Source organism: Mucilaginibacter rigui (genome assembly GCF_014773275.1).
Taxonomy (GTDB): domain Bacteria; phylum Bacteroidota; class Bacteroidia; order Sphingobacteriales; family Sphingobacteriaceae; genus Mucilaginibacter; species Mucilaginibacter rigui_A.
In genome coordinates this window covers 632,629-1,094,001 of sequence record NZ_JACWMW010000002.1, presented here as the reverse complement: position 1 = coordinate 1,094,001, position 461,373 = coordinate 632,629, and the positions used below count along the sequence as shown (strand labels likewise).

The 461,373-nt window shown below is 43.2% G+C and carries 382 protein-coding genes and 2 tRNA genes (2 of these 384 cut by a window edge); 178 read left to right on the top strand and 206 right to left on the bottom strand.

Annotation, left to right across the window (positions count from 1 at the left end; all coding sequences use genetic code 11):
- The 3 genes in view from IDJ75_RS11875 to IDJ75_RS11865 are tightly spaced (at most 32 nt apart) and all read right to left on the bottom strand, a layout consistent with a single transcriptional unit that may run on beyond the window.
- A protein-coding gene (locus tag IDJ75_RS11875; protein WP_191175834.1) for a DUF5683 domain-containing protein crosses the window boundary here: on the bottom strand, positions 1 to 532 show its 5' portion. The gene continues 164 nt to the left of window position 1, outside the view; the window shows 532 of its 696 coding nt (coding positions 1-532); its start codon is at positions 530 to 532; its stop codon lies off the left edge, out of view.
- Positions 533 to 564: 32 nt separating this feature from the next.
- A complete protein-coding gene (locus tag IDJ75_RS11870; protein ID WP_191175833.1) occupies positions 565 to 1,488 on the bottom strand; it encodes a ParB/RepB/Spo0J family partition protein in 924 nt (307 codons plus the stop codon).
- Positions 1,489 to 1,495: 7 nt separating this feature from the next.
- A complete protein-coding gene (locus IDJ75_RS11865; protein ID WP_191175832.1) occupies positions 1,496 to 2,299 on the bottom strand; it encodes a ParA family protein in 804 nt (267 codons plus the stop codon).
- 280 nt (positions 2,300 to 2,579) lie between these two features.
- Here IDJ75_RS11865 and IDJ75_RS11860 point away from each other — a divergent pair, with 280 nt between their 5' ends.
- Positions 2,580 to 3,101 carry an NADPH-dependent FMN reductase gene (locus IDJ75_RS11860; protein WP_191175831.1) on the top strand — a complete coding sequence of 174 codons (522 nt, stop codon included), beginning with the start codon at positions 2,580 to 2,582 and terminating at the stop codon, positions 3,099 to 3,101.
- A 1-nt stretch (position 3,102) separates the two neighbouring features.
- On the opposite strand, the gene IDJ75_RS11855 is transcribed toward IDJ75_RS11860, so the two are convergent.
- Positions 3,103 to 5,043 carry a gliding motility-associated C-terminal domain-containing protein gene (locus tag IDJ75_RS11855; RefSeq protein WP_191175830.1) on the bottom strand — a complete coding sequence of 647 codons (1,941 nt, stop codon included), beginning with the start codon at positions 5,041 to 5,043 and terminating at the stop codon, positions 3,103 to 3,105.
- A 109-nt stretch (positions 5,044 to 5,152) separates the two neighbouring features.
- On the bottom strand, positions 5,153 to 7,105 hold the full coding sequence (locus IDJ75_RS11850) for a gliding motility-associated C-terminal domain-containing protein (protein ID WP_191175829.1): 1,953 nt from the start codon (positions 7,103 to 7,105) through the stop codon (positions 5,153 to 5,155).
- A gap of 146 nt (positions 7,106 to 7,251) precedes the next feature.
- Between IDJ75_RS11850 and IDJ75_RS11845 the strand changes: the two genes are divergently transcribed.
- Both IDJ75_RS11845 and IDJ75_RS11840 read left to right on the top strand, forming a co-directional pair.
- A complete protein-coding gene (locus IDJ75_RS11845; protein WP_191175828.1) occupies positions 7,252 to 8,565 on the top strand; it encodes a PQQ-dependent sugar dehydrogenase in 1,314 nt (437 codons plus the stop codon).
- A gap of 76 nt (positions 8,566 to 8,641) precedes the next feature.
- Positions 8,642 to 10,720: a TonB-dependent receptor gene (locus IDJ75_RS11840; RefSeq protein ID WP_191175827.1), complete on the top strand. Its 2,079-nt coding sequence runs from the start codon at positions 8,642 to 8,644 to the stop codon at positions 10,718 to 10,720.
- Positions 10,721 to 10,843: 123 nt separating this feature from the next.
- Here the strand turns inward: IDJ75_RS11840 and IDJ75_RS11835 are convergent, their stop codons facing one another.
- Both IDJ75_RS11835 and IDJ75_RS11830 read right to left on the bottom strand, forming a co-directional pair.
- Positions 10,844 to 13,399, bottom strand: a complete 2,556-nt coding sequence (locus tag IDJ75_RS11835) for a family 20 glycosylhydrolase (protein ID WP_191175826.1) — start codon at positions 13,397 to 13,399, stop codon at positions 10,844 to 10,846.
- Between the two features lie 240 nt (positions 13,400 to 13,639).
- Positions 13,640 to 14,566 carry a cobalamin-binding protein gene (locus IDJ75_RS11830; protein ID WP_191175825.1) on the bottom strand — a complete coding sequence of 309 codons (927 nt, stop codon included), beginning with the start codon at positions 14,564 to 14,566 and terminating at the stop codon, positions 13,640 to 13,642.
- A 420-nt stretch (positions 14,567 to 14,986) separates the two neighbouring features.
- Between IDJ75_RS11830 and IDJ75_RS11825 the strand changes: the two genes are divergently transcribed.
- A complete protein-coding gene (locus tag IDJ75_RS11825; RefSeq protein ID WP_191175824.1) occupies positions 14,987 to 15,613 on the top strand; it encodes a LysE family translocator in 627 nt (208 codons plus the stop codon).
- Between the two features lie 93 nt (positions 15,614 to 15,706).
- Here IDJ75_RS11825 and IDJ75_RS11820 read toward each other — a convergent pair whose 3' ends face one another.
- From IDJ75_RS11820 to IDJ75_RS11795, 6 genes are all read right to left on the bottom strand, one after another.
- The gene (locus IDJ75_RS11820; protein ID WP_191175823.1) at positions 15,707 to 16,771 is read right to left on the bottom strand and encodes a DUF2157 domain-containing protein; all 1,065 of its coding nucleotides are present in this window, start codon (positions 16,769 to 16,771) and stop codon (positions 15,707 to 15,709) included.
- Between the two features lie 114 nt (positions 16,772 to 16,885).
- On the bottom strand, positions 16,886 to 17,836 hold the full coding sequence (locus IDJ75_RS11815; RefSeq protein ID WP_191175822.1) for a bifunctional riboflavin kinase/FAD synthetase: 951 nt from the start codon (positions 17,834 to 17,836) through the stop codon (positions 16,886 to 16,888).
- 57 nt (positions 17,837 to 17,893) lie between these two features.
- Complete coding sequence (truB, locus tag IDJ75_RS11810) at positions 17,894 to 18,619, bottom strand: tRNA pseudouridine(55) synthase TruB (protein ID WP_191175821.1); 726 nt, start codon at positions 18,617 to 18,619, stop codon at positions 17,894 to 17,896.
- 91 nt (positions 18,620 to 18,710) lie between these two features.
- Positions 18,711 to 19,505 carry an undecaprenyl-diphosphate phosphatase gene (locus IDJ75_RS11805; protein ID WP_191175820.1) on the bottom strand — a complete coding sequence of 265 codons (795 nt, stop codon included), beginning with the start codon at positions 19,503 to 19,505 and terminating at the stop codon, positions 18,711 to 18,713.
- On the bottom strand, positions 19,505 to 19,768 hold the full coding sequence (locus IDJ75_RS11800) for a DUF3098 domain-containing protein (RefSeq protein WP_191175819.1): 264 nt from the start codon (positions 19,766 to 19,768) through the stop codon (positions 19,505 to 19,507). The genes IDJ75_RS11805 and IDJ75_RS11800 overlap by 1 nt, the downstream gene beginning before the upstream one ends.
- A 74-nt stretch (positions 19,769 to 19,842) precedes the next feature.
- Entirely contained in the window at positions 19,843 to 20,721 is an 879-nt protein-coding gene (locus IDJ75_RS11795; RefSeq protein WP_191175818.1) for a cell division protein FtsX, read from the bottom strand.
- Positions 20,722 to 20,949: 228 nt separating this feature from the next.
- Between IDJ75_RS11795 and IDJ75_RS11790 the strand changes: the two genes are divergently transcribed.
- On the top strand, positions 20,950 to 21,201 hold the full coding sequence (locus IDJ75_RS11790) for a hypothetical protein (RefSeq protein WP_191175817.1): 252 nt from the start codon (positions 20,950 to 20,952) through the stop codon (positions 21,199 to 21,201).
- A gap of 1 nt (position 21,202) precedes the next feature.
- Here the strand turns inward: IDJ75_RS11790 and IDJ75_RS11785 are convergent, their stop codons facing one another.
- Positions 21,203 to 22,960: an ABC transporter ATP-binding protein gene (locus IDJ75_RS11785; RefSeq protein ID WP_224746594.1), complete on the bottom strand. Its 1,758-nt coding sequence runs from the start codon at positions 22,958 to 22,960 to the stop codon at positions 21,203 to 21,205.
- A gap of 109 nt (positions 22,961 to 23,069) precedes the next feature.
- The gene (gene truA, locus IDJ75_RS11780) at positions 23,070 to 23,852 is read right to left on the bottom strand and encodes a tRNA pseudouridine(38-40) synthase TruA (RefSeq protein ID WP_191175815.1); all 783 of its coding nucleotides are present in this window, start codon (positions 23,850 to 23,852) and stop codon (positions 23,070 to 23,072) included.
- Between the two features lie 451 nt (positions 23,853 to 24,303).
- On the opposite strand from truA, the gene IDJ75_RS11775 reads away from it, so the two are divergent.
- A complete protein-coding gene (locus tag IDJ75_RS11775; protein ID WP_191175814.1) occupies positions 24,304 to 24,771 on the top strand; it encodes a DUF4293 domain-containing protein in 468 nt (155 codons plus the stop codon).
- A gap of 4 nt (positions 24,772 to 24,775) precedes the next feature.
- On the opposite strand, the gene IDJ75_RS11770 is transcribed toward IDJ75_RS11775, so the two are convergent.
- Positions 24,776 to 26,047 (bottom strand): hypothetical protein, encoded by a 1,272-nt coding sequence (locus IDJ75_RS11770; protein WP_191175813.1) that lies wholly within the window; start codon positions 26,045 to 26,047, stop codon positions 24,776 to 24,778.
- Between the two features lie 93 nt (positions 26,048 to 26,140).
- Positions 26,141 to 27,016, bottom strand: coding sequence for an alpha/beta fold hydrolase (locus IDJ75_RS11765; protein WP_191175812.1), 876 nt, complete (start codon positions 27,014 to 27,016; stop codon positions 26,141 to 26,143).
- A 304-nt stretch (positions 27,017 to 27,320) separates the two neighbouring features.
- On the opposite strand from IDJ75_RS11765, the gene IDJ75_RS11760 reads away from it, so the two are divergent.
- Complete coding sequence (locus IDJ75_RS11760; protein WP_191175811.1) at positions 27,321 to 29,153, top strand: DEAD/DEAH box helicase; 1,833 nt, start codon at positions 27,321 to 27,323, stop codon at positions 29,151 to 29,153.
- 109 nt (positions 29,154 to 29,262) lie between these two features.
- Here IDJ75_RS11760 and IDJ75_RS11755 read toward each other — a convergent pair whose 3' ends face one another.
- From IDJ75_RS11755 to IDJ75_RS11735, 5 genes are all read right to left on the bottom strand, one after another.
- Positions 29,263 to 29,589, bottom strand: a complete 327-nt coding sequence (locus IDJ75_RS11755; RefSeq protein WP_191175810.1) for a hypothetical protein — start codon at positions 29,587 to 29,589, stop codon at positions 29,263 to 29,265.
- A 57-nt stretch (positions 29,590 to 29,646) separates the two neighbouring features.
- Positions 29,647 to 29,991, bottom strand: coding sequence for a hypothetical protein (locus tag IDJ75_RS11750; RefSeq protein ID WP_224746571.1), 345 nt, complete (start codon positions 29,989 to 29,991; stop codon positions 29,647 to 29,649).
- A 34-nt stretch (positions 29,992 to 30,025) separates the two neighbouring features.
- The gene (locus IDJ75_RS11745; protein WP_191175809.1) at positions 30,026 to 31,033 is read right to left on the bottom strand and encodes an NAD(P)H-dependent glycerol-3-phosphate dehydrogenase; all 1,008 of its coding nucleotides are present in this window, start codon (positions 31,031 to 31,033) and stop codon (positions 30,026 to 30,028) included.
- A gap of 409 nt (positions 31,034 to 31,442) precedes the next feature.
- The gene (locus IDJ75_RS11740; protein WP_191175808.1) at positions 31,443 to 32,780 is read right to left on the bottom strand and encodes an efflux RND transporter periplasmic adaptor subunit; all 1,338 of its coding nucleotides are present in this window, start codon (positions 32,778 to 32,780) and stop codon (positions 31,443 to 31,445) included.
- Between the two features lie 25 nt (positions 32,781 to 32,805).
- A complete protein-coding gene (locus tag IDJ75_RS11735; RefSeq protein ID WP_191175807.1) occupies positions 32,806 to 34,251 on the bottom strand; it encodes a TolC family protein in 1,446 nt (481 codons plus the stop codon).
- 91 nt (positions 34,252 to 34,342) lie between these two features.
- Here IDJ75_RS11735 and IDJ75_RS11730 point away from each other — a divergent pair, with 91 nt between their 5' ends.
- Complete coding sequence (locus IDJ75_RS11730; RefSeq protein ID WP_191175806.1) at positions 34,343 to 34,975, top strand: polysaccharide deacetylase family protein; 633 nt, start codon at positions 34,343 to 34,345, stop codon at positions 34,973 to 34,975.
- Positions 34,976 to 35,039: 64 nt separating this feature from the next.
- On the opposite strand, the gene IDJ75_RS11725 is transcribed toward IDJ75_RS11730, so the two are convergent.
- Positions 35,040 to 36,194, bottom strand: coding sequence for an AbiH family protein (locus IDJ75_RS11725; RefSeq protein WP_191175805.1), 1,155 nt, complete (start codon positions 36,192 to 36,194; stop codon positions 35,040 to 35,042).
- A 313-nt stretch (positions 36,195 to 36,507) separates the two neighbouring features.
- On the opposite strand from IDJ75_RS11725, the gene IDJ75_RS11720 reads away from it, so the two are divergent.
- Both IDJ75_RS11720 and IDJ75_RS11715 read left to right on the top strand, forming a co-directional pair.
- Positions 36,508 to 38,775 carry an aconitate hydratase gene (locus IDJ75_RS11720; RefSeq protein ID WP_191175804.1) on the top strand — a complete coding sequence of 756 codons (2,268 nt, stop codon included), beginning with the start codon at positions 36,508 to 36,510 and terminating at the stop codon, positions 38,773 to 38,775.
- 115 nt (positions 38,776 to 38,890) lie between these two features.
- Entirely contained in the window at positions 38,891 to 39,445 is a 555-nt protein-coding gene (locus IDJ75_RS11715; protein ID WP_191175803.1) for a hypothetical protein, read from the top strand.
- A gap of 53 nt (positions 39,446 to 39,498) precedes the next feature.
- Here the strand turns inward: IDJ75_RS11715 and IDJ75_RS11710 are convergent, their stop codons facing one another.
- Together IDJ75_RS11710 and IDJ75_RS11705 are read right to left on the bottom strand one after the other, a co-directional pair.
- The gene (locus tag IDJ75_RS11710; RefSeq protein ID WP_224746570.1) at positions 39,499 to 40,839 is read right to left on the bottom strand and encodes an ankyrin repeat domain-containing protein; all 1,341 of its coding nucleotides are present in this window, start codon (positions 40,837 to 40,839) and stop codon (positions 39,499 to 39,501) included.
- A 17-nt stretch (positions 40,840 to 40,856) separates the two neighbouring features.
- Positions 40,857 to 42,044, bottom strand: a complete 1,188-nt coding sequence (locus IDJ75_RS11705) for an ankyrin repeat domain-containing protein (RefSeq protein ID WP_191175801.1) — start codon at positions 42,042 to 42,044, stop codon at positions 40,857 to 40,859.
- A gap of 122 nt (positions 42,045 to 42,166) precedes the next feature.
- Here IDJ75_RS11705 and IDJ75_RS11700 point away from each other — a divergent pair, with 122 nt between their 5' ends.
- Positions 42,167 to 42,982 carry a glycine-rich domain-containing protein gene (locus tag IDJ75_RS11700; protein ID WP_191176138.1) on the top strand — a complete coding sequence of 272 codons (816 nt, stop codon included), beginning with the start codon at positions 42,167 to 42,169 and terminating at the stop codon, positions 42,980 to 42,982.
- A 52-nt stretch (positions 42,983 to 43,034) separates the two neighbouring features.
- On the opposite strand, the gene uvrA is transcribed toward IDJ75_RS11700, so the two are convergent.
- Positions 43,035 to 45,944 (bottom strand): excinuclease ABC subunit UvrA, encoded by a 2,910-nt coding sequence (gene uvrA / locus IDJ75_RS11695; protein ID WP_191175800.1) that lies wholly within the window; start codon positions 45,942 to 45,944, stop codon positions 43,035 to 43,037.
- Between the two features lie 437 nt (positions 45,945 to 46,381).
- Here uvrA and IDJ75_RS11690 point away from each other — a divergent pair, with 437 nt between their 5' ends.
- Positions 46,382 to 46,966 carry an RNA polymerase sigma factor gene (locus IDJ75_RS11690; protein ID WP_191175799.1) on the top strand — a complete coding sequence of 195 codons (585 nt, stop codon included), beginning with the start codon at positions 46,382 to 46,384 and terminating at the stop codon, positions 46,964 to 46,966.
- Positions 46,967 to 47,283: 317 nt separating this feature from the next.
- Positions 47,284 to 47,430, top strand: coding sequence for a hypothetical protein (locus IDJ75_RS11685; RefSeq protein ID WP_191175798.1), 147 nt, complete (start codon positions 47,284 to 47,286; stop codon positions 47,428 to 47,430).
- Positions 47,431 to 47,523: 93 nt separating this feature from the next.
- Here the strand turns inward: IDJ75_RS11685 and IDJ75_RS11680 are convergent, their stop codons facing one another.
- Positions 47,524 to 49,896, bottom strand: coding sequence for an ABC transporter permease (locus IDJ75_RS11680; protein WP_191175797.1), 2,373 nt, complete (start codon positions 49,894 to 49,896; stop codon positions 47,524 to 47,526).
- Positions 49,897 to 50,159: 263 nt separating this feature from the next.
- Between IDJ75_RS11680 and nth the strand changes: the two genes are divergently transcribed.
- From nth to IDJ75_RS11655, 5 genes are all read left to right on the top strand, one after another.
- Positions 50,160 to 50,921, top strand: a complete 762-nt coding sequence (nth, locus tag IDJ75_RS11675; RefSeq protein ID WP_191175796.1) for an endonuclease III — start codon at positions 50,160 to 50,162, stop codon at positions 50,919 to 50,921.
- A gap of 114 nt (positions 50,922 to 51,035) precedes the next feature.
- Complete coding sequence (gene recA / locus IDJ75_RS11670) at positions 51,036 to 52,043, top strand: recombinase RecA (protein ID WP_191175795.1); 1,008 nt, start codon at positions 51,036 to 51,038, stop codon at positions 52,041 to 52,043.
- Positions 52,044 to 52,200: 157 nt separating this feature from the next.
- Positions 52,201 to 53,850 (top strand): DUF6734 family protein, encoded by a 1,650-nt coding sequence (locus IDJ75_RS11665; protein WP_191175794.1) that lies wholly within the window; start codon positions 52,201 to 52,203, stop codon positions 53,848 to 53,850.
- 44 nt (positions 53,851 to 53,894) lie between these two features.
- Entirely contained in the window at positions 53,895 to 54,110 is a 216-nt protein-coding gene (locus IDJ75_RS11660) for a hypothetical protein (protein WP_191175793.1), read from the top strand.
- A 143-nt stretch (positions 54,111 to 54,253) separates the two neighbouring features.
- A complete protein-coding gene (locus tag IDJ75_RS11655; protein WP_191175792.1) occupies positions 54,254 to 56,287 on the top strand; it encodes an IPT/TIG domain-containing protein in 2,034 nt (677 codons plus the stop codon).
- Between the two features lie 184 nt (positions 56,288 to 56,471).
- On the opposite strand, the gene IDJ75_RS11650 is transcribed toward IDJ75_RS11655, so the two are convergent.
- A complete protein-coding gene (locus tag IDJ75_RS11650; RefSeq protein WP_191175791.1) occupies positions 56,472 to 56,642 on the bottom strand; it encodes a hypothetical protein in 171 nt (56 codons plus the stop codon).
- Positions 56,643 to 56,741: 99 nt separating this feature from the next.
- Positions 56,742 to 57,743 carry a tRNA (adenosine(37)-N6)-threonylcarbamoyltransferase complex transferase subunit TsaD gene (tsaD, locus tag IDJ75_RS11645; protein WP_191175790.1) on the bottom strand — a complete coding sequence of 334 codons (1,002 nt, stop codon included), beginning with the start codon at positions 57,741 to 57,743 and terminating at the stop codon, positions 56,742 to 56,744.
- Between the two features lie 209 nt (positions 57,744 to 57,952).
- Here tsaD and IDJ75_RS11640 point away from each other — a divergent pair, with 209 nt between their 5' ends.
- Positions 57,953 to 62,389 (top strand): translocation/assembly module TamB domain-containing protein, encoded by a 4,437-nt coding sequence (locus IDJ75_RS11640; RefSeq protein ID WP_191175789.1) that lies wholly within the window; start codon positions 57,953 to 57,955, stop codon positions 62,387 to 62,389.
- On the opposite strand, the gene IDJ75_RS11635 is transcribed toward IDJ75_RS11640, so the two are convergent.
- From IDJ75_RS11635 to IDJ75_RS11625, 3 genes are all read right to left on the bottom strand, one after another.
- Positions 62,390 to 63,595: a bifunctional 3,4-dihydroxy-2-butanone-4-phosphate synthase/GTP cyclohydrolase II gene (locus tag IDJ75_RS11635; protein ID WP_191175788.1), complete on the bottom strand. Its 1,206-nt coding sequence runs from the start codon at positions 63,593 to 63,595 to the stop codon at positions 62,390 to 62,392.
- Positions 63,596 to 63,697: 102 nt separating this feature from the next.
- Positions 63,698 to 65,119: an LptF/LptG family permease gene (locus tag IDJ75_RS11630; RefSeq protein ID WP_191175787.1), complete on the bottom strand. Its 1,422-nt coding sequence runs from the start codon at positions 65,117 to 65,119 to the stop codon at positions 63,698 to 63,700.
- Positions 65,120 to 65,216: 97 nt separating this feature from the next.
- Positions 65,217 to 65,597 carry an START-like domain-containing protein gene (locus tag IDJ75_RS11625; protein WP_191175786.1) on the bottom strand — a complete coding sequence of 127 codons (381 nt, stop codon included), beginning with the start codon at positions 65,595 to 65,597 and terminating at the stop codon, positions 65,217 to 65,219.
- 132 nt (positions 65,598 to 65,729) lie between these two features.
- Between IDJ75_RS11625 and IDJ75_RS11620 the strand changes: the two genes are divergently transcribed.
- Positions 65,730 to 65,803: transfer RNA gene (locus IDJ75_RS11620), tRNA-Met, on the top strand.
- Here the strand turns inward: IDJ75_RS11620 and IDJ75_RS11615 are convergent.
- The 5 genes from IDJ75_RS11615 to IDJ75_RS11595 form a co-directional block, all read right to left on the bottom strand.
- Positions 65,763 to 67,316, bottom strand: a complete 1,554-nt coding sequence (locus tag IDJ75_RS11615; protein ID WP_191176126.1) for a recombinase family protein — start codon at positions 67,314 to 67,316, stop codon at positions 65,763 to 65,765. The two genes, IDJ75_RS11620 and IDJ75_RS11615, sit on opposite strands and share 41 nt — an antisense overlap.
- A complete protein-coding gene (locus tag IDJ75_RS11610; RefSeq protein WP_191175785.1) occupies positions 67,313 to 67,471 on the bottom strand; it encodes a hypothetical protein in 159 nt (52 codons plus the stop codon). The genes IDJ75_RS11615 and IDJ75_RS11610 overlap by 4 nt, the downstream gene beginning before the upstream one ends.
- 177 nt (positions 67,472 to 67,648) lie before the next feature.
- Complete coding sequence (locus IDJ75_RS11605; protein ID WP_191175784.1) at positions 67,649 to 67,981, bottom strand: hypothetical protein; 333 nt, start codon at positions 67,979 to 67,981, stop codon at positions 67,649 to 67,651.
- Between the two features lie 242 nt (positions 67,982 to 68,223).
- Positions 68,224 to 69,339, bottom strand: a complete 1,116-nt coding sequence (locus tag IDJ75_RS11600) for a Gfo/Idh/MocA family protein (protein ID WP_191175783.1) — start codon at positions 69,337 to 69,339, stop codon at positions 68,224 to 68,226.
- Between the two features lie 266 nt (positions 69,340 to 69,605).
- Positions 69,606 to 70,178: an outer membrane beta-barrel protein gene (locus IDJ75_RS11595; RefSeq protein WP_191175782.1), complete on the bottom strand. Its 573-nt coding sequence runs from the start codon at positions 70,176 to 70,178 to the stop codon at positions 69,606 to 69,608.
- 690 nt (positions 70,179 to 70,868) lie between these two features.
- Between IDJ75_RS11595 and IDJ75_RS11590 the strand changes: the two genes are divergently transcribed.
- The 3 genes from IDJ75_RS11590 to IDJ75_RS11580 are packed head-to-tail and all read left to right on the top strand — an operon-like array spanning position 70,869 to position 72,484.
- On the top strand, positions 70,869 to 71,654 hold the full coding sequence (locus tag IDJ75_RS11590; protein WP_191175781.1) for an alpha/beta hydrolase: 786 nt from the start codon (positions 70,869 to 70,871) through the stop codon (positions 71,652 to 71,654).
- 47 nt (positions 71,655 to 71,701) lie between these two features.
- On the top strand, positions 71,702 to 72,046 hold the full coding sequence (locus IDJ75_RS11585) for an EthD domain-containing protein (protein WP_191175780.1): 345 nt from the start codon (positions 71,702 to 71,704) through the stop codon (positions 72,044 to 72,046).
- A gap of 36 nt (positions 72,047 to 72,082) precedes the next feature.
- Complete coding sequence (locus IDJ75_RS11580; protein ID WP_191175779.1) at positions 72,083 to 72,484, top strand: hypothetical protein; 402 nt, start codon at positions 72,083 to 72,085, stop codon at positions 72,482 to 72,484.
- A gap of 60 nt (positions 72,485 to 72,544) precedes the next feature.
- Here IDJ75_RS11580 and IDJ75_RS11575 read toward each other — a convergent pair whose 3' ends face one another.
- From IDJ75_RS11575 to IDJ75_RS11540, 8 genes are all read right to left on the bottom strand, one after another.
- On the bottom strand, positions 72,545 to 73,594 hold the full coding sequence (locus IDJ75_RS11575) for a zinc-dependent alcohol dehydrogenase family protein (RefSeq protein ID WP_191175778.1): 1,050 nt from the start codon (positions 73,592 to 73,594) through the stop codon (positions 72,545 to 72,547).
- A 45-nt stretch (positions 73,595 to 73,639) separates the two neighbouring features.
- Positions 73,640 to 74,779: an alkene reductase gene (locus tag IDJ75_RS11570; RefSeq protein ID WP_191175777.1), complete on the bottom strand. Its 1,140-nt coding sequence runs from the start codon at positions 74,777 to 74,779 to the stop codon at positions 73,640 to 73,642.
- Between the two features lie 580 nt (positions 74,780 to 75,359).
- Complete coding sequence (locus tag IDJ75_RS11565) at positions 75,360 to 77,951, bottom strand: BamA/TamA family outer membrane protein (protein WP_191175776.1); 2,592 nt, start codon at positions 77,949 to 77,951, stop codon at positions 75,360 to 75,362.
- 71 nt (positions 77,952 to 78,022) lie between these two features.
- Complete coding sequence (locus IDJ75_RS11560; RefSeq protein WP_191175775.1) at positions 78,023 to 78,271, bottom strand: hypothetical protein; 249 nt, start codon at positions 78,269 to 78,271, stop codon at positions 78,023 to 78,025.
- Positions 78,272 to 78,521: 250 nt separating this feature from the next.
- Positions 78,522 to 79,943, bottom strand: a complete 1,422-nt coding sequence (locus tag IDJ75_RS11555) for an aminotransferase-like domain-containing protein (protein ID WP_191175774.1) — start codon at positions 79,941 to 79,943, stop codon at positions 78,522 to 78,524.
- Between the two features lie 30 nt (positions 79,944 to 79,973).
- A complete protein-coding gene (locus IDJ75_RS11550; RefSeq protein WP_191175773.1) occupies positions 79,974 to 81,110 on the bottom strand; it encodes an alkene reductase in 1,137 nt (378 codons plus the stop codon).
- Between the two features lie 140 nt (positions 81,111 to 81,250).
- Entirely contained in the window at positions 81,251 to 82,492 is a 1,242-nt protein-coding gene (locus IDJ75_RS11545; protein ID WP_224746569.1) for an MFS transporter, read from the bottom strand.
- Between the two features lie 55 nt (positions 82,493 to 82,547).
- Entirely contained in the window at positions 82,548 to 83,288 is a 741-nt protein-coding gene (locus tag IDJ75_RS11540; RefSeq protein WP_191175771.1) for an SDR family oxidoreductase, read from the bottom strand.
- Positions 83,289 to 83,580: 292 nt separating this feature from the next.
- Between IDJ75_RS11540 and IDJ75_RS11535 the strand changes: the two genes are divergently transcribed.
- On the top strand, positions 83,581 to 84,174 hold the full coding sequence (locus tag IDJ75_RS11535) for a TetR/AcrR family transcriptional regulator (RefSeq protein WP_191175770.1): 594 nt from the start codon (positions 83,581 to 83,583) through the stop codon (positions 84,172 to 84,174).
- Positions 84,175 to 84,187: 13 nt separating this feature from the next.
- Here the strand turns inward: IDJ75_RS11535 and IDJ75_RS11530 are convergent, their stop codons facing one another.
- The 5 genes from IDJ75_RS11530 to IDJ75_RS11510 form a co-directional block, all read right to left on the bottom strand.
- Entirely contained in the window at positions 84,188 to 85,609 is a 1,422-nt protein-coding gene (locus IDJ75_RS11530) for an efflux transporter outer membrane subunit (RefSeq protein WP_317173764.1), read from the bottom strand.
- 1 nt (position 85,610) lies between these two features.
- A complete protein-coding gene (locus IDJ75_RS11525) occupies positions 85,611 to 88,793 on the bottom strand; it encodes an efflux RND transporter permease subunit (protein ID WP_191175769.1) in 3,183 nt (1,060 codons plus the stop codon).
- Positions 88,794 to 88,804: 11 nt separating this feature from the next.
- Positions 88,805 to 89,938: an efflux RND transporter periplasmic adaptor subunit gene (locus IDJ75_RS11520; protein WP_191175768.1), complete on the bottom strand. Its 1,134-nt coding sequence runs from the start codon at positions 89,936 to 89,938 to the stop codon at positions 88,805 to 88,807.
- A gap of 364 nt (positions 89,939 to 90,302) precedes the next feature.
- Positions 90,303 to 92,225, bottom strand: coding sequence for a sigma 54-interacting transcriptional regulator (locus IDJ75_RS11515; protein ID WP_191175767.1), 1,923 nt, complete (start codon positions 92,223 to 92,225; stop codon positions 90,303 to 90,305).
- A 194-nt stretch (positions 92,226 to 92,419) separates the two neighbouring features.
- Positions 92,420 to 92,809 carry a hypothetical protein gene (locus IDJ75_RS11510; protein ID WP_191175766.1) on the bottom strand — a complete coding sequence of 130 codons (390 nt, stop codon included), beginning with the start codon at positions 92,807 to 92,809 and terminating at the stop codon, positions 92,420 to 92,422.
- A 664-nt stretch (positions 92,810 to 93,473) separates the two neighbouring features.
- Between IDJ75_RS11510 and IDJ75_RS21155 the strand changes: the two genes are divergently transcribed.
- The 3 genes from IDJ75_RS21155 (at position 93,474) to IDJ75_RS11495 (ending at position 101,623) form a co-directional block, all read left to right on the top strand.
- Positions 93,474 to 96,677, top strand: a complete 3,204-nt coding sequence (locus IDJ75_RS21155; RefSeq protein ID WP_224746568.1) for a sigma 54-interacting transcriptional regulator — start codon at positions 93,474 to 93,476, stop codon at positions 96,675 to 96,677.
- An 86-nt stretch (positions 96,678 to 96,763) separates the two neighbouring features.
- A complete protein-coding gene (locus IDJ75_RS11500) occupies positions 96,764 to 99,112 on the top strand; it encodes a tetratricopeptide repeat-containing sensor histidine kinase (protein ID WP_191175765.1) in 2,349 nt (782 codons plus the stop codon).
- Between the two features lie 315 nt (positions 99,113 to 99,427).
- Positions 99,428 to 101,623, top strand: a complete 2,196-nt coding sequence (locus IDJ75_RS11495) for a tetratricopeptide repeat-containing sensor histidine kinase (RefSeq protein ID WP_191175764.1) — start codon at positions 99,428 to 99,430, stop codon at positions 101,621 to 101,623.
- Positions 101,624 to 101,984: 361 nt separating this feature from the next.
- On the opposite strand, the gene IDJ75_RS11490 is transcribed toward IDJ75_RS11495, so the two are convergent.
- The gene (locus IDJ75_RS11490; protein ID WP_191175763.1) at positions 101,985 to 102,719 is read right to left on the bottom strand and encodes a hypothetical protein; all 735 of its coding nucleotides are present in this window, start codon (positions 102,717 to 102,719) and stop codon (positions 101,985 to 101,987) included.
- Between the two features lie 356 nt (positions 102,720 to 103,075).
- Between IDJ75_RS11490 and IDJ75_RS11485 the strand changes: the two genes are divergently transcribed.
- Both IDJ75_RS11485 and IDJ75_RS11480 read left to right on the top strand, forming a co-directional pair.
- Entirely contained in the window at positions 103,076 to 103,927 is an 852-nt protein-coding gene (locus IDJ75_RS11485) for an oxidoreductase (RefSeq protein ID WP_224746567.1), read from the top strand.
- 311 nt (positions 103,928 to 104,238) lie between these two features.
- Positions 104,239 to 104,967 carry a hypothetical protein gene (locus IDJ75_RS11480; RefSeq protein ID WP_191175762.1) on the top strand — a complete coding sequence of 243 codons (729 nt, stop codon included), beginning with the start codon at positions 104,239 to 104,241 and terminating at the stop codon, positions 104,965 to 104,967.
- Between the two features lie 43 nt (positions 104,968 to 105,010).
- Here the strand turns inward: IDJ75_RS11480 and IDJ75_RS11475 are convergent, their stop codons facing one another.
- From IDJ75_RS11475 to IDJ75_RS11460, 4 genes are all read right to left on the bottom strand, one after another.
- The gene (locus tag IDJ75_RS11475; RefSeq protein WP_191175761.1) at positions 105,011 to 106,975 is read right to left on the bottom strand and encodes a sigma-54 dependent transcriptional regulator; all 1,965 of its coding nucleotides are present in this window, start codon (positions 106,973 to 106,975) and stop codon (positions 105,011 to 105,013) included.
- 30 nt (positions 106,976 to 107,005) lie between these two features.
- On the bottom strand, positions 107,006 to 107,965 hold the full coding sequence (locus IDJ75_RS11470) for a sensor histidine kinase (protein WP_191175760.1): 960 nt from the start codon (positions 107,963 to 107,965) through the stop codon (positions 107,006 to 107,008).
- Positions 107,966 to 108,147: 182 nt separating this feature from the next.
- Positions 108,148 to 110,445: a tetratricopeptide repeat-containing sensor histidine kinase gene (locus IDJ75_RS11465; protein WP_191175759.1), complete on the bottom strand. Its 2,298-nt coding sequence runs from the start codon at positions 110,443 to 110,445 to the stop codon at positions 108,148 to 108,150.
- Between the two features lie 7 nt (positions 110,446 to 110,452).
- Positions 110,453 to 112,720, bottom strand: a complete 2,268-nt coding sequence (locus tag IDJ75_RS11460) for a sensor histidine kinase (RefSeq protein ID WP_191175758.1) — start codon at positions 112,718 to 112,720, stop codon at positions 110,453 to 110,455.
- 369 nt (positions 112,721 to 113,089) lie between these two features.
- Between IDJ75_RS11460 and IDJ75_RS11455 the strand changes: the two genes are divergently transcribed.
- The 6 genes from IDJ75_RS11455 (at position 113,090) to IDJ75_RS21500 (ending at position 117,041) form a co-directional block, all read left to right on the top strand.
- Positions 113,090 to 113,788 carry an alpha/beta hydrolase gene (locus tag IDJ75_RS11455; protein WP_191175757.1) on the top strand — a complete coding sequence of 233 codons (699 nt, stop codon included), beginning with the start codon at positions 113,090 to 113,092 and terminating at the stop codon, positions 113,786 to 113,788.
- 116 nt (positions 113,789 to 113,904) lie between these two features.
- Positions 113,905 to 114,219 (top strand): Lrp/AsnC family transcriptional regulator, encoded by a 315-nt coding sequence (locus tag IDJ75_RS11450; RefSeq protein ID WP_191175756.1) that lies wholly within the window; start codon positions 113,905 to 113,907, stop codon positions 114,217 to 114,219.
- Between the two features lie 73 nt (positions 114,220 to 114,292).
- Positions 114,293 to 114,514, top strand: coding sequence for a DUF6965 family protein (locus IDJ75_RS11445; protein ID WP_191175755.1), 222 nt, complete (start codon positions 114,293 to 114,295; stop codon positions 114,512 to 114,514).
- A gap of 513 nt (positions 114,515 to 115,027) precedes the next feature.
- Positions 115,028 to 115,462, top strand: coding sequence for a MarR family winged helix-turn-helix transcriptional regulator (locus tag IDJ75_RS11440; RefSeq protein ID WP_191175754.1), 435 nt, complete (start codon positions 115,028 to 115,030; stop codon positions 115,460 to 115,462).
- Positions 115,459 to 116,427 (top strand): S41 family peptidase, encoded by a 969-nt coding sequence (locus tag IDJ75_RS11435; RefSeq protein WP_191175753.1) that lies wholly within the window; start codon positions 115,459 to 115,461, stop codon positions 116,425 to 116,427. The genes IDJ75_RS11440 and IDJ75_RS11435 overlap by 4 nt, the downstream gene beginning before the upstream one ends.
- A 413-nt stretch (positions 116,428 to 116,840) precedes the next feature.
- Complete coding sequence (locus IDJ75_RS21500; RefSeq protein ID WP_191175752.1) at positions 116,841 to 117,041, top strand: tyrosine-type recombinase/integrase; 201 nt, start codon at positions 116,841 to 116,843, stop codon at positions 117,039 to 117,041.
- A gap of 1,169 nt (positions 117,042 to 118,210) precedes the next feature.
- Here the strand turns inward: IDJ75_RS21500 and IDJ75_RS11425 are convergent.
- Genes IDJ75_RS11425 through IDJ75_RS11415 form a run of 3 tightly spaced genes read right to left on the bottom strand, consistent with a single transcriptional unit; the run spans position 118,211 to position 122,552 of the window.
- Positions 118,211 to 119,875 (bottom strand): response regulator, encoded by a 1,665-nt coding sequence (locus IDJ75_RS11425; RefSeq protein WP_191175751.1) that lies wholly within the window; start codon positions 119,873 to 119,875, stop codon positions 118,211 to 118,213.
- On the bottom strand, positions 119,850 to 120,536 hold the full coding sequence (locus IDJ75_RS11420; protein WP_191175750.1) for a hypothetical protein: 687 nt from the start codon (positions 120,534 to 120,536) through the stop codon (positions 119,850 to 119,852). The genes IDJ75_RS11425 and IDJ75_RS11420 overlap by 26 nt, the downstream gene beginning before the upstream one ends.
- Complete coding sequence (locus IDJ75_RS11415) at positions 120,537 to 122,552, bottom strand: reverse transcriptase family protein (protein ID WP_191175749.1); 2,016 nt, start codon at positions 122,550 to 122,552, stop codon at positions 120,537 to 120,539.
- Positions 122,553 to 123,193: 641 nt separating this feature from the next.
- On the opposite strand from IDJ75_RS11415, the gene IDJ75_RS21495 reads away from it, so the two are divergent.
- The 6 genes from IDJ75_RS21495 (at position 123,194) to IDJ75_RS11385 (ending at position 135,177) form a co-directional block, all read left to right on the top strand.
- Positions 123,194 to 123,502, top strand: a complete 309-nt coding sequence (locus IDJ75_RS21495; RefSeq protein WP_191175748.1) for a UvrD-helicase domain-containing protein — start codon at positions 123,194 to 123,196, stop codon at positions 123,500 to 123,502.
- Between the two features lie 335 nt (positions 123,503 to 123,837).
- Positions 123,838 to 124,260 (top strand): hypothetical protein, encoded by a 423-nt coding sequence (locus tag IDJ75_RS11405; RefSeq protein ID WP_191175747.1) that lies wholly within the window; start codon positions 123,838 to 123,840, stop codon positions 124,258 to 124,260.
- A 292-nt stretch (positions 124,261 to 124,552) separates the two neighbouring features.
- On the top strand, positions 124,553 to 125,767 hold the full coding sequence (locus IDJ75_RS11400) for a Druantia anti-phage system protein DruA (RefSeq protein ID WP_191175746.1): 1,215 nt from the start codon (positions 124,553 to 124,555) through the stop codon (positions 125,765 to 125,767).
- Positions 125,748 to 128,600: a hypothetical protein gene (locus IDJ75_RS11395; RefSeq protein WP_191175745.1), complete on the top strand. Its 2,853-nt coding sequence runs from the start codon at positions 125,748 to 125,750 to the stop codon at positions 128,598 to 128,600. Before IDJ75_RS11400 ends, IDJ75_RS11395 begins: the two co-directional genes overlap by 20 nt.
- Positions 128,597 to 129,646 carry a hypothetical protein gene (locus IDJ75_RS11390; protein WP_191175744.1) on the top strand — a complete coding sequence of 350 codons (1,050 nt, stop codon included), beginning with the start codon at positions 128,597 to 128,599 and terminating at the stop codon, positions 129,644 to 129,646. Before IDJ75_RS11395 ends, IDJ75_RS11390 begins: the two co-directional genes overlap by 4 nt.
- Complete coding sequence (locus tag IDJ75_RS11385; protein WP_191175743.1) at positions 129,643 to 135,177, top strand: DEAD/DEAH box helicase; 5,535 nt, start codon at positions 129,643 to 129,645, stop codon at positions 135,175 to 135,177. Before IDJ75_RS11390 ends, IDJ75_RS11385 begins: the two co-directional genes overlap by 4 nt.
- Positions 135,178 to 135,505: 328 nt before the next feature.
- On the opposite strand, the gene IDJ75_RS21490 is transcribed toward IDJ75_RS11385, so the two are convergent.
- Both IDJ75_RS21490 and IDJ75_RS11375 read right to left on the bottom strand, forming a co-directional pair.
- Complete coding sequence (locus IDJ75_RS21490; protein ID WP_191175742.1) at positions 135,506 to 135,730, bottom strand: helix-turn-helix domain-containing protein; 225 nt, start codon at positions 135,728 to 135,730, stop codon at positions 135,506 to 135,508.
- Positions 135,731 to 135,924: 194 nt separating this feature from the next.
- The gene (locus IDJ75_RS11375; protein WP_191175741.1) at positions 135,925 to 136,149 is read right to left on the bottom strand and encodes a helix-turn-helix domain-containing protein; all 225 of its coding nucleotides are present in this window, start codon (positions 136,147 to 136,149) and stop codon (positions 135,925 to 135,927) included.
- A gap of 331 nt (positions 136,150 to 136,480) precedes the next feature.
- Between IDJ75_RS11375 and IDJ75_RS11370 the strand changes: the two genes are divergently transcribed.
- The 4 genes from IDJ75_RS11370 (at position 136,481) to IDJ75_RS11355 (ending at position 142,985) form a co-directional block, all read left to right on the top strand.
- Positions 136,481 to 136,762 (top strand): hypothetical protein, encoded by a 282-nt coding sequence (locus IDJ75_RS11370; protein WP_191175740.1) that lies wholly within the window; start codon positions 136,481 to 136,483, stop codon positions 136,760 to 136,762.
- A 271-nt stretch (positions 136,763 to 137,033) separates the two neighbouring features.
- Positions 137,034 to 138,341 (top strand): TlpA family protein disulfide reductase, encoded by a 1,308-nt coding sequence (locus tag IDJ75_RS11365; protein WP_191175739.1) that lies wholly within the window; start codon positions 137,034 to 137,036, stop codon positions 138,339 to 138,341.
- A 33-nt stretch (positions 138,342 to 138,374) separates the two neighbouring features.
- A complete protein-coding gene (locus IDJ75_RS11360) occupies positions 138,375 to 141,578 on the top strand; it encodes a SusC/RagA family TonB-linked outer membrane protein (protein WP_191175738.1) in 3,204 nt (1,067 codons plus the stop codon).
- A gap of 18 nt (positions 141,579 to 141,596) precedes the next feature.
- On the top strand, positions 141,597 to 142,985 hold the full coding sequence (locus IDJ75_RS11355; protein WP_191175737.1) for a RagB/SusD family nutrient uptake outer membrane protein: 1,389 nt from the start codon (positions 141,597 to 141,599) through the stop codon (positions 142,983 to 142,985).
- A 33-nt stretch (positions 142,986 to 143,018) separates the two neighbouring features.
- Here IDJ75_RS11355 and IDJ75_RS11350 read toward each other — a convergent pair whose 3' ends face one another.
- The 5 genes from IDJ75_RS11350 to IDJ75_RS11330 all read right to left on the bottom strand — a co-directional run bounded on the left by IDJ75_RS11350 (position 143,019) and on the right by IDJ75_RS11330 (position 145,464).
- Positions 143,019 to 143,282, bottom strand: coding sequence for a DUF6520 family protein (locus IDJ75_RS11350; RefSeq protein WP_191175736.1), 264 nt, complete (start codon positions 143,280 to 143,282; stop codon positions 143,019 to 143,021).
- A 148-nt stretch (positions 143,283 to 143,430) separates the two neighbouring features.
- The gene (locus IDJ75_RS11345) at positions 143,431 to 143,865 is read right to left on the bottom strand and encodes a MauE/DoxX family redox-associated membrane protein (protein ID WP_191175735.1); all 435 of its coding nucleotides are present in this window, start codon (positions 143,863 to 143,865) and stop codon (positions 143,431 to 143,433) included.
- A 37-nt stretch (positions 143,866 to 143,902) separates the two neighbouring features.
- Positions 143,903 to 144,109 carry an HTH domain-containing protein gene (locus IDJ75_RS21485; protein ID WP_191175734.1) on the bottom strand — a complete coding sequence of 69 codons (207 nt, stop codon included), beginning with the start codon at positions 144,107 to 144,109 and terminating at the stop codon, positions 143,903 to 143,905.
- 72 nt (positions 144,110 to 144,181) lie between these two features.
- Complete coding sequence (locus IDJ75_RS21480; protein WP_191175733.1) at positions 144,182 to 144,532, bottom strand: helix-turn-helix domain-containing protein; 351 nt, start codon at positions 144,530 to 144,532, stop codon at positions 144,182 to 144,184.
- Between the two features lie 323 nt (positions 144,533 to 144,855).
- Positions 144,856 to 145,464, bottom strand: coding sequence for a rhomboid family intramembrane serine protease (locus IDJ75_RS11330; protein ID WP_191175732.1), 609 nt, complete (start codon positions 145,462 to 145,464; stop codon positions 144,856 to 144,858).
- A 105-nt stretch (positions 145,465 to 145,569) separates the two neighbouring features.
- Here IDJ75_RS11330 and IDJ75_RS11325 point away from each other — a divergent pair, with 105 nt between their 5' ends.
- The 38 genes from IDJ75_RS11325 to IDJ75_RS11140 all read left to right on the top strand — a co-directional run bounded on the left by IDJ75_RS11325 (position 145,570) and on the right by IDJ75_RS11140 (position 181,564).
- The gene (locus IDJ75_RS11325; protein WP_191175731.1) at positions 145,570 to 146,208 is read left to right on the top strand and encodes a hypothetical protein; all 639 of its coding nucleotides are present in this window, start codon (positions 145,570 to 145,572) and stop codon (positions 146,206 to 146,208) included.
- A gap of 23 nt (positions 146,209 to 146,231) precedes the next feature.
- Positions 146,232 to 147,593 (top strand): cysteine peptidase family C39 domain-containing protein, encoded by a 1,362-nt coding sequence (locus IDJ75_RS11320; RefSeq protein WP_191175730.1) that lies wholly within the window; start codon positions 146,232 to 146,234, stop codon positions 147,591 to 147,593.
- Positions 147,594 to 147,684: 91 nt separating this feature from the next.
- Positions 147,685 to 148,512 carry an RteC domain-containing protein gene (locus IDJ75_RS11315; RefSeq protein WP_191175729.1) on the top strand — a complete coding sequence of 276 codons (828 nt, stop codon included), beginning with the start codon at positions 147,685 to 147,687 and terminating at the stop codon, positions 148,510 to 148,512.
- Positions 148,513 to 148,895: 383 nt separating this feature from the next.
- A complete protein-coding gene (locus IDJ75_RS11310) occupies positions 148,896 to 149,813 on the top strand; it encodes a toprim domain-containing protein (protein WP_191175728.1) in 918 nt (305 codons plus the stop codon).
- A gap of 251 nt (positions 149,814 to 150,064) precedes the next feature.
- Positions 150,065 to 150,475: a plasmid mobilization protein gene (locus tag IDJ75_RS11305; protein ID WP_191175727.1), complete on the top strand. Its 411-nt coding sequence runs from the start codon at positions 150,065 to 150,067 to the stop codon at positions 150,473 to 150,475.
- Positions 150,476 to 150,942: 467 nt separating this feature from the next.
- Positions 150,943 to 151,371, top strand: a complete 429-nt coding sequence (locus tag IDJ75_RS11300) for an RsmD family RNA methyltransferase (RefSeq protein ID WP_317173763.1) — start codon at positions 150,943 to 150,945, stop codon at positions 151,369 to 151,371.
- On the top strand, positions 151,368 to 152,315 hold the full coding sequence (locus tag IDJ75_RS11295; RefSeq protein WP_191175725.1) for a relaxase/mobilization nuclease domain-containing protein: 948 nt from the start codon (positions 151,368 to 151,370) through the stop codon (positions 152,313 to 152,315). The genes IDJ75_RS11300 and IDJ75_RS11295 overlap by 4 nt, the downstream gene beginning before the upstream one ends.
- 10 nt (positions 152,316 to 152,325) lie before the next feature.
- Positions 152,326 to 152,967, top strand: a complete 642-nt coding sequence (locus IDJ75_RS11290) for a ParA family protein (RefSeq protein ID WP_191175724.1) — start codon at positions 152,326 to 152,328, stop codon at positions 152,965 to 152,967.
- Positions 152,951 to 153,283, top strand: coding sequence for a hypothetical protein (locus tag IDJ75_RS11285; protein ID WP_191175723.1), 333 nt, complete (start codon positions 152,951 to 152,953; stop codon positions 153,281 to 153,283). The genes IDJ75_RS11290 and IDJ75_RS11285 overlap by 17 nt, the downstream gene beginning before the upstream one ends.
- Entirely contained in the window at positions 153,280 to 153,561 is a 282-nt protein-coding gene (locus IDJ75_RS11280) for a hypothetical protein (protein ID WP_191175722.1), read from the top strand. Before IDJ75_RS11285 ends, IDJ75_RS11280 begins: the two co-directional genes overlap by 4 nt.
- A 1-nt stretch (position 153,562) precedes the next feature.
- The gene (locus IDJ75_RS11275; protein ID WP_191175721.1) at positions 153,563 to 153,853 is read left to right on the top strand and encodes a DUF4134 family protein; all 291 of its coding nucleotides are present in this window, start codon (positions 153,563 to 153,565) and stop codon (positions 153,851 to 153,853) included.
- A gap of 156 nt (positions 153,854 to 154,009) precedes the next feature.
- Positions 154,010 to 154,372 carry a DUF4134 domain-containing protein gene (locus tag IDJ75_RS11270; protein ID WP_449560058.1) on the top strand — a complete coding sequence of 121 codons (363 nt, stop codon included), beginning with the start codon at positions 154,010 to 154,012 and terminating at the stop codon, positions 154,370 to 154,372.
- 1 nt (position 154,373) lies between these two features.
- On the top strand, positions 154,374 to 154,661 hold the full coding sequence (locus IDJ75_RS11265) for a plasmid transfer protein (protein WP_191175720.1): 288 nt from the start codon (positions 154,374 to 154,376) through the stop codon (positions 154,659 to 154,661).
- Positions 154,639 to 157,053, top strand: coding sequence for a TraG family conjugative transposon ATPase (locus IDJ75_RS11260; RefSeq protein WP_191175719.1), 2,415 nt, complete (start codon positions 154,639 to 154,641; stop codon positions 157,051 to 157,053). The genes IDJ75_RS11265 and IDJ75_RS11260 overlap by 23 nt, the downstream gene beginning before the upstream one ends.
- A gap of 2 nt (positions 157,054 to 157,055) precedes the next feature.
- A complete protein-coding gene (locus IDJ75_RS11255) occupies positions 157,056 to 157,718 on the top strand; it encodes a hypothetical protein (RefSeq protein WP_191175718.1) in 663 nt (220 codons plus the stop codon).
- On the top strand, positions 157,715 to 158,380 hold the full coding sequence (locus IDJ75_RS11250) for a hypothetical protein (RefSeq protein ID WP_191175717.1): 666 nt from the start codon (positions 157,715 to 157,717) through the stop codon (positions 158,378 to 158,380). Before IDJ75_RS11255 ends, IDJ75_RS11250 begins: the two co-directional genes overlap by 4 nt.
- Complete coding sequence (locus IDJ75_RS11245) at positions 158,377 to 159,042, top strand: hypothetical protein (RefSeq protein WP_191175716.1); 666 nt, start codon at positions 158,377 to 158,379, stop codon at positions 159,040 to 159,042. The genes IDJ75_RS11250 and IDJ75_RS11245 overlap by 4 nt, the downstream gene beginning before the upstream one ends.
- 11 nt (positions 159,043 to 159,053) lie before the next feature.
- Entirely contained in the window at positions 159,054 to 159,833 is a 780-nt protein-coding gene (locus IDJ75_RS11240; RefSeq protein ID WP_224746566.1) for a hypothetical protein, read from the top strand.
- Positions 159,830 to 160,987 carry a plasmid transfer protein gene (locus IDJ75_RS11235; protein ID WP_317173762.1) on the top strand — a complete coding sequence of 386 codons (1,158 nt, stop codon included), beginning with the start codon at positions 159,830 to 159,832 and terminating at the stop codon, positions 160,985 to 160,987. The genes IDJ75_RS11240 and IDJ75_RS11235 overlap by 4 nt, the downstream gene beginning before the upstream one ends.
- 98 nt (positions 160,988 to 161,085) lie before the next feature.
- Complete coding sequence (gene traK, locus IDJ75_RS11230; protein ID WP_191175715.1) at positions 161,086 to 161,700, top strand: conjugative transposon protein TraK; 615 nt, start codon at positions 161,086 to 161,088, stop codon at positions 161,698 to 161,700.
- A complete protein-coding gene (locus tag IDJ75_RS11225) occupies positions 161,678 to 162,094 on the top strand; it encodes a hypothetical protein (protein ID WP_191175714.1) in 417 nt (138 codons plus the stop codon). Before traK ends, IDJ75_RS11225 begins: the two co-directional genes overlap by 23 nt.
- A gap of 5 nt (positions 162,095 to 162,099) precedes the next feature.
- Positions 162,100 to 163,278, top strand: a complete 1,179-nt coding sequence (locus tag IDJ75_RS11220) for a conjugative transposon protein TraM (RefSeq protein ID WP_191175713.1) — start codon at positions 162,100 to 162,102, stop codon at positions 163,276 to 163,278.
- A gap of 53 nt (positions 163,279 to 163,331) precedes the next feature.
- Positions 163,332 to 164,126: a DUF4138 domain-containing protein gene (locus IDJ75_RS11215; RefSeq protein WP_191175712.1), complete on the top strand. Its 795-nt coding sequence runs from the start codon at positions 163,332 to 163,334 to the stop codon at positions 164,124 to 164,126.
- Positions 164,127 to 164,132: 6 nt separating this feature from the next.
- On the top strand, positions 164,133 to 164,348 hold the full coding sequence (locus IDJ75_RS11210) for a hypothetical protein (protein ID WP_191175711.1): 216 nt from the start codon (positions 164,133 to 164,135) through the stop codon (positions 164,346 to 164,348).
- Between the two features lies 1 nt (position 164,349).
- Entirely contained in the window at positions 164,350 to 169,788 is a 5,439-nt protein-coding gene (locus IDJ75_RS11205; protein WP_191175710.1) for a helicase-related protein, read from the top strand.
- A gap of 33 nt (positions 169,789 to 169,821) precedes the next feature.
- Positions 169,822 to 171,816: a type IV secretion system DNA-binding domain-containing protein gene (locus IDJ75_RS11200; RefSeq protein ID WP_191175709.1), complete on the top strand. Its 1,995-nt coding sequence runs from the start codon at positions 169,822 to 169,824 to the stop codon at positions 171,814 to 171,816.
- 127 nt (positions 171,817 to 171,943) lie between these two features.
- Positions 171,944 to 172,228 carry a hypothetical protein gene (locus IDJ75_RS11195; RefSeq protein ID WP_191175708.1) on the top strand — a complete coding sequence of 95 codons (285 nt, stop codon included), beginning with the start codon at positions 171,944 to 171,946 and terminating at the stop codon, positions 172,226 to 172,228.
- Positions 172,225 to 173,826: a zincin-like metallopeptidase domain-containing protein gene (locus IDJ75_RS11190; protein ID WP_191175707.1), complete on the top strand. Its 1,602-nt coding sequence runs from the start codon at positions 172,225 to 172,227 to the stop codon at positions 173,824 to 173,826. The genes IDJ75_RS11195 and IDJ75_RS11190 overlap by 4 nt, the downstream gene beginning before the upstream one ends.
- Before the next feature lie 3 nt (positions 173,827 to 173,829).
- Positions 173,830 to 174,606: a DUF4099 domain-containing protein gene (locus IDJ75_RS11185; RefSeq protein ID WP_191175706.1), complete on the top strand. Its 777-nt coding sequence runs from the start codon at positions 173,830 to 173,832 to the stop codon at positions 174,604 to 174,606.
- Positions 174,606 to 175,199, top strand: a complete 594-nt coding sequence (locus IDJ75_RS11180) for a hypothetical protein (RefSeq protein WP_191175705.1) — start codon at positions 174,606 to 174,608, stop codon at positions 175,197 to 175,199. Before IDJ75_RS11185 ends, IDJ75_RS11180 begins: the two co-directional genes overlap by 1 nt.
- Positions 175,183 to 175,641, top strand: coding sequence for a PH domain-containing protein (locus IDJ75_RS11175; protein ID WP_191175704.1), 459 nt, complete (start codon positions 175,183 to 175,185; stop codon positions 175,639 to 175,641). The genes IDJ75_RS11180 and IDJ75_RS11175 overlap by 17 nt, the downstream gene beginning before the upstream one ends.
- Before the next feature lie 54 nt (positions 175,642 to 175,695).
- A complete protein-coding gene (locus IDJ75_RS11170) occupies positions 175,696 to 175,926 on the top strand; it encodes a hypothetical protein (RefSeq protein ID WP_191175703.1) in 231 nt (76 codons plus the stop codon).
- Positions 175,927 to 176,099: 173 nt separating this feature from the next.
- Complete coding sequence (locus IDJ75_RS11165; RefSeq protein ID WP_191175702.1) at positions 176,100 to 176,570, top strand: hypothetical protein; 471 nt, start codon at positions 176,100 to 176,102, stop codon at positions 176,568 to 176,570.
- A gap of 69 nt (positions 176,571 to 176,639) precedes the next feature.
- A complete protein-coding gene (locus IDJ75_RS11160; protein ID WP_191175701.1) occupies positions 176,640 to 177,434 on the top strand; it encodes a DNA/RNA non-specific endonuclease in 795 nt (264 codons plus the stop codon).
- 23 nt (positions 177,435 to 177,457) lie between these two features.
- A complete protein-coding gene (locus IDJ75_RS11155; protein ID WP_191175700.1) occupies positions 177,458 to 177,703 on the top strand; it encodes a hypothetical protein in 246 nt (81 codons plus the stop codon).
- A 3-nt stretch (positions 177,704 to 177,706) separates the two neighbouring features.
- Complete coding sequence (locus IDJ75_RS11150) at positions 177,707 to 178,579, top strand: SOS response-associated peptidase (RefSeq protein WP_191175699.1); 873 nt, start codon at positions 177,707 to 177,709, stop codon at positions 178,577 to 178,579.
- A gap of 113 nt (positions 178,580 to 178,692) precedes the next feature.
- A complete protein-coding gene (locus tag IDJ75_RS11145; RefSeq protein ID WP_191175698.1) occupies positions 178,693 to 180,633 on the top strand; it encodes an AAA family ATPase in 1,941 nt (646 codons plus the stop codon).
- Positions 180,620 to 181,564: a hypothetical protein gene (locus IDJ75_RS11140; protein ID WP_191175697.1), complete on the top strand. Its 945-nt coding sequence runs from the start codon at positions 180,620 to 180,622 to the stop codon at positions 181,562 to 181,564. The genes IDJ75_RS11145 and IDJ75_RS11140 overlap by 14 nt, the downstream gene beginning before the upstream one ends.
- Before the next feature lie 4 nt (positions 181,565 to 181,568).
- Here IDJ75_RS11140 and IDJ75_RS11135 read toward each other — a convergent pair whose 3' ends face one another.
- The 4 genes from IDJ75_RS11135 to IDJ75_RS11120 are packed head-to-tail and all read right to left on the bottom strand — an operon-like array spanning position 181,569 to position 187,226.
- Positions 181,569 to 184,790, bottom strand: coding sequence for an error-prone DNA polymerase (locus IDJ75_RS11135; protein ID WP_191175696.1), 3,222 nt, complete (start codon positions 184,788 to 184,790; stop codon positions 181,569 to 181,571).
- Positions 184,787 to 186,289 (bottom strand): Y-family DNA polymerase, encoded by a 1,503-nt coding sequence (locus IDJ75_RS11130; protein WP_191175695.1) that lies wholly within the window; start codon positions 186,287 to 186,289, stop codon positions 184,787 to 184,789. Before IDJ75_RS11130 ends, IDJ75_RS11135 begins: the two co-directional genes overlap by 4 nt.
- Positions 186,282 to 187,010 (bottom strand): ImuA family protein, encoded by a 729-nt coding sequence (locus IDJ75_RS11125; protein ID WP_191175694.1) that lies wholly within the window; start codon positions 187,008 to 187,010, stop codon positions 186,282 to 186,284. Before IDJ75_RS11125 ends, IDJ75_RS11130 begins: the two co-directional genes overlap by 8 nt.
- 9 nt (positions 187,011 to 187,019) lie before the next feature.
- Positions 187,020 to 187,226, bottom strand: coding sequence for a hypothetical protein (locus IDJ75_RS11120; protein ID WP_191175693.1), 207 nt, complete (start codon positions 187,224 to 187,226; stop codon positions 187,020 to 187,022).
- Between the two features lie 170 nt (positions 187,227 to 187,396).
- On the opposite strand from IDJ75_RS11120, the gene IDJ75_RS11115 reads away from it, so the two are divergent.
- The 8 genes from IDJ75_RS11115 (at position 187,397) to IDJ75_RS11080 (ending at position 192,612) form a co-directional block, all read left to right on the top strand.
- Positions 187,397 to 187,657 (top strand): hypothetical protein, encoded by a 261-nt coding sequence (locus IDJ75_RS11115; protein WP_191175692.1) that lies wholly within the window; start codon positions 187,397 to 187,399, stop codon positions 187,655 to 187,657.
- On the top strand, positions 187,654 to 188,148 hold the full coding sequence (locus tag IDJ75_RS11110) for a helix-hairpin-helix domain-containing protein (RefSeq protein WP_191175691.1): 495 nt from the start codon (positions 187,654 to 187,656) through the stop codon (positions 188,146 to 188,148). The genes IDJ75_RS11115 and IDJ75_RS11110 overlap by 4 nt, the downstream gene beginning before the upstream one ends.
- A 2-nt stretch (positions 188,149 to 188,150) precedes the next feature.
- Positions 188,151 to 188,738, top strand: coding sequence for an alpha-ketoglutarate-dependent dioxygenase AlkB family protein (locus IDJ75_RS11105; RefSeq protein ID WP_191175690.1), 588 nt, complete (start codon positions 188,151 to 188,153; stop codon positions 188,736 to 188,738).
- Positions 188,735 to 188,977: a hypothetical protein gene (locus IDJ75_RS11100; protein ID WP_191175689.1), complete on the top strand. Its 243-nt coding sequence runs from the start codon at positions 188,735 to 188,737 to the stop codon at positions 188,975 to 188,977. The genes IDJ75_RS11105 and IDJ75_RS11100 overlap by 4 nt, the downstream gene beginning before the upstream one ends.
- Positions 188,978 to 189,011: 34 nt before the next feature.
- A complete protein-coding gene (locus tag IDJ75_RS11095; RefSeq protein ID WP_191175688.1) occupies positions 189,012 to 189,536 on the top strand; it encodes a Rieske (2Fe-2S) protein in 525 nt (174 codons plus the stop codon).
- A complete protein-coding gene (locus IDJ75_RS11090) occupies positions 189,533 to 191,461 on the top strand; it encodes a hypothetical protein (protein WP_191175687.1) in 1,929 nt (642 codons plus the stop codon). The genes IDJ75_RS11095 and IDJ75_RS11090 overlap by 4 nt, the downstream gene beginning before the upstream one ends.
- A 34-nt stretch (positions 191,462 to 191,495) precedes the next feature.
- The gene (locus IDJ75_RS11085) at positions 191,496 to 191,789 is read left to right on the top strand and encodes a hypothetical protein (RefSeq protein WP_191175686.1); all 294 of its coding nucleotides are present in this window, start codon (positions 191,496 to 191,498) and stop codon (positions 191,787 to 191,789) included.
- Positions 191,790 to 192,012: 223 nt separating this feature from the next.
- Positions 192,013 to 192,612 (top strand): hypothetical protein, encoded by a 600-nt coding sequence (locus tag IDJ75_RS11080; RefSeq protein ID WP_191175685.1) that lies wholly within the window; start codon positions 192,013 to 192,015, stop codon positions 192,610 to 192,612.
- Positions 192,613 to 192,835: 223 nt separating this feature from the next.
- On the opposite strand, the gene IDJ75_RS11075 is transcribed toward IDJ75_RS11080, so the two are convergent.
- A complete protein-coding gene (locus tag IDJ75_RS11075; protein ID WP_191175684.1) occupies positions 192,836 to 193,234 on the bottom strand; it encodes a nuclear transport factor 2 family protein in 399 nt (132 codons plus the stop codon).
- A gap of 286 nt (positions 193,235 to 193,520) precedes the next feature.
- Here IDJ75_RS11075 and IDJ75_RS11070 point away from each other — a divergent pair, with 286 nt between their 5' ends.
- Together IDJ75_RS11070 and IDJ75_RS11065 are read left to right on the top strand one after the other, a co-directional pair.
- Positions 193,521 to 193,871 (top strand): LytR/AlgR family response regulator transcription factor, encoded by a 351-nt coding sequence (locus tag IDJ75_RS11070; protein ID WP_191175683.1) that lies wholly within the window; start codon positions 193,521 to 193,523, stop codon positions 193,869 to 193,871.
- Between the two features lie 294 nt (positions 193,872 to 194,165).
- Positions 194,166 to 194,900 (top strand): hypothetical protein, encoded by a 735-nt coding sequence (locus IDJ75_RS11065; RefSeq protein WP_191175682.1) that lies wholly within the window; start codon positions 194,166 to 194,168, stop codon positions 194,898 to 194,900.
- Positions 194,901 to 195,063: 163 nt separating this feature from the next.
- On the opposite strand, the gene IDJ75_RS11060 is transcribed toward IDJ75_RS11065, so the two are convergent.
- The 4 genes from IDJ75_RS11060 to IDJ75_RS11045 all read right to left on the bottom strand — a co-directional run bounded on the left by IDJ75_RS11060 (position 195,064) and on the right by IDJ75_RS11045 (position 200,002).
- On the bottom strand, positions 195,064 to 195,687 hold the full coding sequence (locus IDJ75_RS11060; protein WP_191175681.1) for an SEC-C metal-binding domain-containing protein: 624 nt from the start codon (positions 195,685 to 195,687) through the stop codon (positions 195,064 to 195,066).
- A 25-nt stretch (positions 195,688 to 195,712) separates the two neighbouring features.
- Positions 195,713 to 196,492, bottom strand: coding sequence for a DUF2971 domain-containing protein (locus tag IDJ75_RS11055; protein ID WP_191175680.1), 780 nt, complete (start codon positions 196,490 to 196,492; stop codon positions 195,713 to 195,715).
- A gap of 66 nt (positions 196,493 to 196,558) precedes the next feature.
- Positions 196,559 to 199,012 carry a S8 family peptidase gene (locus tag IDJ75_RS11050; RefSeq protein ID WP_191175679.1) on the bottom strand — a complete coding sequence of 818 codons (2,454 nt, stop codon included), beginning with the start codon at positions 199,010 to 199,012 and terminating at the stop codon, positions 196,559 to 196,561.
- Positions 199,013 to 199,021: 9 nt separating this feature from the next.
- On the bottom strand, positions 199,022 to 200,002 hold the full coding sequence (locus IDJ75_RS11045; RefSeq protein WP_191175678.1) for an AAA family ATPase: 981 nt from the start codon (positions 200,000 to 200,002) through the stop codon (positions 199,022 to 199,024).
- Positions 200,003 to 200,874: 872 nt separating this feature from the next.
- Between IDJ75_RS11045 and IDJ75_RS11040 the strand changes: the two genes are divergently transcribed.
- A complete protein-coding gene (locus tag IDJ75_RS11040; RefSeq protein ID WP_191175677.1) occupies positions 200,875 to 202,557 on the top strand; it encodes a phospholipase D-like domain-containing protein in 1,683 nt (560 codons plus the stop codon).
- 304 nt (positions 202,558 to 202,861) lie between these two features.
- On the opposite strand, the gene IDJ75_RS11035 is transcribed toward IDJ75_RS11040, so the two are convergent.
- Both IDJ75_RS11035 and IDJ75_RS11030 read right to left on the bottom strand, forming a co-directional pair.
- Positions 202,862 to 204,358: a TPM domain-containing protein gene (locus IDJ75_RS11035; RefSeq protein ID WP_191175676.1), complete on the bottom strand. Its 1,497-nt coding sequence runs from the start codon at positions 204,356 to 204,358 to the stop codon at positions 202,862 to 202,864.
- Positions 204,359 to 204,513: 155 nt separating this feature from the next.
- Positions 204,514 to 205,059, bottom strand: coding sequence for a hypothetical protein (locus IDJ75_RS11030; protein ID WP_191175675.1), 546 nt, complete (start codon positions 205,057 to 205,059; stop codon positions 204,514 to 204,516).
- 95 nt (positions 205,060 to 205,154) lie between these two features.
- Here IDJ75_RS11030 and IDJ75_RS11025 point away from each other — a divergent pair, with 95 nt between their 5' ends.
- Together IDJ75_RS11025 and IDJ75_RS11020 are read left to right on the top strand one after the other, a co-directional pair.
- The gene (locus IDJ75_RS11025; RefSeq protein WP_191175674.1) at positions 205,155 to 205,973 is read left to right on the top strand and encodes a helix-turn-helix domain-containing protein; all 819 of its coding nucleotides are present in this window, start codon (positions 205,155 to 205,157) and stop codon (positions 205,971 to 205,973) included.
- Between the two features lie 33 nt (positions 205,974 to 206,006).
- Complete coding sequence (locus IDJ75_RS11020; RefSeq protein ID WP_224746565.1) at positions 206,007 to 207,176, top strand: FAD-dependent oxidoreductase; 1,170 nt, start codon at positions 206,007 to 206,009, stop codon at positions 207,174 to 207,176.
- A 73-nt stretch (positions 207,177 to 207,249) separates the two neighbouring features.
- Here the strand turns inward: IDJ75_RS11020 and efp are convergent, their stop codons facing one another.
- The 12 genes from efp to IDJ75_RS10960 all read right to left on the bottom strand — a co-directional run bounded on the left by efp (position 207,250) and on the right by IDJ75_RS10960 (position 229,100).
- Entirely contained in the window at positions 207,250 to 207,810 is a 561-nt protein-coding gene (efp, locus tag IDJ75_RS11015) for an elongation factor P (protein ID WP_191175673.1), read from the bottom strand.
- Positions 207,811 to 207,919: 109 nt separating this feature from the next.
- On the bottom strand, positions 207,920 to 209,806 hold the full coding sequence (locus IDJ75_RS11010) for a M1 family metallopeptidase (RefSeq protein ID WP_191175672.1): 1,887 nt from the start codon (positions 209,804 to 209,806) through the stop codon (positions 207,920 to 207,922).
- Positions 209,807 to 209,900: 94 nt separating this feature from the next.
- The gene (locus IDJ75_RS11005) at positions 209,901 to 210,722 is read right to left on the bottom strand and encodes an alpha/beta fold hydrolase (protein WP_191175671.1); all 822 of its coding nucleotides are present in this window, start codon (positions 210,720 to 210,722) and stop codon (positions 209,901 to 209,903) included.
- Positions 210,723 to 211,126: 404 nt separating this feature from the next.
- Entirely contained in the window at positions 211,127 to 212,251 is a 1,125-nt protein-coding gene (locus tag IDJ75_RS11000; protein ID WP_191175670.1) for a glycoside hydrolase family 76 protein, read from the bottom strand.
- 17 nt (positions 212,252 to 212,268) lie between these two features.
- Positions 212,269 to 214,545: a GH92 family glycosyl hydrolase gene (locus tag IDJ75_RS10995; protein WP_191175669.1), complete on the bottom strand. Its 2,277-nt coding sequence runs from the start codon at positions 214,543 to 214,545 to the stop codon at positions 212,269 to 212,271.
- Between the two features lie 111 nt (positions 214,546 to 214,656).
- Positions 214,657 to 216,837 (bottom strand): hypothetical protein, encoded by a 2,181-nt coding sequence (locus IDJ75_RS10990; protein WP_224746564.1) that lies wholly within the window; start codon positions 216,835 to 216,837, stop codon positions 214,657 to 214,659.
- A 66-nt stretch (positions 216,838 to 216,903) separates the two neighbouring features.
- Entirely contained in the window at positions 216,904 to 217,656 is a 753-nt protein-coding gene (locus IDJ75_RS10985; protein WP_191175668.1) for a DUF3823 domain-containing protein, read from the bottom strand.
- A 14-nt stretch (positions 217,657 to 217,670) separates the two neighbouring features.
- Positions 217,671 to 219,584: a RagB/SusD family nutrient uptake outer membrane protein gene (locus IDJ75_RS10980; protein WP_191175667.1), complete on the bottom strand. Its 1,914-nt coding sequence runs from the start codon at positions 219,582 to 219,584 to the stop codon at positions 217,671 to 217,673.
- A gap of 13 nt (positions 219,585 to 219,597) precedes the next feature.
- Positions 219,598 to 222,744 carry a SusC/RagA family TonB-linked outer membrane protein gene (locus IDJ75_RS10975; protein WP_191175666.1) on the bottom strand — a complete coding sequence of 1,049 codons (3,147 nt, stop codon included), beginning with the start codon at positions 222,742 to 222,744 and terminating at the stop codon, positions 219,598 to 219,600.
- Positions 222,745 to 222,985: 241 nt separating this feature from the next.
- Positions 222,986 to 225,544: a Kelch repeat-containing protein gene (locus IDJ75_RS10970; RefSeq protein ID WP_191175665.1), complete on the bottom strand. Its 2,559-nt coding sequence runs from the start codon at positions 225,542 to 225,544 to the stop codon at positions 222,986 to 222,988.
- Between the two features lie 149 nt (positions 225,545 to 225,693).
- On the bottom strand, positions 225,694 to 227,046 hold the full coding sequence (locus IDJ75_RS10965; RefSeq protein ID WP_191175664.1) for an NHL repeat-containing protein: 1,353 nt from the start codon (positions 227,044 to 227,046) through the stop codon (positions 225,694 to 225,696).
- A 293-nt stretch (positions 227,047 to 227,339) separates the two neighbouring features.
- Positions 227,340 to 229,100: a fasciclin domain-containing protein gene (locus IDJ75_RS10960; RefSeq protein ID WP_191175663.1), complete on the bottom strand. Its 1,761-nt coding sequence runs from the start codon at positions 229,098 to 229,100 to the stop codon at positions 227,340 to 227,342.
- 192 nt (positions 229,101 to 229,292) lie between these two features.
- Between IDJ75_RS10960 and IDJ75_RS10955 the strand changes: the two genes are divergently transcribed.
- A complete protein-coding gene (locus tag IDJ75_RS10955; RefSeq protein WP_191175662.1) occupies positions 229,293 to 230,663 on the top strand; it encodes an APC family permease in 1,371 nt (456 codons plus the stop codon).
- Here the strand turns inward: IDJ75_RS10955 and IDJ75_RS10950 are convergent.
- From IDJ75_RS10950 to IDJ75_RS10845, 22 genes are all read right to left on the bottom strand, one after another.
- Positions 230,635 to 231,471 (bottom strand): amidohydrolase family protein, encoded by an 837-nt coding sequence (locus IDJ75_RS10950; protein ID WP_191175661.1) that lies wholly within the window; start codon positions 231,469 to 231,471, stop codon positions 230,635 to 230,637. The genes IDJ75_RS10955 and IDJ75_RS10950 overlap by 29 nt on opposite strands.
- Positions 231,458 to 232,315, bottom strand: a complete 858-nt coding sequence (locus IDJ75_RS10945; protein ID WP_191175660.1) for a fumarylacetoacetate hydrolase family protein — start codon at positions 232,313 to 232,315, stop codon at positions 231,458 to 231,460. The genes IDJ75_RS10950 and IDJ75_RS10945 overlap by 14 nt, the downstream gene beginning before the upstream one ends.
- 113 nt (positions 232,316 to 232,428) lie before the next feature.
- A complete protein-coding gene (locus tag IDJ75_RS10940) occupies positions 232,429 to 233,193 on the bottom strand; it encodes an SDR family NAD(P)-dependent oxidoreductase (protein ID WP_191175659.1) in 765 nt (254 codons plus the stop codon).
- 9 nt (positions 233,194 to 233,202) lie between these two features.
- Positions 233,203 to 234,867 (bottom strand): UxaA family hydrolase, encoded by a 1,665-nt coding sequence (locus IDJ75_RS10935; RefSeq protein WP_191175658.1) that lies wholly within the window; start codon positions 234,865 to 234,867, stop codon positions 233,203 to 233,205.
- 168 nt (positions 234,868 to 235,035) lie between these two features.
- Positions 235,036 to 235,863, bottom strand: a complete 828-nt coding sequence (locus IDJ75_RS10930) for an OmpA/MotB family protein (RefSeq protein WP_191175657.1) — start codon at positions 235,861 to 235,863, stop codon at positions 235,036 to 235,038.
- Positions 235,864 to 235,881: 18 nt separating this feature from the next.
- Positions 235,882 to 236,544 carry a DUF2461 domain-containing protein gene (locus IDJ75_RS10925; RefSeq protein WP_191175656.1) on the bottom strand — a complete coding sequence of 221 codons (663 nt, stop codon included), beginning with the start codon at positions 236,542 to 236,544 and terminating at the stop codon, positions 235,882 to 235,884.
- Between the two features lie 45 nt (positions 236,545 to 236,589).
- Positions 236,590 to 236,865: a hypothetical protein gene (locus tag IDJ75_RS10920; RefSeq protein WP_191175655.1), complete on the bottom strand. Its 276-nt coding sequence runs from the start codon at positions 236,863 to 236,865 to the stop codon at positions 236,590 to 236,592.
- A 10-nt stretch (positions 236,866 to 236,875) separates the two neighbouring features.
- A complete protein-coding gene (locus IDJ75_RS10915; protein WP_191175654.1) occupies positions 236,876 to 237,451 on the bottom strand; it encodes a DUF420 domain-containing protein in 576 nt (191 codons plus the stop codon).
- Between the two features lie 105 nt (positions 237,452 to 237,556).
- Positions 237,557 to 238,255, bottom strand: a complete 699-nt coding sequence (locus IDJ75_RS10910) for an SCO family protein (RefSeq protein WP_191175653.1) — start codon at positions 238,253 to 238,255, stop codon at positions 237,557 to 237,559.
- On the bottom strand, positions 238,255 to 238,602 hold the full coding sequence (locus tag IDJ75_RS10905) for a cytochrome C oxidase subunit IV family protein (protein ID WP_191175652.1): 348 nt from the start codon (positions 238,600 to 238,602) through the stop codon (positions 238,255 to 238,257). Before IDJ75_RS10905 ends, IDJ75_RS10910 begins: the two co-directional genes overlap by 1 nt.
- A gap of 20 nt (positions 238,603 to 238,622) precedes the next feature.
- The gene (locus tag IDJ75_RS10900) at positions 238,623 to 239,336 is read right to left on the bottom strand and encodes a cytochrome c oxidase subunit 3 (RefSeq protein ID WP_191175651.1); all 714 of its coding nucleotides are present in this window, start codon (positions 239,334 to 239,336) and stop codon (positions 238,623 to 238,625) included.
- A 6-nt stretch (positions 239,337 to 239,342) separates the two neighbouring features.
- On the bottom strand, positions 239,343 to 239,924 hold the full coding sequence (locus tag IDJ75_RS10895; RefSeq protein WP_224746563.1) for a cytochrome c oxidase subunit 3: 582 nt from the start codon (positions 239,922 to 239,924) through the stop codon (positions 239,343 to 239,345).
- On the bottom strand, positions 239,921 to 240,790 hold the full coding sequence (gene cyoE / locus IDJ75_RS10890; RefSeq protein WP_191175650.1) for a heme o synthase: 870 nt from the start codon (positions 240,788 to 240,790) through the stop codon (positions 239,921 to 239,923). The genes IDJ75_RS10895 and cyoE overlap by 4 nt, the downstream gene beginning before the upstream one ends.
- Positions 240,787 to 241,848 carry a COX15/CtaA family protein gene (locus IDJ75_RS10885; RefSeq protein WP_191175649.1) on the bottom strand — a complete coding sequence of 354 codons (1,062 nt, stop codon included), beginning with the start codon at positions 241,846 to 241,848 and terminating at the stop codon, positions 240,787 to 240,789. Before IDJ75_RS10885 ends, cyoE begins: the two co-directional genes overlap by 4 nt.
- A gap of 82 nt (positions 241,849 to 241,930) precedes the next feature.
- Complete coding sequence (locus tag IDJ75_RS10880) at positions 241,931 to 243,823, bottom strand: cytochrome c oxidase subunit I (protein WP_191175648.1); 1,893 nt, start codon at positions 243,821 to 243,823, stop codon at positions 241,931 to 241,933.
- A 19-nt stretch (positions 243,824 to 243,842) separates the two neighbouring features.
- Positions 243,843 to 245,036 carry a cytochrome c oxidase subunit II gene (locus tag IDJ75_RS21545; protein ID WP_191175647.1) on the bottom strand — a complete coding sequence of 398 codons (1,194 nt, stop codon included), beginning with the start codon at positions 245,034 to 245,036 and terminating at the stop codon, positions 243,843 to 243,845.
- 48 nt (positions 245,037 to 245,084) lie between these two features.
- The gene (locus tag IDJ75_RS10870) at positions 245,085 to 246,344 is read right to left on the bottom strand and encodes a quinol:cytochrome C oxidoreductase (RefSeq protein ID WP_191175646.1); all 1,260 of its coding nucleotides are present in this window, start codon (positions 246,342 to 246,344) and stop codon (positions 245,085 to 245,087) included.
- A gap of 11 nt (positions 246,345 to 246,355) precedes the next feature.
- Positions 246,356 to 246,931, bottom strand: a complete 576-nt coding sequence (locus IDJ75_RS10865; RefSeq protein ID WP_317173761.1) for a c-type cytochrome — start codon at positions 246,929 to 246,931, stop codon at positions 246,356 to 246,358.
- Positions 246,924 to 247,460, bottom strand: a complete 537-nt coding sequence (locus tag IDJ75_RS10860; RefSeq protein WP_191175644.1) for a DUF3341 domain-containing protein — start codon at positions 247,458 to 247,460, stop codon at positions 246,924 to 246,926. Before IDJ75_RS10860 ends, IDJ75_RS10865 begins: the two co-directional genes overlap by 8 nt.
- A gap of 2 nt (positions 247,461 to 247,462) precedes the next feature.
- On the bottom strand, positions 247,463 to 248,935 hold the full coding sequence (gene nrfD / locus IDJ75_RS10855; RefSeq protein WP_191175643.1) for an NrfD/PsrC family molybdoenzyme membrane anchor subunit: 1,473 nt from the start codon (positions 248,933 to 248,935) through the stop codon (positions 247,463 to 247,465).
- A gap of 28 nt (positions 248,936 to 248,963) precedes the next feature.
- Entirely contained in the window at positions 248,964 to 252,023 is a 3,060-nt protein-coding gene (locus tag IDJ75_RS10850; protein WP_191175642.1) for a TAT-variant-translocated molybdopterin oxidoreductase, read from the bottom strand.
- A 41-nt stretch (positions 252,024 to 252,064) separates the two neighbouring features.
- Positions 252,065 to 253,333, bottom strand: a complete 1,269-nt coding sequence (locus tag IDJ75_RS10845) for a cytochrome c3 family protein (RefSeq protein ID WP_191175641.1) — start codon at positions 253,331 to 253,333, stop codon at positions 252,065 to 252,067.
- A gap of 554 nt (positions 253,334 to 253,887) precedes the next feature.
- Between IDJ75_RS10845 and IDJ75_RS10840 the strand changes: the two genes are divergently transcribed.
- On the top strand, positions 253,888 to 255,936 hold the full coding sequence (locus tag IDJ75_RS10840) for a tetratricopeptide repeat-containing sensor histidine kinase (protein WP_191175640.1): 2,049 nt from the start codon (positions 253,888 to 253,890) through the stop codon (positions 255,934 to 255,936).
- A 169-nt stretch (positions 255,937 to 256,105) separates the two neighbouring features.
- On the opposite strand, the gene IDJ75_RS10835 is transcribed toward IDJ75_RS10840, so the two are convergent.
- Positions 256,106 to 257,083, bottom strand: coding sequence for a deoxyhypusine synthase family protein (locus tag IDJ75_RS10835; protein WP_191175639.1), 978 nt, complete (start codon positions 257,081 to 257,083; stop codon positions 256,106 to 256,108).
- Positions 257,084 to 257,273: 190 nt separating this feature from the next.
- On the opposite strand from IDJ75_RS10835, the gene IDJ75_RS10830 reads away from it, so the two are divergent.
- Positions 257,274 to 258,410: a BamA/TamA family outer membrane protein gene (locus IDJ75_RS10830; protein WP_191175638.1), complete on the top strand. Its 1,137-nt coding sequence runs from the start codon at positions 257,274 to 257,276 to the stop codon at positions 258,408 to 258,410.
- 8 nt (positions 258,411 to 258,418) lie between these two features.
- Here IDJ75_RS10830 and IDJ75_RS10825 read toward each other — a convergent pair whose 3' ends face one another.
- Both IDJ75_RS10825 and IDJ75_RS10820 read right to left on the bottom strand, forming a co-directional pair.
- Positions 258,419 to 258,928, bottom strand: coding sequence for a hypothetical protein (locus IDJ75_RS10825; RefSeq protein WP_191175637.1), 510 nt, complete (start codon positions 258,926 to 258,928; stop codon positions 258,419 to 258,421).
- A gap of 3 nt (positions 258,929 to 258,931) precedes the next feature.
- Positions 258,932 to 259,717 (bottom strand): O-methyltransferase, encoded by a 786-nt coding sequence (locus IDJ75_RS10820; RefSeq protein WP_191175636.1) that lies wholly within the window; start codon positions 259,715 to 259,717, stop codon positions 258,932 to 258,934.
- A 45-nt stretch (positions 259,718 to 259,762) separates the two neighbouring features.
- Here IDJ75_RS10820 and IDJ75_RS10815 point away from each other — a divergent pair, with 45 nt between their 5' ends.
- Positions 259,763 to 260,632 carry a transglutaminase-like domain-containing protein gene (locus IDJ75_RS10815; RefSeq protein ID WP_191175635.1) on the top strand — a complete coding sequence of 290 codons (870 nt, stop codon included), beginning with the start codon at positions 259,763 to 259,765 and terminating at the stop codon, positions 260,630 to 260,632.
- A 553-nt stretch (positions 260,633 to 261,185) separates the two neighbouring features.
- On the opposite strand, the gene IDJ75_RS10810 is transcribed toward IDJ75_RS10815, so the two are convergent.
- The 3 genes from IDJ75_RS10810 to IDJ75_RS10800 all read right to left on the bottom strand — a co-directional run bounded on the left by IDJ75_RS10810 (position 261,186) and on the right by IDJ75_RS10800 (position 263,926).
- Positions 261,186 to 262,100: an alpha/beta hydrolase gene (locus IDJ75_RS10810; protein ID WP_191175634.1), complete on the bottom strand. Its 915-nt coding sequence runs from the start codon at positions 262,098 to 262,100 to the stop codon at positions 261,186 to 261,188.
- A gap of 205 nt (positions 262,101 to 262,305) precedes the next feature.
- Positions 262,306 to 263,398, bottom strand: a protein-coding gene (gene prfB / locus IDJ75_RS10805) for a peptide chain release factor 2 (RefSeq protein WP_191175633.1) whose coding sequence is annotated in 2 segments (ribosomal slippage) — positions 262,306 to 263,337 and positions 263,339 to 263,398 — 1,092 coding nt in all. Because the reading frame shifts where the segments join, the coding sequence is not laid out codon by codon here.
- Between the two features lie 90 nt (positions 263,399 to 263,488).
- The gene (locus tag IDJ75_RS10800) at positions 263,489 to 263,926 is read right to left on the bottom strand and encodes a hypothetical protein (protein ID WP_191175632.1); all 438 of its coding nucleotides are present in this window, start codon (positions 263,924 to 263,926) and stop codon (positions 263,489 to 263,491) included.
- Positions 263,927 to 264,189: 263 nt separating this feature from the next.
- Between IDJ75_RS10800 and pgi the strand changes: the two genes are divergently transcribed.
- Together pgi and tnpA are read left to right on the top strand one after the other, a co-directional pair.
- A complete protein-coding gene (pgi, locus tag IDJ75_RS10795; RefSeq protein WP_224746562.1) occupies positions 264,190 to 265,836 on the top strand; it encodes a glucose-6-phosphate isomerase in 1,647 nt (548 codons plus the stop codon).
- Between the two features lie 423 nt (positions 265,837 to 266,259).
- A complete protein-coding gene (gene tnpA / locus IDJ75_RS10790) occupies positions 266,260 to 266,694 on the top strand; it encodes an IS200/IS605 family transposase (RefSeq protein WP_191175631.1) in 435 nt (144 codons plus the stop codon).
- A gap of 645 nt (positions 266,695 to 267,339) precedes the next feature.
- Here the strand turns inward: tnpA and IDJ75_RS10785 are convergent.
- Together IDJ75_RS10785 and IDJ75_RS10780 are read right to left on the bottom strand one after the other, a co-directional pair.
- Positions 267,340 to 267,918 carry a dihydrofolate reductase family protein gene (locus IDJ75_RS10785; RefSeq protein ID WP_191175630.1) on the bottom strand — a complete coding sequence of 193 codons (579 nt, stop codon included), beginning with the start codon at positions 267,916 to 267,918 and terminating at the stop codon, positions 267,340 to 267,342.
- A gap of 7 nt (positions 267,919 to 267,925) precedes the next feature.
- On the bottom strand, positions 267,926 to 268,486 hold the full coding sequence (locus IDJ75_RS10780) for a dihydrofolate reductase family protein (RefSeq protein WP_191175629.1): 561 nt from the start codon (positions 268,484 to 268,486) through the stop codon (positions 267,926 to 267,928).
- A 137-nt stretch (positions 268,487 to 268,623) separates the two neighbouring features.
- Here IDJ75_RS10780 and IDJ75_RS10775 point away from each other — a divergent pair, with 137 nt between their 5' ends.
- Complete coding sequence (locus IDJ75_RS10775; RefSeq protein WP_191175628.1) at positions 268,624 to 269,595, top strand: GlxA family transcriptional regulator; 972 nt, start codon at positions 268,624 to 268,626, stop codon at positions 269,593 to 269,595.
- Between the two features lie 73 nt (positions 269,596 to 269,668).
- Here IDJ75_RS10775 and IDJ75_RS10770 read toward each other — a convergent pair whose 3' ends face one another.
- The 4 genes from IDJ75_RS10770 to IDJ75_RS10755 form a co-directional block, all read right to left on the bottom strand.
- On the bottom strand, positions 269,669 to 270,724 hold the full coding sequence (locus tag IDJ75_RS10770; protein ID WP_224746560.1) for a glutaminyl-peptide cyclotransferase: 1,056 nt from the start codon (positions 270,722 to 270,724) through the stop codon (positions 269,669 to 269,671).
- A 1-nt stretch (position 270,725) separates the two neighbouring features.
- On the bottom strand, positions 270,726 to 271,094 hold the full coding sequence (locus IDJ75_RS10765; RefSeq protein ID WP_191175626.1) for a YraN family protein: 369 nt from the start codon (positions 271,092 to 271,094) through the stop codon (positions 270,726 to 270,728).
- Positions 271,094 to 273,022 (bottom strand): DNA primase, encoded by a 1,929-nt coding sequence (gene dnaG, locus IDJ75_RS10760; protein ID WP_191175625.1) that lies wholly within the window; start codon positions 273,020 to 273,022, stop codon positions 271,094 to 271,096. Before dnaG ends, IDJ75_RS10765 begins: the two co-directional genes overlap by 1 nt.
- Positions 273,023 to 273,112: 90 nt before the next feature.
- The gene (locus IDJ75_RS10755; RefSeq protein ID WP_191175624.1) at positions 273,113 to 274,051 is read right to left on the bottom strand and encodes a DMT family transporter; all 939 of its coding nucleotides are present in this window, start codon (positions 274,049 to 274,051) and stop codon (positions 273,113 to 273,115) included.
- A gap of 156 nt (positions 274,052 to 274,207) precedes the next feature.
- Here IDJ75_RS10755 and IDJ75_RS10750 point away from each other — a divergent pair, with 156 nt between their 5' ends.
- The 3 genes from IDJ75_RS10750 to IDJ75_RS10740 all read left to right on the top strand — a co-directional run bounded on the left by IDJ75_RS10750 (position 274,208) and on the right by IDJ75_RS10740 (position 276,843).
- Positions 274,208 to 274,693, top strand: a complete 486-nt coding sequence (locus tag IDJ75_RS10750; protein ID WP_191175623.1) for a hypothetical protein — start codon at positions 274,208 to 274,210, stop codon at positions 274,691 to 274,693.
- 78 nt (positions 274,694 to 274,771) lie between these two features.
- Positions 274,772 to 276,208, top strand: coding sequence for an asparagine--tRNA ligase (asnS, locus tag IDJ75_RS10745; protein WP_191175622.1), 1,437 nt, complete (start codon positions 274,772 to 274,774; stop codon positions 276,206 to 276,208).
- Between the two features lie 92 nt (positions 276,209 to 276,300).
- Positions 276,301 to 276,843 carry an SRPBCC family protein gene (locus IDJ75_RS10740; protein WP_224746559.1) on the top strand — a complete coding sequence of 181 codons (543 nt, stop codon included), beginning with the start codon at positions 276,301 to 276,303 and terminating at the stop codon, positions 276,841 to 276,843.
- 39 nt (positions 276,844 to 276,882) lie between these two features.
- On the opposite strand, the gene IDJ75_RS10735 is transcribed toward IDJ75_RS10740, so the two are convergent.
- The 5 genes from IDJ75_RS10735 to IDJ75_RS10715 all read right to left on the bottom strand — a co-directional run bounded on the left by IDJ75_RS10735 (position 276,883) and on the right by IDJ75_RS10715 (position 283,832).
- The gene (locus IDJ75_RS10735) at positions 276,883 to 277,821 is read right to left on the bottom strand and encodes a hypothetical protein (protein WP_191175621.1); all 939 of its coding nucleotides are present in this window, start codon (positions 277,819 to 277,821) and stop codon (positions 276,883 to 276,885) included.
- A 36-nt stretch (positions 277,822 to 277,857) separates the two neighbouring features.
- Positions 277,858 to 279,042: a M20 metallopeptidase family protein gene (locus tag IDJ75_RS10730; protein ID WP_191175620.1), complete on the bottom strand. Its 1,185-nt coding sequence runs from the start codon at positions 279,040 to 279,042 to the stop codon at positions 277,858 to 277,860.
- Positions 279,035 to 279,511 (bottom strand): SPOR domain-containing protein, encoded by a 477-nt coding sequence (locus IDJ75_RS10725; RefSeq protein WP_191175619.1) that lies wholly within the window; start codon positions 279,509 to 279,511, stop codon positions 279,035 to 279,037. The genes IDJ75_RS10730 and IDJ75_RS10725 overlap by 8 nt, the downstream gene beginning before the upstream one ends.
- Positions 279,512 to 279,637: 126 nt before the next feature.
- Entirely contained in the window at positions 279,638 to 282,946 is a 3,309-nt protein-coding gene (secA, locus tag IDJ75_RS10720) for a preprotein translocase subunit SecA (RefSeq protein ID WP_191175618.1), read from the bottom strand.
- Positions 282,947 to 283,076: 130 nt separating this feature from the next.
- Positions 283,077 to 283,832: a hypothetical protein gene (locus tag IDJ75_RS10715; RefSeq protein ID WP_191175617.1), complete on the bottom strand. Its 756-nt coding sequence runs from the start codon at positions 283,830 to 283,832 to the stop codon at positions 283,077 to 283,079.
- 94 nt (positions 283,833 to 283,926) lie between these two features.
- Here IDJ75_RS10715 and purD point away from each other — a divergent pair, with 94 nt between their 5' ends.
- Together purD and IDJ75_RS10705 are read left to right on the top strand one after the other, a co-directional pair.
- Entirely contained in the window at positions 283,927 to 285,201 is a 1,275-nt protein-coding gene (gene purD, locus IDJ75_RS10710) for a phosphoribosylamine--glycine ligase (RefSeq protein ID WP_191175616.1), read from the top strand.
- Between the two features lie 160 nt (positions 285,202 to 285,361).
- Entirely contained in the window at positions 285,362 to 285,574 is a 213-nt protein-coding gene (locus IDJ75_RS10705; RefSeq protein WP_191175615.1) for a hypothetical protein, read from the top strand.
- A 61-nt stretch (positions 285,575 to 285,635) separates the two neighbouring features.
- Here the strand turns inward: IDJ75_RS10705 and IDJ75_RS10700 are convergent, their stop codons facing one another.
- Positions 285,636 to 287,168: a Do family serine endopeptidase gene (locus IDJ75_RS10700; protein WP_191175614.1), complete on the bottom strand. Its 1,533-nt coding sequence runs from the start codon at positions 287,166 to 287,168 to the stop codon at positions 285,636 to 285,638.
- A 184-nt stretch (positions 287,169 to 287,352) separates the two neighbouring features.
- Between IDJ75_RS10700 and dapF the strand changes: the two genes are divergently transcribed.
- Together dapF and IDJ75_RS10690 are read left to right on the top strand one after the other, a co-directional pair.
- Positions 287,353 to 288,138, top strand: coding sequence for a diaminopimelate epimerase (gene dapF, locus IDJ75_RS10695; protein WP_191175613.1), 786 nt, complete (start codon positions 287,353 to 287,355; stop codon positions 288,136 to 288,138).
- 173 nt (positions 288,139 to 288,311) lie between these two features.
- On the top strand, positions 288,312 to 291,212 hold the full coding sequence (locus IDJ75_RS10690; RefSeq protein ID WP_191175612.1) for a DEAD/DEAH box helicase: 2,901 nt from the start codon (positions 288,312 to 288,314) through the stop codon (positions 291,210 to 291,212).
- Between the two features lie 202 nt (positions 291,213 to 291,414).
- Here IDJ75_RS10690 and IDJ75_RS10685 read toward each other — a convergent pair whose 3' ends face one another.
- A complete protein-coding gene (locus IDJ75_RS10685) occupies positions 291,415 to 292,629 on the bottom strand; it encodes a PQQ-dependent sugar dehydrogenase (protein ID WP_191175611.1) in 1,215 nt (404 codons plus the stop codon).
- A gap of 290 nt (positions 292,630 to 292,919) precedes the next feature.
- On the opposite strand from IDJ75_RS10685, the gene IDJ75_RS10680 reads away from it, so the two are divergent.
- The 3 genes from IDJ75_RS10680 to IDJ75_RS10670 all read left to right on the top strand — a co-directional run bounded on the left by IDJ75_RS10680 (position 292,920) and on the right by IDJ75_RS10670 (position 296,336).
- Positions 292,920 to 293,894, top strand: coding sequence for a lysylphosphatidylglycerol synthase domain-containing protein (locus IDJ75_RS10680; RefSeq protein ID WP_191175610.1), 975 nt, complete (start codon positions 292,920 to 292,922; stop codon positions 293,892 to 293,894).
- On the top strand, positions 293,878 to 295,008 hold the full coding sequence (locus IDJ75_RS10675) for a glycosyltransferase family 2 protein (protein ID WP_191175609.1): 1,131 nt from the start codon (positions 293,878 to 293,880) through the stop codon (positions 295,006 to 295,008). Before IDJ75_RS10680 ends, IDJ75_RS10675 begins: the two co-directional genes overlap by 17 nt.
- A 92-nt stretch (positions 295,009 to 295,100) precedes the next feature.
- The gene (locus tag IDJ75_RS10670) at positions 295,101 to 296,336 is read left to right on the top strand and encodes a PP2C family protein-serine/threonine phosphatase (protein ID WP_191175608.1); all 1,236 of its coding nucleotides are present in this window, start codon (positions 295,101 to 295,103) and stop codon (positions 296,334 to 296,336) included.
- 98 nt (positions 296,337 to 296,434) lie between these two features.
- Here IDJ75_RS10670 and radA read toward each other — a convergent pair whose 3' ends face one another.
- The 5 genes from radA to IDJ75_RS10645 form a co-directional block, all read right to left on the bottom strand.
- Positions 296,435 to 297,874: a DNA repair protein RadA gene (gene radA / locus IDJ75_RS10665; RefSeq protein WP_191175607.1), complete on the bottom strand. Its 1,440-nt coding sequence runs from the start codon at positions 297,872 to 297,874 to the stop codon at positions 296,435 to 296,437.
- Positions 297,875 to 297,958: 84 nt separating this feature from the next.
- Positions 297,959 to 298,783: a hypothetical protein gene (locus tag IDJ75_RS10660; protein WP_191175606.1), complete on the bottom strand. Its 825-nt coding sequence runs from the start codon at positions 298,781 to 298,783 to the stop codon at positions 297,959 to 297,961.
- Positions 298,784 to 298,912: 129 nt separating this feature from the next.
- Positions 298,913 to 300,463 carry an Rne/Rng family ribonuclease gene (locus IDJ75_RS10655; RefSeq protein ID WP_191175605.1) on the bottom strand — a complete coding sequence of 517 codons (1,551 nt, stop codon included), beginning with the start codon at positions 300,461 to 300,463 and terminating at the stop codon, positions 298,913 to 298,915.
- Between the two features lie 225 nt (positions 300,464 to 300,688).
- Positions 300,689 to 301,537, bottom strand: coding sequence for a tetratricopeptide repeat protein (locus IDJ75_RS10650; RefSeq protein ID WP_191175604.1), 849 nt, complete (start codon positions 301,535 to 301,537; stop codon positions 300,689 to 300,691).
- A gap of 5 nt (positions 301,538 to 301,542) precedes the next feature.
- Positions 301,543 to 301,845, bottom strand: coding sequence for an HU family DNA-binding protein (locus tag IDJ75_RS10645; RefSeq protein WP_191175603.1), 303 nt, complete (start codon positions 301,843 to 301,845; stop codon positions 301,543 to 301,545).
- Between the two features lie 163 nt (positions 301,846 to 302,008).
- On the opposite strand from IDJ75_RS10645, the gene mutY reads away from it, so the two are divergent.
- Positions 302,009 to 303,052 carry an A/G-specific adenine glycosylase gene (gene mutY / locus IDJ75_RS10640; protein ID WP_191175602.1) on the top strand — a complete coding sequence of 348 codons (1,044 nt, stop codon included), beginning with the start codon at positions 302,009 to 302,011 and terminating at the stop codon, positions 303,050 to 303,052.
- A gap of 23 nt (positions 303,053 to 303,075) precedes the next feature.
- Complete coding sequence (locus tag IDJ75_RS10635) at positions 303,076 to 303,498, top strand: single-stranded DNA-binding protein (protein WP_191175601.1); 423 nt, start codon at positions 303,076 to 303,078, stop codon at positions 303,496 to 303,498.
- A 143-nt stretch (positions 303,499 to 303,641) separates the two neighbouring features.
- Here the strand turns inward: IDJ75_RS10635 and IDJ75_RS10630 are convergent, their stop codons facing one another.
- A complete protein-coding gene (locus IDJ75_RS10630; RefSeq protein WP_191175600.1) occupies positions 303,642 to 305,867 on the bottom strand; it encodes a S9 family peptidase in 2,226 nt (741 codons plus the stop codon).
- Positions 305,868 to 305,963: 96 nt separating this feature from the next.
- On the opposite strand from IDJ75_RS10630, the gene IDJ75_RS10625 reads away from it, so the two are divergent.
- Complete coding sequence (locus IDJ75_RS10625; protein WP_191175599.1) at positions 305,964 to 307,496, top strand: serine hydrolase; 1,533 nt, start codon at positions 305,964 to 305,966, stop codon at positions 307,494 to 307,496.
- Between the two features lie 222 nt (positions 307,497 to 307,718).
- Here IDJ75_RS10625 and IDJ75_RS10620 read toward each other — a convergent pair whose 3' ends face one another.
- From IDJ75_RS10620 to IDJ75_RS10540, 17 genes are all read right to left on the bottom strand, one after another.
- Positions 307,719 to 308,165: a DUF1572 family protein gene (locus tag IDJ75_RS10620; RefSeq protein ID WP_191175598.1), complete on the bottom strand. Its 447-nt coding sequence runs from the start codon at positions 308,163 to 308,165 to the stop codon at positions 307,719 to 307,721.
- A gap of 194 nt (positions 308,166 to 308,359) precedes the next feature.
- Positions 308,360 to 308,674, bottom strand: a complete 315-nt coding sequence (locus tag IDJ75_RS10615) for a low molecular weight protein tyrosine phosphatase family protein (RefSeq protein WP_191175597.1) — start codon at positions 308,672 to 308,674, stop codon at positions 308,360 to 308,362.
- Between the two features lie 3 nt (positions 308,675 to 308,677).
- Complete coding sequence (locus IDJ75_RS10610; RefSeq protein ID WP_191175596.1) at positions 308,678 to 309,358, bottom strand: hypothetical protein; 681 nt, start codon at positions 309,356 to 309,358, stop codon at positions 308,678 to 308,680.
- On the bottom strand, positions 309,294 to 309,539 hold the full coding sequence (locus tag IDJ75_RS10605; RefSeq protein ID WP_191175595.1) for a hypothetical protein: 246 nt from the start codon (positions 309,537 to 309,539) through the stop codon (positions 309,294 to 309,296). The genes IDJ75_RS10610 and IDJ75_RS10605 overlap by 65 nt, the downstream gene beginning before the upstream one ends.
- A 28-nt stretch (positions 309,540 to 309,567) precedes the next feature.
- On the bottom strand, positions 309,568 to 310,425 hold the full coding sequence (locus IDJ75_RS10600; protein WP_224746558.1) for an amidohydrolase: 858 nt from the start codon (positions 310,423 to 310,425) through the stop codon (positions 309,568 to 309,570).
- A 126-nt stretch (positions 310,426 to 310,551) separates the two neighbouring features.
- Complete coding sequence (locus tag IDJ75_RS10595; RefSeq protein ID WP_191175593.1) at positions 310,552 to 310,869, bottom strand: hypothetical protein; 318 nt, start codon at positions 310,867 to 310,869, stop codon at positions 310,552 to 310,554.
- A 107-nt stretch (positions 310,870 to 310,976) separates the two neighbouring features.
- A complete protein-coding gene (locus tag IDJ75_RS10590; protein ID WP_191175592.1) occupies positions 310,977 to 314,534 on the bottom strand; it encodes a hypothetical protein in 3,558 nt (1,185 codons plus the stop codon).
- Positions 314,535 to 314,537: 3 nt separating this feature from the next.
- Positions 314,538 to 315,023: a hypothetical protein gene (locus IDJ75_RS10585; protein ID WP_191175591.1), complete on the bottom strand. Its 486-nt coding sequence runs from the start codon at positions 315,021 to 315,023 to the stop codon at positions 314,538 to 314,540.
- A gap of 3 nt (positions 315,024 to 315,026) precedes the next feature.
- Positions 315,027 to 315,701 carry a hypothetical protein gene (locus IDJ75_RS10580; protein WP_191175590.1) on the bottom strand — a complete coding sequence of 225 codons (675 nt, stop codon included), beginning with the start codon at positions 315,699 to 315,701 and terminating at the stop codon, positions 315,027 to 315,029.
- A 30-nt stretch (positions 315,702 to 315,731) separates the two neighbouring features.
- A complete protein-coding gene (locus IDJ75_RS10575; protein WP_191175589.1) occupies positions 315,732 to 316,733 on the bottom strand; it encodes a hypothetical protein in 1,002 nt (333 codons plus the stop codon).
- Between the two features lie 487 nt (positions 316,734 to 317,220).
- A complete protein-coding gene (locus IDJ75_RS10570) occupies positions 317,221 to 317,439 on the bottom strand; it encodes a hypothetical protein (protein ID WP_191175588.1) in 219 nt (72 codons plus the stop codon).
- A 2-nt stretch (positions 317,440 to 317,441) separates the two neighbouring features.
- Positions 317,442 to 317,906 (bottom strand): hypothetical protein, encoded by a 465-nt coding sequence (locus IDJ75_RS10565; RefSeq protein ID WP_191175587.1) that lies wholly within the window; start codon positions 317,904 to 317,906, stop codon positions 317,442 to 317,444.
- 7 nt (positions 317,907 to 317,913) lie between these two features.
- A complete protein-coding gene (locus IDJ75_RS10560) occupies positions 317,914 to 318,336 on the bottom strand; it encodes a Clp protease N-terminal domain-containing protein (protein WP_191175586.1) in 423 nt (140 codons plus the stop codon).
- Positions 318,337 to 318,340: 4 nt separating this feature from the next.
- A complete protein-coding gene (locus IDJ75_RS10555) occupies positions 318,341 to 318,811 on the bottom strand; it encodes a terminase gpP N-terminus-related DNA-binding protein (RefSeq protein WP_191175585.1) in 471 nt (156 codons plus the stop codon).
- 7 nt (positions 318,812 to 318,818) lie between these two features.
- Complete coding sequence (locus IDJ75_RS10550) at positions 318,819 to 319,649, bottom strand: AAA family ATPase (RefSeq protein WP_191175584.1); 831 nt, start codon at positions 319,647 to 319,649, stop codon at positions 318,819 to 318,821.
- 84 nt (positions 319,650 to 319,733) lie between these two features.
- Complete coding sequence (locus IDJ75_RS10545; RefSeq protein ID WP_191175583.1) at positions 319,734 to 321,827, bottom strand: Mu transposase C-terminal domain-containing protein; 2,094 nt, start codon at positions 321,825 to 321,827, stop codon at positions 319,734 to 319,736.
- A 23-nt stretch (positions 321,828 to 321,850) separates the two neighbouring features.
- Entirely contained in the window at positions 321,851 to 322,048 is a 198-nt protein-coding gene (locus tag IDJ75_RS10540) for a LacI family DNA-binding transcriptional regulator (protein ID WP_191175582.1), read from the bottom strand.
- An 87-nt stretch (positions 322,049 to 322,135) separates the two neighbouring features.
- Between IDJ75_RS10540 and IDJ75_RS10535 the strand changes: the two genes are divergently transcribed.
- Positions 322,136 to 322,828 (top strand): helix-turn-helix domain-containing protein, encoded by a 693-nt coding sequence (locus IDJ75_RS10535; protein ID WP_191175581.1) that lies wholly within the window; start codon positions 322,136 to 322,138, stop codon positions 322,826 to 322,828.
- 194 nt (positions 322,829 to 323,022) lie between these two features.
- Here the strand turns inward: IDJ75_RS10535 and IDJ75_RS10530 are convergent, their stop codons facing one another.
- The 4 genes from IDJ75_RS10530 to aspS all read right to left on the bottom strand — a co-directional run bounded on the left by IDJ75_RS10530 (position 323,023) and on the right by aspS (position 326,351).
- The gene (locus IDJ75_RS10530; RefSeq protein WP_191175580.1) at positions 323,023 to 323,502 is read right to left on the bottom strand and encodes a M20/M25/M40 family metallo-hydrolase; all 480 of its coding nucleotides are present in this window, start codon (positions 323,500 to 323,502) and stop codon (positions 323,023 to 323,025) included.
- A gap of 70 nt (positions 323,503 to 323,572) precedes the next feature.
- Positions 323,573 to 324,079 (bottom strand): FKBP-type peptidyl-prolyl cis-trans isomerase, encoded by a 507-nt coding sequence (locus IDJ75_RS10525; RefSeq protein ID WP_191175579.1) that lies wholly within the window; start codon positions 324,077 to 324,079, stop codon positions 323,573 to 323,575.
- A 30-nt stretch (positions 324,080 to 324,109) separates the two neighbouring features.
- Complete coding sequence (locus tag IDJ75_RS10520) at positions 324,110 to 324,577, bottom strand: FKBP-type peptidyl-prolyl cis-trans isomerase (RefSeq protein WP_191175578.1); 468 nt, start codon at positions 324,575 to 324,577, stop codon at positions 324,110 to 324,112.
- Positions 324,578 to 324,596: 19 nt separating this feature from the next.
- Positions 324,597 to 326,351: an aspartate--tRNA ligase gene (gene aspS / locus IDJ75_RS10515; protein ID WP_191175577.1), complete on the bottom strand. Its 1,755-nt coding sequence runs from the start codon at positions 326,349 to 326,351 to the stop codon at positions 324,597 to 324,599.
- Between the two features lie 402 nt (positions 326,352 to 326,753).
- On the opposite strand from aspS, the gene IDJ75_RS10510 reads away from it, so the two are divergent.
- The 5 genes from IDJ75_RS10510 to IDJ75_RS10490 all read left to right on the top strand — a co-directional run bounded on the left by IDJ75_RS10510 (position 326,754) and on the right by IDJ75_RS10490 (position 333,469).
- The gene (locus tag IDJ75_RS10510; protein ID WP_191175576.1) at positions 326,754 to 329,219 is read left to right on the top strand and encodes a TonB-dependent receptor; all 2,466 of its coding nucleotides are present in this window, start codon (positions 326,754 to 326,756) and stop codon (positions 329,217 to 329,219) included.
- A 3-nt stretch (positions 329,220 to 329,222) separates the two neighbouring features.
- Positions 329,223 to 329,837 (top strand): nicotinamide riboside transporter PnuC, encoded by a 615-nt coding sequence (pnuC, locus tag IDJ75_RS10505; RefSeq protein ID WP_191175575.1) that lies wholly within the window; start codon positions 329,223 to 329,225, stop codon positions 329,835 to 329,837.
- A 1-nt stretch (position 329,838) separates the two neighbouring features.
- Positions 329,839 to 330,933, top strand: a complete 1,095-nt coding sequence (locus tag IDJ75_RS10500) for an acyl-CoA dehydrogenase family protein (protein ID WP_191175574.1) — start codon at positions 329,839 to 329,841, stop codon at positions 330,931 to 330,933.
- An 88-nt stretch (positions 330,934 to 331,021) separates the two neighbouring features.
- On the top strand, positions 331,022 to 332,677 hold the full coding sequence (pafA, locus tag IDJ75_RS10495; RefSeq protein WP_191175573.1) for an alkaline phosphatase PafA: 1,656 nt from the start codon (positions 331,022 to 331,024) through the stop codon (positions 332,675 to 332,677).
- 168 nt (positions 332,678 to 332,845) lie between these two features.
- The gene (locus tag IDJ75_RS10490) at positions 332,846 to 333,469 is read left to right on the top strand and encodes a thiamine phosphate synthase (RefSeq protein ID WP_191175572.1); all 624 of its coding nucleotides are present in this window, start codon (positions 332,846 to 332,848) and stop codon (positions 333,467 to 333,469) included.
- A 188-nt stretch (positions 333,470 to 333,657) separates the two neighbouring features.
- Here IDJ75_RS10490 and IDJ75_RS10485 read toward each other — a convergent pair whose 3' ends face one another.
- The gene (locus IDJ75_RS10485) at positions 333,658 to 334,170 is read right to left on the bottom strand and encodes a GNAT family N-acetyltransferase (protein WP_191175571.1); all 513 of its coding nucleotides are present in this window, start codon (positions 334,168 to 334,170) and stop codon (positions 333,658 to 333,660) included.
- Positions 334,171 to 334,247: 77 nt separating this feature from the next.
- Here IDJ75_RS10485 and IDJ75_RS10480 point away from each other — a divergent pair, with 77 nt between their 5' ends.
- A complete protein-coding gene (locus IDJ75_RS10480) occupies positions 334,248 to 336,620 on the top strand; it encodes a prolyl oligopeptidase family serine peptidase (RefSeq protein ID WP_191175570.1) in 2,373 nt (790 codons plus the stop codon).
- 85 nt (positions 336,621 to 336,705) lie between these two features.
- Here the strand turns inward: IDJ75_RS10480 and IDJ75_RS10475 are convergent, their stop codons facing one another.
- Positions 336,706 to 337,893, bottom strand: a complete 1,188-nt coding sequence (locus IDJ75_RS10475) for a hypothetical protein (protein ID WP_191175569.1) — start codon at positions 337,891 to 337,893, stop codon at positions 336,706 to 336,708.
- Between the two features lie 59 nt (positions 337,894 to 337,952).
- On the opposite strand from IDJ75_RS10475, the gene IDJ75_RS10470 reads away from it, so the two are divergent.
- The 4 genes from IDJ75_RS10470 to infB all read left to right on the top strand — a co-directional run bounded on the left by IDJ75_RS10470 (position 337,953) and on the right by infB (position 343,265).
- Entirely contained in the window at positions 337,953 to 338,372 is a 420-nt protein-coding gene (locus IDJ75_RS10470; RefSeq protein WP_191175568.1) for a hypothetical protein, read from the top strand.
- A 138-nt stretch (positions 338,373 to 338,510) separates the two neighbouring features.
- Positions 338,511 to 338,975, top strand: a complete 465-nt coding sequence (rimP, locus tag IDJ75_RS10465; protein WP_191175567.1) for a ribosome assembly cofactor RimP — start codon at positions 338,511 to 338,513, stop codon at positions 338,973 to 338,975.
- Positions 338,976 to 338,978: 3 nt separating this feature from the next.
- Positions 338,979 to 340,214, top strand: a complete 1,236-nt coding sequence (nusA, locus tag IDJ75_RS10460) for a transcription termination factor NusA (RefSeq protein ID WP_191175566.1) — start codon at positions 338,979 to 338,981, stop codon at positions 340,212 to 340,214.
- A 60-nt stretch (positions 340,215 to 340,274) separates the two neighbouring features.
- Positions 340,275 to 343,265 carry a translation initiation factor IF-2 gene (infB, locus tag IDJ75_RS10455; protein ID WP_191175565.1) on the top strand — a complete coding sequence of 997 codons (2,991 nt, stop codon included), beginning with the start codon at positions 340,275 to 340,277 and terminating at the stop codon, positions 343,263 to 343,265.
- 176 nt (positions 343,266 to 343,441) lie between these two features.
- Here infB and IDJ75_RS10450 read toward each other — a convergent pair whose 3' ends face one another.
- Positions 343,442 to 346,018, bottom strand: coding sequence for a ligase-associated DNA damage response DEXH box helicase (locus IDJ75_RS10450; protein ID WP_191175564.1), 2,577 nt, complete (start codon positions 346,016 to 346,018; stop codon positions 343,442 to 343,444).
- 71 nt (positions 346,019 to 346,089) lie between these two features.
- Between IDJ75_RS10450 and IDJ75_RS10445 the strand changes: the two genes are divergently transcribed.
- On the top strand, positions 346,090 to 346,761 hold the full coding sequence (locus tag IDJ75_RS10445) for a hypothetical protein (protein ID WP_191175563.1): 672 nt from the start codon (positions 346,090 to 346,092) through the stop codon (positions 346,759 to 346,761).
- 51 nt (positions 346,762 to 346,812) lie between these two features.
- On the opposite strand, the gene IDJ75_RS10440 is transcribed toward IDJ75_RS10445, so the two are convergent.
- The 3 genes from IDJ75_RS10440 to nagB all read right to left on the bottom strand — a co-directional run bounded on the left by IDJ75_RS10440 (position 346,813) and on the right by nagB (position 352,244).
- On the bottom strand, positions 346,813 to 349,677 hold the full coding sequence (locus IDJ75_RS10440) for a M16 family metallopeptidase (RefSeq protein ID WP_191175562.1): 2,865 nt from the start codon (positions 349,675 to 349,677) through the stop codon (positions 346,813 to 346,815).
- Between the two features lie 61 nt (positions 349,678 to 349,738).
- Positions 349,739 to 350,203, bottom strand: coding sequence for a DUF2059 domain-containing protein (locus tag IDJ75_RS10435; RefSeq protein WP_191175561.1), 465 nt, complete (start codon positions 350,201 to 350,203; stop codon positions 349,739 to 349,741).
- Positions 350,204 to 350,324: 121 nt separating this feature from the next.
- Positions 350,325 to 352,244: a glucosamine-6-phosphate deaminase gene (gene nagB / locus IDJ75_RS10430; protein WP_191175560.1), complete on the bottom strand. Its 1,920-nt coding sequence runs from the start codon at positions 352,242 to 352,244 to the stop codon at positions 350,325 to 350,327.
- Between the two features lie 114 nt (positions 352,245 to 352,358).
- Between nagB and IDJ75_RS10425 the strand changes: the two genes are divergently transcribed.
- The 7 genes from IDJ75_RS10425 (at position 352,359) to hflX (ending at position 360,249) form a co-directional block, all read left to right on the top strand.
- On the top strand, positions 352,359 to 353,552 hold the full coding sequence (locus IDJ75_RS10425; RefSeq protein ID WP_191175559.1) for an anhydro-N-acetylmuramic acid kinase: 1,194 nt from the start codon (positions 352,359 to 352,361) through the stop codon (positions 353,550 to 353,552).
- Positions 353,553 to 353,714: 162 nt separating this feature from the next.
- Positions 353,715 to 354,161: a cytochrome B gene (locus IDJ75_RS10420; RefSeq protein WP_191175558.1), complete on the top strand. Its 447-nt coding sequence runs from the start codon at positions 353,715 to 353,717 to the stop codon at positions 354,159 to 354,161.
- 221 nt (positions 354,162 to 354,382) lie between these two features.
- Entirely contained in the window at positions 354,383 to 355,792 is a 1,410-nt protein-coding gene (locus IDJ75_RS10415) for an anthranilate synthase component I family protein (protein ID WP_191175557.1), read from the top strand.
- 93 nt (positions 355,793 to 355,885) lie between these two features.
- Entirely contained in the window at positions 355,886 to 356,452 is a 567-nt protein-coding gene (locus tag IDJ75_RS10410; RefSeq protein WP_191175556.1) for an anthranilate synthase component II, read from the top strand.
- Positions 356,453 to 356,604: 152 nt separating this feature from the next.
- Positions 356,605 to 357,390, top strand: coding sequence for an indole-3-glycerol phosphate synthase TrpC (gene trpC, locus IDJ75_RS10405; RefSeq protein WP_191175555.1), 786 nt, complete (start codon positions 356,605 to 356,607; stop codon positions 357,388 to 357,390).
- A gap of 192 nt (positions 357,391 to 357,582) precedes the next feature.
- The gene (locus IDJ75_RS10400) at positions 357,583 to 358,992 is read left to right on the top strand and encodes an ATP-dependent DNA helicase (RefSeq protein WP_191175554.1); all 1,410 of its coding nucleotides are present in this window, start codon (positions 357,583 to 357,585) and stop codon (positions 358,990 to 358,992) included.
- A 72-nt stretch (positions 358,993 to 359,064) separates the two neighbouring features.
- Positions 359,065 to 360,249 carry a GTPase HflX gene (gene hflX, locus IDJ75_RS10395; RefSeq protein WP_191175553.1) on the top strand — a complete coding sequence of 395 codons (1,185 nt, stop codon included), beginning with the start codon at positions 359,065 to 359,067 and terminating at the stop codon, positions 360,247 to 360,249.
- 289 nt (positions 360,250 to 360,538) lie between these two features.
- Here the strand turns inward: hflX and pepT are convergent, their stop codons facing one another.
- Positions 360,539 to 361,792: a peptidase T gene (gene pepT / locus IDJ75_RS10390; RefSeq protein WP_191175552.1), complete on the bottom strand. Its 1,254-nt coding sequence runs from the start codon at positions 361,790 to 361,792 to the stop codon at positions 360,539 to 360,541.
- A gap of 86 nt (positions 361,793 to 361,878) precedes the next feature.
- Here pepT and IDJ75_RS10385 point away from each other — a divergent pair, with 86 nt between their 5' ends.
- Genes IDJ75_RS10385 through IDJ75_RS10370 form a run of 4 tightly spaced genes read left to right on the top strand, consistent with a single transcriptional unit; the run spans position 361,879 to position 365,317 of the window.
- Positions 361,879 to 362,601, top strand: coding sequence for a hypothetical protein (locus IDJ75_RS10385; protein ID WP_191175551.1), 723 nt, complete (start codon positions 361,879 to 361,881; stop codon positions 362,599 to 362,601).
- A 1-nt stretch (position 362,602) separates the two neighbouring features.
- Positions 362,603 to 362,953: an MmcQ/YjbR family DNA-binding protein gene (locus IDJ75_RS10380; RefSeq protein ID WP_191175550.1), complete on the top strand. Its 351-nt coding sequence runs from the start codon at positions 362,603 to 362,605 to the stop codon at positions 362,951 to 362,953.
- A 4-nt stretch (positions 362,954 to 362,957) separates the two neighbouring features.
- Positions 362,958 to 364,700 carry a M14 family zinc carboxypeptidase gene (locus IDJ75_RS10375; RefSeq protein ID WP_191175549.1) on the top strand — a complete coding sequence of 581 codons (1,743 nt, stop codon included), beginning with the start codon at positions 362,958 to 362,960 and terminating at the stop codon, positions 364,698 to 364,700.
- Positions 364,697 to 365,317, top strand: a complete 621-nt coding sequence (locus tag IDJ75_RS10370; protein ID WP_191175548.1) for a rhomboid family intramembrane serine protease — start codon at positions 364,697 to 364,699, stop codon at positions 365,315 to 365,317. The genes IDJ75_RS10375 and IDJ75_RS10370 overlap by 4 nt, the downstream gene beginning before the upstream one ends.
- Here IDJ75_RS10370 and IDJ75_RS10365 read toward each other — a convergent pair.
- On the bottom strand, positions 365,298 to 366,287 hold the full coding sequence (locus IDJ75_RS10365; RefSeq protein ID WP_191175547.1) for a hypothetical protein: 990 nt from the start codon (positions 366,285 to 366,287) through the stop codon (positions 365,298 to 365,300). The genes IDJ75_RS10370 and IDJ75_RS10365 overlap by 20 nt on opposite strands.
- A 54-nt stretch (positions 366,288 to 366,341) precedes the next feature.
- Between IDJ75_RS10365 and IDJ75_RS10360 the strand changes: the two genes are divergently transcribed.
- On the top strand, positions 366,342 to 367,355 hold the full coding sequence (locus IDJ75_RS10360; RefSeq protein WP_191175546.1) for a dipeptide epimerase: 1,014 nt from the start codon (positions 366,342 to 366,344) through the stop codon (positions 367,353 to 367,355).
- A 130-nt stretch (positions 367,356 to 367,485) separates the two neighbouring features.
- On the opposite strand, the gene IDJ75_RS10355 is transcribed toward IDJ75_RS10360, so the two are convergent.
- Positions 367,486 to 368,793, bottom strand: coding sequence for an ammonium transporter (locus IDJ75_RS10355; protein WP_191175545.1), 1,308 nt, complete (start codon positions 368,791 to 368,793; stop codon positions 367,486 to 367,488).
- A 649-nt stretch (positions 368,794 to 369,442) separates the two neighbouring features.
- Positions 369,443 to 370,549, bottom strand: coding sequence for a DNA polymerase IV (dinB, locus tag IDJ75_RS10350; protein WP_191175544.1), 1,107 nt, complete (start codon positions 370,547 to 370,549; stop codon positions 369,443 to 369,445).
- Between the two features lie 82 nt (positions 370,550 to 370,631).
- Between dinB and IDJ75_RS10345 the strand changes: the two genes are divergently transcribed.
- From IDJ75_RS10345 to IDJ75_RS10325, 5 genes are all read left to right on the top strand, one after another.
- The gene (locus IDJ75_RS10345; RefSeq protein ID WP_191175543.1) at positions 370,632 to 371,201 is read left to right on the top strand and encodes a thiamine pyrophosphokinase; all 570 of its coding nucleotides are present in this window, start codon (positions 370,632 to 370,634) and stop codon (positions 371,199 to 371,201) included.
- 139 nt (positions 371,202 to 371,340) lie between these two features.
- Complete coding sequence (locus tag IDJ75_RS10340) at positions 371,341 to 372,435, top strand: DUF6515 family protein (protein ID WP_191175542.1); 1,095 nt, start codon at positions 371,341 to 371,343, stop codon at positions 372,433 to 372,435.
- Between the two features lie 138 nt (positions 372,436 to 372,573).
- Positions 372,574 to 373,638, top strand: coding sequence for an SGNH/GDSL hydrolase family protein (locus IDJ75_RS10335; protein ID WP_191175541.1), 1,065 nt, complete (start codon positions 372,574 to 372,576; stop codon positions 373,636 to 373,638).
- Positions 373,639 to 373,819: 181 nt separating this feature from the next.
- Positions 373,820 to 374,452 (top strand): response regulator transcription factor, encoded by a 633-nt coding sequence (locus tag IDJ75_RS10330; protein ID WP_191175540.1) that lies wholly within the window; start codon positions 373,820 to 373,822, stop codon positions 374,450 to 374,452.
- 139 nt (positions 374,453 to 374,591) lie between these two features.
- A complete protein-coding gene (locus IDJ75_RS10325) occupies positions 374,592 to 375,122 on the top strand; it encodes a hypothetical protein (protein ID WP_191175539.1) in 531 nt (176 codons plus the stop codon).
- A 53-nt stretch (positions 375,123 to 375,175) separates the two neighbouring features.
- Here IDJ75_RS10325 and IDJ75_RS10320 read toward each other — a convergent pair whose 3' ends face one another.
- From IDJ75_RS10320 to IDJ75_RS10280, 9 genes are all read right to left on the bottom strand, one after another.
- Positions 375,176 to 375,976 (bottom strand): carboxylesterase family protein, encoded by an 801-nt coding sequence (locus IDJ75_RS10320; RefSeq protein ID WP_191175538.1) that lies wholly within the window; start codon positions 375,974 to 375,976, stop codon positions 375,176 to 375,178.
- A 118-nt stretch (positions 375,977 to 376,094) separates the two neighbouring features.
- Positions 376,095 to 377,444, bottom strand: a complete 1,350-nt coding sequence (locus tag IDJ75_RS10315; RefSeq protein ID WP_224746557.1) for a glucoamylase family protein — start codon at positions 377,442 to 377,444, stop codon at positions 376,095 to 376,097.
- A gap of 53 nt (positions 377,445 to 377,497) precedes the next feature.
- Complete coding sequence (locus IDJ75_RS10310) at positions 377,498 to 379,171, bottom strand: glucoamylase family protein (protein ID WP_191175537.1); 1,674 nt, start codon at positions 379,169 to 379,171, stop codon at positions 377,498 to 377,500.
- Between the two features lie 97 nt (positions 379,172 to 379,268).
- Complete coding sequence (locus tag IDJ75_RS10305; RefSeq protein ID WP_191175536.1) at positions 379,269 to 380,102, bottom strand: LamG domain-containing protein; 834 nt, start codon at positions 380,100 to 380,102, stop codon at positions 379,269 to 379,271.
- A 21-nt stretch (positions 380,103 to 380,123) separates the two neighbouring features.
- Positions 380,124 to 381,596: a RagB/SusD family nutrient uptake outer membrane protein gene (locus IDJ75_RS10300; protein WP_191175535.1), complete on the bottom strand. Its 1,473-nt coding sequence runs from the start codon at positions 381,594 to 381,596 to the stop codon at positions 380,124 to 380,126.
- Positions 381,597 to 381,617: 21 nt separating this feature from the next.
- Positions 381,618 to 384,653, bottom strand: a complete 3,036-nt coding sequence (locus tag IDJ75_RS10295) for a SusC/RagA family TonB-linked outer membrane protein (RefSeq protein WP_191175534.1) — start codon at positions 384,651 to 384,653, stop codon at positions 381,618 to 381,620.
- Between the two features lie 257 nt (positions 384,654 to 384,910).
- Positions 384,911 to 387,763, bottom strand: a complete 2,853-nt coding sequence (locus IDJ75_RS10290) for a ligand-binding sensor domain-containing protein (protein WP_224746556.1) — start codon at positions 387,761 to 387,763, stop codon at positions 384,911 to 384,913.
- A 110-nt stretch (positions 387,764 to 387,873) separates the two neighbouring features.
- Positions 387,874 to 388,833, bottom strand: a complete 960-nt coding sequence (trhO, locus tag IDJ75_RS10285) for an oxygen-dependent tRNA uridine(34) hydroxylase TrhO (RefSeq protein ID WP_191175532.1) — start codon at positions 388,831 to 388,833, stop codon at positions 387,874 to 387,876.
- A gap of 141 nt (positions 388,834 to 388,974) precedes the next feature.
- Positions 388,975 to 391,455 (bottom strand): DUF5686 family protein, encoded by a 2,481-nt coding sequence (locus IDJ75_RS10280; protein WP_191175531.1) that lies wholly within the window; start codon positions 391,453 to 391,455, stop codon positions 388,975 to 388,977.
- Between the two features lie 129 nt (positions 391,456 to 391,584).
- On the opposite strand from IDJ75_RS10280, the gene kbl reads away from it, so the two are divergent.
- The 10 genes from kbl to rlmD all read left to right on the top strand — a co-directional run bounded on the left by kbl (position 391,585) and on the right by rlmD (position 401,518).
- On the top strand, positions 391,585 to 392,775 hold the full coding sequence (kbl, locus tag IDJ75_RS10275) for a glycine C-acetyltransferase (RefSeq protein ID WP_191175530.1): 1,191 nt from the start codon (positions 391,585 to 391,587) through the stop codon (positions 392,773 to 392,775).
- Between the two features lie 47 nt (positions 392,776 to 392,822).
- Positions 392,823 to 393,857, top strand: coding sequence for a phenylalanine--tRNA ligase subunit alpha (gene pheS / locus IDJ75_RS10270; RefSeq protein WP_191175529.1), 1,035 nt, complete (start codon positions 392,823 to 392,825; stop codon positions 393,855 to 393,857).
- Positions 393,858 to 394,271, top strand: coding sequence for a Rieske (2Fe-2S) protein (locus IDJ75_RS10265; RefSeq protein WP_191175528.1), 414 nt, complete (start codon positions 393,858 to 393,860; stop codon positions 394,269 to 394,271).
- 3 nt (positions 394,272 to 394,274) lie between these two features.
- Entirely contained in the window at positions 394,275 to 394,856 is a 582-nt protein-coding gene (locus tag IDJ75_RS10260; RefSeq protein WP_191175527.1) for a TetR/AcrR family transcriptional regulator, read from the top strand.
- Positions 394,857 to 395,835: 979 nt separating this feature from the next.
- Positions 395,836 to 396,474: a hypothetical protein gene (locus IDJ75_RS10255; protein WP_191175526.1), complete on the top strand. Its 639-nt coding sequence runs from the start codon at positions 395,836 to 395,838 to the stop codon at positions 396,472 to 396,474.
- A complete protein-coding gene (locus tag IDJ75_RS10250) occupies positions 396,471 to 396,773 on the top strand; it encodes a winged helix-turn-helix domain-containing protein (RefSeq protein WP_317173758.1) in 303 nt (100 codons plus the stop codon). Before IDJ75_RS10255 ends, IDJ75_RS10250 begins: the two co-directional genes overlap by 4 nt.
- A 56-nt stretch (positions 396,774 to 396,829) precedes the next feature.
- A complete protein-coding gene (gene creD, locus IDJ75_RS10245; protein WP_191175525.1) occupies positions 396,830 to 398,188 on the top strand; it encodes a cell envelope integrity protein CreD in 1,359 nt (452 codons plus the stop codon).
- Between the two features lie 102 nt (positions 398,189 to 398,290).
- The gene (locus tag IDJ75_RS10240) at positions 398,291 to 399,031 is read left to right on the top strand and encodes a ferritin-like domain-containing protein (RefSeq protein ID WP_191175524.1); all 741 of its coding nucleotides are present in this window, start codon (positions 398,291 to 398,293) and stop codon (positions 399,029 to 399,031) included.
- A gap of 136 nt (positions 399,032 to 399,167) precedes the next feature.
- Positions 399,168 to 399,485, top strand: a complete 318-nt coding sequence (locus IDJ75_RS10235; protein WP_191175523.1) for a hypothetical protein — start codon at positions 399,168 to 399,170, stop codon at positions 399,483 to 399,485.
- A gap of 608 nt (positions 399,486 to 400,093) precedes the next feature.
- Positions 400,094 to 401,518, top strand: coding sequence for a 23S rRNA (uracil(1939)-C(5))-methyltransferase RlmD (gene rlmD, locus IDJ75_RS10230; protein ID WP_191175522.1), 1,425 nt, complete (start codon positions 400,094 to 400,096; stop codon positions 401,516 to 401,518).
- Between the two features lie 132 nt (positions 401,519 to 401,650).
- Here the strand turns inward: rlmD and IDJ75_RS10225 are convergent, their stop codons facing one another.
- On the bottom strand, positions 401,651 to 402,619 hold the full coding sequence (locus tag IDJ75_RS10225; RefSeq protein WP_191175521.1) for an NAD-dependent epimerase/dehydratase family protein: 969 nt from the start codon (positions 402,617 to 402,619) through the stop codon (positions 401,651 to 401,653).
- A 59-nt stretch (positions 402,620 to 402,678) separates the two neighbouring features.
- Between IDJ75_RS10225 and IDJ75_RS10220 the strand changes: the two genes are divergently transcribed.
- From IDJ75_RS10220 to IDJ75_RS10205, 4 genes are all read left to right on the top strand, one after another.
- Positions 402,679 to 403,860 (top strand): formimidoylglutamase, encoded by a 1,182-nt coding sequence (locus IDJ75_RS10220; RefSeq protein WP_191175520.1) that lies wholly within the window; start codon positions 402,679 to 402,681, stop codon positions 403,858 to 403,860.
- A 53-nt stretch (positions 403,861 to 403,913) separates the two neighbouring features.
- Positions 403,914 to 405,086, top strand: coding sequence for a TlpA disulfide reductase family protein (locus IDJ75_RS10215; protein ID WP_191175519.1), 1,173 nt, complete (start codon positions 403,914 to 403,916; stop codon positions 405,084 to 405,086).
- Between the two features lie 48 nt (positions 405,087 to 405,134).
- Complete coding sequence (locus IDJ75_RS10210) at positions 405,135 to 406,268, top strand: TlpA disulfide reductase family protein (protein WP_224746555.1); 1,134 nt, start codon at positions 405,135 to 405,137, stop codon at positions 406,266 to 406,268.
- A gap of 158 nt (positions 406,269 to 406,426) precedes the next feature.
- On the top strand, positions 406,427 to 407,368 hold the full coding sequence (locus IDJ75_RS10205; RefSeq protein WP_191175518.1) for a cation diffusion facilitator family transporter: 942 nt from the start codon (positions 406,427 to 406,429) through the stop codon (positions 407,366 to 407,368).
- Positions 407,369 to 407,456: 88 nt separating this feature from the next.
- On the opposite strand, the gene IDJ75_RS10200 is transcribed toward IDJ75_RS10205, so the two are convergent.
- On the bottom strand, positions 407,457 to 408,956 hold the full coding sequence (locus tag IDJ75_RS10200; protein ID WP_191175517.1) for a hypothetical protein: 1,500 nt from the start codon (positions 408,954 to 408,956) through the stop codon (positions 407,457 to 407,459).
- A gap of 132 nt (positions 408,957 to 409,088) precedes the next feature.
- Here IDJ75_RS10200 and yiaA point away from each other — a divergent pair, with 132 nt between their 5' ends.
- Positions 409,089 to 409,556: an inner membrane protein YiaA gene (gene yiaA, locus IDJ75_RS10195; RefSeq protein WP_191175516.1), complete on the top strand. Its 468-nt coding sequence runs from the start codon at positions 409,089 to 409,091 to the stop codon at positions 409,554 to 409,556.
- 68 nt (positions 409,557 to 409,624) lie between these two features.
- Here the strand turns inward: yiaA and IDJ75_RS10190 are convergent, their stop codons facing one another.
- On the bottom strand, positions 409,625 to 410,536 hold the full coding sequence (locus IDJ75_RS10190) for a metallophosphoesterase family protein (RefSeq protein WP_191175515.1): 912 nt from the start codon (positions 410,534 to 410,536) through the stop codon (positions 409,625 to 409,627).
- A 243-nt stretch (positions 410,537 to 410,779) separates the two neighbouring features.
- Here IDJ75_RS10190 and IDJ75_RS10185 point away from each other — a divergent pair, with 243 nt between their 5' ends.
- The gene (locus IDJ75_RS10185; RefSeq protein WP_191175514.1) at positions 410,780 to 412,114 is read left to right on the top strand and encodes a HAMP domain-containing sensor histidine kinase; all 1,335 of its coding nucleotides are present in this window, start codon (positions 410,780 to 410,782) and stop codon (positions 412,112 to 412,114) included.
- 64 nt (positions 412,115 to 412,178) lie between these two features.
- On the opposite strand, the gene IDJ75_RS10180 is transcribed toward IDJ75_RS10185, so the two are convergent.
- Positions 412,179 to 412,251, bottom strand: a tRNA-Met gene (locus tag IDJ75_RS10180).
- Between the two features lie 146 nt (positions 412,252 to 412,397).
- Between IDJ75_RS10180 and era the strand changes: the two genes are divergently transcribed.
- The 6 genes from era to IDJ75_RS10150 all read left to right on the top strand — a co-directional run bounded on the left by era (position 412,398) and on the right by IDJ75_RS10150 (position 419,630).
- Entirely contained in the window at positions 412,398 to 413,273 is an 876-nt protein-coding gene (era, locus tag IDJ75_RS10175; protein ID WP_191175513.1) for a GTPase Era, read from the top strand.
- Between the two features lie 128 nt (positions 413,274 to 413,401).
- Positions 413,402 to 414,703 carry a ribosome biogenesis GTPase Der gene (gene der, locus IDJ75_RS10170; RefSeq protein ID WP_191175512.1) on the top strand — a complete coding sequence of 434 codons (1,302 nt, stop codon included), beginning with the start codon at positions 413,402 to 413,404 and terminating at the stop codon, positions 414,701 to 414,703.
- A 159-nt stretch (positions 414,704 to 414,862) separates the two neighbouring features.
- Complete coding sequence (locus IDJ75_RS10165) at positions 414,863 to 415,090, top strand: hypothetical protein (protein WP_191175511.1); 228 nt, start codon at positions 414,863 to 414,865, stop codon at positions 415,088 to 415,090.
- Positions 415,087 to 415,377 (top strand): type II toxin-antitoxin system RelE/ParE family toxin, encoded by a 291-nt coding sequence (locus tag IDJ75_RS10160; protein ID WP_191175510.1) that lies wholly within the window; start codon positions 415,087 to 415,089, stop codon positions 415,375 to 415,377. The genes IDJ75_RS10165 and IDJ75_RS10160 overlap by 4 nt, the downstream gene beginning before the upstream one ends.
- A gap of 23 nt (positions 415,378 to 415,400) precedes the next feature.
- Positions 415,401 to 418,574, top strand: coding sequence for an ATP-dependent helicase (locus IDJ75_RS10155; protein WP_191175509.1), 3,174 nt, complete (start codon positions 415,401 to 415,403; stop codon positions 418,572 to 418,574).
- 675 nt (positions 418,575 to 419,249) lie between these two features.
- A complete protein-coding gene (locus IDJ75_RS10150; protein ID WP_191175508.1) occupies positions 419,250 to 419,630 on the top strand; it encodes an endonuclease domain-containing protein in 381 nt (126 codons plus the stop codon).
- 345 nt (positions 419,631 to 419,975) lie between these two features.
- On the opposite strand, the gene pgl is transcribed toward IDJ75_RS10150, so the two are convergent.
- The 12 genes from pgl to IDJ75_RS10090 form a co-directional block, all read right to left on the bottom strand.
- Positions 419,976 to 420,695 carry a 6-phosphogluconolactonase gene (gene pgl / locus IDJ75_RS10145; RefSeq protein WP_191175507.1) on the bottom strand — a complete coding sequence of 240 codons (720 nt, stop codon included), beginning with the start codon at positions 420,693 to 420,695 and terminating at the stop codon, positions 419,976 to 419,978.
- A gap of 5 nt (positions 420,696 to 420,700) precedes the next feature.
- On the bottom strand, positions 420,701 to 422,218 hold the full coding sequence (gene zwf, locus IDJ75_RS10140; RefSeq protein WP_191175506.1) for a glucose-6-phosphate dehydrogenase: 1,518 nt from the start codon (positions 422,216 to 422,218) through the stop codon (positions 420,701 to 420,703).
- Between the two features lie 92 nt (positions 422,219 to 422,310).
- Positions 422,311 to 423,744: an NADP-dependent phosphogluconate dehydrogenase gene (gene gndA / locus IDJ75_RS10135; RefSeq protein ID WP_191175505.1), complete on the bottom strand. Its 1,434-nt coding sequence runs from the start codon at positions 423,742 to 423,744 to the stop codon at positions 422,311 to 422,313.
- Position 423,745: 1 nt separating this feature from the next.
- Positions 423,746 to 424,369 (bottom strand): HAD family hydrolase, encoded by a 624-nt coding sequence (locus IDJ75_RS10130; RefSeq protein ID WP_191175504.1) that lies wholly within the window; start codon positions 424,367 to 424,369, stop codon positions 423,746 to 423,748.
- 11 nt (positions 424,370 to 424,380) lie between these two features.
- The gene (tal, locus tag IDJ75_RS10125) at positions 424,381 to 425,475 is read right to left on the bottom strand and encodes a transaldolase (RefSeq protein ID WP_191175503.1); all 1,095 of its coding nucleotides are present in this window, start codon (positions 425,473 to 425,475) and stop codon (positions 424,381 to 424,383) included.
- A gap of 127 nt (positions 425,476 to 425,602) precedes the next feature.
- The gene (rpiA, locus tag IDJ75_RS10120; protein ID WP_191175502.1) at positions 425,603 to 426,310 is read right to left on the bottom strand and encodes a ribose 5-phosphate isomerase A; all 708 of its coding nucleotides are present in this window, start codon (positions 426,308 to 426,310) and stop codon (positions 425,603 to 425,605) included.
- Entirely contained in the window at positions 426,307 to 426,897 is a 591-nt protein-coding gene (locus IDJ75_RS10115; RefSeq protein WP_191175501.1) for a DUF3828 domain-containing protein, read from the bottom strand. The genes rpiA and IDJ75_RS10115 overlap by 4 nt, the downstream gene beginning before the upstream one ends.
- An 82-nt stretch (positions 426,898 to 426,979) precedes the next feature.
- Complete coding sequence (gene tkt, locus IDJ75_RS10110) at positions 426,980 to 428,986, bottom strand: transketolase (protein ID WP_191175500.1); 2,007 nt, start codon at positions 428,984 to 428,986, stop codon at positions 426,980 to 426,982.
- Between the two features lie 26 nt (positions 428,987 to 429,012).
- Positions 429,013 to 429,768 (bottom strand): ROK family protein, encoded by a 756-nt coding sequence (locus IDJ75_RS10105; protein WP_191175499.1) that lies wholly within the window; start codon positions 429,766 to 429,768, stop codon positions 429,013 to 429,015.
- A gap of 413 nt (positions 429,769 to 430,181) precedes the next feature.
- Positions 430,182 to 432,563: an alpha-L-rhamnosidase-related protein gene (locus tag IDJ75_RS10100; protein ID WP_191175498.1), complete on the bottom strand. Its 2,382-nt coding sequence runs from the start codon at positions 432,561 to 432,563 to the stop codon at positions 430,182 to 430,184.
- A gap of 110 nt (positions 432,564 to 432,673) precedes the next feature.
- Positions 432,674 to 434,206: a carboxylesterase/lipase family protein gene (locus IDJ75_RS10095; RefSeq protein ID WP_191175497.1), complete on the bottom strand. Its 1,533-nt coding sequence runs from the start codon at positions 434,204 to 434,206 to the stop codon at positions 432,674 to 432,676.
- A gap of 136 nt (positions 434,207 to 434,342) precedes the next feature.
- Positions 434,343 to 436,673: a glycoside hydrolase family 3 protein gene (locus IDJ75_RS10090; RefSeq protein ID WP_191175496.1), complete on the bottom strand. Its 2,331-nt coding sequence runs from the start codon at positions 436,671 to 436,673 to the stop codon at positions 434,343 to 434,345.
- A 207-nt stretch (positions 436,674 to 436,880) separates the two neighbouring features.
- On the opposite strand from IDJ75_RS10090, the gene IDJ75_RS10085 reads away from it, so the two are divergent.
- Both IDJ75_RS10085 and IDJ75_RS10080 read left to right on the top strand, forming a co-directional pair.
- Positions 436,881 to 437,816 carry a class I SAM-dependent methyltransferase gene (locus tag IDJ75_RS10085; RefSeq protein WP_191175495.1) on the top strand — a complete coding sequence of 312 codons (936 nt, stop codon included), beginning with the start codon at positions 436,881 to 436,883 and terminating at the stop codon, positions 437,814 to 437,816.
- Between the two features lie 8 nt (positions 437,817 to 437,824).
- On the top strand, positions 437,825 to 438,385 hold the full coding sequence (locus tag IDJ75_RS10080) for a biliverdin-producing heme oxygenase (protein ID WP_191175494.1): 561 nt from the start codon (positions 437,825 to 437,827) through the stop codon (positions 438,383 to 438,385).
- 46 nt (positions 438,386 to 438,431) lie between these two features.
- On the opposite strand, the gene IDJ75_RS10075 is transcribed toward IDJ75_RS10080, so the two are convergent.
- The gene (locus IDJ75_RS10075) at positions 438,432 to 440,636 is read right to left on the bottom strand and encodes an ATP-binding protein (protein ID WP_317173756.1); all 2,205 of its coding nucleotides are present in this window, start codon (positions 440,634 to 440,636) and stop codon (positions 438,432 to 438,434) included.
- Positions 440,637 to 440,867: 231 nt separating this feature from the next.
- On the opposite strand from IDJ75_RS10075, the gene IDJ75_RS10070 reads away from it, so the two are divergent.
- Together IDJ75_RS10070 and IDJ75_RS10065 are read left to right on the top strand one after the other, a co-directional pair.
- Positions 440,868 to 441,278 carry a VOC family protein gene (locus IDJ75_RS10070; RefSeq protein WP_191175493.1) on the top strand — a complete coding sequence of 137 codons (411 nt, stop codon included), beginning with the start codon at positions 440,868 to 440,870 and terminating at the stop codon, positions 441,276 to 441,278.
- Positions 441,279 to 441,316: 38 nt separating this feature from the next.
- The gene (locus IDJ75_RS10065) at positions 441,317 to 441,697 is read left to right on the top strand and encodes an iron chaperone (RefSeq protein WP_191175492.1); all 381 of its coding nucleotides are present in this window, start codon (positions 441,317 to 441,319) and stop codon (positions 441,695 to 441,697) included.
- A gap of 9 nt (positions 441,698 to 441,706) precedes the next feature.
- Here the strand turns inward: IDJ75_RS10065 and IDJ75_RS10060 are convergent, their stop codons facing one another.
- The 3 genes from IDJ75_RS10060 to pdeM form a co-directional block, all read right to left on the bottom strand.
- Positions 441,707 to 443,665: a beta-galactosidase trimerization domain-containing protein gene (locus IDJ75_RS10060; RefSeq protein ID WP_191175491.1), complete on the bottom strand. Its 1,959-nt coding sequence runs from the start codon at positions 443,663 to 443,665 to the stop codon at positions 441,707 to 441,709.
- A 68-nt stretch (positions 443,666 to 443,733) separates the two neighbouring features.
- The gene (locus IDJ75_RS10055) at positions 443,734 to 444,168 is read right to left on the bottom strand and encodes a CBS domain-containing protein (RefSeq protein ID WP_191175490.1); all 435 of its coding nucleotides are present in this window, start codon (positions 444,166 to 444,168) and stop codon (positions 443,734 to 443,736) included.
- Between the two features lie 327 nt (positions 444,169 to 444,495).
- Positions 444,496 to 445,155, bottom strand: a complete 660-nt coding sequence (pdeM, locus tag IDJ75_RS10050; protein WP_191175489.1) for a ligase-associated DNA damage response endonuclease PdeM — start codon at positions 445,153 to 445,155, stop codon at positions 444,496 to 444,498.
- Between the two features lie 254 nt (positions 445,156 to 445,409).
- Between pdeM and IDJ75_RS10045 the strand changes: the two genes are divergently transcribed.
- From IDJ75_RS10045 to IDJ75_RS10035, 3 genes are all read left to right on the top strand, one after another.
- A complete protein-coding gene (locus IDJ75_RS10045) occupies positions 445,410 to 445,736 on the top strand; it encodes a nucleotide pyrophosphohydrolase (protein ID WP_191175488.1) in 327 nt (108 codons plus the stop codon).
- A 117-nt stretch (positions 445,737 to 445,853) separates the two neighbouring features.
- Positions 445,854 to 446,771: a DUF4349 domain-containing protein gene (locus IDJ75_RS10040; RefSeq protein WP_191175487.1), complete on the top strand. Its 918-nt coding sequence runs from the start codon at positions 445,854 to 445,856 to the stop codon at positions 446,769 to 446,771.
- Between the two features lie 253 nt (positions 446,772 to 447,024).
- The gene (locus IDJ75_RS10035; RefSeq protein ID WP_191175486.1) at positions 447,025 to 447,573 is read left to right on the top strand and encodes an REP-associated tyrosine transposase; all 549 of its coding nucleotides are present in this window, start codon (positions 447,025 to 447,027) and stop codon (positions 447,571 to 447,573) included.
- 245 nt (positions 447,574 to 447,818) lie between these two features.
- Here IDJ75_RS10035 and IDJ75_RS10030 read toward each other — a convergent pair whose 3' ends face one another.
- The 5 genes from IDJ75_RS10030 to IDJ75_RS10010 all read right to left on the bottom strand — a co-directional run bounded on the left by IDJ75_RS10030 (position 447,819) and on the right by IDJ75_RS10010 (position 452,565).
- Positions 447,819 to 448,535: a 2-phosphosulfolactate phosphatase gene (locus IDJ75_RS10030; protein WP_191175485.1), complete on the bottom strand. Its 717-nt coding sequence runs from the start codon at positions 448,533 to 448,535 to the stop codon at positions 447,819 to 447,821.
- Positions 448,536 to 448,629: 94 nt separating this feature from the next.
- Positions 448,630 to 449,709 carry a glycine cleavage system aminomethyltransferase GcvT gene (gene gcvT, locus IDJ75_RS10025; RefSeq protein WP_191175484.1) on the bottom strand — a complete coding sequence of 360 codons (1,080 nt, stop codon included), beginning with the start codon at positions 449,707 to 449,709 and terminating at the stop codon, positions 448,630 to 448,632.
- Positions 449,710 to 449,979: 270 nt separating this feature from the next.
- Complete coding sequence (locus tag IDJ75_RS10020) at positions 449,980 to 451,173, bottom strand: glycosyltransferase family 4 protein (RefSeq protein WP_191175483.1); 1,194 nt, start codon at positions 451,171 to 451,173, stop codon at positions 449,980 to 449,982.
- 58 nt (positions 451,174 to 451,231) lie between these two features.
- Positions 451,232 to 451,828: a ribonuclease HII gene (locus IDJ75_RS10015; RefSeq protein ID WP_191175482.1), complete on the bottom strand. Its 597-nt coding sequence runs from the start codon at positions 451,826 to 451,828 to the stop codon at positions 451,232 to 451,234.
- 149 nt (positions 451,829 to 451,977) lie between these two features.
- Complete coding sequence (locus IDJ75_RS10010) at positions 451,978 to 452,565, bottom strand: porin family protein (RefSeq protein WP_191175481.1); 588 nt, start codon at positions 452,563 to 452,565, stop codon at positions 451,978 to 451,980.
- A gap of 125 nt (positions 452,566 to 452,690) precedes the next feature.
- Between IDJ75_RS10010 and IDJ75_RS10005 the strand changes: the two genes are divergently transcribed.
- Positions 452,691 to 452,906, top strand: coding sequence for a hypothetical protein (locus IDJ75_RS10005; protein ID WP_191175480.1), 216 nt, complete (start codon positions 452,691 to 452,693; stop codon positions 452,904 to 452,906).
- Positions 452,907 to 453,023: 117 nt separating this feature from the next.
- Positions 453,024 to 454,709 (top strand): S41 family peptidase, encoded by a 1,686-nt coding sequence (locus IDJ75_RS10000; RefSeq protein WP_317173755.1) that lies wholly within the window; start codon positions 453,024 to 453,026, stop codon positions 454,707 to 454,709.
- A 96-nt stretch (positions 454,710 to 454,805) separates the two neighbouring features.
- On the opposite strand, the gene IDJ75_RS09995 is transcribed toward IDJ75_RS10000, so the two are convergent.
- The 3 genes from IDJ75_RS09995 to IDJ75_RS09985 form a co-directional block, all read right to left on the bottom strand.
- A complete protein-coding gene (locus IDJ75_RS09995; RefSeq protein ID WP_224746553.1) occupies positions 454,806 to 455,663 on the bottom strand; it encodes a DUF2911 domain-containing protein in 858 nt (285 codons plus the stop codon).
- Between the two features lie 328 nt (positions 455,664 to 455,991).
- The gene (locus IDJ75_RS09990) at positions 455,992 to 456,489 is read right to left on the bottom strand and encodes an anti-sigma factor (RefSeq protein ID WP_191175479.1); all 498 of its coding nucleotides are present in this window, start codon (positions 456,487 to 456,489) and stop codon (positions 455,992 to 455,994) included.
- Positions 456,486 to 457,067 carry an RNA polymerase sigma factor gene (locus IDJ75_RS09985; RefSeq protein WP_191175478.1) on the bottom strand — a complete coding sequence of 194 codons (582 nt, stop codon included), beginning with the start codon at positions 457,065 to 457,067 and terminating at the stop codon, positions 456,486 to 456,488. The genes IDJ75_RS09990 and IDJ75_RS09985 overlap by 4 nt, the downstream gene beginning before the upstream one ends.
- A gap of 252 nt (positions 457,068 to 457,319) precedes the next feature.
- Between IDJ75_RS09985 and IDJ75_RS09980 the strand changes: the two genes are divergently transcribed.
- Together IDJ75_RS09980 and IDJ75_RS09975 are read left to right on the top strand one after the other, a co-directional pair.
- Positions 457,320 to 457,682, top strand: a complete 363-nt coding sequence (locus tag IDJ75_RS09980; RefSeq protein WP_317173754.1) for a DUF6249 domain-containing protein — start codon at positions 457,320 to 457,322, stop codon at positions 457,680 to 457,682.
- Positions 457,683 to 457,782: 100 nt separating this feature from the next.
- Entirely contained in the window at positions 457,783 to 458,478 is a 696-nt protein-coding gene (locus IDJ75_RS09975) for a hypothetical protein (protein WP_191175476.1), read from the top strand.
- Between the two features lie 60 nt (positions 458,479 to 458,538).
- Here IDJ75_RS09975 and IDJ75_RS09970 read toward each other — a convergent pair whose 3' ends face one another.
- The 3 genes in view from IDJ75_RS09970 to IDJ75_RS09960 are tightly spaced (at most 55 nt apart) and all read right to left on the bottom strand, a layout consistent with a single transcriptional unit that may run on beyond the window.
- Positions 458,539 to 459,051, bottom strand: a complete 513-nt coding sequence (locus IDJ75_RS09970) for a DinB family protein (RefSeq protein WP_191175475.1) — start codon at positions 459,049 to 459,051, stop codon at positions 458,539 to 458,541.
- A complete protein-coding gene (locus tag IDJ75_RS09965; RefSeq protein WP_191175474.1) occupies positions 459,029 to 460,249 on the bottom strand; it encodes a sensor histidine kinase in 1,221 nt (406 codons plus the stop codon). Before IDJ75_RS09965 ends, IDJ75_RS09970 begins: the two co-directional genes overlap by 23 nt.
- Before the next feature lie 55 nt (positions 460,250 to 460,304).
- Positions 460,305 to 461,373 carry the 3' portion of a glycosyltransferase gene (locus IDJ75_RS09960; protein ID WP_191175473.1) on the bottom strand. 128 nt of this gene lie beyond the right edge of the window, so the window shows 1,069 of its 1,197 coding nt (coding positions 129-1,197); its start codon lies off the right edge, out of view; the stop codon is at positions 460,305 to 460,307.

Here is a 461,373-nt window from a genome sequence, read left to right as displayed (position 1 = left end):
CAGCCTGCACACCCCAAACAGCTATTACACCCAGTATGCTTATTTGAAAATTACGCTGATACCCATTTGCTGCACTTTCAAGATCAGTATTTGATACGTTGTATTGAACAACATACAAGTCATACTCTTTCTTATATTTCAGATACGATGAATAAAGCGGGTTGCTTTTTTCTGGTATCCCACCTGTCCGGGTTATTTTAGCCAGTGCAGTAAAAATCTTGTATTGCTTTTGGTTTACAATAATTGCGTTACCTAAAAAGCCCAGGCCTATATAAATTGCAGGTACTTTTAAATACCATAACTCCTTGTTATAATACTGCCCCCAACCCGGTATAAATAACGAACGTTTTACGGCAAGTTTAGGGCTATGCGTGCTATCCGGGTGGTACTCCTTCTCTTTTTTTATTTTAGGTGCAAATGATGATCGCCTAACCGTATCAATTTTTTTTACAACCGTATCGGTTTTAGCTTTGGCCGCTACGGTATCGGGCGTTTGGCCCATTGCAAAAAAGGCGAAACTTAAAAAAAGCACAGTTGTTAAAAATCGTTTAAGCATATATAGATCTACCAATCCAGCATTTCAAGTATACGGCCCAGATCGTCTTCGGATAAGAACGGAATTTCTATGCTTCCATTGCCCTGGCTATTAACTTTAAGCTTAACCTTTGTGCTAAACCTCGATGCCAGGTCATCCTCAACCTTTTGCAGCTGGTATGATAGTGTTTCGGGTTGTTTTCCTTCTTTCTTTTGAGGAGCTTTCTGAATATCCCGCCCCATCTCTTCTACCTTACGTACCGACAGTTCGTTCTTAATAATCTGCTGATGGATGTAAAGCTGAATGGTTGGGTCTTCAACCGCTAACAAAGCCTTTGCATGGCCCATAGAAATGGCGCCATCACGTAAGGATGCCTGTATGGTGGGCGGTAGTTTCAGCAATCGCAGGTAGTTGGTAACGGTAGACCGGTTTTTGCTTACGCGATCGCCCAGTTCTTCCTGCTTAAGGCTGCACTCATCTATCATCCGCTGAAAGCTCAGGGCAACCTCTATAGCATTAAGGTTTTCGCGCTGTATGTTTTCAATCAATGCCATCTCCAGCATTTGCTGGTCATTGGCCGTACGTACATAAGCGGGGATCTGGGTAAGGCCCGCCATTTTTGATGCACGCAACCTGCGCTCGCCCGATATTAACTGGTAAGCATGCGCGCTAACCTTACGTACGGTGATAGGCTGTATTAACCCTTGCAACTTTATAGAGGCTGATAGATCGGCAAGGGCCTGCTCATCAAACTCGGTACGGGGCTGAAAAGGGTTAACCTCTATCTCGCTTAATTTTATCTCGTTAACTGAGCCAAGGCTATCAAGCTCAGAAACCGAGCTCGCGTTTACCTTATCACTGGTATTAGTATTCTTATATGGAAGTACGCTTGGCGAATCGTTAAGCAATGCGCTTAGCCCTTTCCCCAGTGCGTTTCTTTTTTCTGCACTCATAATTTAATTAAGCTGTTACTGTTGTAGCCAGTTCTTCGTTACTCACCAAACCGTTCTTGCGGATTATCTCGCGGGCAAGGTTTAGATAGTTTACTGCACCCTTACAGTTTGCATCGTGCATAATTACCGATATACCAAAGCTTGGCGCCTCGCTTAAACGGGTGTTACGCTGTATAATGGTATCAAAAACCATGTCTTCAAAATGCGTACGCACCTCATCAACCACCTGGTTTGAAAGTCTTAAACGCACATCATACATGGTAAGCAATATGCCTTCTATCTGTAGCTGCGTATTCAGGCGCGATTGTACAATTTTTATCGTGTTTAATAATTTGCCCAAACCTTCTAATGCAAAATACTCGCATTGCACCGGGATGATCACAGAATCGGCAGCGGTTAAAGCGTTAATGGTAATTAAACCTAATGATGGCGAGCAATCTATGATGATAAAATCGTACTCATCGCGAATGCTCTCTAAAACCGCTTTCATTTTATACTCGCGGTTTGTAAGGTTTATCATTTCAATTTCGGCACCAACCAGGTCTATATGCGCTGGCAGCAGGTCAAGGTTTGGCGTGTCGGTCTTTTGGATGGCATCGTGCGGGTTAATATCATTGATGATACACTCGTAAATACTATTCTTAATGTTACGTGGATCGAACCCAATACCCGATGTTGAGTTAGCCTGCGGGTCGGCATCTACCAGTAAGGTCCTGTATTCCAGTACTGCTAAACTCGCGGCAAGGTTTATTGATGATGTAGTTTTCCCAACGCCACCTTTTTGATTGGCTAAAGCAATAATTTTACTCATTCTGTATCTCCAAAAAATTTATATCTGCGGTTTATTTGAAACGTAAAACAGGGTTAGAAATTTCTATGTTTGTACTGTTTATTTATCCGCCGCTAAAGATACGGATTTAAACAATTGAGAAATTAACAGTTTTGCCAACTTACAAACATTTGTGAACGGCAATTAGTGAGTTATTGATTTAGTGAATTAGTGATTTTTTTGGCTTAAAAACAGCCAGTTAAGATTAGCACAACTTACTTTTCAATCACTAATTCACCAGCTCACTCATTACTAAATAAAAATGGTCACCATCATAGCATCTACCAACCGCCCCGGAAGTTCAACCCTGCAACTTGCACAATATTATCAAAAGCAACTTGCCGCAAAGGGCATGGAAACCAACCTGCTATCGCTGGCCCAACTCCCCCCCAACTTAATTGAAACCGACCTGTATGGCAAACGCAGCGAAGCCTTCGCTCAAATCCAGGACATTATTACCGCTACTGATAAATTTTTGTTTGTAATACCCGAGTATAACGGCAGTTACCCCGGCGTTTTAAAGGTTTTTGTTGATGCGTGCAGCTTCCCCGAAAGTTTTTATGATAAGAAAGCCGCACTTGTTGGCCTCTCATCGGGCAAGTATGGCAACATACGGGGCATAGATCATTTTACGGGTGTTTGCCATTACCTTAACCTGCATGTTATGCCGCTCAAGATCCATATCGCATCTATCCGTAAAGAGATGGACAGCAATGGCAACCTTACTGCCGAAGACACGCTGCGCTACACTAACGAGCAGATGGATAAGTTCATTAAATTTTAATTTACCTTACCAGCAGCACCCAGCCCGACATATTCGGCATACCATTTTCCAGATCGATAACATAGTAGTAGGTACCAGCCGGAAGCAGGGTTCCGTTGAGTTTTCCATCCCATGGTTTACCATAACCCCGGCTTTGAAACACCTGTTTACCGTTACGGGTATAAACAGATATAGTGCTTTGCGGGTACGTTTCTAAAGCTTCAATATTCCATATATCGTTCACACCATCGTTATTGGGCGTAAATGTGCTTGGAATAACTATTTTTTGGAAAACCCTTATAAACACCTCATCTGTATTTATACCGCAGCCGTTGGCCGATGTTACTGTAAGTAAATAAGGCATATTATGCGGTGGAGTGGCAATGGGGGTTGGAGAATGCGGATCGTCCAGGTAATCAGGCGGCGACCATGAATAAGTTACGTTTCCTTCTGCGCTGCCATCAAGTTTGATGGATTGCCCCTCGAAGATCTTTTTATCGTTACCCGCATGAGCTACCGGCACATCAAGCACATTAACCTGCACCTGTGCCGTATTAAAGCAGTTAGTAATTTTATTGGTTACCGTAACAGTATACAGTGTTGAATTATCGGGACTGGCAATTGGGTTATAAACGTTTGCATCTGACAAGCCCGCAGCCGGTAACCAGCTATAAGTATATAAGCTAACATCATCTACAGATGCTGCTACTTGGATACCGTTGCCCCTGCAAACTGGCAGCACCTGGCCTACAGTAACAATGGGTTTGGGGTTAACGGTAACATCTACATTGCGGAATGTTGAGCAACCGGCAGCGGATATTACCTCTACATGGTACTGGCCTTGATTAGCTATGGTTACATGAGGTATGATAAGAGGATTCTGAGAGGTCTCAGATATCCCCGGCCCGTTCCATTTATAGGTAGCCCCTCCCGATGCTGTTAAGGTAAGTTGTTCGCCTTCGCATATTGGTGAGGCTGTAGGTGCAGGCGGGTCGGGATAGGAAGTGATATTAATGGTAACCGGATTGGAATAAGCGCGGCACTTTAAAGATGTTATATTATCCCCCTCGGCCAGGCCAATTTTGTATTGATACGCGCCGACCGGGGTATTTGCAGGAAGAACAACATCATAAAACGAATTTGTTGCCCCGGGGATGTCGCTCCATCCGGTACCATCATTTACCTGCCATTGATAACGTGGATGATCATATGCGGTTATTTGTGGTGTGGTTAAATGGTAAGTAGCCGGGCTACCCACACAAACACTTTTTTCGATAACTGATACGTCGCCCGAAAAACTCACGTGTACATCAGGCCCGCATGCCCTAAAGGCGATGTCATCCAGCAAAAGGTCGTTCCCGTTGCCGCCGGGAGCATTGTTTACTATCCTTATTACTACCTGGGTTACACCCGGTGATGTTTTAAAGAATGTACCATACTTTACCCATCCATCAGACCCGGCTGATTCTGGTATATCGCCTGTAGGATAGTTTTTTATAACAGTACCATCAAGTGATTCAATAATAAATGACAGATTGGGCTTTATATGCGAGCCATTAGGCGAAATGAGGTTCATCACATACGCCGAAAATTCATAGGTAGTCTTTTCACATAATCCCCCCGCATCCGTTGTTTGTTTAAAAAACTCTTTACCGGGGGTTTCATCGGCATTAACAATCATCATATAACCACCAGGGTCGCCGGTATGGTCACGCAAAACGGTATGCCATGCGTTTCCAAAACACGCGCTGGTATTGTTGGCTATGGTGTAGCTGCCATCGCTGGGGCAAGTACTTGAAGTGTAAGTATAACCTGTAACTATCGGTGTAGCCGTTCTTGTGGGCGAACCAAAATCCTGCGTAAATACAGGGTCGCCTAAAGTACCTGTACACACCTGCGCGCGCGCAACGGTGCCGGCAAATAATAATAGTATGAATAAAAGAAACCTCAGTTTAAATTGCATTGGGTTTGCTGAACAGGCAGCGATTTTCAAAAATATACTTTTTTGCGGGCTATTGGTGTGTTTTGTACAATTAGCCGCCTAAGTAATTAAAAAATTGTATCGGGTGTGATTATCTTAATAACATTACCCAGCCGGCCCGTTTTGGCAAGTCGTTTTTAAGATCGATAACGTAATAATAAACGCCTGAAGGCAAAGACTTGCCCTGGTAAATGCCGGTCCACTGTCGGGCATCACCTATGGTCCTGAATACTTCGTGCCCATCGCGCGTGTAAATGGTCAATACACTTTCGGGATAAGTTATTAGTTTGTCAATGCGCCAGGTATCATTTATGCCGTCGCCATTAGGGGTAAAAGTTGATGGCACTGTAAGTTTTTTAAATACCCTTACCTCCATCTCATCGCTTACTATTCCGCAATTGTCGGGCGATTGTACGTGCAGGGTATAAGTTATATTATCAGGCGGATTAATTTGGGGTGTAAGTGATGTTGGATTGTCCATGTAATCGGTTGGTGTCCAAAAATAATTAACGTTTGTACCAGCAACTGTACCATGCAGTGTTATAGGCTCCTCCTCTTTCATAGTTCTGTCGGGCCCGGCATTGGCAACAGGCAGTTTTAAAACAGTTACGGTAACCGTTCGTTGCTTGGTGCAGCTCCCGTTACTTATTAAAACGTTATATTCGGTATTAACCTTTGGATTTGCCATTGGGTTTGGTATATCATCATGGTCTAAGCCCATAGATGGTGTCCACTTATATGTAGTCCCCCCGCTTACACCTAATTGAACCGCCTGCCCCTCGCATATTACAGGCGCGGCGTCATCCACTTTTATAACTAATGGTTCGCCCACCACAACCTGTGTTTGCGTGAGATATGAACAGCCATCCTGCGAAATAACAACCTTATATACCCCTTCGTCGCTTTTTGATGCACTGGTACTTACGTCTAAGAAATGAGCATCAGAAGTGCGCCCATCCGGATAGGTCCAATGAAATTCAGTTCCCCCGTCTGCATGTATAGATAATATTTCGCCTTTACAAACAGATGTTATTTCGGGCAATTTAAAACTCGGGTTTTTAACAACATCAATGGTTATTGGTAGTGAAAATGTTTGGCAATTTAATGATACCCCCGGCGCACTTAAAACGCCGACACGATATTGATATTTACCCACAACGGGGTTTAAAAATTCGTTATCCAAAGGAAGGTTTGCGCCTGTTTTACCCGGCATATTAACCCAACCATTTTTATTAAAGTTTGATTGCCATTGGTACTGGGGCGTGGTATAGTTATGAGGGAATGACTTTAAAATATACTTTTTAGGCCCGTCATCCAAGCACTGAGGGATTGTGGTAGGGCCAGTTGTTGAGCCAATGCCGGCATCTATTACCGGCCCATAAGCTTTAACTGTAATATCGTCCATAGCAAAATCATTACCTACGGTACCTGTTAGCGCATTATTGCTTAGCGTAATTATCACATCCGAACCATCATTAGGCGCTACAAAATCTACATGATATTGTGCAAAGCTCTCATTTGGGTCAAGCGGGCCGGTAACATAATCAGCCAAAATTGCGCCTTTAGATGTTTTAACGGTAAATCTCACATCAGCATCAACATACCCGTCCGGGCGTGGCATCCCGGTATTAATATTGTTTAGGTAAGCGGCAAACTGATATTTTGCACCTGCGCAAAACACTCCTGCATCTATTGTATTGGTATAGTAAACTACAGGTTTATCATCACCGTTCACCATCATCAAATACCCAAAAGGGTTTGTGCCGCTATGGTCAAAGTTTATGGTTTTAAAAGTATCACCGTAACAATTGGCTGAACTGTTTAAAATTAAATAAGCACCCGGATTTGGGCAGCGACCACCGTTACCGCCAGCTTGCATGGTGGTGTATTTACTACCTAACGGTGGGCCAATCGGGGTATAATTTGTGCCAAAACCAAAGTCTTCATACAGCACAGGGTCGCCCAGGCTGCTTTGCGCAAGCCCCCTTGCAGAAAGCAATATTATGAATACCGGTAAAAGTAATTTTAATTTTTTGGTTAGCATTTACGCGCTGGTATACAGACTTATATCAAAAATATATTTTTTTACTACATAATTGCTTTATATTCTTTGCAATAAAGATTTTTAACCCATTTTCATTCACAAACAAAACATATCATCACAAGTTAATTATTTAACTAAAAAATAAAATGAAAACTTATATAGCATACATAGCAGGCATTACCTTACTGGCAGCAAGCTGCAAACAAAAAAAGGCAGATGCCTCGAAAGCCGACGATATTAACACAGATGTAAAACAAGAAGTTAAGCTCCCCGCCCCATACCAAACCAAGGCAGTGAGTAATTACTGCAAGGTAATTGGCTGGCCGGCCGGTAAAATGCCCATAGCGCCCCCCGGTTTTACGGTTAACCTGTTTGCAGACACGCTAAAAAACCCACGCAATATTTACATAGCCCCCAACGGCGACGTCCTGGTATCTGAAGCTAATACCGAAACTAAGGGCATTAAAAAGATCGGCGCAAAAATTATAGGTGTTGCAGCTTCACAAAACCTTGGGAAAAGCGCTAACCGCATTACCATACTGCGCGATACCAATGGCGACGGCGTACCGGATATGCGCGGTGTATTTTTAACCAGGTTAAACCAGCCCTATGGTATGCTGATACTGGGCAACTCATTCTACGTTGCCAATACCGATGGACTTTGGAAATACGATTATAAACCCGGGCAAACCCAAATAACAACTCCCGGCAAAATGATATTATCATTACCCGCAGGCGGGTACAATAACCACTGGACACGCAACCTTCGCGCAAATGCCGCCGGGACCAAAATATACATAGCTGTTGGATCAGGCACAAACGTTGCCGAGCACGGCATGGAGGTTGAAAAACGCCGCGCCGATGTATTAGAGATAAACCCTGATGGCAGCGGAGAAAAAATTTACGCAAGCGGTTTGCGTAACCCTGCGGGGATAGACTTTCAGCCGGGGACAGGAGTGCTTTACGCCGCCGTTAACGAACGTGATAACCTTGGCGACGACCTGGTACCCGATTACCTAACCAGCGTTAAACCCGGTGGCTTTTACGGCTGGCCATGGGCCTACTTCGGCCAGCATGAAGACCCGCGCCTGGAAGTTAAACGCCCCGATATTGTGCAGAAAACCATTACACCCGATCTGTCTTTAGGTCCTCACACCGCATCATTAGGCTTGGTGTTTTACAACGGTAAAAAGTTCCCTGCAAAGTATATAAACGGGGCCTTTATTGGCCAGCATGGTTCATGGAACAGGTCGGTGCTATCGGGGTATAAAGTTGGTTTTGTACCATTTGTTAACAACAAGCCCGCACCACAGATGGAAGACTTTTTAACCGGCTTTATTGCAAATGCCCAAAAGAAAGAGGTTTACGGGCGTCCGGTTGGCGTAGCAGTTGCCCAGGATGGTTCGTTGCTGGTAGCTGATGATACCAGTAACCGGATATGGCGCGTAAGCGCTAAATAAACGGAATGGAATTATTCGATAACAAGCATAGCCCATTACAATGTAACGGGCTATTTTTATTAGTTTCGTTTTATCTATGAATAAACATTGCCTGGTGCTGTTCCCGCTGCTAATACTAACGGGGGCAGTTTTAGCTCAAAATAAACCTGCCGCTAAAACAGATACGGTACGCCAGCTAAAGCCTGTTACCATCAAAGCATACCTGTCAGAACAACCTGTGCTGAGCGTACCTGCTTCAGTAAGTGTATTGGGGGCTGCGCAACTAAAGCAACAGCCCGATAATTCGTTTGTGAGTGCTTTAAATACAGTGCCGGGTGTACGGGCAGAAGAGCGTTCGCCGGGCAGCTACCGTTTATCCATCAGGGGGAGTTTGCTGCGCTCGCCGTTTGGAGTGAGGGATGTTAAAATTTATTTTGACGAAATCCCGCTTACTGATGCAGGGGGCAATACTTATTTAAATGCAGTCGATATCAGTAACATTCGCCATATTGAAATCCTAAAAGGGCCGGATGGAAGCCTGTTCGGGGCAAATTCGGGCGGGGTAGTTTTGTTAAGCCCCGTTAACCGTACCGATAGTAATTACCTTTCGGCAGGGATAAATGGTGGCTCGTATGGTTTGTTTCATGAGAAGGTTTCCTTACAAAACACCGGGGCTAAAAACCGCTTTAATTTTAACCAATCGTACCAAACGTATGATGGTTATCGCCAAAACAGCCGCATGCACCGCAACTATTTTCAAGCCGGCGATGCTTACCAATATGCCCAAAACAGCGAATTGCGCGCGCTGGTGTTGTACTCCGACCTTGATTATCAAACACCTGGCGGCCTAACCCTGGCGCAAATGCAGGCCAACCCGCGCAGTGCAAGGCTGCCCACAGCTACCTTGCCCGGCGCTATAGATCAAAAGATCCGCATTAACACCAAAATGCTTTTGGGTGGCCTAGTGAATGATGCGCAGCTTACCGACCGTATCCGCAACGTACTGGCCATTTTTGGCAGCCATGTAGATTTTGCCAATCCATTTATTACCAATTACGAGCAGCGCGATGAAAACACCTACGGCATACGCACCTACTTTGAACTGGCGGCTATCCCAAAGGAAAACTTCGACTGGAAATTGAATATGGGTATGGAATGGCAGCAAACCAATTCGCAGATCAGTAACTATGATAACAACGCAGGCGAAAAGGGCAACATTCAAAAAATAGATAAGGTAAACACCGGGCAGCACTTTTTCTTCGCTCGTTACGCGGCGGATATTTTTAAGCGTTTGCATATTGAAGCAGCAGCCAGCCTAAACTACTATGGGTATAAATTCCGTAACCTGGCCCCATTGAACGAGGCTGATTTTACCAACCGCAGGTTTGATGCAGTGGTGATGCCAAGGCTGGCGCTATCCTACCAACTCACTAACAATTTTATCTGGCGGGCGTCGGTTAGTCGCGGGTATTCTACACCAACAACTGCCGAGGTTAGGCCAACCAACAATATCATCAACACCGGCCTGCAGGCACAGCTGGGCTGGAATTATGAAACAGGGTTCCGCTTGCGGGATAAGGAGCAGCTATTTATACTGGATGCCTCGATATTTTACTACAAGCTAAAAAATGCCATTGTGCGCCAGTTAGATGCCAACGAGAAAGAATATTACATTAATGCCGGAGGCACCAATCAACCGGGAATTGAAATTGCCGCATCGGGATGGGTTGTTAGGCCTAACACTATAAATTTTATCCGTGGCATCCAGCTAAACACGGGGCTAACCTTAAGCCGGTTTAAGTTTAGTGATTACAATGCGTCGGGAGCAAATTATTCGGGCAATCGCTTAACAGGTGTACCACGCGAGGTTGCGGTATCATCCGTACTGCTTAACCTGCCTGCATCATTGTCATTATTTGTGCAGCATAACTACACCTCAAGCATCCCGCTTAATGATGCCAATAGCATTTATGCGGCTAAGTATAACCTGCTGCAAGCCAAGGCTTCCTGGCAACATGCCATCAGCCGTAAAACCCGTTTTGAGCTTTACGCCGGGGCAGATAACCTGCTTAACCAACAATACAGCCTCGGTAATGATTTGAATGCTGTTGGCACACGGTACTTTAACCCCGCACCACTACGCAATTACTTTTTGGGGGTGAATGTGAATATGTAACTTCTTCGCCACGTCATTGCGGGAAGCGTAGCGACGTGGCAATCCTCGACATGCATGTCGCCTACTTTCTATCAAAGATTGCCACGCTATCGGTCGCAGTGACGCGTTGGTATAGGGTTTAGTTTACAACGCCGGTTCCTGTTTATTCTGCACTTCGGCTACATTACCGCCACGCCCTTTGGCATCAAACGCGCGGAACTTAATAATGCCGTTTGCCGGGATAGGTTTTTCATAAACCGGGCTGTTGGCATCAGGTTCTTTGCCGTTTGTTGTGTAACGGATAACCATCCCAGGGAACTGAATATTGCTTTTGTATTTGCCATCCTCTAATATCACACCCGGTTTTGGGATACGAAAGTTGTAGCCGCCGTTGTAGTAGGCTAATCTTGGCAGCTCGCGCTTACCTAATATATTCAGGAATTTGCTCCAGTCGGCATTGTATAATTCACGGGCTTTTGTGGTATCGCGTTCTGTGGCCCATGACGGGTCTTTTGCCCACGCACGCTCTGCCAAACCGATCAACTTAGGGAAGATCATGTAATCCATGCGCTCGGGTGTTTTTACCGTTTCTGCCCAAAGTGCGCCCTGCAGGCCAATGATGTTGGTTTTACCATAATCGGTAAGGCGTTGTTTGCCCACAAACAGGTTACGGTTTACCGGACGACCGTTCTTATCCACGTCGGCATTTTTGAAGTAATCGTAAGGGATAAATGAGAAGAACTTATCTATACCCAAAAACGCTCCCCAATAGTACCCGGGCTCATCGTACGATTTATAGTTCGCCATATCAAAATACAGGTTGGTTACACAGGTAAGCACCGTTTTATAACCGCCGTTTGCCAGTTTATAGGCCAAATCTTCCTGCCCGTCGCCAAGTACGTTGTTCCATACATCAACCTGCATCTTTTCTCCCAAAAACTGTGGGTTTGGCACATAGGTATTTTGCCCATCCACCAGCGTTTTGCGCAGGGCCATTTCCTCCCATCCGGCTAAACGAATGTTGCGTTTCTTCAGGATATCATTCACCCTGCCGTAAAAGTAATACCACAGGTCGCCGGTGTTTTGGATGTCGGGGTTGCTGGCTTTTAAAGCCAAATAAGCCGGCGATTGCTCCCAAACATGTGCAGGCACCTCATCTCCACCAAAATGGATAGCAGGCAGCGGCGCACCAGCTTCTTTGTAGATGTTTACCAGATCGCCAACTACGGTTTCAATATAGTTATAGGTTGATGGCATGGATACATCAATCACGTTATCATTCCAGTATTGTACCGAACGGTAGTCGGATTTATCGTTCATATCGCGCAGCAGGTTACGTTCGGCACCGGCTTTATCACCTGCAGCAAGTAAGCGGGCGTAACGGGCATCCATCGCTTTGATAGAGGCACGGGCGTGGCCGGGGGTTTCTATCTCAGGCATTACGGTTACGTGGCGTTCGGTAGCATATTTCAGTATCTCTATATAATCGGCTTTGGTATAAAAGCCGGTACCGGCTTTATTTTCAAAATCGGGACCAGAACCATGTGATGCCGGTAGGAATGCTTTGCTATCCAATGTATGGCCGCGTTTTGAGCCTATAGCGGTCAGTTCAGGTAACGACGGTATCTCTATCCTCCAGCCCTCATCATCCGTTAAGTGCAGGTGCAGGTTATTCAGCTTATAAACCGCCATCAAATTGATGAGTTTAAGCACCTGTTGTTTGCTCTGGAAATTGCGGGCAACATCAAGCATTACAGCGCGGTAAGGGAAACGAGGTTCGTCCTTTACATTAATGCAGGGCACCGGGATGCTGGCCTGCGCCTTCATCCACGGCGTGGCAGATATAGAAGTTTTAAAAGATTGGATACCATAGAACAATCCCGCAGGGGTTGATGCTGTAATGGTCATATCATTTGGGGTTACATTAAGTGTATAAGCTTCCGCACCCAGTGTATCATCCTTCTTAAAAATGATCTTTTTATTGGTTGATGTACCTTTTAATTTACTGCCTAAAAGTTTTTCGATACCGGTTATAAAGTAGGCTTTCTCTTTAGCAAATAACGGGTCGCTTATAATGCTTACTGCATTGGTAATTACAAAATTACCTGCATTTTCTGTGTAGCTAACCGGTGTTGGGATAATTTTTTGCAGTTGCGATGCAGGGATATCCCGGATGATCTTGTTCTGATTATACAATATCTCGGGTGTAATTAAACCCTGGTAGGTTGGGTTAAAGGGTTTGATGGTAAAATCGCCGGGCCAGTAACCTTTAGTAGGTTCGGCATCCCATACAAAATAAGGGCCTTCAATGGCATCGGTAAAGTTTACCACAATATCCTCGCACAGGTAGTCGATACGCAAACTTTCGCCGGGTTTTATTTCTTTGAATTTATCGTTGGGGGTGATGCTGTATAAATCGCCGTTTACCTGTAATACTTTGGCGTTACCGCTAACTGCATCAGCAATAAAATTACGCGATGAGTTAAAGTAGATCTTCCAGCCACCGGCAGGTAAAGTTTGTTTTCCCTTGTTAGTGATGGTTAAAGAGGTAAGTGCTTCATGTTTGTTCTGATAGTTGTTGTCAATCACCTCCCAGCTCAGGTGCAGGTCTTTAATATCAAAAGTTGGCGCATCGGCCATTACAGCTACAGCTTTTATATTAACTGCAACAAATAACAATAGGGAAAAGAAACGGCGCATTGGTTTATATTTAGGTTTGTTTATTGGTTTATATTTCTCGCAAAGACGCAAAAATACTTTATCGGTTTAAGCCTGTCGAAAACTAAACGGTATACAATATCGGTAAATGGTTCGACAAGCTCACCATGACATTCCTTTTGAATATCACTTAAAACTTTTCGCGTCTCTGCATCAGATAAAAATCTAACGTACCGTAAATATAATAAATTTAAAATGTAGAAATACTTTTTAAAATATTTTTTAAAGTGAGAATTTTATCCAACCGTCACCTTCGTAGCCAAATGCAAATTGCTTGGGATGGATGATCTCGGCCAATATCTCTACCGAGTCTACTATCCTTGGGCCGGGGCGGTTAAAGTATTGGTTGCCATCGGCAATATAAATGCGGTTATTTTTCACAGCTTTTAGCTCGTTAAAGCCGGGTTGCTCTAACAGGAGGTTTATCTCGCGCATCGTGCGTTCTATAGAAAAGCCGCAAGGCATCAGCAGGATAATTTCGGGGTCGCTGTCGCGGATGTTATCCCAGCTTACATACGGGGAATGTTTACCAGCCTGCGCCAATATAGGGGTACCACCTGCAATGCTTACCAGTTCGGGGATCCAGTTGCCCGATATCATCATAGGCTCAAGCCATTCTATACAGGCAATAGTTGGCTTGTTCTCCATAAACTTTAGCTTATGGCGGATAATGTCGACGCGTTCGTTTAGGTCTTCCAGCAAACGCTCACCCGCTACTTCCACATTTAAAGCTTTGGCAACGGTAGCTATATCTGTAAATATACCATCAACGCTATTGGGTTGCAATGAGATGATCTTTACCTGCTTGTCCAGATAGCTTTCCAGCGCCTGCTCTACCTCGGGTAACGATACAGCGCAAACATCACATTGCGCCTGAGTAATTACCACATCGGGCGACAGTTCTTTGATCACATCGCGCTTTACGGTATAAACCGACAAGGCTTCGGCCAGGATCTCTTTTACCTTTACATCAATATCGGCGCTGCTTAAACCATCAGGAAAGTTGGCTTCAGAACATACCGGTAAGTTTTTTACACTTTCGGGGTAATCGCACTCGTGCGAGCGGCCAACAAGGTTACCTTCTAATCCTAATGCACAAACCATCTCGGTTGCTGCGGGTAATAATGACACTATTTTATGAGCAGACATATTGAGTGCAAATATGCGAAATATAGAGGCAATTTTGTCAATGATGCGAAGTATCACCGCTCATAAATCGCCATACCCGGTAGAGACGCGATACTTCGCGTTTCCCGTCATGCCAGCAAATCCATCCGCATCTCTCTTGCTTAGTTTACCACTATGATAATCCACCCGCTCAATTGCCGCGGAAGGGCTGTTACTTTTCTCTTGATAGAAAAGTAAACCAAAAGATCAAGACAGAAAAAAGCTTCTCCCCACAGGCGTTTACCTTTTGGCCCGCTTTTCTGTCAGGCCTTTACCCGCGTTTGATACTTTGCACACTTTGACTATCTGGATTGCCCGACGCCGTTTTTAAAAGCACGACTCGCAGGTACCGTCACAATCTTAACTTTCATACTTTACCCTTTAAATATTATCTTTACACCGATGATATTCCTAACCTTTTTTATCGGGGTAATAGCCAATTTTATAGGGTACATCCCCCCCGGTAACATTAATCTTACTTTAGTACAGATCACTATAAACCGTGGTATTAAACAGGCACTGCAATTTATTATCGCGTTTAGCTGCGTTGAATTCTTTTTTACCTATGTGGTGATGCAGGGTGCCAAATGGCTCTCTGAAGAGGTTAGGCTGGATACCATCATCGACTGGATAATGGTTGTGCTGTTTGGTACTCTGGGCACTATTACCTGGTTAAACCGCAATAAACCGCCCAAAACTACTTATAGTAACCACGCCAGTATTAAATACGGCATTCTACTTGGCTTCCTTAACCCGATGCAGATCCCCTTTTGGATGGTTACCGGAACTTACCTGATCACACACGAATGGATAGCAGATGGCAGGTTAGCTCTAATTATATTCAGCATTGGTTCGGCAGCAGGTGCTTTTATCGCCCTGTTTTTATATGCCAAATTTGCCAAATACCTGCAACGGAAATTTGAGCTGAGTGGACGCGTTATTGACATTAGTATAGCCATTCTGTTTTTTGCTTTTGCGGCTTACCATGTAGTTAAGCAGGTGTACCTGATATTTTTTAAGCACCGGTAATTTATTGGTGACAACACCAACAAAGGCGAAATTTGTTATGCTGAGTGAAGCCCCTATTCGCCGATAGATCCTCAGCATGACAACTAAAAAGCATTAGTTATTCTCAGGCAGAGATTCGGTTTCTGTATTGATATTCCAGATTTTCTCTGCCTTGCGGCCTATTAGCCAAAACGACAGAGCAAGGATGGCGAAGAAAAGCGTTTTATTGGTATGATCCCAAAAGTATTCGAAATATTTGGTGTATAAGAATATGATAAGAAAGGTGATACCAAACTCGCGGGCTATTACATCTTTAAATTTTAAGCCATACAGCATAAATGCCCCGGCAACCACTGCCGATATAATACCCCAGTAAAACAGGCTGATCTGTTTAATTTGCCACCACATATCCAAACTGCCATAGTTACCAAATATGCTTAACAACCAAAGCGACATAAACAGGTACAGCATACCAACTACATAGGTAAGCTCCCAAAAGTAGGCGAACCATTTTTTTCCTTTCAATAAGTGGCATGTGCTAACCAGTATTAACCCGAACAGCACAAAGCGAAGCGGGTAGTTCATCCCTAAAAAATATAAAGCCCAGTTGGTTTGATACCCCGTTTCGGTACCGAACCAACTGCCCAGCGATACAAGTGCGAACAGCCATATCAAACGCGAGCCCATGCGGTAGGCCAAAAAACCATATACAAATACCGATACCAGGAACAGGATGGAATAATGCCCCGAGCCATTATCAAATGTTTTACCCAGGTAGGCAATGCAACTGGCGGTAAAAAACACACCTAAAAATATAGTAGCCTCGTTACTGAAAACTTTTTCGGGGTATTGCTTTTCGCGTTTGCGGCCCAGGTAAAACAGCCCAACAGCGGTAACTGCCGACAAGATGCTGATCACAATATCGGGCGTATCGTACAGGTTTTTTATCCAGTTAATAACGGCATCATCAACTATGAGCGAACCGATAGCTATAGCCCCGCAAAACAGCGCTACCCAAATGCTGTACTTGGCCAAGCGCATCCAGTCGAACCCTTTTACCTCGTACGAGTTTCGTAACGCTTCGGCCTGTTTCGCGTCTACAAGATGGTGTTTCTCCCAATGAGATATAGTACTATTCAGGAAATCGCTTTCCTGCTTATCGATGTTTAGTTTAGCCATATCTCTGTACGTACGAATTTATGGGAATAAGTTAAAAGTAACAATCTTAATTAAAACTTAATGCGCAATAAATAAAAGGGAAACTAGGCTTTGTTTATGAAAATGAAGTGAAAACTACGTATTAAACTGCGGTCCGTTTAATATCAACAGGGCCTGCACGTCTTCTTTATCTTTACCCAATTGTATTACCAGTTCTTTAAGCGATGAGAATTTGATGTCGCCGCGCACAAAGTGCAGGAATTCCATACGGAGTTGCTGGTTGTAGATCTCGGTGCTGAAATCAAAGATATTTACCTCGATGTTACGCGTCATGCCGTTAACGGTGGGGCGGTGGCCAATGTAGGCCATGCCGGTATATTCCTTACCGGCCACTTTAACTTTAACCGCGAAAATACCATCGGCAGGTATCAGTTTATAACTTTCCTCAATCAGTAAGTTGGCTGTTGGGTAACCCAGCTCGCGGCCCAACTGATCGCCACGGATAACCTTACCTGTAATGAAGAACGGATAGCCAAGGCATTCGTTAGCGATGTTGATATTGTTTTCAAGCAATGCCGTACGGATACGGGTAGAGCTGATCGCTACATCGTTTATATCCTGTTCGGGAATCTCTACTACCTCGAAGTTATACTGCGGTGCCAAGGTTAGCAGATCTTGCAGGCCACCCTGCCTGTCCTTACCAAAGCGGTGGTCGTAACCTATTACAATGGTTTTGGTACCTATCTTATTTACCAGTACATCGCGGATGTAACCCTCGGCAGTTTGGTTTGAAAAATCGCGCGAAAATGGAGTGATGATCAAATGATCCACACCTAATTGCTCCAGAAGTTCGGCCTTTTCGTTAATGGTATTAATGAGTTTAAGGCTTTCATCCTCGGGGTGCAGTATCATGCGCGGATGCGGGAAGAAGGTAAGGATAACCGTTTGGCCGCCTGTAGCTGCTGCCAGTTCTTTAATGCGCGATATAATTTTGCGGTGACCTATATGCACACCATCAAATGTACCAATGGTAACCACGGCGTTTTTAACCGCTTTAAATTCGTCAATATGATTATAGATCTTCATTGTGCCGGCACAAAGGTAAAAGGACTAAGCAGCTTTTTGTTTGTTGAAGTGTAAAATTTATACTGCTGTACCAGGTAGTTCGCTTGCCTTTAAATCGCGGATGGTATTTACCAGCTCCAATATTTCGTGGGCATCTTCTATACGATAATTTCCGCTGCGTGTACGCCTTAAGGCCGACATATACGCGCCATTATTTAACGCCGCACCAAAATCATTTACCAACGAACGGATGTACGTACCCTTGCTGCAAACCACTCTAAAATCAACTTCAGGCAGTTCAATACGGGTTATCTCAAATTCGGATATGGTGACGTTACGCAGGCGCAGCTCAACTTCTTCGCCGCGGCGGGCTTTTTCGTACAGGCGCTCGCCATCAATTTTTATGGCCGAGTGCGCGGGCGGGTATTGTTGTATCTCACCGGTAAATTGTGCGCAGGCAGCTTTTATTTGTTCGTCGGTTAAGTGGCTAACATCAAATCTGGTCTCCGGTTCGCTTTCCAAATCGTAAGTGGTGGTGGTTGCACCCAGCACCATGGTACCGGTATATTCCTTGTCCTCGGCCTGGAAGGTATCTATCTGCTTGGTCATTTTACCGGTGCAGATGACAAGCAGGCCTGTAGCCAATGGGTCGAGCGTACCTGCATGACCTACCTTAAGCTTTAGAGGCTTAAAGGAGTTGCGCAGCTTACCTACAACATCAAAGCTTGTCCATTTGTAGGGTTTATTGATGAGGAGGAGTTGGCCGTCTGCAAAATCTTGTATGGATGAAAAGGAAGTACTCATTTGTTTGAACCTTGATTAAGGTGATCTACCTGATTACAGGATTATATCCGAATCAAATCTGATAACCCTTAAAACCCGTTTAATCCCGGTTTTATATCACTTGTAAATTATGGCCGCTTAGGTAAAGGATAATTATTACCCCGCCTACCAAAATACGGTACCAGCCAAAAAGCTGAAAACCGCGGCGCTCTAAAAATGTGATGAATGTTTTAATAGCCAGCAGGGCTACAATAAATGCTATTACGTTACCGATAGCCAAAAGTTTAATTTCTTCGCCGGTAAAGACGTGGCCTTCTTTATAAAAATCGTACAATTTTTTACAGGTAGCGGCAAACATGGTAGGCACGGCCAAAAAGAAAGAAAACTCGGCAGCTGCCTTGCGGCTAAGCTTTTGGCTCATACCACCAACTATTGTAGCAGCCGAACGGGAAGTACCTGGTATCATAGATAAGCACTGGAAGAAACCGATCTTAAGGGCGGTTAAATAGCTTATCTCTTTTTCTTCTTTAACATCGGGCCTGTTAAACCATTTATCTACAAAAAGCAGAATAATACCACCTATAAAAAGGGTAATACCTACTGTTAAAGCACTTTCTAATAAAGCGTCTATTTTTTTACTAAACAACAAACCAAACACCGCGGCGGGTATAAAGGCTACAAAAAGTTTATAGTAAAACCCAATGGTTTGAAAGAAGCGTTTGAAGTATAACACTACTACCGACAGGATAGCGCCTAACTGGATAGCAACTGTAAAAAGTTTTACAAAATCATCGCTTTGGATACCCATTACTGAAGAAGCAATGATCATGTGCCCTGTAGATGAAACGGGCAAAAACTCGGTGATGCCCTCAATAATAGCAAGGACAATTACGTGGATGATATTCATTACTTAGCGGCCGGCTTTTTTAAAATAGCATAAAAACCAAGGCCGAAACCTGCTAATACCACAATTGGTGCAATAACAATTTTGGTTGTGCTATAAATATCGGTAGTACCGCTCATCAATACAAAGCCAAAGGCAACCACAGCTATGCTGATGATCAGCCACATGTAGTTATCTTTGCTGAATATAAATTGACCGGGAGTGGTTGGATTGCTTACCGGCGTTTGTGTTTTGCTTGCAGCTGTTTTTGTTTGTTGCAGTGCCATATCTTTAATTAGTGATTTTTTGAATTAATGAGTTAGTGATTGATTAGCTACAAATAAACTAATGAACCAGTTAACTATCTATACAGATCGTATATTTTTAAGCGTAAAAATTTATTAACTGCCAGGAATGTGCTAAAGGCCGATATAAAGATCCCCAGTATCACAATACCTAAAAACACCATACCAAACTCAGCAGGGCTTTGCAGGATAACCAAATCAGGAATTTGTTTATTAGCCAGGAACAGCGTACCTATCAATATTACAATAGATATTAAAGCGCCTAACAAACCATGCCAGATGCCGTAAAGCAAAAACGGCTTACGAATAAACCCTTTTGTAGCACCTACCAGTTGCATTGATTTGATCAGGAAACGTTGTGAATAGATAGCTAACCTGATGGTGTTGTTGATCAGTGCTACGGATAATATTACAAAGATGCCTGCGAAAGCCAATATGATCAAGCTGATAGATGTAAGGTTAGAGTTCATCTGATCAACCAGCGATTGCTGATATTTTACCTCTTTTACCAATGGATTTTTAAGCAGTTGCGCTTTAAATTTATCTATACCGGCATTGTTAGCGTAATCAGCTTTCAGGTAAATATCCAGCGATTGCGATAACGGATTATAGCCCAGGAATTTTACAAAATCCTCGCCCAGGTCTTTTTGCAGGTTACGGGCGGCAAGCTCTTTACTTACATACTGGGTTTGCTTTACCATAGGGTTGGCATCCAGTTGTTTTTGCAGTTGCAGTACATCGGTTTCGTGTGCCGAATCATCCATAAAGATGTTCAGCACGATATTTTCTTTAACGTAGCGCGACAGGTTATTGGCGTGTACCAATATCAGCCCAAGCAACCCTATCATCAATAAAACCATGGCAATGCCAAAAACGGTAGATATGTATATCGTTTTTGTTTTTTTTGCCGATGAGCTTGCTTCAAATTCTTCCATGCTTTGTATAGATATGAGATGTTGGATATGAGATTTGAAACTCAGATCCTATTCTTATAGTTTGCGAAATTAACAAACCTGCTCTAAAGGTAAAAGTTTATAGCGGATAATTAACAATAATTAACGCCTAAGTACCAAACCGTCATTGCGAGGCACGAAGCAATGACGCGCGGGTTTAAGCACTAGGCTCGACAAGAAACAAATCACGCGCCCACCTGTTATTCTATCATGACAACACCTGCAAACAACCACGATAAACCTTCACCGTCAGACACACCTACCAACAGGCCTGCTGACGAAGGACACAAAAGCGTAGTAAAGAAAGAAGATAAGCAATATGGCGCCGATGAACCGCATCAGCAAAATGTAGCTAAAAAGTATGAAAAGGAAGAGCAACCGGTAAATCCTGTAAAAAATCCGCCAAAGCAAAATCAGCCCGATGCATCTGATGATGACGCACGCCGATTGGAGTCAAAATAAATTATTCCAGCGGCTTGGCTATCCCGGCTGAATTGAATTGCAGGTCGTACAATTTGCGGTAGTAGCCACCGTCAATACGCAGTAGTTCCTGGTGGGTGCCCATTTCTTTGATCTCGCCATGGTCAAGCACAATAATCTTGTTGGCGTTTTGTATGGTTGATAAACGGTGGGCAATAACAATAGCCGTACGGCCCTGCATAAGTTTATTGATGGCATTTTGTATCAGCAGTTCCGTTTCGGTATCTACCGATGAGGTAGCTTCGTCCAACACCAGTATAGCGGGGTTGTAAACCAACGCACGGATAAACGAGATCAATTGTGCCTGCCCTGCCGAAAGCGTCGCGCCGCGCTCCATTACGTTATAATCATATCCACCTGGCAGGCGTTCAATAAATTCATGCGCACCCACATCTTTTGCTGCCGCGATAATTTCTTCCCGGGTAATATCCTCGTTATTCAGGCTGATATTGTTGCCGATGGTATCGGTAAACAAAAACACATCCTGTATAACCGTCGCAATTTTTGAACGCAGGTAATCTACTTTATACTCGCGGATGTCGTGCCCGTCAACCTTTACCTCGCCACGGCCAATATCATAAAAGCGGTTAAGGATGTTGATGGTTGATGACTTACCCGCGCCGGTTGCGCCAACCAGTGCCAATGTTTCGCCGGGTTTAATGTGGAAGTTAATATCTTTTAGTACCCAGTTCTCATCGTTATAGGCAAACCAAACGTTGTTAAATTCAATTTCGCCTTGTAAAACCGCCGGAGCAAGTGTACCGTCGTCGGTTGCAACCTCATCGGTATCCAACACCCTAAATATCCTGTCGGCACCAACCATACCCATTTGCAGGGTATTAAATTTATCAGCCAGCTGGCGTATAGGCCGAAACAGCATATTCAACAGCACAATAAAGCCGGTAATAACACCCGGCGTAATGCCATTTGGCGAAGCCGAAATAGCATGCAGTTGCTGATCGTTCAGGATACGTTTACAGCCATACCAAACCAGCAGGGCCATACAAATGGCAAACAATATCTCTACCACCGGGAAAAAGATAGAGTAGTACCAGTTAGAGCGAATGTTGGCATCGCGATACTTCATATTTACCGAACGGAACTTGCGCATCTCCTGTTCTTCGCGGGCAAAGTATTGAATGATGCTGATACCACTGATATGCTCTGCCAAAAAGGTATTCAACTGCGCTACCTGCGTACGCACTTCCTGGAAGGATGATTTGATAGCCTCTTTAAACACATAGGTTGATGCAAAAAGCAAAGGCATAGGTATCAGGGTAATCAGCGCCAACTTCCAATCCTGCCATAACATAATGCCTATAACGGCAATTACCAGCAATAGGTCGCCCATAATGGAGATCAATCCTTCCGAAAAAATATCGGCGATGGTTTCCAGGTCAGATACCGTACGGGTAATGAGCATCCCGATAGGTGTACGGTCGAAATATTTTAAACGCAGGCTGGTGATATGGTTAAAAACATCTTTACGCAGATCGCGAATAACCGACTGGCCAAGCGCATTTGTTAAATAAGTTTGGTAATACTGCGCTATGGTTTGTATAACCAGCTGGCCTACCATCAGCCCTACCATAAACACTAATCCGTTATAATCATTCCCCAAAATGTTTACATCAAGCGTCCTCTGGATCAGGATGGGTTGTACAACAGCAATGGCCGCCAGGAAGATAGTCAGGAATGCAGCTATCACAAAGGTCCTGTTGTAAGGCTTCACATAGTGCATAACCCTGCCCAGTAATTTCCAGTCGAGCGCCTTACCTGTAACTACGCCCCCTCCGCCCCCTAAAGGGGGTACCTTTGACTTACTATCTTTTATATTTTTCGCCATTGATTCAATCAAATCTTATTCCCCCTTCAGGGGTTAGGGGGTAAGGATACTTTATTTCTGTTAAATACAAGCCGCAGGCGGGTACACTCATACCAGCGTTGCTGCGGTTTTTACTTTCAATTATTTGGCGGATCTCTTCGGGCTGCATTTCCCCCCGGCCTACCATTAGCAGCGTGCCTACTATGGCGCGTACCATGTTACGCAGAAACCTATCGGCTGAGATGTGAAAAACTATGCCATTTTCGGTCTCTATCCATTCCGCTTTTGCAATTTTACAATTATTGGTCTTAACCTGCGTATTACTTTTACTGAAACAGCTAAAATCTGTGTATTCCATGACTATTGCCGCCGCCCGGTTCATCAATCGCAAATCAGGTTTATCGCGTAACAGCCACGAGTATCCGTTTAAAAATGGATTTTTCTCAAAGTGGATATGGTACTCGTACGAACGTAGCGTGGCGTCAAACCTGGCATGCGCTTCGGGATGAACAGGGATGATCTGCTTAACGGCAATATCATACGGAAGTAGTGCGTTTAGTCCCCGTTTGTCAATAAGTATCTGTTTATCGCCAGCGGAGGTTACATCCAGGTGCACAAAAAAATCTTTGGCATGCACACCGGTGTCTGTACGGCCGCAGCCTGTGGTTTCAATGGGTTGCCGCAGTAGTGTTGTAAGTGCTTTATCAAGCAACTCCTGCACGGTTACGGCGTTTGGCTGCACCTGCCAGCCATGGTAATTGGTACCATCATAAGCCAGTTCAATAAAATATCGTTGGGTGTTTGCCACGTGGCAAAGTTAACATCATTTAGTAAAATTATTATTTTGTGAACTGCACACTTTTTATTAGGCCTGATTTCACATCAACCTCCACCCTGTAACAGTCCCAGGAATTTGCAAAAATCATATCCCCCCAAGATGTGAAGCCAACATATAAATCATTTTCAGAACTCAAACTGGGCATTGGTAAAAACCACTCTATGTCAAGCGCTCTACTTAAACAATACAAATTCGATTTATCCTGGTAGTTAAATTCAAAGTAATCTTCACAGACTAAAAGTCGTCCATCTGTTAATATTTCAACCTCTGTAAATCAGGTGGACAATGGTGAATGTTTTTTACCAACCCCAAATTCATTAACAAGGCTTATGGCATTATTTAGTAAATCTATTTTCATATAAATTGAAAATAAAAGTAATCAAAAAGCATTTATCTTTGCTTCAATATACAATCATAAAAAATGCTACAAAGAATCCAATCCATATACCTTTTGTTCGCCTCTTTAGTACTTTTCGCGCTGTTTGTTTTCCCGCTTGCACATAATATTTATGTGGATGGCAAACTGGTAAATGTATCTGTACTCGGTGTTTATGAAATTATAAACGGGCAGGACCAACAGATCCAGGCGTTTCTGCCACTTACCATCATTACCGTTATTGCTGCATTAATACCTCTGGCAGTGATATTTCTTTATAAGAACCGCAAACAGCAAATCACTATCAGTTATATTGCCATTTTAGTATTAATAGGCTATAGCTTTTGGATGGCGCAAACCGTTAAAAAAGTGGTTGGCCCTATTACTTTAGAGTACCGTAATATGGGCATAGGCCTGTTTTTAACCTCTCTGAGTATTATCTTGATCATTTTTGCCGTTAAAGCAATTCAAAGGGATGAGAAGCTCGTAAAGTCGGCTGACAGATTAAGGTAATATCTTATTTCTTAAAAAAATCGGCAGGCGAAATTAAAAAACCGAGGTAGGCCGTCATTGCCGAATTATTAGGATAAAAGCCTCTTACCTCTACTCCTATGGTTGCATTTAATTTTGTAACTTTTTCTGTGACCACTCCTTTTGCCAGATAGAAAAACTTATTAGGGATTGGGCCTTTGTAAAAATTAGAAGGATTTGGGCCGTAATTATTATCGCCCCCAGTTATAGAACCCCCTGTTAAAAATAAAACATTAAGATTTAATAAATCACTTTTCTGGTAAACCAACTGTGGGCCAATTCCATAATAGCCAGTTATGTAATGTTCATTTGCAAATGAATTAACAGGTTTTATTCTGGGGTTTTTCGGCTCAAGTGCATCTTCCCTGGTTACCATGTCATTATATTTTACATTTACAGAGTCGACAAGCTTATAATTATTAAAAGTTGTTTTTATTGAATTCCATAAAACTTCAAAACTTGCATTAATATATATTCTTAAGCTTGCTTTATTACGATCATTATTTGCTATTAAATAGGTAGGGTTAAAATAGGCCCCTACTGTGTTAAATTCTTTTTTTGCGAATCTGTAATAAGTATTTTGAGCATAGTATATCGTATCATTTAACTTTTTAATATTAAAAACACCTCTACCTGTATAAACAGAATCTGTATAAAAACTTTTTGTGAATACGCCGGCATTAGCCCCCCACCGGTTATGCAAGCTCGGCATTCTCACATCTAATTGGCCAACATACTTAGAGAAAAAAGAGTTTCCAAAAAAATTCAAACTTCCGGCAGTAAGTATGGTAAACCTTGAAGAATCAATGTCTTTCAATTCAAGCGGTTGAGACGCCCATTTACCTTTTTCCGGAGGTTTAATTGAAGCCGGTTTTATAATCAATGAATCTGTTAAAACCATGAAAGTTTCGCCACCTGACTCAATTTGCAATTTAAATATAACTGACTTAGGCCGTTTTTGTCCGTTATCTTCAAGTACATCAATATCAATTGTTGCTACATCAGTTATATCTTGATTGACAGGGCTGGTAAGTTTATAATCAACTCCTCTTGCTGCAGAGCCTGAATTGGTCTCAAAAGTTTTTAATTCAAATTTTTTACCCGGTTTAACATCCTTAAGATATACATGAATTTTGTGCAATTGCTTTGTTGATTGCCTGTTTATGGATAGGTCGTTTTTCTCAACACTCAACTTTTGACAAAGCGCGGTAATAGGGAATATAAAAACACACAGCAGCAATAGGGTTGGCTTTTTCATAACAGAGATTTTTTATAAATCTCCGATGAAATAACACTCCTCAACACCGTTAAAACACCTTACTTATCAGGTATTTTACACCGAATATTCAACTTACCTGAACCTTCCCGTCTTATCTATTTTTCTGAATGGTTTGGCAAAAAAGTCGCCTACTACCTGGTTAAACATATCCTTATAAACTACCGGTGTTGCATGGCCCGAGTTTGGCAGGATCCACAGATATGAATTGGTGATCGCTTCGGCTATTGCTACGGTGTGTTTAGTCACTATTACATCATGGTCGCCACCTATTACCAGGGTTGGGCAGGTTATTTTCTTTAGGGCCTCCAGTTTAATATGCGGCTCGTATGATAACAGGTGCATCAGCTTCAACTGATTTTTCATCTCGGGAGTAGGGTTCTTCATCCGTTTTAAAGAGTCTGCTCCTTTAATATTGATATCCATGATCATTTTATACACAAACGGATCAACCGCTGTGCTATCAGGCCAAAGGTTGGCGCCGGTAACAGCCAGTTTTTTAACCTTATCGGGATGGTTCATGGCCAGCAATAACCCTTCTATCCCACCATCGCTCCAGCCTATTACGTTGGCGTTCTTTATTTTCAGATGATCGAGCAATCCGTTAAGGTCATCGCTGATCATTTCATACGTCAGCGAATCGGTATGATCTACAGTTTTGCCCTGCGCGCGGCTATCGGCCAATATCACCTGGTATTTTTTTGCGAAGTAAGGTATCTGGTAAACAAAGTTTTTGATAGAACCCCCATTGCCGTGAATGATCAGCAAAGGCTCGCCTTTACCATAAACTTCATAATACATTTTAATGCCCTGTATATCGGCATATTTACCCACAGTTTTATTACGGCCATATTGGGTAGTATCCATGTCTTTTTCAAAGCTTTGGGCAAAACAAACGGATACCGTTAATAAGAGAATTATTGAGGTGATAAATGGTTTTAACTTTTTCATTTAGTGTGGTATTTGTCAATAGCTAAAGATATAAATTCATAGCTGATCTGTCATCATTTTTATAAAGGCAATTAACAATCTTTAACGCTTTATAATAATAATCAAAAACAGCATGCGGTTCAAAAAGCAAACAAAAACTAAAATCATTGCCATAAAAACTATGTTGATTTTTAGCAACTTACAATAAATCTAGTCTATAAATTTACCAGTTTTACAAATTTTAAAATCAGTATTTGAAATATAATTAATTAATTGTACTTTTGCACCCGATTTGACGATGTAGTCAAATACGTTATTTTAATTCATGAACCCATTTATTAATCTGGGAATCCGTCATGATATTGTTAATGCCATCTCTGAGTTAGGATTTGAAAATCCTACACCAATCCAGGAACAGTCAATTCCGGTATTGTTAACAGGCAGCAACGATTTTGTCGGATTAGCCCAAACAGGGACCGGTAAAACAGCTGCTTTTGGACTGCCGCTATTAGAACTGCTCGATTTCGAAGAAAATCATCCGCAGGCGCTTGTTTTATGCCCAACACGTGAACTTTGTTTACAGATCACGAACGACATTAAGAACTACGCCAAGCACATGAACAACGTTAATGTTGTTGCCGTTTACGGTGGTGCAAGCATTCAGGATCAACTACGCCAAATTAAACGTGGTGTACAGATTGTTGTTGCTACCCCGGGGCGTATGCTTGACATTATTAACCGTAAGGCGATCAATTTTTCGCAGGTTAGGTTCGTAGTATTGGATGAGGCTGATGAGATGCTCAACATGGGCTTCCAGGAAGACATTGACAGTATTTTATCCACCACTCCGGACGAGAAAAAAACCTGGCTGTTCTCAGCTACTATGCCTTCTGAGGTTAGAAGGATCGCTAAAAAATACATGGATAACCCTTTTGAGTTAACCATGGGCGAAAAAAACACAGGTAATGTTAATATAGAACACGAGTACTACGTTGTACGTGCCCGTGATAAATATGCAGCCTTTAAACGCATTGTTGATAACAACCCCGAGATCTTCGGTATCGTATTTTGCCGTACCAAAATAGAAACTCAGGAAATTGCTGAATCACTTATTAAAGACGGTTACAATGCCGATGCTTTACATGGCGACCTTTCACAGCAACAGCGCGATAAGGTAATGAAACGCTACCGCGAACGCAGCCTGCAATTATTAATTGCTACCGATGTTGCCGCACGTGGTATTGATGTTAATGATGTTACGCACGTTATTAACTATAGCTTACCTGATGAGATAGAAAACTACACCCACCGTAGCGGCCGTACAGCACGTGCCGGTAAAATGGGGGTATCTATCGCTATCATCAACAGTAAAGAGCTTGGTAAAATTCGCCAGATAGAACGTGTAATTGGTAAAAAGTTTGTAAAAGCCGAAATACCTACAGGTTTTGATGTTTGCGAAAAACAACTTTTTGCCCTTATACATAAAGTGCATAAGGTAGAAGTTAACGAAACACAAATTGAGCAATACATCCCGCGTATTATGGATGAATTTGCCGAGTTAAGCAAAGAGGATGTAATTAAACGTTTTGCATCATTAGAGTTTAACCGCTTTTTAGATTATTATCAGAATGCACCAGACCTTAACGCCCCTGCAGATGATTTCCGCAGAGATGGTGAAAGAGGCGAACGCGGCATGCGCGATTCAGGTGGCAAATCAGAATATACACGTTTGTTTATCAACTTAGGTAGTGTTGATGAGTTTAACCGCGGCGATTTGCTGGGTTATATTTGCAACAACTCTAAAATAAGCGGGCGCACCGTTGGTAAAATTGATGTTAAAGGTGTTTACTCATTCTTTGAAGTAAACAACGGCGATGTTGAACAGGTAATGAATAACTTTAAAGGCGTTGAGTTTAAAGGCCGCGAAGTTAGGATAGAAGTATCTGGCGAAGGCACCAGCAGCCCAAGAAGCGGCGGCGAAAGACGTGAAGGTGGTTACCAAAGGCGCGAAGGCGGCGGTGGTTACCGTGGCGGCGGACGCCGTGAAGGTGGTTTTAACAGGGACAGGAACAGCGGCGGTGGCAACAGCGGTGGCGGGTTCCGTGATTTCTCCGGCAAAACCCGCGAAGAACGCCCTGAACGACGCAGAAGATTTTAGTTTAGTTAGTTTTCATAAGAGCTTTCGGAGTAGTTAACCGGAAGCATAGTTTTAGTTTAGTTTTGTTTACAAAGCCTCTCGTTTGTTTATCATCCGGGAGGTTTTTGTTTTAACGGGCAAATTCAACTAAAACAGAATCCGGATACACCAAGTTAAGGGTTTTCTCATCCAGCTTTTTTATCACAAATCTGGTATAAGGCTGATTGCCTTCAAACGAGGTGAAAATAGTATCGCCTTTAGTAAAGTAATCCTCAGCGCTTTGCTCATCACCATCCATAATAAATTTCTTATCGGTTATTTTTAATGATGTTTCGCTGTTCTTTGATTTCCAGCTGCCAACCAATTTAGGGTTTGATTCTCTTTTCTCGTTTCCACAAGCCGACATCAGCATTATCACTCCCGATAGCGCTATAATAACTAAAGCGTATTTTTTCATTGCATTAAGGTAATAAAAAAAGCATCCGTTAGTTAACGGATGCTTTTAAATTTTATGTTATTTAACCGGCTTATCAACCAGTTTTGCTTTTGGAACATAAATATGATGCCCCTTTTTATTTACATAATAGTAATATGAATTTTTATCAATGTAAATAGTTTGTCCTTGTGGACCTACCTTTTCGGCGTATTTTTTATCGGTTACTGCCGATGCTCCTTTTGAAGCAACCTCGGCGGTTTTATTACCTACGGTACTTGCAGCCTTTTTAGTGGCATGCCATCCCTTTTTAGCCGTTGTGCCAACCTTTTGGCCAAGTGTAGTATCTTTATGCGCTTGTGCGAAAGCCGATGATGCTGCGAATAACGAGGCAGCAAACATGGTCGATTTAAATAGCTTTTTCATCTTTTTGGAAGATTTGTTTAGTTAATTGCTATAATTAACTCAATTTCTCTGCCAGTTTCTGCATTTCTATTACCGGTGGGCTCTTCTTATATAAAATAGCGTAAACAGCCTCACAAATGGGCATATCTACATTGTACTGCCTGTTTACCTGGTGTAGGCAATTTACTGCATAATATCCTTCAGCAATCATATTCATCTCCAGCTGGGCCGATTTTACGGTATAGCCCTTTCCTATCATATTTCCAAAAGTGCGGTTACGGCTAAACTGCGAGTAAGCGGTAACCAGCAGATCGCCCAGGTAGGCCGATTCTTTGATATCGCGGTCAATAGGGTGCACCTCATCAACAAAGCGTTCCAGCTCGCGTATGGCATTTGATATAAGCACCGCCTGGAAGTTATCGCCATACCCTACACCATGGCAAATACCACTGGCAATAGCGTAAACGTTTTTAAGTACGGCGCCGTACTCGGTACCGTATATATCATCAGAGACAATGGTTTTAATATAACGGGTACTCAACATGGCGGCAAATACACCGGCAAGCGCTGTATTTTGTGATGCTATGGTTAGGTATGATAATTTCTCAAGGGCTACCTCTTCGGCGTGGCAGGGGCCGCTTATTACCAGTATATGATCAAAGGGAACATCGTAGTTTTCATTTAAAAACTCACCTATGATCTTATTCTCATCCGGCACTATACCTTTTATAGCCGATACAATTTTTTTGTCTTTCAGATCTGCCGGGGTTATACCGTTTAAAGCTTCCTTTAAAAATGCGGCCGGCACATTAAGCAATATAAAATCAACCTCCTTTATAATGGATTTGAGATCGGTAGAGATGTTTTGCGCCGGCACTTTAATTTCAACCGAACTTAAATAATTAGGGTTGTGCCCAAATTCGCGAATGTGCTGAACTGCCTCACCGTTGCGCATCCACCAAAAAATCTCTTTTTCGGTAATGTTATCGGTAAGCATTTTAATATTAGCTGTGGCCCAGCTTCCGCCGCCTACAACAGCAATTTTGTTTGTTTGCTTAAGCATTAAATTAGTAATGTCCCACTCGGGTAATTGGTTTGCCCGATGGTGCAAATTAATGAAATATTATTCAGACGGAGAAAGGCAGGTTTATAGGGAACATTTAGCTAATGCCTGAGATAATCAGTTTAAAACAATTGGCCGAAGCAAACGGCAGCCAAAGTGTTCACGTTCACTGCCGTGAACACCCGCGAGCACTTATAAAAACCTAATAATCAAATGTTTAAAATTTAGCCAACTGACAAAGTAGCGACACCATTTTTAAATGGATAAATATTATCATCAAGTATTTTTTACAAGCTTTATTTAGGCAAAAACCGCCCCTGAAACGCCTCAAAACGCCCTAAAAAACAAAAAAGGACAAAGGGATTTTCGCCCGTTGTCCTCTCTTTTATTCTTAATAATCTAAAAAAGATTATTTCTTAGCGTCGGTATTAAACAGTTTCGATTTATCAACCTTCTCAACCACCATACCATCATTTAATGTTTTTGATATAGCTGCAAACGGCGCCGATACCACTTCTTCGCCACCTTTAAGGCCGCTTAATATTTGTATGTAAGTATCGTCCTGTATGCCGGTAGTAACCTGTACCTGTTTTACTTTACCAGCCTGCAAAACAAATACGTATTCTTTTGAAGGAGGGGTTGCCGTAGTTTTCTTATCATCCTTTTGCGTGTCGCCACCTGTTGATGCCGGCTTTTTCTCATCGCGGGTGGTAACAGATTGTATTGGTACCGATAGCGCCTTTACATGGTTAGTATTTATATCAACCGTAGCGGTTAATCCCGGGCGGAAAGGCGAATGGTTTGCAGCATTCTTTTTCAGTAGGTCGATGTATGATTGTGCAGTGATCCGCACTTTTACCGTAAAGTTGGTAACCTGGTCGGCATTGGTGCCCACTACGTTTGCCGAGCTGCCTATCTCAATAACTTCACCGGTAAATTTCTTACCCAAAAAAGCGTCTATCTCAATTTGAGATTGGTTGCCTATAGCAATACGGTTAATGTCATTCTCATTCACGTCAACATTCACATCCATTTTGGTAAGGTCAGATATGGTCATGATCTCGGTACCGGCAAACTGCTGGGTACCCAATACACGCTCGCCCTGCTCAATAGATAATTTTGAAACCACACCATCAACCGGTGAGTAGATAGTTGTTTTAGCAAGGTTATCCTGTGCTTCTTTAACAGATGCCTGTGATTGCTCTAACCCAAATTTTGAACCTACAACATTTTGCCTTGCCGCTTCCAGGGCTGCTTTGGCGCCGTCGTAATCAGCTTTCGCTTTTTCAAACTCGGCAACAGTTAATACCTTTTTATCAAAAAGTTCTTTACTGCGTTTGTATATCGATTCCTGGTTGGTAAAAGTAGCTTCAGATTGTTTTAGCATTTGTGACGAATTGCCTACGCTTGCTTTTTGTGTATTGTATGAAGCCACGGCACGGTCATAGCCCGATTTTAAGATATCCGGGCGGATACGACATAATAACTGGCCTTTTTTAACCACGTCGCCTTCTTTTATAGGCAGTTCAACAACCTCGCCTGATACCTCGGGGCTTATTTTAACCTCGATATGCGGTTTAATTTTACCACTGGCAGATACGGTTTCGTTAATGTCGCGGCTTTCGGCTTTTTCAACAGCAACCTGTGTTAATTGTGGTTTGCCTATTATACCTGTGGCCTTACCTATAATTAACAGTACGATAAGTGCCCCAAGGCCTATCAGAATATATTTAGTAGTTTTTCCCATGATGATTTCAGGATTGTTTTTGTGTTTAAAGTGTTATAGGGTTTCCGAGATAATAGTCAATTACTTTGTTTCTGAACACCACTTCGTATTCTGCCTGTATCAGATCAAACTGCGATTTGTTAAGGTTGGTTAACGAGGTGTTATAATCAAGCGAGTTCACCAGGCCAACATTGTACCTTTGTTGTATCACATTAAAGGCGTCTTTATTGGCATTATACGTTTGCAGGGTACTTTGGTACTTCTTCTGTGAAGCTTGCACATCCCACACCGCCTGGTATATGATCTTGCTGAGGTTATTACGAGCCAGCTGTGCTGTTACAATGGCATTTTCATTTGTTATTTTGGCTTTACGCACTGCAGTACGGGCGGTAAAACGGTTAAATATAGGTATCTGCAAGGTTATCCCTACCGATTGGTTAAAGTTGTCGCTCAACTGCCTTCCTAATGGATATTTAAGCGGCGGTGTTACCCCAAAATTTGGCGCTACAACAGGCGTGGTTGAGTTTTGCACATAACCAAGGGTATCAGTTCTCCCGGTAAGGTACGGCTGCCCGGGTAAACGGCGTGCATCAGAGTAATTTGTTCCCAACTGTCCAAACAGCACTACGCTCGGGTAATAATTACCCCTTGCAACTTTAATATCCTGCTCAGCAGCCTTTTGCCTGGCTTCGGCAAGTGATACATCCGGGTTAACGGCCATTGCAGTTTTCAAAACCTCTTCAGGATCAAACACGGTTGCTATATTTTTAAATTTGCTGATATCCGGTTTCTCAAAAACAACTTTGGTTGCCGGCGGCATCTCCATGTACTGTTTAAGCGTAAGTATAGATAATTCCAGTTGGTTCTCGGCAGTGGTATAATTCAGGTCGGCAGTTGATTGTGAAGCCTTAGCTTGCGACAGATCGGCCTGGGTTTGGTTACCCGCATCAAAGTTTTTCTGTGCCCTGTCAAGCGTTATTTTTGCAATATCAATTTGCTGTTTTGCAGCAGTAACCAAATCCTGGTTTGTTAATATTTGCAGGTACTGGGTAACTACATTTAAAATAAGATCGTTTTTAACTTTAGCGGTGTTACTGCGATCGGCACTCAGTAATAATTTATTTTCGATGATCTGGTTACGTAACTGCCCTCCCTGAAAAAGTGTTACCTGCGTTGAAAGGTTACCGCTGATCGCAAAAATACGCTGATTGGTAAACTGGTTGGTAGATGGGTCAATATTACGGCCAAAGTTAAATGACCCCTGCGGGCCTGCGGTTAAATTTGGCAGCAGGTTATATTTAGATTGCTTCAGGGTTTCTTCTGATAGTGCTTCGCTGAACTGTGCTTGTTTTATAGTTAAGTTACGCTCAAGCGTAAGGTCAATAGCCTTTTGCAGCGTTATAACCTCCTGTGCTTTTACGGTAAAATTTACTGTTGAAAGTAATATGAAGCAGGCAATAGTTACTTTTGTGATGGGTAAGTTTAGTTTCATAATTAAATGTATACAATTGTAAGTAACCGGTAATTACTTTGCAAGCTCTAATTTATTTGGTTAAAATTTAAAATACTTAAACGTTTTACGAATGTACCTGGTAAAAACTCCCTGGTGGCTTAAAAAACTGTACCCTCAATTAATTTGGGATACTAAACCAGGTGCCCGTTGCATTTATTTGACTTTTGACGACGGCCCTATACCCATTGTTACACCGTTTGTATTAAATATTTTAAAAAAGCACAATGCCAAAGCTACATTCTTTTGCATAGGCGACAATGTACGCAAGCACCCTGATGTATTTGACGAGGTAAAAAAAGGCGGCCACGCCATAGGCAACCATACCTATAACCATCTTAAAGGCTGGGCTACGGATAACCAAACCTACCTGGAGAATTTTTTACAGGCCGATAAGATTTTGGACACCCCGCTGTTTCGCCCGCCGTACGGGCGTATTAAAAGGGAGCAGGTAAAACTGCTGAAACAAGCCCGGCCCGACCTTAAAATTATTATGTGGGATGTACTGAGCGGCGATTTTGACATAGCCCTTAACCGCGATGAATCACTCAACAACGTTTTAAAAAACGTGCAGGATGGCTCTATTGTATTGTTTCATGACAGCATAAAGGCCTTTCATAAAATAGAATATGTGCTGCCACTGGTTTTAGAGCATTTTAGTAAAGAGGGATATACTTTTGAAACGCTTAACGCCTCTAACATTTAAAGCGGTGGCGGTCGGTTATCTCACTATATGAGAGATAGAAAAGATTTAGCTGATAAATTTAAAATCAATTTAGAGGTTGATCTGCATGGCGATCATCATGTTGTGGCATTGGAGTGGATCCTCGTTTAGACTTTATTTTTTTTCTCATCAACCCTTTATCTGTAAAGTGCCGTGCAATTTCGTGCGTCAGGCTAACGAAATTATCATCATTATTATGTTCATGAAAAAATATTTTAATCGACCTGCATTTTTGATGTTCAAAAATCATTTGAAGCATCGTCCGATCCGACAAACCGCAACTATGCCCTAACACATATACTTGGTAGTCTTCACTATCTAAAAAATTTACCAGCGATCTGTAATTATCAGTACGTAGATACCAAAATGATTTAATGTAATCAAAATACCCTTTAACCTTTATATCGTCTTCCATTCTTTTATATGCACTATCTGTTTCGTCTCCAAAACCAAAGATCAATTCATTATCAATATCCTGTAATTTGCCATGTATATAGTTCAGTACTGGCGACAAGCCGGTTCCCGAAACTTTAATTCTCTTTACATATTGTTCTGCTGTATTAGTGTAATTGAAATTAAGAACATAAGTCTGGTTTGGACTTACTGATTTCTCAGACCGTTTAGGATATAAATCCCCTCCTGATATAGCTGATGAAAATATAGTTTTATACCCTTCTAAAAATGGAGCAACTGGAAGTGTTGACAAGTATTCTTCTAATTGAGAAATAATAAAGCTAAGTGACTCATTTAAGTTAACTAATTCTGGTTGCCGCGCTTCCGTATCTTTCATTTCAAGTATATCTTTCAACAATTCATAGTATTCACCTTCGATATCTACCCAGTTTGAGACGTTGCAACTACTTAAAATAGGCTCTAACAAGTTCGACTCAAAATGCACTTCAAAAGGACTCATATCTATCCTTTTACTGTCGCTCCAACCGACCCGTAGCCCTGGTTTCCTTCTCTTTGGATGTTCTATTTTTGAAAGATACTCATCTATCCATCGCAAAAGCTGTTCCTCTTCATAATAGCTAAATTTACGGCCTATAGTGGTAATAGTGATTAAACGATCTTTATAAATCCCGTCGTTGTTGGCTTTTACAAAACTTTTTTGGATATACCAATAAATAAAATCCTTATAGCAGGTTTTAAGCCCATGTGCTAAATCAAACCCATTGCCTATCAAAATAAGTCTATTCATACAACTAAGATATGAGATATTAGCAATTGAGTGATGAAGATTAATAGTACTAATAATTTAATTATATCTCTATATTTCTACATGCTTTTTTAAAGATGCCAAACATAATATGAAGCAATGGCGTATCGCTCTTGTTGATTTGTATGAATAGTGAGTAGCCTGGGCATTATTTAACAAATACCCTTATTTAGAACATATCCAAATAACAATTGTACAAAGCCCTGACTGTGAATAAAGTTTATATTTTGTAAATTCGCCGCAAGTCCTCCATCAGGCGGATTTAAACATCTTTTACTACTAAAAATCAAACATTATGGCTTTTGATTTAGATATGATCAAAAAGGTTTATGATCGCTACAGCACCCGCGTGGATGCTGCCCGCAAAGCGACCGGTAAACATCTTACTTTAACCGAAAAAATATTATACGCTCACCTAAGTGAAGGTGATGCTAAAAAAGCATTTGAACGCGGTACCGACTACGTTGATTTTGCACCAGACCGTGTGGCTATGCAGGATGCAACCGCGCAAATGGCGCTATTGCAGTTTATGCAGGCAGGCCGCCCGCAGGTTGCAGTACCATCAACCGTACATTGCGATCACTTAATACAAGCTAAAGTTGGCGCTGTTGCCGATTTAAATACAGCGGTTGATATAAACCGCGAAGTTTACGATTTCCTTTCATCTGTATCTGATAAATACGGTATCGGTTTCTGGAAAGCCGGTGCAGGTATCATTCATCAGGTTGTTTTAGAGAACTACGCGTTCCCGGGTGGTATGATGATAGGTACCGACTCGCACACACCTAATGCAGGTGGTTTGGGTATGGTGGCTATTGGTGTTGGCGGTGCCGATGCCTGCGATGTGATGGCAGGTTTACCATGGGAGCTAAAATTCCCTAAACTGATCGGTGTTAAATTAACAGGTAAATTATCAGGCTGGACATCAGCTAAAGACGTTATTTTGAAAGTAGCAGGTATCCTTACCGTAAAAGGTGGTACCGGCGCTATTGTTGAATATTTTGGCGAAGGTGCACGTTCACTTTCTGCAACCGGTAAAGGTACCATCTGTAACATGGGTGCCGAAATTGGTGCTACCACTTCTATCTTCGGTTACGACGAAAAAATTGCTGCTTACCTAAGCGGTACCAAACGTGCCGAAGTTGCTGAACTGGCTAACGCTGTTGCCGAACACTTAACCGGCGATGATGAGGTTTACGCAAACCCTGAGCAATATTTTGACCAGGTTATCGAGATCAACTTATCTGAACTTGAGCCGCACGTTAACGGCCCTTTCACTCCGGATCTGGCATGGCCTATCTCTAAATTCGCGCAAGCGGTTAAAGAAAATAACTGGCCTGTTAAATTAGAGGTTGGTTTGATAGGTTCTTGTACCAATTCATCATACGAAGACATCACCCGTTCTGCATCTATCGCTAAACAGGCTATCGATAAAAACCTGGTTACCAAAGCCGAGTTTACCATTACACCGGGTTCTGAACTGGTACGTTACACCGTTGAGCGCGATGGTTACTTAGGTACCTTCGAGGCTATGGGCGGTGTGGTATTGGCTAATGCCTGCGGCCCTTGTATTGGCCAGTGGGCACGTCATACAGACGACCCTACCCGTAAAAACTCTATCATCACATCGTTTAACCGTAACTTTGCTAAACGCCAGGATGGTAACCCTAATACACACGCTTTTGTGGCCTCTCCGGAGATTGTTACTGCGTTTGCTATTGCGGGCGACCTTACCTTTAACCCGCTTACCGACAGCTTAACTAACAAAGCAGGCGAGCAGGTTAAATTTGATGAGCCCGAAGGTATTGAAATGCCGATAAAAGGTTATGCGGTTGAAGATGCCGGCTACCAGGCGCCTGCCGAAGATGGCAGCCGTGTTGAGGTTATTGTGAGCCCAACATCATCGCGTTTACAATTACTGGAGCCGTTTACCCCATGGGAGGGCACAGACATTACCGGCTTAAGATTATTGATCAAAGCACGCGGTAAATGTACTACCGACCATATCTCAATGGCCGGCCCATGGTTGAAGTTCCGCGGTCACCTGGATAACATATCAAACAATATGCTGATCGGTGCCATCAACTACTTTAACAACACTGCAGACAGCGTTAAGAACGAACTGACCGGCGAATACGGCCCGGTACCTGCCACACAGCGCGATTACAAAGCTGCCGGTATAGGTACTATTGTTGTTGGCGACGAGAACTATGGCGAAGGCTCATCACGCGAGCACGCTGCGATGGAACCACGCCACTTAGGTGTACGTGCCATACTGGTAAAATCATTTGCCCGTATCCACGAAACCAACCTTAAAAAACAAGGTATGCTGGGTATTACCTTTGCAGACGTGAACGATTACGAGAAAATACAAGAGGACGATGTTATTGATATTACCGGCTTAACCACTTTTGCCCCGGGCAAACAGTTAACCGTAGTATTGCACCATGCAAATGGTACAACAGAAAGCTTCCCGGTAAACCACACCTACAATGCACAGCAAATAGAGTGGTTTAAAGCAGGCGGCGCGTTGAACATCATCCGCAGGCAAATGGCTTCTTAATTTTAGATTTTAGAAGTACGATTTTAGATTAAGCCTTCCCGATTGGGGAGGCTTTTTTTTGAAGTAAATTTCACGCATCTTTATATAACTGATATAGTTATTCATATTTAAACTCGTGCCCAATACCCTCTACCCGCTTAATATTGTTAAAAGCATCCAAAGACAAAGGCTTGCATATAAAATTACTTTCAGTTATGTCTTCGATTATTTGTTTTTATTGCTTGCAGTTGGATTTTCACTTTTTGTATGTTACATTTTTTTAAAAATTGCAACTGATAGTTTATCTCAAAACATTTCTTTATTTCTTACTTATACAATATTGATCGTTATTGCCTTGTGGCTTTTTACAAACATCTATTTTTCAAATGCGTTAGTCAAGGTTAGAGGCGGTTACGCCGCAAACAATAAAGTAGAGTTACATAACTTAATAACCAAAAAGTTTAAACGTCTAAATAAAACGGTTGAGCTGGATAATCTTGTAGCCTATTATCGTGAACCCAAATTTGCAGGGCTTAGCATATTAATTACTTGCATATTTAACGATAATGATATATATCTTAATATATCAAGTTTAGGCAGAGGAGATGGCCCGCTTCCTTTTTCCGGATTATATAATTATTTCAGGGCAAAAAGGTTATTGGAGAGTTTAAAACGCATTCACTTACGTTGAAGCTACTATTCACCTTGCACTCGTCTTCGACGAACGCAAGGTGTTGAACCTAACTAATTACCCAATATCTTTTTCTTTTCGGCATCAAACTCATCCTGCGATAATATCCCGGCATCCAGCAACTCTTTAATATCCAGCAAAGCTTGTTTTTTGGATGCCATACCACCTGCAGGAGCATCCGGAGGTGTTTCTGCAGCAGCATCAGTAATTTGTGCTGGCTGCGTTGCTTGTGGGCCGTATTTTAATAAAAGCGCCGTTATTTCGTTAAACCCTTTTACGTTGGCATAATCAATGGCCCGCTGGTCTTTTACGTTTACAATGTTTGCATCTGCCCCTTTTTGCAGCAGTTCGGTCACAATGTCCTTTTTACCGTTTGATGCGGCATAATGCAGCGCTGTGTTGCCGGATTCATCCTGCTTATTAACATCAGCGCCTTTCTCCAACAGCATCCTGATCATGGCCAGGTGCCCGTTCTTAGCCGCCACATGCAATAAAGTTTCGCCGCCGTATTGCTTGCCCGACAGGTTGTACCCGTTGTCAGAAGCAGCCCCTCCGTTAGTAGATTCAAGCCAATCCAGGTACGAGCCCATATCATCGCCGTTGGTGCCCGGTTTACTGTAGTTAACATCCAAACCATTATCTAAAAACATGGCTACCATTTCTTTTTGGTTATGGGCACAGGCATACCATATTGGCGACACCCCCTCTTTAGAAACCGTGGTTACATCGGCATTATGGTCAATCAGTAATTTGGTAATGACCCGGCTGCCGGCTATTGCAGCTATTAATAAGGCGGTTTCGCCACGGTCATTTGCATGGTTTACATCGGCGCCTGCTTTTAGCAGGGTTTCAATAACAGGCAGGCTGTTGTTGCGTATGGCCAAAATAAGAGCCGTATCGCCTGCTTTGGTAGATGCTTCTATATTAGCCCCATGTTTCAGCAGCTCTTCAACTGCTTGCTTATTTTTATAGGCAGAAGCTATCAATAAGGGCGTTTCTGCCTCGTTATTAACTGCATTTACATCCAGGCCTTTTTCTATTAGCTTTTGCAGCATTTCAAACTGGCCCGAAACTGCAACTAAATGCAACAAGCTATTCCCTGCAAAATCATTAATATCGGTCTTAGCCCCTTGCTCCAGCAGGTACAACGCGGTTTGCTTTTGCTTTTGTAGTAAGGCGAAATAAAACGGGGTTTCGCCACGCTGGTCCTCATAATCGATAGTGGCACCCGCTTCAACAAGTTGCTTTACCAGATCCAGATATCCTCTATGGGCTGCATAATGCAAAGCGGTGCGGCCTCTTTCGTCGGTATATTTTACATCCGCTTCATGGTTTGCAAGTAACAGTTCTGCTATTTTCCGGTTACCATTTTCGCAGGCAACAATAAAAGACATTGACATGTATTAATTATTTAGGCTTGGTGTGTTAATAATAATTCAACCGTTTTTGCTTTCAGGTTATCATCGCCGGCTAAGTCGGCAGCTGTTTTATCCTGGTCGTTCAACAGTTTGGTATCGGCTCCGGCGGCAAGCAGTAATTTAACTTTTTTGTAGATCTCCCTTGCCTTATCCTGTTCGTAATTTACGTTGATCGCACAAACCTTATGCAGTATGGTATTGCCTTTATTATCGGCCTCGTTAACATCTATTATATTTTTCGATAGCACCATTTCCAATACGCCTGAACTTTTTTCGGCTACCCAATCAATCACCGATTTATCACCCCCGTAGTATGGTGCTGTTTGCCTGATGTCGGCACCGTCATCTATCAGGCGCTCAAGTAGTTTCAGGTTATCGCCCGATTCGTTGTAAATCATCCTTAAATAAGCTGTCAGCAAGGTTTCCCCATTTTTATCGCGAAGGTCAAAATCGGGCATTTCATACGATGCAAGCTTATCATAAACCGCATAACTTTGCTGATCGACCACGGCATTAAAAAAAGCTGTTTTACCTTCATTATCAGCGTGGTTTGGTTCGGCGCCGTTGTTTAAAAGCACATCTAAAAAATGCTTTTTAGTGTTTTGCACTGCAGCCATTAAAGGCGTTTTCTTTACAATATTGGGGGCATTAACATCAAGGCCTTCGGCAATCAACAGATCAACATAGGCCAGGCTTTTTTCTGTATCGGGTGTGTAGGTGTTTACAACCCGCATTATAAAGTTTTCTTCGGCGTTGTTCTTATATGAGGTATCGCAACCGGCGTCAATAAGGGCTTTTATAATTGGGGGATTCGCGCCTTTTTCAAAGGCGTACCCCAAAAGCGTTTGGTTATTTACCTCATCATTTTTACTGGTTAATTTTGATAAAAAGCCTTTAAACCATTCCAGATCTGCTCCTTCATCTTTTAATGAGGTAAAAAGCTGATCTATGATGGTCCCGTCAAAACGATCGTACTCATAAATATCCAATTCTATTAAGCCTTTATCAATCAACAGGTCCAGGTATTCAAAACGCCGGGCGTTAACAATTTGCCTTATGGCATCGCTTAGAGCGAATTTTTCTATCGTTTTGGGCAGCGACTCCCCGTTATCAAGCAATTGTTTTGCTGTTTGGAAATCTGATCTTCGGAACGCCTGTATGATCGTATCTTCATTCTGCATATATTAAAAAGCTGATTAGTGAAAAATACACTAATTTAAAGCAACAAAATTTGAGTATTGTTTTGGTTATTTGTCAACGATATCAAATTCAGTTAAATAAATATCTCAGCTTAAACCCAATCATGGAATTGAACGAACAAAAGCTTTGGCAAAAAATCCATGCCTTTGAACTGGATGAACCCGGATCCGCTTTTAAATTTTCGGACAGGCTGGCCCGCGAGAATGGCTGGACCAAAAGCTATGCTAAACGGGTTGTGGAAGAGTATAAGAAATTTATATTTCTTTGCTGTGTATCCCAACAAGGTGTAACCCCGTCTGACCCGGTAGACCAGGCATGGCACCTGCATTTAACTTTCACCCGATCGTACTGGACAGACCTTTGTAAGAACACCTTAAACCGTGAGATCCACCATAACCCAACCAAAGGCGGCGAGCAGGAAGCCGCTAAGTTTGATGGCTTTTATACGGGCTCGCAAAAATTATATGCCGAAAAATTCGGGCAGCAGCCCCCATCAGATATCTGGCATGATAACCATACCCGCTTTAGTGACATCAACTTTCAACGCGTAAATACCGGCAGGTACTGGATGGTTAAAAAACCCCGGTTTTCTGTTTATAGTTTGGTTTTGTTAATGCTGTTTATTGCTTCTACAATTTTCATACAAGCTTCAGACACCATACTATCAGCAATATTAATGCTTGGTATAATTACAGTAATTATTATTGCTGTGTACAAGTGGGAATCGGACCCTGACAGGTGGAAAAATAATGATGATGATAGAACCGGTGGTGGTTGCAGCACAGCCGGAAGCGGTTGCAATTCACATCATGGCGGCCAGCATGGCGGGCATTACGGTGGTGGAGATAGTGGTTGCGGCAGCGGCTGCTCGGGTTGTTCAAGTTCCGGCTGTAGCGGTTGTGGCGGTGGCGGAGATTAAAAAAGGCGATGATAATTCACCGCCTTTCAAATTCTGTTTCCCCTTCAGGTGTTTAGGGGGTAAACCGCTCCTTTAAAAACTTGCCGGTATAGCTGTCTTCTACTTTGATCAGGTTTTCGGGGGTGCCTTCAAATACAACATTACCGCCGCGGTCGCCACCTTCGGGGCCAATGTCTATTACCCAGTCGGCGCATTTAATAACATCCATATTATGTTCAATTACAATAATGGTGTTACCATGCTCCAACAACGCATCGAATGATTTTAACAGCTTCTTGATATCTGCAAAGTGCAAACCTGTAGTAGGCTCATCAAAAATAAATAATGTTTTATGGGTATTGTTACCCTTTACCAGGAAGGACGCCAGCTTAATACGCTGCGCCTCGCCGCCCGATAAGGTGTTTGATGATTGCCCTAACTGCACATAACCTAAACCAACATCAACCAGCGGTTTTATTTTAGCAATGATCTTTGGCTCTTTAGCGAAGAACTCAAGCCCTTCGTCAATGGTCATTTCTAAAACTTCGGATACATTCTTTTCATTGTACGTAACATCAAGGATGTGTTGCTTAAAGCGTTTGCCGTTACAAGCCTCGCAGGTAAGGAAAATATCGGCCATAAACTGCATCTCAATCTTCACTTCGCCTTCGCCCTGGCAAACGTCGCAACGGCCACCCTCTACGTTAAAAGAGAATGCCGATGGTTTTAAGCCCGCAGCCTTAGCAACCGGCAGGGCGGCATACAGGTTACGGATCTCGTCCCAGGCTTTTACATAGGTAACCGGGTTTGAGCGCGATGAACGCCCGATAGGGTTCTGATCTACGATCTCTACCTGTTCAACCTTAGCGTAATCACCCTCTATGCTGTCGAACGCGCCGCTTTGGTCGCCGCTGTAATTACCCAGTGTTTTTTGCAGGGCAGGCGCCAGTATACGTTTAACCAAACTTGTTTTACCAGAGCCTGATACACCTGTTACTACGGTAAGCACCCCAAGTGGGAACTTCGCGTTGGCATGTTTCAGGTTATTTTCGCGCGCGCCTTTAATTTCAATAAAATCGCTCCATTTACGGCGTGTTTTTGGGATGGCTATTTCTTCGCGGCCGCTCAGGTATTTACCTGTAAGGCTGTCATCGTCAACTATGATCTGGTCGTACGTACCGGTAAATATCAGGTTACCGCCATGCGTACCGGCTTCGGGGCCAATATCAATAATATGGTCGGCGGCCTTCATTATTTCCTCTTCGTGCTCTACTACCAAAACAGTGTTGCCCACATCCCGTAATGATCTTAACACAGTTATTAAACGCTGGGTATCGCGCGGGTGCAGGCCAATGCTTGGCTCATCAAGTACATATATTGATCCTACCAAACTGCTCCCCAAAGAAGTAGCCAGGTTAATACGTTGCGACTCGCCACCTGATAAAGTATTTGACAATCGGTTAAGCGTTAAATAGCTTAACCCTACGTTATTTAAAAACACCAGCCTGTTTATTATTTCCAGCAGCAGGCGTTTGCCAATTTTGGCATCCGTTTCGTTTAACTGAATGTTGCTAAAAAAATCAAGAGCGGTATCCAGTGGCATCAATACCACATCGGTGATAGATCTGCCTGCAATTTTTACGTACGATGCATCCTTACGCAACCTGCTGCCCTTACACTCGGGGCAGGTAGTTTTACCCCGGTAGCGGGATAATAGCACACGGTACTGGATCTTATAGGTTTGCTCCTCCATTTCCTTAAAGAAAGCATCCAACCCGCGGAAGTATTGGTTACCGGTCCAAAGCAAGCGTTGTTGCTCTTCGGTAAGCTGGTTATATTGGCGATGGATGGGAAAATCAAACTTTAATGAGCTTTTCACCAGCATATCATTCCACTCGCGCATCTTCTCGCCGCGCCAGGGGGCAATAGCACCCTCGTAAACGGTTTTACTTTTATCAGGAATAACCAGGTCCTCGTCAATGCCAATTACCTTGCCATAGCCCTCACATTTTTTACAGGCACCATAAGGGTTATTAAAGCTAAAAAAGTTTGCCGTAGGCTCTTCAAATCGGATATTATCCAGTTCAAAACGATCGCAGAAGAAACGCTCGGTTTCTTTCCCGGCATCCGGCTCGCGGTATTGTACGTAACAATCGCCCTTTCCTTCAAAAAACGCGGTTTGTATAGAGTCGGCCAGGCGGCTGATGGTTTCATCCTCCTCGTTCTTGGTAATACGGTCTATAACAATCCGCACTACAGAAACCGCAGGCAATGATGATTCGGGAGTTGAGTTGCTTTCTGCTTTTTGCTTTTTGCTTTTACCTTTTGCAGCAGGGGCGGCTTCCTCATCCATCGCCATAGATGCACCGTCGATGGTTTCATCCTCTAATAACGATTCGATACGCGATACCTGCCCGTTAAATTCAACCCTTACAAAACCTTTTTGCATTAAAACGGCTAATTCCTCTTTAATACTGCGGTTATTATGCGGGTGCAGCGGGCATAGTATGGTTACCTGTGTTTCATCGGGCAGGGCCGTAATAAAATTGATCACATCGGTAACCGAATCTTTTTTTACGATACCGCCTGATACCGGCGATATAGTTTTACCTATGCGCGAAAAAAGCAGCTTCAGGTAATCATATATCTCGGTAGATGTCCCCACGGTAGATCGCGGGTTGCTGGTAATAACTTTTTGCTCAATAGCAATTGCCGGGGCAATCCCTTTTATATAGTCAACATCGGGCTTGTTCATACGGCCTAAAAACTGGCGCGCGTATGATGACAGGCTTTCTACGTAACGCCGCTGCCCTTCGGCATACAGGGTATCAAACGCCAGCGACGATTTACCCGAACCCGACATGCCCGTTATAACAACCAGCTTGTTTTTGGGGATAGCCACATCCATATTTTTAAGGTTATGTACCCTGGCGCCTTTTATGATAATATTTTTCTGCGGATCTTTTTCTGCTTCTTTGATCATTTGCTGCTGTTAGATCATGGTTCGTTGCCTTGCCCTATTAAAAGTTTAATGGCCGGTTAAACCCCCGGCGGCACCAAACAGTCTAAACGGTAAAGCCCGATATTTGAACCGTTAGTATATTTATAAGTTTGGAAAAATTCACAATTGATATTATGTATTTTTCCGGCTGCAAAAATCCTAAAATTTTTAGCCTTATCCAAATCGGTTTTAGTAATTGTAAAGGATAAAGGGTTATTAATAAAAGAGTTTGCAATATGCTGACACAAACAGAAATTTGGCCGAACGCAACATACCTGGTTAAAAAATATTTGTTTTTATTTTTTAAGATTATTATATTTGAGGGTAAAATTATTCTTAACCCTAAAAAGAAACGCTATAGATAGAACTCTACTTTTAATAACGACAAAAAATTTAATTTAGTTTATTAGTAGCTTTCTATGGATTTTCAATTGAAAAGTGATCAGGATCTAATCCATCTGTACATTGCCGGCGACGAGGCAGGCCTTGTTGAACTCATCAGGCGGTACCAGTCAAAAATTTACACTTCTATTTATTTACTTGTTAAGGACGAAGCCCTTGCCGAGGATATTTTCCAGGATACGTTTATTAAAGTTATTAATACGCTAAAAGCCGGTAAATATAACGAGGAAGGTAAGTTTTTACCATGGGTAACCCGTATTGGCCATAACCTGGTGATTGACCATTTCCGCCGTGAAAAACGTGCGCCTATGGTGAGTAACGGCGACGACTTTGACATTTTTGAAGTTTTAGGAAATTACGATGAAAGCGCCGAAGACCGTTTGGTACGCGAACAAACACATAAGGACTTGAAATCGCTTATACAACTTTTGCCATCCGAGCAAAAAGAGGTATTGATTATGCGCCACTTTGGTGATATGAGCTTTAAAGAAATAGCCGATGTTACCGATGTAAGCATTAATACCGCCCTTGGCCGTATGCGGTACGCACTTAATAACCTGCGTAAAATGATGCAGAATAAAGAGATGAGTTTAAAAAACTAATTTTAAAACCGGTACAAAATATTGCAAGCTGCCCTGTTTACAGAGCGGCTTTTTTTATTTGCGTTATTTCACAATATCAGGTTGCATAATGTCGTTTAAAATCGTGTTGAAGATGCTGATTTAAAAAGAATGAGTTAATATTCTTAATTTGAACCATGCATATAAAGCATAAATTAACCTGAGAAAAAAATTTCATTTAATTTTCATCTTCATAAAATATTACTAAATAATTCTCGTTATTTTTATATCTCAAACAACAACAGCTTATGGGTGAAACCTTTACATCAATTTTTAATGCGGTCACTAACAAAGCCCAGGTGAAAGAATCAGAGGTACATGAAAATCTGGATGCGGACGATGTGATATTCTATCGTTCTATCCGCGCTGATTTGGATCTTTTAAAGAAAAAGCCAAAACTGCAGACCATTCATTATATCCTCGATTATTCGAAAAGCCTGCGCTAAGTAGTACTACGCCAAAACGCACTGGTTCATAGATCAAACAATTTGGATGCAAAAATCCGGTAGCTTGATTTATGAACCTTTCTATTTTTACTCCTATTCAGTTTTTAAACTGTCTACCGGGTTACTCAACGCAGCCCTTATGGATTGATAGCTTATAGTGATGATTGATATTGTAATAGCGGCCATCCCTGCAATAGCGAACATCCACCAACTGATCTGGATGCGATAAACATAACTATCCAGCCATTTATTCATCAAAAACCATGCTGCCGGAAATGCTACCAGCAAGGCCATTGCTACAAGTTTTATAAAGTCTTTAGTGAGCATGGCCACTATGCCGGTTGTATTTGCCCCAAGTACTTTCCGTACGCCTATCTCTTTAAGCCTGCGTTGCGTAGTAAAGGTAGCCAACCCAAAAAGCCCCAGGCAGGATATGATAATAGAAACTACCGAGAAGGTGTTGAACAATACCTGTGTACGGCTTTCTGATTCATACATCCTGTTCAGATCCTGGTCAACAAAACCGTATGAAAAAGGCTCATCCCTATAAACGCTGCGAAATACCGATTTAAGGCTGGCTATGGTTTGTTTCATATTGGCAGGGTTGGCCCTGACAACTACAAACCCTCCTCTGTTGGTATTCCTTAAAATAAGGGGCTCAATTGGCTGCTGAACGGGTTTAAAATTAAAATCCTTAACTACACCTATCACAGTACCCTGTTGGCCGTTATAGCTTATTTTTTGCCCTATCGCGTTAGCGGTGGTCATCCCCATAACTCTAACACAGGTTTCGTTTAATACATAGTTACCTTCATCTGTTTTTGAGTTGTTATCAAACGTTCGCCCTGCCAGTATATGCATGCCAAACACCTTTGTAAAATTACCATCAATAACTATCTGGGGGAACAACACCTGTTTTTGCCTGGGATCTTTACCCGGCCAGGTAACCTGGCTGGATCCATTTTGCAGATCAGTAGGTAAATTATTGATCAGCGTATAATCTGCCAGTCCGGGTTGTTGCTGCATGGCTGCTTTTACAGCCGAATAGTTATTTTGCAGGTCACCAGTTTGCGGCATTTGCATATACAACAGGTTTTGTTTATTAAACCCAACGTCCCTGCTACGGATAAATTTAAGCTGGCTGTTAACTACAAGCGTACTTATCATCAGCACCACCGAAATGCTAAACTGTACTATAACCAGCCCGCTCCTTAAAAAAGACCGCTGCCCATTTACCTGTTTCAAACCCTTTAATACCGATACCGGTTTAAAAGACGACATGAAGAAGGCAGGGTAACTGCCCGAAATTACCCCTACAAAAATTGCTAAAAGTAAAAGCTCGCCAATTATTTTAAGATCGAGCAGATCAATGGTAATGGCTTTAAACGAAATAACATTAAACACAGGCAATAGCAGCCAGGCAATAGCGATACCGATAACCAACGATAACAACGACACCAACAAAGATTCGCTGATGAATTGGGTAACAAGCTGAAAACGCATGGCACCTATTGTTTTACGCAGGCCAACTTCCTTAGCCCTTTGCGCACCCAGAGCGGTGGATAGGTTCATGAAATTGATACAGGCTATAACCAAAATAAAAACCGCGACCAATAAAAATATGGTAACGTTTTGGCTGTTTCCCTGCCCGCTAATATCCCCTAAATAATGAGAGTGTAAATGGATATCTGTAAGGGGTTGTAAGGTGTAGCTGGTTTTGGTGTTACTCTTATCATTAAGTTTATAAATGCTGTTGATCTGTTTCTCCAGCCCGGCAATAAACGCCGGCGTTGCATTCACCGAGCTATCCAACTGTACATAGCTGTAAACAGAAAAATTATCCCATACGTCCCCGTTATCCTTATTATAATAATCAATAGGCAGCAGCACATCAAATTGCAAATGCGAATTATGCGGCAGATTTTTTAACACCCCTGTTACTACATAGTTATTGCCGTTAATACTGTTATCAACATGCAGCACTTTACCGATAGCGTTAACCTTGCCAAAATATTTTATGGCCGCCGCTTCTGTAATAACAGCACCCTCCGGGCGGGAAAGCACGGTGTTTTTATCGCCCTGCAAAAGCGGGTAGTTAAACATTTGTAAAAAGTTAGCATCAGCATACTCCAGGCTTTTCTCAGCAAACTTTTGGTTGCCCACCGTAACGGTTGCATTAAGTGGCACCAAACGGGTAACGTTGTTAACCTTAGGCATTTGCTGTTTCATAGCTGTAACAACAGGCGGCGGTGTAACCGCGGCATCCGACCCGGCAACGTTGGCTACCAACCTATAGGTATGGGCGGTATCTGCGTTAAACTTATCATAACTAAGCTCATCCTGCACCCATAATAAAATAAGGATACTGCAAGCCATCCCGCTTGCTAACCCAAATACGTTAAGAAAGGTAAACAGCTTAAATTTTTTAAGGCTGCGAAAAGCGCTTAAGAGGTAATTTTTAAACATGGTTTATGCTTTTGATAATTAAAAGCTAACCAATAAAATACCAATATTTCAATTATTTGATTATCAATTAATTACGAACAAACTGATTGATAAAGTGTACGGTTACGATACAATTAACCGTTCGCTTTTGGGCTGATTATTAAATGGTTATAATCCCACAAGCGGACAAATTTTATCGCTTGTTCATCTGCTAATTATTAAAGACTTTTGCAACAACATGGTTCCCGCTATGATCTATGAACCATTAACTATGAATTAACCCAATGCTTAAACAGGAACGCTACCGCCATTTTGTAGAATACTTTTCAAAAAACCAGCCTAACGCAGTTACCGAATTGCATTATAACAGCCCTTATGAGTTACTTGTAGCAGTTATTCTGTCGGCCCAATGTACCGATAAGCGTATTAACCAGGTTACCCCGGCCCTGTTTAAACGTTTCCCGGATGCGGCTGCCCTTGCGGCATCTGATGCCGACGAGATCTTTACCTATATCCGTAGCGTAAGTTATCCAAATAATAAAACCAAACACCTGGCAGGCATGGCCAAAATGCTGGTGGAGCGGTTTAATGGCGTTGTACCTTCAGACCTGAACGAGCTGCAGCTATTGCCGGGCGTTGGCCGCAAAACGGCCAATGTAATTGCATCGGTAGTATTTGATGCACCGGCCATTGCGGTTGATACGCACGTATTCAGGGTGGCAAACCGCATAGGCTTAACAACCAGGGCTACCACACCATTAGCGGTAGAAAAGCAGTTGGTACAATTCCTTCCCGAAAACACACTGGCTATTGCCCATCACTGGCTGATATTGCATGGCCGTTATATATGCGTGGCACGTACCCCGAAATGCGAGATCTGCCCCCTTACCTGGTTTTGTAAATATTACGAGCAGCACAATACCGAAACTGCTTTACTGAAGGCCGAAACAGTTAAAATAAAAAAAGCAAAAGATGCCAAAAAGAAGAAAGCTTTAAATGCAATAAGTAAAGAATTGGCTAAGCGTAGTGTTGATAAAGATATTTGATTACCAGGCAACAGATAGGTAAGTTTACAGATAAACAAAACAAATAAAAAATAATTACTAAAAATATTAGTAATTATAAAATTATGTTTTATATTTGTTTCACATTAGTTTAATATGAGCAACGCAGATAAATTAAAGGCATTACAGCTAACATTAGATAAGCTGGAAAAATCATACGGCAAGGGCACCATCATGAAAATGGGTGATACCGCTATTGAAGCAACCGAAACAATTTCAACAGGCTCTTTAGGCCTTGATATTGCTTTAGGTGTAGGTGGTTTACCAAAAGGCAGGGTGATAGAGATCTATGGCCCCGAGTCGTCTGGTAAAACAACCTTAGCTATACATGCCATAGCCGAATCACAAAAGAAAGGTGGCATTGCCGCTTTTATAGATGCAGAACACGCGTTCGACCGTTTCTACGCCAAAAAACTTGGTGTAGATGTAGAAAACCTTTTAATATCACAACCGGATAATGGTGAGCAGGCCTTAGAAATTGCCGATAACCTGATCCGCTCGGGCGCTATTGACATTTTGGTTATTGACTCTGTTGCGGCGTTGGTTCCAAAAGCCGAGATTGAAGGCGAAATGGGCGATTCTAAAATGGGTTTACACGCCCGTTTAATGTCGCAGGCATTGCGTAAACTAACCGGTACTATTAGCAAAACCGGATGCTGCTGTATATTCATTAACCAACTGCGCGACAAAATTGGCGTTATGTTCGGTAACCCCGAAACTACAACTGGTGGTAATGCCTTAAAATTCTATGCTTCAGTTCGTTTAGATGTACGCCGTATATCACAAATTAAAGATACCGACGAGGTATCAGGTAACCGTGTTAAGGTTAAAATAGTGAAGAACAAGGTCGCTCCTCCGTTCCGTATAGCAGAGTTCGATATTATGTTTGGCGAGGGTATCTCAAAAGCTGGCGAGATCATTGACCTGGGTGTTGAATACAACATTATTAAAAAAGCAGGATCATGGTTTAGCTACGGCGAAACCCGCCTTGGTCAAGGCCGTGATGCAGTTAAACAGTTGATACTGGATAACCCTGAATTAGCTGAAGAACTGGAAGCAAAAATTAAAGCAACCGTAACCGGCGACAGCTTAGCAGAAGTTTAGTAGATAAAATAGTTTTTATAAAATGTGGGCCTTCATGTTAAAAAACGTGAAGGCTTTTTTGCGTCCCGCTTAAATCTTGGTGCGTATTTTTCTTTTGGTTTAATTACATTAGACAAAACATTGCCTTATTATAAACACAAACCTGCCTTAAACACCTATGAAAGTTCTTCAAACATTTTGGACAGGCCCTGAGGAAATAAGTAAAAAAAAATTATTAAGCCTAAAGGCCGGCTGGCTGTCTCCCGAGTATCATTGGATGAGCTGGGCCCTGAGCAGCCTGCAGGCTAAAAGTATATTTGGATCTGTAAACCTGGTGACAGACAAGGCCGGGAAAGAGATATTAGTCGATTTGTTGCAACTACCTTATACCAATGTGTCAACAGCTTTAGAAGGTACGCTTAACCACTATCATCCCAGTTTATGGGCGCTTGCAAAGATCCACACTTACAGCATCCAAACCGAACCTTTTCTGCATCTGGACGGAGATGTTTATCTGTGGCAAAAACCGCCTCAAAACGTCCTTAATTCGCCACTTTTAGCACAAAACCTGGATAAGAACCTCCCGTTTTACGCTACCATACTCAATCAGATAAATGATCATCTATCCTTTGTACCGGAATCGTTTTCAAGAAGGAATTTTGAACACAAAGATGTGTATGCAAGCAATGCCGGTTTATTAGGCGGCCATGATTTATCCTTTTTTAAAGAATACAGCAGGCGGGCTTTTGAATTTATAGATAAAAACAAGGCTGACCTTGAGAAAATGACTACCGGCAGCCTTAACCTGATTTTTGAACAATACCTGTTCTGCCAGTTCGCTGCAGAATCAAACATCCCTGTAAGCTATTACAAGGCTACGGTTGAGGACCCGGTATTTAAAGATTATATCCGTTTTGAGGATTATCCGCACTTGCAGATGGTACACCCGGTTGGTGGGTTTAAACAATATCCGCATGTGTGCGATCACCTTGCAAAAACCCTCAGAAAGGACTACCCGGAATACTATTACCGCATAATAAATTTGCTGCGCGATGCCGATACCGGTATCAGGTCTGCTATATATAACTTCCCGCAACTTACAATTACCGCCTTATCCCCATCATTAAAAGAAAAGGAAACATCCACTCGTTTTGAGCAAGTATACATCCGTACCCGTGCGGCAATTGATTATATAAATACCGCGATGCCTCCTGATAAGAAAATAGATTTTCCTGAAAACATAAAACCCGGCAGCTTTAATAAGCTGATAAACATAAGCGCTTTAGGTATTGATGATAAACAGCGCCTGACTGATATATTTCACCTGGAATATGAGAAAAATTCGTTTTCAAAAAAAATATACGCTGGTGTTCCATCCATAAACAAATTGTATGCTGATAACATTACTGCTTATAACCTGATCCGACATACTTTTTCATTGACGAAAGACAACTTGCTGCAAACCCGGGTCAGAATACAAGATGAATATTTACAGTTGGACCTTGGCTGGTATTGGAAATACGATTATCTGAAAGACATCCCCACAATTGTTGAAAGAAATTTCAGCCAGGAAAGATCTGAACTAACTGCAATATTATTGCCTGATTTATTGCAGGCAGGTATTAAAGAGTATTACCCGGATGAATTAGACCTGATCATCACCGAAACGCTTAAAAACACATTTACCATTGAAGCATTATTAACTGAAATGAAACAATACTTTTCGGAAGAAGAGGTAAAAGACGACTACCCCTCCTTTGAGTTGTTGATAGTTGACGTAGTTAAACGCTTGCTTTACTACGGGTTATTGAAAATTATTGCACAGTAATTAAATCTATATTCTTATATTTATTTATAACCAATAATTAAATTATGAAAACATCAAAACCAATGGGCAAACTAAGCCTGAAAAAAGAGTTATCAAGAAATGAGCAAAAAGAGATCAGAGGTGGCGCAAGCGGCGCAACCCAAACTTACTGTGACGGTGCAGGCGGATCAGCATTTCCTGTATTTGGCAGCACGCCGATAGGTTGCCAACCTGCTTATTGCAGAGCCGCAGGCCATGGAAATTATCTGTATTGCGCTTAATGCTTAGGCAAACGCAAAAAAGCCTCCCTTTAAAGGGGGGCTTTTTTGTGCGTATTGGTACGTAGAAAAAAATACGGCAAATACGGTATAGGTGTAAGGGGTTAATTTATAGAATTTTATAAAAATTTAATCCCTTGGCACTCATGAAAACACACTTACAAAAACTATTAAAAACAACAGCCATATTACTGCTATTATTAACAGTGATACCTTCCTGTAAAAAAGAAACTATTATTAAGCCAACACCTCTGCCAACCGAGGTAAAAACATCATCTATACAGGGTAAAATTGATGGCAAAGATTTCGCTATAAAGCAGGATGGTATAAAATCAACCTTATACAGCACATCAGGCGATGGCGTAAAATCGTTAGAAACAACTGCAACACTTGATGCCGATGGCAGCAAATTGGGTTTCTTTATTGACGACCTGAAGAACGGCGCCATAGCGTTAAGCAAAAAATCGGGTACATCACTTAATCCTGGTACAAAAACCATTAAAATAAATTCAACTACCCCGGTACAAAGCTATGTTTATTACTACAGTGCGGGTAATGAGTATTACGCGTTCTCGGGCTCGATAGAGATTACCATCACCGAAACCGACATAACTGTAAAATGGAACATTATGTTTAAAGATGCAAGCGGCCGTGAGTTTAACTCATCGGGGGCATTCACTATAACCTATGCATCGGTAGTAACCAAACCAAAATCTGAAGTAAAAGACCCTACCCCAGTTGCCGACAAGCCCACTATTGAAAGCATCACCCCTAACAGGGGCCGCCCCGGCGATACCATTGCCATTGCCGGTGTTAATTACAGTACCACAACTGCCGATAATGTTGTAAAATTCAATGGCACAAATGCTGCTGTAATATCGGCTACAGCTACTAAACTATTGGTAAAGGCACCTACAGAAGGCTCAACAGGCGCAGTATCTGTAAAAGTTAAAAACAGCGAGGTTACCACAGGTCCTGTGTTTAGCTACATAGGGGCAGCTACCTTTACCTCATTTGCCCCTGCAAGCGCTAAGGTTGGCGATACCATTACTATTACCGGCACAAATTTCAGTAAAACACGGGCCGATAATGTGGTACATTTTACCGGCCCGCAAAACAATGTATTTACAGGCACTGTAATAGCAGCTACCGAAACACAATTAAAAGTTACGGTACCCCAAGGTGCTGTAACAGGCAAAATATATTTAACCGTTAACAGCGGCTTAAAACTAACCAGCGCTACCGATTTTACTTTAACTGTGCCTTCGCAAACAAACGGATGGACACAGGTTGATTTTACGGTAAGCCCGCAATCCGGTATCATTTCAGCAGCATCCGGTAACCGCATGTTTTTCAGCAGTGGTAAAACGGGCAAATATTTATATTACAGCAGCAACCAGGGCGCTACATTTACCAACGTATTTAACCAGTTACCTATGCCCCAGGATACCCTAAAAGTTAATTACATGGTGGCTGATGGTAATTACTTTTACATCACCACAAACCTGGGTATTGTAAAAACCGATGGTACAACTTTCACTAAGTTAACTGTAAGCGCCAACCAGCCAAACCTTGGCTTTACGGGTATAGTTGCCAAAAATGATAAGGTCTATGTATTCCTGGGCACAAGCAGCTATGTTTCGTTAAATGGCGGCACAAGCTTTCAATCGAGGCCAGCTACCCTTGGCGGGGCTACCAGGCTCGATTACCTTACAAGCGATGCCGGCGGTAAATATTTTTACGCTATTGACCCTACATCAACAAAATTCTATAAATCAACAGATCAGGGGCAAAACTGGTCGGTAACTACGGGAGCAACTGGCACATACCCTTTAGCAGATGGCTATAAAAACATTCTCCTATCCCCGGCATACACATATGCTATATTCAACACCGGCACGCAGCTTACGGGTAACCGCCTATACCAATCGCGCGGGCAGGGAGATGCGTTTGTTAGCGTAATAGATGAACAGGTAAATGTTGTAAAACAATGGGGAGATTACGTTGCTTATGGCGGTGCTCGCTTCAGCCTGTCAAACGATGTGGGTAATACCTATAAACATTATGATATACCGCAGGGTACCGTAATTGCCGGTATAGAGCGGATAGAAAATGTGTTCTTCATTTTCTGCACCACAACAGGTGGGCAAAGCGTCAAAATATATAAAAGGGCATTCTAACCGGTAGAAAGCGGTTAGGCATTTTGTAAGTGTTTTTTCTCAATAGCCCTCTGTAGCAATGCAGGGGGCTTATTGTTTAAGCTGCAGGGCTGTCAGCCTGAGCCTGTTAAAGACTTATATGGTGGTTCAACAAGCCCAGCATTACAATTAGTCATGTTTACCTATTGTGTAACGGTTGTAGCTATTACTTACCGCCGGTTTTCCAGTACATATAGGCTATACAGCCTACCACGGTTATAGCTAAAACAATAAGGCCTGTTATGCCCTTACGTTTATCCTGGCGCATAAGCCATACTAAAAATGCAACAAGTGGTAGTACAAAAACCGCCCAGAATATAAAAGAAGGAATAGACATAGTGTCGAGTTAGTGAATTAATGATTTAGCGAATTAGTGATCGTAAATTATGTGCTCAAAAAATCACTAATTCACCTCCACACTAATTCATAGTTGCGCCTACATCGGCATCCTTGCCAGTGGGGCTATCGCCTGCCCTGCAAATTCGCCTTTTAAATATTTATAATAACCGGCAATGGCTATCATGGCCGCGTTGTCTGTACAGTATTCAAATTTGGGGATAAAAACGTTCCAGCCTTTTTCTGCGCCAAGTTTGGTTAGCCCCTCGCGCAGCCCGGTATTGGCGGATACGCCACCTGCCAGTGCAATATCTTTAATACCGTACTCTTCGGCAGCACGTTTTAGTTTGTTCAACAAAATGGTGGCAATACGCTTCTCTACCGAGGCGCAAATATCGCCCAGGTTTTGTTGTATAAAATCAGGGTTGGCGGCAACGTTATCTCTAATAAAATAAAGTATAGACGTTTTAACACCGCTAAAGCTAAAGTCAAAGCCGGGTATTTGCGGCTCGGGGAATTTATATGCATCGGGGTTACCGGTACGCGCATGTTTATCTATCAGTGGGCCCCCCGGGTATGGCAAGCCTAATATTTTGCTGGTTTTATCCATCGCCTCACCGGCAGCATCATCAAGCGTTTGGCCAATTACCTGCATATCAAAATAGTCTTTCACCAAAACTATTTGCGTGTGCCCGCCCGATACCGTTAAGCACAAAAACGGGAATACAGGTTTTTTTTCGCCAATAAAATGCGCCAAAATATGCGCCTGCATGTGGTTAATATCAATAAGCGGCAGGTTTTTTGCCAGCGCAAACGCCTTTGCGAACGACACACCAACTAAAAGTGAACCTAAAAGGCCCGGGCCACGCGTAAATGCTACCGCATCAATATCATTTTTGCTTACTTTTGCGTTTAATAGTGCTTGTTGTACTGCCGGAACAATATTTTGCTGATGAACCCTTGAGGCAAGCTCAGGGACAACGCCCCCGTACAATTCATGAATGGTTTGATTAGCAATAACATTGCTCAATATCTCACCATCCACACAAACAGAAGCGGAGGTTTCATCACATGAAGATTCGATTCCTAATATTACAGGCACTTTGCTAAGTAAAAGATCAAAAGTTCAGAGTCAATTAAATTGGCTAAACTTTCGATGCAGATTATAAATAAATTCAAAAAGTAAAACACTTAGTGCGTTTTTGAATTTTTACTTTTGAATTTCTAATTAAATACAAAGTTATTAAAAAAGCACTTAAAATAGCGTTAAGCATCGTATTGATAATTTTGTTACTGATAAGCATTATTTTAATGCTTTTTCAGTACAAGCCGGTACAAACGTGGGCTGCAAAAAAAGCCACCGCATATTTATCAAAAGAACTTAACACTAAGGTTGATATAAAAAGCCTATACATTAAGCCTTTTTCATCAGTTGTGTTAGAGGGGTTGTATATACTGGATAAACAACAGGACACCCTGCTAAGCACCCCAAAACTGGCTGTCGAGCTTAGTGGTTTTTCCATTTTTAACAGCATCAAAAAAAAGAAGATAGATTTCGCTTCCATACAACTGGATAGCGGTGCGTTTTACCTGAAAAAACAAAAGGATAGCACTACTAATCTTAAATTCGTACTGGATTATTTCAACTCGGGCGATACCACAAAAACCAAAAGCAAACCCTGGACGCTGACGTTCGAGAAGATCACGATCAATAATTTCCATTTCAGGTACAAAAACTATTTGCGCACCGAACTGGTAAAAGGCGTAAATTTCAATGATGTTGATGTAAGCAACTTCAGCACCATCATCCGCAATATGGACCTGCAAAACCACCTGTTTAAGGCCAGGATAGGCGGCATGACCCTGCGCGAGAAAAGCGGCTTTTTTGTACGTAACCTAAATGCCAACGCCACTATAGATACCAACCAGATACTACTGCAAAACCTTAATATCCTCACGGCCTACTCCAACGTTAAAAACTTCTTTAAAATGAAGTTTAAATCGTTTGATGACTTTGACAATTTTGAGAACACCGTTACTATGGATGCCGATTTTAAAACGTCGCACCTGTCATCAAAAGACATAGCCTTTTTCACCAGTTCGCTTGATAAAACAACGTTTGAGCTTGGCCTGGATGGCCGTGTACGCGGTATGGTAAACAACCTGAAAGCCAAAAGCCTTACCATAACGGCAGCGCAGGCCACTTTTATTAAAGGCGATTTTAACCTAACCGGGCTGCCCGATTGGGATAACACCTTTATGCAACTGAGGTTTGACCAGATAGCCACAAATAAAAAAGACCTGGATTATTTGTACAGCCACTTTACCGGCAAGCCCAATGCAAAAGTACCCGATGTGGTGGGCAAATTTGGCAACGTAAACTTTAACGGCAGATTTACCGGCCTGCAAAACGATTTTGTTGCTTTTGGTACTTTTAAAACAAAGCTTGGCCGGTTTGACCCTGATATTAACCTGAAAATAAACAAAGCCGGTATACCCAGCTACAGCGGTAAGGTTACCACCAGTAATTTTGACCTGGGCGCGTTAATTGACAATAACGCTGTTGGCCGCACAACCCTATCTGCCAACCTAAGTGGCAGCGGCGATGAAATTAAAAACCTTAATGTAAAAGGTGACGCCCGAATAGCATCCTTTCAGTTTAAGGGTTACAATTATAGCAACCTGATCGCCGCCGGCACTTTTAAAAACAAAACTGCACAAGGTAAAGTTGCCATTAACGACAGGAACTTAAAACTTAACCTGGCAGGCCTTATAAACCTGAACCCTAAACTACCTGTATACACCATTACCGGCAACATTAGTAATGCAAAGCTGCAACAGCTTAAATTATTAAAAGATACCATTACTTTTAGTACCGATATTAACACCAACTTCTCAGGCAATAACCTCGATAATTTGGACGGCAGTATTTTGTTAACCAAAATTCGCGTTACCGACCCACGGCAAGACTATGTAGTTGATTCGCTTGCGCTAACAGCCAGCGGCAAGGGGGATGCAAGGTTGATATCTTTAAAATCTGACATTGCTGATGGCAGCATTAAGGGCAGCTACGATTTGGCCACACTCCCTTCCTATTACAAAACCATCGCCAAAAAGTATATCCCATCGCTAAAAACGGATATTACTACCCCTAAACCGCAAAATTTTGATTTTAATTTAACCCTTAAAAATATCGACCCATTAACGGCTATTTTTATGCCTGATCTTAAAATACCCGATCAGGGTACTTTTGTAGGGAAATTTAACTCAAATAACAAAACGGCTACACTTAACGGGTATATTAAAACCATAAAACTCGGCAAAATTGTGTTTCATGATTTTATTATTGATGAAAGCACAACTGATGATATGCTGGGCCTCAACATATCATTAAATCGGGTTGATCTTACCGACAGCCTTTACATTAAAAACATAAACGTTACCAACTTTTTGAAGAATGATAGTTTAAACTTCAACGTTAAATTATCAGATAAAGACGCCGCCAACCAGTTAGACCTTTACGGCCTTGTAGCTTTTGGTAAAGACACAACGGCCAAACTATCGGTGCTGCCCTCTGATGTGATACTGGAGCGCGAGAACTGGAAGATACAAGATCAGGTAAGGATCCGCTTACTTGATGGTAAAACGCAGGTATCGGGCTTCGAACTATCAAACGGCAAACAAAAAGTACGAATAAATGGGTTTATATCTGACAATCCTGAGGATAAGCTGAAGGTAACTTTTGAGAAATTCAGTATGGCTACGCTTAATCAGCTCACCAAAACATCGGGCGTTTTATTAAAAGGATCATTAAATGGCGATGTAATATTAAACTCCATTGTTAAAAAACCCGGGATAGACGCCGACCTGTCTATTGATTCGCTTACCATGAATAAAACACTGGTAGGGAATGTAAAAATTGTTTCTGACCTTGATAGCGATAAAGGGCTGGCCAACGTAAAATTAAATATTACCAACCGTGGCCTTGAAACCATGAACGTTGCAGGTGTATACATATTGGGCAAACAAACCGAGGACAAGCTTGATTTTGATGTAAAGATGGATCATACCGAGGCCATCATATTTGAACCTTTTATTAAGGATCTGGTTTCGAATATAAAGGGATCTGTATCTGCAAATCTTAAACTATCCGGCTCGCCATCAAAACCCGAACTAAATGGTGATGTATCTTTAAATAACACCGGCATTACCGTTAATTATTTAAAAACAGCTTATACCGTTAATGACAAGCTGGATGTAAGCAACAGTGTTATCAGGATCAACAAAATGATACTGAAGGATGTCCGCGGCGGCACAGGAGAGGCAAACGGCACGGTTGACCTGAATAACATATCAAACCCAACACTGGATATAAAGCTTGATGCCAATAACCTGATGGCCCTTAACACTACGTTTAAAGATAACCACCTTTATTATGGTACGGCTTATGGCTCGGGCACGTTTAGCTTTACCGGCCCCATCGATAACATGAAGATCGATATCAAGGCATCAACCGAAGAAGGCACGGTATTTAATATTCCGTTGAATACTTCAGCAACTGCTGCCGATTATGATTTTATAAGATGGGTTAACCATAATGATACAACCAGAAAAGTTATTGAAAAGAAAAACGCCTTTAATGGTGTTACCCTGAACTTTGACTTAACCGTTGATGAGAAAACAACCGTTAGGATTAGTACTGACTATGGCGTACTTGAAGGCACCGGGCAGGCGCGTAACTTAAAACTGAACATAAACAGCCTTGGCGATTTTGAAATGTTTGGCGATTTCGGGATCACATCAGGCAAGTTTGAGTTTACCGCCAAGGATTTCATCAGTAAAAACTTTGTGGTGAACCAGGGTGGAAATATCCGCTGGACGGGTAACCCATCAAACGCGGAGATAAACCTAAAAGCGATATACGAGGTACGTACAAACATTGCACCGCTATACACCGCCGCAGGTTTGCAGGCGCCGCAGCCAAAACAGGTACTGGTACAGGCTGAATTGATTTTGACCAAATCGCTGTTACAACCAAGCATCGATTTTAACTTTAATTTCCCTGTAGATCCATCAATCAAGGACGACCTGAACACTTACCTTGCCGACAATAATAATCGCAGCCAGCAGGCACTAAGCATCATTGTAAGGCGAAGCTTTGCATCCGGCACCGGCAGTAATTTAACTAACCAGGTATTAGGTACTGCCGGCGAGGCTGTGAGCGAATTCGCTTTTAATAAATTGAACAGCTTTATCTCGCAATCAAACATCAAGTACTTCGATTTAAACATACGGTCGTTCAACGATGCAAGCGCGTCATTGAAGTTTTTAAATGACAGGCTTATCATCAACGGCAGTTTATACTCAAACAGTGGCACAAGCGATCTGTTTAACAACCGCACCAACTTGCTGAATACCGATTTCAGGACTTTAACAAAGGATTTTGAGATTCAATACCTGATACGTAAAGATGGTAACCTAAGGGCAAGGTACTCTTACCGTGCCCTTAACAGCACTACATTAAACAGTATTAATGATAACCTTACCGCACAATATGTAAACGGTATTGGTTTAGTTTACCAGCGCGATTTTGATACTTTCGGCGAGTTTCTGCGTAACATGTTCAGGCAGGGCCGTAAAAAAACACCAACCACGCCTGCACCCGTACCGGCAACAAACATTACAACCCCAACACCCTCAAAATCATCAGACGACAAGAACGGTGAGGATACCGAAGGTGATGACTAATTAATGCTCGCGCATAATAGCGTGGTCCATTTTATCCCTTTTGGTACGCAGGTAAGCCTCATTATGCGGGTTTGATGCTATTTCTATCGGCAGGTTTTCCACCACTTCCAACCCATAACCGATAAGGCCCGCGCGCTTTTTAGGATTATTGGTTAGCAGGCGCATTTTTGATATGCCCAGGCTTCGTAATATTTGGGCACCAATACCATAGTCGCGCTGATCCATCTGGAAGCCCAGTTTTATGTTAGCCTCTACGGTATCCAGCCCGTTCTCTTGTAAATGGTATGCTTTTAATTTATTAACCAGCCCAATGCCACGGCCTTCCTGGTTCATGTATACTATAACGCCTTTACCTTCTTTGCTGATGATCTCCATAGCCTTGTGCAGCTGAGGGCCGCAATCGCACCGGCACGAGCCAAATATATCGCCCGTAACACATGAGCTATGCACACGAACCATTACGGCCTCACCGGGCTCCCATTCGCCTTTCACAAGTGCTAAATGGTTCTCGCCGGTATCCAGTTGGGTGTAGGCTATCATATCAAAATTGCCCCATTCGGTAGGCATTTTTACAGACACCTCTTTACGCACCAACGATTCGGTGTTTAAACGATAGGCGATCAAATCTTTTATAGAAACTATTTTCAGGTCGAAATCTTTGGCCATTACCAACAGTTCAGGTAAGCGCGCCATATCGCCGTCTTCTTTCATTATTTCGCAGATAACGCCTGCGGGCTCAAACCCTGCTAATACAGATAGGTCTATCGCTGCCTCGGTATGGCCAGATCGGCGCAAAACGCCACCGTCTTTAGCTATCAGCGGGAATATATGGCCGGGCCTTCCCAGGTCGGCAGGTTTGGTTGCCGGGTCAATTAAAGCCAGCGTGGTTTTTGATCGGTCTGTTGCCGAAATACCTGTGGTACAGCCATTGCCCAACAGATCTACCGATACGGTGAAATTTGTTTCGTGCGAGGTTGTGTTTTTACTAACCATCGGCTCCAGCTCAAGCTCATGCGCTCGCTGTGTAGTTATAGGTGCGCAAACCAGCCCGCGCCCATATTTTACCATAAAGTTGATGGTTTCGGGCGTGGCGTTACGGGCAGCCGTTAAAAAATCGCCTTCGTTTTCGCGGTCTTCATCATCTACAACAATAATGGTTTTACCTGCTTTAATAGCTTCTATGGCTTCCGGTATAGTATTTAGCATTTCTATGTTTCTTTGGAGGATCGGTTTATCCGGTTTACGGCTGGCCGATGCTTTAACAAATTTATACGATAATTAGATGATAAAGGTCGGTAATTTGTAAAACTATACAGCCTTGGTTTTACGCAGGCTAAAGCGCTTAAAGAAACGCTTATATATATCGGCATCAAACAGGGCCGAATCTGTAGCTGCTTTATAAGTAAGGAACAACCCTATCGGGAATAAAACTGCAATTGCTATCCAGGCGCCTATCAGTGGTGACAGGTCACCCTCCTTGGCTGATTTTTCACCAATGGTGCCAATAATATAATATATCAAAAAGAAGATCACTGATACTACCACCGGTAACCCCAGCCCCCCTTTACGGATAATTGCCCCCAGTGGAGCACCAATTAAAAACAACACAATACAGGCGGCCCCAAGGGTAAACTTTTTTTGATACTCCATAACATACCTGCGTATGCTTTTTGATGTTTCTTTATGCCTGTCGGTACGGTTCTTTAAAACATCCTGTATTTGGTGCACCTCGCTTAAAGCATTATTAAATACGTTGGCTTTTTCGCTAACTGTAGTTATTTTTATGCTATCTGCAGGGATAGGCTTTTTAATATTAGCCGACTTTGCGGGCACTGTGGTATACTTAATATAAGGGCTAATGAGCGAATAATTAACGTTTACATTGCTATCCACTTCTTTATTTGCCGAATCTATATAGTGTTGCAGCTGGCGCAGGTTCATCATTGCTGAGGCATTGCGAAACTCATTCTCATCGGTGCGATGTATTGTAAAATCCTCAAGAGAAAGTTTTTGCTCCGTTTCCTTAAACCTGAAACGCCTTAGCTGTTGCCTTGGCCTATAGCCTTCATCGCCCGCATCTTCTTCATAACGTACGCCATCGTATAATTTCAACACCAGGTAAAGATCATCCTTAGTACGGTACATTAAGCCCGATTTTGCAAATGTAACAACCTGGTTAGTCTCCAGCTTACCCTTTGAATAGATCATGATATCACGCAGGGTTTGGCCGTCAGGGTCTTTCCTTTTTACACGGATAGAGTAGCCGGGAAAACGGTTACTAAAGATATTCTCGGGTAGCAAATCGGCCGATTTTTGCTTGCGGGCATCGTATAATAACGAGTAGTATTTAAGGTTAGCCACCGGCAGCATATAATCAGAAAAAGCAAACGCTGCGATACTAAGCACCAGCACTACTATCATCATGGGGTACATAGCGCGGCGCAAGGATATCCCTGCAGATTTAATAGCTACAAGCTCGTAATTTTCGCCCAGGCTACCGTAGGTCATGATGGAAGATAACAATACCGAGAGAGGTAGCGCCATAGCCACATTAGTAGCCGAGTTATACATCATGAGCTCCAGGATAATATACCATTGAAAGCCCTTGCCAATAAGGTCATCAATGTATTTAAACAAAAACAACATCAGCAGCACAAACATCACTATTAGCAAGGTTACTATAAAAGGCCTTATAAATGATTTGAGCAGTAAAAGATGTATTTTCTTCATCAGGGCAATTGTATACAGGCAATGAAACGTTTAGGTTTGCAAATAATTGTTTACCTGCAAACCTGTTTCAAGATACAAAAATAGGGAAATTAAAATTTTAAGCGCCCAATGTGCTTATCAGGTAATCTATCTGGTTATCCCAAATCTGTTTACGTTCGGCAATGGTTTCTTCTGTGGCAAAATCTGTAATGCTCAGGGCTACATCATTGGTAAGCTCATCCTGTATTATTTCCATCTCAAAATAACACTGGGGTTCATCGTCCAGCCATTTAAACCTTACCAGTTTATTCTCTTTAATAGCAACAAGCTTTGCATTTTGCTTCTCATCATCCCAGGTAAAAGTGTATATCTGGTCGCGTACGCTTACATCATCGGCAAACCATTGGGTAAGGCCATTAGCTTCGTTCAGGAAAGTATATAGTATTCTGGGTGACGATTTTATCTCGTACTCAAGGTTGAATTTTTTCTTCTCGGACATAGGGGTTTAATTGTTACAAATCAATCAAAGGGGCAAAAGTGAACATTTTTTCTAAAGGAAGCGAATTTCTACTATATTTGCAAACCTTTTTCAGCAAGCATCAAAATATAAGTTGATAAGGTAAGCATATAAGGCGGGGTAGCTCAGATGGTTAGAGCGTAGGATTCATAACCCTAAGGTCGGCAGTTCGATCCTGCTCCCCGCTACCTTACTGGGCAAATCAACTTTTATAGTAGATTTGCCCTTTTTATTTGCTTCAAAAACGGCCTTTACGCTATTAAAAACGCAGATTGCTTCGTTTAGCCGGCCAGTTCGATGTTGGACGCCATCAAAAGTGAGATTTTCGGGGTACATCGAACTAATAATCCGCCTTTTCCCCTCAGAATCAGCTCTTTGATATAATTCCGGAAGATTAGACATATTTTTCAAAGCTTTGTCCAAAAGGGGGCCAATGCTATGTGTTCTACTGGAGAGTTCGACTAATTTTCCCTCAATAATCGATATTTGCCTTTCACAATTGCTTTTAATATCTCGGTAATCAGATGCATCCAAATCGCCTACAAGAAGGAGATCTCTGGCTTTCGAAATTTTAGCCGCGTGGTCGTTTAATTGGCGTTTATACAAAGTCATATCTCCTTTACCTTCTCCTAATGCTTCTTCATAAACATCGGTAATGATTTTTTTATAAAGAGCTAATACTGCAGGATCTAGCGCATATTTAGAGAGATGCGCTTCAAATGCTTCGTTTACGATTTTTGCGTTGAATCTAACCCCACATTTAGTAAAGCAGTGATAATAGTGGTAATAACGCGTGCAACCTTTTGATGCACTTCCAGTAAGCATATATCCGCACTTTGGACAGATAAGAAATCCCCTCAATGGAAGCTGGTCAGGGGAAGCTATTTTAGTTTTAGTGGTTTTCTTTCGACCATCAAGAACGTCCATAACCTCGTTAAACAAACTTTCAGAAATAATGGGCTCATGAGTACCCTGTACCAAGTGAGCATCTTCATCTTTATATTTCGAAATGAAGATCTTCCCGCAGTATACCGGGTTTCGGATGATTTGCCAAAAATTCTTCCGACCACAAGTAAGGCCTTTGTCGCGAGCGGCTCGCCATATCTGATCGATATACCAATTTCCAGTTGCTAATTCGTTGTAAACCCATCGCATAATTTCTGCTTCAGGTTGTTTAGGACAAATATATTTTTTGCCATCTTCTGAAGTTTTGTTTGCATATCCTATTACCGCTTGCCCCATCCAGCGGCCTTCCTTTCGCGCACGTCGCATTCCGAAAAAAGTGTTTAGTGCTCTTCTATCGTTCTCTACTTCCGGCTGAGCGAGATAAATTGCGAGCATTAATTTGTTTTCTGGGATCGTTATATCTAAGGGTTGTTCGATTGCTTGAGGTTCGATACCTAAATTTGCAAGGATGCTAATCATTTGATATGCGTCACCAGCGTTCCTACTAAATCTATCCCATTTAGTGAAAAGCACTAAGTCTGTCTGACCGCGTTTCTTTTTGAGTTCTAAAAGTAGCTTTTGCCATTCAGGTCTTACAAACGATTTGGCGGAATGATCTTCGTAAATTATTCGTCTGATTTTTATTTCTCTTATTTCACAGTATCTGGTCAAAACTTCTTCCTGGCCTCTTTGAGAGTAGCCTTTATCAGCCTGTTCTTCAGTGCTTACCCGTATATATAAATCAGCAGTTTTCATCGTTTTAAATAATGATCCACTTCTAATTTAGCTAATAAATATAGCAAATCCAAAATGTTTTTAGCCTCACTTATGGTCACTTTCATGCCGTTTTTTGCGAGGATATTAACTGCCTCTTCTGCGCTTATTCTAATCTTAGGCGGCTTATCGTTCATGTATTCCCATTCAAGGATACAATGATCGAGAATTTTATATTCGTCCTTTGACAAGCATTTCGGTACTACCGAACATTAGAATTGTTATGATTTTTATGGCATTTGATGACTAAAAAGAGCATTCCGCAACTTGTACTAATATCATAAGAACATATTTTTGATAACAACTCTTACTTGTTATAATGCCATCCAAAAATCATCGAATGAATTGGAAACAGTTTTTCTATTTCGTTCACTTTTAATATCATTTAGCGGCAGTTTTATTAGTCCTTTATCACCGTTTTGAGCTTCTACTATAAAAAGCAAGAAAGATAACTTCGAAGCAATATTGAAGCTGTGGTCAACCAAAGTCATTTTTACCTGGTCACTTTTAAAACATTTACCATCGTCCAAACAAACAACCGATTGATCTGACGCCAAAGCATAATTTTTGCAAAACCCATTTCGTCGAAGTTCATTAATTACCCGTGTTTCCGTATCCTTAAATACAATTGTCCTTTGCTGTTTCATAGCATTTAAATTAAATCGCGCCAAATTATTCAGGCGACTAAACACATAATATTTTCCGTAATTCACATTCCACTTACGCGACGATTCATTAATTACCAGTCGTGTAAAGTTGCATCCAAATTAAAAACAGACGCCACAATGTACCTTAAGCGATGTTAGTTTTGTTTTAAATGGCCATGAGCAATCAGGAGTTTTATCAGATGTATCTTATACTTCGATGGACGTCCGAGACCATTTTCTTATTACTCGTCCACTACATCAATTCGTTGTCCCGATGCGTTAGATAGCTTCATGAGATCAAAAAGCCCATGCATCCAGACAGCGTCTTTAAAAGTACTTACGGTACTGGTACCATTAAGCTGATCAGCAGCAAAAGCCGCGTAAAGATTTGCAAGTTCTTGAACTGCTGATGGAAGATCTGAAGTAGGTATCCAATGATATTCTCCAGGAATTTCGAGATAATTTAATGATTGCTTATTCCCTTTAGAACCTTCAATAATATAATCCTGCCCAATACCGCCAAATGCAGATACATTAGAGATTCTTATGTCACCTTGAACTCCAGTAATATCGAGTTGTACACCCGAATTATTTCTTTTACCGCCTTCAATCTGAACACTAAATACAGCGTTCCCAGGCAGTATCCCCGTTAATATTAACTGATCCGGTGTAGACGACTTGACTGTTTCGCCGGTTTGGAGAATCACCTCTGGAAATTGATTAATCATTATTGCCGAAAGCGATCGTGGACGACTGACGGAAGTAAATAGCGCATCGAGAAAATGGCCCGCATAAATTGCGATAACGTCGGAAAAATTCTCTTCGGGCACAGTCCAAGCCAATGAGCGGACTGCTTGGAAACCATTCATACTTACATGCAGCCTTACAGACCTCAAATCCCCAACGTATCCTTGCTGAAGAAGGTCTTTTAGGTATCTGAATGCTGGCGCAAAACGCCTTTGCAAACCAATTATATGTTTCAAACCAGCTTCATTGGCAAGGGTAACCATGTTTTTCGCTTTTTCCGAATTAAGCGTAAATGGCCATTCCGAATACACGTTCTTTCCAGCACTAATTGCAGCCAACACACTGTGCTCATGCTGAGGTGCTGTGTTTAAAACAAGCACTAATTCAACATCAGGGTCATTCACAAGATCACCCACCGACTTAGCAATTTTTACACCGCCCAGGCGTGCAGCGACTGATTGTGCGACTTCGAGCCTTCGGCTTTGCAAAGCCACAATCTTATATTCAGGAAGCAACAGCAATGCCGGAATATGTCCGTAAACAGCCCAGTTGCCGACTCCGATGATCCCTACATTTATAGGAAACCGGGAGAAATGATCTTTATTTTCCATTTTCTATAGTTTTTTCGTTAGTGAGCTACAAATCAATAAGGTGGTTCGAAGAGTTATTTTAATTGCTAAAGGCATTTAAATTGAAAAGTGAATGCCGAGTGTACTAATCGTCTGTCAAACTTGTAGGTTCGTCTTTGCCAGTAAATGCGACCCAAAAGATGGCAATCAGGCAGGCAGCCAGGGCCAGCCTGGTCAATAAATAAATAAAAGTTTCCATGGCATTATATTTTCAATGGTTAATGTTTAAACTACTGCTAAGACTGCGGTTACAGATTGAATCCGTAAGCGACCCGCAGACCGATAAAATTTATTTTGCTTGCCGAATTGTTACTAATGAATTTCGTAGTTGCTTCATAACGTATGCCTGCATCAATGAACGAGTTTTTTGATAATGGAAATTCATATCCGGCTTGGGGAACGTATAAAAACCCAGCAGTTTTACTGAAGCCGACGTCAGACTTGTTAAGCGCGAATGCTGCACCTGCGGCCGCCTGTAAGTAGAAGTGAGCGTTAGGGAAATATTTAATGCCAGTCATTACGGGAAGGTAATGAAGGTCATTCGCTGATAGGCCTGCACCAAAAGCATTGTCCTTACCTAAAAATTGCATGTAACCGGTGTTCAGTAAAGCATGAAAGTTGTTGCCAAGCGCTAAATCAGCTTGAACTGAACCTCCTACATTCGCTTTATACGCGTTTTTAAAATCACCAAGTGAAATTCCGGACTCGGCGCCAATGCTTAGTTTAATGAGGCCTTTTGTAGGCGAGGTTTGTGCGTTCGCCTTTGGAGTAATGCCAAAAAGAGAGAGCAAGATAAGTGAGATTTTAATTGATGTCTTCATGTTATTATATATTATTGATGTTTATTATTTATAGAAGATGTACAGTAGCTCGAGGCAGGTCAGAAAAATGGTCACCAACCGATCTTTAATATATCGAATTGGCTTTTTAAGCGCTCCTATCATATTTGCCCCCCATTCCTCAAGGTCAATTAAATTTGATATGTGCATATTGACATTTTTCATAGTTACTATCTGATTTTTGCTGTACTGATACAACCGATTTGTTAGCTGCTTTTTTCCTGAGTAGCAGTCTAACCATATCTCCAAAAGAGTTGCCAAAAGCCTAATTACCTACATATCAATACATTGAAAAATATTTGACAATCACTTCGTAGTGATATATCGTGAACTAACGGCGGGAAAAGCGAAATTGAAGGGCTAAAGGGAATACTTTCCGCAAGACAAGAATATTGGAACAAGTTTAAATTATAGTGCAATAGAAACACACTTTAACGATATAGTATTTTCATGTACTGACTTCATGAAACTTCTCTAAAAGATTTGCCGGTCTTTTAAAGGCAACAAACTCTGCGTATTTGCTAATGATATATCATTTTCGCCTTCATCAATAAACGGTATATCATTTAATTAAAGACCAATAATAATTATATGTACCTGTAGTATAGGTATTTAAACAGTGGCATACTGCTTGAAACTTACTTGGCATTATCAACATTTAAATATTTCATTATGAAAATCCAAACTTCAAAAAATCTCTTTCAAAGATGCAGGATCGCTGCAGTGACGGCAGTTTTGCTGACCGGGTTATTATTAACCACAGGAGCAAAAGCACAGGTCAAAAACATTGTATTAGTACATGGTGCATGGGGTGACGTATCGGGCTGGGAAGGGGTTTACAAAATCCTAAAAGCAAAAGGCTACCACGTGGATGTGGTAAGTAATTCAGACCTGAGCCTTTCAGATGATGCAGCTTCTGTAAGAGCTGTGCTTGCACGCCAAATTGGGCCAGTTATCCTGGTAGGACACTCGTATGGGGGAGCTATCATTACGCAAGCCGGTGACACCTCTAACGTTGTAGGACTAGTCTATGTTTCTGCATTTGCTCCTGATGCGGGTGAATCCCTTGCCAGTATCGGCAAATCAGCGCCGCCAAATCCGGAATCAGGTATTATGCCTCCCGTTAACGGATTGTTGTGGTATGATATGAATAAGTTTCATAAGGATTTTTGCCCTGACTTACCGGCGGCTCAGGCAGATTTTATGGCACATTCACAGACCCCTATAGGAATACAAGCGATTATTACGCCGTTAACCAACGTTGCTTGGAAAAACAAACCAACTTGGTACATCGTGTCTACGGAGGATAGAATGATACCACCAGATGCGGAGCGATTTATGGCAAAACGAGCAAAAGCGAAAGTTACAGAAATAAAAGCGAGCCATGTGGCCTTTATCTCCCATCCCCAAGAAGTGGCGAATGTTATCATTGCCGCATCAAATGGAGTAGGTAAGTAAGGAATTCCATTTAACGGGTTATCCATTCACCAATAAAAACAAAGACAATGCTCAAATTAAGTATTATGGTTCCGCGCAGGGCTGACCTGACGCTGGAAGAGTTCCGCGCACATTGGAAAGATATTCATGGTCCATTATTTTCCAGCCAGCCTGAAGTTATTCAATATGTTCGCAAGTATATTCAAGTGCACAGCACGGGACAAAGCCTTGACCAGTTCCCGGTAGCTCCGTTCGACGGTGTTGCGGAAATTTGGTTTGATAAAATGGAAGACATCAACAAAGTTTTCGGAACGGAAAACTACCTTAAAACCATTGCTCCGGACGAGGCTAAATTTATTGACCGGGATAAGATTCTCTGGATCTACGGCGACGAGAACGTCGTGATGGGATAGCGCCAATACCAGATTTCATTTTTTTAATTCAACATTATGACCGATCAAGATTTAACAAACCGTAACAAAGCCTTGGTGCGTAGCTTTTACGAAGGTGGCACCGACAGCGAAAAAAAAACCTATGGTGAAATATTTCATCCGGGATTTCATGTAACCGCTCCCAATTATTTTCCCTGGGGAGGTACAAGTGACCTTAATGAATATCTTGAAGATGTGCTGCACCAGGTAACAGCAGTCTTAGATTTCGAAAGGTGTAGCATCGTTTCCCTTGTAGGTGAAAACGACGAGATTGTTATAGTTATAGATATTGGCCTTGCAGGCACAGAACATTTTATTAGAATTTCCGAACACTGGACCATCAAAGATGGTAAAGCAATCAACCTTTGGGTCGCGTATTTCGAGCCGGCCGAACTGGTAAAACTCCTCGAAAAAAAGTAATATAAAATAAACCCGTCGGATATCTCCGACGGGTTTCGTTATTCCATCAAACTCACAACTCTAAACAGTAACAACGATTTTTCCCACTTGCTGATTGGATTCCAAAAAGCGGTGTGCTTCTACAATGTCTTCGAAAGGAAAAGTCTTAGTAACAACTGGTTTTAATGCACCGGCTGCAATTCCTTTAAAAATGTATTGCCTTGCTTTCTCTACCCTCACCGGATCTTTTGTTGTGTCCCAAACTGTATGGCCTCTTATTACTGGGACTTTATTCAGTACTTCTAATAATGGCAGCGCAGTGACATCATCGCTTAAAGCACCATAAAGAAATATCTGCCCGCCTCGCGCCAACGATTTCAGCAAGCTGGAAAATAATATTCCACCGACAGAATCAAATACTACATCCGCGCCATTATTACTCGTGATCTTCTGCACCTCTTCAACAACATCTTGTTCGCTTGTAGCTATGACAAATGCCGCACCGGCATTTAATAATTGCTCCTTCTTATCTGAATTACGTGTCAATGCGACCGATATACCTCCCGCCAAGTTAACCACTTGGATCGCAGCAAGCCCGACGCTGCTGGATGCAGCCGTAATAAGGACTACCTGTCCGCTTTTTAATTCTGCAATATCGATTAGTGCCGACCATGAAGTGATAAACGGATTCCAAATTGCTGCTACTTCGATAAAAGATAGATCATCCGGACTTTTTATTACCGCGTTGCGAGGTACTGTGATCAAGTCACCATATACGCCATAATCGTTTTGTGAGAATGCCGGAATGGTCCCGACCTTATCACCAACTGCAAGGCCAGTAACATTCTTGCCTACAGCTTGAACAATACCTGCCGCATCATAACCGAGTTTTGCTGGGAGAACAGGTTCTTCAATATAGTTTCCTGACCGCCACATTGCTTCAGCACGGTTTAAGCCGATGGCACTTACTTTTATCCTCACCTCATCGTCCCTGAGTGGCAGAACTTCCAGTGATTCAATGCGAAGTACTTCAGGCCCGCCTGTTTTGGCAAAACGCACAACCCTTGCTGTTTTTATTTCTGCTGAGTTTCGCGGTAAAGCGTTATCTACAGAATTATTATTCTTTTTCATGATTTGAAATTATAAAGGCTGCCATGACAGCAGCCTTTTATTTATTTAAGCAACTACCGCTTCTTCGTAAAATGGATAGTCATTATATCCTTTCGCGTTGCCACCATAAAATGTATCGCGATCATAATCATTTATTGGCAGGTCGTTTCTATAACGGAAGGGCAGATCCGGATTCGCTATAAAATGGCGGCCAAAGGCAACCAAATCGGCATCACCAGCTTCCAGGATTGCCTCTGCACCTGCCTTATCAAAGCCACCGGCGGCAATCAATAATCCATTAAAAATTTTGCGTAAATGCATACTTGCCACTGGCTGGAGGCCTTCGGCAACCTCAGCATTGCCTTTAATACGAGGTTCAATAATGTGCAGGTATGCCAGGTTAAATTTATTTAACTGTTCAGCCACATGGCCAAACAATGCCAAAGGGTTAGAATCTGACATATTTCCAAATGTTCCGCTTGGGCCAACGCGAACACCAACCTTATCTGAACCCCAAACATCAACCATTTCGCTAACGATTTCCATCATGAAGCGCACACGGTTTTCAATTGAACCACCGTATTCATCCGTACGCTGATTGGAGCCATCCTGTAAGAATTGGTCAACTAAATAGCCATTAGCGCCGTGAAGCTCTACGCCATCAAAGCCTGCAAGCTTCGCTCTTTCGGCCGCAATACGATAAGTTTTTACCATCTCTTTAACTTCAGAAGTTTCCATCGCGCGGTTAAGCGTGGCCGGAACCCAGCCTTCTGGCGTGAAAACGAAATCTTCGTGTTCGATTACTGATGCGCCAATGGGCAATGCACCATCTGGTTGCAAAGTTGAATGTGACTGACGACCAACATGGAACAACTGCATAAAGATAATTCCTCCTTTAGCATGTACAGCTTCAGTGACTCTTTTCCAGCCTTCCAGTTGTTCATCTGTGTAAATCCCCGGGGCTCCATAATAACCGTGGCCTGTTTCAGAGATCACCGTGCCCTCACTGACAATGTAACCACCTTCTGTAGCACGCTGACTGTAATGTTCGACCATAAGGTCATTAGGAATAAAATCAACCTCAGTACGCATACGTGTTAATGGAGCCATAACGATACGGTGCGATAATTTATAAGGCCCTAATTGAAGGGAGGTAAATAATTTTGATTGTTCAGAACCAAGTTCTGCTGTTTCTTGAGTTTTCATTTTTATATTTTTTTTTAAGGTCACCTGTCATTTCCTGTAAGGATCCATGATCGATTGACAGTACAAATGTCCCCTTAAAAGGAAGGCGAAAGAAGATACAGATACCTGAAAAAAAAGGATGACACATTGCCGGAGCTCCTTGAACATTTTCTATTGCCGTGGAATTGCGGCAACATCGTTGGCAAAAATAAAGTAGCGGTAAGAAAGGCCAGCACAGCGATAATTAAACTGGACTTGAAAATATTGTAGGCGGCACGAACCAAGCGTTACTTTTTACCGAGCGCCGGCTTCTGCGAATAAATGTCCCTGATATGGCTGCCACAAAACAACTCGTGATCGTTCATTAATTTTTTCATGCCGTATTTGAATTCTGCCAACGGCATTTTATAGTAGTGATGATGCTTAGCAATCCGTGCAGTTTAACATACTGGTTTTTTCGTATAGACCAGGTCATGTTAAACCAAGACTTCATTCGGCCTTAATTTATAGTAGTCCTTAACATATCCGGCTATTTCTTTCAGTATATGTTTTACAATCCATTTTCTTTCAACTTAATTGAAAGTTCACACCCAACGGTATTTTATAACCGCACATTCAGGGAAATATACGGATACCAACCCTCTTCAGAATGGCCCGCCAAAACTTGAATAATGGTCAGATTTGCTGGTGAAAAATAAAGTCCTCCTCCTGTACCCTGGTGCCATTTGTCTGAATGGTCTCCTTCTGCCCAAACCCTGCCTGTATCATAAAACCCGGTTACACCCAATTGTCCCGGTAGTATGTATCCCGCGATATTTGCGAGCCTGATCCGGCCCTGGAGGTTATTGTAAGCCATATGCTTGCCTGCAAATCGGTTCTGAAGAAAGCCCAAAAGGTTACCTTGCCCGCCGAGGTACATAGATTGATAAAATGCCGGTTTGCCGGCTGTCAGGCCTCCGCCGATACGGTCGGAGAATATAACCCTGCCCGCCGGATCGGCTTTTTGATAAAAAGTAAATTCTGCCGTAATTCTGGCAAATGACCGCGAATAGTTATTCAGTCCTTGATATCCTGAAGCAGTCACGTCCAGAAAGTATCCGTTAGTAGGCAACATGTTGTTATCACGCTGGTTTGTCGTAAAGTCTACCTTAAGTCCCGCGTGCGCTTTATCACGCTGTAATGTCGCGGCATCGTAGACATTCATAGCGCCTGCTGTACTGATGAACCGCCCGTCATTTGCTTCCCCATTCAGGTGATAAAACTCAAAAAAAGTACCAATGCTTATAGAAGCATTATTGCCTGTTTTCCAGCGCAACGAAGGGTCAATCCTGTATATGTCAAAACGCGCCCGGTAAAACTTATGATAATCACCGATTTTATTGAGTGCGGTTTCGTTACCCGTTCCAAAGAAATTCATAGTGTTATCAGGTGCCTGGATTTTTACATCAGTAACCAGATCTGCCTTACCAAGGGCTTTGATCCACTCGCCATGATAATTTAGTCTGAATGCCTGCGTTGCGAACGCATGTGTAATCAAAAGTTCGTGCAGCGAAGAGTAAGCTCCTTTTTGGAAACCGTCGTGCCCGGTATATCGGAACCCAAGGCCGATTAAAAATCCATCATCAGCATTAGCGGCCGCCGTTGCCAACGGTGTCCAAACATTATATAGATTTACTGGGAAGAAACGTATTGACGCAGTGTCTTTTAAAAAATGCGTTTTTATAATTTTCCTGTCCCCGGAAAAGAAATCACTATCCCGGTGTGTATAAAATTGTAATTTCCGGCCGGCATTTTTGATATTAAACGATTTATTTCCGGCACTATCGATTATTCGCAGCAAAATCGGCGAATGGCAGTCCATTTGTAAGCGGTCGTTTCCTCCCTGTAGGTAAAGCCTGATCTCTTTTGTAGTCTCCGGGTTATAGGTAAGATCCCAAGTTGGCTTGCCCGCATATTGTTTATCATCTGCAGGACTAATGCTAATGTGCATCGCGTTGCCCGGTGCATCCGTAATTACAATTTGTTCTTGCTTGTCAGTCGTACGGATATCCACGATACGATGGATAAAGTTGTAATAATCTGACATCGCTCCGGGAAGGGCATCCCTGCGTTCTTTCAGTATGCGAAGAAATTCCTGATGCCTTAAAACATATGATTCCCTTGGCAAACGCTTTAGCCCCGCCTCCAGTACCTTATCCGTTTCTGCCTTGACGAAATCATTTGTAATGGCCATCCATTCAATATAGCTCATCTGCGCATCCGGAAAAGCACCCATGAAACGGGTTTTGAAAATATCGTATTTCATTCGAATACCTCCGTCAAAATCACCCAATACCGGATTTATCCAGGGTAATGCGGCGATACCAGGAAACAAACCCTGGTTGATATGGAAGACCTGGTCACGGTCGCGCGGCACGGCTTGGTATGCCTTTCCTGCGCTGCCCTTCACTTTTGCCCAGCGCCACTGATCTTCATGCCTATCCCAATCGCCGACCAGCAGGTCGAGCAGACGTGCACGCAGAAATAATTTGCCGTCTACGTGATTATTGTAGTCGGCCACCAACGCTTTTTCCAGCCGGATCGTATTGACGGATTGACCAATAGGCTCCCGCTCTTCCAACAAACAAACCGATCCCGCGAACAGGGAACGAAATTCTCCAAGAGCAGTTTCATCGGCAACAACACCTATGACCGGGTTAGCGTGCGGAACTCCGGCGGCTTCGGCGAGCGGGGGAACGATCAAGGCAGAATACGGATGTTGTCCACTGAATTCATCACCGACCCAGTCCACCGCGAAAGTACCTTGTAAGTTCAGGGGTAACAGTTTTTCGGGGCTTTTCTCTACGCTCCTAAGTATCCATTCATTTCCATGCACATCGGTCAGCCTGAGGGATTTGGATTCCAGTCCGCCGCCCTGCTTTACCGGAGTCAGCCCTCCACAAAATTTAGAAATTCTGATCAGCGGAAGCTTTACAGGCATAGCCCATTCCTCACGATAATTTGCACCAAAAAGCCATTTATGTATTCCGCTCACGTCATTGTATGAAGGATGTACTGCGGTTATCACGCTATCGCTTAAAAGGCAGTTCGCGACAGCTTTTTCACTCCCGCCAGCCGGAAAGCCCGATTGAGCAAATAGATTGTTCGTGTAAAGAAAAGTAAACAGGGAAAGAGAAAGTACTTTTTTTATCATGATTTTCGAATCGTAAAGGTTGAATTAGATAGGATGATAACATGATCTGACTTTGATCGAAACAACTATTCTTACGCAATGACACCATTAATAATAATGGCATCAGCAATGATAACCCCCTTTTCCCCGTTGCCCGTGTCAATGCTGTGGATGTACTTGAAGGTTTTGCTCAACCGATCATAAGCCTGATCGATCAACTTCACCCATGCGCTGGTAAGTGGTAATGAATGGCTGTCCTGAACGCAAACAAGATTTGCCCCTTCCAGGAGGTAATCATGATCATAACCTTTCGCTTGTAGCTCGATAAGCCTTTTGGTCATTGTGTTGTTTAATCTTCGCATCATTTCAATCAATTTTGGAAGCTATAATGAAAACAACGTGCCAGTTTAATAAAGTACTCATAATCAGCAATTTAAAATTTCAACTTTGTATGAAACTATTGATAGGTCGCTTATTTACGAGCTGGGTGACGAAATATCGCAGCGCTGTTTCGCCGTTGATAATCGGAGTTCGAACGATAAAGAAGAGATTATTTTTAAAAGATATCAGGTCAATTTATAAACGAAACCGTTAACTCAACGACGAGACGATGTGACCGAGTGTTTTGAGGGCATCGTCAATCCGGGAAGTCCAAAGCGGACAGCAATTGATACGGATAAAATTTGGGAATCCCTTTCCTGCAGAAAAAATATGCCCCGGACAAAATCCGATACCCTGTCTAAGTGCCTGGCGCTGCAGGTCCAACGCGTTCACTTTTCCGGGAAGTTCCAGCCACAAGCTATAACCACCTTTAGGGTTAGACATACTAATATTTTCGGGGAAGTACTTAAGAATTGCATTTCTATACTTGACCATTTGCCTCTGGACGTTAGCGCGCAATGATTTCAAATGAGCATTAAAATGGCCGTTTTCCATATAACGGGAGAGTGTGTCCTGAAATAAAGTATTAGTAGAGATATTTATCGCGAACTTTAATTTTTCTACCTGAGAATGGTATTTACCCGCCGATACCCAACCGATACGGAAACCGGGGCTTAGCGACTTAGAAAATGATGAGCAGTACATCACATTCTGATGTTCGTCGTATGCTTTAGCAGGAAGCGGCCTGGAGGTTGCGAAATGCAAATCACCTAAAGCGTCGTCTTCGATCAAAGGAATATTTTTGGTAGCAAGCATATTTACTAACCGGATTTTATTTCCCTCCGGCATAGAGGTGCCCATCGGGTTCTGGCAGACAGGCATGCAAATTACTGCTGCGATCCGGTGAGTATTTAAAGCAAGTTCCAATTCATCGAGATTGATTCCTGTTTGCGGATCTACACTAATTCCAAGCGCCTTTAGCCCCTTGCTCTCCAGTGCTTGAAGGATGCCTGCGTAAACAGGAGATTCTATGGCCACAATATCTCCGGCTTTCGTCACAGCGTCCAGACAAAGGCTAATCGCCTCCATACATCCGTTGGTAACTTGAATTTCATCCATCGGCAAGCTGCGTGGCCAATCCATGGAATGAAGCGAAATTTGTTTGATTAATGCCGGATGTCCTTCAGGGAAAGTGTATTGAAAATTTTGGTTGTCACTGTCTTTCATCGCAGCGTTCAACGCTTTATTGAGTCTGGTGATTGGCAGGAATTCATTCACCGGCGATAGAGAGGAAAAATTAATGACGCCATACTTTCTAGTATTCCTTATCATAGTTGTCGCCATCGTATTCACAGCCACATCTTCAGGAAGCAACAAGAACCCATTATCAGTTCTTTTGATCGTGTTTTTACTCCAGGAGCTAATATAATATCCAGACTTTGCCCTTGGAGAAATCAGTCCTTTCGCCTCAAGGATATTGTAAGCCTGATTAACGGTCGTCAAACTAACTTTTAAATCACCGCTAACTTTCCGTACAGATGGCACCTTATCGCCGGGTTGTAGTTGGAGGCCAAAGATGATTTCTTCTATTTTATTGACAACCTGTTCGTAACGGAAAGCTTTGTGTGTCATTTGTGTGTTTTTTAGTAATAAGAAGAGGCCTCATGGCCTCCGCGTTTTATTATCCTGATAAATCGGAAAATCAATATAATCGTGTTCATCACCGCCCCAAAAAGCTTCGCGTACGTAATTGTTAAGCGGCAAGTTGAGTTTTAAGCGCTCGGGGAGGTCAGGATTGGATGTAAAATAACGTCCGAAAGCAACCGCGTCTGCGTCCCCTGTTTCCAGGATTGCTTCGGCACCTTCACGGTCAAAGCCGCCGGCGGCAATAATCTTTCCCTTGAAAATTGGACGAAGAAAAGCTGTGGCAACAGGAGCCTGATCAACATCCAGGGTTTCAGTACCCATTACGCGGGGTTCGATAACGTGCAAATAAGCTAAAGGGTAACTGTTTAATTTTTCAACAAAATAAGCGAAAGTCGCTTTTGGATCAGAATCAGAAATACCACCCCATTTTCCGCTTGGCGATATACGCAATCCAACGCGCCCCTCTCCCCAAACCGAAATTAAGGCCTCTAATAATTGGAGAGAGAAGCGGGTCCTTTTTTCTAAGGTACCCCCGTATTCGTCGTTTCGTTTGTTAGTGCCATCCTGCAAAAAAGTATCGGCGAGATATCCGTTTGCATTATGAATTTCGATGCCGTCAAATCCTGCTTCCAATGCCCTTGCCGCTGCTTTGCGGAAATTTTCTATAACAAGTGCAATTTCTTCAATACCGACTTCCCTGTGTGGGGAGACGGGCACCCATCCGTTTTGTGTAAAAGATAGACCCTCATAAGGTACCACAGACGGTGCAATCGGGGACACACCATTACTAAGGTCAACATGCGATTGCCTGCCGTCATGAGCAATTTGCATAACTATCTTACCACCCTTACTGTGAACTGCATCTACAACTTTTTTCCATCCCGCAATGTGGTGATCTTCGTAAATTCCCGGTGCGCCAATATAACCGCGGCTATCATAGGAAGGATGTACTGATTCAGTGATGATCAGTCCACCTTTTGACGCTCGCTGATCGTAATACGTTAGCATCATATCGCTAACGCTATCATCAGGATTTGCACGCAGCCTTGTGAGCGGCGGGTGGATCACACGGTGCTTTAATTCAATTTTTCCAAGTTGCAGTGGGGTGAATAACATAAGTTCTTCCTGCTTATTATCTTTAGCAATAGTCATCTGATTATAATTTAAATTTTGCACTTGTTAGTAAAACCCGACCAACCGGGTGATTTGTAGATTACCAACTTGATGCCAATGGTTAATCTGCTGACTTACAGCTTTTTTTATTAAATTTCAAGTTGATAAAAAACGGCATATCATTTTTTAACGAGGATAGAATTGATATATCGGCCGGCTTCTGTCATTTCTTCGGATGTCTTCCTTGCCTGCGAAAAGAGAAAAAGGACTATGACTGCAAGTCCTGCGAATATGAGGTAGGCCATACCTAACATATGCTGATCCCGTATTTCAAGGACATTCACTATGCCATAGCTGATAATTGAAGTAACTATAAAGAGCGCCCCCCCGGTAATGCCACTTACAATTCCTGCATTTTTGCTGAACCTTCCAAGGCAATAAGCGAAGGCATTATTAAAAATAAATCCCGAAAGAAAGTGTACAGCCAGCGTAAATGCCACAAAGGTCCATAAATTGGCCTTGTAAAGTCCGCTAAGCATCATGGTTGCAGCGAACAATACTTGGAGCAAAATCGCAATAGTGAGTTTTCCGACCAGTGGTTTTCTGATAAGCAATTTGGAGATGATGCCGCCGGACATGAGGGCCATGCCGGAAAATAACGAGCTAAACCCTGTTACTACCGGTGAACGTTGAAAAACATGTTCGATCACGAACGGACTTGTCAAACCGTAAACGATTAACATCGCATAGGCGAGCGAGATAATTATTAATCCAAGTGTATAGTCAACAGTCCTAAAAGTCTCCCGATAAATATGAAAGATTGTTCCCGCCTTAAATGGCTGAAAATATTTAAGCGATTCTCCGCCATAGATCAGCTCCAGCATTAAAATGGCCAACGTGAAAAATCCCAGAAAATAAAAATTAGCCTGCCATCCGAAATTATCCTGGAGAAATCCGCCTAAAAAGGGAGCAATTATTGGTGCAGCAGCCCAAACTATTGAAAAAAGGCTAGTGTAATGTTTTAGTTTTTCTCCGGAGTAGGTATCTATAAAATAAGCACGTTTGCCCACGACGATTGCTGCCACCGCTATGCCCTGAATAACACGCATCACATATACCAGCAAAATATGATGGGAAACCGCAATGGCAAAGCTTGCCAAAATGAACGCCACAAGCGCTAGTCTACCGGGATTATAACGGCCATAGCTGTCAAGTAGACTACCGACAAATAGCTGGCTTATCCCAGAACTTATCAGAAATACAATTAAGGATAATTGCACAGCCGCGGTGCTGACATGCAGTTGCGTTGCCATAGCCGGTAGCGACGGAATATAAATGTCCGTTGCAAATCCCGAAAGCGGGATGAGTGCAAATGCCAAAAAAGTAGCTATGGGCCTATTCTTTTCTTTTATCGTCTTCATTATCATCACTTTAAAACAACAAACCCGCGGCACAGTGCCGCGGGTTTTATAATATTTACCATGGAAGTTCTTCGCCCATGTGGATGAATTTTCCTGTAGGGCCCTCTTCGCCAAGTAAAGCAAGTTCTACACTTGTCTTTGCGCCGTCCTCAATTCCCATAGGGGCCTGTTCGTTGCCGCCAAGATCCGTTTGTACCCAGCCCGGATGTGCAGAGTTAACTTTAATTCCACTTTCTTTCAATTCGTCCGCTAACTGTATAGTGAACATATTTAAAGCGGCTTTAGAAGCATTGTAAGATAAGACCCGATATGCTGCGATTGGACTTTCCGGTTGAGAATGGATAGTCAATGATCCCAATATGCTGGAAAGATTTACAATACGCCCCGCATTGCTCTTCCTGATTAAAGGCAATAATTCGTTTGTCAGGTAAACGATTGAGAAAAGGTTTGTTTCAAAGATGTACCCAAACTCCTCGGGAGCGGTTTCGGATGACTTGGGAACAAAAAGACTTTCTTTTGGCGCTACCCCCGCGTTATTAATTAATATATCCAGACTTCCAAAATTATCATTGATATACGTGGCAGCAGCTTTTCTGTCTTCAGCGTTTGTAACGTCCAGCTTTAGACCGAATGCCGAAATACCCTGGCCGATCAATTTTGCTGCTGCTTCATCTGCAGCGGTTTTGGACCTTGCACCAATAATTACAGCGATACCTTTTTGTCCTAATTGTTTGGCGGTCTCAAAACCGATCCCACGATTGGCCCCTGTGATAAGGGCTACTTTTTGATTTTTCATGATGGTGTTTTATTTGTACTTAATGAATGAATTAGACCATTTAGTCTTTTTTCTTATCCGGATCTGACTTTCAGCAACGCTTACACGAGTTGAAATGCCGAAACGCCAACCTAATGATCGAGGCAAAAATAGACCATTTAGTTTATTTAAAAATTTTATTTTTATCATTTATTTGTAAGGATATTTAAAATTGTCACTTATTATACTTTAAATCAGTGAATTTGCACAAATCAGACTCTGCTAAATTTGTATAAACAGACCAATTAGTTTATTTTTGTACCACAATTACAACATGAGCAAAGCAGAACAAACAAGGCAAACGATCATTGAAAAGGCTTCTGTAATTTTCAATGAGAAAGGTATCGCCGGAACTTCCATTGATGACGTTTTAAAAGCCGCCAAAGTCGCCAAAGGTTGTCTTTACGGACATTTTGCAAGTAAAGAAGATCTTTCCTACGCCTGCGTGGATTATATGCTGACCAGAATTTCTGAGCGGCGGAACAATGCATTGGATAAAGAAAAGACAGCGAAAGCAAAGATTTTCGCTTTTATGGATAATAACAAAAATCCTCTTCTAAGTTATATAGACGGAGGCTGCCCAATAGTCAATCTTTCCGCTGAAAGCGATGACACCAATCCGGTTATTAAAAAAAAGGTCAGAAAATTAATTACAACGGCAATTAAACTATTTACTGATATCCTCCATGACGGCATCGCAAAAAACGAATTTTCGGACTGTTTAAAACCGGAAGAATTCGCTTTGAAAATGTTTATGTCCATTGAGGGAGCAAACGCAATCTGCCGCGTGATTAATTCCGCAAAGCCAATGCAACAGCTCATCCATTCTTTAAAAGCTGAGCTGGATTCTTATTCTTTACCAGGATAAGTTGCTTTAAGGCTTATTTCCATCCTCCCCCCGCAGCTCTGTATAAATCAACCATCGCATCCAGCCTGGATTTTCTCAATCCCGCAAGTTCCAGCTCACTTTGCAGCACCGATCCCTGAGCAGTAATTACCTCCAGGTAAGTTGCCATTCCGTTATTAAATAGCGATTTGGAATTTCGCGTCGCAACCATAAGCATATTTGTCCTTTGAAGGGCCAAATCCTGCTCTGTTTTTAGTTTTTCAAGCGCCAAGTAAGCATCGGAAACTTCACCGACCGCAATCAACACGACCTGGCGAAATTGTATTACTGTCTGTTCCCGGTTTATCTTAGCAATCTCATAGCGGGTTTTTAGCTTCTTTTGCTGAAAAACCGGCTGTAAAACGCTACCGGCAACAGAACCGAACAATGATGCTGGAATATTAAACCAATTGCTTGCTTTGAAAGCATCCAAACCACCCTGTGCATTAATAGTCAAAGACGGATACATGTTCGCTTTTGCTATACCAACTTCAGCGTTCGCTTTTGACAGGTTTAGTTCTGCTATATGAACATCAGGCCTGAATGCCAACAAAGAATCCGGTAGTCCCGCGGACAATACCTCCGGTATACTAACAGATGATAGTTGCCTGTCGTGAATGACTGTTCCTGGATTGCTACCTGTTAAAATGCTGATCGCATTTTCCTGAAGGGCCATCTGACGTTCAAATCCCGGAATTAATCCCGCAGCGGCCAGCCTCTGAGCTTCTGCTTGTTGAACCGCCAGTAAAGTTACCTGCCCGGAGTTGAATTGCAATTTGATAATGCGCAGAGTGCTGTCGTTTAAGAGGACATTCGCTTTTGCGATTTCGAGTTGCGCGTTGAGCATCAGTAGATTGTAATACCCCTTCGCCAAGTCGGCTACAATTTTGGTTTGCAAAAGTTTACGCGCTTCCTGCGTTCCAAGGTATGCCGCCAATGCAAAGGCTTTCTGATCACGAACCTTTCCCCAAATGTCCGCTTCCCAGTTCAGTGTTGCCGATAACGTATAGTCCTCGATATGTTGGCGGCTTAGCGCCTGGTTCAAGCTCAAACCATTTAAACTATTGTCAGATGGGCGGGTGCTTAATGCAGATGCTTGCAGATTCACAGTTGGACTGTTCCCGAATTTGGCTTGCCATAATGACAGGCTCGCCGCATCAATATTTTTGAGCGCAATCTGAAGGTTATTATTATGTTGCAGCGCATCGGCAATAAGGCTTTTTAAAACGTCATCATCAAAAAAATCCTTCCATGGAAGTCCGCCAACAGAAGGCATATCGTTCGTCCGGCTGCCCCTATATGTTTTGGGTAAATTCGCATTCGGGACAGAAATATCCTTCGATAATTTGCAGGCCGTGAAAGAGCTTGCCAAAAAAGCAATAATAAATGAAGCTTTATAAAATTTCATTGTTTTCATCTTAATTAAGTATTAAATCTTTTTGCGTTTGTGGTTTTTCAATAACGGGCTTGCCGCTAATAAACTCCTGCAATCCCTGAAATACTACAAAGAATACCGGAATAAAGGAAAGTCCAAGCGCTACCCCTAGTAGCATTCCACCCGCTGCTCCAATGCTGATCGAATGGTTACCGTTAGCCGAAGGTCCGGTTGCGGTCATCATCGGGATCATTCCCACCACAAATGCCAGGGAAGTCATGATGATCGGACGAATGCGAAGACTCGCTGCCTCTATAGCCGAATTGATAAGCGAATGGCCGGCACGTCTGCGTTGCACTGCAAACTCCACGATAAGTATAGCATTTTTGGAGAGAAGGCCTATAAGCATGATAAGCGCCACCTGTACGTAAATATTGTTTTCGATACCGGTTAGGCCAATGGCAATGAACACGCCAAAGATGCCATTTGGAATCGACAGGATGACAGCAAATGGTAAAATGTAACTCTCATATTGAGCGGAAAGAAGAAAATAAACAAATAAAAGGCACAGACCGAAAATTATAACTGACTGACCGCCCGATTCAATTTGTTCCCGTGTAAGCCCGGAGTAAACGTGAGTATAACCGCCTGGCAATCCGGTCTGTGACACCTCATCAACTGCCTTGATCGCATCTCCGGAACTAAAACCGGGCTTGGGGATTACGGTAAGTGCTATGGAATTAAAAAGATTGTAGCGGGAAGTCGTTTCAGGGCCATAAACCTTTTTTAGTTGCACAAGAGTATTCACAGGAAGCATATCCCCTCTATCATTCTTAACGAATATGCCATTCATTGCGGATAGGTCACTTCTGTCTGCAACATCAGCCTGGGCAACTACACGGTAGTATTTGCCAAACCGATTAAAATCCGACGCCTGGATACTGCCGAAATAGGTTTGCATCGTCAACAGGATATCTTTGATGCCAACCCCTAACTGCTTTGCCTTAGCTTTGTCAATAACCAGGCTGAACTGCGGGTAGTTTGATTTATAGGTTGTGAACGCTACAGCAATCTCTTTACGCTGCATCAAAGCCCCCATAAAATTAGTCGCAACGCCGCTGAACTTTTTAAGGTCGGCATCGCCAGTCCTATCCTGCAGCACAACATCCAGCCCGTCAACATTACTATACCCGGGTATTGATGGAACCTCAAATACAAAAAAATCAACCCCTTTTACAGTTGCCATTTTGGCCTGCGCCTCGGCAATTATCTGTGGCATGCTATTAGCAGGACCGCGATCCTTCACTGGCTTTAATATAATAAAAATCTGCGATGAGGAGGGACTGTTTGAAAAGGTAAGGAAATTGAAACCTGTCAGGGTATTAACTGCACTAACTTGTGGCATTGCCCGAAGAGCAACTTGGGCTTCATTACTCAATTGCTCCATACGCTGTAATGACGCCCCCGGTTGCATAGTAACGGCGATCGCAAGAAAACCTACGTCCTCCGTAGGAATAAATCCCGTTTGAGTTTTTTTGATCATGACTGTTGTCGCGAAAACAATGAGACCTAGCGCACCGAAACACAACCATTTCATCCTAACCAGAAACTTCAGGCTGGTTACATATTTTGCGACCATTAAACTGAAGGTTGAATTAAAGAACACAAAAAAGCGCTCTTTTATATTTTTAGGCTTCAACTGACCATTTTCGCCGGAGTGAACATCGCGAAGGAGCAATGCGCAAAGCGCCGGACTAAGCGTCAGCGCATTTACCGCCGAAATTACAATGGCAATTGCCAACGTAAAAGCAAATTGCCTGTAAAACAATCCCGTAGACCCCTTTATCAAGCCAACAGGAAGAAACACAGCTGACATAATAAGGGTTATGGAAATTATTGCTCCGGTTATTTCATGCATTGCAGAAAGTGTTGCAGGCGCAGGGGCAAGATGTTCCCTTTCCATTTTTGAGTGAACTGCTTCAACGACGACGATGGCATCATCAACCACTATACCAATGGCCAAAACAAGTGCAAAAAGCGTAAGCAGATTTATGGTGAACCCGAAAAGGTTCATAAAGAAAAAAGTACCGATAATTGCTACTGGTACCGCAATAGCAGGTATCAAAGTAGATCTAAAGTCCTGTAAAAAGAGGTAAACAACTAAAAACACCAGGATAAATGCTTCGATCAAGGTGTGAACCACCTGTTCTATCGACGTATCAAGGGCCTGCTTCGTATTATAAACCAAAAGATTATGAACACCCTTCGGGTATTTTTTGGCAGCATCGGCCAGTAATTTGTTGGCCTGGATCTGTATATCGTTGGCGTTTGACCCTGAAAGCTGAGAGATGGCTATCGTAATTGCAGGCCTATTCGGATAGGTCATTGTATTCTTACTATTGTACGTATACGAACCGAACTCTATACGGGCAACATCTTTCAATCGCAAGACAGACCCATCCGCGTTCGCACGAATGATGAAATTTTCGTAGTCACCCGGTTTATATAGCTTGCCATCATATTTTAAAACGTACTCAAATGCCTCTCCACTTGATTCACCCAGCTTACCCGGTGCAGCCTCAAGGTTTTGATCATTGATTGCGCCAAGCACTTCCTGAACCCCAAGCCGGTAGGCTGCCATTTGTTTTGGTTTCAACCAAATACGCATCGAATATTCTTTATTACCACCGACAATCACGGCCGACCCGATACCCGGAATCCTTTTAAGTTCCGGTATAATATTTATATTGGCGTAGTTGGCAAGAAACTTTTGATCATATTTATCAGGATCATCACTATAGAGTGAAGGTACCATCATCAGGCTATTTTCTTGTTTTGCTGTAACAATGCCACGCTGTACGACTTCTGGTGGCAACTGGCTTGTCGCCTGAGATACCCGGTTCTGTACATTTACGGCTGCCTGGTCGGGGTCAGTTCCTTTCTTAAAGTAGATCGTAATGACAAGCGAGCCATCATTACTGGCGATTGAACTCATATAGGTCATATTATCAACGCCGTTGATGGCTTCTTCCAAAGAAGGAGTGACAGACCTTAAAATCGTTTCTGCATTTGCACCAGGATAATTTGCAGTAACCTGGACCGCAGGCGGTGCAATATCAGGGAAGCGCTCAAGTGGTAAACTAAACATCCCTATCAGTCCGAGTATAACCAAAAGCGAAGAGATGACCGTGGCCAGAACTGGCCTTTCTATAAATTTCTTTAACATGACTTTGAGGTTTAATGATTAGCAGCGAGATTTGTCGAGCGCTCCTTAACTGTCTGCGGAATTATTTTTTCTCCATCTTGCAAATGATCGAAACCATTATACACGATCCTGTCCCCCGACTTGAGTCCTGAAGAAACGAGGTAGTTAATGCCGCTTTTTCCGGAAACAATGATAGGCTGACGACTTACCTTATTAGCGGCATCAACAATAAAAACAAATGTCTTATCTTGGAGCTCGAGTGTCGCCGATTGTGGGACCAGCAATTGCTCTGAAAACTGAAGGCCCAATCTTATCTTGCCGGTATTGCCGGAACGGAGAAGACCATCCGGGTTGGGGAACGTTGCACGAAAAGTTATCGCACCCGTATTTTTATCAAACTGGCCATCAATCAGGTCTACCTTGCCTTTCAACGCGAAAGCGCTGTCGTCGGCGAGTATTAGTTCGACAGGCGGCAAAGAGGTGAGTTTATCCTGCAATGTTTTGCCCGCGTATTGTTTTTTAAATCTGATGAAATCAAACTCGCCAAGAGAAAAATATACATGGACGCGACGTACGTCTGATAGTTCGGTGAGTGCTGAGGGATCCGCAGGATTAACCAAAGTTCCGCGCTTTCTAGGCAACAGGCCTATATATCCGCTCACCGGAGCCTTGATCAACGTGTATCCCAAATTGATTTTTGCCGAAGCAATATCCGCTTTTGACGCTTCCAAATTCCCAATAGCGGTTTCCTTTGCTGCTTTCGCTGTTTTCAATTGGAAATCCGAGATAACTTTACCTTCAACCAGTAGACTAAGTTTGTCAATCTCAAGCTGCGTATTCGCGACTACTCCTGCGGCAGCACGATAACTTGCCTGTGCGCTATTGATCCTTTCCTTAAACGGAGCGTCATTTATCCTAAATAAAGGTGTACCGGCTTTTACATAGGAACCCTCTTCTATATAAACTTTATCCAGAATTCCGCTCACCTGAGGACGGATCTCTACATTATCCGATCCCTGAATTGCAGCAGGGTAATCCTGGAAGGTTGTCGCGTCACCCGTATTAACTGTCATGACCGGTAAAGTTTGCAGTGTAACGGGTGGTTGCTTCTTTTGCACACAAGCACTTAGAAGCAGGGCAAAAATTGCCAGCAAGTTTGTTTTCATAAGACGTTAGAATTAAGGTGAAGGATTTGAACTCGGTTCAGCCTGCTTGAAAATGGTTTTCCGAGCGGGTTAAAAGTTCGGGAGAAAAATGAACCTACATGAAGCTTAAGCTGATTTATTGACATGTTTAACCGGGTAATTAATAGTACCCGGCAGATCATTGCTATACTTATGCCATTAACTATCTACCTGTTATATAGATAGTTATTTAATATTGCCGTAAAACAAGAAACGGTATATCGAATTTCAGCGAAAATAAAATGCAATACCGCTTTCACACAAAGCTGTAACATTCCAAAGGCTTAAATATTTTCATATCTAACCGCCGTCGGAATAAAAGAATACTAATTGAAAATGGTGAAGCTTAACCGAGCAGGTACTGCCAGACAATCCCTAGCTTTTTCATCTTGGAGGCCAATGTTGTCGGTGGCAACTGAAGCATTTCAGCCGCGCCGCCTTTACCTGATACCTTGCCGTTGCATTTCCGTAGGGCTTCAATGATGTGCGCCTTGTCGAGATCAGCGATAGATTGGAATTTATCAGCGTCCGGATCAATGTAGTCGGCACCTGAGTCTGTAGGGAGATCTATAAAGGTTATTAAATCTGACTGGGTTGTCAGGGCGTGCCTTTCAATGATATTTTCCAGTTCTCGTATATTTCCGGGCCAACTGTATTGGATTAATTTCTCCATTTCTCCGTGACTTATCGACTTCTTATTTGCGGAATGTGTTGAATGCCTCTTTAAAAAATGTTCTACGAGCAATGGTATATCATCCCTGCGTTCCCTAAGTGGTGCAAGGTTTATAGGAAATACATTGATTCTGTAATAGAGATCAATTCTGAATTTTCCGGCAGCCACATCTTTGTAAAGATCTCTGTTGGTCGCGGCTACTATTCTTACATCAATTTTGATCGTAGTCCGCCCGCCGACCCTTTCCAGCTCCTTTTCTTGAATTACTCTTAACAACTTCGTTTGCACTTCGAGTGGCATTTCGCCTATCTCGTCGAGGAAAATCGTCCCGCCCTGGGCTTGTTCAAATTTCCCTATTCTCCGTTCGAATGCACCGGTAAATGCCCCGCGTTCATGCCCGAATAGTTCGGATTCGACCAGACTTTCCGGAATAGCCGCGCAGTTTATTCTTATCAGGGGCCTTCCGTGGCGGGATGAAAGCTTATGAATTGCTTTTACCAAACCCTCCTTGCCAACGCCGGTTTCTCCAAGTATTAGTACCGATGCATCGAAGGATGCAACTTGCCTGACCTGTTCAAGGGCTGCGAGAAGTTTCACGCTGTTACCGATAATGTGATCAAAAGCAGGGTTATCCTTTTGACTGACTGCAGAACGATAAGGTGATACTCCCTCCGTTGTTCCTTTATATTGTTTTTTTACACTGCCCAATATTTTTTGCAGCAGGTCGCTCACAGGCTTTAACAAAGAAATATGGTCCGTACTATACCCATCGCTCTCCGTATTATAAAAGGAAATCATCATGTGAGGTTCCCCGCTACTTAGTAAAGGAAACTGCAAACTTGATTGTATGCCGAAAAGCTTTCGAATGGCCTTATACGACGCCGACGAGCCGGTGAAATCTTTGCTATTGCGGATAACTGGCCGTATAAGTGCAGAATACCCCGCTCTTAAACTATTTACTTCAGTCAATGTTAGTCCTAACTTTTGGCGCAGGTCTCCTCCATTAAGAGCAGATAACTCGTAGTATCCCTTACGTTCAAATCCGAAAATACGGGATAAACCAAAATCGTCAATATCGAGATCAATCAGCACTAATTCAAATGGTATAAATGGTTTAACCGCGAGAAGTACAGCAGTTAATTTTGTTAAAATATCATTTCCTTCAAGTTCAATTGCCTCCAGACGTTCGATAATTTCTTTGGCATGCTTAGCATTCAGCTCCAGGCTGTAACGATGCCGATAGCTGGCAATATCCAGCGCAACAATAATATCTTTGGCGCGATAGGGTTTGACCAAAAAACCATGCGGATGCGTTGCTTTCGCCAAATCCAATGTAGATTCGTTAGAGTTGGCAGAGATATAGATAAATGGAATATTCTCCTGACCCAAAGTTTTAGCGAGATCGATACCAGTCAAAGTTCCTTTAAGATAAATATCAAGCAAGACAATGTCAGGCGTCGATTTCTTCAGGATAGTCATGGCCTGGTCGACAGATTTCGCGGTACCGATGACGGTGTGCCCGGCTTCCCGCAAAATATTACCCAAGTCGTTTGCTTCGATAAATTGGTCTTCGACCACTAATATATTTAAACCCATAAGCTTTTGATGTTCCCCTACAACCCAAATATCAGGTATGCTTTGAACTAAGGTAATTAAATCGACTTAGTATCGGGCTAACATATTCAAAAACTTAACCGAATATAAAACATTGAAGTACAAGCAATTGAATAAAGACAAACTATATATCGTTACTTTATTTCGTTTTTTAGCGCATCACTAACGAAAAACCGTTAATCGAATGCTCCTGTTTCGCCACCGAGCCCGATCTGCGCGTTTCGGGCATTAATGATATCAACAAAATGTTCACAGAATATCCGGCAAAACATTATTTTTTTTGCCAGCCGGCAAGGTGGCGGATCAAGCTGGATGACCATGTCGTTAAACGCTTCAACCAAGGCCATCCTATCATTATCTTCAAACCTAATCCAGACTTCAAGCGCCGTTGACAATGCCTTTACGTTCAATCCGTCTATCTCCGGAAAAAAAGCATCCCAATTTTCGGCAACACCGGAAACAAACACGTTCGAAATTTCCTGCCCCAAAAAATGCAATTCCGCTCTCAGATCAATTTTTAGTGCGGCTGCCTTGGCCTTGTCGAAATCAAAAGAATCAGTTTTCATAAATAAAGTTAATTAAAGAACATACTATGTAAAACGCTGAATTCACTCAAGGGCAAGATTTCGAATTCAACGAACTCTTCGCTCATCAGGGGCAGTGCGCCCAAACCTTGTTTAAAGGTTTCGAAACATCCGCAATCACTACCGAGCCAATATGCCGATGTTCCTTTCAGACTAAAGCAAATATCATTGGAATACTTTTTTAAGTACTCAGACCATACGGGGTAATCCAAATTGGACAGATATCCATAAAGGGCAGCGAGCGGGAAACCATATTTGACTCTGAGACAAATCAATATTTTCATAAACTAATTTCAGGTATTTAATAAATTGAGCTTACTCACATTTCCCAAGTATTTTGCCAAGTTGTAAATTACTGATAAACAATCAATTAAAAATATCGCTTCAAAATTTGGTTACGCAATACCGTAAATCGGCAAAAAATCACCGACATATGGATTTGTTGGAAATGACCATATCCGGCGTAAAAACTAAATGTCGTGAAAGACATTCGTAAATTTACCATATTTCGTAACTTCACAATCTCATAGCCTTTGTAAATTGTTGTAAATTAACAAATTAACTATTGGTATATGTTTGGCTATCATCAAGGCAGGATCCCGAAGATTTGCTGATTTCATCCTTTAACCGCTTTAGCAATAACCCAATGGAAGAGATAGATACTAATACTGAGCAAGCGCGTACCGTTATACCAAACGTATTAGGAATGAAAGACTTTTCAAACCTGGACACTAAAGATGCAAATGATCTTTTAAACGCCCTTTCGCTTGTATCGGACATTACTGGCCTAAGAACGTTTTTCTTAAGAACCCTTCCTGAGGTGTTAACATATGAAGCAATGGCACTCGAGGTTATTGATGAAAAAACTGGGAAAGCAGCAAGGGTGATCGCTTCTCCAAATTGGTTGCAGGATCTGCAAATGCCGGTTCCAGGTAGTGGAATACGCCCTAATGAACCATTTTTCATTAACCTCTTTGATAAAGATGCCGCACCCGGCGAGGCCCCGGAAGATTCAATCAGCTGCGATCCACAATTTGCCATCTGTGTCTATTTGTTTCAGGGCAACCGTCATCGTGGCACATTAGTCTTTCTTAACAAGAAAAAATCTTTATACTGCGCAACAGACTTGCTAAAAATAAGGCAATTGTGTTTTCCACTTGTTATGGTGCTTCGCTTATTTTCGCAAACGAAGGAGTTTGATCTTTTTAAGATCGAAGCAGGCAAGATCGATAAACAGAAACAATTACTCCTCAAAATCGCGGCGGAACTTTCGGCAGTTCATACGAGATCAGAACTTTTGGGGATACTTAATAACTCCCTTTCGCAGTCACTTAACTTTACACATACCGTTATTACGGTCAGCAATTTGCACAAGCAAACGTACAGCGCATTTATCAGGGACCAAAATGCTCCAAGTACATCACATCCTGATTACAATCAGAATGTCTTAAACTCCTATCCGCTGACAGATGCAGTTATGACGAGAGTTATTCAATCACCTGATCCTGTAGTATTCGATTTGAAAGAACTTCGGAGCAATGCGGCAAAACCGGGCTGGTTACGCATGAGCTTTGAAAGTGGTACGCGGGAGGTTGCGGTAATGGGTCTCAAACAGGCAGATCAGCATTTTGGGGCCATTTTTATACACGCCATAGAAAAAAACACTTTTCAGAATGAGCAGCTGCTGATTTTGAAAGCTGTCGCACCACACATAAGTAATGTTGTGGCAAATATTATCAACAATAAAGAGTTGATTCGCCAAGAACAGGAAAAAGCTATGTTGTTAACCTTTAGTGATCAAGTAGCTGCAATTCGAACGAAACAAAATTTACTTGAATTAATACAAGATAAATTAAAAAAACTGTTGCCTGTCAGCCACACCCTTGGAATTCGTCTGAACAAAAATGGGCAAAGTTACTATGCGTATATATTAGACCCTGCGTCGCCAAACCGCCATGACAAAGGGTACGGCGAACTTATTAGCTCAGAACTACCGGTCAACGAATTGGTAAAAATGATAATATCAGCCGATTCTCCAATGCTTTTTGAATTGAAAGACATTATCAATCAACCCGATCCACCAGCCTTTCTATTATCTAATTACGAAAAAGGAATTAGGCAAGTGGTTTGCTCCCCTTTTGGTAACGGTAAAAGGAAAACCGGGTTCTTAACTGTTTTTGTTGATCCAACGGTCTACGTTTCCAACTATGATATTACACTCATCCAGGGCGCTGCCGCCCAACTTTCAACCGCCATCGCCAATATTATAGCTAACGAAGAAATAATTGAAGCTGAACAGGAAAAAACATCTCTGTTGCTTTTCAGTAATGAACTGGCCGCAGCTCGCGACGGGCATAGCCTCCAGACTGTGGTGACCAAAGGGCTTAAAAACTTGTTGCAAATCTCCGAATACCTTCTGTCTGTAAGAACTAATGACCAAAATACGCATACTGTTTTCTTACATGATAATGATGCACCATATGCAAATGACAGTCGTTTTGAGCTTATCACAAATAAAAACATTCCAATTGAAGAAGACCTTTTACAAGTCGTTTTCAATTCCGAAATTCCGATCAGGTTTTCTGTCGACGAATTATTGGTGCCAGGTAAATTGAAGATGGAAAGTGCCGGGTTTTGGAAATCTGTCGGCGTGAAGTCTATAACCAGTATTTCATTGCGTGTAGGAAATGAAGTGATCGGCGCTCTGTGGACGTTTAATAATAAAGATGAAAATCAGCGTCTAATGTCCGGCATCTCATCTTTGATTGCCGTTGCCTTATCGAATACACTGGCAAGCGAAACGATTCAGTCACAATTCAATCAAATCTCCAGTTATCAGCAACAGCTAGAAATTGAAAATCAATATTTACAAGAAGAAATTCAAATCACTCATAATTATAGCGAGATAGTTGGCGAATGTACACCGATGACCAAAGTATTTGAGATGGTTTCACAAGTTGCCGCAACTGAAAGTACCGTGTTGATACTCGGTGAAACTGGTACTGGAAAGGAATTGATCGCACGCGCTCTCCACAATTCCTCCCAGCGTAAAAACAAAGTGATGGTAAAAATAAACTGCGCTACCTTACCGCCAAACCTCATAGAAAGCGAATTGTTCGGGCATGAACGAGGTGCATTTACCGGTGCTATCGATCGCAGGATTGGTAAGTTCGAGTTAGCGAATAACAGCAGTTTGTTCCTGGATGAGATCGGCGAATTACCGCTTGACCTCCAGGTAAAATTATTAAGAGCCCTGCAGGAACGGGAGATTGAACGTGTCGGTGGCCGAACGGTCATCCATGTGAATGTGCGTATTATTGCAGCAACAAACCGTGATCTATATAAAGAAGTACAGGCTGGAAACTTTAGAAGCGATCTTTTTTTCCGCCTGAATGTGTTCCCTATTAAACTTCCACCATTAAGAGAAAGAAAAGAAGATATAGCTTCGCTGGCTTCCCACTTCCTCATGAAATACGCTAAAAATAGCACGCGGGGAAAAATGTCTTTTTCAAACAAAGCCTTAAAGCAATTGGTAACATATAGCTGGCCCGGAAATGTAAGGGAACTAGAACATCTTATCGAACGGAGTATTCTGCTGGCAGAGAGTCCGATAATTCAACAAGTCCATCTGCCATTTTCCGAAAACGGGGAATCTACCCATTTACTACAACAAAATGCCATCAAAACAATCGATGAAATCGAACGGGAACATATTATGTTCGTGTTAAAGAAAACAAACGGCAAGGTGGCAGGCCAAGGCGGCGCAGCGTCATTATTGAAAATACCTTCAACAACACTTAACTCAAAAATAAAACGGCTAAAAATTAAAAAGGGGCTGGCTGGAATTTAATTAGCAAACTTACTATCAGGCTTGATTAATCATTGGATAGGCGTGTGATTCCCTGTATAGCGATATAACAGGTTCATTAAATAGAAATGAAATTGGAACAACTTATAAAGGCCCGCAATAGAATTGCTTTTAAATGCAACTTGCAAAAAGTTACCTGCACCGTTACAATCTTACTTGGATTATTGCTTTTTCCTTTGGAAAAGTTGGAGGCAAAGATACTGGCTGTTAGCAATTTAAAAACAGTAGCAAACGATACTATCAATATCAGGAAGAGTTTAAATCTCGCTGTTAATTATTCGGACAAAGATTCGCCGGCTGATCTGAAAACAGCATTGAAATTATCCGGTGAGGTAATATTGGCGACCCAGGCCCCGGAATTAAGAAAATTTAGGGAAGAAGCGACATTTTTGAAAAGCAAATCGCTACTTCGATTAGGATTGATCAAGGAGGCAACTGCTGCAATCAGTGAATTAATAAATAGTCATCATAAATTCCATGAAACAGCAAAGGAGGCTGATACATGGGCGATATATGCCTTATATCTTCGCTCGGCAGGGCCAGATAACTATTTGGAAAGTATCTCATATTTTAAACGGGCGGCAGATCTTTATCGAATTGTACCAAATCCAAAACTCGCACTGGACATGATGAAGGAACAAGCTGATATTTACTTAAATCTTGGCCGGTTGGATGAAGCCGAAAGGATGCTAATTCAAGTAGTTTCTGGTTATAGCAAAATTGGATACAAAAAGTTATATAAATCCTATGATCTGCTCGCAGCAACTGAGCGTCTGAAAAAGGATGTAAATAAACAACTTTTTTACAGAATCGAAACGGTAAAGAGCATGGAATTGACCGGTGATTACCAGGATGCCACATACTATTACGCTAAATTAGCGATGGCATATTATTCCATTAAAAGATTTGACCAGGCTGAAAAATATTTTATAAAAGCTCTGGCAGCTAAAAAATCTGATAACTACGAATTATTGTACCATACCTACCTTGCTTATGCGGCAGAGGCTTTAATGAATCAGAATAAGTTTGCCGAAGCCAATAAACTACTTACTCACCCGGATGTAAAGTTCCCTAAAAACAATCAGCTCAATACTATTTCATATGAACAAGCAGTAGGTCGATATTACGCGCATTACAAAAAGCCGGATCTTGCGAGGTTTCATTTTTTACGTTCAATTGAAGTCACAGACTCGCTATTTAACCTTACGCCAAAGCAATTGAAAGATGCTGATTACTTTGGTCTTTTAATAAGAGCGTCTAAAGGATTGATCAATCTTAAATATTATAACGATTCGCGGACGTTAATGCAAAAAGCTTCAAAAATTCCAAACCTGCTGTTTGATCCGGTATACGTATCAGAATACGAGCATCAAATGTATTTAATTGATTCTATTCATCGCAATTTTCCCGGTACACTTCGACATTTCAAAAAATATGTTTCAATACGCGATTCTCTTTTTAATATAGATAAAACCAGGAAAATCGACTCGCTTCAATTTGCGTTTGAAAGCCAACAAAAAGACAAAGACATTATCACAAAATCAAAAAACATTACTTCGCTTACCAAAATTGGAGCCCTTCAAAAAGTTGAACTTAAACAGTCGAAGATCATCCAAAGCATCATTTTTGTCAGCATAATTCTTTTAATACTTGCCTGCTTCCTGATTTACTATCGCTATCAAAAACAAATCCGGAGCAACCGTTTACTAGAGGTGCAGCGTAAAGAAATTGCTGGTCAGAACTTATCTCTAGAGCGTTTAAATGCAAGGCAACATGGACTCATCACCGAAAAAGAGTGGCTGATCAAAGAAATACATCACCGGGTTAAAAACAACCTGCAAGTTGTAAAGAGCCTGTTAAGTTCTCATGCAGTTTACTTAAAAGACCAGGCTGCGCTTAATGCTGTTGCAGAAAGCCAACACAGGATTCAGGCTATGTCTCTTATCCATCAAAAGCTATATAACAGGGAAAATATAACCGATGTTTACATGCCGGAATATATTGGTGACCTTGTAGATTATCTGACAGACAGTTTTGAAATAAGTAAAACAGTCATCGTCGAACAACAAATAGATAGGATCAGACTGGATGTGGCTTCCGCAGTTCCCGTCGGCCTCATCCTGAATGAATTGATGACCAATGCCTATAAATATGCATTCCCTCATTCAGATAAAGATAGGCTGCTTATTCAGCTAAAACAGGTTGATAACATCATCACTCTTTTGGTTGCTGATAATGGCAAAGGTTTCCCATCCAATTTTAACTCGGAGCTTAATAACTCATTTGGAATGACACTTATGAATGGAATGGCAGAAGATCTGGAGGGGACAATTTCTTTTGAAGATAGGAATGGAATTCGCGTTACAGTTAAATTTGAAAACTCGTTAGTAGATAATGTCACCTTACCGCATGTTTAATAATCCATTTTAGCAAAGATTCAAGGCGAACTATAAGCTTAAAAGTAGGATTGATCCGCATGCAGAATTAATTCACCCGTGCTAATAATAATGTATATTTATACAGAAGAATATTTACTATCAGTACTTTTTACATAAACGGCCTCAAGAGCGACATCAATAGTTAGAATACAATTGAAAATTTCAAGGTTAAAAATCAAAGTATACCTGGTAAATGGTCTCACTCCCAATTGGTTATTTCCTTGCGCACTCATTTTCTTCTTTCCGTGCATATTGTTTAGCCATTCTGTCAGCGGGCAAATTCGAGGCGGGCTTATGCCAACCAAGGGAATAGTTGATACCGCCATGCTAGATGGTCTTTTGGCCACCGCCGACAAATATCGGTCGAACGACCTTTCCACCCATTGGAAAGAGGGGCTGGCATTAGCCGAAAAAGTCATTCTCTTAACGAATACTCCTGGATTGAAAGGATTTCAGAATGTCGCGAAGTTCCAGCAATCCTGGTTTCTTATAAAAATGGGAAACATTGCAGAAGGCACCACTATAATAAAGAAACTGGCTGAACAATATCACAAGGAAAATAAGCCTCTGGATGAGGCTGTTGCGTGGGGTAACCTGGGCGATTACCTGGATGACGGACTAGGAGGAAATACTATTGAACGTTTGGCCTGCTTTAGTAAAGCAGAACTAATCTATCAATCGCGCGGACGTCAGAAAGACGCCATTATTATGCTAAAGAATAAAGCTGATGTTTACCTGGTCTCGGGTCAAATTGATACAGCTAATAAAATATTACTATCAGTGCTGGATCGTTATAAGGCTATTTCTTTTAAGAACCTTCACTACACCTACGATCTTCTTTCCGCAATTGCCCGAATACGGGGCGACATCAATAAACAAGTTTACTACCAGTTGGAAGGAATTAAAAGCATGGAGGCAGCGAAAGATTTTGAATATGCGATCGACTTTTACGGACGCATCGCACATTTGTATTTGAAGCTTAATAAAAATACCCTGGCCGAAGTCTATTTTAAAAAATCACTTGCAGCAAAGACATCGCGCTATTATGACTACCATTTTGCGAACGAGGTAGCGCTTTATTCGCAATGTCTGATGAATCAAAATAAAAACAAGGAAGCGTTACAGCTTCTTAAAACGTCCAAAATGAAAACGCCACCCAGCGGTTTCAACAGAATACAGATTTTATCCGCCTATGGCAGGTACTATCTTAATACTGGTCAAGCTTATACCGGCTTACAATATTTTAAAAAGGCGGCGCAGGTTGCAGATTCTTCGCTCGACAATAAACTCATCCGTTACGAAGGCTATTTTCTATTTATGACAAAGACCTGCCAGGTCTTTATTGATCTTAAAAAATTCCAACTTGCTGAGCGCTATTTAAAGAAACTGACAACAGGACAAAACAACCTTTTAGATCCGGTAGATATCAAAAATTATGAATATGAACGATTTGTTCTTGATTCTGCTTCGCGAAACTATCAATCGGCTTTGGTGCATTTTCAAAAACAAATCAGTATCCGCGATTCGCTATTTAATATTGATAAAACGCGTAAGATAGATTCCATGCAATACGCCTTTGAAAGCAGACAAAAGGATATTGATTTAGCCGATAAATCAAAAAATATTTTTGCCCTAACCGCAATCAGTGACCTTCAAAAAGTAAAAATAAAACAGACAAAAACGATCCAAACCTCTATAATTTTTGGCACTGCTGTTCTGTTACTCGTTTCGTTGCTGCTTTACCGCCGTTACAAAATACAGGTCCGAAGCAACCGCCTGCTGCAAAAACAACGCGTCGAGATCTCCAGTCAAAATGTTTCATTACAATCTTTAAACACTAAGCAACAGGCGTTACTTACGGAAAAAGAATGGTTGGTAAAAGAAATCCATCACCGCGTAAAAAACAATCTTCAAGTTGTCAAAAGTCTTTTAAGTTCACATACCATTTATTTAAAAGAACAGGCAGCCATTGATGCCGTAGCGGAAAGCCAACACCGAATACAAGCCATGTCCCTGATTCATCAAAAACTTTACAATCGCGGAAACATTACAGATGTTTATATGCCCGAATATGTTGGAGATCTCGTAGATTACCTTACTGACAGTTTCGAAACAAGCAAAAATGTTATAATCAAGCTGCAAATAGACAAGATAAGGCTTGATGTCGCATCCGCTGTTCCGGTTGGTTTGATCCTAAACGAATTAATTACCAATGCCTTCAAACATGCATTTCCGTTTAAGGAAAATGATCTTTTATCAATCCAGCTAACACAAGAAAAGGAGGTTATTATTTTAAAAATTATCGATAACGGAAAAGGCTTTCCAAAAAACTTTAATGCGGAGTTTAATAATTCCTTTGGAATGACCCTGATAAAAGGCATGGCCGAAGACTTGGAAGGAAGTATTCAAATTGAAGATAAAAATGGCATACACGCCAAGCTAGTTTTTGTAAATTCTGCTTTCAAGCAGGTCACTGAACCAACGGCGTAATCTTTAAAATATCACCGGTAATAAGTTCCTTTATGCCGGTATGCAATACAAAACCCGGTAATATGAAGTTTATCAAAAAGTTTAAAGGCAACCACTCACTTAAAACATCGGATTATCTTTTCTATTCCAAACTAACATCTGACACGATAAGCAGATCGATAAAATATCTTACTAAAAAGAACCGCCCATGATAAATACCGGAGATAAAATGGGTAAGAAGAAGAGTTAGTCAAGGTAACTCATCAACATACTTTATTTCAGTAATACACCGGTTATCCATCAAATGTATTATATACCATTCTGCGACCTCTTTCGCGCCATATTTATCATTTGTCTATATTTATTTCGCTTTCGACAGTCGCTAAACTAAACCATCTTTGGAGAATCGAACATCTTGCACATCTATAGACACCATCACCGGATCCGAATTGATTGTGCCGTCTGGGTTCCTTAGATAAACATCTGTTTTGGCGGGGATTTTTACCCCTTGAAAATCCTCGTAATTGGACATGTATTGAGTAAATGCAAATGGCTGCAGGATGTCAGCGGAATAATCATGCCTTCTAAGCAGAAAATTGCGGTCAAAATAGAACGTCTGAACAGCATTGTGCGTTTGGATATAATCCGGGAATGCTACTTCGAGCCGTCTCCATATTTCACCGTTCTCTTCCCAGGGCTCTAATTCCCTAGTTTCAAAACCCGGCATTTTAAAATTAAACGGAGAGGTGAAGTAATTCCACCAGGTATAATTGGCGAAATAATGCAGCTGAGATTTGGTCCAATTCATTTTAATTTCCTCGTCCTTAAAAAGCTCCCTGGGGCGGACCACACAATTGAGGTCAGATCCATTGCCGCTTTGTAGCGTCATTCCGCCGGGGTGCCATACTGATTTCTCGAATGGTGATTCCAACGATCGATAGGATGACTGCTGCCTGTGAAGACCAGCTTCAAATATGCCGTCAGCAAACAACCCATCTGCACCTTTAGCCTTCCAAATTTCACCGGAAGATTTTAAATGAACAACCATGCCATTAAAGCTCTTCCACAAATCCATACCGCCATGGGTATCCATAACTTCATCAACTAAATTTTTCATAAAACGTAGTGGGCAAGCATTGTGCCCACAAACAAAACACTCAATATCAATAATTTAAGAGAAAAACACAGTTCATTAAGATACTTTATAACGTAAAAAAACTCTTAATAAATGAATTATCGTTTCTGCGGATCTTTAACTTCTCCTATTCACATCCAAGTCTCAGCCCTTGATGTTGCCACCCAAACTAACCTGCAATTTAAGATGCACAATCGACTACGTAGTTGAATAACGCTTATTGAACGTTTTTTTACGAAATAACATAACGAAACACTGACTACCTAATATTAAATCGCTGACTTTCAAACATATATGCCACGGCGGGAAAATTGCGTTTCCTTGTTAAAAAAATTGGTATGAATACGCAACAAATGAAAAAAACAATCTTTATCACTGGTGCAGGGAAAGGCTTCGGCTTTGAAATTGCAAAGGCTGCTTTAATGGCCGGAGACCGGGTGATCGCCACAGTAAGATCTAACCCGGACCTGTTATCAGAGAAACTAAATCATCATCCTGACCTCATTGTAGTCTCTATGGATGTTTCTCGTGAATCCGAAGTTCGTGAGGCCGTGGAATTATCAATAGGCCAATTTGGAAACATAGACGTATTGATAAACAATGCCGGTTTTGGTATGGTAACTGCTATTGAAGAAGCGTCCGATGCTGAAGTTAGGAGGCAATACGATACTAACGTATTTGGCTTGCTAAATGTTACCCGGTCTGCTCTCCCGTATTTGCGAGCTCAGCGCTCCGGCCATATCATTAACATTTCTTCTATGTTCGGTTTTGATGTAATTCCGGGATGGGGAATTTACGGTTCGACAAAATTCGCGGTCGAAGGTATTTCAAAAGGTCTGGCCATAGAACTCGCCCCGCTCGGTATTAAAGTCACAGTTGTTGAACCAGGCCTCTTTTCGACAGACTTTTTAAGCCCTGAATCATCATCGGCATCCGCAAACGTGATTGCTGATTACCATGACAGTGTTGGCCAGATGCGCCAAAACGCGGTAAAATTAAATGGTCACCAGCAAGGAGATCCGAAAAAATTGGCACTGGCGATCATTAAACTTTATCAGTCAGAACAGCCTCCTCTGCATTTACCACTTGGCAGCGACGCCGTCGATTTTTACAAGAACAATATCTTAAAAACAGGAAAAGATGTTGAGGATTGGATCGCTGTATCCACGGGTACAGATCACGACAAATAAGAACGGTTTTTATCGCGTGGTAATTCACTTTAACGGGAGGCCTTAGGACTTTCGTTGAAAGATATACTACGGCCCTGGTTTGCAAAACTGTCAACAGATTACTGCAGATAGAACTGAATGACTTGACAAGGCATGCCATTTGATAACATAAATTTTCCCTCAAACAAGGTGAATTGATCTCCAAAAAATGCCCATGTCGACTTGGGAACCTTGAAAGACTGTCGATGGGCTGCAGGGAAGTTATATAGCCGGAGAATTGGAAAACTATGCACTATTCGCACAATTATTTTAAAAATAAAAAAAAATCTAAAATGAATGACTTACTAGAATTAGCGATTGAGGCACATGGCGGAATGGATCGCTGGAACAAAATAAAATCAATTAATGCCGAACTTTCTATCGGCGGGGCCATCTGGTATGTCAAGGGAAATCCGGATGTTTTACAGGAAATTACGATATCTGCTGACACCCGGCAGGAAAAGGTCGTGATGAAATTTCCCAGGCAGGATAAATTGACGGTGTTCCAGCCGGGCCTGATCGCCGTCAAGGAAAACGGTGCAAAGGATTTCCAGTATTTCTCCGATCCAAAATCAATTTTTGCAGGCCATAAGCTCGATACCCCGTGGAAAAACGAGCATATTGCGTATTTCAGCGGTGAAGCGTTGTGGACTTATTTAACAATACCATTTCTGTATACCGAACCCGGATTTCAAACGGAAGAAATTGAACCATGGGAAGAAAATGGCGAAATATGGCGCAGGTTAAAAGTAATATTTCCTGAAAATGTGGTTAGCCATTGCCGCGAACAACTATCCTATTTCGGAAGTGATGGTTTATTGAGAAGACATGATTATACCGTTGACATCCTTGGCGGAGCCACGGGTGCTAATTACGCCTACGACTATAGGCAAACCTGCGGATTGATGATCCCCCGGTTAAGGAAAGTTTACGCTTTTGAAGGTGAGGCCATGGAACGCAAAACTATAACCGATCCTTTACTGGTTTCGATTACTTTCCATTCGATCAATTGCGAAGAATAAGATAAGAATTGGCGGTTTGAATTTTACAAGCCGCCAATTTCATTTATACATTAAAGTAATATTCCCGGGTAATGCCTAGCTTTTTCATTTTTGAATTCAGCGTGCTTGGCGGCAGGTCAAGAATTTCCGCAGCGCCGCCGGGACCGCAAACTTTACCTTTGCAATTCTTCAACACACCAACAATATGTTGTTTTTCCATTTCTTCAAGCGTCCTTAAAGCCGGCGTTTTTATGAACCCTTTACCGTCTTCTGATATAGTCTCGGGCAATTCAACCCGTTCAATGACTGGCCCGGTAGAAATAAGCATACACCGCTGTATAAAGTGTCCGAGTTCGCGTATATTTCCAGGCCAGTCATAAGAAGCAAGCTGGCCTAAAGCATGCGATGTAAACCTGTCTACGTTCCTGCCGGTATCTTTAGCGAAAATTTTTAGAAAATGGGCAGCTAATTCAGGAATATCTTCTTTTCTCGCACGCAATGGCGGTAACGATATTGGAAATACATTCAATCTATAGTACAAGTCTAATCGGAACCTGCCCTCGGCAACTTCCTTCTCCAATTTACGGTTTGTCGCCGCGATCACCCGTATGTTGACTTTGACAGGTAGCTTGCCGCCAACATGGTCAATTTCTTTTTCCTGCAGTACCCTGAGTAACTTGACCTGAGCTTCTAAAGGCATTTCGCCAATCTCATCAAGAAATATGGTTCCGCCATCTGCCAACTCAAATTTGCCAACACGCTTTTCTATAGCACCGGTATAGGCTCCTTTTTCATGTCCGAATAATTCCGATTCGATTAATTCATGCGGAAGGGCCGCACAATTAACTACAATGTAGGGTTTGTTCTTTCGGGCAGAAAGCAAATGTATATTGTGTGCTACCTTTTCTTTTCCTGTGCCACTTTCCCCGGTGATTAAAACAGATATTTCAGCCTTACTTACCACCAAAATATTATCAAGTACTTTAAGCAACTCCGGACTATTGCCAACGATATCTTTGAAGCCGGTTGTTGGCGCTTTCGGGCCTGGTGCCACCTCAATCATTTTGTTATTGACGACAGGCTGCTTGATTGAAGTAACAAATGGAATGCTTGATTCAACGGAAACTTGATATAGCAGGTCAACAATCGCGTTATTTGCCTTTAACAGCAAAGCGAGTTTCGATGAGGCGTATTCAGAAGGGTTTCTGCTGTAAAAAGACATCACAGCCATTGATTTGTCCTCCAATATAAATACATGTGAAAGCTTGGCTTCCAGTTGAAAATGGTTACTCAGCATTTTATCCCACGCATCATCCAGCAACGACCTGCGAAAATCCATTCCATTTAGGAAATAACCGCCTATTCCTTTGATTGGTTTCGGTTTAGACAAGTTAAGATCCCTACCAGTTAAACCCATGCTTTCCGGTAATGCGGAATTTTTCAGGATTTCGTATTCCCCGAAGCTTTTCCGAATAAAATTGAATTGATCAGCCTGTTCATTATGCCGAAAAAAGTCAATTTTCATGTAGTCGAAAGGAATTAGCGCCTGAAAAGCTGCAGGCACATGCACCATTTTTGATTCCGGATTTGCAGGAGCAGCAATCAAACTCTGAACCTGTTGCAATAGCAAGGTTTCCCGCTGTTGGACCAATTCAAGGTTTTGGCTGTGTTTTTCCCGGGCAATCTCCAGCATAATCAGCAGATCTCTTTCCCTGAATGGCTTGACAAGAAAGCCGTAGGGTTGGGTGGCGGTTGCTGATTCTAATACTTTCTGGTTCGTGTTTGCAGAGATATAAACAAAGCCAATTTTTCTCGCTGTAAGAAAGTCGGCCAACTCTGTACCGCGTGACCCGTCCTGCAGGAAAATATCCAGCAATACCCAGGTCGGGTTTTCTTTCTCAATGATTTTTTTAGCTTCGTTGACCGACGCCGCGGTTCCGCAAACGTAATAGCCAGCTTTTGTCAACATAAGCCTGAGGTCATTGGCGACAATGAATTCGTCTTCAACAATGAGTATATTTTCTTTCATTTTTAAATTTTTAATATCGGTTTATGCTTTTTATTCGTCTTTCTTGAAGGCAATGTGAACAGATACACCACCTTTATTACTAACCTGGTAAGAACCACCAAGCTGGTGTGTTAGTCCCTCCATTAGGGTTTGTCCGAAGGAAGAAACTTTTGGCAGCTCCATGTCATTATTCAGCCCAATGCCGTTATCAGATATATCAATGGTATAATGTTGCTGATCTTCCGTTTTTAAAATCAAGCTGATCTCTCCCCGATCCTTTCCCGGATATGCAAATTTCAATGCATTACTGACAGCCTCATTCAAGATAAGCCCCAACGGCAAGGCGCGGCTCACATCAAGACTTAAGGGGGCAAGTGTAAGCTTGCAAGTTATCCGTTCGTCTGCATCAAGGGCATCACTTAGATATTCAAGTAACTCCGGAATGTACGCCTCCATATCAATATGCGAGAGACTTTCTGTCTGATAGAGTTTTTGATGAATAAGCGATATTGCAAACATCCGGTGCTGGCTGTTACTGATCGCTTGTAAAGCTTCCTTGTTGTCCAGATATGATAGCTGCGTATTCAATAAACTCATTACGATCTGCAACGTATTCTTCACCCTATGGTGAATTTCTTTTATCAGCCAATCGCGCTCTTCTGTTACCTGCCCAAGGCAAGCAGAACGTTCGTCCAATAATCCCTGTAACAAAATTTGCTTTTTAAATTGCCGCTTATTGTTTCTATAATACCATGTACCCCCGAAGATCAGTAAAGCACCCATCACAATAGTTGTCAATTCGAGCGCGAAAAACCTTCGACTCCGTGTTCCTGAGTTGTTAGAAGTGACCGGCCCGATGATTGCGGGACGCGTCACCTCTTTTCTGTCGCGGTATATATTTTTAGAAAAAGGTTTGGCAGCACTGAATTTAAAACCGCCCGAACCTGATATTATTAAAAAAACTGTCATTGTTATAAGCATTAATAGCTTAAGCGGCAATATCATCTTCATCTTCTTAGGTCAGTAAACGGCGACAAGTTTTTTCTTTTGCAGTTATACGACCATTGCTCAATCGCGATGCCATTGACAATAAGCTTGTTTATCAATTAATTAACGAAATTTACATAAGCTGAATCATTGACATTTCGCTGATCGGCGGGCGGCCGCTAACGAATTGCCGCTTTTCATTACGCCTATCCCAAGACAAATAGTTCCTTTATAACCGGTATAATCACCGGGACCTTTATTCTAAGCGTCAGTCCGTTACTGTTGAATAATTCAATTTGACCGTTTAATTGATGACTTAGTCCCTTCATCAGGCTCATTCCAAGCGAATTGCACTGATTAATATCGAAATCGCTTGTAAGACCGGGCCCATTATCTGAAATCGTTAAAAAGAAAAAGCCGCTTTCTGTTTCTTCAAGTGCTATCATTATCACCCCATCGTTGCCTGCCCGGAAGGCGTATTTGAACGCATTGGTTACTGCCTCATTAATGATAAGCCCAACAGGTACCGCCTGTGCAACATCCATGCTGACGGGTTCAATTTCCAACACCATTTTTACATTTTTTTTACCGTCAAAACTACCTTTCAGGTAATTTGTAAGCTCAATGATATATTCTACCATATCGATTCGCGCGAGATTATCCGACTGATAAAGTTTTTGATGGATCAATGAGATAGAATGCATCCTGTGCTGACTTTCCCTGATCGCCGATAGCGCGGCATCATTGTCGAGATAGCAGGACTGAGAATTTAAAAGGCTGATAACAATCTGGAGATTATTCTTAACACGATGATGGATTTCTTTCAAAAGCCATTCTTTTTCCTGAAGAAGTGAATCCTTATCGTTGACAAGGGCTTCAAGTGTATGATTCTTTTTATTGATCGTTGACTGCTGTTCTTGTAAATGCAAATGGCTTCGTTGTTTGATCTGGTAACGGCTGTAGGTTATCAATAGTAGAATGATCAGGATTATCGCCCCACCGATGGTTATATTTCGAATAAGAGCAGCATTTTCCAGACTGGCTTTTTGTAATTGGCCTTGCTTTGTTAACAACTGAATGTTTTGGTTCTTAAGCAAAAGCTGCTGCTCCTTCTTTTCCGTTTCGTACTGAATTTCCATTTGCGCAATGCTTTTTACCTTGGTTACATTCATCAAAGAATCCAAAATAATCTGTTCAGCGTGCAGATGATTTATAGCCGGGATATATTTTCCCTGTGCCGAATCCAATTTAAAACGCCAGTGGTGCGAAATCGCAATACCCATATCGTTGTGATTGCCCCGATAATTAAACTCACATGCATCAATGGCGCGAATGGCCTCGTCAAATCGCCGGCTTTCAAAAAGATAACGGATGACAAAAGGAAAAATAAAAATTTTAGTCGTGTTTAAAGCATCCATCGTCGCAGCAAGCCTGACCGTCTCCTGGTAATACCGATCGGCAAGCTGGTATTCTTTTAAAGAAGTGTGAGCGTATAGCAACAATCCCGCTTTTATATATTCATCGTCCGTTTCCTTGAAGTGCATTCCCTTCAACATTTGTATCGCTTCAGGCTCTTTATGGGTGAAAATTAACGATTGTGCCAAATTCATAGACAATGTCGGCTGCATATTATCGTCATGGTACCGCTTCACAAAAGCAAGCCCGGTTTTGTAATAGCCGATCGCTTTATTAAGCTGCCCCAGCTTCATGTAGATCTTACCAAGGTGGTTGTAAATATGAGCTGTCATGTCTGTGGAATCTTTTACGGCTTCAGCAACGCGCTGTGATTCCAGGCCGAACCGTAACGCCTGTTTTAAATCGCCGGTTTGATAATAACAAACAGTCAAATACTGGTATACTCCCTGAACAGATTTGAATTTGGCTTTATCATAAGCGACAAGCGCCTGGTTTAAATAACTTATTGCCATCGGAATCTCATTTCGTATATGATTAAGGTCTCCAAGGCTTTCCAGGACATATCCCATTTTAAGGAACTGCTTAGTTTTTATATAACATTTCAAGCTTATACTGTCAAGCTTAATACGCTCAGCTAATTCCCGCCTGTCTTGGTAACTATACGTTCGCCCCAGCTTACGATAGGCGTCCCCCGTCATCAACGAGTCTCCTGCCGCTTGAAAATATTTAATGGCCATTTTCTGCAAAACCCGGGCTTCCGGCATTTTGCCATCGGCCTCCAAAATGCTTGATTTGAGCTCGTATACTCGACCGGCGTAAGTCTTAGGGTCAATAGATTTGCTTAACCGTAATGCTCTATCTGCGGCGTCAGCGGCAGCTCTTAAATCGTTTTTTTCTTTTTGATGATCGAGTAAATTTTTGCCGAGTTTTATTAATATCGAGATTTTAAGCGTGTCCGCTTTCGCTTTTTGGAAATCTTTTTCAAGCGAAATACGTTGCTGCATAAATTTATCTTGCGCGAACAATCTGTTGGCTGATGGAAACATCAATCCAATTACCGTCAAAACTTTTATGATATGCTTTTTCATATTGAATTTAAACCTCACACTCTTCATTAATCTCAACCGGCATTTCTTTTGGAATCAATACACTTATTGTCAACCCGCCATTGTTGAAGACGCTTAATTGCCCGTTTAACTGCCGGCTTAGTCCTTTCATTAAACTCATTCCCAGAGACATGTTTGCATCAATATCAAAATCAACAGAAAGGCCGGGCCCGTTATCCGCCACGGAAATCAATATAGATTGCGCGTCGGGTTCGTCTAAAGTGATAGTTACCTTTCCACATTGCCCCGGTCCGAAGGCATATTTTATGGAATTGGTAATCGCTTCATTTAAAATCAGGCCGATAGGAACAGCCTGTGCCACATCAAGGGTCACCGGCTCCACTTGTAAGTCAATGTCTATTTCCTTTTGCCCGCAAAAGCTGTCCTTCAGGTAATCTGTTAGCTCCATGATATATTCAAACATATCGATGCGGGCAAGGCTTTCAGATTGGTAGAGCTTTTGATGAATGAGCGAAATGGATTGCATGCGGTGCTGGCTTTCACGAATCACCGATAACGCAGCATCATCATTCAGATAAGTGGACTGGGAATTTAGCAGGCTGATAACAATTTGCAGATTGTTTTTTACGCGGTGATGGATCTCCTTAATCAGCCATTCTTTTTCAGTAATCAACACCCCCTGCTTTTTATTCAGTAAGCTAAGGGATTGATTTTTTCGGGAAATTTCAACTCGCTGGCCGTTAAGCAGCCGGTTGTTTCTGATAAGGAGAATAGAAAACCCAAGCAAAAGTACAAGGCCTATGATAATCATAGTCTGTATTATGTTCGATTGCCTGATCTTCACTTTTTGCAGGTCACTTATTTTTGTGAGATTAGCAATGTTTTTTACTTTGAGAAGTAGTTCCTGATCTTTTCCAAGCGATTCAAATGCATATTGAATAGAATCGATTTTCCTGGTTTTATCAACATTATTGACTGTATCCAAAAGCCCCTTGTATTTTCGGTAATGTTCAAATGCACCTTTGAAATTCCGGGATGCAGAATCAAGTATATAAAGTTGCTGCTCGTACTGACTTGAAATGTACGGGTCAAACAAGGTTGTTGGGATTTTTGAAAGCCTTTTAAGGATAGCTACCGCTTCCCGGAATTGCTTTAATACGGTAAACGCCTTAGATACCCGTATAATGTAACTAAAGTAAGTGTACCCTGCCAGGTTCTGGTACTTATAGGCGGAATCCGCTTTTATAGCCGACTTGTTAAAATAGTAAATAGCCACTGATGGCATATTTTTATGAAGAAAGTATCGCCCCTTCGCCTGATTTACTTGCACGTCCCACTTCAGGTCAATTGGGTTGTTCAGCTTGATCTTAGTATTTAGCAAGGCGTAAGCCTGTTCATACTTATTTTCAAACATTAGATTTTCGGCGGCTGAAGAGACGACATAGTAATAGGAATAATTGTAAAACACAGAATTCTTTGCAGCCAGTGCTTTATCGTAATACTTTTCAGCCAGGTTATATTTTTTTAGGTTTTTGTATGCTGCTGCGAGTCCGGTATAATATTGAGTTTGATAGTAGTAATCTCCGGTGGCCTCCATACTTTTTACAACCTCCAGCCTGTAATGCAAATCATTATCGATATTTTTTCTTAATCTTTCGATCGATGCAAGCAAGTCGTAGGTATAATGTAGTTTTTTATAGTGTATCGCTTTATATGCTCCGATTACTTTTAGCAATAACGCTTCTGCCTGATCGAGTTTTCCCTGATTGAGTAAAATATCGGCGATTTCTTTATCCATTCCAATACTGTTAACTGCATCATGTTGTGCTGCATAAAGCACTTTCAATTGCTGAAAACAATTCAAGCGTTCCTGCAAGTATTCTTTTTGCCCCGTAAGCTGGGTAGCTAACTGGGTCCAGGTGATCAATTCTTCTTTCGACTCACCCCATTTTCTCTGGCTTTCGGCTATAACCTTTATCCCGGCTATCGCTTCTTTATACCTGTTCTGCGCAAATAGGTACCAGGAATTAAAAAACATGGCCTCATTGCGCAAATTTCTAAGGTCATTGTTTTTGGCCAATGAAATAACCTTTTCAGCGCACGCTCTTCCTATGCGCCATTTACCGTTGGAACTATCTCCCGTCGCAAAACGCTTGGCTGTATTCAAAAGCCGCTCAATTATTTTCCTGTCCGGCACAGTTTGCCTTAGATCCATTTTTACCTGTACTAAACTGTCCGGGGACGATACCTTGATTTGCGCGCCTGTTCCTGCCTTCAACGCTTGGTTAATAAGCATTAGCAAGAAAAATAAAACCGACCAGGTAGACTTTGGTATCATAAATATTGCATCAGGAATATACCGTTAAAAGAAAATAACGAGCCAAACTATAAATTACTGCAAATCAGTAATTTATATACAAAATAGGCGCAAATAAATACTTTATATCGTTTTTTAACATCGTGTTTACGAAATGCGGTTTTTCAACCTTCTAATCGAAACAGTCGCTACTGCAACGTATTCTTGAATAGCCAAATGCCGTTTTTCGGTTCGCTTATTTACGACATAGCGTTTTACAACTGACTTAGAAAATGCATTAACGTCTGATTTACAATTGATTATTCGATGGCATACCTGTTGCCATTTCATACCAAACAAACATGTAAAATGGAAAATAAATTAAACGTAGTGCTAGTTCACGGGGCCTGGGGTGACGCTGGCCATTGGAGAAAGGTTATACCTGCATTGGTAGCGAAAGGTTACAATGTTCGGGCTGTACAATTAAGCCTGAATTCAACAGAAGAAAACATTCAGCGGACACGGACGCTGGTGGCCTCCCTGAAAGGGCCGACCTTATTAGTAGGACATTCATATGGTGGCGTAATCATCTCGGATGTGGGCAACGAGGAAAATGTTGTTGGCTTGGTTTACATTGCTGCTTTCGCACCGGATGAAGGTGAAGCACCGGGACAACTTCTTGAAAAATGGCCGACCCCAAAAGGTTCCTTAATCGCAAATGGCGATGCAGATGGTTTTTTCTGGCTGGAATTCGATAAATATCATGAAACATTTGCACCCGGAACATCTGACGAAGAAGCATTGGTTATGTCATTGACACAGAAACCAATACATGGTAGCAGTTTCGGCGCTGTTAGCGGCAAACCCGCTTGGAAAACGAAACCAAGCTGGTACCAGATTTCAGCAAAAGACGATATGATCCAGCCTGAACTGGAAGCATGGTTTGCCGAAAGGATGAATGCTAAAACAATCACACTCGACGCCGGTCATGCTTCACTTGCTTCACATGGCGGAGAAGTAGCCGAGTTTATTATTGAAGCAGCTGAAAGCTTGTCGGTTGGTTACTAATTGATTGAAATGGGTGAGTGTCTTTCAGATCTGCTCACCCATCTTAATTTATCAAAATACTACTTGCCGGTAGTTTTTTTATCCAGCTGCGCATCCAGTAGATGAAGGGCCAAGGGATGATCAAAAGGTTTTCCGCAATCCTCGACCCGAAACTCATTGACCGCGGTTTGATTGGATATGTACAGGTAAACGTGGAACGGCACACCGAAGAAAGCCTGACCGCGTTTATGGAAGAAGCCGCTAAACTCGAAGAAATCATGGAATGTTACCACATGACCGGGGCGATAGACTTTCTGTTGCGCATCGCCATCAAAGACATGGATGAGTATAGCCGAGTATTGGTCAAGAAACTCGGGAACTTGCCCGGCGTTCGTCAGTTTACCAGTTTTTTGTTTTGTCAGAGATCAAATGCGAAACGGCTTATGTGCTGAAATAGCGTATTGATTCTTTTGAATAAGTTCAAATTTATTGCCGCTTTACGCTTTGGCTGTTTAGCTTTGCACCATGACTGATGAGGAACTGATCGCTTATTTTGAACATGCTTTATTACCCGAAAGCGTAAGGTTAGACAGGGCGACTACTCAGTTTAATGTAAGAGATGCGGTTAACCAAAACCTGGAATCCCTGCGCGCTGATCCTAAAGACACGCGTTGCAGGCACCGCTTGCAAAGGATAGCCATGGCTATCGAACATCCTTATGACGGGCCGGAGATACCCCGGTTTTAATTTTTTAAAATCCCTTATCATTATACCGGCATCCCTGAACTGGCTTTGCAGGCTTGGCCGGGCTATACGCTGTATCTTCTGCGAAGGATGCCGCTCCTATCCCTGATGCTTCCCTTTCGCCCTGATCAGGTTCAGGCCATCTCTTCGTTCTGCCGTCACCAGACCGGGCGACGAGCTGCAAGAGCCTTCCACCCGTATGCCCGCCGCACCATCCGAACCGGACCGTACGCTACGCTTAACCTGGCCGTTTCACCGCGCTCATCCGGCAGGCATTATGTATAGTTATTAATTATGTAAAGTACAACTGTATAAATACCTCATTATCGGCTACATACATTTGTAATCCCCCTGTTTACTTTACATAATTTGTCATAATTAACAGTCTATCATACACCGATGGTAATTTCATTCACTACCTTATTGCACATGATAGCTTTTCATGTTGGGAAAAAAATTTGAAATTATTTCATTTTATTGATATAACAATTATATTTGTATCAAATAAATAAAAAGATGGAAAGACTGGATGATATCTTCTTTTACACACTGGAAAAGTCCATTAAAAGTTACCGTCAGTTTGCTCAGCGGGCGATGCTCAAACAAGGTTTCAAGTTGACTATCGATCAATGGCTGGTATTGAAGGCGATCATGGATAACCCGGACTGGAACCAGCAGGCAATCGCCGACGCCTCATTTAAAGACTTTGCTTCAGTAACCAGGATCATTGAACTACTAGTGAAAAAAGGCTTTCTCACGAGAGCGATCCACCCGACCGACCGCAGACGTTTCTTACTTACACCAATGCCAAAAGCAGAACAGGATTTAAAAGCAATGCGGCCCATAACAGAACAAAACCGTAAAACTGCTTTGAAGGGCATTTCAGAAGAGCAACTCGCCCTGCTGCATCAATATTTAACCCGAATTATTGAAAATTGTCAAAACTCATGAAAACAACCACCGCAATTTTAATCTTCATCATGTCATACTTTGCTGTTGCCGCGCAAACCGGCCAGCTCACCAACGTAGGTAAAGCCGAGGTCGTTAACAGTATCGCGAAAAACCTCGAGGCTAAATATATCAACCTGGATACCGCTAAAAAAATGGGCCGCTATATCGAGCGGGAGCTTCTCCATGGCGCTTACGACACGATCACGTCGCCGCAAGTGTTCGCAGCCCGTCTTACCAATGACCTCTTATCTGTTTATTATGACGGGCATTTGTCTATTGCGTATAACCCGGCTTTTGCCACCAGCACCGGCCAGGTAGATACCGCGGCCGAACACAAACGTTTCCGGCACATGCAGAAAATACACAACTTTGGTTTTGACAAGGCCGAGATGCTACCCGGCAACATCGGTTATTTAAAGATCGGCGGTTTCTTTGCGCCCGACCAGGCGGGCAAAGCCATGGTGCAGGCAGCCTTCCGGTTTGTCAGCAGTGCCGATGTGCTGATCATCGATCTGCGGGAAAATCACGGGGGCGATCCTTCCATGGTCAGCTATATGTGCGGCTTCCTGTTCGCTAACAAGGTCCACCTTAACGATTTGTACACACGCAGTAGCCACTCGCTGGATACGTTCTGGGCGGTCCCTGATACAGAACTGACCGCTTTACAAACAGTGCCGGTGTATGTCCTGACCAGCAAACAAACCTTTTCTGCAGGTGAGGAATTCAGTTATGACTTGAAAACGCAGAAACGGGCGATGATCATTGGCGAAGCTACCGGCGGCGGCGCGCACCCCGTGCAGTCGTTCCCCGTGGCAAATGGCTTTGTCGCTAATATCCCTTTTGCCAGGGCAGTCAACCCGGTTACTAAAACCGATTGGGAAGGCATTGGTGTACAACCTGATGTTGTCGCACCTGCAGACCAGGCGCTGGATGTAGCGCTTAAAATGGCAGCGGCAGGTAAATAAATAGCGCATTCTTGCACCAATCGCGGTCAGCACCTTCGTTTAATCCCTCACGGTGTATGATCAACTGCGAATAAAGTGAATGATAGACATTGAATAATGACATAATTTCTCCTTTACTTTTATTGTGATGGCCATGTTGTCGTCGTAAAACAATAATATTATGAAGGAGAAATATGAAACCTTTGAAGACTAACAACACTCGCATCCGATTCTTTAAGGAAGAAAATATCCCGTGCGGATAATACAATACTCTATTACCAAAATATTTGGAAAAGAGTGAAAAAGTATATGGACACGCAGCAAATAGTGCACTTCGGTCCGGAAGTTAGCAAATGCTATCTTTTGCAACAATTCGGTATGCTCAAAAGTGCTAACATGGCAAGGATAGTGGATGCAAAGCTTATTCACCAAAAATGAGCTGTCATGTGCTCAGACGTTCTAAAGCGATGCATTTGTTGCAGGCAGGGGTTAGCCTGGTATATATACGCGATATATTAGGGCACGTCTCCGTGCAAACAAAAGGAATATATGCAAGAGCAGATTCGCGCCAGAAACGGGAAGCCATCGAAAAAGCTTACACCGATGTCACGCCAACAGAAACCCTTCCTGGTTAGTCAATGATAATTTGTTGGAATGGCTGAAAAGTTTCTAAACTCCACTAAAAAATTATGTAAAGTAATATTTCAAGGTCCGAAGTCAAAGTACTGATAGATGGCTTATAAAAAATGTTGCTTTACATAATTAATAACTATCCATAAGAGGCAGGCACTTGCTTTTCCTAAAAGTGATTACAGCTTATTGATTTGATGGCGGGAACGTGCTGCCCTTTATCAGATTCATGCATTCGCTTCGCTGCATTTCTTCACCAGATCCGGTCAGCAGGCAAAAGCCTGTCTTCCGCAAGCCCGGCACACCCGCCCTGACGGAGCGGTCGCTGCGCTAAACCGCCCGCCATTTCGCGCCCCTGCGGAAGACAGGCACTTGCTTGGAGTGGATAATGGGTAGGATGATTTGAGAGCTGGCAAAAAAGAAAAGATTTTCAACGGTTACAGAATGCTAAGCTTGCATATCGGTAGAATATTTTAAACATGCATCGCTGATAATAAATAGTTATCTGGTATTCGTAGCATGTTCCCTTATGGTTATGCTGATACTTTTAAAACTTAATCGAAAACCGGCGATGGCTGCGAATTGAGCTGTTTAACCATGTCTTTTGAGCCTAACAACACCACACTAACCAAATTCTGCCGACAACCTAGACTATTTACCTTTGTGTTATTATGGTCAGTGGGAACGCTAAAATTGCAAAGCCGGACAAACCTTTTATAAAATATTTTAGGGACATATTAATGACGATCGGCTTTCTACATGTATAGCGCCTCCGAAGGCCTGGCGCATGGCATCTATATGAAGAAGGTCTGTTGACAGCATCACCATCTAAGATCCGCTATTGATCCGCCGTTGATTACGGACAAACCGTCACTTTCAGGAAAGCAGCCGCTAAAACCATTTAAGCATAAAAAAATATGCGAACTTTTTGTACAGATCAGAGATCTGTTTCAGCTATTCTCATATCGTTAATATCCAGCAGATGTTCCGCCTTTCTGATGGCTGATAACACTCTGGATGCCATGCAATACCAAAAAAAAATCTAAGTTAACCATAACCACCTTACGTAACAAGAATGTGTAAGGGTAAATATTTCTGATAATGGCCAGGTAGACGCCCCCTTCTCCTTAGCACTCATGGCAAAAAAGTCGTGTAATGTGATCATCTATTAAATTTACACATTTGCCCTGAAAAAGTCGATCAGGTCAATGAACTCAAATAGCTCTTGTATCGTAACCGTGACGGGTCCGGGATGTGCCACCTTATTTCTTTTAAAAACAACAGCGCCCAGCCTTTTAAGCTCAGCATCGCTTCTATTAAATTTAAACGCCATTATAAAAGAAAGCTTTGGTAACGTAGTATGGAAGGTAATATTTTCAGGAGATCTCTTTTTCTCAAAAAAAGGGCCGTTCACAAGATCACTGCTATCTCTTTTAATACTTCTAGTATGCTTGTTATTTCCACCCCGGACCTCACCAGTTGGATCAGTGGTCGATAATTGTGTCGGCTCAAAACAAACCTCTGCGTATTTCTCAATAATCTGAAAATAATTGAGATAAGCAGCCTCCCATAATCCTTTCTGAACAAATTCAAAACTGCGATGCAATCCCGCTTCAGAATAACTTAGAAAATCAGGATTGGGAAAAGTGTTCTTAGCGATCGCCATTTGATGATCATTGTACATTTTTCGCAGATAATTTTTGCGAAAACACTCCTCAGCCTGGGCTTTAAAAATATCATAATGATAAAGGCTTAAGGTGTCAGGTATCAGGTACTCCGGCGACTCCTTAACAAAATACCCATCCGCGCCCAGTTCGATCAACTCCTTCAGATTCCACGCTTTGTTGGACGCTGTAAAAATAATCACCTGCGTACCCGGATTGATTGTTTTGATCTCCTGCAGGATGATCGTACCGCTGTAAATACCGATGGGAAGTACCCGCCCCTGCACATCTTCGATCAACGGCAGCAAACGCAGGTCCAGCAGGATTAGGTCCCAATCCTGGCGAATCTGGGCCCTGATGGCGGCAAAGAAAGCATCCTCCGACAGGCCTTGACCGGTAATCTCGGTAAAAAATGAATTTGGCAGCAATTTTTTCAGGATCGACACCCAGCCTTTATAACCTTCATCGTCAATATACAGCACCTTTTTGCCAACCGCCCTGATCACTTGTGGGGCCGTCAAACTACCCGACCCTGGGTGACCTGCCAAGCTGATCGCTCGGTTTCGCGCCGCTTGATACTGAAAATAAAGTGTTTCCTTACGCTGGAATGCCAGGTCAGCAGCAGTCAACGCATTTACCTTGGTAATTGCATCTAAGCGCAGTGCTCCCCATTCATTAGCCAGCGAATGTGGCCCAGTGGTCTCCGGCCGGTCGATAAGGAGCTTATCTAGAATCTGGGGTATCAGCGCTTTAAATGGTGGTGGCTTCAAGGCAGCAGTTTCCATGGATAATGCTTCTGCATCTTCGTTAACCAACACGCACCCAGGCGTTACAGCTAAAAGTGCAAAGCGATCTGCTTGCTCCAGTAGCAAGGTTTCCAAAGAGCGGTTAGACAAAAACACGATTGGAATCATCGGATCGACCCCAGATTTGTCTGAAAACCTGATATACAAACCAATCTTTAATCCAATGTGATTATTACCCGGCTGCCCAAGAGATACCGGGATGATCAACTTTTTGATCGCAGAACCCGCGAAGATCTGTTTTACAAACTCGCCAATCATTTCATCTTTGCGCAAATCATGTGCGATTATGACCGTCAGACCCAATTGTGGGACAACTTTATCTATAAAACTATTTTTACTACCATCACTGATGATAAATGTTCCGTCCATGTCTGATATATGCCTTAATGATTTTTTCCAGATAAGTTAAATAGGCGTTGAATTCTGATTCGCCCTTAAGTACAGTAGCGAGCATTGCGGGAATACGCGGATCGCCACCCACTAGTTCACCCAGTAAGCGGCTCAGTCGTTCGATCTCCGCTTTTTCTTTCATTCCCGCACCCGACAGGAATAAACTATTCAACCGGTCAAATAAGACCAACATATCCCGTGACAAGAAATTCCCCCCATAGGCCAGTATTCGCAATTCCGGCACCTTATCTTTTTCATACGCGGTCAAAAAATCACCCAAATTAAGATAGAATAACCGTTTATTGATCCTATCAAGACCCAGCGGGTTTTCCGGATCAAACGCCGGTTCGGTGTCTCCGTTACTAAAAAGCACATAAGGGATGGCAGGCTCATCTTTAAGCAGGTTAAAAATTTTTTCATAGACTTCTGATTGACCTTCGATCACCTTACCTTGGCCATCAAAATCAGGGAAAGAACTGTGAACAAAGATCGCATCAGCGCTTTTTAAAAAATTCAGGTCCTCATCCGGAGTCAATCGATAAAGCGGCTTAATGAAGTGACTGTAGGTTCCTGCTGCCAAAAACTGGCAATGGTATTCCTTTTGCTGGTCCCGGCGGTTATCATCGATTAGGTAAATCATTTAATAGAAGTATAAATGATGTGTAAAACCGAGCACCTTAACCATCACAGCTTCCCGCTCGGGCATGTCGACATCGTCTTTTAAAATATTTAACCGATAGGCGCCGTCATTGAATATCGCCGTCACTGACCAATTGCACAGTCCATAGAAAGCGTTCTTAGCTTCCAGGAAGTTGCCATTCAATAGTTCAGAGATTGCTGCATCTTTATAACAAATCGACGCCGTGTGGATTATCTCAATCATTTTCATCTCCCGCCCGCTAACAACCGTTTTGCGGTAAGTTATCAGTAGCTTTCGTGATACCTCCCCACGCTCCAAAATCCCGTCCAGCAAATGACGTATGCCGCCTAGCAGCATATCGACATCTGTATAAATATCCGCGCGTTCCAGATCGTTAAGTTCTACATCCCAATCAGCCGCCGCTTCCCGAAATTTCGCTTTAATATTCGCGTTGATGAGCTCCTTTAATTTGGGTGCCCGGATCCGGATGCTTTCTTTAAACGGCAGGATCATCTCCTCCCGGTAGGGTAGCAATAGCATCGGATGAGTGCCCGGGAATTTTTGGGCCCAAGTTCTAACAGAAGGCGCACTCCAGCCTAAATTGATCTCCCTCATTTTACCATCCTGCCAGCGCCACCATTTGGGGTTTTTCTCAAACGCGAACTGCTTAATCCGCGCATACAACGCACGGGTGATTGGATGTTTCTGATAAGCCGCCTGAAACTCCCGACCGGCCAGTTCCACGGTCTGTTCCAGATTGAAGACCTCATCGCCTATATCAAATTCATGGGTCAGGTATTTTAGACCCGCACTATCCTGGAACAACCGCAAAAAGATTGCAACGTTATGCGGTTGATGCTGCTGGAACTGCTCAGCTTCCTGATGATGTGTAGCATTTTCCCCTTTAACAACTTTCCTTGGCCCCCCTTTGTCCATTTTATGAAAACGGGCCAGCAATTTCAGGTAATCTCCAGTATCTCCTTTAACCATGTGCAGAAAGTCCAGCTTGCCTTTGATGATTGCAGCCATTGGAACCCCGGACCCCGAGAGTAGGAACTCATGCTGGTCCTTCAGATAGAGCTCATAAGCCTTTGTTAAACCGTAACGCTCCCAGTAATACAAATACCGCCTGAGTTCCTTAACATATTTCCGGCAGATATTCACCTTTTGATTAACCGTTAAACCGGTAACCTCCTGACGGTTCTTTTGCCTTTGTAAACGAGTTTTAATAGGATTGATTTGAAAACCCGAAGCGGTAACAATATCGGCCAGCTCCAAGCGGAATTCCGATCCCTCCCGAAAAACATTATGATTAGCTGAAAAGGTAATATCATCCGCGTAACGGCTGAAATTAAGATGAAACCGCTTAGCCAGTCCATTCAAACGCTCATCCATCTTCTGACAAACGATATTGGACAGCACAGGGGAACTCGGCGCGCCCTGCGGTAGAAAGGCGCGACGAGAATTGGCACCTGGAACTATTAATTCTATGCAGCAGATTCTGGCCAGTTGGGCAGCTATAGGTTCTCGAGAAAGGTCCAGCCCAAAAGGACTTCCTTCCAAACTCCGTTTTACCCGTTTAAGGCTGATACTGGTAAAAAAATCAGCCAAGTCGATATTGAAAACATAATGAAACCCGACGTGCATCCGGGCATTATCTACTACGGAACTCCCTTTTCTAAAGCCAAAGCTATGAGGGTGCGGCTGAAAGACGGAACTAAGTATAACGGCAATGATCCGCTGCACGGTTTTTAACGGACCCTGAGGTGAAGCGATCTGACGATCTTTACCGGAAGTTTTTTTGATCTTAAAAAAATGGTAGTCTCTTGGATAACCATTTTTATACAGCCAGGCGATCTCTTGCTCAAAATGCTCCCGCTTGGTTTCCCCCGCTGGCAACTCCCTAATCACCGACTGAAAAAGATCATAGAGGTCATCTTTAGTGCGTAAGGCTTCAAACCTGCCCCTGATGTCAGTAATTATTTCCGGCTTTAGGTCGCTAAAAGGGCTATTCACGTTGGTTTAAAAATAAAAGAGCCTACCAAATTCATTTGTATTATAATATGATATTAACCATACATCACTTAAAAATATAACCATTTTCCCCAGGGTGTACCCGGGTAACATGCCGATCATTGATTGCCGAAGCAGTCCAGCACATAGATTCAATTTGGGTAGGCTCCTTTTCAAAGATAAGTGTTAGATTGCATTTTCTATTCGTTTAACGGCAAATTGAATCAATATTCACATCAGACTGCCCTTTCAACTTTTAAAGGCCTGCTGCCAATCAAGTAACCGCAGCACTATCGTGCCGGTAAGCAAATAGAAACATAAGAGGAAAAACAATAACTTAAATATGGAATTACCACTTAACGATCCAAAAATATGAGCGTGGTAAACTGCAATACCAAACTTTGCACCTTGACCTCACTTGTAGCCTCAATAGCTAAGGTGTGCTGGAGAAATTTACCCTGTAAGCCTTTTTGTAAACAACGTCCAAGAGGCTGTCAGCAATGACAGCCTCTTTTTTTGACCTACAAGGCCAATACACTCAAACCTTTAACAAAAAAGAAAGCCCCAAAAAGGGGCATTCTTTCTATTATTCTGCGCGTTCGATAAACTGATTGTCACCTTCCTGACGTATTTTATCCTCCTGGTTGTCGTCCGGAACTTCCTCTGGCTCATTCATATTTGACCCTTTATATCAGGTATATCAAGCGCGATCAGCACAGGAATATGAGGTCGATTTTAACGACATGATCAATGATGCGGCATCTCACTTTAGAAATAACGACTTCAAAAAGACATATAAATATATTCTGGTTGATGAGTTCCAAGATATGTCATTGGGGAGATATAACCTATTAAAAAGTATAAGAGCGCAAAATCCGGCAACGAAGCTTTATGCTGTTGGAGATGACTGGCAATCTATATTTCGTTTACCGGGAGCGATATATCGATCATAACGGAATTTGAAAAACATTTCGGCTATTCCAGCAAAACAACCATATCACAGACCTATAGATTTAATGAGGAGATCCTAAAAGTTTCGAGCGATTTTGGTCAAAGAAATACTAAACAGCTTAGAAAGAAATTGATAGCTAGTCGGAAAGTAGAGGGGAACAGTTTTGTATTCAAAAACTTGAGCTCGTCGGAAATGGATATTACCACACTTTTAAAAGAAATATGTTTAATTCAATCTGATTGTCCTATAGATTTTCCACCTAAAATTTCGCCTTAATTATTGTTTTTTCTTCAATTCTACTATTTTCCTTACATTTAATTTTAAATAAACCTTGCCATGCCAGAAAAAATCTTATCCACCCTCGCATTTTGTGGCTCTTCACTCGCTCGTGACTTTTTCCATTGGTTTGGAGATCGATTACACGAACTAGCGAATGTGCCATTTCATCATACAATCTTGGTTCTGTTTTCAACGGTGCTGGCCGGCTTTATTAGTATTACCGTACCTGTTGCCCTGCGCATCGTTTCCCGCCATACCGACGAATATAAAGACAAGGAAATTTCCGACAGTTTTCTGAACGAACCTTCTTACGCTTTCCAGGTATATGCCGTAACGATATTAGTCGTTTTCGCACTTTTGGTCTTCGGACTTAAAGTAGATAATGGTTGGCTCGTCTATCTGATCTTGCTTTTTTATCCTGTCGTTTGCCGTTTTTGTGGTTTTTCTACATGTTTCCGGCAAATATGCGACCAACATTGACACTTATTATTCCGATAAATTAAAAGCGTGAGGCTGATGGAATATTTCAAACGAAAAAGTAGTTCGCCGCATAGTCTTTAGAGGAAACGGTAGAGTTATTATATCAAAATAACCAAAATGACGCGGCAAACGAAATTATTTCGAAGTTACCATTAAAGGTATGGATTTTCTAAAGCCTACCTATTTCAAGCACAATACCGAATAATTGTTGGCTTAATGATAATGCTTCACGAATCAAAAACTTATCTTAAGACACGGAATATTTATAGATTAGCTCACAAGTTGAAATTGAATGACAAAAATTATCGAAGCCCTTACCGCAAAATCTAGACTGAAACGTAAAATTCGCCAGCATTTAAAAAAACTAGGCTTCGAAAAAACACATGATGGAAATTTAGCGCTTCCGTCATCCGACAAACAAATAATCAGAAACTTACATTCTGCCCAACGTATTGAACGTATAAAAGCTAATAAAGCCTTCATTGATGAGAATTTATCCGGACTAATACAATATTTTGCTAATGGAGATGAAGTTGTACCAGAATTAATATCACCCGTACTAATAAGAGTCCGTGGGAATGGCTGGGAAGCAAAGCTATTTCGCTTGGCATCATTAACATGGTCCGTGCCAGTCTCAAATGGGTTTGGGCGTCGCCTCCGATATCTGGTTTGGGATCGAAATAATGAAAAACTTATTGGCCTAATTGCCATAGGTGATCCAGTATTTAATCTATCTGTCAGAGACAATTTCATTGGATGGACAGCAAAAGACAGAGGTCAACGCCTAGTAAATATTTTAGATGCCTATGTGTTAGGAGCAATCCCTCCCTACAATTTACTTTTAGGAGGAAAATTGATCGCTAGTTTATTAAGAACTAAAGAATTATACGATGACTTTAAATCAGAATACGGCAACTCTAAAGGAATTATTTCGGGCGAAGAGAAAGGAGCTCGACTTTTAGCAGTTACAACCTCATCCTCTATGGGAAAGTCGTCTGTATATAATCGAATAAAATTAGAAGGACGAGAATACTTAAAACCAATTGGCTACACTAAAGGATGGGGGCACTTTCATATTCCAGAAAATATCTTTTCAGATATGCGAGAATACCTTAGAGCGATTGGTCATTCGTATGCCGATTTGCATCAATTCGGTGACGGGCCAAACTGGCGACTGAGAACTGCGAGAGCTGCATTAGATGCATTAGGTTTTCGAGAAGACTTGTTGAAACACGGTGTAGGTCGGGAAGTTTTTATATGTCCCCTGGCAGAAAATGCAATCGAAATTTTGCGATCAGGTAAAGGTAAACCTAACATAAAGTCTCTTTTGACAGTGAATGAAGTTGCGGCACAGGCGGTAAAACGGTGGGTAATCCCTCGTGCAATTTCAAGACCAGAGTATAAGCTTTGGAAGGTTTCGAGCATTAAAGATCTTATATTGAATTCACCACGGCCACAAATGAACGGCTTAAGCCAAGTGAAACTTAATGCAATTAGAACAGCTTAGCATATCTGATGCAGCTACAAAGTCATTAGCTGAATGGCAACAAATGCTTGTTGCTCATTTTACTGTTCTTTCAAAAAATAGAAAAGAAAAAAGTATATCGGTCTTCGCAATTGAACATGGTCTTAAGCCAGCGCAGTTAAAGATTATTTCGAGCCGCTTAGCGGATGATCATCGTCTTAATGGCATCAACAAATCTTATTGGCTGTTATGGGTTATTTACTCTACGGAATTAGGATATGAATATATAGGAGATCAATATTGGATATCTTTTGAAGATAAGCTGCGTTACTGGGAACAGTCACACAGAGAAATTATTCGTTGGGCCTTTAAAGAATTTCAACGAAGATTCAACGGCGTTTTACCAACGGGCACATGGGCTAAAAATTTTCCAATAATTGCTTGGCCGATTACTCATGCTATTTTACCTCAGGACTTACAATATCATTTCGCAAAACTTTTATTCCTATCACGTTATACATTAAACACTTCACAACATAAAAATGCTATTGATGTAGGTAAATTACTAGCAAGATTTGCTTATAGCTTTTCTTCTTCGAGGTTTCTGAATTTTTTGCAACATGAAGAGCTTGTTGGTCGAATTGCTTTAGCGTTATTAGCTGAAAAAGGCGAAGCTTCTTTAGACGATAATATTTATAGTTCCACACTCAAGAGAATTACAGAGGATATTGAACAAAAGCAGAACGCTAAGGAATTAATACAAGGTGTTCGACGGGAAATTAAACCAAGAATATATGGCGCAAACAGCAATAGTAAAATAAAAAACAACAATGAATCTTCATATCGCCCTGTAGAATCAAGTAAAAAATCGGTCAAGCCCAAAATCCGTTTGCACAATAATGGAAATAATTGGGTGGCTACTATAGAGATACCTCGCCTTGCTGATATCATTGACGATGCATCGGTAACAGAACAACTAAAAAAATCGCGTGTTAAGATTAATGGTGTGAATAGCACTTGGTTGCCTGCGGAGGTCTTGTTGGGAGCGTCATTTATAAGAAAATTATCAGAATGGCCTCTAGGTGGAACACTGCTCAATTTTGAAAGTAAAATAGCTTCTCTTTCTGAACTTACGCGGAGTATTAATATCTCTAAAGGGCCTTGGTTATTTCATCTGAACGTAGATGGTCAGGCCATAGAAGTTCAAAATAAGAACGTCTGGGCTTGCGAAGAGTATTTAATTGTTTCTGAAAATAATGGCTGGCCAGAAAGCGAATTGCTATCTGATTGCGATATTGAATGTAAAGGTATTCATGCAAAAAAACTTACTATCCCAGATAACCTTCCTGAGGTTGATGAGAAAATACTATTAAACTTAGGTGTTTATATACAAAAAAGTATCAGGGTATGGCCAACTGGGCTGCCTGCACAATCATGGGATGGTAGTGGGTCAGGTGAATGGCTGACAACTGAATCAATATGCCTGGGCATACTAGGAGATTATCCAATTGATGAGTTTCACATCAGTTTAGGATCTTATCAATTGACAATTAAGGGGAAAGTTTCCGGATCTCCCACTTTTATTAGACTTGATCCATTACCGTGTGGTTCGCATATGCTTAAAATCGAAGCAATTTCCCAGTCTTCTGTCACAAAAAATACAGAGTGTTATGTGCACCTTGAAATAAGAGAGCCAGAAGGCTGGATTCAAGGCACAACTTTACACAATGGACTTACCTTTCGATTAGACCCTCACACTGATGATTTAGATGCGCTCCTTACAGGCAAAATTCAAGTAAAAGTATTTGGGCCAAAGAACCGATCAATCATCTTTCAACTAGATTTTTTTGTTGGTAAAGAAATTGTCCGAACGATTTCTTCAAAATCTATACAATTTCCTTTTCATGATAGTGAATTGAAAAAAGCATGTGAACAAGCTAACAAGGATGACAATCTTATTTACTCACACAAGCTTCGGCTGCGTATACTATGCGAAGACTTAGGTTATAAAGACATTATCTTTCTTAGAAAGGCGGCACCTATCGGATGGTTGTATAAATCAGTTGACCGTGTTCCCAACCTCAAGCTTATAGACGAGACTGACTGCGATGAGCCTCTTAAAATATTATATTGCGATTTAAATGAGCCGGAAGTCAAACGGGATATTTCAACTGAAAATTTTTCACAATTAAAAAGCACCCAATTAAGGAATGGACTTTTCTTTGCACGACGTGGCGAACACAATTGTAGTATTGTTATAAGCCATTCAGATCGTTTGCAAGGGTTTGAAGCCTTATCTATTAGTCCGAAACTAATTTCAAATGAGGCTTTGAATATTCCTGGTTACCTTTCATTTATCAATACATGGTTTACAGCGAGGTCATCGGGCTTTTTAGCTCAACACCATCAGCAAAAAGTAATCGAAGCCGCTACAATTAAGCTTTTCTCACACCTATGCGGCACTAACTGGGCCAGAGCAGAAAAAGAGTTTATCAATGACAATGATATAGCAGGCTCTATTGAAAAGCTGTCGCACTTCTTAGGTAACACAAGTGTGCAAAATATATTGAGATATAAGCTTTTGGGAAATGACAGTAAAGAAATCAATTTATCAGAGATGGCGGATTGGTTAAATGGAGTGCTCAAACGTTGTAATGTCTGCCATTCAGATAGTTTGGTTTCTTTCGCCTTAGAACTCGCATCGCGGCCTTTGTCTTACGCAGGAACTAAAGAAGAACAATTTTCAGAAATGCTGAATGTTCTACTATCCAATAAAACTATTTTACGCAGTTGCAGATTTGTTGTCCTTGCAACCGCAAAGTATATTGATCCGAATCGAAATTACCCACTTTTATTACCTACAGGATGGCAATGATAAAAGAAATAACAAGCAACGAGGTTTTGCGATCAGCAGAGGAAGCGTGGCATCTACCCGAGTCACAGTACACTCACGAGACTATTATTGCCAATTGCTTACGACGAGTTGCAAGCTACAAATGCCCATGTTCTATCACAACATTAGTAAATGAAAGCCAACAAGCGCTTAAGTTTCTTTTCGATGATTCAGCACTGGATGACGTTGAGCGAATTGTAAATCTTCTTCTTGTCAGTGGTGACTTACTTGAACTTAGTGACGTAATTAGTTCTGACGTTAACGTTAAAAGCACTTGGATATTTGCTGCACCACCTTCATTTGTGATAAGGCCTAATGGTAATGCCTTTATAGTCGGCATCGGCCCAGATGGGAATTTACCTATACCATTACTGCTTGATCGAATTAAGTATGACGGTTGTAAACGCATTATTATACCAAATGATCAAGAAAAACTTTCTGAAACGCTAAGCAACTTCGGACTTTCACAAATAAGTGAATCGTTGTGGTTAAAACTTCCGCGAAAATCAACTGCGGAGGACTATCTTGAGCAGTTTGACAAATGGTTAATGTCTTCACCGTCCAGCGACCATATTTCCGAAATCACGTTGCTTGATAAAGGTAGATGGGTATCACCTACCACACAAACCGGCAGATATATTGCAAGAAGGCCGCAACAATATGGACCCAAATATTGGTGCTATGTCGAAACAGAGAATGGCAAACTAAAAAGGTTCATTGATATTCCAGTACGGCTTAATGGTATTCCTCAAAGGCAATGTGATGTCGCTTGGTTACTACAGATGGCTATTGACAAAGTTCAGCATCAGCCCCAGGAATTTACAATTCAAATCGATGGGCAAAATTGTATTTTTAATTTTTACTCACCCATCCCATTGTGGGCCGAGCGACGATTGTTAGTCTTAGGAAGCGTAGCGAAGAAAAAAAATTGTTTATTTTCATACGAAATTCCTAAACAAGAAACCCTCACAGAAGAAGCCTTTTTGTACGATTATTTATGGCTTAGAAAAAAAGAGATAACACAATGACATCATCAGTTACCCAAAACATCGCCGAGTTGCACTCAGCGCTTTCCGATTATATAGAAGCAACATATCATATCAGTAATCCTGCCCTTGTAGCTCAACGGAAGGACCTTCTGAATGCAATAGGGGTTATTCATCAAAAACCCTATATTGAGTCAACGCCCAGATATGTGAGTGGCAATAAATTTTCTGATATCCCTAATTTAGCTACTTCAGTCATTGAACTTTTTGAATCCCTATCGAAATCTTCCGATAGCCATGAAAGAATAATATTTGACCCTCCTTATAAGCATCAGTTGCAATCTGTTGAAGGTGTTTTGGTTAAACAAAAAAACTTAATGATAATGACCGGTACCGGCTCAGGTAAAACAGAGTCGTTCTTACTTCCAATTATCGGTAAGTTAGCATTAGAAGCTTCTGATTATAAAGAGGGTTTCAAAGCCAATGGCGTCCGAGCCTTAATTCTTTATCCGATGAATGCTTTGGTCAACGATCAATTAGGAAGGGTCCGAAACTTATTTCAAGATCCAAGACTGAAATCGTTCTTCAAAGAAAAAGCCGGTCGTATTCCCACTTTTGCTAGGTATACCAGCAGGACGCCATATCCAGGTATTCGCGATGCCAAAAAAGATCAAAAGCGTTTAAAGTCTTTTGAAGAATTCTACGTGTCTATAGAACAGGCTACTTCTGATGAAAATCCAGAAATAAAACAAAAAGCCATTAAACTTTTGACCGAGCTTAAGAAGCGCGGTAAATGGCCAGCTAAGCCTAGCATCTCAGCTTGGTTTGGCGCAAAAAACTCGCGGTGGCAGGATTCATCGGGCGAATTCTTAAGGGCTGTGACCCTGCCGGAGGATTCCGAACTCGTTACAAGGCAAGAAATACAAACCTCAGCCCCAGATTTGCTGATTACAAATTACTCGATGTTAGAGTATATGCTTATGCGTCCAATTGAGCAGACCATCTTCGAGCAAACATCGCAATGGTTAGCAGATAATCCTGATCAAAAGTTCCTTATTGTAATTGATGAAGCACACTTATATCGCGGAGCGTCTGGTGCGGAAGTTGGCCTTCTCCTTCGGAGATTGCGAACAAGGTTGAATATCCCAGAAAGCCGCTTTCAAGTAATCTGCGCAACTGCGAGTTTTCAGGACCATGAGTATGCTTTAAAGTTTGCAAGTGAATTATCAGGAGTTCCCCAAGATACATTCATACCAATCACCGGCAGCTATAAATACAAAGAAGTTAATGATTATGATGCCGGTGCAGAAGCGGCTCTTTTATTTAAAATAGATCTGGAAAAGTTTTATGAAAGTGTTGATGGCGACCGGGTGAGATATGTAGGAGGCTTCTTAGAAACCCGAAATGTTAGCTCAAGGGAGAATGCCGAAGAATCTCTTTATGAAGCGTTAAAGGACTACGCACCGCTGACTAAATTAATAAATGTCACAATGGGGCAAGCCACCCCAATTGATACGTTAGGGACTGAGATTTTCCCTGATGTTGAACACTTTGTCGCTGACAGGGCCGTTGCAATTTTGCTTGCGTTAGGAAGTTTGGCTAAACCATCTAAAGATGAAGCTGGACTTTTACCGTGCCGTATCCATTCGTTCTTCCGGGGATTACCGGGTCTTTGGGCTTGTATTGATCCAAATTGCAGCGAAGTTGAATTAGGAAACAAATCGAATATTTGTGGAAAAGTATATAGTCAGCCAAGGTCACGATGTGAGTGCGGAGCGCGTGTTTTTGAACTTTTCACCTGCCGGAATTGTGGTACCGCACATCTACGTACATATACTGATAACATTGAAAGCCCAAGTTCCCTTTGGGCAGAACCTGGGAATAATATTCGCTTAATTGGTTCTAGAATTACAGATTTATTTCCTCTTGATTTATTACTTGAAATACCTGTGCGTGAAGATAGAACCGAAATAGCTTATCTGGATATAAAAACAGGTCGATTAAATCCGAACGATTTAGGAACTAATTACCGTAAAGTATATATCAGAAGAGAACGTCAATCTTTAGATGGACAGGACGATGAAAACGATGGAGTAGAAGATTCTGTAGAAACATTGGGGATGTTTGTTAAATGTCCTATCTGCACAAAAGGCGGCGGATCAAGAGAAAGTGCAGTACAGGATCATCAGACAAAAGGTGATCAACCATTTTTGGCACTTCTCTCAAGGCAAATCCAAATTCAGCCGCCTAGTTCTGTGCCAGCAACTCGTTTTGCCCCTCTTAGAGGTAGAAAAGTGCTTATTTTCTCGGACTCGCGCCAAGTGGCCGCAAAGCTAGCACCAAACTTACAAATGTATTCACTAAGGGATTCTGTAAGGCCTCTTATGCTTTGGGGATTCAGTGTAATGGCTAGTAATCCTTTAATTGCTGAAAACCTGTGCCTGGACGATGCTTACTTAGCTGTGCTGATTGGTGCAAATAAGTTTCAATTGAGGCTTCGGCCAGAACTTCCGAGCAGCCATAACTTTTTCACTACAGATCAACGCATTCGTAGCGAAATTGAAAACGGTGTCCTTGATAATCAGATGCGCTTTTTTCAGTTCTACGCTAAGTATCGCTCAGAAGAAGCACCGGAATCGCTATTAAAAGAAATTGTCAGCGCGTTATATGATCGTTTTACCGGTCTAGAGCCGCTTGCACTTGCCTCAATCTGTTTGAAAAAGGAGTTTGAAGATAAAATAATTGCCTTACCATCAATCGCATTGATTGCAACAACTAACGAAACTAAAATTGCTTTAGCCAATTTTTGGATCAGATGTTGGCAAGGACCGGGCTATTGGATTAAAGGCATGCCTCCGACGTGGTGGAGGCCTGCTGAAGGAAATAGCAGGCATGGTGTACGTGGTCATAAAGGGAACTTTAAATCAGTAGAACGCCTTATAGGGGCATCAGGAAAGCGCATCTTTGACGCTCAATGGCTACCTGAATTGAAAAATTTAGCAGATGAACTCGGTGGAATTTTTAGAATGTCAGGGAAAAACCTTTCCCTAGACTTCAGCGCCGCTTGGGTTCGTTGTAGTACATGTTCTTCTGTCCACAGACCGATAGAGACTGTTCAACATTGTTTAGATTGTAATAGCCAGTCCATTGAACAACTCAGCCCAGACGACAATCCAGTATTTATGGCTAGGAAAGGCTACTATCGTTTTCCAGTTAAAGGGATTTTCTCAGACCCACCGACTGTGCCGATGGCTCTTGTCTCAGCTGAGCATACAGCACAACTAAACTCACCACAAAGTGAAGATGTGTTTTCAAAAGGGGAGGAAAACGAATTACTTTTCCAAGATATAAATGTTGAATGGAATAACGGAAAAAACAATACTTGCGCCATAGATATTCTTTCAAGCACCACCACAATGGAGGTTGGTATCGACATAGGTGCTTTATCAGGAGTAGCACTTAGAAACATGCCGCCTGGTCGGGCCAACTATCAACAGCGTTCTGGACGTGCAGGACGACGCGGTAACGCTGTGGCAACCGTAATCGCTTATGGAAGTGTCGATAGCCATGACGAACATTACTTTTCACGTCCGCAAGAAATGATCTCTGGTGCCGTCGTTGATCCAATAATCACCCTGAATAATATCGATATTACAAGGAGACATGTTCGAGCATTCTTATTGCAAAAATATCACCAACATAAAATACCTCGCTTTCTTCCCTCGCATCACAAAGCTAATTTATTTTCGGTGTTAGGTACGGTAAGAGACTTCATTGTCGATAACACAACGTTGAATAGAAATGATTTTTCGTCCTGGCTTATTAAAAACGAATATGCCTTACGAGAACAAATCCGTTCTTGGATTCCTATCGAATTGAATAGTAAAGACAAAAACGAGATTCTATCTAACTTCATCCAGGACAGTATTGAAGCAATTGACGAAAGCATTGACTACGAACTTGTTCGAAATCAATTAGTCCCAGAGGTGCAGATTGAAAACGGCGAAGAGAATGATGGCGAAGCGGAGGATCAAATAGATTTAGGAAAGATGAATCTAGGTGATGGCTTACTTGACAGATTATTGTATCGAGGGAAACTTCCCAGATATGCTTTTCCTACCGATGTCGCAACTTTTTATATTTTTGACGAAAATAAATCCACGCCATATAAAACGGCCTTTAAATTTGTCCCATCGCAAGGACTTCCTATTGCCTTGTCACAATACGCTCCTGGAAAACAGGTTTGGGTATCCAATAAATGTTACACATCCGGGGCAATTTATTCGCCAATTCGAGGCGAGCTTTCTGAAGCTTGGAAAAAGCGGAAACTTTATTACGAATGCTTAAATTGTGGCTTTGCTAAAACGGAGGATTATGATTCTGCGAAGCGACGTGAAGTTTCTTGTTGTGATGCTTGTGGAGAGGAATTAGAGCAACCATTTGTTTGGTTGCGCCCACCAGGTTTTGCACATCCCGTCGATGTAGCAGAGGAAACAACACCTGATGGTATGCCGGAAGTGAGCTACGCTACAAGAGCTAAGCTTTATATGCCGTTCCCTGATCCTGATAAGTGGAGAAAAGTTAATGATCGCATTAGTGGATTAAATGTTCGAACGCATCTCCTTGTTTCAAATACTGGACCGAACAGAGAAGCTTATCAATATTGCGTTCGTTGTGGACGAATAGAATCTGAAGCAACTTTTACTGGCACACTAAATGGTGAACACCCAAAACCATTCCCGGATGAAAACCCCAATTGTCCAGGTGGTTTGCGTTCCAAAATTGTTTTGGGAACGGACTTTATAACAGATATTTGTCTTTTCTCTATTAATCTTGGTCCTGCAATTAGCTTATCGCCAGGTGCCTATACTACAAATGTTGCTTTAAGAACGGTTTGTGAAGCTTTATCAAAAGCTGCTTCGCAAATTCTTGAAATCGAGCAGAGCGACATAATGGCTGAATATCGTCCTGCCCTTACTACAAATGCAAGTGGCAGAACTGGAGAAATGGTGGAGATTTTCTTATACGATACATTGCCTGGAGGTGCAGGGTTCTCGTCTCAACTGGTAGACCAAGGTCCTGAGTTATTCGCACGAGCTTTGGAAATCATGCAATCCTGTCAAGAACAATGTGACGCATCATGCTATCGATGTTTGAGGGCCTTCAAGAATAAGTTTGAGCATAGAATGCTTGACCGATATATTGGTATTGACTTTGTTAAGTTCATCTTAACAGGGGCATTACCTGCACTTGACAAGAACCGTATCAAACGCGCGATTGTAGACTTGTTGGAAGACTTAAACCGAAATAGTTTAGGCGATGTGATTTTTAAAATAGGACTACCGGGGCAAGACAACGACGAGAATGTGATTCATGCATTAAAATCGAATGGGCAAGAATTCGCTATAAGTGTTTCCAATCCATTAACGCCTACCATTCCATTAAGTAAGGCCGCCCTCGCAATACTGAATAGCAGTACAACAATAGAGGTCATAACAGTTGACGAATATCTTATTAGAAATAATCTGCCTTCTGCAACACAATGGGTCACCGAAAAAATTAATCTTGAATAAGAAAGGACGTAAAGCGTTGTTACACAAATTATTTAAACATGGTTTGCGTTGCTTTTTCCAACGAGTTCCTTACAGGATCAAGTATAGTCTGGCATAAGTCTGCGTTGATTGCATAGATTCATTCCCAAGCTTGTCTAATAATCGGTAACACTGATGGAAAACGGCCATCTCTTCGGCGAGCGCCTCAAGCGTATGCATTTAAACTTACACTATCAATGAAGGATAACTGAACATTATCAACGAAAGGAAGGTGTAAAGCAAGTCATTTTTTTCCCATGCAATACAGAGGCTAATAGCATTAACTTTATTGCCTTTCAATTTCCCGTAATCAAAAATCCATCAAATCTTTCAATGAAACTTCTAATCCTTCGGACAATTCAATAAGCGAATTGAAGGACATATTTATTAAGCCCTTTTCATATTGTTGAATATCAGCGTGATCTATATTACATTTAGCGGCCAACTTACGTAAAGACAGATTTTTAGATTTGCGAATTGTTTGCAAATGGATGCCGAATTTAATTAAATGAGCTGTATGATTTTCACTTGCCATTGCAGATCGGGAGAACTGCGGAAAGTTGACTGTTTTAAAGAAAAAAACTGTTGGGCTTTAACCCAACAGTTTTTATCTTAGCTGTGAAATAGGACTTTAATTTATTGATGAAAAAAGAACAATTTTATTTCGGCTTGGCTGTAGTAGTACTTTGGCTTCTAATATCGATCGCAGTGAAAACAAACTTAATTTGATTAAATATGGAAGTCGAGTAAATCTTTAGGCTCCACTCCTAATCCCTTTGCTAATTCAAATATTGTCGATAACTGAATATTTATTTTTCCATTTTCAATCTTAGATATATTACTTTCATCCAATTCGCATCGACGATCAACTTCAATTAGACTATATCCTTTTGTTTCTCTAATTTGCTTAACATGCAAACCAAATTTTCCCTTTAAAACTGAGTAATCTTTCAATGGCGATTTTTTTTAAAGAGAAAGTTTTTTTACAAATATTTCACGGTTGAATTCAACCGTATTTAAAAATAAAATGTTATATTTGAATATGAGTTAACAATGTTCTATGATAATTAAGTTAATTTGCGATTCTTCAGAAAATTAAGAAGCGTTCGCACATAAATCTCGCCTTAGAAAACTGGTAATTTTAGAAGGAAGCGGGAGATGAGTGAAATGCTCACGTCATAGGCGTGGGCTCACTTATCCGTTTCCGGGTATACCAGTACCTCTAAGGCGGTAAGTTGAGTTCCACGCCTTACTTCAATGGACCAACTTGCCAGAAAACAAGAAAATGGAAGCGGTCATTATACAACCAAATTTTACCTCAAGCCTCACTTTTAAGCAAGTGATGGAAAAGTTTTTCAAGGCGCACACGCCTGAAGAAACGAAGGTGCTTTTCTGGAAATTTTTTCAATGCTGGGTAACCCGGGATTGTAATATCAAAGCAGACCTATCTGATGAAGAGGTCGCGAAATTCTTTGATCACCTGATCGACCTTATTACTGCTACACATCAACTACACGAAGCTAATGCAGCCATCCCAGGGCCGCAGGAAGGAGACGATCGTGAATAACCATGCTGTTCAATCATGGGTTCTGCTGATCTCACCTGGTGAGTAAAGCGAACCATTTCTCAGTCACTTAGGCTACCCCATTTTCCAATTATTTAACATCATAAATCGAAGCTAAAAACCGGCTTCCAGGCTTCTTATTGCCTTTTCCAAAGCGATTAAAACCTGAAATGAGATCAGTTAATTCAGCTAAAATCACTGGACAGTCCGCTGTCCGTGGCATTATTGAATGCTTGGTTGCCGGTTTTATGCTGAAACTATTTAAACGCATTCAATGAAAAAATATATCATTTTATCAGCAATCAACTTATTCTGCGGATTGATCAAAGCCCAAACAAATATGCCGCCTCCGGCAGGCCTGAAGATCGGCGATCAGGTGCCAAATTTCACTATTAATACAATAAATCACAAAAGCACTCCTCCTAAATTATCGGCCTTTAAAGGAAAAATCGTAATCCTCGATTTCTGGGCGACCTGGTGCTCTCCGTGCGTCGGCATGATTTCTAAAATGGATTCCCTTCAAACGCAATTCGCTGGAAGTATCCAGTTTATACCCGTCACCTCGCAATCAGAAAAGATTGTAACTTCTTTCCTGGCGCGTTATAATAGGAACCGGCCCCTTAAAAACGAACTTCCTGAGGTTGCCGGCGACGTTGAACTTCGAAAACTCTTTCCTCATTTTTCCCTGCCCCACTATGTATGGATAGACCCTAACGGCATCGTTGCAGCAATTACAGACGAAAAGAGTGTTACTGCAGAAAACATAAAAGATCTGCTGGCCAAAAAAAATATAGACCTATCCGTTAAAACCGACATCAGAGTTCCTTATAAACGGGACAAGCCCCTATTCGTCGGCGCGAATGGCGGTGAAGGATCCGCATTTATTTACCACTCTTTAATTGCAGGGTACACACCGGGTCTTCCTCTGGGCTGGTATATGCCGCTTGCCGACAGTAATAAAATGGAAAAAGTAACCATGGTAAACGGCGAGCCTTTGACATTGTTCCAGCTCGCCTACCGGGACAAGGGCAGGTTCAACCGAAACCGTGTACAGGTACTTTCTAAAGATTCCATGATCATTATGTGCCATGCCAATGAGCCCGTTATGGAATGGTTCAAAAAGAATAGTTTTTGCTATGATCTGTTCTTGCCAGCAAAAATGGCAAAACACAAATTTTCAATTTTTAAGGAAGACCTCAGGAGGCTCTTTCCTGACTACGAAGCGACGGTTCAAAAGCAAACCAGGAGATATCTCGCCCTGCAGCGAACCTCCACAGTGGACAAGCTTAAATCAACTGGCGGGGAACAAGAATGGATACAAGACCAATTCGGGATGACGCTGCATTACCAAAATTTCACCAGGTTTTACTGGGAACTCGACAACTACTTTTTTTCACTGTCTCCAATCCCCCTTGTCGACGAAACCGGGATTAAAGGGGCGATCGACATTAAGCTGGAAGCAAATATGAGTAATGTAGCCTCCTTAAATAAGGCCCTTGCAAATTATGATTTGCGGATCGTGGAAAAAACCGGTGACATCGACATCCTCGTGATCAGCGACAAGCCTCAAGAAGCTGAGTAGGTATCCAATTAACCCAAACCTTAAATATAAATCATGAAAACAATTATAATAGCGTTTTTACTGGCATTTGTCATTTCAGAAAGCCACGCCCAATCCCTGATTGTCGGCAAAGTGATTGACAGTGAAACACAGCGGCCACTTTCAGGCGCTACGCTAAGGATTAATCAATTTAACCTGACACTTACCTCCGATATAGCGGGCAATTTTAAGTTTCGTCCCGGATCCGGAGACTTTAAGATTGCTGTCAGCTACATCGGCTATTTACCATTAACATTAGGTGTCAACCCCGCTTCGCGAGATTCCATCATTATCCTTTTGGAAAGGAAAAACAATGAACTAAAGGAAGTGGTCGTATCAACGGGTTATCAAAACATCCCAAAAGAAAGGGCGACCGGCTCATTTGAAAAGGTAAACAATGAATTACTAAACCGAAGGGTGAGTACCGATATCATCAGCAGGCTTGAAGATGTTGTTCCCGGCTTAGTGTTCAACCGTGGGACAAGTAATGCCTCTTACCAGACGCAAATAAGTATTCGCGGGCAAAGTACCATTTTTGGGAAAGCAGATCCGCTTATCGTTATAGATAATTTTCCCTATGACGGAAACATCAATAACATTAATCCTAATGACGTAGAAAGTATAACCGTTTTGAAGGATGCAGCCGCAGCCTCTATCTGGGGCGCGAAAGCCGGCAACGGAGTAATCGTGATAACGACAAAAAAAGGGCGATACAGCCAGCCATCGAAGGTTTCATTTAACAGCAGCGTTACCATCGGGGATAAACCGGATTTGTTTTATCTATCCAAAATTTCCACTCCTGCATTTATTGAACAGGAAAAATATCTCTTCAATAAAGGGTTATACAACAGGGACGAAAATTCAGCCAACAAGAATCCGCTAACCCCGGTCGTCGAATTACTGATTGCACAACGTGACGGCAAGATTTCGGCGGCAGAGGCAAACGCGCAAATTGAATCTTTTAACAGCCAGGATGTTCGCAATGACTATAATAAATATCTGTACCAGCAGAATGTACAGCAACAGTACAATGTTAACCTATCAGGCGGCACTACGAATCAAAGCTATTATGTGTCCGCAGGTTACGATAAGAACATCGCGAATCTTGTCAATAATCAATACAACCGGGTTTCTTTCAATGCCAATCATACTTACAATTTCTTCAACAACCACCTCGATGTAGGCACGGGTATTTCCTACATACAAAGTGACAATATTGTCAATAATCAGGGAACAACGGGCATTTACTTCTCCTCTAACAACGGCTCCGCGCTTTATCCCTACGCGAAGCTGGCGGACGGAAACGGAAACCTGCTTCCTGTTAATCATGACTACCGCTCATCCTTTTTGACGGCCGCAAGACAGGCAGGGCTATTAGACTGGACATACAATCCGGTACAGGAAGTTCGCCTTGCGAATAATCATGCTAAAATTACGGACTACAGGTTCAACTTCGATCTCGTTTATAAGATCATACCCGGACTAAATGCGAGCGCGCTTTATTATTATGGCCGGACGACGGGATTGAACAGCACTGTAAATACGCAGGACAGTTATTACGCACGCGATCTTATCAATAAATTTTCGTCGGTGCCGGCCGACGGTTCGATTGTTTACCCCGTGCCATTAGGTGGAATCGCTGATTTTGGCAATTCTTTAGCTATCGCGCAAAATTTTCGGGGGCAAATCAACTATGCAAAGAACTGGAATAGCAAAAATGATCTTACCGCGATTGCCGGATACGAAATTCGGAATACGCATACGACCAATAACCAGTACCGCGAATACGGTTACGATCCTGAACATGCAACGGTTACTAAAGTCGATTACATCAATTACTTCCCGCTTTATTACAATACTGCCTCCACTTTGCAGATTCCAAATGCTGATAACCTCAGTGACCTTACCGACCGGTACCGCTCCTATTACGCGAATATCGCTTACAACTATGATAGCCGGTATACTATTTCCGCAAGCGGCAGGATTGATCAATCAAATCTCTTCGGCGTGAGAACAAATCAAAAGGGTGTGCCCCTCTGGTCTACGGGTATAGCATGGAACGTCTCCAATGAGCCCTTTTACAAGGTCGCCTGGTTGCCTGTTCTAAAAATCCGGGCGACTTACGGTTTTAATGGTAACGTCAACAAATCGGTGACTGCATACACCACAGCCCGGTATAACAGCGGCATTGATAATCTATCGGGTTTACCGTACGCAACCATAACGAATCCGCCTAACCCGGATCTTTTTTGGGAAAGGGTTAAAGTTGTTAATCTTGGAGTAGACTTTCAGGCTTTCAACAGGAGGATAAGCGGAACGCTGGAATATTACCACAAAAATGGGATCGATCTTATTGGAAACGCCCCTTACGCCCCATCCTCAGGTATTGTCGAGTTTCGCGGCAACTTATCGAACAATAGCGGATATGGTTATGATTTCTCGGTTCAAACCCGCAACCTTGCCGGAAGCTTTAAATGGACGACCAATTTTTTATTTAGCAAGGCCGTCGATAAAGTAACCGATTACAAGATCAAAGGCAGTGGACTAAGTTACCTGCAGTTGGTTTATCCACTCGAAGGAAGGCCACTATACGGTGTTTACAGCTTTAAATCCGCAGGGCTCGATCCTGCGACCGGTGATCCGCAGGGTTATCTTGACGGGAAGATAAGCAAGGATTACACGGGAATAATCAATGCCGCGACACCTGACAGCTTGCAATATAACGGCCCCGCCAGGCCGACGATGTTCGGCAGTTTCAGAAACACTTTCAGCTTTAAAGGATTTTCGATTTCCGCGAATATCAGTTACCGTCTCGGATACTATTTCAGGCGTAGCTCTGTAAATTATGCCACCATTCTAACAGGCCAGGGCGGACACGGCGATTTCGAAAAAAGATGGATGAAGCCCGGCGATGAAGCTTTCACACAAATACCGTCCATGCCCGCAGCTAACAACGGTAACCGGAACAATTTTTATATGTACTCATCCGCTCTTATCGAAAAAGGAGATCATATCCGCTTACAAGATATTAACCTGAGCTACACTATAGGAAAAGATAAGTTTAAATGGCTGCCGATAACAAATATCCAGGTATATGCCTATGCAAATAACCTGGGGATTTTGTGGAAAGCGACAAAAACACCACTTGATCCCGATTATCCGATTGCCCAATTCCCGCCGGTAAGAACCTATGCCTTTGGAATAAGAGCTGATTTATAAACCTTAAAAACGATCATCATGAAACTAAAAAAATATAGCAGATCAACCTACGCGATACTATTCGCGATACCAATCATGCTGTGCTTACTTTCTGTATCCTGCAAAAAAGACTTTCTCGACAAAAAACCTGATAAGGCATTGTTGGTGCCCACAACGGTACAGGACTTTCAGGCGTTATTGAACAATCTCACGATCATGAACGCCGCCCCGTCGCTAAATATGATCGCCGGTGACGAATTTCTTCTGCCCGACGACGCTTTGGAATATCTTGACATTTCCGAGGCCAACAGCTACACCTGGGAACCATTTTCAAGCGAGCGCTTGTTAGATTGGGAAACGCCTTACCAACAGGTTTTTTACGCGAACATCATACTGGAAGGGGTCGACAAACTCCCGAATGATCCGGCAACTCAATCGCAACGAAATCAGTTAAAAGGAAATGCATTATTCTTCAGGGCAAGGGCATTCTATAACTTAGCCCAGGAATTCTCAAAACCCTATACAAAAGCTTCCGCATCAACGGATCAGGGCATTCCATTGAGGCTAAAGAGCGATGTAAATATAAAATCTGTCCGGGCGAGTGTTCAACAAACCTACGATCAGATTATCACAGACCTGAATACTGCCAAGACTTTTCTTCCGAAAAAGCCCGCGCTGAATACGATGGCATCACAGCTTTCTGTGAACGCTTTATTGTCCAGGATGTATTTGAGCATGAGCGATTTTACGAATGCCAAAAAAGCCGCTGATGAATATCTTACGGCCGACAACCAACTGATCGACTACAACACTTTATCTGCTTCGGGCGTAAATCCTTTTCCACAGTCGGTCGCAACAGGAAATGATGAGGTTGTGTTTTACGGGGATCTTATCAGTGCCCTTTTTAACTTCTTTTCTCCCTACATTAACCCGGCCATTTACAATTCCTTCGAACAGAATGACCTTAGAAAATCCCTTTTATTTGTTGACGATGGCACAGGAAATTTTTCATTTATTGGCGATTATACCGGATTTACATACCGATTGTTTGGAGGGCTGGCTACAGACGAGGTTTATTTGAACCGGGCAGAATGCTTAGCGCGAAGCAACGATTTGACCGCCGCATTGAAAGACCTCAACTTGCTCTTAACTAACCGGTATAAAACCGGAACTTTTACGCCTATCGTATCAGCGAATGCTGATGATGTTTTAGCCCGGATTTTGTTGGAAAGACGCAAAGAATTGATTGCAAGAGGCACGCGCTGGTCAGATCTCAGGCGACTAAACCTGGAAGATAAATATAAAACGACTTTATCACGGGTGGTCAAGGGCAAGCTTGTATCCTTGCCGCCAAGTGATAATAAATATGTGTTCGCGATCCCTAACAATGAAATTTCCGGGAGCGGAATACCTCAAAATCCAAGATAAAAGAAAAGGGAGGCGATTGCCTCCCTTTTCTTTTTAAGGAACCTGTACAAATGTGCCGGGTGTTACGCTGATCGGATCAGAAGGGTCCATGTTAGGATTTTGGCCGGTAGGATATTCCGCTTTACAAATTGGCGGCGTAAGGTTATTACAAAGGTCATTGCTGTCCGCAATAACATAAGTGCCATTTGCGCGTTTTCCCCAAAAAACGGTTGTGTCTTTGTGAAAGTTTGTTGCATACGCTGCGCCTGTGCCTAATAAAACTGCGATAACAGCCAAGTTGATTTTTAATCTTTTCATAGTAAACGACATTTTTATAAATCAAAAAACATCAAAAAACTTTAAGTTAAAATTAAATTGCTGCCTACTCTTTTTTACGGGTTTTCGGCATATCCTGGTGAATAGTGTGCGGCCTCGCCGGCATTATCCATGATTACCATTCTTTAGTTTAATTGTCACCAAGTCTCCTTTCTTCGATGATTAATTTTATTGCGATTGAAATCAAGGCCAGTATAGAAATATTGAAAGCCAGATGCGTCTTCCAGCCCATTACCTTCAATATGCCTCCGCATGAACATGGCATCCTTTCCCAATAGCCAAGAAGGACCAGGGCGATATATCCGGAAAAAAATAACATCAAAATGAATGAAATAAACAGGCCGGCCAGCTTACTTTTATCGAAAACAAGCAACGCTGCTGTGATTAATTCTGCCTCAGGCAGCGTATATATCAGCAATTGCGCCACACCTGCAGGCAAAGTTTGATTATGCATTTGCCCCTTAAATTCTTCGAAAGTAAAGAGTTTGCTCATCGCCGCGTAAACCCACATCAGGATCAAAAAGGTCTCAATTACCGCCTGCCATTTGAAATTTTTAAGTTTCATAAAAGCAAAGGTGTATCGGCAATCAGGACAGAAAATGTCACTCGGTATTTTTTATAAAATATTTTTTTTGAAGCCGGTCGTATGTAATTTCATGACCCTGATCGCGGAGATGGGCGATCATTCTTTTGACCGTTCGGACACTACAGCTGAAACGGTCCGCGGTAACCTCGAGCGACCGGAACCGGTTCTTTTTGATCTGTTCTAAAATATACGCTAAACGCTGTTCGTAGGTCCTGTAGTCCATTTCTCATCCTGCCGGTTTACAGTATGAAATTGCCTGTTTTACAGAAAGTAAGCTATAAGTTTAACTTATAAATTATTCGATATTTAGCTTTTCAATGTCACTGTGGTATACATTGATATGGTCCGGCAGGTTCTCTTTCTTCCTTTTAATCTTATCCGACCAGAAATGTCCGATCTTCCGAATTGTATGCATGAAATTGTGGTAATTGATGTAAGTACCGAACCTTGGTTTTGGTAATAATACAAAAGGAGATATCTCAAGTATCTCGGCGATTTCATAGATCCGCTTAATGGTTAGTTCAGTCTCATTCCGCTCAAGATTGGAATAGGCAGCCTGGGAAATATCAAGCATAAATGACATATACTGCTGACTGTAATTCTTTGTCAATCGCTGTATCCTTATTTTCTCTCCAATCGAATCCATAAATATTTTGCCCAATGTTTCCTATTAGCTAAGGTAATAAAATACAAGTTAACCCTTTAGCTATCCGTATCGCTTAAAGACAATTTCGTGTAATTCATAATATTGTGAAGAAACACAATTGTTTTAAGATGGAAGATCTAACAGATAACATTGCCTCAGGGTTAAAGGGAGGCGCCAGCCAGTGTGCTTACAACATTGCGGTATCCGCCTCAGTCGGAGGTTTATTTGGTGGCGTCGGTGCCGCAGTCGGCGCGATTGCAGCTGCTACAGGCCCTTCGTGCCTCGGTTGGTGGTAATAAAATGCCGGGGCCGCCCGGCATTTTTTATCCCTTTATAATCAACGCGGAAATAATCCCGCCAAGCGCACCGTAAAAATGCACTTCGTTATTCACGAGCGGGTTCGCTGTCCTTAACTGGTAAACGATTAAAAAAACGATGTAGATCAGCGCGGTGTACATATTGATCACCCCACCAACAACCGGAATGTAAAACGCAATATGATAAGGCTGCAAAATCATAAAACTCATCATGCAGCCAAGGACGCTCCCCGACGCGCCGGCACTTGAAAATTCGAAATCCTTTCTGTGCATTAAAAAGGTAAAAAACGTACCACTCACACAGCTGCACAGGTAAACGAACACAAACAAAAGGCTTCCCTGACTATTAATGCTTCTTAGATATTCCTCCAGTTGTGACCCGACAGCAAACAGAGCAAATACATTGACAAAAAGGTGTACCAGGTCATTATGTATCAAATCCGAGGTTACCAACCTGTAATATTCTTTCTTCCTGCTTACGGTAACCGGATGCAATAGGCCTGCAAAAAACAAGCGTTTGTTTCTGAGCGCCAACACACTACATGCGAATATACAGGCGATTAAGGAAAGACAAACAGGGGATTCTTGCGGATTAAATGTATTGGATACGGTCATAGGCTTTTCTGAGGTTAATTTACAATTACTTTAACTAATAACTTACCACTTTAACTTATAGGTAGTTGCACGATGGCAACAGAATTTTACCAAAAATTCTATTGTATGAAAATTTGGAGCAATTACCTGTTTAATTTTATGGTGCTATGCCTTCTTTCTTGCCTGCTCATCTGGCTCACCGATAAATATATCCTGACGAGCGAATTTTTTATCCGTAATGGGCAATACCTTTCGGGCAAACCCGATCAGGAACTTGTTGTCTACAACTTACTTCAGAAATGGATCTATGCGTCTGCAATAACTTATCTTGCTGTAAGGATCATCGCCGTTGCGTTAATACTTTATACGGCACTCTACCTTTCAGAGGTTTCTGTTTCTTTTCCACAACTTCTGCGAATTACCACACTTTCCGAATTTGTTTTTCTTTTGCCGGCTACTATCAAGTTCCTGCATTTTTATTATTCGGACCCGGTATTCACACTCGAAGAGTGGCAACGGTACTATGCGCTGTCGGCGCTTATGTTGGTTGGAAATATCCCTGCGGATTGGCATTACGCCCTTCAAACCATTAACCTGTTTGAAGTGGCGTACTGGTTTTTGCTCGCAGCTGGTATTCAAAAGGAAACGCAATTGAGTTACGACTCCAGCCTGAAAATTGTGATCCGCGTATATCTTCCTGCGTTGCTGATTTGGATCGCCCTGCTGACGTTTTCATCCATCATTTATTTTCCCGCTACATCATAAAATCTATCATAACAACATCTAACATGAAAAATCTCGGCTTCTATCAACGCTGCTTCGTCCGGCAGACACATCCAAACAGTTGTGGAATGGCATGCATGTGCATGGTCTTACAATATACGGGGCAGACGGGCGAATCTCAGGAACTTGCAAAATTAATGGATACGCAAGCGTTCGAACTGTCACTTCTTGATCTCAAAAAAACAATGGAAAATTATGGCAGGGAAGGCAGGTGCGTCCGCTTTGAGCCTGACAGGCTTAGAGATATTAAAACCCCAATAATCCTTCATACAGTAAATTCGGTCGGCGCTTTTCACTTCATCACTTTATTTGAGGCCAAAAGAATAAATGGCCAATATTTTTACATCATCGGAGATCCCGCACTGGATATTAAAGTCATCGATGAGACGCAACTCTTAGCAGTTTGTCCGTCAAGGGCCGCATTATATTTCGATCCAATTGAGGCTATTCCTATTGAAAACGATTTCGTTTTATGGCAAAGAGCCTTTAATTGGGATCTAATTTCTAAGCCGCTATGGTATTTCATCCCCATCTTTCACTTATTAAGTTTTCTCATGGGTATTTGCTTATCCGTGTTGCTACAGCAATTACTAACCGCAAGAGCAAATATCGCCCATTTCGGTTTCAGGTTAGCGGTTGTGATCCTGATTGCAATCAGTGTTTTCTGCAAAAGCATCCTCAATCATCTCAAGCAGCAACTATTAATTAAGATCAACAAGATTATTAACCTCCACCTAACGAACCGCCTGGCATCTGCAACGGCTTATCCCTATAGAATTTCAGGTACAAGTGACAAAGCACTTCAAAAAGAACTCATACATATTGGTAAATATCAACTTTCAGTAAATAGCGTCTTTTCCATCGCGCTATCAGAGGGTTTGATAATGCTTTTGCTGCTTGGTTGTCTTACGTTTTTAGATGCCCTTGCCGGCTTCGTTAGCCTGATATTTGCAGTGGCGGTTGCCTTCCTTGCGACAAAAAGAATTCCTAATGATCTCTTATTTGCCAAATATTTAGGAGACCTGCATGTACAATCAGAAGAAATTTTAATAAATGTCAAATTCGCTGATGCGGATTTTCTACCCAAAGAAAAAGAGAGTTTTGCCTATGCTTACCAACGATACATCAATCAGGCCGCTAAGAATGCTGCCGTTTTGAGCAAATCCATGTTCAGCAACGAAGTCGCCGGCGGCATGTATATAATGACAATCATGGGACTGGAATTATTCAGCGGGCATCTGTCAGCGGCATTCGTCGTAGCCGTTACTATCCTGGGATACCTGATCCTGCTAGTACTCCAGCGCATGATAGCTGCCCTACCCACTATTTTTGATGGCGCGCAATCCGCCCATTCACTACAGTTTTAGAGATTTTCCTCCAAAATATTTCGCCCGCCACAACCGGGACGGAAATGCTATGCTTATCCTATTCTATCATTTTTAAACATAAAACGCACCTATGAAAACTGAACTCAGCAAAATAAGATCTGAACTTGAAGATGCATTACTTTATGATGATACCTTCACAAGCTCAGCAGGAAAATTAAATGAGGCGACGGCCCTGATCCGGGAAGCCCTGTTCAAGATCAAATCAAATATTTCCGAAGATGGTTTTGAAAGCCAGAACGATGAAATAGAATTTTTCAAACTCTTCAAACCGGCGATTCTCGCGCTAAAGATCGGCCTGATCTATAGATACAACCTGAAACTGAATGAACCCGTCGGCACAAGCGAAACCATTCTCAAATACTATGAATCTGAAATAAAGAGCATCCAAAGCTTTTTTAGAATAAACTCTTTCCATTATCAATATTATAAAAACAACCTTACAAATATGGATACGGACTACTTTCTCAGGAATGCGGGGCCACTTGATTTGCCTACTGAAGACATCAATGACCTCGATCCAAACTTCAGCACTCCGATGAGTCTGCTTTTCGCGAAATTCAAAGGTTATGAATCCATACAACAATTTAGTTTGAACCAGATTGCGCTCGCATGCGCTGAACCAACCAAGAAAACTCCAGGAGATAGCCTCAAATGGACGGGAGATTCGATCAATGTTGTTGAACTGGCTTACGGCTTGTACCTCACCGGACAGCTTAACAATGGCAATGCGAGCTTAAATCAGATCGTTCGCTGGCTTGAAGAAAATCTGCAGGTAAAAATTGGCGTCGTTCAGCGCCGCTTTACTGAAATTGGCAGACGCAAACGCCTGAGTCAAACAAAATATATAGATCAGATGAAAGAAAATATACAAGAAAAGATCGACCAGGGCAATTCATAAGATCACTTGTCCTCCATTTTATTTTAGCATACACAGCATCCCGCTGTGTATTTTTTTATCGGTAGTACCGAAAAGCTACAGTAGTTGCCGTTTTTTCCACCCCCACATTTGCATCAATGAAACACAAAGGCACAAGGCCTTAACGGTTCTTTGACATGCAGGGACAAAACATTATTCCGAAAACAACGGAAAATTTTGCGAAGGTGAGATCATATCAATATACCGAAAACGCATTGGCAGGCAAAGAGCCCGGCATGTAGATGCCGACGTGAGTAGTCCCGAAAAAAATTACCGGCAGAACCGAATTACACGGGTTCGTTACCCGCTGCCGGTACAGGCCCATCATGGGTTTACAAATCATTTATCTATTCAAACAAAAAATCATGACGCAATTACTAAATGCAAAAGAGCTCAAAGAAACGGCCTCAATAGTCGACCTCCTTGCCCGGCTTGGTTTTGAGCCTGTAAAAAAATACGGGAAGGAACATATGTATAGAAGTATGTTAAGGGATGGTGATTCTACCCCCTCATTTAGCGTAGACGACAAACTTGGTGCATGGTATGATCATGGCAATGGCAAAGGAGGCAATATCATTGACTTCGGAATAGCGTTCTGGCCAACATTAAATTTTAACGAGGTCGTAGAGAAAATTCAAAGGTCCTGCAATGTCCCTACCCCATCGCCTAAAATTCAACGGCCAAGGTTACCCGTAAAGGCGCGAAATTACATTATCGAACAACTCAAGCCTATCGGTACACATCCCGCCATCACAAATTATCTGCAAAGCAGGGCGATTTTCGATATGGCAAAAACAAAACTGAAAGAGGTTTATTATCATGTGAAAGACGAAAAGGGCTCAATCAAGCAATTTTTCGCCGCTGGATGGCAGAATGAAGCGGGAAGCTGGGAAGTCCGCAACAAATATTTCAAAGGATGCCTCGGTAATAAAGCGATCAGCTTTATTGCAGGTGACCAAAAAAGAGTTGCCGTTTTTGAAGGCTTCACCAACTATCTCAGCTGGCTCAAAGAAAACCCTGACAATGGCAATAGCGTCATCGTCATGAATACCTTGTCGCTACTGAATGACGGCATTAATAAAGCCCTGCAGTATTCACATATAGACCTTTATCTTGACCGGGACAATGCGGGGTTTTTAGCGACGAAGCAATTCATCGCGACATTGCCCTATGCCACTGATAAATCTATCTTGTATGAAAAATTCAACGACTATAATGATATGTTGGTGGCCGCAACCAAAAAGCCTGGAGACAAGGGAATAGTCAAAGAGCGAAGCAGATGACCTTCCTTGCCGGAACACCCGCGCATTCTGCAATTAGTCCCCTTTAGATATGCCGTCGCTTTATACCACCGGTGACGCCGGACGCGACTCCTGTAATAGCTCCAAATTCACAGTATCATACTGAAACGAAATCTTTGATTTCGTTAGGGCAAGATGTCTTTTTGTCGGACAAAATCCCCTCCGGGATTTTATCCATCCAAAAAGAATCTTGCCCTGCGGGGAGTTGTAAAAACTTCGCAACTCGTTTTTTTATGGTTGAATTCAGAAATTCCGGCGGACGGCCAAAAATGAAAGATGGCACCCGGGTTAAAAAGATCGACGTAAGGTTTACACAGGAAGAATACGATATCATAACCGGGCTCGAAAAAGAATTGGGCATAAGCAAAACCGAACTTATCCGCTTAAGGGTCTTAAACGACGCCGTTAAAATAGTAATTAATGCAAGCCAGTTGATTTGCGTACTCGACCGGATTGGTGCTGATATTGGACGGGCAGGTAATAATATCAACCAGCTCGCAAAGCATGCCAACACGCTAAAGCTCAAAGGTGCGCTTTCCCCTCAGGTCGCAGTTCAGTTTAATAACCTGCTGGAGGATTATATCGCTATCCAGGTTTCGCTGGAAAGCGCTATTCGGAAAATTATACAACAAATGGGAAAATAGCCCAATCAATTTTAGATACAATGTTACCGGCATTCCAAGCGCTACCGTTAGGTCGATAGGTTGGGATATTGCTATCGCGTTACAGCGATACGTTATATAGTTATCTACGGGTGCCGGTACACTGTTATGTTGCTACAAAGAAATTTTAGGCGCTTGTTCGGTTGCAAGGAAGTTACACAGATATCGTGTTACAACAGAACTCATGTCATATTGTAACAACCTCCGGCCGGTACTTTGAAACATCGCTGCTTAGATATAGGGTTATCCTTTTTCTAAGATATTGAGGCACGCCGCGCTAATGATATTCAGGCCTTTAGATACAGCGATCTATTCGCGCCGCTTTAAAATTCCGTCAATTTCAAAATTCATTCATGATCATATTCGAGCACATCCGTTGTCCGCTCAACCGCTATACTTTCCGGATCAAACCCGTAAGGACCTGGGTCGAAAAAAACTGTGAGGGTAACGTGCTGAACCTCTTTGCAGGGAAAACTAAACTCAGCGTCAACGAAACGCGAAATGACCTTAACCCCGATATGCCCGCAGATCATCACCTGGATGCACTGGATTTTTTGAAAGCCTGGCAAGGCCCAAAATTCAATACCATATTGCTTGATCCTCCGTACGCTTACCGTAAAAGCATGGAACTCTATAAGGGAATCATCTGCAGTCCGTTCCGGCAACTTAAAGACGCTGCTGTCAGCTGTCTTGAACCCGGAGGCATTGTTATTACATTCGGTTACCATTCGATCGTTATGGGCAAGGTGAGGGAATTCCAAGCCGAAAAGATAGCCTTGTTTAGCCATGGAGGCGCAATACATGATACCATAGCAACCATCGAACGTTACCTGCCGGCTTCGTCAACATTGGATTCGCATCAAAACCGCGAGCGATGATCGTTAAGATCTTAGCGCCGGCCGCCTCGTTTTCCGGCATCAGTTACAATACGCGCAAGGTTGACCGAAACAAAGGTGAGCTAATGAAAGTCGCCAATTTCGGCCCTTTACAGGCATTTGGTAACCTGAAGCCGCGCGATTACATCAATTACCTTTCGGCTTTATCAGCTTTAAATAACAACATAAAGCTACCGCAATTTCACGCGATCATATCCGCCAAAGGCAGAGCTTACAGTAAGGAATCGCTGACTGAGATCGCCGAAAACTGGTTGCGGGAAATGGGCTACGGCCGGCAACCCTACCTTATTGTGTTCCATAAAGACACCGCAAATAACCATGTACATATGGTAACGACAAGGGTGGACAGGGAAGGCAAAAAGATCAGTAGCGCATACGAAAATGTTAGGGCACAGAAAAACATAAAGCAGGTTCTGGGATATGATTTCGCGCTCCAATATAAGATCTCGACGAGGGCGCAATTCTTTATGATCCTGGAATCGAAAGGCTACCCCGGTATTGATCCGGACGAGAATGAAATAAAGGCAAAAATAAGCGCGTTCGTGCCTGACAAAATCCGGGCTAATGTTATTGCAGACCTCCTCCGGCAAAATAAAGACCACCCTGACTTGGCGTCAATAATGCGAAAACAGTTTTCAATTGAACTCCTGTTTCACGCTGCCGCAGGAAAAAAGCCTTATGGTTATTCTATCATCGATCATGATACAAAACAGGTTTTTAAAGGCAGTGAAGTATTATCTCTAAAAGAATTAAATAATAGCACTTTTCAATCAGGTTCGCCAGCTGGTAGTGAAGATCAGGGTTATTCTGAATTGGAAACCGCTATAAATATTCAGGCGATCAGCATCGCGGACGATGTAGACGACCAGCAAATTCATGGCATGCGCCGCAGGCGGCAACGAAAAGTCCGCACCAACACCAGATAAAATACCATACATGATTATAATAATAGGAAACCAAAAGGGAGGTGCGGGAAAAAGCACATTCGCGCTTGTACTTGCCAATTTTCTGAGCCAAACCAAGAATTGCGCGGTGACTGTAATAGATATGGATTACCAGCAATCTATTGCCCAAAAGTTTGAAAAAGCCAAAATACTGGAAAACGCGGAACCCTATGAGGTGGTGCCGGCCAACCTCGAAAGCTACCCCTATCTGCGGGAGCTGCTTTGTAAAAATGCAAAAGACATTATCCTCATCGATTTGCCGGGAAAACTTGATGACGACGGCCTGATCCCGGTATTCAATTCTGCCGATCTCGTCATTTGTCCCTTTTCCTATGATGAATTCACATTTCAATCGACAGTGCTTTTTACTGTGGTGATGAAACGGATTAATCCGGAGATCAATATGGTATTCGTTCCGAACCGCATAAAATCAAATGCACGCTACGAGATCATGCTGGAAGTTAACGAACAGCTTTCCAGGTTTGGAAAGATCACAGCAGTCCTGCCGGACCGCATAGACTTTCAACGGGTAACAACATTTTACACCCCGGTCAGCCTCCAAACGGTGACGACATCGGTGCTTGAACAAATCTACAATGACTACCTATATGGAAAAAATGAAATCACTGGCTGACCAGATCAGGGAACAGCTGCTCAAACCGGCTACAGCCGTAATAGCAAAACCCCAACCGGGAAAGCCGGAGAAAAAAGCCAGTCCCAAAGAATTGCCGCCCATCCTGTTTGCTTTAACTGCCTATGATACCAGTAACAATAAAAATATGGTGCATGCCAGGTTTGATGAAAAAACGGTTAGGACGATGAAACAATTCAAAATGGCGACCGGAATTGAGGTAACGCGACTGGTATCTTTTGCAGTCAAAAATCTCTTCGACACTTATCCTGAATTCAAAACAACCATTAAACAATTTATACAAAACAACGAATTATGAACTGGATCAAATTCGCGCTCTGGTTGAGCGCCATCTATTTTAGCTATTACGGGACATTAATACTTTGGGATATTCTCCGGGGTAAAAAGCAGCCCTACGATGAAAAGTCACACACGCTCTCATTCGAGGAAGATATCGAGCCTATCCGCGAAACTGCCGAAGAAGAAAACCGCAATTTTAATTCTTCTGTACTGTCCTCGGGCGGCGTAACACTAAAGCAATTGTTTAACCTCGCACGGGAGGAAGCGATCGAGTATACCCGCCCGGTAAGTTATTAAGATGAGGGCGCTGATTACTTTTGCCTGCTGCCTTTTGGCAGTCGGCGGAGCCGCTCAACCCGGTATCCCGGAAATGCAGCAAGCTCAAAGGCAACTAACCTCGGATTTTTTTTCCATGTCTGACTTATCCCTTGTCCTCGCGATCATACTTGGCCTCAACGGGGCTTCCAAAATTTATTATAACTGGCAAAACGGCAAACCGCAAATCGACTCAGATGTCGCCGCCTGGTTTTATGCCGCACTTTTTATGGTACTTGCCGGTGCATTCCTGAAAGCGCTGTTCGGAATCTGAACGCTTTCCTTTACAAAACAGTGCTCACCCGGGCGCTGATAAAAGATTCCCTCCATCAATTTCTCATGAATTGCCGGTATCATATTGACTGACCGGTTTCCCTTCGGGCTTATTTATCCCGGCGTCTTCGTGATCTGAACGCCGCATTGAAATACCATGGCCGCCTCCCGGATGCCACTAAAAGATCACCGCCTCTATTTCATTTCCCTTTTAATGTTTATCAAAACAAAACAATTGATGGCTTCAGCGATCCTGCTGGCCCTTTCTATCCCTGCCTTTGCCCAAAGTGGTGTTAACGGCCTGAACACCGCAACGTCAACCCTTAAAACTTATGTTGCACCTGTAACGAATATTACTTTGGTGATAGGCGGTATTGTCGGCATTGTCGGTGCCATCCGCGTCTATTCCAAATGGAATTCCGGTGACCAGGATATCAACAAGGAACTAATGGGATGGGGTGGCTCCTGCGTTTTTCTTGTCGTATCCGCGCTTGTAATCAAAGCCTTCTTCGGCTTATAACATGCCAAGGAAATACGCTGTTTATAAGGGGCTGCAGAAGCCCCTTATTTTTAAAGGCTTCAAAGGAAAGTTTATTTACTGGGGCCTGGGCTTCCTGCTTGCAGGCCTCGTTTTTGGCGCACTCACCATCGCGCTTATCAATATGTGGCTCGGGGCACTCGTCCTGACAAGCTGCATTGTCGGCGGACTGCTTTTTACAGCCGGCAAGCAGAAAGGCGGCCTGCATGCAAAAAACCGCAACACAGACATCAACATCATCAATCATTATGGCCGCAAAAACACTCTTTAACATACCATACACCGGCGTGGATACAAGCGGTGAATACGACCTGCTGATCGGGAAAAACGGGGAGTACTCTGTCATCATCGGCATCACCAATCCTGTCATCAGATATTCTGCTTATCCTGCCGGGTACGATGAATTTCATAACCTGCTGCTCAATATCGTAAAGGTTCTCGGGGACGGGTATATCCTGCAAAAGCTGGATGTAATAAGCCGCTCCGCATGGAAAGGGAAACAGGAAGAGGAATACTTAGAGCAGAAATACAACGCGCATTTTCAGGGACGCGAATGCCTCCGGGTTGAAACCTGGTTCACCATCACAAGGCAAACAAAAAAAGGGGCGTTTTTTGTTTATGACGCCAAAGCACTTCGTGACTTCAGGCAAGCAATCGGCAAAGTGATTGGTATACTTCCATCGCCCCATGTCCTGAAAGAAAGCAGTATCAACAGGCTTGTCATGCAGATGCTAAGTATGGACTTTCGCAGTACCCATATCAGCCTAAATAATCTTGCGCCTTCAGACACAGAAATAAGGATCGGCGACAAGAGCTTGCGCAACATCAGCCTCGTGAATATCGACAGCATCGACCTGCCACCCGAAGTCAGCACCCATATAGAGCTCAACGATAAAGAAAGTATAAAAGGGTTTCCGGTCGATTTCCTTTCCTTTTTATTCAAAGTGCCAAATGCCGATGTCATTATTTATAACCAGGTCATCGAGATCCCAAATCAATCTGTTACCCTGCGGAAACTGGAACAAAAAAAGAAAAGACATTCCGGAATACCAGATCCCGCGAATCAGCTTTGTGTTGAGGATATCGACCTGCTTTTGAACGATGTAGCCCGCGAAAATCAGTTATTGGTAAACTGCCACTTTAATATCCTTGTCGCTGCGCCGGAAATGGGAATTCAAAAAGCTGCCAACCATATTGAAAGTTCACTATTCCAACTCGGTATTATTCCAAGCAGGAACGCATACAATCAACTGGAACTGTTTCGAAGCGTTTTGCCCGGGAACGCGATAGAACTGAAACCATATGACTGGTTCTTGACAACCTGTGATGCGGCAGCCTGCTTCTTTTTTAAGGAATCGCTGCCTAAGGATGAACCCTCAGATTTCCTGATCAGGTTTACTGACCGCCAGGGGATTCCGGTAGGAATAGATCCTTCCGACCTCCCGATGAGGTCCGGAAGGATTAATAACAGGAACCGCTTTTGCCTCGGCCCCAGTGGATCAGGAAAATCCTTTTTTATGAATTCATTGATAGGCCAATACATGCTTTACAACATGGACGTGGTTATCGTGGACACCGGCCACTCCTATTCCGGGCTGTGTGCCTATTACAATGGGAAATACATTACTTATTCGGACAAATCTCCCATAACGATGAACCCCTTCAGGATTACGGAAGAGGAATACAATATCGAAAAAAAGGATTTTCTCTGTACGCTGATCGGTGTCGCCTGGAAAGGTGCTGAAGGTACATTTAGCCCGGTAGAACGGGACGTTGTTGCCAATGTTATATCTGCATATTACAGCCGCTTTTTTGCGGACGGCGGAGACCTCAGGTTCGACACTTTTTACGAATTTGCGCTGGATAAGATCCCTCAAATAAAAAGTGAGGAAAAAATCAGTTTCGATTTTGACGAGTTCCGTTATGTCCTGAAGAAGTTTTACAAGGGCGGGGAATTTGCGCCGATTCTCAATAAGGAAGCAGATAAATCGCTTTTTACCGAACGGTTTATCGTCTTTGAGATTGATTCCATCAAGGAGCATAAAATTCTTTTTCCCATCGTCACGCTCATCATCATGGATGTTTTCATCCAAAAGATGCGCTACCGTTCCGACCGCCGGAAAACGCTCGTTGTGGAAGAGGCATGGAAAGCGATAGCAAGCCCCCTGATGGCAGGCTATCTACTCTACCTGTACAAAACGGTACGTAAATTTTGGGGCGAAGCAATTGTTGTGACCCAGGAACTGGGAGACATTATCGGTAACGCGGTAGTAAAAGATAGCATCATTAATAACTCCGACACCATTTGCCTGCTCGACCAGACTAAGTTTCGTGATAATTACAACGAGATCGCGGCGCTGCTTTCTATCAATGAAACTGAGCGCAGGAAAATCTTCACTATCAATCAACTGGATAATTCGGAAGGGCGCGGCAGGTTTAAAGAAGTCTATATCAGGAGGGGCTCCGTCGGTGAAGTTTATGGCGTGGAAGTAGCACTGGAACAATACCTTACCTATACGACCGAAAAACCGGAAAAGTCTGCAGTGGAAAGTTATACCGGCAAGTATGGTTCCTACAGCGAAGGACTGGATGCGTTTATAACAGATCTTAAAAAAAGCGGTTTGTCATTGTCGCAGTTCATTACCAAAGTAAACCAAAACTAACCATGAAAACATTTTTATCGTTCATCCTCCTGCTTGGATTTAAACTTTCCGTGGCGCAGGAAATTGTAATTGACCCTGCCGTTTCTGGCGCAATCGCAGTCAACGCCGGGATTATCAACGGCCAGCTGAATACCACGAATGACCGTCTTAACCTAATACAAAAAGGGCAACTTGCTGTGAGCGGACAACTGGTCATCGTTAATAACCTGCAAAATAAAATCTACAACGGGCTGAGCCAGGTGGCCGCGGTAATCAATAACCTGACGACGGTAAAAGAAATTGCAGATTGCGGTTCGGACATCATAAAAGACGTAGAAGCATCTGTCAGGCTGGCAAAGTCAAACCCGGCGCTTTTACTGTTTGCAGAACAGGGAGCGCGGGACTTTCAGGCAAGGGCAATCACCCTCGCCGCCGAGGTTAGCGCCTTCGTACTTAAAGGAGGCAGTAACAATTTAATGGATTCCGGTGAACGCGGGAAATTGCTTAATCATATCGCACAGGAAATGCGAATCCTCCGCGGCATGGCGTACGGGATGAACCGTTCGATGTACTGGGCAAAAATGAACGGGATTTTCCATGAGCTGAACCCATGGGCGGAATGGCAAAATAACGACGTCCGAATTGCCAACTATGTACTTTCAAATGCTAAATATCTAAAACGATGAAAAAAATGATCCTGATGACCTGCTTGGCTTTTTATGGCCTGCCCGCAATTTGCCAGCAAAGCACGCTGGATATTCCCGGCATTCATCAATTAGTAAGTGAATCGCAAACAGAAAATAAGGCGCAGGTAAAAGCACGTAACCAGCAAGCCATCGTATCGGCAAACGAGCAGGCGAACCTGACGCAGCTTGCAAAACTGAAAGCAACCTACCGGGCCTTACAGCAACGGTACAACACCCTGGGTACAGCGATGAACGTGGCCGACGTTGGCATCTATGCTGCCCCAATGGTCAGCCGCATCATTGCAAACCAGGCACAAATTCTTAAGCTTGTGCTAAAAAATCCCGCACTCCTTGCTATTGGCTTTCAATCCGCTATACAGTTTGCAGATAAAGCGAAGAGCCTTTTAAGTTACGTCACCGGGCTAACCCTTGCGCTCGGCGATGTTAATCAGATGAAGGCGTCGGACAGAAAGCTACTCTTCGATTATGTGATCTCGGAACTTAGCAATGTACAGGACCTTTCCGGCAATATGCTTAATATAATGCAATATTCCAGACTGTCCGAACTGCTGAAAGCGGCAAACCCTTTTCAAAATTTTATTGACGCCGACAAAGCTATCGCCGGTGATATTATCCGTAATGCTAAATTCCTCAAAAAATGAAAAGGCTTCTATTTATTTCATCCCTTCTGCTATTTATTACACAGGTAAACGCGCAGCAAATCGTTATTGACTATCAGCACCTTGTTGCAGTAACCGAAAATGGCGCGGTTCGTAGTTCGGCGGAAGCCACACATGGACAATACCTCAGCAAGATCAATAATAATATTAACGACCTGAACACAAATGTGGCGTCAGTCGTACTGGCGCAAACCATCATCTATCAGGGCCTTTCCAATGTAAATTCCGCTTTAAAGGATGGGCTGGAAGTCAGGAATATGGCAGTCATCATTGCCGACATGACCGGCTATATCAATCAGGCCCTCGCTATGGCGAAAGCGGAACCCTATCTGCTGGCCTTCGCGAATGACATATCTTCGGAAATGCGTACAAGAGCCCTTGCACTCGTTAGGGACGTATCAGGATACATACTAAAGGAAGGCAATAACGTACTGGCCGATTATAATTCACGTGACCAGCTGCTGCGCAAAGTAACCCAGCAATTGCAGATCCTCGACGGTTTGGCTTATGGCGCATGGAAAGCGATGTATTGGGCAAAGGAACGAGGGGTCATCGCGTCCCTGACACCCTTTAAAGATTATATCAACCGGGACAGGGCAATCGTTTCTCAAATCATTCAAAATGCCGGATATCTCCGGAAGTAAACAAATTATTTATGAAAAAATACGTATTCCTACTCGCAATGGCATGCTGTTTTGTTTGCCACAGCTTTGCACAATCTGTTGTGCAGGACAAAAGCATCCGTTACCAACAGGAGCGAATGGTGTTTAAACAATGGGACCAAAAAAAGTTTACGCCGACATCCGGGTTTCTCGGCTTAAATCCATGGTACTGGCTTACCTGGGGGTTCTTTTACCCCAATTATCATAAAACTGACATCCGTCCGCTTAGCGCGAATGGCTCGCAAACGCAACGCCTGGCCATGGTAGCCGCCATGAACGGTACAGACAACAATTACAGGCTCCAGTCTGACACGGTCCGAAATACGGTATTATCTGAAATCGCCGGGCGGTCAGGACTGGTGGCAGGAGCCGATCCCCTATGGATGCTGTACTATAGCAACGAGTTCAAACCCGTTCTTCAAAACTCCATGTCTTCGATTCTTTCCGGGCTTTCACCGCATGTCAGCGGCCGCGTTGTTTCCGAAGGTTTATATAGTTGGTATAAGGCCGAGCTTGACCGGCTTAAAGAAAGAATTGAGGGAGCCCATTCCACTGACATGGAACGAGGTTCCAGAATAATGGCTTACTATCGCCTGCTCGCCGAATACAGGGCACTATCGGGAGTTTGGGCCATCAGGACCTCCTCCGCGCAGACGACAATCGACATGGAAGCACGGCAGCAAAAATTGAAACGACGGGGCGTCACGGTTGACGACTGGACACCACAAACGGATGTCGAAATCGCTAAAAAAGTACTCCTACACGTACAATGATGATGAAATTTATCCTTATCCTGCTGTTGTCATCAGGGATGACAACAGCATTCGCCCAGCCCGTTGGCAATATCAGCAACAATAAAACGCTCGAATACCTTCAGGGTGATGGCGTATACGAAACCGGCGTAATGGTATTTTTGAAAGGCCTGAAAGAATCGGTATGGACACATTTCGATCTTTTTATAACTGATGCCAAAGCGCTCGCGGCTATCTTTATGATCATTTTCTTTGCCATCAAGTCCTATGAAATGATGGTAGGTGATAAAAAGCTGGAAATCATGCCACTCCTTCGGCCCTTCGGTTTGGCGATGGTAATCCTTTGGTGGGGCCCTTTTGTAAAGATGATAGCTTTTCCGACTGATCTTGTGACGAACCAAACCGAACAAATGTTTGACAGCGAGCAAACGACCGTCAATAATTTGCGGCTCAACAGGGCCGACCTGATGCTTTCCGTCGCCAATTCGCTCCATACATTTCAGGCACAGGCAGAAGTGGCCGAAAAGGAAAGTGACACCTGGTACGGGCAGGCCTGGGACTCAGTAACGAGTACGGTCAAACAGGGTATCAGCACCGTAATATCACCATTGCTTGAACTAAAAAACAGGCTTACCATCGGTATGCAGTTATTGTTTACACAGCTATTGGAATTACTCGGCATATGGATATTGCGCATGGCCGTATATATCATTTTTATGCTGCAGATTATTTATTCAAGCATTCTTATTATTCTCGGGCCCTTCGCTGTCGCTGTCAGTATCCTGCCCGCTTTCCGCGATAGCTTCAGCACCTGGATCGCACGCTTCGTATCCGTTAACCTTTACTCCGGAATTGCCTACCTAATCATGTACCTCGTCGGCCTGATGCAGGAATACGCGCTGACATCAGAAATTAGTAAATACCAGGAACTTGTCGGAAAGGACGGACTTAGCGCTAATATGGAAAAAATGGCCTGGTTTGCCGGAAACGGGATCTTATCCTTTGGAACGGTTATCATCGTTTTCCTGATCGGCGCGATCTGCATGTTTACCGTGCCGAGCATTTCGACATGGATCATTTCGACCTCGGGTATCAGTTCCGCCACCTCAACCTTCGGACGCAGCGCCGGCACAGTGGTCGGGGTAGCAAGGAAAGCATCCGGAAGTTTCTTTTAGGCTTTCGGTCTACCTGTAAATGCAAGTTTGCGTCTGTTAATAATCCTATCCATTCATTTCAAAGGCGGCCAATAGTGCCGCCTTTTTTATTAAAAATCATGATCATCAAAAATATTGAAGCTAAGATCCGTCTTGCTGTTTTTATATCCGCCGGAAGCTTGCTGACGGCCGTCGTCATCGTCTGCATCAACTGCTTCTATGCTTACAAAATGGTTTCCAACGCGCAGAAGAGTATCTATATTCTGGATAACAGCGTGCCCATACTTGCCCGGCAGACTGATATGCAGCTCAACAGGCCCGCAGAATATCGCGCACACGTCGACTTGTTTCATTCCATATTCTTTTCCCTGACACCGGACGATCATTATATGGAATACCAGATGAAAAAAGCGATGTACCTCATCGATGAATCCGGCATGCAGCAATACAATGACCTTAAGGAAAAAGGTTTCTTTAACTCGATCCTTTCTTCAAGCTCCGTACTTACGCTCGAAACTGATTCGGTTACCATTGATCTGCCCAAACATTACTTCCGCTTTTATGGCAAGCTTAAAATAGATCGCCGGAGCTCAACGGTCGTGCGATCGCTAATCACCGAGGGTTACCTTAAAGATATCCCTCGCAGCGATAATAATCCCCACGGTGTATTGATCACCGGCTGGAAAACCCTGGAAAATAAAGACCTCGAAGATGTGGAGAAAAATACATTCTAACCGCGATCCAAGGGATACGCTGTATAGTGAACTCAGAAAAGAATTTAAGCCATGGTTTACAGGGGCAAAAACACTTTTCGCTAAAGTTTTATCAGTCTATCCAAGATTCAGTTTTTCCCTGATGATCCTTTGCTTAACGCTCTCCGGTATTCTTTCTTTTACCATTTTCCGGAACCGGGATAAAGCGATAATTGCTACCACCTCAAACAAACCCAATGTTATGCAGGAGGGATTCAGCACCATCATAAGGGCTACCGGTCAATTGCGGGAGACGATAGCATTAAAAGCGGTCATCGACAGCTTGACGGCGAAAAAAGGACTGACTGGTTCCGACAGCCTATTACTGGATAGTACGCTCAGCCGCCTGCAAAAAATCAATCCACCTTTAAAATAACTTTTATGAAAATCAATTTTAAACAGCCCAAGTATGTGCTGCCAGCTATTGCTTTGCCCTTTTTGTGCCTCTTTTTTTATGTATGGCAAAGCACGTTTAACAAGCCAAAACCAGAAGTAATACAGGAGGCCGGCCTTAATAGTGCAGTAGGCAACGTTTCTTCCGACGTACGCAAAAAAGAATTGTCCGATAAGCTCGACGCATACCGCAACACCTATAAAGAAGCAGACGGCTACTCTGCCGTTAACGTCATCCCAAAAGAAGTTTCCAGCAACGCCACTTTTAAAGACAGCTATTCCGGGAGTGAAAAGAAGACGCTGGATTCCATTGACATGGCCATGAAAGCGAAGTTTAATGCACACCAAGCCAATGGCCGTGACCGCGAAATCGCCGGCGTGCTGAATGCGATGCCGAAAAACAGATACAACGCTTATCCGGTTGGGGCACATATTACCAATCCTGTTTCAGTCGGCGCTGAACATAAGGAAAAAGATCCGATGGATGTCTTTAAAGAGCAAATGGCCTATATGGACAGCATTAGCAAGATGAATGACCCTGCCTATAAAGCCGAAAAACAAAAGCAGCAGGAAGCAGCAAAGGCAGCAGCCCAAAAAGCGGGGCAAATAAAACTTAAGGTAACAAAAGCAGACATTGCTTCATCAGCATTTAACACCGTGAAGCCGGCAGGGGAAAGCCGTTTTATCTCTGCCGTAATTGACGAAAGTATAACTGGTTACGCCGGCTCCCGGCTTCGCCTGAAACTTCTGGAAGACATCAAAGCAGGTGGAAACCTCATCGCCAAAGGAACCTATATATATGCGCAGATCAGCGGATTTTCGGAGCAGCGCGTTACCCTGTCCGTTACAACAATCCTTTCAGAAGGGAAAATACTTCCCGTGAAACTTGAACTATACGATCTCGATGGCATGCCGGGATTATACGTGCCCTCTTCTGCATTCCGGGAATTTACCAAAGACCTTGGCAGCAGCACTGTACAAGGCGTAACAATTGACGGCAACTCCGGCGGCAGCCAGTTTATCATGAGCTCTGTGGACAAACTATTCCAGTCAACCTCTTCAGCAATTGCCAGCCTTATTCGAAAAAACAAGGCTAAGATGAAATATAACTCTTATATCTATCTGATCGATACCGACGATCTGCAAAACACCCAACGCGCATACTGATCAATTGAGGCATTCGCCTTATAAATCCTTTCCACTTCTTAAAAATAAATAACATGAAAAAGCTTCTTTTCTGCCTGGCAGTTCTATTGTCCAATGCGTTGTACGCACAGCGTAAGGTTACCGAGGTAACACTTCCTGCAAACCTGACCATTCATTTTGTCTCCCCTGAACCTATTCAGTATGTAGACATCTCCTCCAAACAAATTTCCGGTGACCTGCCCTTAAAAAACGTGCTCAGGTTGCGCCTGAATGACTCTGTTACCAGTTTTACCGATGCCCTGATAACTGTTGCCGGTGAAAAGTTTATCGCCCAATACCATGTTGTCCGGGGCAACGCAGACGCGCTCACGGAAATTAATATTCTGCCTGAAGATATGCAGCCATTGGATATCGCCGGCATCGGGTTCTCGCAAAACCAACTTAAAAGCATGGCACTGAGAGTGATCGCGGAACGACCTGCAAAACAAATGGAAAAGGTAAAAGCTTTCGGCCTCACCGGAAAATTAAACCATATTTATACAGCCGGAGACTACATTTTCCTGGATATCAGCTACCGCAACAAAACAAACCTCGGGTACGATATTGAAGATTTCCGTTTCCGGATCGATGATAAAAAAGTCAATAAGGCCTCGAACGTACAATCTTTTGAACTGAAACCTGAGTTCGTGCTATTTGCCACCCCGGCCTTTGAAAAAAGCTACCGCAACATTTTCGTCTTCAAAAAAATAAGCTTTCCCGGTAATAAAGTACTACTGGCAGAACTTAGCGAAAAACAGATCTCCGGCCGCGTCCTGACCCTAAAAATTTCATATCAGGACATCCTCAACGCCGACACCATCCCAAACTGATTTCTTATGACGAACCTGATAGCCTACGATTATTTAAGGCTGATCCTGGAGGAGGAATTTCTCACAGCCTACCTGCGCTTTATCAACCACGGGATACTGCATTATGAATTAACAAATATCCAGGAAATCTGCGCGCCCTTATTAACCGGGCTGGAAGAGGATGACAGATTTCTCAGGTACGAAGTTATCGGGACGATCGCAAATTATTTAGAGGAGGAATAAGATGGCATTCAACAGCAGCAATAAACTGGCTGATAATATGTCGGCCATCGAAATAGCCCTGAATTATATCGGTCAGGAACTGTCACCGGAAGAAATTAAGAAGCTGGAAAGCTATTCCGGATTTGGCGGGATAAAAGCAGTGATGTTTCCTCCGGGAACAGCCGCGGACTGGCAGCAGTACGATATTTCTCAAACCGACCTGAAGATGCATGCCGAAGTAATGGCTTTGCATAAAATACTCCGTGATAAACTGTCCGACGCCGATTATAAACGTACTTTCGCCTCTATTGTAAACAGCGTTTCGACCGCATTCTACACCCCTGATTTTATCCCGGATGCAATATTTTCGGCTCTTAAAAACAGCGGCATCCACCCAAAGAGGATTTACGAGCCAAGCGCCGGTGCAGGAGTATTTGTAACCGAAGCGTTACGCGCTTTTCCCGGATTGGAAGCAATCAATGCCGTCGAAAAGGATTTACTGACCGGCAGGATCCTCTCAGTCCTCGCACAGGCAACCAGCTCCAAAATTTCTGTGCAGGTTAAAGGCCTGGAAGAAACCACGCCAAGTGAAAAAGGAATGTCTGACCTGGTCATCAGTAATATCCCCTTCGGCAATTTTTCGGTCCATGATCCTGCCTTTAACAACAGCGGCATATCCTCGCGCATTCATAATTACTTTTTTGCTAAAGGCCTGGATAAACTCGCTGACGGTGGGATTCTTGCTTACATCGTAACAGATGGTTTCTTAAATAGCCCATCCAACGATGCTGCACGAAAATACCTGCTGACTTCCGCGGACCTGATCAGCGTATCCGTTTTGCCCGCCAACCTGATGAAAGAGAATGCGAATGTTGAAGTCGGCACCCATCTTCTGATCGTGCAGAAAAATGATACCAAAGAATCACTTAGCGAAGCGGAAAAACTACTTATCGGTACGGTCATGCAAACAGGTGAAAAGGGCGCGTACCATTTGAATGCTTACCTCGCTGCACATCCCGGGTTGATGCTTGGGGATGAGGTGATCGAAGACACTAATAATTACGGCCAGGCGAATATCGTGGTTTGGCAAAACGGAAATATCCGCGACATTTTGCCGGAACTTAAATTACAGATCGGTACAGGTATGGCGGAATGTTTCGATTATGCGAAATGGCAAGCAATACATTTTTTGTCGCAACATTCAACGGAACGAAAGTTCACTTTTCTGCCCGTACCCGAGGTTAGCGATGGTAACGCGATCGGCCAGCTTGGCCTGTTTGATGCTGTTCCCGTCGAAAACAACAATAAGGCACAATCTTATCTTGACGACGCGGACAGGTTTATGGTAGAAGGGGCAACGGCGAGGCAAATCAGTACCATCCGTACTACCGCCCGCCCCGCCCATGACAGCGTTGTTTTGCTAACAGCAAGGTCCAAAGCGAACGCCAGGTATTTGTATAAATTGTTCAGCAATGTCGCCGAACTTTCCGTGCCGGCGAAATGGTTAAGCGGCATGGGCCTGGGCAATGAGCTTGATATTCTTTCTGCCAAACTGAAAAATTTCGCATACGACTTCCGGTACGATGGAGACAGCAGCCTGGAACAATCCTTTAAATTGTTTCCCGACAGGCCCAAAGCGTTTACCGGCCTTGAACCATTTTATGAAAAAGGAACTTTAGTGCTTTTAGAAGGCAAGGCAGGCTTAATTGGTGAACCCCATGAGGGAGCAGCGTCATTTACCGCTCTGGAAGTCCAGGCTGACCTTAATTTTTACCTGGCGTATATCCCGCTGCGGAACTCCTATTTACACCTTTATGCGTCCGAAGCAGAACATCATCTTGCATTCCCGGAATTGCGAAAGGCGCTGAACGGCTATTACAGTGCCTTTACTGAAAAGTATGGCGAACTGAACAAACAGGTAAACCGGCTTAAGATCCTTAGCGACGCCGCGTTTGGCTTCAAAATACTCGCCTCGCTGGAATTGAAAGAAAATGAAAAGTTTGTTACTTCAGACATTTTCCGCGGGCCGGTATTCCCCAAAGACCATCTCTACAGTACCAGCGACCCTGCTGATGCACTTGCCCGCTGCCTGAATGATATCGGCCGTGTCGATATCAACCGCATAGGAGAAATGACCGGTCTTGCAGAAGACGACTTAATCTTTCGCCTGGAAAAGCAAATCCTGCTCAATCCTGAAAATGAAACCTGGGAAACAACCGACAGCTATCTTTCCGGCAACGTAGTCGCCAAATTAAAGGAAGCGGAAAAATGTGCAGGGGCTGATCCGGAAAACTTTCAGGTACTGCGAAGCCTCACCGCCATCCGCAATGTTCAGCCGCAACTAATCCCGTTTGAGCTACTGGATTTTAACCTTGGTGAGCGCTGGCTGCCGCTCAAATACTACGAGGCATTCGCAACCGAGTTATTTAAGGTCAACACGGAGGTCAATTATTTCCCGTCAGTCGACATGTTCAAGGTTAGTTACGGCAGCGGGAATACGACTACAAATGAAGAGTATGCAGTTGTTCCCAAGCAAAGCGACCGCATCACCGGGCGTACCCTTCTGGAGCACGCCCTGGAAAATACGACGCCTCAAATCACCTATCCCATGGAAGTGGATGGCAAGCTTAGGCGTATGCCCGACACGGAAGCCATCCAAACCGCGCACCGGAAGATCGAAGCGATCCGCGACAGGTACAACGACTGGTTGAAAGAACTGCCGGCGGCCGATAAACAGCTGATCGAAAAACTCTATAACGAGACATTCAACTGCTACGTGCTGCGGGAATATGACGGCAGCCATCTGCGCTTCCCCGGCCTCGACCTTAAAGCGCTCGATATCCCTGACCTGTATAGTTCACAAAAGGATGCGGCATGGCGCATTATCCAAAACCGGGGCGCGTTGGTGGATCATGAAGTCGGCCTTGGTAAAACATTGACCATGGTGGTCGCCGCAATGGAAATGAAGCGCCTATCGTTGATCCATAAACCAATGATCCTCGCCCTAAAAGCTAATGTAAGCGCAATCAGGGATACGTTTAAACTGGCCTACCCCAACGCGAGGATATTGGCCCCCGGCGAAAATGATTACCTCCCGGCACGCAGGCAGCGCCTGTTCCACGAGATCAAAAACAACAACTGGGATTGTGTGATCTTAACGCATGACCAGTTCGGCATGATCCCGCAGTCACCGGAGATCCAGCGGGAAATATTTCAGATGGAACTGGATAACGTGAGCCGCGATCTCGCCACACTTTCCACCCTTGGCACAGCCATTAACAAGGCGATGCTAAAGGGGCTGGAAATCAGGAAGAACAACCTGCAGGTTCATTTGAGTGCCGTATTATATGCGATCGATACACGGAAAGATACCGGAATCAATTTTCAGGAAATGGGGGTCGATCATTTGTTTATAGATGAATCCCACAAATTCAAAAACCTGACTTTTACAACACGTCATAACCGTGTCGCTGGCCTCGGCAATATTCAGGGAAGCCAAAAATCACTCAATATGCTGTTCGCCATTAGGTCGTTACAGGAAAAGTTTAACGCTGACCTTTGCGTAACTTTTCTGTCCGGTACGCCGGTATCAAACAGCTTGACAGAGATGTACCTGATCTTCAAATACCTGCGGCCTAACGAGATGGAAAGGCAACAGATCAGCAACTTCGACGCCTGGGCGGCCGTCTACGCGCGCAAAACCGTTGACTTTGAATTCAGTGTAACGAACGAAATCAGGGCTAAAGAAAGATTCCGCTACTTTATAAAAGTGCCGGAGTTAGCGCGCTTTTACAACGAGATTACCGACTACAAAACAGCGAAACATATCAATCTTGACAAACCCGCTATTGATGAAGTGCTGGTCAATATACCGCCAACCCCGGCCCAGGCGAACTTTACGCGCCGCCTTATGAAGTTTGCCAAAACCGGGGATGCCACATTAATCGGTAGGGAACCCCTGACCGGAAATGAAGATCTCGGACGTATGCTGATAGCAACCAACTATGCCAAAAAAATGGCCGTTGACATGCGGCTGGTAAGCGCGGAACGTTATGGCGACCACCCCGGTAATAAAGTAAATACCTGTGCACGCAATGTAGCCCGGGAATACCGGGATAGTACTGAACACAAGGGCACGCAGATCATTTTTAGCGATATCGGCACACCAAAGCCCGACAGCTTCAATATCTATGATGCGCTAAAAGACAAACTGGTCAGTGACTTTGACATTCCTGCCGAAGAAATAACATTTATACATAACTGGACCGACAGGCAAAAGCCCGAGCTATTCAGAAAAATGAATGCAGGTGAGATCAGGATTTTAATTGGCAGCACAGAGAAAGCAGGCACGGGATTGAATGTACAGCAGCGCGTTATCGCCATGCATCATATGGATATTCCATGGAAACCTTCTGAGCTTGAGCAGCGTGACGGCCGTGGTGCAAGACAGGGTAACTGGCTCGCGAAAATGTTTTCGGGCAACAAAGTCAGGAACTATATCTACGCCGTCGAGCAATCACTGGACAACTACAAATTTGGCCTGCTGAAAAATAAACAGACGTTTATCAGCCAGATGAAAAACTCGGAACTGAGCCTCCGGGTTATCGATGAAGGGGCGATGGACGAACAAAGCGGCATGAACTTCTCGGAATACATCGCTATCCTATCCGGTGATACGTCCCTGCTGGAAAAAACTAAGATTGAAAAGAAGGTCGCCGAGTTGGAAAGCTTCAAGTCTTCTCACTTTAAAGAAGTTGCCAGAAGCAGGTACCTGCTCGAAGACACCGGAAAAAAGCGGGACCAGACAGCAGTAATGCTTGGCAAACTGGAAAAAGATGAAGCGTCATACCTGAAGGTGTTAAAAACAGATGCCAAAGGTCAAAAACTTAATCCTTTAGTAGTGCCTGACATCCACGAAAAAGATCAGGCAGCTGTAGGCAAATGGTTTATCGGCATGTATAAGGAATGGAGGCCGGCATTTTCTGAGCATTCCGAATATAAGCTTGGCGAACTTTATGGCTTTCAGCTGATGCTCAACCGCCAGTCAGCCTGGGTTCAGACCGAACAGGGAAGTAAGTTCGAAATGGTGTCCAGCCTTTACGCGGAAAGTCCTGGAACCGGTATAAAATATACGCGCAACAATGGCATCCCTAATACAGATAACCCGAAAAGCGCCGCGAAATATTTTCTTAACGCCATAGACAACGTAAGCTCATTGGTATTGAAATACCGCGAAAAACTCGAAGCCCTGGAAAAGGAGATTCCGGTAATAACAGAACTTACAAAAAGGCCTTTTGAGCAGGAATCCAAATTGGTCGCGCTCAAAGCTACACTTGCGGAACTGGAAACAAAGATCGCTCAAAGCATTGCGGAAAAACAGCGGGAAGCCGATATTATCGATTTGTGCCCGGATGGCAATGATGAGGCGCAAGACCTTAACTACGGCGGCGTCAAACGCTGATCTATTCTTCAACATCCAAAACAACACCATTTTATGGAAGAAACACGTGAACAGCAGAAGCTGCATGGCTTCCTTCAATGCGGCATATACCTGTCTATTGCCCTGGAAGCCGCCATATTTATTTATCAGAAAGCCCCATTTTGGGGCTTTTTCTTTGACCCGCTGGACAAGATCAGTCATATCGCCATCTATCAAAGTTTGCTTTACAGTAAGTTATGTACGTTCGGTCTGATCTGCCTGGTCAGCATAGGGACGCTGTCTAAAAAAGATACGGAATTCAATCCGAGAAGACAGATCATCTTTCCACTTGCCATCGGCCTGCTTTTGTTTTTTGGCAGCATCGCTTGCTATGGACGCGCATCACCACTCGCGTTTATTTACACGACCTGGTGGGACTTCCTTTACATGGTATGCTCCTTTTTAGGTGCCATTTTGGTAAGCCTTTCCATGGACAACATATCCAAGATGATCCGGTCCGGGATGGGCAAGGATAAATGGAATACGGAAGCCGAAAGCTTTATGCAGCCGGTAAAGCAGGTTTTTACACCCTATTCGGTTAATATTCCCATGCTATTTTATTATAACAGGAAAGTCAGGCATGGCTGGATCAATATCTGCAACGTTTTTAGAGGGACCATCGTGATCGGCACGCCGGGTTCGGGTAAAAGTTTTTCGGTCGTAAATCCCTTTATCCGGCAGCTCATCGCTAAAGAATTCGCCGTTTGCCTGTATGATTTTAAGTTCCCTGACCTCGGACAGATCGCTTACTATCATTACCTGAAAGCCAAACAGGCAGGAAAACTGGCCGGGTTTACGTTTCATGTGCTAAACCTAAACGACCCGGAAAAAAGCAGGCGCATCAATCCCTGGCGGGCCGACTATATCCGCTCACTGGCAGATGCGGCGGAAACCGCGGAAGGGCTCGTAGAGGCGTTAAAAAAAGGAGACAAGTCAGGCGGCAGCGACCAGTTCTTTACGCAATCCGCCATCAACTTCTTAGCGTCCTGTATTTATTTCCTGAGCAAATACGCGGGCGGCAAATATTCAAGCCTGCCGCATGTACTGGCCATGCTCAACCGGTCCTACGAAGAAATATTTGACGCCCTCGTTTCCGAACCGGAGCTACGATCACTCATGTCACCCTTCATGAGCGCCTACCGCGCGAAAGCATTCGACCAACTGGAAGGGCAAATCGGCACGCTGAAAGTGTTTATCAGCCGTTTGGCAACGAAAGAAACCTACTGGGTCTTCTCCGGTGATGATTTCGACCTAAAAATTTCCGCGAAGGAAAACCCGGGCATACTCGTCCTGGCCAACGACCCTAATACGCAAAACATAAACTCTGCCTGCTATTCCATTGTCATAAACAGGCTAACCAAACTGATTAATACCAAGGGCAACCTGCCCTCGGCACTCATCATCGATGAGGTGCCTACACTATTTGTTCACAAAGTAGAAAACCTGATTGCTACTGCCCGCAGCAATAAAGTCGCCGTGCTGATGGGCCTGCAGGAACTGCCACAGTTTAACCAGCAATATGGCAAAGACACCGCTGCGACCATTACTTCCGTCGTCGGAAACGTGCTGTCAGGTTCAGTCCGCAATAAGGAAACACTCGAATGGCTGGAACGCCTGTTCGGTAAGTCCAAGCAGATCGGCGAAGGGCTTTCCATTGACCGCAATAAAACGTCTACTTCCCTCAACGAGAAATTAGAGGTACTGATCCCGGCGGGAAAGATAGCTTCACTTAACGCCGGCGAAATGGTCGGCGTTATCGCGGCCGACGCGCAGGAGAAATTTACCGGACAGTTTGTAACCTCCGCTGTGAATTGCCGGATCAACCTGGACATGGCCGAAATATCTGGGGAAGAAAAGAACTACCGCGCCCTGCCTGCTTACTATGATTTCAACGGCCGCAAGGACGAAAAACTCCGTCAAAACTTTAACCGCATAAGCCAGGAGATCGAAGATATGGTTGCGCTCTTTAAGGCACAGCCAGTCAATACCTCAAAATCAAAAATGAAATGACATGACAGAACATGAACTACTGGGATCCCTCGTGCTCGTGCACCCGAACCTCGAAAACCATCCGGCGGGACGTGAAGGCTTTATAGGAATAGTCAATTATATAGATTCTCCAAACAATGAAATACACGTGGTTTTCACAGACGAGGCCGAAGCGGTTTACCCTTCCGATGCCTTGTTTAAATTAAAACCCAAAGAAGAGATTTATCCCACCGGGGGAATGGATTTTGCCATCCCCAACCTAAATTCCTATAAAGACCTGTATAAGATATCCTTGTTACAGCAAATGGGGAGGAGCACGGATATTTGGAACGCTTTACAGATCGCCCGCGAAAATCCGGAGATATGGAAGAATAGCCTGGTATCTGTCGAAGAAAGTCTCGGCCTGCATCATAATCAATACATAGGACGATGAAAGCCGGTATGATGTGCTGCCTGATCTGCCTTCCGCTTGCGCGCCTGTCCATCACTTCTTCTTTTGGCTACCGTAAACACCCCGTAACGGGGATTTATGCCTTTCATAACGGGGTAGATTTTAAGGCAAGGTCTGACACCGTGTATGCCCTGGCCGACGGCAAAGTGACGGCTACCGGCTATGATGATGTAGCCGGAGTTGGCATAACCCTAAATCATCAGGATTTCCTATCCATCTACGGGCATTTAAGCCAGGTGTTTGTGTCTCCCGAAGACCGCGTAACAGCAGGACAACCTATCGGAATTACGGGAAAAACTGGCCGTGTGACTGGTGAACACCTTCATTTCAGCATCCGTGCCGGTAACCGCTATCTCGATCCACTCGAATTTATTTATCAATTAATCAATACAAAAATCATGAGTAAAACTTTTAAACCGCTCTACGAGCAGCTTGCAGAAAAGCTGATCAACGAATTCAAAGCAGGGACTTCCCCTTTTCAAAAACCGGTAAAAGAAAATGGCATGCCCGCATTCGTTGCACCCGTTAACCCGATCACCGGAAAAGGATACAGTGCCATGAATGCCATCAATCTTTCGCTTAAAGGCTTTAACGACCCGCGCTGGATGTCCGCCGATACCGCGAGCTTTAACGGATACCTGGTCAAAGAAGGATCTAAAGGAACACTGATCAATTTTCCTAAGAAAAACGAGATCAGGGCGATCCGCACACCCGAAGGCGAAAGGGTTAAAGACGAAGCGGGCGTGACGCAAACGAAAACGGTCGAGTTTGACAAAATTCAAAACGGCAAGGCTTTCCTTTTTAACGCCGAGCAGATCAAAGGCATTCCGCCACTGGAAGAATGGCTGCAGGCGGCTGCCGAATTGCATCCCCTTTCTCCTGCCGAACGTGCCGAAAAGCTGATCGCCGATAGTGGCGCTGTTATCGTTCATGGGGGAATAGAAGCTTACTACGATAAAGTAAGGGACGAAATATATCTGCCGGAAAGGGAATCATTTACGAATGATACCAAATACTTACAGGCAGCTATCCACCAGCTGGCCCATTGGACCGGCCACGAAAGCAGGCTAAACCGCCCGATGGAAGGCAAGTTTGCTTCCATGGATTACGCCCGCGAAGAACTGCGTGCCGCAATAGGCGCGATGCTGATCGGTGGCGACCTGAAGATCGGGCACAATTTTGGCCCGCACGCAGCCTACACCAACGCCTGGTCGAAGATGCTGAAAGACGAGCCTTTCGAAATTTCTAGGGCATCAAATGACGCCCAAAAAATTGCTTACCTGTTGTTGGGCACCGGGAGAAAAGAGGAAATAAAAGAAGGGGCTGCGGTGAGCATGACCCTGACCAAAGGTGAGGAAATTCCCTACAACGATACCACTTACAAAGTATTGGATAAAAAAGGTAAAACCTTTGAAATGGAAAAAACAGACACCGGCGAACGCTTTAAAATAAAAGCGACTGACAAGGTTTTTGCCAATCTCGTGGAAGCAAGGAACAACCCTCAGGCAGCCAACCTTTCTGTGGCACAGGAGGCTGGAGAAGTGGTTGAAAATTCACAGTCACAAAAAGTAGGGAGGTAAACGATGAACCTGATCAACTTCAAAGAACATGAGCTTCCAATGAAAGAATTGGAAACCATAGGCCTCGCCTCAAGGGGCCAACTCCTACTGAATGTAACCGACCTGAAAGCGCTGCTTTCAGGTCGGAGGACAGAATTGATCCACCTCGAAAATTTGGAGACAGAAAATATCAAGGTTAAATCGATCGACGCGAAGGTTTCCCTTCGCAGAAACGAACAGGGCAAAACCGAACTCCTGATACATCCTATCTACCGTAAACCGGCAACACCTGATTTTCTTGACGTCAACGAAGCCCGGCAGCTGGAAAAGGGAGAAGTGGCCAGCCTGCTGAAAGTGACGAAAGACGGTAAAGGAAACCCGCAGGAATTATTGGTCGAATACGATCCCGAAACAAGGGAATTCATTGTCTCGGACACCGAGAAGATATTGGTGCCGGATATGGTGAACAGCGAATTTCTTACCCCCGCTCAAAAGGAAGCTTACAGGAAGGGTAAGGAGGTTAAACTGGCGGACGGCACCATACTCAATTATTCAGGAACGGATGTAAACGGGATTCAGTCAAACCGCCTGGCCCTTGTGGCTTCTATACTGATCGATGGCGGCCTATCCTATATGCTTTATCGCGGACTGCATGCAGCTTTCGGGCAAGAGCACGATCCGGACGAAGCAGCTTTTTTAAGCCCGGGTTATCATAATGCTGTAACAGACCTCGAGAATGATCGGCCTGTGGTCAATAATGAGCATATTCAATTTCAGGGAAGGGGCCGTACTTCCCGTTAATGGATAGCCATCTGTCAAAGCTCGGCGTCCCTCCGGAACTGCAAGCTTACTTCGGCACTGCTGATCTTTGCTTTGATTTTGGTGATGAACAAGAATTATTTGGCGAGGGGTTTCACCGTGTCCCGACCACCCCGGATCTGTGGATGGCAGGCAGCTACCCGGCGACAGAACTCATCATAACCTCCAGCGCGATGGAGGCTGTCGCCTATATGACGCTAAACGCATGGCGACATCCCCCAAACGCCGTCATGTCCTTTATTGCCATCGGTAACCTGCCGCACCCGCGGCAGATCCAATGGATAAGCGCCTACTGTCAAAAAAGAAAAATAACACTCGTCTTCAGTAACGACCTGCCCGGCAAATTAACCGACATCATCGTGGCATCGGGCATCAGGAAGAAAGCAGTCCGGGCAGCCTGGCAACGGGGAAAGGTACATCTACATCTCGGCCAACTGGCACTTGGGTTCCTGCCGGAAGTCGTCAGCCTGAACGCTTTTGAAAAAGCCGCAGGGATCAGGACGGGTATCCGCACACGGAAACCAGCCGGCCATAACACATTTTTAGACCAATTAATTTATGATCAACAACAATGAAATCCTGCTCAGGCCGGCAATCGGATTCGCCTTCCTGAAAATACTGCCGCTTGTATTATTGGCACTTATCTTTCTTTTGCTGGCGTGGTACTTGTCGCCATACTTCATGTTCTTCAGTTTCGGTGTGCTCGGCTGTGCATGGTACAGGCTATTGTATATCCGCAGCTTTTCCTACCTGATAACGCCTTCGGAAATAAAAAGCGGTCAGGGGATTTTTTTTAAACGGACGGATTTTTTAGAGATGTACCGTATCAAAGATTACGTAGTCACCCGCCCGTTACTACTGCAAATGATAGGGCTGATGAACGTCATCCTGAAAAGCACGGACGCTGAAAATCCGGTATTGGTTTTATTTGGCATACCGGAATCCGACCTTATCGAAATCATTAGGGAACACGTGCAGGAAGCGCGCAAAAACAACAATATTTACGAAATAAATTAACGCAAATGCTTGCATTATACTAAAGCGTTTAGTAAATTTAAGTATTAATCAACTATGAAAACGACAGCTTATTTTATCGCTACCTGCTTCATCTCCACCTTCGCGTTCTTTGGCGCGCTGGGTGCGAAAAATCCCTTCCCGCTTTTTGCAGTCGCATTCGGGATTTGGGCGCTTTTTCTATGGGGTTACAGCAGGAGATCAAAAAAGGACGCGGCGAAACGGTTTCAGGAGCGGTTGTTTAACGACTATATGCGCTCAAAAACACGCGGTTCGCTGCGCCGCTGAATATTAAATTAACATATTTAACGTTATACTAATTCTGTGGGCAACCCGCCCGCATTTGTGATAAGGTTTAGGTTAAAATCCCCTGGCAGCGATTGCTCAGGGGATTTTTTTTTACCGGCCTTTACCCCACCGGGCAACGTCAGCTTGCCCTCTTTTACTCTCCAACTTTCATCATGGAACAACAACAACTTTCACAAGTGGAGTTAATCGCCTGGCGGCTTGCCGGCAAGCTCCCGCACATCGATATCAACGGAACTGACTTTACCATTGACATACGCTTAGATGAGCTCCGCGAAACACAAGCGCCATGGAACCGGATAGATATCTCTGATATGGAAACAGCACCTGACAGCGATGACCGTCTGTTTTTTTACCACACAAAGGAGCATACCCCATGGGAACTGAAAGATGAAATAACCGAGGTTCCTGAACACGTGGTTCTCGTAGCCCTGCCGCCAGAGCTGATACTCGACCCGGTTGCTGCCGCCCGAAAGGTCGGGTTTAACGACGAAGAGTTCCTTCAGGAACATCCTATCCGGCAATATATCAAGGCTGGAATTACTCCCTTAGCGGAAACTTTCCTTCCGGCATTCATCGAAGAGAATATTGCCAAACAACAAAACAGCCGCTCCCAACGGCGTTAGATCCGAGACTATTCAAAGACAGCGAGTAATTGGTTTACAATTTATTACATTAGGATATTAATTTCCCTGATGAAGCGCTTAATTACCTTACTATTCCTTACTCCTCTCTTCCTAAGTGCCCAGGTACCTAATACCGCATATGTAAAAGCACTCTATAAAAAATATCCTACGCAGAAATCAGATCATTGCGCTTCCTGCAAATTGTGGGTAAACCCTTTTTTCAAGTCCATTGCGGATACCCTGCACCATACCCCCGTACTGACATTCTATATTTATACCAAAGCGCACCGCCTGGAGCAGGAAGCGCTTGATCTGCCAAGGTCGGGCGTTTACGCTGCTTGGCATGCCGCCTATGGCCAGCCCGACGAAACAAAAGTTTACAGGGAAGCCAACCGCCTGATCGGCAAACCCAATTCTTCAGAAATGATAGCCAAAGGCCATTGCCAGCCGTGGATCCTGCTCGCCTGGTCCGCCGATGCCGCGATCCTCTCAGACACTTACACCTTCAATGCCGCCATGGAGTTCCAGGGCCAAAATATCGGTACGGAATTGGCCACTGAAGAATTATGCAGGAAATTGACAGGGTATAAAACGGATGCCGTTACGGACAGCGTACTGATCTGGTGCGGTACGTCCGGCAGTCAGCAAGTGTATACTAAAGGCACGATAAGTAATACCGTTCCATCGTACTATTATAAAATTATCCAATATTATGACGGATCAGTCGGCGGCACCATACGCCTGTGTTACTGGATGCCGAACCTGGCCGATGAAAAACGGGCCATTCTGAAATCAAGAGAAGTAAGCTTTGACCAGCTCATTCAAAATATCGGATATGATCCTACCTTGATCTTTAATAAATGAAGCTAAAATCATAACTTTAAAAAATGAGGGAGATTGAGCCGCCTTTTGAAATAGACTATTACGGCACAACAAAGGTTACAGAAGCCGAGATCCAGGAAAAACGAGTATTTTATATCCAGTTCAGCGACGGGAGGAAAGCATTAACAAGCACGATTGCGGAAGACAGGCGGGAGAAAAAGTTCTGGACATCAATCCCGCAGGGGCGTCAAAAGGAAGCGGAAGAAACTGGCAAGCTAATTGCCGCATATATAAGAAGTAAAAGAAAATAGTATATGTGTTATTACAACGGACAAAAGGTTACAAGGGCAGAATATATCAGGCTGAAATCGCTTGAAAAAGCGGTCAGCAAGTTCTCGTTTTTGGATAAAGGTGTGATCAACGGCTTTAACGGAACACCTGTTGCCGTCTTAATCCCAACCGAAGATCGCACAAACTTTGATATCGTTCAGATGGAATGGGGCTTGCTACCACCTCATGTAAAAAACAGGGAAGAAGTATTACGTTTCCGGAATGGCTACAAAGACGAAAAAACCGGTAAGTGGAAAACCGGCTACACAACCCTGAATGCGAAACATGAAAATCTATTTATTAATGAATGGGGCAAAACATCCATGTTTGCCGAAGCCGCCAGGGAACGTCGCTGCCTGCTTTTATCCACCGGATTTTTTGAATGGCAACACATTTACCGTAAGCATAAAAAGACAGGTGAAAATTTGAAGACGCCTGATAAATACCCATATTACATTAATCTACCTGAACATGACTACTTCTTTATGGCCGGTATCTGGCAGCCCTGGACCGATAAAGAAACAGGTGAGCATGTAAACACTTTGGCCATCACGACCACCAATGCAAATCACTTAATGAAGCAGGTGCATAACTCTAAAGAGCGTATGCCCACCATTCTCAACGATGATCTTGCCTGGGAATGGATGATGTCTGATAGTTTAAGCGATGAACGGATTCAGGAAATTGCCAGCACACAATACCCGACAGAGTTGATGTCGGCTTGCACCATCACCAAAGAATTCCAGGCTTTGCTCGACCCGACCGAGCCGTTTACCTATGCAGATTTGCCCGCGTTAGAATTATCCATAGATAACCCTTCCAATACGCAAGGTGAACAACAAATTTCATTATTTTAACCACTATTTTAATTACATCGTAAAGTTTTGACCGGTATCGATAAACACCTGCGGTTGGACGCCACAGGTGTTCGATATTTATTTTCATACATTTAGGGACAAAACTTTATCACATGAATCAATTAGTGGATTTTTCCCATAGCGGTTTTAAATTAATTGCTATCCGTATTTTGCCCGGTTGTGATGAAAAATACACGAAGATTCTATCCGAAAATGAAATCTATCACTTCTACAACAACTACTCAATTGATAGGAAAAACGATAGTATTTCTGTCGAGAACCTGGTTCCTGACCGCTTTTACGACGATGGCCGTAAGAAAAATAACCAAACCGTTCTGAATATCTCCGCCATTGTAGGAAAAAACGGCTCCGGCAAAAGCACGTTAATTGAATTACTTTTTCGGGCCATAAATAACATTGCCCAACAAACTGTTAATGACTATGACGGGTTGGAAACAATCAAAGGCTTAAATATTGCCATATACTTCCAAACAAATAGCTTTTACAAAGTTAGCATCAATGATGGAAACTGTCGGCTTCACCCCTATTATATAAACGGCAGGATTAAACGTGGTAAAGGGACGCCGGTTCAATTACAAGATTTCTTTTACAACATTGCAGTAAACTATTCCCATTATGCTTACAATGTTGATGATTTTGAAGATGAAATAAACTGGCTAGATGGACTATTTCATAAAAATGATGGCTATCAGACACCTTTAGTGATAAATCCATTAAGAACAAACGGAAATATTGATATTAATTCGGAGAACGTCCTTGTACGGGCGCGATTAATCTCAAATTTAATTTCCCCTTTTCAAAATAACGATTTTAGCTATCGGGATCTGACATCAAAACACCGGGCGCACAGCCTTAAACTATCCCTTAAGCCAAGTAAAGAAAAACAAACTATTTACAAAAATGAATATAAGGATAATGATATTACCGAAGAAGTCCGTATAAGCTCATTCGAACCGCAGCGTGAATTACTTCTTGAAATGCTTAATAAAACCTACCTATTTAACTACCATAGATTAAATAGAGAGAAGTATAAAATAGCCCTTGATTACATCATTTATAAATTAGTCAGCATCTGTGTGAAATATGCCGATTACTATGAATTCTTGGATAGGTATGCGACACAATTTTACTCGAGTACCATTGGGGATTTTATAGCTCGCCTTATTGCTGACGATAGCCACATAACTTTTAAGCTTAAACAAACATTAAACTTCCTGCGGTTCGAGCATATTCCCCTTGAAACTCAGGAAATTTCAATAGACCGTCTGTCTAAGATTATGTTAAACTTGAGGAAAGATCATAAAAGGCGTTATATTGATACTGTTTTGTATATCCCGCCACCAATATTCGATACGGAGATAATGCTCGAATTAAAAGAACCGCCGAACAAGGTAATCTCATTCCGAAAATTAAGTTCGGGAGAAAAGCAATTAATCTATTCTGTAAGTACAGTATTATATCACCTCATCAATCTTGAATCGATCACACCAACAAAACGGAGGTCGAGTTATAAATACGTAAACGTAATTTTAGAAGAGGTTGAACTCTATTTTCATCCGGAAATGCAAAGGGAGTATGTCAGTAGAATTATAAACAGCCTATCCGGTTTGAATATCAAAAGGATCTTAGGTATAAACTTATGTTTTGTTACCCACTCCCCATTTATACTATCAGACATACCAAATGAGAATATTTTGTTTTTAGATGACCATGGTCAGCCCATAAAAGAAATAAAAAGCCTGAAAACATTCGGTGCAAATATCCACGATTTGCTTGCAAAAAACTTTTTCTTATCTAAGGGTGCGATGGGCGAGTTCGCACAAAATAAAATTCAGCGGGTAATCAATCAGTTAAATAATAATTCATTGGCTGACTATTACACGGAAAAGGATTTACTGATGATAATCAACTTAATAAGTGAGCCTTTTCTAAGGGAGAAGCTAATGGAGATGTTTTTTCAGAAATATGATAAACAAAAAAGAATTGAAGAACTTAAAAATGAATTAAAACGGTTAGGTTATGATCAAGCTTAATTATAACGACGCCGAATGCCTTTTGCACTTAGCAGATGTACGTCAGTTGATTTTGAATCGAATTCCCGGAATTTTAAAGAACGGCATTACGCATAAACAAAAAAAGTATTACGCTACGGGTAAGCTAAAAGCATATATACAGAGCTTAGAAAATGATCCAAATCAAATAACTCAATTGGTTACTGCAAAACCGGAGGCACTACGAGGGATCTATGAGGCGTTAAAACAAGGCAATAACACGTTCTTTGTAAATAATTCCCCCGCTAATCTCATTCTCAGAAATCTTTTTTTAGCTCATGCATATAAAAACATGGATAAGCTTAAATTAATCAAAAGAGTTAATGTGGATACTTGCCCTTATTGCAATAGAAATTATATCTATTATCTGTCGGAACAGGGAGCTATTAAACCACAAATCGACCATTTTTACCCAACCAGCAAATACCCAATTTTCGCCGTATCTTACTACAACCTAATTCCAAGCTGTCAAACTTGCAATGGTTTCGGAGCTAAGGATCAAAATGACCCAATTAAATTTGACTTGGTAAACCCATATTTATTAAAGCACAGTGATTTCAAATTCAGCTACAAAATCAAAAACATTAGTGTTGTAAATCCTTTAGGGAATAAATATGGCGTTGAAGTTAATTTCTTGTATAGATTGGATGGCCATTTGACAATTTTTAAATTAGATAAACTCTATCTGCAGCATTCCGATCATGTGCTTGAGCTCATATTGAAAAGCAAGGTGAAGTATGTAGAAACATATCGCAAAATACTGCAAGATTTTGAAGATTTTGAATTTAGTGATGAGGAAATCGATCGTATGATATTGGGTAATTTTTCCCTCGAAGAAGATCTTCATAAACGTCCATTTTCGAAACTTTACCTGGACATAGGGGCTGATTTAGGGCTGATTAAAATCCCTTAAAATTTTACTTAAAATTTCTTCCCTTATCAAGATAATCCCCCGGTGCAGGTTGACGGGTTTGCAAGGGTTTATCCATCGGAACAAAAGGCGACGCTTTTTCATCGGCGCGTGAGAGGGTCAGTACCGGTTGCTGGTCATTTCTGATGGCGGTGAGGTTACCTAAAAGTTTGGTCGCGTCAAAAATCCTCCTAACGATAATATGAGTAACTTCCGTGCGCTCAACCACGCCCTCTACCATTAGGAGGCGGGAATGAAGGATTTCTTTACGGTATTTATCAAAAAGATTTGGAAAAACCACCAGATTGGTTGTCCCTGTTTCATCCTCAAGCGTAATAAAACATACCCCCTTAGCTGTTCCCGGACGTTGGCGGATGAGGATTAGTCCTGCGGTTTTAATAATCGTTTTATGCTCAGTTTGATTGACTTGTTTTGCCGTGACAACATGAAGCAAATCCAGCGTTTGCCGAATGAAGCTAACCGGGTGGCCCTTAATTGAAAGGCCCATGCTGGCATAGTCCTGCACGACGTGTTCTGATTGGCGAAGCAACGGCAACGCTACTTGCGGCTCGAATAAGCTTTCAGATGGCTGACCTTCAAATGCTTTGATAGGCCGGTCATACAATGCGGCGACTTCCCATAACGCCTGCCTTCGGTCAAGGCACATGGAGCGAAAAGCATCAGCGCCCGCAAGCCGTTCAAGGGTTGCTACACTGACCCCGGCATCGCACATTTGGTTCGCCGCCGTATACTCCCCGTCTTCATGATTTTGCCGTCCCTGAATTAATTTTTCCATTTCTTCTTCGCGCAAGCCTTTGATCTGCCTCAAACCAAGCCTCAATGCACGGTATTTCCCGCCTTTTTCTTCAAGTGTATTATTCCAGGAAGAGCGGTTCACATCAATTGGCAAAACCTGCACGCTGTGTTCCTGGGCATTGCGGACAATCTGTGCGGGTTGGTAAAACCCCATTGGCTGGCTATTCAATAACGCTGCGGCAAATACTTCCGGGTAATAAAACTTGAGCCAACAGGAAACATAGACCAGCAGAGCAAAACTGGCGGCATGACTTTCGGGAAACCCATAACTGCCAAAACCTTCAAGTTGCTTGAATATCCGCTGTGCGTATTCTTTTGTATATCCGCGGGAAGTCATTCCATTGATCAGCTTATGCTCAAACTTGGTGACCAATCCGTTAAACTTAAAGGTAGCCATGCTCCGCCTCAACAAGTCGGCTTCCCCTGGCGTAAAACCTGCAGCTACAATCGCCAGTTCCATTGCCTGCTCCTGGAAGAGAGGCACACCAAGCGTGCGCTCGAGAATGGATCGGATCTCTTCCGATGGATAGTCCACCGGTTCTTCGCCGTTGCGCCTGCGGATATAGGGGTGTACCATGTCGCCCTGTATCGGTCCGGGCCGAACGATTGCTACCTCGATCACCAAATCATAAAAGCAATCGGGCTTCATCCTTGGCAGCATTGACATTTGCGCGCGGCTCTCGATCTGGAAAACGCCCAGTGTATCGGCGGCCGTAATCATCTCGTAAACCTTGGGATCATCCTGGGGAATATTAGCGAGCGTCAGGCCGATGCCGTAATGTTTTTGCACGAGATCGAAAGCCTTACGGATACAGGTGAGCATACCCAAAGCAAGGATATCCACCTTCATAAAACCAAGCGCGTCGATATCATCTTTATTCCACTCAATGTTCGTACGGTCCTGCATTCGTGCATGGAAAATGGGGCACAGGTCGCTGAGCTTACCATCGGTTATTACGAAGCCGCCGGTATGCTGTCCTAACTGCCGCGGGAAGCCAATCATTTGTGAAGTTAACTGCACCACCTTAAGTAGATGGGGTTCCTTGGGATTGAGTCCAAGCGCCTGCAATTGGGTGGCGGTTATCTCCTCGTCGGTGAGATCGCCAAAGGCTTCTGAAAGCTTATTTACCACATCTACGGATAGACCCATTGCTCTGCCAACATCGCGAACCGCGCCTTTGTAATGCAGCATGGTGACGGTGGGCAGGATGGCTGCACGATCGCGGCCAAACCGGTTGTAGACGTATTGCATGACCTCTTCCCGGCGCTCGTGTTCAAAGTCGACATCAATATCGGGCGGCTCGTTCCGTTCTTTGGACAGGAAACGGGCGAACAGCAAGTTGGATTTATCCGGCGCTACAGCAGTAATACCAAGTACAAAGCAAACAGCCGAGTTCGCTGCTGATCCCCTGCCCTGGCAAAGGATATTCCGGTCGCGTGCCCAGCGGACATAGTCTTCGACGGTCAAAAAGTAATTGGGCGTATCGGTATCGGCGATGATCTCCAGTTCGTCTTTGATGGCTTTGCGTACTTTTTCGGGGATGTTGTCGCCGTAGTATTCCTTCGCCCCTTTCCAGGTGAGGTATTCGAGCTGTTCCTGAGGTGTTCTACCCTCACTGGTCAGCTCTTTGGGGTATTTATACTTCAGGCTTTTCAGATCGAACTTGCAGGAATTGGCGACATGGGCGGCGTTACTGATCGCTTCGGGATATTGGCGGAATAGGCGCTCCATTTCCGTTTTGGTTTTAAGGTGCCGTTCGGCGTTCTGATGCAACTTATAGCCGGCATTGAAAATGGTGCACTTCTCGCGCACGCAGGTCAAAACGTCCTGCAGTTCCCGCCTGCCCGGCTCATGATAAAAGACATCGTTGGTCGCGCAGAGCGGGACGCCGAGTTCATTTAAAAGGAACAATCGCTTATTATCATCGCCGGTATAATAACGGGTCGCGGCCATGTAGAGGTTTGGCAGTTTGGCTTTGTATTCTTTGACATTTTGCTCGAAGATGAATTCAAATTCAAAATCCTGGCTGAGTTTATTTGGCGGAACAATGATGAAAAAGCTACCTTCTGCATGGCCGTAGACATCTTTTTTGTAAAGAAAGCATTTTTCCTTTTCGGCGCGCAGGTTCCCGAGGGTTAACAATGCGGACAAACGCGCATAAGCTTTTTTATCTTTCGGGTAGGCCAGTAAGCTGGGCCCGTCGAGCAGATCGATCCGGCAACCCGGGATCAGGCGAATGCCACGGTCTTTGGCTACAACGTAAGCGCGCACTAAACCTGCGAAGGTATTATGGTCGGTGATGCCGATGGCGTTGTAGCCAAGATCGGCCGCCATATCGACCAGTTCCTCTGGATGCGAGCCGCCCCTGCGGAAGGTAAAATTACTGGTGACCTGCAGCTCAACGTAACTCATGCAAAAAACCCGTGTAAAAACCAATGCCCCTGTTGCCGACCATCATAATGTCCTGAACGGAAAATCCAGTAACGGCGTCCGTCCTGATCCTCCGCTATGTAATAGTCCCGGTGCTCGCCCGGTTCCAGCCACCACTCTCGCTCAATTCGTTCTGGCCCGTCCGCCTTTTTAACTTCGTGTTTCGTCCCTTTATATATAAAAAGTACCGGCGGGTAATCGGGCGTTAAAGCGGTCGCTTCGATCGCCTCGGGCGGTTCAAGTAGCTGAACCGGCCTCGGCTTGTCTGTCCGCCAGTCCGATTCAGGTTTTTTCTTTATGCTTCGAGTTTGGGCAGCACTTCGTTCCGGCCAAAAATGTTCAGCGGGCAGGTAACGCTGAATAGCGGTATGACCGATTTTTCCGGCCACCCTATCCAAAAGTTCGGCCACCTCCTCGCTGTCAGCAGCAGGTTTGGCGGCCCAAAGCCCGCTTTGCTTGTCGCTGACCGGTTCGGTATGGGTAGTATCCAGTTCAAAAAGTTCGATGCCCATGCCGGGGGCGACGTTATCGAGGGTCAGGTTAAAAAGTTTGTATAAGTGTTCGACCCGGTGGCTCGGATGGTTGGTGCCGATGCTTACTGATCCGTTTTTACCGTCGATACGGTAATAGGTCATGGTCGCGGCCCTTAAGCCCAGTCCTTCGCTATAAAGGCGTTTACAAAGGTTCTCGAGCAAAGTCTGAACGGCATGCTCGATAGCAGGCCGTGTTTTAACGTGTTCGAGACAGGCCAGCCTTTCGCTGTAGGGTACGGGTTCTTTGAGCGGCAGCAGGAACTCTTCTTCCTGACCCAATGCCTGGAGCATGCGCAGCACCATGTCTTTGCCAAACCTGCGGCGAAGTACGGATTTAGGCATATGGATAAAACTGCTGATCCGGTACATGCCGAGGTTCTGCAGCTTGATGAGCATATCGGTTGGCAAGCGTAAAGCAGAGGGTGGCAACGGCATCAGCGCCGTGCGGTGCGCACCGGCCAGTACGATCAGGCCCGATTCCGCGCAGCGGGCCACACCCCAGGCACAGCCGATGGTATCAGCCATACCGGGCCGGACGTCGTAACCCAATGTCCTTAACCTATCGGTCATATCTTTGAGGTATTCCAGTTCGCCGCCCCGCAGGTGCGTACAGCCGGTCACATCCAGCAGCAAGCCTGCGGGCGGGTCCATCGCCACCAGCGGGGTATAACGCAGGCACCATTCGGCCAGGCCTTTTAATAACTTGAGGTTCCTCCCCGGCTTGCCGTCAAAAACCTGTAGGTCACGCGCGATAATGCGGGCATCAGCCAGTGCCATGCCCTCGCTGACGCCATGCTTTTCGGCTATTGCGTTGCTCGCCGTCACCACCATCCGCCCGTGATCGGGTTCAGCAAATACGACAGCCTTGTTCTTGAGCGAAGGTTGACGGATCGTCTTCCAGTCGGTCAGCAAGTGTCGAAACCATATGGATACAAAACGCTTAGGCATACCGGCGTAAATGCTTGATTTGTTGTTTTTTTATAATGACCGGGTTAAAACGGCGTTTTGACCATTCCACGGTCCATTTACCCGGGTTCCCGTTACGGACTTTTAAAAGCTCGACCTGCCAGCGCGGGAAGCCGACACCGGGCATGCCCCTTTTCAGTTGGCTCGGAGCGTGGGTGATCTTCCAGCGGCTAACGCAGGCGGTGGTGGTTAACTTATGCGCTTCTTTTCTTAAAATAAATCCCGTAACATGGCTGCACTCGACGGCCAGTTGCAAACGCCGGGATTCCATAAAGCTCATCTGGGCGGTCTCGCAGATCACCGCTGCTACGCCCTCACACTTCAGCGCTTCTTCGGCAACCCAGAGCACATCTTTCATCAGCGGGACGTCTACAAAAACCACCCTATCCGGATCAACCCCGAACAGTTTAAGCGCGGGCGGATAAATGCGCCGCGACCAGCTGATCCATAAGCAGGCACCGCCATGGCCCAAAAGCGTTTTGACCAGACCCGCGATAAAAGCCGCGGATGCCGCCGTATCTTCCGGGCAAAGGCTGATAAATTCGTGGATGGCTCCCGTCGGAAATACGCCGTTTGGAAAGGCTTCCTCTACAGGCCCCAAATCAAAACTGCCGCCCTCACCGGGCTTGGGCGGCCGGAAACCCTCCCAGCGCAGGATATCCTGACGGAGCTTCCCTATAATATCTTCTTTTGCTGCTATCATGGCCATTACTTAAAAATCTAACAGGCATTGCGCGAAGACCACTTTGGCCTCCCGGTTATATTGCAGGATCGCTTCAGCTATCTTCCTGAGTTCATCCACACTAAACACTTCTGTATCATCGTAGGCTAAAACTGCCGGCGATTCATCCACTACATTTACACGGATAACAGCACGCCTGTCCGACATCCGGACGTCATAACGGGTGTAACCGTCCACATCCGCGAAGCGTTCGAGTTGTTCTACGGTGACTGTAACCTGCTCATTTCCAATCGTTAATTCTAAATTAAATGGTACCATCATTTCAAAATTTGTGGACTATAAAGTTATGCTAATATTTTTAGCAATATTTCATACTTTTTTACATTTTTTTCCCCACTTTTGTTTTTATGAGAAGCAAGTTGTTTAAAGAGCAGCCAAAAACAGCCCAAATAAGTACCGAAAGATGGGTGCGTATTTTGCCCGACACGGGTGAAGGCTACCGGCTTTTTGACGCCATGCAAGAGCGCTATATCGGCCGCATTCTATTTGATGCGGATGATAACTGGATCTATGATGGCACAGTCCTGAATGTCTATGAACAGGAAGAGATTGCCGGCTCTATCGCCGGGCACCAGAAAGAAATGGATCAACTGATACAGGACTTATGAAAAAGAAAATTGATTATGACCTCAGCGCGGAAGAAAAACAGGTGTTAAAGCAGCAGAAGGTAACCCTGAAGATGTTACAGGAATATGCGCCTGACGAGATCGCGGCCATGTTACATGCTTCAGCGCAGCGCGCCAGGGAATTAGCGGCACTGGCCGAGTTTCAAAGTATCCCTTCATTGGGTATCGGTTTCGCCAAAGAACTGATTGCCCAGGGTTATTATGCGCTCGATGATTTAAAGGGAAAAACGGCGGTCGAACTTTTTGACGCTTTTGAAAAGCATTGCGGCTGCTGGGCTGATCCTTGCGTGGAGGATTCTTACCGCCTGCTGGTAAATTATACCGAGCATAAAGATGACAGCAAGCGCTGGTGGAACTTTACAGCCGAGCGAAAAGCTTACCGCGCGCAACACGGCTTTCCCGCCGACCGTCCCAAAACCGCTTGGTATGAAACAGGGGCTTTCCCCAAAATGCAGGCTTATAAAGAAGCGTAAACATGGAACAGTTAACCTTATTTGCACCTGCAGGTCAAAGCAAAGGCCTGCCCAAACATTTACTGGAGTATACCCCTTCGATGATCGGCCGGGCAGAAAGTGATCGTCTACTATCGCACTTTATTGAAACCACGCCCTGGAAACAAAACACTCAAAAACTTTGGGATAAAGAATACCTGACGCCACGCCTGACTTGCTGGTATGGGGAAACGGAAAAGATCGCCGGCACCTTGGCCTGGACAAACGAGCTTCAGGCCATCCGTGAACAGGTCGAACCATTGGCCGGCATTAAGTTCAATAGTGTCCTGCTTAATTATTACCGCGACGGGAATGATTCGGTCGCCTGGCACAGTGACAAAGAAAGCATCATGGGCAGCCAACCGGTTATTGCCTCTGTAAGTTTCGGGCAAGTGCGAAGTTTCGACATTCGTAGTAAAGCGGATCATAACGAGAAGTATTCGGTGAGATTGGAGCATGGTTCATTTCTTTTAATGAAATCAGGTCTGCAGGAAAACTGGGAACACCGTATCGCCAAATCCACCAGGCCAATGCACGCGCGGATAAACCTTACTTTCAGGTTAGTGATATGACGGAAACATTTGAAATATTGATAATTTACAAGGGAATCGAACAGGCGTTCAAGGCGCGATTTGAACGGTGGGGATATAGTCACCGTATTGCCGTACTTATCAATGAAACGACTTTTAACTTTGAACCGGACGAAGAAGGCGGATACCGTGTTTTGGTAACAGACGCAAATCAGCGTGAGGAAGTACAACTGAGTTTGCTCGAAATCATATCGAAAAAGTTAAAAAGCCTTACAGAGTAACTATGTAAATTCTCTGATTTACGTATCTTGTAATATGATTGAAACCACGCTATCAGGGACCTATACGACGGGCGAAACCTACGAAGTGCCTTGCGCGGAACTTATTTTTCCGCCGGATAGAAGGGTTTATTATATCCCCATAATCGATCATTTACACGCAGATGTGCAATTTGGTTTTCCCGACAAGCATTACCACATCGACGGCCGCTTTGAAATTGACCCTCGCATGCGGCAACACTTTCGTATTGTAGAAGGGTTTACAAATTGTGTAATCGTACCAGATGAAAAGAATAACTATACTTTCAAAAAAATAACAACACGCATAGTAAAATGCATTTGCCCAACTACCGGTCTTAGCTTTCCGGAGCATCCAAATGAAAAACAGCAGGCAAAATTGGGGCTTTACCAGGTATGGTACCAAAGCTATTTGGGCAAAATATGTGAAGGCAAACGTTGCCCCCACTTCGGGAGCGAAATGATAGAAATCAATGGAAGATTAGTATGCCCGCTCCATAATTTGACTGCTGATTTGGAAACTTTAAAAATTATTGAAATATGAGCAGGATTGACCAGGTAACTTTTTTTTCCAAACCTGATTTAGCCGGACACTCCATGTTGGTACAGGCAGAGAAACTTCTTAATCTTCAGCACGATTTTGCTGCAATGGATCTGAATTCATTATTAGAATTCCATCATATTCACCAGTATTTCGAACACGATCTTTTTTTGGAAATCTGGACAGCGGAGCAAAAAACCGTTTTTTTGAAAATTGTTAAAGCTGCACTTAACCAAATTAGATCATTTCTCTTTAACCTTCCTCAGGAACAATTGCTTAATGAAGTTGATCAATTGGATTTCAGCAACAGGGAAAACTTTTGGGAACTATTTCAATATTTTGAGGTCTATAAAAGGATCGACCGTGCTGTTTTCGAAGAAATATTAGCAGCGCACCCGCGTCACATCCGCTACGTCTTACCGCTTAAACAACTGGTAAACTATTATAATACTGAGCTTCGGCAATTTTTACTATCGTGCGAAGAAAGCGCAGAATTGTTGCTCTCGCACTATGAAGAAAAACAAACAGATCCAAGTAACTACATTTTTCCGAAAAGCCTTACTGAAGCGGATAAACAAACTATCATCAGCACTTACCTTGACTCACCCGAGCCAAATCTTAACTACGTGGAATTAGCGCGTAACTCAAAAGAGCTAAAGCTGCCCCCAAAACTATTGCTTAAGGCAAGGCAAACTGCAAAAATCATTACGGATAAAATACTGACGGAAGAAAATTCCATGAAAATGTCTGTTTCGGCAACCTGGAATCCTAATCAGGAGGAGCCTGTCGTTTTCACCAACGATGACAATCACACGAGAGCGGTTTACGGGGGACGTTTCTTCGATTCAATCGAAACGGATCTCAAATTATTTAGTGTTTTTAACGACGTGTTTGTGTACACCGATGAGGAAGCATTTATAACGCTGATCAATAAAGATTTAGAAATGGACGTCCTTGAGAAGATCTTCATGAAATCAAAAAATGAATTTCAAAAAGGGTTTATCTTCACAAAGAAAGACATGCTATCCCTGGCACAACTTGGGGTGTTATGGGATTACCTTCGAGTAAAAGGCCGTTCGATTGAGGCATTATTAGAAAGCTTTTTAAAAACTTTCTTTACAGATTATTTTAACATTGAAGAACTCACATTTAACATGCCGGATGCAAATTTAAGCAGCTCAGACAAAATCAGGCTTTTGGCCCCGGAAATGGAATACCTCTTAAAACAATACAAAAACTTCGTACTTGATGGCAGCATTAATCATGAGTTACTACAGATAGATTCCAGCCCGTTAAATTATAGTGAAATTCCAAGCTTACTTGATAAAAAGTATATTTTCTCAACGCATGAATCAATAGGAATTATAGGACATTGGTTTTTTGATGAGATGAGTATCCTCGCAAACCGTGGGGATTCAAATAAGCGAAAGCCTCTTATTCAAAGATTTCGTGAAGGAAAAGTTTACCAATCAGATTTTGAAGAATACCAGGTGCCTTATTTGCAACAAGTAGTGCAAGCTGGCGACATCAATATAAAAGATGATGGGGAAATCGAAATTATAGACATTCCGAAAGTAATTGTTGCAGGAAAACTGCGAAAAAACGGCAATATTAGTTACTGGCACTTTCATTCCACTTTCCGCGCGCAGGTCGATCGACTAATTGATGAAGGCTATTTATCAATTTCGAAAATGCTGTTTACCACCGCAGAAGTCAGCTATCTTAATTTCTACCTCAATAAAAAAGAGTTTACCAACTCAAAGGATTTAAGAAACAAATATCTGCACGGGACAAATAATCGGGATGCACAACAGCAGGAAAAGGACTATTTATATTTTCTTAGAACGTTTATCCTTATAATGTTAAAACTAAGAGATGATGCTATTTTAAAAAAGCATTATAATACCCTTGTCACAGAAGTCAGGTAAAGTAAATTGGTCATTAACCGTTTTAAATAAAACAATGAACAGAAACGAAGTAATTTCAATAATTAACAGTCAGCTATTAAACTCCGAAGAAGTAAAGTATGTGAGCCTGGGAGCCCCAGTTACAATGACCTCCGTTATTTCTCTGGAGTTTACCGCGCAGGGGTCTGATTTCAGCGGAACAGTGAATCTTTACAGTAGAGAGCACGAACCATTAACGCTTAAAGCGCAGTATGATAATCATTCGACACTGATCGATAATGAGAGCGCGAAAAAGCGCATAGATAAAGACGTAGTTCGCATTAACGCTTATATTAACAGCTTACCTTAAACGTATGCTACCCTTAAACATCCAATTCTCAATTCCTATCAGAGAATCTATTTAATCGCCCCGTATTTACTCTGTTTTTCGATACTTCAAGCATCGCCATATCATCATTTTTTCATGCTAAGGTAAAGCACTTCCTGAGCAGTCAAGGGTATATAAACCACGGTTGTCCGTGGCCCCTGACAGCTCATTCCTTCTGCTTTATTCCTGCATAAAAAATAATGATATGGAAAAGCTTATTTTAAATGTAGATTCAAAAGAACAGATCATCAACTACCGGGACGAACATCGCTTAACCCATTACGAACCCGCAATTCTCGACGAAATCCTTGCTGCGACGATAGCAGGGGATGCAGCGTTGTTGAATTGGTTCAATAAATTCGGCGATTGTTTCAGAAGCATTATCATGAACATTTATGCTTATCGCAAGGGACTGGAATTCGGTTTTACCGAAATTTCTTTCGATCAGTATGGTTGGTTTAAAAGGCCTGAGTTTTTATTTCAGGAAGAGTTAATATTCGGAAATTGTGCAAAGTATGGTGAATATAGCACATTGAAGATCGGCAAAGGAATTACCAATGTATGGACTTATGCATTAAGCTACAATTTTGGCACCGCAGGTGGTGGTTGTGGTCTTTCTGTTTACGGCAAACAATTTAAAAGTCGAGAAAATGCTGTAAAAATTGGTATAGCTGAACTGAAGAATTTGATGAGCGAAAAGTTAGGCCATTCTGATACTTCCAACTACAAACAACCAATAATTCAGGGAACTTTGAAAAGTATTGCTAAATACGAAATTGATAGTACGCAGCTGACACTTTTTTAGTCAGTTCCGCATATTTAAATTTATTGTGCTATATCTATTTAAGTTATCCTTTTAACGACCGAAGGCATATCATACTGAAGGCATAAAATCGGACGGCCTCCCACGTGGTAGTATCCTCCTTTAACTATCGCTAAAGGAAAAAAATTGCGTAAAAAGAACTCACAACATGAATTTGCTATGAGTTCCCCTGACATTAATCGATTGATGTTTTTATTAGATCCGATCAGACTCGGCTAAATTCATTACCAAACATTGGAAGGCCACTTTTCGACTCCGTCTCGTTAGCCTCATCCTGTATCACGTCCCAGTGTTCCGCAAGCAGCCCATTTTCAACCCGAACTATATCCAGTGTAACCCAAGCTTTTGGTAGTCCGTTATTTGAAAAACGTCCATGAACCATCACAAAGTCACCTTCTGCCATAATCAGGCTGTGCTCATACTTTAAATCTGGAGGACATTGAACGATTAGATTCCTTAGCCCTTCGCGTCCCGGAGGAATGTGCGCGCTATGTTGGATATAAGCCGGCGACCAGTAACGCTGATAGGCATTATCATCGCGTTTGTTAAAAGCAGCGTCAAATGCTTCAAGCACTAACGCTTTGTTTTTTTGTTCATCTGTCATTGTCGAGTTAATTATAAAAGTGAGGTAATTTCTTATAACCTATATCAATTGTTAAACCAACTCGCAAATAATTGATTATAAACAGCTTAGTAATTAAGTAATAGCAAATTAAAATGCGACATATCGTTCATTAACGAAATCGCGGGGGGAATGATATCATATTTTGATTTCCGCACAAGACTAACGGCTTATTGTCCCGCTAAATTGCATTAAATAAGGCTGGGATATACGGATTGAATTAGACCGCTGCTACTGTTTTAATCAGCATTTCTTTATCTTTAGCTATATGAATTGCTATCTCATAGACGATGAACCACATGCTATCCGTTTGCTAACTGATTACATAAGCCGAATAAAGGGTTTTGATGTTGTCGGAAGTAACCTGAATGCAAAGTTGGCTTTATCGGAAATCCATGATTTAAATAATGTGGATCTTGTTTTTACTGACATTAATATGCCTGACTTATCCGGCTTCGATGTTATCGAGCAATTACCTGATCATATTAAGGTTGTGGTTAACACAATAGACTCATCATACAGGCAGGAGGCTAACAAGATGCATGTTGCCGGATTTTTGCTGAAACCCTTTGAGTTTAGCACGTTTCAGAAAATTATGTTAGGCCTAAATGATAAATAGCGAAGCTGCAATTCGGAGCAAATTAGCTCACCCATCATCACATCTCTGAACAATTCGATTACTGGCAAAAAAGAAAATCATTCCAATATACCTGATTGACAATTGTTGCTAAAATCAAGCGTCCGACAATATTAAAGCGGCATGAATTAAACGCTTTACGCCATATAAAATACAAATTTATTCAACCGGTCCTTCCCACTGCCCAGTCAGCAACTGAAGAATAAAATCCATTTTCTTTTGAATTCCTGACTTGAACGAAGGGTATTGCTTATATTACCCAACCTAAATTACAGAATGATATACATACCAATTTTTACCGCAGTAGTAGCAGGGTTACTCGGCTTGTTCATTGGCCGGCTAAATGTGAAATCAGAAGAAAAGAAACAGGAACGAAAAAGATTAAGGCGTTTGCTTTACAATATGCTTGAATTAAAAAATTGGGTTGATAAAGTCATAAGCGCTGAAACGTTAAGCGGTAAATATGTCGAAAGAATGACGGCCGCAATTGCCTCTCGCTATCCCGAAATGCAAAATGACGAAGTAAACAAAGTTGAAACAATGATTTCATCAGGTCTAAAAAAAATGGTAATTAATCAACCACAAACTGTACGGCTGGAACAAAACATTAATGACATCATACGTGATTTTTCAGAAATCGACCCCTTTTTTGCTTATGACCTTACTGGCAAATACCAACTTAATGAAATCTTGGAGCAGATAAAATTTAGCATTAATGATTTAGTCCCTGAAGAAGAGTCAGTTTCACAAGCCTCGGCATTTTTGGACCGTCTCTTACGACCGGTAATGATGGCCGAATTGCAACATGACTTAAATATTCATTTGCCAATAATCGCCAAGTTGATAGATAAAAACACAACAGCAACGATTCGTAGCAAGTTCATTCATGGTTCAACAGCAAATAGCGAGGAAGATTTGGAAAGATATTGCAATGAGATGTTACCCTGCTTATTTACTACTATTGACCAACTTTTGGGACTGAAAACCTTTGAGGAGCATGAAGCGCATTAATTAAATCGTTACTGACAGTTTATACTTTTTAGTATAGCTTTAAGTATAATACTCCAGCCCAGGATTAATTGTAAGTATTTTGAATATTAACATTTAATAATGTTTCTTAACGACGTAAATCACGCCGGACAACCGATATCAAACGTATTTCATAAGTTTTTGATTATATCAATTCAAGTTTAAAAGAGAGATCCTGTCCATGACACTGTTTGTATTTTTTCCCCGAAGAGCAAAAACAGACGGAATTTCTCGTTTGTCCCTTTTGCAACATGTTTTCGATTTCAACCATTAGATTATTTATCGATGCCCAATTATTGGCGTCAGAACCTATAAATGATACTAAGCCCGTTTGACGGGCTTTCTCACCCTTATTCATTAGCATAAATTTTGCCATGGCTAATTTGATGTAATCGTCAACTAAAAGATTGCCAGTTTTATTGATTCTTATATTATCTCGCTGAAAACCATCGTATTTGAAATTAGGATCGGCAATAAATAAAATGTTGTTTAACAAGTGTTTTCTTGGGGTAACATCAAAAAAGGCACCTGAGGGTGTAAGCCAAACAGCATGTAATTCCGCCTCAATCATGTAGGGAGTTTCCCAAATTTGCCAGCCAATTATACGTTGCCCTCCTTCACTAACTACCTTGTTTCCTACATTTTCAAAACACTCATTTTCTTCTCCAGAAGGAGTCGCCAAAACGTCAACATATTTTGCTTCGCCTGTCAAACCGATTTTATTGATTAGAAAAGTCACATAATCATTGGGCATTTCCGGAACTTTCATGAGCAATTATTTTTCTTATAGTTGATTATAAATTGACGGTTCTTAATCCGAAGGTAGATTTGTCAATTTGCATTTTTTTGAAGGTTATCCACTTATAACGGGACTTTTTTACAGCTTTAATTTGCATTTCTATATCCCTATCCTTTACCTTGCAACCAAAAACTATTTCTCTTAGTTGCTCAGGTTCAAAATTAACTTTATCCGGCAAGTCTCTGCCAATAGCTCGTATTTCAGATTCATACTCCCAACAAGAGGATTTTCTCGTTAACCAGTAATGGAATATATCACTTGTAGGGATAAGACCATTAAGTTTTTCAATTTTTGATATATAATTAACAGGATATAAACTATAAGTGTCGGAAATAAGTGGCAACTCGAATCCGCAACAAATTCCTTTATGCATATCGCCATAGTGCGACCACATAAGTGTATCATCTTTCTTTGTGGAGAAACAACATATTTTAAATTTCTTCTTTTCCGCTTTCATGACATCAGCGTAAGAATATTTTTTTTTCGCTGTTCTTATCAGTTCCCTACGCTGCCGACGATTATATTCCCTGCCCGAGCTTTGTGCGTACTCTTCTAAACGAGCAGAATCGATATTCACGTTCAAAATATCCTCATTGCAATCAAAAGGATCGTTAAAATCTAAAGGGCTCGTAAATTTTAACGTCTTTTCGTCTATGATAAACTTTGATGCTGTTGAGAAACTGGCGTATTTGTAAAGTATCTTATTATTTAACGCCGCATTTAAATTTTGACTGGATATGGTCTTTAAATCATCAATTTTTAGCTCTGTCATCATTATTAATGAAAATTCCTTTTAATTTCGGTAATCTCAGCAATTGGGTAAGATTCTGTTAGAAGTGATTTAAGGTTCAATATCAATACTAATTAATACAGGCGTATAGATATCTATGCCATTGTCAGGCGTATCAATGGTTACAACTAAGCTGTAACGTATGGAATGGTCATAGCGTGCCAAAGCCTTGCGGTTCTTCCACCATCCACCAACCGAATAAACGGCTATTTTACGCCTGGTCGCCAGGTCGGCCGCTGTTGAATGCCAAATATCTTTATGAACTGATCCTTTATCCCGGATTTGATTACCTAAAATCCAATGTTCCCCACCTTCAGCCAGATAGTCATCATCCCTTGATTCTTTACTGATCCTGGCAGCAAATGCTTCGTCGCTTTCATACGTATCAATCATTTTAAAACGCAGCCCATGGGAGCGATAACTGGACGCCATTTCATATTGCTTGTTGCCCGGATTAGGTTCGATAAAATAGGAAAGGGTAACTTTTAGTTGCACAGGTGTCGCCAGCATATCCTGCAAGGCCTCTACCGGCCAGGGCAGATCGATGATATGAAAATCGTTAGTTTTCACTCGGCTCTCCTCAAACTTATAAGGTTTTAGACTGCGCTGGATAATCAGCGACAGGGAATTACTGGCGCTATACCTGGCCCGTTGAAAATTGGGCACACCGTAACCAACTGTAGCCAACAGTTTCAATTTTTGTGTTGGCGTAAGTTCATGTATTTGATGGCCTCCTAACATTGCTGGTGTCCAGTCAGCGGAGTGAACCATTAAAGCGCGAATGGTTTCGGGCCAATATTGCGGATAATAATAATAAAGTTCTGCGCCGAATTTACTGGCAAGGGCTGTAGCCGCGCTGGTGTCGCCAAAGGCGGTAAACCAAGGACGGCCTAATCCCCCTTTGCCTGTCGATAATAATTGCAGCGAGTCCGGGTCAATGAGAGAGCCATTATGGATGCCATGGTTACCACCTTCCATAACGATATCGGGTTTACGCGGCCATTCTTGTACCCATAACATCGAAGTCGTATTAGACGGTGACATTTCCCCGTGTTGGGCAACAACTAAAGCATTTGGAAACTGTTGAAGGTCTATTTGATCTTTGATCGTATACGCACCCACAGTTACTGCATTAAAAGATTGCGCCGGGTCTTCGATTGAAGCCGTATCATTTGCTATCGGAAAATCTATCCTCGCTAATAAAGGCAGATTGCCACCGGATATAAAAAACAAAGTGGTTTCATTGGGTTCTCCTATTGCGCCAAAACTTAGTTGATCGATAGCGGCAGACCAGGATGATGGCTGACCAAGGTGAACAAGGTCGGCAGAGGTAACTGCCATACAGACTATTCGCTTAAAATCCGGGTTAATGATCTCTGCCCTTGCTACAGCTTCTTGAGTAATAGCACCATACAATTCCGGGTTATTGGGCTGGTTGCGCTCTATGATCTTTATACTTTCGATATGGTGATAAATCCTAACTGGATTGTTGAACGGCAGCACTTCTGACAAATCGCCATAAACGGCAAGGCCGGCCATTGGCGTACCATGCCCTTGGGCATGTGTATCCAATCTGTCCCAATGCGGTTCAATCGCATCAAGGTGATTTTGCGGGATGACCCCGCTTAACAAGGGATGACCGATATTGATACCGGTATCCAACAAACATAGCGCTATCGCGCTATTCTGGTTACTCAAGTCCAACCTTCCGATCAAATCGGCAATCCAATCGGCCTGTTCAGGTTTATCCAGGTAAGTAAAATACTCTGCTGTTTCGCGTGGTTTACGCAGTTCGGCCAACCGGTCGGTATAAAGTACAGTTGCACCCAGTTGCTCGGCTGTACCTTTAACTAAAAAGACTAAATTCTCAGGAAACGCCAGCCAACGGTTGCTCCCCACTTGAATATCAGCCACTTCTAGCAACTCGAAAACTGGGGCCAACTGATCTTCAACCGCCTTCTCTTGATCGCGGTTTAACCAAATCTCCCACCAAACCACTTCACCGTTTGCTGGAAAAGCTAACTCAGGCTCCTGCCAGAAACTTTCCAGCGTGGCTACCCTAATTTGGTCAAGATTCGCCAAAAGGGATTGATGACGGGGATTGCCTCCAATTGTGTTCAGTGTAATATATTGCTCGACTTTGGTTAAGAATTGGCCTATTGCCTTACGGTTTAAATAGACGGTTGCTTCGTAAGTTTCGTCACCTGGGTCGCTATTTGTCTTGCGGTAAGAAGCCAACCTGAAGTTGCCTTTGTCGAATTTTTCAAGATCAAGAAAAAAGCCCGGTACAGATTTGAATACAATATAAACAAAGTCATCATTCGGGGCGCCCTGGGTGAAAGCCGCCACTGCTGCGGTAACTTCTTCCCTTACCCGGTTGCCCTGCTCAACACGGTCAATATTCGTACGTGGAATAACGATACTGCGTCCCTGATTTATCGAAGTATAGGGTAGGGCTAATGTATTCTCATTTAAAAAAATGTGATCGCGATAAAATTCAGGCATATTTTAGGTTTAAAAAGGTTTCTTTCTCTGTCGGATATTTTCAATGAATATCTCCTGTGAAACCTCTTCTTCACCATAAACCAATACATCTTTTGCCAGGTCTTCACATATTCTTGATATATCTGAATAGCTTAACCCGGTAGATTCCCGAGTGATTAAATCCAAATCGAAATTTTGATGCAATTTTAATTCTTTCAACCTGCTTTCGTAAAGGTGCCGGATCTCAGGCGCTTCAGGCAAGGTGTATACTATGATATCATCAAATCTCCGGAATAAGGCGCTGTCTAAAAACTCCGGAAGGTTGGTAGCCGCGATAATCAGGCTATTAGAATCATCTTTCTCGATTTGCAAAAGAAAGCTATTTAACACCCGTTTGATCTCTCCAACTTCATTGCCATTGGTCCTGGTCGTTCCTATACTATCAAACTCATCAAAAAGATAAACCGCCCTGAATTGCTTCATCGCATCAAAGATCAAACGCAATTTAGCGATAGACTCGCCCATATATCTGCTGATTAACCCGTCCAGTCGAATAATAAATAATGGTATTGCTAATTCGCTCGCAAGCGCTTTGGCAGACATCGTTTTCCCACAACCCGGAGGACCTGTAAATAACAACTTTTTTCGGGGTTGCAAATTGTGCTGTTTGATCAGCTCTAATTTACTTTGCTCCTGTAAAATGCGTTTGATCGCTTTTGTAATGGAAGGAGCCAATACCATCTGCTTTAGCTTCACATCAGGCTGCACTAGTTCAAGTAGATCGGAAAGTTCTTTTTGCGCAGCGTTGACTGGCATATTCCTGACAACGCCATGAAATTTATTTTTACCTAATTTCGCATTATCGATCAACTTTTTTAATTCATCAGCTAAGGCCGTGTGTCCTTTCTTAGCTTCCGAGGCAGCAATCTGCATAGCAGTAGCATAGAAACGACTGTCATCGCTTTCTCCGAATGATCTAATTAAGCTTTTTATTTGATCTGCTGCTGCCATAGTTTAGGTTGCAAAATAACGATTAATAATCTGTATTAATAATTAACGAAGGTCTACAGCTAATAATTGACGATAATATGCTTAATAAAATTCAAACACAACGATTTGTGAACAAACAGATGTCCTGTGGAAAGTTAAAGACTCATCTGGATTGCCTTTTATTTTTTTATGGATCTAAAGAATTAAAAGCCCTTGTTTTATCCGAAGTACCCCCGAATTGGCCTGCATAAATCACGTAACCTAATTGTCGTTTTTAATGGTAATCGTAAACTGCTTGTCCATTAAGGGCAAGCAGTTAGATCAAGGTTCACAAATATTAATGGCAGAAATTGCTACGAACGTCAAACCTTGAACTATTTTCAAAACGCCATTTTACGCAAATCCTCCAAGAAAAAGTTCGAAATTTGCCCAGTGTGGGCTACTACAGCAGAAAATGGCCTTGAAATGCATATTTCAAGGCCTCTGTTTTTCCACCAATTGCTATCGTGCTGAAAATCAATACAATGCCAAGTTCGATCCTGCTTCAGTACCTAAAGCAAAAACACTTTTGAACCCAACTATCCACCATTTTATACTTTCCTGTATTTCAATTAATTAACTTGTTTCTTCTTCGTCTTTTAATAGTTCGATATTTTCCATCAAAATTATCCTCCTTAATTGTTTGTTAAGAAGGGAAAAGTTCAAAACCACAGGCTGAAGGTCAGAACCAGCCGGAACCATCTGCGGTTCAAGTCGGTCACCTGTTAGAAATATTAGAATCAATTTAGTAGCGCATTAAATTATTTAATAATTTATTATCGTTGATAAACAGGTATTTATGTATATTTAAACGGCCTATTACACTTTCTAAATTACTCTTCAACCTTATCCATATGCGTAAATCATCAACGACCGACGATCTGAAAGTATTGGCAATTGCCGGTACCTATGTAGTTACCTTGGGTTTTCACTTGCCCCAAACCAAATGCGGCAATCTTTTAGGTTTTTCCGTTTTCCGTACTGATCATTCGGACAACACGGCTATTTATCTCAGCGGCATGAAAGCATTTGCTGAAACCGATCCCGGTTTTCCTCCCGGCTCTTTATATTCTACGAAAGACCACCCTGTACAAAGCTTTCAATGGGCAGATTATTCCGCTCAACCCGGACGCAATTACACTTACCTGATTACTGCTTTAAAAGGCACTCCAAGAAACCTTACCAAATTCGCGGCGACCTCGGTTACTGTTACAACAGAAGCCCCCGAAACCGGTGACCATGATGTTTATTTTAATAACGGCGCGGCAGCCTCACAGGAATATGTGCGGCGTTTCGGCGATAAAAGACCAAACCCTGACCTGCCTGCTGATCAACCGATATTTGACTGGCTATCGAGAGGGCTTTATGAAGCCATGGTAGGCTTTGTACAAAGCTGCGTGCCACACCAGGATAAATTACGCATCGCTGCTTATGAATTTAATTACGAACCATTTTTGCGGGTGCTAAAAAAAGCCCAAGCCGATGGCGTAGATGTCCAGATCGTATATGATCGTCGCGGCACGAATCCCGGCGATGCCAACGAAACAGCCGTTAACAACGTAGGTATAGCCGGCATTTGTACCAAACGCACACAAGGAAAGGATTACATTTCACACAATAAGTTCATGGTCAAACTGGACGGTAATGATGACGCCGTTAGCGTTTGGACAGGCGGCACTAACTTTTCAATTGGAGGTATATTCGGACACTCCAATGTAGCGCATGTAGTTGAGCAAGCCTCTGTAGCAGAGCAATACTTAGCCTATTGGAAAGATATGAAGGCTGATCCGGCTGAGGCTGTGATTAGAAAGCAAACAGAGGATATCAACCAGGTACCGCCAATACCTGTAAGTGCTGGAACGGCTACCCTATTCAGTCCGCGTAAATCGCTGGACGCGCTCAAGTTCTATGGTAAGTTGGCCAAAACAGCAAAGGACGGCTTATTTATGACCTTTGCATTTGGCCTGAACGATATTTTCAAAGACGTTTATAAAACCTCGACGGCGAAAGTTCGCTTCGCTTTATTGGAAAAGAAAACAAGGCCGATGGCCAGCAAGACACCGGAACAGCAGGCAGCAAAAGCCGCCGAGGAACAAATCATACAGAATTTGCGCAACCAGCCGGAAAACGTCTTCGCTATCGGCAACCTCATTACAACAAACAAGTTCGATGGCTGGGTAAAAGAATCCCTCACCAACCTAAATAAAAACGTCAAATACATCCACAATAAATTCATGCTGATCGACCCGCTGGGCGAAGACCCTATCGTAATCACCGGCTCAGCAAATTTCAGTAACGCCTCAACAACAGACAATGATGAGAACATGCTCATCATCCGTGGTAATAAACGGGTGGCCGACATTTACATCGGTGAGTTCATGCGGCTATTTTCGCATTTCTCGTTCCGTGAATCCTTGGAATGGCGTAAACCCGATGACAAGCCCAAACCACTCAAAACCGACGACTGGTGGAAAGACAGCTTTGGTGATACCCCGCGTTCTTCAAGAAGGAGGTTCTTTGCTGTGATAACCGAATAAATGCGCTTTGCCAGTTCAAGCCAACGCTGTGTACAACGATCAACGAAAAAGACAAGCACTGAAATTCAGTTAAGATAAGGCAAGCCCCGTATACAGGTTTGACACCAGTTTCTTTATCACTACCACTTAAGCATAAGATTTACGAATTCTCGATTAATTTATCAATTCGGCTTAAACGTTCCAAATCTTCCACAAATTGGTTTGAAAATCTTTTATTTTCGGCTACTTAAGCACAAGGCCGTTACAATAAATTGTAACGGCCTTTGTTTTTGGCAAAAAAAGCAGAAGGGCATATTAAAAAAACTTACCATTTACCACCAGCCCCGCCGCCGCCACTACTACCGCCGCCCCAACTACTGCTACTGGATGAGGAACCGCTGCCACTACTGCTTGAGCCTGATGAACCTGAACTTTTAGTAAGCATCGGAAAAACTACCATTTTTATCAATTCCTCATAATTACAATTATCGCACCGGCGTACCTCTTTACCTTTACCCTCGCGGCTGTAAGTAGCATTAACCAGTGTAATGGTTTTGGGTTTGCATAATGTTTTGAACTTGCATTGCGGGCAGTCGGTAAAATCGTCAAAATTATCGCCCTGGTTGGCAATTACCTTGTTTTCTTTGCCATCGGCACTAACCCAGATATCATATATATACACGCCCGCGTTTTCTTCGGCAAGCTGGCCGGATGTAATGTAGGGTTTACCATCTTTATTATTATCCCTGTTTATCCTTAACATAGGTTGTTTACGCGTATCTAATGGTGCTTTAAAGCGCTTAACAATATTTCTACGCCTAATCTCTTCTATAAAAATCCCTATCAGTATTAACGGCGATAAAATACCATACCACCAGGCTACCTTATTAAGTTGTTGTACCGCGTTTGCAAAATTCTCATCATCCTTGTAAAAATTGCGGTTGGCGCCTAACGCTGCATAGTATCTAAAAAACAGGCCAACAGCAATAAGCCCATACAGTATATACGGAACGGCTGCAAGCGTAATAATTTTAAGCCATCCAAAACCTATAGTAAAAGCAGATAGAAACACCAACACGAAACCGATGATGAATAAGCCCCCGCACCCTACCGTAATTACCTTATCGTAACCGTTGGTTCTATTTGTTTTACCGGCAACAAACGGCATGTGTTTTTTAGTGCTGCGTAGTATGGGTATCGCTGCCAGTATAATGAGTACGCAAATGCCAATTGTTTCCATCCAGGGTTTTTCTACGTGCTTTTGCTTTAGCATCAGTTGGTCCAGCTCGTTTTTATTACCCTCCTGACTTAGATAATCAGCAATAGCGGTAAGCGCGTTGGTAATGCCCGAGCCATAAGCACCCTCTTTAAAGGCCGGCACCATGTAATTATCCCCTATTTTTTTAAGGGCGGCATCAGGTAATAAACCCTCCAGCCCGTAGCCGGTAATAAATCGGTATTCGCGCCGGTTGGTGGCTACAAATAATAACAAGCCATTATCTGCATGGGCCTTGCCTATACCCCAGGTTCTAAAAAGCTGCAGTGCAAAATCAAACACCTCGGCGTGTTCATCAAAATCGTTTACCGCCACAACGGCTATTTGCACATTTGTTTGCTCTTCAAGCCGGGCAATAATTTGGTTAAGCCAGGCAACATCACTTTCACTTAAAACAGCATCCGGGTTGCTTACGTAGCCGGGGCCGCCTGTGGCTTTTGGATCGGGAATCTGCTTTACAGTATAATGCTTTTGTGCTATGCACAACTGCGCAGGTAATAATAACAGTATAAATAAAATTATCCGTAATGGTTTAAGATTGGGCATTGGTATTATGTTATTAATGCTGTTGTATCCTTAATTAAAAACCGATGGTGCAACCCATATAAACGCCAACCATTAATATAATGGCCGTTACCAGCATTATACTAATGTTTGCCTGTTGCTCAATGTAGGCGCCTTACCTGTATCTGTCAGCTCTATCATAATTGTTTTTTTACCAGCCTGATATATTTTTCGTCGCAACCGGCAAATTTTACATAGTAATTCATAGCGTTGCCTGTGTTTTGAATAGTGATCTCATTGCCTGCAATTACGCCGCTAATGCCTACCGGGAGTTCAAGCGCAGTGGTGTCGCCCTTTTCCGGGTCATTTGAAATATCGCCCTCATATTCGGCCCATTTAATACCCTCAAAATTAATGTAGGTTTGCTTGTCTTCGCCTTTTTGCAGCGAGGCCTTGCCTTTGGTTTTTTTGTCGTTAAGGGAGATCTCATAAGAATAACCCGCACCATGCTTTTTGATCTCGACGGTCATATTGCAGCTTTCGCTTTGGCCATCTAACGATTCAGCGTAATAGATGCCGGTTATGTCTGATGCTTCGGGTGATTTTAGTATGGATTTAACCGTGTCTTTTTTAGCAGTTTTAATAACACTAACGGTTTTTGCAGGCCTGCTTTGGCAGGCAACAAAAATAATGGGCAAGATAAGTAGGAAGGCTGCTCTGTTCATTCCAAAGGTTTGGTCCATTTAAAAGGTTCTAAAAACAATTTTGTTTGTAGAAATTTATTAATCCCCGGTTGTCCGGGCATATCTTGTTACATTCAAATATCCTATCTTTAAAAATGCAGCATCAAGAATTTGAACCTCCTGAAGAGCTACGGGATGCCATCAAGTGCTTTTGGTACGACAGAAGGGACCTCGGAGAACTACCATCGAGCTTTGAGGTACAGCCTGACGGCTATGCTGAAATCATTTTTCATTTTGGCAGCGGTTGCAGCATCTTGCATAATGGGGCCTTACAGCCATTGCCATCGCCATTTATGATGGGGCTGCTTAATCAGCCTGCTCACTTTTCAGCAAAAAACCGTTTCGAGATCATAGGTATCCGTTGTTATCCATGGGCGGTGTTTGATCTGCTCGGGCTGCCGCCAGATAAAGACGGGGTTAGGGTATTTGAGCACCCGATAGCGCAGGTTCAACCAAGGTTAGAAAAATTGATATACGCCGGAAGGATACATGAGGCTGTAGCTGAAGTAACACAATACTTTATGGACGACCAATTGCGGATAACTACCAACAGTATGTTATTTAAAGCGGGGGTTGCTATGCGGGAAACAAACGGCACTATGCCGGTAAGCAAGGTGGCAGAGGCGGCGCATGCAACAGTACGTACATTGGAAAGGAACTTCAAGCAATCTGCTGGCTATACGGTTAAAGATGTATCCGGGCTAATGCGCTTTGAGCAGGTACGTAACCATTTATGGCAATATCCAAATGCCAGCCTTGCCGGTTTAGCTCACGAGTTGGGTTATACAGATCAATCCCATCTAAGCAGGGAGTTCAAACGCTACAGCGGTACCACACCTGCAGCATTCGCGCGAATTGCAAAGAAGGGGAAACAATCCATAAGCACCTATTTTGTCGCATTTGTACAAGCCTGATATAGCAGCAATCCTGAATTTTGCATTTCAATCATGAAAAGGATGTTGATACAAAATAAACAGATTGCCATTATAGGTGGCGGCCCGGGCGGATTAACCCTGGCAAAACTTTTACAGCTGAAAGGCTCAAATGTAAAAGTATATGAAAGAGATGTTGATAAAGATGCCAGGGTACAGGGCTCGCCGCTTGATATGCATGAAGAATCGGGATCGGCTGCGTTACGCAAGGCAAATTTGTTTGATGAGTTTACTAAAAATGCCCTTATAGGAGCAGATAAAAAAATCGTCGTAAATAAAAATGCTGAAATATGCTTCAGCGACCACGAAGCCCAATCCGCAGAAGCTCAAAACAATACCCCCATTCGCCTTGAAATAAGCCGCGGTGTATTAAGGAAAATATTACTGGAGTCGTTACAGCCGGAAACGGTTGTGTGGAACAGTCATTATGTTTCAATGGAAAAACAAAATGAAGGCTGGCTGATGCATTTCAAAAATGGTTCATCTGCTTACGCTGATATTGTAGTTGCCGCTGATGGTGCAAATTCCAGGATCCGCCCATATATTACAAACACCAGGGCTTTTTATTCGGGCATTACGATGGTTGAAATCAATGTTTACGATGCAGAAAAAGCAACACCCCATATTTATGCATTGCTAAACGGCGGAAAGGTTATGGCTTTCGGAAATTCAAAGTGCATATTGGGAGGGCAGAAAGGCAATGGCGACCTGGGTTTTTACTTAAGCTTTAAAGCAGATGAAAACCGGGTTGCTACCAATGGCTTAGACTACTCGGATAAAGCACAATTGCTTACATGGTTTAAAAAAGAATATGCTGAATGGAGCAGTACCTGGTATGAACTGTTTGAAAATTCAGCAGCACCATTTATTCCACGCCCAATTTATTGTATGCCGTTGGATCAAACCTGGGAAACGCTCCCTAATTTAACGATGTTGGGAGATGCAGCACATGTAATGCCCCCTTTTGCGGGCGAAGGTGCAAATACGGCCATGCTGGACGCTTTGGAATTAAGTGAGTATTTAACATCTGGCAGGTACAACACTTTGCAGGAAGCCATTTCTGCTTATGAAATAAACATGCGTAAAAGAGCCGCAATGGCAGCACAAGCGTCGCTTGCAAACGGAGAACGGATGCACAGTGCCGGGGCGCTTGAAAAGATGCTGGCAGTTTTTGGCAGAAAGTAATAACTTGGCCTGATATGGCCTATAACAGGGAAAGCCACCCAAAAGAGTGGCTTTCCCTGTTTATATTATAATTTTATTTTACACGTTCAACGTAATCGCCTGTGCGCGTATCTACTTTTATCTTATCGCCCTGGTTTACAAAAAGGGGCACTTTTATTTCTACACCATTCTCGGTAGTAGCATTTTTAAGTGCGCCCGAAGATGTATCGCCCTTAACGGCAGGTTCAGTATAGGTAATTTCTAATTCTACATGGTTAGGTGCGGTTGCCATTATTGGCTCCTCGCTTTCAAAAGATACGATAACGTTCATCCCCTCTTTCAGGAATTTAACAGCCGGGCCAAATAATGATTTTGGTATATTATGCTGATCGTAGGTAACATTATCCATGATCACCATGTAGTCGCCCTCTTCATACAGATATTGAAAATCGTTGGTTTCTACCCGGCAAATCTCCACCTGCTCGTCGGTAGCCAAACGGGCCTCAACAATTTTGCCTGTTTTTATGTTGCGAAACTTATCTAAATAGAACGCGCCACCTTTACCTGGTGTACGGTGTAAAACTTCTGTAACAGTTACCAATTCGCCGTTGTAGCGTAATATATTCCCTACTTTAATTTCAGATGCCTTTGCCATGAAAATGTAATTGTAAAATTTAAAGTGCAAAGATATATTAAGTTACGATAAACCTTTATCATAAAAAAAATAGTATGGCAATAGCTATTATATCGATGTGTGCCATACTTTAATGGGCTCCGGCCACCCAAACATTGTTTTTGGGGTTAACATCTACATCGTAAGGTTTACCCAACACTATTTTACTTAGCGGCTTGTTTGATTTAAAAGATGCAGTTATTGTTTTATTCCCCTTTTCCCAGCAGGCAATACTTACATCTATAGCTTGTTTGCTGCCATCTTTATAATATACCAAAAGATGTACAGGGACTGCCGCGCCTCCATTATTTGCAACAACAACTCCATATTGCCGCTTTTGGCGATTAACCTTTGTTATAGCCAGATCGGGTGCAAACTTTTCAAAGTACCAGTTTCTCCAAAACCAGTTCATGTTTCTACCTGCACCGGCGTTCATACAATAAAAGAAATCATACGGGGTGGGGTGCTTACCATTCCATTGTTTAATATAGTACCGGATGGCTTTGAAAAACAGACTATCGCCCAGCATTTCGCGTACGTAATGAAACCCGATCGCCGGTTTTAGGTCTTTATCAGAGAACCGCGCTTTGCCGTACAATTGCGGTGTAAGCGTCATGATGGGCACATCCTGGTCAGAGCCTGCGCTGCTGTTAATATCGCTCATGCTATAGGTATCGGTTAATTTAGAATCGATGAATGGCGAAAGACTAAATTCAGAAAATGTGGCCCATCCTTCATCCAAAAAAGAATGTTTTGTTTCGTTATTGCCAACATAAAAAGGGAAAAGCGCGTGAAAAACCTCATGGACGGTAAATTCAACGGCTTCATCTTTTTCAAAAGGCAGGTTATTCACCATCATAGGGTACTCGGTGGCGTCAAGTCCTTCAAAAATTGTTTGGTGCGGATAAGGGAATGGAATGCCGGGTATTTTGTAACTGATCAGTTCGACCGTTTTACGGGCGTAACCAATAACCGGTTCAAAGGCTTTATGCTCAGGGTTATAAACGGCATCAACCCGGGTGCGTCGCCTTGTTTTTGGGTCTACAAGCACGCTCGATGCCTTCCAAACATAATGGTTGCTAATGGCGAATACAAAGTCGGTCACATTTTTGGCCTCAAACTTCCACGTATTAATTTGGCTGGCCATGGTGATATTGCCTTCTTTAACGTCAGCAGCGGTAATAATATTGGTAACCGAATCGCTGTTAATGGCATCGGCTATACGTTTGACAAATTTTGGCTGATATACCGAATCCACATTGATAAGATCGCCGGTTGCCCAGCACTGGTAATTCCCGGGGATGGTTAATTCCACTTTAAAATTACAGTAATCGTTATAAAATTCTTCTTTACCTACGTAAGGGTATTCGTTCCACCCGTCGGTATCATCATAAACTGCTATCCTTGGGAAAAAATAAGCTATTATAAAAGCACCGCTGTCAACCTGCCCTGTCCTGATAAATGACCCTTTATTTAAAGTATAAGTGTAAGCCACATTAAATTTAGCTTTACCCCCTGGTGGTATTACAAGCCCCCTGATGTACATATTAGTACCTCTTATTACCCTTTTATTTGGCTCTACAGGTTTATCATCAAACTGCATTGCGGAGATATCTACCCCGGTGGTCAGATCTTCGGGCGATACTTGCGTATTACGCATGGCTTGTTGCTGATATAAATTGGGGTAAAGCTTAAAAACAACTTGCTTAAGGGTATCGGGGCTGTTGTTTTGATAGCTTATGTTAACCTTACCGCTTAACACTCTTGTGTTTGGAGTAAAGCTTGCGTTGATTTGGTAGTCTGCACTATTTTGCCAGTAGGCCTTACCGGGGACCCCGTTTAAACTGCGGGTATGCCGCTCATATGCCTTGTTCAGGTTTGTGGCCAATGGCAACTTTGTTTGGGCGTAAACTATATTACAAAATATGGTTAAACATAAACCCCCAAACCATATCACCGTATTTTTATAAGGCATCATGTATATTTCTTTAAATCTTTTTAGCCTGTAAATATAAAAGCTGCCAACCATAAATGGCGGCAGCTTTATAATACGATAAACAACGCTTAATACTTTACGCTTTAATAAAAGCCAGCAAATCTTTATTAATTGTTGCAGCTTCTGTAGTTGGCATACCATGTGGGAAACCCGGGTACGAAATCAGTTGCCCGTTCTTTACCAGCTTTATCGCCTTTACAGCCGTAAGCTGGAATGGCACAATCTGGTCATCCTCGCCGTGTAAAATAAGTACTGGTACGTCCACGCTTTTAAGGTCTTCCGTAAAATCTGTTTCAGAGAATACTTTTACACAATCTACATGCGCTTTAATGGCCCCCATCATTCCCTGGCGCCACCAATTATCCCTTATACCTTGCGACACCTTTGCGCCTTCGCGGTTAAAGCCATAAAACGGCATGGTAAAATCCTGAAAATACTGTGGCCTTTTTGTAGCAGTACCCTCGCGTATCTCATCAAAAACAGATAAAGGGATGCCATCAGGGTTATTTTCTGTTTGTACCATTATAGGGGTAACCGCGCTTATCAGTACCGCCTTTGCCACACGGCCTTTGCCGTGTTTGGCAACGTAACGGATAACCTCTCCACCGCCTGTTGAGTGACCAACGTGTATAGCATCCTTCAGATCGAGCGCCTGCACAAGTTCGGCCACATCAGCTGCGTAGGTATCCATATCATGCCCATTAGCCGCCTGGCTCGACCTGCCATGCCCCCGGCGGTCATGCGCTATAACCCTATACCCCTGTGCCAGGAAAAACATCATTTGCCCGTCCCAGTCATCGCCTGATAATGGCCAGCCATGATGGAAAACTATCGGTTGCCCTGTTCCCCAATCTTTGTAATAAATTTCTGTTCCGTCTTTTACTGTAATGGTGCTCATCGTTTTTGATAATTAGATGTTAATAAAATATTGGAGATCTGATGTTAGTAATTAAAATAATGATGGATGTAAAATGATCCTTTATTACCTTATTACAAGTGGTTTAGGATCTGCACTATCCGTTGATAACGCAGAATCATAAACGAAGCTGAATTGAAGACCTAAAATAATAAATAAAAGCTAATCTTTATGTTCAAAAACCCTTAAACTTATCAATAATTGTTAAGCGAATACGTTAATCGTTAAACCCTCTTTAATCCTTTCTATTAGTTATAGGTTATTAAAAATATAGAAATCAATATCAGCGTGTCAGGGTTTGAAGATCACCCAAAACCATTAATAAGTACAAAAGCGCCCCTTTCGGGAGCGCCTTTTGGATGCTATAACAGGTAGATGGAGTTTGTTTATTTCTTAAAATACAGCTGCATAAAGGTTACAATACTGCTGCTTTCGTACGATTGCATGACACCTCTTGGCGCGGCCAAAGCATAATTTCTCCAGGTAAGGTTGCGTTCTTTATCGCGATTGTTCCAGCCGGTATTGATGTTGGTTTTAACCCAATCCAAATACTGTGTTTGCTTACCATCAGTTATCAACTGCATAATATACTGGGCAAAAATAACTTTCAGCACACCCTGCTCGTTAAAGTCGCCCTCGGCAGGCAAAATACCATTGGCACCCATTTTGGTTTTGGTATAATCGGCGGCTAACTTGGCGTCGCTTAGGTACGCTTCGTCTTTGGTTTCGTTATACAAGGCCATAGCCGCGCCAATAGCTGTACCCTGGTTGTAGGTATAGTCTTCATAACCGGGCGCATTGTTACCAATTTTATGATCAGCTATCCGGCCATTAGCGTCCATGAGGTTAGTTTTGGCCCATACGTATATGGATTTCGCTTTTGTAAGATAACTTGCATCGCCGGTTAATTTATACAAACGCATGGCCGCTATAACTGTTGGATAATTGATACAAGCGTTTTTACCGCTATGCTGAAAATCCCAGAACATCCCGCCGTTAACCGCATCGTATGATCCGTTCCAAACGCGGTTAAACCCGGCAATTGCTTTTTGCAGGTACACCTGGTTGCCGGTCATCTGGTTAGCACGGGCCAGAGCCATTACCCACCACATCATATCGTCATAAATAAACCAGGTGGTGGTGTTATCCCAGTTATAGCCATCATATTGGTCAAAACCGCCCTGGTAAATATCGTTAACCAAGGTAAGCTGTGCCGGGTCATTAGTACGTTCGTAAACATTCATGGCCATGTCCCAGTAAATGGCCTGTGTCCATATAGCACCAAGGCCATCCTGTTGTGTGGTGCTGTAATACAGCTTTTTTGCCGTGTTATAATAGTATCTGTTAAATGCGGTATAAGCGGTTGTTGCATCAGCCGCGGTAAATGTAGGGTCGGCCGTTGTTGGTGGGTCAACCGGTTTTGCAGCAGGCGGTTTATTCTCCGAGCCTTTACTGCAACCCATAACGGTAATAAATAAGCAGGTTAACAGGATATAAAATATTTTTTTCATAGGTAGATGTGTGTTACTTATTTTTCATTAGATAGCGAGTAGGGTGCGTCGGTGGGTTTAACGCCTTTTTGCTTATTTGGCTGTGCCGACATGTTAAAGTTAAGCGTAGCGCCTTTTAACAACGCCGAGTGACTAAGCCAGTTAAACGAATATGGTTTACCGTTTACACGTAAGCTATTTACATATCGGTTTTGCGCGCTATTGTTAGCGGCATTAATGCTGATAGTTTTGCCATTCTGTAGCTTAACGGTTACTTTTTTAAACAGCGGCGCGCCAAGCACGTACTGATCGCTGGCCGGAGTTACCGGGTAAAAGCCCATTGCCGAAAACACATACCAGGCAGATGTTTGCCCGTTATCCTCATCACCGCAATAACCATCGGGTGTTGGTTTGTACATTTTGTCCATTACATCGCGCACGTGCTGCTGGGTTTTCCAGGGCTGGCCGGCGTAATTGTACAAGTATATCATATGCTGTATCGGTTGGTTACCGTGAGCATATTGGCCCATTCCCGCAATTTGCATCTCACGGATTTCGTGAATAACACTGTTATAATAGCTATCATCAAATACCGGCGGAAGGATAAACACCGAATCGAGCTTGTTTACAAACTTTTGGTTGCCGCCCATCAGGCCTATCAGGCCCTGCACATCATGGAAAACACTCCAGGTATAATGCCAACTGTTCCCCTCCGTAAAAGCATCGCCCCATTTAAATGGATTGAAAGGGGTTTGGAATTTGCCATCCTTATTTTTACCCCTCATTAACCCGGTTTGCGGGTCGAAAAGGTTTTTGTAGTTCAGACTTCGTTTTTTGTAGATATCGGTTTCTGATGCCGGGCGTCCTAAAGCTTTACCCAACTTATAAATAGCAAAATCATCATAAGCATACTCCAGCGTACGGGCTGCGTTCTCATTTATATTTACATCATAAGGCACGTAACCCAGCGTGTTATAATAATCTACCCCACGCCTACCTGCGGCACCGGGGCCGGTATTATTTGCCCCATGCAGCAATGCCCGGTAAAGGGTGTTGATATCGTATCCGCGGCCACCTTTTAAATAAGCTTCGGATACTACAGATGCAGAGTTATTACCCACCATTACATCGGCATAACCGGGGCTGCTCCACTCGGGCAACCAGCCGCCTTCTTGGTAATCGTTCACTAAACCGGCCTGCATTTCTTTATTGATGGATGGGTAAACCAGATTCAGGAATGGATACAAGGCACGGAAGGTATCCCAAAATCCGGTGCCACCAAACATATAACCAGGCAATACCTTACCGTTATACGGACTATAATGAACTATCTGATCTTTGGCATCCAGCTCATACAATTTATTGGGGAAGAAAAGCATGCGGTACAAGCAAGAGTAAAAGGTGCGGGTTTGGTCAATCGTTCCACCGTCAACTGTAAGTCTGCTTAAGGTATTGTTCCAGATAGCTTTGGCCTTTTGTTTGGTGGCCCCGAAGCTTTCTTTACCCAGTTCGCGCTTTAAATTAATTTCGGCCTGCTCTATGCTGATGAATGACGACGCCACACGCAGATTAACCGCTTCGCCCTTGCTGGTTTTAAAGCTGATTACCGCACCGGCGTGGTCACCGGTGTATTCCAGTTTGCCATCGTCAATATCCTTGTTATGCCATACAGAAGCATTCTTGAATACCTTATCTATATAAATAACAAAGTAGTTCTTGAAATTTTGGGGCACCGCACCGCTGTTGCGGGTACTGTAGCCAACTATTTTATTCTCGCCGGGGATGATCTTTACGTAAGATCCTTTATCAAAAGCATCGATCACAATGTGTGAGCTATCGCTTTTGGGGAAAGTAAATTTAAAACTGGCGGCACGTTCTGTCGGTGTAATTTCGGTTGTAACATCATAATCGGCCAGGTAAACGCTGTAGTAATAAGGTTTGGCAATCTCTGCTTTGTGCGAGTACCAGCTGGCACGTTCGCCTTCGTCAACCCGTATCTTTCCTGTTTCGGGGAAGATAGAGAACTGCCCGTAATCATTCATCCAGGGCGATGGCTGGTGCGTTTGTTTAAAACCAACCAGTTTGTCGGCATTGTAGGTGTATTGCCAACCGCTGCCCATTTTACCTGTTTGAGGCGTCCAAAAATTCATGCCCCATGGTAATGCTATAGCCGGGTATGTATTCCCGTTGGATAGGGAGGGTTTGGAATCGGTCCCCATAAGCGGGTTAACCAGGTCGGCGAGGTTTGTTTTACTAATCTGTGCTGAAGTTATTATAGGGAGGGCCAAAAGGGCAGCTAATACTAATTTTTTCATTTAAATATCTTAATGTTCGTAAATATGTGCAGTTATTCCAGTCACACTACACATACACGGGTAAAGCCCATGTATGGTAGCAGTAACTGGTTCTTAAACCAACCTCAGTATTTACCAACTTAAACTAACTTTAATTCCTTCCGGGTCATTCGCGAAACCCAGGTACACGGTTTTTGAAGATGCATCCCACGATGTTTTTACGTCGGCAACCTCTTGCCCCTTACTATCGGTAACCTTTGTGGTTTTAGGTTTTGCCGGTAGTAATACGCGCATACTATTCAGTGTTTTTACAGGGCTTTTTACTACGAACGAATAACTTTTAGGCTGTATCACTTCGTTATAAGCCCTGGCAGCAGCAGCCAAAACCTGTGGTTTGGTTTTATTGGCCACGCGGTTAACATTATATAATAACGCCTGTTCACCTGGGTTAATAACCTTCTCGGCCAGTACCGGCAATTGCGGATCGAACAGATCAACAACAGGGCCCTTTATAGTGTACGGTTTACTGTCAGGGTTTTCGTCCATTACCGATACTACATCGTAAGGCCCGCGCTCTAAATAAAGACTGTTCTTAAATATAAGCTTGCCTGCTTTGGCATCTGTCTCATAGCCTTGTTTTACGGCATCCACAAATTTGGTGTCGGCGTTAGCTTCCATTACATACTCTTTAGGGTTTTGCCTTAAAATGTATACCGTGCCTTTGCCAACGCTGAACTTTTGCTTGCCAGATGCCGCATCAATATTTAACAGTTTAAACAGATGTTTAGATGGCGCGGTAAATTTATTGCCCTTGGTGTTCCACCACTCCATTACCGATTGGTACGGATCGTCATCGCGACCGGCATAGATCAATACGCCACCCTCTTTAACCCATTTGGCCAAAGCGGTATGAATTTCTGCTGATACCGGCTTCATGTTTGAATAACTCACTACCAGCACCTTTATATTTTTTAAGGTAGCTGCATAGGTAAGGTTTTCCATGTGTACGGTTTGTACGGGCACGCCGCGTTTTAGCAACGGCAAAGTTTGTCCATAAAAGTTGGAGAACTGCGGGTCCTCGAACCCGTTGTGTGTTGGGAAACGCTGAAACATCAACGAGTTGCTCATTAACACACCAATACCATTTACACCTGTTACCTTGTTAGGTGATTTGGGCATGCTGTTTAGTGCATTTACCATTACCTGCATTTGAGTTGAATAGTACTGTGGGATCAGCACTTTCTCGTTACTGTTAGCTACCTTGTACGGGTGGGTATAGATCCGCTCGGGCCATGGCATTACCTCGTAATCGGCAACCATGGGGTATAATAGCTTTGCAGTAAAAGTTGCCTGGTAATTCTTTTTATAATCGGCCCAGTCGCGTGGCCAGTCTTCTATAGGATCTGTCAGGAAGAACATTTTGCGGCCTGTAGGTGCAGTCATAGATACCATGGAACCATACTCTAAAAACGCGTTCTCAAATACGCGCTCCTTTTTCTGCCCGCCAAAGTATGTCGGTTCGCGCGAGGTGCCCGTCCATACCTGCGCTATGTAGCCATCAATACCGGGCAGGGATGCCAGGCTGGCTTCGGGGCTTACTATTTGCCACGATGAATAGTTAACAAGTGAGTGCGTGGCAATAAACACCTTTATATTTTTACCCTTGCTTTTGCCATAGGCTTTAGCGTAGTTCGATGTTTCTTTTATAGCCTCGTAATACAGGTGATACTTAAGCTTACTGGATAAATAGGTATTCTCGGCCGATGCATCCTGCGGTTTCCATGGGAAACCGTAATATTTTTGCCATTCTTCTTTAAACGGCGCGCTATAACCCGCCCTTGCCCAAAACTCGGGCTCTTCTAAAAAAATATCGGTGATACCCGCGTCTATCACCCGTTTGATGACAGCGGTTTTCATATACTCGATAAATGATTTTACGGGCACAACATAAGGCATATCCCTGCCATGAAATATGGTATCGCCTTTTTGTGTAACCTGGCCAACACCTAAATGGTTAATACCATCCCACTTGCCTAAAAAATAATCTTTGTAATCGCCCCAGGCAATACCTGTCATAAACTGGGCCTGGTAACCATGGTCTCGCCAGGTTTTTACGCGCTGCTCAAACGTCATTCCGGGCCTGTCGTTTACACCGTAAACAATGGCAATATCCGACCGTACATCGATCTCGGGCATCCAGGGGCTACTGGTTTGAAAAGCGGTTTTTTGCTTTAACGCAGCGGGCTTTGTTACCTGGGCATGGGCGCTAACAGTTAGCGCTGCCAGGCAGCAAGAGAATAAAAGTTGTTTCATAGGGTTTTGTTATTAACCTGCTTAAGCCTAATTACATACGCTTAAGCAGGTATTATTAGCTGGTTTTTATGGGGCGGTTACCGTTTTAACATCGGTATAGTTATAATATTTAAGGCCGTAATTTGTGCGGGCGCCAACCCTTATAAAGTACTGACGTTGGCCCGGCAATACGCCTTTAGTAGTTAGCGTTAAGGTTTGACCCAGTTTGGCGTTGCCATCAGTACCGCCATAGCTTGTAAGCGGCGAGTAACGGTCATCAAAATTATTATTACCCACAAACTTGTTTGAATTTACATAAAGGTTGATATCGCTAACGTCCTGCTGAAAGTTTGGATCGTTAGTGCCACGGTTAATTTTAACCTGTACAGTTATGGTACCATCTGCATTAAGCACCGGCTCGCCAACCCACTCTATCCTTAAAAAGGGTTCAACAGAAAAATTAACGGTTGTTGTTCCTTTTATATCAACCGTTTGGCTTTTATCTACAATGGTTTTCCCTGTGTTATCTGTTTGTACCATGGGTACAAAAGGCCCTTCGGCGCTTATCACGTTTTTGCCGGCAAACAGCTTGGTATAGTTAAAAGTACCATCCTGCATAGAGGCTATGTAAAACGGTGTTGGGTTATTGCTCCAGCTTATTTCAAGCAACTTTATACGCGTGCCGCTCCCTTGTTCGGTTTGTACTGTTTTACCCGTACCCGCATCAACTACGCTACCATTTAAGGTTTCGGATGGTGCGGCGTAATCATCTAATTTGCTGCATGAGCTACCAACTAAGGTAACTGCACATATAGCAAGTGTATATATTATCTTTCTCATGATTTCTTTTGTTATTAATAGCCTGGGTTTTGAATTAACTTCTGACTTTTCTGGATCTCACCGTTCGGGATCTGCTCGTAATACCAGCGTACATCAAATGTATAGCGCACGTTGCGCTCGTCCGTACGTGAGTCAAAAAAGTATTTCTTGTCGTTGGCAGAGTAAAAAGGCATCAGGATCTTGTAAATGGTTGAGTTTTGCTCTTTATCGGCAATTCTCCATCTCCTCATATCCCACCAGGTTTTATTCTCAAAACCCAGCTCTTTTCTACGCTCTTTGCGCACGATATCAATACTGTTCAGGTTGGCTGCGCTGGCTAACATATCAGCACCGGCACGCTCACGGATCTGGTTGATATCTGCAAAAGCATCCTGCAAGTAGTTTTTATCATTTTGGCCTGCTGTGTTTAATTCATAAGCAGCTTCGGCGCGGTTCAATAATACTTCGGCGTAACGCAGTTCAATCCAGGTTTGGTCTGAGCGGTTTTCTAAAACTTCCGATGTTGGTTTATCAGGGGCCAGCCATTTACGTACCGAGAAACCTGATATAGCACAGGTACCATCACCGCTAAATACACCGCTTAAGCCTGCCGGGTTAAGCGTACCGCCACCTGGTAAATTGTATGGGGTTTGGGTAGCGTTTGATGACTGTACAATATTAGCCGTTGGGTAATTTGCTGTTGAACCTGCAGGTAAAAGCGGACCTATACCACCTGCCGAACTACCGGTGTAGATTCCGCGGCGGATCTCGATGCTTTGCCCTTTAAATACGTCGCCGGGAAGGATTACGGTTGCCCTTAGCCTTGGTTCAGCATCAGCAAACAGGTCCATGGTGTTGGTATACAGGTCGTACTTACCAGCAGTCATGGTTTTTATAGTACCATCGGCATTTTTAGGCAGGCCATCAAACATCTCCACAAAATTCAGGGTAGGGTTAACTTCTGATGAGTAACCGTTGGCGCCCATTAGCTGGCGTGGAACATTGTATGCGTCATACCCGTGTACAGATTCGGGGTAATGGTATTGCCTTACAAAAATATTCTCTGAACTACCCTTATCAAAAAACATATCAACATAGTTTTGATACTGGGCGGCTTTATCTCCGGCTTTCCATCCGTTTTTGTAAAGGCTGTATTTATTCTCTAACAACACGGCAGCGTCATAAGCTGCTTTAAAGTAAGTTACTGCTTTTGCTGAAGGTATACCACAAACCCGGTTACCTGTAGCATCAACAAGGGTTACCTGGTTGTATTTGGCAATAGAGCCTGCATAAAGCATAGCACGCGATTTAAACCCTGCCGCTACATATTTATTAGCCCTGCCTACCTGGTTGGTTTCGCCCATGTTTGTGTAAGCATAATCAAGGTCGGCAGCTATGTAATCATAAACTGCTTCTTCGGATGAGCGGGCAACGTTCAGGTCGTCAACATTTGCTGCGGGCACTTGCAATACCTTATCAATAATTGGTACGCCGCCATAACGCTTTACCAATGCAAAATAAGTTGCTGCACGTATAAAGCGGGCCTCGCCCAACCAGGCGTTCACCTGTTCGGGTGTGTACGTTGCCGCATATTTAGGCATGTTCTCTAAAAAGTAGTTAACATCCCTTATCAGTTTATAAGAATCGCTCCAGGGAGATTCGTCAACATTCTCCTGCATGGCGCCTGTTTGGTCGCGGCTCAGGGCCTCGCCCGTAACAGCAGGGAATGGGCTAATTATCCAGAAGAAGTTTAGACCTCTTTGTGGCGAATACCTAAAATCTTCAATTGGCAGTTGACTATAAATGCGTGCCATGTATGCCTGAATGCCCCCGGTACTTGTAAAAACGTCCTTATCCTGTATAATATTGATAGGGGGTACGTCCAGCTTTTTACATGCTGTGGTCCAGCAGATAAAAAAGCATGCTATGATGAGTGTATATTTTTTCATGATCCTAAGCTTTTTATAATTTAACATTTACGCCTAATGAGAATGTCTTGTTTAATGGGTACAGGTAACCGTATGTAGCAGAAGGGTGCTCGGGGTCGAGGTATTTTAAACCAGTGAATGTTAAAATATTGTAACCGTTCACAAATATCCTGGCACCCTTGATACCTATTTTTTTGGCAAAGCCAGGCGAAAGGCTGTAACCCAGTTCGGCAGATTTTAGCCTTACGTATGAGGCATCCTGTATGTTAAACATCGAGTTTACATCGGCAGTAGTACCTGTTAAAGCATAGCGCCCCGGCACCCATACGGTGTTAGGGTTGTAAGGATCGGCATTAGGATCGGCCGGGTGCCACCTGTCCATAAACTGGCTAAGCGCACTACCACCACCCCATAATGGGATGTTCAATTGTTCGATGTATGATACAGTAACGTTTGCCGCGCCCTGCCATACGGTGTTAAAATCAAAGCCTTTATATGAACCGCCAAGTGTTAAACCAAATGTGGTTAAAGGCGCACTGTTATAAGCTATAGGGTGCACATCATCACCGGTTATCTGGCCATCGCCGTTCCAATCCTGGTATTGGTAATCGCCCACTACCGCATTGCGCGATACATACTGCGAACTGTTTAGGATGTCCTGGTAGCTTTGAAACTGGCCGGCGGCACCATATCCCCAGTAAATATTATTCCAGCGATTGTTATTGTTATTATGCCAGTTAAGTTGTGAGTTGCCGGCTCTTGCCTGTACCACCTCGCGATTTTTTGTACGGCTAAAAGCCACATTACCTTTTACAAAATAGGTAAACGCGCCAATATGGTTGCGATGGCTAAGCTCTAACTCAAAGCCCTGGGTGCGATCGCTGTTCAGGTTCTCCTGCGGAAGATCTGCACCTACAACACTTGGCAGGCTTAATGCCTGCGTGCCTAACAAACCTGTCCTGTCGCGTCTAAAAGCATTAACTGTTGCGCCTAATAATCCGTTCCATGCTTCAAGGTCAAAACCCACGTTATATGTTTCGGCATTAAACCAGGTTAGGTTAGGGTTAGCAATACCTAAATTTTGCACACCGTTTACAAACGTGCCATCAAAAACAGAACCCGGAGGCAATTGGTTATTGTCGCCATTTGCAGGGTAGCGATAACCTGTTAGGAACTGATAAGCTAAAGCTGAGTCATCACCAACCTTACCATAAGATGCTCGGAACTTTAAGTCGTTAATGAATGACAGGGCAGACGAGTTTTTCCAAAAATCCTCCTGAGAGATTCGCCAGCCTATTGAGCCGGCCGGGAAAAAGCCCCATTGCTTTGTTGGTGAAAACCTTGAAGAGCCATCTTCCCTGAAGCTAAATTCGGCAAGGTATTTTGATTTGTAGTTATAATTAACACGGCCTACTATAGATTTATTTACATAGTTGTAAATATCACCGGGATTAGCCGACCCAACCTGGTTTAAGGCACTACCTGCAAACAATTGGTCAACACCTAAAGAAAGTTCGCGCTGGGCATAAAAGTTATCTTGCTGGCGGTTACTTTCTTCATAAAGCAACAATCCTGTAAAACTATGGTTACCAAAAGTGCGATCGTAATTAAGGGAAAATTGCGTTAAAGTACCCGGCCTCTCAAAAAACTCCCTGCGGAAGGTAGCCGGTGTTTGGTTAGGCACAGCTCCATAAGCATCTTTACCCGCATCATAGTTATACAGGTTGTATGCTTTTTGATATATACGGTTACTTGAGCTGTAATAATCGTAACTAAACATTCCTTTTGCACTTAAACCCGGTACAAACGGCACTGTGTATGTGGCCGACACCTGCGACTGGAACCACTTGTTGTTAAATACTTTATAACCGTTTACATCAGCATCGGCTAATGCAATAGGGTTGGTACCATCAACCTGCCCGTTATTTAAATAATCGGGATTGTTGTTGGCATAAATAGTTTGTGTTGGCACCTGTCTCCAAAACGACCGGATGATCCACCAGGCATCCTGGTAAGGTTGGTTTTTCTGGTCCATGGTACCGTTCAAATTCAGGTCAACCGTTAGGTTCTTGTTTATCCTGGTAGATAGATTTGAGCGCAGGTTATATCTTTTATAGTTCAAATCGTCGCTGCGTAAAAAACCGGCCTGATTAGTAATACCGGCACTAATAAAATAGTTGGTGTTTTCGTTACCGCCCATAGCATTTAAGTTATGCTGCGATTGCGGCACACTGTTTTTAATAACCGGTGTGTACCAATCCGTACTTACCCTGCTACCATTTCTGAACGCTTCAAAATCTGCCGGCGAATAGGTAACCTGGCCGCCATTAACCCTATGCAAAGCTTGCTCGTTAACAAGGGTCATAAAATCAATAGCGCCTACTGCTTTTGGTAAGCCCGATGGTACCTCAAATCCGTACGTGCCCGAGTAGTTTAGTTCGAGCGAACCCTTTTTACCTTTTTTGGTAGTAACTAATATTACACCGTTTGCCGCACGCACACCATAAATAGCTGCAGATGCATCTTTCAGCACCGATACACTTTCGATGTCGTTAGGGTCAAGGCGGGTAATATTGTCGCGGGGGATCCCGTCTATCACCACCAGCGGGGTGCCAAAACCACGAATATCGAACGAGCTATCAAATGATCCAGGCTCTGATGTATTTTGAACAATACGCAAACCGGCTACTTTACCGGTTAACGAGTTTAAAACGTTCTCGTTTTTGGTGTTAACAATCTCGCTGTTTGTTACAGATGCAATGGCCCCGGTAACGGTAGCTTTCTTTTGTGTACCGTAACCCACTACTACCACCTCGTTTAATGATGATGAGTTTTGCGCTAACTTGATATTAACAGTTTGCTGGGTGGAAATGGCTACTTCCTGATTTGCGTAACCAACAAACGAAAACACAAGCGTTTGGCCCGGTGAGGCGTTTAGCGAGTACTTCCCATTAACATCGGTTACCGTACCAATATCCGAGCCTTTAACTTTTACGGTAACCCCGGGCAGGGTGCCGGCGTCATCAGATACGGTTCCAGTAACTGGTTTGCTTTGTGCAAAGGCCGAGCTGCACATCAATAAAAACAAAACCGACGTAATGCAAAACTGCACTGCCTTTTTCATTTTTACACCGTAGTAAATGCCACGGCATTTACCACAACAGGTAAAAATTTCATCCATAAGTAAATTGGTTTATATTGGTTTATAATAACACCGGCGTTATGCACAAGGGATGGTTAGCCCTTAATACATTTGGTTTTCACCGGCACACAAGTATAGACGGGAGTGTATTAAAATAAGGGTTAAAAAAGGGATTAATACAGTTAAAAATTTATTAACCGAGTGATTTTAACCCTTTTTTTAAGGAAATAAATTATCTGTAATGGACGCTTACCTGAGTTATATAAGCGCTGGAAAATAATCACTTACAGATCTTTTCGAAGGGAATAAGGTATTCACCCCCTAATGATTTGTGATACTCGGCCACAAATTCATCATAAACCTTTTTGGCATAATCTATCCCCTTGATCCTGCGGAGCGATTTCAACTTGTATTTTAAAGCCCCGTCATTAAACGGATCTATACTCAATATTACGCGCGATAGCTCGAGCGCTTTCTTATGATCGCCGCCGTCATAAATTTTTTGCAGTTCGGGTAAGATTACCCTGGCAAGGGCTTCCTCAAAATTTAACTTGATATCGTCTAACCAGGTTTCGGGTACCTGTTGTAACAAACCACCACGTGCAAACAAGTCGAAATTTTCGGTTATGAATTGTTCGGCAGTTTTATAATGGCGATGCACTTGTGCCATGGCATCGGTTACTAAAAAGTAATCGCAAAAAAAACTGTCGCTCAATTTAAAACTATAAGTATCGTTTAAAAAGATAAGTTCTACTCCATCAATATCGGCAAGTATGTTTCTGAGGTGATTAATGGTAACCCCTTTTATATTTTTTGTTTTTACAACCTCCTTATCCGGCCATAAGGTTGTTGATATTTTTTTTGACACTACCCCCTGCTCATCCTTACTGTTTAGCAAAATCAGTATAAACAGTTGCTTTATCTTTGGGCTAAACAGATAGGTGATATCCCTGCTGTTTTTATTAAACACCGTAAATTCACCAAGCAGGTAAACCGCATTGGGCTTTTTATCGGCCTCTTTTTTCTGTCTATAAAAGTCGGTTGTTATTTCATCATCAATAAAAATTTTACTGGCTTTACGCTTCCTTCTTCCTGCAAAATACCATATAGCCCCCCCTGCAAGTATTACCAGCAAAATAACGTACTTGTAAGTGTTATTAAACTTTGGCTTATCGGGCTGTTGGGAGTTTAAATATGCCTGCTGGCTTACCGGAGTGCCGGTAAGGGCGTAGATCTTTATGGTGGATTGCGAAGGGGAAGTAAACTCCTGTGCAGTACAATAAAATGCATCCTGTTTAGGATTGTAAAACAAATTAAAATCACTTTCAATTCTTTCGGATGCAACCGGGATAATACCACTCACTACTTCATACGAGCCATCTTTAAGCGAAAACTTGTATAACCGCAAACTGGTTTTGGGCTTTTCGTGCTGGTAGCACAATGCGTAAAAGTATTTTTTATCTTTTGATATAACCAGGTTGTTTGCTGATACAAATGGTTCTTCGGTGGGGGTAATTTCCCAGCATTTTTTTATAGTATGCCTTGTTAAATTAACCCTGTACAGGTCATAAAAATGCGTGCCGCCTACTATCTGGTTGCCCGATTGATTACCATAGCCCCCAAATATGTACACGTCGTTATTCTCGTCGGCCTGGCTGCTTCCCGAAAAAAAACGTGGGGTTATCGTATCGCCCGTAAAGGCAATCTTTTCCCATTTATCGGCGGCCTGTTCATACTTAAAAAAATCTTTATGGTAGGAGAATGATCCGTACCCGCCAAAAAGGTAAATATTAGCCCCATCCTTATCAAAAAAGGTATTATGATGGTGCCTTTGTTCTTTAATAGCACCCCTTCCAACATGCTCCCATTCTAAAGTATTCAGATCAAGCGCAGCTATGCTATGCAACGAATCAGGTGGTTGCACCTCGTACACATAGCACTTGTTTTGCTTATTGTTGATGATGCTTTTACCAAGTAAAAGCTTAACGGGCAGTTTATTTTTATATACTTTACTTGTTGTGTTGCCTCCCTGTACGTTATATACTATCAGCGAATCTGTTTTGTACATAAACAGGGCCTGCTGGCTTACATCAAAGTTTAACCCGGCAACTTCATTAAAATGCCGTTCAAACTTTGGTGTCCAAAAATATGATTCATTGATAAGCCATACAGGGTGGTCTACAACCCCTAACGCATCACCATCGGCAGTATGCACATTTTTCCCTTTCCACTCATTTAACGGGAAGGAATAGCTTTTGCTGTCATCACTAATAACCAGGTTTTTGACGGCCATTTTTGGCACATCAGAATAATGGGGGTTTTTACCGAAGGTGATCGTTGGTGTTATGCTGCCCTCAAATCCAAAATCGCGGGCTCTATACCATTTGCCATTTACTAAAAATGCTACGGTATTCTTTTTCAGATCAATATCGGCCCTGATTTTTATCCATTCACGTTTTTTTAGCTGGGCAAGGCTAAGCGGTATCTCTATCTTATTGCTTTTACTGTCGATGTTAAAGTTTAAAGTAGGCGACCCATTATAGTTATAAATATAAGTTAAGCTGTATGAATTGCTTTTGGTATCGGTAATGTTAAATACATAACCCAAATGGTCGTTGTCCCATAAAGACAGGTCAAAATTGATGGATAGATGATCATTAAATGTAGGCGCTTGATTAGCAAAAACGACATATGAGGTGCGTTGGCTCATTAAACTGTCGTTTGAATTAAACTGTAACCCTTGTGCTTTAGCTTTAACAGCAGGAAGCAACATCACTAAAAGAAACACTATTTTATATGCCTGGGGCAACAGCAATAAAATTTTATCTTTTCTTATCATTTATGCAAGTAACCATCAAATACAGATGTGTGAACACCGACAAAATTATACTTTTTTTTACTTAATAATTTACCTGAAATTAAGGTTTGTTTCACGCAACCTGGCATAAAAAAGCCGCTTATCGCGGCTTTTTAGTTTTAACATGTGTTTTACTGAATAACCTTTCGTATCCGGTTGTTATTATAATCGGCAACAAAAATATTTCCCTGCGGATCTAATACTATACCTTTAGGCCCATTAAATAGGGCGGTACTGCCATCACCATCTGTAGTGCCAGTTGTTGCGGTCTTGCCCGCCAGCGTGGTTATTATCCTGTCTTTACTTATTTTAAGGATTCGGCCATCACCATCTGTAATGTAAAAGTTGTTATTAGCATCAATTCTCAAATCCTGAGGGCTGCCTAACTTAAGTGCGGCTGTATCTACCCCGCCTGCAAAGGTGGTTACTATATAATCTTTTGTTATTTTCCTGATAGCATTATTTGTAGCTTCGGTAACATACATATTGCCGGCGGCATCAACAGCTATACCTGTGGGTTTGTTAAAAGATGCGGCCGTGCCGGTACCATTAGTATAGTTGCCTACACGGTTACCGGCAACGGTAGTTACAACCCCTGCAGGGGTTACTTTCCTGATCAGGTTATTGTTACTATCCGTAACGTAAAAATTCCCGTCGGCACCAATCGCAATGCCGGTAGGGCCACTAAATGTTGCCGTATTACCTGTACCATCGCTTGAGCCTGATGATCCATTCCCCGCAAATGTACTCACCACACCGCCGGGGGTTATTTTCCTGATAGTATTATTACCAAGGTCAGCTACAAAAATATTCCCGGTGGCATCAATCACCAGGCCCGATGGAACATAAAACTGTGCTGATGCGGCCGGGCCATCTGCATATCCAAAGGTACCGGTACCTGCAACCGTAGTTGTTACACCCTCGGGCGTTACTTTTCTAATAACTGAGTTATAAGAATCTGATACGTAAATATTACCCGCAGCATCCGTTGCAAGGTATGTTGGGCGATTAAATAAAGCTGCTGTACCCGTATTGTTGTCATACCCCGCGCCAGATCCAGCCACGGTGCTTACCGTTCCGTAAATTCCGGGTGTACCGCTGCCCGTTTTAAACTGTACTACATTACCATAACCGGTATTACCTACCGAATTGGTTGCATAAGCCCTTACATAATACACCGTATTTAAAGCCAGACCCTTAAGCTTGCTGCTGTATGAAAATACATTCACCTTATCTGTTGTTTTGCTATCGGCAATAGTAGGTTCGGGATTAGTTGTACTATAGCAAACGCCATAGGCCGATACGGCTACATTATTGGTTATTAAACCGCCCGTCCACGCAATGGTGGCTGTTGGGTCTATAATAACATCATTAGTTACGAGTTGCGGCGCATCAACGGTTACAGACGAGCCTTTAACGCAGGCGCCAAGCGTAGCAACCACCAATAGCAGTAATAAATTGATCTGAGTAATTTTAAGTTTCATGTAAATTGAGGTAAAGAGTGTTAACAGTAAAAGCAGGTGTAGGATCTGGGCACTAATTTGAATGTTATTCTATTAAGATGTAAGGCTGTGTATGTTAAACAATGTTAAAGAAACAAGCATGTTACAATTAGCTATACGTTTAAATAAAGCGGTTTGAAACACCCTATACAACAATGTATCGGTAAGTGCTGTAAATGTGCCGATTAAACTGGTATGCAACGGGCATAGAAACTTTTATAAACAAAAAAGCCCCGGCATAACGCCGGGGCCATACTTAATTACTATTTCTACTATTATTGAAAAGTTATTTTCCTGATAGTTCCTGCATCTGTACCAACATACAGCGTACCTTTACTGTCAACTGCAATGGCATTTACCCCGTTAAATCCGGCTGCTGCGCCAATACCATCAATATCGGTTCCCGCACCCGCACCACCTGCAATGGTGGTAACCACACCACGCGGGTTTATCATACGTATAATAAACTTCGAGGTGCCGTAGTCATTATCACAAACATACAGGTTGCCTTTTTTATCAAGCACAATGCCAAATGGTGCGCCAAACTGTGCGGCTGTGCCTACACCATCTTTTGCAACATGGGTGTTGTTACCGGCCAATACCTTTAACCCGCTATTATCTTTTACCCAAACCCGGCCGTTTGTTGCATCAGACACATAGGTTGTTGAGCCCGAAAGTGCGATGCCGTATGATGACACCGTTTTAACGGTCGGCTCGGCCGATTTAAAGGCAACAGCGTCTATCACAACGCTTACCGCACCGCCCGGGGTTATTTTTTGCACATTACCACTATTATATACGTAAAAATTATCCTGCTTATCAAAGGTAACTGCCGATGTACTCACCCAAAGATTATCTTTAGTGGTAGCAGTAGCGCTTGCCCCAAAACCGGTCCACCACTCTGCAGTTGTAGGGGTGGCTGCATTTATACGGAATATCCCTCTATAACCTGCTGTATCCGGGCTTGATTGTGTTGCAAAATATATTTGGCCCTGGCTGTTTGCAGCAATGGCCCACAATGTTGTTTTACTATTTAAAACCGGGATATTTTTACCATCCCCGTTAGGGTTCGGGAATGTAGGCCTATAGTAGGAGATCTGCCCCGCGCTGTATTTTACAAGCCTGGCTGCTGCAGTATTACCGCTATAGTAATTATCTGTCCAGTAAACATTATCAGCCGCATCAAGCGCAACGCCTTGTACAGGGCCACCGCCACTGCCCGCTATAGTTGTAACATTTGCTTTTTGCACGGTTAAATTTTGTGGGGCAGTTATGGTACGCCCTTTAGTATCTATAGTTAAAATGCCGGCTTGTACGCCTTGCGGTACTGTTATTATTAATGAATCCGGACTGGCGGTGTGTACAGTGGCTGCAATTCCATCAATTTTAACTATATTTTTATCGGCAGTAAGGCCTAAGTTAGCTCCGTATATGGTTAGCAGCCAGCCCGGGAAGGTTTTTACATCAGCTACGCCTGTAATACGCGGCAGGGTACTGGTGTTAAGTAACCCGGCAATGCTAAATACCACAGCGTTATCACCTGTTGATAGTACTGTTATATTTAAGAAAACACCATTCAAAAGCCATTTATCCCCCACTTTGGTTAAAACCAGTTTTTTGCCGCTAAGTGCGGTAAAGATTGTACCACTGGTTGTTTTAGTTATATCTACCTTACCCGGTACAATGTAATCTTTCACCACCGAAGAATCGGGCAGGTACACATCTGTATTAGCCGTTACTTTTTTTATACTTGTTGTTTTTAACGTGTAGGCTTTGTTAGATGGCGCAAAAACGGTTACACCTGCATCTACCTCTGCCTGGGTAAGCCCGGCAGCTTTAAACATTGCTGCAAACTGGCTTAGCGTATCCTTGCCGGTAAGTGCCGTATTTACACTGGTTGTAACCTCTGCAACAGTTGGTTTTGCAGGCTCAACAGGTTTTGGGGTAACAGGATCACTTTTTTTACATGATGCTGCAAACAACACAACGCAAATGAGCCCTAAAAAGTATTTGCTTAGCTGATGTATCTTGTTCATGGTAAAGAGTTTAGTTGATCAATATTAAGCTTATTTACATCGCTGATATATACCCAAAAGCAGGTATATTTAAGATATTTATTGCTGTTAAAAAACTCATTACAAACCACTGACCCAATAAATTTTGACCATTACACCTTAACGTTATTTTTGTACTGTTAACTGATTAATTTCTTTCGTTTAAAAAACTGCATGGCTGAAACTACTTTAGCAAGACGTTTGGGCCTGGCGCAAGCCACCGCAATAAACATGACCGACATGGTCGGTATAGGGCCGTTCATTACTTTACCTATGGTAATTAGCATGATGAACGGGCCGTGGTTCTTATATGCCTGGCTGGCTGGTGCATTACTGTCATTTATTGATGCCATGGTTTGGAGCGAACTTGGTGCGGCTTTCCCTATGGCCGGCGGCTCGTATAACTTCCTGAAAGAAACCTATGGCAAAAAGGGCCCGGGTAAACTCATGAGCTTTTTATTTGTGTGGCAAACCATGATACAGGCTCCCCTTGTTATCGCATCTGCCGCCATCGGGTTTTCAAAATACTTTTCTTACCTGTTACCCCTAACCCGCACCCAGGAACGGATAATGAGCGGGAGTGTTGTTGTATGTATTATTATATTGCTTTACCGCAAAATAGAATCTATAGGTAAAATAAGCATGGTGCTTTGGGTTGGCGTGTTACTCACCATGGTATGGATCATTGCCGGAGGTTTGGCACATGGCAACTTCTTATCCCCCATAAAACATATTAATGATGGGCTTACCGTTAACTACGCCTTTGTTGCGGCTATTGGTTTTGCCAGTGTAAAAAGCGTTTATAGCTATTTAGGATATTATAATGTTTGCCATTTAGGCGGCGAAATTGTTAACCCATCTAAAAACATACCGAAAAGTATGTTTATTTCCATAGCGGGTATTGCCATACTTTATATGCTGATGAATGTGAGTGTGGTAAGCGTTATACCATGGCAGCATGCTAAGGATAGCCAGTTTGTGGTAAGCGAATTTATGGAGCGGCTATCAGGCCATACGGCGGCAAAAATAGTTACCTGCCTTATATTGTTGGTAGCCTTCTCATCCGTATTCTCGGCTACGCTTGGTTACAGCCGTATACCTTATGCTGCTGCGGCAGATGGCGCATTCTTTAAAATATTTGCCAAATTGCATCCAAAAGGAAATTTCCCATATGTATCGTTATTAGTTTTGGGTGGGATAGCTTTTGTATTTAGCCTGTTGTTCAAGCTAAGCGATGTAATAAGCGCTATACTAGCCATGCGGATACTGATCCAGTTCATATCGCAAGCCCTGGGCTTATACCTGCTGCGACGAAAGAAAAGTGAAACCCAATTCCCTTATAAAATGCCATTGTTCCCCTTACCAATATTTTTGGCTATCGCGATGTGGGTAGGAATTTTAATATCAACCGGCTTCCACATGGTGCTGGGTGGCTTAAGCGCCATCGCCCTGGGCACAATTGTATATTTCACCAAAGCAAAAGTGAATAAAGAGTGGCCGTTTAAATCTGTTAATGCTAATCATCTAACCGGTAAAATTCGATAGCATTTTTAGCCCAGAAATGCTCCTGCTCATTTTGTGTTAAACGGTTAATATAATTTTCGATGATATTTAAAACACCCGCATATCCTCCGGCAACATTACACACCGGCCAGTCGGAGCCATACATTACGCGCTTTGCGCCAAACACATCAAATACTACATCAAGGTAAGGCGTAAAATCTTCGGGCTTCCAGTTGTTCCAATCGGCCTCGGTTACCATGCCCGATATTTTGCAGGATACATTTGGATAAGCTGCCAGGGCCTCCATCCCCTCTTTCCATCCGTTAATCTTCCTTGCCTTTATAAAAGGTTTAGCCAGATGGTCTATCACAAAGCGCTGATCCGGGAAGGCGGCCATCAGTTCTATAGCGTAAGGCAAATGATGGGGTTTGATGAGGATATCATAACTAAATCCGTATTTATTTAATAAGCTTATGCCGTACATAAACTTTGCATCCAGCATAAATTTATCATCTGGCTCGCCCTGAAGAATATGCCGGAAGCCTTTCATCAGTTTGATGCTGCTGTAATGCTGCAGGCGTTCTTCAATATTATCTGCCTGCAAGTCAACCCAGCCAACAATGCCTTTTATAAAGCTGTTGTTTTCGGCAAGGCCAAGCGTGAAATCATTGTCGGCTTCGGTTTGGTCTACCTGTATAGCAACGCAGCCTTCAATGCTGTTTTGTTGCAAAATGGGCTGCACATCGGCGGGTAAAAAATCCCGCTGGCATGCCTGCATAGTATCGTCAATCCAGGCATGCCTCTGTTTATCGTAAACCCAAAAATGCTGGTGACTATCAATTTTTCGCATAAGCTTTCAGCACTTGGCGGGCTTTGCCCAGGCCATCAATACCAAGCTCAACCACATCGCCTGGCTTTAAGTAAAGCGGGGGTTTAAAGCCCAAGCCCACACCTGCAGGTGTACCGGTTGAAATAATATCGCCAGGCAGCAAGGTCATGAACTGGCTGGTGTATGATATGAGATGCGCAATGTTAAAGATCAGGTTGGAGGTGCTGCCATCCTGCATGGTTTTGCCGTTAAGGGTTAACCAAAGGCGTAAGTTATGTACATCCTTTATTTCATCGGCGGTAGCCAAAAACGGACCTATAGGCGCAAAGGTGTCGCAACCTTTACCTTTATCCCAGGTACCGTTACGCTCCAATTGGAACTCCCTTTCGGATACATCATTATGCAGCGCATAACCCGCAACGTAATCCATGGCTTCGCTTTCTTCTACGTACGATGCTTTTTTGCCTATCACTACAGCCAGTTCCACCTCCCAATCCGTCTTAACAGAGTTTTTAGGGATGATAATATCATCATTCGGCCCAACCAATGCGGTGGTTGATTTAAAGAATAGGATCGGCTCTTTTGGTAAAGGCGCGTTGGTTTCTTCGGCGTGGTCTTTATAGTTCAACCCGATACATACAATTTTTGAAGGGCGCGCAACAGGGCTGCCCAGACGTTCGCCGTCGGCAATTTTGGTTAAAGTATGTTTATTGGTGTTGATGAACTGCTGTAACCTGTTCAGTCCGTCGTTCTCAAAAAAGGCTTCGTTATAATCTTCACCAAAGGCTGATGTATCGTATTTTATATCATCAATAATAACCCCGGTTTTCTCTTTACCGGCAGCCCCGTATCGTATCAGTTTCATATTAGTGAGTAGTTGATTAGTTAAGTGGTTAATGGTTGAATTGTGTGCCTGTACCTAATAGCTTAGCGAACTATCAACCACTCACTCATCAACCATTCTCTATTCAATATAAATTAGTTGTTCAATTTTATAAACCCGCCGTCAATAGGGTAATCGCAGCCGGTGATAAAGCCTGCCTCGTCACTGCACAGGTACAGGGCCAGCGCGGCAACTTCTTCGGGTTTGCCCATACGGCCTATGGGTTGGCTTTTTGATAGTTTTTCAAAGATCTCATCCTCGCGGCCTGTGTAATTTTTGGCTATAAACCCATCCACAAAAGGTGTATGTACCCTTGCAGGGGATATACTGTTGCAGCGAATGTTATCGGCCAGGTAATCTCGTGCTACAGACAGGCTCATGGCCATCACAGCCCCCTTGCTCATGGAGTAAGCAAACCTATCGGCTATGCCTACCCATGCTGCTATTGATGCCATGTTAAGGATAACCCCGCCGCCGTTAGCCTTCATCCCCGGAATGGCGGCATACAACGCATTGTAAGCGCCTTTAATATTCACATTGTATATGCGGTCCAGGTCAGCTTCGGTTGTCCCCTCCAGGTTGCCCACATGTGCAATACCGGCATTGTTCACCAGTATATCAATACGCCCTGCTTGTTTAAATACATCCAGCACCTGCTCCTGCTTACTAATGTCTGCTGTATAGCCGAAAGCAGTTCCACCGGCACCTTCAATTTCTTTGATGGTTTGCGCGGCCGCATCGGCATTCAGTTCGATAATGTGCACCGTAGCGCCTTGTTTGGCAAATAGTACCGAAATAGCCCGGCCTATCCCGCTGCCACCGCCTGTAATTACCGCGTGTTTGTTCTTTAAGCTAAACATATATCCGTTTTATAAAGATACCCCTCTTTTCCATGGGATAAAATCGTCTTGTCCTAATATTACCGCCTTGGGCTGTTTACGGCCACTGGCTACTTCTATCACATAATCCAACATCCGTGTGGCCGATTGTTCAATAGTTTCTTCACCCTCTATAATGGTACCGCAATTAATATCCATAATATCAGGCATCCGGTTAAACACCGCCGTGTTGGTTGCTACTTTTATAACTGGTGCAACAGGGTTACCTGTTGGTGTGCCAAGGCCCGTTGTAAACAAAACCACGTTTGCGCCCGATGCTACTTCGGCCGTGGTGCTTTCTACATCGCTACCCGGGGTACATAGCAGGTTTAGGCCGGGTTTGGTTATCTTTTCAGGGTAGTCCAGCACATCCGTTACCGGCGATGTACCGCCTTTTTTTGCCGCCCCTGCCGATTTGATGGCATCGGTTATTAACCCATCCCTGATGTTACCCGGCGATGGGTTAGCGTAAAAGCCTGAACCACCTGCCTCGGCGCGCGCGTTGTAGGTGCGCATCAGGTCCATAAATTTCATGGCTTCGGTTTCATCCACGCATCGGTCACTCAGCTCCTGTTCCACCCCGCAAAGCTCGGGGAATTCTGCAAGGACAACACTACCACCAAGGCCTACTAATATATCCGACAAATACCCCAGTGTTGGGTTTGCCGAAATGCCCGAGAAACCATCAGAGCCGCCGCACTCCAGCCCGATACAAAGCTTTGATAAGGGGGCGGGCTGACGCTGTTGTTTATTAGCCTCCATTAAACCGGTAAAGGTTTGCTTCAGCGCCTCATGCAGTAATTTACTTTCGGTACCTATTTTTTGCTGCTCCAGCATCACCAATGGTTTGCTAAAATTGGGGTCGCGTTTTTGTATTTCGGTTTGCAATATCGTTGCCTGCGCATGCTGGCATCCTAAGCTAAGAACGGTTGCACCAGCCACGTTTGGATGTGTAATATACCCTGCAAGTAACCCGCAAAGTGCATCGCTATCGGTACGCGTACCGCCGCAACCCATATCATGGTTCAGGAATTTTATCCCGTCAATGTTTTCAAATAATTTTTTAGGGGATTGCCCCTCGGGTGATAATTGAAGATCGGCATTTAATATTTCGGCCGCTGTTTTGCCCGACTGATACATTTCTACCAGGCTATCAACTTCGCTCTCGTATCCACGCGGTTTGGCAAACCCCAGTTTGGCTGATAAAGCCTCTTTTAAAACATTAATATTCCTGTTCTCACAAAAAACCAGCGGAATAACCAGCCAATAATTGGCCGTACCTACCGAGCCGTCTGCCCTATGGAAACCCATAAATGTTTTATCCCGATAGCTCTCTGTAACTGCAGGTACCGTCCATTCTGTTTTGCGCTTACCCAATTTAAAATCATCAGATGCATGTTTAATGTTATCTACTGTTAAGGCCGTTCCCCGGGCAATGTACTGACTGGCTTTGCCAACCAATACACCATACATATGGATGGGTGCTTCTGGTTCAAGTGCTGTTATGGTAAACTTATGCTTCACTTCTACCGGGGTAAGCAGGTTAAATGTTTGCCCATTAAAAACAATTGGTGTACCCGCGGCAAGATTGGTGAGTGCTACCAGCACATTATCTGCCGGGTGTATTTGTAAATATGTATGTTTATCTGCAGGCATAGCTTATAGGCAAGCTTAATTGGTTATCTGATTTACGAATATATAAAAAGCTTATAATTATTTACAGTAAAAAAACGCGCTTAATGTAAAATAATATGGACAAAAAAAATCCCCCACAAGGTGGAGGATTTAACATAATGGATTATCCAACTATCAAGATGGATTATTTTATTTACTGATCAGGTTGTACAATTCATCCAGTTTTGGTGATAATACGATCTCGATACGGCGGTTTCTTGAAAGCGCCTCGGGTGTGTTTGCTGTATCTATCGGCTGGAACTCGCCCTTACCTGTAGCAGTTAACCTTTTAGGGTCAATATTTTCCGTTTCGGTTAAATAACGGGTTACCGATGTTGCGCGCAGCACGCTCAGATCCCAGTTATCCTTTATCTGGCCCAGGTTCTTTATCTTTTTATTATCGGTATGGCCTTCAACAGCAATGTTGATGTCGGCTTCTTTATTTAAAACAGCTGCCAGTTGTTTAAGCGCCTGTTTACCTTTATCGTCGATAACGATACTGCCCGATGGGAACAATAGCTTATCAGTTAATGATACATACACTTTACCATTGCGGATATCAACAGTTAAGCCGCTTTGTTGAAAACCAAGCAGGGCTTTCTGTAGTTTTTCTTTCAACGCGTTTGTGGCTTCATCTCGCTTACGCAGAATTTCTTCCACTTCTTTTAAACGGGCTTCGCGTTTTTGCAGGTCGGTAGATAGCTGGCTAACTTTTGATGAACTTGCATTATAATTTTTATCTAAGGCGTTATACTTATCGTTTAATGACCTATAGTTACCTTTTAGCCCTGCCAGCTCCTGACGAATGCGCGAAGTATCGGCTATTAGCTTTGATACCTGTTCTTCTAAAGTGGTAGTGCGGGTTGCCAATGAATCGCGCTCAGCTAATAATGCCTTGTGTTTTTTAGGCGACATTACCACGCACGATTGCAGTGCGGAAACGAACAGAACGGCTAATAATAAGTGTTTCAATTTCATGAATATGTAGATTAGTGTTTAAGCAATTGCGTTCTTCAAAAAAACATTCAGCGGATAGATCCTGCTGCACATATCAACTATCTTATCGGCGGCATTTGCGCTTGTTACTTCTTTATCTTTTAACTCATGCACAACAATAAAACTTTTCAACCGAAGCAAGTCGATATTCTCGTTATCAGCATCATACCCCTTCGGTGTTGTTTTCAGTTGGTCCTGCTTCCTGAATTCGCCAAACAGGTTTACAAATTCTTTATCGTCAATCACCTTTTTCAGGTCGGCAGCATTGTAATCAATTTCCTGGCGGATGGCTTTCAGGTGTTCGGCCTCTGGCATCCAGTACCCACCGGCAATGAATGATTTGCCGGGCTGGATCTGCAGATAATATTCTACCCCGCCAAGTTTTGACCCCTGCGTGGGCAGGCTAATACCAAAGTTGTTTTTATATGGTGTTTTATTTTTGCTGAAGCGGATATCACGATAAATACGCATTACGCATTTTTTGGGGTCGAGATCGGCACTAACGCTTGGGTCTACTTTATGAAGCTTCGCAATTACTTCGGCGGCAAGTTCTATCACATTCCCGCGTGCTTTATCGTATCTATCTTTGTTGGCCTGGAACCACTCCCTGTTGTTGTTTTCAACAAGCTCTTTTAAAAAATCAAGCGTATGGGATTCTATCATTACAGAAATGAAGTATTAAAAATGAATACAGGAAAATGCGAACGCTTAATTTAAGTTAAGCTTCTCGCTGCGCATATTAAGGTCAACATCTTTACGGCGGTATTTTTTATACCAGATATATGCTACAGCAGCAACTGCCAGGTAAGGCGCTCCCAATAGGTACATAATACCGTTATTTAACCCATTTGTGGTTTTAGCACCACTTTTTGAGTTTGTTTCAACATTGGCTGCACAGGTAGAACATTGTGCTTTTACAGGCACCACACTTATCACTAATAAACCTAATACTAATGCGAGGTATAAGAACTTTAACTTTTTCATATCGACCTGATTAAAAATGGTAGTAAGGTTTGATCATCAAATATACAACAACGCCCGATATTGTAACGAATAACCATATAGGAAACGCCCATCTTACCAGTTTCTTATGTTTTTGTACCTGCATTTGTAAGCCGCGGTAAAAACTTAATAATATCAGGGGTAGTACGCCGGCGGCAAGTACAATATGAGGCACCAATATCAAGAGGTAAATTTTCCTGAGGCTGCCAACATCTGCAAGCTCACTTTTTGATAATATACCATCACCATTTACATCGCCGTACATAGTATCTGTACGCATTAGATAATGAAACAAGATATACGATACCAGGAATAATGATGACAGGCAGAACGTTAAAATATTTAAACGTTTATGAACGGTAATATTGCCCTGTTTAATAAAATACAAAGATGTTAACAGCAATACGCTGCAGGTACCATTTAATATGGCATTAAGCATTGGCAAATATGGCGTAAACGCAGGCGGAGTTTCAGGCCCGGGTATCAGATGGCGGTTTAGTACAATAACTACTGCAACAACAAATATGGTTACGCCCGCAACAAAACGGAATATGAATTTATCGGTCATTCTTTTAAGAGAGTCAGGAATCAGGACAACAAGAGTCAGGATTCGTTAATTCATTATATTGATCAGAGAGTTTCATCTTGACTCCTGATTCTTGATTTCTTGCTTCTAATACAAAGCCTTATCAACCTTACGCAGTTCTTCGGCTATCAGCACTTTTATTTCGTCGTTAAGCTTAGTAAGGTCGGCGGCTGATGTACCGTCATAATACCCTCTGATGCGTTTTTCTGCATCTATCAATATCAGTTTATCGCTGTATATAAAATCATCCTTACCAGCCTGTACTGCATTAACCAAAAAGCCTTTGCGGGCCAGGTTATAAATAGTAGCGGTGTCGCCCGAAAGAAATAACCACTTTTTTGTTTCCTCGTACTGTGCCGCGTACTTTTTCAATCCCTGCGGTGTGTCCCGTTGTGGGTCTACTGTTATACTGGCAAAGTACACCATTGGGTTTTTGCGGTAGGCGTACACCTGTTCGCTAATGTTTTTATTTACCGTGTTGCAAATGCTTGGGCAGTTAGTATAAAAAAAGCTGGCTACAAATATCTTCTTGTCGAAATTTTTAAAAGATACAGTGTTTCCGTTTTGGTCTGTCAGGTTAAAATCGCTTAGCTTGTGGTAAATGGTATCGGGTATAAACGTACCATGAAACTTATGGCCGGTTTTAGCAACTACTTTTGGCCCGTAAAACGATAGTGGTTTGTACCTGTTTTTGCCCTTTGCGGTTAGTAAATAATATAAAAATCCCGGTAAAGCTAATATCAATACCAGGATTATTATTTTTTTCAGGACTGACCCTTTACGCATTACAATTTTGGCCTCAGGTCTATCCAGTAGTGGCTTTCGTTTGTAAGCACCAATATCAAACCAATTATGAATAATATCGGCACAATGATACAAAGGGCTAACCCAATTTTTTCAAACTTTAAGTGCATAAAGTAAGCAACAATGTAAAACGCTTTAGCCAGTGTTAATACAATGTATATTGGGTTTGCTGTGTGCAAAGGAATAATACCTTTTGGTACCAAAACTAATGCTATAATAAATTCAACTACGGTAATGGCAAGCAATACACCAAATATTTTCCATATTTTTTTGCGGGTCATTCCTTCACCGTGCTCTTCGTGATGAATTTGTGTTGTTTCTGTTGACATATTTATATATGTTAATTTTTTTAAACTAAGTAAAAGAAAGTAAATACGAATACCCAAACAAGGTCTACAAAGTGCCAGTAAAGGCCAACTTTTTCTATCATTAAATAGCTGCCACGTTTTTGGTAAGTACCTAACAACACGTTTACAGTGATAATAATGTTAATGATAACCCCGCTAAATACGTGGAAACCGTGGAAACCTGTAATGGTAAAGAAAAGGTTTGCAAATTGCTGGGTGTAGGTTGCTGATAAAGGTGCTCCTTCATGAAAAAATTCTTTCAGATCATGCGGGATACTGCCCCACCAAAAGCCTTCGTGGTGCAAGTGGTTCCACTCAAGCGCCTGGCAACCCAAAAACATAAACCCACCTATAATAGTGAATACCATCCAGGTTACAACTTCTTTTTTTGCCATGCGGTGACCGGCCTCAACTGCCAGTACCATAGTAACCGAACTCATGATCAGGATAAACGTCATTAAGCCCACAAATACAAGGGGGGCACCATGTTCTATCGAGGTTCCGGGAACCGACTGGAAAATAAGATCGGCAGCAGGCCAGCTGTTTGAGCTAAACCTTAACGCACCATAGGCAATTAATAGCGATGAAAAGGTAAACGCATCCGAAAGGAGGAAAAACCACATCATCATTTTACCGTACTCTACATTAAACGGAGATTTGCCTCCAGACCACGGCGTTGTCTTTACTTCATCAATAGGTGATACTTGTACACTCATGAGTTTTTATTGTTGGTTCAAAAGTAAAAAAACATACAGATAAATCCATATAATATCGACAAAATGCCAAAAAATAGAGGACATCTGTACACTGTATAAATTTTTAACCTGCTCTATGCTGCGGTAGCTACGCCATAGCGTATTGGCCAACAACAACAAACCGGCAAAAATGTGTAATAAATGCATCCCGGTGAATACATATATAAAGGACTGGGATGCATTTGGGTTGCTAAAATAAATACCATTTTTCACCAGGTATGACCATGCATATAACTGGATCCCGAAAAAGGCTACGCCTAACATAATGGTAAGCCAAAGGTAAAGCCTTTGTTTGCCAAACTGTGAACTTTTGGCAGCCCTTGCTGCTAAAAACATAGTTAAGCTGCTTAACATAATTACAGCGGTGCTGTACATAAAAGCATCAGGCATTTTGATGTTCATGCCGTGTGCCGAGCTGCCGCCCACATATACGATAAAACCGCTGGTTAACGCCGCAAAAAACATAAAAGATGTGAATATAAAGATCCACATATTGAATTTTTTGGGTGCCAGGTTTAATCTGTCTTCTTGCTGTATCTTGGACATCATTTTCCTATAAAATCAAATAAAAACATTAGTTGCACTACCGGCAAATAATAAAAAGAGCCAAACATTAGCTTTTGCGCCGACTTAATTTCAAGCGTACGCAGCAGGCCAAATGCCTGGTATAAAAATAAAAGGCCCATTGCTAATGAAACCCCGCCTACGTAATAACCGCCATAACCGTAATATGTTGGCAATAAGCTTACTGGCAACAAAATTAAAGTTACAACAAAAGTAATTACAGCGCTTGTTCTGTCGCGTTTACCGCTTGGCAACAGGCGGAAACCAGCCAGCTTGTAATCATCGTCCAGCACCCAGGCAATAGCCCAAAAGTGCGGAAACTGCCAAACAAACTGTATGGCAAATAATATAAGTGCTATTTCATCTATTTTAGGGTGCGCACCAACATAACCTATAAGTGGTGGTAACGCGCCCGGTATAGCCCCTACAAATACCGCTATTGGCGATCTACGTTTTAATGGGGTATAAGCAAAGGCATAAAGTAATATTGAAAATACCGATAAATATCCGGTAGTTAAGTTAAGTTTACCCAGCAAATATGTGCCTAATATGGCCATAAACAAGCTTATTACTAATGCCTGCCCGTTAGTCATTCGGCCTGATGGGATAGGCCTGTCTGCGGTGCGCTTCATTAAACGGTCAAGGTCTTTCTCAATAATCTCGTTAAACCCGTTTGCTGCCGATGTTACCAGGAAGCCGCCGCTTATCAGTAATAACCATTTACTCCAAAAATCCCAGCTACTCCAATCAATAGGGCCGTTTACTTTACTGCCTATAACAAATGATATAGAAGCCGAAAATACCACAAGAAGCGTTAAACGTAATTTTACCAGCTTTATAAAATCCTTCATTTGCCTGCCCCCTGCACGTTAACCGAACTAAATAAGTTCAGCAATAAATAAAACTGAGCGCCAAACAATAAACTTGCCAGTACTATATGCGATGCTTGTGCAAACGGTGGTAACGACCAGTATGATAAAAATATGCCGGTAACTATTTGCAGCATGATCATTAAAAACGTAAAACTCATTAACTGTTGCTGTACCGAATGCCTGTTAAAGCCTTTACGGATCAGCGCGTACAAAATGAGGTTTAATATCAACACTATCACAGCCATATCGCGGTGCTGTGAAAATATCTCGCCTGCCCTGGCTACCCAGCTATCGCGGTAATTGCCTTCTAAATGGCTGGTTACTGCATCTATTTTTTCGCGCACCTCGGTGCCAAATGTTATCTGTAAAATGCTCATCGCCAAAACCAATAAGGTAACTATTGTTACCAATGGTTTGCTTTGTACCTTATACCTGCCTTGTACTTTTGCCATGTGATAGGTTGCTATGCTGATAGCCAATATGGCTAAGGCAATAAGCATGTGTACCGTAACCGTCCAGGCTGTTAAATTGGTGGATACAACAAGAGAACCCAGCCATGCCTGAAAAAATATCAATATCAGGTTAAATACACTCAGAAAAACAATTGCCTTATTGGTTTTCCAGTACTTAAAAGAATATACGGCACAAAGCAACATAAATAATCCTGATACAGCGCCTACCAAACGGTTTAGATATTCTGTCCAGGTACGGGCACTGTTAAATTCTTCGGGTACCAGTATTGATCTGTCGTTACGGATCTGTGCAGCAAGTTGATCGTAACCCAAAGCATCAAGCATTTTCGCAAACTTTTGATTTTTCGCCAGGCGTTTATCAGAGTAAGTTTTTTTATAATTAGCCGGCAATTCAGATATATTGGTTGGTGGAATATATCTGCCAAAACATTTAGGCCAGTCAGGGCAACCCATACCCGAGCCCGTGCTACGCACTACCCCGCCTGCCAGTATCACTAAAAACAGCGTTATAATGGTTATGAGGTTAACTTTTACGAACGTATTCCCGGATGCTTTTATGCTCATCTAAATATTTCTAACAAATTAGGGTACCTGCTACGGATGTAAATTCCTGCACAGATACCCTAAAAGATCAGATCAGTATATGTTATTTTACTTCTTCGTTACTTTTTTGAGCACTTGTCCATTTAGTATGTTCCTCTAAACCTACCGGGTTGTCCTCAAAATCGTGCGGAAGGTTTGAACTCATTGTTTGAGAAAGCGGAACTGTTTGTGGTATAAAGTCGTGTTCGGCACCAGGCTTGCTGTAATCATATGGCCAACGGTAAACGGTTGGGATCTCGCCCGGCCAGTTACCATGTAAATGCTCAACTGGCGTAGTCCACTCCAGAGTATTTGATTCCCATGGATTTTGTGGCGCTTTTTTACCCCAGAATATAGAATGTATAAAGTTGAACAGGAATGCTAACTGTGCTACTGCCGACATGATTGCCGCCCAGGTAACAAATGTATTTACAGATAGCCATTGTTTCATTGATTCAAACTCGGTGAATGCGTAGTAACGGCGTGGTACACCATCAAGGCCCATAAAGTGCATTGGGAAAAACACAAGATAAGCGCCAATAAATGTTAACCAAAAGTGCAGGTAACCTAAACGCTCATTCATCATACGGCCAAACATTTTAGGGAACCAGTGATAAACACCTGCAAGCATACCAAATATGGCCGCCGAGCCCATTACAAGGTGGAAGTGGGCAACTACAAAGTATGTATCATGCAGGTTGATATCCAACGCGGCGTTACCTAAGAAGATACCTGTTAAACCACCTGAGATGAAGAATGACACCATACCGATAGCAAACAGCATACCTGATGTAAAGCGGATGTTACCGCGCCACAGTGTAGCCAGCCAGTTAAATGTTTTTACTGCCGATGGTACCGCGATAATCAATGTAGTGATCATGAACACACCGCCCAGGAACGGGTTCATACCCGTAACAAACATGTGGTGACCCCATACAATAAATGATAATACGGTTATACCTATTAGTGAGTAAACCATTGCATGGTAACCAAAGATTGGTTTACGCGAGTTTACCGACATAACCTCTGATGAGATACCCATTGCAGGCATAATTACGATGTATACCTCGGGGTGACCAAGGAACCAGAACAAGTGCTGGAACAGGATAGGGCTACCACCTTCAAAAGGTTGTATTTGTGTACCGTTCAGTACGATATCTGAAAGATAGAAACTTGTACCAAAACTACGGTCGAATACTAATAATACCACACCTGCAACTAATACAGGGAATGATAATACACCTAATATAGCGGTTAAAAATAATGCCCATACAGTTAATGGCATTTTCCAAAGGTCCATACCTTTTGTACGCATGTTAAGGATGGTACTTACGTAGTTGATACCTGCCATGAGCTGTGAAGCGATGAAGAGTACCATACTGATCAACCATAACGTCATACCCATACCAGAACCCGGCATGGCTTTAGGTAGTGCAGATAATGGCGGATAAATTGTCCAACCACCGCTTGCAGGGCCTTTTTGTACCAGGAATGATGATAACATGATAACGCTGGCAATAAAGAAGAACCAGTATGAAAGCATGTTCATGAACGGCGAAGCCATATCACGTACACCTAATTGCAATGGAATTAAAAGGTTGGCGAAAGTACCGCTCAAACCGGCTGTTAATACAAAAAATACCATGATGGTACCGTGTATGGTTACCAACGCCAGGTAAAAGTTAGAATCTAAACGCCCACCTGGTGCAAAACGGCCTAATAATGTTTCCATTAAAGGGAATGCTTTATCCGGATAAGCTAACTGAATCCTGAACAGGATTGATAAAATCATGGCTATGAAGGCCATTGCCATACCTGTAATAAGGAATTGCTTGGCAATCATTTTGTGATCCTGGCTGAATATATAAGTATTCAGGAACGTTGCTTTATGATGATGTTGTCCGTGATCGTCTTCGTGATGTGCTACTCCGTGATCGTGAACTGCTAATGTTGACATACTCGCTAATCTTTTTGTATTAATTGTTTAACGCTAACCTGTTTGGTTGTACTTCTTTTTTTTCTGTTACGGCAAATTTAAGGTCTTTTTTAACCGCGTCTGTCAGATATGGTTTCTGCTGAGCTATCCATGCCTGGTATTCAGCTTCGGTAACCACACGTACAATTTTTTTCATGTTATAATGGCTACCACCGCAAATTTTGTTACAAAGTATTTCGTACTCAAATGTTGGTTTATCCAATTTGGTACGCATCTCTGCAGTAGTAATGGTAGGCTTAAATTTAAAGAAGGTAGGCAGGCCCGGCACCGCATTTAACTGTACACGGAAATGCGGCATATAAACGCTATGGATAACATCCTGCGCGTGTATGTTTAACCTGATAGACTTACGTACCGGTATAACCATGGTATCGGCCTGTAAATCGTCATAACTGTTTTTGTCTTTAAAATCGATACCAAGCTTATTTACACCGCTAACAAGTTTATAGTCGGTTTTGCCTAATAAACCATCGCGGCCGGTATAGCGTAGCTCCCAGGCAAACTGGTGGCCGGTAATATCAATATTAATATCACCTTTAGTGTTTGTACTATCGGTAATTTTTTGCCATGTAAAGAAACCGAAAATAACAAGTATAGTTAAAACGATAGCCGGGGCTATTGTCCATACTTTTTCGATAGTATTGTTATGCGGTAAGAAATGGCCGCGGCGTTTTGCATTATAACGGTACCTGAACAGGAATGTAAACAGCAATATTTGTGTTACTACAAACACTATCATTGTTAACACGGTGGTTGTCCAAAACATCTCGTCTATTTTAACACCATGCTCTGATGCTGCACCGGGCAATATCATGCTGCCATGTACTGTAAATTCCCAGTAAGCGCCGTATGCACCTGCAATAAGGAATACAAGGCATAAAACACCCATAATATTATTCCAGTTGATAGGGTTTCTCCCTTGTATCTGCTGGGTTAGGTCAAACACGCGAAGTATTTTACCAACTATCCCTACAATAAAACAAGCGATAAGGAAAAGCAGGATATAGTAACCTGCGGTAGCTAAGCCATTATCCTTAACTGCATCAGCAGCTGGTGAAGCAGCAGCCCCGGCTGTTTCCGTACCCTGGGCAAAAAGCATGCTTGTACCCAAAAGCATAAAAACAGCTAAAAGCGAAAGTATTTTTTTAGTATTTATTAAATGTTTGAATCCCATTTTATTGGTTATTTGAATTGCTGTATCCGGTTGCAAATTTAACAATTATTATATGTGATGATGCAGGCTCTCTTCAAGGAACGGATGTTTTTTAGGCACAAGGGAATTAAACTTGCTTAATGTATTTAACATCAGGTAGGTAAACAAACCTGCAAAACCTAAAAATATGCCAATCTCTTCTACACCAAAACCTCTGTGTTCTTTTACTGTACCCGGCATAATCATAATATAATAATCAAGCCAGTGGCCGGCTATCAATATAATACATGTCCACATCATACGGTTAGTAACTCGTTTTGCATCGCGCGACATCAACATTAACAATGGAGCTAAAAAGTTCATGGCAATATTTAACCAGAACCAGAATTTATATTGAGGCTCCCAACGGATGTAAAAGTAAACCGATTCCTCAGGGATGTTGGCATACCAGGTAAGGAAGAATTGTGCAAACCAAACGTATGTCCAGAAAATAGAGAAACCGAAGATCAGTTTACCCATGCTGTGCAAATGGTCGATATGTAACCAGGTAAAGTAACCTTTTTTCTGCAGGTATATCATCACCAGGGCAATAATAGCTAAACCGCTTACGTGCATAGCAGCTAAATTGTACCAACCAAACATGGTTGAGAACCAATGTGCTTCTAACGACATAATAACACCGAACGCGAAGATCGGGAAGGTAAAACCAAATATTACCAGGAATATACACGACAGCTTAAAGCTTTTATCGTAGTTGCTCATGCCGCCTACGCTATCTTCATTTTCAGAGCATTTAGCTAAAGCCCAGCCAAAGTAGCTGTAAGCGCCTAACAACACTACCAGCATACCGTAAAAGAACGGGATGTTTAAGAATGCTTTTTTGCCAAAAATTATCGGGTCAAAGTTTTCGCTGCCCGGTATGGTAAGGCCATGTGTAGCCCAGTGCGCATATAAATAAGGTACAACTTCTTCTTTACCGTGCTCAACAACTTTATGGGTTGTGAATAAACCAAAGGTTACTATCACGATAAGAATAAGGCTGGCTATAGGCAATACTTTGGCAAATGCCTGTGGTATCCTGATAAAAGCAGCCGACCAGCCAGCTTGTGCTACATACTGGTACGCGCAAAAGAATACGCCTGCCGTGCAAACACAAACAAAGTAGTAAGACATAAGCAATAAATTGCTATAAGTACGCTGAACGTGCTCACCACCAAAAATAAATCCTAATGCAATTGCGAGTACACCAATTACAATAAAAACTAAACTCAACGTTTTGGCAGTGCCGTTGAATTCAAATCTTTCTTCAAAACTATTGTGAGTCTTCATTAAAAATAATCTTATAAATTTTGTAAATGGTGTACATACATAACTATCTTCCAGCGATCATCGGGTGCAATCTGTGATGCATATGATCCCATCGCGTTAACACCGTAAGTTATAGTATGATAGATTTTTCCGTCTGTAAGATCTTTCATCGCACCACCACGTGATGATTGCCCTTTTGAGTATGATGGCGGCGGCGGATACCCGTGCTGCACAACCAAACCATCACCCTGCCCTGTTACACCGTGGCAAGGCGAGCAAAATGTAGTGAACAATACCTTACCCTCTGCCAAATGCTGAGGTGTTTGGGCTATAAGGCTGGTCACATCAAGTCCTGCTTTTTCATACCCGTCTTTTGTATTCGGGTAATCAAAACGTTTAAATCCTACCGGTATAGTACCTGCAGGGGGTACCTGCGCTGTTTTGCCATCCTTAAAGTTAGAGTTGGCCTGATCCGGGTCAAATGCTTTATGCTCGTACATATTGGGGGCGTATTCCCAGCCGGTACTACGCTTATCCTTGCATGATGTAATTACGATCGATGCAGCAATAACGATAGCCGTTGTGCCCAATATTCTAAGTTTATTCATAGCTAACATATTTTCTTTCGTTATGCTTTACTTCTACTGCTCCTGCTTGTTTTAATAAATTGGTGATATCCTCGTGCGGTACGTTCCCTTTAGCATCTACTGCTATAATAAAACGGTCATCAGTTGCACGCAGGTCCATTACACGTGGCGCACGGCCCGGAAAAAGGTGAGTAGATGCAAAGTAAGTTATCGTCATACCAAATGCGGTAAATAAAATGGTCCACTCAAAGGTAAACGGTACAAAGTTTGGTATTGAGAAACTTGGTTTACCACCCACGTTCAGAGGCCAGTCAAGTACCAGTGTATAAAACAGGATGCTGAATATTACCGAGGCGCCAAGGCAACCAAAGCAAAACGCTGCATAACCCAACCGTGAATCTTTCACGCCCATTTTGTCCTCAATACCGTGGATAGGCATTGGTGTATATACATCATAAATAGGGATACTATTTTTCTGTAAGTTATCGATACCCTGCATCATGTTGTCAGGATCATCAAAACAGCCCAATATAAATTTAGTCTTGCTCATTTTTATACTTTTTCGTAATCAGCCATGTCAATACTGTCGTACTTCGTTAAGGACTCTTTGTAATACTGAACCTCAACCGGATCAAGGTGCCCTTCTTCTATCAGTTTCTTCTTAGACTGCTCGCTTGATGTTTTCAGCAGCAGTTTTACCTCGGCAATTGCTACCGATGGCAATACCCTGATAAATAACAGGAACATGGTAAAGAATAAACCTATCGAACCGATGAACACACTTACATCTACCCATGTTGGATAGAACATGGCCCAGCTTGATGGGATATAATCGCGGTGTAATGAGGTTACGATAATTACGAAACGCTCAAACCACATACCTATATTCACGATGATTGACAGGAACCACGAGAATTTTATGCTTGTACGTAATTTTTTAGACCAGAACAGCTGCGGTGAAATAACGTTACAGCTCATCATGCTCCAGTATGCCCACCAGTAAGGGCCGGTTGCACGGTTGATGAAAGCGTACTGTTCGTATTCAACCTGTGAGTACCATGCGATAAAGAACTCGGTGATATATGCCACACCTACAATTGAACCTGTAAGCATGATGATCTTATTCATCGATTCGATATGGAACATGGTGATATAGTTCTCTAAACCTAATACCTTACGGGTAACCAGCAATAGTGTTTGTACCATTGCGAAACCAGAGAAGATAGCACCCGCAACGAAGTATGGAGGGAAGATAGTGGTGTGCCATCCCGGCTCTAACGACGTAGCAAAGTCAAATGATACAATGGTGTGTACCGAAAGTACCAGTGGTGTAGATATACCCGCTAATATCAATGATACGGTTTCGAAACGCTGCCAGGTTTTTAATGACCCTGTCCATCCGAAAGATAGGATTGAATAAATACGGCGGCGTAAGCCTGTTGCACGGTCACGTATCGAAGCGATATCAGGCAGTAAACCTGTGTACCAGAATAATAATGATACCGAGAAGTAAGTTGATATCGCAAACACGTCCATCATCAGTGCCGAGTTCCAGTTTACCCAAAGTGAGCCGTACTGGTTTGGCAGCGGTAATGTAAAGTATGCTAACCATGGGCGGCCCATGTGTGCTACAATGTACGTAGCGGCACAAATAACGGCGAAGATGGTCATCGCCTCAGCCGATCGGTTGATAGAGTTACGCCAGTTTTGACGGAAGATTAACAGTACCGCAGAAATAAGCGTACCGGCGTGACCAATACCTACCCACCATACGAAACCGGTGATATCCCACGCCCAGCCTACAGTTTTGTTTAATCCCCAAGCGCCTAAGCCAAACCAAAAGGTGTAGCTGATGGACACTACCCAAAGCAATGCGCCTAATGATGATACGGTAAAACCTATCCACCAAGCTTTGTTGGGTTTATTTTCTACAGGCAACAATATATCGTTAGTAATTTGGGCATAGGTTATATCCTTGCCCGTCATTAACGGTTCCCTGATTATCGATTCATGATGATGACTCATATGTTGTTATATATCTCGATGTAAAAAATTAAGCCAATGATTCAGTTCCAGTGTTTCTAACTTTTACCTGGTAGCCAATACCCGGTTTTACGTTAAGCTCTTCAAGCACATAGTAAGTACGTTCGCTCTTCAAAGCTTTTGAAACTTCAGAGTTAGGGTCGTTCCTGTTACCAAACACAATAGCGTTTGCAGAGCAAGTTTGCTGGCAGGCTACTTTAACCTCACCATCCCTAAGCGGGCGTTTTTCCATTTTAGCCTGTAATTTACCTGCCTGTATACGTTGTACACACATTGAGCATTTTTCCATTACCCCGCGGAAACGTGTAGTAACATCAGGGTTAAGTACTAATTGTGTATGCTCGTTGTTCAGGTAGTTATCAAAGCGCGAATCGTTCCAGTAGTTAAACCAGTTGAAACGGCGTACTTTATACGGGCAGTTATTTGCGCAGTAACGTGTACCAACACAACGGTTATATGCCATCTGGTTTAAACCTTCGCTTGAGTGTACGGTAGCTAATACCGGGCAAACAGTTTCACAAGGTGCGTGGTCGCAGTGCTGGCAAAGCATTGGCTGGTGAACAACAGTTACATTGTTAAAGTTATCCAGTTTTGCAATTTCTTTTTCTTTGGTTACAGCGTGGCCATTGCTATCGTTGTTAAAGCTATAGTAACGGTCAATACGGATCCAGTGCATTTCACGGCGGCGGCCAACTTCGTCTTTACCAACAACAGGTATGTTGTTTTCTGCGCTACATGCTACAACGCAAGCGCCGCAACCTGTACATGCATTTAAGTCGATAGCCATAACCCAGTCATAAACGGGGCGTGCGTGGATATGATCTTCATTGGTTGCTTCCCAAAGGTCGTATTTCTCGTGCTCACCTTCAGCGCCGCTTCCTGCTGCCGGGTTCTTTTTGTACTCGGTAAAGCTTGCTTCGCGTATCACATTACGGCCTTCAAATGAATGGTGCGTTTGTGTTTGCGAAAGCGGGAATATATCGCCTGTTGCGGTTATAGTTGCAGATGCATTTGTCTGGAACGTGCCGTTAAGGAAGCTTAAGAAAGGATACGCGTTTTTACCTACATTGTTACCAACCAAACCGGCTGCTGTGCGGCCATAACCAACAGCTACTGATATTGTACCCGGCGCCTGGCCCGGTTGTGATAATACAGGTAATGTTACAGTGTAACCGTTTGCTTCAATTTTAATAACCTCAAATTCGTCAAGGCCTAATTTTATAATATCAGACGGAGACATTGCTGCAAAGTTGTCCCAGGTAACTTTAGATACCGGATCAGGCAGCTCTTGTAACCAAGGGTTGTTTGCCCTTTTACCATCGCGCATTGCTGTGTTCTGGTATACCTGCAGCTCAACTTTAGCTTCTGCTAATTTCGCGCTTTGGTTTAATATGGTTTGTGCAACAGCGTTAAGATCATAGTTAAAGGTGTAAGAACCCGCTGCAACCGGTGCTGCTAATACAAAACCTGTTTGTAATAAGGTTTCCCAACCAGCCTGGCCTGATAAGCCGCCTTTAGCTAATAAGTTATTGTTCCAGTTATTTCTAACATAGGTATAGTAATCTTTAACCGGGTTGTCGCTCCATACCAGCAGGCTTTGCTCGGCCTGGCGGGTGTTGTAAACCGGATTAATGGTTGGCTGCATTACAGTGTAGTAACCTGTAACCGAGCTATCATCACCCCACGACTCTAAATAGTGGTGGTTTGGTGCAATGATGTTACAAAGTGCAGCGGTTTCATCGGCGTGGTCAGAGAAAGATATTTTAAGGCTAACCTTTTTAAGAGCATCTTTAACTGCATCTGCAGAGTGGTAATCATAAGCAGGGTTAGCATCAAGGAATAAAGCTGCGCCAACTGTACCATTTTTTGCCTGGGTGATGAAATCAACAATTTCAGCATCGTTGCCGGCGTACTGGCGCGATGGGTTATCCAGATCAATTGTAGTACCGTAGCTGCCTAATAAAGAGTTAATGGCATTTACCAATACTTGTGTAGCAACATCGTTTGAACCGCAAACAACTAATGCTTTACCTTTAGCGGCTTTTAATTCGGCTGCTACCAGCAATATCGCCTTATCGGCATTAGCTGTTGTTAATTTTCTTGAGCCCGGTAAAGTTGTACCTGATAATGCATTGTAAAGGTTAACCAGTGCAACACCTTCTTCAGACGGTTTAATAGCTATACGCACATCCGCATTGGTACCGGTAAGGCTCATCCCGCTCTCAAACTGGATGTGACGTGACATCTTCTTAGCTTCAAGCGATTTGTTGTTCCTGTTTGATACGTACTGGCGTGTAAACTCTTCGCCTGAGATCCATGTTCCAAGGAAATCGGCCGCGAAGCTTACAATAACGTCTGCTTTATCAAAGTTGTAATGAGGTAATACTGCTTTACCAAAACTGTTTTGGTTAGCTTTTATAATACCTGTATATGATACTGCATCATAACTTACGTGTTTTGCAGTAGGATATTTTGCTATAAAATCATTAATAACAGCCTGGGTAGATGGGCTGTGTATAGTTGAAGTTACAATGCTGATTGTTTTGCCGCTTGCCGCGATAGCTGCAAGCTGGTTTTTTACAAAAGCATCAACCTGCGCCCAGCCGGTAGGGCTGCCATTTTGTTGCGGGTCCTGCACACGGCTGTTATCGTACAGGTCAAGCACTGATGCCTGTGCCTGTGCGCTTAAACCACCTTTTGATAAAAGATCATTAGGGTTACCTTCAACTTTAATAGGGCGGCCTTCGCGGGTTTTAACCAATATAGCGCTACCGTCGTAAGTTGATGAGTAGTAGTTGGCCACACCCGGTGTTACCTCTTCCGGCTTTATTAAGTATGGGATTGATTTGTGTACCGGTACTTTTTGGCAAGCCGCTAAAGTAACTGCACCCACACCAAAACCCAGTGCCTTTAAAAAGTCGCGACGTGGAGTTTTGCCCATAAGGCCGCCACCGCTTAGTACCTCTTCAATAGGGATTGGCTCGGCAAACTCGTGTTTATTTTTCTCAACAAATTCTGGTGTTCTGTTCAGTTCTTCTAAACCTTTCCAGTATTTTTTATTGCTATCCATTTATAGTTATATAAACTGTAATGTACTGTTCTTGATAATTATTAATAGTGGCACTTAGCACACTCAATACCGCCTAATACTGCTGCGGTAACTTTCTCACCCTTTTTAATTTTATCATGGGCAGCAAGTATGCTATCGTAGTAAGCATTGCCTTTACCGTTAACCTCGGTACGTTTGTGGCATTGTATACACCATTTCATTGTTAATGGCGAGTACTGGTAAACCTCTTTCATGGTTTCAACCGGGCCGTGGCAGGTTTGGCATTTAATAGCACCAACCTTAACGTGCTGCGAGTGGTTAAAGTAAGCCAGATCCGGCAGATTGTGTATACGTACCCACTGAATTGGTTTTGCTTTAGTGCTATCGTATTTAGCGGTGTTAGGATCATAACCCAACGCATCATAGATCTTATGAATTTCCGGCGATTCTGTTTTAACAGATTTGTGGCAGTTCATACAAACGTTTAATGATGGGATTGAAGCGTTTTTAGATTTGAAAGCGCCTGTGTGGCAGTACTGGCATTCTATTTTCATAGCGCCGGCGTGCAACTCGTGCGAGTATTTAATAGGCTGTACCGGCTGGTATCCCTGGTGAACGTTAGTGTTCCACATGGTTACCCAGCTAAAGCTGCCCATCGCTATAGTACCGCAAAGCACTATAAAGAATACAAGCTTTTTGTTTTTCAGCAGTTTTTTGAAAGTTGCTGTGCGGTCGGCTTTTACTTTTTCCTCTTCAGCATCTTCTTCAAGTACAATACCTTGCCTGTTAAGCAACAAACGCTCAAGCGTTGCAATTACTTTGTTTAATACAAGGATTACAATGAAAGCGATAACGATAACGCCTAACAAACCCCAGATAACCAGGCTGCTTGGGCCTTTGTCTTCGGCAACTGCGCCAGCGGCAGGTGCTTTGGCTTTATCTTCCTGGATCTTTTTCCAATCGGCACGGATGTAAGTAATAACATTACCCACATCAGCATCGCTCAATTCGGCAAATACTGTCATACCCGCCTGGTTGTATTCGTTAAATATTTTAACGGCCTTGGGGTTTTTGGCAGCAATTAATGCCTGGTTGTTTTGGATCCATTTGGTTAAATAGGCATCATCAGTTTCTGATGTAAGCTGCGGACCTAAGGCCGGGCCGGTCATACGCGTATCTATTTTATGGCACGCTGTACACTTGGCCTTAAATATAGCTTCACCTTTTGCTGCATCTGTTTGCGCATGGGCTGTTAAACCACAAACAACCAAACCGGCAATTAGTAAAACCGACCTTGAAAACTGTTTAAAAATCAATGAGATATTTCTCATAAAAGGTATTTATGCTAAATAATTTTTATATTAAAGTGTTAAACTGACGTAGAGCTGTATGTTTTTGGCACTTTTTCAGGCACAAAAGTATAATTTATTACAGTATCGCTGACAATATAATGACACCAATATCTAATTTATAATCGTTCTAAATTACTAATAAAAGCCCTTTAAATTACATCTAAAGGCTTTTTTGCTAAATACAGGGTATATAGGGTAAAAGAGATTAACAATACGTCTCTCTAAAACTCAACTATTATTCTAATATCCAGGCAATAACAAACAGCCCGGCTACATGGGTACATTAAAATTGCAACTTATTTTCTCAAATACCAATAGCAGGGTACTATTAATTATAAAACATAATTTAAAGGCTCATAATTTATCCCCTGCCATAGCATTATATAGTTAACTGTAACATAATCAAAACAATAAATTACCCGGTAAAATCATTTTATAAATACCCGGCAGAACCCATATAAAGTTTTGCAATTAATTGTAATTTAACTTTTGCCATGTTAACATTGTAACGCTGCAACCTTATTTACCTAACAATGATCAAAAACCTCCTCCTCTGTATTGCTATTGTCCTGTTCTCTTTTTATACCAAGGCCCAAAAACTTCCCCGGGCCGGGCTTGATACATTACTGCAGAAAATTGCTGCTATGAAAGACGACACTAATAAAGTGAAAGCTTATTTTAACCCGGCTATAAAAGCACAAACAGGCAATAGCGATAAGGCGATAACTACCTATACATCAGCAAGGGGACTGGCAAAAAGGTTGAGGTTTTTTAACGGGATAGTCACTGCAGATCTTAACTTATCTTTTGTATACAAAAACCGTACTGACTATAGCAATGCACTTATATATGCCCGCGAAGCCCTGGAAATAGCGAAAAGTAACAAAAAGCAATATGTGCCTTATATATTGTCGTATATCGGCCAAATATATTATGACTTTCAAAATCACGAAATGGCAGTTAAGTATCATACCCAATCTTTAAAAGGCTATCAGGAACTGGGATTGAAAGAATATATTTTAGGCGAATACCTTACCCTGGCAAACGATTATGCCGACTGGGAAAAATACGACACCGCACTTGCCTTTGATAAAAAAGCCCTGGCCCTGGCCGAGGAATCAAAAAACCCGCAACTAAAGATGAACGTTTACGGCAGCCTTAGCTGGCATTATTATTTATCAAAGCAATACCTGCTGGCCATTGATTATTGCCGTAAAACCTTAAAAATAAGTCATGATACGTTAGCTGCGGCAGCAGTATTTGGCACTATCGGCAATATTTACCAGGATGCTCCCGATTCCTTACTTGTAAAAATGGGCGTTAAGCCATCTCAACGGCACCAGGAAGCGCTTAAATACTTAAAAATAAGCATGGAAGGCGCTGAGCAGGCAAAATATTTACGATCAATAATGTTAAACTGGCGAGACATGAGCAAAAGCTACGCCGGTATCCGCGACTATAAAAATGCCTATGAAGCGTACAAAAATTACATTGTTTTTCGTGACAGTATAACCAACGAGACACAGCAAAAACTCATTCTTAAAAATGAAGCAAGTGCCCGGGAAGATATGTTGAAATATCAGCAGCAACTTGCCAATGTTAAGGCCGGGCAGCAACGCAATATGTTTATTGCCGGTATAGTTGCATTACTATTGCTTTTGGCCTTCATCGGGCTCAATTATTTCAATCAGCGACGCTCTAACAAACTTATCACCCTGGCCAACCACGAACTTGGCCGCCAGCGCAACGAAGTGACCACACAGCGCGATAAGCTAAATGAAACCATAAAAGAACTTAAGGCCGCGCAACAGCAACTCATCCAATCAGAAAAAATGGCCTCGCTTGGCGAACTGACAGCTGGCATTGCGCATGAGATACAGAACCCGCTCAATTTCGTCAACAATTTTTCGGAAGTAAGCGTTGAGTTATTACAAGAACTTAAGGAAGAGGTAGCAGCCGGCAATACCGAAGATGTGTTGGCTATTGCCGATGACCTGACACTGAACCTGTCCAAAATAAACCATCACGGCAAACGCGCTGATGGTATTGTAAAAGGCATGCTGGAACACTCAAGGGCAAGTAACGGCACAAAGGAACCTACCGACCTAAACAAACTGACAAACGAATATTTGCGCCTTGCCTACCATGGCTTAAGGGCTAAAGACAAAAACTTTAACGCCGACATAGTAACCAATTTTGATAATGCACTCCCCCTGGTAAATGTTATACCGCAGGATGTGGGCCGGGTAATGCTTAACCTGTTTAATAACGCCTTTTATGCCGTGCAGCAAAAAGCCAAAACGGCCGGGGCGGGCTATAAACCTGTAATTGATGTAGCCACTACCTTAAATAGCACCCATGTTGAAATTATTGTTAAAGACAATGGTACAGGCATGCCCGATAATATTAAAGACAAGATATTGCAGCCCTTTTTTACCACCAAACCTACCGGCGAAGGGACGGGTTTGGGGCTTTCACTTAGCTATGATATTGTTGTTAAAGGCCATGGTGGCACTATCGATATACAATCTATAGATGGCGGGGGCGCTACATTTAAGCTACAGTTGCCATTAAATACATAAGTAGCTGCCCAATAAGATATGATGAACCCACCAATTAATACCTTTTTACTATGTTAGGAGTTTTTGGTGATACACATACGGGGAAAGGCCGGGAATACTATAATTAACCTATATAAAGAAGGCCCTTTGAATTTCTCCAAAGGGCCTTCTTTATAATTTTATATGCTGGTTATTGTTTCAATATCCACGCAAATATTAACGGTACAACTATCGTTGCATCGCTCTCTACAATAAACTTAGGTGTGTTAATATCAAGCTTACCCCATGTTATTTTTTCGTTTGGCACCGCGCCCGAGTACGAACCGTATGAGGTTGTTGAATCGCTCACCTGGCAAAAGTAGCTCCAGAACGGAATTTCCGGCATCTCCATATCCTGGTAAAGCATTGGCACAACACAAATTGGGAAATCACCCGCTATACCGCCACCTATCTGGAAAAAGCCTACGCCTTTACCACCCGAATTTTCGGGATACCAGCCGGCCAGCCATGCCATGTACTCGATACCGCTTTTCATGGTAGTAGCTTTTATTTCGCCTTTTATAACGTACGATGCAAATATGTTACCCATGGTGCTGTCTTCCCAGCCCGGTACAACAATTGGCAGGTTCCTTTCGGCAGCCGCCAGCATCCACGAGTTTTTAGGGTCTATCTCATAATATTGCTCCAACTCGCCGCTTAGTAATATTTTGTACATAAACTCATGCGGAAAGTAACGTTCACCTGCTGTATCAGCATCTTTCCAAATTTTGTAAATATGTTTTTGTAACCTGCGGAAGGCTTCTTCTTCGGGGATACAGGTATCAGTAACACGGTTGTAGTGGTTCTCTAACAAGTCCCACTCGTCCTGCGGGCTCAGGTCGCGGTAGTTTGGCACGCGTTTGTAGTGCGAGTGTGCTACCAGGTTCATTATATCCTCTTCAAGGTTGGCCCCTGTACATGATATAATATCAATTTTACCCTGGCGGATCATCTCGGCAAGCGAAATACCCAATTCTGCCGTACTCATAGCACCTGCTATGGTCACCATCATTTTGCCACCTTCGGTTAAATGCGTTTCATAACCTTTGGCTGCATCCATTAACGCCGCTGCATTAAAATGCAGGTAATTTTTCTCGATAAACTGAGATATTGGGCCTCTTGTACTCATCTTTTCAATCAAATATTTAATTACAAAAGTAGGTATTTTGTGCACATCAGAATTTTAAATTACAAATTCAGTAAAACAAGTGCTTTAAATTTACCTTTGTTGCTAAAGCTAAAAGCCGAAAGCAGAGAGCAAAAAGCAAAATATCCTAAAAGCTTTAGGCTTTAGTCTTTAAGCTCAAGAAGCTTATTACATGAAGAAACTTACTACCGTTTTATTACTTTTTATACTTGTACAGCCCCTTTTTGCCCAGGTAAAAATATTGCCAAAGTTTATCCGCAAGATGTATTTTGAAAAGGATACCACCAAAAAAGGGAGCTTTGTTATTTTACCTGTGATAAGCTCGGCCCCCGAAACAGGGCTGGAGGCAGGTGGCTCGGCGTTATATTCTTTTTACACCGACACACTGGGTAACGATACCCGGGTATCAAATATATTTGCCTACGCCACCATTACTACAAAAGGCCAAAGCCGTTTAAACCTGAGCAGCAGTTACTGGGCGCCACATAACCGTTATCATTTTACCGGGCAGGTTGGCTATATTAATTTCCCTTTTGATTTTTATGGAGTGGGTAACAATACAGCTAAGGCTGATGCCGACAGGCTTGGCCAAAAGCGTGTACGTGTAACCCTTACCGGTGAAAAAAAGATAGGCAGCAATATTTATATAGGCCTTGTTGCCGGTGGCTATGATTACCGCTTTAATGACCAGGACAATTCCGGTATTTTTGCCTCCGACCCAACCATTGAGGGCAAACATGGCGGCACTATCCTCTATGCAGGCCCGAGTTTTATATTCGACAGCCGCAACAATAATACTTACACCACCAAAGGCAGCACCATAACCAGCTATTTCAACATTATGAACGGCATTGGAGGGAACAGCGACTACAGTGGTGGTTTTTTAAATGTGGAACTTACCCATTTTGTAGCATTAAGTAAAAAGTTTGTTTTAGGGTTTGATGTACAAAGCCAGAACCTGACGGGCAGCCAGTCGCCATTTTACCTGTTACCTACCCTTGGCAGCGACGAAATGATGCGCGGCTACTACAACGGCCGTTTCCGCGATCGTAACATGATAGCGGGGCAAACCGAACTGCGTTACCGCATGAGCGAGCGCTTCGGCATAGTGGGTTTTTTAGGGGCTGGTGAAGTGTTTAATAAAGAGTTTAGTACCGAACAATTAAAGCCTAACTATGGCGGCGGCTTACGCTACTTTTTCGACGTACAAAAAGGCCTCAGCATTCGCGTAGATTACGGCGTTGGCGAAAAGCGCCCCGGCGAAAGCAGGCAAAGCGGCGTTTATGTGGGGTTAGGGGAAGCCTTTTAGTAGGTTAATTACTCTCCCTGGTGAATAGAAGTATACCCTGCCCCGTTCCAATAAATTAAAACCCCGGCTAATTCATCTCCATCTTGAAGCGAGTAAATAGATATAGCGGGATGAGGGATTTTTACTTTTTTGCTTCCTGAAATATCTCCATTCGCGTCGAATATCGTTTGGTAAGCAAATTTATCTTTATGTAGGCGCCATCCATTTAACCAATTAGTATCATTAAAATCCTCGTCTGGAATTTTTTGTCCCGCTCCAAAAATGTAATACGTTTTAGTTCCGCCATCAATAATCAGGATCCCTCTTTTTTTGCTTTTTTTGTCGAGCACTTGAACAGCTATATCGTTTATTTTATCACCGGTAAAATCGGCTTCTAAATAACCTGGTTTAATGGGCTTTATGATCAGATACCGTTCATTTAACTTTTTCTCATTAAACGATTTGGTGAACCAACCAGGTAATCCTGTTGCATGTGCAGATGTCATCCAGAAAACTGCAAAGAGTAAACTTAATTTCATCTACTATACTTTTATTAAAAAATTCTCTTTAGCCTGTCCCGGTTTAAAAAACACCAGTCCTATCCAGTAAAGGTCAACCGTAGCGGTTACATCCGGGTGGGCTTTTATTTGCGCCCAGGCTTGTTTCATGCCTTCGCTCCAGTAAATATCGTCGAAGATGAGCATGGTACCTTCATGCACTTTTGGCAGGCACCATTCAAAATACTTAAGGGTGGCATCGCGCTGGTGGTTGCCGTCTATGTACACAAAATCGAGCTTATCCAGGCCGGCAATTACACCCGGCAGGGTATCATCAAAGTTCCCGGTGATGATGCTGATACCCTTCACCCCTGCTTTGTCAAAAACATCTTTGGCAACACCGGCGGTTTGAGGGCAGCCTTCTAAAGTATAAACTTTGGCATCGGGCGCGGCGGCTTGCAGGTATAAGGTGGTAATGCCCAGGCAAGTGCCCAACTCAACAATGTTGGTAGGTTTGGTAAATGCCGCCAGGCGATAAAGCAGCTTGGCCAACTTTGGCGGTTTTAGCGCATTCAATGTAATATCGCTTATCTTTTTCTGCTTGTTATTGTTTACGTGCGAGCCTGCGCCAAGGTCGGTAACGGTGATGTGGCGATCGTCTACCAGCAGGTGGTCGCGCTGGTATTCAATGCTATCATACGCCGGATAGGGCTTTTTATCATAAATAACCTCATCTACCAAACGGTAAACAAACGGCGAGTGCAAACCATGACGGTTTTTTGACTTAAGCCTATGCAACAGAAAATCCTTTGCGAACGTTAAATTGAACATAGCTGTAAAAATATTAAAACGTTTAGTATTTTAGCATGAAGTGATATGATTAATCCTACAGAAGTAAATTCATTAATTCGTTTGCTTGACGACCCTGACACCGAGATCTTTGGTCACGTACATGAAAAGCTGGCCTCATACGGCCCGGAGGTGATCCAATACCTGGAGAATGCCTTTGAGCAAGCCTTCGACCCTATACAACAGGAACGGATTGCCAACCTGGTACACGAGATCCAGTTCGGTACCGTAAAAAACGATCTGAAGCTTTGGTACCAAAGCGGCGCGTTCGACTTATTGCAGGGCATTCTCATTATCAACCGTTACCAATACCCCGACCTTGACGAACAGAGGGTGATTAACCAGATAGAATCCATCAAACGCGATATCTGGATCCAGATGATGAACGAGGCCAGCCCTGTTGAGCAGGTAAAACTGATGAACCATGTATTTTACAGCATCCATGGCTTCAGCGGTAATACCGCCAATCATCGCGACCCGCAAAACAGCTACATTAGCCAGGTTTTGGAAACAAAAAAGGGTAACCAAATCTCGCTGGCTATTATTTATTCCATCATTGCCCAAAAGCTGGATATCCCGGTTTATGGCGTAAACCTGCCCCAACACTTTATACTGGCCTACCTTGATGAAAGCCGCGAAAGCGAGTTTGAAGGCGGCATCCTGTTTTACATCAATGCCTTCAACAAAGGCTATATATTTGGCCGCCGGGATGTAGATATGTTTTTGAAGCAGCTTAACCTGCAGTTTGACAAGCAGTTTTATGAACCCTGCTCAAACGCCGATATCATTAAACGCGTACTACGCAACCTCATTAGTGCATACGAGCACCTTGGCTCTTCAGAGAAAGTGGACGAGTTGAATGAGCTGCTGAATATTTTTATAGTACCGGGAGAGTGAAGGGATTTTCAGGCAAAAAGAGATTTTTAACGACCTTAAAACGTCTTTTTTCGCCTTAAAAACGTCCGTGATAGTCTCTTAAAAAGTCGCCATCGATGATCAATAGTTTTACCCCTTTTTTAGATGTAGCTGACATCATCGGATACATAACTTTCGCCTTTGTTTGATGTAAAAAAATTCACCGGAGGCAAACTCGATGTCAAAACTCCCTTCCATGCAATGGACGATATGACCCTTTTGGCAACAGTGACCGGCCAGGTAGCCGGGCGAATATTTGACCAGCGGCAGCCTAAGTCCGGGCAGTTGTAGCGTTTGCCGACAGGAGGTGCCCTACTTGCTGGTATGATCTTCTTATCCAATTGAAATGTTTGGAAAATGATGCTGATAAGTAGGGTTCATCATTACCTCTTGAAAGATGCGGATCATCAAGATACAGTGCTAAATATTTATAATTGTTAACACATCAATATCTTATGAGAACCAATAATACTATTGCGCTCACAGTATTGAGTATCAATCCCACTTTAGCTAAAGACAACCATTCATATATTTTTCACTTACTCAACCAACCATTATCGCCCATCCAAACCTTGGCCCAATCAAACCAAAGGCCTTTACTTTTGGGGTTGATTAAACCAAACCCATGGCCGCCTGCCGGGAAGATATGCATTGCAGCTTTAACCTTATTTTTTACCAGGGCATCGTATATCAATAAAGCATTCTCAACAGGTACCACGTCATCATCTTCGGCGTGTACAATAAAGGTTGGGGGTGTATTGGCAGTAACCTGCTTTTCGTTCGAGTACAGATCTACCTTATCCTGCGGCAACTCTTTCCCTATCAGGTTCTCGCGCGAGCCGGCATGCGTTTTTTCGCCAAAGGTTATTACGGGATAGATCAGCATCATAAAATCGGGCCTAACGCTGATGTTATCTTTGTTATCGATAACCACTTTATCAAAATGCGTACCCTCGGTTGATGCCAGGTGGCCGCCTGCCGAAAAACCGATAATACCTATCCTGTTTGGGTTGATGCCCCATTTAGCGGCATCCTGCCTAACCATTTGGATAGCGCGCTGCGCATCCTGCAGGGGGCCAATGGTTTTATCAACCATAATACTGTCGCTGGGCAGGCGGTATTTTAGCACGAAGGCAGTAACACCGATCTTATTAAACTCCTGCGCTATCTGGAAACCCTCATGTGCCGAAGCCAGGCCCGCATAAGCGCCGCCCGGGCATATTACCACAGCTGTACCATTAGCCGTGCCTTTTGCAGGCAGGTATGGCGTTAGCGTTGGTATACTTACTTTGGTTATCCAGTTACTTTTATCTGTAACCTCTGCATAGGTTGCCGGTGTGGGCTTTGAGTTAGGCACACCTTTAGGGTAAAGCAGTATCGGTTTTTCCTGGCTAAAAGCCATTGTGGTTATAGTGGTCAAAATTATCGCGACAAAAATATTCCTGATCATAGCAGATGTATAAATTGGTTGAGGCAAGTTACAATTTACACCAATAAAAAACGATGCTGTTGTGCAGCATCGTTTTTAGTAAGCTGAATGCGATTCCTTCCTTGGGAAGGTGCAGGAAGGGGTTTAACGAACTATTAATAAACCCCTCCCTGCATTGCACAGCCAGCCGCACCCCTCCCGCAGGGAGGGAATTAAATGGTGCTTTTTAATTCTTCGGTCCGCCAAACTCCATCAGGTACGATTTTAAAAACTCATTCAAATCGCCATCCAGTACAGCGGCGGCGTTTGATGTTTCATGATCGGTACGCAGGTCTTTTACCAGTTTATATGGATGCAATACATAGTTTCGGATTTGTGAACCCCACTCTATTTTCTTTTTGCTGCCTTCAATGGCATTAGATGCCTCCTGGCGTTTGCGCATCTCTATCTCGTATAATTGCGATTTCAGCAAGCGGATGGCATTTTCCTTGTTCTGTAACTGCGAGCGCGATTCCTGGTTTTTTATGATAATGCCCGATGGTTTGTGGTATAAACGTACAGCGGTTTCAACCTTGTTTACGTTTTGTCCGCCGGCTCCACCCGCACGGAAGGTTTCAAATTCAATATCACCGGGGTTCACCTCAATTTCAATGGTATCATCAACCAGAGGGTAAACATACACCGAGGCAAATGAGGTATGGCGTTTTGCATTGGCATCAAACGGCGATACGCGTACTAAACGGTGCACACCATTTTCGCCCTTTAAATATCCGTAGGCAAAATCGCCTTCCAACTGTAGGGTAACAGTTTTTACACCGGCCACATCGCCCGGCTGGTAATCCTGCTCGGTAACTTTGTAGCCATTTTTTTCGCCCCACATAATGTACATACGCATCAACATACCGGCCCAATCGCAGCTTTCGGTACCACCGGCACCGGCCGTAATTTGCAATACGGCGTTAAACTGGTCTTCTTCGGCGCTTAACATGTTTTTAAATTCAAGCTCTTCAACCGCGGTAACAGCCTGCGCGTACTGTTCGTTCATTTCGGCTTCGGTAGCATCGCCACTCTGAAAAAACTCGAACAATACATTCGTATCTTCAACTACCGATACCACTTTCTGGAAAGCATCGGTCCATATTTTTTTTGTTTTGATAGATGCCAGGACTTTTTCGGCTTCCTTAGGATGGTCCCAAAAATTTGGCCCTAATGTTATGTCCTGCTCTTTTTGCATAGCATCGAGTTTGGTATCGATGTCAAAGATGCCTCCTCAGGGACGTTGTTCTGTCCCTTAAATCCTGCATGTTTTCTTTTGTCATAAGGCAAATATATAAAATTGCGAACACGGCAAATAAAAAAAGGCTCGATTGTAACAACAACCAAGCCTTTTACATAATTATATTAAACGTTTAAGCTATTCGCATTTGGTTTAGCAGTAAACCCATATCGGTAACGTTACCACTTATCTTTGACAGGATGCTGCTCAATGAAAAGTCTTTACTCCCCTCAACTTTTGACTCTTCCATCAGTTGGTGCATAACAGGTGGTATCAAGCCATCGGCAATTTTCATGGCCTCGGCCGTGCTAATGTTATAGAAGTTGTTAAGCTTGTTGGCAAATTTATTTACCGCGCTGTTTATAAGCGGGTTTTCATAAATGGCCGAAAACTGAAAATACTTTACCAGGTCTTTTAATTTGCCGCTTTCCAACTGGCCTTTCAACACCTCGATGATTGAGCTTGAAGCATCATTCATCACCGCCTCACGATATTTCTCAGGGATTACCGGGTTATTAATAACAGCTGTACCTGCGTTATTTTTTACGAGCAAAAAAAGTTTTTCGAACATGGTATAATGTATTTAAAAAACAAATTAAGAAAATGATGAAAAATAATTGGTTTTCTTACCAACACCACAAATATATTGAATGTTTATTTTCAATTTATAAAAATTATCAAATATTTGTTATTGAAATGACAATTCTATAAGTGTAAAACAAACACTATGTAGGCGATGTTTATAAGTGTATAAATAACAGTAAAATGTCCTTTTTTCATATTTAATGACCGGCTCAGTTTTAACTTGTTATTTTTACAAAAAACATCACAACTATGCTGCCAAATATTGATTTCACAAGCACCCAGGCGTACAAATATTTAACCGACCATTACATTGATATTGTATCAAAAAGCTTAAAAGAACTATTTGAATCTGATAATCAGCGGTTTGAAAAATTTTCGCTGCAGTTTGAAGATATTTTGTTGGATTATTCCAAAAACCGCATTGATGAGCAAACGCTTGCCTTGCTGCAGCAATTAGCACGCGAGTGTGGTGTAAATAAGGCAATTGAAGCCATGTATTCCGGAGAAAAGATCAATGTTACAGAAGACCGCCCGGTGCTGCACATTGCCTTGCGCAACCGAAGCAACACCCCTGTTTATGTTGATGGTAAAGATGTAATGCCTGATGTGAACCGGGTATTGGATCACATGCAGGAATTCAGCGAAGCCATTATCAGCGGCAGTTGGACCGGCTACACCGGCAAAGCTATAACCGATGTGGTAAACATAGGCATCGGCGGGTCAGATCTTGGTCCCGTTATGGTTACCGAAGCGCTAAAAGCTTACAAGAATCATTTAACCATGCACTTTGTATCAAACGTGGATGGTACACATATAGCCGAAACATTAAAAACGGTTAACCCTGAAACTACGCTGTTCCTGATCGCATCTAAAACATTTACCACGCAGGAAACTATGGGCAACGCCCACAGCGCCCGCGATTGGTTCATCGAAAACGGCGGCAAGGATGAGGATGTGGCTAAACACTTCGCGGCATTATCTACCAATACCGAAGGCGTTGAAAAATTTGGCATCGATACCAAAAATATGTTTGAGTTTTGGGATTGGGTTGGTGGCCGCTATTCGTTATGGAGCGCAATTGGCCTGTCAATCTCCCTAAGTGTTGGCTTTGATAATTTTGTGCAGTTGCTTGAAGGTGCCCATGCAATGGACAACCACTTTAAAACGGCCCCGCTTGAACAAAACCTGCCCGCTACTTTAGCCCTTGTAGGCATTTGGCACAATAACTTTTTTGAAGCCGAAACCCAGGCTATTTTACCATACGACCAATACCTGCACCGTTTTGCGGCGTACTTTCAGCAAGGCGATATGGAAAGCAATGGTAAACATGTTGACCGTAACGGAAAGGATGTTGACTACCAAACAGGCCCTGTTATTTGGGGCGAACCCGGCACAAACGGCCAGCACGCATTTTACCAATTAATTCATCAGGGAACAAAATTGATCCCCTGCGATTTTATAGCACCGGCACAATCACACAACCCGCTGGGCGAGCATCACAATATGCTGCTATCTAACTTCTTCGCCCAAACCGAAGCGTTGATGAATGGCAAAACCGAAGAGGTTGTGATTGATGAATTGAAAAAAGCAGGTAAAACCGAAGAGGAGATAAGCAAAATAGCGCCGTTTAAAGTATTTGAAGGTAACCGCCCAACAAACTCTATACTTGTTAAAAAAATAACCCCGCATACTTTAGGCAGCCTGATAGCCATGTACGAACATAAGATATTTGTACAAGGCATCATTTGGAATATTTACAGCTTTGACCAATGGGGTGTTGAGCTGGGCAAACAACTGGCCGGCAAGATCTTGCCTGAGTTGAAAGACGACAGCAAAATAACAAGTCATGATTCATCAACCAATGGGTTGATCAATCAGTATAAGGCCTGGAGGTAAGCTTCGGCTGGCTGTTTTGAGTTTGCAGCAGGCAAATTAATCTGCCATTTCGAACGAGGCACGAGGAGAAATCCTGTTCAATATACATATCGAACAGGATTTCTCCTTCATTTTGGCTATCCGTTGGCTGAAGCCAACGGCAATGAAGCAAGATTGTGCCTGATATCATTGCCTGCTATCCGTTGGCTGAAGCCAACGGCAATGAAGCAAGGTAATGAAGCAAGGCAATGAAGCAAGATAGTACCTGATATCATTGCCGTCCCATTTATGGGACGAAATAAGGAAATTTCCTATTTTAGGCTATCCGTTGGCTGAAGCTAACGGCAATGAAGCAAGGCAATGAAGTGCCTGATATCATTGCCGTCCCATTTATGGGACGGAATAAGGAAATTTCCTATCTTGGCTTTAGCCAAAACCATAAACATGTCATTTGTAAAAATCTGGGTTCATTTAGTGTTTTCAACTAAAAACAGGCAACCCTGGATGAATAAGGAATTGAGATATAAGATGCATCAGCACATTATTGAGAACTGTAAAAAGAAAGAAATATTTTTACAGGCAATTAATGGTTATACCGATCATATTCATTGTTTAATATCATTAGGAAAGGATCAAAGCATATCTAAAATAGTTCAACTTATAAAAGGTGAATCTTCTTTTTGGGTAAATAAGCAGCGTTTTTTGGATGAAACATTTGGCTGGCAGGATGATTACTTTGCTGTTTCGGTAAGTGAATCGCAGGTTGAAACGGTTATCGGTTATATCAAGAATCAGGAAAAACATCATGCTAAAAAAACATTTGCAGAAGAGGCGGATGAATTTACGAATGTGTACGGTTGGACTGTTGTTAAAGCATAATCTGTATTCGGCTAAAGCCGGGATTAGCTGTTTGGTTATCCGTTGGCTAAAGCCAACGGCAATGATTCTCTTATAACATTCCAAACCCAATCAGATTCATTGCCGTCCCTTTCAAGGGATGGAATAAGCAGTATGCAAAAGCTATCCGCTGGCTAAAGCCAACAGCAATGATTCTCTTATAACATACCAAACCCAATCAGATTCATTGCCGCCCCTTTCAAGGGACAGAATAAGGCTATCCGCTGCTAAAGCCAACGGCAATTATTCTCTTATAACATACCCAACCCAATCAGATTCATTGCCGTCCCTTTCAAGGACGAAATAAGGCTATCCGCTGCTAAAGCCAACAGATATGATTCTCTTATAACATTCCAAACCTAATCAGATTCATTGCCGTCCCTTTAAAGGACGGAATAAGCAGTATGCAAAGGCTATACGCCGGCTAAAGCCAACGGCAATGGTTCTCTTATAACATGCCAAACCCAATCAGATTCATTGCCGTCCCTTTAAAGGACGGAATAAGCAGTATGCAAAGGCTATCCGCTGGCTAAAGCCAACGGCAATGGTTCTCCTATAACATGCCAAACCCAATCAGATTCATTGCCGTCCCTTTAAAGGACGGAATAAGCAGTATGCAAAGTGGCTTTAGCCAAATTTCATCTCATAACACATCAACACCACCCCACTCTCAAACACACTTATATTAGTGGGCTGCATACCCAATTCTTCACGCAAATTTTTAAATAACGCCCTCCCCTTGTTCAAGGCCACCGGGTATACCCATAAGCGATATTCATCCACCAATCGCAGTTTACTTAATGCGGCAACCAGCTTACCGCTACCATATACCAGCAAATCTTTACCCTCCGATTTTTTCAATACAGTTATCTCTTTACCAATGTTCCGGCTAGCCAGCCGCGAGTTATGCCAGCTTACATTTTTAAGTGTTTTGGAGAACACCACCTTTTCATACCGGTTTATCATATCGGCATAATCCGCATCTTCACGGGCGCCAAACTGGCTGGTTTGCTGTGCCTGCCAATAGGGTGCTATGGCATTGTAAGTAACCCTCCCCAGCAATAGCGTATCGGCATTACTCAATTGTTGGGTTACGGCCCGGCTCAGTTCGTTATCCCAATAAGGTGTATGCCAGTCCAGCTCGCCATGCGGGCCGGCCATATACCCGTTAAGGGTTACATTCATCGATACAACTAACTTCCGCATCAAAACATTATGCAGGGTTATAGCAAAGCACGGTAATGCCGCAATTAAACTGTGTAGCCTTTACCAGTTTCAGGGCAAGCTTATCATCAAGCGCGTTGTATATGGTTTTGCCTTTGCCAATGGCAACAGGGTTCACAAATATATGATACTCGTCTATCAGGTTAGCTGCTATTAATGCCGATGCAAAGCGGGCGCCACCATAGGCCACAATATCGCCGCCTGGTTGGGCTTTTAATTTATTTATCTCTTTAACCAAATTGCCGGTGGCAAGGGTGGTATTCTCCCAGGGGCTTTTAGTAAGGGTTTTGGTGAATACTACTTTAGGGGCGTTTACCATTTTATGAGTAAAGCTGTCGGCATCAGGGGCAGTTGAGCGTTTTTCCCAAACCGGGATAAAGCCTTCGCCCAATACACGGCCAAGTATAATGGTATCTACAGGCTCTGTTATGCCTTGTAGGTATTTTTTCAATTCATCGTCCCAGTTCCAGGTCATCCAGTCCATTTCGTTATTTGGGCCGGCCACAAAACCATCAATGCTAACCTGCATCTGTAATTTTAGTTTTCTCACTATTTATTTTATTTGGCACTACAAATGTACTTGCGCTGTAAATATGCGGCACGGTGCAAAAAGGACTAATTAAGGGTTGTTTACGACTTCCATCTTCACTACATTTATTCCTGTAAACCTATAAGCATTACCTACTTATGAGACATGTATCGATCCTGATCACCAACGAAGCTGTATTAGCCAGCATTGTTGACCCGCGAATAATATTCACCGGGGTAAATGATTTTTTAGCTGCTGCTGGCAAACCGCCTGCATTTAATTTGCAGTTGGTGGGCTTACATAAAGAAGTGAAACTGCATGGCGGCTTATTTTCGGTACATACTGATGCTGTATTGAGCGATGTTAAAAAAACCGATCTTATTATTATTCCTGCCTTTGGCGGAGATATGGCGACAAGCATAAAACGCAACGAAGAATTTATACCGTGGATAGTTGACCAGTATTATAAAGGTGCCGAAGTTGCCAGCCTTTGCGTTGGCGCGTTTTTGCTGGCTGAAACCGATCTGCTAAACGGAAAGGAATGTTCTACCCATTGGCGGTTTGCAAATGAGTTTAGGGAGATGTTCCCTGACGTTACCTTAGTGGATGACCGCATTGTTACCGAGCAAAAGGGTTTGTATAGCAGCGGCGGCGCAACATCGTACTGGAACCTGCTTTTATACCTGGTTGAAAAATACGCCGGGCGCGATATGTCTATCATGGCGGCAAAGATGTTTGCTTTGGAAATAGACCGCAAGAGCCAGTCGCCATTTATTATGTTTAACGGGCAAAAAACACACGAGGATGAACCAATAAAAAAAGCGCAGGAATTTATAGAGGCCAACATCACCGAAAAGATCTCGGTAGAAGACCTGGCCATGAAGTACGCCATCGGCAAACGCCATTTTGAACGTAGGTTTAAGAAGGCTACCAATAATAGCCCGCTGGAGTATATACAGCGCGTTAAGATGGAGGCTGCAAAAAAACACCTGGAAAGCAGCCGTAAAAATGTGAACGAGGTAATGTATGATGTTGGCTATTCAGATACCAAAGCCTTCCGTACGGTGTTTAAAAAAATTACCGGATTATCCCCTGTAGAGTACAGGAATAAGTATAATAAGGAAAGTTAAACCCTATGATCGTTGTCATTCCTAACAAGATTTGAGTAAAAAGCAAAGCCCCGACAGATTGGGGCTTTGCTTTTTATTTCTTAAAAAACTTCACCTGAAAAAGCTTATTCCATTTTTTGCCGGTAACAAAAATGCGGCCGGTGGCTTTATCGTAGGCTATGCCGTTTAGTACGTCGGCTCCTGCATTACGGGTAAGGTAAAGGTCGGTCATATCTGCTTTTTGCAGCACAGCACCCGTTTTGGGGTCAATTACCAATATATCATCTGTGCCGTAAACGTTGGCATAGATCTTCCCATTAATGTATTCCAGTTCGTTCAGTTTGTTTACGGGCCCTTTATTATCGTACACATCAACATAGCCTGTTTGCTGGTAGGTATCCTTATTCAGAAACCAGATACGGTTAGTACTATCATCCATGTAAATTTTAGTACCGTCAAAGGTCATTCCCCAACCTTCAACACCAACATTATTGGTAAAGGTGTTCAGCAATTTCAGAGTAGTTTTATCGTAAACATAACCGATCTTCTCTGTCCAGGTAAGTTGTATTACTTTATCACCAACCACGGTAATACCTTCGGCAAATATTTTAGGGTCTACCGGTACCATTTTTATGACTCTCCCGGTTGTCAGATCAACCTTTCGCATGCTCGACTGGCCAGTTTCTTCAGTTAAGCGGCCGCCGTCACTTTCATATAATATTCCGTCGTGATATTCCAGCCCCTCGGTGTACGATGAGGTATCATGCGGAAAAACCTTCTCTACCTTAAAGCCCAATTCTTCAGGTGCTTTTGCAGCCAGCAGGTTTATATTAGTGGTTAATTCCTGGCTTTTACCCGCCTGGTAAACCCTGGCAGTTATAACCCTTGCACCTAAACCAAGGCTATCGGTTTTTAAGTTTACTGCCGATGAATCTTTAGATGCACCAACACGGGCCGAATCTACCAGGTACACTACCGAATCTATTTTAGCTCCTGTGGGGATATTCACTTTAAGTGCAATAGCATCGCCGCTTTTGTAGTTACTGCCTGCATCCGGGCTTATGGTAAATTCGTCGGCTGGTTTATTATTGTCTTTACATCCGTAGGCTAACAGCGCTACGATAGCGAAAAGGGCTAATCTTTTATTCATGTTAAATGGCAGAAGGCCAAAAGGCATCTTCAATATGTTTTAATGTATGGTTATTATTACGGTCGAAAAGGATAGATATTATATCAAACCTCACTTCGCCCTCATGATTCATCAAATATATGTATTCATCGGCAGCCTCAACCAATAAACGCTGTTTGCGGGCATCTACAAAATCTTCGGGTTCACCAAAGCCATTGCCGGTGCGGGTTTTTACTTCGGTGAAAATAATTACGCTGTTTTTATAGGCTATCAGGTCGACCTCGGCTTTACCGAAAACCCAGTTCTCGTCCATTATTTCGTAACCGGCGGCCTCCAGGTGGGCTTTCGCCATTGCTTCGCCTCTTCGGCCCAGGTCGTTGTGGGTTGCCATTATTTCAGTATCACCGAGCCTAAGTAATCAGATATGGTTTTCTCTACCTTTTTCATGTGCATGTACTGGTTCATCAGAATTTCCTGGTCTGCCTCGCCGGTAGTTACTTTCAGCTCGTTTCGCAATTTTTCCAATATCTTGCCCACCTTTTGTTTTTTAAGGTGGAAAATAGCCCCCAATATGGTTGCCTTCATATTGGCCTGCTCGTCTGGCACCAGTATTTTGTGCATTTCGTACCAATTCTCGCTTAGCGTATATTTCGTAGCCAGCAGGGTAACCACCAAATCAACAATGTTCTTATCCTTGTGGTGGATAAAATGCTGCTCTTCGGGCAATACGCCGTTCTCTACCTCCTGTCGATAGATCTCCATAAAATACTTACTTGTTGGCTCATCAAACTCCACATCACTTAGCTCGGCAATCATAAACGGGCCTATGTAGGTATTGGCTATGCCATCCCAATCAATCATTTTATTGCCGTAAAGGAGCAACAAGCGCACTATTTCCTTCTCCTGCGTGTCAGATTCCTTTGCAACTTTAGCTTCCGGCTCATCAAAAAACAACAGGTCTTCGGGCGAAGGTTCCGGCCGGTGGTTCTGCTGCTGCTGGTGATCCTTTTTGGCCTTAGCCTGGCGCATTTTGTTCAACTCTGTATTCAAAGAGCGTTCTTCAATTTGCAATATGCGGCTGCATTCCTGTATAAACACCGATGCCTTGATAGAATCGGGGATCTTGGCGATGCTTTCTACGATCTCCCTGATAACCTCGGCTTTTTTGATCGGGTCATTACCGGCATCTTTTAAAAGCATGTCGGTTTTATAAAGGATAAAATCCTTCTTGTTTTGATCAACGTGCGTTTTAAAGGCGTTGGTGCCAAATTTCTGCACAAACGAATCAGGGTCGTGCCCGTCGGGGAACAGCACTACCTTTACGTTCAGCCCCTCCTCTAATATCATATCCAGCCCGCGTAGCGATGCTTTTATACCCGCTGCGTCGCCATCATAAAGTATGGTGATGTTTTTAGTAAGCCTGCCTATCAGCCTGATCTGCTCTACAGTTAACGATGTACCCGATGATGCCACTACATTCTCGATACCCGCCTGGTGTACCGATATTACGTCGGCATAGCCTTCTACCAGGTAGCAGTTGTCTTCCTCACGGATGGCACGCTTGGCAAAGTAAAGGCCGTATAATACGTTCGATTTATGGTAAATTTCCGACTCGGGCGAGTTTACATACTTGGGTACGTTCTTATCAGTTTTGAGCGTACGGCCGCCAAAAGCTATCACCCTGCCGGTAAAGCTATGGATAGGGAACATTACACGGCCCCGGTAACGATCGTACAGCGAACCGTTGTCGCGTTTAACCGAAAGGCCGCTCTCTACCAAAAACTCTTCCTTATAGCCTTGCTTAACAGCCTCGCCTGTAAAGGCTTCCCATTGGTCGGGCGAGTAGCCCAGCTCAAATTTTTTGATGGTTTCGCTGTTAAAGCCGCGCTCCTTAAAATAACTGAGGCCTATGCTTTGTCCCTCATCGGTATCTAATAAACTTTCATGAAAGAATTTGGCGGCAAAGCCGGACACGATCATCAAGCTTTCGCGGTGATTTTGCTCTTCCAGGTTTTCGGTGGTGTCAACCGTTTCTTCAACCTCTATACCGTATTTTTTGGCCAGCCATTTAAGCGCTTCGGGGTAAGTGAATTTCTCCAACTCCATTAAAAAAGTAATGGCGCTGCCCCCCTTGCCCGATGAAAAATCTTTAAAAATGCCCTTGGCCGGCGAAACTGTGAACGATGGCGTACGCTCATTCACAAATGGCGATAAGCCCACGAAATTGGCCCCGCGTTTTTTTAATTGCACAAACTCGCCAATCACCTCCACAATATCTGTGGCTTCCATTATACGGTCTACGGTGGGTTTGGTGATCATATTTGTTGCTTCGCGATTGGGCGGGTACAAAAGTAAGTTTTTCGTAGCTGCCTAAATATATGAAATTCCAAATAAATGTGGCGATGTTTACTACGGCGCTACTTTAGCAGCCTTACCTTTCAAAAACGACAGCCCTATCCCTACCAATACAATAATACTCCCAATTATTTCTTTTATATGCAGAACCTCGCCAAGAAAACCGATGGCTAAGAAACCGGCTATAACAGTTTGCCCTAATAAGGCGATAGCCACTTTGGTAGGCTCCAGGTATCGCAGGGAATGATTAATGGTAAGCCAGCCAATTAACTGGCAAAGCACGCCCATACCCAAAAAACAGCCCCACGTAGCGGTATCAAAACCCAGCAAGGCATCATTACGCAGCAGGGCTACGGTTATTAACAATACAATTGCGCCCAGCATGTTGTAAAACATAAAGGTAAAAGTGTTTGTATGTTTTAAAACGCCTTTGGTTATCATGAGGTAACCTGCATAAAGCATACTTGCCGCTATAGCATAAAGTATACCTTCGTTAAATTGTAAATTGATTACGTTTTGGTAGCCTACCAGTATCACCATGCCTACAATAGCAATGATAGTGCCTGCCCAGAACATCTTCCCCGATTTTTTCTTAAAAAACAGGTAACTCATCAACCCAACCCAAACAGGGGCAAGGTTGGCCAACAGGGTTGATACCGTAGCACTGATCTTTAACAATGAGATGTTCCACATGGCAATATCAGCCCCGAAAACCATACCGCCAATAATAGTGATAATTAGTGTCCTTGGAGTTGTTTTAAGTTTGCCTTTAATAATGCAATAAGGTAGTAAGAACAGCCAGGCAATAAAAATCCTGTAAAAACCCGATGTAATGGCCGGCGAGGCGGCAAGCTTTACAAATATTGGCGAGAAAGAAATACACAGGATGCCAATAACAAGGCTTAGCTTCGGTTTCATGAAGAATTTATTGAGCTGCAAACTTAAGGATTTGTTTATATCTACCTGCAGTAACGCGCCCATGGTTTCCGGCATTCTCACTTTTTGCTACGCAAATAAAAGCCGGGAGCTGGGTTAACTAACAAAACTTTCATCTCTTGCAAAAATTTTCTTCCCATCTGTAGCACCCGCAATTTTTTTAACGTATAGTAGAAACAATACATTTAAAAACACTGATTAAAAACACGGATCATGAAAAAGTTAACATTTACCTCACTGGCGCTATTATCGTTGCTGCTTACAGCCTGCTTAAAAAACAATGATAATTGCTGCTCAACTGGTTATCAACCTTATTTTGTTGCCGAAAAGAATGGGTTGCAGGTTTATGGCGAACCGGGCAGCGCTAAGGTGGGCACCGATTCTATTTCTATAATTGGAAAAAGCCGGGATGCTGGCATCAGGATGCATATTAAATACACAGGCAAGGGTGTTTATGCCTTAACCGGCAACCAGGGAAAATACTACCAAAAAATTGGTAACGATACGGTTAGCCGTTATAACATTGGCTTAGCCAACGGAAGCTCGCTCGAGGTTACTGACGTGGATTCTGTAAACAAGGCAATTGCGGGTAAATTCACTTTAAAACTTAAGCGTACTTTCCCAACAACATCAAGCACTTACCCTGATAGCGTTAAGTACACTAAAGGCCAATTCCTCATTTACTTGCCACGCAACTAATTTTGATGCATTAATGTAGGGTTTTACTGCTTACAGGTTTAGCAAATAATTGTATTTTTGCCGCTCAAATACTTTTATATGAGCACTCGTACAAAAATTAAAGCACTGCTTGAAAGCGGTAAAACCGACATTGATGTAACTGTTAAGGGATGGGTACGCACCTTCCGTAACAATCAGTTCATCGCTTTAAATGATGGCTCGACAAATAATAACCTCCAGATAGTTGTCGATTTTGAAAACACCGACCCTGCTTTATTAAAACGTATTACCACCGGCGCGGCGCTTAGCGTTAGCGGCAGGCTGGTAGCATCGTTAGGTAAAGGCCAAAGTGTTGATGTTAAAGCAACCTCTATAGAAATACTGGGCGATAGCGACCCGGAGAAATACCCATTACAACCCAAAAAACATAGCCTTGAGTTTTTACGCGAGATAGCGCACCTGCGTTTCCGTACCAATACCTTCGGTGCTATTTTCAGGGTGCGTAACACACTGTCTTTCGCTATACACACCTTTTTCCAGGAACGCGGGTTTGTTTACCTGCACACGCCTGTTATTACAGCGAGTGATGCAGAAGGAGCGGGAGAAACCTTTCACGTTACCAACTTTGACCTGGCCAACCCGCCAAAAACAGAAACCGGCGAAATTGATTTTAAGCAGGACTTTTTTGGCCGTGCCACTAACCTTACCGTATCCGGCCAGTTAGAGGGCGAGCTGGGCGCTATGGCCCTGAGCGATATTTACACATTTGGCCCTACCTTCCGTGCCGAAAACTCGAACACTACCCGCCACCTGGCCGAGTTTTGGATGATAGAGCCCGAAATGGCTTTTTACGATCTGAAAGATAACGCCGACCTGGCCGAGGAACTTTTGAAATATGTTATCCGTTACGCGCTGGATAAAAACAAGGATGATATTGAGTTTTTAAGTCAGCGTTTGTTAGAGGAAGAGAAACAAAAACCACAGCAAGACCGCTCTGAACTTAACCTGTTAGAGAAACTGCAGTTTTGTTTGAATAACGATTTTGAGCGACTTACTTATACCGAAGCTATCGAGATACTGAAAGAATCTACCCCGAACAAAAAGAAGAAATTCCAATACCTGATTGAAGGATGGGGCACCGATCTGCAATCAGAGCACGAGCGCTACCTGGTTGAGAAACACTTTAAAAAACCGGTGATCCTGACGGATTATCCGAAAGAGATAAAATCCTTCTACATGCGCCAGAATGATGATGGTAAAACTGTTGCCGCTATGGATATCCTTTTCCCGGGCATCGGTGAAATTGTAGGTGGCTCGCAGCGGGAGGAACGTTTAGATAAGCTTGAACAACGTATGGACGAGATAGGCATCCCTAAAGATGAGCTTTGGTGGTACCTGGATACCCGCCGTTACGGAGGCTGCCCGCACGCCGGCTTTGGTTTGGGCTTTGAGCGTTTGGTACTGTTTGTTACCGGTATGGGCAACATCCGTGATGTGATCCCTTTCCCAAGGTTCCCGAAGAACGCTGAGTTTTAAACCGCAGATATATACGATTTTACAATTACGCCGATTATTTATGATCGGCGTTTTTTGTTTTATCTCCCCTCCATTTGTAATTTGCCAGTGAGATGCCAATAATAGAATTAACCACACACATCAATGCCCCTATCCAGCGTTGCTTCGATATCGCCAGGGATATAGATATCCATGTAGCCTCTACCGCCCATACCGGTGAGCGGGCTGTAGCAGGCCGCACCAGCGGCTTAATTGAACTCGGCGAAACCGTAACCTGGCGGGCAAAACATTTTGGTGTGTGGCAAAACCTCACCTCAAAAATCACTGATTTTAATTCGCCTACTTTTTTTGCAGATGAATTGGTTGAAGGTGCTTTTAAAAGCTTCCGCCATGAGCATTATTTTACCGGGGATGATAAGCAAACCGCTATGCGGGATGTGTTCGTTTTTCAATCGCCATTGGGCATATTGGGTAAACTGGCCAATTGGTTATTCCTAAAAAAATATATGACCGGGTTGTTGATTACGCGGAATAAGGTGATCAAGGAGGAGGCGGAGAAAGGCACCCCGTTGGCTGAAGCCAACGGCAATGAATTAGCAAACTTTTCAATACAAATCATTGCCGTCCCATTTTATGGGACGGATAAAGGACAATGAAAAATGGCTTTAGCCAAATTCTGTTCACCCTTCAGGGGGTTAGGGGGCTTCCCTCTTATAATCCTTATGCACAATCAAAAAGCTGGCGCGCTCTTCCTTATGGAAGGGAATATTCCAATTACCCTGGTAACTTATTTTAACGGGCAGTAACTGATCGTTAAACCTGTTCAGTTCAATATCCATCTGCACGTTAAAATCAAACAGCATATTACTGTATTTCATGTCGATATATCGCCCCAGGATCTGGAAGTTATTCATATCAAAAATGGTGGTCATTTCCTGTATCACCACATCATCCGGCGATGAACTGGGCTTACGGATAACTTTAAAACGATATACGGGGATGCTGTCCAAATACTTGCCCCTTGCAAACTCGTAGGTATAAAACTGCCGCATATCGGGCCCGAAAATTTCTGTTTTACTGCTGATAAACGGGATCCCGTTCACCTTACGGCCGGGTGTAAATACCAGTGTTTTCAGTTTGGCCCTGTAGCCTTCATTCTTCCCTTTGTTTGCCGTGCCTGTACTTTCAGATTTTACAATTCCGGAATTATAGGCATTCATGAAAATATAATCGAACATCTCTACTGTATACAATTGGTATTTGCCGTTCTTTTTAAAAACGTTGCCGCTATCGCTTTTGGCAGTATATTCTACCTTGTGCTTACTGGCCTCGTTACTATGCAGTATACGGCGGTATATTTTGCCGTTAACCTTATTCTTTTTATCATAGCTAAAAATGCGGTTCTCGGCAGTAAAAGCATACAGTTTCATATTCTGAAACGCCTTATAAAAACCGGTATCGGCCATTACTGCGTCAATAAAGTCCTGTGCGCGCAGCTTATGCGACACAATATTTACCGGCGAATCGATCACGATAGTTCGGATAGTATCAGGATTGAAGCGGGGGATTTGCTGCGAATAAGAGCTGAAAGCGGAGATCAAAAAGCAGAAAGTTATGAGTATACTTTTGTTCATACTGTACCCCATGTACTACCGTCTATAGCCTATTTACTAATTACCCAATTGTTTAACAGCCAGGTAAGCCATCAGGCCAACGCTTTGCTCCAGTGCGCTTTCTTCGACATCAAATGTTGGGGTGTGTACCGATGAGGTGATACCCCGTGCTTCGTTACGGGTGCCTAAGCGGTAAAAGCATGAATCGGCCACTTGCGAGTAATAGGCAAAATCTTCTGCTGCCATCCATATATCCAGGTCGAGCACGTTCTCTTTGCCCAAATAATCCTCGGCATTGGCGCGGGTTTTAGCAGTAAGTTTTTCTTCGTTAATGAGGAAAGGGTATCCCTTCATGATGTTAAACTCGCAGCTGCCGCCCATGCTTTCGGCAATACCTTCGGCGACCTTTTTGATCTTAATATGGGCCTCAGAACGCCATTTTTCGTCCATGGTACGGAAAGTTCCTTCCAAATAAACCTCGTTTGGTATCACATTGGTAGCGCCATTGGCAATTACCTTACCAAACGATAAAACCGACGGACTCTTAGGGTCTGCAGAGCGGCTCACAATGGTTTGTAATGCCGTAATAATATGCGCGGTGATCACAACCGGGTCTACATTTTGCTGCGGTTGCGCACCATGCCCCCCCTTGCCCCTTACCGTAACATAAAGCTCATCAGTTGATGCCATATACTTGCCCGCACGGAAACCAACCTTACCGGCATCTATCAGCGGCATTACATGCTGGCCAATCACAGCGGCTGGTTTTGGGTTTTCCAATACACCTTCCTGTATCATGAGGCTTGCACCGCCGGGAAGTTTCTCTTCTGCCGGTTGAAAGATCAGTTTGATGGTGCCGCCAAATTCGCTTTTCAAATTGGTTAATATTTTGGCCACACCCAGTAACGACGAGGTGTGTACATCATGCCCGCAGGCGTGCATAACACCCGGGTTTTGCGATTTGTACGGCACATCGTTCGCCTCGGTAATGGGCAGCGCGTCCATATCGGCACGCAGGGCCACCACCTGGTCAGACGGTTTATCACCTTTTATCAGTGCTACCAGGCCGGTATCGGCCATTTTATGGTATTCAAGCCCAAGCTCTTCCAGTTTATTTGCCACAAACACTGATGTTTCTACCTCGTGGAAAGAAAGCTCGGGGTGCGAGTGCAAATGCCTGCGGTTGGCCACTACATCATTAAAAATATCTTTTGCTAAAGCCTGTATCTTTTCTTTAATCATTAGTGATAACCGTTTTGGGTGGATTAATTTTTTCTGATATGATAAACATTATCGGGAACCATACTTTTAACTGCTCTTTCATACGTTCGGCTTCAATACGTGTACGAAAATCGCCGGCACGTACCTTAAAGTTCGGTTCGTGGTACACAATATAGGTACGCATTTCGGGAAACTCTTTATTGAATTTTGCCTGTGCATTATAGGCTGCACCGCGGTTGCTGCCACTATAGATCTGCACGCGGTAACCAAATGAAGATGAGTAGACTGTTGCCGAGCCCCCGCCGCCGCCCACTTTACTGTTAAGGGCCGCACGTTTAGCTAAAAGGGTATCAAACAATGGAGGGGCTACTACCTGTACTTTACCTCTCTCCTGGGCAAAGGCTATAGCCGGTGCTGCCAGCAGTAAAAACAAAAAGCAATATCTGATGAGGCTTAAAGGCACTTGAGTATCAGATATTGCTTTTTTCATGTTCTTTTTATTCAACAAACGTTGTCATGCCGAACTTGTTTCGGCATCCCACATACAAAGTCGACCGAATGCTGACCAATCGACTCGGGAGATCCTGAAACAAATTCAGGATGACTTACTGTTTTTTTAATTTTGTCCCTGGCCGTGGCAGCTTTTGTATTTTTTGCCGCTACCGCATGGGCAAGGGTCGTTCCTGCCAATTTTCTGCTCAACCTTTACCGGGGTTGGCTTTTGTATTTCGCGGGTATCTTCCATTGGCATACCGTTAGCCTCGCTAACAAGCTCGGGTTTTGAGGTGCGCATGTTTCTCAGATCAAGCTTTGGCTGAGGTTTTGCCTCACGTACCTGCTCAGGCTCTTGCTGAACCGCTATACCGCCCCTAAACAGGAAGCTAACCAGCTCTTTATTAACGTTCGCTAACATCTGGCGGAACAATTCAAACGCCTCGAACTTATAAACCAACAGCGGGTCTTTTTGCTCGTACACCGCGTTCTGTACAGACTGTTTTAACTCATCCATTTCGCGCAGGTGCTCTTTCCAGGCATCATCAATAAGGTAAAGTGTAACGTTTTTCTCGAACGATTTAAACACCTCTAAACCTTTATTTTCAACCGCTTTTTTAAGCGGAACTGAAACCTGCAGGCCGTGGATACCGTCAGAAAAAGGAACTACGATGTTCTCTACATATTGGCCACGGGTATCATAAACGTCTTTTATTACCGGGTATGCCTGTTGGGCAACGGCTTCGGCTTTGCGTTTGTAAAAGTCAGTAACCTCTGCAAATGTGCTGTCAACCAGTGCGGCAATGCTTGTACCTGCAAACTCTTCAGCGTTAACCTGGGTATCTACCGAGAATAAACGGATCACTTCCATTTGGAAGCCTTCAAAGTTATTGCTCTCTTTATATTCGGTAACCACATCTTCAATAACATCAAAAACGGTATTGCTGATATCTACATCAAGGCGGTCGCCAAATAATGCGTTTTTACGTTTAGCGTATATAACGGTACGCTGTGAGTTCATTACATCATCATACTCCAGCAAACGCTTACGGATACCAAAGTTGTTCTCTTCAACTTTCTTCTGTGCACGCTCGATAGATTTTGAGATCATGGAGTGCTGAATAACTTCGCCTTCTTCTATACCCATACGCACCATCAGATTAGAGATACGCTCTGATCCGAATAAACGCATCAGGTTATCCTCTAAAGATACGAAGAACTGGGATGAACCCGGATCGCCCTGACGACCTGCACGACCACGCAACTGCCTGTCAACACGGCGGCTCTCATGGCGTTCGGTACCTACAATGGCTAAACCACCGGCGTTCTGTACACCTTCGCCCAGTTTTATATCTGTACCACGGCCTGCCATGTTGGTAGCAATGGTAACAGTGCCAGCCTTACCTGCTTCGGCCACAATATCGGCCTCTTTCTGGTGCATTTTGGCATTCAGTACGTTATGTTTTATACCGCGCAGCTTAAGCATACGGCTCAGCAATTCTGATATCTCTACCGATGTTGTACCCACCAGTACCGGCCTGCCGGCTTTTGTTAGTTTTTCAATTTCTTCGGCAACGGCGTTGTATTTTTCGCGAATGGTACGGTAAACCAGGTCCTGCATATCTGCACGGCTGGTTGGCGTATTGGTTGGTATCTCTACCACATCCAGTTTATATATCTGCCAAAACTCACCCGCTTCGGTAACGGCGGTACCCGTCATACCGCAAAGCTTGTGGTACATCCTGAAATAGTTTTGCAGGGTGATGGTTGCAAATGTTTGCGTTGCATCCTCAACCTTAACGTTTTCTTTTGCCTCAATAGCCTGGTGTAACCCGTCAGAGTAACGGCGGCCATCTAATACACGGCCGGTTTGCTCATCAACAATTTTCACTTTGCCTTCATCAAGGATGTATTCGGTATCTTTTTCAAACAAGGTATAAGCCTTAAGCAATTGGTTAACCGAGTGGATACGTTCTGACTTGATAGAGAAATCGCGCATCAGTTCATCCTTCTGGGCTATTTTTTGTTCGGCCGGGAGATCAGATTTTTCGATATTGGCAATTTCGGTACCTACATCAGGCATCACAAAGAAATTAGGATCTTCGCCCGATGCCGTGATCAGTTCTATACCTTTTTCAGAAAGCTCAACCGAGTTGTTTTTTTCATCGATGATAAAGAACAGTTCAGAATCAACCTTCGGCATTTCCTTACCCTGATCCTGCATGTAGTGGTTTTCGGTTTTTTGCAGCACCTGCCTGTTAGCCCCTTCGCTCAGGAATTTGATCAACGCCTTGTTTTTTGGCAGGGCGCGGTGGGCGCGTAATAAAGCTAAACCGCCATCATCAATACCTGTATTGCCATCGTTTATAGCTTTTTTAGCTTCGTTTAAAACGGTGTTCACATACGCCTTTTGCGCGTTAACCAAACGCTCTATACGTGGTTTTAATTCATAAAATTCGTGCTCATCGCCGCGTGGTATCGGGCCCGATATAATTAACGGTGTACGTGCATCATCAATTAACACGGAGTCAACCTCATCCACCATGGCATAATGCAGCTTACGTTGCACCAGTTCTTCGGGGCTGCGTGTCATATTGTCACGCAGGTAGTCAAAACCAAATTCGTTGTTGGTACCAAAGGTAATATCGGCCAAGTATGCTTTACGGCGTTCTTCGCTGTTTGGCTCGTGTTTATCAATACAATCAACAGATAAGCCGTGGAATTCATACAACGGGCCCATCCACTCGCTATCGCGGCGGGCCAGGTAATCATTCACGGTTACAATATGTACACCCTGCCCGGCAATAGCGTTAAGGTATGCAGGCAGCGTAGCTACCAGCGTTTTACCTTCGCCCGTTGCCATCTCAGATATTTTACCCTGGTGCAATACAATACCCCCTATCAGCTGCACATCGTAGTGTACCATGTTCCAGGTAACCTCGTTACCGGCAGCAAGCCAGGTATTGTGGTGTATAGCTTTATCGCCTTTTATTAAAACGTTGCTTTTTTTGGCGGCCAGTTCGCGGTCAAACTGGGTTGCGGTAACCTCAATGGTTTTATTTGATGAGAACCTGCGGGCAGTTTCTTTTACCACGGCAAAAGCCTCAGGTAAAATATTTAATAATATATCTTCAAGTTCTTTATTACGGTCTTTTTCCAGCTTATCTAACTGGGTGTATAAGGTAACCTTTTCGCTTACCTCTATATCCAGCTCGTTTTCGGTACGGTCTTTTATAGCCTGTATCTCGCTGTCAATACCGGCAAGGCCGGCAGCAATAGTTTCTTTAAATTCTATGGTTTTGGCCCTAAGCTCATCGTTGCTTAACTGATCAAGCTTGGCATATGCAGCCTTAACCTTCTCTACAATAGGCAATATGGCCTTAACATCGCGCTCTGATTTGCTTCCAAAAAGCTTGCTGAAAAAATCTAACATATTATTTTTTTATAATGCACCAAACTCAATAATTGCGCCAGTGCAATTTTAAAGTCATTTTGACATGCAAAGGTACGTTTTTGAGCTGAAAGGAGAAAGTTAAAAGGGCATGACAGTTAACAGAATGTTATTAATGATAAGTGATCTTCCGGGTTTGAATGATTTCAAATTTATTTGAATAGCGCTCTTTTTTTCTTCGCACAATCCAGTTCCCTTTTTTGTCGTAAGTATAGCTATATAAACTTGTACTAAATTTATCTGGTGACATCACATCATAATAATGTACATTTTTGATAATATCTTGATGGCCGTTATACATCATAAAGGCTTTATCCTTTAAATAGCCATCATTGTTATAGGTTGATTGTGTTACTCTGAGCCCATTTTTATCATATGTAAATATCTTTTTTGAAGGATTAATATCAATACCATACTCTTCATTATAAACTTCAATTAATTGGCCTTGCTTGTTGTATTTGAAAAAGTATTTAACAGGTTTAAAGTATGTACGATCATTAGTAGCCAGGTTTTGCTGAACCAAATTCCCTTTGGCATCATAAATATTTGTGTAGATAGATATAATTTTACCGTTTTTCAACTTGGTTAGCCCCAGGAGTTTTTTTCCGCCATCGTATCTGAATTTCCAAATATAACCCAGCGATTGCACGCTGTCTGAATACACGGCATTGATGATGCGGCCTTGTGCATCAAATAAGGAAAAAGAAATGGATTCGATATCGGGATAGATACTATAATCTATTTTTTTCATAGTAGCCACCTTACCTTTTAAACCCTCTCTAATATCATCTGCTGTTATTTGGCAAACGCCCTTAACAGAGATACCCATCAACACCAACAAAATAAAACTTCTCAATAAGTTATTCATATATATAGCTTAGGCTGTTTGGTAAACTTACAATTATCCCTCAAATAATTCATTTGCACACCTGCATATCTGCACATTAACTATATTTGCCCGCATGAATATCCTGCTCCTTGGTTCGGGCGGAAGGGAAAGCGCCTTCGCCTGGAAAATTTCACAAAGCCCAAAATGCGATAAACTGTTTATTGCACCAGGCAATGCCGGCACCGGCCAGTATGGCACCAATGTTAATTTAAAGGTTACCGATTTTGAAGGCATCAAAGCTTTTGCATTGGCAAACGATATTAAAATGTTACTGGTTGGCCCCGAAGAACCGCTGGTAAAAGGCATCCATGATTTTTTCCTGGCAGATGAGCAGTTAAAAAACATCCCGGTTATTGGCCCGCAGCAGGAAGCTGCCCAGCTGGAAGGAAGCAAGGATTTTTCGAAAGCGTTTATGCAGCGCAATAACGTACCTACAGCCGCATCGCGCACATTTACCCGCGATACATTACAGGAAGGTTTTGATTACTTAGCTACAACCGGCCTGCCGGTTGTTTTAAAAGCCGACGGACTGGCAGCAGGCAAAGGCGTTTTAATTTGCCTTACGCTTGAAGAAGCACGCCAGGAACTTTTAGAGATGCTTACCGAAGCCAAGTTTGGCGATGCCAGCTCGAAAGTGGTGATAGAACAATTTTTACAGGGGATAGAGCTTTCGGTTTTTGTAATGACCGATGGCAGCAACTATAAAATATTACCCGAGGCCAAAGACTATAAACGCATTGGCGAAGGCGATACCGGTTTAAATACGGGCGGAATGGGTTCAGTTTCGCCGGTGCATTTTGCTGATGCTGCCTTTATGCAAAAGGTAGAGCAAAAAGTTATTATCCCTACGATAGAGGGATTGAAGAAAGAAGGTATCCCTTACAAGGGCTTTATATTTATTGGCCTGATGAATACCCACGGCGAACCCTGGGTTATTGAATACAACTGCCGCATGGGCGACCCCGAAACAGAAAGTGTTATGCCACGCATTGAAAGTGATTTTGTTGACCTGCTGCTTGGCGTTGCCGAGGGCAACCTTAACGAGAAGGAGCTGATCATATCCGGCAAAACTGCTGCTACCGTAGTTTGTGTGGCGGGTGGTTATCCCGGCGAATATTTAAAGGATAAAACCATTAGCGGGATTGAGAACGTACGCGATTCGCATGTTTTCCATGCAGGCACCGCCTTAGATGGCGAAGATATAAAAGCAACCGGTGGCCGCGTACTGGCCATTACCAGCTTGCAGGATAATATGTTTGATGCTTTGCAGCAAGCTACCGCCGATGCCGCACGCATTTATTATGATGGCGTGTATTTTAGAAAAGATATAGGATTTGACCTTATATAACATCCATTTTATAATAATAAAAAAGCGGTACTGAAATTCAGTACCGCTTTTTTTATGACGCAATAATTAACGGTTGCCTTTTAATACTTTCTAAATAATTGCCTGATAATTAATGTTATCCAAATTATTGGTATATTAGATTACATTAAAACTAAATGCAATGAAAAAACTAAAAAACTTTGGGAAAGTACTAACCCGAAAAGAAATGAAATCTGTTACCGGCGGCTATCGCCAATGCGGGTTAAATGATGGCTTTGTTTGCGGGCCGACAGGGTGTCCTGATCCTTATGGGCCATATGTTGGTACCATAATATCATGGCAATGCGATAGCCCAACAGGCACCTGCAGGCCTACGGAATGTTTATACGCTTAACTGCAAATTAAAAAGGCCGGGATTATGATTCCCGGCCTTTTTAATTGTACTTACTATTTAATTATTGAACCTCAAAAACATTGCTGAAGCTGCCACCATCAGGGTAGTAACCAGTAATAATTAAGCGGCCGTTCCTTAGGTTAGTGATCACTTTATCCATATCGGCAACGCTGTTGATAGGTTGCTTGTTAATAGAGGTGATTATAGAACCAACCGGAATTTCGGTATCATCAAATATACCACCCGGGCGAACCTGTGTAACCAATACGCCAGAGTTTACATGGAATTTGGCTTTCTGTGCCTGATTAAGCGGCTGGAAGCTTGCCCCCATTTTGTTAAACAACTCTGAAGCTGATTTTGATAATGCTGCCGTACGTGGTGCAGGGGCATCTGCCTTAAGTGTTACGGTAAAATTCTTCTCGCTGCCGTCACGTAAAACAGTCAGGTTAATTTTATCACCGGGTTGTAAACGGCCAACGCGCTCCTGCAAGTCAGATGCTTCGTAAACCGGGTTACCCTCAACTTTTACAATGATGTCGCCTGTTTTTATACCAGCCTGCTCTGCGCCGCCACCTGTAACAAGACTGTTAACATATAACCCATTGGTTTTATCTGTTTTTATGCCTTGTGCCATTTCGGGGTTGCTAAGATCAGCAAAGGTAATACCAACATACCCGCGTTTAACAGCGCCGTATTTTTTAATATCGTTCAGTACTTTTTTAGCCAGGTTAACCGGGATAGCAAAACCGTAACCCTCGTACGAACCTGTATGCGAGGCAATAGCCGCGTTAATACCTATCAACTCGCCGGCAGTGTTTACCAGTGCACCGCCACTGTTACCAGGGTTAATAGCCGCGTCTGTTTGGATGAAAGATTCGATACCCTTTTTTAAAGTAGGGCTATCCTGTTGCCTAACCGGGTATGGGTTATCTTCGTCTTCATCATCTTTACCAATGATGTCTATCTGGCGGCCTTTAGCACTAACAATACCCGCAGTAACGGTAGAGTTTAATTTAAAAGGGTTACCAACAGCCAATACCCATTCGCCAACGCGTACCGCATCAGAGTTGCCCAATTTTACAATAGGCAGGTTGGTTGCGTTAATTTTGATCAGGGCAAGGTCGGTATTAGGGTCGGTACCAATTACCTTAGCTTCAAAGCTGCGGTGATCGTTGGTTACAATAGTGATTTTCTCTGCCTTGGCCACTACGTGGTTGTTTGTTACAATATAACCATCGGGAGAAATAATAACACCCGAGCCTGATGCCATTTGCGGCCCCTGCGGACGCATGCGCTGACCAAACATCTGCCCAAACATCTGCTCAAACTGATCCTGGCGATCATTATTTTTAGCGGCATAAGTAGTACGTATGTACACCACTGCCGGGGTTACATCGGCAGCAGCCTGCGTAAAATCTACAGCCCCTGCCGATGATACAACAGGTGCGGCCGCGCGGTTATTTGCAAAATAAACTTTTTGTTTATCCTCCAAACTCATATTATCGGCGTATTTGTTTTCGGCAAGTTTATATACGCCTAACGCCATGGCACCGCCAACAAAGGCGGTTAATAATGTTAAACCAAATTTTTTCATATTATTATTCACTTTTCTTTTACTTTTTTAATCCGGGATTCAAATTTAATACCATATAGACGATATTATCAATAATAAGGTATATGTAATATTGTTAAAATTTGTTAAATTAAGAGTAGCGGCACGTTATATTTGTTACGTATTGCTATACCAAATTATTTAACGACTAAGATAGGAAACCATTGTGCATATAAGCTTTTATAAATACCAGGGGGCAGGAAACGATTTTATACTTATAGACAATCGCGCCGGCACCGTAAAAGGCCTTGATAAACAATCTGTTGCAAAAATTTGCGACAGGCGATTTGGCATTGGCGGCGATGGGCTAATGTTATTAGAGAACGAACCCGGGTTCGACTTTAAGATGGTTTACTACAATGCCGATGGTAACGAGGGCAGCATGTGCGGTAATGGCGGCCGCTGTATAGTAGCTTTTGCCAAACACCTTGGCGTTATTACCGATACGACAAAATTTCTGGCAACTGACGGCGTGCACCATGCCAAAATTTCAGAAACGGGCAACTGGGTAAGCCTGCAAATGATAGATGTGGCAACTATAAATAAAGATGGCGATGCCTATGTGCTTAATACAGGTTCGCCGCATTATGTGGCCCTGGCCAACAACCTGGAAGTTAAGGATGTTTATAACGAAGGCTACGCCATCCGTAATAACCCCACTTATAAACAAGATGGCATTAACGTAAACTTTGTTGAAAAAACCGACGGCGGATATTTTGTACGCACCTTTGAGCGTGGTGTAGAAAATGAAACCTACGCCTGTGGTACCGGTGTTACAGCCGTAGCACTGGCCATGGCCAAACATAACCACCAAACGGGCGCTATAACCACCCCGGTTAAAGTACTGGGTGGCGATCTTAATATCCGCTTTGATTACGACGGCTCAACCTTCAGTAATATATTTTTAGAAGGCCCTGCTGAGTTAGTTTTTGAGGGGGAGATAGATATTTAATCAAAGCCAAACAATACGGCTGTAATTGCGAAACAGGGGCAATCCCTTGCATGCATCCCGCCTCTCTGTTAACAAATATTTACTGCCGAAAATTTTCGGTTGTAAATATTTTACGTTACGTTTGAATTTTTTCTCGATGTAGCTTTCTTTAATTTTTTACCTAAAGAAAGTTCATGTTACGCGTAGACAGTAGTAAACCCTGCCAAATAATTTATGCCATAGCCCGGCACGATTACCTGTCGTACGTGATAGAACCGCATGTTGTTCAGTTAAACCCCAACGGCGAATTTTCTTTTACCCACCAGCGCTTATTCTCAAACACAGCCGAAGAGTTTGCCCAGTGTATTGATGATACCGACCGCAAACTCATCAAAATACTGGAGGATATTGAACAGGGTAACATTATCAAAAAATTCTACAAAAAGCCGATCCGCCCGTTCGAGTTTTTTGCCAAGATCTTTAACGACCAGCTTTTTGATACCATCCGCCCAAAAATTGAAAAAAAACTGGTAGAGGCATTGGCTCTCTTAGGGAGTGGGAATAGGCAAATTTACCTGATGAGTAAAGAGGGTTACCCCGCCGGGCGTAAACTGCATATTGCCGATGAACCGGCTTCGGTATTGTTCCACTTTAGGCGGGGCGATGATGAGATCCGTTACTTCCCTACCATTAAATACCAGGGGATGCGCATTGAGTTTATGTTTAAGGATGCCGAGATCATTTGCAACCACCCTGCCTGGATGCTGCTGGATGATACATTATATTATTTTGATAAAGAGATAGAGGGTAAAAAGCTGCAGCCATTTCTCAATAAGCGTTTCATCTCTATCCCAAAATCGTCAGAGCAATCTTACTTCGAAAAATTTGTTGCCCCGCTGATAGAAAAGCATAATGTTTACGCCGAGGGCTTTACCATAAACACCGAAAAGTACGATGCCACGGCTTTCCTGAAACCCATATATGTAGAAGGCGGCACATCACAGCTGCAACTCTATTTTAAATATGCCGGTTATATTTTCCCTTACGGGGATGGCAGGCACGTATCGGTACGGATGGAGAAAACCGGTGATGATTATCTGTTCCATCGTATTAAACGTTCGGTTACCTGGGAGAAGGGTAAACTACAGCTGTTAGAGGCCATGGGCTTAAAAACGGTTTCCTCTCTATTTCAAAACCTGGAGGTTGCCGCCCACGATGAAGAAAGCGACCGCTCTTTCCCTGTTTTTGAATGGCTTAACCAGCACCATGATGAGCTATTGGAAAAAGGTTTTGAACTGGAACAGCCCGACGGGCAAAAGCGATATGTGTTTGGCAACACCAAAATAGACCTGGAGATAAGCGAAAACAACGATTGGTTTGATATTAACGCAGTAGTTTATTTCGGGCCATACCGTATCCCGTTCATCCAGTTAAAAAATCATATCCTTAACCATAAAAAGGAATTTTTACTACCATCGGGCGAGATAGCCATTATCCCTGAAAGTTGGTTTTCGCAATACGGCAACCTGCTGCATTTTAGCGAGGGCGGCGATGAACTAAAACTGCGCAGGCACCACCTTGGTTTAGTTAACGACCTGAGCGACGGCGAAATGGCCGAAGTATCAATGAACCGCAAGCTGCAAAAGCTTAGTGATTTTGAAGAGACCGAAGATGTGCCAATGCCGGTAAACTTTGCGGGGAGCCTGCGCCCATACCAAAAGGCGGGGTATAACTGGTTCCACTTTTTAAAGGAATACCACTTTGGTGGCTGCCTTGCAGATGACATGGGCCTTGGTAAAACCATACAAACCCTGGCCCTGCTACAAAAGCATAAAGAAGATACCGAGGCGGTTGGCAGCAAAGCCACCTCACTGGTAATTATGCCCACCTCGCTTATTTATAACTGGCTTAACGAGGCCAAAAAATTCGCGCCGCAACTAAGGCTGATGGTACACACCGGGGCGTTCCGCTATAAATCGGCAGAGGTATTTGCCAATTACGATGTGGTGATAACCACTTACGGTATTAGCCGCATAGATATTGAGATGTTTAAGGCCTACTATTTTGATTATGTGATACTGGACGAAAGCCAGAACATTAAAAACCCTTCGTCAAAATCTTTCCAATCGGTAAGGCAGCTAAAATCAAGGTTCAAGCTGATACTCAGCGGTACGCCGGTAGAGAATTCAGTGAATGATCTTTGGACGCAGATGTCGTTCATAAACCCGGGCTTGTTAGGCGCCCAGCAGTTTTTCCAAAACGAATTTGTAACCCCGATAGAAAAGAAAAAAGACGAGGACAAAGCCCGCAAGTTACAGGCCATCATCAAACCTTTTGTATTGCGCCGTACCAAAGAGCAGGTAGCCACCGAGCTGCCGCCAAAAACCGAAACACTGTTCTATTGCAAAATGAGCGAGGAACAGGCCGAGGTTTACGACAAGGTAAAATCAGAATACCGAAACGAATTGCTACGGAGTATTGAGGATGGCACTTACGCAAAAACGCAGATCCAGGTACTTCAGGGCCTTATTAAATTGCGCCAGATAGCCAACCACCCGTCCATGATTGATGCGGAATATGAGGGCGATAGCGGCAAATTTGAGAACGTGGTGCATACCCTTGCCAACGTACTGGATGGCGGCCACAAGGTGCTTATCTTCTCGCAGTTTGTAAAGCAGCTTACCATTTACCGCAACCATTTTGATAAAGAGGGCATCCCATATGTTTACCTGGATGGCAGCACCCAAAACCGGGGTGATGTGGTAAAACAATTCCAGGAAGATACCAGTACACGGGTGTTTCTTATTTCTATAAAAGCAGGCGGCGTGGGCCTTAACCTCACCGAAGCCGATTACGTTTTCATCCTCGACCCATGGTGGAACCCGGCGGTTGAGCAGCAAGCCATTGACCGTACGCACCGCATCGGCCAAACCAAAAATGTATTCATCTATAAATTCATCACCAAAGATACGGTTGAAGAAAAAATCCTGGCCTTACAACAACGCAAGCTTAGTGTAGCCCGCGCGTTGATCACTACCGAAGATAGTTTCATCAAGTCGCTTTCGGCTGATGATATTAAGGAAATATTGGGGTAAAGATGGCCGTTGTCGCTCGGCTCCAGCCGAGCGACCGTTATTACACGGCGTCCCGCCGCAGTATGCTAATTAATTATAAAGGCGGCCAGAGGCCTGCTAATAGTTTATCACCCGGCCCGAGCGATTGAAATGATAAAAGGGACTGGTGAAGCACCAACCCCTTTTTAAATATTTCTTTGTTTCGGCATCCTCAGCAAAACAACTATTTCTTAGCTATCCTGTACAGTTTACCACTATCAGTTAAACCATATAAAGCGCCGTCTTTACCGGTTACAACAGCGCGCCAGCGTTCGTTTCTATCTCTAAGTAAGCGTTCTTCGCCAACTACTTTATTGTTCCGGATAACCAGCCTTGCAATGTGCGATCCGCTCAGGCCACCAACAAACAGGTTATTTTTCCATTCGGCAATGTTACCGGTGTAAAAAGTTATACCGCCGGGCGATATGGTAGGGTCCCAATAATAAACAGGTTGCGTAACGCCTTCTTTTTGCTGTATACCGTCGCCAACCTTTTCGCCGCTGTATTCAATGCCGTAGGTAACCACAGGCCAGCCGTAGTTACGCCCCGGTTTAATAATATTGATCTCGTCACCACCGCGCGGTCCAAATTCGGCTTCCCATAGTTCGCCTGTTGCAGGGTTCCAGGCCAGGCCATCGGGGTTACGTAAACCATAAGCATATACCTCGGGCAGGGCATTTGCTTTTCCCGCAAACGGGCCGCCTGCTACTGCTTTACCCGCTTTGGTTATATGGATGATCTTGCCTATACCCGCGCTCAGGTCCTGCGCCTTCATGCGGATGTCGCTGCCGCTTCTTTCGCCTGTGCTTACAAACAGGTTACCCTGCTTATCAAACACAATACGCGCACCGTATTGCAGGTTGCCTTTATAGGCGGGTGTTGCACGGTATATTACTTCTACATTGTCCAGTTTAGTTTCATCTGCCGATAGCTTGCCTTTGGCAATGGCCAATAGCGAGCCACCATCAGTTTGTTCGGTATACCCCCAATAAACCATACGGTTGGTGGTAAAGGCGGGGTCGATGGTAACATCAAGCAATCCACCCTGTGCACGGTATAACACCGCCGGGAAACCGGTTATTTGTTTATCAAATTCGCCATTTGCTTTTAATATGCGCATGCTGCCTGCTTTTTCAGTCACCAGGAAACGGCCATCAGGCAATACGTGGATACCCCAGGGGTTTTTAAGGCTGCTATTAATAACCGTAACCGAATAAGGAGTTTTGGTTTTTACACCACCTATACGGGTTTGGCCTTTAAAGGCGGGCTTATATGTACTGTTAGGGCTTTGCGTTTCTACGGGAGCCAACGTTGTATCGCGCTGTACAGCCGCATAACTTGCGGTTACTGCAACAGAAAAACTTAGGGCCAGTAACAGGGCTTTTTGGTGTTGAATCATGGTAGTAGCGTTTTAATTTAGAAATATCGTTATTCCATCCGGGTTTGGCTTTATCAATTGAATAATGTAACAGATAAAATACCTTTTAGTGAGCGACTGGTGCAATATATAAATGGTTTTGCTTCTAAAAATTTCAGCCTCAAACAAAACTAAACTTAATGTTGTATTTAGCTTAACTTAACATCATCGTTATCACATTTTTTTAAAGCATGAATAAAATATCTACCGCATACGGCTTTATTGCTTCCGGCTTATAACTTGCTTTTTGTAACATTGCACAAATTTTCAGATTGACAGCCGCCGCCAAAAAAATATTCTCATACCTGTTAAAAGCAAGCATTGTTGTTTTAGCATTTGTATTTATTTACAGCAAATTTTTAGGGAAAAACGACAGCCTTAAACAATTCGAGGTTTTAATATCTGTTATCAGCCGTAACCAGGTTATTTATACCTTAACAGCAGTAGTATTACTAATGGTAGCCAATTGGTTTTTAGAGAGCCTTAAATGGCAGTATCTGGCCAAAAAGCTAACCAATATATCTGTATGGGTAGCTGTAGAAGCTGTTTTTTGTGGCTTAACCTGGGCCATATTTACCCCAAACCGTATAGGCGAATACGGTGGCAGGGTAATGTTTTTACCAAACCGTAAACGTATCCATGGGATTTTTGCTATGGCGGTTGGCGCTTTTGCCCAAAACGTAATAACCAACCTGGTGGGCATACTGGCCTCATTATGGTTTATCTATTATTTCCTCAGCCTTAACACCTGGCTATATTTAGGGATAATGGTATTGTCGCTGGCGTTTTTGGGCCTTTTCCTGATGTTTTATTTCAATATCAGCTGGCTGGTTATATGGCTTAACCGTATCAAATTTTTAAGGAAATACAACCGTTTTTTCGAGATCATGGGCCGGTACAATGCCAATGAACTTTGGGTAGTATTTGGTTATAGCCTGGCTCGCTTTTTTGTATTCTCGCTGCAGTATTACCTGGTGATAAACCTGTTGCTGCCCAACATCCCGTTTTTTAATATGATGATGACGGTATTCGTATTTCTCTTTATCCAATCGGCCATGCCATCATTAGATCTACTGGATATTGGTGTAAGGAGTTTTACCGCCCTGCATTTATTTTTATATGTAACCAACCAGCAAATAGCTATAATTGCAGCGGTTTCATCCATCTGGCTGATCAACCTTATTATCCCTGCCATTATAGGTTCGGTATTTGTTTTTAAACTGAAGTTTTTTGATCGTACTGCATAGCACCATTTCGTTATTACTAACAGGTTTATACCTGCTGGTAGTTGCCTATTTAATTAAAGGCTGGGGGGCATTAAAACGCCCAAATATCAGCACCAGTGGTTTTACTACAAAAGTTACCGTACTAATAGCCGCCCGTAATGAATCTGCCCGTATCCGATATACAATTGATGATATTATAGCGCAAAACTACCCTAAACACCTTACCGAAATTATTATTGTAGACGACCACTCTACCGATGATACTGCCGCCATTATTAGCAGCTATGCCCACATGGGTGTTAAGCTGTTGCAACTAAACGAGGATAAACCCTTAAACTCCTATAAAAAGAAAGCCATTGCCGAAGCTATTGCCTTATCAACCGGCGAGCTGATGGTTTGTACCGATGCCGATTGCCGCATGGGTAAAAGCTGGCTATCATCAATTGTAGGGTATTATGAAACCCATCATCCGGTCATGATCTCATCGCCGGTAACTTATTTTGAAGAAACTACTTTATTTGAACGCCTGCAAACGCTGGAGTTTTCGTACCTGATTGGTATTGGCGCTGCCTTTATAGGCAACGGGCGCGCATCAACCTGCAACGGGGCCAACTTTGCATACAGAAAAGATGTTTTTTACGAAGTTGGCGGATTTAAAGGCATCGACGACCTTGCCTCTGGTGATGATGAGCTACTGCTGCAAAAAGTAGCCGAAACATATCCCAACAAAATAGGTTTCTTTAAAAACCACGATGCAGTAGTATTTACGCATGCCAAACACACCTTGCAGGAGTTTTTACAGCAACGCAGGCGCTGGGCATCAAAATCAACCCGGTATAAAGATAAAAAGGTGGTAGCCCTGGCCGTTTGCATATGGCTGTTTAACCTATCGATGTTGGTTAATGCCGGCCTGGGTTTTTACAATATCTTTTACTTTAAACTTTTCCTGGTGCAGTTCCTGCTTAAATATCTGATAGAGGCGGCCTTCCTGCTGCCTATAACCTCGTTTTTTAAACGGGCAAACCTGGTGGGCCTGCTCATCATACTTATACCGATACATATTATTTATTTTGTGTACGTTGGCCTTATTGGTAACACCAAAAAATATGTTTGGAAAGGCCGTACGGTACGTTAAAGTTGTTCATTTTTGTGCACAGTTGTAAAAAAGGCTAAACGTATCCGTTTAAAAAAGAATATTTGGCTATTTTAGGCTGCCTAAAGTAATAAATGCAAAACAACAACGATAGTTCTGGCGAGGACGAACTGATCCGCTTGCTGCTTAAACGGCAGTCTGAACTGAACTCCCTTTTGGAGGTCACCAGGGCTATTAACAAGAATACCCCAACACCCGTATTGGTGCAGATGCTGGAGGTTATCCTCAAAAATTACCTGCAGATAGGCAAGTTCAGGTTTTTGATAGAAAAGGACAATACGTTTACCTGTATCTCAAAATATGGGGGCGAGATTGAGCCCTCCTTTGCGCTTAACCAAAGCTGGGCGCACCTCAATAAAATAAAAGCCCCCTCGCCCTTAACCGGCCATATCGATGCCTTGTTAAATAAGTATAATTACTTTATCCCCATCTATCATAAAAACAAAGCACTTGCCTTTGCCCTTATTGGTGATTTTAACACCTCGGGCGACATGCTTAACAATGACCTGAACTTTATACAGACATTGATAAACGTGATAGTAGTAGCCCTTGAGAATAAAAAACTTTTTCGGGAACGCTTACAAGCCGAACGTTTTAAGCGCGAAATGGAACTGGCAGTTGAAGTGCAGAATATGCTGATCCCCCTGCGCGAGCATAAAGAGGAGGGCGTTGAAGTGGGGGCGCGCTACCTGCCCCATCAGGACATAGGCGGCGATTATTTTGATTTCTTCAGGCTTAACGAAAACGAATTTTTATGGTGCGTGGCCGATGTATCAGGCAAGGGCATCTCGGCAGCTTTGCTGATGGCCAACTTCCAGGCAAGCCTGCATGGTTTGGCAGCCATTGAGGATGAACTGACCACCGTAGTAGAACGCCTGAACAAAATTGTGATAAGAAACACCAAAGGCGAACGTTTTATAACCCTGTTTTTGGCCAAGTATAACGAGAAAACCCGCAAACTAAACTATATCAACGCGGGGCATAACCCAACCATCCTATACGCTGAAGGTGGAGCCATCCCATTAAAGCTGGGCACCACCATGATAGGCGCCTTTGAAGAGCTACCCTTCCTTAACGAGGGTGAAGTGGACCTGGAACCCGGCAGCCTGATATTTAACTATACAGACGGCCTGATGGATTACGAATTACAAAGCAAAAATTGGAGCGAAGAAAAGCTGCTTGAATTTGTAATAGCCAATGGTGAATTATCTCCCGATGAATTTAACGAAGCCCTGATGACCCACATCAATTCGGTAGTAAAAGGTAAGGCCATTGATGATATTACCTTGCTGACGTTGCGAATATCATAAGTTCAAATCCTTACAATTGCGAGCTATAGCGTGCAGTCTTCGACATGCTTGTCGTCGAGATTGCCAAGTCGCTACTTCCCGCAATGCGATTTTTATAATTATCCAAACAATAGCCCAAACACTTCTTCTATCCGCCCCACAACTTTTACATCAATAGTATAACGCGACAGGTCAAGCCGGTTTTTATCCTTGGCGGCGGTTGGCATATTGTATTTAGATATAAAGATCTGCTCAAAGCCCAGTTTTTGTGCTTCGGCAATACGTTGCTCTATGCGGTTAACAGCACGGATCTCGCCCGACAAGCCTATCTCGCCCGCAAAACAGGTTTTAGTTGGGATTGGGATATCCTCGTGCGAGGAGATAATGGCAGCAGCCAACCCCAGGTCGATAGCCGGGTCTTCTACCCTGATACCACCGGTAATATTCAGGAACACATCTTTGGCACCGAGGCGGAAACCACAACGTTTTTCTAACACGGCCAGCAGCATACTCATACGTTTAGTATCAAAGCCCGTTGCGGTGCGCTGTGGCGTGCCATAAGCCGATGTACTCACCAGCGCCTGGGTTTCTATCAACATGGGCCTCATCCCCTCTAACGTGGCAGATATGGTAATACCGCTTAATGGTTCGTCGCGTTGAGATAATAAGATCTCTGATGGGTTTGAGACCTCACGAAGTCCCTCGCCCAGCATTTCGTAAATACCCAGTTCTGACGATGAACCGAACCGATTTTTGATGGTACGCAAAATGCGGTACACGTGGTGGCGGTCGCCTTCAAATTGTAGCACGGTATCAACCATGTGCTCCAGTATCTTTGGGCCGGCTATCATACCATCTTTGGTAATATGGCCTATCAGGAATACCGGGGTAGAAGTTTCTTTGGCAAAACGCAGCAATTCGGCCGTACATTCCCGCACCTGAGATACACTGCCCGGGGTTGATTCTACATGCGAGGAATGCAGCGTTTGGATAGAGTCGATCACCAGAATATCGGGCTGTAATTCTTCTATCTGCTTAAATATATTTTGGGTTGATGTTTCTGTTAATATATAGCACCCCTTGTTTTCCTCCGGATTTTGACTTTTGACTTTTAACTTTTGACTTCCGTCTAATGCCAGCCTTTCTGCCCGCATTTTTATTTGGTGGTCGCTTTCCTCACCCGATACATACAGCACTTTTACATTGGGCATGTTCAGCGCCAGTTGCAGCATCAGGGTTGATTTACCGATACCTGGTTCGCCGCCTATCAGCACCAGTGAGCCGGCTACAATACCACCGCCTAAAACACGGTTAAACTCCTTATCGGGTGTAAGCAGGCGGTGTTCTTCCTTAAAAGTGATGTCAGCTACCTCAACCGGCTTATTTGCCCGCTGCGATGAAGCCGGGCTGCTTTTCCAGTTAGGCACCGATGCGCTGGATTTCTCCAAAATCTCTTCAACAAAAGTGTTCCATTGCTGGCAGCTTGGGCATTTACCCAACCATTTAGGAGATTCGTAGCCGCAGCTTTGACAGAAATAAGCGATTTTAGTTTTAGCCATTATATTGGATATGCAGATTCAAAGGTGCAAATATGCTAATTTTTTGCCAAAAAAATTAGCAATTGAATATAAGGGCTCTAAGTATCAATTAGCGTTAATAGCAGTTACTATTGCAGCTATAATATCATCATAAAGCGTTTTAGAGATATCGTTGTATTCTGCCTGGGTTTGTTCATCGCCAAAGCCAAGGTCATTCCATGAACCCATCCCACCAAAAACCCATGAAGAGGCGGCCGAAAAAAGTAACTGTTGCTGCTCAAGGGAAAACCCATCGGGGGGTATTAGGTCTTTATAATATTCAACCTTGGGGTTGGGGCTGTCTATATTACTTATGGCATTTTCAAAGGCTGTTGAGAAACCACCGGTATCGTTGTTCAATGAAAAATCTAATGCTGTTTTAAGTGTATTTGATAGTTCTTTTTTAACAACAGCCAATGGAGGCGATTGCTTTATCCGGCTTTTATCAGCCGTAAGTACCGCATAATAAGTTATAGACCAGATCCTATTATCGGGCGCTTTGGTATCGGTAACTTCCCATTTTGCGAACCAATATTTAAAATAGCCCTTTTTATGGGCCGATTCAATTAGCCAAACACCGCCACCGCCAACAAAGCCCGATGTTTTATGGTCACTAAACATGGATTGATCTGCGGAGTGCTCGTAATACAATTTTAACGAAGTGCAGCCCTCCGTTTGTAAATACCGGTACCATTCGCCCGGGTTATTAGCTATTGTACTTTCTTTATCAGGTAGGCCCCCGGTACCTTTTTCAATGTTTACAAATTCGATCTTTTTACAATAAATAAAAGTTGAACAGTACAGGTTTAACTCATCAGAAGATATTTGATGTTTTAAATAAGCGTTACCATAAGTTGCCAATGATACAAGCTGTGCTATCGTTCCGTTCATGCGGTTTAAGTAAGGTTATTATATGCGTAACCATATTCATGCAGATATTGTTCTAAATAAAAAGAGCAGATGCTACCTAAAACATCTGCTCTTTTCATTTGCATATTTGCACAGTTAAAATCTGCGCATCTACAATTTTATTTCTTCGTCTTTACTCGAGAAGAATTTAAACTCAGTGATCTGGTAAGCAGGGTTGCTTTTCACCTTTATCCACTGGTTGTACTTAAAATACCATTTCATCTGGCGGTTAAATAACCCCTTTTTAATGTATGCCTCAATGTACGGGTGTACACAAAGCGTAATATTTTTCTCGTTTTGCTCCTCAAGTATGTAATTGAAGTTGTTTTCAATATCATCAATAAGCAAAACGGTTGGCCTGATGGTACCGGTGCCACCACACGCAGGGCAAACCTCGCTGGTAACAATGTTCATTTCGGGCCTTACCCTTTGGCGGGTAATTTGTATCAATCCAAATTTACTTGGCGGCAATATGGTGTGCTTCGCTCTGTCATCAGCCATTTGAGCTTTCAGATAATCAAACAACTCCTTACGGTTAGTTGGCTTGTGCATGTCAATAAAATCGACAACCACAATACCACCCATATCACGCAGGCGCAACTGGCGGGCAATTTCTTTGGCGGCCTCCTTGTTTACCTGGTAGGCGTTCTCTTCCTGGTTCTCTTTGTTGGCTGTACGGTTACCGCTGTTCACATCAATAACGTGCAGGGCTTCTGTATGCTCAATAACCAGGTAAGCGCCACCGGCAAGGTTTACCGTTTTACCGAAGGTAGATTTGATCTGCTTATCAACACCATGATGCTCAAAAATTGGCTCCTTGTGTTTATGCAAACGAACGATGCCCTCCAGATCAGGTGAAATTTCGTGGATGTACGACCGTACCTCTTCATACATACTCTGTTCGTTCACATAAATATGCTGAAAATCGGGATTCAGGATATCCCTTAATATGGTTGATGTACGGCCAATTTCGCCCAGTACCTTTTTAGAAGGTTCGGTTCCGTGCAACTTGGTAACAAAGGTTTCCCATTTTGATATCAGGTCAAGCAGATCCTTCTGAAGTTCGGGCACACCTTTACCTTCAGATACGGTACGTATAATTACGCCGAAATGCTTTGGTTTAATGCTTTCAACCACCTTACGCAGGCGGTTGCGTTCCGTATTGCTTTTGATCTTTTTTGAGATAGATATCACCTCAGAAAAAGGTACCAGTACTACGTACCGACCGGCTATTGACAGGTCGGAACTTAAGCGGGGGCCTTTTGTTGAAATTGGCTCCTTAGCTATTTGTACAGGTACAAGCAGGCTTTTTGATAATACATCAGAGATTTTTCCCCCTTTGTTAATATCAGCTTCCGGCTTAAAATTATCTAAAAGCTTCGATTGGTACCCACCGCTACGTACTTGTTTGGTTAGCTTAAGCAGGCTTTGTACCTGCGGCCCCAAATCAAGATAATGCAAAAAGGCATCCTTCTCGTAACCTACGTCCACAAAAGCTGCATTCAGGCTCGGCATAATTTTTTTTATGCGTCCTAAATAAATATCACCAACAGTATAATTGTTAGTAATTTGCTCTTTATGGAGTTCTACAAGTTGTTTGTCCTGTAATAATGCAATGGTAGCCCCGTTGGGGGATGAATCGATAATTAATTCTTTTATCAACTGCTACTCCATTTCTTAAAACGGCGCACAATTGCGCCGCAAGTTAATAAGTGGGTAAAATACACACATAAAAACCCCGCAAAGCGAGGTATAAGCTATTTTACAGTAGCTTATTTTTTCTTATGTCTGTTTTTTCTTAAACGCTTTTTGCGTTTGTGAGTAGCCATTTTATGTCTTTTACGTTTTTTACCGCTTGGCATAGTATAATTTTTAAATGTGATTAATTTATTTTTTTAATTCCTTTATATACTCATCTATGCGCTGGCCCGCTACCGGGTCGCCCATTAAATCTTTGCATTTTTCATAAGCTGCAATCGCTTCCTGTTTCTTGCCCAGTTGCTTATAGCTTTCGGCTAAATAAAAGTAAGGCTCAATCTCTTCCTTTTGCGCAATAAGGGTTTTAAACCTGTCAACCGCTTTTTCGTACTGCCCGCTCTTCATGGCAAACATGCCTAAGTTTAGCAGTGCGTCGTGGTTTTTAGGGTCCTGCTTTACTACCTCAAGCAAAAGTGCAATACCTTGCATTGGCATAGCGCCGCCGTTTACATAAGCCACACCTAAACCCGTTTTAGCCTCAAGGCTGGCGGGCTGCAGTTTCGTAGCATGGTCAAACGCCTCAACAGCATTTGCAACAAACGTACCTTGTGCCGATGTATCGCTTGATAGTTTATACGCCGTGTTAAAACGGTTACCTGCATCTACCCAATCTGCCATAGCGTTGCTTTTATGAGCAATATCCAGGTAATAAAAGGCAGCAGGGGCTGGCTGTGTAACACTATCCCACGCTTTGGCAATTTGCCTTTGCAGGGTAATTTTATCAGCTTCGCCGGCTGTTTTAAGTTTGGCCTCAAGCGCGCTTATCTCTCGCGCAATGGTAGCATCAATATTGGGTTTAGCCAATGCCGATACCGAAGCCTCATTTATATTAGCATTTGGTTTTAGCGCCGGGGCCGTAGCCGCTTTTGCATTGCCGCGTGTTGCTTCGGGTTTTATTAACCCTTTAACCGGTAATGAATACAAATAGCCCATTATAGCAACTACTGCTACTGCAACAACTATTTGTTTTTTCTTCATAATGATTATTTGGCTGCTTTTGTAGTTTTGTTACCGCTGCGTACTTTCTCAACAAAAGTTTTAGCTGGTTTAAAGCTCGGTACAAAATGCTCAGGGATAATGATGGCAGTGTTTTTTGAGATGTTACGGGCTGTCTTTTTAGCTCTTTTTTTAACTACAAAACTACCGAAACCTCTAACGTATACGTTTTCGCCGCCAACCATTGAGGTTTTAACTACTTTGAAAAACGCCTCAACAGTTTCCTGCACGTCCACTTTTTCTATTCCTGTTTTAGATGAGATTTCAGCTATAATTTCTGCCTTGGTCATATCCTGTTTTCTTTTATTTAAATGTATAAATACTTAACTGTTTTGGGGTTGCAAAAGTATCGCTTTAAAATTAAAGATTAAAATAAATAGCACATTTTTTTTCTGAGACGCTTTTTCGCCTCAAATTATGATACGGCGATGATAAGATGTTACTTTGCATAGGATGAATTTTTCTGCCGAACTGATAGCCTGGTACACCGATAATAAACGCGACCTGCCATGGCGTAATACTACCGATGCCTATATAATATGGCTATCTGAAATTATACTGCAGCAAACTCGCGTAGAGCAGGGCATGCCTTACTTTTATCGTTTTGCGGAGAGATATCCAACTGTAACAGCCTTTGCAGCAGCCCATGAGGATGATATACTAAAGTTATGGCAGGGCTTGGGTTATTATTCGCGCGGGCGCAACATGCTCAAAACTGCACAACTGGTACAGCAGCAGTATAACGGCGTTTTCCCGGTAAGCTACCATCAGCTGATCAAACTAAAAGGGATAGGCGAGTATACCGCCGCCGCCATTTCCTCTTTTTCAGCAAACGAGGCAAGGGCCGTTGTTGATGGCAATGTTTATCGCGTATTAGCCCGGTATTTTGGCATTGATGAGCCTATAAATTCGCCCAAAGGCAAAAAAACCTTTCAAAAAATTGCTGATGATGTGCTGGATAACGCCCGGCCGGCCCTGCATAACCAGGCTATAATGGAGTTTGGGGCCATGCTTTGTAAACCTAAAAACCCTGCCTGTGGTATTTGCCCCGTGCGTATGGACTGTATTGCTTTTAAAACAAATGCAACAACCTGTTTGCCTGTAAAACTAAAGACCGTTAAGATCCGAAAAAGATATTTTAACTATATGTTAATATCCGACGGTGAGAAAATATTAATGAACAAAAGAAATGAAGGTGATATTTGGGCAAATATGTATGATTTGCCATTGGTTGAAACGCCGGAGTTAATGGATATTGTTGAGTTATTACAACTGCCCCAAATGAAAAACCTGGGCAGCAATATTGCTTTAAAGGATAATTCAGCTATAATTAAGCATGTATTAACGCACCAGCAATTATATATCAGGTTTTTGATCCTTAAAGATTTCCCGAAAGAATTACAGGAAAACTGGTTTTATGCCGATATTGAAAACCTGAAAAATTTAGCGCTTCCGAAACCTATTTTTATATTTATAAAATATTTTTTTAATTTCTAAATAATTCTCCGTTAATTTATGGCATGTCTGGAATTAATAAAGTAATACTGGTTGGACATTTAGGTAAGGACCCCGAAGTTCGGCATTTAGAGGGTGGTGTAGCCGTTGCAAGCTTCCCTTTAGCAACATCTGAAACGTTTAACAAAGATGGCCGCAAGGTTGAACAAACTGAGTGGCACAACATAGTTATGTGGCGTGGCCTTGCTGATGTAGCGGCCAAATTTTTACAAAAAGGTAAACTGGTTTATATAGAAGGTAAATTGCGTACACGCTCATTTGAAGATAAAGAAGGCGTTAAGAAATACACTACCGAGGTAGTTGCTGAAAACTTTACCATGCTTGGCCGCAAAACGGATTTTGAGAACGAACCTGCCCCGCGCCAGGCCCTAAAAACATCAGATACCGATGGCTACCGCAATAATGACGCGGACGACCTGCCATTTTAGTTAGCTTAATTAAACATCTTATATAATAAAAAGCCCCGCCGTTAACGGCGGGGCTTTTGCTTGTCACTTTCAATGCAGGAGATCGAATGTTGAAGTATTAATTTCTTCGCTATTGGATATTTATTATTCTATACCAGGGCCTTCTATCTCGCCCCCGGCGCGCAGTGTTCTCTTAAATAATTTGTATACAAGGTGCGTAAATGCATACTTGTACCCGGCCCTTCAGATATACTGTGGGTGCGGTTTGGGTACAGCATCAACTGAAACTGCTTGTTGTATTTCACCAACTCGTTTATCAACAGCTCTGCATTTTGGTAATGCACGTTATCATCACCCGTACCGTGTATGTATAATAAGTTACCCTTTAAGTTTTTTGCATAAGTAATGGGCGATCCTTTTGTGTATGCTGCCCTGCCATCTGCATCAACAGGTACACCTGTATAACGCTCCTGGTAAATGTTATCATAAGTTAACTGGTTACCAACGGCTGCTATGGCAATACCTGTTTTAAAGATCTCTGGGTATTGGAACATCAGGTTTAAGGTTGATGAACCACCACCGCTCCAACCCCAAACGGCTACACGCGAGGTATCCAGGTAAGAACGTTCTTTTAACATTTGCTTGGTGCCCATGGCCAGGTCGCGGATGTTTATGGTACCGATGCCTTTATAAATAGATTTACGCCATTCGCGGCCTTTTGGCACAGGTGTACCCCTGTTATCAATCGACATATAGATATAGCCATCGGCAGCCATATCGCCGGTATACATAAAGTTAAAGCTGCTGCCGTTCTCGTCCTTTACATTTTGGCCCCATGGTTCGCCATAAACATATAAAACAACCGGGTATTTTTTGGCTGCGTCAAAATTATTCGGCTTCACCATCCAACCGTCCATTTCAACACCATCCTCAGTTTTTATTTTAAAAAACTCCACATTTGATTTTGATTTGTTAGCTGCCGACGCAGCAACAGCCTTAGCCACTTTTTCAGACCCATCAAAGGTTTTATGCCCGGGCAGTGAAACCACTTCGTTTACACCATCAGTATAATAGTTTGAAAAAGCATGTGTAGCTGTTTTACCATTTGGCGATACATCATACTCGTGCGTACCCGGTTCGTTCATCGGAGTAAGGCGTTCCGCCTTGCCACTCCCGTCGAGTTTTGTACGGTACAAGTATTTTTGGGTTGCATTATCAGGCGAAGCCGAAAAATAAACATAACCCGATGTTTCATCAACCGCATTTATCTGCATCACATCATAATTGCCTTTGGTAATTAGTTTCTCCTTTTTACCGTCACGGCTGATGCGGTACAGATGGCGCCATCCGTCTTTTTCACTGGCCCATAAAAAGTCGGCCCCTTTTTTAAACCAATCCCATCCACCATAGTAGTAATGCTCTTCCCACTCGGGCAATATATCTATCCATGCGGCGTCTTTTTCCTGATATATGGTATTTGATTTACCCGTATTAACGTTACAAATCATCACATCGCTTTGGTTTTGCGCCCTGTTCAGGTGCTGTATGATCAGCTCTGTATTGTTAGCTGCCCACTCCATACGCGGCACATATGATTGCAGCACCGGGTCTGTCGGGATATCCATCCATTTGGTAGCGCCACCCGTAACACCTACTACACCAATTTTAAAGGGTGATGGAGCTTCGCCGGCTACCGGATACTCTACCGGTTTTACATACGGGTAAATAGAATCGGTAGTGTTGAGCATTAAATAGTTCTTTGTTTTGCTTGCATCAATTTGCCAGTAAGCTATCTGTTTGCTATCCGGGCTCCAGCGGAAACCATCGCGGCAGAAAAACTCTTCCTCATACACCCAGTCGAACGTACCATTGATCAGTTTATCCGTTCCGTCGCTGGTTAATTGCTTAATACTGTTATCAGCAAGGGTTTCTACATAAATATTATGCCCGCTTACGTAACCAACCTTGCTGGCATCAGGTGAGAATTTGGCAAACATTAATGATGATGCCGGTTTATCGGCCCCAAGTTTGGTTAGTTTTTTGGCGGCAAAATCATACACCCAATAATCGCCTCGGGTATTGTAGCGCCATACTTTTTTTGAATTGGTATATAACAAAACTTTCTGCCCGTCGGCACTCAAATAAAAGCTACGTACTGCAATTGTTTTTTGCCCTTGCGGGGTTAGCGCTTCTTTACCCAAAAGGATGGTTTTTTTAGCGGCATCGCGAGCATCAAGCACAACAATTTCTCCGCTTTGTACTTTATAATATTGGTACCCGTCTTTTGCCCAATGGGTAGATGGGATTTGCGCTATGGCTTTATTTTGCAAAAGCAACAGCATTAAAAACGCAATGGATAATGCCCCTGCGCGGTAAATTTTTATATTCATATTAGTTAAAATGATGATGGGTATTTTTTAATAAAATAACGCCGCTGTAATTTTTGCGTTAAATTAGCATTTTAAAGCCTTTTATATTTATCCCTCATGAAAAAATTACACTTGCTATTTTTATGCCTTTTTGCTTTTATAACTGTTAATGCCCAAAATATCGACAGGAGTAAATTCATAGCAGATAGCCTTGATATTTACATTAACAAAGCACTTACCAACTGGCGCATACCCGGCGCAGCTGTTTGTATTGTAAAAGATGGCAAAATTATACTGATGAAGGGCTATGGTATTAAAGAACTTGGCCTACCGGGCAAAGTTGACCAAAACACCTTGTTTATGATAGGCAGCAACACCAAGGCATTTACAGCAACTGCTTTGGCCATGCTGCAGGCCGAAAAAAAATTATCGCTTGATGAAAAGGTAACTAAATACATCCCCGAATTTAAGCTGGAAAACAAGGCCGCAGGCGATATGGCTATTGTGAAAGATTTATTATGCCACCGTTTAGGGTTCCGCACGTTTCAGGGCGATTTTACCTTTTACAACACCAACCTAAGCCGCCATGAGGTGATTGAAAAATTGGGAAAAATGAAGGCCACTTATCCTTTCCGCACTACATGGGGCTATACCAATTCGGCTTTTTTAACTGCCGGCGAGATCATTCCGCGTGTTACCGGTAAACAATGGGAAACCTACTTAAAAGAGAATATTTTTGCGCCATTGGGCATGAACAGCACCTTGGCTTTAACCGCCGAGATGCCAAAAGCGCTTAACCGTACCGTGCCGCATACCCTGGTTGACGGCCGCCTTACCGCCATACCTTATTGTAATATTGATGGGCTGGCACCTGCGGGCAGCATCAGTTCATCTGTTAATGATATGAGTAAATGGGTAATGGCCTTGCTTGATAATGGCAAGGTGGGCGGCAAGCAGGTGATACCTGCATCGGCAATTGCAGCTACACGCCAACCACAGGATTATGTATCTACTGCCAATTATTTAAATGGCGATATTGGATTTGAGCTGTATGGCTTAGGTTGGTCAATACAAGATTATTGCGGGCGGCGGCTGGTGATGCATACAGGCGGCGTTAACGGTTATGTATCCTCGGTAACACTGGTTCCGAAAGAAAACCTGGGTATTGTGATACTAACCAATACCGACCAGAATGAACTGTACGAAGCTTTAAAATGGGATATTGTTGACGCTTATTTTAAAAACAAAAATTATCATTACAACGATGTATTTTTAGAATACAATAAATCTAACACAGCCCAGTTCCAGGCTATTGATAAGAAAATGCGCGACAGCACTTTGCTGAACATTAAGCCCCAACTATCTGCCAATAAATACACCGGTAAATATGTAAACGACCTTTATGGCAGCCTGGAAATAACCCGCGGCGAAACCGGCAACGGCCTGGAGATCCGCTTTGAGCACCATCCAAAAATGTATGCTAAGCTACAGCCGCTTGGCGGCAACCGCTTTTATGTAACCTTTTCAGACCCGGTATTTGGTAAAGCCATTTTCCCTTTTACGGTGAAAGAGGGAAAAGTAACCAACCTGCGCGTTAAGGTAGCCGATTTTGTAGAGTACAACACTTACGATTTCAGGAAGGTAGAATAATGGTTCTTGCGATTTGATTGCCATGCTGAGCCTGTCGAACATTAGTAAAGCGTACAAGTCTTCGACAAGCCCAGGCTGACACAAAGTTGGTTTTTCAACGCTTGCGATATAATCGCAGCAACAGATTAAGCACTCGTCACAGACGAGCGTATGTAAGAAAGTGGAGTAAGGTGTTCACGTTCACTGCCGTGAACACCTGTAATATTTACAATTAACTGATAATCAATTATCAAGCAACCTGCGATGGTAGTTTATCTGCCCCAAATGGTAGCCTAAGTGCATGGCCAGGTGAACAAAAAAGTATTCGGTAGATGCGCCATCTAAGGGCCTATCGCCCGGGTATTCTTCGCTCATCTGCTCTCCTGAGATCATATCGAAGGTTTTGTCGATCATCGTGATCGTTTTTTCCACTTTATCCACCAATTCTGCACGCGGTACATTTTTCAGTGCAAACTCATCCTCGCGGTTTCTTACATATCCGGTTTTGCCAAATTCCGCACCGATGTAAGTACTTAAGTTACCAACCAAATGTAAACAAAGGTTGCCGGCAGAATTCAATATACTCTTTTCGATATACCAGATCTTTTCTTCGTTCTGGTAAGCCTCTATCTCCTGCTTTAACTTTTCAAGGTCGCGGATGATCAGTTTTTTCAGCGTATCTTTTATCATATATTATAGTATTACGAGTTCTTCTTATCGTTGCATGAGCCCCTTTCATAAGCCATGGACGAGCAAAAACATCAAAGGCCTCTATGTCATTTCAAATGGCAGAGAGAAATTTCGTTAAATTAGCCGGCGGTAAACTTTGTATATCTAACACGATATCTCCTCGCAACTCGTTCGATATGAAAATTTAGATCAATCTACAACCAATCGGCCAATGCTAACTTTAATATCTCAACCAGTTCGGGGTCATTAAACTGGTAATCGTCTTCAATATTAAGCACAATAACTGGTTTATCCTGCAAATTAAACTGCTGCTTTACTATATCACGGTGTTTATATTCCATTACCAAAATCACATCGGCCCAATCCATTAATCTTTGGTTCAGCTTAATTCGTGCCCTATCGCTTGTACCCGCGCTACGCGCATGGTGTACCTGGTGCCCTTTAAACAAACCCTCGGCTGTGGGGCTGCGCCATTGATTTTTACTGCAGATGAATAGGAGGTTGGCCATCGCTTAGTGTTTATCGGGGTGCCGCGTCTTTTGATCATTATTGATTCTATCCCATGCTTGTTTGGTAAGCACTACTAACTGGTCGTCTTTTGCGTCCCATATTGAAACATATTTGCGGGACATCACATAAGATTGCTTCACGTTATTTTCCTTTTCATATAGCATCATTGTACAAATATCAGTTGCACTCATTATTTCATCCTTACCAGGAATATGCGTGTGAAAAATAGCTTTTACGTCATTCTTTTTTGTATCGGTTGATATAAGGCTATTGTGTATCCTTTTTATGGAAACCACCTCGCTTTTGTAATTTACATCTAACATGTAATCGTTTCCAAATAAAATAATACCCGACGAGGTGGGTGCCGAAAGAATATAAACACGCTTTATTCCCTTGTTAATAAAAGGTATTACGTTAAAGGATGTACCGCTATACTGCTTAAATGTTGTATCGCTGCGAAGAGTTTTAAATGCAGCAACACGTAAGGTAAAAAGATCTTTCTCAATAGTATTCAATTGCCTCGTAACGGTATCCAACTGGTAATTTTGCACATTGAAATCTTTGCCGAAAGTGATCACACCGATAGCAACCGGCTTCTCGCCCTTACTGAAAAATGTATTAACAAGGTTGGTTGGGGTTTCGTAAGATACGTAGCCGCCAATTGATTTTGCTTTTCTTTGCATTTTCTAAAAAAATATCTGTCCCATGCCAGGATGCCCATTCCGAACGATACAGAGCTTTCCCTTCTGTTACAACACTATCTGTAAGATGGTCCACTTCGGCTCGCCCTGGTTCCTTTTCCTGGGCCAGTGAGGTTATGATAGTAGAAAAAAGCATAAAAGCAATAATGATGTACTTTTTCATAAGTATTTCATGGCACATTTAGGATAATTTATTTGTTCTTAGCTCCGTTCATATAATTAAGCGTTAAATTACACAGGGCTTTTACGCCGAGGGTAAACCCGCTTTCGTCAATAAAGAAATCAGGGGTGTGGTGCGATGGGGCTGTTATGCTGTTGCCGTCTTTTGGCATCCCGCCCAAAAAGAAGAATATGCCGGGTACTTTTTCCTGGTAAAAGCTAAAATCTTCGGCACCGGTTACCGGCGGGCGCAGTAATACATTTTTCTTACCGGCGGTACCCTCTAACGTGGGCAGCATTTTGGCGGTAAGGGCTACATCGTTAAAGGTAACAGGGTATTTATTGCTGTAGGGTATTAGCACCTCGGCTGTGGCGCCATAGGCTTCGGCTGTTTTGGTGGCAATTCGTTTCACGTTCCCGGTGATCATTTTCTCGTCAGCATCTGTAAAGTACCTTACCGTGCCTTGCATTTTAACACTCTCGGGGATAATATTAAAGCGCGAGCCGCCATTTATTAAACCGATAGTTACCACCGCAGGGTTTTCGGTTACGTTTATATTACGGCTAACGATGCTTTGCAAGCTACTGATGATCTGTGCCGAAACCACGATAGGGTCTATACTGCTCCATGGGTAAGCGCCGTGTGCCGAACGGCCTTTTACCGTTATTTGCAGGTCTTTTACGCCTGCCATGATACCGCCCGGGCGGTAAACTATTTTGCCAACCTCCGTTTGCGAATTGATGTGTAAGCCAAAGATCACATCAACCTTTGGGTTTTCAAGTACACCTTGTTTTACCATTTCTTCAGCGCCACCTTTCTCTCCCACGGGTGCCCCCTCTTCAGCGGGTTGAAAAATAAACTTTACAGTACCGTGCAGGTCCTTTTTCATTGACGTATGAAGCGGAAAATTAAAAAGTAAATCAAAGCAAATAAAAACGTATAGCGAAACAAAAAACATTTTAACAATTAGCAACAGTAATTTAAATGATTTTAGCATACCTTTTTAACTCCGCATCTATTGCATTTTTTCGCTCCAATTGAAGTGCGGATACATTTGTTTAAGCTGTTCTCTACCTGGTGAATTATCCTTAATATCCTTTAACATATCGCTGTTTTCGGTTAGCTTTTTAACAACAGTTGTAGCACTTATATAAAACTCCTTTTCCAAAATATCAGGTACGTCATCAAACCTACGGCGAATGATATTGAAGTGATAATAAAAACGGTACGCCATGGCCATATCCCTATCGTCTAATAAAGCACCGTTAACCTTTCGGGTTTTCGGCTCTTCATCAGTAAATATTACGGTTAGGGTTTGGCTACCTCTTATCATTTAATACAACAGAGATCAGTTTAACAATTTGCTGATCGTAAATTAATTAGGTTATTTATTTATATTTCAGAGCCCTGCAAATAGCAAGGCTCTGATTTTTTCATCTCTTACACAACCCTCCCCATTCCAGCGCTATAGTTTTTATAATCGTCCATCTTTTTATCCATAGACTCAAGGTGTTTTAAATAGGGGGCATAATCAGCCGATACTTTTGTATTGACGGATATTTCCATTAATGAAAGCGTATGCTTTTTCATTTCATCAAGCCCATCGCTCAAAGTTTTATTTCCTGCCCTGGTTAAATTATTGCCCTCTACGGCAGCCAGGCGCAACCCGCCTGTATTAGCAGATAGCAGGTCTATACTTTCCTGCGAGGCGGTTTTATAAGCACCTTGCAGGCTGTTATTATCGGTATTGGTTACGGTATCATCAGCACCGATAATTTTCTCGTATGCGGCGGCTTTGTCGGCCAATAACTTGGCAATAGCATCTTTTTGCGCCCTTAACGTATCAATCTCATTTTGACTGAACACACCATCCTCGCCAGCCTTATAAAGCTGGTCATAGAAAGGCTGCATAGCCTTTTCGATCTCGTTACGCTTAAAGGCATTGGAGAAAGCACGGCGAATGTTTTTTTCTATCGCATCGGCAAACTTTTGCGAATCAGCCTCGCCGCTGTCAAAAATCCCGCGTATCTCTTCGTTTAAGCTATCGAAGTTAACGCCGGTAATTTCTTCCGTTAGCGCGTTGGCGGTGTCTTTAGCCTGTTGCTTAAGGTCAATCATGCTTTTTACAATGGCGGCTGTCCTTTCGTCCAGTTTACCCTCGTCCATTAGCCTTGTGAGGTCTTCAATACTTTTACCAGTCAAGCTAATTACTGCATTTTGAGCAACCGCCCCTTTATACATGCTTTCAAGCAGTTGATTTAATGGTTTTTCGCCATTATTTAACTGATTGATATATTTTTCATCAAGCACTTTGATGCCGCTTAATGTAGTTCTACCGGCCAATTTTGCAGATGCATCAGCCTGCGCCTTTGCAATATCTTCTAATGACTTTTTATAAGCTACAAGCCTTTCGGGGCCGTATGTTTCTTTTGTTAATGCCAATTGGCGTTCAAGGGCTTTGTTTACCGCCTCTGTTGCCTTTAACTGCAAATCGGTAATGTATTTTTGCTGTTCGGCCTTTGCCTTTGCATTGCTGAATAAGCCGCCAATTGTAGAAATAATGCCTATTGCCGCGCCTACCATGCCAAGGCCTGCGCTGATCTGCCCGAACATATCTTTATCCGTTGAGGCTTTCTTAAAGTCGGCCATGCCTTGTTTAATGTTGCCTACCTGCCCTACAAGGTCGGCGGCGGTACGAAGTGCCGAGCCAAGCCCCTCGCTTAAATTACCGGCATATTGCGCAGCATCATTAAGCGATGAAGCAATGTTTTTAAAATCGCTTCCCGACTTGCTATCAATACGAAACTGCATATCACCAAAAAGTTTATCGAAAAACTCTTTTGCTTTTGGCGTTAACGCAAGCTTGCTAACCTGGCTTTGCAAACCGGCAAGGCTTTTACGCAAGGCCGATGTACTCATGTGGTCGAGGTTATCGTATAACTCTTTATAGCTATCCAGTTGCTCAACCCGTTTTTTATCAAACTCGGTTAATTCGGCCTCTGTCTTTTTGCGCAGATTATCGGCCTCAACGGTATTGCCCTTGCTGCGCAGTTCCTGAATTTTGGCCATAGCGTTCTCCTGTATGGCGGTACGCTTATCCTCGAAAGACTGATTATCGGCAAGCAGCTTTGTAAAGTTTGCCTCTGTTAAAGATTGCTCTGCTTTGATACCATCGCCCAACATTTTTAGCCGCTCTTTTTGAACGCCGGTTAATGGTGCTGCGCTTTGCTGATCTGTTAGTTTATTATACTCGTCGGTAAGCTTTTGCAGGTAGGTTTTTGAGGTATCTAAATCCCAACTGTAACGCTCGTTTGCCTTTGTTTCACCAAAGCTGGTTTTATAGTCCTCATATTCCCTGTACAGCTTTTTTTGCTCGTCGAGCGATGTTTTAAGCTTGGCGGTGTCCTGCCTGTAGGTAAGGTCGGCGGTTGCTTTATCCTCTATGGGCTGCACCGCGCCAACATCAATAGTACCGATTTGCTTTTTATGGGTTTTATTGTACTCGGCTATCTTGGCGTTCTCGTCGGCAATGATCTTGCGAAATGCAGTAAACTTGTCTTTTAGGGCTTGTTTCTCCTCTTCATCCTTAGTAAAGCCTTTGCGGGAATATTCGGCATCCAGCGCCTGTAATTGTTTGTAAACACTCTCACTACTATCGGTAATGTTTTTTAGGGCATCATTGGCGCTTTTGCCATCATCAATAGTATAAGCATCTTTAATGATTTTTTTAACCTGTTCAATCTTATCGCTCAACAATGCCCTTTGTTTATCGTTCGGTGCTAAAGCATCAAGCTTGGCCTGTAACGACTTTTCAAGTATTTCTAAATCTGCTTTTTGGGACGCATTTTTAACTATTGCATCGAAGTTTTTTAGCGGGTCTTGGATAAGCTTATTATTGCCCTCTATCACACTGGCAATTTTAGCACCGCCGCCGACAAGTTTTTGTATATTTTCCTGCTGTATTTTAGTGGAATTTATAATCTCATCTTGTGCTTTAGCAGCTTCAACCGCGCTACCATGGATAAGGTCAACCCCGCTGGCCATACCTGATTTTAACACCACATCTGCGCCGACTTTATTTCGTTGCATCACAGCCTGATGCGACAATACATAAGCTTTAGCCTCTTCCAGCGTCATGCCGGGGTTTTTGTTCATCGTAAAATCGACATCGCTTTTAATAGCCTTTTGTGTAGCGTAATTTTCCGCGCTCCTTATTTTCTGCTTTTGTATTTCTGCATTAAGCTTAGTTTTTTCCAGTTCGGTTATTTTATCAAGTCCTGCCTTGGCTCTCGCCTGGCTCATAATAGATTTTGTTACATCATCATAGCTACTGGCCAGTTTACCGTTGATGATTTGTAATGATGAAGCGTTTGCAAACTCATTGGGGAACTCTTTTTTTAACTCCTGTGCTGCCTTTACGCGTTCTTCCATCGCCTGTGTAACATCCTGTGTTACACTATACAAAATCTTAAGTTTGGATATTTGAGGGGCTGCGGCCTCGTTAGCCTTAGCCATCACTTCATTAAAGTTTTTTAGTGCTAACAGGGCGTTATTTATAGCATCCTTACCCTTAAAAAGCGAGGTAATTAAATTACCAAGTTCTTTGCCGTAAACGGTCATTAAGGTTATACCAACTGACATTGCAGTACCCCATGAGAACAGCCCGCTAACTACTTGCCGCCATACCGGCACCGCCGTTTGCCCTGATGCGGTTAACTGGGCGTTTGCTGCCCTTAACCGCCCAATTTCATCTGTAAGTATTGGTATATTGTTAGCTATGGCCATAAAGCCCGTTTGGGCTGAATAGGTAAATGCTGGCAACTCGCGGCCAATTTGATTTATGGAGTTTTGCAGACCGTTAAAGCTTTGCCTTACAACCTGCCCTTGTGTCCGGGCTTCGGTACCAACAGAGCGGATGCGTTCACGGGTTGAATTTAATTGCCGTTCCGTTTCCGCATCATTAATTCTAAATTCTATATCTAAATCTAAATCGCTCATCTTTTAGCCCTCCTTTTTTGATACCAAGTTCATTCTTGCGCCCAAACCTATAACCTGTATAAAATCATCAATACCGCCATGTAGTACCAATAATTCAAAAACACGGCAAGCGGCTTTATATGGCAATGAATTATCCAGCATCCACGCAAGCGGTTTGGTAAGCAACCAACGCAACAAACGACTATTAAGCAACCCGCATGCAAATGCTCGATATACTTTTTTACGGTGCTTGGCCTGCACAGTAAGCAGGCTGTTAAAATCGGTATGGTAACCATCCTTACTCGTTAGCTCCATACTTAAATAATAGGTTAGAATTTGTGTGTAAGCAGCACCTGCCGGATTAGTCAATACTAATACAAAATGATTTTTCATGAACAATCTTAAAAGCAAGGGGGTGCGCAATTTTATTGGCAACCCCTTATCTAATATTGTTTCAGTATCGCGCTGCTCTAAATCGGCATTAACCGTTTCGGTTTTTAAATCTCTCATAGGTTATGCGTTTGGTTTTTGCGCTTCGCGCTCCCTGATAAAATACAGACTTGGTCTCCAGGTGTTGTTTATAAACTCAACACCTTTAAAAATACCATCCTGTTTTAGTCCGCCTACTTTAAGGCTTAATGCGCTTGTATCAAGAGCCTCTAATTGGTTCATAGCATCGCACATGGTAAATAGTTGTGTTGCCAGGGCTGCACCATAATCATTTTTTGAATAGTATGTGTACTCGGTGGTTATTGAGGCATCAGCCGTTCCTTTCTTGCTGATAACATCATCAACCAAATCCAGCAAGGTAAAACGAATACCAAAGCCTGCACTTCTACGGGCGTGGAAGTAACCATCTAAAGCGCTAACCAATGTAGATACGTTAGGCACGTCTATCATATCGGCAATCTTTTGTGCGCTTATCGGCACGCCGTTATAATCTTGGCTACCGGCTTTGATAACTAACTTGTTTTTTACAAAAGATTTGGCAAGCTGCTCTAAATGATCTGTGCCTTGTGGGTTACGTGAAATACTGTTAAACAGGCTTTCAAGTTCCGCTAATGTTGCGGTTAACTGTAAGCCTAAAATAGCATTGTAGGCGCTTTGCAGAAAAGGTATAACGGTGGTTAAATACGCTTTTTCTTCTGTGGCTTTTTGTGTGTCTGTGTAAATTAATACTGGTGGCATTTTGATTGTTTTAAAAGTTAATATTTAAGGTTAGTTGCTTGGCATTTTACCGAAGCGATTAAAAAATTTAGATGCAAATAATTGCGGGGCTGCCTGTTTAAATTGTAGCAATTCGTTTGAGCGGTCAAGTTCATCCCAGCTTTTACAATCAAGGTCTAAGATTTGTGATAAGGTGAGGGTTTGGCTTACGGAGTGTGAAAGCACCGTTTTTGTTGACCGGGTTACACTTTTCGGCATCTCACCAAAATGCTCATAAAATTTGTGGTTATACAAGTCAACTGAAAGCCGTTTAAGTTCAGCAAGGTCTGTTGATCTGTGAAGTTCATCCCAACTTTTAGCAGCAAGAAATAAAGCACGGGGTGTATGGCCGTTGCTATCCATTGATAAATTAGCAGGGGCAGTGTATCCATCAGGATATTTTCCAAATCGTTCATGGAACTTTTTAGCGTACATATCGGGTGCGGCGGCTTTAAGGGCTTTCATTTCGCCCGCCTTATCAAGCTCTTCCCAGCTTTTAGCGGCAAGCTTTAAAATGTAAGGATCATTAAGCGCTCCCAGTGTTGATAGCTGAATTACGCCGCCATTGTTGCTATACAGCGTTACCGCTATTGCATCCGAGTTTGCGCCAATATCGCACAAACTTACCTCCTCCATAATTGAGCGCATTAGTGTGGCCGCTGTTTGACCGGGCAGTTTGTATTGCTGGCTATCATTCCACTCCACCGGCTTCAATCCGGCACTTGCCATTTTAATCGTGCCGTTCTCAACCTTGTTGTAAATAGACATTGCGAAAAGGTCGGAATCATCAAACACGGGTACACCGGAAATGCTGTTTTCGGTTACTTGCAGATCATCCCAATAGCCCAATGGCAAAACCTCATCCCGGCTGCTGCCATTTGCACGGCGGTGCATCCACAACATAAGCGGGTTGCTTTTGAATTGGGTTAAGTCTATGCCCGCCGTTAAAACACGAAAGCTGTACGAATTGACGGCATCGGTAGTTAAAATAAATCGTTTTGTGCTTTTAATCATATCATATTATTTGCTTGTGAATATCAAGTAGCTTGTAAAGCTACTTCGCGCCATTTTTACAACAAAAAATAGTTATGAAAATTAGAGCTAATTAACTGTTTATCAGTTTATTATAACTTAAAATTGATTGATTTTCCGAGTGCCTAAAGTGGCGTTTTGAGGCCTGTTTTTTGCACTTACCCCCCATGCTTCAAGCACTTTTTTTGCACGTTTGTGGCTTTAAAAAGACTATACTAATGACCTCCTTTTAAATTGGCACAAAAGGGGTATTTGGATAAACTCGGGTTGTTGTTGCTGAAAGTGTTGCTAAAAGTGCCGGGGTAACTGCACTATTTAATACCTATAATTCGTTAGGTAACGACAAATAAACACCGCGAACGTAGGGGGGTAAGTGCAAAAAACAGGGGTGTTAATTCTATAAAAAAGGCCTTTACACTATTGTAAAGGCCTTTTTTATAGGTTTTAAGTTGGTTAGCGCACGGCTTAGTTAATATCCACCGTCCAAAATCTCTATAAATTCAGCTAAAACATACAGCTGATCTTCTGTTGCATTAGTGATTTGATCGGGTTGGCGCACAAGTGAGCGCGTGTAGTTTACATATAATTGCGTTAACGCTTTTCGCGCTATCACCGGGTCTATACCGCCTGTGATATATTGTTTAAAGTGCTCAACCATTTCGGCTACACTGTTTGTATTTGCATTCATAATTATAATACTTTAATATCAAGTTCGCCTAATAGGTTATTTACTAATTTGTTAGCCGCCTTTTTGTCGCCGGCCTTTGTGTTATTCCTGACAATAGCCTCAAACTGCCGGTGTGTTTTAACAAGCTCGTCTAATGTCATTTGGTTAAGCTCCTTTTTAATTGCGCCCCGTTCTTTTAAAAACAGGTTTAATTTTGCGGCATTTATTTTTTTATCGTCGGAGGTTTCGCCGTATATGATACCGGCTTGGTAAGCCAACGAAAACACAAGTCGCTTTTGTCGCTCCTTTGGGTCGCAATTAGCCAAGCTGGTGATAAGGCGGCGCGCTTCATCAATCGTTAATTCTTTGGTGCTTTCCGTGCGGCCATCTGTCAATCCATAGATAATATCAGCTTTACTATCCATAAACCCGGTGTTAGCTAAAAGCACGTGTATTTTTGTTATTTGTTGTTTTGTGGCAAACTGCATAGCGTGATTAGATTAATGGTTTATAAGTTAATTCGTTATTGTAATTGAGTGATATACATTCGGCGCGAAGCAACCGCGCTGCCGCCGTGTTATCATTGCGTATGATCGTTTTTAACATGGTAATAGTCGTTAACGGCCTGCCGCCATAGTGTAAGGCATGTAGGGCAATTAAACCCTCTACAGACACGCTAAAAGGACTGCCAGCTATATAGGTTTCAGGCTTGTTGATTTTAAAGCGTTCCCGTAATACTTTTTTAAGCTTATTGACATTGTACCCGGCATTTGTCATAACCTCGTATGCCATGCAATTCATATCGTCGGCAATAGCGAATAGTAAAACTTCGCTATCAATCTCGTTAAGTTCGTACTTACTGCATGCTTCATGTGCATAGGTAAGTATATTCGTAAAATCGTTTATTTGTTGGTTCATTGGTTTAAGGTTTTGTTTGTTTGATCTTTCGCTTTATATATCCTTGGCGGGACACTTCAATTTCAGCGCCCAGGTGCGGAAAGTGTTTTTTAAAATGTTCGCAAAAGCGATTAACATTCTCGGCGGCGGCATCCAGCATTTCAGGCACTTGTTTAACAATATCCCATCGGTTAATCGTTATCCAATAGTTTACGGTCACTTCGCTAATGCTTAATTTCATGGCTATTTGGCCGGGTGTAAGCCCCTCAACTATGTATAGATGCGCTGACTTATATTCCTTAGCCTTAAGCATATCCGGCCTTAGTTCATTCCATCTACCCGCATCGCGCCACCTTGCTATTGATTGTTCTGCTACGCCTAAGCGACTTCTAATCTCTTTGGCTGATAATCCATCCTTAATGTATAGCACTGCCGCCTGATGCCTTAGATCGGCGTAATAGGCTTTTGTTTTTATAATGTTATTTGCTTCGCTCATGGTTAAATTAATTATCGGTTTCGTTAGTGATTGCGTTATATAAAAGCCTGTAATTAGGGATGCGGTGCAACTCTTTTATAGTGGCTTCATCTGTCAATCCGTTTGCCTGGCAAATGGCTGTTACCTCGGCTTTGGTAGGTCTGTTAAGTACATTCCAATTAGTGACCCGGCTATGAAACTCGGGGTAACCAATTTTCTCTTTGGTAACCGCTTTTTCTATATTGGTTTGAAAATACTCGCATCCGGCCAATAAAATACCAGCGCTGTACATGGTTGCGTTGCGTATGTCGTGGAGGTCTAATATTACATTGGTGCTAACCTTGCCAGCTTCATCAATTATCAGCAACGTATTAGGCTGTTCATTTAGCAAGTCAACGATTTTGTTAACCATATCGTAAACGTTACCCATAAAATTTACACCCATTTCAGCGAGGATAGCGCACAGGAATTGGCGGCGGTTCATAGAGTTCTTACAAACCATATAGTACACCCTTTCTTTACTACGGTAATAGTCATTTAGGGCAACGCTTTTACCTGCGCCGGTATAACCTATTACTACGTTCAGTTGGCGGCTGTTCTGCGTTTTGAGGCAAATGTTTTGTATGCTGTTATAGTTAGAGGTTCCAACCAAATTAAAGCCACTACCGGGCTGTAATTGGGCGATAATGCTATTCAGCATTTCTACCGAAAGTTTTTCGGCCTGTCCTTGCTTAATAAAAGTTAGCACAGCATCGCTAATGTTTAGCTTTTTAGCAAGATCAGCCTTGCTAACTTTTTTGATACCCGTAAAGTCATTTATTAACTTGCGGGCTTGTTCAATCAGGGTTTCTTTTTGCATCTTTGAAATAGATTTTAAATTAGTTTTAAATGGTTGTTAAAAGCCTTTTAAATGGCCGTTAAGCTGGCAGGCTTAACGGCTTTCTTATGGCCTCTCAATTACTGTTAATGTTGCCGCTACTATGTTCTTTTTAGCGTGCTTTTCCTGTATGGTTTTGGTTTTTTTGTTTGGGTTTGGTCGGTCGTTAAAATCAACATTGCCTATTTTGTCAGTAAATTTTATACCTGTTGCCTGTTGTACCCAGTTTAGATAAGCTTGCGTTTCTGCATCGTTGCGGCTATCCTTTAAAGCGGCATTCAGCGGATTTAAGGTTTGCAGTTCTAAGCCAGCTAACGGCGCTACCAATTCGTTATTTATGCCTTTGGCAACATTCTTTTTAGCCTCATTGTGCTTTGTTTGCTTGATGATTTGATGCACATCAGCCTCGGTTTGATTGGCTTTAGCTTTATGGAATTGCACTTTTTGCCTGCAATAGCATAGGTAACCACCGTCAAGGTCGCAAATGTGTACTCCTGAAAGGTCGGTTTCATCGTAGTAAACCATTACAGAAGTACCATCAATTTTTAAAGCGGCGGTATGCTCATATACTTCATAGTAATATTCATTATGCCGTATGGTCAATTTTACTTCGCTATTGCTAACCTTTATTTTGCGGCTATGGTTAAATAATAATGCTAAATCGGCTGCATCAATCGGCACCACGTTTGGCCGCTCACTTTCCGCAAATTTTTGGTTAGGTGATACTTTCTTTTCGCGGCCATTAGCATTATAGGCTGCTATCAGTTGCGATATAATTTCAATGGTTTCGCTTTTTGTCGGCACTCCTTTTGTTTTGCGCAGGTATGCTAAGTGTTCAACATCGGTATGGCCGTTTTGGCGCTTTGACCGTATGCCCTCACCGATATAGCCGTCAACACAGCGTTGATACTCACTTTGGAACGTGTTAAACCATCGTTCTACATCGGCCTTTTGCTTTGGTTCGCCTTTAGTAGTAGGGTTAAGTGTGCAGCCCTTTAACATTAAAGCCTCTTTTAAAGCCTTAAATTCTGCCGTTTTAGTCGCGCTGGCATTATCATACATTACTTCAAACGGCAATAGCATTTGTACGCCAAAGGCCATTTTAAAGGCTGCCATCCAGTTAAATTTATCTTCACTTTCGGCCAGGTCAAAACCAACTATTTTTTTGCTGTTTACGTCCATAACGACAAACAGATTTAGCCGTATTTCCTTGTTTTGCGCTTCGTTAAGGCAGGTCATTTGTATTGGTGAGCCATCGGCGTAATACAAATCACCTGCATAAAGCGGCGCTTTGCGGCGGGTGTAGGGTTGCACTACACGGCGGTAATAATCTTTATCGCGGCTGATTGATAGAGCGTTTTTAACTTCCGGCCTTGCCAGGTATTTCTCCACGCTACCGAGTGATACAACCGTTTTACCTTGCTGTAAACACTCGTCGGTTAACATGTTGTGTATAATCCTGTTAGTTAGCTTGTTTGGGTGAGCATACAAGTCGCGTATTACGGCTATATGCCAATCGCTCATTTTGCGTATCTCGGTTTTGGGCTTGCCTTTAGCCTTATGGATTAATTGTATAGGGCTTGTTTGCCATTCCTTAAGCCGCTGGCCGAATTTGAGTTGATTTTTAAGCGTTATTTTAATGCCCGGCGCTCTTAAATATGCGCTATGCAGTTCGGCAATGGTGTAACGTGGTTTAAGATCAATGCAGCACTGCAAAACGGAGTGGGTTTTAGCAAATAGCAATACTTTTGACCTGTCTTTATATTTAGGAAACAGCTTATCATATACCTTACAATACTTAACAAAATCCTCGTTTAAAGCATGGTTAATGCAATCCTGTAAACGGCCTTGCGCAAACTCTAAGGTCAATTGTTTTTGGCCTTCTTGCTCCAATGCACGTTCTTGCCTTACCAACTCCTTTAATGTATCTATACTCGGTAGGCCGTACTTCTCTATAGTAGTTTTTGGGATACTCTTATAGCTAATAAGTATTTTGCGCCCGTCTGTTGGGTCGGGCTGGCTTAACCATACAGTACTGTTTTGCTTGGCGGCGGCGCGATGACAATAAAACTTAATATTTTTCGCCGATAAATTACCTTCGCTTAGTTCTACCAATTCTTCTATTGATAATACGATATCCTTATAACCTTCAATTCTCATAATTAAAATGATTATGGATTATATTATTTAAGTCGATTTAGTAAAGCTTTCCTCTTTTCATTTATTTCTGCAAGCACTTCCAGCGTTGCCATTTCAACGTTAACGTTATCGCTTTTCCCATTTAGAAATTGCGAAACGGCTTGCTTAGTTGTTCCTGCCCGTTCTGCAATTATTTTACCGTAACCATGCGGTATTTTTGCTTTTAATTCGTTTCTTTCCATGCTTTTGTTATTTTTGATTAACTTTTGTATTGCAAATCTTGATATTATAAATGACATTTGCAACTTTAATTGTAATTTAAAATAACAATGTACAGTCCGGGAACACAACTAAAAAAATTACGACTGCTTGCAGGGCTCACTCAAGAGGAGTTGGCCAGCAAGCTAAGTATTAAAAGAAACAATATTTCAATGATCGAGTCAGGGCGAAATAACCCTACTTTTGACTTTATTACCTCTGTATGTGGGTTATTTAATGTAACGGCTGATTACTTTTTGACCAATGATGACCCTGCCACTTATGACACAGTTTTATTTGTAATCAATGGCATTAAAAATAACGCTGAAAATGTCATCAATAATGACAAAATTGGTGATTACCTAAATAGTAACACTGATGATAACCTAAACAGTAAAAAACATACTAAAAAAACAGAAAATAGTAAAAAGGGTGCTTCTTTAAATTTGGATGAATTAAACCAGGGATTAACGAAAGTAATTCAATCAAATTTGTTATACCTCGAATTTCATTTGTCAGATATCTTATTAAATCTTAAGTTTCTTAATGAGAAAATTACCGGCAAAAAATTTGACCGAGAAGATTTCGAAGAAAGAGCGAAAAGTATTAAAAATATGGTCGTTTTACTTAGAGACGTACTATCTTCAGGTCATCCAACATCTAAGGTTTTGTTTAACTCTTTGTTAAATAGCGAAGAGGCTATAAGAATAATGTTAGACGGAATACGGGAGCAGTCTAAGGATTTACTATTAAACAGCAAGTAACAAGATAAATCAAATATAGGTGCGTTAAAATATGGTATTTAAAGCAGCTTCATCCAATTGTAATCCAACCAAATACAAGATAATATACCTTTTTCATTCCGCAACTAAAAAAGGCACTCAAAATAAAAAACCGCCTCTACATAAGTAAAAACGGCCTTTTTGCACACAAATCGCACTTTTTTCTATTTTGTGTATTATATACTATTTAAAATACCCCCCATAGACGATAATACCTCTGCCACACCCATCAGGATAGCCATGTGCGAATCATGCCCGCAGGCATGCATTACGCCGACCTCCTGCCCGTTGTACTGTGCCTTTACTTTTGATGCGAAGGGCAGGTCTACCCGCTCGGTAACAGGCAGCGCGTCCATATCGGCACGCAGGGCCACAACCGGGCCTGGCTGCCCGCCTTTTAAAATACCCACAACGCCTGTAGTGGCAATGCCGGTTTGTACCTCTATCCCTAATGATTGCAGATGTTTGGCAATAATGCCTGATGTACGCACCTCTCGGTTACCCAGTTCAGGGTGTTCATGAAAATCGCGGCGCCAGGCCACTATTTTGCTTTGTAAAGCATCGGCCTTTACACTCACTATTTTTCTTAATGGGGTGTTCTGAGCCATTCCGTGTAAAACAGAAAGGCAAAAAAGAAGGGTTAAAAGCTTTTTCATTACTACGGCTTAGTGCAGTAAGATAAGCTTTTAACCCCGAAATATAAAAATGATACTATCGTATTTATGATTATTCAATAACAGGAGCTACGCCGTCTACTGATTTAATAGTAATTGTAAACACCAATACAGAATTAGCCGGAAGCGCACCATTAGCATATGGGCCATAGCCTAAAGCTGACGGTATGAACAATAATATTTTCCCTCCATTTTTAATTTTAGGCACACCTAACTGCCATCCGGCGATGATGTTTTGCGAAAGTGAAAAAGCAAAGTTGTCATTCCTGTCAAACTGAACGTCTTTAAGATCGGTACCCACATAACTTACTACAAGCTTAGAGCTTGCTGTTATTGCTGCACCCGTACCTGCGTCTATTATCTGGTAATACAACCCATTATTTGAAGCATCCTTAACTGCCATAATATTGGGGTGTGCATCAAGATATGCAACAATTGCATCGTCATCAACTTTTGCCTGTACAGCAGGGTCAACCACTGGTTGTGGTGTTGTTTTATCCTTTGAGCATGAGGCTAATCCGATAACCAGCACGCTTAGTATAAATAAGTATTTTTTCATAATAATATAAACGTATGAATTTTAAATGAATTATTTAATGCCTAAAATATCAATAGTAAAAACCAATACCGAGTTTTTAGGAATACCTGCACCCGGCGAGGTATTACCATAAGCTAAAACAGATGGTATAATTAATAACAAACGGCCACCAACTTTACCATGGGGTATACCCAGTGTCCACCCTTTTATAACACCGCCTGCTAAATTGGCCGAAAACCCTGTACCGGCATCAAACTGGCTACCGTTTAATAGTTTACCGGTATAATTTACGGTAACGGTGTTGGCGCCCGTTGGGTTAGCCCCGGTACCTGCTGTAATAACCTGGTAATAAACGCCATTAGCGTCTTTAGTTGCATTGATGCTTGGGTTGGCTTTTAAATAAGCTTGTATATCAGCTTCGTCTTTCGCCGCCTGTGTATCGGCGTTAAAATTGTCATCTTTTTTGCACGATGCAAAAACCGATATGAGTAAAGTTAGTATTAGAATATATTTTTTCATTTTATGATTACGTTAAAAATTACGCAGGCGATACAGCTGTTTTAATTTTTAGTTCATTAAGTTGCGCATCAGCTATGGTTGATGGCGAATCTATCATCACATCGCGGCCCGAATTGTTTTTAGGGAAGGCGATAACATCGCGGATAGAATCTAATCCTGCGAAGATAGACGTAAGCCTGTCAAACCCGAAAGCGATACCACCATGCGGAGGGGCACCATACTCAAAGGCATCCATTAAAAACCCGAATTGTTTTTGCGCTTCTTCTTTTGAAAAGCCCAGGTGCTTAAACATCAGCGCCTGTAGTTCCCTGTCATGGATACGGATAGAGCCACCGCCAATTTCGGTACCGTTTATCACCAGATCGTATGCGTTTGCGCGTACGTTTTTAGGGTCGGTATCCAGCAGGGCGATATCCTCAGGTTTTGGCGAAGTGAACGGGTGGTGCATTGCGTGGTAGCGTTCTGTTTCTTCGTCCCACTCCAGCAGCGGGAAATCAAGCACCCAAAGCGGCGCAAATTTATTTTTATCACGCAGGCCCAATCGGCTGCCCACTTCAAGGCGCAGTTCGTTTAGTTGCTTACGTACCTTATCGATTTCGCCGGCTAAGATCAGGATTAAATCGCCTTGTTCAGCTTCAAATGCAGCTGCCCAGTTGGTCAGTTCATCCTCGCTGTAAAATTTATCTACAGATGATTTCAATGTGCCATCTTCATTATAACGGCAATAAATTAACCCTGTAGCGCCAACTTGCGGGCGTTTCATCCACTCGGTTAGTTCATCAATTTGCTTGCGGGTGTAACCTGCGCAGCCTTTGGCGTTGATACCAACAACCAGTTCGGCATTATCAAAAATGCTGAAGCCTTTGCCTTTAACCACATCGTTCAGCTCAACAAACTGCATCCCAAAACGGGTATCAGGTTTATCAGAACCGTATAAGCGCATAGCATCTGCATATTGCATCCGCGGAAAATCGCCAAGTTCCAGGCCTTTTACGGTGCTGAACAGGTGGCGGGTTAACCCTTCAAAAATATTCAGGATATCTTCCTGGGTGATGAACGACATCTCGCAGTCAATCTGCGTAAACTCCGGTTGCCTGTCGGCGCGCAGATCCTCATCCCTAAAACATTTCACTATCTGGAAGTAACGGTCGAACCCGCTTACCATCAATAACTGTTTAAACGTTTGCGGCGATTGCGGCAGGGCGTAAAACTCGCCCGGGTTCATGCGGCTTGGTACCACAAAATCGCGTGCGCCTTCCGGGGTAGATTTGATCAGCACCGGGGTTTCCACCTCGATGAAGTCCAATCCATCTAAATACTTACGGATCTCTTGTGCCATTTTGTGGCGCAAAACAAGGTTGTTACGGATAGGGTTGCGGCGCAGATCCAGGTAGCGGTATTTAGCGCGCAGCTCCTCGCCGCCGTCTGTCTCGTCCTCAATTAAAAACGGAGGGATCTTAGCAGCGTTCAGTATTTCCAGCTCGGTAACGGTTATTTCAATCTCACCGGTTGGGATCTTGGTATTTTTGTTAGAACGCTCTACCACGGTGCCTGTTACTTTAATAACAAACTCGCGGCCCAGTTGCTTACCAGCTTCGCGCAGGCCGGCATCAGTATCAGTATTTAAAACCAATTGGGTTAAACCATAACGGTCGCGCACATCAATAAATGTGGTGCCCCCTAAATCGCGCGATTTTTGTACCCATCCGCAAAGGGTTACCGTTTCACCTAAATTGCTGATATTTAATTCTCCGCAGGTATGTGTTCTAAGCATAATTCCTTTTATTAAAAGTCTGCAAAACTACGTTTTTGAGGCGAAAGGTAAAAGGTAAAAGGCGAAAGGTTTGGTCTTAGAACTGCATAAATCCGAATTTGAACCTTCTAAATCCGAAATAACATCTATATTTGCCCCATAATTCTCAAGGGGTGCCTTGCTTTGAGCAATCAAAACTGAAAGACAGGCTGAGATCAAACCCATTGTTTTTTGAAAAGTTAAAAGTCAAGTTAATAAGTCGAGAGTGTGCACGCTTAAGATTTCCTGACGGGCTTCCAACTTTAAAATAAAAACATGCACCTGATCCGGGTAATGCCGGCGTAGGGAGAGGTAACAAGTTAAGTGTACTGCCATTATACCCTGGTGAGCAGATGGTTTAACTAATTTTATTGTTCAAACAAATTGAAAAACTTATTTGCGGCGTTTATCGCCTTGCTGCTGCCTGTCCTGGCATCGGCCCAATTTTCCATCAGCGGAAAGATCACCAATCAAGCCGGCGAAGCTTTGCCCGGCGCAACCGTAACCATTAGCAACCCGGCTGTAAACACACAAGCCGATGTAAAAGGCAATTACCACATTGGCGATATACCTGCCGGTGTTTACACCATTAAAGCCAGTTATATTGGTTATCAAATTACTACACAAACGGTTACTTTAAGCGGTAACCAAATCTTAAATTTTTCGCTTACCAACGCCACCTTCAGCGCTGAGGAAGTTACCGTAACGGCCACCCGTGCGGGTAAAAACTCCCCTACGGCCTTTACCAACCTCAGCAAAAAAGACCTGCAGAAAAACAACTTCGGGCAGGATATGCCTTACCTGTTAAACCAAACCCCATCGGTAGTAGTAAGTTCTGATGCCGGTGCAGGCGTTGGCTATACAGGCATTCGTATCCGTGGCAGCGACGGCACACGTGTAAACGTTACCATTAACGGCATCCCTTTAAATGATGCCGAAAGCCAGGGCTCATTTTTCATTAACCTGCCCGATCTTGCTTCGTCTGTAAATAACATACAGGTACAGCGCGGGGTGGGTACATCAACCAATGGCGCAGGCGCTTTTGGCGGCAGCATTAACATACAAACCGCTACCCGCCGCGATACCGGCTACGCCGAAATTGGCACAACAGTGGGTTCATACAACACCATGAAAAATACGGTTAGCCTGGGTACAGGTTTACTGGGCGGGCATTTTAGTGTTGATGGCCGTTTGTCGAGGATAAAATCTGACGGGTATATAGATCGTGCATCATCCAGCCTGCGGTCGTTCTTTTTAAGCGGCGCTTACTATGGCAAAAACAGTACGTTAAGGCTTAATGTATTCTCGGGCATAGAGCGTACCGGCCAGGCCTGGAACGGTGTGCCCGATTATGTTATTGGCGATAATACCCGTAAGGATAACCGAACCTATAACGAGCTTGGCCTGATGCCTGATAGTACTTATTATAAAGATCAGGTAGATAACTACCAGCAAAACCACTACCAGTTACTGTATGATCATAAACTATCTGATAAGTTATCCTTCAGCGGTGCGTTGCATTACACAAAAGGCTTTGGTTATTATGAGGAGTTTAAGAATGCCGATTCTTTAAAAAACTATGGTTTAAAGCCGGTAACCTATGGTACAACAACCATATATACATCAGACCTTACCCGCCGCCTATGGCTGAATAACGACTTTTACGGTATAACCTATGCCTTAAAGTACCAGGCGCAAAGCAACCTTAACTTTACTTTGGGCGGCGCTTATAACCGCTACACAGGTGCGCATTACGGCAACATCCTTTATACTAAAGAGAGTGCCGGCATCCCGCCAAATTACGAGTACTACCGAGATGACGCCAAAAAGAATGATTTTAACATTTTTGGCCGCGGCGAATACAAAATAGGCAATGCAACCCTCTTTGCGGATATGCAATACCGCCGCATTTTTTACTCCTTCTTAGGGTACGACAGAAACCTGAACAACGTACAGCAAAATGCTACGCTTAACTTTTTTAACCCCAAAGCAGGTATAACCTATGAGCTGGACGAGCATAATAATATCTATGCATCATTTGCTGTTGGTAATCACGAGCCAAACCGTGACGATTATACCAACTCTACCCCGGCCAGCAGGCCCAAACCCGAAAACCTGAAAGATTTTGAAGCAGGCTACCGCACCAGCGGCGATGTATTTAAAGGTGGCATTAACCTGTTTTATATGCTTTATAAAAACCAGCTAATATTAACGGGTGCCTTGAATGATGTAGGCGGGGCAACACGCATGAATGTTGACGACAGCTACCGTGCAGGTATTGAGGTTGACGGCCGCGTTAAAATAACAAGCCAATTAAGCTGGGCTGCCAACGCCACTATCAGCACCAATAAAATAAAAAACCTCGACCTGTTTTTAGCTAATTATGATGCCGACTACAATAAACTTGCGCCTATAGCACAGTCGCTTAAAAAGACGGATATCGCGTTTTCTCCGTCACTTATTGTTGGGAGCGAGATAGCTTACTCTCCGGTAAAAAATGGCAGCGTGGCCTTTATTAGTAAGTACGTAAGCAAGCAATACCTGGATAATACCGGAAACATAAACCCTGCCGGCATCAGTACCTCGCCGGATGTGGCTAACAACCCATACGCTGTAAACAGGCTGTTAAAAGCTTATTTTGTAAACGATGTAAGGCTAAGTTATAATATCCAAACCAGTACTATTAAAAATATAAACATAGGCTTATTGGTGAACAACGTTTTCAGTAAAAAATACGAAGCCAATGGTGCCACCTACCCCGAAGTAGACAATGGCACGCTGGTTAACTATAACTACTATTTCCCGCAGGCAACACGCAACTTCCTGGCATCGGTAACATTTAGCTTTTAGGTGATGCAACACTGGATAGAGCTGTTCACCGAACAGGTAAAAGCAACCACCTGGCTGGAGTGGGCGGCAGTAATATTAGGCGTGGCCGAGGTACTCCTTGCCCGCGCAAACAAAGTGTGGCTATACCCAACAGGTATAGCCGCCACTTTAATTTCTATTTACTTGCTGCTGAATGCCATGCTTTATGCCGAATGCCTGCTGAGTTTTTACTACGTAGTAATGAGCGTTTACGGCTGGTACCACTGGATAAAAAAACGCCACCTGCCTGCTGTAAAAGTGCGCTTCGCAAACCGGCAGGAATGGCTAATAACTCTATTAATTGTTTTTGGCGGATGGGGGGTATTGTATGTGATCCTTGTTAAGTTCACACCATCAACCGTTCCCATCTGGGATTCGTGGGTATCATCAACTGCGTGGGCGGGTATGTGGCTGCTGGCCCGGCGCAAGGTAGAAAACTGGGTATTGCTAAACATAAGTAACCTGTTTGCCATCCCCTTATTGTACCACAAAAACCTGGCGATGTTTGCGCTGCTCACACTCATATTATTTATTGTTGCCGTGTTTGGTTATTTCGATTGGCGGAAAATAGCGCGGCAGGAAAATTCATCAGCAAATTGATATGGAAAACATAAAACATCCGTCAACCCTGCTAAAACCCGAATGGGTAGCTATCATTCGTGATAAAGCCGCCGAAGCAGAACGTTTGGGCAAATTGCAACCGGCGCAATTGCAACTGGTTTATGAGCAGCAATGGTTCAATTTATTGGCTCCTGCTGCTTATGGCGGCTTGCAAACATCCTTGCCCGATCTGATAAAATTAGAAGAAGCACTAAGCTGGGCCGATGGCAGCCTGGGTTGGGTAGTTACTTTATGCTGCGGTGCCGGTTGGTTTGGCGGTTTTATCGCCCCCAAAATCGCGCAGCAAATTTATAGCGATAAGGAAGTATGTTTAGCCGGCAGCGGTGCACCTACCGGCACAGCCACCATTACCGGCAATGGCTATGTCATAAACGGCATCTGGAAATACGCCAGCGGCGTGCACCATGCCACATACATTACGGTTAGCTGTAATATAATGGATGGCGATACTTCAGTATTAAATGAAGACGGCGCGCCACTAATACTGCCATTTGTATTAGATCGCAAAGATGTGCAGCTATTATCCGGCTGGAAATATATAGGTATGATTGCTACCGGCAGCGATGCCTATTCGGTTACCGATTTATACGTTGATAAAAACCGCTGCTTTAAAATTGACACGGGTGCTGCGGTGATCGATTCGCTTTTGTACACCTACCCATTTTTGCAACTGGCCGAAGCTACCCTGGCCGCAAATATATCGGGCACGGCCGTGCATTTTATTGACCTGTGCGTACCCGCCTTCGCAAATAAGGCAACCAACATTCGCCGCGTTAACCAGGCAAATGTTTTGGTAATGGACGAGGCTTTGCGATCGGCTACAGCGCTATTGAACCAGGCACGCGCGGCATTTTTCACTGCCGTGGAAGCTTCATGGGCTAACCCAACCGATGAAGAGTTGTTAAAAGCTGTAAGTAGTACCAGCCGCGTTTTGGCTAAGGTATCGCGCGAATGCGTGGATGAATTGTACCCTTATTGCGGCTTGTTAGCGGCATCGCCCGATACCGAGATCAACCGGGTTTGGCGCGATCTGCATACCGCAAGCCAGCATGCCTTGCTTACTTTTTTAGATTAGTTACGCCTCGCTTTTAATAAAAAGTAACACAAATATCACATTGTTTATATATTGCAATCCTGATATTTGCCCTTTAATATCATATGCTATGAAGATAAAAGTTCTGCTTACGCTAACCTTTGCAACCGCCGTATTTAGCTTATCGGCACAAACAAAAAAAACCGCAGCCACTGTTTCAACAACTCTGCCCCGCCCAAAACTGGTAGTGGGTTTAGTGGTCGACCAAATGCGTTGGGATTACCTGTACCGCTACTACGACCGTTACCAGGCAGGTGGTTTTAAACGTATGCTTAACGAAGGGTTTACCTGCGAGAACACTCAGATCCCGTATATACCTACGGTTACCGCTATAGGGCACTCCTCTATTTATACCGGTTCGGTACCTGCCATACATGGCATTGCCGGCAATGATTTTATCATACAGGCAACCGGCAAATCAATGTATTGCACAGACGATAGCACGGTTACTGCTGTAGGCAGCGATTCGAAGGCGGGCAAAATGTCGCCACGCAATTTGCTGGTAAGCACCGTGACGGACGAGTTAAGATTAGCCACAAACTTCCGCTCAAAAGTGATCGGCATAGCGTTAAAAGATCGGGGCGGCATATTACCTGGCGGGCACGCAGCCAACGCCGCTTACTGGTTTGACGATGCAACCGGCGCCTGGATAAGCAGCACCTATTATATGGCCGAACTGCCAACATGGGTAAAATCTTTTAACGCTACAAAACCGGCCGAAAAATACCTGAAGCAGGACTGGAACACTCTATACCCGATCAATACTTACGTACAAAGCGCACCGGATAACAGCCCCAAATATGAAGGTAAATTCGCCGGGACCGACGCGCCAACCTTCCCGATAAAAACATCTGAACTGTATAAAGGCAAAGCTGGCATGATCCGCTCTACGCCATACGGCAACAGCATGACCCTTGACCTTGCTAAGGCCGCTATCGAAAATGAAAAACTTGGTGCAGGCACAGTGACCGATTTCCTGGCGGTAAGCCTTTCCTCAACAGATTATGTTGGTCACCAGTTTGGGCCGAACTCTGTTGAGGCTGAAGACACCTATCTGCGTTTAGATAAAGATATTGCTGCTTTCTTTACTTATTTAGATGGTAAATTGGGTAAAGGAAACTATACCGTTTTCCTGAGTGCCGACCATGGTGCTGCGCATAATCCTAATTTTTTAACAGATCATAATATCCCGGCAGGTGTTTGGAAAAGCAGCGATACACAAACCCGCTTAAATAAAATGCTTGAGGACAAGTATAAAGTAAAAGGCGCGGTGTTAAGCCTTGAGAACTACCAGGTAAACTTTAACAATGCCGTTATTAAAAAAGAGAACCTGAATACCGACGCTTTAAAGTTTGATTGCATTCAGTTTTTACAGCAGGAACCACAAATAGCTTATGCGGTTGATATGCAGCGTGTACAATTGGCCACCATACCCGACGAGCTTCGCACGCGTATCCAAAACGGCTATAATGCCGAACGCAGTGGCGCTATCCAGATCATCCTTAAACCGGGATGGTTTAGCGGCGGCCAAACAGGCACTACCCATGGCAGCTGGAACCCTTACGATGCGCATATCCCGTTGGTATTTATGGGATGGGGCATTAAACATGGCAGCCTGACCCGCGAAACCCACATGACAGATATTGCCCCTACCGTTGCCGAGTTATTGCATATCCAGGCGCCAAATGGCAATGTTGGTACAGCTATTGGCGAGGTGTTAAAATAAGTTTTTTGTCAGTCTGAGCTTGTCGAAGACTTGCCGCTTTGTTAATGGTTCGACAAGCTCACCTTCAACGCCAACAACGGCACAAAGGTCACAGAGATTTACATAAACCCTCTGTGACCTTTGTGTTTTTATCTTTGTGCCCTCTGTGGTTAAAAACAAAAGCATCCGATGAAAAAATATATATCCAAATTCCATTACCTCACACAAGACCTGCCCAACCGCAGCCACATAGAGCAGGCACAAACAGCCTGCGAAGCCGGAGCCAACTGGATCCAGTACCGCTGCATGAGTAAAACCGATGAGGAGATGATCCGCGAGTTACACCAAATAGCATCTATATGTGATGACTGGGGTGCAACATTGATCCTTGCTAATCATTATCATTTGTTGGATACGGTTGATGCGCAGGGCGTGCATGTTGAAGATTTTGATGCCGATTTTGCAGCTATCCGCGAAACTATAACAGATGAAAAAACACTGGGTGCATCTGCCACCAATATAAACGGTTTATTAAAAATACAAGATACCGGCGTAGTTGATTATTGCGGCTACGGCCCTTTTGCCCATACCGATACCAAACCCAATAATAAGCCCTTATTGGGATATGAGGGCTACCGCGAATTAGAACAGCAGCCAATTGAGATACCTGTTATTGCGGTAGGTGGTGTGCAGTTAAAGGATGTAGAGTTATTGATGCAATCCGGTGTATATGGTATCGCGGTATCATCGGCGATAAATTTGTCGTTAGATCCGGGGGGGATGGTGAAAGAGATCTATAGGAGGATATATTAGTGAGTTTTACTCACCCCGCGACACTACGTGCGCGATCCTCTCTGCTTCGCAAAGAGGGTGAATGAAAAGCCCTCTTTCCCCGTAGCGAAGGGAGGGATGTCGAGTGCAGCGATGACAAGGTGAGTAACATCGCCACATGCATGTTGGCGATTAGATGCTTCACTACGTACAGCATGACAACGAGGCGGCTATTTATACGCCACATAAATATGCTCATCCATTACCTTATCGCCTTTAATTACACTTTGCTTTAATACCCCCTGTAGGGTGTATCCCGCTTTTTCCAGCACCCGCATCGACCCCAGATTTTCGCTAAAAATAAAGCCCATTACACAAATGGTGTCAAAATTAGTAAAGGCATAACGGGTTACCAGCTTAGCCGCTTCGGTCATTACGCCAAGCCCCCAGTATTGCTCGCTAAGCCAATAACCTATCAGTGGCGATTTACGGTACACATCGTCCCTAAACTCCAAACCAATACCGCCTGCAACTTCTCCGTTTATTTCTATAGCGAAATTGGTAACGGTTAGTTTGTTTACCATTACATCGATAAATGCCTCCGCATCTGCCAGCGAATAGGGCGAGGGGAACCTGTCCAGCAAATACGCTGGCACTTTAGGATTATTGGCATGTTTTTGCAATGCCGGCGCATCGGCCAGTTGCCAGTGGCGCAGTATAAATTGGCTCCCTTTTATCTCCATTGTGTAACAATACAATGGCTAAAAATAGTAATATTACACAAACTGTTAAATTGCACAACTTAACAGCATTCTTTGTTATGAAAAAAAGCTTTACCTTATTATTATTCCTTTGTTTCGGCCTTTACGCATCTGCGCAAACCCTTGGCCAGCTTACTATCGAAAAAATAATGCGCGACCCAAAATGGATGGGGGTATCACCCTCAAATATCCGCTGGAGCGATGATAGCAAGAAGATCTATTTTAACTGGAACCCCGATAAAACAGAACGGGATGAGCTTTTTTCTATCACGCCAAACAACACAAAACCGCAAAAAGTTAGTGTTGATGAGCGTAAAGCCATGGTGCCCGAAAACGGCAAATGGAACAAAAAGCGCACGCTAAAAACCTTTGAAAAGAATGGCGACATCTACCTGCTGGATGCAGCAAAAGGTAAAGCTATACAGCTCACCAATACCACCGGCCGCGAAAGCAACCCCACTTTTAGCGGGGATGAAGGCAGTATTGTGTTCACCAGCGATAACAACCTGTACCAGTTAAAGCTTAATAAAGCCGAACTTACACAGCTTACCAATTTTGTAAAAGCATCCACCGGCGAAAAGAAACCCGCCAAAGAGAACGAGCAGGCCGCCTGGCTTAAAAAACAACAGCTGGAACTGTTTGATATTATAAAAGTTAACGAGAAGGACCGCAAGCTCGATTCGGCCGAGCGGGCATTATTTAAACCTTCAAAATTAAAAGAGCTGGCATTTGGCGATAAACGCTTAACCGGTGTACAGCTTAGTCCGGATGGCCGGTATGTAACCTACCGCCTTATTCAGGCTGCCGAAGGTGCAAAGAGCGGCATAGTGCCCGATTATGTAACCTCATCCGGTTATACAGAGGATATCCCTAACCGCACCAAAGTGGGCAGCCCGCAATCAACCTCAGAAAGTTTTATTTACGACAGGCAGCGCGACACTGTTTACAGTATCATAACCAAAGACCTGCCCGGCATAAAGGATATCCCTGAATTTATAAAAGACTATCCTAAAGAAATGGAGGCCCGCAAAAGGCTAAACGCCGACCGTAAAGTTGACATAGCCGGCCCCTACTGGAGCCCCGACGGCAAATACGCCATTGTTAATGTAGATGCACAGGACAACAAGGACCGCTGGTTGATGAAATTAGATGCCACTACCGGCAAACTAACCCTGCTTGACCGCCAGCATGATGACGCATGGATAGGCGGCCCCGGTACCGGTGGCTTTTTTGCCGATGGCAGCCTTGGCTGGGCAGATAATACCCACTTTTATTTCCAGAGCGAGGCAAGCGGCTACTCGCACCTGTACATGGCTGATGTGGTAACCGGCGAAAAAAAGCAATTAACATCAGGCAAATGGGAGGTGCAAACCCTGCATTTGTCGAACGATAAAAAGACGTTTTACTTTACCGCAAACATTGAGCATCCCGGCATTACGCACTTTTACCGCATCCCGGTTACAGGTGGCGCACCAGTTAAAATTACCGGCATTAAGGGCGGCAACGAGGTGGATCTGTCGCCTGATGAAAAATGGCTGGCTATTCGTTATTCATACTCCAACAAACCGTGGGAACTTTATGTGCAGGCCAATAAACCGGGTGCAAAAGCGGTACAGGTAACCAGCTCTACCACCGCCGAATTTAATTCGTACCCTTGGCGCGAGCCGGAGGTGATCAGCTTTAAAAATCGTAACGGTAAAGATATTTACGCGCGTGTTTATGTGCCTAAAACCCCCGACCCTTCAAAACCCGCCGTAGTATTTGTACACGGCGCGGGTTACCTGCAAAACGTACATTACTGGTGGAGCAGCTATTTCCGCGAGTATATGTTCAATAATATGCTTACCGATAATGGCTACACCGTAATGGATATCGATTACACCGCCAGCTCGGGCTACGGGCGCGATATCCGCACCGGTATTTACCGCCACATGGGCGGCGCCGACCTTACCGACCAGGTTGACGGCGTAAAACTGTTGGTAGAAAAATATGGCGTTAACCCCAAACATGTGGGTATATACGGAGGATCGTACGGGGGGTTTATGACGCTTATGGCACTGTTTACCCAACCGGATGTTTTTGCATCAGGCGCAGCCATACGCTCTGTTACCGATTGGGCACATTATAACCACGGCTATACTTCAAACATACTTAACGAACCATTTACCGATGAGAAGGCTTACCGCCAAAGCTCGCCTATTTATTTTGCCGACGGCTTAAAAGGCAACCTGCTTATGCTGCATGGCATGGTAGACCAAAATGTGAATTTTCAGGATATTGTACGCTTAACCCAAAAACTGATAGAGTTGCATAAGGAAAACTGGTGGCTTGCGCCATACCCGGTAGAAGACCACGGTTTTGTGCAACCCAGCAGCTGGACGGATGAGTATAAACGCATCTATAAACTGTTTGAGGAAACGCTTAAGAAATAGTTTGCAGAAAAATGTGGGGGAGTACCCCTTACCCTTTATAAACTTGTTAACTGAAATGCCCGATTATACTCGGGCATTTCAGTTATTATTTCCCGTCGATGAATGCAGAAGCTGTAACCTCCGGGATCACAACAAAAGCGTCATAGCCTTTTATTATCCGCAATAGCTTAGTGTCCTTTACCAATAACTTTCCATCGTCTATTGCGGTACGTAAAGGCTTCAGATCTATATAATGCCAGTTATTACCCTCAGCGGCTTTTAACAAGGGGGCCAATGACTTAAGCACGCCGCTGTTTGCATCAACTTTCTCACTCGGGAAGCCTTTAAATGGCGAGGCCTGTGTACCCGATACGCCAAGTACAATAACATGGTAGGAGCTACCGAATTTACTATCCTCAATACTACTTACCAAGTTTCCAATATCGTAGGTATCCATTAAACCTTCATTCCTGGCAACGTGGTTTGCGCCGTATTTATACAGGTTCTTTTTATTTTGCCATTGGGTGTAAACCTGCATCAATTGGTTTTTCATGAGCTGTACCCGCAGATGGTGGCTTTGCGATTTGTATATTTTGGCGCTTAATTTCAGTGCCTTTATTATTTTAACTTCCTGTTCGCTAAGCTTCAGGGCCGATAGCTCATCAAGGTTTTTTTCAAACTCGGGGGTGAGTAAATAAAACGGCTTGCTCTGATCTTTCAAAAAATTGGCGAAATATGTTTTTGAGTTGTTTTTAATCACTTCGTAAATTTCCTTAGCGCGGTTGCTTTTAGTAGTTTTTTGAAGTTCGTTACATATCAGTGCATCACCCACCAATAATATTTGGTCGGTACCGTTAATGGTTGTGTTAGTTTTGGTAAATTGTTTAAGCAGATCAAACTCGGGGGCGAAGGCATAAAAGGAGAATGTATTGCCATATTCGGCCACATACTTTTCCATCTCGGCAGGTGATAGATTTCTGATCTTATCCTGCAGGATACGCGCTGTAAAAGGGTCTATCTCACAAAAAAAGTTATCGAATTTAATTTGTGATGCCACCGCAGATACAAAGATAGGCGTTTCGTTGTTAAAGTGATCTTCGCCGATCATCACATTATTGCTGCTTTTGGCCTGTGCTAAAATTTTGTCCCACCCTGCACCTGTAAATTTATTGCCATCTTTGGCAAACAGGGTTGTGTTGCTTTTTGCAAGGCTGGTTAACAGGCTATCCTGTGCATACGTTAATTGTGTATAAAAACTAACAAGTAGTATAGTTAAGGCTAAGGTTTTTCTCATAGATGTTAAGAGTGCATCATTTGTAAAAGGTTACAAATAAAACAATCACTTTTGTAATAATGAATAAATATCTGATCGTGATAATTTTTATAATAGGAGCCTGTACTCCAGCCAGGCACCCCGCCGCCGTGCAAATATCACTTGTAAACAACGGCCGGTCTGTTCAATTTAAAGGGTTAGATTACGTGGTGATGCAGGATATAGGGCGCGATACCAATGCAGATGTTTGGCAAAGCCTGGTGCCTGTTTATCGGATGCCTGCTGATACCGATATGAAAAACTACCAGCCTGTGCAACCGGGCCGCTACCAGTTAAAAGATAGTGTGGTGGTTTTTACGCCCGACACCCCTTTTACAAAAGGGCAAACCTACTTTGTGCGCAATTACCGCCTTGGCGAAGGCGCGGCATTGATAGATTATATAAAAAGCCGGTCGCAGCCCGGAAAAGTGCGTTTTATTGATTTGATTTTTAAGCAATAAGCTTTGAAAAATCAAAAAAAGTTGTTACATTTGCATCTGAATTAAAAAAGAGGGGGCATTTGCCCCCTCTTTTATTTTATCAATCAAATTATCAACCGCCCCGTTACCTATCGGGAATACCGGTAAAAACATACGATAATGAATATTGAAAAAAGAACAGCTGAACTGGTAGAGGAAAAAATTGCCGATATGCCAAACTTGTTTTTGGTGGATGTTAAAATGCATTCGAACGGTAAACTGATAGTACTGGTTGATGGGGATAACGGGATAGGGATTGCTGATTGTGTTGCCATAAGCAGGCATGTAGGCTTTCATCTGGAAGAAGAGAACGTGATAGATACACCCTACAACCTGGAGGTTTCATCGCCGGGCATTGATACACCGCTAACCCTGCAAAGGCAGTATGCGAAAAACATTGGCCGTACGTTATCAATAAAAATGGATGACGGCGCCAAACGCGAAGGCAAACTATTAAGCGCCGGTGAAAGCGAAATAACAATAGAAGAAATAATAAAAGAAAAAGGGAAAAAGGCTGTAACTGTTGAAAGCGCTATCCCGACAGATAAAATAACAGAAACAAAAGTTTTAATATCATTCAAGTAGAAGATGAGCAATATTAATTTAATTGATTCTTTTCAGGAATTTAAAGATTTCAAGAACATTGACCGCCCAACCATGATGAGCGTTCTGGAAGACGTTTTCAGAAGCATGATCAGGAAAAAATACGGCACAGATGAGAATTGCGACGTAATTGTGAACACAGACAATGGTGACTTAGAGATCTGGCGCACACGTACCGTAATGGAAGATGGCTTTAGCGAGGATGATGACCTGGAGATAGAACTGGCAGAAGCACATAAAATTGACCCTGACCTGGAAGTTGGCGACGATTATATTGAGCAGATAACTTTAGAAAGCTTTGGCCGCCGTGCTATATTAGCTGCCCGCCAAACACTGGTATCAAAAATCCTGGAACTGGAGAAAGACGAGATCTTCAAAAAATATAAAGACCGCGTAGGCGAGATTGTTACCGGCGAGGTTTACCAGGTTTGGAAAAAAGAAACTTTGGTGCTTGATGATGAAGGAAACGAGCTTTTATTACCAAAAACTGAGCAGATCCCTGCCGACTACTTTAAAAAAGGCGACAGCGTGAGAGCTATCATCAGCAAGGTGGATATGCTTAACAGCAACCCTAAGATCATTATATCGCGTACAGCGCCTGAGTTTTTACAGCGTTTGTTCGAGATGGAGGTTCCGGAGATCTTCGACGGCTTAATCACTATCAAGAAAATTGTTCGCGAACCGGGTGAAAGGGCTAAAGTAGCAGTAGAATCTTACGATGACCGTATTGATCCGGTTGGTGCCTGCGTAGGTATGAAAGGTTCACGTATCCATGGTATCGTTCGCGAGTTGAAGAACGAAAACATAGATGTGATAAACTTTACCAACAATATTCAGTTATACATACAGCGTGCTTTATCACCCGCCAAAATCACTTCTATTAAATTAGATGACGAGAAAAAAACGGCGGCTGTTTACTTAAAGCCCGATCAGGTATCGTTAGCAATTGGCCGTGGCGGCCACAACATTAAGCTTGCCGGCAAGTTAACCGGGTACGAAATTGATGTTTACCGCGAGGCTGATGAGCATGATGAGGATGTGGATATTGAAGAATTCTCAGACGAGATAGATAGCTGGATACTGGACGAGTTTAAACGCATCGGGCTTGATACAGCTAAGTCTGTATTGGCACTATCTGTTGGCGAATTGGTAAAACGTACCGACCTTGAAGAGGAAACAATAAAAGAAGTTTTATCAGTTCTACAGGCAGAATTTGAATAAACGAAATAACACGAATAAAAAATCGTATTTTTGCGATAATTAGCAGAGAAAATTTAATAAATGTCAGAAGACAAATCCATAAAATTAATTAAAGCAGTAAAAGAACTGAACATTGGTATGGGTACCATTGTCGATTTTCTTGCTTCCAAAGGTTACAAAGTTGAAAAGCAACCAATGGCCAAGCTGGATAACGATATGTACACTACTTTGTTAAAGGAGTTTGCTGTTGATAAAATTATTAAGGAGGAGGCCAAGCAGATCAGCATAGGCAAAATCAGGAAAGAGGAGCCCGCACAGGCACCTGAAAAACCTGTTGAGTCCCGTCGTTCAAGAGATTTTGAGAACGAGGAGATACTGATCAAAAACACCGGCCATTTCGCTTCAGCACCGGCTGAAAAGCCAAAACCGATTGAACCTGAAAAGGTGAAAACCGAAGAGCGTAACGAAGCATTGCCGGGTGTAAAGGTAATTGGTAAAATAGACCTTAATAACCTTAACGCTAAGGCGCCCGCAGCCGAAAAACCTGCCGAGGCCCCAAAAGCGCCCGAGCCCGTTGCTGAAACGCCGGCACCTGCACCGGTTGTAGAAACACCAAAAGCACCAGAGCCTGTTGTAGAAAAACAGGCACCGGCAGCAGTTGCAGAAGTAGAAACGCCAAAAGCACCAGAGCCTGTTGCAGAAAAACCTGCGCCCGCCCCTGTTGCAGAAGCGCCTAAAGCCGAAGCGCCGGCAGCCCCAGCGGCACCGGTTGTTGAGCCGCAAGCAGCAGCAACACCAGCCCCGGCAGAAGACGCGGCAGAACCGGATGAAGTTATCCGTGCGAATGCAGAGCGTTTAACAGGGCCCAAAATTATAGGTAAGATACAGTTGCCGGTTAACCAGCCTAAACGCGGTGGCCCGGTAGCCTCATCAAGTGCCGCAAGTAACGCTGCCGATCAGAAACGCAAACGTAAGCGTAAAGATCAGCAAGGTGGCCCGGGTGGTAACGGCGGCCAACAGGCCCCGCCAAGCGGCACAATTAATCCAAACCGTCCCGATTTCAGGAACAGACCAACAGCGCCTCCGGGTGGTGGCAACCGTCCTGATTTTAGAGGAGGAAGGCCACCTGCAAGTTCAGGTCCTAAAGAAGAACCATCAGAAAAAGATATACAAGACCAGATCAAGGCTACACTTGCACGCTTAAGCGGCGCAGGGAAGTCGGGCAAATTTGCGCAGCGTGCAAAATTCCGTCGTCAAAAACGTGATGATGTTGCTGCAAATGCCGATGAACTGGCAATGGAGCAGGATGCACAATCTAAAGTGTTAAAGGTTACCGAATTTGTTACGGCAAATGAATTAGCCCTCATGATGGATGTATCAGTAACGCAGATCATCTCAACTTGTATGAGTTTGGGTATGTTCGTATCCATTAACCAACGCTTGGATGCCGAAACTTTAAGCATTGTTGCCGATGAGTTTGGCTACCAGGTTGAGTTTGTAAAACCACAGGACGAAGAGTTTATACTTGACCAGCCTGATGATCCGGAAGACCTGATACCACGTGCACCAATTGTGACCATCATGGGCCACGTTGACCACGGTAAAACATCATTACTGGATTTTATCCGCAAAACAAATGTAATTGGCGGCGAGGCCGGGGGTATAACCCAGCACATTGGCGCTTACGAAGTTACTTTGCCGGGCGATAAAGGAAAGATCACCTTCCTGGATACACCGGGCCACGAGGCGTTTACCGCCATGCGTGCCAGGGGTGCACAGGTAACGGATATTGTTATCATTGTTATTGCTGCTGATGACAGCGTGATGCCGCAAACCCGCGAGGCCATAAACCACGCACAGGCTGCCGGCGCGCCTATCATCTTTGCTTTCAACAAAATTGACAGGCCGGGTGCTAACGCCGATAAGGTACGTGAGCAACTATCAGCCATGAACATTTTGGTTGAAGAGTGGGGCGGTAAATACCAAACACAAGAAATATCAGCAAAAACAGGCTTAAACGTTGATTTGCTGTTAGAGAAAGTATTGCTTGAAGCAGAATTGCTTGAGCTGAAAGCTAACCCTAACAAACGTGCCGTAGGTACAGTAATAGAAGCTGCCTTAGACAAAGGCCGTGGTATTGTTACTACTATATTGGTACAGGCAGGCCGTTTAAAAGTGGGCGACCCAATACTTGCCGGTTGCTACAGCGGGCGTGTTAAAGCGTTAACAAACGAGCGTGGCCAAAGGGTCGAATCTGCAGGGCCATCTACACCGGTACAGGTGTTGGGTATGCAGGGCGCACCTACAGCAGGCGATAAGTTTAACGTATTAGATACCGAGCCGGAAGCACGTGAAATTGCGAACAAACGTTTACAATTACAACGCGAGCAAGGCTTACGTACACAGAAACACATCACCCTTGATGAAATTGGCCGCCGTTTGGCAGTTGGTAACTTTAAAGAACTTAACATTATTGTTAAGGGTGACGTGGATGGTTCTATCGAGGCGTTGTCAGATTCATTACTTAAACTATCTACCGAGCAGATACAGGTTAACATCATATCAAAAGCAGTTGGTCAGATCTCCGAATCAGACGTATTGCTGGCTTCTGCATCAGATGCGATCATTATAGGTTTCCAGGTACGTCCTTCGGGAGGTGCGCGTAAACTGGCCGAGGCCGAGCAGATCGATATCAGGTTATACTCTATCATCTACGATGCTATCAACGAGATAAAAGCGGCGATGGAAGGCATGCTTGCACCAACGTTTGAAGAGAAGATTGTTGCGAACGTAGAGATCCGCGAAACCTTCAAGATCAGCAAGGTTGGTACCATTGCAGGCTGTATGGTATTAGATGGTAAAATTAGCCGTAACAGTAAAATACGTATCATTCGTGATGGTGTAGTGATCCATACAGGTGAACTGGCTTCATTAAAACGTTTCAAAGACGATGTAAAAGAAGTTGGAACTAATTACGAGTGTGGTTTGAACATTGCTAACTACAACAACATCGAAGTTGGTGATATAGTAGAAGCATACGAAAACGTAGAAGTAAAACGTAAATTAGCGTAAACGTTAATTACCTTAATATTGAAAAGGACGGTTGTATAACCGTCCTTTTTTGTTTAGATTTTTTTATCCCCGCGCGTCATTGCGAGGAACGAAGTGACGTGGCAATCTTCGACATACTTATCACCGACTGTTATGTAGAAGATTGCCACGCTACGCTCGCAATGACTGTTGCTTTCCTAAAACCCCTTTTTCCTTGTAACGCCCGTTTTCCTGCTCCTCGGTGAAGGTTTATCCGCAACCTCATCGGCACCATAACGCCGGGCCATTTTGGCAATGCGTTCTTCCATGGTTTCGGTGGTGAGCCGTTCGCGCCCAAGGCTGTCTACCAGTATCGGGAATGCGAATGGTGTTGGGCGTTCGATAACTTTTAAAACGATGTTTTGCGTTTGAATACGTTGCAAGGCCGCACGCAAGCGGAACTCTTCCAATTGAAAAGCCAACGCTTCATTATATGCCTGCCGCACAAGAAGGTTATCGGGCTCATACTCGTTAAATACCTCAAACAGTAAAGATGTTGATGCCTGTAAATGTTTATTCTTTACCGGCTGGCCGGGATAACCTGTAAACACCAGCCCACCAATGTGCGCAATATCCCTGAACCTGCGCCTGGCCATTTCATTGGAGTTAAGGCTGTGCTGTATATCATCTATCAGGTTATTAATACTGAAGAAATCGGCATCCTCCAAAGCTTCTTCTATGGGGATATCTTCATCCGTAAGTAATTCAAACCCATAATCATTCATGGCGATGGAGAAGCTGGCCGGTTTAATTTTAGAAATACGGTAAGCAAGCAATGATGCCATACCCTCATGCACTAACCGCCCCTCAAAAGGGTAAAATAAGAGATGGTGCCCCTCGCGCGATTTAAAAGATTCTATCAAAAACTCGTGGCTTTGCGGCAAGTGCGATAATTCTGCCTGCAAACCAAACAAAGGCTTAAGCGCTTTCACTTCTATATCGGTTTCAATGCCATTAGCCACCTCATCCAGCTTATCCCTAAAAACGGCAGATAATTGAGACGACAAAGGCATCCGCCCGCCATTCCAACTTGGGATCAGTCCTTTGGTGGATTTTGATTTTTTAACATAAGCTGTCATTTCTTTCACCTTAATAAATTCAAGGCTGCGGCCCGCAAACCAAAAGGTATTACCCGGTTTTAATTTGGATATAAAGCTTTCTTCGACAGTGCCCAAGCTGCCGCCGCTAAGCCATTTTACGCGGATGCTTAACTCACTGGTAATTGTGCCTATACTAAGCCTGTGGCGCATGGCTACACGCCTGCTATTCACTTTAAACAGACCATTCTCTACCTCTACTTTTAAAAATTCATCGTATTGGGCAAGGGTTTTGCCGCCATTGGTTATAAAATCAAGCAGTTGGTTAAACTCATCCCGGCGCAGATCGGCAAAGGCAAAGGTGGTTTTCACTTCCTTAAACAATTCATCGGCGCGGAAACCATCTGATACCGCCAGCGTCACCATAAACTGTATCAGCACATCCATGGTCAGCAGCATGGGGTCGCGGCTCTCAAACACGCCTTTTTTAATAGCTTGTTTTAACGCTGCACCTTCCAACAATTCTAATGAATGGGTTGGCACAAAATAAGCCTTTGATATAGCCCCCGGATGGTGGCCGCTCCTGCCTGCGCGCTGCATAAAACGGGCAACCCCTTTTGGGCTGCCTACCTGCACCACCGTATCCACCGGTCGAAAATCCACCCCCAGGTCTAAACTGGAGGTACATACCACCACTTTCAGTGCTTCGGCATGTAAGGCCTGTTCTACCCAGTTACGCAAGTCATTATCCAGCGAGCCATGGTGCATGGCCATAATGCCGGCATACTCGGGATAATTATCAATAATGGCGTGATACCAGATCTCGCTTTGCGACCGCGTATTGGTAAATATGAGTGTGGTTTTGCTTTTGGCCACTATTTCCATTACCTGCGGCAATAGCTTTACCCCAATATGCCCGGCCCAACTATAATTTTCAATATTTGGGGGTATAACAGATTCTATCACCAGCTTCTTATTCACATGGGCTCGCACCATCCTGATCCGCTCCGGCGAAAAATCATTCCCCAGCAAAACCTCGGCGGCCTGTTCAAGGTTGCCTATGGTTGCCGAGATACCCCAGATCCTAAGCTCGGAGTCGGAGGTTTGAAGTCTTAAGCCACCTTTACTTTCGAGTTCAGACTCCCGACTCAAACTCTTCAATTTGCTCAGGCCCAGCTCCACCTGTACGCCGCGTTTGGTACCAAGCAATTCATGCCATTCATCGCAAACCATTACCCGCAGGCCTTTAAATACCTTGTTATACTCCTTTTGGGCCAGCATAAGGTGCAGGCTTTCGGGGGTAGTTAAAAGCACTTCGGGTAGCTTTCGCTTTAATGCGGCCTTTTCGGCGGCAGAGGTATCGCCGGTGCGCGTCATGATGCGCCAGGGCAGGCCAATATCATCACATACTTCCTGCATTGCCTTGCGGATATCATTAGTTAAGGCACGCAGGGGCGTTATCCATAACATCAGCAAGCCGTTGTTTTTTTGTGTGGTATAGGTATCAGGGTATTTATTGATAAAATCGGCCAGAAATGGCAGGAATAATGCAAAGGTTTTACCGCTGCCGGTAGGCGCATTCAGCAAGCCCGAAAAGCCCGACAGATAAGCCTCCTCCATTTCTTTTTGAAACGGAAACTGCTTCCACTGTTTTTGTTTGTACCATTGCTGTATTACCTTTTGGCCTTTTGATGTCATTGTTTATGGTAACAAATTACCCTATTATTGGTTATATCTATCAACCGTAAATTAAACAAATTGTTACAACCATGAATTTTTCAAAATATTTTATAGTCACGGCGCTGGCAATAGCACTATTTTCATGCAAGCAAAAAACTACGCCAGCATCGGCAGACACCATAGCTAACAAAACGGATACCCCACAGCCGGACAGCCTGATTAAAGCGGCAGATACCAGTGTTGTTGACCTGCCGGGAGATAAACCCGTACCTTTATCGCAGCTGATAGTACCGGGCATAAGCCTTGGCCAAACAACTATTAACGAAAGCGCGGAGAATGTGCATAAAAGATTGGGCCCCCCCGATGGTGGAGACGCTGCTATGGGGAAGAGTATATCTATCTGGTATGCCAACCATGATACAACAGGTTACGTAACCCAAATGTATTTTTCGCGCGGGCAGGGAGATGATGAAGTAAAGCGGGTTAAACAGATACGGGTAACCTCGCCCGCATTTAAAATTAACAGCAAGCTATATGTGGGCATTCCGTTTAAAAGTGTTTGGTCGTTATATAATTTAAAAAAGGTGGCAACATTTACATACAATGGTGGCAAACGCAGCCTTTATGATGATATTAAGGGAGGCATCGCTTTTGATGTAGATGATAAAGACATTATTACCGGCATTACCGTGCACGAACCCGGCAGAGAAGCGGCAACTACTTACCTGCCGTTCTTTTCCAGCTTAAAACCCCTCAAATAAAAAAGCCCCTGTTAGTTAACAGGGGCTTTTTTATTCCTTTTATATTACTTGTTACTTCTTTTCAGGCATCAGTATAACTTTTGCCAGGTTGTTATTATTTAGATATTTGATGGCAGCATCCTTTGTGCTTTGTACCGTTATTTGATCCAGGTTTTTAACGTGGCTCAATATCTGATCAGGGTCCTGATCATTTTGAACAACCCCGGCCAGGTAACCGGCCCATGAAATATTCTGTTTCATTTGCACCTGGGTTGACCGGGCTTCTTCAGCAACAAATTTTTCAATATCGGCGGGCTGTGCACCTGTCTGTTTTATTTTGCCTATCTCATCAAGCGTTGCAGCTATCAGCTTATCAACATTTGCAGCGGCACAGGTAAACGAAATAGTAACAGTGTACCTGCCTTGCGGGTTTTTAACGTAGTTTGCCCTTATACCCGGTGCGTATATCCCGCTTTCCTGCTCGCGCAAACGCTCAACAAGCTTAATGTTCAACACTTCTTCCAGCGCATCAAGCTGCAGGTTATTTGCCTCGTTAAAAACATAATCGCCACTGTATATCATTTGTACGTTGGCCTTATCATCAACACCTTTGTAAACGGTTTTGGTTATCTGCCCCGGTGCAGGGTACATTTTTAAATTCTTAAATGTTTCTTTTTTATTGGTTGATGGCAAAGCACCAAGATAGGCTTCCATAAAAGGCCTTATCTCATTTACCGTAAAACTACCAACCACCACAAAGGTAAAATTGCTTGCATCAGCAAACCTGTCTTTATAAAAGGCATACCCTTTATCAAGGTTAGCAGTGTTTAGCCTTTCAACCGTAGTAGCGCCGCCGCGGAAATTGTTATTACTTAACACGTTTGAAAGCGTATCCTGGTAAACACTAAGCGGGTCAAGTGTCCGGTTGGTTAATAGTGCCTTGGTTTGGTTTATAGTCCCCTTCCATATTTCAGCATCCTTACGTGGCTGTGTAAAATACAAGTATATCAATTGCATAGCAGTTTCAAAATCGCGCGGGGATGCGCTGCCTCTTATGCCCTGTGTAATTTCACTTATATAAGGCGATACATTTACATTTTTACCGGCAAGCATCTTATCCAGCTGGCCCTGGTTAAATTCTGATATACCGCTGCTGCCAACAACCGAACCTGCGAAGCTTGCTGATGTATAATCAGCATCGCTTGCCAGTGAGGTACCGCCAAAGGCCGATCCATTGATCAGGATCTGATCGTTTTTAAACTCAGTTGGTTTTAATATTACTTTCAGCCCGTTGCCTAATATCATGGTAGTTGTACCTATTGCCTCGTCTTTGGTTTCTGATACAACTTTTGAACCTTCCGGTGCTTTTTCCATTAGCGGCTTACTGGTAACATTATCTACATAAGCAGTAAGGTTATTTCCGGCTGCACCTATCCAGCTTAAAATAGCTTTTTCGTCAGGAAGTTTATCTTTATCCTTTTCAGCGCCTTCAACAATAATTACACGGTTTTGATCGCTGATGAATTTGCCGGCCATGGCATTCATTTCGGCAAGGTTTATCTTGCTGATATTGTTTACATAAAAATTATACTCAAAATCAATACCCGGGATAGCCTCTCCTTTTAAAAAGTTTAACTGGTACTCCCTTACGTAATTTGCCGAGTTAGTTTTGTTTCTTTCGTAATATGCATTTTGGATGCCTACTAACGCCTGTTGTTTGGCACGCTCCAGTTCGGTAAGAGTAAAGCCAAATTTACGGGCACGCTCGGTTTCGGCTACAACTGTCTTTACCGCTTTTTCCAACCCATCAGGGTTAGCAACCACTACCGACGAGAATGCATCCTGCTTACCAATAAGCGGGCCGTAAGAAGTACGGGCATATAAAAATGGTGGTTCGGCTTTTTGCTGCAATTCGCCAAGCCTTTGGTTCAGCATAAAGTTGAATAATGATATACGCACACTTTGCATGTAATTATCTGTTGTGCGTGTAACCGATTGCGGATGCTTTACAATGATCTGGGCAAGGGTATACGGAAACTCTTTATCAGTAGCTATTTTAACAACAGTGCCTGGTGTGGGCGCTACATTAAATTCGGTACGTGGTTTAGCTGCAACCGGATTTTTAAGGCCCGAGAAGTTTGCCTTGATCAGTTCCTCAACGCGTTTTACATCAAAATCGCCAACGGCAATTACCGCCTGCAGGTTAGGGCGGTACCAATCGGCGTAAAAGCTTTTTATGGTTTCGGCAGTAAATGCTTTAATAACATCTTCTTTACCTACAGGTAAGCGTGATGCATACCTCGAATTATTTAATATTACAGGCAGCGTTTGCAGGCTTAAACGCTCTTGCGCGTTCTTACCACGCAGGCGTGCTTCTTCTAAAACAACGCCACGCTCTTTGTCTATTTCTGCAGGGTCAAATGTTACATAACCCGCCCAGTTTGCAAGGATATTAAAGCCTTTTTCAAAAACAGCAGTGCTATCTGTTGGCAATGGTAATTGGTATACTGTTTCATCAAAAGAAGTATAGGCATTCAAATCGGCCCCAAACTTTACGCCCGATTTTTGCAGATAATCTACCAATGCGTTCTTAGGGAAATCGCGTGTGCCGTTAAATGCCATGTGCTCGGTAAAATGTGCCAGGCCCTGCTGCGCATCTGTTTCTAAAACCGACCCTGCTTTATTAACAAGGTATAACTCTGCACGTTTTTGTGGTTGCTCGTTATGGCGAATGTAGTAGGTTAAACCGTTTGGTAATTTGCCTATCAGCACATTTTTATCAACCGGGAGCAGCGTTGGGCTATAAATGGCGGCTGCAGTTGTTGCGGGCCTGTTTTTGGGAGACGGGGTAGGTTTTCTTTTTACCTGTGCCGTTGCGTTACCCGATACAATGATCAGGGCAAGTGCGGCAACAGATAAAGCTCTGTTAATGTTCATATTTAAATTAAAAAGGAATATTTTACTAAGATGCTAAACGAATATCTTAGTTACAAATTGTTTATTGATCTTTAAATGCTTCCTGCATCATTTGCTGCAGTTCGGCCTGGTGGCTTTGTACTGCCTGCTGCCCAAGTTGCGCCCCTTTTTGGAATAGTACAGGTTGTTTTTGATTAAGCTTTATACCCAACGGCGACCTGTAAAAAACCGCCAGGTCTTTTAGCTCTTTTTCTGTGAATTCCTGCGCGTACATAGCGGCCATCTGGTCTTTTATCATATCCCAGTTCATATACTTATCTGTAAAGGTGTTCATGACCTGGATAAACTTTGTTTTTTTATCCTCAGGCACATTCCCGCTGGCCTGTTTTATCATGGACAGGGTGTTTTCTTTTAATTGCGCGCCCGCACCTGATGCTAAGAGTACATCTTCGGCTGCTTTTAAGTGGGCCGGGGTAATGTTTGCTGTAGTTTGCGCCTTTGCTGCTATGCAGATGAATAAGGCGATGATTAAGAATTTATATTTCATGTTTTGTTTTACTATATGTCATTGCGAGCGATAGCGTGGCAATCTCAGCATATCCGCATGTCCTATGAGGTTGCCACGTCGCTACGCTCCTCGCAATGACATTCTGTTAATTTATCTTTATCTAAAATTTATACCTCACAAAAGCTTCCATAGCTGCATATTCGGCCATGCCTAAGCGGTCATAGTTCTGCGCAGTCTCGCGGTTTCTATCCTCGGCGCGCACCCAAAACTCGCGGGCATCATCACCAGGAAACACCGGCCTGTCTTTCTGCGACTGGTGTTTAAAAATGGCGTTGCGCTTGCGTAATACTTCGGCAGGCGATAGAGGCACCGCCATTTCTATTTCATGTGTAGGGAACTCCTGCCATGCGCCACGGTACATCCAAACCCAGCAATCGTTTACCCAGGCCTCGGTTTTGCGCAGGCGGCGTAACGATTCTATGATGATATTAAAGCATACGATGTGTGTACCATGCGGGTCGGCAAAATCACCGGCAGTGAATACCTGCTGGGGTTTTACCTTTTGCAGCAACTCCATGGTCAGTTTAATATCCTCCTCGCCAACGGAGTTTTTCTGCGTTTTGCCTGTTTCATAAAATGGCAACGCCTGGAAATGGATGTTACTATCGGGCACACCTGCATAACGCGCGCCTGCAATGGCCTCTGTTTTACGGATAAAGCCTTTTACATCGCGGATCTCCAGCGAATCTATCTGATTAGGTTGCTTGATCGCCATAAATTTGCGCATATCCTCATAAATACCTGTCATTTTTGAGGTGTCTTCGCCTATGCTTTCTTTAAAGTCTATCGCAAATTCCATAAAACGCAACACATCGTCATCCCATACGGCGGTATTACCCGATGTTTGGTAAGCTACATGCACATCATGCCCCTGGTCAACCAGCCTGATAAATGTACCACCCATCGAGATCACATCATCATCAGGGTGTGGCGAAAATACGATTGAACGTTTGCGTGCAGGCTCGGCACGCTCAGGGCGCTGACTATCATCGGCCCCCGGTTTGCCTCCCGGCCACCCGGTTATGGTGTGTTGTAACTGGTTAAATATATCAATGTTGATCTGGTACACCGGCCCCTGCTCTACCGCAAGCTGTGCCATACCGTTGCTGTTGTAATCTTCTTCTGTGAGTTTGAGGATGGGTTTACCAACCGCACCCGATAGCCACATTACAGCTTTTTTGATGAGCTGCTTTTCCCAAACGCAATCTTTAACCAGCCATGGAGTGTCAAAGCGGGTAAGGTCTGATGCGGCATCCACATCCAATATAAATTCAACACTGTCTGATAGCTGCAGGAAGGTAGCCGGCACTTCGCCCGAGATCTCGCCCTCTACCGCTTTGCGTACAATCGGCGCTTTCTTGGCGCTCCAAGCCATCAGGATAATTTCACGGGCTTTAAAAATGGTACCTACCCCCATGGTGATGGCTTTGGTAGGTACGTTTTGTTTACCACCAAAATCGCGCGAAGCATCGCGGCGGGTAAGGTCGTCAAGGGTAACTAAACGCGTACCCGAGTTTGGTGCCGAGCCCGGCTCGTTAAAACCAATGTGACCAGTACGGCCAATACCTAAAATTTGAAGATCCAATCCACCAAGTTCTTCTATCTGCTTTTCGTATTCTAAACAAAAAGCAGCTACGCTATCCGGCGCAAGGGTGCCGTCGGGGATGTGCACGTTAGCCTTTTTAATATCCACATGGTCAAAAAGGTTCTCGTTCATGAAGGTAACGTAGCTTTGTACCGCGTCGGGTTTCATGGGGTAATATTCATCCAGGTTAAAAGTGATCACGTTTTTAAACGACAACCCTTCCTGCTTGTGTAAGCGCACCAGTTCGGCGTAAACCTTAATTGGGGTAACACCTGTAGCCAAACCAAGCACAGCCGGTTTGCCTTCTGCATCTTTTTTGCGGATCAGGTCGGCTATGCGTTTGGCAACAGCTACCGATGCCGCGTTCTGATCTGAGTATACCGTAACGGGTAACTTCTCGTATCGTGTTTCTTCTAATAAGTTTAATCTGGCCATGGGCTTAAGTTTGTAATTGGTTTACAATGCTTCCAAACAAATATATCAGATTATATACATACAGACGGTTTAAATTTATCTTTTGTGAAGCGGGTAAAACAGGTAAATTAGCGCATGCCTGCACTCAACAAAAACCTGCAAAAACTATTTACCACTGCCCAAAAAGAAACAAAGCTGGGCATTGGCCTCATGTCGGGGACTTCTTTGGATGGCCTGGATATTGCCCTGTGTAAATTCAAAGGTAATGGTACCGATACCGGTTTTGAGCTGTTGCAGTTTATTACTATCCCTTACGATAATCGTTTTAAGAAGGAAGTGCAGCAAGTGTTTGCCCAAAGGCAAGCCGACCTGGAAAAGGTTGCGCTACTGAACGCTTATATCGGCAGCTTTCATGCAGAACTGATATTACAAGCTTTAGATAAATGGAATATCAAACCGGCCGAAGTTGATTTTATTGCCAGCCATGGTCAAACTATATACCACGCGCCAAAACATCAGCATAAACAACCTGACTATGATAATGCTACCCTGCAAATTGGCGACGGCGACCATATTGCGGTAAAAACCGGCATTTTAACCATAAGCGACTTTCGCCAAAAGCATATAGCAGCAGGCGGCGAGGGTGCCCCTTTAGCCTTATACGGCGATGTGTTATTAGGCAGCAAAGCGGGTGAAGAACGAATACTATTAAACATAGGTGGCATAGCCAACCTTACCTACCTACCGGCAGATGGCGACACATCAAAGGTTTTATGTACAGATATTGGGCCCGGCAATACACTAATAGATGCCGCCTGCCGCCAATATTTTAATAAACCGTATGATGAAGATTCGGCGATAGCCAATGCGGGCAAGGTTGATGAAACCCTGCTGGAGGATCTGCTGCACCATCCTTTTTTTAACGAAACACTGCCCAAAACTACCGGTCCGGAATTGTTTAACTTAGAGTACGTAGCCAACGCGCAGCAAACCTCCCGCAGCTTCAATATCAATAAAACCGACCTGGTGGCTACCCTGAGTGCCTTTACCGGGCGCACCATCAGCAACTTTATCAAAACACATTTTAACATCCCCGGGCTTAAAATATTTGTAAGCGGCGGCGGTGCAAGAAATCCGTATGTGATGAACTATTTAACAACCGCTTTACCCAATGCAGAGATAGCCAACACCCGCGATTTGGGGATCGATCCCGATGCAAAGGAAGCAATACTATTTGCCTTACTGGGTAATGAGGCGCTTTGTGGCAAACCTATTGCCATTGGTAATAACCCGGCAGTTTTGATGGGGAAGTTTAGTTTTGCATCATAAGATTTTTAACTACAGAGGGCACCAAGGTTTCACAAAAGGCACATGGCTACTTTGTATATCTGTGCTTTTTCTCTGTGCTCTTTGTGGTAAAACTAACCAACCTGCATCTCTACTAAAAATTGAAAAACTTTTATCTGTATATTCGGGTCAAATTTTAAACGTATGAACGCTTATAGCTTTTTCAGGTACTTCCACTCGGGTTTCAGGTATATTGTTATCATCCTGGTTTTACTGGCCATATTTCAATCATTAGCCGGTTGGCTTGGTAAAAAGCCATACACCGAAGGCAACCGTAAGGTTAATTTATTTGCCCTGATATCGGCACACACTCAGTTTTTACTTGGACTGGTGCTTTATTTTTTAAGTCCGTTTGTACGGTTTGGCGCCGGTGTTATGAAAGATGCCGAAGCCCGTTACTGGACAGTTGAACATATCGCTATGATGCTGTTTGCCATTGTTTTAATAACCATTGGCCATAGCAAATCAAAGAAAATTGCTCTGCCCGAGGGCAAGCACAGAACCATCGCTATCTTCTATATTTTAGCTTTAGTGGTTATCGCGGTAGCCATAATTCAGAGTAAAAGAGCTTTTTTTGGGATATCCCACTAAAAAAGTCGACAAAAAATTTGATAATTCAATTTTTTATATAAATTTGTTGCCACGATATGAAAACAACTATCCTTAATACCAATTGGTGGCACTATGTGAAAACATGGCAGGCCGGATAGTTTTTGATATGCAGTACTAATCAAATGTAAACCTAATTTGAAACCCGGCGAACGCTCAATTCGCCGGGTTTTTTTGTTTAATGCGCTCTGAGATAACCACTAATGAAAACATATAAAATTACAACCACTCAAAAAAAGCTACTTGCAGACACTACCACGCCCGTAAGCATTTACCTGCGACTGCGCGATGTGTTCCCCAATTCGCTGCTGCTGGAAAGCTCGGATTATCATAGCCGTGAAAATAGCCTCAGTTTTGTTTGCTGCGCACCCATCAGCGGGCTGATACTGGATAACGGTACACTGAAAAAGAAATTCCCGGACGACACCGAAGAGGTAAGCAACCCTGGTGAGTTTGATATAACCGACGAGATAAACAATTTTACCGCCCGGTTTGAGGTGGAGGTTAATAACTCCAAGATCCTGTCGAACGGCTTATTCGGCTACTTTACCCATGAGGCGGTTGAGCATTTCGAAACCATACGCTTAAAAGAAAGCACCGATACCAGCCGCAAGATCCCGGTGATGCAGTATCATATTTATAGCTACATCATCGCTATAGATCACTTTAAAAATGAACTGTATATTTTCCATAACCAGGTAGAAGGCCAGCCTCAAACCAACGGACTGGAAAAAATTGCAGACCTGATCAAGAACAAAAACTTCCCGGAATACAGTTTTAAAAGCAATGATGCCGAGAAGTCAAACCTTACCAATGAGGAGTTCATCGCCATTGTTGAGAAGATGAAGCAGCACATTTACCGTGGCGATGTGTTCCAGATAGTACCATCAAGGGCATTTTCGAGAACGTTTTTAGGGGATGAGTTTAATGTGTACAGGGCATTGCGCTCTATCAACCCATCGCCATACCTGTTTTATTTTGACTACGGCGATTTCCGCATCTTTGGTTCATCGCCCGAAGCGCAGATCACTATTAAAAACAGGGTAGCCAGCATTTTCCCGATTGCCGGTACCTTTAAACGCAGCGGCGACGATGAAAAAGATGCCGAGATTGCCCGCCAGTTGGAAAACGACCCCAAAGAATCGGCCGAGCACGTAATGTTGGTTGACCTTGCCCGTAACGACCTGAGCCGCCATTGCGAGCAGGTAACGGTAAACGCTTTTAAAGAGGTGCAATATTATTCACACCTCATCCACCTGGTATCGCACGTAAGCGGTAAACTAAAACCCGGCACATCATCTTTCAAAATTGTGGCGGATACCTTCCCGGCGGGTACGCTGAGCGGCGCGCCTAAGTACCGCGCCATGGAGATCATAGACGAGAACGAAAAAAGCAAACGCAGTTTTTACAGCGGCGCTATCGGTTTTTTTGGCTTTAACGGCGACTTTAACCACGCCATCATGATCCGTTCTTTCCTCAGCAAAAATAACACGCTGCATTACCAGGCGGGCGCGGGAATCGTAGCCGGCTCAATTGCCGAAAGTGAATTGAAAGAGGTAGATAACAAAATAGCAGCGCTTCGTAAAGCAATAGAGTTGGCGGAAGAATTATAAGCCGCTTCGCGAGTGAGTAGTGATTGGAGAATAGAGATTAGTTATACGGAATCAGGGAAATCCTTAATCCGAAAAATCAAGGTTTAAGACAAAATGAAAATATTAATAATAGATAATTACGATTCCTTCACCTATAACCTGGTGCATTTGGTAAACGAGTTAGGTTTGCAATGCGAGGTTTGGAGGAACGACCAATTTAAGCTGGAGGATGTTGATGCGTTTAGTCATATCATCCTGTCGCCCGGCCCGGGTATACCATCAGAAGCAGGATTGCTTTTGCAGGTGATAGAAAAATACGCGCCAACAAAAAGTATGTTTGGCGTTTGCCTTGGTCAGCAGGCCATTGCCGAAGTATTTGGCGGTAAACTTTATAACCTGCCGCAGCCTATGCATGGCATAGCCACACCTATAAAAGTAACGGATGCAAACGAGCCGCTTTTTGCCGGCCTGCCTGATACCTTTAAAGTTGGCCGTTACCACTCGTGGGTGGTAGAGAAAGACCTGCCCGCTATATTAGAGGTTACCGCCATTGATGAAGAAGATGGCTCGGTTATGGCTTTAAGGCATAAGGAATACAATGTACGCGGTGTACAGTTCCACCCGGAATCGGTACTAACGGAGTACGGTAAAGAAATGATGCAGAACTGGTTGAAGGCATAACCCCACCTGTCATTTCGAACGAGCAGCGGGGTGGCGAGTGCGAGGAGCGAGTAGAAATCTTATTCACCGTGCATGGCATGTAAGTCGCCCGCAGAAGATTTCTCCTTGTACCTCGTTCGAAATGACAACGGTTTATTATAGATTTGAATAAAATGACAATACTCGATAAAATAGTTGCCCATAAAAAAAAGGAAGTTGAACGGGATAAGGTGCGTACCACCTATACCAAACTGGAGGAGTCTGAATACTTCCACCGGGAAACTTATTCTTTTAAAGATTTTTTGCTGGCGCCTGATCGTACCGGCATCATAGCCGAGTTTAAGCGCAAATCGCCATCAAAGGGCATTATTAATGATGATGCGCTGGTAAAAGATGTTACCAAGGATTATGCAGCTGCAGGCGCTTCAGCATGTTCGGTACTAACCGATTATGGCTTTTTCATGGGGCGCAAGATGGATGTTACCCGCGCCCGCAGGGCAACCAATATCCCTATACTTCGTAAAGATTTTATGATTGATGAGTACCAGGTTATAGAAGCAAAAGCATTGGGGGCAGATATTATTTTACTGATAGCCGCCATACTTACCCCTGCCGAGATCAAAAACCTGGCGTCGCTTGCCAAAAGCCTCGACCTGAATGTGCTTTTAGAAGTGCATAACCTGGAAGAACTGGAACGCAGCATTGATACCAACCTGGATGCCATTGGTGTAAATAACCGCAACCTGGCCGATTTTACGGTATCGGTAGAAAATTCCTATAAACTGGTTGACCATATCCCCAACGAATTCATGAAGATCTCTGAGAGCGCTATCAGCGATACCGAAACCATTAAGCAGCTAAAAGCAGTTGGCTTTAACGGGTTTTTAATTGGCGAGAACTTCATGAAACAGCAAGACCCTGGCGCAGCTATGCGGGAGTTTGTGAAGGGGTTGAAATAATAAGTAAGTTAACTCTCCCCGACTGCGCTACGCTGGTCGACCCTCTCTGCTTCGCAAAGAGGTTGAAGAGAAAAGCAAAACCCTTTTTCCGCGCAGCGAAGAGAGGGTGGTCGGGCGAAGCAATGACCGGGTGAGTAAATTATTATTGCTAATTTTTTTAGTTTTTATATAATTTCGATATATTAGCCGCGCATGTCGGCCGAGATCACTTTAAACCCAGAACAGAAAGCAGCTTTTAAGGCAATCGAGAAATTTTTGGAGCACCCCGCTGCCAATGTTTTTGTGCTGAAAGGATATGCTGGCACCGGTAAAACATTCCTGATGCAGCGCCTGGCCAAAATGCTTACCGATACCGAGCAGGAATTTTGCATGTTGGCATCTACCGGCAGGGCAGCTACCGTTTTAAAAGGCAAAACCGGCTACGAAACCAAAACAGTACACGGAGAACTTTACAATTTTAGTAAGGTAGATGGCATACAGCATTTCATGAACGACAAGGCTGCCGAAAATAGTAACCAGATGAGCCTGGAGTTTATGGTGCGCTCCGCAGACGAAGGCAAGCGGGTTTATATTGTTGATGAATCGTCCATGCTATCGTGCGAAGCGCCAAAGAATGCATCGTTCACTAACTTTGGTTCAGGCAATTTGCTGGATGATTTTTTTAAGGTGGCCGGCAATAACAAGATCATTTTTGTAGGCGACCCATGCCAGTTGCCTCCTGTGGGGCAAAACAATAGCCCGGCATTGGATATGGCCTGGCTGGCCAAGCAAAACCGGGTAGCCGTAACTTATACCCTGCAAAAAATAGAGCGGGTAACCGCAGGCAATGATATATTGAGGCTGGCAACCGCGGTGCGCGATATGAGCCAGCAAAATGAATGGCAACGTTTCCCAAAGCTACCGGCAGCTGATTTGAACAACGTAAAACTCCATCAAACCAATGACGACCTGTTTACGCAATACCTGAAACATTACCGGGAACACGGCGCTAATGAAACGCTGGCCATTGCCCGCAGCAATAAAACCGTGCAAAAAATAAACCGCGATATGCGCCACGAGCTATTTGGTGATGCCTACAAGCCATTGCAAATTGGCGAGATACTGCTGGTTACACAAAATAACTATACCGTCCCCCTATCTAACGGTGATTTTGTGGAGGTGCGCGAACTGGGTGCTATAGTTAATAAGGTGGGCATGAAGTTTCAAAAGGTAAAGGTGAGGCCCATCTCGGCTGAAATTGATTTTACGCTGATGCTCTCATTAGATTCGGTTAATGACATAAAAGGAAACCTTACCGACGACCAAAGCAAAGAGCTGATGGTTGATTTTAGCTTTAGAATGCAGGGCAAAAAGATAGAACCCAATTCGCCCGAGTATAACAAAGCCATGCGCCAGGATGAGTTTTTGGGATGCCTCAAAGCAACCTATGGCTATGCTGTTACCTGCCACAAAGCCCAGGGCGGCGAATGGAACAACGTATTTTTATTTTTGGAAAAAAGCATGTATGGTATGGACAGGCTGGAACTTTGTAAATGGTGGTACACGTCAATAACCCGCGCCCGAACGCAACTACACCTTGAAAATAACTGGTGGATAAGGTAATAGATATAAATCGGCACAAAACATCAAAATATATGTTGTTACCTTTGTACTTTAATTGTTAATCATTTTTAAATGAAGCCAAAGTTTTTTGATACTGCTGTGAAGCAGGAGACAGTGGTTTTGGTTGGTGTTATTACACCAAACGAAACTGAAGAACGCGAGAAAGAATATTTAGAAGAACTGGAATTTTTGGTGGCTACCGCCGGTGGCCTAACCGTGAAAACCTTTACTCAAAAACTACAGCGCCCGGAACGCTCTACCTTTGTAGGTACCGGTAAGCTGGATGAGATAAAAGAATATGTTATTGCCGAAGAGATAGATATTGTTGTATTTGATGATGAGCTTACACCATCGCAACTGCGTAATATAGAGCGCGAACTGAATGTAAAGATCCTGGACAGGAGTAACCTGATCCTTGATATTTTTGCCAACCGTGCGCAAACCGCGCAGGCCAAGACCCAGGTAGAACTGGCGCAGCTACAATATTTACTACCCCGCCTAACCCGCCTTTGGACCCACCTTGAGCGCCAAAAGGGTGGTATTGGTATGCGTGGCCCGGGCGAGTCGCAAATTGAGACGGACAGGCGCTTGATCCTGAACAAGATCTCGTTGCTGAAGGAGCGATTGAAACTGATAGACCGCCAGAACGAAACCCAGCGCAAAAACCGCCAGCAACTGATCCGCGTGGCATTAGTTGGTTATACCAACGTGGGTAAATCAACCATCATGAACATGCTGGCAAAATCTGAAGTGTTTGCCGAAAACAAGTTGTTTGCAACGCTGGATACTACCGTGCGCAAAGTGGTGATCGAGAATGTGCCTTTCCTGTTATCGGATACCGTTGGTTTCATCCGCAAGTTGCCTCACCATTTGGTAGAGTGCTTTAAATCTACCCTGGATGAAGTACGCGAGGCGGATATACTGATCCATGTGGTAGATATCTCCCACCCAAGCTTTGAGGACCAGATCCGTACGGTTAATGAAACCCTTAAAGACCTGGGCGCCATTGATAAACAAATGATTACCGTATTTAACAAGATAGACGCGTTTGTACCCGAGCAGCACCATATTGACGTAACCGAAGAAGCATTAACGCTGGATGATTTTAAACACAGCTGGATGGCCAAGAACAACAGCCCGGCTATATTTATCTCTGCCACTGAAAAAGAAAACGTAGATGAGTTTAGGGAATTGCTTTACGAATACGTGAAGAAAGTGCATACGGAGAGATATCCGTATGATAACTTATTGTATTAGGAATAGCGTATGCAAGGTGACTTGCGTGCGCTATTTATACCCGCTCGGCACCGCCTCAAAACGCCCTTAAAACGCCCCGAAACGCCCTTAAAGGTGCAAAGTGTTCACGTTCACGGCCATGAACGCCCATGAACGCCTGTATATGCCTCATAATCAGCATTTTGATGATTTTCGCAATTTAAACAACTCGTATCTACCTTATAATCAGCGCCTTTACGTATTAAATTCTGATCCCCTAACGAAGTAGTAAAAAGTTCAACCTCCGGCTCCTCCTTCAGCGGGTTGGGGGCTAAGCTTCCTCTTCCCAAACCATGCATAAATGCAAAATGGTTTCAACCGCTTTTTGCATATCCTGCACCGATACCCATTCCTGCTTACTATGAAATGCGTGTTCGCCCGCAAAAATATTGGGGGCGGGCAAGCCCATGAATGATAAGCGCGAGCCGTCTGTACCGCCGCGGATGCTGCAAAGTTTGGCATCAAGCCCGGCACGGCGGATGGCTTCCATACCGTAATCAACTATCTGCGGGTTTTGCGCCAGCACATGTTTCATGTTACGATATTGCTCGTGCGTTTCTAACGTATAGGTGGAGTTTGGGTATTGCTTTAAAACATCATCCGCCACCTGGCGGATAACATTGGCGTGTTCAGTAAGTTTTTCATCCTCAAAATCGCGAATAATGAAATCAATGGTAGCGGTTTCTACATGCCCGTTAATGTCTACCGGGTGTACAAACCCCTGCATATCTGAGGTATGCTCGGGCGATAAATTATCCGGCAAAGCTGCAATAATGTGCCCGGCAATTTTAATGGCACTTTCCATTTTACCCCTGGCAAAACCCGGGTGGGCGCTTACGCCATTTATGGTCAGTTTGGCACCATCGGCACTAAATGTCTCATTCTCCATATTGCCCGCGCTTTCGCCATCCATGGTGTAACAGGCAAAGGCACCAATCTTGGCTATATCTGCCTTATCCACCCCGCGGCCAATCTCCTCATCCGGAGTGAACAATATTTTTATCGTTCCGTGCTTAATTTCGGGGTGGCTGATCAACTGGTAGCAGGCGTCCATAATTTCTGCAACACCAGCTTTATTATCTGCCCCAAGCAGGGTATTGCCTGATGCTGTTATGATATCGTTTCCAATCTGGTTCTTCAAATCGGGATGGTCCTGCATCCGTATCACCTGCGTATTATCATCAGGCAAAATAATATCTGCACCGGTGTAATTTTTATGTACAAGGGGTTTTACATCTTTCCCGCTGCAATCGGGCGCGGTATCCATGTGCGAGCAAAAACATATCACCGGGACACCTCTCTTATCACTATTCGCCGGTATAGTGGCATATACATAGCCAAATTCATCAAGATGCGCGTCGGCAACACCGATCTCTAAAAGTTCGCTCACCAGCAGCTGCCCAAGGTTTTTTTGTTTTTCTGTTGAAGGGGTGGTTGGCGATGCGGCATCCGACTGGGTATCGATCCTCACATATCTTAAAAACCTATCGGCAACAGTGAAACTTAGCGATGTATTAAAATCCATAGAAAGCTTATATTAGTAAAAAATTTATTTGCACGGATGTGTTTTTTAACCGGCAGCTAAATTGTAAATATCAAACATAAAATTCATTGAAAAAGTATCTTTTATTTATTGTATTAACATTGGTTATTTATAAGGGCAAAGCACAAGGGAGTTTAAATTATGCAACCTACGGTATTGGTATCAGCGCAAGCTTAAACCATCCTTATGCCGACCTTAAGAAGGAATACGACAATAAATCATACGCAATAACTGCTAATTATTTTTACACCCCATACGTACCAATTGGGTTAGAGTTTCAGTTTGGCAAGCTATCCGGCGGTGGTAACACCGTTGATCTTGACAGAGATCTGCGCAGGTACGAAAACAATTACAAAGCACTCATTCTCCACATGGATGTACAGCTGGGCGAGGTTATAAGTTATGAACGTAACATGTTTTTAAACATTGTAAAAAACTTTTACGCGGGTGCAGGCGTGGGAGGTATTTATAACAAAGTTGATGTAAACAGGACCCAGGCAGGATCAAACCCGCTTTATACCTTTCCGGGTAAAGATAGCGGCGTTAATTTAATTGTGCCTTTACGCTTTGGCTATGAATTTAAGTTTTATAATGCCTACGACCAGCCAAACATCCGCCTGGATATTGGCTATCAGCATAACCTTACTTTTGGCGAAGGCCTGGATGGTTATAGCGACCCGTCAACAAAATTTAAAAATAATGCCCTTGACCAATACAGGCAAATAACTGTTGGCATTAAGGTTAACCTTGGCGGGGAAGGCTCTTATGATAAAGATATAAGGGGTTACTAACGTGAATATAGAAGAACTACGCGATTACTGCCTGGCAAAACCGGCTGCTACCGAAGGGCTCCCTTTTGGCGAAGATACCCTGGTGTTTAAAGTTGGCGAAAAGATATTTTTGATAACCAGCCTTGGCCAGCCAAGCTTTAATGTAAAATGCGACCCGGAATATGCTATAGAACTGCGCGAGCAATTTAATGAGGTTACACCCGGCTATCATATGAATAAAAAGCACTGGAACACTGTTCGCACCGATGGCTCATTAACCAATAAGCAGCTGCGCGATATGATAGACCATTCTTATGAACTGATATTAAAAAGCCTACCTAAAAAACTACAGGCCGAGATAACCGGTGAATAATGTTATGAAAAAAAACATCTTCCTGCTACTTTCCGTTTTTTATTGCCTGCAAAGCTATGCGCAGCAAACCCCGTTTGAGCTAAGTAAGGATAAGAATTATACAGCTACTTATGCGCAGGTTGTGGCATATTATAAAAACCTGGCAAAACAACAACCGCAAATGCGCCTGTTCAATTACGGTTTAACAGACATTGGCAAGCCTTTAACCCTTGTGGTATTATCAAAAGACAAAGTATTTGACCCCACCCTTATCAAAAAGCAAAACAAGCGGGTACTGCTTATCAATAACGGCATCCACCCCGGCGAGCCCGAAGGCATTGATGCCAGTATGATGCTGGTGCGCGATCTGCTTAAAAATAACCAGTTACCCAAAGATGTAGTGCTTTGCTTTATCGCGCTTTATAATATTGATGGCAGCATTAACCGCGGGGTGTCGCGCGTAAACCAAAACGGGCCGCGGGCTTACGGTTTCAGGGGTAATTACCGTAACCTGGACCTTAACCGCGATTTTATAAAAAGCGACAGTAAAAACGCACTGGCTTTCGCCCAGATCCTGAACACCTGGCAGCCGGAGGTTTTACTGGATAACCACACCAGCGATGGTGCCGATTACCAATACGTAATGACTTTGATAGAAACACAAAAGGATAAGCAAAACCCTATACTGGCCAACTATACCACCAAAACCCTTACTGCCGACCTGTACAAAAACATGAAGAAAAGCGGTTTTGAGATGATCCCATATGGTGCCGGCGAGCAGGGCCTGCCCGATAGCGGCATTGTTAGCTTTATGGAAACGCCGCGTTTTTCTACTGGTTTTGCGGCGCAGCACAACATTATCAGTTACATGACGGAAACACATATGTTGAAACCTTTTGACAAAAGGGTTTGGGCTACATATACTTTTATGCAGCACCTTATAAGCATTTGCCAGCGCGATGCCAAACTGCTGGGCACCATGAAAAAGCAGGTTGATGCCGAAGTAAGCAAACAAAAAACCTTCGCCTTAAACTGGGCTTTAGATGAAAGCAAGGTAGATACCATCACCTTTAAAGGTTATGCTGCCGAATATAAAACAAGCGATGTGAGCGGCCTAAAACGCCTGTATTATGACCGCAACAAACCTTACAGCAAAACAGTAAAGTTTTATAATACCTATAAAGCAAGCGCTACTGCCGATAAACCCGTTGCATACATCATCCCGCAGGCATGGGGTAGGGTTATTGATCTGTTTAAGCTAAACAAGGTTGCCATGAGCCGCCTGGCGCATGATACCACCCTGAGTTTACAGATGTACTATATTGGCGATTACAAAACACCGGCGAAACCATACGAAGGGCATTACATCCACAGCAATGTGCAGCTAAACCCCGTGGATACCAAAGTGCGTTTTTATGAGGGCGACTACGTGGTATATGTAAACCAGCCCATTAACCGTTATATTGTAGAAACTTTAGAGCCACAGGGTGTAGATTCCTTTTTTGCCTGGAACTTTTTTGATAGCATGCTTGGCCAAAAAGAGTATTTTTCTAACTATGTATTTGAAGATGTTGCCGCCCAAATGTTAAAAGACGACCCAGCCCTGCGTAAGAAACTTGATGATGCCAAAACGGCCGACCCTAAAATGGCAGCCAGCGCTGCCGCGCAGTTAAACTGGGTGTACCGCAATTCGCCCTATTTCGAAAAAACATTCATGCGTTACCCGGTGGGCAGGCTGTTAACCAATACTAACCTCGACTTAAAATGATAGAGATCTTTTTGGCCGCCCCTGTGGCCTCCATTATATTTGTAATAACGCTGGCCATTTCGCTAATGGCCTTCTCAAACCATAACATATACGGCAATTTTATACTGAACCCCTACGGTGTATCGCGTGGGCAAAGGGTTTATACCGTTATAACCAGCGGCCTTATCCATAAAGATTGGAACCACCTGTTCTTTAATATGCTATCGTATTATTTCTTTGCTTTTATGCTGGAAGGCTTAATAGGGCACTGGCAGTTTGGGGTGCTGTATGTACTTAGTTTGATCTTAAGCGATCTGCCCTCTATCCAAAAGCACAAAGAGGATATTTGGTATAACAGCCTGGGTGCTTCGGGCGCTATAAGCGCGGTGGTGTTTAGCTTTATTATGTTTGCGCCTACAGCAAAAATGAGCCTGCTATTTTTGCCTATACCCATGCCGGCGTGGGTGTTTGGAGGCTTGTATCTTATTTATTGCCACTTTGCCTCAAAGCACGCGCGCGATAATGTTAACCACGACGCCCACCTTTATGGCGCATTAAGTGGTATAGTGATCACCTTTGCTTTGCATCATAATATTTTTAACGAATTTGTGAGCCAGTTTACCGGGGCAGCGCAATAGTAGCAGCGCTTATTTTGTTCCCGGCTTCATCAAACAGGTAACTTACCGGTTTTTCGGGATTTTTGATGATCTCTAACAACAGGAAGCCCCAGTTTTTCCAGAAATTTTCTAATACCTGCCCGTACGTTTTGTTTTGCCATTCATCAAACAAAGGTTTGCTGCTTATACCGCGCAGGGGCATATCCTCAATATAAATATCCTCGCCAACAGGTAGTATATTATACTCGGGCAGGCGGTTAAAAAGGTAATTGCTGTAAAATACCCGGCCGCTAAACTCTTCAAATTGTATAGGGTGCAGGGTATCGTCCTTTATCTGGCTGTAAATTTTATGGTGGTAACCTGCATTTGCACCATTATCCTGCAGGCACATCACAAAACCAAAATCCTTAATGCGCAAAGCAAATGTTTGGGTGTTTATCTCATCGCGATAGCCAAATTCTTCGGCTTTGTTATCTACCTTAAATAAAAACAGGCTATAAGGCTTAAACTCTTCAAATTGTATAGGCAGGTTAACACTTTGCAGCATCAGGTGCAGATGGCTGAATTTATGGATGATAGCCTGCGAAATGTTAAACTCCTCGCCCTGAGCATGCATCATTTTTATACCCGACTGGATCTCGTTAAAGATAATGCCGTACAAAAGCTTGCTGGTCCACTGGAAAAGCTTTAGCTCATCCAACGCTTTTACACCTTCGTACCCTTTGCCGAATGCTTCAGCTATCTCGTTTTCAAGTGGTTCTAAAAACTCATCATTTACCCGCGCCGAGCAAGGGATCTTTAAGTCTTTATAGGTAGCAATGCTTTCGTCGAGCAATTTAAAAGGCTGGTCTTCGAGGTTATAAAGGCTCATCAGCCATTGCGGAAAAACCTGGATCTTTTCTTCCTCGCTTTGCAATGCATCCCCTGTAAGGAAACATTTGGTATTGCTAAAATTAAACTTTTCGAACGGTGCGTAAATTTCTGCCGGCATGGCTGCAAAGATAAGCAGGATTTTAACACTAAAATTTTAGCTTTGATATTTGACATGCAGCTTACTTATCAACCATACGAATTACTGCTGAAGCATACTTTCACCATTGCTAAGTTCTCGCGTACATCAACCCCGCTGATGCTGGTTCAGATATCGCACCAAGGCCAAACGGGCTATGGCGAAGCATCAATGGTGCCCTATATGGGCGAAAGCCACCAAAGCGCCACCGGGTTTTTGAGCAAGGTGGATGTAAGCCAGTTTAAGTATCCTTTTGATTTTGCCGCCATTATCAATTACCTGGATAGTATAGCCCCCGGCCAGCCGGCCATTAAGGCCGCTATTGATATAGCCCTGCATGACCTGGATGGCAAACTGCAAAACAAACCCTGCTGGCAGCTATTAGGCAGCGCCCCCGCAAAAATGCCGGTTACCAGCTATACCATTGGTATAGATACCGAAGAGGTCATTATCCAAAAAGTAAAAGGAGCTGAAGGCCTTAAAGTTATAAAAGTAAAGCTTGGCCGCGATAGCGATAAGGAACTGATCCAAACCATCCGCTCGGTTACCGATGTGCCGCTTTATGTGGATGCCAACCAGGGCTGGACAGATCGCCGGCAAAGCCTCGATCTGATCTACTGGCTTAAAGAGCAGGGTGTACAACTGATAGAACAACCTATGCTAAAAACCGATATAGATGGCAACGCCTGGCTTACCGAACACAGCCCCATCCCTATTATTGGCGATGAAGCGGTACAGCGCCTGGCAGATGTTGAAGCAGCTAAAGGCGTCTATCATGGCATCAACATCAAACTCATGAAATCGGCCGGGATGTATGAGGCACACCAAATGATCAATAAAGCCCGCAAACTGGGGCTGAAAATATTAATAGGCTGCATGAGTGAAACCAGCTGCGCTACCCTCGCCGCCGCTGCGCTTGCCCCACAATGCGATTGGGCCGACCTGGACGGACCATTGCTTACTACTAATAACCCTTATCAAAACCCCGAGATGGTTAATGGCAAATGGGTGTTGCTTAATGAGGCAGGCTTGGGGGTACATATTTTATAACAAACTGTCATTTCGAACAAGCGAAGCGAGGAGAAATGACACTGGCTTAAAAAGAACGTTTTAAATCAAAAAAGGGATGCCGCAGCACCCCCTTTTCTTCTTAGTTAGTTAGTCAGTTATAGTTCAGTTATTATAGTTCTTCGTCGTGTTGTGTTACGTCCAAACCTGCAAGCTCTTCTTCAGGAGTAACGCGCAGCGGGCTTATCAGGTCGGTAACTTTAAGCAGGATAAATGCACCTACAAAAGCAAATACCGATACTGCAACCAGTGCAACAACGTGTTTTACAAATAATGTGGTTTCGCCATAAGCTAACCCTTCGGCACCGGCGCTGTTAACCGCTTTGGTTGCGAAGATACCGGTCATCAACATACCAACCATACCACCTACACCATGGCAGGGGAATACATCTAAAGTATCGTCGATATTGGTTTTGCTTCTCCAGATAACTACCAGGTTACTTACAACCGCAGCAACTATACCCACAATAAGCGAGCTTGATACGGTGATATAACCCGCAGCAGGGGTTACAGCAACCAAACCTACAACAGCACCTATACAAGCGCCCATTGCAGATGGTTTTTTACCTCTCAGGATATCAAAGAAGATCCATGACATGGCAGCAGCAGCAGATGCAGTAGTGGTAGTAGCCAGTGCAGTTGCTGCAAGCTCGCCGGCACCTAATGCTGAACCTGCGTTGAAACCAAACCAGCCAAACCATAGCAAGCCGGTACCTAATATTACGTAGCTGATACGTGCAGGGGTGTGAATTTCTTCGGCGCCGGTACGTTTTTTAAGATATAATGCTGATGCCAATGCGGCCCAACCTGCAGACATGTGTACAACCGTACCACCCGCAAAGTCTAACACACCATATTTAAAGAAGATACCTTGTGGGTGCCAGGTTGCGTGTGCAAGGGGGATATAGATCACTATGATAAATAGTGTGATGAAAATTAAGTACGAATTGAAACGGATACGCTCTGCAAATGCCCCGGTAATAAGCGCCGGTGTAATAACCGCAAATTTTAACTGGAACATGGCGAAAAGAATAACCGGGATGGTACCACCTAACCATGCAACGCCTAAAGTGTTCTGCATCATGAAGAATGATTTAGGATTGCCAATTAAGCCCAGGCCGCCTATATCATCGCCAAATGCCATACTGAAACCAAATACAACCCAAATGATTGTGATAAGGCCCATACAAACAAAGCTTTGCAACATGGTAGAGATAACATTCTTTTTACGTACCATACCGCCATAAAAGAAGGCAAGGCCCGGTGTCATTAATAATACAAGTGCCGTAGAGATCAGCATCCAGGCAATGTCAGCACCATTGTAAGTCGTGGCCGGTTTAGCAGCTGCAACGTTACCCGGATACATGAACGCAAGTATCACCACAATAACGAGAATTCCAAAGGGTACAATTTTTTTCATTGTTTTAGTTTAAGTGGAAAGTTTAGTTAGTTAATTAATAGTTGTATTATTCAGGTCAGTATCTTTTAAGTGCCGGTATTAGTTGCCGGCCCGCGTAGTTCGCCAAAATGTTTTTTCCATATACAGCGTCGGCCCAGGGTGCAACCTGTAAGCCGATGCTGTATAAATTAAATTGTGATATATATAAACTGTCGCGGTGTTTAGTTCTTTATTTAAGTGAGAAAGATGCTTTTTGGGGTTTTTACCGAATTTACAAGAGCCAAAAATGGTAAAATTTGATAAAAACACCTCCTTAATATGGGTTTTTAATACGCAAGCCCTCAAAAACAAATACAATTCACAAGAAAAGGCTGAAATAATCTCAAAAACCTTATTAAATAAGGATAAATTTATTGAAATATATTTATTTTTCGCCAATTGCATATGCTAAAATAACAATATTAAAATCATATTGTCAATAAAAACAATGAAATTTTATTATTTTTTTTAAAAAAGCGTAATAAAAATGAAAAAATGGATTGTTTTGCCGGGATAGCACCGAAAAAATAATGGCCTCACGTTAATAAAATACCTTATTTTTAATAAAAGGGAATATAATTTCGATTTTGATGAACTTTTAAAAGGAATCTAAAGAAAATTTAGAGTTATTTCAATCCTCAAACAAAGAAAGCTGATCTGATTGCGCTTTTACCTTAACTTCTGCCGGCAAAAAATTAGAAACAGTAATACCAAGTAGCCTGATGCGGCTATTTTCAATATCGGTAGTTGCCAGCAGCGTTTTTGATATATTTAAAATGGTGCCCATATCATTCACACAATTAGGCAGCGACTGGCTGCGGGTTATCTGCCTAAAATCGCTGTACTTTATTTTAAGGGTAATGGTACGGCCTTTTAACTGGTAACGCAAAAGACGGTCGTGTACGGTTTTGGCTATTTTTTCTAATTCGGCGTGCATCTCATCGGCGCCGGTAAGGTCATAAGCAAAGGTATCCTCGGCGCCCATAGATTTTGTTTCGCGATGGGGCTGCACTTCGCGGTCGTCAATACCACGCACTATGTTATAATAAAAACCACCTGCTTTACCAAAGCGGTTTATCATTTCATCCCGGCTAAGTTTTTTCAGATCGGCTCCGGTAAATAGTCCCTGCTTTTTCATTTTATCGGCAGTAACTTTACCCACGCCGTAAAACTTCTCAACCGGCAGGTTCTCCATAAAGGTTTCAATAGATGATGGTCCAATAAAAGTTAAACCATCCGGCTTTTTAATATCCGACGCGATCTTGGCCACAAATTTATTGACAGATACCCCGGCTGATGCAGTAAGATTAAGTTCGTCCTTAATAGCCTGCTTTATTTGCTGCGCTATCTCAATAGCCGAACCTATATCCCGTTTATCATCAGTAACATCAAGGTAGGCTTCATCTAACGACAGGGGCTCTATCAGATCGGTATACCGCCCAAATATCTCCCTTATCTTTTGTGACACTTCTTTATATGCCGCAAACCTTGGCCTTACAAATATGGCATGCGGGCAAAGCTGCAGCGCCTGTTTGGATGACATAGCCGAGCGAATGCCGAATTTGCGCGCCTCATAACTGGCGGTAGCAACAACACCGCCACGCCCTTCGGGCAGGCCGCCAACCACCAGGGGCAAGCCCCGGTATTCGGGAAAATCGCGCTGCTCAACAGATGCGTAAAATGCGTCCATATCAATATGGATTATTTTGCGCTTTACCTGTTTATCCTTTTCTTCCACTTGTAACAATCTAACGAATATTAAAACTATTTATTTAAATTACCTTTGGCAAAATTAGTTTCATCCGCAGGTATATATTATCATGTCATCCCACCATATTGTACGCGAAAAACAGGAACCGGCGCTGCTGCTGCTAAATCTCAATAATTTTTCGGAAGAATTACTGGGCCAGTTACTGGAGTGGAGCCCCACAGTTATCACTACTCCATTAGTTGCCGAGCAAATAAACGCATACGAAATAAAGATAGACATCATTATTGCTGATGCACTTGACGAGGAAATACAATCCGACGTTAAGCAGATCCCACAAAACGGCACTTCGCAAACTGAGGCTGCCTTAAAATATCTTATCCAAAACGACTACAAAGCCGTTAACGTGGTAGCCGAGACCGTAGACCTGGCAGATTTTACAGCATTTGCCCCTCTTATAAACATTGTAATATACAGCGGCAATCAAAAAATTTACGCGGTAAATTCAGGCTTTAGCAAATGGAAGCCCGCCGGCGAGAATTTCCAGATCCTTTCTGTACATTTAAACTTGCAAACCAGCGGGTTAAATAATATTGGCAGCAACAAATTTGTTACGATCAATGATGGTTTTATAAGCCTCAGATTTGATAATGAGTTGCTTTTTATATCGGAAGATATTTAATTAGGATACACGCCTGACAAACAGTGCAATTAAAGGCGCGTTTTTTGTTAAATAATTTAATATCAATTAAACCGTTGGTATATTTCTTAGTCATATACATACACCAGCAATAATACGCCGGTCAATTATAAATTTCAAGATGAAAACAGGATATAAAAAATTAGTAACTATAGCCCTAAGCGGAATGTTGTTCCTGGGTATGGGCTTATCTGCCAACGCGCAACACAGCAGAGGTGGTGGCGGTGGCGGCCGTCCATCAGGTGGTGGCGGCGGTGGTGGCGGCTTTAGCCGTCCATCAGGTGGCGGTGGTGGTGGCTTTAGTCGTCCATCAGGCGGCGGGTTTAGCAGGCCCTCTTCACCTTCACCCAGTGTAGGCATGAGCCGTCCATCGGGTGGTTTTAGCCGCCCTAACTCAAGCGGTGTAGGTATAAGCAGGCCTTCAGGTGGCTTTAACCGCCCTAATAGTGTTGGGGCTATACCGGGTAGCAGGGGTTCATTCGGCGGTAGCCGTACCAATGCCTATAACGGCAATGTTGGTGTTAATGGTCGCCCGTCAATGGGCAACTACAATCGTGGCACGTACGGCCGTGGTGCTTACCGTGGCGGCAACTATGGCCGTTATGGGTACGGTTATAACAGGGGTGGCTATTATAGCCCTCGTTATTTTAACCGTGGCTATTATAACTACCGTGGTTATTACAACTCTTATTACGCGCCGCGTATCGGCTTTAGCATAGGCGTATTACCTTTTGGTTATTATCCCTTTTATTGGGGCAATTACCAATATTACTACAGTGATGGCTTATACTACCAGTATAATGATAACCAATATACAGTAGTTGAACCACCGGTTGGCGCAGCAGTAAACGCGTTGCCTTCAAAAGCACAAGCTATTACTATTAATGGCGAGCAGTATTACGAATCGAACGGTGTTTATTACCGTGCGGTAACTAAAGATGATGGCACCGTAGTATACGAAGTAGCCGGTAAAGATGGCGAACTGAACACAGGCGATGGCAGCGGAGACGGACAGGAATACGACCAGCCTTACCAGATAGGTGATGTTTTAACCACTTTACCACAGGATAGCCGTAAAATAAAAGTGAACGGTGAAAAATTATATGTTGCGCCCGATGGCACCTATTTCCAGGAAACACGCGACAGTAATAACAACAAAGTTTACAAGGTAGTAGGTTTATCAACAGACGAACCTGACGACGATACAAATAATTAATATTTATTTAATAATTATAAAAAGGTGGATGCTGAAAAGCACCCACCTTTTTTTTGTGCGCTAAACTTTAAACCAATTGTTATAAAAGTATTAGTGTGGCTTACCATAGTTGCGTAATTTTATGCTGATCTGTTACCTATGAAAAAATCTCTGTTCGCCACCTTACTTGCAATACTGGCTATTACCGTATCAGGCAAAGCATCACCACAAATAAAATTCTTTACAGCGGATAACAGGCATTTTGTTTACACCGGCCGGGTTGATTTCACGGATCCACAAAAACCAAAATTTTGGTCGCCGGGGGTATATATTACAACGCGGTTTAAAGGCCCTACCTGCGAATTGCTTATAAATGATGAAGAAATGTATGGCAAAACGCATAACTACATCCAAGTGGTAATAGACGGTAAACCAACGCGCATACAAACCACCGGCAAAACCAATAACATTCAAATAGCAAAGGGATTATTCAACGGCATCCATACGCTGCTTATTTGCAAGGATACAGAATCGGGCATGGGGTACCTGGAGTTTGTGGGCCTGCGATGCGAAAAGCTCTTGATGCCCCATCAGCCTAAACGCATGATAGAATACGTTGGCGATTCTATTACTGCCGGGGCCGGTGTTGATGCCTCAGACGTGCCTTGTGGCAAAGGCCAATGGTACGACCAGCATAACGCCTACCTTACTTATGGCGCGCGTACCTCGCGGGCATTGAATGCCAAATGGCAGTTAACCGCGGTTGCAGGTATTGGCCTGGTACACAGTTGCTGCGATATGAAGATCCTGCTGCCCCAGGTTTATGATAAGATTTATCTGCGTAACGACTTGATCAAATACAATTTTAAACAATATCAGCCCGATGTGGTAACTATTTGCCTGGGCCAAAATGATGGCCCGCAGGATTCTGTTAAATTTTGCAGCGAATATGTACGATTAATTGCTACCATACGCAGTAAGTATGCAAACGCAAGTATCATTTGTTTATCAAGCCCTATGGCCAATCAGCAACTCACCACAGTACTTCAACGCTACCTTACGGGTATTGTACAAATAGTAAATAAACAAGGAGATAAGAAGGTGAGCAAATTCTTTTTCAGCAGGAGTTTTAACAGCGGCTGCGACAACCACCCCGATGCTAATGAACACGCTATTATTGCACAAGAACTTACAGCCTACATCAAAACCTTAAAGGGCTGGTAACCTAATTATAGGTATCGAAAGATATTTACCCCTCTTAATTCAGACCCTTATCAGGCGAATACACATCCATAAATACGTATAAGACGGTATTTTTACACCCTTAATAAAGTATTATTTTTATTTGGTGTATATTTAGTTGTGTCACATTATCCTAAATACACACTGTTAATACCCTAACCTTATGCAAGCTGTAAAAAACATTTTTATTGTAGATGACCACCAAATGGTGATTGACGGACTTAGGCTGATAATTGATACGATTGAAGGGTTTGATATTGTTGGCGAAAGTACCAGCGCCCTGCAGGCACTTGATGTACTGGCCACTGTAAATACGGATATATTGCTGACAGATGTAAGCATGCCCGAAATGAGCGGTATTGAACTTACCCGCCTTGTGAAAAAAAAACACCCCCATATCAAAGTCATCGCCTTGTCTATGTTCAGCGAAAGCCAGGTAGTTGCCGAAATGATCGACGCGGGAATATCTGGCTATATCCTTAAAAACACAGGCAAACAGGAGCTGATAGAGGCCCTGAACAAAGTTGCATCAGGCCAGAATTACTTTGGGCAGGACATTACCCTGCAACTCATGAAATCGTTTAAACGCAACCAGGACGAATCATCGCGCCTTACCGACCGCGAGATAGAGATCATCAGGATGATTGAACAGGATTTTGGTAATAAACAAATTGCCGATATGCTTTTTATTAGCGAACGCACTGTAGAAACTCATCGCAAAAACATTCTCCGTAAAACCAATACCCAAACTGTTGTTGGCCTGCTTAAATATGCTTACGAACGTAAGATCATCTAAAACTCCTATTCATCCATTCCCCATAATGCCACTTTTGCGGTTAGTACGTAGATAAATATGCCCTTTTCACGCGATTGTACCAAACTGACGCTTTAAGCAACTTTGTTTTAAATAAACAAAACACTTAAACAGTAAAACGATGAAAAGAATTAAAGGGGCATTTATAATAACAATGCTAATTGCCGTAACAGGCATCTCATGCAAAAAGGACGATTCAAAAAAAGAGGAAAATGTTGCGGGCGCAGCTACCGTTACTGCAAGCAATTACGGGTTCGACGGCACGGCAGGCGCATCATTTAAAAGTACCAAAGCCGGTATTGTACAGGTAGGTACAGTTTGGACACTGAGCGCAATTAAGGATGGCAGCAACGAGTCGATATCTATTGTACTGGGAAATGTAACAGCAACCGGCACCTATAAATTAGACCAGGGCAACAATGAAGGCAATGGCGCCATTATGCTAAAAGATTATAAAACCGCAACAGGCGAGGGCGCATACAGTACAGACTTACCTGCAACAGGCGGCATGACAGGCGGTGGCGAGGTTAAGATAACCAAACTAACTGCTACCGAGGCCGAGGGTGAATTTTACATAGTGGCACATAACAGTGCAGGCAAAGAGGCATTTGTTGAACAAGGTAAATTCACAGGGACTTTAAATAAGAGATAACATCAGCTAAATCTCAACAAAAAAGCGGCACCTGTATGGGCGCCGCTTTTTTATTATTTACTGTGCGCGAAAAGCCAGGGTATAAGCTGTGGTTCTGCAAAGGCATCGTCCCAACTGTTATGATCATCATTAGGGTAAATAGTGAATTTAGGGTCGGCGCCTGCTGCTTTCAAAGCATCAACCACCACCTGCGAATGATCAAACGGCACTACGCTATCCTTTTGGCCGTGAAAGATCCACAAAGGCACCTTTTTTGCATACTTAGTAACATTGTTAGTGTTATCGCCGCCGCAAATGGCAAAGGCTGCTGCAAAAGTATTGGGCTTGCGGCGTAATATTTCAAACGTACCCATGCCACCCATTGAAAGGCCGCCAATGTAAACCTGCTTTTTATTCACAAAGGGTTTATCAAGCATTTGGTCAACCAGGCCAAGCAAAGCATGCATAGCTGTAGTAGGCTCGCCGCCCTCCTGGAAATTAAAGATAAATTTTCCGGCTGCGTTTTGCTCTATTTTAACGTTTGCCCAAAAACTGTTATTAGGGCATTGCGGAAAAACCACTATTGCGGGATAATTTTGGCGGATAGTATCGTTCAGGAACAATTTTGGGCCATATTTAAGCTGCGCTTCGTTATCATTACCACGTTCGCCTGCGCCATGCAGTACCATGATCAATGGATATTTTTTTGATGGGTCGAACTTTTTAGGAAATAAAATACGGTAGGCCAACGTATCGGTTTTATTGATGTACGAGCCCCTATCAAACGCGGAATTGGTTTGCGCCTGTACTAAAAAAGGCAATGCCAGGTACATGATACCCAGCATTGCCAATATTCTTACTTTTTTGATCGTCATGTGTTATAAGTTTAATTTGGTAAAACTACTTAACGTAAATTAACGCCTTTCAATTCACTTCATTAAATTTATTTTCCGGGATCGGTACTATCGTTACATCCAACCCCTACACTTCAGTCTATTTCTTCGCGATAGCGGGGCTCTGAAAATCAAGCTTTTTTAACCCGTTTTGTACTTCGGGTGCGCTCATAAACAATTTCCAGAGCAGGCCGCTCCTGTAGTTCTCTATCATTACCACAATTGGCCCCTGGTCAATAGCCAGGTATGATTTAGCGTACCAATCGTGCGATTCGCTAAAGGCATCGGTAAAACCATATTCGCCCCATATCTTATCGCCCAGGTCGTAATAAAAGTGGCGCAGCGCTTTCATTGAATATTCTGGTGTATACGGAAACGCTGATAAAGCGGCGGTTGGCGTTATAACCCCCAGGTCGTTATCCGGCGAATGGGCGTTATAACCTTCGTAGTTATCGCTGGCGGTTAAGCCCCATGAGTTTTCGCCGTAACCTTTAAACTTTTTAGGGTTATCAACACAATAAGCATGGTTAATTAGGGTGTGGTTAAGGTTTTGTTCCCAATAATCGGCATAGCGGTCTTTTAGCCCCTTAGGATTTAAGCCCAGGAATGAATATTGCGAGAAGAACAGCGGGCCACCATACGGGAAACCCAGCGGTAACTTATAGCCATAGTAAGTATGGCCATTTTTAAAAAAGTCGCTTTGTGCCCAGCCCCGGTGGTATACATCGGCACTAACCGGGTAGCGGTCGGCAGATGCGGCAAGTATGTAGGTGATCAGGCACTCGTTAAATCCTCTGATAGGGAAATTCATGGCCCAGCCGTTATTTGGGCTCCAGTGCCAGTACAGGTTGTCGCGGCCATCGCGGGTGTACCAGTTCCACTCTACCTCGCCCCATATCCAACTGATCACATCGCGTATGCGGCGTTCTTTTGGTGTATCGGCGGTATAGTATTGTTTGGCACATATTAGGCCTTGCAGCAGGTATGCCGTCTCCACCAGGTCGCCGCCATCATCCTTGCGGCCAAAGCGGATGGTTTTGCCAGTTTCGCCGTTTAGCCAATGCGGAAACACACCGTGGTAAGCATCGGCCTTAAACAGGAAATCAACAATTTTAACCATCCTGTCCACAGATTGCTCATGCGTTATGAATTTGCGGTGATCGGCAGCTATCATGGCCATAATGCCAAAGCCCGAACCACCTGTGGTTACCACTTCATCACCATAATCAAATGATTTATTGCTGCGCTCGCGGGCAAGGCCGCTAACAGGGTGCCCAAAATCCCAAAAGTAACGGAATGTTTGGCGCTGCACCACATCCAAAAGGGCGCTGTCGCTTAGGTTTTTGATGATGCCTACCGGTTTTATGCCATCAGCGGCTTTAGCCGTTTTTTGCGCCATGCAGTAAGCAGATGCTATTGACATAATGGCACAGAGTAATATTTTTTTCATGAGTGTGGTTATATGATAATTAAAAGTCAAGCGGCACCTTACTTAAGGTGTTTTTATAATGATGGCCCTGTAAAGCCCAGTCCCTTCATGCCTGTTTTTATTTCAGGGCAGCTCATAAACAAATTCCAAAGCAGGCCGCTCCTGTAATTCTCTATCATTACCACAATTGGCCCCTGATCAATAGCCAGGTATGAATTGGCAAACCATGGATTGTTCAAGTTATATGCGTCATAAAAACCATAGGGCCCCCACATTTTGTCGCCCAATTTATAATACATGAACTTTAACGCCGCCATTGATTGCGTTGGCGTATAAGGCATTGATGATATAGCCGCTGTAGGTGCAATTACCCCAACATCATTTGTTGGCGAACTTGCGGTATAGCCGCCTTCAATATCGCTTGCAGTTAAGCCCCAACTATCGGCACCGTAGCCATAATAGTTTTTGGGGTTTGCAACACAGTAATTATAATTAATTTGAGCGTGCGCTTTGTTTTGGTCTTCATAATTTGCGTAAGCATCGGCCAAACCAGTAGGGTTAATACCCAAAAACGAGTAATGCGCGAAAAATAACGGGCCACCTTGTGCCGGGCCTAAAGGCAATTTTACCCCGTAATAGGTTGCACCATTTTTCATACTGCCATTACCCGCCCAGCCATTATCATAAACAATTTTAGGTATACTGTGCGTGGTTGATGAGGCCGCTAATACATACGCTATCAAACCCTCGTTCCAGCCGCTAATTTTCATGTTGATAGCCCAGCCGTTGCTTGGGCTCCAGTGCCAGTAAAGTACATTTTGGTTGCCTTGCCTAAACCAGTCCCACTCCACATTATTATAAAGGGTTGTTATATCGGCCCTCAAGGCAGTTTCATCAGCACCAGCGCCGTTAAAATACTGGCGTGCGGTTAATAGCCCTTCCATCAGGAATGATGTTTCGATCAGGTCGGCACCGTTATCCTGCGCGCTAAATGGCTGTACGGCACCTGATGTACCATTTAACCAATGCGGGAATGCTCCATGAAATGTAACAGCTTTGTTTTTTAAGAAACCTACAATTTTCTGCAGGCGTGCAAGGCCTTCGGCACGAGTTATAAAGTTGCGGTTAACGCCAACTACCATAGCCATAATACCAAAACCCGAACCGCCTGTAGTTACCACATCGCCTGATGTATTACGCTCTAAAGCCAGTCCACTTACCGGATGTCCAAAATCATAAAAGTATTTCAAAGTTTGTTTCTGCACCAGGTCAAGCAGTTGGTTGTCTGATATAGCGGTGAACTTATCTGTCGAATCTATACCGGTAGTCAGGTTAATGGTTAATGCCGATTGCAGGTTGCCATTATCTGTTGATTTAAGGCCGGTGGTTACATCAACTGTGTATTTGGAAATAACAGCCAGCGTAGGTTTAATTACAATAGTGTTATCGTTATCTTCGTATGTAGTAGTATAGTTTACTTTGGCACCGGCTTTATCCTTAATAAGAATGGCAGTGCCAACAGATGCTTTGCTAAGTGCTTTTGAAAAACTGATTTTAATAACCGGGGTTTTATTTATGTTGGTGTAATTAAACCCATTGTTAAGCCCGTTCACTTTTAGCGCATTAAAACTAAATGATGCAGGCGGGGTAACAGGTGGGGTAACCGGGGTTGGCGTGGTGCCGCTTTTGCTACAGGCAAAAAACAACGTAAATAAACCCAGCGTGGCAAAAATCTTTAAATCTTTCATCAACAATATTATTTGAGCAAGCAAATACCTGCAAACTAAATTTCAAAAAAAGAGGCTGCCCGGCATACGCCAGGCAACCTCATACTCAATCAAATGTTTACTTTCCGCGACCTTCGAGTTTGGCAATAGAGCCAACTTCTATGTCGGATAACGCTTTGTTATAAATTCTTACTTCATCTAATTTACCAGGCATAAAACTTGCCCAACCTTCAGCGCCATGGCTTGATGTTTGGCTGGGAGTGGTCATGAATTGTGGTGCGCCAAAAACAATATTACCCTGGTCTTTAAAATTTAAAGGGCCTGTTACACCCGGGAACGCACCGCTAAAAATCCTTGAACCGTTTACATAAATTTTGCAATTTGATGTGGTAGCATCGTAAGAAAACGCAATGTTTACAAATTTATTGAACAGGTTTTTTACGCCATTTACTTCCAGTGCCTTGTCATCGGTTCCGTTAAATAAATGGAAACGTAATAATCCATTATCATTTGTACTTCCGTTTTCAAAGAAAAACTCAATATTACCCCAAAAGCCCGTTTTATTAGCAAGCGAGAATATAGGTATAATACCCACTGATGGCGGCGGTGTGTTTATCCATTCGGTAAGGGTAAAACTTTTAAGATTAGTTACATCCGATGATGGAGCAGTTATTACGTAACTATTTAAAGCACCTTGCATTGCATCGCGTTTAATACCAGTGGCAAAGGTAGTTCCTGTTGCGGTGCCCGAGGTGTTTGATACGCTATCAACCAGGCCTCCGTCAAAAGCCCAATAGGCAACTAAGTTTTCTTTGGCAACCTGGCTTGCTGCTGTGTAGCCATTAATATCTAAGGCAGGCGCATAAGTTGCCGGGTCAAACTTTTTTTGGCATGATGAAAGGCCTGCACTAACAAGTGCAGCCATCAATATATATAGATTTGGTTTTCTCATAACATTAAGTATTAATAATAATTAATTATAACCTGGATTTTGGATTAATACACCTGCCGACAGGTCGATCTCATTTTGAGGGATTGGCCAAACTTCATTTTTGTTTGGTTTCCAGCCTTTAGGGCCAAATATGGTTTGTGCGCGGCCCTGGCGTATAACATCAAAATAACGGTCAAACTCCATGGCTAACTCTACCTGGCGCTCGTGCCATATGGCAGTACGCAGGGCAATTTGATCTGTAGTGGTTATTTTAGGTAAGATAGCGTTATTTCCACCACGTGCACGCGCCCTAACCAATTCCAGGTCGGCTAATGCTGTTGTCGGATCTCCGGTTTCATTAGCGGCTTCAGCATTCATTAATAATACTTCGGCATAGCGCAAAACTCTTACGTTTTGGTCCTCGCCCTGGTTTTGGATAAAAGGATAGCTTTTAGGAACATACGATTTTTGATTATACCTTGGGTTTGGCCCAGATATTTCAATAGCATCGCCCTGTGGGGTAGTTTCGCCTCTGAAGATGATAGTAGCGTCCATACGTGGGTCGCCAGGCTCAAATGCGGCAACTAATGCCTCTGTAGGCGTATTAAAGCCCCAACCCAGGTTAAGGTTACCCGGTACACCTTGTATTTGCGAATACTGGCTTGTTGCAGCACCTCCGCCTAAACTTTGGGCCTGTATTTCAAAAACCGATTCTGAATTATTCTCATTAGGTATCCTGAAGGATTCTTCAAAATTAGGGAACAAAGTATAACCAAGGCCTTTAACTGTATTGGTTAGGCTTAAAACCAAATCCCATTTTTTCTGATACATAGCAGCTTTTGCATGTAACGCTAATGCAGCACCTTTTGTAGCACGGCCAATATCATTTGAGCCGTAACTTTGTGGTAAAACTGCAGCAGCATCAGTTAAATCTGCTTCAATAGCTGCCCAAACATCTGCCTTAGGTGTGCGCGGAAGATTATATTCGCTGGCATCCTTCGGTAAATGTAAACGCAACGGCACATCGCCAAAAGCACGTACCAGCCTAAAGTATGCGTAAGCGCGTACAAATTTTGCTTCCGCTAAATAACGGTTTTTAAGACTCGCGTCCATAGAGATGTTGGGCACATTATCCAACACCTGGTTACATAGCTGTATGTCTTGATATTCACCGTTCCAAAAGTCCTGGATCTGGCCTTCTGTTGCAGTTACGGTAAAATTATCAAATGCATTCATGTATGAAGCATCTGCAGGTGTACTTCCTTTTTCAGCCTCATCAGACCCTAAGCTTTCAATTGCCATAGGGGCAAAAGCTGTGTTGTTCCATGCACGTAAGTTGGCATATATAGAGTTTACTGCTTTTGTAGCGTCATCCTGGGTTTTAAAGAATTCCTGGCTTGGCTGCTGCCCTTGTGGCGGCACATCAAGGAAGCTTTTTTTGCATCCCTGTGATACTACCAGCAGTGCTGCACACGTACTTAAAGTAAGTGTACTTTTAAAGTTTTTTATAAACATGACTTTAAATATTTTTAATTGTTAAAATGTAACATTTACACCGAAGTTATAAGTGGCATATAGCGGATATGCACCATTATCAATACCGGCATTTATACCCGGCTGATCGCCTTGTCCACCAATCTCAGGATTGAACCCTTTGTATGAGAAAGAATTGAATACGTTTTGCCCGCTGGCAAAAATCCTAACCCTTTTCATAAATATTTTTGATGCAACGGCAGATGGAAGCGTATAGCCTACTTGCAGGTTTCTTACCCTGAAATAAGCGCCGCTTTCTACAAAGAAAGTATTTGGCTTATAGTTATTACCACCACCTACGTTTGCTGATGGGTAGGTATTTGAAGTACCTTCGCCATGCCAGCGGTTGTCATAAAAATCTTTTGTATAATTTTCTGAACCGTAGCGTAGGCCTTTATTGGCGTTATAAACATCAACACCGGCAACACCCTGCAAATCAATTGTAAAGTCAAATGCTTTGTAGTTAAGGTTTGCGCTAAAGCCATACAGATACTTAGGGTTAGGGTTACCAATAGCGGTACGATCCTTCGCGTCAATAACTTTATCCCCATTAAGGTCTTTATATTTAAAATCGCCTGGTTTTGCATCCGGCTGTAATGAAGCGGCTACTTCTGCTGCATTTTGGAAAACGCCGTCAACAACTAAACCATAGTATTCGCCAATTGGCTGCCCTACAATTGTACGAGTGGCTAACTGGCCACCTGTTGCAGCTGCACCGCCTCCGTAAATTGGGTTGGCGCCCGTAACTGTTGATAACACCTTATTATTATTGATGCTAAAATTACCGCTTAAGTTATAGGTGAAATCGCTTGCAATGGTACCTCTCCAGCTGGCAGCAAATTCAAACCCCCTGTTGCGGAAAGTAGCCTGGTTACCAATAATAGTACCACCGCTTGTTCCTAATGAGCCTAAAACAGGTATAGCAAAAATGGCCTGCTCTGTTTTCTTTTCGTAATAATCAGCCTCAAATGTTAACCGATTGTTTAAGAAGGCCATCTCCAGGCCGAAATCTGTACCAACACCACGCTCCCAATAAGTAATTGGAGGAACGATCTGTGTAATGTTTGCGCCTGTTGCAGGTTGGCCGTTATAAATAGCTGTAAAGGCAGCAGAATTATTAACAACCAGAGTAGAAAGGTTGGCTGGTACAGATGCGTTACCAATTTTACCCCAGCTACCTCTGATCTTTAAATTATCAAATATGTGCTGATCCTTCATGAAATCCTCGTTGCTGATAACCCAGCCCGCGCCCACTGAAGGGAAATATCCCCAACGCTGGTTGCCAATAAATTTTGATGAACCATCCGCACGGAATGATGCATTTAACAGATACCTGTCTTTAAATGCGTAGTTAACCCTTCCAAAGTATGATTCATAGGTTGCTAATGACCCGCTATCATCAATTGTACGGGGGAAATTAGGATCTGTAGTGGTACTTCCTAAACCCAGGTAAAGGTCACCATCGCTTGTAAAAGGCACATTACGTGCTGATGCCGTAATATTGTATGATTTGTAGCGCTGTGATGACTGGCCAGCCAAAACAGTTAAGTGATGATCGCCAAAAGTTTTATCGAAGGTTAGGGTATTCTCCCATATCCAGTTCCTTACTTCGCCTCTTGACACATTAAGGGTACTGTTATCATTTAACTGAGTAGCTGTAGCTTTATAAGCCGGAACGTACCCTAATACCTCTGCCTGGCCAAATTCACCCCCAAAGCTGGTATGGAATGTTAAATAGTTTGTGAATTTGATATCAGCAAACATGTTACCTGTTATACGGTAACCATTAGAGCGCTGGTTAAAAAAGTCTAACTGGGCTTTAGGGTTATTGGTAGCCGTACCGATAGGGAAATCATTAGGATCACCGTAAGCACCGTCGTTGTAATAAACAGGCACTACAGGCGATGCGGTAAATGCTTTATAAATAACATCACCCGGTACATCCCTTGATTTGCTGCTTTGCAAAACAGCATTGTAACCTAATTTTAAAAATTTAGTGGCTTGCACATCCTGTTGTAAATGCGCGGTCATACGGTCATAGTTGTTACCGGTAACTACACCTTGTTGAGTTAAGTAACCTGCAGAAAAAGAGTAGGTAGACTTATCTGTGCTACCGCTAACGGTAATGTCGTGTTTCATGGTAAATGCGTCGCGCAGTACTACATTTAGCCAATCGGTGCCGGTGCCAAATTTTGATGGATCTGCAAACGTTTGCGGATCTGATGGAAACTGAATAGCGTTTAACTCATTAATTAAAGTTGCATATTCTGTAGCATTGGCCAACTTTGGTTGGTTGGTTACTTTTTGCCAGCCAGCGTAAGCGCTGTAATTAACAGTAGGCGCACCCTTGCCTTTTTTGGTAGTTACCAAAACTACGCCATTTGCCGCCCTTACACCGTAAATAGATTCACTCGACGCATCTTTTAGGATACTGATGTTTTCAACATCATTAGGGTTTAAAAAGCTAATATCATCAAACCATGCGCCGTCTACTACATAAAGCGGGTTGGCATTACCATATACAGTACCAAGGCCGCGGATCCTGATTTGCGGTGATGAGCCCGGGCCGCCTGCATTAGAAATCTGCACACCGGCAACTTTACCCTGTAATGAGCTTACAGCGTTTGTTGATGATTGCTTTGAGATATCTTCGCCTTTAACTGATGCTACCGAACCGGTAACGTCAAGTTTGCGCTGCGTACCATAGCCCACAACTACAACTTGCTGTAATTGGTTGCTGCTGCCTTGCATTTTAATATCAATTGCAGTACGGCCGTCTACAACAATGTCCTGTGTGGTATAACCTATATAGGATACCTGTAGTGTTGCATTAGTTGGTACGCTTAATGAGTAAGCGCCATTAACATCGGTTTGGGTACCGGTTGTTGTACCTTTTACAGCAACTGTTACGCCTATAAGCGCATCGCCATTGGCGCCGTCGGTAACTTTACCTTTAACGGTAATGTTTTGCGCAAATGCAGCAGTTGTGAAAAAAGTAAACAATAGCAGTAACCCCGAGATTGTATAAATTCTCTTCATAGTGGTTAATAATTTTTAAGTACTGGGTTAATTGGTTTTTGTAGGTTCGAAGTTGAGCAGATAATGTAATTTAAGCAAATAATGTAACTCTACATTAATACATCAACCTAAAAATACTTTCTCAAAAATTTTAATAAGAAAATATAACGGCATAGCTTTCAGCATTTTACATACTATGAATAATAACATCATATACTACAAAAACTATGCACGCATAACATATACATGAAAGAGGTATGAGAGGTAATGATGTAGTGTTATAACTCGATGAGAAACTCTACCAGGTTCTTGTCGTGCTCAAGGTTAAGCTTTTTACGAAGGCGGTATCGCCGTATTTCTACCCCCCGCAATGAGATGTTTAATAATGAGGCCATTTCTTTACTGCTCATGTTCATGCGCAGGTAGGCGCATAGTTTCAAATCATTGGGTACCAGATCGGGGTGGCCATGTTTTAGTTTTTTAAAGAAGTTCTCATGTGCTTCGTTAAAACTGTTCTCAAAAACGTTCCAGTCGCGGTCATCGCTCATGCCTTCATCAATAACCTTGTGTATTTTTTTAAGCTGGTCTTCCGAGAGTTTTTTACCTGCACTATCTTTAAAGTTGTTTATCTCGTCGCTTATTTTTTGCAATAGTTCATTCTTGTAAACAATGTTCATAGCCGAGTTTGCCAACTCCCGGCTTTTACTGGCCAGGTCGGCCTGTAATTGTTCGTTCTTAATAGTTACTATATGCTGCTCGTTAGCTATAGCTTCGCGATTTAAAAACTCTTCTTTCTCGCGTTGTAACTTCTCCTGTATCTCTTGCTGGTGCCTTTTTAATTTTAAGCGATAATAGTACCTGATGATGTAGTAAATGAGTATAATGAGTAACACATAAACCGCAAGTGCAACTTTACCTGCATACCATGGCGGTAATATCTCAAACGTAAAGGTTTTAACGGCCGAGATACTTTCGTCGTTAATTTTTGCCCTTACTTTAAAATGATAGGTGCCCTGATTTAAGTTGGTAAACTCCTTTTGGCTTTGCGGGCTCCATTCGCTCCATTGTTTGGAGTAGCCTTCCAGGTAATACTGATATTTAATTTTTGCCTGTTTATAATAAGGAAGGGCGTAAGCAATACGAATGTTATTCTGATTGTACGGAATACTGATATAAATATCAGCATTATTGCTCATGTCGCTCAAAACAGCCGTTTTATCGGTTATGTTCTCTACCTTACGTATCAAAACCCCGGGCAGGGTTATTTTATTTTGTTTTAGTGCATCTTTATCATTTAGGATAACAAAGCCATCGTCAACACTTATAAGATAGGTGAGGTTGTTGATAAGGTTTATATTCTCATAGTTTTGTACCATTTGGCCGTTTAAGCTGCTAAACCGGTTCGAATCAATAGTTAGTTTGCCCGGCACCGAAAGGTCTGCAAGTGCTACCCTGCCGTGATTAATAAACCAGTATTTTTTACCAATGGCTGCAATCACTTTATTTGATGTTGCAAAGGTGTGCAGCTCTTTATTCAGTTGCTGGTATTTATAAAACCTGTCGGTAATATCATCATACACATAAAAGCCCGAATCTGACGAGAACACGATACGATTATCCAGGTTAAAAACACCTACGTTATAATTATCGGGCAGGCCCGAGCTTTTATCATAGTATTTTTGCGATATTACCTTCTTACTATCAGCACTTAGCGTAACCTTATAAATGCCTTTATAGGCATGGCTTATCCATATTTGGCCTTTGTTATCCTGCTCTACATAACGCGATGGCTCGCTGAAGCCTTCTATTTTATGGTCAAACACCCAGTTACCCGCAACATCTTTACGGTATATAAGCAACCCATTGTATACGCCCTGTATCAACTGGTTACTGTTGAACTTTTTGATTGTCCACCCGCCGCTTATAGAACTTATTTTTGTGATGGATGCACCATTAACCTGGAAGGTACCATCGTTATGCCCGCAAAGCAGTCGGCCATCCTGCAGGGATAACTCCCATACCTGCCCTTGCGAGCCCGGGATGAGTTGAAAATCGAACGACTGAAGCAGCCGTTTTGTACCCGAACTTATCCAATCACTATAAAAAAGCCCCTGGTTGGTGCCGAGGTATATTTTATTATTAAATATGATGCTGGAATAAACGGTACCAAAGCGCCCGGTTTTATCAAAGTAAAAGTATAGGGGCGAGTTTACCTCGATACGATCTATCCCGTTATCAAGCCCGGCCCAAAGGTTTTGTTCGGTATCTACATATAAACTCAGTACAGTATTATTTTGCAATCCGCTCGATTTATTGATATGTTGCACCACATTACCGGCGGTATCTATAATGATAATGCCATTTAAAATAGTACCATAAGCAATATATTTACCGGGGATGAAAGCTCCATTATTAAGCTGATAGGTTTTTAAAAAGTCATTAGCCTGGTTTTGCCACGGGCTTACCTGCTTGCCATCATAAATAAATAAACCGTTTTTGGCCGTGCCAATAAGATACTTGCCTTTTTGAAAAGGTAGCACGGATAGCACACGGCTGCCTAAAATATTACTCCCCTCTACGTAGGTAAGTTTATCATCTTTTAACTCAAACAAGCCGGCATCAACCTGCTCTACAAAATACCGGCTGCCTGTTTTAAACAGAAATAAAAATGGCTTTGGAGCCTTTATAACGTTTACTTTTCCGTTTTTGTAAACGTAAATAGAACCAAAGGATTGAAAAATAACCTTGTCTTTATCCACATAGATCTTCCAGGTTTCTTCTTTTACAGGCTGATTTTTTTTAGGGACGAGATGAATAAGCGAATTGTATTTAAGAAAACCCTTTTTATCATTTTCCCAATAGCCAAACTCACCAAAGCCACCCGAGTATATTTTACCCCTCCCATCGGCCGCCACAGAGCGTACAATAAGGCCATTGGGCATGCGGTTCAATTGCCAGTACCGGCCATCAAATGATAGCAGGCCCTCATCATTCCCAAAATACATAATACCATGCTCATCGCGCGTTACCGACCAGTTTTGGTTGCCCGACTGGTACTGCGCTTTGGTATAGTTTTGAACGTAGGGTACACCTATGCTTTTAATATCCGCCGCATGGGCTAATAGGTTCATGCAAATAAAAAAAGCAAACAGAAGGTGTTTACGCATAGATATATAACGGTACAGCTGTAATTATACGAAAGTACAATTTGCCTTTGAATTTACATTGATAGCTTATCTAACTAATCAACCAGCTGAATATTGCCTTTTTTTGCGGTATTTACCGGCTGCGGTACTTTTACATAGTAGCCTGTGCCATCATACACACGCTTGCGCGGGTGTTCTTTACAAGCATCGCTGCAGCAGCCATCCATTTTGGTACCGCATTCATCGCACTGGGTAAAATGCTCATTACATTCGGGGTTGGCACAATTGATCATTTTATGAGTGGTGGTACCGCAGTTAAAACATTTAGAGATAACAACCGGGTTAACCGTGTTCACATCAACCGAAAGGCGGTTATCAAACACATAACACTTACCCTCAAAATCTTCGCCTCCTGCTTCTTTACCATATTTGATGATACCGCCGTGTAGCTGGTAAACATCGCTAAACCCCTCGTGCAGTAACAGGGCCGATGCTTTCTCGCATTTGATGCCACCGGTACAATAGGTGAGTATCTTTTTATCCTTGTATTGGGCAAGTTGGTTTATCATAGCGGGGAAATCGCGAAAGTTCTCGATATCCAGCGTAACTGCGTTTTTAAATTTGCCTAAAGAGTGTTCGTAATTTGAACGTACATCCAATATTACCACATCATCACGGTCTTTCATGGCCAAAAAGTCTTTTGGATCCAGGTGTTTGCCGGTTTGTTTTTGCGGGTTTATGATGTTCGGGTCGCGCAGGCCCGAGTGTACTATCTCCGACTTGTAGCGGCAGTGCATCTTCACAAATGAAGGCTCTGCCACCTCGTCAACCTTAAAATCAATCCCTGCGAAACGCTCGTCGGCATGTAAAGTATCCATATAGGTTTTACATGCTTCGGCAGTGCCGGATACGGTACCGTTTAAACCCTCATCAGCAACGATGATACGCCCGGTTAGCCCAAGCGATTTACAAAATTTTAAATGATCGGCCGCAAATTGCTCGCCATCGGCTATTGTTGAATAACAATAGTAAAGTAGTGTGTTGTATTTTGTCATAACCACATTGATACCGCTGCAAACGGTGTTAAATGAGGTGCAAAGATAGTTATTTTGGGTGAATGGTGAAAGGTTGGTTGGTGAGTGGTTCTTGCAAATTCAAACCACTCTCTACTAACCCAATCAACCACTCACTACGCGTTAGCGTAATCCATAAAAAATCCTGAACCCCTGGATGTATTTGTTGTTACCCGCATACGATACTCCGTAATCAACCCGGAAAATAAGGCGCTGCACGCCTACATAAAACTCCTTATAGTTGGGGTTGCCTTTGGTGCTTAAAAAGTTGGCGCCTATAACCTCTTCCAGTTTTAGCTTCCTGATAAATGGCACCTTGCTTAATATAGATCCGGCAAAATTATGCTGGAAATGTGCTTCAAAGAATGCCCCGCTGGTGCTGTAAGTATAAAACGGCAAAAAGTGAAAACTACCGATGTAAGTAGGATCGAACGTGGTACCCTGGTTGCCTAAGTAGTGGTAGTAATCCATATAGTACAGCGTGTTATGATTAAAGAAATCGCCGGCGGTTAATTTAAAGGATGAAAAACCCGATAAGCCTATCCGCATATTGTATTGTGAGATATCTGCCGATGCAAAATCGTAGTTTACATCCGAGCCAAATGCTTTGTTAATGCCCTTACGATAGTTTAGGGTTAGCGTTGGATATTTTGATGGCAGGTTAAATTTGCCGGTAGGCCTGGTGATGTATTTTTGATCGAACGTGAGGGTTACCGATGTATTAAAGGTTAATGCCTGGTGCTGCGGGAACAGAAACGAATGATCATCGGGAGGTGTGCCCGCCGGTGCTAATGGGTTGTTAGATGTGTACTCTTTGTTTTTCACATCAAATAAATGGCCGAACGCGTTATTATACATTTGGGTACGGCTGGAGTAATTAAGCCCGCCCATCCATAAAACACCGTTGGCCAGTTCGCGCTGGTAACCAAACCCGCCAAACTGCGACCGGTAGTACTTTACATAGTTATTCTCATAAAGCAGGGTACTTAGCGTGTTAAAGTACAATGATCGCGTACCCACGTTATTCAGATCGAGCACATCGCTGCCAAAGTTTACATAAAACTTACTGTTATGGAATGGGTCGTTAAAGTACTCGGCCAGCATGTTGGCGCTAAAAAGCTTGTTGGCAAAGCCATAGCGCAAGGCCGGTGTAATGCTGTAAGAGTGCAGATCGTCTATCTTATGCGAGTAGCGTACCTTAGCATTTATACCAAACCCTTCAACCGTATTATAATAAAATGTTTGCAGAAAGGGGAAAATGTAAAGCGAATCGGTCTCGGCACGGTTACTGGCGCTATATCCAAATATAGTGTAAGTAAAATAATTGATGTTGTTTTTGGTATGTTGAATAGAATCCAGGTATATATCGGTTTTTTTATATGCCGCTATGCTATCTTTCTTTTGATAATCACGGGCCTCCTGCCGGGTTAATAGCAACGGGCGGTTGGCGTTCCAGTAGTTTGCCGTTTTAATGTTGGCTGCGGTATCTATCCGCAGTATTTCGCCGTTAAAAAAACCTTTCGGGAAGGTTGGGTTCAGTTTATAGTTATTGTAGATGGCCTCGTAATAGCCGCCAAATTTAAACCCTAATACCGATCCCTTAAAGTTTAGCTGCACCGCCGCAGGCATCCAAACACTATCCGTAATCGGGATATACTGCTGGCTTACCCTAAGGGTATCAACCAGGTTAAGGCTGCTGCGTTTATTGGTAAGCATCAGGTCGGCGCTGTACAAACGCCAATCGCCTTCTACTATGTATATATTCCCCTGGAAATATTGGCCGTTCTCGCGCCTGGGGATCACCTCAATTTTATCAACCGTACGGCCGTTTTGTATAGTGCTGCCAATAAGCTTGTAGTTGTAAAAATTAAATGCGTTTGATGCCAGTGGCGAAATATAACCGCGGGTGCTAAGCCCGTTTATTTTAAAAACATTATTGTAAAAGTTTACCTGCAGGTCTGATGCTTTGCTGTAATCAAAAGCAGTGTTTACACCCGCCTGCTTTGATGCTATGGTAACCTCGCGTACCTTATCGGGCAGTTCAAAATTAAGGTTTGATAACATCTCCGATTGATATAGTATGCCCCGCCCGTTCGAGTCCAGGTCAAGCGCCTGGGTAACCGCCTTGCTGGTTAACGATTTTGGCGAGCTTAAAAGCTTTTGCACCCCCTTTACATATACGGCGCAGCTATAACCTTTCACCTCTTCCAGGTGTGCGCGGCGCTTGTCAATAACCATGCGCATAATGGTATCGCCCGGGTCAAGGTTATCTTTCCACTTGTCAGACACCTGGCTAAATTTAAATATCTCGCTGGCCAGTTGCACGTCGTGCGCCTCGTCATGGTCGGTAATGGTAATACTTTCTGTTTGTTCCTTATACCCGGTGAAACGGTAGGTAACATTATAAGTACCGGGGCTTAACTTTAAGCGGTAACGGCCCTCTTCATTAGCCGTTGTGCCGTAAGTAGAGTTACGGATATATACCGATGTAAACGATACCGGCTCGTTCTTTGGCCCGGTAACACGCCCCGATAAGCTATACTGCTGTGCTGAAGCACCTAAAGCCGTCAGGATGAAGGAGATGAAAAGTAATTTTTTTCTCATACAGTGGTTTTACGGTAAATAGTATTTAGGCACAAAATGTTTGTTTACCTGTGTTATTTATATTAATTGTACGGCATAACCTTCAATTGCCTGTTATTGTTTAATTTTGAGGCCTTAATACGCAACATTATGTACAAAACATTGCAGCCGGTTTTACAGCAGGAGCTTGCCGATATTGAAAGCGCCGGTTTATATAAAAAAGAAAGAATCATCACATCGCCGCAGGGTGCTGATATTACAGTACAGGGTGGCCAGGAAGTGATAAACTTTTGCGCCAATAACTACCTGGGCCTCTCTGCCCATCCAAAAGTTATTGCGGCTGCCAAGGCTACTATGGATACCCATGGCTACGGTCTTTCATCCGTACGTTTTATTTGCGGCACGCAGGATATCCACAAAAAACTGGAGCAAAAGATCTCTGAATTTTTAGGCACCGAAGATACCATCCTGTATGCAGCTGCGTTTGATGCCAATGGCGGCGTTTTTGAGCCGTTGTTTAACGATCAGGATGCCATTATATCCGACGAATTGAACCATGCCTCAATCATCGACGGCGTGCGCCTTTGTAAAGCACAGCGCAAGCGTTACAAGCATGATGATATGGCCGATCTGGAAGAGCAATTAAAAGCCACCCAGGATCTTCGCCACCGTATTATTGTAACCGATGGTGCATTCTCTATGGATGGAACCATTGCCCAGCTGGACAAAATTTGCGCCCTTGCCGAACAATATAACGCTTTGGTAATGATTGACGAAAGCCATTGCAGCGGCTTTATGGGTAAAACCGGCCGCGGTACGCACGAGCACCACAACGTAATGGGTAAAATAGATATCATTACCGGCACCTTGGGTAAAGCTTTGGGTGGTGCATCGGGCGGGTTTACGTCAGGCCGCAAAGAAATTATTGACATGCTGCGCCAGCGCTCGCGCCCTTACCTGTTCAGTAACACGCTGGCTCCGGCTATTACAGGCGCCTCAATTGCTGTGCTGGATATGCTGAGCGAAACCACCGATCTGCGCGATAAACTGGAAAGCAACACCCAATACTTCCGCGAGAAAATGACTACGGCAGGCTTTGATATAAAACCGGGCGTACACCCCATTGTACCCGTTATGCTGTACGATGCCAAGCTGGCGCAGGAGTTTGCCGCCAAAATGCTGGAAGAAGGCATTTACGTTATCGGCTTCTACTATCCGGTAGTACCGCAGGGCAAGGCGCGTATACGCGTGCAGATCTCGGCCGGGCATGATGTGGAGCATCTGGATAAAGCCATAGCCGCGTTTACCAAGGTAGGCAAGGCATTAGCCGTGATTAAATAATTACACCGTATATTTGTAGTTACATTTTTTTGAAGGAATAAGTTATAATGCAATCTAAAATAGATCAATACACTGCCGAGATAAAGGCGTTTACCGCTGCAAAGGCCGATGAACTGGAAGCATTCCGTATAAAATTTTTAGGCACCAAGGGTTTAATAAAAGACCTTTTTGAGGAGTTTAAAACCGTTGGGCCCGAAGAGAAACGCACCTTTGGTAAGGTACTGAACCAGTTTAAGCAGTTTGCCGAAGGCAGGTATAACGAGATCAAAGAAAGTTTAGACTCCGGACCAAAAACCCAGGACTTAGGCCTTGACCTAACCCTGCCCGGCGATGGCTTTGAGGTTGGCTCGCGCCACCCGCTGTCGTTGGTGCGTAACGAGATCATCGATATATTTAAACGCCTTGGTTTCGTGGTGGCCGAAGGCCCCGAGATTGAGGACGACTGGCATAACTTTTCGGCGCTGAACTTCCCGCAGGAGCACCCGGCAAGGGATATGCAGGACACCTTCTTTATCCGCAAGGGCGATGGTACGGATGATATCGCCCTACGTACACACACCTCATCGGTACAGGTACGCATGATGGAGAACGGCAAACCACCGTTCCGCGCTATTATGCCCGGCCGTGTTTACCGTAACGAGGCTATCTCTGCACGTGCACATTGCTTTTTCCACCAGGTAGAGGGTTTGTATGTGGATGAGAATGTATCATTCTCCGATCTGAAACAAACGCTTTATCACTTTGTGCAGGAGCTTTACGGCGAGGGCACCAGGGTGCGTTTCCGCCCGTCGTACTTCCCGTTCACCGAGCCATCTGCCGAGATGGATATATCATGCACCATTTGTAAAGGCGCGGGCTGTAATATGTGCAAATACAGCGGTTGGGTTGAAATTTTAGGCTGCGGCATGGTTGATCCTAATGTATTGGAGAACTGCGGTATCGACAGTAAAAAATACACAGGTTTTGCGTTTGGTATGGGTATAGAACGTATCACCAACTTAAAATACGTGATCCGCGATCTGCGTTTATTCTCAGAGAACGATGTACGTTTCTTAAAACAGTTTACAACAGATATTATATAAATGAAGAATATACCGGCACTGCTTATCATTTGCCTGCTATTTTTAGGTTGCGGCAAAGGCGGAAATGTAGTGCCGGGCGTACCGGTAAACGTAAAAATTGTAAAAACAGATCCCCGTTATACTGCGCTTAACGCGCCGGGTGGCTATGTTTATGTAAATGGCGCGGGTGTTGCCGGTATTATTATTTACCGCCAGGTGGATGGCTCATACGCGGCTTACGACCGTTGCAGCAGTTACCAGCCCGAGAAACTTTGCGCTATTACGGTTGATGATAATGGCTTTACTGCTACCGACCCGTGCAGCGGCTCAAAGTTCTCACTTTCAGATGGTGGGCCCGTTAAAGCCCCCGCAACCAAATATCTCAGGTCGTACATTGTAAATACCACACAATTTGAGATATTTGTGTCAAATTAGTGAATGGAAGCCGATAAAATTAAAGATAGTATTAAGCGGGCAGCGCAGGATCTGTTCCGCAAATTCGGTTACCACAAAACCAGTGTGAACGAAATAGCCAAGCGCGCCAAAATTGCGAAGGCCACCATCTACAAGTATTTTGATAGTAAGGAAGCCGTACTGCATGTTTTGCTGATGGACTATATTAAAGTGAGTGTTGATGAACTGATCAATACCAACACAGCCGATATGGACGAGGAAGCACACCTGAGCAGCCTCATTATGAAAACCTGCCGCCTGTCATACACCGTGTGCAACGAATTTATCGGCTGGGATTTTATCCGGGAAAGCACCAACTCGCAGGATTTTTTAAAGAACCTCTCAAACGAACTGGAAGAACTGCTTGTACAATCATTTACCCAACTGCCCGGTATCCGCAAGCACGAAGGTTATCACCAGCGCATCCGTTTCCTCATTAAATGCAGCAAAAGCATTGTGTTCAGCTTCGCCTTTACCTCGGTAAGCGACAGCGATGTGCGCAAAAATTTTGTGTCTTTCCAGAAAGAGATCCTGCCTTATTTAGTGAAGGCGGCTATCCTCGTATAAAACAGAAATGTCATATCGAACGAGGTACGAGGAGATATCTTGTTCATTACACAAAGTTCGGCTGATACTGATGTAAAGAACATCCCGATACAGGTCTAAGTTTTCAACTTAGACCTGAAATAAAACAAGCTTTCAGCTTGCGGGCGCACAGTGAATATTGTTAAGCTTTCAGCTTAACTCATTTTGGGTCTAAGTTGAAAACTTAGACCAGTATTAGAGGTTTATTTTTCATGACCCGTAGGGTCTACCCTTTATCAGCCTTTCAGATGTAGAACAATGCAATATACCTACCTGCCAGGTAGATGGGTAGCCGCGATGCGGCACAAATCACATATTATTATGCCTACAAAGCGGTAGACCCTACGGGTCATGATACTGGTCTAAGTTTTCAACTTAGACCAGTATTGTCAGGGAGATTTTTATGTACACAAGGCGTTATAAACCCCCGATACAGGTCTAAGTTTTCAACTTAGACCAGAAATAAAACAAGCTTTCAGCTTGCGGGCGCACAGTGAATATTGTTAAGCTGAAAGCTTAACTCATTTTGGGTCTAAGTTGGAAACTTAGACCAGTATTAGAGGTTTATTTTTCATGGCCCGTAGGGTCTACCGCTTTGTAGCCAATGAAAAAAACAGCTTTTGCCCCGTTAGGGTCTACCCTTTATCAGCTTTTTTAAATGTAGAACAATGCAATATATTTACCTGCCAGTTAGATGGGTAGCCGCGATGCGGCACAAATCACACATTATTATGCCTACAAAGCGGTAGACCCTACGGGTCATGATACTGGTCTAAGTTGAAAACTTAGACCAGTATTGTCAGGGAGATTTTTATTGTACACAAGGCGTTATAAACCCCTCCCTGCCACCACACAATCTGCCGCCCCTCTCCGAGGAAAGAATTAAAAATCTTTCTTTTCTAAAATTTTATTTGCAACTCTCAATTTTAATAACTTACTTTGAATAACAAAGTACTTTTAAGTGAAACAAAACGAAATACAGGACGAGCTAACCTCCATCCGCAGTTTAATGGAGCGTTCCTCAAAGTTTATCTCACTCAGCGGCCTTAGTGGTGTGCTGGCCGGGGTTTATGCTTTAATTGGCGCCGGTGTTGCCTGGTGGATAACATTTGGATCTGATTATTTTGATCAGTTAAATTATACAGCCTATAACGATTCTGTTAACGGGCCACTACACGCTAACTGGCAAAAGCTCGCTTTAACCGGCATCATCGTTTTTATTGCATCAATAATTACCGGTGTGGTGTTAACCAGGCGTAAGGCTAAACAAAAAGGCCAAAGCGTTTGGGGCCGGGCAAGCAGGCAACTGCTGTTTAATTTGGCCGTGCCTTTAGTAACCGGGGCGGTGCTGGTGCTTGTTTTAATATTCAGAGGGTACTTTAGTGTTGTAGCATCAACCACCCTGATATTTTATGGATTGGCTTTAGTGAACGCGAGCAATGTTACTTATAACGACGTTAAATATTTAGGCATCATAGAAATTTTATTAGGTTTGCTGGCCGCTTTAATGCCCGGTTACGGCCTGTTGTTTTGGGCTATTGGTTTTGGCGTACTGCATATTGTTTATGGCAGCATCATGTACTTAAAATACGACCGGTGAAGATTCCATTTGAAAAACTTGATAAGGCGTTCGAGAACCGGCTGCGTTTGCAAATAATGAGTGTGCTGATGGTTAACGAGCGTTACGATTTTAACTCGTTGAAGGAGCTGCTGGATGCGTCGGACGGGAACCTGGCCTCGCACCTGAAGGCTTTGGAGAAGGAGGAGTACATTACAGTGCACAAATCGTTTTTGGGGCGCAAGCCAAATACCAATTACGAGGCCAGTGCTAAAGGTAAGCACGCATTTAAGCAACATCTTGATGCTTTGGAGCAGATCATAAAAAATCAGAAGATCTAATAACTATATTTTTTTACCCTACTACTTTGCAATTCAAAGTACTTTTAAATAAAACAATGATAGAAGAACAAAAAACAGCTTTAAGAAGCATCATGGATTGGTTCAGGGAATCGATCACCATTAAATTGGCCTTCATTGGCTTTTTGATATTGGTATTAGTGATACCATCGTCATTAATTGACGACCTGATACGTGAGCGTGCCGGCCGGCAGCAACAGGTGGCCAATGATATTGCCAGCCAGTGGTCGGGCGCGCAAACCATAAAAGGCCCGGTATTGATGATACCTTACCGTAAGAGCGTAAATTTTATGGGGACTGATAATAAACAAGGCACTAAAGAGGTAATAGAGAACCTTTACATATTACCCGAAAATTTAAATATAAAGGCTGTTTTAAGCCCTCAAAAACGTCATCGCGGCATGTTCGAGGCAGTAATATATACCTCAACCATTAAAATAACCGGTAATTTTGCCGGCGCCGATTTGGGGATGTTCTCGTTGTCGCCCGATAAACTGCTATTAGATAAAGCCCGTCTTTTATTCAGTATATCTGATCTAAAGGGATTAAAAACCAATCCAATAATTACGGCAGGGGGAATGAAATTAACTGCGCAGCCCTCATTCAGCAATGATGATTTATTTGTTAATGGCTTGCAGGCCGGGATTAATTTAAGCAGTGTAAAGGACGGTGCTTTCGACTTTAATTACACACTTGAACTTAAGGGAAGCCAATCATTAAATTTTTTACACTTAGGTAAAACTACCGATGTGGAAGTTAGCGGCAAGTGGCAAAGCCCAAGTTTTCAGGGCCGTAATTTGCCCGATGAAAGTAAGATAGATGAAAATGGATTTTTAGGTAAATGGCGCATGCTGTATTATAACAGGCCTTATCCGCAGCAATGGGTGGTTGATAACAACCTGTTCCGCATAGAAAAAAAGCAGGACGACGCATCAGTTGGTGTAAAGCTTATATTACCGGTAGATCAGTACCAAAAAATAACCCGTACCAGCAAATATGCCATACTGATAGTATTGTTAACATTTGTGTCGTTGTTCCTTACCGAGGTTATCCGCAAGCAGCGCATCCATCCGTTTAATTACGTGCTCATAGGTGCCGCTATGATCATCTATTATATCCTGCTGCTGTCGTTCTCCGAGCAGGTTGGCTACAACACTGCTTACATCATTGCATCGGTGGCAACCATAGGGCTGGTGTCTGTATTCATTGCCTCCCTGCTCAAAAACAGGGGTGCTGCAGCCTTATTTGCGCTTATCCTCTCCGTTATCTACATTTTTATTTACGTTATCATTCAACTGGAAGACCTGGCGCTAATGATAGGTAGTATCGCCCTGTTTATCATCACGGGTATGCTCATGTATTTCTCGCGCAAAATAAATTGGGATAAACCTGAATAACACATATCGCAGAGACGCGATACTTCGCGTCTCTCTTTAACACCGTATCATATTATTCATCAACACACGAAGTATCGCGTCTTAACATAAAACATCAAAACTATGCATACAAGCAATTATTGGATAGGGTATTTCCAGGCAAATGCCCGCCACAAAAGGGTTAACTGGGCCTTAGCGCCAACCATTACGCAGGATGAGATAGCAGCCGTCCTGCCATCATTACAGGCCTGGCAACTGGGCGAAACATCCGAAGGCGAACACCTCATAGCGGCTTCAACAAAATACGCCTACCGCCTTGGCGACCCGGATTATGTGGACGCCGTAAAGCTTTTCATCAAAGAAGAGCAAAAACATGGCAATAACCTGGGCCGCTATATTGATAAGATAGGGCAAAAACGGGTAAAGAAGGATTGGGGCGATACGCTGTTCCGCAAGGTACGCTACTTTAACACCAGTATGGAGTTATGGACGCTGGCCGTTATTGTGGTAGAGAGCACCGCTCAGATCTTTTACCAGGCGCTGAAGGATGCAACCCAATGCCGCTTGCTTAAAGAGATCTGTACCGATATTTTGATAGACGAAGCACCGCACATCGTTTTCCAAACCGAGCGGCTGGCCATCATCTTTGAGGGGAAATCAAATTTCTCCAAATCGTGGCGCAAGGTGGCGTACAAACATTTCTTCCATGCAACATCGCTGTTGGTTTGGTATGGCCACAAAAAGCTTTTTATGGCAGGCGGTGTAACGTTTGATATGTACGTGAAAAAGATGCAGTATAAGTATAAGAAAACCATTGCTGCTATAACAATCGCGCAGGTAAATACCCTACCTTTATATATGTAATATTATAAATATGAAATCAAACTCATTTATTTACAGTATAAAAGTGTGGCTAACCAGTGTGGCTATAGCCCCTGTGATTTATCTACTTATTGAATCGTGCCTTAAAAGGGATGATTACACAAGTATAACTGATTACATGAACGAGGAAATAAGTAAGTACGCCATGTGCGTTTTGTTTGGCGGCATATTTTCTTTACTTACATGGGTAATATTCCTTTTTATAATTAAGGGGCTTATTGCTTCCTGTCCATCGTCACGGCAGATTAAACATTTAATAGCTGTGGCAGGCATAGTGCTAACGGCAGGCACTTTTGCATTGGTAATGCCAGAAGCATTCAATGTTCATAATGAGTTCTTTTACTTAATGTTGTCCAACTGTGTGTGTATTGCAGGCGGGTCATATCTTTATAAGCTGGAAATTACCAATGTGACCCAAGCCGTGCAGACGCAATAAATCGCAGAAAAGAAATGCCCCATACGGGCTATGTAGCATAACAATTAACCGGCGTATTGCCCGTAGGGGTTACCCACAGCCAAATCTTTAATTAATTCGTGGTTTTACCATAATAGCAATTAAGGGTAGCCTCTACAAGGCAAAAAAACTTTCTTTCCATAGCTACAAAGCGGTAGAGCTTACCGGTCATTAGGAATAGGGCTGCCGAAAATATACGCGCACAGAGAGTTAAGTATAATTTAAATAAAAAATAAAATCAAAATACCGTTTTGGTTTTCGGTATAAATTTTATTATGTTTGCATAGTAAAATTTATTGCCATGAGTAGGGAATTAACAGAATTTTCAGACCTGATAGACGAGCAGTTTGACATGGAAGATACCGAACCGGATACCTTTTGGAACGACATCCTGCACTTGTTTATCTGAATCAATATCATGATTGATGCTAAAGCAGCTTGCTGCTAAGTAGATTTCTATGGCTCAAAATACCGGCACTCCGCAAATCTCTTGCTCTCTGGGAAAATCTCTGTGCCCTCTGTGGTTAAATTTACGATAGCCAAACCCCTGTCACTAAAAAATTAATAAATACGTTTAACTTTGCAGCCTGATGAGTAGATCTGCAAAAAAACCTAAGTTCTTTGAGAACGTAACCGTAATTGATATTGCCGAAGAAGGCAAAGGGGTAGGCAAAGCCGAAGATTTTGTGCTTTTTATTGAAAAAGCCGTGCCCGGCGATGTTGCAGACGTAGAGGTTTACCGTAGTAAAAAGAGCTTTGGTGAAGCCAAGATCACCAAACTTATCACCCCATCAGAATACCGTGTGCCTGCGTTTTGCGAACATTTTGGCACCTGCGGCGGCTGCAAGTGGCAACATATGACCTACGAGGCACAGCTAAAATTCAAACAAAAAGCTGTACACGATGCCTTAACCCGCATTGCCAAGATAGATGTGGAACACATGGATAACATTGTTCCCTCACCTGCCGACCGTTACTACCGCAACAAACTGGAGTACACTTTCTCAAACAAGCGCTGGCTTTACGAAGGCGAAAACCGCGAAGACGAAACGCTTGATATGAACGCCCTGGGTTTCCATATCCCCGGCAGGTTCGATAAGATCCTGAACATTAACCATTGCTACCTGCAGGCCGAGCCCTCAAACGATCTGCGGAACAGCATCAACGCCTTTGCCAAACAAAATGGCATCAGCTATTACGATGTGCGCCAGCATACCGGCGCTTTGCGTAACCTTATTATCCGTACCTCGTCTACAGGCGAGATCATGGTGATCGTGGTTTTCGCCCACGCGGATGAAGAACAGGTAAACCTGTTGATGAACTATGTAGATGCCGCCTTCCCGCAGATCACGTCGCTGTTGTACATCTTAAATACCAAGATGAACGATACCATCTTCGACCAGGAGGTTGTAGCTTGGCGCGGCCCGGAATATATACATGAGGAAATGCCTGCTGCCAATGGCAATGTGGTACGCTTTAGGGTTGGGCCAAAATCATTCTATCAAACAAACTCCATCCAGGCCCTGCGCCTGTACGAGATAACCCGCGACTTTGCAGGCTTCACCGGCGATGAACTGGTTTATGACCTGTACACCGGAGCCGGCACCATTGCCAACTTTATTGCAGGCCATGTGCGCGAAGTAGTTGGGGTGGAGTATGTGCCATCGGCCATTGAAGATGCCAGGGTAAACTCCCAGATCAACAACATCACCAATACCAAGTTCTATGCCGGCGACATGAAAGATGTGCTGGTGCACGATTTTGTGGCCGAGCATGGCAAACCCGATGTGATCATCACCGACCCGCCACGCGCAGGCATGCATGCCGATGTGGTTGCCCGCCTGATGGAAATTGAAGCCGACAAAATTGTTTACGTAAGCTGCAACGCCGCCACCCAGGCCCGCGATCTGCTGATATTAAAAGAGAAATACGACACGGTTAAAATACAGCCTGTGGATATGTTCCCGCATACCCAGCATGTGGAAAATGTGGTGTTATTAAAGTTGAAAAAATAGGCTTTTAGTCAAAAGATCCCGGTCGGAACTATTGCCGCTAAAAAAAGGCGTTTCAAGGCCGGTTAAAGGCGTTTTAAGGTCGCAAAAAAGTCAGAAAAAGTTGCTGTTTTCTTCTAAAAAGATCTGCTATCTTTAACCTTTTAGAGCCGAACACACCTCCTTTATCGTGTCGCTCACCGGCCTAAACTCAAACCCGATAGCCTGTTTAATTTTGCTGTTATCAAATTCGCGGATAACTGATGCTGCCCGGGCGCTGGTTTTATCAAGGGCGGGTGCTTTGCCGGTTATAGCGCCAATTAAAGATGCACCACGCCAGGCCAGTTCCATCATCCAGGGTTTAGCTAATGTTTTGGAGGCGGGTACACCCAGGCATCCGGCAATCTCTTCAAAAAGCTGCTTGTATGCCCTGTTTTCGGCATTAATAATGTAGCGCTCTCCACTTATAGTAGTTTCCATCAGGGCTATCATACATTTGGCTACATCCTGCACATCTACAAAGCCAATAGTGCCTTTAGTGTAAAATTTAAGGCCTTTACGTACGGTTTCAAAGATCTGCCCGCTGCCGGTGGTGCCTGCGCTGGCGCCTATAATAATAGTTGGGTTTACAATAACGGCGTCCAGTCCTTCGGCAATGCCGCGCCACACCTCCATTTCGCTTTCCAGTTTTGATATGGCGTAACCATCGGTTTCTGTTGATGAATCCAGGTGATGGTTCTCAGTGATCATCTCGCCGGGCTTGGCCTCGCCCACGGCAGCAACCGAGCTGGTATGTACCATGCGGATGTTCCGCTCGTTACACAGGTCTACCAAATTGGCAGTGCCGCGCACATTGGTACGGATCATCGGTTCTTTATCGGCCTGTTTTAGTGATACAAAGGCAGCACAGTTATAAACCTGCGTTATGCCATCCAGTGCATCTTCAAGCGCGGTGGCGTCCATCAGGTCGGCATTTACCCAGTCAATTTTTGCAGCGTAAGGCTGTAGTATTTGGGGGATAGTTGACGACGCACGCTTAGTGCAACGGATACGGTTTCCACGCAGGATAAGCTCCTTCGCTAATTCGGCCCCTAAAAAACCTGTTGCACCGGTTACTAAAATCATATGCAAATCTGCAAAAAATCCGCACATTTGCACATCAGCATATCTGCAGATCAAAAAATATGTCTCTATCCGATTTTTTCACTCCAATAGATCTTAAAAAGATCACCCCAAAGAATGGATATTTTACCAGCCAGCTTGGCGATAAGATTGAACATTACTCGGTTGACTTCCCCGACCTGGAACAAAAAACGGATATCGCTATTATTGGTGTGCTTGATGATCGAAACGCCATAAACAACCCCGGCTGCGCTTTAGGGCCCGATTACGTGCGCGAAAAACTTTACCAGTTAAACGAAGGCGGTTATACTACAAAAATTGCCGATTTAGGTAATATTGCACGTGGCGAAACGGTTGTTGACACCTATTACGCGCTTAAAACCGTGGTTGAGGAGTTGATCAAAAAGGATATTATCCCGGTCATCATCGGTGGCGGGCAGGATCTTACCTATGCGCAATACCTGGGCTACGAAACCCTGGAGCAAAAGGTGGATATGCTGGTGGTTGATTCGCAGTTCGACCTGGAGGACGATGGCTTTCACGAAACTATCGAAACCTCCTCTGCATCGTACCTTAACAAAATATTTTTGCACGAGCCTAACTACCTGTTCAATTACAGTAACATGGGTTACCAAACCTATTTTGCCAGCCAGGAGAGTTTAAGGGTGATGGAGAAGCTTTATTTTGATGTACACCGCCTTGGCGAACTTACCCAAAACATAGCCGTAGCCGAACCGATTATCCGTAATGCCAATATGGTAAGCTTTGATATGGGCGCCATTCGCTCGTCGGACGCGGTTGGTAATGCCAACGCTAAGCCAAACGGTTTTTATGGCGAGGAGGCCTGCCAGATTTGCCGCTATGCCGGTTTTAATGATAAACTGAGCTCGATAGGGTTTTACGAGTTTAACCCGGCCTTTGATAACAACGGCCAAACAGCCATGCTGCTATCGCAGATGATATGGTATTTTATAGATGGTTTTTATAACCGCAAACGCGATTACCCGCTTAACCCAAAATCTCAATACCTTATTTACAAAACCAGCCTTAAGCACGATGAGCATGAGCTTGTGTTTGTAAAAAGCAAAAAAAGCGACCGCTGGTGGATGCAGGTACCTTACCCAACAGGCGGCTCCAAGAACGAACGTTTTCATTTAGTGCCTTGCCGTTATGAGGACTATAAAACCGCAGTATCAGGCGAAATGCCCGACCTTTGGTGGCGCACCTATCAAAAATTGAACTAATTGGCAATTGATTAGGCGTTTACCCGTTATAGATACTTTACTGATAAATTTAAATGAAGAGATTTTTTTTCGTGATAGCGGCATTTTTGCCTGCAATTGCATTCGCGCAAAACGCGCAGCCCTTTACTGTAAAAGCCAAACTGACTAATATTAAGGGCCCCGCTACAGCATACCTGGTTTATTATTTAGGCGCAAACAGCGTAACCGATTCATCAACCGTTAGTAATGGCGAGTTTAAGTTTGATGGTGTGGTAATGGATCCGGTGAGCGCGTCCTTATTCATAGATCATAAAAACCTGGGGTTTGATAAATATGTTGCCCAGAATTTCTCGGATGGGGGGCCATCTAAAACTGCCGATGGGTTAAGCTTTTTCCTGGAAAAAGGCACCCTCATAGTTATCGGTAAAGATTCTATCGCCACTGCTGATATTACCGGATCAGCTATTAATGATGATAATAAGAACCTTAAAGCCCAGCTAAAAATAATTTTAGATAAGGCACAGCAAATAACCCTTGAAGGGAAAAAGGCCACTGCTGAGCAGCAACGGTCGGCCTCCTTCCAAAACGCTATGCAAGCCAAATATAAAGTACTGCAGGGCGAACAAAAAACAGTGCTTAAAAACTTTATTAACACACACCCGGCAAGCTATATCAGTTTATTAGCGCTATCAAGCGTTAGCGGGCCAACTCCTGATGTAGCCGAAGTTGGCCCGTTATACGACCAGCTTTCTGATGATCTTAAAAAAACAGAGGGGGGCAAGCAATTAAAATTATCTATTGATGCGTTAAGATTAACCGCAATTGGCGCCATGGCGCCTGATTTTTCACAAAACGACGTAAATGGTGTACCTGTACAGTTATCATCTTTCCGAGGTAAATATGTACTGATAGATTTTTGGGCATCATGGTGCGGCCCCTGCAGGCAGGAAAATCCTAACGTGGTAAAAATTTATAACAAGTACCGGGGCAAGGGTTTTACCGTGCTTGGTGTATCCTTAGACAGGCCCGATGGTAAAGCCGCATGGCTGGCTGCCATAAAGAACGACGGGCTTACCTGGACACAGGTATCCGACCTGAAATATTGGAATAACCTTGCCGCCACTTTATACGGGGTACAATCTATCCCTCAAAACTTTTTAATAGACCCACAAGGAAAAATTGTTGCAAAAGGCTTGCGTGGTGATGATCTGGATAGCACGTTAGAAAAGTTACTCGGAAAAATTTGATTTCCTGATAATTAATTTGATATTGGTGCTTTAAAAAAACTGACCATCATGATGAAAAAGATATTATTAAGCGCCGTTGCGCTTTTGCCGGTGTTGGCGTTTGCACAGGATACTAAATTTACCGTTCAGGGAAAGGTAGGTGTATATAGCGCCCCTGCCAAAGTATACCTCCAATACAGAAACGCGGGTAAAACCATTGTAGATTCGGCCGTTCTAAATAACGGGGAGTTTAAATTTACCGGCACACCCGGCGCTGCTCCTGCTCAGGGATATTTATTACTGAATGATAAAGGCACCGGTTTAAATAGCTCACGCGATTATAAATCAATTTACATTGAACCGGGCACAATAACCGTTAAAAGTGCAGATGTACTGGAAAAAGCTAACGTTACCGGAACAAAAACCAATATTGAGAACGAGCAATTCCAGGCAGCTTTAAAGCCTGTGAGTGATGGTTATGCAGCCATGGAAGCTAAAGAAAAAGCAGCTACCGACGAGCAAAAGCAATCGGCAGCATTTATTAAACAAAGCAAAGCCGATGAAAAAGCCATTGATGCGCAAGAAAAAGCTATAACTAAAAAATTTTTACAAGAACACCCCGACTCTTACGTTAGTTTAAATTCATTACAGAGCTTTGCATACAGTGCTGATTATGCCGAGATAGAACCTTTATACAATGGCCTTTCTGCAGCGATAAAAGAATCGGAAGGCGGTAAGGCATTTGGAGTGATGATGCCTAAACTTAAAGCCGTGGCTTTGGGCGCAACAGCTCCTGAATTTGCCGAGGCTGATACAGCAGGTAAAATGGTTAGCCTGGCATCTTTCCGCGGTAAATATGTGCTAATTGATTTTTGGGCCTCATGGTGTGGCCCTTGCCGCCGCGAAAACCCAAATGTGGTAAAAGCATACAATGCGTATAAAAATAAAAACTTCACCATTTTAGGTGTATCGTTAGACAGGCCAAATGCTAAAGAAGCATGGTTAAAAGCTATCCATAAAGATGGGCTAACCTGGACACAGGTCTCTGATCTGCAATTCTGGAAAAGCAAAGCTGCCGATCTTTATGCTGTACGTGGCATCCCTCAAAACTTTTTGTTAGACCCCAATGGCAAGATCATCGGTAAAAACCTCCGGGGCGATGATCTGGACGACAAGCTTGCCGAACTGTTTGGTAAGATATAAAATTAAAGCCCGGTGTAACTAACCGGGCTTTTTGCTTACACGACTATTTAGATACCTGTTTCTATAATGCCGACGACTTTCTGTTTAACAAGGTGCGTGTAACAAAAATACATCTATAAAAACACAACCGCTTTTTTAGCATTTGTATTAGTATAAGTATGAAAGCTAAAAACAATGCCTCTATTTACAGCGCGCTTACGGCCAACCTGCTTATTGCGGTAACTAAATTTATTGCAGGTGGGGTTACCAACAGCTCGTCTATGATATCCGAGGGCATCCACTCCATGGTTGACACTGTAAACCAGGTACTATTGCTCTATGGCTTAAAACGCAGCCACAAAGCCCCCGATAGTTTAAGGCCCTTTGGTTACGGTAAGGAGCTTTATTTCTGGTCGTTCATTGTATCTATATTGATATTTGGCCTGGGTGGTGGTATCTCTATTTACCAGGGCATTCAGCATATTATAAAACCCGAGCCTGTAACCAACCCACTGTGGAATTACATTGTACTGGCTTCATCAGCGTTGTTTGAGGGCACCTCACTGGTTATCGCTATAAAAGAATTTGATAAGCTGCGCAATGGGCAAACCTGGTGGGCTGCCATTGTTAAAAGTAAGGATCCATCCAGCTTTTTGGTGTTGTTTGAGGATGGCGCAGCGGTGCTTGGCTTACTCATCGTATTTGTATTTATGTATATAGGCCATAATTACGACATGCATTACATGGATGGTGTAGCGTCTTTATTGGTAGGCCTGCTGCTTGTTGGGGTATCTGCCATTCTGGCAAGGGAAAGCCGCAGCCTGCTGATGGGTGAAGGCATAGCACCTATAACGCAGCATAAAATAAGGTTACTTGCCGAGAAGGATGAAGCCGTGATACGCGTGGTGAATGTATTATCTACCTACCAGGCGCCCGATGATGTAGTGTTGATGCTTATAGTAGAGTTTGAGCACGATATTGATACAGAAGATATTACAGCATCCATAGAGCGGATCAGAACAGCCATTAAAACTGTGTTCCCGCTTATTAAGCTTGTTTTTGTACAACCCCAAACCTATACACGTATCCCCAACAATTTATTCGACGTAAAAAAGCCCTGAACAATTAAATTCAAGGCTTTTGTATTGAGTTGTCTATGCTAACCGGCACGTGTCAACTGCAATATATATTCATTTACTTAGGCAAATATTATTGCACATAGTTGTTATTCTGTATTAGTGTCAGCACAACTTTACAAGCCGTTTCTTTCTTCCAGCGCGCTATTAACCAGGCAATAAAGCTCAATGTGAAGATATCGTTATTTTCAGCCTTGCCGGGCAAGGTTAAAATCTCCCTTCTATACGCCAAATCAAAAGCCACATCGGGTTTTAGCAGGTATTTTTCAACCAAGCCCAGATATGATAGCACGCGTTCTTCAGACGTTTTCAGCAGATACTTCTTATACCGGCGCCGGAAGCTGGCTATCCGGGACATGGCAAGCTCGATGTTAGAGAACTGTGCATGGACCAGAATTTCCATCAGATTTTTTCGAATGGTCCATAACATGCCCATTCTTTTTTCGTACCAGGCATCGGTGCGCATTAGTAATTTTAGCTGTTTTAAACTTCCCCGGTCATTACACAGGGCTAAAACCATGGTCAGGCATATTCGTAAATCCTCTACATCTTCGGGCTTAGACGCATGCTTTGTATTAGAGAGCGATTCCTGCAATAGCGAGATCGCATCTAAAGAAGAGCCCGTAAAGAACAAGTTGAGCGCAGATAGTAACTGATAGCGTAAATAAAACAACGTATAATAACGACTATCCGTCACCATCAGCTCCATCATTTCCTTAAGATAATATACACTCTTTGCAAAATCTTTTCGCCGTAAATGAAAGTTTGCCAAATAATACAGGATGGATATATGGTAAAAAAGATAAGCCGGCTTTTTATCCGCCTGTTTTATAAACTGATTCGTCCGGTTGATATAGCGCTCTATCAATCCATAATTTTGCTGTATGGCCGCGTATTCATTCGCAATGAAAAGAATTTGGTAAATGGACTTATAAGTCATCAGGTCCTGTTCGGAAATTTTGTATTTCCGGATCGTCGTTAGCATCAGGGCGGTTAAATTAACTACCTTCCCCTTCAGTTGTATCTCTTGCAGTTCCTGCCGTAAAAAGGCGTAGGCCATATTGAGTTTGGCCTCGCGTACCATATGCGCCTGGTTTCCCAGAAAGCGCGAGGTCAAAGTATCAAGCTCTTCAGCTCCCGGCAAATGGGCATACTGCAGTTTTAATAGCAAAATCTCGTTCAGCAGGTTAAACTGCTCCAAATGGTCGGCCAGCCGCTCGGCCTTATCTAAACATTTAAATGCTATCTTAAACACATCGTTTTCTAATAGAAAACGACCTACAACCACCAGGCGCAACGCCTCATAGGTATCAGAACTGTTGCTTTCAAAAGCTTTCTGAGATAAAAATAGCAGTAAATTATCCTGCAGCCTTTTACGTAAAGCATGGTATGCATCATTGTTTTTCTCCGGTTCGTAAAGCTTATTTAAGCCATTTATATCGTCAGTTTCTATCAAATCGAGCAACTGCAAATTTTTCACATCGCCTCTTTTGTTTTTCCGCTGTAAAAACTTCCTGAAAAGCTTCTTATCGGCAGTATTGAGTAATTTGATTAACTCCTGAATTGAGTCCATGATGATATATTATATGCATATAAAAGTATGATTTTCAGAAAATATATCGTCAGTAATTTTCAAATTCTGCTTTTTCCAGGTCTGTTATACAACCGACATTTGCTTTCATATTAATTACTAAAACAAAAAAATATGGAATCGCTACAACACAGAACAGAAGAAAATTCACCTATCATCAAACATGGTGATAATGTTAGAAACCCGTTTAAACCAACAGCCGCATTTATAGGGGCCTCCTGGTTTGCCTTATTAACAGGGGTGGTGGGATATTGCATCGGCTTATGGAATGCAAGTATGGAGTTGAACGAAAAAGGCTATTATTTCACCATTTTATTATTTGGCTTATTCGCCGTGATCTCTGTACAAAAAAGCGTCAGGGACCGGGCAGAAGGACTTGTAGTTACGGATCTGTACTATGGCCTAAGCTGGTTTGCTACTATAGCGGCAATGGTACTGTTAACGATTGGCCTGTGGAATGCAGATCTGGCCCGAAGCGAAAAGGGCTTTTACGCCATGGCATTCTGCCTTAGCATGTTTTCGGCCATTGCCGTACAAAAGAATACCCGCGACGCAAAACTGATCGACGATAAAGAGCTGTAACGTAGCGGTTACCACCCCGCAGTTCCTTGCCTGGCAAGCCTGCGGGGTTTATTATTATTAGTCAATGGCTATTGGCTTATTTTTAGACTATAGCCATCGTTAAACCCTGTAAAGTCTGTTTTTAACCGCCTGGATAAAACATTAAGCGTTTCGCCTTGCCTGCTTACTTCGAGATAGTGAAAATCCGGTTTATAATCTCCTGAGATATCGGGCATTTGCACGTTTTTAGCCCGCAGTGGCTGATGAAGGCCACCACCACCGCCAATTACAAGGAAATTCTTTCCCTGGATCTTAAAATTCTCAAAGTTGTGTGAATGCCCGGAAAGGAACAGTACCGCTTTTTTTGATTTGATGAACGGCTGCACAAAGCTTTGCCTTACAGCTTCTGAAGGGTTTACAATAGTGCTGTTTGTATACGGCGAATGATGGCATCCAACAATGATCATTTTTACTGCCGCTTCGGTATCCAGTGCATTTAATTTAGCCTCATACCACTCGTTTTGCCGGGCAATCTCTGTTACAGACATTGCTGCGAAATTAGAATTCAGCAATATTACCGCTACAGAATCAACTATTTCTGTATACCCGGAGGGGTCGTAGGCGGGAAAGCGCTTTATAAAATTGCGTATCCCTTTTTTAGAATTGAACATTACTTCGTGGTTCCCCAATGTGGCATAAACGGGAATAGAATCCTTAACTAACTGGCTAATGTAATTATCGATATTTCTCCAGGCCTTTTTGCTTTTGCCAAGCGAAACAACATCACCCAAAATAAAAAAAGCTTTTGGGCGCAGGCTATCTACATCTTTAAAGATCATTTTTGTTGCCAGTAAATTATGATTGGCTTTGAGCCATAGCTTCTCTACCCACATTGGTTCCTGCGTATCGCTGGCAAAAGCGATAACCTGATTTTTATTTTGCGCGGTTATTATCGGCACAAAACCCATTAGTAATATGCATAGGCACAAGAGGCGTTTCATGTATTAAGAACGCAAATTTCAGAAGGTTAGTTTTAGGGGGATTAATGATGTGGTTACTTGTTATAATTGCTGCCGAAAAAATAACTTTACAAGCGCGGGCTTCTTAAATGTTATTTAACTATAGCAATTACATATCAATTTTAAACAATTTAGCAGTATATTCCGTACAAACACCTACACCTATATAAATCAAACGGCCTTGGTTACCATATTAAAATTAAACCAGGCCGCTCTTACTAGCCTATGATTAAAAAAATAAATACGGTTTGGCTTAGGCTTATAGGTGATTCGTCCAGTTTTTCATTAGAAAGCAGGATATTTCATTCCATTAGTGTTGGTTTAAGTATACTGGCTATTTTTTATGTGCCGTACAATGTTTTTGCCGGGCTTTATGTCGCTTCTTTATCCAGTTTGCTATTAAGTTTGTTTTTTTATTATGAGTACTATAATTCCCGCTTTAATAACAAACCACACAGCAGCATTTTATTTGGAGTAATAGGGATAATCGTTTTCTCATTTAACTACTTCGCTAATTCGGGTATTAATGGCTCAACTGATATTATATGGCCAGCATACCTTTTGCTGGTATTTGCTATTTCTCCTTATCGGCAGCACCTGGCCTGGTTAATAGTATATATCATTGGTTTTTTGGCATTGCATTTTGCTGCATACTATTATCCAACGTTAGTCCAACATCCATTTGATGCGGGCAAGGGCGAGTTGATAGACAGAATTACGGCGTTTCCGTTATCGGTGATAGCAATTTATATCGTTATTAAATATATCCGCAAAAGCTACGATAAAGAACGTATAGCAGTTGAGGAAAAGGCCATAGCTATTGAAGTGCAGAATCAACACATATTACTTCAAAAAGAGCAGCTCGAAAAAAGCGATATTGAAAGGAACAAGTTAATGTCCATCATATCGCATGATATGCGCACACCACTTATTAACATACAAAGTTACCTGCAATTGCTTAACGAAAATGAATTGGACGGCCCGCTGCGGGAGGGAATAGAGCAGGAATTACTTGCTTCAACTAACAGCACAATAGATATGCTTACCAATTTACTGCAATGGTCTAAATCGCAAATGGAGGGGCCTGTTATTAATTTGGTGTCGGCAAGCCTGCTCGATATAATAAAAAGCACATTGGATATGGGCAAAATACAAGCTAATAAAAAAGATATCGCCCTAAGCTATAAAATTGACCCGGCGCTTGTAGTAATTGCCGACATAAATATGCTGCAACTGGTGGTGCGTAACCTTGTTAGCAATGCTATTAAATTTACCCCCAAAGGCGGTATCATTAATATAGATGCACAGTTAGTGAAGCACAAATGTAAGATAACGGTTAGTGATAACGGCAAAGGCATAGACCCAGCCAAGCAGGATGAAATATTTTCTATTAATACCGAGCCAGGTTTTGGTACAAACAACGAAAAGGGGGTAGGTTTGGGACTCCTTTTATGTAAAGAATTTATTGAGCGCCAGGGCGGCAGTATAGGTTTTGAAAGTGTAGCTGGCCGGGGTTCCAGTTTTTTTATTTTTATTCCGACAGGAGCGAATGTTGATTAATAAGAATGGCTAAAAAAAACAAAAAGCCTCAAATCTTTCGATTTAAGGCTTTTTGCGTCTGAGGTAGCGGGAGCAGGACTCGAACCTACGACCTTCGGGTTATGAGCCCGACGAGCTACCAACTGCTCCATCCCGCACTATCTTTTTAGTATATTACATAACGGGCATAATTCCGAAATGTTTGTTCCAATTGTCAAAAAAGCAATTTGCTCTTCCTTTTAATTGGACTGCAAAGATATAATTCGTTTCTTTGCAGTCCAAATAATATTTTAATTATTTTTTTATGGCGCATAAGGCAGGTTTTGTAAGTATAATTGGTAAGCCCAACGCGGGTAAGTCAACCCTTATGAACGCACTGGTGGGCGAAAAAATGTCAATCATCACCCCAAAGGCGCAAACCACCCGCCACCGTATCCTGGGGATTGTTAATACCGACGACTACCAGATCGTGTTTTCTGATACCCCCGGTATCATCAAACCACACTACGCATTGCACGAAAGTATGATGCACCAGGTGGATGGCTCTATTGTAGATGCCGACCTGATTTTGCTGGTTACTGATATCCACGAGGAGTTTAACGAAGAAGATGTTGTCAAAAAACTGGCAGGCTCTACCGCCCCGCTGGTTGTTCTGATCAATAAAATAGATCTGTCGAGCGAAGAAGAAGTAAAAGAGAAAGTTGATTACTGGCAGGAAAAATTAAACCCTAAAGCCATCTATGCGATATCAGCCTTGCATGATCATAATATAAAAGCCGTAATGGATTTTGTATTGGATAGCCTACCGGAACACCCTGCCTATTACGAAAAGGATGCCCTGACTGACAGGAACGACCGCTTCTTCGCATCAGAAATGATCCGTGCACAGATCTTTAAACAATACAAAAAAGAGATCCCATACAGCACCGAGGTTATTGTAACCGCGTTTGTTGAGGGCGAAAAACTGCACCGCATCAGCGCCGAAATTATTGTGGAGCGCGATTCGCAAAAGAATATCATCATTGGCACCAAGGGGGAAATGCTAAAGATCGTAGGCACATATGCCCGCAGGGATATGGAAGATTTTTTCCAGAAGAAGATCTTCCTGGAGATGTTTGTCAAGGTTATCCCCGACTGGCGCAGCAAAAAAAATTACCTGAAAAAATTCGGGTACGAATAGTTGAAAAGAATCAAGATGTAAGAATCAAGATTCAAGAAAAAATTTAATACACAGTACAGAATTTGAGAGAAGATTGCGATTTTTATATCGTCTTGATTCTTGGCTCTTAATTCTTGATTCTAAAAAACATGAGTAATATAGTAGCTATAGTAGGCAGGCCAAACGTTGGCAAATCCACTTTATACAACCGTTTAACCGAAAGCCGTAAAGCTATTGTTGACGATTTTAGCGGCGTAACGCGCGACAGGCATTACGGCACGTCCGAGTGGATAGATAAAAAATTCACGATTATTGATACCGGCGGCTATGTGGCCAATTCCGAAGAACTTTTTGAGGTTGCCATCCGCGAACAGGTGCTTATCGCCATTGAGGAGGCCACCGTTATTTTGTTTATGGTTGATGTTACCACCGGCATTACCGACCTTGACGACGAAATTGCCAACATCCTTCGTAAAGGTAAAAAGCCCGTATTTGTTGTAGTAAACAAATTGGATAACAATGCCAACCTTGCCGATGCAACTGAGTTTTACAGCCTTGGTTTAGGCGAGATCTATACCATATCGTCTATGACGGGTTCTGGTACAGGCGAGCTGCTCGACGATGTTGTTAAACATTTTGAGGATGTACCGTTTGAAGAGAACGAACGCCCTAAATATGCTATCATCGGCCGCCCTAACGTAGGTAAATCATCCATCATTAACGCACTTATTGGCGAGGAACGTAACATTGTTACCCCCATTGCCGGCACAACGCGCGATTCTATCCATATCCATTATAACCAGTACGGGCATGATTTTATGCTGATAGATACTGCCGGGATGCGTAAAAAAACCAAGGTAAAAGAGAATATCGAATTTTACTCGGTTATGCGTACCATCAAGGCTTTAGAAGAAGCGGATGTAGTGATCATCATGATCGATGCCGTAGAGGGACTTGAGGCACAGGATGTAAACCTTTTTCACCTTGCCGAAAAGAACAAGAAGGGTATCGTTATCGTAGTGAATAAATGGGATTTGATCGAGAAAAACAACAAAACCGTAAAGGTATTTGAGGATACCATCCGCCAAAAGATAGCGCCGTTTACCGATGTGCCAATTGTGTTTACATCCGTTACCGAAAAACAACGTGTGTTAAGGGTAATTGAAACAGCCAATCAGGTTTACGCCAACAGGGCCCGCAAGATCCCTACCAGCAAGCTTAACGAGGTAATGCTGCCAATTATTGAAAAATATCCGCCGCCATCGCTAAAAGGCAAGTACGTTAAAATTAAATACATTACACAGATAGCAGGTTCATCACCGATGTTCGCGTTCTTCTGTAACCTGCCACAGTATGTAAAAGAACCATACTACCGCTTTATAGAGAACCAATTACGCCAGAACTTCGAGTTTTCGGGCGCGCCAATACAGGTTTGGTTCAGGCAGAAGTAATTTAACCGGTATAAGATTTAAAGCATCTGCCTGTGGTAGATGCTTTTTTTGTTTTAGCCCTCTCTGCTACGCAAAGAGGGTCGACCAGCGAAGCGAAGTCGGGGTGAGTAATCTTATACTATTTATTGCTTTGCTGAGTTTAAAATATTAAATTTGAGTATGAACTTGATCGCCGAAAAATTAGAATTAGCTAAGCGTCTGCTGGATGTTGAAGACGAGGGATTATTGCTTCAAATTAAACAAGTGCTTGATAACGATGGAAAGGATTTTTGGGACGACCTGCCTGAAAATGTAAAGCAGGGAATTGAGCGCGCAAAAAAACAAGCGGCAGAAGGCAAATTAACCCCACATAACGAGATAATGGCTAAGTATGCCAAATACCTATGAGCCACGCCATTTATTGGACGGACGAAGCACATGAAACTTTTGATGCCATTGTGCTGATCATTGAAGATAAATGGGGGTTTAAACAAGCAGGTGTCTTTGTAAAACGAGTTCAGCAGATTTTAAGTTTAATAGCTGAACAACCCTATTTATTTAGAGCATCGATAACTCATGATTTAAGGCAGGCTATCATATCCAAACAAACCTCTATGTTTTATGAGGTGAAGGAAAACTCAATAAACATTTTATTCTTTTGGGATAACAGGCAGGAGCCTTTGTTCGATCTTTAGTCGAACATCACATCTATTCAATTATGCAATCTCCACTCAATAAATATAACGCCAAATTTCAGGAAGCGCTGGCCGGATTAAACCCCGAGCAGCTGGCTGCCGTTAACCAAATGGATGGCCCTGTGCTGGTTGTTGCCGGGCCGGGTACGGGTAAAACGCAGATCCTGGCCGCACGTATTGGTAAAATATTATCCGATACCGATGCCCTGCCAAGCGAGATCCTTTGCTTAACTTATACCGATGCGGGTGCGGTTGCGATGCGTAAGCGCCTGTTCGAATTTATAGGGCCGGATGCATACCGCATTAACATCTACACCTTCCACGCGTTTTGTAACGAGATCATCCAGGAGAACCTGGAATATTTTGGCAAACTGAATCTGGAGGCTCTGTCTGATTTGGAATCTGCCATGTTTTTCCAGGAACTGATTGATGAGTTTGAGAACGACCACCTGCTGAAACGCTTTACCGGCGACAGGTACTATGATGCCCCAAGATTGAAAAAACTGTTCTCGACCATGAAAACCGAGAACTGGACAGAAGACCTGATCAGGGATGCGGTAAAAGAATATTTGGAAGACCTGCCCAACCGCGAGGAGTTCATTTACAAAAAAGCAAATGCCAAAGCGGGTATCAAAGCAGGCGACCCCAAGCAAAAGGATATCGACAAGGCTACCGAGACCATGGAGAAGCTGCTTGCCGCCGTTGCCGAATATAAGCGCTACGATGCCAAAATGAAAGCCCGCGGCCGGTATGATTATGACGACATGATCTTGTGGGTTCTGAAAGCCTTCCGCGAGAACGACGAGATACTGCGCCGCTACCAGGAACGATACCAGTATATTCTGGTGGATGAGTTTCAGGATACCAGTGGGTCGCAAAACCAGTTGCTTAGGTTTTTGCTGAATTACTGGGAAACGCCCAACGTGTTTGTGGTGGGCGATGACGACCAGTCGATATTCAAATTCCAGGGGGCAAACATGAAGAACATTCTTGATTTTGCCGGCGATTATGTAGACACCCTGCAAACCGTAGTGTTGAAACATAACTATCGCTCTAACCAGCATATCCTGGATATTTCGCGCGCGCTCATTAACAACAACAACGAGCGTTTAACCGCACAGCTAAAGCTTGATAAAAACCTGATGGCATCGCACCCGCGCTTTAACAGCGAGGTTGTTGAACCCATTATATTCGAATACGAAAACCCAAGCCAGGAACTGGTTGATGTTGCCCTGCAGATAAAAAAACTGGTAACAACGGGTACCCCTCCCGGCGAAATAGCGGTGATATACCGTAACCACAGTCAGGTAGAGGAATTGCTGCACTTTTTAGATACGCAGCATATTGCCGTTAATACCAAACGCAAAATTGATATCCTTACCACCCCCTTCGGCGAGAAGATCATAAACATATTGCGCTACCTTTCTATGGAGCTGGATTCGCCATATAGCGGCGATGAATTGTTATTCGAGATCCTGCATTACGATTTCTTTAACATACCGCCTATCGAGATTGCCAAGGCCAGTATAGCGGTATCAAAAGAAAACTTTGGTACAGCAAGCAATAACCTGCCTAAAACTTCGATGCGCCGTTACATCCATGAAATAAAGTTGGCCGCGCAAACAGACCTGTTCAGCAAGCAAACGGGTACGGAAATGAAGTTCCTGATCAATGATATTGATGAGCTGCTTAAAGACGCTGTAAGTGTTACCCTGCAGCAGTTCTTTCAGAATGTGATCGCGAAGATGGGTATCCTCAAATACATTATGCAACAGCCGGATAAAGGCGTGCATATGCAAATGCTAACCAGCTTCTTCGATTTTCTGAAGGACGAAAGCCGAAAGAACCCCGAAATAAAACTGCCCGACCTGATCGCCACTATCGACCTGATGCGCAAAAACAATATCAGGATGGATTTGAATAAGGTGATCTTCTCTGATAACGGCATCAACTTCCTTACCGCCCATGGCTCCAAAGGATTGGAGTTTGAGCACGTGTTCTTCATAGGCTGCGATAAAAAAACATGGGACAGCAAGGGCCGCAATACCGGCTTTAGTTATCCTGATACGCTGACGAGGGCGGCATCTGACGATATCGCCCAGAAAGAAGAATCGCGCAGGTTGTTCTACGTGGCGCTTACACGTTCAAAACAATGCCTCAATATTTCCTACTCGGGCAAGGATAAGAATGGTAAAGATCAGGAGCCTTCACAGTTCATTGGCGAGATATTGTCCGATACGCACCTGCAAGTAAAACACCCCCACGTAAGCAGCGATGATATGCTGGAATTTTTCGCCACGCAATTCAGCGAGGCCGATAAACCGGTGGTTGAACTGCTTGATCATAATTACATTAACCAGCTGCTGCAAAACTACACCCTATCGGTTACGCACCTGAATAATTACCTGGATTGCCCGCTGCGGTTTTACTTCCAGTGCCTCATCAGGGTGCCATCGGGTAAAAGCCCGTCGGCTACCTTTGGGCAGGCTGTCCACTGGGCGCTAAATAAAGCCTTCAGGAGGCTTAAAGACAATAACGATGAGTTCATATCCACCGAAGAGTTTTTAAAGGAATTTGGCTGGTATATGGCCCGCAACCGCGATTCGTTCACCAGGGATGAATTTAAAACCCGGATGGCTTATGGCGATAAGATCCTGCCGGCTTATTACGAACAGAATGTACCCACCTGGAACAAGGTAGCCCTAACCGAGCGCAGCATTAAAAACATTGAAGTGCAGGGCGTGCCTATAAAAGGTAACCTGGATAAAATGGAGTTTGACGGCAAGCAGGTAACCGTGGTTGATTATAAAACAGGCCGCGTACGCAACGCCAAACCAAAACTGGAACGCCCGACTACCGATGACCCCAATGGTGGCGACTACTGGCGCCAGGCGGTGTTTTACAAGATACTGGTTGATAACGACCGCACCAACGATTGGGAAGTGGTAAACACCATTTTTGATTTTGTAGAACCCGAAAAGGAAGGCGAGTATTACAAGGCAAAAGTTGTGATAACCCCCGAGGATATTGAAGACGTTACCGGGCAAATAACCACCGTTTACCAAAAGATAATGGCCCACGATTTTAACACCGGCTGCGGCAAAAAAGAATGCGATTGGTGCCACTTCGTAAAAAGCAATTTTAAACAACCGGATGGCTTGTTAGAAGTTGCTGAAGGGGAGGATGGCGTTGAATAAAACGGTGCCGATTCAATTATCCAATTTGTACTCCCCCCGTTGTCATTTCGAACGAACCCGGGAAGGGCTGCGCAATGGGGTGAGGAGAAATCTTTTACACCATGCATCGTTTAAGCAAAGTTCGCTGGTTGATTGTAAAAGATTTCTCCTCGTACCTCGTTAAAAATGACAGGGACAAATAGTATTAGTTACGTAAGTTAAGTAGCCTCCGCGGCAATGAGCGGGCAGATTATCATACTGGCTCACTTTGCATGAGAGATCCCGACCTCAATTCGGCATGACGGGTTGGGAAAGGGTTTACGCCACATACGCACTAACACACCCCTAACCCCTCTCGAGAGGGGAACTATGGCGTACAAAACATTTGCTTCGATCCCCTCTTAAGAGGGGCAGCACAAAAGAACAAAAAGCACTACCTTTAATGGGGTGTGTTAATGAAGGATCATTTGCATGTTCACTAACACACCCCTAACCCCTCTCAAGAGGGGAACTATGGCGTACAAAACATTTGCTTCGATCCCCTCTTGAGAGGGGCAGCACAAAAGAACAAAAAGCACTACCTTTCATGGGGTGTGTTATTGAAGTAATTAGTTAATACACCTAACTCTTGCGAGCGCAGAACTATGGTGTCGTATAAATAATCAGAAAATAGTAACTTTCGTGGAGTAGTATTTAATGAAGCGACAGCTAATACCATATAACCAAAACCTAAAACAACTGGCACGTAACCTCAGGAATGATAGCACGCTTGGCGAAGTTTTATTGTGGAAAGAGCTTAGAAACAAACAGATGTGTGGTTTTGATTTTCATCGGCAAAAGCCCTTATTAAATTACATTGTAGATTTTTATTGCTACGAATTAGGTTTAATAATTGAGATAGACGGCCATTATCATGACCATGAAGAGCAAGACAAACTGGATACAGTAAGGGAAACCGAACTTGCAGTGTACGACCTGACAATACTTCGGTTTACTGAAATGGAAGTTAGAAAAGATATGGCCAATGTATTAAGGACAATTGAAAAACATGTTGTAGAACACACTATTGATCCATAACATACAAGCACAGGCTCATCGATCCCCTCTTGAGAGGGGCAGCACAAAAAAACAAAACGCACTACCCTTCATGGGGTGTGTTAATGAAGGATCATTTGCCTGTTCACTAACACACCCCTAACCCCTCTCAAGAGGGGAACTATGGCTATTATCCAGCAATATAAATTTTATCCACCCCCATGGTGATACTATATCGCCAGGGGTATTTATTCAATGATCTGATTATTAGATTGCTAAACATATTCACAGATGTTCACGGCAGTGAACGTGAACGCTAATACACCCCTTATCCTCTCAAGAAGGGAATGTTAAAACAGAAGCCTCCAAATCGGAGGCTTCCTTGTTTTATTTATTTGCCAGCTTGCCGGCTGAGGGTTCGTCTAAAAACCATTGCAGGTCTTTGCCCTCAATGAGTTGGGCGGGGTACTCCTGAATGTCTTTTTTGTCTTCAAGGATATGCTTTACAGCTTCGGCCTTGCCTGCGCCATATACCAAAAACGCGATATGGTGCGCGTTGTTGATCAGCGGGGCGGTAAAGGTAATGCGGTTCATTTTTACTTCGTCGATGTATAACGCCTGCACCGATGCGCTTTCGTCTGTTAAAACAGAGGTATGCGGGAACAGTGACGCGGTATGCGAGTTATCGCCAAGGCCAAGTATGATCAGATCGAAAGAAGCGCTCTCACCATCAAAAAAATGGTCGAGGTGGCGGGTGTAATCTTTCGCGGCCTCTTCGGCGCCCAGGGGTGTTTGCACAGCATAAACATGCGATGGATCTATCCCCAGCGGATCAAACAGCGTTTGCTTGGCCATCAGGTAATTGCTTTGCGAATCTGTTAGCGGCACATCGCGTTCATCGCCAAAAAAGAAGTACACTTTATTCCATTCAATTTTATCGCGGTATTCACTGGCCAGCAGCTCGTGTAATTTTTTGGGCGAGCTACCGCCGCTCAGTGCCACGCTAAAGCGGTCACGGGCTTCTATGGCCTGTTTAGCGGCATCTGCAAAGTAGGCAGCCAGGGCGGCTAGTACTTCGGTATCTGTTTTAAAAATATTCAGCTTCATATCCATTACTTTTTACCGTTAACAGGCAGGGTGAACCAATTGAACCCGTCGCGGGCAATTAATGCCTCGGCAGATTCAGGGCCCCATGAGTCGGCGCTATAGTTAGGGAAATTCAGGCTCTTTTTATTTTGCCAGGTGCTTAGTATCGGCATTACCAGTTCCCATGCAGCTTCTACCTGGTCGCCACGCATAAACAGGGTTTGGTCACCCATCATGGTATCCAGTATCAGGGTTTCATAAGCTTCCGGAGCCTGGTTGGTATAGGTGCCTTTATAGTCGAACACCATATCAACCGCGTTCAGTACCATATCAATACCAGGGCGTTTGGCCTGTACCTGTAAGCGGATGCTCATTTCGGGCTGTATGCTGATGATGAGCCTGTTTTGCTGCCAGCTTTCGGCTGCTTCGGTAGGGAATATTAAATGCGGCACATCCTTAAATTGGATGGTAATAACAGACGACGACTGGTGCATGCGTTTACCTGTACGCAGGTAAAACGGAACACCCTGCCAGCGCCAGTTATCAATAAAGAATTTAATGGCGGCAAAGGTTTCGGTGTTTGATTGCGGATCAACCTTTGGCTCTTCGCGGTAGCCGGGCACTTCTTTACCTTTCATCCATCCGCTGCCGTACTGGCCCCTAACAGCCGAATTACGTACATCCTCAGGGGTGAACTTACGCATAGCCTTCAATACATCAACCTTACGGTCACGTACTTCATCGGCATTAAAGCTAACAGGCGGTTCCATAGCTATGTGGCAAAGCAATTGCAACAAGTGGTTCTGGATCATATCGCGCATAGCGCCCGAGCCATCGTAATAATCGCCGCGTTCTTCAACACCCAGCTGTTCGGTAACCGAGATTTGCACGTGCTCAATATAGTTACGGTTCCACAGGGGCTCCATTATAGAGTTAGCAAAGCGGAAGGCCATGATGTTTTGAACGGTTTCTTTACCTAAATAGTGGTCGATACGATAGATCTGGCACTCATCAAAAATGCCTTTAAGCAATTCGTTCAGTTCTTTTGCTGTTTCCAGGTCGTGGCCAAAAGGTTTTTCGATAATGATGCGCACCTTTTGTTTATCCTCAGCCAATTTGGCTTTTGATATGTTAGAGGCAATGATCGGGAAGAAGTTTGGCGCTACCGCAAGGTAGAATAATACGTTTGCGGTGGTTTTCCATTCCTTATTATGCGCATCAATGCGTTTACCAAACTCTTTATAGGTCTCGGCGTCGGTAGCGTCAGAAACCTGATAATAGATGCTTTTTTCAAATTCGGCCCATTTCTTGGCGTCGGCTTTACCACTGCGCGAAAACTGGTCGATATCGTTATGCAAATTGGTCCTGAACTGTTCGTCGGTCAGTTTTGTGCGACCGGTGCCGATGATAGAGAATTGGTTTGGCATCCACCCGTCTAAAAACAGGTTATATAATGCCGGTGCAATTTTGCGGGAGTTTAAGTCGCCCGTACCACCAAATATGATAAAAATGGTAGGCTCGGATTTTGTGCTGTTACTACTCATGATATGTTTTTTTGAAGCAAGAATTTAAGAAGCAGGAAGCAAGAGTATTCTTCCTTATGTCTTGGTTCTTGCGTCTTGATTTCTTGTCTCTTTTATTTATCGTCAACCGGTGCCCATTGCGTATGGAACGTGCCTTCTTTACCTATCAGTTCGTAGGTATGCGCGCCAAAGTAGTCGCGTTGCGCCTGTGTTAGGTTTGATGGCATCCTTTCGTTACGGAAATTGTCAAAATATTCTAAAGACGCTGCATAGGCCGGTATTGCGATACCCGCGTTAACCGCCGATGAAACTATTTTACGGACGCCCGGAAGTGTGCCTTTAACCAATTCGGCAACATCACCATCTAACAATAAGTGCTCAAGGCCCTTATCCTTACCAAACGCGCCGTAAATGTTTTCCAGGAATTTAGAACGGATGATACACCCGCCTCTCCAGATCTTGGCTATCTCGTCAAGCTTCAGATCGTATTTATATTCGGCAGAGGCAAGCGACAGCATGTGCATGCCCTGTGAGTAGCTGATGATCATGGTGAAGTAGAAAGCCTGCTCTAAAGCGGTTAACAACTCGTCTACATTACCATCAATAGTTTGGTTCTCACTCTTACTATAAATGGCCGCTGCTTTTGTACGTAAGGTTTTGTATTTTGACAGGTCGCGCATTTCAACGGCACTATCTACTGTTGGGATAGGTGCCTGCAGATCCATAGCGCTTTGCGATGTCCACTTGCCGGTACCTTTTGCACGGGCCTCGTCTTTAATATCATCCAAAAGCAAATGGTCGGTTCCGGGAGCTTTAAAGGCGAAAATATCCTTTGTAATGTCTAAAAGGAATGATTGCAGGCGGCCATTGTTCCAGTCGGTAAATATTTTGCCGATGGCATCACCATCAAGCTTCAGACCTTTCTTCATGATCTCGTAGGTCTCGGCAAGCAATTGCATAATACCGTACTCAATACCGTTGTGCACCATTTTAACAAAGTGACCTGATGCACCCGGACCAATATACGTAACGCAGGGAGCGCCATCTACTTTGGCTGCAATGGCTTCAAATATCGGCTTCATTACGTTGTAGGCGTCTTTGTCGCCGCCCGGCATCATGCTTGGGCCGCGGCGTGCGCCTTCTTCACCACCAGATACCCCCATGCCGAAGAAATGCAGGCCCTTTGCCTCTAATTCATCAACCCGGCGGTTGGTGTCGGTAAAGTGTGAGTTTCCGCCATCAATTAAAATATCACCTTTTTCTAAAAGCGGGGTAAGTTCCTCAATTACGGCATCTACAATTTTACCTGCAGGTACCAGCATCATAATGGCACGTGGCGTGCTAAGGCTTTGTATAAACTCTTTTACATCGCCAAAACCCTTTACTTTTCTGTCGCCGGCCTCTTCATTTAAAGAAGCTACTTTCTCAGCATCTTTATCGTGACCGGCAGCTGCATAACCGTGATCAGCTATATTAAGTAATAAGCTACGGCCCATTACGCCCAAGCCTATCATACCGAAAGCATATTTATCTGTTGTTGCGCTCATGTTATTTGAGGTTTTCTTTCTTAAGGTCGTTTAATATTTTTTTAGTTTTCTCGAAGTCCGTGTGCTGAAACGAGCGTATGCCAAGCTTTTCGGCTGTGCGTACAAACATTATCCGGTCGTCAAAATACACGCACTGGTTCGGCGATACCTGGGCAATACCCATAGCCAGCTGCCAGATACCCGGGTCGGGTTTGCGCATTTTTACTTCGCACGATGAGATAAAGGCATCAAAACACTCGTGCAGTTTAAACTTCTGCACACGGTAATCATTCAGCTCCTTACCTTCGTTATTAATGGAGATGATGCGGAAGCCGCAATCTTTTTTCCATTCCTTTAGCCACTTTAGCATATCGGGTAACTCAACAGACTGCGCGTATATGAATTCCTTAAAGTCCTCGCGAACAAAATCGCGGGGCTCGTTAAATATCACGGTATCAAGGTACTCATCAAGCGTAATGCTGCCTATCTCGTATACGTTGAATATAAAGTTATGCAGGGCATTAACCTCCTCATAATCCAGCCCAAATTTTTTGGCTGCTTCATGGCGCGATTCGTGGCCCCATCCGTTGGTTAGCAATATGCCTCCAACGTCAAAGAAAAGAATCTTTACATCTGATTTTTTCATCAGCTTTTGGGTTATGCCTTTGCTTTTTGGTCTTCGATAGCCTTCAGCAATTTTTCGAAGGGCTTGTTGAATTTTTCGATACCTTCATCTTCAAGGTCTTGTGTGATCTTGTCTAAATCGATACCTAATGATTTTAACCTGCCTAATGTTTCGGTAGCCTGGTCTAAGCCTAACATCAATGTATCTGCTGCGATGCCATGGTCGCGGAAAGCATCGATAGTTTCCAACGGAACAGTATCAACAGTATCAGGGCCAATAAGTGCCTCAACATATTTGGTATCTTTAAACGCAGGGTTTTTGCTGCCGGTACTTGCCCAAAGCAAACGCTGTGGCTTACCACCTTTTGCTTCCAAAGCTTTCCAACGGTCGGTGCTGAACACCCTTTTGTAAATTTCGTATGCTTTTTTAGCGGACGCGATGGCAACTTCGCCAACCAGGCCGTTTTCGCCTTTTGCCTGTAATAACGGGTCAACAACCACATCAATGCGGCTTAAAAAGAAGCTTGCTACTGAAGAGATATGCTCGATGTTATGGCCTGCTGCTAAATGGTCTTCTAAACCAGAGATGTATGCTTCGGTAACTTCTTCATAACGCTCTAAACCAAATAGTAAAGTTACGTTAATGTTGATGCCTTTGGCAATAGACTCGCGGATGGCTTTTAAACCCGGTTTTGTGCCCGGTATTTTGATCATTACGTTTTTACGGTCAACCTGTTTCCAAAGCAATTCGGCTTGTTTAGCCGTACCTTCAGCATCTAAAGCTAAAAATGGTGATACCTCTAAACTAACGTATCCATCGGCACCAACAACGCCTTCATTGTAAACACCATCAAATAAGTCGGCAGCAGCCTGGATGTCTTTTATAGCTAAGCCAAAGAAAAGTTCTTCGGTAGTTTTGGCGGTTGCGCCAAGTGTTTTTATATCCGCATCATAATCAGAACTGCTGGTTATGGCCTTTTCAAATATCGCAGGGTTTGAGGTTACGCCTCTTACGCCATCTTCGTCAATCAGTTTTTGTAATTTACCTGATGAGATGATCTCGCGGTCAATAAAATCAAGCCAGATGCTCTGACCGAAATCATGTATTTGTTTTACGTTATTTGCCATGATGAATGTATATAGTGTTGTTTTAAATTCTTGTTAATTATTAATTTTTTGTTGCACAAATCTCAGGTTTATACTACCCGATAGTGTAATATTAATCTCCTTATTCTGTTAGTCACAAGTCACAATATCAATTGTTATCTGCTGTTAATATCTGCAGGTTATAACCAATGAACAACCCGCTTTCTATAACACCTGTTATGGCTTTTATATCACGTTCCAGGCTATCTTTTATTTCATCAAAACGGCAATCCAATATCAGGTTACCATTTTCAGTAATAATAGAACCGTCCTTCCCTTTTGCAGGCCTTAAGGCAATATTGTTGGCGCCAAGCTTTTTAAGTCCGGCCTCCACATGCAATAATGCCTGCGGAAAAACCTCAACCGGTACAGGGAAGTTTGTCCCCAGCTTTGGCACCAGCTTGCTATCGTCAACAATAATGTAGTTTACCTTACTGCTACTGATCAATAGTTTCTCTTTAAACATTGCGCCCCCTCGGCCCTTTATCAGCCAGTTGTTCGGGTCTACCTCGTCGGCTCCGTCAAAAAGCCAATCGGGGGTATGTTCAAACAACGAGGTAAGCGGGATGCCCAACTTGCTGCAAAACATCGAAATTTCTATCGACGTAGGTATAGCCAGCACGTTTAACCCTTCGGCCTTTATCCTTTCAGATATCGCCAGCAGCGCCATATAAACCGTGGACCCCGAGCCAACACCAAGCACATCGCCATCCTTCACCATTGCGGCAATTTGCTCTGCTACCTTTCGTTTACCGGCCGGGTTGATGATCTCTGACGACCATGCAAGGTTGCTTATCAAACTGCTGCTCTTGTTCATTGTTTAGCCTTTGATTTTTTACCATGTTTTGCAATCCATTCCTGCCTATCCTTACGCAAACTGGCAAGTGTTGCTAACAGATTACCGCCCCCTTGTTTAGCGGGATATAAAAAATTGATAAATCTCCGCTGGTTATTAACATTAGAAACCTGAGCTATTAAAACTGTTTCCGATTTTAATATTTCTTTTTTAGGTTCGCCAGCAGTCCCGCTATGTATATCTATTAAAAATTTATCTCCTACTTGCTTAACATCGCCTGCAAGGTAATCAAACCCTGTGTCTTGGGAACTTAGAAATGGGTCGGCATCCAATCCCAAAATTTCACCTGCATTTTGAGGTTGTTCTGTATAGTCCCTCACGAGGGCTTCGCCTAACGTTTTATCGAAATATGCAGGATATTTTTTTAGTGCGATCAAATCAGACTTAGGGGTATCCTTATTATATAATGCAACATACCAGCTATAAAACTTCTGAACAAAAGCTTTTGCGCTTTCTTTATCCTTTGCAGGAGATTGTGCCTTTACATTCGAAAATACAGACATGCAAAGCGCAGCTATACCGAGAATTATAAAAAATCTTTTGTTCATTTGCTTATAAATCGTCCAATCATAAGATAAGAATCAAGATCGAAGTTTGTCTTGGCTCTTGATTCTTATCTCTTGTATCTTTTTATAAAATCGCTTTCGCTCTTTTAACTACGTTATCAACTGTAAAGCCGAAGTGTTTGTACAGGTCATCTGCCGGAGCCGATTCACCAAAGGTGGTCATGCCCAGCATATCGCCTTCGTCGGTAGTGTATTTGTGCCACCCCATTGGCGAGGCCATTTCAACGGCTAAACGTTTGCGGCTTGCTTTAGGGAATACTTTTTCTTTGTAAGCGGCATCCTGTTTCTCAAACAACTCCCATGATGGCATGCTTACCACACGGGTAGAGATACCGTCGGCCTCAAGTTGTTTCTGTGCGTCTAATATCAATGCTACTTCAGAGCCGGTAGCCATCAGGATCAGGTCAACACCCTTGCTGGCTTCTGATACGATGTATGCGCCTTTTTCCAGGTCGGCAGCTTTGCCGTATTTATCCTGATCAAGTATAGGCAATGCCTGGCGGGTGAACACCAATACAGTAGGGCCGCCTTTTTTCTCGATAGCTACCTTCCATGCAAATGCCGTTTCGTTGGCATCGGCAGGGCGGATAACGGTTACGTTAGGAATAGCGCGCAGCGATGATAAATGCTCTACAGGCTGGTGGGTTGTACCATCTTCGCCAAGGCCAATACTATCATGGGTGTAAACAAATATCGGGCTTATCTTCATAATGGCTGCCAAACGGATAGGCGGGCGCATATAATCAGCAAATTGCAGGAAGGTTGCACCAAACGGCAACAAACCTTTTGTTAAGGCCATACCATTTAAGGCCGAACCCATAGCATGCTCGCGGATACCGAAGTGGAAGTTGCGGCCACCCCTGTTTTCAGATGTAAATGAATCAAAATCCTTCAGGTTGGTTTCTGTTGATGGAGCCAGATCGGCTGCACCACCAATTAAGTTTGGCAGGCTTGCAGCAACAGCATTCAACACTTTACCAGATGCCTGGCGGGTTGCCATTTTAGGATCAGAGCCTTTAAATACTGGTAGTTTATCTGCCCAGCCTTTTGGTAATTCACCTGCAAACGCAGCTTCGTATTCGGCAGCTAACTCAGGGAATTTCTCTTTGTATTTGGCAAAAAGTTCGTTCCATTTAGCTTCGGTTTTCTCACCGCGTGCGCCTTTTTCGTGGTAGTATTTTAATACTTCGGCAGGTACGTTGAATGATTTCTCCGGGTCGAAACCAAAGAATTCTTTTACCAGTTTTATTTCATCGGCACCCAGCGGCGAACCGTGTGAACCTGCAGTACCCGATTTGTTAGGGCTGCCGTAAGCGATCAATGAACGTACGCGGATCAACGATGGTTTTTGCGTTTCAGATTTAGCGTTGATGATAGCCAGTTCTAAAGCATGGGTATCGTTAACATCCGGCAGATCCTGTACATGCCAGCCATAGGCGCGGAAACGGGCGCTTACATCCTCATTGAAAGCGATGTCTGTGCTGCCTTCAATAGAGATGTGGTTATCGTCGTATAAGTAAATTAAGTTACCCAACTGTAAGTGGCCTGCTAATGAAGCCGCCTCAGAGGTTACGCCTTCCATCATATCGCCATCGCTCACTATTGAGTAGACGTTGTAGTTGAAAAGATCGAAACCCGGTTTATTGTAACGTGCTGCCAAATGTTTTTGGGCAATGGCAAAACCAACACCATTTGCAAAGCCCTGGCCAAGCGGGCCGGTTGTAACATCAACGCCCGGTGCCAAACCGTACTCGGGGTGGCCGGCAGTTTTGCTGTTTAACTGGCGGAATTGTTTGATATCATCTAACGAAAGATCATACCCGGTTAAGTACAGGAAATTATATTGTAGTATACAAGCATGCCCTGCAGAAAGGATAAACCTGTCGCGGTTTGCAAAATCAGGATTTTTTGGGTTATAATTTAAAAACTTGGTCCAAAGTACATGGCCCATTGGGGCTAAAGCCATTGCCGTGCCCGGGTGGCCCGAATTTGCCTTTTGTACTGCATCTGCCGAAAGGATCCTTACGGTATCTATTGCTAATTGTTCCAGTTCTTTGTTTTGTTTTTCCATTGTTGTAAGTAAAAAAAGAAAGATGATTATTTGGTTGGGGTTGCCATTGCGGTATGTGTAACGGGGTGCTTATCCTCCTGCCACAATTTGGCCCCGCCTTTAATGCCATCGGCATTGGTTACTATTTTCATGTTTTTGTCCAGCTTAAAATCAAGCAGGTCAGAGTTACCGCCGCCTATATATAAATAGTCGTAGTTGAATACGGTTTTTAATATTTCAAAAACTTTTTTGATGCGTCGGTTCCATTTTTTCTCGCCTATTTCTTCAAGCGCCTTATCGCCAATATACTGGTCATAATCGCGGCCCTTTGATACGGGATGGTGTGATACCTCCAGGTGTGGCAGCAGGTGCCCATCCATTAACAGTGCGGTGCCAAAACCTGTACCCAGGGTAATTACCATTTCAAGCCCTTTGCCGCTTACTACGCCAAGGCCCTGCATATCGGCATCGTTCACCACCTGCGCATCTTTACCCAGGTCAGCCTCCAGCAGTTTTCTAAAATCAACATCCTTCCAATAATCGTTACCCAGGTTTGGCGCTGTTTTTACAATACTGTTGCGTACATAACCAGGGAAGCCTACTGATATTTTATCGAAAGCCGGGAAACCTTTAACCAGTGCATTAATAGCCTTAACCACATTCTCGGGATTAGCCGGTTTGGGGGTTGCTGTTTTTTTATAATCCATGGTAAGGTTGCCCTTACTGTCAAGTATAGTAGCTTTAATACTGGAGCCACCGATATCAATTGAAAGGATTTTTAACTTAGAAGGCGTTGTTTTCATGTAACCGGTGATATGGGTTGAATGTATAAGCAGGTTTCAGTGCGTAAATATCACATTTTTAATAATAAATAGATATTATTTAGCTATAATATTAACGCCAAATAAACAGCATACGCATAACATAATTGTAATGCGGGTGTTATTTTATCAGCGAACACGTTGTAATACTAACCCCATTACGCTAAAGCGGTTTTTATTAATTGGGTTTTATGACATTGAAGCAACGGAATTGAGGGTTCTCGTATACCTGTTCTAAAAGAGACGGGAGGTATCCCGTCTCTACAAAATGCCTGCTGTCGCGAGTTTAGCGTAGCGTAACTCGTGATAAAGCACAAGGTAAGCTTTCAGCTTACAACAGCTGAAAGTTGTAGTCATGCCGTATCACGAGCTGAAAGCTCGCGACAGCAGTTTCTTTAAATCACAAGTTTATTTACTCCACCCTTTAAATAATAACTCTTTCCTTTCCAAACCAATACCCCATCCGTCTTTATAGGCAAATTAATGCTGATATTCCATTTGGCGCCGGTTTTAGCATAATTGACCGCCACTGTACCATTAGGGTGCGGCATCTCGCCGGAGACATTTTCCATTTTGCCCAAATGCGGTTCTATCTTTATTTTGCTGAACCCCGGCGCATAGCTGTCTATCCCCAGCACGGTGCGGAAAAACTCGATATTTGGACTGGCCCCCCAGGCGTGGCAGTCGGATCGGTTGTGTTCCAGGTCAGAGATCTCGGCCCAGGTGGTGAGGCCCATTTTGATGTTGTTGCGCCAAATATCCAGCCAGCTCATATAATCATCACCCAAACCGCCTTTTACCATAGCCTGGTGTACATAGTATTTAAAATAGATGGTTGATTTGACCAGGCTGGTATCATTCTCCAGCTTTTTACTTAAGGCAGCCGCGGTGGTGCCTGTTGCTACCCCGCTTAAAATAGCCAGTGCATTGGTATGCTGTGACCATGTTGCTTTTTCCTTAGTATCGGCATAAAGCCCTTTAGCGGCATCCCAATAATTTTTTTGGATGGTGAGTTTTAGCTGCGCAGCTTTTGTTGTATACATTTGTGCGTAAGCGGGCATGCCCAGTTTGGCTTCCATTTCGGCGGCTTGCCGGTAAGTACATAATAGCTGCATATCCAGCATAGCCGAATTGCCGTCCCTGTCTTTCGGCGGCTGACCGAAATCCCAGCCTTTGGTGTCTACCCAGTCAACAAATGTCCAATATGGCAGGTTTTTGAGGGAACCGTTCGCCTGCTGGTATTTGCCAAAAAACGCCAGCACCTGCCGCACGCCGTCCAGTTTATCTTTTACAAATTTAGGATCGTTGCGGTACATCCAGTAATCGTGCAGCATGCTGATATACCAAAGTGAAAAGGTAGATATGATCTGCGGGCTGTAAGATGGGTGCCTGCTCAACGTTATCCCTTCAGCTATACGGGAGTGGTCTATCAGGTTCAGGGCATTACGCGCAAGTCGGTCGTCGCCGGTGTTGTAATAAGATATCAGGGCCTGTATGCGCCCATCGCCTATATATTGCAGCTGTTCATAATAAGGGCAATCAAAATAGGTTTCAACCGCGCAAGAGCGGGCCGTGCGCCAGCCAATGTCCATGATCTGCTGGGTTTCGGGGTTGCCGGTTTGTATTTTGGCATTTAGTTTAAAAGGGAACCCGGTGTAAGTTCCGTAAATATCATCAATGGTTAGCGGCTGATCTTTGGTGGTAATGTTTACCAGTATGTATCTGTAAGTGCGGAAAGCCAGCGTTGTAAAACTTTGGTTTGCCGAGCCATCGGCAATGATGCTATCCTTGCGACCAACAAATTTATACCCATCCACATCGTTGCGGTTTGGTTTTACCATTCGATAGGTATTGCCTGCGTTCACCATCGGCGATTCGCAGTAAGTGAAGGAGATACCGGCTTTGTCGCCCCCGCTCATGTTCAGGGTTAAATAAGCGTTGGTCAGAAAAGATTGATCAAGCAGCATAGATGCGGTGGTGTTGGCAGCAATTGTAACCGTGGTTTTTGAAGCCGGGAAACCAGTCGGGGCGGTAAAGCCTTTTGTTATCCTGAGGGATGCCAACCGTTGCGTTTTTAACTCCATCTGCGGGATAGATGATGGCACCAGCATCCATCCAAAAGCATTGGCTATGCCCTTGGGATTACCATTGTCTACCTTTTTTGTCTGTAACCACTGGCTGTCGTTAAAGCTATTGGCTGCCCAATCTTTAATGTTTTGATGCATATCCATCATTTCACCAGGGCCGGCAACGTAGTAGGCAGAGTAGCCCACACCTGTTAGCGGCGCATAAGCTTTATTGCGTGTACCTTTCCATGTATTATTAGTGTTCAGTATCTCTTCCTTTTCGGTATCGCCCTGTAATATGAAAGCGGTACGTTCAGAGATCTGGGCTTCGGGGCGGGTGTCGCCATCGTTCCAAACCAAGGCGGCAACAGTGTTTTTGCCCGCTTCTAAATAAGGTGCTATATCAATGGTTTCATAATTCCAATAATAGGTGTCGCCACGGGCGGGGCCCATGCTAACCAGCTTTTCGTTCACATAAAGCTTGTAACGGTTATCTGCCGATACATGGATCACAAACTTTGCGGGTTTGGTAGGGAGGGTAACACTCTTGCGGAAATGATAAACACCGTATCCGTTATTAGGTTCATTAGGGACGGTAACCCATTGGGCTTTCCATTGTTTACTCAGCAGATCGGGGTTGATGTTTTGTGCAATAGATCCGGAAACGATAAAACACAGTAGGAGTATGGCAAGCCTGGTAAAGGTTCTCATGGTAGGTGTATTACGGGTTTACATAAAGGTACTGTTTGTAATGAGGATAATGAACACGTTTTCCGACCGTCATTGCGAGGAGCGATAGCGACGTGGCAATGACGGGTTGGTTACTTCACATCCTTCACCATAAACTCAAGCGCGGCTTTATCTGCTAATGATCTTGCCGCGGGTTTTTCGCCCAGGTACATTACTTGGTTAGTGGCGGTATTAAATGCCGGCCATTCAGGCAGTCCTGTACCATTAGGGTTGCCGCTTTTTACAAAATTTACCCAGTAAGATGAGATGGTATTGGCCAGTTGATGATCAATTGGCTCAAAAGGGCGGTGCAGGAATTTTAGGTTGTTGAATACATAAGCCACCTCGCCGGTGTGGAAGGCTCCGTATTTTTTAAATGCTTCGGTAGCGGGCAGGCGGCGGGTAAAGCGGTATACATAAATTTTTGCCCTGCCTTTTGCGCTTTGCACTTTTGCCCAGGTATAATTTTGTATACCGAAAATTTGATCGCGGGAGATAGCTATCTGTGAAGCCTCAGCTTCGGCATCTGTTAATGCCGGGAAAAGCTTTAAAAATTCCGGGGCTTTATTTCCGTATTTTTTCTTTGCATATGCGGTATACTCTGCCGCATTTTTTAGCGGACCAAGAAATGCATCGTCGGCATTCCAGCCTGTGAGTACAGGCACAGCGTTCTCTTTATTCGCGGCAAAAATAGCACCGATGCTTTCCGGGAGTACGTAGCCATCAACAATAGGGCCGCCGCCAAATTGCTTCAGTAATGCTTCGGCGGGCAACTTACGCAGATCGGCTACCGATGTTGCGCCAAGCCTTTCGGCAGTTTCTACACCGGCCACTTCTGCCCGCTTCAGGGTAGTGCCGCCAAATGGGCCTGCAATAAAACTGGCGCCGCTTTCGGCGATAGCTTTTTTGAACAGGCCTTTACCCAAAGGCGAAGCCACCAAACTGTTTACAGCCATTGACCCTGCCGATTGCCCCGCAATGGTTACGTTAGCCGGGTCGCCGCCAAAGGCCGCAATGTTTTTCTGAATCCATTTTAATGCAGCCAGCAGATCCATCAACCCATAATTACCAGAGGCATGGTTAGGTGATTCTTTTGTCAGTTCCGGGTGAGCAAGGAAACCCAATATCCCAACACGGTAAGGAACACTTACCAGTATGATGCCTTTTTTAGCCAATGCTTCTCCGTCATAAATAGGCACGTTGGTACCACCACTTACAAAGCCGCCTCCGTAGATCCAAACCATTACGGGCCTTTTTTCGGCAGATGTTTTTGCGCCCGTCCAAACGTTCAGGTATAAGCAATCTTCACTTAGGGGTTCGTCTTTGATCAGAAACTCGCGGGTGTAAACGCCAAATTCGTTTGGTTTGCCCTGTATTGGGCTTTTGGCAAAATCAGTGCACTCCTTAACGCCATCCCATGATGTAACTGGTTGCGGGGCCTTCCAGCGAAGTTCGCCAACAGGTGGCGCGGCAAACGGTATCCCCTTAAATATGTGGACGCTTTTATCTTCACTTACCGTTCCGGATATTTTGCCGGCATCGGTTTGTATTATGTTGAGATCGCTTTGCGCGTTTACAGCATAAGCAGCTACAAGGAATAATGATAAGATAATTAAGCGTTTCATAATTCAGGATTAAGGTTTTTACCACAGAGTATACTGAGAGAAAATTCACAGAGAGCACAGCGTTTTTTAAATTTCTTTGCGCTCTCTGTGTAAATCTCTGTAATTTCTGTGGTTAAAATAATAAACTAAAACCAATTTACGGTTTTACAGCAGGTTTACTATACTTTGCTGTGCGGGCATCTTTAATAACACCTTTCCAGTTTAAGCCGTAGCCAAAATCGTAAGTATGGCCTTCAGAGTCGGTGTAGCATTTCATATCATGCGGTACATCTTCAAATTGTGCTTCTACAACTTTCATATCCAAAGGCATTTGCAGCGGCAATAGTGCCGATGGTTCAGCCTTACCGGTCAGTATATCCAGGCTGGCTTGCCCCTGTACACCAAAATCGGCAATGATGGCGCTGGCTTGTTTTTCTAACTCGGCAAAAACCATTGGGTTATTCAGGTTCACTGATACAATAACCGGCTTGCCCTTCATTTTGGCGTAAGTATCGGTAACCATAGCCAAATCGGTAACATTAGTTGATGTTTCTGATTTACCCTTGTAGCTGCGGTTAGTGAAACTTTCTAAAGGGTCTCCGCCTGCAATACTGGTTTCCCGGGCGGTTTCGGCAGTATATTTGCCATATTGTAAAGATATCGGCAGGTAACCATTGCCCCCGCTTTTAGCATCGTCCTCACTGTAACCGCCATGGCCAATAGGGCTGGCAATAAATACAAGGGCATAATCGGCCTCGTCGGGGTTTTCGGTTACTTTAAAATACTTTTTAACGGTCTCTATATTCACCGGGTATTCTGTCTTTTCCGGATAAGGCATCCCCAGGAAGTTTTTACCGGCCGGAGTGAATTTTTTAGGCACGTAAACAGTTTTGCCTGTTTGCAGCGGCAACACATTAGCCTTGTTCTTTAGCATCACGATTGATTTTAGCTGCGCTTCGTAACCCGCCTTCATAAATTCGGGGCTGCCCACTGTCTTTTTGGTCACTTCAACATCCAGGTATGGGTTCTCAAACAATCCTGTACGGAAACTTCCCCTTAACAGCCTAACAGCCGATTGCTCAAACCGGGCGCGCATAAAAGCTTCGCCATGATCTTTTACGCCCATTTTGTAGGCTTCTAAAACCGGGGCCATATCGTTATTCCCACCAAACTGATCTACACCCGCCATCAGTATTTTATAGTGACGTTCGGCAATGGTAGCTTTTTCCATTCCCCATGATTTACCGGATAGGAAACTGTTGATTACCGTTTCGTCGCCGGTAACCAACCAGTCAGTACAAACCACGCCATCGTAATGGTACTTGTTACGAAGCAGGTCAGTAATGATATATTTGTTGTAATTATTGGCCACATTCTCGTGGTTTTTGGTATCCTGATTAAAGCTGATCGTGTAATAAGGCATCACAGCAGCTGCCATCCCTGTTTTACCGGCAAGCTTAAATGCACCTTGTGTAAAAGGGATCAGGGCCTCATTAAAATTATTGCCGGGATAAACAGCATACTTGCCAAAGCCATAATGCGCATCGCGGCCTCCTTCGCCGGCACCGCCTCCCGGCCAGTGTTTTACCATGGCGTTAACGCTGTTATAACCCCAGCCGCCGCTTATTTCTTTGGTACCCGTTGAGGTTTGAAAACCATCGATATAAGCACGGGCCATATCAGCAGCTAGTTGCGGGTCTTCACCAAAAGTGCCGCTTACACGGTTCCAGCGCGGGTCGGTAGAGATATCAACCTGTGGCGATAGGGCTGTAGCTATACCAAGTGCGCGATATTCCTGCGCGGCTATGTTGCCAAATTTTTGTGTTTCGGCTGGGTTAAACGTAGCCGCCATCCCCAGCGAACCCGGCCACATAGAAATTGCACCACCTGCACCGCCGTTATATTCGGCAGTAGCTACGGTTCCGTGGCGTGGGTCTGAACTGTTGTTGGCCGGGATGCCCAAGCCGATGCCTTCTACAAATGCTTGTGCGTTGTTGCTCCATTTGGCTGCTACTTCAGGGCTTTGTACTGATGTAACCAAAACGTGGCGCACGTTATCTTTTTCTAAAAACTGTTTTTGCTGATCGGACAGGTCGAACGGGTTTGCGCCGCTTTCGGCAAATGGTTTACCACCGTAAAAACCTGCAAAGGGCCCAACCGGTGCAGCGGGGATCATTTGGTGGCGGCTGTACAGCATCAGCCCGGCAATTTGTTCAACACTCATCTTTGAGGCGAGGTCTTTTGCGCGTACATCAACCGGCAGGCGCCAGTCTTCATATTTATCCAGCTTGCCGTTCTTGTTCAAATCTTTAAAGGCCAGGCCATCAATGGTTAAAATTTTAACCCCCGATGTGGTTGAATACCCAAGGCTTTGCCCGCCTTTATTGCTTACAAAAGCAATGTTGCCGTTTTTGGTTTCGGTCCATTTGGTTTGTGCAGATACAGCGGCCGGCAACAATGCCAACAGCAGCAGGTAGTTTTTATTCATAAAAAAAATTTAGCGTAAGGGATTAACAGCTATTGTAATTGGTTATATAATGATCGCAATAATTATTGTGTCATTACTACACAATGCTAATTATTATTATTGTAAATAACAAGTGTTTAAGCATTTATACGCTCATGAGGCATTTGCTTACATGAGTCGAGTAGTTTTAAAATTATCCTAACTTTGAAATTCAGCCTAATGTATAATATGACGCCAGTAAACTGCAGGGTATGTGATGCCCCTTTAAACCCAAAGTACATATTTAAAGAGATGATGTTTGGCAGCCGCGAAGAATTCCCGTATGGTGAATGCCCTAATTGCGGCTGCATCCAGATATTGCAGGTGCCAGCTGATATTAATAAACATTACCCGCCATATTACATGTCGTTTAACCAGATAATACCACCGTTAAAGCGGCTTCCTTTTTTAAAACGATTAAGGGGGGGGATGCGCATGAAGAAGAAATACAAAACATCAGACAACAAAACCCTTGGTTACCTAAAACCCATTAACACCATGCCCGATGCTAAAATATTGGATATTGGTTGCGGCAAAGGCCAGCTTATTTCTTTGTTATTTAATGAGGGGTTTGAGCATGTTACCGGTGTTGACAAATTTATAGGCCACGAGATAGACCACGGTTATGGCGTTAAAGTTTTAAAAAAGGACCTTTCTGAATTACCCTCCAACACTTATGATGTGCTGATTACCCATCATGTTTTAGAGCATATGGACGAGCAGGTTAAGGAATTGAAGGAATGCCATCGGTTATTAAAAAAAGGGGGCGTATTTTTAGTATGTATTCCCATTTTGGGCGAAGTATGGGATATTTATAAAGAGAACTGGGTGCAGTTAGATGCGCCAAGACATTTTGTGCTGCATACTTTAAAAAGCATGGGCATTTTGGCCGAGAAAACCGGCTTTACTATAAAGCAAACAATCTTTGATTCAACCGCGTTCCAGTTTTGGGGCAGCGAGTTGTATGAACGGGGTATTCCTTTAATGGAACCCGATACGCATCAAACATATCCTATAGAAACATTGTTTACACCCCAGGAACTTGCCGCATTCGAAGAAAGGTCTGTAGCATTGAATGCCATACAAAGGGGCGATTCGGCACGGTTTTATTTGTATAAAAAGTAATAGAAAAGATGCTGTCGGATAAATTAAAAGAGGAAACCAAACAAAATCATCAAATATTAGAAAAAGCGCTGGTTGGCAGACTAAAGTCCATCCGTTCGGCGCAGGAGTATGCCGGCCTGTTAAAATTGTTTTACGGCTATTTTGGCGGATTGGAAACACAAATTAATAAAACTATTGATGGTAGCCTGTTAACAGACAGTACGCAACGGCGCAAAACCCAGGCAATAGCAGACGATATTTTGGCGTTGGGTGATGGCATACCTGCAAAAGCAACAGGAAATTACCTGCCAAGAATCAACGATCATTTAGAGGCTCTTGGCGCTTTATACGTTATTGAGGGTTCTACGCTGGGTGGTAGGATCATTAGTAAAATGATGCAGCAACAATTGGGCTTTAACAAGGGCATGTCCTTCTTTTCAGGTTATGGCGATAAAACCGAACAGATGTGGGGCACCTTTAAACAAGCCCTAAACAACCAGGCCCAAACCCCCGGGCAGGAAGCCGTAGTAATAGCTGCCGCTAACGAAACTTTTTTGAAGTTTGGCGAGTGGTTTGCGAAAGCGCACTGACCTGGTTGATGTAAAGACGCGATACTTCGCGTCTCCATGTAATTCCCTATTTATTAAACGCAATATAAAAAGTTGAGCCTTTGCCGGGTTCGCTATCTACCCAAATTTTACCGCGGTGTTTTTCTACAATACGTTTTACAATGGCAAGGCCTACCCCCGACCCTTCTATATCACCCACATTATCGGTACGGTGGAAGAGTTCAAATATACGCGGCAGTTGTTTTATATCTATGCCTAAACCATTGTCTGTAATGGTGTATATCACTTCGCTATCACCCTCAGTGCCGGTAATGCTTATATTTTGCCTGTCGGCCATCATCGAGTATTTTACAGCGTTGCTGATGATGTTTGAAAATACCTGCGATAACATTACCGCATCGCCCTGTATTTTGGGGGTAGGGCCAATAGTGATACAGCTTTCGTCAATATTATATATCAACAACAGGTCGCGTACAATATCATGTATCATGGGCGCAGGGTCAATAGCCGTGAGAACCAGTTCCGACCGGCCAATGCGGGAGTAATCCAGCACCTCGTTGATCATGTTGTTCATTTTATCGGCGCCTTTATTTATCCGCTCTATTATTTTAATAGATTGGGGCTTCATGTCTTTATCGCGCAGCAATATCTGCGAAAAACTTTTTATGGTCGATATCGGGTTCTTCAGGTCGTGCGATATGGTGAAGCTAAAGGTATCCAGTTCTTCATATGCTTGTTTCAGTTTTTCGTTAAGCAGGCGAATAGCACCGGCTTTTTGATTGATGGCGTAAGTGATCTCGCTACGTAAACGTACAACAGATTTTATTTCTTCGTTAGTCCATTTTTTTGAGATGCCCGATACTGTTTGCGACCAAGCCTCGAAAGAATGGCGGGGAGATATATGTGATGCCCCTTCAGTATTTATTTCTACTGGCTTTTCGGGGTTGCCTGCCCAGGTAATGGTTTCTAATTGTTCTGGCTTAAACCATATTACATATTCGCCCATCTCGCGCGATAGCGTAGTAACCATTACACCCGATGCTACGTTCCTATAGAGTGCCGCCTCTGGATATTCTAACGGAAGTTGATTAGTGTAATAAAAATTATCTGTTACGTTTCTTTTTATCCAGGCAACCAGGCTGGTTATTTGCTGGTCATTGGGGGTAACACCAAGTTTGGTAACATTATTATCAAATATTAAAACGGCGCCCGTTGCATCAACGGCGTTAAGCAGGTTTACACTGTGGGCGGTTAGGGCATCATCAATGCTATTATCCTTTAACATTAAACGGCTTAACTGGTCAACCGCGCTCTTAAAAAGTTCCTGGGTAAGTTGGTTCTCCTCGTCTTGCCTAAATTCAAGGGCCGATGATAGTATCTGCCCTATCAGCTTAGCCGACTCGCGCGAACGGTAATCTATAAACCTGGGCGAGTAATTATGGCAGGCAATAAGGCCCCATAGTTCGCCCTTGTATATTAGCGAAATGCTGAAACTGGATTCGACCCCCATATTTTTAAGATACTGGATGTGAATGGGAGAAACCGCACGTAAATGCGAGTTGGTCATATCCAACGGCACTTCGTTATCTGCTACAGTTAAAATAGCCGCAGGCGTGGTATGCACATTGGCAATTAAGCGGGTTAAATTTACCTTATATAGTTCGCGGGCCTGTTTAGGTATATCTGATGCGGGATAATGCAGCCCTAACCATGATGGCAGGTCAGCATTTTTAGCCTCAGCTATAACCTCGCCATGCCCATCCTCAGCAAAGCGGTAAATCATTACCCTGTCATATCCAATTACATTTTTTACCAGTTTGGCGCTATTGTTTAAAAGGTTCTGAAGATTTTTGTCGGCAAGCATCTCAGATATCGAACGGCCTATTATTTTTTGTACATCAGTAGTACTGTCGGAGTACGCAGGTTCAAACTCCAGCAAGAAAAAATCTGCTGTAGCAGATATGATCAGGTGGAAAGCCTTTCCCCGTATATCTGTATTGAAGGGATTGGTTTGATCAAACCCGTTGGTTTTACCAAATATTGTAAGCTGATGAATGAAGTTTGGCGGTTCGTTCTTTCCTATAATGGGCTCAATGGTATTGATATGCTTCCCTAACAGGTTAGGCGTAATATCAGGGATAAAATCTGCAATATTATCACTATGATAAACGATAATGTCATCCTGGTTAATAACAATCAGAAACCCATGAGATTGGATTTTCCCGGGGATATGGATAGGTTCTCTATCGCAGTTAGTAAGGTCAATATTCACTGGCAAGATGTTGTATAGGGTAAATATTTAAACAAATATGAAAAAACATTTGTCGTTTCCTAATATTATTAGATTATTAATCAATTAAACAGATAAGTACGAATAACGTTTTAGCAGATATGTAACGAAATGTCGGTATTTACCCTTTAAATGGTCGCAATAACACCCCCTGTGTATGCATTAGCCGCCATATATTTGATATATAATTATTTACCATTAAAAACTAATATCATGACTAAGGAATTATGGATGAACCTGCCGGTTAAGGATCTTAACGTTTCAAGAAAGTTTTTTACAGCTATTGGCTTTTCTTTTAAAGACGGACCAGGTAACAGCGATACAATGGCCCCGCTTGTAGTAGGAGATAAAGAGACTATTGTGATGCTTATTGTAGAAAATGTATTTAAAGGAGCAACTCAAAATGCCATAGCAGATACTGATAAAGGTACGGAAGTAATATTTTCTTTTAGCGCCGAAAGCCGTGCCGAGGTTGAAGAAATAGCCCAAAAAGTAACCTCTGCCGGTGGTAATGTTTTTGCCCCGCCTGCCGAAATACAAGGCTGGATGTATGGCTGCGCCTTTACGGACCCCGATGGCCACCGCTGGAACGCGCTTTTTATAGATATGAGCAAACACCAATAATTTGTAAATTAGTGTTAACCATAAGTAACCCTGCACCCATGCAAAAACCAAATAATACCGATGAGTACATCGCGGCCTTTCCGCATGATGTGCAAACGCGCCTGCAGCAGATACGTGAGGTTATAAAAAAGGCTGTGCCGCAGGCGCAGGAGGTAATAAGCTACGCCATGCCCGCGTATAAACTTAACAGCGTGTTGGTGTACTTTGCCGGTTGGGACAAGCACATTGGCTTTTATCCCGGCGCTGGGGCTATAGCACATTTTAAGGATGAGCTGGCGGCTTATAAAGGCGCAAAAGGTTCGGTGCAGTTTCCGTTGGATGAACCGCTACCGGTTGACCTGATCAATAATATAATATCCTACCGCATAAAAGAAGATGAAGCTTTGGCTTTAGCAAGGCGAATGAAAAAGAAAAAGTAGCATTAAACACTACAACCATCTTATCACCAGCGTTTCTTCGGCTTCTATGCTGATGTGGTTGCCCCCGGCTTTCCCCCCGTTATTGGCAAAAATAACGATGGGTTGTAAGGATGGGTTTTTCAGTATCAGCTTAAACTCGCGGCGTATTTCTGCTTTATTGATGATGATGGTTACCCATTCTTTATCGTTGCCCATTACTTTCATCAATACGCCTTTTTGGGGTTCTTCAAAAATAAAAGGCAGGTTTAATGAGGTATAATGAAGTGATTTGGCAAGGAACATGTTGAGGTGGCCGTAATCGCCAAGTATACGGCTACCCAGTCCAATAAGTGAGGGCAGCCAGTAAACATTACCCTTACCAAGGGTGTTTTGTACAGCCAAAAGCTCGCCGGCCTTGTGTGATAAAGAGGTTGCGTTATAAGGTTTTAAAGTGCCGCGCCACTGGTATGCGGGCAGCGCTACGCCGTCAATAATCAATTCTTCCATGTCATCAATGGCTTTGTATTCCAATACATCGGCACCGAATAAATTACGTAGCGGGAAGCCTAAGCGTGTGGTGGCAACAGCGTTCTCATCATAATAACCTGTTAAGCCATCGGCCATAAGCTTACCTCCTTTTTGCACAAAGCCTGTTAGCAAGGGCCAGTATTTTGATGGGATAGAAATTTGGTGTGGCAGAATAATGGCTACTCCATTGTAATCGCCTTGCGTAAAATCAAATTCGCTTATCTCCTTAAAACTGGCCTGTACCCCGGCTTCACTCAAGGCTTCAAAATAGGCAATGGCCGATTTCATCACCCCGCCCTCATCGCGCCCTTCATAGCTTTTGCCGCCCATTTGCAGTTTTTTCTCGATCCAAAGCGATTCACGGGTGTACAGGATATTAATGCCCGATGATGCTTCTTTAGCGTCCTCAAAAAAGCCAATATGCTCATTAAGGGTTTCTATTACATCCGCAGCGGCCTTTAACCTGTCGGACGGTTCGTTATGGGAATTTAGCATCGCCCATTCGCCGGCTTCGATACCCGACGAGCGAGGGTTTAAACACCAGAATATAGCCCCCTTGCTTTCACTTCCAATAGCTATCCATAACCACTGGCTTATTTCTTCTTTTGTAGGGCAAAGCGCTAAAAAGCCACTATAGGTGTTGTTGCCTCCCTGCAATTCGGTCATAAACCAGGGAATCTCACCTGCGCCCGAGCGGATGATCTCGCAATTAGCGGCAACAGCCAATGCGTATTGCCCGCGGTTAAAGTAACCGAAGTGCCAGCTGGCGTGCGCTGAACCGCCAAGGCTGGTCAAAAAATCGCGCCAGTTGGTAAAATCATATTCAGCCACATTTTTAAATATGGCGTGGTTGTTTACATGAATAATACTCCCTGCATCATGCTTATGGATCTCGTCGGTCAGCCATTTTAAAAACCAGGTATTATAATACAGGTGAAAGCGCTCATCAGCAAAATCGAAATGATTATAGCCGCCACTAGTATATTCCGGGTTGGCCTGTTCTTTTTTCCACGCCTGGTATTTATCGGTAGCGAACTGCTCCTGCGGAAAGTGGCCGACGCCCGGCTCGTTCACCGGGACCCAGCCATAGCAGGAATTGAACTGTTTAAAGTGCGAAACCACATTTTCAATATATCGTGCTATAGCCCCAAGGTGGTCTTCATCTTTTGGGAATTTTAATCCGCCCAGGTCGGTAAAGGCCGTGGCCGGGAACAGGTTGCCATAAATTTTGATGCCATATTTATCGGCTGCCTTGTAGGCTTCGTCAAATAAGGTGTAATCCCATTTGCCATCGGGCCGGTGCATATAGGTTTCAAACAGGCGGATGCGGGTAACCGTCATGCCGGTTTCCTGCAGGCGGCGAAACCAAAGGTCTATTTCTTTGGGTGTTTGCCCGGGTTCAATAAAAACCTCGGCACCTATCATAATGGGCGTAGCTTGCTGTTTCGATGAATAGGACATACTTATTTTACAGGCTGTACATCCTGCAATTAAGTAACTTTTAAAAAGGGGAATGGTTTTAAAGCCCGTTATGTTGATTGAATATAACTATGCAACTGCTCTATCGTTTCTTTTTGCGAGTGGATAGTTTCGTAAACCACATCGTTAATAGAGATGATACCGCAAAGCTGTTCTTCCTTATCAAAAACCGGCAGGTAGCGGATGTTATTCTCGCTCATGATGAGCATACAACTATCCACCGATGATTCGGGCGTTATCTTTGGGAAATCATTGCTCATGATCTCGCCAACGGTAGTATCATCAGAGTGTTTACCCATTAGTATGATCTTACGGGCATAGTCGCGCTCGGTTACCAGGCCAATATAATTATCGTTCTCGGTTACCACTACCGAGCCAATATTTTTTTCCGACATCAGCTTCAGCACATTTAAAACGGTGGTTTTGGCAGGCACAGCAATAACATTGCTGCCTTTACGGGCAAGGATGTGTTTTACGCTTTTCATACTTTGGGGTTATTTGGTATTTTGAATTTACAAATAACTAATAGAAAAACAACAAGTTATGACGAAAATATTTAATTATGCCCGGGCAGGGCACTTATAAAAGCCTTTATTTAAGCATTTGTAATAACAATTTCTGCAAGTGTTCACGTTCACTGCCGTGAACACTGTTTAAATTTATAAACTACTTATAATAAGCTATTTGCAAACAATAAAGGTGACAGTGCCTTGTCACCTTTATTGTAAAATATATTAATACAGCGCAGGCGGAATAAAAGGATATTACAGGACTTATTTCGCCAATAAACGGCCTCAGAACGCCCTGTCGGATCAGCCGATGGCGATCACCTTGTCTTTTAACACCCCGAATACCTTATCGGCCTTGCGGCTCAGGATGGCCACCTTGCCCGTAAACTTACCGAATGATGGCAGGATAGCCTGGTTTTTACCAAACGCGAAACAAGGCAGCGTAACGCTTTGCCTGCCCCGGCCAACCAAACTAACGCCGGGATGGATGTGCCCGCATAATACATAACCGCCTTCGGCTTTTACTTCAGGATCGGGCAGGGGGTGGTGCAGCATCAGGAAGGGGCCCATGGTTAGTTCCTTGTGCAAGGTAATACCCAGGTTGGTATAATGGTTATCACTGATAATGTCGTGGTTGCCTTTTATCAGGACGATCTGTAGCCTGGGGAACTGGCTGCGCCAAAGCACAAACCAATCCCAGTCGTTATTCATATCGCTGTGAAACAAATCGCCCAGGAAGATCAGCTTTTCGGGCCGGTACTCGTGTATCAGATCGGATAATACAGCCAGGTCATCCTGCTCCATATTGCGGGGGATGGCGATACCGGCCTTGCGGAAATGCCCCACCTTGCCAAAATGCACATCGGCCGCCAGCAGGGCTTTCTCCTGCTGCCAGTAAATAGCCTTTTGTGGTAACAGTAAAAGATCCTGATCTAAAAATTGGAAGGGAGTACCCGCACTCATCGTCATATGGGGTGCAAAGATAAGGTTTTTGGGGGTTTGGTGAGTAGTGAGTGGTGGCAGGGCAGCGAATTAACTCACTCCGCGGCAGTACATGCGCTACCCTCTCTTCGCTGCGCGTAAAGAGGTTTTAAGAAATCCAAATTCCCCCACCCACTTTTCGAAGCAGAGAGGGTCGACGAGCGAAGTAATGTCGGGGTGAGTTAGCTCGTAAAGCGATGTATTAACCGATTAGTAAATTATTGTAATATTGTTTTATGGAAATTAAAGAAGCGCAGCATCTGGTAGATAACTGGATAAAAACAACCGGTGTACGGTATTTTAACGAGCTAACCAATACCGCCATGTTAATGGAGGAGGTTGGCGAGGTGGCACGCATTATGGCAAGGCAATACGGCGAGCAATCCTTTAAACAATCGGACAAGGAGGTGAACCTGGCGGATGAAATGGCCGATGTGCTGTTTGTACTGATATGCCTGGCAAACCAAACCGGGATAGACCTGACTGACGCGCTGGAGAAGAATCTGCAAAAGAAAAACATCCGCGATGCAACCAGGCACCAGAATAATGAGAAACTGAAATAGCAATTCACGTTATATAATTCCATAAAAATCATATAAACAGAATATTATTCTGTTTATATGGTGAAATCAAAATATAATAACGTAGGTTTGCTATTAACTAACCAAATCTATGTTATTATGAAAAAGCGCCTGTTATTTATTCTGCTTGCCATTGGGATGGCATTCATCGCCTGCAAACATCAACCGGAGGAAAAAGTTAAGTTAATGGAGGTAAGTTTGCCGCCGCCACCAGCTGCTGAAAAAGCATTGTCATCACAGAAGTTTTCTGCACCAGTAATTAAAGCCAACGAGGATAATATAGAACAAGATGCTGATCAAATATCTGACAAAGGCGGCGAAAGCGTACCGCTGGCAACTAACAAGGTTGATATAGAAAAGAAGATCATCAAAGAAGGCGATATCCGTTTTGAGAGTGCCGACGTTGTGAAAACCCGTAAGCAGATCCTTACTTCTTTAAAACATTTTGGCGGTTATGCCGAAAACGACAGCGAAACAACCGATGCCGCGTTGCGAAGTAAGGAATACACCATTGTCGTCCGCATACCGGCCAAAAACTTTGATGCTTTTTTGGGTACCGTTTCTTCTACTGCTACAAAAATAGATAGCCGCAACATCAGGGTAAAGGATGTTACCTCGGAGTTTATTGATACCAAAGCCCGGCTGGATAATAAACTGCAACTGGAAAAACGCTACCAGAACCTGTTAAGCCGTGCCGGTAAAATGCGCGACCTGCTGGATATTGAAGAAAAGCTTACCGAGATCCGCAGTGATATCGAAGCTACACAGGGCCAATTGAACTACATGAGCAAGCAGGTTGCCTATAGCTCGTTAAACATTACTTTTTACACCGTACAACCCGAGCAGGTTGCAACAGGCGATGGCTTTGGCTATAAATTTAAACATGCTTTAACCCGCGGCTGGGATTTTCTGCAGGACCTGTTTTTCAGCCTGATAGGTAACTGGCCTTTATTGATCGTTTTTGCAGTGGTATTTGTATTCATCAAAAGATGGAGAGGACGGAGGGTTGCTAAATAAGCTTAAGCGGCTTTTCATCATGCAAAACAGGCCAATGCTGTCGCGAGTTTAACGCAGCGAAACTCGTGACAGGCAGTAGGCATACGGCAGCTGAAAGCTGTAGCCATGCCGTGTCACGAGCTGAAAGCTCGCGACAGCGGTACTTTTCATCCTGCAAAACAGGCCAGTGCTGTCGCGAGTTTAGCGCAGCGTAACTCGTGACACGGCATGGCTAAAGCTTTCAGCTTTATAGACAAATTATTAATTTAACGGCATGAGCAGAGGTTATAAATTCCATGATCAAAACCGACCGTACTTCGTGACGTTTTCTGTAGTTAGATGGATAGATGTTTTCACAAGGCGAGAATACAAAGATATCCTTGTTGATAGCCTAAAATATTGTATTCAAAACAAAGGGCTTGAATTATATGCATGGGTAATTATGAGCAATCATGTCCATTTGATAATTGGCACTAAGGGCCAACCCATGCAGGATATTTTGAGAGATATGAAAAGACATACCTCTAAAATGCTGCTTAAAACAATCAGCGAAAATGCGCAGGAAAGCAGGCGCGATTGGTTATTGTGGTTCTTTGAACGGGAAGGGAAGCAAAATTCAAACAATGAAACATATCAATTTTGGCAACAGGGGAATCATCCTGTTGAATTGTGGAGCAACACTGTTATCGATCAAAAATTAGATTATATTCATAACAACCCGGTAACTGCGGGATGGGTTGATGAGCCGGAACATTACCTGTACAGTAGCGCACGCGATTATGCAGATGGGAAAGGTTTAATAGATATTTTATTAATGGTTTAGTATAGTAAGCTGAAAGTTTACCTTGTGCTGTATCACGAGTTACGCTGCGCTAAACCCGCGATAGCGTTGTGTTTTTTGATGACTGGTATGGTAAGCTGAAAGCTTACCTTGTGCTGTATCACGAGTTACGCTGCGCTAAACTCGCGACAGCTTTGAGATCTTTATGAAAACGAGTACTGGTCTAAGTTTTCAACTTAGACCTAAAACAAACCAAGCTTTCAGCTTAATTCATTTTGGGTCTATTGCTAAATAAGTTTAACCAGCTTTTCGCCCTGTAATACGGGGATAGCTGTTGTGAGGTCAACCTGCAGGCAAAAGGCTATATCTTTTTCAATGCCAAGCTTTTTGAGGCGTTCGCCATGGGAGGTTTTGCCGAGGTATTTGCTGATATCATTTTTTCCGATCTGGAACAGGTCGTTGGCAGCAATGGCGGGGTCGTCTAAGGTGTAGCCGCTGTGTTTCAGCTGCTCGATAACGGCGCCCGCAAAAAGGGTATCCTCCAGGTTAAAATTGTTTTGCCAGCCGGCGCAAACCAGCAGGATATTGCCTTCATGCTTCTTCAGGTAGTTGCAAAGTGACGTAATATTCAGGAAAGAACCTATCAAAACCTGCTTTGCACTGCGCGAAAGGTGCAGGGCATGGGTGCCATTGGTGGTGGTAAGCACAACGGTTTTACCGGCCACCTTTTCGGGGGTGTAGGAGAAGGGCGAATTGCCAAAATCAAAACCCGCAACCACCTCGCCATTTCGTTCGGCTGCCAGCAGGTAACCGGTGCCCTTTTCGCGATAAGCGGCGCATTCCTCTACTTCCGATACCGGGATAATAGCCTCGGCCCCGTTCTCTATTCCATAACAAATGGAAGATGTAGCGCGGAAAATATCAATGATCACCACCGTATAATCTTCTACCTTATATAAGGGTATCAGTGCCGGGGTAAGGCAAACGTATAAGTTTTTTGTCATTGAGTCATTGGGGCATTAAGTCATTAGTAAATTATCAGATCATCAATCCAAGAATGGCTCAATGACCCAATGATATAATGACGGCGCTACGCGCCTACTTATAAAACGGTGGTTTTACAACCTGTGCTTTTACTTTATTATCGCGGATAAGGATATAGATCTCGGTACCTTCTTTGGCGAATTCGTTTTTTACATAGCCCAGGCCAATTGCTTTTTGCAGCGATGGTGATTGGGTGCCTGATGTTACCTTACCAATAACGTTGCCGTCGGCATCAACAATCTGGTAATCGTGGCGGGGGATACCGCGGTCAATCATTTCAAACCCGATAAGTTTGCGCTCAACACCAGCTTGTTTTTGCTGTTGTAAGGCTTCAGAATTTGTAAATGCCTTGGTGAATTTGGTAACCCAGCCTAAACCTGCCTCTAATGGCGATGTGGTATCGTCAATATCGTTACCGTACAGGCAAAAGCCCATCTCTAAGCGCAGGGTATCGCGGGCAGCTAACCCAATTGGCTTAATGCCGAAAGCCTCGCCGGCTTTAAATACTTCGTTCCAGATATATTCTGCGTGCTCGTTATCAAAATAGATCTCGAAACCGCCTGCACCGGTATAGCCCGTTGCAGAAACTACTACATTATCAATACCGGCAAATGTGCCTTTTTTAAAGGTGTAGTACTCCATCGAACCCAGGTCAATATCGGTAAGGCTTTGCAGCGCATCGGCAGCTTTAGGGCCTTGTACGGCTAATAACGAGGTGCGGTCAGAGATATCTTTCATATCCACACCTTCTGTGTTGTATTTAGTTATCCAGTTCCAGTCTTTCTCAATGTTTGATGCGTTAACCACCAGCATGTAGGTTTTCTCGTCGATGCGGTAAACCAACAGGTCGTCAACTATACCGCCATCTTCGTTTGGCAGGCAAGAGTATTGTACTTTGCCATCATATAGTTTTGAGGCATCGTTACTGGTAACACGCTGTATCAGGTCAAGCGCTTTTTCGCCTTTTAAAATAAACTCGCCCATGTGGCTTACATCAAATACACCTACGCCTTTACGCACGGTATCATGTTCGGCATTAATGCCCACGTATTGTACCGGCATATTGTATCCGGCAAATGGCACCATTTTAGCGCCCAGATCGGTATGTACTTGTGTTAAAGCTGTATTCTTCATGGTTTGTTTAATATCGGGGCAAAAATAGCAAAATAGTGTTACTATTCAGCTCCAATTTCCCGGCGAAAGGTTTGGGGAGAGGCCAAATAGATTCTATAATAGCCAAATGTTGTTTTAACCACAGCGTGCCCGGAGGAAAAAGCACAGAGAGCACCGGGATTGAGTTGGTCGTCAAAATAATTCACAGAAATCTCTCTGTGCTTCTCTGTGAAATCTCAGCTAACTCTGTGGTTAAATAATAAACTATACAGCTGTATTGAGCGGACTGTTTTACACAATTGATTGATAAAAATCGGCAAGGTGGCGGGTAATGGTGTTTACATCGTGCTGCTGCTCTATCAGCTTACGGGCATTGCGGCCTATCTGGCGGCAATAATGCTCGTCGGTGATGCATTTAAGCATGGCGTTGTAAAACTCATCGGCATTATTGGCGATGATAATATTGCTGCCATTTTTGATGTTGATACCCTCGGCGCCGAGCGTGGTAGATATGATGCATTTTTCCATGGCCATACCCTCCACAATTTTTACCCGCATGCCCCCGCCTGATAACAGCGGGACCACCATGATACTTTTGCTGTTCACAAATTCCAGCGCGTCATCCACCTCTCCGTGTATAAACACCTTGCCCAATACCTCGTAATCATCAAATTCTTCGGGGATGTTATGGCCGGCAACATAAAACTTTGCCTTCAGGGCGCCATCAACCAGGTCTTTATGAAAGTTATCAAGAAACCATTCAATGCCCTCCCGGTTAGGCAGCCAATCCAGCGATCCCAGGAAAAAAAGGCTCGGGAAATCAGTTTTGGTATGGTCGGGTTTGTAAAGGGACAGGTCTACCCCTATAGGCAAAACTACAACAGGTATTTTAACCCCGTATGATAATATTGAGGTCTTATCCTGCTCGGTGAACGCCACAATGCCATCAAACTTATTAAACAGTTCAAGCTCATAGTTTTTAATGCGGCGGGCCAGCAATTGCAGGTACCAGCGCTTAAACGGATCGCTTTTTTGCCGGGCCAGCTTTTGCCAAACCTGGTGCTCAATATTATGCGCCCTGAATACGACCTTCGCTTTTGAATTTTTGCGGATAACGCCCAGGTAAGGCGCTACAAAGATGCCCTCAATCTGGATGATATCATACTTATTATCGGTTAGGTTTCTAAACAGCAGTTTTTCAAACCCGGCGTTATAATACCTGTCTATGTTATAAGAGTTTTTGGTGAACAGGTTACTTACCGCCTCAACCGCCGTAATGCGGATATCGATATCGTACTCAATATAGTTTATCTGATCAAGCAGGGCGTCGCGCTCAACCAATACACTGTTCTTTTTTACGTTGAGGGATATCAGGGATACATCGTGACCAAGGGCCACAAGGCCTTTTATGGTATTGCCTACCACAATAGGGTACCCCCCATTTTGCGGGAACGGGGCGCGGTGTGTTAATATCAGTATCCTCAAGGCCGGTAAAATTGGTTGCTCAAATGTATTAAACCTTGCAGGGTTTGGCAATTAAGTTTTATAAATCAACCAGCTCGGGGGCGGTTACGCGGAAAGTTTTACGATGATATGGCGTATGGCCAAGGTTAAGCACTATTTTACGGTGGCTGATGGTTGGGTAACCTTTGTTGCTGTGCCATTCGTACTCGGGATGCTCTAAAGCAATTTGCTTCATGTAATCATCGCGGTAGGTTTTGGCCAGGATGGATGCTGCCGCGATGCTGAAGTATTTTGAATCGCCTTTTACGATACAGGCATGTGGGGTATCGCGGTATTGAGTAAAGCGGTTACCATCAATAATTAAATACTGGGGGATGCAAAGCAGTTTATCAATAGCGCGGTGCATGGCCAGGAAAGAGGCATTAAGTATGTTGATCTCGTCTATCTCTACATTATCACACCAGGCCACAGCATGTGCAATGGCTTTTTCTTCAATTTCGGCACGCAGCTCGTAGCGGGCTTCTTCGGCTATTAGTTTGGAGTCGTTAAGCAGCTTATGCTTAAAATTACGCGGAAGGATAACAGCGGCGGCAAACACGGGCCCGGCAAGGCAGCCACGGCCGGCCTCGTCACATCCTGCTTCAATCAAATCTTTCTGGTACCGGGCTAATAACATCCGCTCTTTTCTCTCCGTTGATTTTACAAATATCTTAAAATTAGTTGCCAGAGTGCAACAGGTGTTTAAAAATATGCAGAATGGGCGGTAAATAAAAAAGGCCGCAGCTTTTAAACCGCGACCTTGAGTTTTGAATTTATTGATCTTTATTAAAAGAATTTAAAGCCTACGCTTAACGCCCATATATTTTGGCGCTGGCCGTAATTTTCGTTTATTTTGGTCAGGCCGCCCTCATAACGCAGGTCGGCAGTAATGTGGCCAATATCAACGCCACCACCAACCTGGTAGCCCAGGGTGCTTTTTTTGTAATCGCCAAAATCATTAAATGCGCCGCTCACGTTGTCGCTAAAGCTTTGGTTTTTATCTAACACATAGCTAAAAATTGGCCCGGCCATTACCCTAAAGTTAAGGTTATCGCCACCAAAGCCCTTGCCTATTAATAAAGGCACGTTTAAAGTGGTGAACCTAACTTTACCTTCGGTGGTTACGGTGCCGCCGTTGTTATTAAAATCAAATTTACCGCCGCTGCTGCCCAGGTAAAGCTCGGGTTGCAGGTAAAGGCTGCTGCCAAAACGTGCGAACAACCCGGCCTGGTAACCGGTAATGGTAGATTCGCTTACGTTGTTGGTGTTGATCTTGGAAAAATTGATACCCGCTTTGGCACCCAGCGAAAACTGCGCTTTGGCACTTATTACAGCCATAAATAGTATGGCCACGCTTAACAAACATTTTTTCATAGTAGTATGGTTTTAGTTTATAAAAACGATTTGATGCGTATTGTTTTTAAAAGTTTAATACGCCGCAGCATATTAAACGTACGCTGCGGTGTATTTTTTATATTTTTGCCTAAATAATTTATTTTATGGCAGAGATAACTATCAGTAATAAAGACTGGGAGCGTATAAAAATAAAGGTGCAAAGAAAATACAACCACCTTACCGATGAGCAGTTGCAATACACCGAAGGGCAGGAAGAAAGCCTGATAACGCGCTTAATGGACCTGGTTAACCGCGACCGTAAATACGTGGTGTTTACCCTTACAAAAGCTTTGGTAAACATAGATACTAACCGCCTTTAAAAACAGTTTATTATAAAAAGCCGTTAGGCTTTTATATATTTATATTTCAGGAGGTTAAGGATGATGGATAAAAGGGTTATAAGCAAATGCAAAAAGCCGGCATTATATGCGGGAGTTTTGGCATTAGCTATAAGTGTATGGAGTTTTCAGGACGATCTTTTCCAGATATCTAAAAACCTGGATGTATTTGCATCGGTATATAAAGAGGTTAACATAAACTATGTTGACGATATCAACTCGGCCAAGCTGATAAAAACCGGCGTTGATGCCATGCTGGATGGTTTAGACCCTTATACTGAATTTGTCCCCGAATCGGAAATTGAAGACTACAAACTGCACTACGTAAGTACCCAATACGGTGGTATAGGCGCCAGTATTTTTGTTCGCGATAATAAGATATATATATCTGATGTTTTCACCAACTTCCCGGCGCAAAAGGCGGATATACGCCAGGGCGACCAGATGTTGAAGATAAACGATGTTGAACTTGCCGGCAAAACCAACGACCAGGTAAGCCAGCTTCTAAAGGGGTCTAAAGGCGCGACAATTAAATTACTAATGAAACGCGATGCCGAAGCCCCGGTAGTAAAAAACCTGGTACGCGACGAGATAAAGCAGCCCAACGTTGTTTACTCGGGCATGGTGGCCGGTAACATGGGTTATATCAAGCTGAACAAATTTTTAGAAAACTCGGCCGATGAAGTTACCGCTGCTTTAACCGCTATTAAGAAAAACAACCCTAACGGCATCATCCTTGATCTGCGATCAAACGGCGGTGGCATCTTGCAGGAGGCTGTTAAAATTGTGAACCTGTTTGTGCAAAAGGATGTGCAGGTAGTATCGCAAAGGGGTAAAATAAAAGAGAAAAACTTTACTTACAATACAGTTAGCACACCTATGGAGCCTAACCTGCCGCTGGTGGTGCTGGTGAACAGCCGCTCGGCATCAGCATCAGAAATTGTTGCAGGTGCCCTGCAGGACCTGGACCGGGCCATTATAATAGGCCAGCGTAGTTATGGTAAAGGGCTGGTGCAACAAACCTTTAATTTGCCATATAACAGCCTGGTAAAGGTTACGGTTGCCAAATATTACGTGCCGTCGGGCCGTTGCGTGCAGGAGATTGATTACACCCACCGAAAGGATGATGGCAGTGTTATAAAAGTTGCAGATTCGGCCATACATGAGTTTAAAACAAAAAATGGCCGTTCGGTTTATGATGGCAGCGGTATTTACCCGGATGTTTTTATTAAGCAGGAACGCTTTGCTAACATCACTCAAACACTGATAAGCAAATTGCTGATATTTGATTATGCTACCAAATACCGCAATACGCACCCAAAACCTATCGACCCAAAATCGTTTGCGCTGACGGACGGGGACTATGACGACTTTATAAAGTTTTTAGACGGCAAGAACTATACCTACAGCACCGTATCAGAAAAAATGCTGAACAGCTTAAAAACACAGGCTACAAAAGAGAAGCAATTTGCCGAAATACAGGCCGAATACGATGCGCTAAAGGCCAAAATGGCCAGCAGTAAAAAAAACGACCTGCAATTACATAAGGATGAAATTAAGCAGGTAGTTGAAAATGAGATAGCATCCCGTTATGAATACGAAAAAGGCCGCTATGAAGCCAACTTTAAATATGATAAGGAACTTGCCGCGGCTGTAAAAGTTATGCAGGATAAAACACAGCTTGCATCTATACTAAAAGGCGTAGGCGATTATAAAACCATTGGCAAGCCGATGCTGGCCATGGCCGGCAAAAAAGCGGCTGATAAAGATGAGAGTGACGATTAGCCCCTCCTCCCCCCCCTGAAAGGGGAACAAAATATTAAAAGCCTGTTCCTATTCGGACAGGCTTTTTCTTTGAGCTTTATTTTATAGTTGGTTTTGTTAATCTTTCGCTTGCGAAATAACGGCTTCGTTCAAGCGCACATACTCTTCGTCGTTACTATCTTTAGCTAATTTTACACCCTGCTGGGCGGTAGCAATAGCCGCAGCTTTGTTTCCCATTTTTAGCTGGATACGAGCTTTCCATAATTTATACCATGGGCCGTTAGGCTCAAGTTTTTCGGCCTCTAATGCCCATTGCATGGCCTTTTTAAGATCTTTATCGTTCTCATAATAATACTGAATAGCATTAAAGTAAGGGCGCTTTTTAATATCGCCTTGCATTAATTTTTCAATATTGGCGGTTATCTGTGCATCATCATCTGTTTGCATGTGTATAGGCACTGCGGTGTGGTCCCAAATAATGTACAGATCGGTATTTTTTGTAGTAGAGTTGGCAAAAGCCATCGTAAAGGTTTCGCGTTTCTCTTTAACAGTTATAGGTTTTACAGTAAAACGTAAAAGGTCGTCTTCTTTTTTATAGCTATAGGCGCCCCACTGTTTAACCGTTTTGTTTAGTATAATAGTCCAGGTGTTTTGCCCGGGTATACTAAACAAAGAGTAGGTGCCGGCCGGCACTTTATTACCCTCAATTAATACATTTTCGCTAAAATTGATAGTGGTGGCAGCATTTGCACCCGTACGCCAAACCTCGCCATAAGGGTTTATACCACCAAATATTTTACGCCCCTTAACATTTGGGCGCGAGTAGGTAATGGTTATTTTACCCAGGCCAAAGTCTTGTATAATGGTTTGTGTTGAGCTGGCCTCAGGTATACGGGGCTGCTGCTCCTGTGCGTAGGTATTTAAAGTTACACATGCCAATAGCATGGTAAATGCATATATAATTACTTTTTTCATTAGTATAATTTAGCACTAAGATAGTAATTGTAAGATGAATTTTTGGTGAAAAGGTTTACGCGGGAGGTATGCAATTGCCGTAAAAAAATAAAAGCCTCCCAACCTTGCGTCGGGAGACTTTCAACCTAAACCTTATCACAATTAACCGGCAAGTTTGCCGGTATGCATAGGTTAATACAAATACTGTACCAAATATTGTTAAATGTTTAAGCTTGTTTTAAATGTGTCGTTATAACGCAATGAAGGGCGATTTAATGTTAAATTAACATGTCATAAATATCCGCCAAGCTGTCGGTTGTGGTCATTTTTATACAAAAAGTCTTATTTATTATTCTTTTGCAGCTGTTTTACGGCGTAAATAATGATCAAGCAGGAAAAGCCCCATCACCAAATCAAAAAACAGGAAGGCTTTTACAACCGGGCCCGTGAAAAATGTATTTACATGCGGTATCTGCATGTTTAACTGTTCAGGAATTTGAACACCATTGCCTGCCGACCAGTTAACGGCACTAAACATATAAATAACTAACGCAGAAAGGGTAAGCACAAAAAACGATGCTATCCCCAATATAATACGCTTATCAACAGCGGCCTTTAGGGGTTGCTTTGCTTTTTCGGCACGGATGGTTTCCATTACATTGTAGCTAAATGCCATCGATGGTTCATCAAGCTCCATAGCAGCAAACTCATTGTTAAGCTGTAACAACTCATTGTACTTTTTACGATATACTTCGTCCTGTTCAATGAGCATGGCAATGGCCTTATGCTCATCAGGCGGGCAGTTACCATCAATGTAGTCCCAAAGTTTTTCTTCTATACTGTTCATATCAGTTCGTTAACTTCGTGTTTTAAATTACGCTCCAGCCGTTCTTTTAAACGCTGTCGCGCCCTAAATAGTTTTACCTTAACGGTATTGGCTTCTATCCCCATTACCTGCGCAATTTCTTCAAGGGATTGTTCGCCTTTATAAAACATGGTAATAATAGTAGCATCATCAGGCAATAGTTGTTCTATAGCCTGGTTTATATAATACGATCGCGATTTATTCTCAACGTTATATTCATCGTAGCCGCTGGGTTTGTTTTCTATCTGTATGTAGCTTTCGTCGTCATCAATAGAGGAGGTATCCAGCCTTCTCTTACGCAAAAATGTCATGGCAGTGGTATAAACAATACTATACAGCCACGTACTAAATTTTGATTGCTGCTGAAAAGAGCTTAATGAACGGTAGGCCTTTATAAAGCAATCCTGGGCAATCTCTTCAGCATCCTCTCGCCCCTTTGCAAAGCGTAAAGCCAGTGTAAATACAAACCGTTGGTGGCGCTTCACCAGGTCGGCGTAGGCCGATTGGTTGCCCCCAAGGGTTTGTTCTATCAACTCAATATCTGAAAGCTTGCTTTGCATATTATACAACCTCTCTGACTACACCATTTGTAGTTAGGTTACACCTCATTTACGATTACTGGGCTTACCGAATAAATTTAAGCATTAATACATATAATACTATAAATGCGATATCTAAATCGCCATCCATAAATCTAAAATATTTACATCTGGGTGTAACCTGATTAAAAAACGTGTGGTCATAGCTTACAAATACACCATTATGGTGGCTTAGCAAACAAAAATTATTAATTTATTTAAACTTATATTATCATGGACGCAGAATTTTTAATCCCAATCTCAATTTCACTGGGGCTTTTCGCAATGATCTTCGGAATCTTTTATATCCGCAATCGCGAACGTATGGCAATGATAGAACGTGGCATGGACCCACGCAGCTATAAAGCACAACCCGCACCTTACCAAAACCTTAAATGGGGGTTGTTACTAATTGGAGCAGGCTTAGGTTTATTTTTAGCTTACTTGCTTGACCGCACCGTTTTTGAAAGCACCCGCGATGAGAATGAAGCTATATACTTTGGTTTAATAGCCATATTTGGTGGCCTTGGCCTGGTGCTTTCATACCGTATCGAAAAGAAAGAACTTTATGATAACGGACATAAAAAAGAAGCCTAATAATCAGCCGGATACAATTTTACAGGGAGCCCTCAAGGCTCCTTTTTTATTTGTAATAATATTAAAAAAACATATTATCTTTATACTAAATCTAATTATCATGAAAAATAAAATATTTTTAATGTTGCTAATGGCAGCAGGCTTTTCAGCGAATGCTCAAACCACAGAAAAGAAAACAAAAATAGATAACGTTTCTCTGGCAGTTTATAATGTAGATGCCAGAAACAATGAGAAAGAAGGTATCTATGCCGTTAAAAACCTGAGTAACGATGGTTTATGGTTACAGGGTATTTACAAAGATGACCAGCGGGCAGGTACCTGGAATTTTTTTAATAAAGATTTTAAACTGGCCATGCGTTATAATTATGACCAGAAGAAACTTGCTTTTGTTGATGCCAACACGCTGAAGAATGTATCTGTTAATGTTTTGAGTGACGATAACAAGATAAAAAATGGCGCTTCGGCCCCTTTGCCTATATGCTCTGTTGATTATTATTTACAATTATTGGCAAATAATATATATGGATTTAGCGACAGCAACAATTGGGGGAAAGATGCTGAAATAACTGCACACATTGGCACCGATGGCAAAGCGACATATAGCGTAATATTCATGGTTGATGGCAAGAAATCAGCAAAACAAAATGTTAAGCTATCAAACGATAAGTTTGCTATTGAATGGATCCCGAGTATGTATAACAACAAACCGGTAGAAGCAGAGTTTACCGCTTATGTTAAAATTGCGGCCGACGAGTCTGTTCCTGATCAAACCAAAAGGGTTAGATGGGATAACTAACCTAACTAACGAGTATAAAACAAAACGGCCTGCCAAGATATCTTGGCAGGCCGTTTTGTTTTATAGGTATCGTTCCTTTATAATATTGAGATGATAAAGCTCATGCCCGGCAGTAATATACACCAGGGCGGCAACTTTAACCAGCGCGCCACTGGCCACGCCGCTGCAGGCCAGTTGCCCCGGGCTGAATGACCGGTACAAAAATAAGGTAGCCTCACGTACTGCCTTAAATTCATCGGCAAGGCTTTGTATGCTGCGGCTGTTAAAATCGGTACTGTTTACGTAGGTATCCTGGTCAAAGCCGGGCAATGATATATCCTCGCGAGAGAATACAAATGCGCGGAATGAGAACACCCGTTCGGTATCTATCATGTGCCCAAGCACTTCCTTTAGCGTCCATTTACCTTCAGCATACGCATGCATGGCTTGTTCTTCAGTTAGGCCATGAAATAATTTATATGTTGATACCTGGTTATCGGCTAACACCTGCAATACATCTGCGCCATCCGGTACTAAATTTACATAACCGGCAGCATAAGGCGCGTAATCATCAAACTTTGGCTTGTTTATCATATCTTATGGTTTTTAATACAATCCTAAAGGTTGTTCCTTTGCCTATCTCACTATCTTTTACAAAAATTTGCCCGTTATGGTAATTCTCTACCATACGTTTGGTAAGCGAAAGGCCTAACCCCCAGCCACGTTGCCTGGTGGTGTATCCCGGCTGAAACACAGTGTCAAATTTTGAGCGCGGGATGCCTTTCCCGGTATCAGTAATATCAATAAATATTTGCTTTTTTTGCTTACTGCCGTGTATCTGTACTTTAATAACTCCCGTTTCATCGATAGCATTAACGGCATTTTTTAAGAGGTTTTCAAGCACCCAATCAAACAGAGGGATGTTTAACCCTGCAGTTAAACGGCGGTTGCCCGTCATTTCGAAAGTTATTTTATTACTTACCCGCACTTTAAAATAGTCTACAAACTCTTTTACCACTTCATATACCATATGCTCTTCCAATTTCGGTTTCGAGCCAATTTTTGAGAAACGATCGGCCACTATTTCCAGCCGCTTAACATCATTCTCCATTTCGGCCATTAGCGGGTCGTCTTCTGCATTAAACTTATCTTTTATCAGCTCTATCCAGGCCATTAATGATGATATTGGGGTACCTAACTGGTGAGCTGTCTCTTTGGCCAGGCCCACCCAAACCTGGTTCTGCTCAGATTTGCGCGATGAACTGAAAGCGGTATAAGCCACCATTAAAAATATAGCGATAACTGAAAGCTGGATGTAAGGGAACATCTTTAGCTGGGTAAGCAAGGCCGAGTCTTTATAGTAAACAAACTGCGGTTCATTCAACATAATAAACTTTATTGGCGCATGCTGTTTTTTCATATAAGCAAGCTCGTCATTAAAGTACCCAGGGTCATATTGCAGTTTACGTTGCTTCAGTTCGGCCTTATCAAGGTTATTATTTGTTTTAGTAGCATCGAGCCCGCGCCAATTGACAATCTCGCCTTTCGAATTTGTTATTATAGCGGGCACTACCAGGCTGTCTCTTACTGCAATTACATAACTCAAAAAATCATTATCGTAAGTGTTTACCAGTTGTTTCATACTTAAGGCCCAAACCTGGGCCCGGGTACGTTCAGATACCGAGATCTTCCTAACCAAATAGCTGGTGTAAAACAACGATCCGCTGGCTATAACTACGGCAAAGGCAAGCAAAAAATATTTCCAGCGGCGTTTTTGTTGGTACGGGTTCATAACAGATACATCAAATAACGGGATTTTTTTTAGAACCCGTGCCTGGCAATCCAGATCATTTCAAGCCTTTTTCTACCTGTTCTATTACATTTGATAGTTCTTCAGCACGTTTATCCCAGGTATTATTTTCGGCAGTTTTTAAACGTGCAGTACGTTTTTCGGGCGTATCGCCCGCCATTTCAGATAAAACGTATTGCAAAAACGTTTCTTTATCGTCGGTTATTTTAATGAGGCCGGCAAAATCAGCAATGTCGCCAAAAGCCGTACTTACCACAGGCAACCCCGCCGCCAGGTACTCGTTTATTTTCATGGGATAAATGCCTTTCGTAAAATCATCCTTTACAAATGGTATTATCCCCACCGAAAAAGTTTGCAGGTAAGGGGGAAGTTGCTCGGGCATTTTGGGCCCTTCTATTTTTACGTTGGGGTATCTACTTAATATATCCTTTGCGCGTTCACTTAATATACGGCCTACAAATACAAATTCGGCATCGGGCATATTAGTGAACAGATGGTGCAGCAAATCATAATCGCTGCGATCATCAACCGTACCCACATAGCCAACCACCTTTTTGCCGGGGTTGGGGCTTTGATTAAATCCTTTTTTAAAAAGGTCAACTTTTACTGCGTTCTTTACTATAAAACACTGTTTACAAAAATCTTTTTTGCTATCATATAACCCTTGCGAGGTAACAATAACTGCATCAACCATTTTCATAAAACCGGCCTCAAGGCGCAGGCCGTGTTTGCTTAACCAATAAGGTGCACCTTTTATCTCATCATAACAATGATATATCAGGGTTTTCTCGTTAAAGGTACGGCCAGTCATTAAACCCATGCCGGGGTTAAACGATGTGAAATTGATCAGCCCGGTTTGCATATTCAACTTTTTCAAAGCTTTTTTCACACTTCGGCGCAGCAGCCATGCATTAAAGGTAAGCAGGCTTTTATAAAGCGCCCCATTTGGTAAAAAATTAACCGGAAAAACCAGCGGAGGGAAAAGAATGTTTACTGTCCCCCCATTGTCGGTAGCAATGGTGCGTAACCGGCTTTTAAGGCCAAAGGCCCTTGCAAAATCTATTTTATCCTTATCGCTTACACCGGCAATAGCATCTTTGTAGGTG

What these genes read in the sequence shown, in the direction of transcription:
- IDJ75_RS11870 (WP_191175833.1), bottom strand. Translation starts at nt 1,488, where the DNA reads ATGAGTGCAGAAAAAAGAAACGCACTGGGGAAAGGGCTAAGCGCATTG.
- IDJ75_RS11865 (WP_191175832.1), bottom strand. Translation starts at nt 2,299, where the DNA reads ATGAGTAAAATTATTGCTTTAGCCAATCAAAAAGGTGGCGTTGGGAAA.
- IDJ75_RS11860 (WP_191175831.1), top strand. Translation starts at nt 2,580, where the DNA reads ATGGTCACCATCATAGCATCTACCAACCGCCCCGGAAGTTCAACCCTG.
- IDJ75_RS11855 (WP_191175830.1), bottom strand. Translation starts at nt 5,043, where the DNA reads ATGCAATTTAAACTGAGGTTTCTTTTATTCATACTATTATTATTTGCC.
- IDJ75_RS11850 (WP_191175829.1), bottom strand. Translation starts at nt 7,105, where the DNA reads ATGCTAACCAAAAAATTAAAATTACTTTTACCGGTATTCATAATATTG.
- IDJ75_RS11845 (WP_191175828.1), top strand. Translation starts at nt 7,252, where the DNA reads ATGAAAACTTATATAGCATACATAGCAGGCATTACCTTACTGGCAGCA.
- IDJ75_RS11840 (WP_191175827.1), top strand. Translation starts at nt 8,642, where the DNA reads ATGAATAAACATTGCCTGGTGCTGTTCCCGCTGCTAATACTAACGGGG.
- IDJ75_RS11835 (WP_191175826.1), bottom strand. Translation starts at nt 13,399, where the DNA reads ATGCGCCGTTTCTTTTCCCTATTGTTATTTGTTGCAGTTAATATAAAA.
- IDJ75_RS11830 (WP_191175825.1), bottom strand. Translation starts at nt 14,566, where the DNA reads ATGTCTGCTCATAAAATAGTGTCATTATTACCCGCAGCAACCGAGATG.
- IDJ75_RS11825 (WP_191175824.1), top strand. Translation starts at nt 14,987, where the DNA reads ATGATATTCCTAACCTTTTTTATCGGGGTAATAGCCAATTTTATAGGG.
- IDJ75_RS11820 (WP_191175823.1), bottom strand. Translation starts at nt 16,771, where the DNA reads ATGGCTAAACTAAACATCGATAAGCAGGAAAGCGATTTCCTGAATAGT.
- IDJ75_RS11815 (WP_191175822.1), bottom strand. Translation starts at nt 17,836, where the DNA reads ATGAAGATCTATAATCATATTGACGAATTTAAAGCGGTTAAAAACGCC.
- truB (WP_191175821.1), bottom strand. Translation starts at nt 18,619, where the DNA reads ATGAGTACTTCCTTTTCATCCATACAAGATTTTGCAGACGGCCAACTC.
- IDJ75_RS11805 (WP_191175820.1), bottom strand. Translation starts at nt 19,505, where the DNA reads ATGAATATCATCCACGTAATTGTCCTTGCTATTATTGAGGGCATCACC.
- IDJ75_RS11800 (WP_191175819.1), bottom strand. Translation starts at nt 19,768, where the DNA reads ATGGCACTGCAACAAACAAAAACAGCTGCAAGCAAAACACAAACGCCG.
- IDJ75_RS11795 (WP_191175818.1), bottom strand. Translation starts at nt 20,721, where the DNA reads ATGGAAGAATTTGAAGCAAGCTCATCGGCAAAAAAAACAAAAACGATA.
- IDJ75_RS11790 (WP_191175817.1), top strand. Translation starts at nt 20,950, where the DNA reads ATGACAACACCTGCAAACAACCACGATAAACCTTCACCGTCAGACACA.
- IDJ75_RS11785 (WP_224746594.1), bottom strand. Translation starts at nt 22,960, where the DNA reads ATGCACTATGTGAAGCCTTACAACAGGACCTTTGTGATAGCTGCATTC.
- IDJ75_RS11775 (WP_191175814.1), top strand. Translation starts at nt 24,304, where the DNA reads ATGCTACAAAGAATCCAATCCATATACCTTTTGTTCGCCTCTTTAGTA.
- IDJ75_RS11770 (WP_191175813.1), bottom strand. Translation starts at nt 26,047, where the DNA reads ATGAAAAAGCCAACCCTATTGCTGCTGTGTGTTTTTATATTCCCTATT.
- IDJ75_RS11765 (WP_191175812.1), bottom strand. Translation starts at nt 27,016, where the DNA reads ATGAAAAAGTTAAAACCATTTATCACCTCAATAATTCTCTTATTAACG.
- IDJ75_RS11760 (WP_191175811.1), top strand. Translation starts at nt 27,321, where the DNA reads ATGAACCCATTTATTAATCTGGGAATCCGTCATGATATTGTTAATGCC.
- IDJ75_RS11755 (WP_191175810.1), bottom strand. Translation starts at nt 29,589, where the DNA reads ATGAAAAAATACGCTTTAGTTATTATAGCGCTATCGGGAGTGATAATG.
- IDJ75_RS11750 (WP_224746571.1), bottom strand. Translation starts at nt 29,991, where the DNA reads ATGAAAAAGCTATTTAAATCGACCATGTTTGCTGCCTCGTTATTCGCA.
- IDJ75_RS11745 (WP_191175809.1), bottom strand. Translation starts at nt 31,033, where the DNA reads ATGCTTAAGCAAACAAACAAAATTGCTGTTGTAGGCGGCGGAAGCTGG.
- IDJ75_RS11740 (WP_191175808.1), bottom strand. Translation starts at nt 32,780, where the DNA reads ATGGGAAAAACTACTAAATATATTCTGATAGGCCTTGGGGCACTTATC.
- IDJ75_RS11735 (WP_191175807.1), bottom strand. Translation starts at nt 34,251, where the DNA reads ATGAAACTAAACTTACCCATCACAAAAGTAACTATTGCCTGCTTCATA.
- IDJ75_RS11730 (WP_191175806.1), top strand. Translation starts at nt 34,343, where the DNA reads ATGTACCTGGTAAAAACTCCCTGGTGGCTTAAAAAACTGTACCCTCAA.
- IDJ75_RS11725 (WP_191175805.1), bottom strand. Translation starts at nt 36,194, where the DNA reads ATGAATAGACTTATTTTGATAGGCAATGGGTTTGATTTAGCACATGGG.
- IDJ75_RS11720 (WP_191175804.1), top strand. Translation starts at nt 36,508, where the DNA reads ATGGCTTTTGATTTAGATATGATCAAAAAGGTTTATGATCGCTACAGC.
- IDJ75_RS11710 (WP_224746570.1), bottom strand. Translation starts at nt 40,839, where the DNA reads ATGTCTTTTATTGTTGCCTGCGAAAATGGTAACCGGAAAATAGCAGAA.
- IDJ75_RS11705 (WP_191175801.1), bottom strand. Translation starts at nt 42,044, where the DNA reads ATGCAGAATGAAGATACGATCATACAGGCGTTCCGAAGATCAGATTTC.
- IDJ75_RS11700 (WP_191176138.1), top strand. Translation starts at nt 42,167, where the DNA reads ATGGAATTGAACGAACAAAAGCTTTGGCAAAAAATCCATGCCTTTGAA.
- uvrA (WP_191175800.1), bottom strand. Translation starts at nt 45,944, where the DNA reads ATGATCAAAGAAGCAGAAAAAGATCCGCAGAAAAATATTATCATAAAA.
- IDJ75_RS11690 (WP_191175799.1), top strand. Translation starts at nt 46,382, where the DNA reads ATGGATTTTCAATTGAAAAGTGATCAGGATCTAATCCATCTGTACATT.
- IDJ75_RS11680 (WP_191175797.1), bottom strand. Translation starts at nt 49,896, where the DNA reads ATGTTTAAAAATTACCTCTTAAGCGCTTTTCGCAGCCTTAAAAAATTT.
- nth (WP_191175796.1), top strand. Translation starts at nt 50,160, where the DNA reads ATGCTTAAACAGGAACGCTACCGCCATTTTGTAGAATACTTTTCAAAA.
- recA (WP_191175795.1), top strand. Translation starts at nt 51,036, where the DNA reads ATGAGCAACGCAGATAAATTAAAGGCATTACAGCTAACATTAGATAAG.
- IDJ75_RS11665 (WP_191175794.1), top strand. Translation starts at nt 52,201, where the DNA reads ATGAAAGTTCTTCAAACATTTTGGACAGGCCCTGAGGAAATAAGTAAA.
- IDJ75_RS11660 (WP_191175793.1), top strand. Translation starts at nt 53,895, where the DNA reads ATGAAAACATCAAAACCAATGGGCAAACTAAGCCTGAAAAAAGAGTTA.
- IDJ75_RS11655 (WP_191175792.1), top strand. Translation starts at nt 54,254, where the DNA reads ATGAAAACACACTTACAAAAACTATTAAAAACAACAGCCATATTACTG.
- IDJ75_RS11650 (WP_191175791.1), bottom strand. Translation starts at nt 56,642, where the DNA reads ATGTCTATTCCTTCTTTTATATTCTGGGCGGTTTTTGTACTACCACTT.
- IDJ75_RS11640 (WP_191175789.1), top strand. Translation starts at nt 57,953, where the DNA reads ATGCTTTTTCAGTACAAGCCGGTACAAACGTGGGCTGCAAAAAAAGCC.
- IDJ75_RS11635 (WP_191175788.1), bottom strand. Translation starts at nt 63,595, where the DNA reads ATGCTAAATACTATACCGGAAGCCATAGAAGCTATTAAAGCAGGTAAA.
- IDJ75_RS11630 (WP_191175787.1), bottom strand. Translation starts at nt 65,119, where the DNA reads ATGAAGAAAATACATCTTTTACTGCTCAAATCATTTATAAGGCCTTTT.
- IDJ75_RS11625 (WP_191175786.1), bottom strand. Translation starts at nt 65,597, where the DNA reads ATGTCCGAGAAGAAAAAATTCAACCTTGAGTACGAGATAAAATCGTCA.
- IDJ75_RS11615 (WP_191176126.1), bottom strand. Translation starts at nt 67,316, where the DNA reads ATGAAAACTGCTGATTTATATATACGGGTAAGCACTGAAGAACAGGCT.
- IDJ75_RS11610 (WP_191175785.1), bottom strand. Translation starts at nt 67,471, where the DNA reads ATGAACGATAAGCCGCCTAAGATTAGAATAAGCGCAGAAGAGGCAGTT.
- IDJ75_RS11605 (WP_191175784.1), bottom strand. Translation starts at nt 67,981, where the DNA reads ATGAAACAGCAAAGGACAATTGTATTTAAGGATACGGAAACACGGGTA.
- IDJ75_RS11600 (WP_191175783.1), bottom strand. Translation starts at nt 69,339, where the DNA reads ATGGAAAATAAAGATCATTTCTCCCGGTTTCCTATAAATGTAGGGATC.
- IDJ75_RS11595 (WP_191175782.1), bottom strand. Translation starts at nt 70,178, where the DNA reads ATGAAGACATCAATTAAAATCTCACTTATCTTGCTCTCTCTTTTTGGC.
- IDJ75_RS11590 (WP_191175781.1), top strand. Translation starts at nt 70,869, where the DNA reads ATGAAAATCCAAACTTCAAAAAATCTCTTTCAAAGATGCAGGATCGCT.
- IDJ75_RS11585 (WP_191175780.1), top strand. Translation starts at nt 71,702, where the DNA reads ATGCTCAAATTAAGTATTATGGTTCCGCGCAGGGCTGACCTGACGCTG.
- IDJ75_RS11580 (WP_191175779.1), top strand. Translation starts at nt 72,083, where the DNA reads ATGACCGATCAAGATTTAACAAACCGTAACAAAGCCTTGGTGCGTAGC.
- IDJ75_RS11575 (WP_191175778.1), bottom strand. Translation starts at nt 73,594, where the DNA reads ATGAAAAAGAATAATAATTCTGTAGATAACGCTTTACCGCGAAACTCA.
- IDJ75_RS11570 (WP_191175777.1), bottom strand. Translation starts at nt 74,779, where the DNA reads ATGAAAACTCAAGAAACAGCAGAACTTGGTTCTGAACAATCAAAATTA.
- IDJ75_RS11565 (WP_191175776.1), bottom strand. Translation starts at nt 77,951, where the DNA reads ATGATAAAAAAAGTACTTTCTCTTTCCCTGTTTACTTTTCTTTACACG.
- IDJ75_RS11560 (WP_191175775.1), bottom strand. Translation starts at nt 78,271, where the DNA reads ATGACCAAAAGGCTTATCGAGCTACAAGCGAAAGGTTATGATCATGAT.
- IDJ75_RS11555 (WP_191175774.1), bottom strand. Translation starts at nt 79,943, where the DNA reads ATGACACACAAAGCTTTCCGTTACGAACAGGTTGTCAATAAAATAGAA.
- IDJ75_RS11550 (WP_191175773.1), bottom strand. Translation starts at nt 81,110, where the DNA reads ATGACTATTGCTAAAGATAATAAGCAGGAAGAACTTATGTTATTCACC.
- IDJ75_RS11545 (WP_224746569.1), bottom strand. Translation starts at nt 82,492, where the DNA reads ATGAAGACGATAAAAGAAAAGAATAGGCCCATAGCTACTTTTTTGGCA.
- IDJ75_RS11540 (WP_191175771.1), bottom strand. Translation starts at nt 83,288, where the DNA reads ATGAAAAATCAAAAAGTAGCCCTTATCACAGGGGCCAATCGTGGGATC.
- IDJ75_RS11535 (WP_191175770.1), top strand. Translation starts at nt 83,581, where the DNA reads ATGAGCAAAGCAGAACAAACAAGGCAAACGATCATTGAAAAGGCTTCT.
- IDJ75_RS11530 (WP_317173764.1), bottom strand. Translation starts at nt 85,609, where the DNA reads ATGAAAACAATGAAATTTTATAAAGCTTCATTTATTATTGCTTTTTTG.
- IDJ75_RS11525 (WP_191175769.1), bottom strand. Translation starts at nt 88,793, where the DNA reads ATGTTAAAGAAATTTATAGAAAGGCCAGTTCTGGCCACGGTCATCTCT.
- IDJ75_RS11520 (WP_191175768.1), bottom strand. Translation starts at nt 89,938, where the DNA reads ATGAAAACAAACTTGCTGGCAATTTTTGCCCTGCTTCTAAGTGCTTGT.
- IDJ75_RS11515 (WP_191175767.1), bottom strand. Translation starts at nt 92,225, where the DNA reads ATGGGTTTAAATATATTAGTGGTCGAAGACCAATTTATCGAAGCAAAC.
- IDJ75_RS11510 (WP_191175766.1), bottom strand. Translation starts at nt 92,809, where the DNA reads ATGAAAACTGATTCTTTTGATTTCGACAAGGCCAAGGCAGCCGCACTA.
- IDJ75_RS21155 (WP_224746568.1), top strand. Translation starts at nt 93,474, where the DNA reads ATGGAAGAGATAGATACTAATACTGAGCAAGCGCGTACCGTTATACCA.
- IDJ75_RS11500 (WP_191175765.1), top strand. Translation starts at nt 96,764, where the DNA reads ATGAAATTGGAACAACTTATAAAGGCCCGCAATAGAATTGCTTTTAAA.
- IDJ75_RS11495 (WP_191175764.1), top strand. Translation starts at nt 99,428, where the DNA reads ATGCCAACCAAGGGAATAGTTGATACCGCCATGCTAGATGGTCTTTTG.
- IDJ75_RS11490 (WP_191175763.1), bottom strand. Translation starts at nt 102,719, where the DNA reads ATGAAAAATTTAGTTGATGAAGTTATGGATACCCATGGCGGTATGGAT.
- IDJ75_RS11485 (WP_224746567.1), top strand. Translation starts at nt 103,076, where the DNA reads ATGAATACGCAACAAATGAAAAAAACAATCTTTATCACTGGTGCAGGG.
- IDJ75_RS11480 (WP_191175762.1), top strand. Translation starts at nt 104,239, where the DNA reads ATGAATGACTTACTAGAATTAGCGATTGAGGCACATGGCGGAATGGAT.
- IDJ75_RS11475 (WP_191175761.1), bottom strand. Translation starts at nt 106,975, where the DNA reads ATGAAAGAAAATATACTCATTGTTGAAGACGAATTCATTGTCGCCAAT.
- IDJ75_RS11470 (WP_191175760.1), bottom strand. Translation starts at nt 107,965, where the DNA reads ATGAAGATGATATTGCCGCTTAAGCTATTAATGCTTATAACAATGACA.
- IDJ75_RS11465 (WP_191175759.1), bottom strand. Translation starts at nt 110,445, where the DNA reads ATGAAAAAGCATATCATAAAAGTTTTGACGGTAATTGGATTGATGTTT.
- IDJ75_RS11460 (WP_191175758.1), bottom strand. Translation starts at nt 112,720, where the DNA reads ATGCTTATTAACCAAGCGTTGAAGGCAGGAACAGGCGCGCAAATCAAG.
- IDJ75_RS11455 (WP_191175757.1), top strand. Translation starts at nt 113,090, where the DNA reads ATGGAAAATAAATTAAACGTAGTGCTAGTTCACGGGGCCTGGGGTGAC.
- IDJ75_RS11450 (WP_191175756.1), top strand. Translation starts at nt 113,905, where the DNA reads ATGATCAAAAGGTTTTCCGCAATCCTCGACCCGAAACTCATTGACCGC.
- IDJ75_RS11445 (WP_191175755.1), top strand. Translation starts at nt 114,293, where the DNA reads ATGACTGATGAGGAACTGATCGCTTATTTTGAACATGCTTTATTACCC.
- IDJ75_RS11440 (WP_191175754.1), top strand. Translation starts at nt 115,028, where the DNA reads ATGGAAAGACTGGATGATATCTTCTTTTACACACTGGAAAAGTCCATT.
- IDJ75_RS11435 (WP_191175753.1), top strand. Translation starts at nt 115,459, where the DNA reads ATGAAAACAACCACCGCAATTTTAATCTTCATCATGTCATACTTTGCT.
- IDJ75_RS21500 (WP_191175752.1), top strand. Translation starts at nt 116,841, where the DNA reads ATGAGCTGTCATGTGCTCAGACGTTCTAAAGCGATGCATTTGTTGCAG.
- IDJ75_RS11425 (WP_191175751.1), bottom strand. Translation starts at nt 119,875, where the DNA reads ATGGACGGAACATTTATCATCAGTGATGGTAGTAAAAATAGTTTTATA.
- IDJ75_RS11420 (WP_191175750.1), bottom strand. Translation starts at nt 120,536, where the DNA reads ATGATTTACCTAATCGATGATAACCGCCGGGACCAGCAAAAGGAATAC.
- IDJ75_RS11405 (WP_191175747.1), top strand. Translation starts at nt 123,838, where the DNA reads ATGCCAGAAAAAATCTTATCCACCCTCGCATTTTGTGGCTCTTCACTC.
- IDJ75_RS11400 (WP_191175746.1), top strand. Translation starts at nt 124,553, where the DNA reads ATGACAAAAATTATCGAAGCCCTTACCGCAAAATCTAGACTGAAACGT.
- IDJ75_RS11395 (WP_191175745.1), top strand. Translation starts at nt 125,748, where the DNA reads ATGCAATTAGAACAGCTTAGCATATCTGATGCAGCTACAAAGTCATTA.
- IDJ75_RS11390 (WP_191175744.1), top strand. Translation starts at nt 128,597, where the DNA reads ATGATAAAAGAAATAACAAGCAACGAGGTTTTGCGATCAGCAGAGGAA.
- IDJ75_RS11385 (WP_191175743.1), top strand. Translation starts at nt 129,643, where the DNA reads ATGACATCATCAGTTACCCAAAACATCGCCGAGTTGCACTCAGCGCTT.
- IDJ75_RS21490 (WP_191175742.1), bottom strand. Translation starts at nt 135,730, where the DNA reads ATGGCAAGTGAAAATCATACAGCTCATTTAATTAAATTCGGCATCCAT.
- IDJ75_RS11370 (WP_191175740.1), top strand. Translation starts at nt 136,481, where the DNA reads ATGGAAGCGGTCATTATACAACCAAATTTTACCTCAAGCCTCACTTTT.
- IDJ75_RS11365 (WP_191175739.1), top strand. Translation starts at nt 137,034, where the DNA reads ATGAAAAAATATATCATTTTATCAGCAATCAACTTATTCTGCGGATTG.
- IDJ75_RS11360 (WP_191175738.1), top strand. Translation starts at nt 138,375, where the DNA reads ATGAAAACAATTATAATAGCGTTTTTACTGGCATTTGTCATTTCAGAA.
- IDJ75_RS11355 (WP_191175737.1), top strand. Translation starts at nt 141,597, where the DNA reads ATGAAACTAAAAAAATATAGCAGATCAACCTACGCGATACTATTCGCG.
- IDJ75_RS11350 (WP_191175736.1), bottom strand. Translation starts at nt 143,282, where the DNA reads ATGAAAAGATTAAAAATCAACTTGGCTGTTATCGCAGTTTTATTAGGC.
- IDJ75_RS11345 (WP_191175735.1), bottom strand. Translation starts at nt 143,865, where the DNA reads ATGAAACTTAAAAATTTCAAATGGCAGGCGGTAATTGAGACCTTTTTG.
- IDJ75_RS21485 (WP_191175734.1), bottom strand. Translation starts at nt 144,109, where the DNA reads ATGGACTACAGGACCTACGAACAGCGTTTAGCGTATATTTTAGAACAG.
- IDJ75_RS21480 (WP_191175733.1), bottom strand. Translation starts at nt 144,532, where the DNA reads ATGGATTCGATTGGAGAGAAAATAAGGATACAGCGATTGACAAAGAAT.
- IDJ75_RS11330 (WP_191175732.1), bottom strand. Translation starts at nt 145,464, where the DNA reads ATGACCGTATCCAATACATTTAATCCGCAAGAATCCCCTGTTTGTCTT.
- IDJ75_RS11325 (WP_191175731.1), top strand. Translation starts at nt 145,570, where the DNA reads ATGAAAATTTGGAGCAATTACCTGTTTAATTTTATGGTGCTATGCCTT.
- IDJ75_RS11320 (WP_191175730.1), top strand. Translation starts at nt 146,232, where the DNA reads ATGAAAAATCTCGGCTTCTATCAACGCTGCTTCGTCCGGCAGACACAT.
- IDJ75_RS11315 (WP_191175729.1), top strand. Translation starts at nt 147,685, where the DNA reads ATGAAAACTGAACTCAGCAAAATAAGATCTGAACTTGAAGATGCATTA.
- IDJ75_RS11310 (WP_191175728.1), top strand. Translation starts at nt 148,896, where the DNA reads ATGACGCAATTACTAAATGCAAAAGAGCTCAAAGAAACGGCCTCAATA.
- IDJ75_RS11305 (WP_191175727.1), top strand. Translation starts at nt 150,065, where the DNA reads ATGGTTGAATTCAGAAATTCCGGCGGACGGCCAAAAATGAAAGATGGC.
- IDJ75_RS11295 (WP_191175725.1), top strand. Translation starts at nt 151,368, where the DNA reads ATGATCGTTAAGATCTTAGCGCCGGCCGCCTCGTTTTCCGGCATCAGT.
- IDJ75_RS11290 (WP_191175724.1), top strand. Translation starts at nt 152,326, where the DNA reads ATGATTATAATAATAGGAAACCAAAAGGGAGGTGCGGGAAAAAGCACA.
- IDJ75_RS11285 (WP_191175723.1), top strand. Translation starts at nt 152,951, where the DNA reads ATGAAATCACTGGCTGACCAGATCAGGGAACAGCTGCTCAAACCGGCT.
- IDJ75_RS11280 (WP_191175722.1), top strand. Translation starts at nt 153,280, where the DNA reads ATGAACTGGATCAAATTCGCGCTCTGGTTGAGCGCCATCTATTTTAGC.
- IDJ75_RS11275 (WP_191175721.1), top strand. Translation starts at nt 153,563, where the DNA reads ATGAGGGCGCTGATTACTTTTGCCTGCTGCCTTTTGGCAGTCGGCGGA.
- IDJ75_RS11270 (WP_449560058.1), top strand. Translation starts at nt 154,010, where the DNA reads ATGGCCGCCTCCCGGATGCCACTAAAAGATCACCGCCTCTATTTCATT.
- IDJ75_RS11265 (WP_191175720.1), top strand. Translation starts at nt 154,374, where the DNA reads ATGCCAAGGAAATACGCTGTTTATAAGGGGCTGCAGAAGCCCCTTATT.
- IDJ75_RS11260 (WP_191175719.1), top strand. Translation starts at nt 154,639, where the DNA reads ATGGCCGCAAAAACACTCTTTAACATACCATACACCGGCGTGGATACA.
- IDJ75_RS11255 (WP_191175718.1), top strand. Translation starts at nt 157,056, where the DNA reads ATGAAAACATTTTTATCGTTCATCCTCCTGCTTGGATTTAAACTTTCC.
- IDJ75_RS11250 (WP_191175717.1), top strand. Translation starts at nt 157,715, where the DNA reads ATGAAAAAAATGATCCTGATGACCTGCTTGGCTTTTTATGGCCTGCCC.
- IDJ75_RS11245 (WP_191175716.1), top strand. Translation starts at nt 158,377, where the DNA reads ATGAAAAGGCTTCTATTTATTTCATCCCTTCTGCTATTTATTACACAG.
- IDJ75_RS11240 (WP_224746566.1), top strand. Translation starts at nt 159,054, where the DNA reads ATGAAAAAATACGTATTCCTACTCGCAATGGCATGCTGTTTTGTTTGC.
- IDJ75_RS11235 (WP_317173762.1), top strand. Translation starts at nt 159,830, where the DNA reads ATGATGATGAAATTTATCCTTATCCTGCTGTTGTCATCAGGGATGACA.
- traK (WP_191175715.1), top strand. Translation starts at nt 161,086, where the DNA reads ATGATCATCAAAAATATTGAAGCTAAGATCCGTCTTGCTGTTTTTATA.
- IDJ75_RS11225 (WP_191175714.1), top strand. Translation starts at nt 161,678, where the DNA reads ATGTGGAGAAAAATACATTCTAACCGCGATCCAAGGGATACGCTGTAT.
- IDJ75_RS11220 (WP_191175713.1), top strand. Translation starts at nt 162,100, where the DNA reads ATGAAAATCAATTTTAAACAGCCCAAGTATGTGCTGCCAGCTATTGCT.
- IDJ75_RS11215 (WP_191175712.1), top strand. Translation starts at nt 163,332, where the DNA reads ATGAAAAAGCTTCTTTTCTGCCTGGCAGTTCTATTGTCCAATGCGTTG.
- IDJ75_RS11210 (WP_191175711.1), top strand. Translation starts at nt 164,133, where the DNA reads ATGACGAACCTGATAGCCTACGATTATTTAAGGCTGATCCTGGAGGAG.
- IDJ75_RS11205 (WP_191175710.1), top strand. Translation starts at nt 164,350, where the DNA reads ATGGCATTCAACAGCAGCAATAAACTGGCTGATAATATGTCGGCCATC.
- IDJ75_RS11200 (WP_191175709.1), top strand. Translation starts at nt 169,822, where the DNA reads ATGGAAGAAACACGTGAACAGCAGAAGCTGCATGGCTTCCTTCAATGC.
- IDJ75_RS11190 (WP_191175707.1), top strand. Translation starts at nt 172,225, where the DNA reads ATGAAAGCCGGTATGATGTGCTGCCTGATCTGCCTTCCGCTTGCGCGC.
- IDJ75_RS11185 (WP_191175706.1), top strand. Translation starts at nt 173,830, where the DNA reads ATGAACCTGATCAACTTCAAAGAACATGAGCTTCCAATGAAAGAATTG.
- IDJ75_RS11180 (WP_191175705.1), top strand. Translation starts at nt 174,606, where the DNA reads ATGGATAGCCATCTGTCAAAGCTCGGCGTCCCTCCGGAACTGCAAGCT.
- IDJ75_RS11175 (WP_191175704.1), top strand. Translation starts at nt 175,183, where the DNA reads ATGATCAACAACAATGAAATCCTGCTCAGGCCGGCAATCGGATTCGCC.
- IDJ75_RS11170 (WP_191175703.1), top strand. Translation starts at nt 175,696, where the DNA reads ATGAAAACGACAGCTTATTTTATCGCTACCTGCTTCATCTCCACCTTC.
- IDJ75_RS11165 (WP_191175702.1), top strand. Translation starts at nt 176,100, where the DNA reads ATGGAACAACAACAACTTTCACAAGTGGAGTTAATCGCCTGGCGGCTT.
- IDJ75_RS11160 (WP_191175701.1), top strand. Translation starts at nt 176,640, where the DNA reads ATGAAGCGCTTAATTACCTTACTATTCCTTACTCCTCTCTTCCTAAGT.
- IDJ75_RS11155 (WP_191175700.1), top strand. Translation starts at nt 177,458, where the DNA reads ATGAGGGAGATTGAGCCGCCTTTTGAAATAGACTATTACGGCACAACA.
- IDJ75_RS11150 (WP_191175699.1), top strand. Translation starts at nt 177,707, where the DNA reads ATGTGTTATTACAACGGACAAAAGGTTACAAGGGCAGAATATATCAGG.
- IDJ75_RS11145 (WP_191175698.1), top strand. Translation starts at nt 178,693, where the DNA reads ATGAATCAATTAGTGGATTTTTCCCATAGCGGTTTTAAATTAATTGCT.
- IDJ75_RS11140 (WP_191175697.1), top strand. Translation starts at nt 180,620, where the DNA reads ATGATCAAGCTTAATTATAACGACGCCGAATGCCTTTTGCACTTAGCA.
- IDJ75_RS11135 (WP_191175696.1), bottom strand. Translation starts at nt 184,790, where the DNA reads ATGAGTTACGTTGAGCTGCAGGTCACCAGTAATTTTACCTTCCGCAGG.
- IDJ75_RS11130 (WP_191175695.1), bottom strand. Translation starts at nt 186,289, where the DNA reads ATGCCTAAGCGTTTTGTATCCATATGGTTTCGACACTTGCTGACCGAC.
- IDJ75_RS11125 (WP_191175694.1), bottom strand. Translation starts at nt 187,010, where the DNA reads ATGATAGCAGCAAAAGAAGATATTATAGGGAAGCTCCGTCAGGATATC.
- IDJ75_RS11115 (WP_191175692.1), top strand. Translation starts at nt 187,397, where the DNA reads ATGAGAAGCAAGTTGTTTAAAGAGCAGCCAAAAACAGCCCAAATAAGT.
- IDJ75_RS11110 (WP_191175691.1), top strand. Translation starts at nt 187,654, where the DNA reads ATGAAAAAGAAAATTGATTATGACCTCAGCGCGGAAGAAAAACAGGTG.
- IDJ75_RS11105 (WP_191175690.1), top strand. Translation starts at nt 188,151, where the DNA reads ATGGAACAGTTAACCTTATTTGCACCTGCAGGTCAAAGCAAAGGCCTG.
- IDJ75_RS11100 (WP_191175689.1), top strand. Translation starts at nt 188,735, where the DNA reads ATGACGGAAACATTTGAAATATTGATAATTTACAAGGGAATCGAACAG.
- IDJ75_RS11095 (WP_191175688.1), top strand. Translation starts at nt 189,012, where the DNA reads ATGATTGAAACCACGCTATCAGGGACCTATACGACGGGCGAAACCTAC.
- IDJ75_RS11090 (WP_191175687.1), top strand. Translation starts at nt 189,533, where the DNA reads ATGAGCAGGATTGACCAGGTAACTTTTTTTTCCAAACCTGATTTAGCC.
- IDJ75_RS11085 (WP_191175686.1), top strand. Translation starts at nt 191,496, where the DNA reads ATGAACAGAAACGAAGTAATTTCAATAATTAACAGTCAGCTATTAAAC.
- IDJ75_RS11080 (WP_191175685.1), top strand. Translation starts at nt 192,013, where the DNA reads ATGGAAAAGCTTATTTTAAATGTAGATTCAAAAGAACAGATCATCAAC.
- IDJ75_RS11075 (WP_191175684.1), bottom strand. Translation starts at nt 193,234, where the DNA reads ATGACAGATGAACAAAAAAACAAAGCGTTAGTGCTTGAAGCATTTGAC.
- IDJ75_RS11070 (WP_191175683.1), top strand. Translation starts at nt 193,521, where the DNA reads ATGAATTGCTATCTCATAGACGATGAACCACATGCTATCCGTTTGCTA.
- IDJ75_RS11065 (WP_191175682.1), top strand. Translation starts at nt 194,166, where the DNA reads ATGATATACATACCAATTTTTACCGCAGTAGTAGCAGGGTTACTCGGC.
- IDJ75_RS11060 (WP_191175681.1), bottom strand. Translation starts at nt 195,687, where the DNA reads ATGAAAGTTCCGGAAATGCCCAATGATTATGTGACTTTTCTAATCAAT.
- IDJ75_RS11055 (WP_191175680.1), bottom strand. Translation starts at nt 196,492, where the DNA reads ATGATGACAGAGCTAAAAATTGATGATTTAAAGACCATATCCAGTCAA.
- IDJ75_RS11050 (WP_191175679.1), bottom strand. Translation starts at nt 199,012, where the DNA reads ATGCCTGAATTTTATCGCGATCACATTTTTTTAAATGAGAATACATTA.
- IDJ75_RS11045 (WP_191175678.1), bottom strand. Translation starts at nt 200,002, where the DNA reads ATGGCAGCAGCAGATCAAATAAAAAGCTTAATTAGATCATTCGGAGAA.
- IDJ75_RS11040 (WP_191175677.1), top strand. Translation starts at nt 200,875, where the DNA reads ATGCGTAAATCATCAACGACCGACGATCTGAAAGTATTGGCAATTGCC.
- IDJ75_RS11035 (WP_191175676.1), bottom strand. Translation starts at nt 204,358, where the DNA reads ATGCCCAATCTTAAACCATTACGGATAATTTTATTTATACTGTTATTA.
- IDJ75_RS11030 (WP_191175675.1), bottom strand. Translation starts at nt 205,059, where the DNA reads ATGGACCAAACCTTTGGAATGAACAGAGCAGCCTTCCTACTTATCTTG.
- IDJ75_RS11025 (WP_191175674.1), top strand. Translation starts at nt 205,155, where the DNA reads ATGCAGCATCAAGAATTTGAACCTCCTGAAGAGCTACGGGATGCCATC.
- IDJ75_RS11020 (WP_224746565.1), top strand. Translation starts at nt 206,007, where the DNA reads ATGAAAAGGATGTTGATACAAAATAAACAGATTGCCATTATAGGTGGC.
- efp (WP_191175673.1), bottom strand. Translation starts at nt 207,810, where the DNA reads ATGGCAAAGGCATCTGAAATTAAAGTAGGGAATATATTACGCTACAAC.
- IDJ75_RS11010 (WP_191175672.1), bottom strand. Translation starts at nt 209,806, where the DNA reads ATGATGCCTTATAAAAATACGGTGATATGGTTTGGGGGTTTATGTTTA.
- IDJ75_RS11005 (WP_191175671.1), bottom strand. Translation starts at nt 210,722, where the DNA reads ATGAGCACCATTACAGTAAAAGACGGAACAGAAATTTATTACAAAGAT.
- IDJ75_RS11000 (WP_191175670.1), bottom strand. Translation starts at nt 212,251, where the DNA reads ATGAAAAAAATATTTTATATCCTGTTAACCTGCTTATTTATTACCGTT.
- IDJ75_RS10995 (WP_191175669.1), bottom strand. Translation starts at nt 214,545, where the DNA reads ATGAAAAAATTAGTATTAGCTGCCCTTTTGGCCCTCCCTATAATAACT.
- IDJ75_RS10990 (WP_224746564.1), bottom strand. Translation starts at nt 216,837, where the DNA reads ATGAAACAACTTTTATTCTCTTGCTGCCTGGCAGCGCTAACTGTTAGC.
- IDJ75_RS10985 (WP_191175668.1), bottom strand. Translation starts at nt 217,656, where the DNA reads ATGAGAAAGATAATATATACACTTGCTATATGTGCAGTTACCTTAGTT.
- IDJ75_RS10980 (WP_191175667.1), bottom strand. Translation starts at nt 219,584, where the DNA reads ATGAAAAAATATACACTCATCATAGCATGCTTTTTTATCTGCTGGACC.
- IDJ75_RS10975 (WP_191175666.1), bottom strand. Translation starts at nt 222,744, where the DNA reads ATGGATGAAATTTTTACCTGTTGTGGTAAATGCCGTGGCATTTACTAC.
- IDJ75_RS10970 (WP_191175665.1), bottom strand. Translation starts at nt 225,544, where the DNA reads ATGATAAGAAAAGATAAAATTTTATTGCTGTTGCCCCAGGCATATAAA.
- IDJ75_RS10965 (WP_191175664.1), bottom strand. Translation starts at nt 227,046, where the DNA reads ATGAAACTTAAAATTACTCAGATCAATTTATTACTGCTATTGGTGGTT.
- IDJ75_RS10960 (WP_191175663.1), bottom strand. Translation starts at nt 229,100, where the DNA reads ATGAACAAGATACATCAGCTAAGCAAATACTTTTTAGGGCTCATTTGC.
- IDJ75_RS10955 (WP_191175662.1), top strand. Translation starts at nt 229,293, where the DNA reads ATGGCTGAAACTACTTTAGCAAGACGTTTGGGCCTGGCGCAAGCCACC.
- IDJ75_RS10950 (WP_191175661.1), bottom strand. Translation starts at nt 231,471, where the DNA reads ATGCGAAAAATTGATAGTCACCAGCATTTTTGGGTTTACGATAAACAG.
- IDJ75_RS10945 (WP_191175660.1), bottom strand. Translation starts at nt 232,315, where the DNA reads ATGAAACTGATACGATACGGGGCTGCCGGTAAAGAGAAAACCGGGGTT.
- IDJ75_RS10940 (WP_191175659.1), bottom strand. Translation starts at nt 233,193, where the DNA reads ATGTTTAGCTTAAAGAACAAACACGCGGTAATTACAGGCGGTGGCAGC.
- IDJ75_RS10935 (WP_191175658.1), bottom strand. Translation starts at nt 234,867, where the DNA reads ATGCCTGCAGATAAACATACATATTTACAAATACACCCGGCAGATAAT.
- IDJ75_RS10930 (WP_191175657.1), bottom strand. Translation starts at nt 235,863, where the DNA reads ATGAAATTGAAACACTTATTATTAGCCGTTCTGTTCGTTTCCGCACTG.
- IDJ75_RS10925 (WP_191175656.1), bottom strand. Translation starts at nt 236,544, where the DNA reads ATGATAGAATCCCATACGCTTGATTTTTTAAAAGAGCTTGTTGAAAAC.
- IDJ75_RS10920 (WP_191175655.1), bottom strand. Translation starts at nt 236,865, where the DNA reads ATGAAAAAGTTAAAGTTCTTATACCTCGCATTAGTATTAGGTTTATTA.
- IDJ75_RS10915 (WP_191175654.1), bottom strand. Translation starts at nt 237,451, where the DNA reads ATGACCGATAAATTCATATTCCGTTTTGTTGCGGGCGTAACCATATTT.
- IDJ75_RS10910 (WP_191175653.1), bottom strand. Translation starts at nt 238,255, where the DNA reads ATGCGTAAAGGGTCAGTCCTGAAAAAAATAATAATCCTGGTATTGATA.
- IDJ75_RS10905 (WP_191175652.1), bottom strand. Translation starts at nt 238,602, where the DNA reads ATGTCAACAGAAACAACACAAATTCATCACGAAGAGCACGGTGAAGGA.
- IDJ75_RS10900 (WP_191175651.1), bottom strand. Translation starts at nt 239,336, where the DNA reads ATGAGTGTACAAGTATCACCTATTGATGAAGTAAAGACAACGCCGTGG.
- IDJ75_RS10895 (WP_224746563.1), bottom strand. Translation starts at nt 239,924, where the DNA reads ATGATGTCCAAGATACAGCAAGAAGACAGATTAAACCTGGCACCCAAA.
- cyoE (WP_191175650.1), bottom strand. Translation starts at nt 240,790, where the DNA reads ATGAAGGATTTTATAAAGCTGGTAAAATTACGTTTAACGCTTCTTGTG.
- IDJ75_RS10885 (WP_191175649.1), bottom strand. Translation starts at nt 241,848, where the DNA reads ATGAGCATAAAAGCATCCGGGAATACGTTCGTAAAAGTTAACCTCATA.
- IDJ75_RS10880 (WP_191175648.1), bottom strand. Translation starts at nt 243,823, where the DNA reads ATGTCAACATTAGCAGTTCACGATCACGGAGTAGCACATCACGAAGAC.
- IDJ75_RS21545 (WP_191175647.1), bottom strand. Translation starts at nt 245,036, where the DNA reads ATGGGATTCAAACATTTAATAAATACTAAAAAAATACTTTCGCTTTTA.
- IDJ75_RS10870 (WP_191175646.1), bottom strand. Translation starts at nt 246,344, where the DNA reads ATGAAGACTCACAATAGTTTTGAAGAAAGATTTGAATTCAACGGCACT.
- IDJ75_RS10865 (WP_317173761.1), bottom strand. Translation starts at nt 246,931, where the DNA reads ATGAATAAACTTAGAATATTGGGCACAACGGCTATCGTTATTGCTGCA.
- IDJ75_RS10860 (WP_191175644.1), bottom strand. Translation starts at nt 247,460, where the DNA reads ATGAGCAAGACTAAATTTATATTGGGCTGTTTTGATGATCCTGACAAC.
- nrfD (WP_191175643.1), bottom strand. Translation starts at nt 248,935, where the DNA reads ATGAGTCATCATCATGAATCGATAATCAGGGAACCGTTAATGACGGGC.
- IDJ75_RS10850 (WP_191175642.1), bottom strand. Translation starts at nt 252,023, where the DNA reads ATGGATAGCAATAAAAAATACTGGAAAGGTTTAGAAGAACTGAACAGA.
- IDJ75_RS10845 (WP_191175641.1), bottom strand. Translation starts at nt 253,333, where the DNA reads ATGAGAAATATCTCATTGATTTTTAAACAGTTTTCAAGGTCGGTTTTA.
- IDJ75_RS10840 (WP_191175640.1), top strand. Translation starts at nt 253,888, where the DNA reads ATGATCAAAAACCTCCTCCTCTGTATTGCTATTGTCCTGTTCTCTTTT.
- IDJ75_RS10835 (WP_191175639.1), bottom strand. Translation starts at nt 257,083, where the DNA reads ATGAGTACAAGAGGCCCAATATCTCAGTTTATCGAGAAAAATTACCTG.
- IDJ75_RS10830 (WP_191175638.1), top strand. Translation starts at nt 257,274, where the DNA reads ATGAAGAAACTTACTACCGTTTTATTACTTTTTATACTTGTACAGCCC.
- IDJ75_RS10825 (WP_191175637.1), bottom strand. Translation starts at nt 258,928, where the DNA reads ATGAAATTAAGTTTACTCTTTGCAGTTTTCTGGATGACATCTGCACAT.
- IDJ75_RS10820 (WP_191175636.1), bottom strand. Translation starts at nt 259,717, where the DNA reads ATGTTCAATTTAACGTTCGCAAAGGATTTTCTGTTGCATAGGCTTAAG.
- IDJ75_RS10815 (WP_191175635.1), top strand. Translation starts at nt 259,763, where the DNA reads ATGATTAATCCTACAGAAGTAAATTCATTAATTCGTTTGCTTGACGAC.
- IDJ75_RS10810 (WP_191175634.1), bottom strand. Translation starts at nt 262,100, where the DNA reads ATGATCAGGAATATTTTTGTCGCGATAATTTTGACCACTATAACCACA.
- IDJ75_RS10800 (WP_191175632.1), bottom strand. Translation starts at nt 263,926, where the DNA reads ATGTTCGAAAAACTTTTTTTGCTCGTAAAAAATAACGCAGGTACAGCT.
- pgi (WP_224746562.1), top strand. Translation starts at nt 264,190, where the DNA reads ATGCTGCCAAATATTGATTTCACAAGCACCCAGGCGTACAAATATTTA.
- tnpA (WP_191175631.1), top strand. Translation starts at nt 266,260, where the DNA reads ATGTCATTTGTAAAAATCTGGGTTCATTTAGTGTTTTCAACTAAAAAC.
- IDJ75_RS10785 (WP_191175630.1), bottom strand. Translation starts at nt 267,918, where the DNA reads ATGCGGAAGTTAGTTGTATCGATGAATGTAACCCTTAACGGGTATATG.
- IDJ75_RS10775 (WP_191175628.1), top strand. Translation starts at nt 268,624, where the DNA reads ATGAGACATGTATCGATCCTGATCACCAACGAAGCTGTATTAGCCAGC.
- IDJ75_RS10770 (WP_224746560.1), bottom strand. Translation starts at nt 270,724, where the DNA reads ATGAATAAAAGATTAGCCCTTTTCGCTATCGTAGCGCTGTTAGCCTAC.
- IDJ75_RS10765 (WP_191175626.1), bottom strand. Translation starts at nt 271,094, where the DNA reads ATGGCAACCCACAACGACCTGGGCCGAAGAGGCGAAGCAATGGCGAAA.
- dnaG (WP_191175625.1), bottom strand. Translation starts at nt 273,022, where the DNA reads ATGATCACCAAACCCACCGTAGACCGTATAATGGAAGCCACAGATATT.
- IDJ75_RS10755 (WP_191175624.1), bottom strand. Translation starts at nt 274,051, where the DNA reads ATGCCGGAAACCATGGGCGCGTTACTGCAGGTAGATATAAACAAATCC.
- IDJ75_RS10750 (WP_191175623.1), top strand. Translation starts at nt 274,208, where the DNA reads ATGAAAAAGTTAACATTTACCTCACTGGCGCTATTATCGTTGCTGCTT.
- asnS (WP_191175622.1), top strand. Translation starts at nt 274,772, where the DNA reads ATGAGCACTCGTACAAAAATTAAAGCACTGCTTGAAAGCGGTAAAACC.
- IDJ75_RS10740 (WP_224746559.1), top strand. Translation starts at nt 276,301, where the DNA reads ATGCCAATAATAGAATTAACCACACACATCAATGCCCCTATCCAGCGT.
- IDJ75_RS10735 (WP_191175621.1), bottom strand. Translation starts at nt 277,821, where the DNA reads ATGAACAAAAGTATACTCATAACTTTCTGCTTTTTGATCTCCGCTTTC.
- IDJ75_RS10730 (WP_191175620.1), bottom strand. Translation starts at nt 279,042, where the DNA reads ATGATTAAAGAAAAGATACAGGCTTTAGCAAAAGATATTTTTAATGAT.
- IDJ75_RS10725 (WP_191175619.1), bottom strand. Translation starts at nt 279,511, where the DNA reads ATGAAAAAAGCAATATCTGATACTCAAGTGCCTTTAAGCCTCATCAGA.
- secA (WP_191175618.1), bottom strand. Translation starts at nt 282,946, where the DNA reads ATGTTAGATTTTTTCAGCAAGCTTTTTGGAAGCAAATCAGAGCGCGAT.
- IDJ75_RS10715 (WP_191175617.1), bottom strand. Translation starts at nt 283,832, where the DNA reads ATGAATAACTTATTGAGAAGTTTTATTTTGTTGGTGTTGATGGGTATC.
- purD (WP_191175616.1), top strand. Translation starts at nt 283,927, where the DNA reads ATGAATATCCTGCTCCTTGGTTCGGGCGGAAGGGAAAGCGCCTTCGCC.
- IDJ75_RS10705 (WP_191175615.1), top strand. Translation starts at nt 285,362, where the DNA reads ATGAAAAAACTAAAAAACTTTGGGAAAGTACTAACCCGAAAAGAAATG.
- IDJ75_RS10700 (WP_191175614.1), bottom strand. Translation starts at nt 287,168, where the DNA reads ATGAAAAAATTTGGTTTAACATTATTAACCGCCTTTGTTGGCGGTGCC.
- IDJ75_RS10690 (WP_191175612.1), top strand. Translation starts at nt 288,312, where the DNA reads ATGTTACGCGTAGACAGTAGTAAACCCTGCCAAATAATTTATGCCATA.
- IDJ75_RS10685 (WP_191175611.1), bottom strand. Translation starts at nt 292,629, where the DNA reads ATGATTCAACACCAAAAAGCCCTGTTACTGGCCCTAAGTTTTTCTGTT.
- IDJ75_RS10670 (WP_191175608.1), top strand. Translation starts at nt 295,101, where the DNA reads ATGCAAAACAACAACGATAGTTCTGGCGAGGACGAACTGATCCGCTTG.
- radA (WP_191175607.1), bottom strand. Translation starts at nt 297,874, where the DNA reads ATGGCTAAAACTAAAATCGCTTATTTCTGTCAAAGCTGCGGCTACGAA.
- IDJ75_RS10660 (WP_191175606.1), bottom strand. Translation starts at nt 298,783, where the DNA reads ATGAACGGAACGATAGCACAGCTTGTATCATTGGCAACTTATGGTAAC.
- IDJ75_RS10650 (WP_191175604.1), bottom strand. Translation starts at nt 301,537, where the DNA reads ATGAAGAAAAAACAAATAGTTGTTGCAGTAGCAGTAGTTGCTATAATG.
- IDJ75_RS10645 (WP_191175603.1), bottom strand. Translation starts at nt 301,845, where the DNA reads ATGACCAAGGCAGAAATTATAGCTGAAATCTCATCTAAAACAGGAATA.
- mutY (WP_191175602.1), top strand. Translation starts at nt 302,009, where the DNA reads ATGAATTTTTCTGCCGAACTGATAGCCTGGTACACCGATAATAAACGC.
- IDJ75_RS10635 (WP_191175601.1), top strand. Translation starts at nt 303,076, where the DNA reads ATGTCTGGAATTAATAAAGTAATACTGGTTGGACATTTAGGTAAGGAC.
- IDJ75_RS10630 (WP_191175600.1), bottom strand. Translation starts at nt 305,867, where the DNA reads ATGAATATAAAAATTTACCGCGCAGGGGCATTATCCATTGCGTTTTTA.
- IDJ75_RS10625 (WP_191175599.1), top strand. Translation starts at nt 305,964, where the DNA reads ATGAAAAAATTACACTTGCTATTTTTATGCCTTTTTGCTTTTATAACT.
- IDJ75_RS10620 (WP_191175598.1), bottom strand. Translation starts at nt 308,165, where the DNA reads ATGATAAAAGATACGCTGAAAAAACTGATCATCCGCGACCTTGAAAAG.
- IDJ75_RS10615 (WP_191175597.1), bottom strand. Translation starts at nt 308,674, where the DNA reads ATGGCCAACCTCCTATTCATCTGCAGTAAAAATCAATGGCGCAGCCCC.
- IDJ75_RS10610 (WP_191175596.1), bottom strand. Translation starts at nt 309,358, where the DNA reads ATGCAAAGAAAAGCAAAATCAATTGGCGGCTACGTATCTTACGAAACC.
- IDJ75_RS10605 (WP_191175595.1), bottom strand. Translation starts at nt 309,539, where the DNA reads ATGAAAAAGTACATCATTATTGCTTTTATGCTTTTTTCTACTATCATA.
- IDJ75_RS10600 (WP_224746558.1), bottom strand. Translation starts at nt 310,425, where the DNA reads ATGAAAAAGGACCTGCACGGTACTGTAAAGTTTATTTTTCAACCCGCT.
- IDJ75_RS10595 (WP_191175593.1), bottom strand. Translation starts at nt 310,869, where the DNA reads ATGATAAGAGGTAGCCAAACCCTAACCGTAATATTTACTGATGAAGAG.
- IDJ75_RS10590 (WP_191175592.1), bottom strand. Translation starts at nt 314,534, where the DNA reads ATGAGCGATTTAGATTTAGATATAGAATTTAGAATTAATGATGCGGAA.
- IDJ75_RS10585 (WP_191175591.1), bottom strand. Translation starts at nt 315,023, where the DNA reads ATGAGAGATTTAAAAACCGAAACGGTTAATGCCGATTTAGAGCAGCGC.
- IDJ75_RS10580 (WP_191175590.1), bottom strand. Translation starts at nt 315,701, where the DNA reads ATGCCACCAGTATTAATTTACACAGACACACAAAAAGCCACAGAAGAA.
- IDJ75_RS10575 (WP_191175589.1), bottom strand. Translation starts at nt 316,733, where the DNA reads ATGATTAAAAGCACAAAACGATTTATTTTAACTACCGATGCCGTCAAT.
- IDJ75_RS10570 (WP_191175588.1), bottom strand. Translation starts at nt 317,439, where the DNA reads ATGAATGCAAATACAAACAGTGTAGCCGAAATGGTTGAGCACTTTAAA.
- IDJ75_RS10565 (WP_191175587.1), bottom strand. Translation starts at nt 317,906, where the DNA reads ATGCAGTTTGCCACAAAACAACAAATAACAAAAATACACGTGCTTTTA.
- IDJ75_RS10560 (WP_191175586.1), bottom strand. Translation starts at nt 318,336, where the DNA reads ATGAACCAACAAATAAACGATTTTACGAATATACTTACCTATGCACAT.
- IDJ75_RS10555 (WP_191175585.1), bottom strand. Translation starts at nt 318,811, where the DNA reads ATGAGCGAAGCAAATAACATTATAAAAACAAAAGCCTATTACGCCGAT.
- IDJ75_RS10550 (WP_191175584.1), bottom strand. Translation starts at nt 319,649, where the DNA reads ATGCAAAAAGAAACCCTGATTGAACAAGCCCGCAAGTTAATAAATGAC.
- IDJ75_RS10545 (WP_191175583.1), bottom strand. Translation starts at nt 321,827, where the DNA reads ATGAGAATTGAAGGTTATAAGGATATCGTATTATCAATAGAAGAATTG.
- IDJ75_RS10540 (WP_191175582.1), bottom strand. Translation starts at nt 322,048, where the DNA reads ATGGAAAGAAACGAATTAAAAGCAAAAATACCGCATGGTTACGGTAAA.
- IDJ75_RS10535 (WP_191175581.1), top strand. Translation starts at nt 322,136, where the DNA reads ATGTACAGTCCGGGAACACAACTAAAAAAATTACGACTGCTTGCAGGG.
- IDJ75_RS10530 (WP_191175580.1), bottom strand. Translation starts at nt 323,502, where the DNA reads ATGAAAAAGCTTTTAACCCTTCTTTTTTGCCTTTCTGTTTTACACGGA.
- IDJ75_RS10525 (WP_191175579.1), bottom strand. Translation starts at nt 324,079, where the DNA reads ATGAAAAAATACTTATTTATACTAAGCGTGCTGGTTATCGGATTAGCC.
- IDJ75_RS10520 (WP_191175578.1), bottom strand. Translation starts at nt 324,577, where the DNA reads ATGAAAAAATATATTCTAATACTAACTTTACTCATATCGGTTTTTGCA.
- aspS (WP_191175577.1), bottom strand. Translation starts at nt 326,351, where the DNA reads ATGCTTAGAACACATACCTGCGGAGAATTAAATATCAGCAATTTAGGT.
- pnuC (WP_191175575.1), top strand. Translation starts at nt 329,223, where the DNA reads ATGCAACACTGGATAGAGCTGTTCACCGAACAGGTAAAAGCAACCACC.
- IDJ75_RS10500 (WP_191175574.1), top strand. Translation starts at nt 329,839, where the DNA reads ATGGAAAACATAAAACATCCGTCAACCCTGCTAAAACCCGAATGGGTA.
- pafA (WP_191175573.1), top strand. Translation starts at nt 331,022, where the DNA reads ATGAAGATAAAAGTTCTGCTTACGCTAACCTTTGCAACCGCCGTATTT.
- IDJ75_RS10490 (WP_191175572.1), top strand. Translation starts at nt 332,846, where the DNA reads ATGAAAAAATATATATCCAAATTCCATTACCTCACACAAGACCTGCCC.
- IDJ75_RS10485 (WP_191175571.1), bottom strand. Translation starts at nt 334,170, where the DNA reads ATGGAGATAAAAGGGAGCCAATTTATACTGCGCCACTGGCAACTGGCC.
- IDJ75_RS10480 (WP_191175570.1), top strand. Translation starts at nt 334,248, where the DNA reads ATGAAAAAAAGCTTTACCTTATTATTATTCCTTTGTTTCGGCCTTTAC.
- IDJ75_RS10475 (WP_191175569.1), bottom strand. Translation starts at nt 337,893, where the DNA reads ATGAGAAAAACCTTAGCCTTAACTATACTACTTGTTAGTTTTTATACA.
- IDJ75_RS10470 (WP_191175568.1), top strand. Translation starts at nt 337,953, where the DNA reads ATGAATAAATATCTGATCGTGATAATTTTTATAATAGGAGCCTGTACT.
- rimP (WP_191175567.1), top strand. Translation starts at nt 338,511, where the DNA reads ATGAATATTGAAAAAAGAACAGCTGAACTGGTAGAGGAAAAAATTGCC.
- nusA (WP_191175566.1), top strand. Translation starts at nt 338,979, where the DNA reads ATGAGCAATATTAATTTAATTGATTCTTTTCAGGAATTTAAAGATTTC.
- infB (WP_191175565.1), top strand. Translation starts at nt 340,275, where the DNA reads ATGTCAGAAGACAAATCCATAAAATTAATTAAAGCAGTAAAAGAACTG.
- IDJ75_RS10450 (WP_191175564.1), bottom strand. Translation starts at nt 346,018, where the DNA reads ATGACATCAAAAGGCCAAAAGGTAATACAGCAATGGTACAAACAAAAA.
- IDJ75_RS10445 (WP_191175563.1), top strand. Translation starts at nt 346,090, where the DNA reads ATGAATTTTTCAAAATATTTTATAGTCACGGCGCTGGCAATAGCACTA.
- IDJ75_RS10440 (WP_191175562.1), bottom strand. Translation starts at nt 349,677, where the DNA reads ATGAACATTAACAGAGCTTTATCTGTTGCCGCACTTGCCCTGATCATT.
- IDJ75_RS10435 (WP_191175561.1), bottom strand. Translation starts at nt 350,203, where the DNA reads ATGAAATATAAATTCTTAATCATCGCCTTATTCATCTGCATAGCAGCA.
- nagB (WP_191175560.1), bottom strand. Translation starts at nt 352,244, where the DNA reads ATGGCCAGATTAAACTTATTAGAAGAAACACGATACGAGAAGTTACCC.
- IDJ75_RS10425 (WP_191175559.1), top strand. Translation starts at nt 352,359, where the DNA reads ATGCCTGCACTCAACAAAAACCTGCAAAAACTATTTACCACTGCCCAA.
- IDJ75_RS10420 (WP_191175558.1), top strand. Translation starts at nt 353,715, where the DNA reads ATGAACGCTTATAGCTTTTTCAGGTACTTCCACTCGGGTTTCAGGTAT.
- IDJ75_RS10415 (WP_191175557.1), top strand. Translation starts at nt 354,383, where the DNA reads ATGAAAACATATAAAATTACAACCACTCAAAAAAAGCTACTTGCAGAC.
- IDJ75_RS10410 (WP_191175556.1), top strand. Translation starts at nt 355,886, where the DNA reads ATGAAAATATTAATAATAGATAATTACGATTCCTTCACCTATAACCTG.
- trpC (WP_191175555.1), top strand. Translation starts at nt 356,605, where the DNA reads ATGACAATACTCGATAAAATAGTTGCCCATAAAAAAAAGGAAGTTGAA.
- IDJ75_RS10400 (WP_191175554.1), top strand. Translation starts at nt 357,583, where the DNA reads ATGTCGGCCGAGATCACTTTAAACCCAGAACAGAAAGCAGCTTTTAAG.
- hflX (WP_191175553.1), top strand. Translation starts at nt 359,065, where the DNA reads ATGAAGCCAAAGTTTTTTGATACTGCTGTGAAGCAGGAGACAGTGGTT.
- pepT (WP_191175552.1), bottom strand. Translation starts at nt 361,792, where the DNA reads ATGGATTTTAATACATCGCTAAGTTTCACTGTTGCCGATAGGTTTTTA.
- IDJ75_RS10375 (WP_191175549.1), top strand. Translation starts at nt 362,958, where the DNA reads ATGAAAAAAAACATCTTCCTGCTACTTTCCGTTTTTTATTGCCTGCAA.
- IDJ75_RS10370 (WP_191175548.1), top strand. Translation starts at nt 364,697, where the DNA reads ATGATAGAGATCTTTTTGGCCGCCCCTGTGGCCTCCATTATATTTGTA.
- IDJ75_RS10365 (WP_191175547.1), bottom strand. Translation starts at nt 366,287, where the DNA reads ATGCCGGCAGAAATTTACGCACCGTTCGAAAAGTTTAATTTTAGCAAT.
- IDJ75_RS10360 (WP_191175546.1), top strand. Translation starts at nt 366,342, where the DNA reads ATGCAGCTTACTTATCAACCATACGAATTACTGCTGAAGCATACTTTC.
- IDJ75_RS10355 (WP_191175545.1), bottom strand. Translation starts at nt 368,793, where the DNA reads ATGAAAAAAATTGTACCCTTTGGAATTCTCGTTATTGTGGTGATACTT.
- IDJ75_RS10345 (WP_191175543.1), top strand. Translation starts at nt 370,632, where the DNA reads ATGTCATCCCACCATATTGTACGCGAAAAACAGGAACCGGCGCTGCTG.
- IDJ75_RS10340 (WP_191175542.1), top strand. Translation starts at nt 371,341, where the DNA reads ATGAAAACAGGATATAAAAAATTAGTAACTATAGCCCTAAGCGGAATG.
- IDJ75_RS10335 (WP_191175541.1), top strand. Translation starts at nt 372,574, where the DNA reads ATGAAAAAATCTCTGTTCGCCACCTTACTTGCAATACTGGCTATTACC.
- IDJ75_RS10330 (WP_191175540.1), top strand. Translation starts at nt 373,820, where the DNA reads ATGCAAGCTGTAAAAAACATTTTTATTGTAGATGACCACCAAATGGTG.
- IDJ75_RS10325 (WP_191175539.1), top strand. Translation starts at nt 374,592, where the DNA reads ATGAAAAGAATTAAAGGGGCATTTATAATAACAATGCTAATTGCCGTA.
- IDJ75_RS10320 (WP_191175538.1), bottom strand. Translation starts at nt 375,976, where the DNA reads ATGACGATCAAAAAAGTAAGAATATTGGCAATGCTGGGTATCATGTAC.
- IDJ75_RS10315 (WP_224746557.1), bottom strand. Translation starts at nt 377,444, where the DNA reads ATGAAAAAAATATTACTCTGTGCCATTATGTCAATAGCATCTGCTTAC.
- IDJ75_RS10310 (WP_191175537.1), bottom strand. Translation starts at nt 379,171, where the DNA reads ATGAAAGATTTAAAGATTTTTGCCACGCTGGGTTTATTTACGTTGTTT.
- IDJ75_RS10305 (WP_191175536.1), bottom strand. Translation starts at nt 380,102, where the DNA reads ATGAGAAAACCAAATCTATATATATTGATGGCTGCACTTGTTAGTGCA.
- IDJ75_RS10300 (WP_191175535.1), bottom strand. Translation starts at nt 381,596, where the DNA reads ATGTTTATAAAAAACTTTAAAAGTACACTTACTTTAAGTACGTGTGCA.
- IDJ75_RS10295 (WP_191175534.1), bottom strand. Translation starts at nt 384,653, where the DNA reads ATGAAGAGAATTTATACAATCTCGGGGTTACTGCTATTGTTTACTTTT.
- IDJ75_RS10290 (WP_224746556.1), bottom strand. Translation starts at nt 387,763, where the DNA reads ATGAACCTATTAGCCCATGCGGCGGATATTAAAAGCATAGGTGTACCC.
- trhO (WP_191175532.1), bottom strand. Translation starts at nt 388,833, where the DNA reads ATGACAAAATACAACACACTACTTTACTATTGTTATTCAACAATAGCC.
- IDJ75_RS10280 (WP_191175531.1), bottom strand. Translation starts at nt 391,455, where the DNA reads ATGAGAAAAAAATTACTTTTCATCTCCTTCATCCTGACGGCTTTAGGT.
- kbl (WP_191175530.1), top strand. Translation starts at nt 391,585, where the DNA reads ATGTACAAAACATTGCAGCCGGTTTTACAGCAGGAGCTTGCCGATATT.
- pheS (WP_191175529.1), top strand. Translation starts at nt 392,823, where the DNA reads ATGCAATCTAAAATAGATCAATACACTGCCGAGATAAAGGCGTTTACC.
- IDJ75_RS10265 (WP_191175528.1), top strand. Translation starts at nt 393,858, where the DNA reads ATGAAGAATATACCGGCACTGCTTATCATTTGCCTGCTATTTTTAGGT.
- IDJ75_RS10260 (WP_191175527.1), top strand. Translation starts at nt 394,275, where the DNA reads ATGGAAGCCGATAAAATTAAAGATAGTATTAAGCGGGCAGCGCAGGAT.
- creD (WP_191175525.1), top strand. Translation starts at nt 396,830, where the DNA reads ATGATAGAAGAACAAAAAACAGCTTTAAGAAGCATCATGGATTGGTTC.
- IDJ75_RS10240 (WP_191175524.1), top strand. Translation starts at nt 398,291, where the DNA reads ATGCATACAAGCAATTATTGGATAGGGTATTTCCAGGCAAATGCCCGC.
- IDJ75_RS10235 (WP_191175523.1), top strand. Translation starts at nt 399,168, where the DNA reads ATGAACGAGGAAATAAGTAAGTACGCCATGTGCGTTTTGTTTGGCGGC.
- rlmD (WP_191175522.1), top strand. Translation starts at nt 400,094, where the DNA reads ATGAGTAGATCTGCAAAAAAACCTAAGTTCTTTGAGAACGTAACCGTA.
- IDJ75_RS10225 (WP_191175521.1), bottom strand. Translation starts at nt 402,619, where the DNA reads ATGATTTTAGTAACCGGTGCAACAGGTTTTTTAGGGGCCGAATTAGCG.
- IDJ75_RS10220 (WP_191175520.1), top strand. Translation starts at nt 402,679, where the DNA reads ATGTCTCTATCCGATTTTTTCACTCCAATAGATCTTAAAAAGATCACC.
- IDJ75_RS10215 (WP_191175519.1), top strand. Translation starts at nt 403,914, where the DNA reads ATGAAGAGATTTTTTTTCGTGATAGCGGCATTTTTGCCTGCAATTGCA.
- IDJ75_RS10210 (WP_224746555.1), top strand. Translation starts at nt 405,135, where the DNA reads ATGATGAAAAAGATATTATTAAGCGCCGTTGCGCTTTTGCCGGTGTTG.
- IDJ75_RS10205 (WP_191175518.1), top strand. Translation starts at nt 406,427, where the DNA reads ATGAAAGCTAAAAACAATGCCTCTATTTACAGCGCGCTTACGGCCAAC.
- IDJ75_RS10200 (WP_191175517.1), bottom strand. Translation starts at nt 408,956, where the DNA reads ATGGACTCAATTCAGGAGTTAATCAAATTACTCAATACTGCCGATAAG.
- yiaA (WP_191175516.1), top strand. Translation starts at nt 409,089, where the DNA reads ATGGAATCGCTACAACACAGAACAGAAGAAAATTCACCTATCATCAAA.
- IDJ75_RS10190 (WP_191175515.1), bottom strand. Translation starts at nt 410,536, where the DNA reads ATGAAACGCCTCTTGTGCCTATGCATATTACTAATGGGTTTTGTGCCG.
- IDJ75_RS10185 (WP_191175514.1), top strand. Translation starts at nt 410,780, where the DNA reads ATGATTAAAAAAATAAATACGGTTTGGCTTAGGCTTATAGGTGATTCG.
- era (WP_191175513.1), top strand. Translation starts at nt 412,398, where the DNA reads ATGGCGCATAAGGCAGGTTTTGTAAGTATAATTGGTAAGCCCAACGCG.
- der (WP_191175512.1), top strand. Translation starts at nt 413,402, where the DNA reads ATGAGTAATATAGTAGCTATAGTAGGCAGGCCAAACGTTGGCAAATCC.
- IDJ75_RS10165 (WP_191175511.1), top strand. Translation starts at nt 414,863, where the DNA reads ATGAACTTGATCGCCGAAAAATTAGAATTAGCTAAGCGTCTGCTGGAT.
- IDJ75_RS10160 (WP_191175510.1), top strand. Translation starts at nt 415,087, where the DNA reads ATGAGCCACGCCATTTATTGGACGGACGAAGCACATGAAACTTTTGAT.
- IDJ75_RS10155 (WP_191175509.1), top strand. Translation starts at nt 415,401, where the DNA reads ATGCAATCTCCACTCAATAAATATAACGCCAAATTTCAGGAAGCGCTG.
- IDJ75_RS10150 (WP_191175508.1), top strand. Translation starts at nt 419,250, where the DNA reads ATGAAGCGACAGCTAATACCATATAACCAAAACCTAAAACAACTGGCA.
- pgl (WP_191175507.1), bottom strand. Translation starts at nt 420,695, where the DNA reads ATGAAGCTGAATATTTTTAAAACAGATACCGAAGTACTAGCCGCCCTG.
- zwf (WP_191175506.1), bottom strand. Translation starts at nt 422,218, where the DNA reads ATGAGTAGTAACAGCACAAAATCCGAGCCTACCATTTTTATCATATTT.
- gndA (WP_191175505.1), bottom strand. Translation starts at nt 423,744, where the DNA reads ATGAGCGCAACAACAGATAAATATGCTTTCGGTATGATAGGCTTGGGC.
- IDJ75_RS10130 (WP_191175504.1), bottom strand. Translation starts at nt 424,369, where the DNA reads ATGAAAAAATCAGATGTAAAGATTCTTTTCTTTGACGTTGGAGGCATA.
- tal (WP_191175503.1), bottom strand. Translation starts at nt 425,475, where the DNA reads ATGGCAAATAACGTAAAACAAATACATGATTTCGGTCAGAGCATCTGG.
- rpiA (WP_191175502.1), bottom strand. Translation starts at nt 426,310, where the DNA reads ATGAACAAGAGCAGCAGTTTGATAAGCAACCTTGCATGGTCGTCAGAG.
- IDJ75_RS10115 (WP_191175501.1), bottom strand. Translation starts at nt 426,897, where the DNA reads ATGAACAAAAGATTTTTTATAATTCTCGGTATAGCTGCGCTTTGCATG.
- tkt (WP_191175500.1), bottom strand. Translation starts at nt 428,986, where the DNA reads ATGGAAAAACAAAACAAAGAACTGGAACAATTAGCAATAGATACCGTA.
- IDJ75_RS10105 (WP_191175499.1), bottom strand. Translation starts at nt 429,768, where the DNA reads ATGAAAACAACGCCTTCTAAGTTAAAAATCCTTTCAATTGATATCGGT.
- IDJ75_RS10100 (WP_191175498.1), bottom strand. Translation starts at nt 432,563, where the DNA reads ATGAGAACCTTTACCAGGCTTGCCATACTCCTACTGTGTTTTATCGTT.
- IDJ75_RS10095 (WP_191175497.1), bottom strand. Translation starts at nt 434,206, where the DNA reads ATGAAACGCTTAATTATCTTATCATTATTCCTTGTAGCTGCTTATGCT.
- IDJ75_RS10090 (WP_191175496.1), bottom strand. Translation starts at nt 436,673, where the DNA reads ATGAATAAAAACTACCTGCTGCTGTTGGCATTGTTGCCGGCCGCTGTA.
- IDJ75_RS10085 (WP_191175495.1), top strand. Translation starts at nt 436,881, where the DNA reads ATGACGCCAGTAAACTGCAGGGTATGTGATGCCCCTTTAAACCCAAAG.
- IDJ75_RS10080 (WP_191175494.1), top strand. Translation starts at nt 437,825, where the DNA reads ATGCTGTCGGATAAATTAAAAGAGGAAACCAAACAAAATCATCAAATA.
- IDJ75_RS10070 (WP_191175493.1), top strand. Translation starts at nt 440,868, where the DNA reads ATGACTAAGGAATTATGGATGAACCTGCCGGTTAAGGATCTTAACGTT.
- IDJ75_RS10065 (WP_191175492.1), top strand. Translation starts at nt 441,317, where the DNA reads ATGCAAAAACCAAATAATACCGATGAGTACATCGCGGCCTTTCCGCAT.
- IDJ75_RS10060 (WP_191175491.1), bottom strand. Translation starts at nt 443,665, where the DNA reads ATGTCCTATTCATCGAAACAGCAAGCTACGCCCATTATGATAGGTGCC.
- IDJ75_RS10055 (WP_191175490.1), bottom strand. Translation starts at nt 444,168, where the DNA reads ATGAAAAGCGTAAAACACATCCTTGCCCGTAAAGGCAGCAATGTTATT.
- pdeM (WP_191175489.1), bottom strand. Translation starts at nt 445,155, where the DNA reads ATGAGTGCGGGTACTCCCTTCCAATTTTTAGATCAGGATCTTTTACTG.
- IDJ75_RS10045 (WP_191175488.1), top strand. Translation starts at nt 445,410, where the DNA reads ATGGAAATTAAAGAAGCGCAGCATCTGGTAGATAACTGGATAAAAACA.
- IDJ75_RS10040 (WP_191175487.1), top strand. Translation starts at nt 445,854, where the DNA reads ATGAAAAAGCGCCTGTTATTTATTCTGCTTGCCATTGGGATGGCATTC.
- IDJ75_RS10035 (WP_191175486.1), top strand. Translation starts at nt 447,025, where the DNA reads ATGAGCAGAGGTTATAAATTCCATGATCAAAACCGACCGTACTTCGTG.
- IDJ75_RS10030 (WP_191175485.1), bottom strand. Translation starts at nt 448,535, where the DNA reads ATGACAAAAAACTTATACGTTTGCCTTACCCCGGCACTGATACCCTTA.
- gcvT (WP_191175484.1), bottom strand. Translation starts at nt 449,709, where the DNA reads ATGAAGAATACAGCTTTAACACAAGTACATACCGATCTGGGCGCTAAA.
- IDJ75_RS10015 (WP_191175482.1), bottom strand. Translation starts at nt 451,828, where the DNA reads ATGTTATTAGCCCGGTACCAGAAAGATTTGATTGAAGCAGGATGTGAC.
- IDJ75_RS10010 (WP_191175481.1), bottom strand. Translation starts at nt 452,565, where the DNA reads ATGAAAAAATGTTTGTTAAGCGTGGCCATACTATTTATGGCTGTAATA.
- IDJ75_RS10005 (WP_191175480.1), top strand. Translation starts at nt 452,691, where the DNA reads ATGGCAGAGATAACTATCAGTAATAAAGACTGGGAGCGTATAAAAATA.
- IDJ75_RS09995 (WP_224746553.1), bottom strand. Translation starts at nt 455,663, where the DNA reads ATGAAAAAAGTAATTATATATGCATTTACCATGCTATTGGCATGTGTA.
- IDJ75_RS09990 (WP_191175479.1), bottom strand. Translation starts at nt 456,489, where the DNA reads ATGAACAGTATAGAAGAAAAACTTTGGGACTACATTGATGGTAACTGC.
- IDJ75_RS09985 (WP_191175478.1), bottom strand. Translation starts at nt 457,067, where the DNA reads ATGCAAAGCAAGCTTTCAGATATTGAGTTGATAGAACAAACCCTTGGG.
- IDJ75_RS09980 (WP_317173754.1), top strand. Translation starts at nt 457,320, where the DNA reads ATGGACGCAGAATTTTTAATCCCAATCTCAATTTCACTGGGGCTTTTC.
- IDJ75_RS09975 (WP_191175476.1), top strand. Translation starts at nt 457,783, where the DNA reads ATGAAAAATAAAATATTTTTAATGTTGCTAATGGCAGCAGGCTTTTCA.
- IDJ75_RS09970 (WP_191175475.1), bottom strand. Translation starts at nt 459,051, where the DNA reads ATGATAAACAAGCCAAAGTTTGATGATTACGCGCCTTATGCTGCCGGT.
- IDJ75_RS09965 (WP_191175474.1), bottom strand. Translation starts at nt 460,249, where the DNA reads ATGAACCCGTACCAACAAAAACGCCGCTGGAAATATTTTTTGCTTGCC.